General features: G+C 70.6%; 411 protein-coding genes, 2 tRNA genes, 3 pseudogenes and 1 riboswitch (2 of these 417 cut by a window edge). Of the genes and pseudogenes, 179 read left to right on the forward strand and 237 right to left on the reverse strand.

Features of this window, described 5'->3' with window-relative positions:
* A protein-coding gene (locus tag IM697_RS37120; protein WP_194040765.1) for a hypothetical protein crosses the window boundary here: on the reverse strand, positions 1 to 508 show its 5' portion. 335 nt of this gene lie to the left of the window's left edge; the window shows 508 of its 843 coding nt (coding positions 1-508); it begins with the start codon at positions 506 to 508; the stop codon falls past the left edge of the window.
* Positions 509 to 679: 171 nt separating this feature from the next.
* Between IM697_RS37120 and IM697_RS37125 the strand changes: the two genes are divergently transcribed.
* Complete coding sequence (locus tag IM697_RS37125) at positions 680 to 1657, forward strand: DUF4097 family beta strand repeat-containing protein (protein ID WP_194040767.1); 978 nt, start codon at positions 680 to 682, stop codon at positions 1655 to 1657.
* 1 nt (position 1658) lies between these two features.
* Positions 1659 to 2735, forward strand: a complete 1077-nt coding sequence (locus IM697_RS37130; protein ID WP_194040769.1) for a PadR family transcriptional regulator — start codon at positions 1659 to 1661, stop codon at positions 2733 to 2735.
* Between the two features lie 73 nt (positions 2736 to 2808).
* On the opposite strand, the gene IM697_RS37135 is transcribed toward IM697_RS37130, so the two are convergent.
* The 4 genes from IM697_RS37135 to IM697_RS37150 all read right to left on the reverse strand — a co-directional run bounded on the left by IM697_RS37135 (position 2809) and on the right by IM697_RS37150 (position 6086).
* Positions 2809 to 3381: a Clp protease N-terminal domain-containing protein gene (locus IM697_RS37135; RefSeq protein WP_194040771.1), complete on the reverse strand. Its 573-nt coding sequence runs from the start codon at positions 3379 to 3381 to the stop codon at positions 2809 to 2811.
* Positions 3381 to 3590: a helix-turn-helix domain-containing protein gene (locus IM697_RS37140; protein ID WP_194040773.1), complete on the reverse strand. Its 210-nt coding sequence runs from the start codon at positions 3588 to 3590 to the stop codon at positions 3381 to 3383. Before IM697_RS37140 ends, IM697_RS37135 begins: the two co-directional genes overlap by 1 nt.
* A 104-nt stretch (positions 3591 to 3694) precedes the next feature.
* A complete protein-coding gene (locus IM697_RS37145) occupies positions 3695 to 4657 on the reverse strand; it encodes a zinc-binding dehydrogenase (protein ID WP_194040775.1) in 963 nt (320 codons plus the stop codon).
* Positions 4658 to 4862: 205 nt separating this feature from the next.
* Positions 4863 to 6086 carry an NAD(P)-dependent malic enzyme gene (locus tag IM697_RS37150; RefSeq protein ID WP_194040777.1) on the reverse strand — a complete coding sequence of 408 codons (1224 nt, stop codon included), beginning with the start codon at positions 6084 to 6086 and terminating at the stop codon, positions 4863 to 4865.
* Positions 6087 to 6770: 684 nt separating this feature from the next.
* Between IM697_RS37150 and IM697_RS37155 the strand changes: the two genes are divergently transcribed.
* The 3 genes from IM697_RS37155 to IM697_RS37165 are packed head-to-tail and all read left to right on the forward strand — an operon-like array spanning position 6771 to position 9508.
* Positions 6771 to 7733, forward strand: a complete 963-nt coding sequence (locus IM697_RS37155) for an ABC transporter substrate-binding protein (protein WP_194040779.1) — start codon at positions 6771 to 6773, stop codon at positions 7731 to 7733.
* 33 nt (positions 7734 to 7766) lie between these two features.
* Entirely contained in the window at positions 7767 to 8705 is a 939-nt protein-coding gene (locus tag IM697_RS37160) for an amino acid ABC transporter permease (RefSeq protein WP_194040781.1), read from the forward strand.
* A 50-nt stretch (positions 8706 to 8755) separates the two neighbouring features.
* Positions 8756 to 9508: an amino acid ABC transporter ATP-binding protein gene (locus IM697_RS37165; RefSeq protein WP_194050032.1), complete on the forward strand. Its 753-nt coding sequence runs from the start codon at positions 8756 to 8758 to the stop codon at positions 9506 to 9508.
* Positions 9509 to 9596: 88 nt separating this feature from the next.
* Here the strand turns inward: IM697_RS37165 and IM697_RS37170 are convergent, their stop codons facing one another.
* Positions 9597 to 10367, reverse strand: coding sequence for a class I SAM-dependent methyltransferase (locus IM697_RS37170; protein WP_194040783.1), 771 nt, complete (start codon positions 10365 to 10367; stop codon positions 9597 to 9599).
* A 99-nt stretch (positions 10368 to 10466) separates the two neighbouring features.
* On the opposite strand from IM697_RS37170, the gene IM697_RS37175 reads away from it, so the two are divergent.
* A complete protein-coding gene (locus tag IM697_RS37175) occupies positions 10467 to 11096 on the forward strand; it encodes a CGNR zinc finger domain-containing protein (protein WP_194040785.1) in 630 nt (209 codons plus the stop codon).
* On the opposite strand, the gene sodX is transcribed toward IM697_RS37175, so the two are convergent.
* Complete coding sequence (sodX, locus tag IM697_RS37180; RefSeq protein ID WP_194040787.1) at positions 11000 to 11434, reverse strand: nickel-type superoxide dismutase maturation protease; 435 nt, start codon at positions 11432 to 11434, stop codon at positions 11000 to 11002. The two genes, IM697_RS37175 and sodX, sit on opposite strands and share 97 nt — an antisense overlap.
* A gap of 145 nt (positions 11435 to 11579) precedes the next feature.
* Between sodX and sodN the strand changes: the two genes are divergently transcribed.
* Positions 11580 to 11975 (forward strand): superoxide dismutase, Ni, encoded by a 396-nt coding sequence (gene sodN, locus IM697_RS37185; protein ID WP_007491258.1) that lies wholly within the window; start codon positions 11580 to 11582, stop codon positions 11973 to 11975.
* 7 nt (positions 11976 to 11982) lie between these two features.
* Here sodN and IM697_RS37190 read toward each other — a convergent pair whose 3' ends face one another.
* The gene (locus IM697_RS37190) at positions 11983 to 13137 is read right to left on the reverse strand and encodes a tyrosine-type recombinase/integrase (protein WP_194040789.1); all 1155 of its coding nucleotides are present in this window, start codon (positions 13135 to 13137) and stop codon (positions 11983 to 11985) included.
* 21 nt (positions 13138 to 13158) lie between these two features.
* Entirely contained in the window at positions 13159 to 13662 is a 504-nt protein-coding gene (locus tag IM697_RS37195; protein WP_185013113.1) for a helix-turn-helix domain-containing protein, read from the reverse strand.
* A 120-nt stretch (positions 13663 to 13782) separates the two neighbouring features.
* Here IM697_RS37195 and IM697_RS37200 point away from each other — a divergent pair, with 120 nt between their 5' ends.
* From IM697_RS37200 to IM697_RS37215, 4 genes and pseudogenes are all read left to right on the forward strand, one after another.
* Positions 13783 to 13977 carry a helix-turn-helix transcriptional regulator gene (locus IM697_RS37200; protein WP_141585174.1) on the forward strand — a complete coding sequence of 65 codons (195 nt, stop codon included), beginning with the start codon at positions 13783 to 13785 and terminating at the stop codon, positions 13975 to 13977.
* Between the two features lie 586 nt (positions 13978 to 14563).
* Positions 14564 to 15738: pseudogene (locus tag IM697_RS37205) on the forward strand (DUF3631 domain-containing protein).
* 374 nt (positions 15739 to 16112) lie between these two features.
* Positions 16113 to 16664 (forward strand): hypothetical protein, encoded by a 552-nt coding sequence (locus IM697_RS37210; protein ID WP_407699571.1) that lies wholly within the window; start codon positions 16113 to 16115, stop codon positions 16662 to 16664.
* Positions 16654 to 18348, forward strand: coding sequence for a relaxase/mobilization nuclease domain-containing protein (locus tag IM697_RS37215; RefSeq protein ID WP_194040794.1), 1695 nt, complete (start codon positions 16654 to 16656; stop codon positions 18346 to 18348). The genes IM697_RS37210 and IM697_RS37215 overlap by 11 nt, the downstream gene beginning before the upstream one ends.
* Before the next feature lie 65 nt (positions 18349 to 18413).
* On the opposite strand, the gene IM697_RS37220 is transcribed toward IM697_RS37215, so the two are convergent.
* From IM697_RS37220 to IM697_RS37235, 4 genes are all read right to left on the reverse strand, one after another.
* Complete coding sequence (locus IM697_RS37220) at positions 18414 to 18992, reverse strand: HAD domain-containing protein (protein WP_194040796.1); 579 nt, start codon at positions 18990 to 18992, stop codon at positions 18414 to 18416.
* Positions 18993 to 19022: 30 nt separating this feature from the next.
* Entirely contained in the window at positions 19023 to 19718 is a 696-nt protein-coding gene (locus IM697_RS37225) for a class I SAM-dependent methyltransferase (protein WP_194040798.1), read from the reverse strand.
* On the reverse strand, positions 19719 to 20630 hold the full coding sequence (locus IM697_RS37230) for a phosphotransferase family protein (protein WP_194040800.1): 912 nt from the start codon (positions 20628 to 20630) through the stop codon (positions 19719 to 19721).
* A gap of 77 nt (positions 20631 to 20707) precedes the next feature.
* Positions 20708 to 21457: a hypothetical protein gene (locus IM697_RS37235; protein WP_194040802.1), complete on the reverse strand. Its 750-nt coding sequence runs from the start codon at positions 21455 to 21457 to the stop codon at positions 20708 to 20710.
* Between the two features lie 225 nt (positions 21458 to 21682).
* On the opposite strand from IM697_RS37235, the gene IM697_RS37240 reads away from it, so the two are divergent.
* From IM697_RS37240 to IM697_RS37265, 6 genes are all read left to right on the forward strand, one after another.
* Complete coding sequence (locus tag IM697_RS37240) at positions 21683 to 23041, forward strand: NsdA family TPR-like regulatory protein (protein WP_194040804.1); 1359 nt, start codon at positions 21683 to 21685, stop codon at positions 23039 to 23041.
* A 35-nt stretch (positions 23042 to 23076) separates the two neighbouring features.
* Positions 23077 to 23577, forward strand: a complete 501-nt coding sequence (locus tag IM697_RS37245) for an NUDIX domain-containing protein (RefSeq protein WP_194040806.1) — start codon at positions 23077 to 23079, stop codon at positions 23575 to 23577.
* A 393-nt stretch (positions 23578 to 23970) separates the two neighbouring features.
* Positions 23971 to 24300 (forward strand): hypothetical protein, encoded by a 330-nt coding sequence (locus tag IM697_RS37250; protein WP_194040808.1) that lies wholly within the window; start codon positions 23971 to 23973, stop codon positions 24298 to 24300.
* 73 nt (positions 24301 to 24373) lie between these two features.
* Positions 24374 to 25120: an ATP-binding cassette domain-containing protein gene (locus tag IM697_RS37255; protein ID WP_194040810.1), complete on the forward strand. Its 747-nt coding sequence runs from the start codon at positions 24374 to 24376 to the stop codon at positions 25118 to 25120.
* Entirely contained in the window at positions 25117 to 26385 is a 1269-nt protein-coding gene (locus IM697_RS37260) for a hypothetical protein (protein ID WP_194040813.1), read from the forward strand. The genes IM697_RS37255 and IM697_RS37260 overlap by 4 nt, the downstream gene beginning before the upstream one ends.
* A gap of 183 nt (positions 26386 to 26568) precedes the next feature.
* Positions 26569 to 27054, forward strand: a complete 486-nt coding sequence (locus IM697_RS37265; protein WP_194040815.1) for a hypothetical protein — start codon at positions 26569 to 26571, stop codon at positions 27052 to 27054.
* A 292-nt stretch (positions 27055 to 27346) separates the two neighbouring features.
* Here IM697_RS37265 and IM697_RS45790 read toward each other — a convergent pair.
* Positions 27347 to 27613: pseudogene (locus IM697_RS45790) on the reverse strand (tyrosine-type recombinase/integrase); the annotation flags it as partial.
* On the opposite strand from IM697_RS45790, the gene IM697_RS37270 reads away from it, so the two are divergent.
* From IM697_RS37270 to IM697_RS37280, 3 genes are all read left to right on the forward strand, one after another.
* Positions 27531 to 27842: a hypothetical protein gene (locus IM697_RS37270; RefSeq protein WP_194050156.1), complete on the forward strand. Its 312-nt coding sequence runs from the start codon at positions 27531 to 27533 to the stop codon at positions 27840 to 27842. The pseudogene IM697_RS45790 and the gene IM697_RS37270 overlap by 83 nt on opposite strands.
* Positions 27843 to 28274: 432 nt before the next feature.
* The gene (locus tag IM697_RS37275) at positions 28275 to 33515 is read left to right on the forward strand and encodes a DUF6531 domain-containing protein (protein WP_194050033.1); all 5241 of its coding nucleotides are present in this window, start codon (positions 28275 to 28277) and stop codon (positions 33513 to 33515) included.
* Positions 33515 to 33781 (forward strand): YrhB domain-containing protein, encoded by a 267-nt coding sequence (locus tag IM697_RS37280; protein ID WP_194040817.1) that lies wholly within the window; start codon positions 33515 to 33517, stop codon positions 33779 to 33781. The genes IM697_RS37275 and IM697_RS37280 overlap by 1 nt, the downstream gene beginning before the upstream one ends.
* Positions 33782 to 33906: 125 nt before the next feature.
* Here IM697_RS37280 and IM697_RS37285 read toward each other — a convergent pair whose 3' ends face one another.
* From IM697_RS37285 to IM697_RS37295, 3 genes are read right to left on the reverse strand one after another with little or no spacing between them, the layout of a single operon-like run.
* Complete coding sequence (locus IM697_RS37285) at positions 33907 to 34734, reverse strand: class I SAM-dependent methyltransferase (protein ID WP_194040819.1); 828 nt, start codon at positions 34732 to 34734, stop codon at positions 33907 to 33909.
* A gap of 41 nt (positions 34735 to 34775) precedes the next feature.
* Positions 34776 to 35462 (reverse strand): maleylpyruvate isomerase family mycothiol-dependent enzyme, encoded by a 687-nt coding sequence (locus IM697_RS37290; protein WP_228044315.1) that lies wholly within the window; start codon positions 35460 to 35462, stop codon positions 34776 to 34778.
* A gap of 32 nt (positions 35463 to 35494) precedes the next feature.
* Positions 35495 to 36004 (reverse strand): GNAT family N-acetyltransferase, encoded by a 510-nt coding sequence (locus IM697_RS37295; protein ID WP_194040823.1) that lies wholly within the window; start codon positions 36002 to 36004, stop codon positions 35495 to 35497.
* Positions 36005 to 36319: 315 nt separating this feature from the next.
* Here IM697_RS37295 and IM697_RS37300 point away from each other — a divergent pair, with 315 nt between their 5' ends.
* Positions 36320 to 37759, forward strand: a complete 1440-nt coding sequence (locus tag IM697_RS37300; protein ID WP_322734583.1) for a glycosyltransferase family 39 protein — start codon at positions 36320 to 36322, stop codon at positions 37757 to 37759.
* A 31-nt stretch (positions 37760 to 37790) separates the two neighbouring features.
* Here IM697_RS37300 and IM697_RS37305 read toward each other — a convergent pair whose 3' ends face one another.
* Together IM697_RS37305 and IM697_RS37310 are read right to left on the reverse strand one after the other, a co-directional pair.
* Positions 37791 to 38024 carry a hypothetical protein gene (locus IM697_RS37305; RefSeq protein ID WP_194040825.1) on the reverse strand — a complete coding sequence of 78 codons (234 nt, stop codon included), beginning with the start codon at positions 38022 to 38024 and terminating at the stop codon, positions 37791 to 37793.
* Between the two features lie 49 nt (positions 38025 to 38073).
* A complete protein-coding gene (locus tag IM697_RS37310; protein ID WP_194040827.1) occupies positions 38074 to 39228 on the reverse strand; it encodes an inorganic phosphate transporter in 1155 nt (384 codons plus the stop codon).
* A gap of 112 nt (positions 39229 to 39340) precedes the next feature.
* Between IM697_RS37310 and IM697_RS37315 the strand changes: the two genes are divergently transcribed.
* Positions 39341 to 40087 carry a VOC family protein gene (locus IM697_RS37315; protein ID WP_194040829.1) on the forward strand — a complete coding sequence of 249 codons (747 nt, stop codon included), beginning with the start codon at positions 39341 to 39343 and terminating at the stop codon, positions 40085 to 40087.
* A gap of 207 nt (positions 40088 to 40294) precedes the next feature.
* On the opposite strand, the gene IM697_RS45210 is transcribed toward IM697_RS37315, so the two are convergent.
* The 5 genes from IM697_RS45210 to IM697_RS37335 all read right to left on the reverse strand — a co-directional run bounded on the left by IM697_RS45210 (position 40295) and on the right by IM697_RS37335 (position 43224).
* Positions 40295 to 40627: a DUF952 domain-containing protein gene (locus IM697_RS45210; RefSeq protein ID WP_228044317.1), complete on the reverse strand. Its 333-nt coding sequence runs from the start codon at positions 40625 to 40627 to the stop codon at positions 40295 to 40297.
* Between the two features lie 9 nt (positions 40628 to 40636).
* Positions 40637 to 41863 carry an RNA polymerase sigma factor gene (locus IM697_RS37320; protein ID WP_228044318.1) on the reverse strand — a complete coding sequence of 409 codons (1227 nt, stop codon included), beginning with the start codon at positions 41861 to 41863 and terminating at the stop codon, positions 40637 to 40639.
* 15 nt (positions 41864 to 41878) lie between these two features.
* Positions 41879 to 42292, reverse strand: coding sequence for a YciI family protein (locus IM697_RS37325; protein WP_194040831.1), 414 nt, complete (start codon positions 42290 to 42292; stop codon positions 41879 to 41881).
* A gap of 96 nt (positions 42293 to 42388) precedes the next feature.
* Positions 42389 to 42613, reverse strand: coding sequence for a hypothetical protein (locus IM697_RS37330; RefSeq protein ID WP_194050157.1), 225 nt, complete (start codon positions 42611 to 42613; stop codon positions 42389 to 42391).
* Between the two features lie 26 nt (positions 42614 to 42639).
* Positions 42640 to 43224, reverse strand: a complete 585-nt coding sequence (locus IM697_RS37335; protein WP_194040833.1) for a dihydrofolate reductase family protein — start codon at positions 43222 to 43224, stop codon at positions 42640 to 42642.
* 124 nt (positions 43225 to 43348) lie between these two features.
* On the opposite strand from IM697_RS37335, the gene IM697_RS37340 reads away from it, so the two are divergent.
* The gene (locus IM697_RS37340) at positions 43349 to 43939 is read left to right on the forward strand and encodes a TetR/AcrR family transcriptional regulator (protein WP_194040835.1); all 591 of its coding nucleotides are present in this window, start codon (positions 43349 to 43351) and stop codon (positions 43937 to 43939) included.
* Positions 43940 to 44025: 86 nt separating this feature from the next.
* Here IM697_RS37340 and IM697_RS37345 read toward each other — a convergent pair whose 3' ends face one another.
* The 3 genes from IM697_RS37345 to IM697_RS37355 all read right to left on the reverse strand — a co-directional run bounded on the left by IM697_RS37345 (position 44026) and on the right by IM697_RS37355 (position 47536).
* Positions 44026 to 44622 (reverse strand): GNAT family N-acetyltransferase, encoded by a 597-nt coding sequence (locus IM697_RS37345; RefSeq protein ID WP_194040837.1) that lies wholly within the window; start codon positions 44620 to 44622, stop codon positions 44026 to 44028.
* 244 nt (positions 44623 to 44866) lie between these two features.
* Positions 44867 to 45994 (reverse strand): family 2 encapsulin nanocompartment cargo protein polyprenyl transferase, encoded by a 1128-nt coding sequence (locus tag IM697_RS37350; protein WP_228044319.1) that lies wholly within the window; start codon positions 45992 to 45994, stop codon positions 44867 to 44869.
* A gap of 135 nt (positions 45995 to 46129) precedes the next feature.
* The gene (locus tag IM697_RS37355) at positions 46130 to 47536 is read right to left on the reverse strand and encodes a family 2B encapsulin nanocompartment shell protein (protein WP_194040841.1); all 1407 of its coding nucleotides are present in this window, start codon (positions 47534 to 47536) and stop codon (positions 46130 to 46132) included.
* Positions 47537 to 47777: 241 nt separating this feature from the next.
* Here IM697_RS37355 and IM697_RS37360 point away from each other — a divergent pair, with 241 nt between their 5' ends.
* A complete protein-coding gene (locus IM697_RS37360) occupies positions 47778 to 48368 on the forward strand; it encodes an N-acetylmuramoyl-L-alanine amidase (RefSeq protein ID WP_194040843.1) in 591 nt (196 codons plus the stop codon).
* A 268-nt stretch (positions 48369 to 48636) separates the two neighbouring features.
* Positions 48637 to 49539, forward strand: a complete 903-nt coding sequence (locus IM697_RS37365) for a 1-aminocyclopropane-1-carboxylate deaminase/D-cysteine desulfhydrase (protein ID WP_194040845.1) — start codon at positions 48637 to 48639, stop codon at positions 49537 to 49539.
* Positions 49540 to 49545: 6 nt separating this feature from the next.
* Here IM697_RS37365 and IM697_RS37370 read toward each other — a convergent pair whose 3' ends face one another.
* The gene (locus IM697_RS37370) at positions 49546 to 51141 is read right to left on the reverse strand and encodes a Na+/H+ antiporter (RefSeq protein WP_194040847.1); all 1596 of its coding nucleotides are present in this window, start codon (positions 51139 to 51141) and stop codon (positions 49546 to 49548) included.
* An 82-nt stretch (positions 51142 to 51223) separates the two neighbouring features.
* Between IM697_RS37370 and IM697_RS37375 the strand changes: the two genes are divergently transcribed.
* From IM697_RS37375 to IM697_RS37385, 3 genes are all read left to right on the forward strand, one after another.
* Positions 51224 to 51484, forward strand: coding sequence for a UBP-type zinc finger domain-containing protein (locus tag IM697_RS37375; RefSeq protein ID WP_194040849.1), 261 nt, complete (start codon positions 51224 to 51226; stop codon positions 51482 to 51484).
* Positions 51485 to 51754: 270 nt separating this feature from the next.
* A complete protein-coding gene (locus tag IM697_RS37380; RefSeq protein WP_004925829.1) occupies positions 51755 to 52168 on the forward strand; it encodes an ATP-binding protein in 414 nt (137 codons plus the stop codon).
* Between the two features lie 17 nt (positions 52169 to 52185).
* Positions 52186 to 53337, forward strand: a complete 1152-nt coding sequence (locus IM697_RS37385) for an RNA polymerase sigma factor SigF (protein ID WP_194040851.1) — start codon at positions 52186 to 52188, stop codon at positions 53335 to 53337.
* A gap of 37 nt (positions 53338 to 53374) precedes the next feature.
* Here the strand turns inward: IM697_RS37385 and IM697_RS37390 are convergent, their stop codons facing one another.
* Positions 53375 to 53824, reverse strand: coding sequence for a hypothetical protein (locus tag IM697_RS37390; protein WP_194040853.1), 450 nt, complete (start codon positions 53822 to 53824; stop codon positions 53375 to 53377).
* Positions 53825 to 53949: 125 nt separating this feature from the next.
* On the opposite strand from IM697_RS37390, the gene IM697_RS37395 reads away from it, so the two are divergent.
* Entirely contained in the window at positions 53950 to 54918 is a 969-nt protein-coding gene (locus tag IM697_RS37395; protein ID WP_194040855.1) for a diacylglycerol/lipid kinase family protein, read from the forward strand.
* Between the two features lie 319 nt (positions 54919 to 55237).
* Positions 55238 to 55495, forward strand: coding sequence for a WhiB family transcriptional regulator (locus IM697_RS37400; RefSeq protein WP_003992873.1), 258 nt, complete (start codon positions 55238 to 55240; stop codon positions 55493 to 55495).
* 184 nt (positions 55496 to 55679) lie between these two features.
* On the opposite strand, the gene IM697_RS37405 is transcribed toward IM697_RS37400, so the two are convergent.
* Positions 55680 to 57146 (reverse strand): sensor histidine kinase, encoded by a 1467-nt coding sequence (locus IM697_RS37405; RefSeq protein WP_194050035.1) that lies wholly within the window; start codon positions 57144 to 57146, stop codon positions 55680 to 55682.
* Between the two features lie 422 nt (positions 57147 to 57568).
* A complete protein-coding gene (locus IM697_RS37410) occupies positions 57569 to 58210 on the reverse strand; it encodes a TetR/AcrR family transcriptional regulator (RefSeq protein ID WP_194040857.1) in 642 nt (213 codons plus the stop codon).
* Positions 58211 to 58304: 94 nt separating this feature from the next.
* On the opposite strand from IM697_RS37410, the gene IM697_RS37415 reads away from it, so the two are divergent.
* Positions 58305 to 59057: an SDR family oxidoreductase gene (locus tag IM697_RS37415; protein WP_194040859.1), complete on the forward strand. Its 753-nt coding sequence runs from the start codon at positions 58305 to 58307 to the stop codon at positions 59055 to 59057.
* Positions 59058 to 59257: 200 nt separating this feature from the next.
* Here the strand turns inward: IM697_RS37415 and IM697_RS37420 are convergent, their stop codons facing one another.
* Complete coding sequence (locus tag IM697_RS37420) at positions 59258 to 60346, reverse strand: SIS domain-containing protein (protein WP_194040861.1); 1089 nt, start codon at positions 60344 to 60346, stop codon at positions 59258 to 59260.
* A 230-nt stretch (positions 60347 to 60576) separates the two neighbouring features.
* On the opposite strand from IM697_RS37420, the gene nagB reads away from it, so the two are divergent.
* Positions 60577 to 61362: a glucosamine-6-phosphate deaminase gene (gene nagB / locus IM697_RS37425; protein WP_194040864.1), complete on the forward strand. Its 786-nt coding sequence runs from the start codon at positions 60577 to 60579 to the stop codon at positions 61360 to 61362.
* Between the two features lie 66 nt (positions 61363 to 61428).
* Here nagB and IM697_RS37430 read toward each other — a convergent pair whose 3' ends face one another.
* The 4 genes from IM697_RS37430 to IM697_RS37445 all read right to left on the reverse strand — a co-directional run bounded on the left by IM697_RS37430 (position 61429) and on the right by IM697_RS37445 (position 66116).
* On the reverse strand, positions 61429 to 62913 hold the full coding sequence (locus IM697_RS37430; protein WP_194040866.1) for a glycoside hydrolase family 3 protein: 1485 nt from the start codon (positions 62911 to 62913) through the stop codon (positions 61429 to 61431).
* A gap of 9 nt (positions 62914 to 62922) precedes the next feature.
* On the reverse strand, positions 62923 to 63753 hold the full coding sequence (locus IM697_RS37435) for a carbohydrate ABC transporter permease (protein ID WP_194040868.1): 831 nt from the start codon (positions 63751 to 63753) through the stop codon (positions 62923 to 62925).
* Positions 63750 to 64736: a carbohydrate ABC transporter permease gene (locus IM697_RS37440; protein WP_194040870.1), complete on the reverse strand. Its 987-nt coding sequence runs from the start codon at positions 64734 to 64736 to the stop codon at positions 63750 to 63752. The genes IM697_RS37435 and IM697_RS37440 overlap by 4 nt, the downstream gene beginning before the upstream one ends.
* A 102-nt stretch (positions 64737 to 64838) precedes the next feature.
* Positions 64839 to 66116, reverse strand: a complete 1278-nt coding sequence (locus tag IM697_RS37445; protein ID WP_194040872.1) for an extracellular solute-binding protein — start codon at positions 66114 to 66116, stop codon at positions 64839 to 64841.
* A 306-nt stretch (positions 66117 to 66422) separates the two neighbouring features.
* On the opposite strand from IM697_RS37445, the gene IM697_RS37450 reads away from it, so the two are divergent.
* The 8 genes from IM697_RS37450 (at position 66423) to IM697_RS37485 (ending at position 76667) form a co-directional block, all read left to right on the forward strand.
* Positions 66423 to 67187 carry a GntR family transcriptional regulator gene (locus tag IM697_RS37450; RefSeq protein ID WP_194040874.1) on the forward strand — a complete coding sequence of 255 codons (765 nt, stop codon included), beginning with the start codon at positions 66423 to 66425 and terminating at the stop codon, positions 67185 to 67187.
* A gap of 203 nt (positions 67188 to 67390) precedes the next feature.
* On the forward strand, positions 67391 to 69529 hold the full coding sequence (locus IM697_RS37455) for a carbon starvation CstA family protein (protein ID WP_194040876.1): 2139 nt from the start codon (positions 67391 to 67393) through the stop codon (positions 69527 to 69529).
* Positions 69501 to 69698, forward strand: a complete 198-nt coding sequence (locus tag IM697_RS37460) for a YbdD/YjiX family protein (RefSeq protein ID WP_194040878.1) — start codon at positions 69501 to 69503, stop codon at positions 69696 to 69698. Before IM697_RS37455 ends, IM697_RS37460 begins: the two co-directional genes overlap by 29 nt.
* Positions 69699 to 69835: 137 nt before the next feature.
* On the forward strand, positions 69836 to 70090 hold the full coding sequence (locus tag IM697_RS37465; protein ID WP_194040880.1) for a DUF3311 domain-containing protein: 255 nt from the start codon (positions 69836 to 69838) through the stop codon (positions 70088 to 70090).
* Complete coding sequence (gene mctP, locus IM697_RS37470) at positions 70087 to 71697, forward strand: monocarboxylate uptake permease MctP (RefSeq protein WP_194040882.1); 1611 nt, start codon at positions 70087 to 70089, stop codon at positions 71695 to 71697. The genes IM697_RS37465 and mctP overlap by 4 nt, the downstream gene beginning before the upstream one ends.
* A gap of 155 nt (positions 71698 to 71852) precedes the next feature.
* Positions 71853 to 71992: riboswitch (cobalamin riboswitch) on the forward strand.
* 124 nt (positions 71993 to 72116) lie between these two features.
* Positions 72117 to 74474, forward strand: coding sequence for a ribonucleoside-diphosphate reductase subunit alpha (locus tag IM697_RS37475; RefSeq protein ID WP_194040884.1), 2358 nt, complete (start codon positions 72117 to 72119; stop codon positions 74472 to 74474).
* Positions 74474 to 75487: a ribonucleotide-diphosphate reductase subunit beta gene (locus tag IM697_RS37480; protein ID WP_194040886.1), complete on the forward strand. Its 1014-nt coding sequence runs from the start codon at positions 74474 to 74476 to the stop codon at positions 75485 to 75487. The genes IM697_RS37475 and IM697_RS37480 overlap by 1 nt, the downstream gene beginning before the upstream one ends.
* Positions 75488 to 75698: 211 nt before the next feature.
* Positions 75699 to 76667: a helix-turn-helix domain-containing protein gene (locus IM697_RS37485; protein ID WP_194040888.1), complete on the forward strand. Its 969-nt coding sequence runs from the start codon at positions 75699 to 75701 to the stop codon at positions 76665 to 76667.
* Position 76668: 1 nt separating this feature from the next.
* On the opposite strand, the gene IM697_RS37490 is transcribed toward IM697_RS37485, so the two are convergent.
* The 17 genes from IM697_RS37490 to IM697_RS37570 all read right to left on the reverse strand — a co-directional run bounded on the left by IM697_RS37490 (position 76669) and on the right by IM697_RS37570 (position 94818).
* Complete coding sequence (locus tag IM697_RS37490) at positions 76669 to 78048, reverse strand: bifunctional albaflavenone monooxygenase/terpene synthase (protein ID WP_194040890.1); 1380 nt, start codon at positions 78046 to 78048, stop codon at positions 76669 to 76671.
* Positions 78045 to 79130 carry an epi-isozizaene synthase gene (cyc1, locus tag IM697_RS37495; RefSeq protein WP_194040892.1) on the reverse strand — a complete coding sequence of 362 codons (1086 nt, stop codon included), beginning with the start codon at positions 79128 to 79130 and terminating at the stop codon, positions 78045 to 78047. The genes IM697_RS37490 and cyc1 overlap by 4 nt, the downstream gene beginning before the upstream one ends.
* Positions 79131 to 79297: 167 nt before the next feature.
* Positions 79298 to 79948 (reverse strand): peptide deformylase, encoded by a 651-nt coding sequence (gene def, locus IM697_RS37500; protein WP_194040894.1) that lies wholly within the window; start codon positions 79946 to 79948, stop codon positions 79298 to 79300.
* Between the two features lie 73 nt (positions 79949 to 80021).
* Positions 80022 to 81002, reverse strand: coding sequence for a tetratricopeptide repeat protein (locus IM697_RS37505; RefSeq protein ID WP_194040896.1), 981 nt, complete (start codon positions 81000 to 81002; stop codon positions 80022 to 80024).
* 109 nt (positions 81003 to 81111) lie between these two features.
* A complete protein-coding gene (locus IM697_RS37510; RefSeq protein ID WP_194040898.1) occupies positions 81112 to 82353 on the reverse strand; it encodes an HD-GYP domain-containing protein in 1242 nt (413 codons plus the stop codon).
* Positions 82350 to 83699: an HD-GYP domain-containing protein gene (locus tag IM697_RS37515; protein ID WP_194040900.1), complete on the reverse strand. Its 1350-nt coding sequence runs from the start codon at positions 83697 to 83699 to the stop codon at positions 82350 to 82352. The genes IM697_RS37510 and IM697_RS37515 overlap by 4 nt, the downstream gene beginning before the upstream one ends.
* Before the next feature lie 110 nt (positions 83700 to 83809).
* Positions 83810 to 84112: a mycothiol system anti-sigma-R factor gene (gene rsrA / locus IM697_RS37520; protein ID WP_194040902.1), complete on the reverse strand. Its 303-nt coding sequence runs from the start codon at positions 84110 to 84112 to the stop codon at positions 83810 to 83812.
* Complete coding sequence (sigR, locus tag IM697_RS37525) at positions 84109 to 84804, reverse strand: RNA polymerase sigma factor SigR (RefSeq protein WP_194040904.1); 696 nt, start codon at positions 84802 to 84804, stop codon at positions 84109 to 84111. Before sigR ends, rsrA begins: the two co-directional genes overlap by 4 nt.
* Before the next feature lie 257 nt (positions 84805 to 85061).
* Complete coding sequence (locus IM697_RS37530; protein WP_194050036.1) at positions 85062 to 85691, reverse strand: alpha/beta hydrolase family protein; 630 nt, start codon at positions 85689 to 85691, stop codon at positions 85062 to 85064.
* Positions 85692 to 85710: 19 nt separating this feature from the next.
* Positions 85711 to 86526 carry an SOS response-associated peptidase gene (locus IM697_RS37535; RefSeq protein WP_194040906.1) on the reverse strand — a complete coding sequence of 272 codons (816 nt, stop codon included), beginning with the start codon at positions 86524 to 86526 and terminating at the stop codon, positions 85711 to 85713.
* Positions 86527 to 86619: 93 nt separating this feature from the next.
* A complete protein-coding gene (locus IM697_RS37540) occupies positions 86620 to 87126 on the reverse strand; it encodes a nuclear transport factor 2 family protein (RefSeq protein WP_194040908.1) in 507 nt (168 codons plus the stop codon).
* Positions 87127 to 87223: 97 nt separating this feature from the next.
* Positions 87224 to 89017, reverse strand: a complete 1794-nt coding sequence (locus IM697_RS45215; protein WP_228044320.1) for an acyltransferase domain-containing protein — start codon at positions 89015 to 89017, stop codon at positions 87224 to 87226.
* 98 nt (positions 89018 to 89115) lie between these two features.
* Positions 89116 to 89394 (reverse strand): acyl carrier protein, encoded by a 279-nt coding sequence (locus tag IM697_RS37550; protein WP_194040910.1) that lies wholly within the window; start codon positions 89392 to 89394, stop codon positions 89116 to 89118.
* 104 nt (positions 89395 to 89498) lie between these two features.
* A complete protein-coding gene (locus IM697_RS37555; protein WP_194040912.1) occupies positions 89499 to 90758 on the reverse strand; it encodes a ketosynthase chain-length factor in 1260 nt (419 codons plus the stop codon).
* Entirely contained in the window at positions 90755 to 92023 is a 1269-nt protein-coding gene (locus tag IM697_RS37560) for a beta-ketoacyl-[acyl-carrier-protein] synthase family protein (RefSeq protein ID WP_194040914.1), read from the reverse strand. Before IM697_RS37560 ends, IM697_RS37555 begins: the two co-directional genes overlap by 4 nt.
* Positions 92024 to 92325: 302 nt before the next feature.
* Complete coding sequence (locus IM697_RS37565) at positions 92326 to 93942, reverse strand: acyl-CoA carboxylase subunit beta (RefSeq protein WP_194040916.1); 1617 nt, start codon at positions 93940 to 93942, stop codon at positions 92326 to 92328.
* A gap of 69 nt (positions 93943 to 94011) precedes the next feature.
* The gene (locus tag IM697_RS37570; RefSeq protein ID WP_194040918.1) at positions 94012 to 94818 is read right to left on the reverse strand and encodes an AfsR/SARP family transcriptional regulator; all 807 of its coding nucleotides are present in this window, start codon (positions 94816 to 94818) and stop codon (positions 94012 to 94014) included.
* Positions 94819 to 95062: 244 nt separating this feature from the next.
* On the opposite strand from IM697_RS37570, the gene IM697_RS37575 reads away from it, so the two are divergent.
* From IM697_RS37575 to IM697_RS37590, 4 genes are all read left to right on the forward strand, one after another.
* The gene (locus tag IM697_RS37575) at positions 95063 to 95380 is read left to right on the forward strand and encodes a hypothetical protein (RefSeq protein WP_194040920.1); all 318 of its coding nucleotides are present in this window, start codon (positions 95063 to 95065) and stop codon (positions 95378 to 95380) included.
* The gene (locus IM697_RS37580; protein WP_194040922.1) at positions 95377 to 97638 is read left to right on the forward strand and encodes a TOMM precursor leader peptide-binding protein; all 2262 of its coding nucleotides are present in this window, start codon (positions 95377 to 95379) and stop codon (positions 97636 to 97638) included. The genes IM697_RS37575 and IM697_RS37580 overlap by 4 nt, the downstream gene beginning before the upstream one ends.
* 200 nt (positions 97639 to 97838) lie before the next feature.
* Positions 97839 to 99032: a sensor histidine kinase gene (locus IM697_RS37585; RefSeq protein ID WP_194040924.1), complete on the forward strand. Its 1194-nt coding sequence runs from the start codon at positions 97839 to 97841 to the stop codon at positions 99030 to 99032.
* Between the two features lie 94 nt (positions 99033 to 99126).
* The gene (locus tag IM697_RS37590) at positions 99127 to 99741 is read left to right on the forward strand and encodes a response regulator transcription factor (RefSeq protein ID WP_194040926.1); all 615 of its coding nucleotides are present in this window, start codon (positions 99127 to 99129) and stop codon (positions 99739 to 99741) included.
* Between the two features lie 26 nt (positions 99742 to 99767).
* Here the strand turns inward: IM697_RS37590 and IM697_RS37595 are convergent, their stop codons facing one another.
* The 9 genes from IM697_RS37595 to cimA form a co-directional block, all read right to left on the reverse strand.
* Positions 99768 to 100607 carry a 4'-phosphopantetheinyl transferase family protein gene (locus IM697_RS37595; RefSeq protein WP_194040928.1) on the reverse strand — a complete coding sequence of 280 codons (840 nt, stop codon included), beginning with the start codon at positions 100605 to 100607 and terminating at the stop codon, positions 99768 to 99770.
* Positions 100608 to 101837: an acyltransferase domain-containing protein gene (locus tag IM697_RS37600; protein ID WP_194040930.1), complete on the reverse strand. Its 1230-nt coding sequence runs from the start codon at positions 101835 to 101837 to the stop codon at positions 100608 to 100610.
* A 79-nt stretch (positions 101838 to 101916) separates the two neighbouring features.
* The gene (locus IM697_RS37605) at positions 101917 to 103668 is read right to left on the reverse strand and encodes an acyl-CoA dehydrogenase family protein (protein WP_194040932.1); all 1752 of its coding nucleotides are present in this window, start codon (positions 103666 to 103668) and stop codon (positions 101917 to 101919) included.
* Positions 103665 to 105437, reverse strand: coding sequence for a fatty acyl-AMP ligase (locus tag IM697_RS37610; RefSeq protein ID WP_194040934.1), 1773 nt, complete (start codon positions 105435 to 105437; stop codon positions 103665 to 103667). Before IM697_RS37610 ends, IM697_RS37605 begins: the two co-directional genes overlap by 4 nt.
* A complete protein-coding gene (locus tag IM697_RS37615) occupies positions 105434 to 105646 on the reverse strand; it encodes an acyl-CoA carboxylase epsilon subunit (RefSeq protein ID WP_194040936.1) in 213 nt (70 codons plus the stop codon). Before IM697_RS37615 ends, IM697_RS37610 begins: the two co-directional genes overlap by 4 nt.
* 58 nt (positions 105647 to 105704) lie before the next feature.
* Positions 105705 to 106340 (reverse strand): antibiotic biosynthesis monooxygenase family protein, encoded by a 636-nt coding sequence (locus tag IM697_RS37620; protein WP_194040938.1) that lies wholly within the window; start codon positions 106338 to 106340, stop codon positions 105705 to 105707.
* A complete protein-coding gene (locus IM697_RS37625; RefSeq protein ID WP_194040940.1) occupies positions 106327 to 107313 on the reverse strand; it encodes an aromatase/cyclase in 987 nt (328 codons plus the stop codon). Before IM697_RS37625 ends, IM697_RS37620 begins: the two co-directional genes overlap by 14 nt.
* A gap of 107 nt (positions 107314 to 107420) precedes the next feature.
* Positions 107421 to 108464, reverse strand: coding sequence for a ketoacyl-ACP synthase III family protein (locus tag IM697_RS37630; protein WP_194040942.1), 1044 nt, complete (start codon positions 108462 to 108464; stop codon positions 107421 to 107423).
* Between the two features lie 38 nt (positions 108465 to 108502).
* Positions 108503 to 110125: a citramalate synthase gene (gene cimA / locus IM697_RS37635; RefSeq protein ID WP_194040944.1), complete on the reverse strand. Its 1623-nt coding sequence runs from the start codon at positions 110123 to 110125 to the stop codon at positions 108503 to 108505.
* Positions 110126 to 110347: 222 nt separating this feature from the next.
* Here cimA and IM697_RS37640 point away from each other — a divergent pair, with 222 nt between their 5' ends.
* The gene (locus IM697_RS37640; RefSeq protein ID WP_194040946.1) at positions 110348 to 111370 is read left to right on the forward strand and encodes an MDR family NADP-dependent oxidoreductase; all 1023 of its coding nucleotides are present in this window, start codon (positions 110348 to 110350) and stop codon (positions 111368 to 111370) included.
* Entirely contained in the window at positions 111367 to 112581 is a 1215-nt protein-coding gene (locus tag IM697_RS37645) for a macrolide family glycosyltransferase (RefSeq protein ID WP_194040948.1), read from the forward strand. The genes IM697_RS37640 and IM697_RS37645 overlap by 4 nt, the downstream gene beginning before the upstream one ends.
* A gap of 84 nt (positions 112582 to 112665) precedes the next feature.
* Here the strand turns inward: IM697_RS37645 and IM697_RS37650 are convergent, their stop codons facing one another.
* Positions 112666 to 113379, reverse strand: a complete 714-nt coding sequence (locus IM697_RS37650; protein ID WP_194040950.1) for a class I SAM-dependent methyltransferase — start codon at positions 113377 to 113379, stop codon at positions 112666 to 112668.
* Between the two features lie 176 nt (positions 113380 to 113555).
* Between IM697_RS37650 and IM697_RS37655 the strand changes: the two genes are divergently transcribed.
* Positions 113556 to 114746: a winged helix DNA-binding domain-containing protein gene (locus IM697_RS37655; protein WP_194040952.1), complete on the forward strand. Its 1191-nt coding sequence runs from the start codon at positions 113556 to 113558 to the stop codon at positions 114744 to 114746.
* 50 nt (positions 114747 to 114796) lie between these two features.
* Positions 114797 to 115909, forward strand: a complete 1113-nt coding sequence (locus tag IM697_RS37660; protein WP_194040954.1) for a DegT/DnrJ/EryC1/StrS family aminotransferase — start codon at positions 114797 to 114799, stop codon at positions 115907 to 115909.
* Between the two features lie 51 nt (positions 115910 to 115960).
* Here the strand turns inward: IM697_RS37660 and IM697_RS37665 are convergent, their stop codons facing one another.
* Complete coding sequence (locus tag IM697_RS37665; RefSeq protein WP_194040956.1) at positions 115961 to 116920, reverse strand: NAD-dependent epimerase/dehydratase family protein; 960 nt, start codon at positions 116918 to 116920, stop codon at positions 115961 to 115963.
* Positions 116917 to 117975 (reverse strand): glucose-1-phosphate thymidylyltransferase, encoded by a 1059-nt coding sequence (locus IM697_RS37670; protein WP_194040958.1) that lies wholly within the window; start codon positions 117973 to 117975, stop codon positions 116917 to 116919. The genes IM697_RS37665 and IM697_RS37670 overlap by 4 nt, the downstream gene beginning before the upstream one ends.
* Positions 117976 to 118150: 175 nt before the next feature.
* Between IM697_RS37670 and IM697_RS37675 the strand changes: the two genes are divergently transcribed.
* The 3 genes from IM697_RS37675 to IM697_RS37685 all read left to right on the forward strand — a co-directional run bounded on the left by IM697_RS37675 (position 118151) and on the right by IM697_RS37685 (position 121688).
* Positions 118151 to 119659: an alpha/beta fold hydrolase gene (locus IM697_RS37675; RefSeq protein WP_228044321.1), complete on the forward strand. Its 1509-nt coding sequence runs from the start codon at positions 118151 to 118153 to the stop codon at positions 119657 to 119659.
* A 68-nt stretch (positions 119660 to 119727) separates the two neighbouring features.
* The gene (locus IM697_RS37680; protein ID WP_194040960.1) at positions 119728 to 120774 is read left to right on the forward strand and encodes a ketoacyl-ACP synthase III family protein; all 1047 of its coding nucleotides are present in this window, start codon (positions 119728 to 119730) and stop codon (positions 120772 to 120774) included.
* 32 nt (positions 120775 to 120806) lie between these two features.
* On the forward strand, positions 120807 to 121688 hold the full coding sequence (locus tag IM697_RS37685; RefSeq protein ID WP_194040962.1) for an alpha/beta fold hydrolase: 882 nt from the start codon (positions 120807 to 120809) through the stop codon (positions 121686 to 121688).
* An 82-nt stretch (positions 121689 to 121770) separates the two neighbouring features.
* Here the strand turns inward: IM697_RS37685 and IM697_RS37690 are convergent, their stop codons facing one another.
* The 3 genes from IM697_RS37690 to IM697_RS37700 form a co-directional block, all read right to left on the reverse strand.
* The gene (locus tag IM697_RS37690; RefSeq protein WP_194040964.1) at positions 121771 to 123753 is read right to left on the reverse strand and encodes an amino acid adenylation domain-containing protein; all 1983 of its coding nucleotides are present in this window, start codon (positions 123751 to 123753) and stop codon (positions 121771 to 121773) included.
* Positions 123754 to 123923: 170 nt separating this feature from the next.
* Entirely contained in the window at positions 123924 to 124424 is a 501-nt protein-coding gene (locus IM697_RS37695; RefSeq protein WP_194040966.1) for a hypothetical protein, read from the reverse strand.
* A gap of 46 nt (positions 124425 to 124470) precedes the next feature.
* The gene (locus tag IM697_RS37700; protein WP_194040968.1) at positions 124471 to 125613 is read right to left on the reverse strand and encodes an epoxide hydrolase family protein; all 1143 of its coding nucleotides are present in this window, start codon (positions 125611 to 125613) and stop codon (positions 124471 to 124473) included.
* Positions 125614 to 125749: 136 nt separating this feature from the next.
* Here IM697_RS37700 and IM697_RS37705 point away from each other — a divergent pair, with 136 nt between their 5' ends.
* Positions 125750 to 126268: a hypothetical protein gene (locus IM697_RS37705; RefSeq protein WP_194040970.1), complete on the forward strand. Its 519-nt coding sequence runs from the start codon at positions 125750 to 125752 to the stop codon at positions 126266 to 126268.
* A gap of 95 nt (positions 126269 to 126363) precedes the next feature.
* Here the strand turns inward: IM697_RS37705 and IM697_RS37710 are convergent, their stop codons facing one another.
* Positions 126364 to 127590 (reverse strand): CaiB/BaiF CoA transferase family protein, encoded by a 1227-nt coding sequence (locus tag IM697_RS37710; protein WP_194040972.1) that lies wholly within the window; start codon positions 127588 to 127590, stop codon positions 126364 to 126366.
* A gap of 118 nt (positions 127591 to 127708) precedes the next feature.
* Between IM697_RS37710 and IM697_RS37715 the strand changes: the two genes are divergently transcribed.
* The 4 genes from IM697_RS37715 (at position 127709) to IM697_RS37730 (ending at position 131103) form a co-directional block, all read left to right on the forward strand.
* Positions 127709 to 128938: a cytochrome P450 gene (locus IM697_RS37715; RefSeq protein WP_194040974.1), complete on the forward strand. Its 1230-nt coding sequence runs from the start codon at positions 127709 to 127711 to the stop codon at positions 128936 to 128938.
* Between the two features lie 53 nt (positions 128939 to 128991).
* Entirely contained in the window at positions 128992 to 129315 is a 324-nt protein-coding gene (locus IM697_RS37720; protein ID WP_194040976.1) for a 2Fe-2S iron-sulfur cluster-binding protein, read from the forward strand.
* Positions 129315 to 130574 carry an NAD(P)/FAD-dependent oxidoreductase gene (locus IM697_RS37725; RefSeq protein WP_194040978.1) on the forward strand — a complete coding sequence of 420 codons (1260 nt, stop codon included), beginning with the start codon at positions 129315 to 129317 and terminating at the stop codon, positions 130572 to 130574. Before IM697_RS37720 ends, IM697_RS37725 begins: the two co-directional genes overlap by 1 nt.
* Before the next feature lie 133 nt (positions 130575 to 130707).
* Positions 130708 to 131103 carry a hypothetical protein gene (locus IM697_RS37730; protein ID WP_194040979.1) on the forward strand — a complete coding sequence of 132 codons (396 nt, stop codon included), beginning with the start codon at positions 130708 to 130710 and terminating at the stop codon, positions 131101 to 131103.
* A gap of 36 nt (positions 131104 to 131139) precedes the next feature.
* Here IM697_RS37730 and IM697_RS37735 read toward each other — a convergent pair whose 3' ends face one another.
* From IM697_RS37735 to IM697_RS37750, 4 genes are all read right to left on the reverse strand, one after another.
* Positions 131140 to 132795, reverse strand: a complete 1656-nt coding sequence (locus IM697_RS37735) for an MFS transporter (RefSeq protein WP_228044322.1) — start codon at positions 132793 to 132795, stop codon at positions 131140 to 131142.
* Positions 132792 to 134315 carry an NDP-hexose 2,3-dehydratase family protein gene (locus IM697_RS37740; protein ID WP_194040981.1) on the reverse strand — a complete coding sequence of 508 codons (1524 nt, stop codon included), beginning with the start codon at positions 134313 to 134315 and terminating at the stop codon, positions 132792 to 132794. The genes IM697_RS37735 and IM697_RS37740 overlap by 4 nt, the downstream gene beginning before the upstream one ends.
* A gap of 125 nt (positions 134316 to 134440) precedes the next feature.
* Positions 134441 to 135559, reverse strand: a complete 1119-nt coding sequence (locus tag IM697_RS37745) for an acyl-CoA dehydrogenase family protein (RefSeq protein ID WP_194040983.1) — start codon at positions 135557 to 135559, stop codon at positions 134441 to 134443.
* A gap of 246 nt (positions 135560 to 135805) precedes the next feature.
* Positions 135806 to 136276, reverse strand: coding sequence for an SRPBCC family protein (locus IM697_RS37750; protein WP_194040985.1), 471 nt, complete (start codon positions 136274 to 136276; stop codon positions 135806 to 135808).
* A gap of 184 nt (positions 136277 to 136460) precedes the next feature.
* Here IM697_RS37750 and IM697_RS37755 point away from each other — a divergent pair, with 184 nt between their 5' ends.
* The 8 genes from IM697_RS37755 (at position 136461) to IM697_RS37790 (ending at position 143616) form a co-directional block, all read left to right on the forward strand.
* A complete protein-coding gene (locus IM697_RS37755) occupies positions 136461 to 137282 on the forward strand; it encodes an SDR family NAD(P)-dependent oxidoreductase (protein WP_194040987.1) in 822 nt (273 codons plus the stop codon).
* 74 nt (positions 137283 to 137356) lie between these two features.
* Positions 137357 to 137881 (forward strand): flavin reductase family protein, encoded by a 525-nt coding sequence (locus tag IM697_RS37760; RefSeq protein WP_194040989.1) that lies wholly within the window; start codon positions 137357 to 137359, stop codon positions 137879 to 137881.
* Entirely contained in the window at positions 137878 to 138843 is a 966-nt protein-coding gene (locus IM697_RS37765) for an MBL fold metallo-hydrolase (RefSeq protein WP_194040991.1), read from the forward strand. The genes IM697_RS37760 and IM697_RS37765 overlap by 4 nt, the downstream gene beginning before the upstream one ends.
* A 32-nt stretch (positions 138844 to 138875) precedes the next feature.
* Entirely contained in the window at positions 138876 to 139865 is a 990-nt protein-coding gene (gene rfbB / locus IM697_RS37770) for a dTDP-glucose 4,6-dehydratase (protein WP_194040993.1), read from the forward strand.
* 113 nt (positions 139866 to 139978) lie between these two features.
* Positions 139979 to 140701, forward strand: coding sequence for a M50 family metallopeptidase (locus IM697_RS37775; RefSeq protein ID WP_194040995.1), 723 nt, complete (start codon positions 139979 to 139981; stop codon positions 140699 to 140701).
* Positions 140702 to 140838: 137 nt separating this feature from the next.
* Positions 140839 to 142155 (forward strand): 3-phosphoshikimate 1-carboxyvinyltransferase, encoded by a 1317-nt coding sequence (aroA, locus tag IM697_RS37780; protein ID WP_194040997.1) that lies wholly within the window; start codon positions 140839 to 140841, stop codon positions 142153 to 142155.
* 17 nt (positions 142156 to 142172) lie between these two features.
* Positions 142173 to 143183 carry a ribosome small subunit-dependent GTPase A gene (rsgA, locus tag IM697_RS37785; protein ID WP_194040999.1) on the forward strand — a complete coding sequence of 337 codons (1011 nt, stop codon included), beginning with the start codon at positions 142173 to 142175 and terminating at the stop codon, positions 143181 to 143183.
* A gap of 109 nt (positions 143184 to 143292) precedes the next feature.
* Positions 143293 to 143616 carry a DMT family transporter gene (locus IM697_RS37790; RefSeq protein ID WP_194041001.1) on the forward strand — a complete coding sequence of 108 codons (324 nt, stop codon included), beginning with the start codon at positions 143293 to 143295 and terminating at the stop codon, positions 143614 to 143616.
* 9 nt (positions 143617 to 143625) lie between these two features.
* Here the strand turns inward: IM697_RS37790 and IM697_RS37795 are convergent, their stop codons facing one another.
* Complete coding sequence (locus tag IM697_RS37795) at positions 143626 to 144237, reverse strand: TetR/AcrR family transcriptional regulator (RefSeq protein ID WP_194041003.1); 612 nt, start codon at positions 144235 to 144237, stop codon at positions 143626 to 143628.
* Between the two features lie 222 nt (positions 144238 to 144459).
* Here IM697_RS37795 and hisN point away from each other — a divergent pair, with 222 nt between their 5' ends.
* The 6 genes from hisN to IM697_RS37825 all read left to right on the forward strand — a co-directional run bounded on the left by hisN (position 144460) and on the right by IM697_RS37825 (position 149307).
* On the forward strand, positions 144460 to 145260 hold the full coding sequence (gene hisN, locus IM697_RS37800; protein WP_194041005.1) for a histidinol-phosphatase: 801 nt from the start codon (positions 144460 to 144462) through the stop codon (positions 145258 to 145260).
* A 112-nt stretch (positions 145261 to 145372) separates the two neighbouring features.
* On the forward strand, positions 145373 to 145765 hold the full coding sequence (locus tag IM697_RS37805; protein ID WP_194041006.1) for a CBS domain-containing protein: 393 nt from the start codon (positions 145373 to 145375) through the stop codon (positions 145763 to 145765).
* A 155-nt stretch (positions 145766 to 145920) separates the two neighbouring features.
* The gene (locus IM697_RS37810; RefSeq protein WP_194041008.1) at positions 145921 to 146337 is read left to right on the forward strand and encodes a Fur family transcriptional regulator; all 417 of its coding nucleotides are present in this window, start codon (positions 145921 to 145923) and stop codon (positions 146335 to 146337) included.
* A 257-nt stretch (positions 146338 to 146594) separates the two neighbouring features.
* Positions 146595 to 147296 carry an ABC transporter ATP-binding protein gene (locus tag IM697_RS37815; RefSeq protein WP_228044323.1) on the forward strand — a complete coding sequence of 234 codons (702 nt, stop codon included), beginning with the start codon at positions 146595 to 146597 and terminating at the stop codon, positions 147294 to 147296.
* Positions 147293 to 148156 (forward strand): ABC transporter permease, encoded by an 864-nt coding sequence (locus tag IM697_RS37820; protein WP_194041012.1) that lies wholly within the window; start codon positions 147293 to 147295, stop codon positions 148154 to 148156. The genes IM697_RS37815 and IM697_RS37820 overlap by 4 nt, the downstream gene beginning before the upstream one ends.
* Positions 148153 to 149307 carry an ABC transporter substrate-binding protein gene (locus tag IM697_RS37825; RefSeq protein WP_228044324.1) on the forward strand — a complete coding sequence of 385 codons (1155 nt, stop codon included), beginning with the start codon at positions 148153 to 148155 and terminating at the stop codon, positions 149305 to 149307. Before IM697_RS37820 ends, IM697_RS37825 begins: the two co-directional genes overlap by 4 nt.
* 49 nt (positions 149308 to 149356) lie before the next feature.
* Here IM697_RS37825 and IM697_RS37830 read toward each other — a convergent pair.
* From IM697_RS37830 to IM697_RS37845, 4 genes are all read right to left on the reverse strand, one after another.
* A tRNA-Met gene (locus IM697_RS37830) sits at positions 149357 to 149430 on the reverse strand.
* A 116-nt stretch (positions 149431 to 149546) separates the two neighbouring features.
* A complete protein-coding gene (locus IM697_RS37835) occupies positions 149547 to 151466 on the reverse strand; it encodes a tetratricopeptide repeat protein (protein WP_194041014.1) in 1920 nt (639 codons plus the stop codon).
* Between the two features lie 227 nt (positions 151467 to 151693).
* Positions 151694 to 151767: transfer RNA gene (locus IM697_RS37840), tRNA-Met, on the reverse strand.
* 58 nt (positions 151768 to 151825) lie between these two features.
* The gene (locus IM697_RS37845; RefSeq protein ID WP_194050040.1) at positions 151826 to 154786 is read right to left on the reverse strand and encodes a UPF0182 family membrane protein; all 2961 of its coding nucleotides are present in this window, start codon (positions 154784 to 154786) and stop codon (positions 151826 to 151828) included.
* A 166-nt stretch (positions 154787 to 154952) separates the two neighbouring features.
* Here IM697_RS37845 and IM697_RS37850 point away from each other — a divergent pair, with 166 nt between their 5' ends.
* On the forward strand, positions 154953 to 155495 hold the full coding sequence (locus IM697_RS37850; protein WP_194041016.1) for a PPA1309 family protein: 543 nt from the start codon (positions 154953 to 154955) through the stop codon (positions 155493 to 155495).
* Positions 155496 to 155569: 74 nt separating this feature from the next.
* On the opposite strand, the gene IM697_RS37855 is transcribed toward IM697_RS37850, so the two are convergent.
* From IM697_RS37855 to IM697_RS37865, 4 genes are all read right to left on the reverse strand, one after another.
* A complete protein-coding gene (locus IM697_RS37855) occupies positions 155570 to 156667 on the reverse strand; it encodes a YlbL family protein (protein WP_194041019.1) in 1098 nt (365 codons plus the stop codon).
* A 75-nt stretch (positions 156668 to 156742) separates the two neighbouring features.
* Complete coding sequence (locus IM697_RS45615; RefSeq protein ID WP_265582763.1) at positions 156743 to 156874, reverse strand: hypothetical protein; 132 nt, start codon at positions 156872 to 156874, stop codon at positions 156743 to 156745.
* A 195-nt stretch (positions 156875 to 157069) separates the two neighbouring features.
* Entirely contained in the window at positions 157070 to 157531 is a 462-nt protein-coding gene (locus IM697_RS37860; protein WP_194041021.1) for a molybdenum cofactor biosynthesis protein MoaE, read from the reverse strand.
* A gap of 205 nt (positions 157532 to 157736) precedes the next feature.
* A complete protein-coding gene (locus tag IM697_RS37865; protein WP_194041023.1) occupies positions 157737 to 158858 on the reverse strand; it encodes an SDR family oxidoreductase in 1122 nt (373 codons plus the stop codon).
* Between the two features lie 192 nt (positions 158859 to 159050).
* Here IM697_RS37865 and IM697_RS37870 point away from each other — a divergent pair, with 192 nt between their 5' ends.
* Positions 159051 to 160490, forward strand: a complete 1440-nt coding sequence (locus tag IM697_RS37870; RefSeq protein WP_194041025.1) for a zinc-dependent metalloprotease — start codon at positions 159051 to 159053, stop codon at positions 160488 to 160490.
* Complete coding sequence (locus IM697_RS37875; RefSeq protein WP_194041027.1) at positions 160487 to 161002, forward strand: NUDIX hydrolase; 516 nt, start codon at positions 160487 to 160489, stop codon at positions 161000 to 161002. The genes IM697_RS37870 and IM697_RS37875 overlap by 4 nt, the downstream gene beginning before the upstream one ends.
* 67 nt (positions 161003 to 161069) lie before the next feature.
* On the opposite strand, the gene IM697_RS37880 is transcribed toward IM697_RS37875, so the two are convergent.
* From IM697_RS37880 to IM697_RS37895, 4 genes are all read right to left on the reverse strand, one after another.
* Positions 161070 to 161825 carry an AIM24 family protein gene (locus IM697_RS37880; protein ID WP_194041029.1) on the reverse strand — a complete coding sequence of 252 codons (756 nt, stop codon included), beginning with the start codon at positions 161823 to 161825 and terminating at the stop codon, positions 161070 to 161072.
* 19 nt (positions 161826 to 161844) lie between these two features.
* Positions 161845 to 162525, reverse strand: coding sequence for an AIM24 family protein (locus IM697_RS37885; RefSeq protein ID WP_194041031.1), 681 nt, complete (start codon positions 162523 to 162525; stop codon positions 161845 to 161847).
* 13 nt (positions 162526 to 162538) lie between these two features.
* Positions 162539 to 164350, reverse strand: coding sequence for a TerD family protein (locus IM697_RS37890; protein WP_194041033.1), 1812 nt, complete (start codon positions 164348 to 164350; stop codon positions 162539 to 162541).
* A 176-nt stretch (positions 164351 to 164526) separates the two neighbouring features.
* Complete coding sequence (locus IM697_RS37895; protein WP_194041035.1) at positions 164527 to 165123, reverse strand: M48 metallopeptidase family protein; 597 nt, start codon at positions 165121 to 165123, stop codon at positions 164527 to 164529.
* A gap of 354 nt (positions 165124 to 165477) precedes the next feature.
* Between IM697_RS37895 and IM697_RS37900 the strand changes: the two genes are divergently transcribed.
* Together IM697_RS37900 and IM697_RS37905 are read left to right on the forward strand one after the other, a co-directional pair.
* Complete coding sequence (locus IM697_RS37900) at positions 165478 to 166707, forward strand: ThiF family adenylyltransferase (RefSeq protein ID WP_194050041.1); 1230 nt, start codon at positions 165478 to 165480, stop codon at positions 166705 to 166707.
* Positions 166700 to 168070 carry an ABC1 kinase family protein gene (locus IM697_RS37905; RefSeq protein WP_194041037.1) on the forward strand — a complete coding sequence of 457 codons (1371 nt, stop codon included), beginning with the start codon at positions 166700 to 166702 and terminating at the stop codon, positions 168068 to 168070. The genes IM697_RS37900 and IM697_RS37905 overlap by 8 nt, the downstream gene beginning before the upstream one ends.
* 83 nt (positions 168071 to 168153) lie before the next feature.
* Here the strand turns inward: IM697_RS37905 and IM697_RS45220 are convergent, their stop codons facing one another.
* The 5 genes from IM697_RS45220 to IM697_RS37925 all read right to left on the reverse strand — a co-directional run bounded on the left by IM697_RS45220 (position 168154) and on the right by IM697_RS37925 (position 172115).
* Positions 168154 to 168369 (reverse strand): hypothetical protein, encoded by a 216-nt coding sequence (locus tag IM697_RS45220; RefSeq protein ID WP_228044325.1) that lies wholly within the window; start codon positions 168367 to 168369, stop codon positions 168154 to 168156.
* A gap of 136 nt (positions 168370 to 168505) precedes the next feature.
* Positions 168506 to 168829 (reverse strand): hypothetical protein, encoded by a 324-nt coding sequence (locus IM697_RS37910; RefSeq protein WP_194041039.1) that lies wholly within the window; start codon positions 168827 to 168829, stop codon positions 168506 to 168508.
* Positions 168826 to 169194 carry a WhiB family transcriptional regulator gene (locus IM697_RS37915; RefSeq protein WP_194041041.1) on the reverse strand — a complete coding sequence of 123 codons (369 nt, stop codon included), beginning with the start codon at positions 169192 to 169194 and terminating at the stop codon, positions 168826 to 168828. The genes IM697_RS37910 and IM697_RS37915 overlap by 4 nt, the downstream gene beginning before the upstream one ends.
* Positions 169195 to 169370: 176 nt before the next feature.
* Positions 169371 to 169697, reverse strand: coding sequence for a hypothetical protein (locus IM697_RS37920; protein WP_194041043.1), 327 nt, complete (start codon positions 169695 to 169697; stop codon positions 169371 to 169373).
* A 165-nt stretch (positions 169698 to 169862) separates the two neighbouring features.
* Positions 169863 to 172115: an ATP-dependent DNA helicase UvrD2 gene (locus IM697_RS37925; protein WP_228044326.1), complete on the reverse strand. Its 2253-nt coding sequence runs from the start codon at positions 172113 to 172115 to the stop codon at positions 169863 to 169865.
* Between the two features lie 126 nt (positions 172116 to 172241).
* Here IM697_RS37925 and IM697_RS37930 point away from each other — a divergent pair, with 126 nt between their 5' ends.
* The gene (locus tag IM697_RS37930) at positions 172242 to 172484 is read left to right on the forward strand and encodes a mycoredoxin (protein WP_190069482.1); all 243 of its coding nucleotides are present in this window, start codon (positions 172242 to 172244) and stop codon (positions 172482 to 172484) included.
* Between the two features lie 61 nt (positions 172485 to 172545).
* Here IM697_RS37930 and nudC read toward each other — a convergent pair whose 3' ends face one another.
* The 5 genes from nudC to IM697_RS37955 form a co-directional block, all read right to left on the reverse strand.
* Positions 172546 to 173499, reverse strand: coding sequence for an NAD(+) diphosphatase (gene nudC, locus IM697_RS37935; RefSeq protein WP_194041047.1), 954 nt, complete (start codon positions 173497 to 173499; stop codon positions 172546 to 172548).
* A gap of 144 nt (positions 173500 to 173643) precedes the next feature.
* On the reverse strand, positions 173644 to 175056 hold the full coding sequence (locus IM697_RS37940; RefSeq protein WP_194041049.1) for a dipeptidase: 1413 nt from the start codon (positions 175054 to 175056) through the stop codon (positions 173644 to 173646).
* A 10-nt stretch (positions 175057 to 175066) separates the two neighbouring features.
* On the reverse strand, positions 175067 to 178585 hold the full coding sequence (locus tag IM697_RS37945; RefSeq protein WP_194041051.1) for an ATP-dependent helicase: 3519 nt from the start codon (positions 178583 to 178585) through the stop codon (positions 175067 to 175069).
* 114 nt (positions 178586 to 178699) lie between these two features.
* A complete protein-coding gene (locus IM697_RS37950) occupies positions 178700 to 182155 on the reverse strand; it encodes an ATP-dependent helicase (protein WP_194041053.1) in 3456 nt (1151 codons plus the stop codon).
* Between the two features lie 314 nt (positions 182156 to 182469).
* The gene (locus IM697_RS37955; protein ID WP_194041055.1) at positions 182470 to 182877 is read right to left on the reverse strand and encodes an MGMT family protein; all 408 of its coding nucleotides are present in this window, start codon (positions 182875 to 182877) and stop codon (positions 182470 to 182472) included.
* A gap of 186 nt (positions 182878 to 183063) precedes the next feature.
* Here IM697_RS37955 and IM697_RS37960 point away from each other — a divergent pair, with 186 nt between their 5' ends.
* From IM697_RS37960 to IM697_RS37970, 3 genes are all read left to right on the forward strand, one after another.
* Positions 183064 to 185868, forward strand: a complete 2805-nt coding sequence (locus IM697_RS37960; RefSeq protein WP_194041057.1) for a lysylphosphatidylglycerol synthase transmembrane domain-containing protein — start codon at positions 183064 to 183066, stop codon at positions 185866 to 185868.
* A gap of 205 nt (positions 185869 to 186073) precedes the next feature.
* Positions 186074 to 187621: an alpha/beta hydrolase gene (locus tag IM697_RS37965; RefSeq protein WP_194041059.1), complete on the forward strand. Its 1548-nt coding sequence runs from the start codon at positions 186074 to 186076 to the stop codon at positions 187619 to 187621.
* 134 nt (positions 187622 to 187755) lie between these two features.
* The gene (locus tag IM697_RS37970) at positions 187756 to 189303 is read left to right on the forward strand and encodes an alpha/beta hydrolase (protein ID WP_194041061.1); all 1548 of its coding nucleotides are present in this window, start codon (positions 187756 to 187758) and stop codon (positions 189301 to 189303) included.
* A 71-nt stretch (positions 189304 to 189374) separates the two neighbouring features.
* On the opposite strand, the gene moeZ is transcribed toward IM697_RS37970, so the two are convergent.
* From moeZ to IM697_RS38005, 7 genes are all read right to left on the reverse strand, one after another.
* A complete protein-coding gene (gene moeZ / locus IM697_RS37975; protein WP_194041063.1) occupies positions 189375 to 190553 on the reverse strand; it encodes an adenylyltransferase/sulfurtransferase MoeZ in 1179 nt (392 codons plus the stop codon).
* A 63-nt stretch (positions 190554 to 190616) separates the two neighbouring features.
* Positions 190617 to 191396, reverse strand: a complete 780-nt coding sequence (locus IM697_RS37980) for a spherulation-specific family 4 protein (RefSeq protein WP_194041066.1) — start codon at positions 191394 to 191396, stop codon at positions 190617 to 190619.
* Entirely contained in the window at positions 191384 to 192385 is a 1002-nt protein-coding gene (locus IM697_RS37985; RefSeq protein WP_194041068.1) for an NAD-dependent epimerase/dehydratase family protein, read from the reverse strand. Before IM697_RS37985 ends, IM697_RS37980 begins: the two co-directional genes overlap by 13 nt.
* A 139-nt stretch (positions 192386 to 192524) precedes the next feature.
* Positions 192525 to 193745: a hypothetical protein gene (locus IM697_RS37990; RefSeq protein ID WP_194041070.1), complete on the reverse strand. Its 1221-nt coding sequence runs from the start codon at positions 193743 to 193745 to the stop codon at positions 192525 to 192527.
* On the reverse strand, positions 193742 to 195439 hold the full coding sequence (locus IM697_RS37995; RefSeq protein WP_228044327.1) for a DUF3492 domain-containing protein: 1698 nt from the start codon (positions 195437 to 195439) through the stop codon (positions 193742 to 193744). Before IM697_RS37995 ends, IM697_RS37990 begins: the two co-directional genes overlap by 4 nt.
* 278 nt (positions 195440 to 195717) lie before the next feature.
* Positions 195718 to 197484, reverse strand: a complete 1767-nt coding sequence (locus tag IM697_RS38000) for a DUF3152 domain-containing protein (RefSeq protein ID WP_228044328.1) — start codon at positions 197482 to 197484, stop codon at positions 195718 to 195720.
* 8 nt (positions 197485 to 197492) lie between these two features.
* Positions 197493 to 198542: an alpha/beta fold hydrolase gene (locus tag IM697_RS38005; RefSeq protein WP_194041076.1), complete on the reverse strand. Its 1050-nt coding sequence runs from the start codon at positions 198540 to 198542 to the stop codon at positions 197493 to 197495.
* Positions 198543 to 198818: 276 nt separating this feature from the next.
* Between IM697_RS38005 and IM697_RS38010 the strand changes: the two genes are divergently transcribed.
* The 4 genes from IM697_RS38010 to IM697_RS38025 all read left to right on the forward strand — a co-directional run bounded on the left by IM697_RS38010 (position 198819) and on the right by IM697_RS38025 (position 200763).
* Entirely contained in the window at positions 198819 to 199043 is a 225-nt protein-coding gene (locus tag IM697_RS38010) for a hypothetical protein (RefSeq protein ID WP_194041078.1), read from the forward strand.
* Positions 199044 to 199252: 209 nt separating this feature from the next.
* Complete coding sequence (locus IM697_RS38015; protein WP_194041080.1) at positions 199253 to 199894, forward strand: TetR/AcrR family transcriptional regulator; 642 nt, start codon at positions 199253 to 199255, stop codon at positions 199892 to 199894.
* Positions 199895 to 200041: 147 nt separating this feature from the next.
* Positions 200042 to 200269, forward strand: coding sequence for a DUF3107 domain-containing protein (locus IM697_RS38020; RefSeq protein WP_194041082.1), 228 nt, complete (start codon positions 200042 to 200044; stop codon positions 200267 to 200269).
* A gap of 224 nt (positions 200270 to 200493) precedes the next feature.
* Positions 200494 to 200763 (forward strand): hypothetical protein, encoded by a 270-nt coding sequence (locus IM697_RS38025; RefSeq protein WP_194041084.1) that lies wholly within the window; start codon positions 200494 to 200496, stop codon positions 200761 to 200763.
* 194 nt (positions 200764 to 200957) lie between these two features.
* On the opposite strand, the gene IM697_RS38030 is transcribed toward IM697_RS38025, so the two are convergent.
* Positions 200958 to 201722 carry a ferritin-like fold-containing protein gene (locus tag IM697_RS38030; RefSeq protein ID WP_194041086.1) on the reverse strand — a complete coding sequence of 255 codons (765 nt, stop codon included), beginning with the start codon at positions 201720 to 201722 and terminating at the stop codon, positions 200958 to 200960.
* A 473-nt stretch (positions 201723 to 202195) separates the two neighbouring features.
* Between IM697_RS38030 and IM697_RS38035 the strand changes: the two genes are divergently transcribed.
* Positions 202196 to 204667, forward strand: a complete 2472-nt coding sequence (locus IM697_RS38035; RefSeq protein ID WP_194041088.1) for a DEAD/DEAH box helicase — start codon at positions 202196 to 202198, stop codon at positions 204665 to 204667.
* Positions 204668 to 205279: 612 nt separating this feature from the next.
* Complete coding sequence (locus IM697_RS38040; RefSeq protein ID WP_194041090.1) at positions 205280 to 206182, forward strand: alpha/beta fold hydrolase; 903 nt, start codon at positions 205280 to 205282, stop codon at positions 206180 to 206182.
* Between the two features lie 14 nt (positions 206183 to 206196).
* Here IM697_RS38040 and IM697_RS38045 read toward each other — a convergent pair whose 3' ends face one another.
* Positions 206197 to 207090 (reverse strand): NYN domain-containing protein, encoded by an 894-nt coding sequence (locus tag IM697_RS38045; RefSeq protein WP_194041092.1) that lies wholly within the window; start codon positions 207088 to 207090, stop codon positions 206197 to 206199.
* A gap of 207 nt (positions 207091 to 207297) precedes the next feature.
* On the opposite strand from IM697_RS38045, the gene IM697_RS38050 reads away from it, so the two are divergent.
* Positions 207298 to 207450, forward strand: coding sequence for a hypothetical protein (locus IM697_RS38050; RefSeq protein WP_194041094.1), 153 nt, complete (start codon positions 207298 to 207300; stop codon positions 207448 to 207450).
* Positions 207451 to 207528: 78 nt separating this feature from the next.
* Here the strand turns inward: IM697_RS38050 and IM697_RS38055 are convergent, their stop codons facing one another.
* From IM697_RS38055 to IM697_RS38065, 3 genes are all read right to left on the reverse strand, one after another.
* Positions 207529 to 208134, reverse strand: a complete 606-nt coding sequence (locus IM697_RS38055) for a MarC family protein (protein WP_194041096.1) — start codon at positions 208132 to 208134, stop codon at positions 207529 to 207531.
* A 69-nt stretch (positions 208135 to 208203) separates the two neighbouring features.
* Positions 208204 to 209061, reverse strand: coding sequence for a PHP domain-containing protein (locus IM697_RS38060; RefSeq protein WP_194041098.1), 858 nt, complete (start codon positions 209059 to 209061; stop codon positions 208204 to 208206).
* Positions 209062 to 209278: 217 nt separating this feature from the next.
* Complete coding sequence (locus IM697_RS38065) at positions 209279 to 209920, reverse strand: DUF6758 family protein (RefSeq protein ID WP_194041101.1); 642 nt, start codon at positions 209918 to 209920, stop codon at positions 209279 to 209281.
* A gap of 145 nt (positions 209921 to 210065) precedes the next feature.
* Between IM697_RS38065 and IM697_RS38070 the strand changes: the two genes are divergently transcribed.
* A complete protein-coding gene (locus tag IM697_RS38070; protein WP_194041103.1) occupies positions 210066 to 211274 on the forward strand; it encodes an MFS transporter in 1209 nt (402 codons plus the stop codon).
* Between the two features lie 41 nt (positions 211275 to 211315).
* Here IM697_RS38070 and IM697_RS38075 read toward each other — a convergent pair whose 3' ends face one another.
* Positions 211316 to 211900, reverse strand: a complete 585-nt coding sequence (locus tag IM697_RS38075; protein ID WP_194041105.1) for a suppressor of fused domain protein — start codon at positions 211898 to 211900, stop codon at positions 211316 to 211318.
* 507 nt (positions 211901 to 212407) lie between these two features.
* On the opposite strand from IM697_RS38075, the gene IM697_RS38080 reads away from it, so the two are divergent.
* Both IM697_RS38080 and IM697_RS38085 read left to right on the forward strand, forming a co-directional pair.
* A complete protein-coding gene (locus IM697_RS38080; protein ID WP_194041107.1) occupies positions 212408 to 213523 on the forward strand; it encodes a magnesium and cobalt transport protein CorA in 1116 nt (371 codons plus the stop codon).
* Positions 213524 to 213556: 33 nt separating this feature from the next.
* Complete coding sequence (locus IM697_RS38085; RefSeq protein ID WP_194041109.1) at positions 213557 to 214075, forward strand: hypothetical protein; 519 nt, start codon at positions 213557 to 213559, stop codon at positions 214073 to 214075.
* A 4-nt stretch (positions 214076 to 214079) separates the two neighbouring features.
* On the opposite strand, the gene IM697_RS38090 is transcribed toward IM697_RS38085, so the two are convergent.
* On the reverse strand, positions 214080 to 214826 hold the full coding sequence (locus IM697_RS38090) for a hypothetical protein (protein WP_194041111.1): 747 nt from the start codon (positions 214824 to 214826) through the stop codon (positions 214080 to 214082).
* A 230-nt stretch (positions 214827 to 215056) separates the two neighbouring features.
* Between IM697_RS38090 and IM697_RS38095 the strand changes: the two genes are divergently transcribed.
* From IM697_RS38095 to IM697_RS38105, 3 genes are read left to right on the forward strand one after another with little or no spacing between them, the layout of a single operon-like run.
* Positions 215057 to 216352: a magnesium transporter MgtE N-terminal domain-containing protein gene (locus tag IM697_RS38095; RefSeq protein ID WP_194041113.1), complete on the forward strand. Its 1296-nt coding sequence runs from the start codon at positions 215057 to 215059 to the stop codon at positions 216350 to 216352.
* Complete coding sequence (locus IM697_RS38100; protein WP_194041115.1) at positions 216342 to 216938, forward strand: DUF1003 domain-containing protein; 597 nt, start codon at positions 216342 to 216344, stop codon at positions 216936 to 216938. Before IM697_RS38095 ends, IM697_RS38100 begins: the two co-directional genes overlap by 11 nt.
* A gap of 43 nt (positions 216939 to 216981) precedes the next feature.
* Complete coding sequence (locus IM697_RS38105) at positions 216982 to 218115, forward strand: Mrp/NBP35 family ATP-binding protein (protein ID WP_194041117.1); 1134 nt, start codon at positions 216982 to 216984, stop codon at positions 218113 to 218115.
* 79 nt (positions 218116 to 218194) lie between these two features.
* Here IM697_RS38105 and IM697_RS38110 read toward each other — a convergent pair whose 3' ends face one another.
* The 5 genes from IM697_RS38110 to sigE all read right to left on the reverse strand — a co-directional run bounded on the left by IM697_RS38110 (position 218195) and on the right by sigE (position 223704).
* Complete coding sequence (locus IM697_RS38110) at positions 218195 to 218863, reverse strand: hypothetical protein (protein WP_228044330.1); 669 nt, start codon at positions 218861 to 218863, stop codon at positions 218195 to 218197.
* A gap of 226 nt (positions 218864 to 219089) precedes the next feature.
* Positions 219090 to 219530: a sec-independent translocase gene (locus IM697_RS38115; RefSeq protein WP_194041121.1), complete on the reverse strand. Its 441-nt coding sequence runs from the start codon at positions 219528 to 219530 to the stop codon at positions 219090 to 219092.
* A 226-nt stretch (positions 219531 to 219756) separates the two neighbouring features.
* Positions 219757 to 221796 carry a S1C family serine protease gene (locus IM697_RS38120; protein ID WP_194041123.1) on the reverse strand — a complete coding sequence of 680 codons (2040 nt, stop codon included), beginning with the start codon at positions 221794 to 221796 and terminating at the stop codon, positions 219757 to 219759.
* Between the two features lie 238 nt (positions 221797 to 222034).
* A complete protein-coding gene (locus tag IM697_RS38125) occupies positions 222035 to 223009 on the reverse strand; it encodes an anti-sigma factor (protein ID WP_194041125.1) in 975 nt (324 codons plus the stop codon).
* The gene (gene sigE / locus IM697_RS38130) at positions 223006 to 223704 is read right to left on the reverse strand and encodes an RNA polymerase sigma factor SigE (protein WP_194050042.1); all 699 of its coding nucleotides are present in this window, start codon (positions 223702 to 223704) and stop codon (positions 223006 to 223008) included. The genes IM697_RS38125 and sigE overlap by 4 nt, the downstream gene beginning before the upstream one ends.
* 301 nt (positions 223705 to 224005) lie before the next feature.
* On the opposite strand from sigE, the gene IM697_RS38135 reads away from it, so the two are divergent.
* Positions 224006 to 224638, forward strand: a complete 633-nt coding sequence (locus tag IM697_RS38135) for an O-methyltransferase (RefSeq protein ID WP_194050043.1) — start codon at positions 224006 to 224008, stop codon at positions 224636 to 224638.
* Positions 224639 to 224734: 96 nt separating this feature from the next.
* On the opposite strand, the gene IM697_RS38140 is transcribed toward IM697_RS38135, so the two are convergent.
* Together IM697_RS38140 and IM697_RS38145 are read right to left on the reverse strand one after the other, a co-directional pair.
* The gene (locus tag IM697_RS38140) at positions 224735 to 224902 is read right to left on the reverse strand and encodes a DUF3117 domain-containing protein (RefSeq protein WP_003966491.1); all 168 of its coding nucleotides are present in this window, start codon (positions 224900 to 224902) and stop codon (positions 224735 to 224737) included.
* A gap of 145 nt (positions 224903 to 225047) precedes the next feature.
* Positions 225048 to 225212, reverse strand: a complete 165-nt coding sequence (locus IM697_RS38145) for a hypothetical protein (protein ID WP_194041127.1) — start codon at positions 225210 to 225212, stop codon at positions 225048 to 225050.
* Positions 225213 to 225276: 64 nt separating this feature from the next.
* On the opposite strand from IM697_RS38145, the gene chcB reads away from it, so the two are divergent.
* On the forward strand, positions 225277 to 226080 hold the full coding sequence (chcB, locus tag IM697_RS38150) for a 2-cyclohexenylcarbonyl CoA isomerase (protein ID WP_194050044.1): 804 nt from the start codon (positions 225277 to 225279) through the stop codon (positions 226078 to 226080).
* A 38-nt stretch (positions 226081 to 226118) separates the two neighbouring features.
* Here chcB and IM697_RS38155 read toward each other — a convergent pair whose 3' ends face one another.
* Positions 226119 to 226706, reverse strand: coding sequence for a DNA-3-methyladenine glycosylase I (locus IM697_RS38155; RefSeq protein ID WP_194041129.1), 588 nt, complete (start codon positions 226704 to 226706; stop codon positions 226119 to 226121).
* Complete coding sequence (locus IM697_RS38160) at positions 226703 to 227053, reverse strand: DivIVA domain-containing protein (RefSeq protein WP_194050045.1); 351 nt, start codon at positions 227051 to 227053, stop codon at positions 226703 to 226705. The genes IM697_RS38155 and IM697_RS38160 overlap by 4 nt, the downstream gene beginning before the upstream one ends.
* A gap of 145 nt (positions 227054 to 227198) precedes the next feature.
* Between IM697_RS38160 and folP the strand changes: the two genes are divergently transcribed.
* Entirely contained in the window at positions 227199 to 228059 is an 861-nt protein-coding gene (gene folP, locus IM697_RS38165) for a dihydropteroate synthase (protein WP_194041131.1), read from the forward strand.
* 52 nt (positions 228060 to 228111) lie between these two features.
* Here the strand turns inward: folP and IM697_RS38170 are convergent, their stop codons facing one another.
* Positions 228112 to 228867, reverse strand: a complete 756-nt coding sequence (locus IM697_RS38170; protein ID WP_194041133.1) for an LOG family protein — start codon at positions 228865 to 228867, stop codon at positions 228112 to 228114.
* Between the two features lie 99 nt (positions 228868 to 228966).
* Entirely contained in the window at positions 228967 to 230046 is a 1080-nt protein-coding gene (gene dapE, locus IM697_RS38175) for a succinyl-diaminopimelate desuccinylase (RefSeq protein ID WP_194041135.1), read from the reverse strand.
* 96 nt (positions 230047 to 230142) lie between these two features.
* Between dapE and IM697_RS38180 the strand changes: the two genes are divergently transcribed.
* Together IM697_RS38180 and IM697_RS38185 are read left to right on the forward strand one after the other, a co-directional pair.
* Positions 230143 to 231120: a VldE C-terminal domain-containing protein gene (locus IM697_RS38180; protein WP_194041137.1), complete on the forward strand. Its 978-nt coding sequence runs from the start codon at positions 230143 to 230145 to the stop codon at positions 231118 to 231120.
* A 346-nt stretch (positions 231121 to 231466) separates the two neighbouring features.
* On the forward strand, positions 231467 to 231961 hold the full coding sequence (locus IM697_RS38185; protein WP_194041139.1) for an ATP-binding protein: 495 nt from the start codon (positions 231467 to 231469) through the stop codon (positions 231959 to 231961).
* A gap of 81 nt (positions 231962 to 232042) precedes the next feature.
* Here IM697_RS38185 and IM697_RS38190 read toward each other — a convergent pair whose 3' ends face one another.
* Entirely contained in the window at positions 232043 to 233161 is a 1119-nt protein-coding gene (locus tag IM697_RS38190; protein ID WP_194041141.1) for a bifunctional succinyldiaminopimelate transaminase/glutamate-prephenate aminotransferase, read from the reverse strand.
* Between the two features lie 133 nt (positions 233162 to 233294).
* On the reverse strand, positions 233295 to 233615 hold the full coding sequence (gene fdxA / locus IM697_RS38195) for a ferredoxin (RefSeq protein WP_194041143.1): 321 nt from the start codon (positions 233613 to 233615) through the stop codon (positions 233295 to 233297).
* 140 nt (positions 233616 to 233755) lie between these two features.
* On the opposite strand from fdxA, the gene IM697_RS38200 reads away from it, so the two are divergent.
* Together IM697_RS38200 and IM697_RS38205 are read left to right on the forward strand one after the other, a co-directional pair.
* Positions 233756 to 234748, forward strand: a complete 993-nt coding sequence (locus tag IM697_RS38200; protein ID WP_194041145.1) for a GNAT family N-acetyltransferase — start codon at positions 233756 to 233758, stop codon at positions 234746 to 234748.
* A 39-nt stretch (positions 234749 to 234787) separates the two neighbouring features.
* Positions 234788 to 235639, forward strand: coding sequence for a transglutaminase family protein (locus tag IM697_RS38205; protein WP_194041147.1), 852 nt, complete (start codon positions 234788 to 234790; stop codon positions 235637 to 235639).
* Positions 235640 to 235648: 9 nt separating this feature from the next.
* On the opposite strand, the gene IM697_RS38210 is transcribed toward IM697_RS38205, so the two are convergent.
* From IM697_RS38210 to IM697_RS38245, 8 genes are all read right to left on the reverse strand, one after another.
* On the reverse strand, positions 235649 to 236263 hold the full coding sequence (locus IM697_RS38210; RefSeq protein WP_194041149.1) for a response regulator transcription factor: 615 nt from the start codon (positions 236261 to 236263) through the stop codon (positions 235649 to 235651).
* Positions 236260 to 237459: a sensor histidine kinase gene (locus IM697_RS38215; protein WP_194050046.1), complete on the reverse strand. Its 1200-nt coding sequence runs from the start codon at positions 237457 to 237459 to the stop codon at positions 236260 to 236262. The genes IM697_RS38210 and IM697_RS38215 overlap by 4 nt, the downstream gene beginning before the upstream one ends.
* Positions 237460 to 237464: 5 nt before the next feature.
* The gene (locus tag IM697_RS38220) at positions 237465 to 238205 is read right to left on the reverse strand and encodes an ABC transporter permease (protein ID WP_194041151.1); all 741 of its coding nucleotides are present in this window, start codon (positions 238203 to 238205) and stop codon (positions 237465 to 237467) included.
* On the reverse strand, positions 238202 to 239110 hold the full coding sequence (locus IM697_RS38225; RefSeq protein ID WP_194041153.1) for an ABC transporter ATP-binding protein: 909 nt from the start codon (positions 239108 to 239110) through the stop codon (positions 238202 to 238204). The genes IM697_RS38220 and IM697_RS38225 overlap by 4 nt, the downstream gene beginning before the upstream one ends.
* Positions 239111 to 239273: 163 nt before the next feature.
* Positions 239274 to 241775, reverse strand: coding sequence for a hypothetical protein (locus IM697_RS38230; RefSeq protein WP_194041155.1), 2502 nt, complete (start codon positions 241773 to 241775; stop codon positions 239274 to 239276).
* A 160-nt stretch (positions 241776 to 241935) separates the two neighbouring features.
* Positions 241936 to 242343, reverse strand: coding sequence for a DUF6113 family protein (locus IM697_RS38235; protein WP_194041157.1), 408 nt, complete (start codon positions 242341 to 242343; stop codon positions 241936 to 241938).
* Entirely contained in the window at positions 242340 to 243203 is an 864-nt protein-coding gene (gene mshB / locus IM697_RS38240) for an N-acetyl-1-D-myo-inositol-2-amino-2-deoxy-alpha-D-glucopyranoside deacetylase (RefSeq protein WP_194041159.1), read from the reverse strand. Before mshB ends, IM697_RS38235 begins: the two co-directional genes overlap by 4 nt.
* A 30-nt stretch (positions 243204 to 243233) precedes the next feature.
* Positions 243234 to 243428: a hypothetical protein gene (locus IM697_RS38245; protein ID WP_194041161.1), complete on the reverse strand. Its 195-nt coding sequence runs from the start codon at positions 243426 to 243428 to the stop codon at positions 243234 to 243236.
* A gap of 175 nt (positions 243429 to 243603) precedes the next feature.
* Here IM697_RS38245 and IM697_RS38250 point away from each other — a divergent pair, with 175 nt between their 5' ends.
* Positions 243604 to 245724, forward strand: coding sequence for a S9 family peptidase (locus IM697_RS38250; protein WP_194041163.1), 2121 nt, complete (start codon positions 243604 to 243606; stop codon positions 245722 to 245724).
* Positions 245725 to 245872: 148 nt separating this feature from the next.
* Here the strand turns inward: IM697_RS38250 and IM697_RS38255 are convergent, their stop codons facing one another.
* The 5 genes from IM697_RS38255 to IM697_RS38275 form a co-directional block, all read right to left on the reverse strand.
* Positions 245873 to 246919 carry an ABC transporter ATP-binding protein gene (locus tag IM697_RS38255; RefSeq protein ID WP_194041165.1) on the reverse strand — a complete coding sequence of 349 codons (1047 nt, stop codon included), beginning with the start codon at positions 246917 to 246919 and terminating at the stop codon, positions 245873 to 245875.
* On the reverse strand, positions 246912 to 247895 hold the full coding sequence (locus tag IM697_RS38260) for an ABC transporter ATP-binding protein (RefSeq protein WP_194041167.1): 984 nt from the start codon (positions 247893 to 247895) through the stop codon (positions 246912 to 246914). The genes IM697_RS38255 and IM697_RS38260 overlap by 8 nt, the downstream gene beginning before the upstream one ends.
* Before the next feature lie 187 nt (positions 247896 to 248082).
* Positions 248083 to 249093, reverse strand: coding sequence for an ABC transporter permease (locus tag IM697_RS38265; RefSeq protein ID WP_194041169.1), 1011 nt, complete (start codon positions 249091 to 249093; stop codon positions 248083 to 248085).
* On the reverse strand, positions 249086 to 250009 hold the full coding sequence (locus tag IM697_RS38270) for an ABC transporter permease (RefSeq protein ID WP_194041171.1): 924 nt from the start codon (positions 250007 to 250009) through the stop codon (positions 249086 to 249088). Before IM697_RS38270 ends, IM697_RS38265 begins: the two co-directional genes overlap by 8 nt.
* A 7-nt stretch (positions 250010 to 250016) precedes the next feature.
* Positions 250017 to 251642 (reverse strand): peptide ABC transporter substrate-binding protein, encoded by a 1626-nt coding sequence (locus IM697_RS38275; protein WP_194041173.1) that lies wholly within the window; start codon positions 251640 to 251642, stop codon positions 250017 to 250019.
* Between the two features lie 473 nt (positions 251643 to 252115).
* On the opposite strand from IM697_RS38275, the gene IM697_RS38280 reads away from it, so the two are divergent.
* The 5 genes from IM697_RS38280 to IM697_RS38300 all read left to right on the forward strand — a co-directional run bounded on the left by IM697_RS38280 (position 252116) and on the right by IM697_RS38300 (position 258229).
* Complete coding sequence (locus IM697_RS38280) at positions 252116 to 253141, forward strand: ABC transporter permease (RefSeq protein ID WP_194041175.1); 1026 nt, start codon at positions 252116 to 252118, stop codon at positions 253139 to 253141.
* Between the two features lie 81 nt (positions 253142 to 253222).
* Positions 253223 to 254983 (forward strand): ABC transporter substrate-binding protein, encoded by a 1761-nt coding sequence (locus tag IM697_RS38285; protein ID WP_194041177.1) that lies wholly within the window; start codon positions 253223 to 253225, stop codon positions 254981 to 254983.
* 105 nt (positions 254984 to 255088) lie between these two features.
* Positions 255089 to 256069 (forward strand): ABC transporter permease, encoded by a 981-nt coding sequence (locus IM697_RS38290; RefSeq protein ID WP_194041179.1) that lies wholly within the window; start codon positions 255089 to 255091, stop codon positions 256067 to 256069.
* Positions 256070 to 256117: 48 nt separating this feature from the next.
* Positions 256118 to 257152: an ABC transporter ATP-binding protein gene (locus tag IM697_RS38295; RefSeq protein WP_194041181.1), complete on the forward strand. Its 1035-nt coding sequence runs from the start codon at positions 256118 to 256120 to the stop codon at positions 257150 to 257152.
* Between the two features lie 30 nt (positions 257153 to 257182).
* Positions 257183 to 258229: an ABC transporter ATP-binding protein gene (locus tag IM697_RS38300; protein ID WP_194041183.1), complete on the forward strand. Its 1047-nt coding sequence runs from the start codon at positions 257183 to 257185 to the stop codon at positions 258227 to 258229.
* Between the two features lie 288 nt (positions 258230 to 258517).
* Here IM697_RS38300 and IM697_RS38305 read toward each other — a convergent pair whose 3' ends face one another.
* Positions 258518 to 259180: a response regulator gene (locus IM697_RS38305; protein ID WP_194041185.1), complete on the reverse strand. Its 663-nt coding sequence runs from the start codon at positions 259178 to 259180 to the stop codon at positions 258518 to 258520.
* Positions 259155 to 260327, reverse strand: a complete 1173-nt coding sequence (locus IM697_RS38310) for a sensor histidine kinase (protein ID WP_194041187.1) — start codon at positions 260325 to 260327, stop codon at positions 259155 to 259157. Before IM697_RS38310 ends, IM697_RS38305 begins: the two co-directional genes overlap by 26 nt.
* Before the next feature lie 175 nt (positions 260328 to 260502).
* Between IM697_RS38310 and IM697_RS38315 the strand changes: the two genes are divergently transcribed.
* Entirely contained in the window at positions 260503 to 262773 is a 2271-nt protein-coding gene (locus IM697_RS38315) for an MMPL family transporter (protein WP_194041189.1), read from the forward strand.
* Between the two features lie 215 nt (positions 262774 to 262988).
* Positions 262989 to 264029 (forward strand): amidohydrolase family protein, encoded by a 1041-nt coding sequence (locus IM697_RS38320; RefSeq protein ID WP_194041191.1) that lies wholly within the window; start codon positions 262989 to 262991, stop codon positions 264027 to 264029.
* A 16-nt stretch (positions 264030 to 264045) separates the two neighbouring features.
* On the opposite strand, the gene IM697_RS38325 is transcribed toward IM697_RS38320, so the two are convergent.
* Positions 264046 to 264435 carry a VOC family protein gene (locus IM697_RS38325; protein ID WP_194041193.1) on the reverse strand — a complete coding sequence of 130 codons (390 nt, stop codon included), beginning with the start codon at positions 264433 to 264435 and terminating at the stop codon, positions 264046 to 264048.
* Positions 264436 to 264485: 50 nt separating this feature from the next.
* Between IM697_RS38325 and IM697_RS38330 the strand changes: the two genes are divergently transcribed.
* On the forward strand, positions 264486 to 265226 hold the full coding sequence (locus IM697_RS38330) for a class I SAM-dependent methyltransferase (protein WP_194041195.1): 741 nt from the start codon (positions 264486 to 264488) through the stop codon (positions 265224 to 265226).
* An 18-nt stretch (positions 265227 to 265244) separates the two neighbouring features.
* On the opposite strand, the gene IM697_RS38335 is transcribed toward IM697_RS38330, so the two are convergent.
* From IM697_RS38335 to IM697_RS38365, 7 genes are all read right to left on the reverse strand, one after another.
* On the reverse strand, positions 265245 to 266375 hold the full coding sequence (locus IM697_RS38335) for an ABC transporter ATP-binding protein (RefSeq protein WP_194041197.1): 1131 nt from the start codon (positions 266373 to 266375) through the stop codon (positions 265245 to 265247).
* A gap of 59 nt (positions 266376 to 266434) precedes the next feature.
* A complete protein-coding gene (locus tag IM697_RS38340) occupies positions 266435 to 267496 on the reverse strand; it encodes an ABC transporter ATP-binding protein (protein WP_194041199.1) in 1062 nt (353 codons plus the stop codon).
* A 33-nt stretch (positions 267497 to 267529) separates the two neighbouring features.
* Positions 267530 to 268510, reverse strand: a complete 981-nt coding sequence (locus tag IM697_RS38345; RefSeq protein WP_194041201.1) for an ABC transporter permease — start codon at positions 268508 to 268510, stop codon at positions 267530 to 267532.
* A 90-nt stretch (positions 268511 to 268600) separates the two neighbouring features.
* Positions 268601 to 270409, reverse strand: coding sequence for an ABC transporter substrate-binding protein (locus tag IM697_RS38350; protein ID WP_194041203.1), 1809 nt, complete (start codon positions 270407 to 270409; stop codon positions 268601 to 268603).
* Positions 270410 to 270466: 57 nt separating this feature from the next.
* Positions 270467 to 271501, reverse strand: a complete 1035-nt coding sequence (locus tag IM697_RS38355) for an ABC transporter permease (protein WP_194041205.1) — start codon at positions 271499 to 271501, stop codon at positions 270467 to 270469.
* 358 nt (positions 271502 to 271859) lie between these two features.
* Positions 271860 to 273767 carry a translational GTPase TypA gene (typA, locus tag IM697_RS38360; RefSeq protein ID WP_194041207.1) on the reverse strand — a complete coding sequence of 636 codons (1908 nt, stop codon included), beginning with the start codon at positions 273765 to 273767 and terminating at the stop codon, positions 271860 to 271862.
* 186 nt (positions 273768 to 273953) lie between these two features.
* The gene (locus IM697_RS38365) at positions 273954 to 276146 is read right to left on the reverse strand and encodes an ABC transporter family substrate-binding protein (RefSeq protein WP_194041209.1); all 2193 of its coding nucleotides are present in this window, start codon (positions 276144 to 276146) and stop codon (positions 273954 to 273956) included.
* Between the two features lie 355 nt (positions 276147 to 276501).
* On the opposite strand from IM697_RS38365, the gene IM697_RS38370 reads away from it, so the two are divergent.
* The 5 genes from IM697_RS38370 (at position 276502) to IM697_RS38390 (ending at position 282446) form a co-directional block, all read left to right on the forward strand.
* Positions 276502 to 276792 (forward strand): hypothetical protein, encoded by a 291-nt coding sequence (locus IM697_RS38370; protein ID WP_194041211.1) that lies wholly within the window; start codon positions 276502 to 276504, stop codon positions 276790 to 276792.
* A 31-nt stretch (positions 276793 to 276823) separates the two neighbouring features.
* Positions 276824 to 277645 carry a hypothetical protein gene (locus IM697_RS38375; protein WP_194041213.1) on the forward strand — a complete coding sequence of 274 codons (822 nt, stop codon included), beginning with the start codon at positions 276824 to 276826 and terminating at the stop codon, positions 277643 to 277645.
* A gap of 20 nt (positions 277646 to 277665) precedes the next feature.
* Entirely contained in the window at positions 277666 to 279609 is a 1944-nt protein-coding gene (locus tag IM697_RS38380) for a fumarate reductase/succinate dehydrogenase flavoprotein subunit (protein ID WP_194041215.1), read from the forward strand.
* Positions 279606 to 280382 carry a succinate dehydrogenase/fumarate reductase iron-sulfur subunit gene (locus tag IM697_RS38385; protein WP_194041217.1) on the forward strand — a complete coding sequence of 259 codons (777 nt, stop codon included), beginning with the start codon at positions 279606 to 279608 and terminating at the stop codon, positions 280380 to 280382. The genes IM697_RS38380 and IM697_RS38385 overlap by 4 nt, the downstream gene beginning before the upstream one ends.
* Positions 280383 to 280505: 123 nt before the next feature.
* Positions 280506 to 282446: a hypothetical protein gene (locus IM697_RS38390; RefSeq protein WP_194041219.1), complete on the forward strand. Its 1941-nt coding sequence runs from the start codon at positions 280506 to 280508 to the stop codon at positions 282444 to 282446.
* 6 nt (positions 282447 to 282452) lie between these two features.
* On the opposite strand, the gene IM697_RS38395 is transcribed toward IM697_RS38390, so the two are convergent.
* The 8 genes from IM697_RS38395 to IM697_RS38430 form a co-directional block, all read right to left on the reverse strand.
* Positions 282453 to 285149, reverse strand: a complete 2697-nt coding sequence (locus IM697_RS38395) for a SpoIIE family protein phosphatase (RefSeq protein WP_194041221.1) — start codon at positions 285147 to 285149, stop codon at positions 282453 to 282455.
* Positions 285150 to 285445: 296 nt separating this feature from the next.
* On the reverse strand, positions 285446 to 285847 hold the full coding sequence (locus IM697_RS38400) for an ATP-binding protein (protein ID WP_228044332.1): 402 nt from the start codon (positions 285845 to 285847) through the stop codon (positions 285446 to 285448).
* 220 nt (positions 285848 to 286067) lie between these two features.
* Positions 286068 to 286472, reverse strand: coding sequence for a (deoxy)nucleoside triphosphate pyrophosphohydrolase (locus IM697_RS38405; RefSeq protein WP_194041223.1), 405 nt, complete (start codon positions 286470 to 286472; stop codon positions 286068 to 286070).
* A gap of 30 nt (positions 286473 to 286502) precedes the next feature.
* Entirely contained in the window at positions 286503 to 286694 is a 192-nt protein-coding gene (locus IM697_RS38410) for an SPOR domain-containing protein (RefSeq protein WP_194041225.1), read from the reverse strand.
* Between the two features lie 320 nt (positions 286695 to 287014).
* A complete protein-coding gene (locus tag IM697_RS38415; protein WP_194041227.1) occupies positions 287015 to 287767 on the reverse strand; it encodes a GntR family transcriptional regulator in 753 nt (250 codons plus the stop codon).
* Positions 287768 to 287914: 147 nt separating this feature from the next.
* On the reverse strand, positions 287915 to 289081 hold the full coding sequence (locus IM697_RS38420) for a DUF4190 domain-containing protein (protein WP_194041229.1): 1167 nt from the start codon (positions 289079 to 289081) through the stop codon (positions 287915 to 287917).
* 211 nt (positions 289082 to 289292) lie between these two features.
* Complete coding sequence (locus IM697_RS38425; protein ID WP_194041231.1) at positions 289293 to 290870, reverse strand: S8 family peptidase; 1578 nt, start codon at positions 290868 to 290870, stop codon at positions 289293 to 289295.
* 189 nt (positions 290871 to 291059) lie between these two features.
* On the reverse strand, positions 291060 to 291890 hold the full coding sequence (locus IM697_RS38430; RefSeq protein WP_194041234.1) for an oxidoreductase: 831 nt from the start codon (positions 291888 to 291890) through the stop codon (positions 291060 to 291062).
* An 88-nt stretch (positions 291891 to 291978) separates the two neighbouring features.
* Between IM697_RS38430 and IM697_RS38435 the strand changes: the two genes are divergently transcribed.
* Positions 291979 to 292878, forward strand: coding sequence for a LysR family transcriptional regulator (locus IM697_RS38435; protein ID WP_194041236.1), 900 nt, complete (start codon positions 291979 to 291981; stop codon positions 292876 to 292878).
* Between the two features lie 127 nt (positions 292879 to 293005).
* Here the strand turns inward: IM697_RS38435 and IM697_RS38440 are convergent, their stop codons facing one another.
* Positions 293006 to 295216, reverse strand: a complete 2211-nt coding sequence (locus tag IM697_RS38440; RefSeq protein ID WP_194041238.1) for a DEAD/DEAH box helicase — start codon at positions 295214 to 295216, stop codon at positions 293006 to 293008.
* Between the two features lie 438 nt (positions 295217 to 295654).
* Between IM697_RS38440 and IM697_RS38445 the strand changes: the two genes are divergently transcribed.
* Positions 295655 to 295891 (forward strand): hypothetical protein, encoded by a 237-nt coding sequence (locus IM697_RS38445; RefSeq protein ID WP_194041240.1) that lies wholly within the window; start codon positions 295655 to 295657, stop codon positions 295889 to 295891.
* A gap of 85 nt (positions 295892 to 295976) precedes the next feature.
* On the opposite strand, the gene IM697_RS38450 is transcribed toward IM697_RS38445, so the two are convergent.
* Genes IM697_RS38450 through IM697_RS38460 form a run of 3 tightly spaced genes read right to left on the reverse strand, consistent with a single transcriptional unit; the run spans position 295977 to position 298827 of the window.
* Positions 295977 to 297212 carry a hypothetical protein gene (locus IM697_RS38450; RefSeq protein ID WP_194041241.1) on the reverse strand — a complete coding sequence of 412 codons (1236 nt, stop codon included), beginning with the start codon at positions 297210 to 297212 and terminating at the stop codon, positions 295977 to 295979.
* Positions 297212 to 298552 carry a family 43 glycosylhydrolase gene (locus IM697_RS38455; RefSeq protein WP_194041243.1) on the reverse strand — a complete coding sequence of 447 codons (1341 nt, stop codon included), beginning with the start codon at positions 298550 to 298552 and terminating at the stop codon, positions 297212 to 297214. The genes IM697_RS38450 and IM697_RS38455 overlap by 1 nt, the downstream gene beginning before the upstream one ends.
* The gene (locus tag IM697_RS38460) at positions 298549 to 298827 is read right to left on the reverse strand and encodes a helix-turn-helix domain-containing protein (protein ID WP_194041245.1); all 279 of its coding nucleotides are present in this window, start codon (positions 298825 to 298827) and stop codon (positions 298549 to 298551) included. Before IM697_RS38460 ends, IM697_RS38455 begins: the two co-directional genes overlap by 4 nt.
* Before the next feature lie 174 nt (positions 298828 to 299001).
* Between IM697_RS38460 and IM697_RS38465 the strand changes: the two genes are divergently transcribed.
* The 6 genes from IM697_RS38465 to IM697_RS38490 are packed head-to-tail and all read left to right on the forward strand — an operon-like array spanning position 299002 to position 305442.
* Positions 299002 to 300267 carry an ROK family transcriptional regulator gene (locus IM697_RS38465; RefSeq protein ID WP_194041247.1) on the forward strand — a complete coding sequence of 422 codons (1266 nt, stop codon included), beginning with the start codon at positions 299002 to 299004 and terminating at the stop codon, positions 300265 to 300267.
* Complete coding sequence (locus IM697_RS38470) at positions 300254 to 301111, forward strand: ABC transporter permease (protein WP_228044334.1); 858 nt, start codon at positions 300254 to 300256, stop codon at positions 301109 to 301111. The genes IM697_RS38465 and IM697_RS38470 overlap by 14 nt, the downstream gene beginning before the upstream one ends.
* Positions 301108 to 301905, forward strand: a complete 798-nt coding sequence (locus tag IM697_RS38475) for an ABC transporter ATP-binding protein (protein WP_194041249.1) — start codon at positions 301108 to 301110, stop codon at positions 301903 to 301905. Before IM697_RS38470 ends, IM697_RS38475 begins: the two co-directional genes overlap by 4 nt.
* 31 nt (positions 301906 to 301936) lie before the next feature.
* Positions 301937 to 302938: an aliphatic sulfonate ABC transporter substrate-binding protein gene (locus IM697_RS38480; protein WP_194041251.1), complete on the forward strand. Its 1002-nt coding sequence runs from the start codon at positions 301937 to 301939 to the stop codon at positions 302936 to 302938.
* Positions 302939 to 302991: 53 nt separating this feature from the next.
* Complete coding sequence (locus IM697_RS38485) at positions 302992 to 304458, forward strand: sulfatase family protein (RefSeq protein ID WP_265582689.1); 1467 nt, start codon at positions 302992 to 302994, stop codon at positions 304456 to 304458.
* A gap of 18 nt (positions 304459 to 304476) precedes the next feature.
* The gene (locus IM697_RS38490; protein ID WP_194041255.1) at positions 304477 to 305442 is read left to right on the forward strand and encodes a formylglycine-generating enzyme family protein; all 966 of its coding nucleotides are present in this window, start codon (positions 304477 to 304479) and stop codon (positions 305440 to 305442) included.
* Positions 305443 to 305597: 155 nt separating this feature from the next.
* Here the strand turns inward: IM697_RS38490 and IM697_RS45225 are convergent, their stop codons facing one another.
* On the reverse strand, positions 305598 to 305840 hold the full coding sequence (locus IM697_RS45225; RefSeq protein ID WP_228044335.1) for a tyrosine-type recombinase/integrase: 243 nt from the start codon (positions 305838 to 305840) through the stop codon (positions 305598 to 305600).
* Positions 305841 to 305903: 63 nt separating this feature from the next.
* Positions 305904 to 306704, reverse strand: a complete 801-nt coding sequence (locus tag IM697_RS45230) for a hypothetical protein (RefSeq protein WP_228044336.1) — start codon at positions 306702 to 306704, stop codon at positions 305904 to 305906.
* Positions 306705 to 307093: 389 nt separating this feature from the next.
* Between IM697_RS45230 and IM697_RS38500 the strand changes: the two genes are divergently transcribed.
* The 7 genes from IM697_RS38500 (at position 307094) to IM697_RS38530 (ending at position 318001) form a co-directional block, all read left to right on the forward strand.
* Entirely contained in the window at positions 307094 to 307360 is a 267-nt protein-coding gene (locus IM697_RS38500) for a hypothetical protein (protein WP_194041257.1), read from the forward strand.
* Positions 307357 to 307749 carry a PIN domain-containing protein gene (locus IM697_RS38505; protein ID WP_194041259.1) on the forward strand — a complete coding sequence of 131 codons (393 nt, stop codon included), beginning with the start codon at positions 307357 to 307359 and terminating at the stop codon, positions 307747 to 307749. The genes IM697_RS38500 and IM697_RS38505 overlap by 4 nt, the downstream gene beginning before the upstream one ends.
* Positions 307750 to 308204: 455 nt before the next feature.
* Entirely contained in the window at positions 308205 to 309728 is a 1524-nt protein-coding gene (locus IM697_RS38510; RefSeq protein ID WP_228044337.1) for a hypothetical protein, read from the forward strand.
* Complete coding sequence (locus IM697_RS38515; RefSeq protein ID WP_194041261.1) at positions 309706 to 310509, forward strand: hypothetical protein; 804 nt, start codon at positions 309706 to 309708, stop codon at positions 310507 to 310509. The genes IM697_RS38510 and IM697_RS38515 overlap by 23 nt, the downstream gene beginning before the upstream one ends.
* Complete coding sequence (locus IM697_RS38520) at positions 310502 to 315001, forward strand: coiled-coil domain-containing protein (RefSeq protein ID WP_194041262.1); 4500 nt, start codon at positions 310502 to 310504, stop codon at positions 314999 to 315001. The genes IM697_RS38515 and IM697_RS38520 overlap by 8 nt, the downstream gene beginning before the upstream one ends.
* Positions 314973 to 316115: a hypothetical protein gene (locus IM697_RS38525; RefSeq protein ID WP_194041264.1), complete on the forward strand. Its 1143-nt coding sequence runs from the start codon at positions 314973 to 314975 to the stop codon at positions 316113 to 316115. The genes IM697_RS38520 and IM697_RS38525 overlap by 29 nt, the downstream gene beginning before the upstream one ends.
* Entirely contained in the window at positions 316112 to 318001 is a 1890-nt protein-coding gene (locus IM697_RS38530) for a tetratricopeptide repeat protein (protein ID WP_194041266.1), read from the forward strand. Before IM697_RS38525 ends, IM697_RS38530 begins: the two co-directional genes overlap by 4 nt.
* Before the next feature lie 411 nt (positions 318002 to 318412).
* Here IM697_RS38530 and ychF read toward each other — a convergent pair whose 3' ends face one another.
* The gene (gene ychF, locus IM697_RS38535; protein WP_194041268.1) at positions 318413 to 319501 is read right to left on the reverse strand and encodes a redox-regulated ATPase YchF; all 1089 of its coding nucleotides are present in this window, start codon (positions 319499 to 319501) and stop codon (positions 318413 to 318415) included.
* Between the two features lie 438 nt (positions 319502 to 319939).
* Between ychF and IM697_RS38540 the strand changes: the two genes are divergently transcribed.
* Positions 319940 to 320488, forward strand: a complete 549-nt coding sequence (locus tag IM697_RS38540; RefSeq protein WP_194041270.1) for a DUF6542 domain-containing protein — start codon at positions 319940 to 319942, stop codon at positions 320486 to 320488.
* 7 nt (positions 320489 to 320495) lie between these two features.
* Here the strand turns inward: IM697_RS38540 and ppgK are convergent, their stop codons facing one another.
* On the reverse strand, positions 320496 to 321245 hold the full coding sequence (gene ppgK, locus IM697_RS38545) for a polyphosphate--glucose phosphotransferase (RefSeq protein WP_194041272.1): 750 nt from the start codon (positions 321243 to 321245) through the stop codon (positions 320496 to 320498).
* 29 nt (positions 321246 to 321274) lie between these two features.
* A complete protein-coding gene (locus IM697_RS38550; protein WP_194041274.1) occupies positions 321275 to 322291 on the reverse strand; it encodes a 4-hydroxy-3-methylbut-2-enyl diphosphate reductase in 1017 nt (338 codons plus the stop codon).
* Between the two features lie 220 nt (positions 322292 to 322511).
* On the opposite strand from IM697_RS38550, the gene xseA reads away from it, so the two are divergent.
* From xseA to IM697_RS38565, 3 genes are all read left to right on the forward strand, one after another.
* Entirely contained in the window at positions 322512 to 323756 is a 1245-nt protein-coding gene (gene xseA, locus IM697_RS38555; RefSeq protein ID WP_194041276.1) for an exodeoxyribonuclease VII large subunit, read from the forward strand.
* 9 nt (positions 323757 to 323765) lie between these two features.
* Entirely contained in the window at positions 323766 to 324020 is a 255-nt protein-coding gene (locus IM697_RS38560; protein WP_194041278.1) for an exodeoxyribonuclease VII small subunit, read from the forward strand.
* 150 nt (positions 324021 to 324170) lie between these two features.
* Positions 324171 to 324761: a malonic semialdehyde reductase gene (locus IM697_RS38565; protein WP_194041280.1), complete on the forward strand. Its 591-nt coding sequence runs from the start codon at positions 324171 to 324173 to the stop codon at positions 324759 to 324761.
* 77 nt (positions 324762 to 324838) lie between these two features.
* On the opposite strand, the gene IM697_RS38570 is transcribed toward IM697_RS38565, so the two are convergent.
* Entirely contained in the window at positions 324839 to 325360 is a 522-nt protein-coding gene (locus IM697_RS38570) for a DUF4245 domain-containing protein (RefSeq protein WP_194041282.1), read from the reverse strand.
* A 127-nt stretch (positions 325361 to 325487) separates the two neighbouring features.
* Between IM697_RS38570 and glpX the strand changes: the two genes are divergently transcribed.
* A complete protein-coding gene (gene glpX, locus IM697_RS38575) occupies positions 325488 to 326525 on the forward strand; it encodes a class II fructose-bisphosphatase (RefSeq protein ID WP_194041284.1) in 1038 nt (345 codons plus the stop codon).
* A 57-nt stretch (positions 326526 to 326582) separates the two neighbouring features.
* Here the strand turns inward: glpX and IM697_RS38580 are convergent, their stop codons facing one another.
* Together IM697_RS38580 and IM697_RS38585 are read right to left on the reverse strand one after the other, a co-directional pair.
* A complete protein-coding gene (locus IM697_RS38580; RefSeq protein WP_194041286.1) occupies positions 326583 to 326960 on the reverse strand; it encodes a WhiB family transcriptional regulator in 378 nt (125 codons plus the stop codon).
* Positions 326961 to 327134: 174 nt separating this feature from the next.
* Positions 327135 to 327842 (reverse strand): DUF1707 SHOCT-like domain-containing protein, encoded by a 708-nt coding sequence (locus tag IM697_RS38585; protein ID WP_194041288.1) that lies wholly within the window; start codon positions 327840 to 327842, stop codon positions 327135 to 327137.
* Positions 327843 to 327994: 152 nt separating this feature from the next.
* On the opposite strand from IM697_RS38585, the gene IM697_RS38590 reads away from it, so the two are divergent.
* From IM697_RS38590 to IM697_RS38605, 4 genes are all read left to right on the forward strand, one after another.
* Entirely contained in the window at positions 327995 to 329662 is a 1668-nt protein-coding gene (locus IM697_RS38590) for a fumarate hydratase (protein WP_194041290.1), read from the forward strand.
* 1037 nt (positions 329663 to 330699) lie between these two features.
* Positions 330700 to 332085 carry a class II fumarate hydratase gene (locus IM697_RS38595; protein WP_194041292.1) on the forward strand — a complete coding sequence of 462 codons (1386 nt, stop codon included), beginning with the start codon at positions 330700 to 330702 and terminating at the stop codon, positions 332083 to 332085.
* A gap of 72 nt (positions 332086 to 332157) precedes the next feature.
* Entirely contained in the window at positions 332158 to 332853 is a 696-nt protein-coding gene (gene fomD / locus IM697_RS38600) for a cytidylyl-2-hydroxypropylphosphonate hydrolase (protein WP_194041294.1), read from the forward strand.
* 277 nt (positions 332854 to 333130) lie between these two features.
* Entirely contained in the window at positions 333131 to 335254 is a 2124-nt protein-coding gene (locus IM697_RS38605) for an ATP-binding SpoIIE family protein phosphatase (RefSeq protein ID WP_194041296.1), read from the forward strand.
* Between the two features lie 18 nt (positions 335255 to 335272).
* On the opposite strand, the gene IM697_RS38610 is transcribed toward IM697_RS38605, so the two are convergent.
* Positions 335273 to 337669, reverse strand: a complete 2397-nt coding sequence (locus IM697_RS38610; RefSeq protein WP_194041298.1) for a transglycosylase domain-containing protein — start codon at positions 337667 to 337669, stop codon at positions 335273 to 335275.
* 268 nt (positions 337670 to 337937) lie between these two features.
* Between IM697_RS38610 and IM697_RS38615 the strand changes: the two genes are divergently transcribed.
* The 5 genes from IM697_RS38615 to IM697_RS38635 all read left to right on the forward strand — a co-directional run bounded on the left by IM697_RS38615 (position 337938) and on the right by IM697_RS38635 (position 342791).
* Positions 337938 to 338897: an SPFH domain-containing protein gene (locus IM697_RS38615; RefSeq protein WP_194041300.1), complete on the forward strand. Its 960-nt coding sequence runs from the start codon at positions 337938 to 337940 to the stop codon at positions 338895 to 338897.
* Complete coding sequence (locus IM697_RS38620; protein ID WP_194041302.1) at positions 338894 to 339142, forward strand: type II toxin-antitoxin system antitoxin; 249 nt, start codon at positions 338894 to 338896, stop codon at positions 339140 to 339142. Before IM697_RS38615 ends, IM697_RS38620 begins: the two co-directional genes overlap by 4 nt.
* A 105-nt stretch (positions 339143 to 339247) precedes the next feature.
* Positions 339248 to 339772 (forward strand): PadR family transcriptional regulator, encoded by a 525-nt coding sequence (locus IM697_RS38625; protein WP_194041304.1) that lies wholly within the window; start codon positions 339248 to 339250, stop codon positions 339770 to 339772.
* Positions 339769 to 340458 (forward strand): ABC transporter ATP-binding protein, encoded by a 690-nt coding sequence (locus tag IM697_RS38630; RefSeq protein ID WP_194041306.1) that lies wholly within the window; start codon positions 339769 to 339771, stop codon positions 340456 to 340458. The genes IM697_RS38625 and IM697_RS38630 overlap by 4 nt, the downstream gene beginning before the upstream one ends.
* Entirely contained in the window at positions 340455 to 342791 is a 2337-nt protein-coding gene (locus IM697_RS38635) for an ABC transporter permease (RefSeq protein ID WP_194041308.1), read from the forward strand. Before IM697_RS38630 ends, IM697_RS38635 begins: the two co-directional genes overlap by 4 nt.
* Before the next feature lie 2 nt (positions 342792 to 342793).
* On the opposite strand, the pseudogene IM697_RS38640 reads toward IM697_RS38635, so the two are convergent.
* Positions 342794 to 343830: pseudogene (locus tag IM697_RS38640) on the reverse strand (LysR substrate-binding domain-containing protein).
* A 136-nt stretch (positions 343831 to 343966) separates the two neighbouring features.
* Between IM697_RS38640 and IM697_RS38645 the strand changes: the two are divergent.
* Together IM697_RS38645 and IM697_RS38650 are read left to right on the forward strand one after the other, a co-directional pair.
* Entirely contained in the window at positions 343967 to 344521 is a 555-nt protein-coding gene (locus IM697_RS38645) for a peroxiredoxin (RefSeq protein ID WP_194041310.1), read from the forward strand.
* Positions 344522 to 344526: 5 nt separating this feature from the next.
* On the forward strand, positions 344527 to 345066 hold the full coding sequence (locus IM697_RS38650; RefSeq protein WP_194041312.1) for an alkyl hydroperoxide reductase: 540 nt from the start codon (positions 344527 to 344529) through the stop codon (positions 345064 to 345066).
* Positions 345067 to 345090: 24 nt separating this feature from the next.
* On the opposite strand, the gene IM697_RS38655 is transcribed toward IM697_RS38650, so the two are convergent.
* The 7 genes from IM697_RS38655 to IM697_RS38685 form a co-directional block, all read right to left on the reverse strand.
* On the reverse strand, positions 345091 to 346506 hold the full coding sequence (locus tag IM697_RS38655) for an AI-2E family transporter (protein ID WP_194041314.1): 1416 nt from the start codon (positions 346504 to 346506) through the stop codon (positions 345091 to 345093).
* A 138-nt stretch (positions 346507 to 346644) separates the two neighbouring features.
* Positions 346645 to 347331, reverse strand: a complete 687-nt coding sequence (locus IM697_RS38660; RefSeq protein WP_456114985.1) for an aggregation-promoting factor C-terminal-like domain-containing protein — start codon at positions 347329 to 347331, stop codon at positions 346645 to 346647.
* Positions 347332 to 347748: 417 nt separating this feature from the next.
* Positions 347749 to 349074 carry a PhoH family protein gene (locus tag IM697_RS38665; protein WP_194041318.1) on the reverse strand — a complete coding sequence of 442 codons (1326 nt, stop codon included), beginning with the start codon at positions 349072 to 349074 and terminating at the stop codon, positions 347749 to 347751.
* Between the two features lie 354 nt (positions 349075 to 349428).
* A complete protein-coding gene (locus tag IM697_RS38670; RefSeq protein ID WP_194041320.1) occupies positions 349429 to 350202 on the reverse strand; it encodes an isoprenyl transferase in 774 nt (257 codons plus the stop codon).
* A gap of 723 nt (positions 350203 to 350925) precedes the next feature.
* Positions 350926 to 351711 carry a class I SAM-dependent methyltransferase gene (locus IM697_RS38675; protein ID WP_194041322.1) on the reverse strand — a complete coding sequence of 262 codons (786 nt, stop codon included), beginning with the start codon at positions 351709 to 351711 and terminating at the stop codon, positions 350926 to 350928.
* Positions 351712 to 351792: 81 nt separating this feature from the next.
* Positions 351793 to 352290, reverse strand: a complete 498-nt coding sequence (locus IM697_RS38680; RefSeq protein WP_194041324.1) for a GNAT family N-acetyltransferase — start codon at positions 352288 to 352290, stop codon at positions 351793 to 351795.
* A 51-nt stretch (positions 352291 to 352341) separates the two neighbouring features.
* Positions 352342 to 353220: an LLM class flavin-dependent oxidoreductase gene (locus IM697_RS38685; RefSeq protein WP_194041326.1), complete on the reverse strand. Its 879-nt coding sequence runs from the start codon at positions 353218 to 353220 to the stop codon at positions 352342 to 352344.
* Positions 353221 to 353289: 69 nt separating this feature from the next.
* On the opposite strand from IM697_RS38685, the gene IM697_RS38690 reads away from it, so the two are divergent.
* Entirely contained in the window at positions 353290 to 353655 is a 366-nt protein-coding gene (locus IM697_RS38690) for a DUF192 domain-containing protein (RefSeq protein ID WP_194041328.1), read from the forward strand.
* Between the two features lie 107 nt (positions 353656 to 353762).
* Here the strand turns inward: IM697_RS38690 and IM697_RS38695 are convergent, their stop codons facing one another.
* The 18 genes from IM697_RS38695 to IM697_RS38780 all read right to left on the reverse strand — a co-directional run bounded on the left by IM697_RS38695 (position 353763) and on the right by IM697_RS38780 (position 367354).
* Positions 353763 to 353996, reverse strand: coding sequence for a hypothetical protein (locus IM697_RS38695; protein ID WP_194041330.1), 234 nt, complete (start codon positions 353994 to 353996; stop codon positions 353763 to 353765).
* 380 nt (positions 353997 to 354376) lie between these two features.
* Entirely contained in the window at positions 354377 to 354985 is a 609-nt protein-coding gene (locus IM697_RS38700) for a hypothetical protein (protein ID WP_407699572.1), read from the reverse strand.
* A gap of 25 nt (positions 354986 to 355010) precedes the next feature.
* A complete protein-coding gene (locus IM697_RS38705) occupies positions 355011 to 355457 on the reverse strand; it encodes a hypothetical protein (RefSeq protein WP_228044338.1) in 447 nt (148 codons plus the stop codon).
* A 183-nt stretch (positions 355458 to 355640) separates the two neighbouring features.
* Entirely contained in the window at positions 355641 to 355928 is a 288-nt protein-coding gene (locus tag IM697_RS38710; protein WP_194041332.1) for a hypothetical protein, read from the reverse strand.
* 290 nt (positions 355929 to 356218) lie between these two features.
* Entirely contained in the window at positions 356219 to 356848 is a 630-nt protein-coding gene (locus IM697_RS38715; RefSeq protein WP_194041334.1) for an OmpA family protein, read from the reverse strand.
* Positions 356849 to 356855: 7 nt separating this feature from the next.
* Complete coding sequence (locus IM697_RS38720) at positions 356856 to 357437, reverse strand: hypothetical protein (RefSeq protein ID WP_194041336.1); 582 nt, start codon at positions 357435 to 357437, stop codon at positions 356856 to 356858.
* Between the two features lie 34 nt (positions 357438 to 357471).
* Positions 357472 to 358083 carry a pilus assembly protein TadG-related protein gene (locus IM697_RS38725; RefSeq protein WP_194041338.1) on the reverse strand — a complete coding sequence of 204 codons (612 nt, stop codon included), beginning with the start codon at positions 358081 to 358083 and terminating at the stop codon, positions 357472 to 357474.
* A complete protein-coding gene (locus IM697_RS38730) occupies positions 358083 to 358280 on the reverse strand; it encodes a Flp family type IVb pilin (RefSeq protein WP_194041340.1) in 198 nt (65 codons plus the stop codon). Before IM697_RS38730 ends, IM697_RS38725 begins: the two co-directional genes overlap by 1 nt.
* 133 nt (positions 358281 to 358413) lie before the next feature.
* Positions 358414 to 359127 (reverse strand): response regulator, encoded by a 714-nt coding sequence (locus tag IM697_RS38735; protein ID WP_194041342.1) that lies wholly within the window; start codon positions 359125 to 359127, stop codon positions 358414 to 358416.
* Complete coding sequence (locus IM697_RS38740) at positions 359124 to 360341, reverse strand: sensor histidine kinase (RefSeq protein WP_194050052.1); 1218 nt, start codon at positions 360339 to 360341, stop codon at positions 359124 to 359126. The genes IM697_RS38735 and IM697_RS38740 overlap by 4 nt, the downstream gene beginning before the upstream one ends.
* A gap of 169 nt (positions 360342 to 360510) precedes the next feature.
* Positions 360511 to 361404, reverse strand: coding sequence for a DUF5936 domain-containing protein (locus IM697_RS38745; RefSeq protein ID WP_194041344.1), 894 nt, complete (start codon positions 361402 to 361404; stop codon positions 360511 to 360513).
* A 16-nt stretch (positions 361405 to 361420) separates the two neighbouring features.
* On the reverse strand, positions 361421 to 362368 hold the full coding sequence (locus tag IM697_RS38750; protein WP_194041346.1) for a type II secretion system F family protein: 948 nt from the start codon (positions 362366 to 362368) through the stop codon (positions 361421 to 361423).
* A 9-nt stretch (positions 362369 to 362377) separates the two neighbouring features.
* Positions 362378 to 363715 (reverse strand): TadA family conjugal transfer-associated ATPase, encoded by a 1338-nt coding sequence (locus IM697_RS38755; protein ID WP_194041348.1) that lies wholly within the window; start codon positions 363713 to 363715, stop codon positions 362378 to 362380.
* A gap of 12 nt (positions 363716 to 363727) precedes the next feature.
* A complete protein-coding gene (locus tag IM697_RS38760; RefSeq protein WP_194041350.1) occupies positions 363728 to 364105 on the reverse strand; it encodes a TadE/TadG family type IV pilus assembly protein in 378 nt (125 codons plus the stop codon).
* 1 nt (position 364106) lies between these two features.
* Positions 364107 to 364427: a pilus assembly protein gene (locus tag IM697_RS38765; RefSeq protein WP_228045119.1), complete on the reverse strand. Its 321-nt coding sequence runs from the start codon at positions 364425 to 364427 to the stop codon at positions 364107 to 364109.
* A gap of 50 nt (positions 364428 to 364477) precedes the next feature.
* Positions 364478 to 365743: a CpaE/TadZ family protein gene (locus IM697_RS38770; RefSeq protein WP_194041354.1), complete on the reverse strand. Its 1266-nt coding sequence runs from the start codon at positions 365741 to 365743 to the stop codon at positions 364478 to 364480.
* Positions 365744 to 365752: 9 nt separating this feature from the next.
* Complete coding sequence (gene cpaB, locus IM697_RS38775; protein WP_194041356.1) at positions 365753 to 366460, reverse strand: Flp pilus assembly protein CpaB; 708 nt, start codon at positions 366458 to 366460, stop codon at positions 365753 to 365755.
* Positions 366461 to 366544: 84 nt separating this feature from the next.
* The gene (locus IM697_RS38780) at positions 366545 to 367354 is read right to left on the reverse strand and encodes a hypothetical protein (RefSeq protein WP_194050053.1); all 810 of its coding nucleotides are present in this window, start codon (positions 367352 to 367354) and stop codon (positions 366545 to 366547) included.
* Positions 367355 to 367597: 243 nt separating this feature from the next.
* Here IM697_RS38780 and IM697_RS38785 point away from each other — a divergent pair, with 243 nt between their 5' ends.
* Positions 367598 to 369271 (forward strand): chitinase, encoded by a 1674-nt coding sequence (locus IM697_RS38785; RefSeq protein WP_228044339.1) that lies wholly within the window; start codon positions 367598 to 367600, stop codon positions 369269 to 369271.
* A gap of 446 nt (positions 369272 to 369717) precedes the next feature.
* On the opposite strand, the gene IM697_RS38790 is transcribed toward IM697_RS38785, so the two are convergent.
* From IM697_RS38790 to IM697_RS38820, 7 genes are all read right to left on the reverse strand, one after another.
* Entirely contained in the window at positions 369718 to 370155 is a 438-nt protein-coding gene (locus IM697_RS38790; RefSeq protein WP_194041360.1) for an SMI1/KNR4 family protein, read from the reverse strand.
* A gap of 202 nt (positions 370156 to 370357) precedes the next feature.
* Positions 370358 to 370690 carry a hypothetical protein gene (locus tag IM697_RS38795; protein ID WP_194041362.1) on the reverse strand — a complete coding sequence of 111 codons (333 nt, stop codon included), beginning with the start codon at positions 370688 to 370690 and terminating at the stop codon, positions 370358 to 370360.
* Positions 370691 to 370809: 119 nt separating this feature from the next.
* On the reverse strand, positions 370810 to 371304 hold the full coding sequence (locus tag IM697_RS38800) for an SMI1/KNR4 family protein (protein ID WP_194041364.1): 495 nt from the start codon (positions 371302 to 371304) through the stop codon (positions 370810 to 370812).
* Positions 371301 to 377828: an HNH/ENDO VII family nuclease gene (locus IM697_RS38805; RefSeq protein WP_194041366.1), complete on the reverse strand. Its 6528-nt coding sequence runs from the start codon at positions 377826 to 377828 to the stop codon at positions 371301 to 371303. Before IM697_RS38805 ends, IM697_RS38800 begins: the two co-directional genes overlap by 4 nt.
* Positions 377829 to 377953: 125 nt before the next feature.
* Positions 377954 to 381460 (reverse strand): laminin G domain-containing protein, encoded by a 3507-nt coding sequence (locus tag IM697_RS38810; RefSeq protein WP_194041368.1) that lies wholly within the window; start codon positions 381458 to 381460, stop codon positions 377954 to 377956.
* 333 nt (positions 381461 to 381793) lie between these two features.
* Positions 381794 to 381967, reverse strand: coding sequence for a DUF397 domain-containing protein (locus IM697_RS38815; protein ID WP_194041370.1), 174 nt, complete (start codon positions 381965 to 381967; stop codon positions 381794 to 381796).
* A 3-nt stretch (positions 381968 to 381970) separates the two neighbouring features.
* The gene (locus tag IM697_RS38820) at positions 381971 to 382849 is read right to left on the reverse strand and encodes a helix-turn-helix domain-containing protein (protein ID WP_228044340.1); all 879 of its coding nucleotides are present in this window, start codon (positions 382847 to 382849) and stop codon (positions 381971 to 381973) included.
* A 161-nt stretch (positions 382850 to 383010) separates the two neighbouring features.
* On the opposite strand from IM697_RS38820, the gene IM697_RS38825 reads away from it, so the two are divergent.
* The 3 genes from IM697_RS38825 (at position 383011) to IM697_RS38835 (ending at position 384132) form a co-directional block, all read left to right on the forward strand.
* The gene (locus tag IM697_RS38825; RefSeq protein ID WP_194041372.1) at positions 383011 to 383472 is read left to right on the forward strand and encodes an ATP-binding protein; all 462 of its coding nucleotides are present in this window, start codon (positions 383011 to 383013) and stop codon (positions 383470 to 383472) included.
* A gap of 62 nt (positions 383473 to 383534) precedes the next feature.
* Positions 383535 to 383888 (forward strand): hypothetical protein, encoded by a 354-nt coding sequence (locus tag IM697_RS38830; protein WP_194041374.1) that lies wholly within the window; start codon positions 383535 to 383537, stop codon positions 383886 to 383888.
* Positions 383881 to 384132 carry a hypothetical protein gene (locus IM697_RS38835; protein ID WP_194041376.1) on the forward strand — a complete coding sequence of 84 codons (252 nt, stop codon included), beginning with the start codon at positions 383881 to 383883 and terminating at the stop codon, positions 384130 to 384132. The genes IM697_RS38830 and IM697_RS38835 overlap by 8 nt, the downstream gene beginning before the upstream one ends.
* Positions 384133 to 384150: 18 nt before the next feature.
* Here the strand turns inward: IM697_RS38835 and IM697_RS38840 are convergent, their stop codons facing one another.
* Entirely contained in the window at positions 384151 to 384573 is a 423-nt protein-coding gene (locus IM697_RS38840; protein ID WP_194041378.1) for a hypothetical protein, read from the reverse strand.
* Positions 384574 to 384727: 154 nt separating this feature from the next.
* On the opposite strand from IM697_RS38840, the gene IM697_RS38845 reads away from it, so the two are divergent.
* Positions 384728 to 385234 (forward strand): SigE family RNA polymerase sigma factor, encoded by a 507-nt coding sequence (locus IM697_RS38845; RefSeq protein ID WP_194041380.1) that lies wholly within the window; start codon positions 384728 to 384730, stop codon positions 385232 to 385234.
* A 63-nt stretch (positions 385235 to 385297) separates the two neighbouring features.
* Positions 385298 to 386545: a hypothetical protein gene (locus IM697_RS38850; RefSeq protein WP_194041382.1), complete on the forward strand. Its 1248-nt coding sequence runs from the start codon at positions 385298 to 385300 to the stop codon at positions 386543 to 386545.
* A 16-nt stretch (positions 386546 to 386561) separates the two neighbouring features.
* Here IM697_RS38850 and IM697_RS38855 read toward each other — a convergent pair whose 3' ends face one another.
* From IM697_RS38855 to IM697_RS45240, 4 genes are all read right to left on the reverse strand, one after another.
* On the reverse strand, positions 386562 to 387884 hold the full coding sequence (locus IM697_RS38855) for an Nramp family divalent metal transporter (RefSeq protein WP_194041384.1): 1323 nt from the start codon (positions 387882 to 387884) through the stop codon (positions 386562 to 386564).
* 5 nt (positions 387885 to 387889) lie between these two features.
* Positions 387890 to 388348 (reverse strand): ATP-binding protein, encoded by a 459-nt coding sequence (locus IM697_RS38860; RefSeq protein WP_194041387.1) that lies wholly within the window; start codon positions 388346 to 388348, stop codon positions 387890 to 387892.
* 89 nt (positions 388349 to 388437) lie between these two features.
* Positions 388438 to 389352, reverse strand: coding sequence for an MEDS domain-containing protein (locus tag IM697_RS45620; protein ID WP_194041389.1), 915 nt, complete (start codon positions 389350 to 389352; stop codon positions 388438 to 388440).
* Positions 389353 to 389421: 69 nt separating this feature from the next.
* A complete protein-coding gene (locus IM697_RS45240) occupies positions 389422 to 392442 on the reverse strand; it encodes a LuxR C-terminal-related transcriptional regulator (protein ID WP_228044341.1) in 3021 nt (1006 codons plus the stop codon).
* Positions 392443 to 392797: 355 nt separating this feature from the next.
* Here IM697_RS45240 and IM697_RS38880 point away from each other — a divergent pair, with 355 nt between their 5' ends.
* Entirely contained in the window at positions 392798 to 394156 is a 1359-nt protein-coding gene (locus IM697_RS38880; RefSeq protein ID WP_194041391.1) for a M14 family metallopeptidase, read from the forward strand.
* A gap of 6 nt (positions 394157 to 394162) precedes the next feature.
* Here IM697_RS38880 and IM697_RS38885 read toward each other — a convergent pair whose 3' ends face one another.
* From IM697_RS38885 to IM697_RS38905, 5 genes are all read right to left on the reverse strand, one after another.
* Positions 394163 to 394690 (reverse strand): hypothetical protein, encoded by a 528-nt coding sequence (locus IM697_RS38885; RefSeq protein ID WP_194041393.1) that lies wholly within the window; start codon positions 394688 to 394690, stop codon positions 394163 to 394165.
* Between the two features lie 54 nt (positions 394691 to 394744).
* Positions 394745 to 396223, reverse strand: coding sequence for a GntP family permease (locus IM697_RS38890; RefSeq protein ID WP_194041395.1), 1479 nt, complete (start codon positions 396221 to 396223; stop codon positions 394745 to 394747).
* 106 nt (positions 396224 to 396329) lie between these two features.
* Positions 396330 to 396740 (reverse strand): RidA family protein, encoded by a 411-nt coding sequence (locus IM697_RS38895; protein WP_194041397.1) that lies wholly within the window; start codon positions 396738 to 396740, stop codon positions 396330 to 396332.
* Entirely contained in the window at positions 396737 to 397498 is a 762-nt protein-coding gene (locus tag IM697_RS38900) for an IclR family transcriptional regulator (protein WP_194041399.1), read from the reverse strand. The genes IM697_RS38895 and IM697_RS38900 overlap by 4 nt, the downstream gene beginning before the upstream one ends.
* Positions 397495 to 398679, reverse strand: coding sequence for a sugar kinase (locus IM697_RS38905; RefSeq protein ID WP_194041402.1), 1185 nt, complete (start codon positions 398677 to 398679; stop codon positions 397495 to 397497). The genes IM697_RS38900 and IM697_RS38905 overlap by 4 nt, the downstream gene beginning before the upstream one ends.
* Positions 398680 to 398815: 136 nt before the next feature.
* On the opposite strand from IM697_RS38905, the gene IM697_RS38910 reads away from it, so the two are divergent.
* Both IM697_RS38910 and IM697_RS38915 read left to right on the forward strand, forming a co-directional pair.
* Positions 398816 to 400093 (forward strand): amino acid deaminase, encoded by a 1278-nt coding sequence (locus tag IM697_RS38910; RefSeq protein ID WP_194041404.1) that lies wholly within the window; start codon positions 398816 to 398818, stop codon positions 400091 to 400093.
* 16 nt (positions 400094 to 400109) lie between these two features.
* Complete coding sequence (locus IM697_RS38915) at positions 400110 to 401741, forward strand: N-acyl-D-amino-acid deacylase family protein (RefSeq protein WP_194041406.1); 1632 nt, start codon at positions 400110 to 400112, stop codon at positions 401739 to 401741.
* A 4-nt stretch (positions 401742 to 401745) separates the two neighbouring features.
* Here IM697_RS38915 and IM697_RS38920 read toward each other — a convergent pair whose 3' ends face one another.
* The gene (locus tag IM697_RS38920; RefSeq protein WP_194041408.1) at positions 401746 to 402675 is read right to left on the reverse strand and encodes a S1 family peptidase; all 930 of its coding nucleotides are present in this window, start codon (positions 402673 to 402675) and stop codon (positions 401746 to 401748) included.
* A gap of 284 nt (positions 402676 to 402959) precedes the next feature.
* Here IM697_RS38920 and IM697_RS38925 point away from each other — a divergent pair, with 284 nt between their 5' ends.
* A complete protein-coding gene (locus IM697_RS38925; RefSeq protein WP_194041410.1) occupies positions 402960 to 404957 on the forward strand; it encodes a glycosyltransferase family 2 protein in 1998 nt (665 codons plus the stop codon).
* A 56-nt stretch (positions 404958 to 405013) separates the two neighbouring features.
* Here the strand turns inward: IM697_RS38925 and IM697_RS38930 are convergent, their stop codons facing one another.
* On the reverse strand, positions 405014 to 405799 hold the full coding sequence (locus IM697_RS38930; protein WP_228044342.1) for a hypothetical protein: 786 nt from the start codon (positions 405797 to 405799) through the stop codon (positions 405014 to 405016).
* 126 nt (positions 405800 to 405925) lie between these two features.
* Here IM697_RS38930 and IM697_RS38935 point away from each other — a divergent pair, with 126 nt between their 5' ends.
* The 6 genes from IM697_RS38935 to IM697_RS38960 all read left to right on the forward strand — a co-directional run bounded on the left by IM697_RS38935 (position 405926) and on the right by IM697_RS38960 (position 412263).
* The gene (locus tag IM697_RS38935; RefSeq protein WP_194041412.1) at positions 405926 to 407137 is read left to right on the forward strand and encodes a pyridoxal phosphate-dependent aminotransferase; all 1212 of its coding nucleotides are present in this window, start codon (positions 405926 to 405928) and stop codon (positions 407135 to 407137) included.
* A gap of 72 nt (positions 407138 to 407209) precedes the next feature.
* Positions 407210 to 407632, forward strand: a complete 423-nt coding sequence (locus IM697_RS38940) for an SCO4983 family protein (RefSeq protein WP_194041414.1) — start codon at positions 407210 to 407212, stop codon at positions 407630 to 407632.
* A gap of 234 nt (positions 407633 to 407866) precedes the next feature.
* Positions 407867 to 408931 carry a hypothetical protein gene (locus IM697_RS38945; RefSeq protein WP_194041416.1) on the forward strand — a complete coding sequence of 355 codons (1065 nt, stop codon included), beginning with the start codon at positions 407867 to 407869 and terminating at the stop codon, positions 408929 to 408931.
* A 14-nt stretch (positions 408932 to 408945) separates the two neighbouring features.
* On the forward strand, positions 408946 to 410118 hold the full coding sequence (locus IM697_RS38950; protein ID WP_194041419.1) for a toxic anion resistance protein: 1173 nt from the start codon (positions 408946 to 408948) through the stop codon (positions 410116 to 410118).
* The gene (locus tag IM697_RS38955) at positions 410115 to 411665 is read left to right on the forward strand and encodes a substrate-binding and vWA domain-containing protein (protein WP_194041421.1); all 1551 of its coding nucleotides are present in this window, start codon (positions 410115 to 410117) and stop codon (positions 411663 to 411665) included. The genes IM697_RS38950 and IM697_RS38955 overlap by 4 nt, the downstream gene beginning before the upstream one ends.
* Positions 411652 to 412263: a hypothetical protein gene (locus IM697_RS38960; RefSeq protein ID WP_194041423.1), complete on the forward strand. Its 612-nt coding sequence runs from the start codon at positions 411652 to 411654 to the stop codon at positions 412261 to 412263. Before IM697_RS38955 ends, IM697_RS38960 begins: the two co-directional genes overlap by 14 nt.
* A gap of 179 nt (positions 412264 to 412442) precedes the next feature.
* On the opposite strand, the gene IM697_RS38965 is transcribed toward IM697_RS38960, so the two are convergent.
* Entirely contained in the window at positions 412443 to 414266 is a 1824-nt protein-coding gene (locus IM697_RS38965; RefSeq protein WP_194041425.1) for a phosphoenolpyruvate carboxykinase (GTP), read from the reverse strand.
* A 329-nt stretch (positions 414267 to 414595) separates the two neighbouring features.
* On the opposite strand from IM697_RS38965, the gene trhA reads away from it, so the two are divergent.
* The 4 genes from trhA (at position 414596) to IM697_RS38985 (ending at position 418419) form a co-directional block, all read left to right on the forward strand.
* Positions 414596 to 415342, forward strand: coding sequence for a PAQR family membrane homeostasis protein TrhA (gene trhA / locus IM697_RS38970; RefSeq protein ID WP_194041427.1), 747 nt, complete (start codon positions 414596 to 414598; stop codon positions 415340 to 415342).
* Positions 415343 to 415456: 114 nt separating this feature from the next.
* On the forward strand, positions 415457 to 417022 hold the full coding sequence (locus IM697_RS38975; RefSeq protein ID WP_194041429.1) for a DHA2 family efflux MFS transporter permease subunit: 1566 nt from the start codon (positions 415457 to 415459) through the stop codon (positions 417020 to 417022).
* 5 nt (positions 417023 to 417027) lie between these two features.
* Positions 417028 to 417657, forward strand: a complete 630-nt coding sequence (locus IM697_RS38980) for a TetR/AcrR family transcriptional regulator (RefSeq protein WP_194041431.1) — start codon at positions 417028 to 417030, stop codon at positions 417655 to 417657.
* A 33-nt stretch (positions 417658 to 417690) separates the two neighbouring features.
* Positions 417691 to 418419: a Mut7-C RNAse domain-containing protein gene (locus IM697_RS38985; RefSeq protein WP_194041433.1), complete on the forward strand. Its 729-nt coding sequence runs from the start codon at positions 417691 to 417693 to the stop codon at positions 418417 to 418419.
* Here IM697_RS38985 and IM697_RS38990 read toward each other — a convergent pair.
* The 5 genes from IM697_RS38990 to IM697_RS39010 all read right to left on the reverse strand — a co-directional run bounded on the left by IM697_RS38990 (position 418416) and on the right by IM697_RS39010 (position 427158).
* Positions 418416 to 420818: a galactose oxidase early set domain-containing protein gene (locus IM697_RS38990; RefSeq protein WP_194041435.1), complete on the reverse strand. Its 2403-nt coding sequence runs from the start codon at positions 420816 to 420818 to the stop codon at positions 418416 to 418418. The two genes, IM697_RS38985 and IM697_RS38990, sit on opposite strands and share 4 nt — an antisense overlap.
* On the reverse strand, positions 420815 to 421996 hold the full coding sequence (locus IM697_RS38995; RefSeq protein WP_194041437.1) for a glycosyltransferase: 1182 nt from the start codon (positions 421994 to 421996) through the stop codon (positions 420815 to 420817). Before IM697_RS38995 ends, IM697_RS38990 begins: the two co-directional genes overlap by 4 nt.
* On the reverse strand, positions 421993 to 423642 hold the full coding sequence (locus IM697_RS39000) for an ArnT family glycosyltransferase (protein WP_194041439.1): 1650 nt from the start codon (positions 423640 to 423642) through the stop codon (positions 421993 to 421995). The genes IM697_RS38995 and IM697_RS39000 overlap by 4 nt, the downstream gene beginning before the upstream one ends.
* On the reverse strand, positions 423639 to 424916 hold the full coding sequence (locus IM697_RS39005) for a glycosyltransferase (protein ID WP_194041441.1): 1278 nt from the start codon (positions 424914 to 424916) through the stop codon (positions 423639 to 423641). Before IM697_RS39005 ends, IM697_RS39000 begins: the two co-directional genes overlap by 4 nt.
* A gap of 208 nt (positions 424917 to 425124) precedes the next feature.
* Positions 425125 to 427158: a thioredoxin domain-containing protein gene (locus IM697_RS39010; RefSeq protein ID WP_194041443.1), complete on the reverse strand. Its 2034-nt coding sequence runs from the start codon at positions 427156 to 427158 to the stop codon at positions 425125 to 425127.
* A 196-nt stretch (positions 427159 to 427354) separates the two neighbouring features.
* Here IM697_RS39010 and IM697_RS39015 point away from each other — a divergent pair, with 196 nt between their 5' ends.
* Positions 427355 to 430555, forward strand: coding sequence for a tetratricopeptide repeat protein (locus IM697_RS39015; RefSeq protein ID WP_194041445.1), 3201 nt, complete (start codon positions 427355 to 427357; stop codon positions 430553 to 430555).
* Between the two features lie 23 nt (positions 430556 to 430578).
* Here the strand turns inward: IM697_RS39015 and IM697_RS39020 are convergent, their stop codons facing one another.
* Together IM697_RS39020 and mca are read right to left on the reverse strand one after the other, a co-directional pair.
* On the reverse strand, positions 430579 to 430836 hold the full coding sequence (locus IM697_RS39020) for a hypothetical protein (RefSeq protein ID WP_194041447.1): 258 nt from the start codon (positions 430834 to 430836) through the stop codon (positions 430579 to 430581).
* Positions 430829 to 431689 (reverse strand): mycothiol conjugate amidase Mca, encoded by an 861-nt coding sequence (gene mca / locus IM697_RS39025; RefSeq protein WP_194050056.1) that lies wholly within the window; start codon positions 431687 to 431689, stop codon positions 430829 to 430831. The genes IM697_RS39020 and mca overlap by 8 nt, the downstream gene beginning before the upstream one ends.
* 168 nt (positions 431690 to 431857) lie before the next feature.
* Here mca and IM697_RS39030 point away from each other — a divergent pair, with 168 nt between their 5' ends.
* On the forward strand, positions 431858 to 432256 hold the full coding sequence (locus IM697_RS39030) for a DUF4307 domain-containing protein (RefSeq protein ID WP_194041449.1): 399 nt from the start codon (positions 431858 to 431860) through the stop codon (positions 432254 to 432256).
* Between the two features lie 172 nt (positions 432257 to 432428).
* Positions 432429 to 432929: a transcription elongation factor GreA gene (greA, locus tag IM697_RS39035; protein WP_194041451.1), complete on the forward strand. Its 501-nt coding sequence runs from the start codon at positions 432429 to 432431 to the stop codon at positions 432927 to 432929.
* A gap of 76 nt (positions 432930 to 433005) precedes the next feature.
* On the opposite strand, the gene IM697_RS39040 is transcribed toward greA, so the two are convergent.
* From IM697_RS39040 to ilvA, 3 genes are all read right to left on the reverse strand, one after another.
* Entirely contained in the window at positions 433006 to 433863 is an 858-nt protein-coding gene (locus tag IM697_RS39040; RefSeq protein ID WP_194041453.1) for an ABC transporter permease, read from the reverse strand.
* The gene (locus IM697_RS39045) at positions 433860 to 434840 is read right to left on the reverse strand and encodes an ATP-binding cassette domain-containing protein (RefSeq protein WP_194041455.1); all 981 of its coding nucleotides are present in this window, start codon (positions 434838 to 434840) and stop codon (positions 433860 to 433862) included. Before IM697_RS39045 ends, IM697_RS39040 begins: the two co-directional genes overlap by 4 nt.
* A 114-nt stretch (positions 434841 to 434954) precedes the next feature.
* Positions 434955 to 436184, reverse strand: coding sequence for a threonine ammonia-lyase (ilvA, locus tag IM697_RS39050; RefSeq protein ID WP_194041457.1), 1230 nt, complete (start codon positions 436182 to 436184; stop codon positions 434955 to 434957).
* Between the two features lie 164 nt (positions 436185 to 436348).
* Here ilvA and IM697_RS39055 point away from each other — a divergent pair, with 164 nt between their 5' ends.
* The 3 genes from IM697_RS39055 (at position 436349) to IM697_RS39065 (ending at position 437826) form a co-directional block, all read left to right on the forward strand.
* Positions 436349 to 436855 (forward strand): MarR family winged helix-turn-helix transcriptional regulator, encoded by a 507-nt coding sequence (locus IM697_RS39055; protein ID WP_194041459.1) that lies wholly within the window; start codon positions 436349 to 436351, stop codon positions 436853 to 436855.
* A gap of 213 nt (positions 436856 to 437068) precedes the next feature.
* Positions 437069 to 437581 carry a sigma factor-like helix-turn-helix DNA-binding protein gene (locus IM697_RS39060; protein WP_194041461.1) on the forward strand — a complete coding sequence of 171 codons (513 nt, stop codon included), beginning with the start codon at positions 437069 to 437071 and terminating at the stop codon, positions 437579 to 437581.
* The gene (locus IM697_RS39065) at positions 437578 to 437826 is read left to right on the forward strand and encodes a hypothetical protein (protein ID WP_194041463.1); all 249 of its coding nucleotides are present in this window, start codon (positions 437578 to 437580) and stop codon (positions 437824 to 437826) included. The genes IM697_RS39060 and IM697_RS39065 overlap by 4 nt, the downstream gene beginning before the upstream one ends.
* Before the next feature lie 21 nt (positions 437827 to 437847).
* Here IM697_RS39065 and IM697_RS39070 read toward each other — a convergent pair whose 3' ends face one another.
* A complete protein-coding gene (locus tag IM697_RS39070; protein WP_194041465.1) occupies positions 437848 to 439002 on the reverse strand; it encodes a cystathionine gamma-synthase in 1155 nt (384 codons plus the stop codon).
* Between the two features lie 106 nt (positions 439003 to 439108).
* Here IM697_RS39070 and IM697_RS39075 point away from each other — a divergent pair, with 106 nt between their 5' ends.
* The gene (locus IM697_RS39075; protein WP_194041467.1) at positions 439109 to 440227 is read left to right on the forward strand and encodes a hypothetical protein; all 1119 of its coding nucleotides are present in this window, start codon (positions 439109 to 439111) and stop codon (positions 440225 to 440227) included.
* Between the two features lie 51 nt (positions 440228 to 440278).
* Here the strand turns inward: IM697_RS39075 and msrA are convergent, their stop codons facing one another.
* The 3 genes from msrA to IM697_RS39090 all read right to left on the reverse strand — a co-directional run bounded on the left by msrA (position 440279) and on the right by IM697_RS39090 (position 442710).
* Positions 440279 to 440791 (reverse strand): peptide-methionine (S)-S-oxide reductase MsrA, encoded by a 513-nt coding sequence (gene msrA / locus IM697_RS39080; RefSeq protein WP_194041469.1) that lies wholly within the window; start codon positions 440789 to 440791, stop codon positions 440279 to 440281.
* A gap of 155 nt (positions 440792 to 440946) precedes the next feature.
* Positions 440947 to 441723, reverse strand: coding sequence for a class I SAM-dependent methyltransferase (locus IM697_RS39085; RefSeq protein WP_194041471.1), 777 nt, complete (start codon positions 441721 to 441723; stop codon positions 440947 to 440949).
* Between the two features lie 57 nt (positions 441724 to 441780).
* A complete protein-coding gene (locus IM697_RS39090) occupies positions 441781 to 442710 on the reverse strand; it encodes a helix-turn-helix domain-containing protein (RefSeq protein ID WP_194041473.1) in 930 nt (309 codons plus the stop codon).
* 179 nt (positions 442711 to 442889) lie between these two features.
* On the opposite strand from IM697_RS39090, the gene IM697_RS39095 reads away from it, so the two are divergent.
* A complete protein-coding gene (locus IM697_RS39095; RefSeq protein WP_194041475.1) occupies positions 442890 to 443930 on the forward strand; it encodes an NAD(P)-dependent alcohol dehydrogenase in 1041 nt (346 codons plus the stop codon).
* Between the two features lie 250 nt (positions 443931 to 444180).
* The gene (locus IM697_RS39100) at positions 444181 to 444564 is read left to right on the forward strand and encodes a VOC family protein (protein ID WP_194041477.1); all 384 of its coding nucleotides are present in this window, start codon (positions 444181 to 444183) and stop codon (positions 444562 to 444564) included.
* A 94-nt stretch (positions 444565 to 444658) separates the two neighbouring features.
* Here the strand turns inward: IM697_RS39100 and IM697_RS39105 are convergent, their stop codons facing one another.
* From IM697_RS39105 to IM697_RS39120, 4 genes are all read right to left on the reverse strand, one after another.
* On the reverse strand, positions 444659 to 445342 hold the full coding sequence (locus IM697_RS39105) for an ABC transporter ATP-binding protein (RefSeq protein ID WP_194041479.1): 684 nt from the start codon (positions 445340 to 445342) through the stop codon (positions 444659 to 444661).
* A gap of 60 nt (positions 445343 to 445402) precedes the next feature.
* Complete coding sequence (locus IM697_RS39110) at positions 445403 to 446848, reverse strand: ABC transporter permease (RefSeq protein WP_194041481.1); 1446 nt, start codon at positions 446846 to 446848, stop codon at positions 445403 to 445405.
* Between the two features lie 139 nt (positions 446849 to 446987).
* On the reverse strand, positions 446988 to 448235 hold the full coding sequence (locus IM697_RS39115; RefSeq protein ID WP_228044343.1) for a L,D-transpeptidase: 1248 nt from the start codon (positions 448233 to 448235) through the stop codon (positions 446988 to 446990).
* A 221-nt stretch (positions 448236 to 448456) separates the two neighbouring features.
* Positions 448457 to 448825, reverse strand: coding sequence for a hypothetical protein (locus IM697_RS39120; protein ID WP_194041485.1), 369 nt, complete (start codon positions 448823 to 448825; stop codon positions 448457 to 448459).
* 109 nt (positions 448826 to 448934) lie between these two features.
* On the opposite strand from IM697_RS39120, the gene IM697_RS39125 reads away from it, so the two are divergent.
* Both IM697_RS39125 and IM697_RS39130 read left to right on the forward strand, forming a co-directional pair.
* A complete protein-coding gene (locus tag IM697_RS39125; protein ID WP_194041487.1) occupies positions 448935 to 449273 on the forward strand; it encodes a hypothetical protein in 339 nt (112 codons plus the stop codon).
* 42 nt (positions 449274 to 449315) lie between these two features.
* A complete protein-coding gene (locus IM697_RS39130; RefSeq protein ID WP_194041489.1) occupies positions 449316 to 450080 on the forward strand; it encodes a hypothetical protein in 765 nt (254 codons plus the stop codon).
* Between the two features lie 84 nt (positions 450081 to 450164).
* Here IM697_RS39130 and hutH read toward each other — a convergent pair whose 3' ends face one another.
* The 3 genes from hutH to IM697_RS39145 form a co-directional block, all read right to left on the reverse strand.
* Positions 450165 to 451703 (reverse strand): histidine ammonia-lyase, encoded by a 1539-nt coding sequence (hutH, locus tag IM697_RS39135; RefSeq protein ID WP_194050057.1) that lies wholly within the window; start codon positions 451701 to 451703, stop codon positions 450165 to 450167.
* Between the two features lie 87 nt (positions 451704 to 451790).
* Positions 451791 to 452936, reverse strand: coding sequence for a GGDEF domain-containing protein (locus tag IM697_RS39140; protein WP_194041491.1), 1146 nt, complete (start codon positions 452934 to 452936; stop codon positions 451791 to 451793).
* A gap of 109 nt (positions 452937 to 453045) precedes the next feature.
* Complete coding sequence (locus IM697_RS39145) at positions 453046 to 453846, reverse strand: enoyl-CoA hydratase/isomerase family protein (RefSeq protein WP_194041493.1); 801 nt, start codon at positions 453844 to 453846, stop codon at positions 453046 to 453048.
* Positions 453847 to 454060: 214 nt separating this feature from the next.
* On the opposite strand from IM697_RS39145, the gene IM697_RS39150 reads away from it, so the two are divergent.
* Positions 454061 to 454717 carry a hypothetical protein gene (locus IM697_RS39150; RefSeq protein ID WP_194041495.1) on the forward strand — a complete coding sequence of 219 codons (657 nt, stop codon included), beginning with the start codon at positions 454061 to 454063 and terminating at the stop codon, positions 454715 to 454717.
* Between the two features lie 125 nt (positions 454718 to 454842).
* Here IM697_RS39150 and IM697_RS39155 read toward each other — a convergent pair whose 3' ends face one another.
* Both IM697_RS39155 and IM697_RS39160 read right to left on the reverse strand, forming a co-directional pair.
* Positions 454843 to 456009, reverse strand: a complete 1167-nt coding sequence (locus tag IM697_RS39155; RefSeq protein ID WP_194041497.1) for an adenylate/guanylate cyclase domain-containing protein — start codon at positions 456007 to 456009, stop codon at positions 454843 to 454845.
* Positions 456010 to 456122: 113 nt separating this feature from the next.
* A complete protein-coding gene (locus IM697_RS39160) occupies positions 456123 to 456983 on the reverse strand; it encodes a biotin--[acetyl-CoA-carboxylase] ligase (RefSeq protein ID WP_194041499.1) in 861 nt (286 codons plus the stop codon).
* A 110-nt stretch (positions 456984 to 457093) separates the two neighbouring features.
* On the opposite strand from IM697_RS39160, the gene IM697_RS39165 reads away from it, so the two are divergent.
* Positions 457094 to 458716, forward strand: coding sequence for an acyl-CoA carboxylase subunit beta (locus IM697_RS39165; protein WP_194041501.1), 1623 nt, complete (start codon positions 457094 to 457096; stop codon positions 458714 to 458716).
* Between the two features lie 24 nt (positions 458717 to 458740).
* A complete protein-coding gene (locus tag IM697_RS39170) occupies positions 458741 to 458950 on the forward strand; it encodes an acyl-CoA carboxylase epsilon subunit (RefSeq protein WP_194041503.1) in 210 nt (69 codons plus the stop codon).
* Positions 458951 to 458965: 15 nt separating this feature from the next.
* On the opposite strand, the gene IM697_RS39175 is transcribed toward IM697_RS39170, so the two are convergent.
* Positions 458966 to 459980, reverse strand: the 3' portion of a protein-coding gene (locus IM697_RS39175; protein WP_194041505.1) for an SGNH/GDSL hydrolase family protein. 116 nt of this gene lie beyond the right edge of the window; 1015 of the gene's 1131 nt are visible here — the last part of the coding sequence; the start codon falls outside the window, past its right edge; its stop codon occupies positions 458966 to 458968.

Raw genomic sequence — 459980 nt, forward strand, 5'->3', positions numbered from 1 at the left:
CGCCCGCGCGCGTGAGGACGGCGAGCAGGCCACGCATGCGTGCCTGGGCGTCGGCTCCGGGGTCGGGGCGGGTCAGCTCGTCGAGGGACTGCATGTCCAGGACCGGGTCGAGGCCGAGGCGGGCGGCGAAGGTGCGCATGGCCTCGTCCTCGCCGACCGGGGTGCCGTTGCCGAGCCAGACGTAGCCGACGGGGCGGCGGAAGCCGGAGGCGAGGGTGTACCCGGCGCGGTCGGCGTCCCACCACAGGGCGAGGACGGGCCAGGGCGCGCCGACGGCGAGGGCGGTGGCCCAGCCGGTGAGGACGCGGTCGACGGGTTCGTCGCCGGTCAGCCAGGGCCTGCCCTCGGGGACGAGCACGCTCCACCGGCCGCCGGCCGGCGCGAGCAGCATGTCCTCGCGCAGCAGCCGGGCCGCGGGGGCGACGGCCTCGGGCTCGGCGCGGCAGAGCAGCAGGGCGCCCGGTCCGGGGCGGGCCTGACGAGCGGTCCGGGGCTGTTCCGTCGACATGACAACACGCTAGGCCGTTTTATCCACCTCACGTGATTTGTGATCACCAGAACGAGTGCCTTGACTTTCCCCGTCCGCGATATATCGTGTTTCTCGTAAGACACGATATGGCGTGTCGTGTTCAGATCCGGCCCGTGCGGCCGTGTCCAGGTCGCCCAGGAGGTCCGCACCATGTCCGAGTGGTCCGTCGCAGAGCCCGGGAAGCTCACCTTCGATCAGCCGGTGGGCGAGCTCCATGTGCGCATCGTCAATGGAACTGTGAACGTCGTGGGGACCGACGAAGGTTCCGCCCGCCTGGAGGTCTCCGAACTCCAGGGCCCGCCCCTCGTGGTGACCCAGCAGGACGGCACGCTGACGGTGGCGTACGAGGACCTGCCGTGGAAGGGGTTCCTCAAGTGGCTCGACCGCAAGGGCTGGCGGCGCAACGCGGTGGTCTCCCTGGCGGTGCCGGCCGACACGCGCGTGGAGGTGGGCGTGGTGGGCGCCGGGGCCGTGGTCTCCGGGATCCACGCCCCCTCGGTGGTCAAGGGCGTCACCGGCGACACGACGCTGGTCGGCCTGTCCGGACCGGTCCGCGCCGACACCGTCTCCGGGAACCTGGAGGCACAGGCCGTCACCGGCGACCTCCGCTTCAACTCCGTCTCCGGCGACCTCACGGTCGTCGAGGGCTCGGGCTCGTCCGTGAAGGCCGAGTCCGTGAGCGGCTCCATGATCGTCGACCTCGACCCGGACGGACCGACCGACGTCCGGCTGACCAGCGTCTCCGGCGAGATCGCCATCCGCCTGCCGGCCCCGGCGGACGCGGACGTGGAGGCCAACACCGCGAGCGGCACGATCTCCAACGCCTTCGAGGGTCTCCGGGTGCACGGCCAGTGGGGCGCCCACAAGGTCACCGGCCGGCTGGGCGACGGCACCGGCAAGCTCCGGGCGACGACGGTCTCCGGCTCGATCGCACTGCTGCGCCGCCCGCCCAGGGACGACGAGCCAGAGGAGGCGGAGGCGCGGCAGAAGTCCGAACCCACCATGGCCCCGGCGACCGACCCGATGGCCGACGCACGGCACGGCTCGGGGGACAATTCCGTCTCCGGCCAGGGCGATGACGTAACCGACGCCCCGGCCGACGGCACGACCGACAAGAAGGTGCTCTGACATGCCTCCCGTCTTCGCCCATGGCCGCCTGCGTCTCTATCTGCTGAAGCTGCTGGACGAGGCCCCGCGCCACGGCTACGAGGTGATCCGCCTCCTCGAGGAGCGCTTCCAGGGGCTGTACGCACCGTCGGCCGGCACCGTCTACCCCCGACTGGCCAAGCTGGAGGCCGAGGGCCTGGTCACCCACACCACCGAGGGCGGCCGCAAGGTGTACGCCATCACGGACGCGGGACGCGCGGAACTGGCCGACCGCAGCGGAGAGTTGGCCGACCTGGAGCTGGAGATCCGGGAGTCGGTCGCCGAGCTGGCCGCCGAGATCCGGGCCGATGTCCGGGGCGCCGCGGGTGACCTGCGGCGCGAGATGCGGGCGGCGGCGTCCGAGGCCCGCAAGGGCACCGGCGCCAAGTCGGACGCTCTCTTCGGCGACTTCTCCGACTACACCGACAAGGAGGCGTGGCGCGCCGCCAAGGAGGAGATGCGCCGGGCCAAGCAGGAGTGGAAGGAGCAGGCCCGCCGCGCCAAGGACGAGAGCCGCCGCGCCCGCGAGGAGGCCCAGCGCGCCCGGCGCCAGGCCAAGGAGGCCCAGGACCGCGCCCGCACCCAGGCCCAGGAGGAGGTCCAGCGCATCGCCCGCCGGGTCCAGGAACATGTCCAGGACCACTTCGCACGCGGCGACTGGCCGACGGGCGTACGGGAGGGCCTGACGGAACTGGCCAAGGAGTTCGGCGACTTCGGAAAGGACTACGGCAAGGAGTTCGGCAGGGACTTCGGCTTCGGCCGCCAGGACACTCCCAAGCCCCCACAGCACCAGCCCGGCCACCCCGACTATCCCGACTACCCCGACTACTCGGAGACCCCCGAGGACTTCCCCGCCGCCTACGAACCCTCCTGGGCCCATGAGCCCCCGGGCGACGACCCGGCCCGTGACCTGGACCGGCTGCTCGACCGCTTCCGCGACGACATCCGCGACGCGGCACGGGACCACGGCGTCAGTCCGGACCAACTCCGCGACGCCCGCCGCCACTTGTCCACGGCGGCGGCACACATCGGAGCGCTCCTGCGCACACCGAAGCCCTGAGGCCGCCTCCTGAGGCCGCTCCCCCGGGTGGTACGACCATCCCTCAGCCGCACCGCCCGGGAGCCCTCTCAGCTCAGCCGGCCTTGGCCTCTCCCTCGCCGTAGAGCACCCGCGTCACGGACTCATGGGTCACCCCGTGATCGGCGAGCACCTCGGCCGCCACACCCGGACGGCTGGTCAGGGCGAGCAGAAGGTGCTCGTCACCGATGCGCCGGTCCCGACGGGCGACGGCGATCCGCAGCGCCCGTACCAGCACGTCCTTGGCGCCCCGGCTGAACGGACGGTGCCCGGACCACCGCCCCTTGCCCTTCCGGTCCCCGGCCATCGCCCCGACGCCGTGCGCCTCCTCGACCCGGGCGACGATCTCCGCGACATCGATCCCCAACCCGGCCAGCGCATCGGACTCGGCCTGCGACAACCCACCCCGCCGCCGAGCCTCACCAAGGGCCTGCCGTACGGACTCCACCCACTCCCCGCCGCCGAGCGAGGCGAGCGCGAACGAGGCCCGGCTCCCCTCCCCGTCGAGCAGCGCGAGCAGCGCGAGCAGCAGGTGCTCGACCTCGACGGTCTGCGCCCCACCCCGCTCGGCATGCTCCACCGCACCCGTGACCACGGCCCGGGCTTCCTTCGTGAACCGCTCGAACATCAACGCCTCCCGTACTTCTTGTGCACGGCCTGCCTGCTGACCCCGAGTTCCGCGGCGATCTCCTGCCAGGACCACCCCTGATGACGCGCGCTGCGCACCTGCACGGCCTCCAACTGCTCCAGCAGCCGGCGCAGTGCCGCGACGGCCCGCAGCCCGATCCGGGGATCGCGATCGCCCGCCCGCTCGGCGAGATCTGTAGCCTCGGTCATGACGTCAACCTAAGTTGACGCCCCGCCTCGCGTCAACCCAAATTGACAAACAGAACGGCGGGCCCGAGGCAGAGCCCCGAACCCGCCGCAGCAGGAACCGCCCGTCAGTTGGTGAGCACGACCTTGCCGAACAGCTCACCCGACGCCATCCGCTCGAACCCCTCCCGGGCCCGGTCCATGGGCAGTACTTCGTCAATCACCGGCCGCACCCCACTGGCAGCGCAGAAGGCGAGCAGATCCTCCAGCTCGTCCTTGGTCCCCATGGTGGACCCGACGACCTTCAACTCCAGGAAGAAGATCCGCGTCAGCTCGGCGTGCGAGGGCCGATCCCCGCTGGTGGCACCGGAAATGACCAGCGTGCCGCCCGGCTTGAGCGACTTGACGGAATGCGACCACGTGGCCGCCCCCACCGTCTCGATCACGGCGTCGACCCGCTGCGGCAGCCGCGCCCCCGACTCGACGGCCTCCACGGCCCCCAACTCCAGCGCACGCTTGCGCTTGGCCTCGTCCCGACTGGTGGCGAAGACCCTGAGCCCGGCGGCCTTCCCGAGCACGATGGCAGCGGTGGCCACCCCGCCCCCGGCCCCCTGCACCAGCACGGAGTCCCCGGGCCGTACCCCCGCGTTGGTGAACAGCATCCGATAGGCCGTCAGCCAGGCCGTCGGCAGACAGGCGGCCTCGGCGAAGGACAGTTCCTTGGGCTTGGGCAGGACATTCCAGGTCGGCACGGCGACCTGCTCCGCGAACGTGCCCTGATAGCGCTCGGTGAGAATGGACCGGGGCTCCCTCGGCCCCACCCCGTGCCCGCTCTGCCCGATCACGGAATGCAGCACGACCTCGTTGCCGTCCTCGTCGACACCGGCGGCGTCACAGCCGAGGATCATCGGCAACCTGTCCTCCGCGAGGCCCACCCCCCGCAGCGACCACAGGTCGTGATGGTTGAGGGAGGCGGCCTTCACATGGACGGCACTCCAGCCGGGACGGATCTCAGGGGCCGGCCGCTCCCCCAACTCCAATCCGGAGAGCGGCTGGTCGCGGTCGATTCGGGCGGCGTAGACGGCGAACATGACCTTGACGATAGGCGCCGCCCCCGACCGACGGAACCACGACGCCCTGTGAGACACGCCCTCTTGCCAAGGCGCCGCGCGCGTCCCCACCCCACCCGCACAGACGCCGCGGGCAGCAACGCGAAACACCCGAACGGCCGCACCCGGGCAGAGAAAATGGCCCCACCCGACCCGGGCGGGGCCACTCACACCACGTCACGCCACATCAGCGGCGGGCAACGCCCTCCGCCCGAGCCGCGGCGGCGACCGCGGCCGTGACCGCCGGCGCCACCCGCTCGTCGAACGGCGACGGGATCACGTAGTCCGCAGCGAGGTCGTCACCCACGACCCCCGCCAACGCCTCGGCCGCCGCGATCTTCATTCCCTCGGTGATCCGAGAGGCCCGCACCTGCAGCGCCCCGGCGAAGATCCCCGGAAACGCCAGCACGTTGTTGATCTGGTTCGGGAAGTCCGAGCGCCCGGTGGCCACGACCGCCGCGTACTTGTGCGCGACTTCCGGGTGCACCTCGGGATTCGGGTTGGCCATGGCGAACACGAACGCCCCGTCGGCCATCGAGGCGACAGCCTCCTCCGGCACCGTCCCACCGGACACCCCGATGAACACGTCCGCCCCGGCCAGCGCCGACTCCAGCGACCCGCTGAGCCCCGCCTTGTTCGTGAAGGAGGCCAGCTCCCGCTTCACCGCCGTCAGATCGTCCCGGTCGGCCGACACGATGCCCTTGCGGTCGGCCACCGCGACGTCCCCGATCCCGGCCTCGACCAGCATCTTCGCGATGGCGACACCGGCCGCGCCCGCCCCCGAGATCACGGCCCGCAGATCCCCGAGCCCCTTCCCGGTGAGCCGCGCGGCGTTCCGCAGCGCCGCCAGCGTCACGACGGCCGTACCGTGCTGGTCGTCGTGGAAGACCGGAATGTCCAGCCGCTCCTGCAGCTTCCGCTCGATCTCGAAGCACCGCGGCGCCGAGATGTCCTCCAGATTCACACCACCGAAGGACGGCGCGAGCCGCACCACGGTCTCGACGATCTCGTCGACACCGGTGCAGTCGAGAGCGATCGGCACCGCGTCGACGCCGCCGAACTGCTTGAACAGAATCGCCTTCCCCTCCATCACCGGAAGGGAGGCCTCGGGCCCGATGTCCCCGAGCCCCAGCACGGCCGTGCCGTCGGTCACGACGGCGACGACGGACGACTTCCACGTGTAGTCGTGCACCAGCTCCGGCTGGTCGGCGATCGCGCTGCACACCTTCGCGACGCCGGGCGTGTACGCCAGGGACAGGTCGTCCTTGTCACGGACCGGCACGGTGGCCTGCACGGCCATCTTGCCGCCACGGTGCAGCGCGAACGCAGGATCGAAGGAATCGAGGGGCTCGGCCCCGCCGTCCTGATCGGTATTGCCGCCGCTGCGAGGATTGACGATCTCCGCTGCCACTTTGTCTGACCCCTTAAGTGTTCATGGTTTGAGGGTGGGACCACTCCTGGTGAGAAGTGGGCGGGACCGCGTATGCCCTGCTCGTGGATGTGCACGAAGCACGACGCACGACGCACGGGGTGCGACATGCGGGCCTACGCGACGGGCGCGCCGCACACGCGCCCTGAGCCCCGGATGAGGGGTGTAAAGAACCTTCTTACCGGACGGACCGCGCCGCCGACGAGTCCAATACGTGCAAGATCACATGACGGCAAGGGAAACACCCACACCGAGGGATACGAATCGGACACGACCCGACGACGACACCCGCACGATTCGCCACCAAATAAGCGGACAATCGACACCAGACACGGCGAAGTGCCACCATCAGCGACAAACCCCTCGCACGACCGTTCCGCAACCCGGGATGTACCGAAGATCTTCCGGCCGGAAGGACAGATTCCCGCAGATGGTGCGGTCAGGATGTACCGGACTGCGGCAGTTCGGGGGTCACCCGTTATCCGATTTTGACATGCCGGGCGCCCTGAATGGTTCAGTCCGAATGGCAAGATGCCGTAATCACACGAGGTCGCGACACTCGAAGGCGTGTGCTCTCGTCGACCTAGGAAACCAAGGCCCCTGCCGAACCCGTCGACAGGCGCCAGCCCCATCGGCAACTCCACCCATCCGCCGGAGGAACCCACCATGACCGCAAGCTCCACCCGTCGTACCACCGCCGCACGCTCCCGGTTCGCAGCGGTCGGCTCGATCGCGGTCGCAGGCGCCCTGATTCTCACCGGTTGCGGTGACCAGACCAAGGACAACGGCTCCGAGAGCACCGACGGCGCCACCACCAGCGCGGCCCCGCTGGCCGACAAGCTGCCCAAGGAAATCCGCGACAAGGGCGTCATCAAGGTCGGCTCGGACATCGCCTACGCGCCGGTCGAGTTCAAGGACAGCTCCGGCAAGACGGTCGGCATCGACCCCGACCTCGCCGACGCCATGGGCAAGCAGCTCGGTGTGACGTTCCAGTTCGAGAACGGCACCTTCGACAGCCTGATCACCGGTCTGCGCTCCAAGCGCTACGACATCGCCATGTCCGCGATGACCGACACCAAGGACCGCCAGGAGGGCATCGACTCGGAGACCGGCAAGAAGGTCGGTGAGGGCGTCGACTTCGTCGACTACTTCACCGCCGGTGTCTCGATCTACACCCAGAAGGGCAAGAACACCGACATCAAGACCTGGTCGGACCTGTGCGGCAAGAAGATCGTGGTGCAGCGCGGCACGGTCTCCGAGGACCTGGCCAAGTCCGAGTCCAAGAAGTGCACCGGTGGCAAGAAGATCACCATCGAGTCCTTCGACAACGACCAGCAGGCCCAGACCCGCCTGCGCGCGGGCGGCGCGGACGCCGGCTCCTCCGACTTCCCGGTCGCCGCGTACGCCGTGAAGACCTCCGGCGGGGGCAACGACTTCCAGCTCGTCGGCGAGCAGGTCGAGGCCGCCCCGTACGGCATCGCGGTCGCCAAGAACAACACCGAGCTGCGGGACGCCCTGAAGGCCGCGCTCGACGCCGTCATCGCGAACGGCGAGTACGACAAGGTCATCAAGAAGTGGGGCGTCGAGGACGGCGCCGTGAAGGAAGCCACCATCAACGGCGGCAAGTGACCGCGTCGCAGCGGGCACTGAAAGGCAACACCTGTGACAGTTGACATCGACAAGACGGACGGGCCGGCGGACACCCCGCCGGCCGGCCCGGAGGCCATCAAGGCCATCCCGGTCCGTCACTACGGCCGGTACGTCACCGCCGTCATCGCGCTCGCCCTGCTGGGCGGCGTCGTGTACGCGTTCTCCCAGGGCAAGATCAACTGGGGTGCGATCCCGGACTACTTCTTCGACGACCGCGTCCTCGAAGGTGTGGGCAAGACCCTGCTGATCACCGTCCTGTCCATGGTGATCGGCATCGTCGGCGGCATCACGCTCGCCGTCATGCGCCTGTCCAGGAACCCGGTGACCTCGACGCTCGCCTGGTTCTACATCTGGTTCTTCCGCGGCACGCCCGTCCTGGTCCAGCTGGTGGTCTGGTTCAACCTGGGCCTGGTCTTCGAGTACATCAACCTCGGGCCGTTCTACAAGGACGAGTGGTCGGACTTCATGACCCCGTTCCTGACGGCGCTGCTGGGCCTCGGCCTCAACGAGGCCGCCTACATGGCCGAGATCTGCCGCGCCGGTCTGCTCGCGGTCGACGAGGGCCAGACCGAGGCGGCGCACGCGCTGGGCATGAGCCACGCCAAGACGCTGCGCCGGATCGTCATCCCGCAGGCGATGCGCGTGATCGTGCCGCCGACGGGCAACGAGGTCATCAACATGCTGAAGACGACCTCGCTGGTCTCGGTGGTCCAGTACTCCGAGTTGTTCCGGGTGGCCCAGGACATCGGCCAGACGTCCGGTGCCCCGGCGGAGATGCTGTTCCTCGCCGCGGCCTGGTATCTGCTGCTGACGTCGATCTTCAGCGTCGGCCAGTACTACCTCGAGAGGTACTACGCCCGCGGCGCCACCCGCCAGCTGCCGCCGACGCCGTGGCAGAAGGTCAAGGCGAACCTGCTCTCCTTCTCCAACCGGCAGGGGGTTTCGGCATGACCGAGAAGCTCAGCAAGACGGCCGACTCCGCCTCGCACTCCACTGTCCCCATGGTCAAGTCCGAGGGCGTCCACAAGTCCTTCGGCCCCGTCGAAGTCCTCAAGGGCATCGACCTGGAGGTGAAGACCGGCGAGGTGTTCTGCCTCATCGGCCCCTCCGGCTCCGGCAAGTCGACGTTCCTGCGGTGCATCAACCACCTGGAGAAGATCAACGCTGGACGGCTGTACGTGGACGGCGAACTGGTCGGCTACCGGCAGCGGGGCGACAAGCTCTACGAGCTCAAGGACAGCGAGGTCGCGCTGAAGCGCCGGGACATCGGCATGGTGTTCCAGCGGTTCAACCTGTTCCCGCACATGACGGCGCTGGAGAACGTCATGGAGGCGCCGATGCAGGTCAAGGGCTCCAGCAAGGCCCAGGCCAGGGAGCGCGCGTCGCAGCTGCTGGAGCGGGTGGGCCTCGCCGACAAGGCCGGGAACTACCCCTCCCAGCTCTCCGGCGGCCAGCAGCAGCGCGTGGCCATCGCCCGGGCACTGGCGATGGACCCGAAGCTGATGCTCTTCGACGAGCCGACCTCGGCCCTCGACCCGGAGCTGGTCGGCGATGTCCTCGACGTCATGCGCGACCTCGCCGAGTCCGGCATGACGATGGTCGTCGTCACCCACGAGATGGGCTTCGCCCGCGAGGTCGGCGACAGCCTGGTCTTCATGGACGGCGGCGTGGTCGTCGAGTCCGGCGACCCGCGCGAGGTCCTGACCAACCCGCAGCACGAGCGGACGCAGGCGTTCCTGTCCAAGGTCCTCTGACGGTACGACGGGAAGGGGGCGGTACGAGGATCCTCGTACCGCCCCCTTCCCGTGCGCGCCCCGGCACGTCCGGCGATCCCCCGAGCCGCTACTTCAGCGCCAGCAGCAGTGTGTCCGACGGCGAGCACCACACCGGGCGGGCCTCCCCGAAGCCCTTCTCGCGCAGCACGCGCGCGTGCCACTGGGCGGACGGCGTGTCGCCGTCGGCGTGCTCGCCGTAGATCTCGAAGCGGCGGGCCGTCGGTCCCGCCAGCACCGGGTCCTTGGCGGCGAGCTGCCACCACTCGGACCAGTCGAGGGCGCCGGCCGCCTTGGCCTGATCCATGCGGGCGTGGCGCTGGGCCCGCTCGGCAGCGTTGATCCGGGGCGTCGACTCGTCGATCATGTGGTCCGCGTTGAGGAAGACACCACCGTCGCGGACGAGCTCCGCGACCTGACCGTAGAGAGCCGCGAGGGGTTCACGGTGCAGCCAGTGCAGGGCCGTGGCGGTCAGGACGGCGTCGTAGGAGTCGTACGGCAGCTTCGCCGGCCAGTCGGGGTCCTTGAGGTCGGCCGTGACGAAGGCGGCCCGCGCGTCGCCCGCGAAGGAGCCCTCGGCGATGGCGAGGAGCGCCGGGTCGAGGTCGACACCGGTGCTGGTGGCCTCCGGGAACCGTGCGAACAGCCGGGCCGTGATGCTTCCCGTGCCGCAGGCGAGGTCCAGCACCCGCGGGGTGCGGCCGACGAGGGCCTCGACCATGTCGAGCATGATCCGGAAGCGCTCCTCGCGATCGGGCATGTACCACTCCTGCTGCCGGTCCCAGCTGTCCTGCCAGGCGGCCCAGTCGGCACCGGTCGTGGTGGTGGATGTGTCCGTCATCGAGCCCCTCCGTCGCGCACGTCACGTAATACCCTGGAAGCACGATCAGCTCTTACCCGACCGCACCACGACGATAGAACGCCTCCGTAAGGACTACAAGTGGAACTGGCCTATTACTCGGACTATGCCGTACGACTCGTCAACAGCGAGGACCCGGCCCGGGGCAAGGACTCGCTGACCTCGGTCGAGGCCGTTCGCGACCTGTTCGGCGTCAGCCAGGAGGCGGCCCGCCGCGCCGCCGACGCCGACGTCACCCGGTTCCGCTCGGTCCGTGCACGGCTGAGGGCGGTCTTCGAGGCGGCGGACAAGGGCGACGAGGCGCTGGCGGTGAACCTCCTGAACTCCCTCCTCCTGGAGTTCCCGGTGAGCCCGCAGATCTCCGGCCACGACTTCCGGGACGACGACGGCCGCCCCCTGTGGCACATGCACCTGGCGGACCACCCGTCGAACGCGACCGCGGGTTACGCCGCCATCGCCGCGATGGGCCTGGCGTTCCACCTCACCGAGTACGGCGTGGACCGCCTGGGCCTGTGCGAGGCGGCCCCGTGCCGCAACGCCTACCTGGACACGTCCACCAACCGCTCCCGGCGCTACTGCTCGGACCGCTGTGCGACCCGCGCGAACGTGGCCGCCTACCGGGCCCGCAAGCGCCTGGAGGCCGACCGGTCGGCCGGCACCAGCCGCACGGCCGACAGCGCCCAGCGCGCCAGCGCGAACGGTGAGCGCTGATCCGGCTTGCGCGGCCGGTAGCGCAGCCGGACCTTGCCCAGGATCAGCTCGTCGGGCACGACGCCGTAGTCGGTGCTGTCGCCACCGGCGTAGGCGTTGTCCCCGAGCACCCACCACCCGCCCTCGCGCCGCTCGGCGGCGCGCTTGACGACCAGCAGGTCCTGCTGGAACGGATGCCGCAGCACAATCACGTCCCCGGGCCGGATCCGGCCCCGGTGCCACACCACGAGCAGATCGCCGTGATACAGCGTCGGAACCATCGACGGCCCGGTCACCTCGGCCCACCCGAAGGGCCGGTCCGTCCGCCCGCGCTCGGTCTCCTGCGACAACTCCGTCATCCCCGGCACCTCCCCGGTAGGGTCCTCCACCAGTCTCAGTCTCACCCCGGACTTTTGTCCTAAGCCCATGGGGGCACTCGCGAAAACCCGTCTTGCAGGGAGTAATGTCCCACCTGAGAAGACGATCACGAGGAAGGAATGCTCCATGCTTTCCCGCCTGTTTGCCCCCAAGGTCAAGGTCAGCGCACACTGCGACCTGCCCTGCGGTGTGTACGACCCGGCCCAGGCCCGCATCGAGGCGGAGTCGGTGAAGGCCGTCCAGGAAAAGATGGCCGCCAACGACGACCCGCACTTCCAGGCGCGTGCCACCGTCATCAAGGAGCAGCGTGCCGAGCTCGCCAAGCACCACGTCTCGGTGCTCTGGAGCGACTACTTCAAGCCCCCGCACTTCGAGAAGTACCCGGAACTGCACCAGCTGGTCAACGACGCCCTGAAGGCCCTCTCGGCCGCCAAGGGCTCCACCGACCCGGCGACCGGCCAGAAGGCCCTCGACTACATCGCCCAGATCGACAAGATCTTCTGGGAGACCAAGAAGGCCTGATCCATGGCTAGGCCGTCTGACCCGCGGTTACGCGGGTCGCATCGCCTACCTGTCCGCACCCGGCCCGCAGGCCGCCGAGCACGGCGTCCCTGACGGTCCGGGTGCGGTCTTCTTCGCCCGGCCACAGGTGGGCGTAGATCCGCAGCGTGATGACGGCGGACGCGTGGCCGAGGACCAGCTGGACCTGCTTGACGCTCGCTCCGCCGGCGATGAGGGCGGAGGCGAAGAAGTGGCGCAGGTCGTGGGTCACCATGTGCGGCAGCTCGACGGGCTTGCGGCCCTCGCGCTCAGCCGCCTCGTTCTCCGCTGATTGGAGCGTCTTGCGAGCGCAGTTCCACTCCGTCTTCCAGCGGCGGTAGTTGAGGGGCTCGCCCTCCTCCATCGTGAACAGCCACTCCTTGGAGGGGCGTGTCGCGAGGTGCGTGAGAAGAGCGTCCGTGACGACCTCGCCGACCGGGACCGTACGGCGAGACTTGGCGGTCTTCGGCGGACCGATCTTCCCGGACTGGAGGCGCTGACGCTCGACGCGGATGGTGCCGGCCTTGAAGTCGACGTCCGACACCTTGAGGCCGAGCAACTCGCCTATTCGCAAGCCTGATCCGGCGAGCGTGACGATCGCTGCGCGAATGTACGGCGGCATAACACGGGCTATGGCCTCGACCTGGGCGACCGTGGGCGGGGCGACCTCCTCGTCCGGCATGGGCGGGAGGGTGATCCGGCGGCACGGGCTGGCCGCGATGACCTTGTCCTCGACGGCTGCGGTCATGAGGCGTACGAGGACGTCGTAGACGTTGCGCACGCTACCGGGGCCGAGTAGCTCGGACAGGCTCTTGAAGAGCACCTGGAGGTCGTTGCGGCGTATCGCCGCCATGGCGCGGGAGCCGAGCGCCGGGACGAGGTGCAGCCGCAGCGCGTTGTCGGTGATGCGCTCGCCCGCCTCGCTGGCGATGAGTGACTCCTCCCACTTCTTCGCGTACGTCTCGAACGTGGTCCGTCCGGCGCGGGGATCGACGTACTGACCCGTGACGATGCTGGTAGTGACCTCGTCGAGCCAGCGCTGGGCGTCAAGCTTGCGGTCGAAGTGGCGGGCGTGCTCCTTGCCGTCGAGGTCGCGGTAGCGGGCCCGCCATTTGCCGTTGGGGCGCTTTTGGATGTTGGCCAAGTGGCTTCTCCCTTGGGTTGGTTATCGGTAGTAGCCGCCGCCCTCGATGTACTCGGTGAGGGTGCGGGCGTCGCGCTCCTCGCCCATGAGGCGAAGGCACTGTTCGTGGATGGCCCGAGAGCTGTCGGGGTGGTCCTGGATGTGCTCGGCGATGCCGACGACGGCGTGGTGTAGGCGGTCTTCGGCATCGCGGGTCTCGTAGTACGCCTCGACGGCTTCCTGGACAAGCCGTCTGCTGTCGAGGTCCAAGCCCTCCAGGGGCGGGGACATCAGCTCTTCGAGGGGCAGTTCGAAGACGCGGGCGAAAGCGAGCGCCTCGTCGACGTTGATGCGGCGGCGTGGGGTGCCGTTCTCGATGCGCCAGACGGCGGTCTGGTTCATCTTGACGCCGGCCTTGGACACCCGGTCTGCCAGCTCGATCGTGCTCCACCCTCTGACCTCGCGCTCCAGCGCCACCCGCGCGGCGATGTTGCCCTCGCTGTAGAGCAGCGGCACCTCACCGCCGTCAGCCTTGTCGCCTGTCATCGGACCTCCATCATGACCATCACTATCCCAATTGAAACATACCCTTGCCGATTTGGTTAACCGGCGATCGTCGAGTACAACCTATGCAGACCGGATTGCTGCCTAGTCGATTGGGAATGCATGCGATATCTGACCACCGCCGAGGTCGCCGAGCGCTACCGGACAGCGGAGAGCACCGTCCGCTACTGGCGCCAGATCGAGAAGGGCCCGCGCGGCATCAAGATCGGCAAGCGGGTGCTGTACCCCGAGGCCGAGCTGCTGCGCTACGAGCGGGCCCTGAGCGAGGGCCGAGACGAGTGGGGTCTGGCCTCCTGAGCCGCCGGAGGCCCGGGACACGGAAACGGCCCTCGGCGCGCCAACGCCGAAGGCCGGAGAGTCCCCCGCACACCGCCCATCCCTGAACGAACAAGCCGACGAGGGGCTGGACCTTGCCCGTCCTGCCCCTCGTCTGAGAGGAACGTCTATGGAGGACTCTACGTCCCCCACCAACCCGAACACGGTCCCCAAGGTCAACTGGCCCGAGGTCGCGGTCCCCGGCCAAGGCGTCCCCGGACGCCGCGGGGACGAGCATTCTGCTGATGCGGTATCAGGGGACCGTCCCCTCGACACATCCCGTCCCCTGTCGGCGCGAACCACGGTCCCCATATCCAATTCCGTTGGAGACGTGCAGGTCAGTGGCATCGGCACGCCAACGGGGACCGGTCCCCAAGACTCTGGAGTTGCACCAGGGGACCGCAGTGGGGACCGGGACACCGGCCGTCACCTGTCGCCGGGGACCGACGTCCCCGGGGAGCCGACCGAGCAACAGGAGATCGCAGCCACCGATGGCGGGACACGCGCCGGCGGCCATGAAGGCGCCGGTGCTCAGGTAGCCGCTGACGGGGTCGCGCTGCTGGACGAGTTGCGGGCAGCGATCGGCAAGTACGTGGTACTGCCCAACGAGGAGGCGCTGACCGCTGTCACTTTGTGGGTGGCGGCCACGCACATCCAGACGGCTCTGCAGCATGCTCCGCGTCTGGCGGTGGTGAGCCCGACGAAGGGGTGCGGCAAGTCCCGGGTTCTGGACGTGCTCCACGAGACCGTGTACCAGCCGATGATGACGGTGAACACCTCCCCGGCGGTCATCTTCCGGATCATCGGCAAGAACCCTCCCACCCTGCTGGTGGACGAGGCAGACACCATCTTCGGCCCCCCAAGGCGAGCGGTGACAGTGAGATCCTGCGCGGCCTGCTGAATGCCGGGCACCAGCGCAACCGGCCCGCCTGGCGAATCTCCGGTCCGGATCACAAACCGACCCCGTTCCCCACCTTCGCCATGGCTGCCATCGCGGGTATCGGCGACCTGCCGGACACGGTCATGGATCGGGCGGTCGTTCTGCGGATGCAGAAGCGTAAGCCGGGCGAAAAGGTCACCCCGTTCCGCTCCCGGTATTCGGTGCCGGAACTCAACGCGCTGCGTGACCGGCTGACCGCCTGGCTGGGTCCCCTGCGCGGGCAGGCTGCCCGAATGGTGCCGCAGATGCCGGTGGAAGACCGGGCGGCGGACACCTGGGAGCCGCTGGTCATCATCGCCGACCTGGCAGGCGGCCAGTGGCCCACCCAGGCTCGTGCCGCCTGCTTGGCCATGACCCGCCACGAGGCGGCCCAGGACGAGCAGAGCAGCCTGAAGACGCGGCTCCTGCGCGACATCCACCGCATCTTCGCGCAGGCGGACAACCCCGAGGCCCTGGCCACTCAGGATCTGGTCGCCTCGCTGCTCCAGGACGCTGAGGCCCCGTGGGCGGAGTACGGCACCAAAGGGCTGAACGCGTACCACCTGAGCAACCTGCTGCGGGACTTCAACATCAGCCCGGCCAACTACCGGTTCGACAAGGGCAGGCAGGCCAAGGCGTACATGCGCAACCGGTTCCTGGACGCCTGGGCCCGCAACTGCCCCGATCTCGTCGAGGCGGCACCCGGGCCCGAACGCGGCGCCGCCCCCGCCCGCATGCCGCAGGGCAGGCTGCCCGCCGTCCCGGCGGGGACGCTGCCTGTCGGCCCGCCCGGTGGCCCCGCCGGGCCGAAGCGCGCTCTCTGATCCCACCGGGGGTCCGTATCACTGCGTCGCATCCGTCCCCGCGCAGGTCAGCGCGGGGACGGACTCTGTCGCCGGGACGGAGTTCTCCGTACCTGCCCGCGTGTCCGTACCTGTGTTGACCAGGCATGCGACGGATGCGACGGACGTGACACAGCCCGATCCCCCCTCTCCTTCGGAGCACCACCATGCACACCGAGAACGACACGAACCCCTCTTCGTCCCGCCGCTGGGGTTGGTTCAGCCGGGACCGACGAACAGCAGCAAGCTGGAGCGAACGAGCCCCTAAAGAGGCTTCGTCCGCGCTTGCCCCCGCCCCTGGGGTGGCGGAGGGAGAGGGGGCCGGGCGCCAGCGGGCGCCCGAGCCTGAGGAGGGGGTGAACGAGCCCCGCACCGTGTCTCCCGCCGACAGCGCCGAGCAGCCAGTCGCCGACTCCAACACCCCACTCGCCAAGCCGTCTGCCCGTCAAGCTCCCGCCGCCGTTGAGCAGCCCTCGTGGCGTGGACCCGACGCCCCCGCACTGCCCGCGCGGATGAACCGCAAACGCACCATCGAGAAACGCGACCAGGAGAAGAAGATCCGCTTTACCCCGACCGCGGTCCGCCTCATCGATGACGAGGCCAGGCGGCGCCACCAGAAGTTCGCCGGCTTCGTCGGCGACGCCGCCCTCGCCGTGGCGCTCGGCAAGGCGGGCATGGTCGGCAGCCCAGAGGACGACCCCATCCGCCCGCTTGTGGAAGCCATCGAAGCGCACACCAAGGCGCTGAACCGGATCGGCACCAACCTCAACCAGGTCACGACAGCCATCCACTCCGGCGCGATACCCGAGCGGGCCGAGGCAGTCCTCGACCGCATTGAGCAGGCCGCCCAGGCCAGTTACGCACTCATGGACCGGCTCCTGGCGGAAGGAGCCCCTCATGGTGCCTGACGTCTCCACCGGCTCCAGCACCCTCGGCCTGATCAACTACCTCTTCGGAAAGGGGCGGCGCGACGAGCACACCGACCCCCACATCGTGGCCGCCTGGGACATGGCCGGCGCCCCCGACCCCGGCCGCGACCCCACCGCCACCTACACCCAGCTCGCCCGGCGCCTGGACCACCACGTCGACCTCCGCACCCGGGAACTCGGCGGAAAGCAGCCACCGCAGCATGTGTGGCACTGCCCGGTGCGCACCGCGCCCGGCGACCGCTACCTCACCGACGCTGAGTGGGCCGAGGTTGCCCGCCGCGTCGTAGCCGCCACGGGCATCGCCCCCGAGGGAGACGACAAGGCGTGCCGCTGGATCGCGGTCCGGCACGCCGACGACCACATCCACATCATGGCCACCACCGTCCGAGCCGACGGCCGCCGCCCTCGTACGAACCGGGACGGCTGGCGGGCACAGCGCGAATGCCGCAAGATCGAGGCTGAGTTCGGGCTGCGCCGCCTGAAGTCCGGCGACCTCACCGCCCCGCGCACGCCCACCGGCGCCGAGCGCGCGAAGGCCGAGCGCCAGGGCCAGGACGAGACCGCACGGGAGTGGCTGCGTGAGCAGGCGTACGCGGTCGCCGCCGCCGTACGCAATATCGACGAGTACTTCACCGTGCTGCGCTCCCTCGGCATCCAGGTCAGGCCGCGTATCGGCCCCGAGACCGGCGAGGTGACCGGCTACAGCCTGGCCGCGCCCGGCGATACCGCCCAGGGCGAGCCGGTCTGGTACGGCGGCTCAAAGCTCGCCCCCGACCTGTCCTACAACCGCCTCTGCGAACGGCTCCCCACCCAGGACCTGACCGACCGCCCTCAGCAAGTGGTGGACCCGGCCGAACCGTGGCACCGCGCCGAAACCGCCATCCGTGACGCCCGCGCCGTCCTCGACTCAGGCGACGACGCCGTGGCCCAGGGCCACCTGAATGCCTTCGGCGACACCCTCCACAACCTCGCCCTCGCCACCAACGGCGAGCACCGGGCCGAACTGCAAGCCGCCGCAAGGGCGTTCAACCGCGCCCGCCGCTCGGCGATCCGGGCCGACCACCAGGCCGCCACCGCCCTGCGGGAAGCCGCCAGGGAACTCGCCTACGCCACACACGATCCGGGCGGACTCGCCATCGCCCTGATCTTCGCCGCGCTCCACGTGGCGCGCGCCGCCGCCAAGTGGCATGAGCAGCGCGGCCACGAGCAGCAGGCCGCAGCAGCCGAAGAAGCATTCCGGCACCTGCAGGCCAGTTACCAGCAGGCCGCCCAGCCAGTCTTGGCGGACCTCGCCCGTCGCGCACCGCGCACCACAACCGCCAGCCGCTTCGAGCAGGATCTGCGCGCAGTCCTCCCCGACCACGCCGACCGCGTCCTAGCCGATCCCGCATGGCCGGCCCTGACCACGACACTCGCCCGCGCCGAGACCGCCGGCCACAACCCCCGGCGCCTCCTGTCCGAGGTCGGAGCCCTGCGGGAACTCGATAGTGCCGAGCATCCCGCCGAGGTCCTCACCTGGCGCATCACCGTTCAACCGAACAGGCGCGCTCAGGCAGCACGTAGGCAAAGCACCATCAGCGGCACGACGTCCATGTCCGCCGCCCCACGTCCTCCGGCCACACCCGTGAGCATGACGCCCGAAGAACGTGGTCGGCATCGCTGAACCCGGTCGGATGCCCTCGCCATACGGCGCGGCGGGGGCATCGACTGTTCTGCCACGGCTTCGCGTCAGGCTGCTTCGGTTCCGCTCGGAGCAGCGGGTGCACCAGTCCGCACGGCGAGCAGCTGCCCGGACCACGCGCGGGCTTCGGCCAGGTGTTCAGCCTGCAGCCCGGCACGGGGATCAGGCTGTACCAGCAGGGTCGCCGCGCCACGGGCGGTGCGCTCCGCGGCCCAGGAGTGGTCGAGATCAGTGAAGTCGTCGTCGATCCACACAGCGGGGGCGTCGGCCAGCCACGCGTCGACGTAGTCGCGCTTCCACAGGTAGCCATTGGGGTGGCTTGTTGTGATCTTGGGGCGCGGGAGATCAACGTGGGGCAGGGGTGGGAGACCGAGGAGCGGTCCGATCAGAGTGGCGGCGTCCCGGCGCCAGCTGGTGCACCAGACAGGCGTGACCATGCCGGTACGGATCACTTCCATGAGCAGGGGGCCATGGGCGGGATTGAGCCAGATGGTGACCGGGTCGTCGGCGCTGCGGCAAGGGGGGACGACGTCGTGGCGGGCGTGGGTGGCTGGGGTCGAGCCCTCCGCGTCGGGGAAGGGTATGAGGACGCCGTCGATGTCGAGGAGCAGGTAGGGCGGACGCATCGGATTCTCCCAGGGGAGCCGGAGTGAGGGTCAGAGTTTGCGCGCGGTGATCAGCAGAGTGGTGGGCCAACGGCCTCCGTGGCGGGCGTCGTGGAACTCCTGAGCCGAGGTGAGCCACAGGCCGGCGCGATCGAGGTGTTTCTCCCAGCGGTTGGCGTCGAAGTCCCAGCGGGCGATGGGTAGTCGGGTGCGGTCAGGGAGGGTGACGTAGTCGCGGCGCGGTCGGTCGTCGGTGGCCGGGCGGAGGCCGCCGCGTTGCGGGTGGGGTACGGAGAAGGCGAGAGTGCGCCCGGGTTTGAGGTGCTGGGCGATGGCCGGGAGCAGGACTTCGGGGGCGACGAGCCCGATGGCGCCGAAGACGGAGTAAACCGCGTCGAACTGCTCGTCTGAGGCTTGCAGGTAGTGAAGGGCATGGCCCGCCACGAAGGTGAGGCTGTTCAGCCGGCCGTAGTGCGAGCGGGCTCGGCGGACTTGGAGGCCGACGAGGTCGACGCCGGTGACCTGGGCACCGTAGCGGGTGGCGAGGTGGGCGGCGTTGTGGCCGGGGCCGCAACCAAGTTCCAGCACCCGCTTGCGGCGCAGATCCTGCCCGAGGATCTCGGCGCCGGGCCCGGTGCCCGGCCGGGTGGTCCACTCCATCCGCGCGGGGACCGAGAGTGGCTCGGCAGGATTTGCCGTGGTGCGTTGAAGGGCGTGGACGTACCAGGGGGAAGCGTGGGCGAGCACCTACACCTCCAGGAGGTGAAGGACGTCGGTGAGGTGGCGGCGTACGGCCTCGATGTAGGCGGGGTCGGTGTCCGGGTCGTTGATCCAGCGGATCGACTGCTCCATGAACCACTCCACGGCCCACATGCGATGCCAGCCCAACGCCCAGTTCTGGGCGGAGAGCCCGCCGCGCGGAGTGAGGGCGTCGGGGGTGCCGCCGGCGGTGACGTATTGCTCCAGGAAGACGCGCAGGCGTACGGGGTCGGGGGTGTCGAGGGTGCCGTGCCAGCTGGCGAGGTCGAGCAGGCCGGGGCCGGTGAAGGCGCGGGCGAAGTCCAGCAGCCGCCAGCCGTGTCGGCTGATGTGGAGGCTGGTGGGGTGGAACTCGGAGTGCACCCAGCCGAACGGAGCCACCGTCGTACCAGCCGAGCGTGTCTCGGCGGCCTGGGCGATCCGATCGAGCGCGTCCTCAACGTCGTCCGCCTCGTGCCACCGGTCGGCCTTGCGGAGTCGGGCGAAGTGCTCCAGGGCCCGGCCCGGCAGCTTGCGGAGGCCGGCCTGGTCGAGGACGGGTAGGGCGGGTGCCGTGCGGGTGCCGTGCAGGACTACGGCCGCGGCGGTGCCGTCGAGGTCGTCGGCGTCGCGGACAGCGGGGTCGAGATCCTCCATGAGCATGCCGAGCCAGCCGTCCAGGACGGCGGAGGCACGGACCTGCGGGACGGGAACGCCGAGCGCGTGCGCCAGACGGAGGGCTTGATCCTCGCTGTCGAAGGGCCGCTTCGCGTACTTGAAGATCGCGGTGGTGGCGTCGGGGAAGGTCAGGCGCTCGACACCGGACATTGACCACACGCGCACCTCCTCGCGCACGGCGGTGGGGCGGCCGGCAATGGTTAGCAGGCTGTCGAGGAGTTCGGCGCTGGGGTTCGCGGTCACGTGGGGGCTCCAGAGAGGTCGGGGGCATCCGGGGCGGACGAGAGGTGCTGGCCCGCCCCGTAGCCTGGTGTGCGGTGTTACGCGGCTGGGCTCACGCGGTGGGCGTAGACCTGCTCGATCCATCCGGCCTTGAAGGCCGCGAGGTCGTCACGGAAGGCGGCCATCGACGCACCGTAGGGCGCGACGACGCCACCGGTCTGGTCCGGCACGGACTGGCAGCCGTGGACGAGCCGGCCGCCGAGGGCGGCGTGGGCCTTGATGGACTCGATGCGGCGGTGCTCGTTGAACCAGCCGCCGTGGTAGACCTCGTCGAGCATGCCGCCCATCTCGTCGTCCAGGTCGAAGACGACGGAGGTGGCGGCCGGGAAGAACCAGCACGGGCCGACGTTCGAGATGTGCCCGTCCAGCTCCACCTTGTTCAGCGCCATCAGCGTGGCTGCCTCGCGCAGCATCCGCAGGTGCTCGGCGGTGATCTGCGGCAGGCCAAGGCCGGCGAGGTGTTCGTCGCGGAAGAGGTAGGCGTACACCTCGTAGGCGGTGGACAGCACGCGAGCGGCGTCCGAGGTGGACTCGGCGTGAGCCTTGATGAAGTCCAGCGCGAGCTGCTCGACCGCGCTCTCGGTGGTCTCCTGCACCTCCAGGAGCTGGGATTTGACCAGCTCCCAGTCGGCGACGAGCCAACTGTTGGACTCGAAGCGGAAGAAGTACTCGGCCGAGTCGATGGTGATGCGCCGGCCGTCGACGTGGATGCCAGGCAGGCGGTTCCAGCGCTCGTCGAACGCCTCGGGCAGTACGACCGTGATGGCTGTGGTGTCGATGGTGGTCACCGTGTCTCCGTCTCTGATCGGCCGGGCACAGGCATAGGAATGCCCGAACCCGGTGTAGGCGTACGGAACTTCGGGGGCCGCCCGGCCGAAGGGGGGAGCCTGGTCGCGGTGTCGGACCGGGGCCGGGCGGCTGATGTTTAGTGAACCCTCCGTCACGCACAGTGGGTACGGTGAGAGGCAGTTGAAGCGGTATACGCGGTTTACAGCTCCTGAGCGGAGGCGATCGTGGCAGCAGCGCCGAGGGGTCCCAACTCCCGTCTGCGTGACGTCATCGAGGCGATCGGCTGCACGTACGAGGCGCTGGCGAAGGACATCCGGCGTATCGCGGCCGAGAACGGCGAGATCCTCCAGACCAACAAGTCGGCCGTCTCGCACTGGGCGAACGGCACACGCCGGCCGACCGGACGGACCGGCCAGTACCTTGCTGAGGCGCTGTCCCGACGAGCAGGCCGCACCATCACCTTGGCCGAGATCGGCCTTCATACACCGGAAGCAGCGGTGGCTGAGGAGCGCGATCCGGTTCTGGCCGCCACCGACCTGGGCCGTGCCGACGTCGAGCGCCGCCGTCTTCTTGCCGTGGCGGCCTTCACTACGGCCGGCGTGGCTATGCCGCTCTTCTACGATCACGAGGCCACCGCCCGCATGTTGCGGGCCCGCACCGGCAGCTCCCTGGTCGGGATGGAGGACGTGGAGGTCGTACGGCAGATCACCGCAGCCTTCAGTGCGGCTGACGAACGCCTCGGCGGCGGCCATGGCCTGACCACCGTCACCGCCTACCTCGCCGACACCGCTGCTCCCATGCTCCGCGGTCGATTCCCGAACGAAGCCCTACGGCAAGCGGCCTTCGGCGCCGTCGCCGAACTCGCCTACCTCGCCGGGTGGAAGCACCACGACCTCGGCCAGGAAGGCGCCGCCCAGCGCTACTACCAGGTCGGCTACCAGCTCGCCTGCGAAGCCGACCCGTGCGGTCACGCCGCCTGGATGATGCGCGCCCTCGCCCATCAATCCCTCAGCCTCAAACAGCCCCACCACTGCGTCGACCTGGTCGAAGGCGCCCTCACCCGCGGCCTGGGCCACGTCGACGGCCAGACCGAAGCGCTGCTGCACATCACCCACGCCCGCGCCTACGCCGCGGTCGGCGAGAAGCCCGCAGCGGCCCGCGCCCTGCTCGCCGCCGAAGACGCCCTCCTGCGCGACGACGGCCCCCAGCCCAGCTACTCCCGCGTCAGCGGCCCGGCAGCTGGCACCCTCGCCAGCCACACCGCCCGCACCCTGACCGACCTCGCCGACCACGTCGGCACCGAGCAACAACACCGCGACGCCCTGGTGCGCTGGGACCCCGAGAAGTACAAGCGCGTCCACGCCCTCACCTACGCCGACCTCGGCGACAGCCTCGCCGCCCAGGCCCGCGCCGACGAGGCCGTAGCCGCGTGGTCCAAGGCCCTGACCCTGATGGAGGGCATGACCTCCGACCGCACCCGCAAGGCCATTACCTCGCTCCGCTCCACCCTCTCCATCTACCAGCGCCGCAAAGTGCCCGGAGCCGCCGAACTCGCCCGCCGCGCACGCGAAGCACTGGCCTAAGCTGCCACCATCCGGCCGACGAAGGGACACCAGCCGTGGCTCAGCGGACCACCGACGACCAGCCCAAAGCCCTGCCGCCCGCCCTCGAATCCATGACCCTGCTGGTCGCCGCCGTCATCGTCCACGACAAGGCCGCCAACCGCGTCGTACTCCTCCAGCGCAGCCAGAACGCCAAATTCGCCCAGGGCATGTGGGACCTCCCCGTCGGCAAGAGCGAACCCGGCGAGCCAATTACAGAGACCGCCGTGCGGGAGCTGTACGAGGAGACCGGCCTGACCGTGAAGCCGGAGTCCCTCAAGGTCGCCCACATCATCCACGGCGCCTGGGGCGTCGAAGCCCCCAACGGCTTCCTCACAGTCGTCTTCGCCGCCCACGAATGGACCGGTGCCCCCGAGAACCGCGAACCCCGCAAGCACGCCCAGGTCTGCTGGGTCGACGCCGGCGCCATCCCCGAGAACTTCGTGGACACAACCTCAAGCGCCCTTCACCGGTACCTCGCGGCCGGCCCGGAGGTCTCCCTCGACGGCTGGCGGTAGAGACGCCCACGAACGCGCTTGGGAAGCAACGGCCCGGTAGCCATACGCCGCTCGCTGCTTGGTGCCGTCCATGAAGAGCAGGGTGCAGATCACGAACGTTTTCAGCCACAGCTCAGGGACTGACGCCCTGCTTTGCCCGCTTTGCCAGTCCTTTGCTTTACGCAAAATCGGGCAAGTGTGCATGCTTGAACGCTTTCACCTTGATCAACATGGCCGAGAAAGCGCTTGCTGGCGCCATCGGGGCAGTTGATAGGTTCATGGCGACAGCTGCACCAGGTACCTGCTGGATGGTTACGAACCGTCCGCATTCGACGTACCGAAATGCAATGTCGCTTCGTGTGCGGAACTGGTGCAGAACACCGTGATGAAGCATGAAGGAAAAGGAGAAACCCTATGGGGGGTAAGTTCATCTCCGCAGTGGCTCGCGGCGGAGCAGTGGCCCTTCTGAGCGTGGGTGCGGTAGGCGCTGCCGCACCGAACGTTTTCGCGGAGGGCTACGGCAACACGGTCCACAACTGTTACGGCATATACTGGAACACCGACTGGGACCAGCGCTGCTGGTCTGGGGGTGCCAGAAACGCGGGGCAGTACCAGTCGACTTCCGACTGCACGTTCGACGGTGACGAGACCCTCAACAGGTACCGCAGCATTGGCAGCACCACCAGCTACGACGGTGAAGACTGCATCTTCGAGGTCGTCGGCGTGGACACCGTCTTCCGTTAAGGGAAACGGCGCGATCTAATGTAGGGGCTCTGCTGCATAGCAGAGCCCCTACTTGGCACACAGGGACACGTAAATGAGCTTGCACCTGTCAAACATCCACCAGGGTTACGGCTCTGACGTCATCATCCGAAATCTCACCATTGACCTGAAACGGGGAGTTATAGGGCTACTGGGCCCCAACGGGGCTGGCAAGTCCACGCTTCTCCGAACAATGGCGACCATCATGCCGCCCAAGTCCGGAGAGATATCTCTCGACGGCACAGTCATTCGTGATGAACGAGCTGCACGCAGAGCACGCAATGAGATCGGCTACCTACCACAGAATTTCGGGTATGACCCCGGAATGAGAGTTATCGACTTCGTTCAATACGCGGCCTGGCTGCGTGGTGTTCCGCCGAGCGATTGGCGCGCTTCGTCTATGTCCGCACTGGAGAAAGTCGACCTCGTTGAGTCCGCCGCCACCAAGATGAAGAAATTGTCCGGCGGAATGCGTCAGCGGGCAGGGATCGCGTGGGCAATCGTTGGTAATCCGTCACTCATCCTCCTAGATGAGCCTACGGTCGGCTTGGATCCACGCCAACGCCTTCAGTTCCGAAAGATCATCACAAGCCTTAGGAACTCGACAGTTGTCCTGAGCACCCATCTGACTGATGACATCGACGCGATTTGCGACCGCGTAATTGTCCTGCATGGTGGCGAAGCGAAATTTGACGGGTCCGTGAGCGAGCTATCTGCAACTGCACGCGCTGATCTGCCCGGAAACTCAGACCTGGAGCGAGGGTACATGAGCCTCCTGCCGGCAGAGGAGCAGCGACTTTGAAGGCTTTTCTGCTCCACCTTCGCGCCTCCTACATTAAGTGGACACTTCTTGCGCTGGTCGTCCTCGACCTGGCCTTCCTCTTCCTGCGCACCAACTTCTGGATCGGAATCTGGCCAGAGACCGGTGCAGCTGCCCAGGTCCCTGCTTTCTTTCTCAGCATCCTTGCTTCCGGGGCGGCCGCCACTGCATCGGGATTCAGGGCAACCCGCAATCTTGAGGAGCAGTTCTCTGCTGCTTCGTTGTCGAAATCGCGAATCGAACTGCACCGGTTGGGCGCTCTCGTAGCGGTCTTCCTGGCCCCGTACCTCATCGGCCATGCCGTCGCTTTTGTTATGACGGCGCGCACTTTCCCTCCCGGAGCCGAATTGTGGTTCGGCTATGTTCTCATGGGAGCCTCCACGATCTTTCTGGCCGCGGGGTGGGGTTGGGCTATCGGAAAACTCCTTAGCCCGATCATGGCGGCGCTCTGCTCTGTCCTCAGCTGGATCATCGTGGTGTCGACCCTTGGCAGTTCCACGGATATGATCGTGACAAGCGGGCCTCCGTGGCGAATGGTGGATCTCACTTCAGTCTCGCTGCGCCTCCTGGTCGCCACTGCTTTCCTCTTCACAATTACATGGCTGCCGTCGCGAATCAATCGCACCAGCCTGCGAGAACCCAGCCTCGCCATCACGGCATGCGCGGTCGTAGCTGTGGGGGCGACCATCGTGAGCACCACGGCAGTTGTAGACCGCCAAGCCCCCACACGATTGCACTGCATTGATGGCGCGATCGAAATATGTTTGTGGCCCGAACACGAAAAGTACATCCCGATAGCCAAGTCGACAAACGAGAGAGTCGCATCACTGCCGTCCGGGTTCAAAGTTCCCAAACGTCTGTCCGAGTACGGGACTAAGAAAATTATCTCGAAAGGACCGACGGGCACCACCGTCGAGACAGGAGGTGACTTTGACATCTCCGAAGGAAGCCGATGGGCACTTGCTCTGGGTATAGCCGACGCTGTTACGGCAGAAACCTTCCAGAACTGCGACTGGAACAAGGTCAGGGAGAACGAAGATTACACTGCGGATGTAATCAACCACTGGATCGAGACTTACCTGGCTGGCGGCGGCAGTCCGGACTATAAAATCGGAGCCGGCGCACCACCCAAACTGCTGGAAGAATTCGAGGAAGCCTCCAGGGTCGCCAATACCCTGCCAGAAGAGAAGCAACTCAAATGGCTTGAAGGAAAAGTGAATCACATGAATCAGAACTACTGCGGATAGACTGCCCCAGAAGTGAAGAACTTTCCCATGCGGTCCTTCCTGGCTCTGCATAGAAGTCCAGGAATTATCGCCACAGCAATCGTGCTTGGAGTCCTCACAGCAGCCTTGGGAGGGAGGCAGGCACCACTTCCGACCGCTCTGTCAGACGCAAGCGCGCCGGTTCCCATGTGGAGGATCTTCGTCATGGGAATCGGAGTGCTGCCCGCGCTCGGCCTTCATAGCCAGCTGGCAGATCTCGAAAGCGTCGCCACCAAACAGTTTCACCGCGCACAATTTCTCTGCTTCGTGGCCACAGCATTTCTGTGCGCCGCACCGTACTTCCTCATCTCCGCTTTGACACTGACACCAAATGTACTGCTGATCATGGCTCGGTCCCTGCCTGGCTGGATCGGACTGGCGCTGCTGTCGGGAAGGATCTTTGGCTGGAGACTCTCGTGGGTGGCTCCGGCGGTGGTCGCCTGCGCCGTGACCTACTGGGGAGCATCAGGGGGAGCCGAGACCGAAACACCCTACGTGTGGTGGGAGTTCACCGCCAGATCTCCCGGTGACATGCCGAGCCTGTTCCTTGTCCTGGGGCTCCTGACACTCGGAGCATTCTCCCTGTGGCTCACCCCGTGGAGACAGAAGAGAATGCGCGAAGCGATTCTCCCGATGCCCGCCAGTCGCTGAGCTTCCGTGGCAGCGCGTTGGCGAAGACGAAGATGCCCGTTCGCGACTCCAGCCCGCCCAGCCACGTCATGCTGCCCCAAGAAGCAGCAACGAGTGAGCGTCGCGGATGCGGCTCAACCAAGCCCCTTGGACAGGCATCCAGTCCGCACACAGTCCGCAAGACACCCGCTCAAGACCGTCGCACTCCATCGCCACCCATCACCAAAAGGCCAGGTCAGCGCCCCACAGGAAAGTTCCCCGCAGGCCACCGACCCGGCCCATTACTAGGAGACCAAGAAGGCCTGATCCATGGCTAGGCCGTCTGACCCGCGGTTACGCGGGTCGCATCGCCTACCTGTCCGCACCCGGCCCGCAGGCCGCCGAGCACGGCGTCCATGACGGTCCGGGTGCGGTCTTCTTCGCCCGGCCACAAGTGCGCGCAGATCCGCCGCGTGATGACGGCGGAGGCGAAGAAGTGACGCAAGCCATGGGTCACCATGCGCGGCGGCTCAACCGGCTTGCGGGCCTCACGCCCGGCCGCCTCGTTCTCCGCTGCTTGGAGCGTCCTGCGGGCGCAGTTCCGTACGAATCGGGACGGTCGGCGAGCCCAGCGCGAACGCCGAAAGATCGAGGCCGAGTTCGGGCTGCGCCGCCCGAAGTCCGGCGACCTCACCGCCCCACGCACGCCGAGCAGGCGTACGCAACCTCGACGAGTTTTTCAGCTTGGCCGCGCCCGCAAGGCCATCACCTCGCTCCGCGCCACCGGAGCCGCCGAACTCGCCCGCCGCGCACGCGAAGCACCGGCCTAAGCTGCCGGCGCCAACGCGGTCCAACCGGTTGCCAGGCACGGCCCTTTCGCCACCGCCCGCTCATCCCAGCTGATAGGCATGTTCACGCCGCATCTGATGGCAGCCCCTCACGGAAACCGGCTGACCAGGCGCTCCGCGACCGGAAGCCGTTACTTGCCTGCGCGATTCAGCCATATTTGCACGCTGCAAGTTGATTCGTGTCTTCACTGACCAAGGATCATCCCGGCACTCCGTTCACGGCAGTCACACAAGGGATGCACAGTGCACACACGAGCACGAAGATCACTCATCTCGGTCCTGGCCCTGACCCTGATAGCCGTTGCAGGCGTCGTACCGGCCTGGGCGCTCCCCGACAGCCCTGCGGCCGCCCCGTCCACAGCTGTCCCGGCCAAGGTCCGGACGGCGGCCGACCTGCCCAAGCCGCCCAAGGCCATGACGCTGGCGGAGCGGCGCAAACAGGTGAAGCAGTCCCGGGACGACTCGTCACCGATGCGGGGCTACCTGGAACCTCCCGGCAGGGAGGCCGGGAAGCCGTCCGCCAAGCCACACAGTCGACCGAAGAAGCTCCCGAAGCGGGGCCCGGCGGCCGAGGTCTCCACCACCCAGTCGCCCTCCGCCAAGAGTGGGGCAACGACCCTGGCCGCAGCGGCGACGGCTGACCCGTCGTGGGTGACGGCCTACGCCACCGCGTACCCGGCCTACCTGTCGATCGGTGGCCAGTTGAAGTTCTCCTCGGGCACGGCCTCCTCGTACTCAGGCCTCTGGATGTATGTCCTGGACGAGGCGGGGAAGATCGTCTACGACCAGGAGGTCAGCAAGGCCACCGGCGACCCGTCCGGGAAGTTCCTGGAGAACGGCGCCTGGTGCTACGGCTGGTGGGCGAGCAACTCCTACCCGGCCGACCAGTGCTTCTGGTGGAGCACGAACCAGCTCGGCGGTCACCTCCAGGACGGCAAGAAGTACTACGCCTGGATCTTCCTCAAGGGCTCGGACGGCAGCTGGAGTTCGAACGGCACCACCTCTCCGCTGGTGGAGGCGTTCTACACGCCGGACATCCCTGGCGCCCAGGCCGGTATCTGCACCTGCTACGCGCAGGCCCACCGCGCCGACCCGGTCAACACGGCGACCGGCATGTTCTTCGAGCAGCTGACCGACGCCCAGACGGTCGGTGCAGGCAAGCAGGTGTCCCTGGAGCGAACCTACCGCTCCGACTCCACCACGGCCGGCCTGCTCGGGCGTGGCTGGGCAACGCCCTTCGACACCAAGCTGACGATCGCCACCGACAAGGTCACCTACCAGGCCGACGACGGAGCGAAGTTCGCCTTCACACAAGCCGGCGACGGCACGTACACCGCGCCGGCCGGATCGGCCGCCAGGCTCGTCAAGGGCACCAGCACCTACACCGTGACCACGCCCGATCACACCAAGCGCACGTTCAACAGCACCGGTCGGCTGACATCGGTCGTCGACGGCGCAGGACAGGGTCTGACGCTGACGTACGCGTCTGGCAAGCTGTCGTCCGTCAAGGACGCGGCCGGCCGCACGACCAGCTTCACCCTGAACGCAGACGGCCTGGTCACCAAGGTGAGCCTCCCGGACGCCACTTCGGTCTCCTACGCCTACACCGACGGGCTGCTGACCTCCGCCACCGACCCGGCGGGCAAGATCTCCACCTACGCCTACGACGCCGGCAAGCGGCTGTCCTCGTACACCGACCCAGCGGGCGGCAAGGTCAGCAACACTTACGACTCGTCCGGCAGGGTCACCTCCCAGACGGACCAGAACGGCAAGAAGACGACGTTCACATGGGATGGCAGCCGCGAGTCGCACATGACGGCCCCGGACGGCGGGGTGTGGACCGACGTCTACTCCGGCAACGTGCTGCTGGAGAGCATCGACCCGTACGGCAAGCGCGTCTCCTACAGCTACGACCGCTCTCTGCGCCCCGTCGAGATCACCGACCAGCGCGGCAACACCACGTCGATGACGTACGACAGTGCCGGTCGGATGCTCACGCGCAGCGCGCCGTCGTCGCTGGGCTACTCGGAGAGCTGGACCTACGACAGCGCGGGCAACATCCTCAGCCACACGGACGGCCGCGGCAACAAGACGTCGTACACCTACAACACGTCCAGCCGGCTGACGTCCACCACCGATCCCCTCGGCGGCAAGACGTCGTACACGTACACGGCACTCGGCGCCCTGGCGACCGTGACCACACCGCGCGGCAAGACCACGACGTACGGCTACGACACCGCGGGCAACCGGACTTCAGTCACCACCCCGCTCGGTGAGAAGACCACGTTCACCTACGACGGCGCAGGCCGCATCACCGCCAAGACCGACCCCCGCGGCAACGTCACCGGTGCCGACCCGGCCGCCTACACCACGAAGTACACCTACGACGGCCGCGGCCTGCTCACCACCGCCACCGATCCGCTGGGCCGCACCACCACCTACGGCTACAACGGCGCCGAGCAGCTGACGTCCGCGAAGAACCCGGCGGGCAACACCACCACCTTCGCGTACGACGACGCCGGCAACCTCACCAAGACCACCGATCCGGCGGGCAAGTCCGTCACCCGCACCTACGACGCGCTCGGCAACCTCGCGTCGGAGACCGATCCGCTGGGCAACAAGACGACCTACACCTACGACAAGGTCGGCCGCCTGCTGAGCTCGGTTTCCGCACGCGGCAACGTCACCGGTGCCGACCCGGCCGCCTACACGACGAGCTACGCCTACGACGCCGCGGGCAACCGCACCAAGGTCACCGGCCCCACCGGCGCGGCCGTCACCACCGAGTACGACGCCGTGAACCGACCGGTCAAGGTCACCGACCCGCTCGGCGACGCGACCAGCTACACCTACGACGCCGTCGACAACGCCACCAAGGTCACCGACGCCCTCAGCAAGAGCATCACGTCCGTCTACGACAAGAACAACAGACTGACCAGCACCACCAACCAACTCGGCAAGACCACCACCTACACCTACGACGCCGACGGCAACCTGCTCAGCCGCACCTCTCCCCTGGGCAACAAGGAGAGCTGGACCTACGACGGCGACGGCCGCAAGGCCACCGCAGTCGACCCGCGCGGCAACGCCACCGGCGCCGACCCCGCCCGGTACACCACCACGTACGCCTACGACGCGGCCGGCAACCTCACCTCCGTCACCGACCCGCTCGGCGGCGTGACCACCACCGCCTACGATGCGGTCGGCAACGTCACCAAGCGCACCGACGCCGACAAGCGCGTCTCCACCTACGGCTACGACAAGCTGGACCGACTCACCACGGTGACAGCCGCCGACGACGGAAAGACGACCTACGACTACGACTCGGCCGGGAACGTCGCCAAGCGCACCGACGCCAACAACCACACCACGTCGTACGCCTACGACGCGGCCCGCCGCCTGACCGCGATCACCGACCCGCTCAACCGCGTGACCTCATACGCGTACGACGCCGAGGGCAAGCTGACCAAGAAGACCAGCCCGCGCGGCTCGACCAGCTACGCCTTCGACCCGCGCGGCCTGCTCACCAAGGTCGACTACTCGGACGCCACGCCCGACGCGACCTTCGCCTACGACGCCGCCGGGCAGATGACCTCGCGCGCCAATTCGAAGATCTCGGAGGACTTCGTCTACGACGGGGTCGGCAACCTCACCAAGACCCGCGGCTTCTCCTACACCTACGACGCCGCCGGGCAGATGCTCACCCGCAAGTACTCCGACGGCAACACCATCCGTTACGCCTACGACAACGACGGCCGCACCTCATCCATGACCGCCGACGGGGTCACCACCAACTACACCTGGGATGCTGCAGGCAACCTGACCCGGTCCGCACTGCCCAACACTGAAACCGAGGACCGCGCCTACGATCGAGCCGGACGCCTGACAGCGGTCACCTCGTCCAAGTCGGGCACCACCGTCACCAAGACGGCGCTGACCCTGTCCGCCGCCGGGCTGCCCACCCACGTCGACGTCACCCGCGCCAGTGTCGGCACCGGCGGCTACGACCTGACGTACGACGCGGCGGGCCGTCTCATCTCCGGCTGCTTCCCGCAGCCCTGGGTCACCGGCTGCGCATCCAGCCGCACCACCTCCTACACCTACGACAAGGTCGGCAACCGCCTGACCTCGACACTGGGCACGACATCCACCAGCTACACCTACGACGCCGCCGACCAGCTCACCTCAACCACCACCGGCACCACGACCACCGCCTACGACTACGACAGCGAGGGCAACCAGACCAAGGCAGGCGCCGACGCATACACCTACGACCTGGCCGGACAGATCTCCGCCGCCACCGTCGCAGGCGCCAACTACACCTACGACCACGACGCCAGCGGAAACCAGGTCACCACCAGCAAGGACGGCACGGTCACCAACCGCACCCAGTGGGACCCCAACGCCCCCCTGCCGATGCTGGCCACCGAATACGACAGCGCCTGGGCGATCAAGCAGTCCTACCGCTACGACCCGCTGGACCAGCCCACCGCGACGAAAACCGGTTCGGGCGCGCTCTTCTACTACCACCACGACACCCAGGGCTCGCCCGTCGACGTCACCAACGGCACCGGCACGCTGTACCAGCGCTGGGCCTACGACCCGTTCGGCACCCGCGTGCTGAACATCACCACCAGCGGCGCCCCCGCCGGCACCCCGTCCTACATCGGCGCCCGCTACGAGACCACCACCGGCAACCTCGACCTGCACGCCCGCCAGTACAACACCGCTACCGGCCGCTTCAACCGCCCCGACCCCGCCACAAGGAGCCTCACCACCCCATACGTCTCGGCGTACGCCTACGCCGACAACCAGCCCACCCACCTCACGGACCCCAGCGGTCTGGCGCCCGGCAACCCCGACGACGAGCACGTCGAGAGCTTCGGCCAAGTACTCGGCATTTTCGGTGACGCCTTCGTCGACGTCTTCAAGTCACCGTTCGTGTTCCTCGGAGACGTACACGATGCGTTCACGGGAGAGAACGGCGGCGCCGGAGCCTTCGTCGACAAGTACCTTCCCGTCCGCCCGGCCTACCGGCTCTACCGTGCCGAGTACCTGCTGCGGCAGCAGGGGTGCGACGCACTGGCGGACCTGTACGCCGACGCCGCCGAGGAACTGACCGAGCAGATTGTCCTCGTGGGGGTCGGCGGCCTCACAGGGTGGCGGCGAGCCGCCGTTTTCCCTGAGAGCACCACGATCAAGGTCGGGAACCTGCGCTTCGGTCCAGGTGGCGGGGGAGTGACACTCGGGTACGGAGGCATCCCCTACAAGACGCCCATCACCGCTCAGCTCAAGGCACTGGTGAACCCACAAGGCGGCGGGACGAACTGCCGTGCCTGCGCTGTGGCAGTTGACCGCCTGCTCGCTGATGGGTCTCCGTCTTCGGCTCCCGGAGCACTCAAGGAAGGCCCCACGGCGCCTATCGAGGCGTTGTACGGCGGAAGAAGTTTCAAGAAGTCGACGCTCTCCGGCATCGTGCACGAGATCAAGTCCTCGGGAGACGGCGCCAGAGGTATCGTCATGGGCCAGAAAGGCAGGCAGGCGCATGTCTTCAACGTCGTCAACGTCAAGGGGGATGTCGTGTTCCTGGACGGCCAGACGGGGCACGCTGATCTCTCGACGTGGCGAAACTTCTCCCTCCTGAGGACGGACTGATGCTGGACATGGAACAGGCGACCAGGCTCGCCCAGGAGTTCCTCGACAGGGAGGTGAGCCATGAAGGCATGACCTTCGCGCTGGTCGAGGGGGAGCGTGCCCAGGTTGAGGGCAAGTTCTACTTCGACTGCCAGTCGGTCGCCTACCTTCGCAGCGGAGACTTCCGGGACATGGCGGTCGGCACGGGATATGTGTGTGTCGACGGAGAGACCGGGAAGTGCCACATGCTGGGAGCGGTGGAGTCCGCCCAGCTCGACCTGTTCTGACACCGACCTATGGCCCGCGACGATCACCCCGCGGGCCATAGGGCTGGACATGACGAACTGACCAAGAGGGCCTGACCCCGCCTCATCCACCGTGACCGGCGAGCGGTGCACCCGCGCCGGGCCGCTCAGCGACGGCAGACCACGATGCCGGCCCTGCACCTGACCTCGAACACCCCGTGCCGCGCGATGTGTTCGTCGAGGATGGCGCGCGCCCGCTCGACGGTCGCGGCGAAGGGCACGTCGTACTGGTCCGCCCAGGCCCGGTACGAGGCCAGGTACGCGATGACCGGACCGGGGTCGTGGACCGCGACGGTGCCGGACAGGTCGATCGTCTCCACCCGGCCGAACTCCTCCCCCAGCAGGGAGGGCGCCTGCTCCAGGTCGAAACGGGCACTGAGCGGGACACGGGCCGGCCCGCGCCCGACGCCGAGCACATCACCCGCTGCCCGCCGCCACAGATCGTGGAGCTCGGCCTTGTCCCGGGCGCTGTTGGTGGAGGCGATCACCAGCCCGTCAGGGCTCAGTACTCGTGACAGCTCCCTGACGGCGTGCGGAATGTCGGGAACGTGGTAGAGCATGTGCATCGCCAGGGCGGCGTCCACGCTCCCCGTGGCCAGTGGCAGCCGGCCGGCTTCCGCCACGGCCACCGGCCCGGGCACGCCGGCGAGGATGCCGGGCGAGATGTCCAGGCCGAGCAGATCCAGGTCGGGCCGGTCCTGACGGAGCCGCCGAATGAACTTCCCGTTGCCGCAGCCGACATCGACCACTCGCCCCCGCCCCCGCACACCGCGCAACCGCTCCGCGACCATGCCCGGCAGGTCGTAACGGGGCGTCTGCCACTGGTAGAGCGCCTGACGCGCGGCCAGGTCCCGGTCACTGCGGTAGGCACTCCCGGCAAGGCGGTCCCGGTCGGTGACAGCGGCGTCGTGCGCGGCGGCGGGGAATTCGGTCACGGCGGCAGCTCCGGAGAGTTGTGGGGGGGAGGGTGAGGCCGTTACGCGCGGTCCGGGCGCGGCGGCGGGTGGGGAGGCCAGGGCCCGAGGGCGGGCAGCCCCTGCGCCGCCGCCGGCACAACCGTGGGTGTGCGCCCGGCCAGCCAGGCCGCCAGGTCGCGCACCCGTCCGGTGACCTCCGCGCCCGGGCCGTCGTCGACGGACCACTGCCGGGGCACGTCCTCGGCGCGTACGCGCGTGCCCGCCGGGAGCCGGCAGAGGAGGAAGTCGATGGTGTGCGCGGCCAGTTCCTCGGGCCAGTCGTCCGGACGGACGCCGAGGTCCAGGTCGACCATGTGGATCCACGCCTCACGCAGCCGCGCCCAGACCGTCGCGGCGAGGTCCGCGTTGCGGAACGTGACCGGCCGGGTCCAGTCCGCTTCGCCGGCGCGTGCCCACAGCGCCTCCAAGTGGGCCGTGTGTCCGGCGAGTTCGGCACGGTGCTCGGCGGCGCTGCGGCCGGCCGTGGCCTCGATGATCGCGTTGCGCTCGGCCATGCCGCCGTCGTAGCCCGCCACGAGCTCTCCGCGCAGGGCGTGCTCCGCGAGACGGGCGAACATCCTCGCGTTGTCGGTGAGATGCGCGAGCACGTGGCCGCGCGACCAGCCCGGAAGGGCGGAGGCCTCGGCGACCTGCTGGTCGTCCAGTCCGGCGACGAGCCTTTCCAGCGCCCGGTGGGCTTCGATCACTGCCGCGACGGGAGGTCGCATACGTCGTCGCCCTACGAGGCGAGGGTCGGGGCGGCAGCGCTCGGGGCCAGGGCAGCGAGTTCCCTCAGGGGCTCACCGCTCAGCCGGCACACCGTCCACTCGTCCAGGAACTCCGTTCCGAGCGACTTGTAGAAGTCGATCGCCGGCTCGTTCCAGGCAAGGACCCACCACTCGAAGCGCTCGTAGCCGTTGCGCAGGCAGGTCGCGGCGAGCGAGGCGAGCAGGGCCTTGCCGTGGCCCCCGCCTCGGGCGTGCGGCCGTACGTAGAGGTCCTCCAGGTGCATGCCGCGCGTGCCGGTCCAGGTCGAGAAGCGCGGGAACCACAAGGCGAAGCCCACGACGTCGCCCGAGTCGTCGTCCTCGGCGATCAGCGCGAAGGCGGCGGGGTGCCCGCCGAACAGCGCGGCGCGGAGTTGCTCCTCGCTGGCCCGGGCCTGCTCGACGGCCCGTTCGTACTCCGCGAGTTCGCGGATCAGAGAGCGGATCTCAGCGACGTCGTCCACCGTGGCAGCCCGAATCATGCAGAAGATCATGGTTCACCGGGCCGAACCGTGTCCATCCAATTCCGGCCTCGGTGGAACGGCACCCGGGCCATCCCGCATAAACCCTGAAAGGGTCAATTCGGCCTACCTGACCGGCTCAAGGTTCCCCGAATTCCCGGTGATTGTGTTCACGCGCTGAGCGGTGGCCGTAGCTCGTCCCCGTCCCGTAAGTTTTGGCACGTCCACCGTCTCGACCCGTCCGGTCGAGGCGGTTTTCGTTGTGCGCCGCGTCTCGCGGCTGAGTGGGAGAGCGCTCGGTTGAACTCAGCCTTGATACGCCCGAATTCTCGTTGGCTGAGAGGCGTGCCGCTGCGGCTCATCCCCCTGCTGTGGACGCTCGCCCTCGGTCTGTGGGGGCTGTCCCGGCAGCACAGCGTGTGGCGGGACGAGGCGGCGACCTGGCAGGTGGCGCGGCGGTCGGCCGGGGAGATCTGGCTCATGCTGGGGCAGGTCGACGCCGTGCACGGGCTCTACTACCTGCTGATGCACGGGGTCTTCCAGTGCTTCGGGGCCGGTACGACCACCTTGCGGCTGCCGTCCGTGCTGGCCATGGCCGTGGCGGCGGTCTGTGTGACCGAGATCGGTCGCCGGCTGGCGGGGGGCTGGGCGGGTCTCGCCGGTGGGATGGTGTTCGGGCTGCTGCCGGCCGTGCAGTTCTATCTCCAGGAGGGGCGGCCGTACGCGCTGGTCGCCGCGGGGGCCGGCATCTCGACGCTGCTGCTGGTGACCGCGCTGGAGGGGCGTGGCCGAACCGTGCACTGGGTCGCCTACGGGGGCACGGTCGCGGTGTGCGGGCTGCTGAACTGGCTGTCGCTGCTGATCCTGCCCGCACATCTGGCGACGCTGCTCTGGACCAGGGCCGCCGGGCGGCGGACGGGGATGCGCTGGGCGGTGGCCGCCGCGGGCGCCGTGGCCGCCGTACTGCCGTTGATCCTCTTCAGCCGGAGCCAGGCCGAACAGGTCTCCTGGATTCCGCCGTTGACCTGGCACATGCTCATCGGGCCGGCGGTCCTGCTGGCGCTCGGCGGTCTCGGCGCCCTGCTGGACCGGCCGTGCGCGGGGCGGCTGTCGGTCGCGGCCGTCGGCCTGCCGCTGCTGGCGGTGCCGCAGCTGGGCCTGCTCGGGCTGTCCCTCGTCCGGCCGCTCTTCCTGGACCGCTACGTCCTGTTCAGCATGCTGGGGCTGGCCCTGCTGATCGGCACCGCGCTGGGGTCGGCGGTACGCGCGGCCAGGCCCCGTTTCCCGAGGGCGTCGGCGTGGCTGGTCCCGGTCCTGGTCGCCGCGGCGGTCGTGGCGCTGCTGCCGCAGTCGCTGGCCAAGCGCGCTCCGGAGAGCCGGGTGGACGACGTCCTGGCCGTCGCGGCGGACGTACGGCGGCTGAAGGAGACCGGGGACGCGGTGGTGTTCATACCGGCCGCCCGGCGCGACACCGCCCTGGTCTGCCCCGGCGACTTCGCCGGGCTGCGGGACGTCGCACTGGCGAAGAGCCCCGTGGCGTCGGGGACGCTGAAGGGCGAGGAGGCGGATCCGGCCCGGATACGCTCCGCGATGCTCGCACAGCGGCGGATACTGCTGGTCACCGATGTGCCGGCGGTGGCCCGGGCGGTGACCGCGGAGCGGGACAAGGCGAAGACCGCCGTACTGAAGGAGCACTTCAGGGTCGCGTCGGACCTCCAGGTCCGCGGGCGGCGGGTGACGGTGTACGAGCGGGTCGGGCCGGCGGAGGAGACCTGAGCCGGCGGGCCTCCTCCGGTTCACGGCGCGGTCAGTGGAACCGCGGCACGATCAGATGGATCCCGTACGCCACCACCGCCGCGCAGGCCAGGAAGCACAGCGCGGCCTGGGCCAGGCCGAGCGAGGACGTACCGCCGCCCTGCGTACGCGCCCCTTCGTAGCGGGCCAGGCCCAGCACGCCGAGGGCGAAGACGGCGACCACGGCCACCGTCACGGCGAGGCTCACCGCGGTGACCTGGCCGAGTGCGGTCCAGTCGAGGCTCATGGATGGAACTCCCCTTGGTTCGGAAATCGTTGTCCCGACGGCCGTTGGCTCAGGCCGCCGTGTCGACCCGCGCCGGCTCCGCGCCGCGGATCGCGACCGCGTGGGCGTCGTTGACGTTGTGCGCGGACACCGGGTTGCGGCGGGAGACAAGCGCGATGCCGCCGGCGACGGCGGCGCCGGTCAGCGCGACCACGGCCGTACCGAGGTCGCCGCCGTGGGTGACCACGCTCGCGGAGACGCCGCCGACCAGCGCGGCGGCGGGCAGTGTGATCAGCCAGGCCACGACCATGCGACCGGCCACGCCCCAGCGGACCTCCGCGAGACGGCGGCCGAGGCCGGCGCCGAGGATGCTGCCGGAGGCGACCTGGGTGGTGGACAGGGCGAAGCCCAGGTGGGCCGAGGTGAGGATGACCGTCGTGGAGGCGGTCTCGGCGGCGAAGCCCTGCGGGGACTGGATCTCCGTCAGGCCCTTGCCCATGGTGCGGATGATGCGCCAGCCGCCGACGTAGGTGCCGAGGCCGATGGCCAGGCCGGCGGCGGCGATCACCCACAGCGGCGGGCCGGCGTCGTGGCCGAGCGCGCCCGCCGAGATCAGGGTCAGGGTGATGACGCCCATCGTCTTCTGCGCGTCGTTGGTGCCGTGGGCCAGGGAGACCAGCGAGGCCGAGGCGACCTGACCGATTTGGAAGCCCTTGGTGACGGACTCTGTGCGGGCGCGAGAGGTGAGCCGGTACGCCAGGTACGTGGCCAGCAGCGCCGCGACGCCCGCGACCACCGGCGAGGCCACCGCCGGGATCAGCACCTTCTCGACCACCTTGTCGAAGTGCACGCCGTGCGCCCCCGCACCGACCCAGACAGCCCCGATCAGCCCGCCGAACAGCGCGTGCGACGAACTGGAGGGCAGCCCCACCAGCCAGGTGAGCAGATTCCACAGGATCGCCCCCACGAGCCCCGCGAAGATCATGCCCGGCGTGACGAGTGCGTCGGCCACGATGCCACCGGAGATCGTCTTGGCGACCTCGGTGGACAGGAAGGCGCCGACGACGTTCAGTACGCCGCTGATCAGCACCGCCGTCCTCGGTTTGAGCGCCCCCGTGGCGATGGAGGTGGCCATCGCGTTCGCCGTGTCGTGGAATCCGTTGGTGAAGTCGAAGGCGAGGGCCGTCACGATGACGACCGCCACCAGGAACGTGATGTGGTCCATTCCCCAATGCAAACAAAGGCGGGCCAATGCGGGGCGAACTGACGGCAAAGCACGTCCCAGGAGCCGGCGCGCGGTTGGCAAGGAGCTTGCAAAGCGGTCTTACGATCACTCCATGAGCATCCGCTGGACCTACGCGTTCATCGACCGTCCCGCCGGGTCCTTCGCCCGGGCCCACGCCTTCTGGAGCGCGGTGACGGACACCGAGCTGTCCGAGTTCCGGGGCGAGCGGAGGGAGTTCGTGACGCTGGTGCCGCGCGACGGGGCGCACGCCTGTCTGAAGGCGCAGGGGGTCGGCTCGGGCCCGGGCGGGGCGCATGCCGACTTCGCCGTGGACGACGTACCGGAGTTCGTGGAGGCGGCGCTGGAGCGCGGTGCCGGCCTCGCCGCCGGGCACCAGGGGTGGGCCGTACTGCGCTCTCCCGCCGGGCAGTTGTTCTGTGCGGTGCCCTGGCACGGGGAGTCGGTGCGGCCGCCCGTGGTGCGCGGCAGCCGTCTCGACCAGGTCTGTGTGGACGTACCGCCGTCGCTGTACGACGCCGAGGTCGCCTTCTGGAGCGGGCTGTTGGAGGGGTGGGCGTCGGCGCCCGGCTCCCTGCCCGAGTTCCATGTGCTGAGGCCGCCGGCCGGGCTGCCGGTGCGCGTCCTGCTCCAGCGGCTCGGCGAGGAGCGGCCCACCACCGCCCATCTCGACCTCGCCTGCGCGGACATCCCGGCGACCCGTGCCCGGCACGAGGAACTGGGCGCGGCCTTCGTCTCGCGGGGCGCCCACTGGACGGTGATGCGCGATCCGGCGGGCGGCACCTACTGTCTGACCGGCCGCGACCCGGAGACGGGCGGACTGGCCGCTAGCGCGTCCTGAAGAAGCAGAGCACCTCACCGTTCCCGTCGGGCGTGGGGCACGCCGACCGCCACCCCTGCGGCAGGGACGGCGTAGGGCTGGTGTTCTCCCATCGGTACGGCCCCGGCGGCTCGGCCGAGTCCCGCAACCACAGCGTCGCCGCACCCGCGACGGCCACGAGAATCACCCACACCGCCACGGCCCACCGCCATGACCGGCGCCCCCGCCTCACTTCCACGCCTGGACGTCCACCACCGCGCCCACCGGAATCGGCCCGTACACATGCGGGAACTCCTCTCCCCCGGGCTCGGGCGCCTCGTACCTCAGCGGCACGTCCAGCCGCTCCGGGTCCACGACCAGCACCACCAGCTCGTCGGGGCCGTCGTAGGAGCCGTACACGAAGGCCGCCACGGGCGGGAGCTGGTCGCGGGTCGAGCAGTGGATGAAGCCCTCCTCCTCCAGCGTGCGGCCGCGGGTCGACATCTCGTACGTGCCGCGCTCGCGGGCCGCGTCCCACAGGGAGCGCTCGGTGATGTGGAGGATGTACGTGTGTTCGAACATGGGGCGAGGCTACGGCCCCAGCCGTGCCGCCCGCGCGCGCAAATAGCGCTGCTCGGGCAGGCTCAGCGTCTTGTCGGCGGCGGCCTCGTAGGCGGCGCGGGCCTCGTCGCGGGCGCCGGCCCGCTCCAGGAGATGCCCGCGGACCGCGTCCAGACGGTGCCCGGCACCCAACTCGTCCTCCAGCGCCGCCAGTTCGGCCAGCCCTGCCCGGGGACCCTGGACCATGGCGACGGCGACCGCGCGGTTGAGGCGCTCGACGGGGCCGGGGACGAGGCGTAGGAGGACGTCGTAGAGGCCGAGGATCTCCCGCCAGTCGGTCTCCTGCGCGGACGGGGCCTCGTCGTGCACGGCGGCGATGGCGGCGCGCAGCTGGTAGGGGCCGGCCGGACCCCGGGAGAGGGCCTTGGTCACCAGGGCAACGCCCTCGTCGATCGCGGCCTTGTCCCAGCGGTCGCGGTCCTGTTCGTCGAGGGGGACCAGCTCGCCGTGCGGTCCGGTGCGCGCCTCGCGGCGGGCGTCGGTGAGCAGCATCAGCGCGAGCAGCCCTGCCACCTCGCCGTGGTCGGGGAGGAGGCGGTGGACCTCGCGGGTCAGCCGGATCGCCTCGCCGGCGAGCTCCCGCCGCTGGAGGCTGGCACCCGAGGTCGCCGTATAGCCCTCGTTGAAGATCAGGTACAGGGTCTGCAGGACCGCGGGCAGTCGGTCCTCCCAGTTGTCGGGGCGCCCGAAGCGCACGCCGCGGACCTTCTGCTTGGCCCGGCTGATGCGCTGGGCCATCGTCGCCTCCGGAACCAGGTGCGCCCGGGCGATCTCCGCCGTGGTCAGACCGCCGACGGCACGCAGGGTGAGGGCGATCTGGGCGAGCGCGGACAGGTTCGGATGGCAGCTCAGGAAGAGCAGGGTGAGGGTGTCGTCCTCGCGGGGCGCACGGTCGGCGCCCGGTGGCGGTGCCGTGAAGGCGTCCCGTGGCGCGAGCGCCGCGACCTTCTCCTCCCGGGCCCGCCGCGCCTCCTCCGCGCGCAGGGCGTCCGTCAGCTTGCGCGCGCCGACCCTGATCAGCCAGCCGCGCGGGTTGTCCGGGACGCCGGTGCGCGGCCACTGCTCGGCCGCCGCGAGCAGTGCCTCCTGTACGGCGTCCTCGGCGCTGTCGAAGTGGCCGTACCGCCGCACCAGCGCGCCGAGGACCTGCGGCGCGTGGCGGCGCAGCAGGTCCTCGGTCTCGGGCGTGACGCGCATGTCGGTCCGTACGGCTCAGACGTCCCCGCCGCCGTCCGGGATGGGCCGGATCACCACCGGGTACACCGGCGCCCCGGCGGGCTGGGGGCACTGAAGGACGCGCTCGGCGATCTCCGTGACCCGCTCCAGGCTCGCGCAGTCCAGCACCCAGTAGCCGGCCAGCAGCTCCTTGGTCTCGCTGTACGGCCCGTCGGTGATCACCGCCTTGCCGTCGTCGCCCAGGGTGACGTGCCGGGTCTTCGCGGGCTCGGCCAGCCCCTGCGCGTCGACCATCTCGCCGCTCTCGGCGAGGTCGTTGTTGAGGTCGCCCATGAAGGCGAACATCGCCTGGACGTCCTCCTGGCTCCAGGCCACGGAGTTCTCGGACCCCTTGCCCTGCATCGCCTCGTAGTCCGCCTGCGAGCCCTGCACCATGACCAGGTACTTCATCAGTCCGCTCCTTCTGCTTGTGTCGGCTCGGGCCGCCCTCGGTGGGCGACTCTCACAGGGGACGTCGGAGCCGGGAAGGGCTTCTCGACATGGTGCTCAGGAATTCTTCGCCGTGGAGGTGTCGGGTTTCGCGGCGGGGGTGCCGGGCCGCTCGTGCTTCACCTCGTGCTCGGCGCCCTCTTCGGCGTACGCCTCGCAGTCGGGGTTCTTGCACGGGCCGCCCACCCAGGTGGGGACCCAGGCGCCCAGCGTCTTGTGGCGCTTGACGACCGTGTCGACGGGCTGTCCGCAGACGGGACAGACGTGCTCTTCGCTGTCCATGTCCTCAGAGTAGGGCGGGAGACCGCTCAGCGCTTCCTGCTGTACGTGCGAACCACGACGCCGTTGTCGAAGGCGCGGACCTCGTCGAGGGTGAACTCCGTGAGGGCGAAGTCCGAGCCGAACATCGGCATGCCCGTGCCGAACACGATGGGGTAGGACTTGATGACGAGCTCGTCGATCTCGTCGAGCAGTTCGCCCGCGATCTGCGAGCCTCCGCACAGGTAGATGCCCAAGTCGCCGTCCTCGGCCTTGAGTTCGCGCACCTTGGCGACCAGGTCGTCGCCGATGATCTCGACGTTCGGGTCGGGCGACTCCTTCAGGGAGCGCGAGGCGACGTACTCGCGCAGATGGGCGTACGGGCTGGTGATGCCCTCCTTCAGGGCCACGTCGTAGCTGCCGCGGCCCTGGATGATCGTGTCGAACTTGCCGTTCGGGACGTCGTCGGTGCCGATGGCCCGGCGGACATGGGTCGGATTGGTCTCCGGGTACTCGGTGGTGAGGTACTCGAAGACGTCCCCGACGGCGAACCGGTACATGGACGAGCCATCGCCCTCCGGGTCCCCGATGAAGCCGTCGAGCGAGCAGGCGATGAAGTAGGTGAGCTTTCGCAAGCCGGTCTCTTTTCGTAGGGTGTCGGACAACCACTCCGGTTGTAGTGCTTCAGTTGTAGTACTTCGCTTGTAGTGGTTGCAAGCGAATTTCGGGACCAGGTGAAAGTGGGAGAGGGGATTCCGTATGGCGGGCAATCCGGAGCGGCGGGCCGCCCTCGTCGACGCGGGCGTCGAGGTGCTCGCCCGGGAGGGGGCGCGCGGGCTGACGTTCCGCGCGGTGGACGCCGAGGCGGGGGTGCCGGTGGGCACCGCCTCCAACTACTTCACCGGGCGCGACGACCTGCTCCGCCAGATCGACGCCCGGCTGCATGTGCGACTGGCGCCGGATCCGGAGGTGCTCGCCGAGCTGCTGACCCGGCCGAAGGACCGCGCGCTGGTCACCGCCTTCATGCACGACCTGATGGCCCGCGCCACCCGCGACCGCACGGGCTATCTGGCCCTGCTGGAGATGCGACTGGAGGCCAACCGGCGCCCCGAACTGCGCGACTCCTTCACCAAGTCGGTGCGCGGCGACCTGGAGGAGGCGATGGAGTTCCATCGCGACGCCGGGCTGCCGGGCGGCGCCGACGTCGTCACCGTGCTCTATCTCGCGATGCTCGGGCTGCTCCTGGAGCATCTGACCCTGCCGGACGTGCTGGACGGCGTCCTGCCCGGGGTGAGCGTGCCGGACGGGCTGGTGGAGCGGGTCGCGGCGACGATCGTGCCCGAGCGGTAGCAGGAGGGCGGCGGGTGCCGGCCGCGGTCCGGCGGCGCTTCACGGCTCCGCGGCGGAGCCGCACACCAGTGCAGCCGGCGGAGCGCTCAGCGGCGCGGTTCGCGCCACATCGGCCACATCCGGGGGCCGTCCGGGAGGTCCAGGGGACGGCCCTCCAGCGCGAAGCCGAGGCGCTCGTACAGGTGCCGGCTGCGGGCGCTGCTCGCCTCCAGGTAGGCGGCCACGCCCCGCTCGTCGCAGCGGTCGAGGACCGAGGTGATCAGCGCGGTGCCGAGCCCTTCGCCCTGCCGCTCGGGTGTGGTGCCGATCATCCACAGGTACTCGTGGGTCCGGCCCTCCGGGTGGATGGCGGCCGTCAGCCGGCCGATCTGCTCGACGCGCTCGTTGTCCGGGTCGACGGCCTCGCGCAGCCGGGCGGGCCCCTCGTCGTCGTCCTGGCCGTGTGCCTCGGCCGGCATGGACAGCCACAGCGCGCACGCCGTGCCGTCCTCGGTGACATCGATACGGCCCTGGTCGAGCACGATGTCGGTGAACGCCGCCATCAGCCGGGGGTGGGCGCTGCGGCGGTGCTCCGTACCCGGGAACACCCAGCCGCTGACCGGATCGTCCTGGAAGGCCGTGTCCAGCAGCCGGACCACCAGGTCCCGGTCCTCGTAGCCCGCCGTCCGGATCGCGACGCCCATGGTGTGTACCCGCCCCTTCGTGTCAACCGGCCTTGATCGTAGGGCGAATGGCACGGGTGTGCGGTCCGTGGGGCCAAGTTGTCGGGATCCGGCCGGTACGCGGACCGGTACGCACAGGGACGGGCCCCGCACACCGTGGGGATGTGCGGGACCCGCCGTTCCGGAGCCGCTCACCGGCCGTACGGGGTCAGGAACCGTACGGCCCCGGTCGCTCCGGAGTCCGGGACGGCCGTCGAGGCCCTCCTCAGTTGCTGCGCCGGGTCACGAACTCCGCCAGGGCCAGCAGCCCGCCCGCGTCCTCCGGGTCCGGCACCGCGCGGGCCAGCTCCTGCATGGCGCGGGCCATCCGGTCGGCGGCCTGGGCCTGCGCCCAGTCCCGGCCACCCGCCCGCTCGACGGCGAGCGCGGTGCGCTGCAGGTCCTCCTTGTCGTACGGCAGCTCGTACAGTGCGGCCAGCTCCGCCGCCGCCGGGCCGCCCGAGGTCAGCGCGGCGACGACCGGCAGGGACTTCTTGCGGGCGGCGAGGTCCGCGCCGGCCGGCTTGCCGGTGCGGCTCGGGTCGCCCCATATGCCGATCACGTCGTCGATGAGCTGGAAGGCGAGCCCGGCCTCCCGGCCGAACGCGTCCAGCGCCGCCACGTCCTCCTCCGCCGCGCCCGCGTACAGCGCGCCCAGGGCGCAGGCGCACCCCAGCAGCGCGCCCGTCTTGGCCTCGGCCATGGCGAGCACCTCGTCGAGGCCGACCTCGCCCGGACCCCGCTTCTCCAGCGCCGTGTCCGCGTGCTGACCGGCGCACAGCTCGACGACACAGTCCGCGAGCCGGGCCGCGGCGGGCGTGGACGCCGGGTGCGGGTCCTGGGCGAGCAGCCGCAGGGCCAGCGCCTGGAGGGCGTCCCCGGCGAGGATCGCGTCGGCCTCGCCGAACACCGTCCAAGCGGTGGCCCGGTGCCTGCGGGTGGTGTCCTGGTCCATCACGTCGTCGTGCAACAGCGTGAAGTTGTGGACCAGTTCCACCGCGACCGCCGCCGCCATCGCCGCCGCCCGCGCCCTCGGCCCACCCAGCGCGCCGGCCGCCGTGAGGACGAGGGCGGGGCGGATCGCCTTGCCCGCGTTGCCCGCCGCCGGGGTGCCGTCCGGGTGCACCCAGCCGAAGTGGTAGAGCGCGACCCGGCGCATCGACGGCGGCAACGACTCGATGGCGGCGCGCAGTTCCGGGTCCACCGACATCCGGGCGCGCTCCAGGATCACCGCCGCCTCGGGACCGTCGAGCGGACCCGGCATGCCGTCCCTGTCGGTCGCGATGGGCCTTCGCCTTTCGAGCGTCTCGGTGGACGGCCGCGCCCCGGCGGGGCGTTGCTGCGTCTCCGTCATGAACTCACCCATGGCATCGCCTCGGAGAGTCGGCGGACAGTGGCACTTCCGCTGCGGGTGGGCGCCTACCCGGTGGGTCTACCCACGGCGACGGCACGGGACACGACGCACCGGCGGCGAGCGTTCGCGGCAGGGTCACCGCCAGCGCCCGATCTCGACGTTCTCCAGCACACCGAGGGCGTCCGGCACCAGCACCGCGGCCGAGTAGTACGCCGTCACCAGGTACTTGATGATGGCCTGTTCGTTGATGCCCATGAAACGGCAGGACAGGCTCGGCTCGATCTCGTCCGGGATGCCCGACTGCTGCAGCCCGATGACGCCCTGCTCCGCCTCGCCCGTACGCATGGCGATGATCGAGGTCGTACGGGCCTCGGTGACCGGGATCTTGTTGCACGGGAAGATCGGCACCCCGCGCCAGGTGGGGATGCGGTTGCCGGCCATCTCGATGGTCTCGGGGACCAGTCCGCGCTTGTTCAGCTCACGCCCGAACGCCGAGATCGCGCGCGGGTGGGCGAGGAACAGCTTGGTGCCGCGCCGGCGGCTCAGCAGCTCGTCCATGTCGTCGGGGCTGGGCACGCCGTCGTGCGGCTGGAGCCGCTGGTCGTACTCGCAGTTGTTGAGCAGCCCGAACTCGCGGTTGTTGATGAGCTCGTTCTCCTGGCGCTCCTTCAGGGCCTCCACGGTCAGCCGGAGCTGCTGCTCGGTCTGGTTCATCGGCTGGTTGTACAGGTCGGCCACGCGCGTGTGGATGCGCAGCACGGTCTGGGCGATGCTCAGTTCGTACTCGCGGGGGCGGGCCTCGTAGTCGACGAAGGTGTGCGGGATGTCCGGCTCGCCGCTGTGGCCGGCCGCGAGGTCGACCGCCTTCTCGCCGTATTTGTTGGTGCGCTGCTCGGGGATCGCCCGCAGCCGCTCGATGTGCTCGCGCAGCGAGTCCGCGCGCTCAGCGACCTGCTCGACGTCCTGACGGGGCAGGACGAGCACCGTGCAGGCGGTGACCGCGCGGGCCGTGTACTCCCAGATGGCGTCGGAGTCGAGCAGCGCCTGCTCGCCGAGGTAGGCGCCGTCGGCGAGGACGCCGAGGGACTCGTCCTCCCCGTAGGGGCCGGTGCCGAGCTTCTCCACCCTGCCGTGCGCCAGCAGGAGGACCTCGTCGGTCTGGCTGCCGAACGAGGCGATCACGGCGCCCGCCGGGAACTCGCGCTGCTGGCAGCGCCGGGCGAGCTCCGAGAGCACTTCCTCGTCCTCGTACGACCGCAGCGCCGGGAGTTCGGTGAGCTCGTGCGGGATGACCTCGACGCGGTCGCCGGTCTTCACGAACGTGATGCGGCCGTCTCCGACGGCGTAGGTCAGACGCCGGTTCACCCGGTATGTGCCGCCCTGTACGTTCACCCAAGGCAGCATGCGAAGCAGCCAGCGGGAACTGATCTCCTGCATCTGCGGCGCGGACTTGGTCGTGGTAGCCAGGTTCCGCGCGGCCGAGGTGCCGAGACTCTGCTGCGGCTTGCCCTGCTCCGTGCGGACCTCTTCGCCTACCGACATAAGGAATTGCCCTCCCGGTCGTACACCGGCACCGATCTGGCGCCACGCATCGCGATCTGCACCACCGAGCTTTCCATCACGGAGCGTGCCGGTGCTATTACACGAAAGAGCGGGAATGGATCACGCCGAGCTGGGCAAATAGAGGGCTCTTGTCCACGGGCGCGTGCGGCGGAGCACGGGTAAAGCACGGGTACGAGGCGGCCGCGCACGGCGGCCGGCGCACGGTGTGAAGGGGGCGGCCATGGCCACACCCATGTCCGCGAGCAGATTCCTGCAGAGACTCAAGGCGGAGGGCGCGAGGGTCGTCGAGGTGGGCGACTGGGAGCACCACAACCGCAACCACGTGGGGCCGTGGGGCCCGGTGCACGGCGTGATGATCCACCACACGGTCACCAAGGGCAGCGCGCACACGGTGGAGTTGTGCCGCAAAGGCTATGCGGGGCTGCCCGGTCCGCTGTGCCACGGCGTCATCACCAAGGACGGCAGGGTCCACCTCGTCGGCTACGGCCGCGCCAACCATGCCGGGCTCGGCGACGACGACGTCCTGCGCGCGGTCATCGCGGAGCGGGCCCTGCCGGCCGACAACGAGGCCAACACCGACGGCAACCGGCATTTCTACGGCTTCGAGTGCGAGAACCTGGGCGACGGGAGGGATCCGTGGCCGGAGGTCCAGCTGGAGGCGATCGAGCGGGTCTCGGCGGCGGTCTGCCGGCATCACGGCTGGACGGAGCGGTCGGTGATCGGGCATCTGGAGTGGCAGCCGGGGAAGGTGGATCCGCGCGGGTTCACCATGGCCTGGATGCGGGGGCGGATTCGGGAGCGGTTGCGGTAGGGCGGAGGCCTCGGGTGGGTGGGGGTTCGCGTTGATGCCTGCGGCGCCTGTGCGGGTTCGGTGGGGGTGCGCGTAGCGCCTGCGGGTGTTTTGTGGGTCGGGGCCGTGGCGGGGGTGTCCGTCCTCGGACCGGCGGCTGGGGTTGGGCAGGGTGCTGAGCGTTTCTTGACGCCGGCCACTGCGGGCGGACACCCCCCGCCACGTCCCCTTCCCGCCGTACGCGGCTGCGGGTCCTTGGGGCCCCTGGTCACCGAGTGACAATGGCCTTGTGTCCAGCACCGATCTTTCCGCTCTCCGGCCCCGGCTTCCCTCGCCCTTGGAGGAGCTGGTGGACGAGCGGTTCGGGCGGTGTGGGGTTCGGGTGGTGCTCAAGCGGGACGATCTGATCCATCCGGAGTTGGTCGGCAACAAGTGGCGCAAGCTGGCGCCGAATCTTGCGGCCGCGGATGGTCGTACCGTCGTCACCTTCGGGGGCGCCTACTCCAACCATCTGCGTGCCACGGCTGCTGCGGGGCGGCTGCTCGGGCTGTCCACGGTGGGGGTGGTGCGCGGGCAGGAGCTGGCCGATCTGCCGCTCAACGCGTCGCTGGCGCGGTGTGTGGCCGACGGCATGCGGCTGCATTTCGTCGACAGGTCGACGTATCGGCGGAAGGGTGAGCCGGAGGTGTTGGCGGGCATTCTGGGTGCGGCGGGGGCTGAAGGGGCCTATGTCGTGCCGGAGGGTGGGAGCAATGGCCTTGCCGTACGGGGGTGCCGGGCGCTCGGTGGGGAGTTGCGTGGGCGGGCCGACGTGGTGGGGGTTGCCTGCGGTACGGGTGGGACGTTGGCGGGGCTCGCTGCCGGGCTGGGGGTCGGGCAGCGGGCGCTGGGGGTGCCCGTGCTCAAGGGGGGCTTTCTGGCCGATGAGGTGCGGGGCTTGCAGAGCGCGGCGTTCGGGGGGCCTCGGGGGGACTGGTGGCTGGACGAGCGGTTCCATTTCGGGGGGTACGCCCGTACCGCGCCCGAACTCGACGCCTTTGCCGCGGACTTCGAGGAGCGGCATGGGGTACGGGTCGAACGTCTCTATGTCGCCAAGTTGCTGTATGGGCTTCTCGCACTGACGGAGGAAGGGGCCTTCCCGCGTGGGACGGTGCTCGCGGCGGTCGTCACCGGGGCTCCGTTCGACGGCTGAGCGGCCTCAGTGCGCCTCCCGGTACGCCGCCGCCTCCTCCAGGTCCAGCCTGCGCAGCAGGGTGCGCAGCATCTCGTCGTCGATGTGGCGACCGTCCCGCAGCCGCACGAACACCGCGCGCTCGGCGCCGATGACCTGGCGGGACAGTCGGCGGTAGGTGTCGTCGACCGACTCGCCGGTGATGGGGTTGGCCTGGCCCAGGCGTTCCCAGACGGAGTTGCGGCGGCGCTCCAGGACGGCTCTCAGCCGGTCGGCCAGGGGGTCGGGGAGGGCGTTGCGTTCGTCGGAGAGGAGTTCCTCCAGACGTTGTTCGGCGGCGCGGGAGGCCTGGGCCTGGGCGTTCGCCTCGGCGAGGGTCACGGCATGGGCGTCGCGGCCGGGGAGTTTCAGGACGCGGATCAGCGGGGGCAGTGTGACGCCCTGGACGACCAGGGTGCCGATGACCGTGGTGAAGGTCAGGAAGAGGATGAGGTTGCGTTCGGGGAACTCCTCGCCGCCGTGCACGGTGAGCGGGATCGAGAAGGCGATGGCGAGTGAGACGACGCCTCTCATCGCGGCCCAGGAGACGACGAACGGCCCCTTCCAGGTCGGGTTCGGCTCGCGCTCCCGGATCCGCGCCGACATCATCCGCGGCAGGAACGTCGCCGGATACACCCACACGAACCGCGAGGCGACGACCACCAGGAAGACGGCGATCGCGTACCAGGCGGCGCGGCCGCCCTCGTACTCGCCGAGGCCCTTGAGGACCACCGGCAGTTGCAGTCCGATCAGCGCGAACACCGCCGACTCCAGCACGAACGCGACCATCTTCCACACGGCGTCCTCCTGGAGCCGGGTGGCGAAGTCGACCTCCCACGCGCGGTGGCCCAGATACAGCGCGACGACCACGACCGCCAGCACTCCGGAGGCGTGCACCTGCTCGGCGGCGGCGTACGCGACGAACGGGATCAGCAGGGAGAGCGTGTTCTGCAGCAGCGCCTCCTTCACGTGCGTGCGCAGCCAGTGGATCGGCACCATCAGCACCACCCCCACGCCGATGCCGCCGAACGCCGCGAGCAGGAACTCGCCGATGCCGCCGGCCCAGGTGGCGCCCTCCCCGACGGCGGCCGCGAGCGCCACGCGGTAGGCGGTGATCGCGGTGGCGTCGTTCACCAGGGACTCGCCCTGCAGGATCGTGGTGATCCGGGAGGGCAGCCCCACCCGGCGCGCGACCGCCGTCGCGGCGACCGCGTCCGGCGGCGCCACCACCGCGCCCAGCACCAGCGCCGCGGTCAGCGGCAGACCCGGTACGACGAGATAGGCGACCCAGCCGACGGCGATGGTCGCGAAGAGCACATAGCCGACGGACAGCAGCATCACGGGGCGCAGCTGCGCCCGCAGATCGAGATACGAGCTGTCCGTCGCCGCGCTGTGCAGCAGCGGGGGCAGCAGCAGCGGCAGGACGACATGCGGGTCGAGCGTGTAGTCGGGCACGCCCGGCAGGTACGACACCGCGAGCCCGACCGCGACGAGCAGCAGCGGCGCCGGCACGGGCGAGCGCCGCCCGGCCGCGGCCACGGCCGCGCTCCCCGCCACCAGCAACAGCAGCGGCATCACATCCATACGCCTCGCCCACCCTCGCCCGTCGCCGTCGGCCCTCGGTTTTCCGCGCGAGTGTGCGCGTGGCCGTCGTAACCTGGCAATCATGAAACAGTGCACGCACGCCGATGCGCTGCCGCACCCGGAACCAGGTCCGCTCAGCGAGACCTGTCCCGAGTGTCTGGCGGAGGGCCGGCACCCGGTACAGCTGCGGCTGTGCCTCAGCTGCGGTCACGTCGGCTGCTGCGACTCCTCGCCGGGACGGCACGCCACGGAGCACCACAAGGACTCCGGGCACCCGATCATGCGGACGTTCGAACCCGGCGAAGCGTGGCGCTGGTGCTTTGTCGACCACGTACTGGTGTGACGGCGACGTACGCTGGACGACTGGGGATCCGGACGGTTCGACCGTCTGACGTCTGGGTACGTCAAACCGGCGCGCGCTCTTCCCAATTGGGCCCGCAAACCCTCTAGCCACGGAGCGTATCCGTGTGTTTACTATGAGTGACAGCAAGGGGTTGGGGTCCTGGGGACAGGAAAGTTAAGAGCGCGATAGCGTCACCGCTGAACCACACATCGCGTTACCCCGGGGGGCAACCCTCGGCCCCGAAAAGCTTGTACCACCTTGGAGGTGAGGGTGTCCCAGATCGCAGGCGAGCCCGCGACCCAGGACTTCGTGGAAGTCCGGCTGCCGGCCGCGGGTGCCTACCTGTCGGTGCTGCGTACGGCGACTGCCGGCCTCGCGGCCCGTTTGGACTTCACCCTCGACGAGATCGAGGACCTGCGCATCGCGGTGGACGAGGCCTGCGCGATCCTGCTCCAGCAGGCCGTGCCCGGCTCGGTGCTCAGCTGTGTCTTCCGACTCGTCGACGACTCGCTCGAGGTCACCGTCTCGGCGCCGACCACGGACGGCCACGCCCCCTCCAGGGACACCTTCGCCTGGACCGTCCTGTCCGCCCTCGCGGGCAAGGTCTCCTCCGCCGTCGACGAGGACAAAACCGTTTCGATCAGCCTCTACAAACAGCGCGGCGCGGGACCCGGGCCGGCGTGAGGAACGGGGACGGGCCGGTGCGGGACGAAGAGCGCGGCACACGGGAGCTGCCGGACACTGCCCCCTGCTCGGGCGGAGCCGAGAGTCCGGGGGCGGGCCCGAGCGGTTCCCTACGCATGGTGGACGGCATCGACGCCATCCCCGAGCAGGCCCGGCCGCACCCGGAGGACGACTCCACGGAGGCCGGCTTCCCGGGCGACGGACGTCAGGACGAAGGTGCCGTGCAGGGCGCGCCTCTGGGCGGGCGGATCGGGGTCTCCCCAGTCCATGAGGGTCCCCCCGCTCGAGCGAAGCCGAGAGTGGGGGCGGAGGCGAGGGCTCGGGAGAGGGCGACGGGCGGGACGATGAGCGAGCACGAGCGATACGCCGAAGAGGCGATGGGCGCGCACAGTGCGCAGGCCACTCAGCACGATCCGCAGGACCGCAGCGGGGCACGCGCCATGTTCCTCGAGCTGCGCACGCTGAAGGACGGCAGCCCGGAGTACGCGGAGCTGCGCAACCAGCTGGTCCGGATGCATCTGCCGCTCGTCGAGCATCTCGCGCGCCGCTTCCGCAACCGCGGTGAGCCGCTGGACGACCTGACCCAGGTCGCCACCATCGGCCTGATCAAGTCGGTCGACCGGTTCGACCCGGACCGCGGTGTGGAGTTCTCGACGTACGCCACCCCCACGGTCGTCGGCGAGATCAAGCGGCACTTCCGCGACAAGGGCTGGGCGGTGCGCGTCCCGCGCAGGCTCCAGGAACTGCGTCTCGCCCTGACCACGGCCACGGCGGAGCTGTCCCAGCAGCACGGCCGCTCCCCCACGGTCCATGAGCTCGCCGAGAAGCTGTCCATCTCGGAGGAGGAGGTCCTGGAGGGCCTGGAGTCCGCCAACGCGTACTCCACGCTGTCCCTGGACGTCCCCGACACCGACGACGAGTCCCCCGCGGTCGCGGACACCCTCGGAGCGGAGGACGAGGCGCTGGAGGGCGTCGAGTACCGCGAGTCCCTCAAGCCGCTCCTGGAGGATCTCCCTCCCCGTGAGAAGCGCATCCTCCTGCTGCGCTTCTTCGGCAACATGACCCAGTCGCAGATCGCGCAGGAGGTGGGCATCTCCCAGATGCACGTCTCCCGACTGCTGGCGCGCACGCTGGCGCAGCTCCGGGAGAAGCTGCTGGTGGAGGAGTGACGGCCCTTCGGCGCCGGGGACTACTGCCGGGGACTGCTTACTGCTGCTGATCCGACGCGTTGCCGGGCCCTCGGATTCCGAGGGCCCGGGTCGTCGCCGGGTTGATCAGGAGCACGAGCGTGGCGATCGAGACCGCGGCGATCGCGATCCCCGCCGGAATGGCCATGCTGTCCGCCTGCAACAGGCTGTAGGCCACCGGCAGCGCCATGATCTGTGTGATGACGGACGGCCCCCGGCTCCAGCCGCGCCGGCCGAACAGTCCCCGCGCGGCGATCAACGGCAGCAGGGCGAGGGCGACCAGGGTCACACCCAGGGTGACGGCCTGCTGCCGATCGTCCGGCTCCCCGGCCAGCCCCATCACGAGCACCCAGACTCCCCCGACGGCGAGCGCCACACCTTCCAGAGCGGTCAACAACGCCGCATAGGTCAGCCGCCGCGGGCGCGGATCGGCGGTTTCCGGGGTGGCGGGGCTCTGCTCCTTGGTCACCCCTGAAGGGTAGCCCTCCACGAAAAGCCGACGCGGTCGCCTCGTGCTGAGGCTCACGCCCCATCTCTTACTTGATCCCTACCTCGACCTGTGCCCGGTACCCCCCAGTAGGTACGCTGCAACTCATGCGTGCACTTCTCGTGGTCAATCCGGCGGCAACCACCACAAGCGCACGTACGCGCGATGTCCTGATCCATGCGCTCGCCAGCGAGATGAAGCTGGAGGCCGTCACCACCGAATACCGGGGCCACGCTCGCGACCTCGGCCGGCAGGCGGCGGAGAGCGACGACATCGACCTGGTCGTGGCCCTCGGCGGCGACGGCACCGTGAACGAGGTCGTCAACGGCCTGCTGCACGCCGGCCCCGACCCGGGGCACCTCCCCGGTCTGGCCATGGTCCCCGGCGGCTCCACCAATGTCTTCGCCCGCGCCCTGGGCCTGCCGAACGACCCGGTGGAAGCCACCGGCGCCCTCCTGGACGCACTGCGCGACGGCAGTGAGCGCACGGTCGGGCTGGGCCTGACCTCCGGCACCCCGGGCACGGACGACGAGGCGGTCCCGCCCCGCTGGTTCCTCTTCAACGCGGGGCTCGGCTTCGACGCGGGTGTGGTGGGACGTGTGGAGCAGCAGCGCGAACGCGGCCGGAAATCCACACACGCCCTCTACCTCCGCCAGGCGGTGCGCCAGTTCCTGGGCGAGCCCAACCGCCGGCACGGCACGATCACCCTGGATCGGCCGGGCGAGGACCCGGTGACCGATTTGGTGCTGTCCATAGTCTGCAACACCGCTCCGTGGACGTATCTGGGCAATCGTCCGGTGTACGCGGCGCCTAAGGCCTCGTTCGATACGGGCCTCGACGTACTCGGTCTCAGCCGTATGTCCACGGTCGCGGTTGCCCGGTATGCGACCCAGTTGCTCACTTCGTCCCCCGAGCGCGGGGCCCATGGCAAGCATGCGGTCACACTCCACGACCTTGACCAGTTCACCTTGCATTCGAAGGTCCCGTTGCCCCTTCAGATGGACGGCGACCACCTCGGGCTGCGTACGAGCGTGACGTTCACAGGCGTACGCCGTGCACTGCGTGTGATTGTGTGAGCGGAACGGGCTAAAGTCCTTTCACTCGAACGTTTAGGCCAGGATCCACCCCATGGAAGTACGGCTGTGACCTAGTCGACACCGAGGAATCAAAAAAAACTTTCCGGAAGGGGTTGTATCCGTCGCTGAGGTTTGCGAGTCTCTACGTGGCGATCGGGACGGCCCGCAACACCGGCCTCCACTGATCACCGGAACCCCTCTTCAACTCACAGGACCTCGTCAGGGAACCTGACGGTCGGCCCTTCACTTGTTGAGGGATTCGTGAAAGCGTTCACATTCACAAGCAATCAGCATGTAATACCAAGGAGAGGTAGCAGCCATGGACTGGCGTCACAACGCCGTTTGCCGCGAGGAAGACCCCGAGCTCTTCTTCCCCATCGGCAACACCGGTCCTGCGCTGCTGCAGATCGAGGAAGCCAAGGCCGTCTGCCGTCGCTGCCCGGTTATCGAGCAGTGCCTGCAGTGGGCGCTCGAGTCCGGTCAGGACTCCGGCGTCTGGGGTGGTCTCAGCGAGGACGAGCGCCGCGCCATGAAGCGCCGCGCCGCCCGCAACCGGGCCCGTCAGGCCTCCGCCTGACACACCCGCCCCGCTAAAACAGCCTGAGCTTGGCGGCGCGTACAGCGAGTACGCATCTCCCGCCCCCGAGCCGCAGCGCGCAGTACCCCCGATGCGCGGCAAATGCCGGCAACGAGCATGTTGGGCCCCAGCCCCCTGAACGGGCTGGGGCTCTTTGCTGTCCAGGGACCGCCCCGCGTCCGCCCTACTTGTGCGCCCGCACCGGGATGTCGAGGATCACCCGGGTCCCGCGCTCCGGCGCCGGCACCATGTCGAAGGTGCCGCCCAATTCGCCCTCCACCAGGGTCCGTACGATCTGCAGGCCGAGGTTGCCCGCGGTCTGCGGATCGAACCCCTCGGGCAGGCCCACCCCGTCGTCCTGCACCGTGACCAGGAGGCGGACCTGTTGGGTCGTGCCGCCGCGGACCGCCGTGACCTCGACCGTGCCGGTCTCGCCCTCGCGGAAGCCGTGCTCCAGGGCGTTCTGGAGGATCTCGGTCAGGACCATCGACAGCGGGGTGGCGACCTCGGCGTCCAGGATGCCGAAGCGGCCGGTGCGCCGGCCGCCCACCTTGCCGGGTGAGATCTCGGCGACCATGGCCAGCACCCGGTCGGCGATCTCGTCGAACTCCACGCGCTCGTCGAGGTTCTGGGAGAGCGTCTCGTGCACGATCGCGATCGAGCCGACTCGCCGTACCGCCTCTTCGAGGGCTTCCCGGCCGCGTTCGGACTCGATGCGCCGGGCCTGGAGGCGGAGCAGGGCCGCCACCGTCTGGAGGTTGTTCTTCACCCGGTGGTGGATCTCCCGGATGGTCGCGTCCTTGGTGATCAACTCCTGCTCGCGGCGGCGCAGTTCGGTGACGTCCCGGAGCAGGACCAGGGAACCGATGCGGGTGCCCTTGGGGCTGAGCGGGATCGCGCGGAACTGGATGACTCCCTCGCCCGACTCGATCTCGAAGTTGCGGGGCGCCCAGCCGCTGGCGACCTTGGCGAGCGCCTCGTCCACCGGGCCGCGGGTTGGGGCGAGTTCGGCGGTGGTCTTGCCCAGGTGATGGCCGAGGAGGTCGGCGGCGAGGCCGAGGCGGTGGTAGGCGGACAGCGCGTTCGGGGAGGCGTACTGGACGATGCCGTCGGCGTCGACGCGGATCAGGCCGTCGCCGACGCGCGGCGAGGCGTCCATGTCGACCTGCTGGTTGGCGAACGGGAACGCGCCGGCCGCGATCATCTGCGCGAGGTCCGAGGCGCTTTGGAGATACGTCAGCTCCAGACGGCTCGGGGTGCGGACGGTCAGCAGGTTGGTGTTGCGGGCGATGACGCCCAGGACGCGGCCCTCCCGTCGTACCGGGATCGACTCGACGCGGACCGGGACCTCCTCGCGCCACTCCGGGTCGCCCTCGCGCACGATCCGGCCCTCGTCGAGCGCGGCGTCCAGCATCGGGCGGCGGCCGCGCGGGACGAGATGGCCGACCATGTCGTCCTGGTACGAGGTCGGGCCGGTGTTGGGCCGCATCTGCGCCACGGAGACATAGCGCGTGCCGTCGCTGGTGGGGACCCACAGGACGAGGTCGGCGAAGGAGAGGTCGGAGAGCAGCTGCCACTCCGAGACCAGCAGGTGCAGCCACTCGAGGTCGGAGTCGTCGAGGGCCGTGTGCTGGCGTACGAGTTCGTTCATGGAGGGCACGTGGCCGAGCGTACCTGGCGGTACGGACATCGCTCGAAACCAGCCACCGGGGAGCGATCCGACCCCGGAAACACCCGCGGGCCGCGGCGCCTGAGAGGGACCCTCAACCCTCCCGGCACCGCAGCCCGGAGCAATATCGGCCGTGGGGTGTGCGGTCCCGGTCGGCCGAAGGATGAGGAGCCGGGGCAGTCAGGGCAGAGAGCTCCGGTTCCTCGGTCCGCCTTCCTGTGCGGGGAAGACGGAAGTCGGTGCGTTCTCGTGCGACGCACTCCTCCGCATTGTGGACTAGACCACTCCCGTGTGTCCATGCGTTGGAGCGTGTTTGTTGTTGGCGCTTTCTTCAGGGGCTCCGAACCAGCAGGAGAACCAGTAGGACGCCCTCGCATACATCACGCAGCCTAACCCGTGTGGGTTCATGTGCGGGGCCAGATGGCCATGGCAATTTCAACGAGTGCCTCGAGTTCCTCCCGGCTCGCCCCGTCGCGTGCCTGTTGCGACATGCCCTGGATCATCGCGCCGGTGTGCCGGGCGAGGGCGGCGGCGTCGGTGCCGGCGGGGAGGACGCCGGTGGCGATGTCGTCTTTGATACGGCCCTCGAAGGCGGCGATGGTGGCGTTGCGGCGGTCACGCAGGGAGTCGGCGACCTCCGGGGTCGTGCAGTTGATGGCGGCGTGGGCGATGAGGCAGCCGTGCGGACGGTCGGGGTCCGTGTAGGCGCCGACGGCGTCCCGCAAGGTCCGCTCGACGGCCGCTCGCGAGGTGGGCGCCTCCGCGAGGGCGCTGTCGGCGAACGAGGCATAGCGGGCGGTGTAGACGCGGACGACCTCCTCGAAGAGCGAACGCTTGTCACCGAAGGCGGCGTACAGACTCGGCGCGCCGATATCCATGGCGCGGGTGAGGTCGGCGACGGATGTCGCCTCGTAGCCGCGCTCCCAGAAGGCCAGGATCGCCTTCTCCAGGGCGGTCTCGCGGTCGAAGGATCGGGGGCGGCCGCGGGGCTTGGACGTGGGCGGGGCCGCAGCGTCCATCCGTACCGTCTCGTCGCTGCTCACCATGGAGTGCATTCTATAAGGATCACTAGAGAAACGTCGGTGGGGTGTTGTACGGTTCTTTTGTAGCGATCGCTAAAGAATGCGAGGGGGCGTCGGCATGGGCGTGCTTGCGGGTAGGACGGCACTGGTCACAGGGGCGAGCCGAGGGATCGGGCGGGCGGTCGCCGAGCGGCTGGCGCGCGACGGGGCGCGGGTCGCGGTGCATTACGGCAGCAATGAGGCGGCGGCGAAGGAGACGGTCACCGCGATCGAGGCCGAGGGCGGCAGCGCGTTCGCGATCCGCGCCGAGCTGGGCGTGCCCGGTGACGCGGAGACCTTGTGGCAGGCCTTCGACCGACAGGCGCAGGGCGTGGACATCCTGGTCAACAACGCCGGGATGGCGATCTTCGCGACCATCGGCGAGACGGACGAGGATGCCTACGACCGGGCACAAGCGGTCAACGCGAAGGCGCCGTTCTTCATCGTCAAGCACGGCCTGCGACGCCTGCGCGACGACGGCCGGATCATCAACGTCACGGCCGCCACGGACGCCGCCATCGCCCCCATCGCAGCCACCCACATGGCCAAGGGCGCGGTCACGACCCTGACCCGCTCGCTCGCGGCAGAGCTGGCGCCGCGCGGCATCACGGCCAACTCCGTCGGGCCCGGCTTCATCGACACGGACCTGACGAGCGGCGCACTCGCCGACCCCGGCATACGCGCGCACGCGGAGGCCGTCTCGGTCTTCGGGCGCGTCGGCACCACGTCCGACGTCGCGGACGTGGTGGGCTTCCTGGCGTCACCGGACTCCCGCTGGATAACGGGGCAGCACATCGACGCGACCGGGGGCTCGCTGCTGAGCCTGCACTAGCGCCCCGACCACCGCGCCCTCCCCGACCCTCAGGGCCGACGTCCTGAGTCCGGTTGCGGCGCGCCGGAGCGGGGTGCGGGGCGAGCTCGAGCACGGCACAAGGCGAGTCGGATCCTGGTGTGCCGAGCGCGTCCGGAAGTTCGCGCCGGCGCCAGCCACAAGAGGCAGCGCGGGCCACCGAAAAAAGTTCGCGGCCACCCTCAGCGGGTCTCCGTCACCTTGGCCAGAGCCCGCGGCGCGTCCGGGTCCTGGCCCCGGGCGATGGTGACCTCGTGGGCGAGGAGCTGGAGCGGAAGGATCTCCAGGATCGGCTGGATCTCCTCGGGCACGTCCTCGGTGGGCAGGACGAAGCCGGCCGAGGCCTGCTCGACCTGACGCCGGGGGCCGATGACGACCAGGTCGGCGCCGCGGCCGCGGAGTCGGTCGAGGACGGGCCGGAGGGCCTCGCCGCCCTGGCCGTCGGTGACGACCGCGATGACCGGGGAGACGTTGTCGACCATGGCGAGCGGGCCGTGCAGCAGGTCGGCGCCGGAGTAGGCGAGCGCCGGGATGTAGCTGGTCTCCATCAGCTTGAGGGCGGCTTCCTTGGCGGTGGGATAGCCGTAGCCGCGGGAGGTGATGACCATGCGTTCGGCGAAGCGGTAGCGGGCGGCCAGGGCGCGGACCTCGTCCTGCCGGGCGAGCAGGCGCTCGGCGTGGTCCGGGAGGCCCTCGGCCGCGGCGCCGTCGCCGCCGCGCAGGCCTTCGACGAAGAGGTACAGCGTGAGGAGGGAGGCCGTATAGGTCTTGGTCGCGGGGAGGGCACGCTCCGGTCCGGCCATCATGTCGAGGTGGTACTCGGAGACTCCGGCCAGTGGGGAGTCGGGGTTGTTGGTCACCGCGAGGGTGATGGCGCCGGCCTCGCGGGCGGCCTTGGTGGAGGCGACCAGGTCCGGGGAGCCACCGGACTGGCTGACGGTGATGACGAGGACGTCGGTGAGGTCGGGGCGGGCGCCGTAGGCCGTGATCGTCGACATCGAGGTCAGGCCGCAGGGCAGACCGAGGCGGATCTCCAGGAGGTACTTGGCGTAGAGAGCGGCGTTGTCGGAGGTGCCGCGGGCGGTGAGCAGGACGAAGCGCGGTGCGCGGGCGGCGATCTCCTGGGCGACCCGGCGGATGGCGGGGGCGCCCCGGGTCAGGATCCGGCGCAGCACGGCGGGCTGTTCGGCCATCTCGCGGGCCATGATCCGGCCGGGTAGCTCGTTGTGGGGGGCCTGAGGGTCGGGAGGGTACGGGGTCGTGGTGGTCATGGGCCCTTCCTGCTCTCGCGCTCGTCGTGCCGGGCGGGACGCCTGTCTCCTCGGACGGACAGTGTCCATTCCACTCCCCCATGGGCGATGACGCCTGCCCTACCGGCTCTCGAAATGTTCATGAGGCCTTCCTCCACCTGGGCCGCCGGGCGCCGCTCTGTTAGATTGGTCTAAACCACATGCCCCTTCAGGGTGCCCTTCGAGTCCCTCTTCAGATCGGCAGGCCCAGCGTGGAAGTTGTCATCGTTCCGGACGCCAAGGCGGGTGGCGAGCTGATAGCCGAGGCCATGGCCCGGCTGCTCGGGCGCAAGCCCGACGCCCTGCTCGGCGTGGCCACCGGGTCGACCCCGCTGCCCATCTACACGGCGCTCTCGGCCAGGGTGCGTTCCGGTGCCGTGGACGCCTCGCGGGCGCGGATCGCCCAGCTCGACGAGTATGTGGGACTGCCCGCCGAGCACCCGGAGTCCTACCGCTCGGTGCTGCGGCGCGAGGTGCTGGAGCCGCTGGGGATCGGGATGGACGCGTTCATGGGGCCGGACGGTACGGCCGAGGACGTGCAGGGGGCGTGCGAGGCGTATGACGCGGCGCTGGCCGAGGCCGGCGGGGTGGACCTGCAGTTGCTCGGGATCGGGACCGACGGGCACATCGGGTTCAACGAGCCGTGCTCGTCGCTGGCGTCGCGGACCCGGATCAAGACGCTGACCGAGCAGACCCGGGTCGACAACGCGCGGTTCTTCGACGGGGACATCGAGCAGGTGCCGCATCACGTCATCACACAGGGGATCGGCACGATCCTGGAGGCGCGGCACCTGGTGCTGCTGGCCACCGGTGAGGGCAAGGCGGACGCGGTGGCCGCGACCGTCGAGGGGCCGGTCGCGGCCGTCTGCCCGGCCTCGGCGCTGCAACTGCATCCGCACGCCACGATCGTGGTCGACGAGGCCGCCGCGTCGAAGCTGAAGCTGGCCGACTACTTCCGGCACACCTACGTCAACAAGCCGCAGTGGCAGGGGATCTGAGCCGACCTCGCCTCGGCTCCCCGGCCGCCGCCGTGGCGCGGTGGCGCCCGGGTGGCTGAAGGTCCCTCACTCCCCCACGATGGCCTCTGCCGCCGCCCGGCCGCACACCCGGGCCGCGCCGTGGGTGGCGATGTGGAGGGCGCCTCGGGGGGACGCCTGGGGGACGCCCATCTCGACGATGATCGTGTCGGGACGGGCGGACAGGAGGGTGTCCAGGGCCGTCGCCATCCAGGGGTGGCGGTGTTCGTCGCGGACCACGGCCACCACCCGGCGCTCACCGGCCGCTTCGAGGGCGACTCGGCCCGCGTCCTCACCCGTGTAGCTGCCGGTCCGCGTGCCGGGGAGCCGACGGGCCAGCTCCGCCGCCACGCCCCACGGGGTTTCGTCGCCCACCGCGATGTTCGCGACCGGGGTGAAGGCGGCGACGTACGGCGCCTCGGTGATCGGGGTGAAAGTCGAGGCGGCCGTCGTCCTCAGGGCACGGCGGGCGGCGACGAGGCCGATGTCCGTGCGCACCTCGCCCTCGGCCGCCGGTGCCCCCGTCGCGGTCCAGCGCGCCAGCTCCCGTACCCGTTCGGCCGCCTCGGCCAGCCGGGACTCGGCCAGTTCCCCGGAGCGCACCGCCCCCACCAGCGCGTCCCGCAGGCGCCGTACCGTCTCGTCGTCCGCGAGCCCGCCGCCCACGCAGATCGCGTCCGCGCCGGCCGCGATGGCGAGGACGCTGCCGCGTTCGATGCCGTAGGTCGCCGCGATGGCCTGCATCTCCATGCCGTCGGTGACGATCAGGCCGCCGTAGCCGAGTTCGCCGCGCAGGAGGTCGGTCAGGACCGGGCGGGAGAGGGTCGCCGGGTGGCCGGGGTCGAGGGCGGGGACGAGGATGTGCGCGCTCATCACCGCTCGAGTGCCGGCGGCGATCGCCGCGCGGAACGGGGCGAGTTCGCGGTCCGACAACACGTCCAGGGCGGCGTCGATGCGCGGCAGCGCGTGGTGGGAGTCGACGGCGGTGTCGCCGTGGCCCGGGAAGTGCTTGGTGCAGGCCGCGACGCCCGCCGACTGCAGGCCCGTGACATAGGCCGCGGTGTGGCGGGCGACCAGGGCCGTGTCGGCGCCGAAGGAGCGGACGCCGATCACCGGGTTCGCGGGGTTGGAGTTGACGTCCGCCGACGGGGCCCAGTTGAGGTTCACCCCGCAGGCGGCCAGGCGGCGTCCGAGTTCGGCGGCCACCTCCCGGGTCAGCTCGGTGTCGTCGACGGCGCCCAGGGCGTGGTTGCCGGGGAAGCTGGAGCCGGTGCGCACCTCCAGCCTGGTCACATCACCCCCCTCCTCGTCGATGGCGACCAGCACGTCGTCCCGCTCGGCACGCAACTGGGCCGTGAGGGCGGCCACTTGCTCGGGCGAGGCGATGTTGCGGCCGAACAGGCCGACGGAGGCGAGGCCCTCGCCGAGGCGGCGCAGCAGCCAGTCGGGGGCGGTGGTGCCGGTGAAACCGGGTTGGAGGACCGTCAGCGCGTCGCGCGTGAGCGTGTCGGTACCGCTGGCGAATGTCGTCATCGGGTGGCGTTATCCCTTCACGGCGCCGGCCGTCAGGCCGCTGACAGCCTTGCGCTGCAGGAAGACGAAGAGGATCAGGATCGGGATGGCGAAGAGGGAGGACGCCGCCATCGTGGCGCCCCAGTCGTTGCCGAAGGCGGTCTGGAAGCTGGACAGCCACAGTGGCAGGGTCTGCGACTCCGCCTCCTTGTTCAGCACCAGGACCAGGGGGAATTCATTCCATGCGGTGATGAAGCCGAAGAGGGACGTGGACATCAGGCCGGGCGCCAGCAGCGGCAGGATCACCTTGCGGAACGCCTGGGCGCGGGTGCAGCCGTCGACCATCGCGGCCTCCTCCAGGTCGCGGGGCACCGCCGCGACGAAGCCGCGCAGGGTCAGGATGGTGAAGGGGAGGATCATCATCATGTAGAAGACCGTCAGCGGCACGAGGCTGTTCAGCAGCGAAGCGTCCCGCACGATCATGTACATCGCGATGATCATCACCTCCCAGGGTGCCATCTGCGCCAGCATGAAGCCGATGACGAAGCCGCGCCGCCCCCTGAAGCGCATCCGGGCCAGGGCGAAGGAGCCCGCGAGCGCGACGACCAGGGCGAGGCCGACCGCGCACAGCGTGACGATCAGCGAGTTGGTGACGTACGTCCAGAAGTGGTCGACGCCGGTCGCCGTCCGGAAGTGCTCGAAGGTGATGTCGGTCGGGAACCAGACCGGGTCCTCGGAGATGATGTCGCCGGTCGGTTTGAAGGCCGTGGCGAACATCCAGTACACGGGGAAGACGAAGCCGATGAACAGGACCACGGCCGTGACGTTGGGCCACAGGCGGCTGTAGAGCGAGCGGTTCACAGCTCGTCCTCCTCTTGCTTGAGCACGATCCTGAGGTAGTAGGCGGTCAGGCCGAGCAGGATCAGGATGGTCAGGACGGCGATCGCGGCGCCCATGCCGTAGTGCTGGTTGCCGACGCCCTCGATGTAGGCGTAGACGGGCAGGATCTCGGTGAGCCGGTCGGGACCGCCGCCGTTGATGACGAAGACCTGCACGAACGCCTTGAAGACCCAGATGATCTCCAGGAAGGTCGTGGCGTAGAGGAAGGGCCGCAGGAAGGGCAGCGTCACCGTGGTGAAGCTCTTCCACAGGCCCGCCCCGTCCAGCGCGGCGGCCTCGTACAGCTCGTCCGGGATGGTGGTCGTGGCCGCGTACAGGTTGATCGCGACGAACGGGATCGACATCCAGACGATCAGCACCGTGACCACGAAGAACGTCGACATCTGGCTGCTGGTCCAGCTGTAGTCGGCCATGGAGTGCCAGCCCAGCTTGTCCAGGACCCAGTTGACGACGCCGAAGCGCTGTGCGAACAGCCACTGGTAGACGGTGGTCGCGGCGACCACCGGCATCGCCCAGGCCAGCACGAGCCCGATCATCAGCATGACCCGCATCCGCCGCCCGAGGCGGGCCAGCAGCAGGCCGACCAGGGCGCCGAGGATCATGGTCAGGGCGACGTTGACCGCCGTGAACAGGATCGAGCGCAGGGTGACGCGCCAGAAGTCCTCGCCGGTGAGGACCTGCTTGTAGTTGTCGATGCCGTTCCACTCGGTGACGTGCTGGATCAGCTGCGCCATGTTGAGGTTCTGGAACGACAGCAGGACGTCCTTCAGCAGCGGCCAGCCGAGCAGCAGCACGGTGGCCGCGCAGGCCGGCAGCAGCAGGAAGTACGGGGTGAGCGCGCCCGTGCGGGACGCGGCTCGGCGGCCCGGCCCGGCGGAGCCGCTCTCGGCTTTCTTCACCACGTCCACCGGGCCGGAGGGCGGCCGTTCGGTCTGCACGGTCATGCTCGCGATCTCTCTTCTCGACCTACGTACGTAGACCCGCGTACGGTCGCCGGGGCGGGGGGCGTCATGCGCATCCCCCGCCCCGGCGCGCGCACCGGCGCGTTACTGCTGCTGGGCCAGACGCTTGTTGAACTCGTCCTCGACCTGCGCCGCGGCCTCGGCCGGCGACTTGCCGTTCAGCACGGCGGTCATGTACGTCTTGATCGGGTTGGGCGCGTTCTCCACGGCCGCCCACTCCGGAATCAGCGGTGTGGTGCCACCGCCGGCGGCGGCCGGCGCGGCGGCCTCGGCGACGACGTTGCCCTTGAGGTTGGTCTGCAGCGACTCCTTGTTGGGGATGACGCCGTTGAGCTTGGCCAGCTCGCCCTCGTACTCGTCGGACAGGGCGATCCTCAGGAACTCCTTGGCCAGCTCCTGCTTCTTGCTGCCCGCGGCCATGGCGAGGTTGGAGCCGCCGAGGAAGACGCCCTCGGGCTTGTCGGCCGTGGCACCGGGGATGGTGAAGTAGCCGATCTCCTTCTCGATCTTCTTGTTGGCCTCGATCGCGATGCCGGCCTCCCAGCCCATCCCGATGAAGGCGCCGACATTGCCCTTGCCGAAGACCTCGCCCTGCTGCGGGGTGGCCTCGTCCTTGTCCTTGGGCGCCTTGGACAGCGCCTGGAACTTCTTGTACGTCTCCATGGCGGCGGCGACCTTCGGGTCGGCGAGGTTGGAGACGTACTTGTCGCCGTCCTTCTTCACCAGCTCGGCGCCCTCACCGATGGTCAGGCCGACGAAGTGGTACCAGTTCTGGCCGGGCAGGTAGATGGGCTCGGCGTCGGTCTTCTCGCCGATCTGCTTGAGGTCGGCGTAGAACTCGTCGCGGGTCTTGGGGGTGTCCTTGATGCCCGCCTCGGCCCAGATCTTCTTGTTGTAGAGGACGACGCGGTTGGCGAAGTACCAGGGCGCCGCGTACTGCTTGCCGTCGAAGACGGAGGACTCGTTGAGGGACTCGGTCCAGTCGGCGCCGATCTCGGTCTTGAGGTCGGCGAGGTCGGCGAGGCCGCCGGTCTTGGCGTAGGCCGGGGTCTGGGTGTTGCCGATCTCGAAGACGTCCGGCGGGTTCTCCTCGGACAGGGCGGTGGTCAGCTTCTGCTGGATGCCGTTCCACTGCTGGATCTCGAACTTGACCTTCGCCTTGGTCTTCTTCTCGAAGGCCGCGGCGACGTCCTTCTGCCACTGGTCCGGGGAGGAGCCGTCCATCACCCACACCGTGAGCGTCTCGCCGGCGTAGCCGTCCGCTCCGGCCTTGTCCCCGCCGTCGCCGTCGTCGCCCCCGCACGCCGCCAGCGAGATCATCATGCCCGCGACACCGATCGCGGATATCAGCTTGCGCTTCACGCCACCCTCCTCAGGGATGCCCACACCTCCCGCCCATGGGCCGGGACCTGGACCAATGGTGTAGACCAGTACGGGGAGCTTGGACCAGACCAAAAGCCCTGTCAAGGGTCATTGAAACGGCCCTGACCAGCCGTTATGCGACCTACATATGCAGGAACCTTTAAGTAAGAACCCAGCGAAAACCACGGGGCCGGAGTACTCTCGTCCGCTAGACCACTCAGCGCTATGGACTAGACCAAAAGTGGCGGCGAAGGTATATAGAAGGGATCACGATGTGACCCGCATCCGGAGCCGGGAAGGCGAAGCATGAGCACCGACGTCAGCAGTGCGGAGAACGAGAACGGCGCCACCGTCCGTACCGCCCGCGTGCCCAAGTACTACCGCCTGAAGAAGCACCTCCTCGACATGACGGAGACCCAGGCGCCGGGCACCCCGGTCCCGCCCGAGCGCACGCTGGCGGCCGAGTTCGACACCTCCCGCACGACCGTGCGCCAGGCCCTTCAGGAGCTGGTCGTCGAGGGCCGTCTGGAGCGCATCCAGGGCAAGGGCACGTTCGTCGCCAAGCCGAAGGTCTCGCAGGCGCTGCAGCTCACCTCGTACACCGAGGACATGCGCGCCCAGGGCCTGGAGCCGACCTCCCAGCTGCTGGACATCGGCTACATCACCGCCGACGACCGCCTCGCCGACCTGCTCGACATCACGGCCGGCGGCCGGGTGCTGCGCATCGAGCGGCTGCGCATGGCCAACGGCGAGCCGATGGCCATCGAGACCACCCACCTCAGCGCGAAGCGCTTCCCGGCGCTCCGGCGCAGCCTGGTGAAGTACACCTCCCTCTACACCGCGCTCGCCGAGGTCTACGACGTCCATCTCGCCGAGGCCGAGGAGACCATCGAGACCTCGCTGGCCACCCCGCGCGAGGCCGGCCTGCTCGGCACCGACGTGGGCCTGCCGATGCTGATGCTGTCCCGGCACTCGCTGGACCGGGAGGGACAGCCGGTGGAGTGGGTGCGGTCGGTGTACCGCGGGGACCGCTACAAGTTCGTCGCCAGGCTGAAGCGGCCGGCGGAGTAAGGCCCGGACGCGAGCGAGACCGGCCGGGAGCCCGGGGGCCGCGCGGCCGTGGCCGCAGATCGGTACGGCCCCGGGACAATGCGGCGAGGCGCGGCTGAAGTGCCCGCAGGGTCAGGTGACTTGCGGTAGTGCACGCGGTGTAGCGCAACTGCCGCTGCTGTTCTACGTTCCTCCCGTCGCCGCATGGACGGGAGGACAGCCCGGTGCGTACCGCGAAGCCCCGAACCGTCGTCATCTGGACCCTTGTCGCGCTGGTCGGCGCCGCCGGCTGGAGTGTGCTCGCGCTCTCCCGGGGCGAGGAGGTCTCGGCCGCCTGGATGGTCGCCGCCGCACTCGGCTCGTACGCCATCGCCTATCGCTTCTACGCCAAGTTCATCGCGTACAAGGTCCTCAAGGTCGACAGGACCAGGGCCACCCCGGCCGAACGCCTCAACAACGGCATCGACTTCCACCCCACCGACCGCCGTGTCCTGCTCGGCCACCACTTCGCGGCGATCGCCGGCGCCGGACCGCTGGTGGGGCCCGTGCTGGCCGCGCAGATGGGCTATCTCCCGGGCACCATCTGGATCATCGCCGGCGTCATCTTCGCGGGCGCCGTCCAGGACATGGTGGTGCTGTTCTTCTCCACCCGCCGCGACGGGCGCTCGCTGGGGCAGATGGCGCGCGAGGAGATCGGCCCGTTCGGCGGCGCCGCCGCGCTGGTCGCCACCTTCACCATCATGATCATCCTGCTCGGGGTGCTCGCGCTGGTCATCGTCAACGCCCTCGCGCAGTCCCCCTGGGGCACCTTCTCCATCGCGATGACGATCCCGATCGCCCTGCTGATGGGCTTCTACCTGCGGGTGCTGCGCCCCGGCCGGGTCACCGAGGTCTCCGTCATCGGCGTGGCCCTGCTGCTGCTCGCCCTGGTCGCGGGCCGCTGGGTCGCCGAGTCGTCCTGGGCCGACACCTTCACCCTCGCGCCCTCGACGCTGGTCATCTGGATGGTGGCGTACGGCTTCATCGCCTCGATCCTGCCGGTGTGGATGCTGCTGGCGCCGCGCGACTACCTGTCGACGTTCATGAAGATCGGCACGATCTTCCTGCTCGCCCTGGGTGTGGTCATCGCCCTGCCGACGCTGAAGATGGACGCGGTCACGGACTTCGCCTCGCGCGGCGACGGCCCGGTCTTCGCGGGCTCCCTCTTCCCCTTCGTCTTCATCACCATCGCCTGCGGCGCCCTGTCCGGCTTCCACGCGCTCATCTCGTCGGGCACGACGCCGAAGATGATCCAGAAGGAGACACAGGTCCGCATGATCGGCTACGGCTCCATGCTGATGGAGTCGTCGGTCGCCGTGATGGCGCTGGTGGCGGCGAGCATCATCGACCCGGGCCTGTACTTCGCGATGAACGCGCCCGCCGGGGTCATCGGGGACACCGTGCAGAACGCCTCGCAGGTGGTGGGCAGTTGGGGCTACCAGATCTCCCCGGAGGCGCTGGCCCGGGCGGCGGAGAACGTCGAGGAGGCGTCCCTGCTCTCCCGCACCGGCGGCGCGCCCACCCTGGCCATCGGCATCTCGGACATCTTCTCCCAGATCACCGGGGACAGCCTGCGCGCCTTCTGGTACCACTTCGCGATCATGTTCGAGGCGCTGTTCATCCTGACCGCGCTGGACGCCGGCACCCGCGTGGGCCGGTTCATGCTCCAGGACATGCTGGGCAACGTCTACCGGCCCTTCAAGGACGTCAGCTGGAAGCCGGGCCTGGCCATCACCAGCGCCCTGGTGTGCGGCCTGTGGGGCTACTTCCTGTGGGTGGGCGTCCACGAGCCCCTCGGCGGCATCAACCAGCTCTTCCCGATCTTCGGCATCTCGAACCAGCTCCTCGCGGCGGTCGCCCTCGCGGTCTGCACCACGCTGCTGGTGAAGTCGGGGCGCCTGAAGTGGGCCTGGATCACCGGGGTTCCGCTGGCCTGGGACGCCACCGTGACGCTCACCGCGAGCTGGCAGAAGGTCTTCTCCGGCGACCCCAAGGTCGGCTTCTTCAAGCAGCGTCAGGTCTTCCAGGACGCCATCGACCGCGGCGAGGTCCTGCCGCCCGCCAAGACCATGGACGACATGCACACCGTGGTCACCAACTCCACGGTGGACGGCGTCCTCTCGGCGCTCCTCGCGCTCCTCATCGTCGTCGTGGTCGTCGACGCCACCCGCGTCTGCGTCCGGCACATCCGCCGCCCGGCCCTGTCCACGCTCAGCGAGGCGCCGTACGTCGAGTCGAAGATCACCGCACCGGCCGGGCTGATCCCGACCAAGGAGGAGAAGGAGGAGGAGCGCCGTGCCGTCGCTTCGGCGGGTACTCCGTAGTGTGCGCTGGTATCTGCGCGAGCTGACCGACGAGTCCGCGTACGACCGCTATGTCGCGCATGTCCGGAACGAGCACCCGGACGCGAGGGTGCCAACCCGGCGCGACTTCGAGCGGATGCGGACCGACCGCCAGGAGACCGACCCGCGCCAGGGGTTCCGCTGCTGCTGAGCGTCCGGACCGCACGGCCGCCGCACACACCATTCCTCCACATCCGATATGCGGACAGGGTCTTCCGCTGTCGATGCACCGTCACCTACATTGCCTGCGCGTTTCTGTGGTGATCAGTGAGGGGACGGAGCCGTCAGATGTCAGATACATCAGAAGTGAACAGAGGGCCGGTGGTGACTCCCGTGCGGGTCGTCATCGCGCTCTGCCTCGGCGCGCCCTTCGTGGCGATGCTGTGGGTCGGTTCGTACGCCAAGGCCGATCCGGAGTTCGCCGGCATCCCGTTCTTCTACTGGTACCAGATGCTGTGGGTGCTCATCTCCACCGTGCTGACGATGATCGCGTACCAGCTGTGGCGGCGTGACCAGCGCGCCCGGCGTGGAGGTGGCAAGTGAAGGACGGCGTGAACGGCGTCGCGCTCGCCGTCTTCATCTTCTTCTTCCTGGCCGTCACGGTCATGGGCTTCCTGGCCGCGCGCTGGCGCAAGGCCGCGAACGAGAACACCCTGGACGAGTGGGGCCTGGGCGGCCGGTCGTTCGGCACCTGGGTCACCTGGTTCCTGCTCGGCGGCGACCTGTACACGGCGTACACCTTCGTCGCCGTACCGGCGGCGATCTACGCGGCGGGCGCGGCCGGCTTCTTCGCGGTGCCGTACACCATCCTCATCTACCCGCTGATCTTCACGTTCCTGCCCCGCCTGTGGTCGGTGTCCCACAAGCACGGCTATGTGACGACCTCGGACTTCGTGCGCGGCCGCTTCGGCTCGAAGGGACTGTCGCTGGCGGTGGCCCTCACCGGCATCCTGGCGACGATGCCGTACATCGCGCTCCAGCTCGTCGGCATCCAGGCCGTCCTTGACGTGATGGGCGTCGGCGGCGGCGAGAACACCAACTGGTTCATCAAGGACCTGCCGCTGCTCATCGCCTTCGGTGTGCTGGCCGCGTACACGTACTCCTCCGGACTGCGCGCGCCCGCGCTGATCGCGTTCGTGAAGGACACGCTGATCTACATCGTCATCGCGGTGGCGATCATCTACATCCCGATCAAGCTGGGCGGGTTCGACGACATCTTCGCCGCCGCCGACAAGAAGTACACGGAGGCCGGCGCGGGCGGGCTGATCCCGGCCGCCGGGGGGCAATGGACGTACGCCACCCTGGCGTTCGGCTCGGCGCTCGCGCTGTTCATGTACCCGCACTCGATCACGGCGACCCTGTCCTCGAAGAGCCGTGAGGTGATCCGCCGCAACACCACGATCCTGCCGCTGTACTCCCTGATGCTGGGCCTGCTGGCGCTGCTGGGCTTCATGGCGATCGCGGCCGGCGTCAAGGTGCAGAACGGCCAGCTGGCGATTCCGCAGCTCTTCGAGAACATGTTCCCCGACTGGTTCGCGGGCGTGGCCTTCGCGGCGATCGGCATCGGCGCGCTGGTGCCGGCGGCCATCATGTCCATCGCGGCGGCAAATCTCTTCACCCGCAACATCTACAAGGACTTCATCAAGCCGGACGCCACGGCCGAGCAGGAGACCAAGGTCTCCAAGGTGGTCTCCCTGCTGGTGAAGGTGGGCGCGCTGGTCTTCGTGCTGGCGATGGACAAGACGGTCGCCATCAACTTCCAGCTCCTGGGCGGCATCTGGATCCTGCAGACCTTCCCGGCCCTGGTCGGCGGCCTGTTCACCCGCTGGTTCCACCGCTGGGCGCTGCTGGGCGGCTGGGCGGTCGGCATGATCTACGGCACGGTCGCGGCGTACGGGGTCGCCTCCCCGACCCAGAAGCACTTCGGCGGCTCCTCGGCGGAGATCCCCGGCATCGGTGAGATCGGCTACATCGGTCTGACGGCGTTCGTGCTGAACGTGGTGGTGACGGTGGTCCTGACCTTCGTCCTGAGGGCGGCGAAGGCCCCCGAGGGCGTCGACGAGACCAGGCCGGAGGACTACACGGCGGACGCGGGCGACCCGGGAGTGCAGGTGGAACTGCCCGCGGCGACCGCGGGATCGTCCCACTGAACACCTGACACCGACGGGCCGCCGGAGCGATCCGGCGGCCCGTCGTCGTGGGCGTCCGGCAGACGTCGACATCACTCTCCTCACCTACAAGTTGACGCTCTGAAACCGCCGCGACACAACATCTGGGGGTGGCGTGGCGGGCGAGCACAAGATGTATGCTCGTGCTCGCTGTCGCCGCAGGGGAATCCGGTGCGAATCCGGAACTGTCCCGCAACGGTGTACTTGTGCATGTCCGTTCCCAGAAACGCCGTGCACAGGAGTCAGTCCGAGGACCTGCCGACAGCGCGCCCGGCCACCCGGTCGGTGCGCCCTGACGTCCGGGCCTCGTGGAATGGGCCGGTGGACGCGACGCCGTGTGCGCTCGTGTGCTGCCCCCTGCCCTCCGCAAGGCCCCGTGCCGAGCGAGGGAGAGCCCCCACGTGACCATCGCGCCAGCCGATCCTGCTTCAGCAGCCCCCGTGGAAACCGACGGTCCCGGTGCCGCGCTGCTGCGGACCCTCACCGAGCTGACCGCCGACCTCCCCGACGCCGACGCCGGCCGGGTCGCCGCCGCCGCGCTGCGCGGCCGGTCCGCCCTCGCGGACGAGACGGAGCTGCGCGAGCTGGCCACCGAGGCGGCCGCCGGTCTCATCTCCGAGGACCCCGCCTACAGCAGGCTGGCCGCCCGGCTGCTGACCCTCTCCATCGCCGCCGAGGCCGCCTCGCAGGGCGTGACGTCCTTCACCGAGTCGGTCGCGGTCGGGCACCGGGAGGGCCTCATCGCCGACCGGACCGCCGAGTTCGCGCGCATCCACGCCGCCCGCCTCGACGCCCTCATCGACACGGCGGCCGACGACCGCTTCGGCTACTTCGGCCTGCGCACCCTGCACAGCCGGTACCTGCTCCGGCACCCGATCACGCGTCGGGTGATCGAGACGCCCCAGCACTTCATGCTGCGTGTGGCCGCCGGGCTCGCCGAGGACGACACCACCAGGTCGGTGGACGAAGTCGCCGCGCTCTACGGGCTCATGAGCCGCCTCGACTACCTCCCCTCCTCCCCCACCCTCTTCAACTCCGGCACCCGGCACCCCCAGATGTCGTCCTGCTACCTCCTGGACTCCCCCAAGGACGAGCTGGACTCCATCTACGACCGCTACCACCAGGTCGCCCGCCTGTCGAAGCACGCCGGCGGCATCGGCCTGTCGTACTCCCGCATCCGCTCCCGCGGTTCGCTGATCCGCGGCACCAACGGGCACTCCAACGGCATCGTCCCGTTCCTGAAGACCCTCGACGCCTCCGTCGCCGCCGTGAACCAGGGCGGCCGGCGCAAGGGCGCGGCCGCGGTCTACCTGGAGACCTGGCACTCCGACATCGAGGAGTTCCTGGAGCTGCGCGACAACACCGGTGAGGACGCCCGCCGTACGCACAACCTGAACCTCGCGCACTGGATCCCGGACGAGTTCATGCGCCGGGTCAACGCCGATGAGGTGTGGAGCCTGTTCTCCCCGTCCGACGTGCCCGAGCTGGTCGACCTGTGGGGCGAGGAGTTCGACGCGGCGTACCGCGAGGCGGAGGCCGCCGGGCTCGCGAAGAAGACCATCCCGGCCCGTGACCTCTACGGCCGCATGATGCGCACCCTCGCACAGACCGGCAACGGCTGGATGACGTTCAAGGACGCCGCCAACCGCACCGCCAACCAGACGGCCCTGCCGGGCCATGTCGTCCACTCCTCCAACCTCTGCACGGAGATCCTGGAGGTCACGGACGACGGGGAGACGGCGGTCTGCAACCTGGGGTCGGTCAACCTCGGCGCCTTCGTCGACATGGCGACCGGCGACATCGACTGGGAGCGGCTCGACGCCACCGTGCGCACCGCCGTGACCTTCCTGGACCGCGTCGTCGACATCAACTTCTACCCGACCGAGCAGGCGGGCCGCTCCAACGCCAAGTGGCGGCCGGTGGGCCTGGGTGCGATGGGCCTGCAGGACGTGTTCTTCAAGCTGCGGCTGCCCTTCGACTCGCCGGAGGCCAAGGCCCTCTCCACGCGCATCGCCGAGCGCATCATGCTCGCCGCGTACGAGGCCTCCGCCGACCTCGCCGAGCGGGGCGGCCCGCTGCCGGCCTGGCAGAAGACCCGTACGGCCAAGGGGGTGCTGCACCCCGACCACTACGGCGTCGAACTCACCTGGCCGGAGCGCTGGGCCGCGCTGCGCAGCCGTATCGCCACGACCGGCCTGCGCAACTCCCTCCTGCTCGCCATCGCGCCCACCGCCACCATCGCGTCCATCGCCGGCGTGTACGAGTGCATCGAGCCGCAGGTCTCCAACCTGTTCAAGCGCGAGACGCTCTCCGGTGAGTTCCTCCAGGTCAACTCCTACCTGGTCGACGAGCTGAAGCGGCTCGGCGTCTGGGACGCCCGCACCCGCGAGGCGCTGCGCGACTCCAACGGCTCGGTGCAGGACTTCGCCTGGATCCCGGCGGACGTACGGGCGCTGTACCGCACGGCGTGGGAGATCCCGCAGCGCGGGCTCATCGACATGGCGGCGGCGCGGACCCCGTTCCTGGACCAGTCCCAGTCGCTGAACCTCTTCATGGAGACGCCGACCATCGGCAAGCTCTCCTCGATGTACGCGTACGCCTGGAAGTCGGGCCTGAAGACGACGTACTACCTGCGCTCGCGCCCGGCGACCCGCATCGCCCGCGCGGCACAAGCGACCGTCCCCGCCCAGCAGACGGCTCCCGAAGACGCCGTCGCCTGCTCCCTGGAAAACCCCGAGTCCTGCGAGGCCTGCCAGTAATGACCACCCGTAACCAGAATCTCCTCGACCCGGGCTTCGAGTTGACCCTGCGCCCCATGCGCTACCCCGACTTCTACGAGCGCTACCGGGACGCCATCAAGAACACCTGGACGGTGGAGGAGGTCGACCTCCACTCGGACGTCGCCGACCTCGCCAAGCTCAGCCCCGCCGAGCAGCACCTCATCGGCCGGCTGGTGGCCTTCTTCGCGACGGGCGACTCGATCGTCGCGAACAACCTGGTGCTGACGCTGTACAAGCACATCAACTCCCCCGAGGCACGGCTGTACTTGTCGCGCCAGCTCTTCGAGGAGGCCGTGCACGTCCAGTTCTACCTGACGCTGCTGGACACCTACCTCCCCGACCCGGAGGACCGCGCCGCCGCCTTCGCGGCCGTGGAGAACATCCCCTCCATCCGCGAGAAGGCCGGGTTCTGCTTCAAGTGGATCAACGAGGTCGAGAAGCTGGAGCGCCTGGAGACCCAGGCCGACCGGCGTCGCTTCCTGCTCAACCTGATCTGCTTCGCGGCGTGCATCGAGGGCCTGTTCTTCTACGGTGCCTTCGCGTACGTCTACTGGTTCCGCAGCCGGGGCCTGCTGCACGGTCTGGCCACCGGCACCAACTGGGTGTTCCGCGACGAGACGATGCACATGTCCTTCGCGTTCGACGTGGTCGACACCGTCCGCAAGGAGGAGCCGGAACTCTTCGACGACCGGCTCCAGCAGCAGGTCACCGACATGCTGAGGGAGGCCGTCGAGGCCGAGCTGCAGTTCGCACGCGACCTGTGCGGTGACGGCCTCCCGGGCATGAACACCGAGTCGATGCGGCAGTACCTGGAGTGTGTCGCCGACCAGCGTCTGACGCGGCTCGGCTTCGCTCCGGTGTACGGCTCCGAGAACCCCTTCAGCTTCATGGAGCTGCAGGGCGTTCAGGAGCTGACCAACTTCTTCGAGCGGCGTCCGTCGGCGTACCAGGTGGCGGTGGAGGGCACCGTCGACCTGGACGAGGACTTCTGATCCTCGGCCTCCCTCAGCTGGCGGTCGATCCGGCGCTCGTGAAGGTGTCCCACGAGCGCCGGACCCGCGACGAGGACGAAGAGAACCACTACGGCCATGTATTCGAGGAGTGCGTCCATGCCGTAAGTCTCATACGGGCAAGACACTCCTGACAGTGGCAGGACTGCCGTACACCCTCGATTTACTGCCACTTCCGAGGCACACTGGCAGCATGCTGAAGAACGTGGCGGCCGTCCTGCTCGACGGCGTGCACCCCTTCGAACTCGGCGTGGTGTGCGAGGTGTTCGGCCTCGACCGCAGCGACGAGGGCCTGCCCACCTACGATTTCGCCGTCGCCTCGGCCGAGGGGCCGGTACTGGGCACGCACGTCGGAGGGCTCACCGTCGCCACGCCGCACGGCCTGGAGCGGCTGGAGGAAGCCGACCTGATCGCCGTGCCGGCGGGGGACGACTACATCACCCGCGACTATCCGCCCGAGCTGCTGGACGCCCTGGTCAGGGCCGTGGACCGGGGTGCCCGGGTGCTCAGCGTGTGCTCCGGCGTGTTCGTGCTGGGCGCGGCCGGGCTGCTCGACGGGCGGCGCTGCACTGTGCACTGGCGGCACGCCGGGGAACTGTCGCGACGGCACCCGAGGGCGATCATCGAGCCGGACGTGCTCTACGTCGACGAGGGGCCGGTGGTCACCAGCGCCGGCACCGCCGCCGGCATCGACGCCTGTCTGCACATCGTGCGCCAGGAGCAGGGGCCCGAGGTCGCCAACAAGATCGCCCGGCGCATGGTGGTGCCGCCGCACCGGGACGGCGGGCAGGCCCAGTACATCGAGCGCCCGCTGCCCCGCTCCCAGTGCGACACGGTCGGCGAGGTGCTGGCCTGGATGGAGCGTCACCTCGACGAGGACGTCACCGTCGAGCAGCTCGCCGAGCGCGCCCTCATGTCGCCGCGCACCTTCGCCCGCCGCTTCCAGCAGGAGACCGGCACCACGCCCTACCGCTGGATCCTGCGCCAACGGGTACTGCTGGCACAGCAGTTGCTGGAGGCGACGGACGAGACGGTGGACGCGATCGCGGGCCGAACGGGATTCGGCACCGCGGCCGCGCTGCGCCATCAGTTCGTACGGTCGCTGGGGACGACGCCGAACGCCTACCGGCGGACGTTCCAGGGCCCCGGGGCGGCCGCCTGAGCTACTGCCTGGCCACCGGCCTGAGCAGCAGCGTGTGCGGGTGCAGGGTGATGCCCACCCGGGTGGCGTCGTTCGAGCCGGGCACCTGCTCGAAGCGGTACTCGGCGGACAGCGCCGCCGTGATCAGCGTCAGCATCGCCATGGAGAAGTGGTCGCTCGGACACTTGCGGTTGCCGACGCCGAACGGGCTCATGGCGTATTTCGGCACCTCCTTGGCGCGTTCGGGAAGCCAGCGATCGGGGTCGAACTCGAGGTGGTGGCCGTACGACTTCGCATCGCGCTGGATGGCGTAGGGGCTGTAGACGATGTCGGCCCCGGCCGGAATGCGATAGCCACCGAGTGATGTGTCGGTCACCGCCCGTCGTGTCAGAATCCAGATCGCGGGGCGCAGCCGTATCGCCTCCACGACGACATTGTTGGTGTGCCGCAGGCCGCGGACGTCCTCGAATGCCACGGGCCGGCCGCCGGTGACGGATTCGACCTCCGTGCGCACCTTGTCGGCGTGTTCCGGGTGTTCCGCGAGCACTTGGAGCAGCCACAAGATCGTGGACGCCACGGTTTCGGTGCCGGCGGTGAATATCGCGACGACCTGGTCGTGGATCTCCTGCTCCCCGATGGGGTCGCCATTCTCGTCCTTCGCCTCCAGCAATGCCGTCAGCAAATCGTCCGGCTTTTGACCGGATGCGCGGCGTTCGGCGACGACCTCGTCGACCAGGAGATGAAAATCGGCCAGGGCGCCGTTGAACGCGCGGTTGGCGGGGAGCGGCAGGTTGTAAAGCGGCCCGAGCGGGATCACCATCCGCCGGTACATGCCGCGGAAGAGGGTGTCGAGCGCGGCGCACAGCCGGTCGGCCCGCTCGTCCATGTAGGCGCCGCGCAGCAGACAGCGGGCGACGATCCGCACGGCGATCCGGAAGGACTCGGCGGTGCAGTCGACGGTCTCGCCGGGCTTCCAGCGCTCGGTCAGCGCATGCGCCTCCTCCGCCATGATCGGCCCGTAGGCGGGGATCGCGTCGAGCCGGAAGGCCGGCTGGAGGGTGCGCCGCTGACGCCGGTGCCGGGGGCCGTTGGCGGTGGCCACGCCCTCCTTGCCGAGCAGGCTCTCCAGGGACTCCCACAGCGGCCCGGCGATCTCGAAGTCGGTGCTCAGCGCCAGCGCGCCGGTCAGGTCCGGCGTGGTGACGGCGTACACCGTCTTCGGTCCGAGCTTGATCCGCACGACGTCGCCGTGGTCGCGGAGCGCCGCCATGAAGGCCAGCGGATCGCGGACCAGCTTCCAGCCGTGGCCGAGAAGCGGAACCGCACCGCCGGCGAGCGGCGGTTCGCGCAGCTCCGGCGGCGCGGGGGGCCGGGCCTCGGGGCGGACGGACTCGATGGTCATAGCTCACCTGCCGCTTCGTTGTCGACGTACGGGGGCGTGGACCGGTCGTCCCAGCTTTCGACCCGGTAGCGACCGGACTCGTGGTGGAACCAGTAGACCGAGCTGAACCAGTTGCGCATATTGCCGACGCAGACGCGCACGGTGGCGCCGAGTTCCTTTCCGTACAGCGTGCCGTCGGCCAGGGAGTCGGCGAATTCGAGGGCCTCGCACTCGGCGACGAGAAAATCGGAGACGCAGTCCTCGACGCGCCGTCTGACTTCCGTCACCGTCTCTTCGAGAGTCAGCCCCTTGTGGGTGATGAGACTGATTCCGAGATTATGGACCTCGTCGCCCGCTATTTCCTTCGGGAAGGAGCACAGGTCGTTGTACCAGGCGGCGAAATCCTGACTCAGCAGGGCCGCCCGCCGATATGCCGGATGGTTGCGCACGGGGTCCGGGAGTTCCCTTCCGGCGCTCGGCTCCAGCAGGTCGGTCCAGATCGCGTGCGCGAAGGTGAGCCGACGCAGTTCGAGGTATTCCTCGACCGTGGGAATTCTTCCCTCGACACGGTTGCGGAACTCCTGGTCGTACGCCTCTATCACGGCGTGGAAGTGCCGGGCGAACCGGGCGTTCCAGGTGCCGGGAAGAAAGGAGTACAGCCGCCCCACGCTGTCCGCGAGCCCCGCGACCAGCGGGTCCTCGTGGTGCAGATGGTCCCCGGGGGACTCCAGCGCCGCGTGCAGACGGGACTCCAGCCGCCGCCACGCCGCCGGGCGGTGATGGACGATGTCGCGGTCGTGCCGGTCGTCCCACACGAAGAACCACGCGCTGTAGTCCGCGATCGTCTGGAGGACATCGTCCGGGGCGCCCATGTAGTACCCCGCCATGAGATCGGTGTAGCAAAGGCCGTCGGCATGGTCCTCGACCTTGTCGGGCGGCATCAGCCGCTTCTCCAGCAGCCAGGTGCGGGTCTTCTCCTGGAGCCGGGGCCAATAGGGATGCAGTCGCCTGGGAAACGCCGCTTCGATCACCGGCAGGGAGAGCGACGGTGGAACCGGGACCGCCGCCGGTGTCGCTGTGGTGCTGTCTGAGAAAGCATGCACGAACAAACTCCCCTCAGCCGCCTGTCCCCGCACTTCCATTCAGCACCACAACTGACCGTTTTGGGAACGGATTTGCTTCTTTCCTGCATGACATCGAACGGGTGACGGGCATGCGAACGGCGCCCGGCCGGAAGGGGAAACCTGACCGGGCGCCGTGCGGAGGGGTCTCAGTCGTTGGCGACCACGGCGTAGCGGGGCTCGTTCTCGGCCATCTGCCGCAGCGCGTCCTTGCGCTCCCGCTTGGAGAGACGGTCGATGTAGAGGTAGCCGTACAGGTGGTCGGTCTCGTGCTGCAGACACCGGGCGAAGTAGCCGGTGCCGCGCACCTTGATCGGGTTGCCCTTCTCGTCCTGCCCGGTCACCTCGGCGTAGTCGGGGCGGGCGAGCGGCGCGTACGCGGTCGGCACGGACAGGCAGCCCTCGTTGCTGTCGTCCAGGCGGCGCCGGTCGGCGGGCAGCTCCACGAGCTCGGGGTTGCAGACGACGCCGACGTGCCGTGCGCCCTGGTCGTCCAGGCAGTCGTAGACGAAGACCTTCAGATCGACGCCGATCTGGTTGGCGGCCAGGCCCACGCCCTCGGCGGTGCGCTGCGAGGCGAACATGTCCGCGACCAACTGGTCCAGCTCGGCGCCGAACTCGGTGACGTCCTTGCACTCCCTGTGCAGGACCGGGTTCCCCACGACGGTGATCGGCCGCGAGGTGCCGCGCTCACGCCAGGCGTTCTCGCGCTCCTCCGTGTCCTCGGTGTCGACGACGAATCCCTCGTCGTCCACGGGGAGCACGCCCGCGTGCTGCTGCTCGGTGTCCTGCTGGGCCATGGCCTACGGATGCCTTCCTGCACAAACAATGAAGCGAAGAGGGTGTGACGCTGATACAGGGTACGGGGAATCCTCAGCAGACCTCTTCGAGATCCCGCCAGTCCCTGGAGTCCGGGCTGTCCGCGACCCATCCGTCCAGCAGCCCCCGGACCAGCGAGGCCGGCGCCGCCACCCCGCACTCCCGCTCCGGCACCCACAGCTGTCCGTCGGTCCGGTGCCCCAGCGGCCCGGGGTGACCCGGTTCACTGTGGTCATGCGGGTCCAGGTGCTCCCCGTCGCCCTCGTCCGAGGGCATCCGTGACTCGGAACACATCCGGCACAGCAGCCGCACCGACGACGACCAGTCCTCGGCGGCGAATCCGGCGTCGGCCGCCAGCTGCTCCAGCGCGTCCCGGTCGGCCTCCGTGGCGGCCTCCAGCAGCACCACCCACGTCGGCACCGGCGACGGCGCCCACAGCTCGATCTCGTCGAAGACGGGGTAGGCGTGCCCGGACGCCGTGGTCCGCTCGCCGTGCGGGACCCCGTCGTGCAGCACGACCTCGCCCCAGCGCCGCCCGGACGACGGCAGCGGAATCGACAGCACCTCGATCCGGGCGGGGTCGAGGCGCCGCCCCCACACGACCTCGGCCTCCCCCTCCGGGGACAGCCGTACGGCCGCGCTGCCCAGGTCCATGCCGACCGGCTCACCGGAGTCGGTCGCGCCGCCCGGCACCCGCAGCCCGTACGCCTGCCAGGACCGGCGGGCCAGCGGCCAGTCCTGCAGCGCGGTGGCCGCGATGCCGACGTTCCACCAGTCGGGCGCCCCGGTCTCCCGGTCGAGGAGCGCCACGGCACGCAGTCCGGCCGCCCGGGCCTGTTCCCAGTCGTGCCGGAACTTGTGCAGCAGCGCGAGGTTGAACCAGGACTCCGAAAGCCAGGGCTCCAGATCGGCGGCCCGCGTCAGCAGCGCGCCCGCGTCCTCGTACCGGCCGTCGCCGATGAGCGTGAACGCCCGGTCGGTGGCCTGCCGCCAGGAGGCGGAGGGCCGGTGCCGTCCCTTGCCGAAGATCCTCACGATTCCCGCCTGCCAGTTCCGTGGAGATGGGCTGGCTAGTGCTGCCCCCGGACACCCTCTCATTCGCATCCAACCACGTACGGCTGGAAGGGCGCTCATTACCCATGGGTTACCCAGCCAAGGGCATCATCAGACAGTCCCTGGACAGCACCCGTGCGAGCGATTCGACGACCTCGGGCGAGTACTCCCCCGCCGTCCCCAGCCGCAGCTCCTCCAGCGCCTTCAGCGGTCCGCCGGGACCGGCGTCCCGCGCCTTCTCCTCGTAGGCGTTGACCGCCCGCACGATCCGTGCCGCGAGCGGCTGCTCCGGGCAGGGGTCGGCGAGTCGCTCCACGACCATCGCGACCTGCGGATTCACCCCCGTCTGCCGTACGACGGCCCCGCCGAGCAGCGCGATCCGCCGCTGCTGCGCGACGGGCAGCGCGGCGGTGGCCCCGGCCGGCACCGGGTCGACCAGGCTGAGCTGCCCGATGTCGTGCATGAGGGCGGCGTACTCCAGCACGGTGAGCTCGGCCTCGGACAGACCCAGGTCCCGGCCGACCTCCCGGCTGAGCGCGGCGACCCGCCGGGCGTGTCCGGCCGGGGTGTACCCGGCGATCTCGGTGGCGCGGGCGAGGGAGGCGATGGTCTGCCGGTAGGTGGTCCGCACGGCGGCGTAGCGGCGGAAGGACATCTGGGTGAGCAGCAGGGGCAGCGAGAAGACGGGCAGCGCCCACAGCCCGGCCACGGCGACCGCGAGCGCCATCACCGCGCCCGTCGCGCAGACGGCCGACCCGATGCCGAGGGTCGCCCGCAGCTCGTCCCGCAGCAGCGGCCCGAACGGCCACCGGGTGCGCGAGTGGGCCAGCGCGGCGGCGAGCAGGGCGTCGCACAGGGACGTGAGGGTGAGGATGCCGAGCAGCAGCAGCGCGTAGGTGGTGCCCCAGCCGTGGAACGCGCCCTGGTCGAACAGGGGTTGGAAGCAGACGGCGGCGAAGCCGACGGTGAGCACGCGCCGGGCGAGGTGGTCGAGGACGGGGCGGCCGCGCGCGATGTGCGGCACGCTGCCGAGCAGCGAGGCGACCACGACGACGCCGATGACCTGCGCGACACCGTGCCGGGTGGGCTCCGAGCCGATCTCCCCCAGCAGGGCGTACGACAGCGCTGCGGCGGCGCCGAGCGGTGCGGCCTCCCTGCCCTCGGCCCCGGTCCACCGGGTGAGTTCGCCGAGGGTGATGAGGGCGCCGAAGGCGAGGGCCGTGCCGCGTTCGTCGAGGCCGCCGGGCAGGACGCCGAGCAGGCAGCCCGTGGCGAGGAGGGCGGCGCAGGCGTGGACGAGGGCGAGCAGGACGGGTGGTCGTGGGCCGCTCATCGGTGCGCTCCGGGGACGTCGGCGACCGGCGGCCGGACAGCGGGCGCGGCCGGCTCGTCGGCGGTCACGGCGGGATGCCATCCGTACTGGTCGACGGCGCGGACGAGGGCCGTGACCATACGCGGGTCGAACTGCGAGCCCGCGCACTTCTCGAGTTCCCGCAGCGCCACGGGCACCGGCCGGGCCCGCGAGTAGGAGCGGGTCGACGTCATCGCGTCGAAGGCGTCCGCGACCGCCACCACCCGGGCCGACTCCGGGATCTGAGCTCCGCTCAGCCCGTAGGGGTACCCGCTGCCGTCCAGCCGTTCGTGGTGGTGCAGCACGGCGGCCCGGGCCTCGCCGAGGAAGGAGATCCCGCGGACCATCTCGTGCCCGTACTCGGGGTGCAGCTCGATCACCCGGCGCTCCTCGGGCGTCAGCGGCCCGTTCTTGCGCAGCAGCCGGGTGGGCACGCCCAGCTTGCCGACGTCGTGCAGGATCCCGGCGAAGCGCAGCACCTCGACGCGCTCGTCGGCCAGGCCCAGCTCGCGCGCGATCATCAAGGAGGCCTGCCCGACGCGCTCGCTGTGCCCGCGGGTGTAGCCGTCCTTGATGTCGACGGCCTGGACGAGCGCCCGGATGGTCGCCTGATGGGCCGCGCGCTCCCGGTGGTACTGGGCGAACGCCCACCACGACACGCACATCGGCAGCAGCACGAGCAGCGCGGCGAACGGACCGAAGGGGCTGCGCCACAGCACGGCCATCATCAGCCCGGCCAGCCCGTGCACGGCGATCGGCGCGAGGGACCGCAGGAACTGCCCCCGCCAGGCACGCCGTACCGGCACTCGCTCGGCCAGCGCCAGGATCCCGCCGTCCAGCACGGTCAGGGTCAGGCAGAACGCCAGCACGGCGGCGCCGGCGGGCAGCAGCGCGTAGGGGAAGTCGGCGGCCACCACGGCGTCCCGCTCGCCGAGCGCCCAGTGCACCCGGGCGGCCGCCCACACCGCGACCATGAGCCGCGCGGCCCGCCACACCCGGCGCAGCGGGCGCGGGTGCCCGGCGACCGGGGCTAGGGCCTGTGTCGGAAGTGGCGCCGTCCGCCCGGCAGGCGCCACTTCCGACACAGGCCCTAGCAGCGCACCCGGCACCGCGACCAGCGCGGCGGCGGACGGCGGCAGCAGGAAGGCCCCGGCGAGGAGCACGGGATAGAACGAGCCGGACAGCCGCTCGCCCCCGGCGTAGAGGGCGGCGAGCAGGGCCACCGCCCACCAGGGGACGGGTGCCGTCGGCACCGCGTGGACGCAGTACAGGGCGGCGAGGACCACGCAGAGGACGTAGCCACGTGCCCGTGCGGGTGTCGCCTCCATACGCCCCTCCCAGGCCACGCGCGCTTCAAGCAACGGAGCCTAGGGCGGCCGGGGGGAGGTCCGCGGTCTTATGACCGGGGGATTAGCACGTTCGAGTGACGGCCGTGCGTTCAGGATTCCTGCGGGGTGGCCGTGACGTCGTGGTCGGGCACGGCCTGCCCGGAGCGGATCAGGTCGAGCCGCCCCAGCACCTTGGCGCGCAGGTCGGTGGGCACGTCGTCATGGCCGCAGCACCGCTTGACCAGCTTCTTCACGGCCTGCTCAAGCCCGTACTTCTCCAGGCACGGCGAGCACTCCTCGAAGTGCTGCTTGAACTTGTCGCGGTCGACATCCGGCATCTCGCGGTCGAGGAACTCGTAGAGATGATCGAGTACCTCAGAGCAGTCCGTCTCGTGCGGCTCTCCGCAGCTCATGAGCCCGAGCCTTTCGCTTCGTTCGACTCTCCGGCGCCGGCCGGGACCAGCCCGCGCTCACGAGCGTAGTCCTCGAGCATGCCGCGCAGTTGACGGCGGCCCCGGTGCAGCCGGGACATCACCGTACCGATGGGTGTCCCCATGATGTCCGCGATCTCCTTGTACGCAAAGCCCTCTACGTCGGCCAGATACACGGCGATCCGGAACTCCTCGGGGATGGCCTGGAGCGCTTCCTTCACGTCCGAGTCCGGCAGGTGGTCGAGCGCCTGCGACTCCGCGGAGCGCAGACCGGTCGACATGTGCGACTCGGCGCGGGCGAGCTGCCAGTCCTCGATCTCCTCCGCCGCCGAACGCTGCGGCTCACGCTGCTTCTTGCGGTAGGAGTTGATGAAGGTGTTGGTGAGGATCCGGTACAGCCACGCCTTGAGGTTGGTGCCCTCGCGGAACTGGTGGAAGGACGCGTACGCCTTGGCGTACGTCTCCTGCACCAGGTCTTCCGCGTCGGCCGGGTTGCGCGTCATGCGCAGGGCGGCCGAATACATCTGGTCGAGGAATTCGAGCGCGTCCCGCTCGAAGCGCGCGCTGCGCTCGGCGGTCGTCTCCGTGGACATGTCCACGCTCGTGCCCAGGCCCTCGGGCTGCTCCGCCTGGCCGTTGTCGGTCCCTGCGTCGGTACCGGGAACCGGACCCACCTCCTCAAGATTGCGGGCAGGACCGAATCCGGTCCCACTCGAATCGGAGGATAGACGACGATCCGTCCCCGCCGCCCCTCGAATAGGAGCGGTCCTGGCCGCGTGCAGCACCGTCCAGTCCAGGTCAGTGCGGCTGCTGCGGGCCGGGCAGAAGGTCGAACCCATGCGGCGGACTTCCTCTCCTACGACGTCTGCGCTGCTCGTTCAGCACCGCTGTCCGCCACAACAGAGGGCGGGGCCACAACATTCCCCAAGCTTTACCCGAGTGACCCGACCCACTTCACGACGGCGTCCGTGACGATCGCCACTGCCTCGTCCTGATCGAGCGGCGCCCGCTTGGGCACGGCGAACCCGTGATCGCCGTACGGCACCTCGACCAGTTCGTGGTCGCCGTCGGGGAACTCCTCGGGTCTGCCGAACGGATCGTTGCCGCCCTGGACGACGAGGGTGGGCACCCCGGCGCCGAGCAGCTCGTCGGCGCGGGACTTCTCGGGCCGGCCCGGCGGGTGGAGGGGGAAGCCGAGCGCGAGCACGGCGTGCGCGCCGAGCTCGACGGCGGTACGGCAGGCGACGCGGGCGCCCGCGCTGCGGCCGCCGGAGATCACCGGCAGCCCGGGCGCGGTGAGCGCGGGCCACAGGCCCCGCCAGCCGGCGTCCAGCGTCTTCGGCGCGGGCGCCACCTTCTTGCCGGCCACCCGCCAGGGCTGTTCCACGAGGGCGACGGTCACGCCGTGCGCCGGGAGGACCGCGGCGAGCGCCACCAGGTCCCGCGCCCCGATGCCGCCTCCGGCGCCGTGGCTCACGGCCAGGACCAGCCGTGCCCGGGTCGCCGGGTGCCAGGTGATGCGGGCGTCCCCCGCGTCCGTGCCAATGATCTCGGTCGTCACGTCAGACTCGGTCGTCACATCAGAAGAGTGTGCCCTCTTCGGGCCCGTCCAGCTCCTTCAGCAGCTCCGGACCGTTGTTGCGGACGTTGCTGACCAGGGTGGAGACGGGGTAGGCGCGCATCAGTCCGGGCGGTGGCGGGTCGAGCAGCGTACGCAGGTCGTGGGGGTCCGTGCGGGCCGGGTCGAGCCAGTCGTCCCAGCGGTCCGGGGTCAGCATCAGCGGCATGCGGGGGTGGATCTCGGCGAGCGTGTGCGGGCCGTCCTCGGGCGCCACGGCCAGCGGGGTCGTCTCGGCCTCCGTGGTGATGACGGAGCAGGTCACCCACCAGGCCTGCGGGTGCTCGTCCGGCAGCGTCCTGTCCCGCCAGAACTCGTACAGCCCGGCCATCGCGAAGACCGAGCCGTCGGCGGGCAGCACGAAGTAGGGCTGCTTGCGCGGCCGCTTCCGCTTCCCCTCGACCTCCAGGTCGCGCTCCTGCTTTCCGGTGACCCACTCGTAGTAGCCGTCGGCGGGGATGACGCAGCGCCGGGAGGAGAAGGCCCGGCGGTACGACGGCCTCTCGTGCACCGTCTCCGCGCGCGCGTTGATCATCTTGAAGGCGCTCTCGGGGGTCTTGGACCAGCTCGGCACCAGCCCCCACTTCAGCTTGCGCAGCTGCCGGACCGGCTGCGGGTCGTCCGCGTCCTTCAGGGGACGGTCGAGGACGACGTGGACCTCCTTCGTCGGGGCCACGTTGTAGTCCGGTTCGAGGGTCTCCTCGGGCTCCCACTTCTCTATCTCGAAGATTCCCGCGAGGTCCTCGGGCCCGCGACTGGCCGCATACCGTCCGCACATCTGAAGCCATCCCTCCCGCCTGCTGTCGTGGCGAACCAGTGTCGCAGGTCGTGCGGCGCCCCCTGGTGGACCCGGGCGCCGTCCGGCCCGGCCTCAGCCCGCCGTCTGTGCCGACGCCGGGGGCTCGACGGGGGTGTCGCGGTGGATGACCCGCGACCGGGTCAGCAGCCGGCCGTCGCGTCGTACCAGGACGTCCTCCACGGTGAAGGTGGGCTGGAAGGACACCTTGCCGTCGCGGTCCGTCTGGGTGACCAGGGTGTAGTACGAGACCCGCAGGGTGTCCTCGTCCGCGGGGTCGGTCTCGATCAGCAGGTGGTCGAACCAGTGCCGTACGGCGATGTCGCGGTAGCGCGGCAGGTTGGCCCGCATCCCGGCGATCATCTCCGCACGCCCCCGCTGCCGTTGGCCCCCGGCGTGGACGACCTCGCCGTCCTCGGTGAACGTGTCGGCGAACCCGGCGATGTCCAGGGCGTCGACCCGGCGCATCTGCCGTGCGTAGAACGTCTGCACCTCGGCGTAGAGGTCCCCGGACACGGGCTGCGGCAGCGTCCGGACCCCTCCGGCCACCGCGGCGCTGTCCGTACCGACCGACTCCGACATGGCAACTCCCTTCACGAGGACCGCTCCTGTGGGTCCCTCTCGGCGGTTCACACTGCCGTGCACCGGTGCAGCACCACTGGTGGACGGCTCGACCGGGTCATGAGGACGTGCTCGCCAAGGCGCGGGCCAAGGGCGCGCCCGCGGTGGGCCGTGCCGGGACGGCGGACCAGGTCCAGAGGCGGGAGACGGCCTCGGCGTTCGGGGCGTGACCCTCCGTCCAGAGGCGGGCCACCGCGTTCAGGGTGGACTGGCGGTCCGCCACCGGCGTGCCCGGGCGGGCCGGGAGGAGGGCCAGCGCGGCGCTGGCGCCCAGCCGGACCGCGCGGTGGCGGCGGGCGAACGCCGTCAGGGTCTGGCGCGGTCCCGCCTCCACCAGCAGGACGTCCTCGGCCGCGAGCAGTTCGTCCAGCGCGGGCAGGAAGTGGACGGTGTCCGTGACCTGCCGGGCCCAGAACCGGGGGCTGCGCGCGTCCTCCGGGCTCATCAGGCCGCCCGTGTAGCCCGAGTACAGCGCGAGGGACGGCTCGCGGAACGGGATGCCCGCGTACCGCGCCTCCAGCGCGTCGGAGGCCGGTGCCATCGCCGGTGAGTGGAACGGGCTGGTCGCCGGGACGGTGACCACGGTGAAGCCGTCCGCCCGCAGCCGGGCCTCGACGTCGGCCAGGGGCCGCGCCGAACCGGCCAGCATGACCTGCTGGTTGGCGTTGACCGCGGCGATCGCCACGTCGGCTCCGAGGTACGGACGCAGCCGTTCCTCGCTCGCCGCGACCGCCAGCATGCCGCCGGGCGGGATCTTCACGGCCTCGCGCACACGGGCCATGACCATCCGGACGGCGTCCGGCAGGGGCATCACCCCGGCGAGGGTCGCCGCGACCAGCTCGCCGGCGCTGTGGCCGAGCAGGGCCACCGGACGTACGCCCCAGCTGAGGACCATCCGGCCGAGGGCGTAGTCGACCGCGAACAGCAGCGGCTGTGCCCGGCGGACGTCGTCGATGTCGATCGCGGGGGCCGTGTCGGTCAGCCAGTCGGCGACGATCGCGGGCCCCTCGGGGCCCATGTGCGAGACCACCGCGTCGACGGCCGCCGTGAAGACCGGTTCGCGCCCGTACAGACCGGCCGCCATGGCGTGGTGCTGCGAGCCCTGGCCGGGGAAGAGCAGGGCCACCGGGCGGGGCCGGGAGGCGGTGACGGCCGTGGCCTTGCGCACGGCGCCGTCGGCCAGCCGCGCGACCGCGACGGCCGCGCCCCGCACCGGGCCGGGGGCCGTACCGCACGGAACCGCCGTCGGCAGGGACGGGAACGCCTCGCAGTGCAGGCTGCCGATCAGGGGCAGGAGTTCGCCGCGCACCCGGGTCTCGTCGGCCTCGTCCCGGCCCGACCACAGCAGCAGCCGGTGCCGGTCGGGGCCGGTGTCGCGCCGGCCGTGCCGCAGGGGGCGCAGCGGAGGTGTCGCGTCCTGGTCGCCGGCGTCCGCGAGGTCGACGACGCCGAGGACGGGATCGCCGTCCGCGACCGCCTCGGCGGCGCGCTTGACCGCGTACACGCTGATGGTGTCCGGGGCGGGTTCGCCGAACCCGGCGACCAGCGCGAAGTCGACCGTTCCGGCGAGGAGCTCGCGGTGGGCCAGGCGCAGGGCGCGGCCGGGTGTGGCGGCCGAGCGGACCGGGAAGGACTCGTGCTCCGCCGGGAGCGGCGGGTCCTGGACGGCGGCGCCGATGTAGACGACGGTGCGGACGGGCAGTTCGTGCGGCGGGCGCCCGAAGGCGCGCAGCACCGCCGAGACCGCGGCGGGCGAGGCGGCGGTCTGCGGGCCCTGCGGGCGGTCCGGGACCGCGGGGCCGGGACTGACGACCAGCCTGCGGACCACCGCGCTGTGTTCGGTCAGCGGCATGGTTCCCTCCTCAGCGGTACGGATGGGTCGGGGTGGGGGGAACGGACGCCCCGTCCGACGGGGGATGGGAGACGGGGCGTCCGCGTCGGGGGGCCGGCTCAGGCGGCTGCCGGGGTGTCGCCGGCGTTGATGAGCGCGAGCAGCATGCCCGGGGTCTCGGCGTCGACGACGGCGTCGTCCGGGATCACGATCCCGTACTCGCGCTGTATCTGGCCGATGACCTGCAAGAGGGCGAGCGAGTCGTAGCCGAGCTCGATGAAGGGGGTGTCGATGACGTCGCCGTCCAGGTCGACGCCCTCCTCCTCGCCCGCGCTCTCGCGCAGCATGCGGGTCAGGTCGGCGAGGGTGACGGTGATGGTCTCGGTGGTGGCGGTCATGGTGGATGGCGTCCTCTCGTTCGGGTCGTGTTCTCGGTGGATGTCGGGGTCGGACGGTGCGAAGGCGCCGGGCCGCCCGTGGCTCCGGGGCGGCTGCCGGTCCGTCAGGAAGGGCGGCGCACGACCAGGGCCGCGTTGAAGCCGCCGTGTCCGCAGGCCAGCACCAGGGCGTTGCGCAGCGGTGCCTGCCGGGCCTCGGTGACCAGGTCGATCGCGTAACCGGGGTCCGCCGCGCCGACGTTGACGGTCGGCGGGACGACGCCGTCGCGCAGCGACAGCAGGGCGGTGGCCACGTCCAGGGCCGCTCCGCCGGCCAGCAGCCGGCCGGTCATGGTCTTGGGCGCGGTCACGGGCACCGCGCGCGGGCCGAAGACCGCGGCCAGGGCCTCGGCTTCGGCGCGGTCCGCGGCGGGCACGCCGGCGGCGTCGGCGAAGACGACGTCGATGTCGCCCGGCACGAGCCCCGCGTCCGCGAGGGCGTTGTCGACGGCCCTGCGCAGGGCCGTGGGCCGGCCGCCGCCGGGCGCGGGGTCCAAGGTGGCCGCGTAGCCCGCGATCTCCCCGTAGACGTGGGCGACTCCCCGCTTGCGCGCGGCGTCCGCGTCCTCGGTGACCAGGATCGCGCCCCCCTCGCCGGGCACGTAGCCGCCCGCCTGCGTCGAGAACGGCAGAAACGCGCGGGCCGGGTCGTCGCTCGTGCTCATCAGGCCGGAGGCGATCTGCGGCACCCAGCCCCAGGGGCAGACGGCCGCGTCGACACCGCCGGTGATGACGACGGGGAAGCCCTTGCGGATGTGCCGGCGCGCCTGGCCGACGGCGTCGATGCCGCCCGCCTGTTCGGTGAGCAGGACCCCGCTGGGGCCGCGCAGCTTGTGCCGGATGGAGATCTGGCCGGTGTTGACGGCGTAGAACCAGGCGAAGGACTGGTACGCGCTGACGTACTCCTTGCCCTTGCTCCACAGGTTCTGCAGCTCGCGCTGGCCGAACTCGACGGCGCCGCCGGACGCGGAGGTGACCACGCCGACCCCGTACTCCGGGAGTTCGCGGGGGTCCATCCCGGCGTCCCGCAGCGCCCAGTCGGCCGCGGTGAGGGCGAGCCGGGTCATGTGGTCGGTCTGGGGCATCAGTCGGCTGGGGATGTGCTCCTCGGCGACGTAGTCCGTGACCTCCCCGGCGAGCCGCGACGGGTACGCGGAGGCGTCGAAGCGGGTCACCGGGCCGATCCCCGACTCGCCTGCCAGGGTGGCCCTCCAGTACTCCTGAGTGCCCAGGCCGTTGGGCGCGGTGATGCCCAGGCCGGTCACGACGGTGGTGGCGGTGCGCGTCCCGTCGGCCGGGCGGGCGAGTACGGCGGTGCTGCTCATGCGGCGGGGCTCCTCTCCGGTCGGGCGAGCACCATGGCGCTCTGGAAGCCGCCGAAGCCGCTGCCGACGCTCAGGACCACGTCGGTCTCCTTCTCGCGGGCGGTCAGCGGGATGTAGTCGAGGTCGAGCTCCGGGTCGGGCTCGTGGAGGTTGGCGGTGGGCGGCAGCACACCGTGCTCCATGGCGAGGGCGCACGCCGCTATCTCCAGCGAGCCGATCGCGCCGAGCGAGTGCCCGATCATCGACTTGATGGAGCTGACCGGGGTCCGGTACGCGTGCTCTCCGAGGCTCCGCTTGAAGGCGCCCGTCTCGTGGCGGTCGTTCATCTTGGTGCCCGAGCCGTGGGCGTTGACGTAGTCGACGGTGTCCGGGGCGAGGCGGGCCTCGTCCAGGGCCGCGTCGATCGCCTCGGCCATCTCGCGCCCGTCGGGCTTGAGCCCAGTCATGTGGAAGGCGTTGCAGCGGGAGGCGAATCCGGCGATCTCGGCGTAGATGTGCGCGCCGCGCCGGCGGGCGCTCTGCAGCTCCTCCAGGACCAGGATCGCCGCGCCCTCCCCGAGGACCAGGCCGCTGCGGGTCCGGTCGAAGGGGCGGCAGGCGCTCTCCGGGGTGTCGTTGCGCGGGGTGGTGGCGTGGATGGCGTCGAAGCAGGCCGAGGTGATCGGCGAGATCGGGGCCTCGGTGGCGCCGGCGATCATCACGTCGGCGGTGCCCTCGCGGATCAGGTCCACGGCGTGGCCGAGGGAGTCGAGGCCGGAGGTGCAGCCGGTGGAGACCACCGCGGCGGGGCCCTCGGCGCCCGCCGCCCGGCCCACCTCGGCGGCCATCGAGCTGGGCACGAAGTGCCGGTAGAGCTCGGGGACCGCGTAGGTGTGGTCGACGTTCCACAGGCGTCCGCCGTCGCTGACGACGGCGTACTCGCGCTCCAGGCTCGTGGTGCAGCCGACGGCGCTGCCGAGCGAGGTGCCGATGCGGCCCGGGTCGATGGCGCAGACGTCGAGCCCGCTGTCGGCGAGGGCCTCGCGGGTGGAGACCACGGCGAACTGGGCGGCCCGGTCGAGGCGGCGGATCTCGTGCGGTGTCAGGCCCGCGCCGACCGGGTCGAAGTCGCACTCGGCGGCGACCCGGGACCGGAAGGGCGAGGGGTCGTAGAAGCTGATCGTGCGGGTGGCGGTCCGGCCCGCGGTGAGCAGGTCCCAGTACTCCTTGACACCGACCCCGCCGGGGGCCACGACGCCCAGTCCGGTGATGGCGACTCTGCGCATGGCCTACCTGACCTTCGACGCGGCCGGGTGCCGCGAGGTGCACCAGCCGGATGGAACTGTGGGGGTCACTGTCGATCCCTTCGTCCGTGTCACTGATGACGTGTCAATGACGTGTCACTGATGACGTGTCACTGCTGAATCGGTGCGGCGGCCGGGGCGGTTCAGGGTCGAATCCTCCGCGCCCCGGCCGGCCGGACCGGTCGGCCGCCCGCTCGTGGCGTGCCGCCGTTTCCGGTTCCGCCATGGAACGTCCGAGCCCTCGACCGGCACTCGCGTGGCCGTGGACCTGCCGCGACGCGGCGTCACGTGGGCAGGTTGCCGTGCTTGCGGGCGGGCACCACGGCGCGCTTGGTGCGCAGTACGGCCAGCGACTCGCACAGCACGCGGCGGGTGTCCGCGGGGTCGATGACGTCGTCCACCAGGCCGCGTTCGGCCGCGTAGTACGGATGCATCAGCTCCGTGCGGTACTCCTCGATCCGCTGCCGGCGCAGGGCCTCGGGGTCGTCGGAGGCGGCGATCTCGCGCCGGAAGATGACGTTCGCCGCGCCCTCCGCGCCCATGACGGCGATCTCGTTCGTGGGCCAGGCGAAGGACAGGTCGGCGCCGATGGAACGGGAGTCCATGACGATGTACGCGCCGCCGTACGCCTTGCGCAGCACGAGGGAGATGCGGGGCACGGTGGCGTTGCAGTACGCGTACAGCAGCTTGGCGCCGTGCCGGATGATGCCGTCGTGCTCCTGGTCGACGCCGGGCAGGAAGCCGGGGACGTCGACGAGGGTGACCAGCGGGATGTTGAAGGCGTCGCAGGTGGAGACGTGCCGGGCGGCCTTCTCGGACGCCTGGATGTCGAGGACGCCGGCGAGGGCGGCCGGCTGGTTGGCGACGATGCCCACGGTGTGGCCGTCGAGCCGGGCGAACGCGCAGACCACGTTGGGGGCCCAGCCCTCGTGGATCTCGAACACCTCGCCGTCGTCGACGATCTCCTCTATGACGGCGCGGATGTCGTAGGAGCGGCCCGGCTCGGCGGGGACCAGGTCCAGCAGGGCGTCGGTGCCGCGGTCCGGGGGGTCGTCGGTGGGGGCGGCCGGCGGCATCTCCCGGTTGTTGGACGGCAGCAGCGCCAGCAGGTACCGCACGTCGTCCAGGCACGCCTCCTCGTCGTCGTGGGCGAAGTGGCAGACACCGGAGGCGGTGGCGTGGACGTCGGCCCCGCCGAGCCCGTTGTGGGTGATCCGCTCGCCGGTGACCGCCTGCACGACGTCGGGCCCGGTGATGAACATCTGCGCGGTGTCGCGGACCATGAACACGTAGTCGGTGAGGGCCGGCGAGTAGGCCGCGCCGCCCGCACAGGGTCCGAGCATCACGCTGATCTGCGGGATCACCCCGGAGGCGGCCACGTTGCGGCGGAAGATGCCGCCGTAGCCGGCGAGCGCGGTGACGCCCTCCTGGATGCGCGCGCCCGCGCCGTCGTTGAGGCTGACGAGCGGGGCTCCGGCCGATTCCGCCAGGTCCATGACCTTGTGCACCTTGGCGGCGTGGGCCTCGCCGAGGGCGCCCGCGAAGACGCGGAAGTCGTGGGCGTAGGCGAACACGGTCCGGCCGTGGACCAGGCCCCAGCCGATGACCACGCCGTCGCCGTGCGGCTTGCGGTCCTCAAGGCCGAAGCCGGTGGCGCGGTGCCGGCGCAGCGGTTCGATCTCGGTGAACGTGCCCTCGTCGAACAGGAGCTGGAGCCGCTCGTGCGCGGTGAGCTTGTTCTTCTCGTGCTGGCGCCGGGTGGCGGCGGGGTCGGGGCCGCGGCCCACCTCCTCCTTCAGCCGGCGCAGTTCCCCGGTGGCCTGGCGCAGGTCGGGCGGTGGCGGCGCGGTGGCGGCGGGCGGGGCCTGAGGGGTGACCGTGAGGTCGTCGAGGATCGTCATCGGCCGAACGTAGGAACGCCGGCTCGAGACGCGCTGGACTTCCGGCGGCCCTGGTGCGGTGCCGGGCCGTCAGCCCAGGGCCCGTACCTCGCGGTCGTCGGCCAGGTCCAGTTCGGGATCGGCGTTGAGCACGCCCTGGTGCAGCCGCTGGAGCCGCGGTGACGGTTCGAGGCCGAGTTCCTCGATGAGGGTGGTGCGCAGCCGCTGGTACGCCTCCAGGGCGCGCCACGCGCTGCCCGACCGGTGCAGGGCTGTCATGAGCTGTGCGCAGAAGTTCTCGTGCATCGGATGCTTGGCGACCAGGACCCGCAGCTCGGGCACGATCTCGGAGTGCCGGCCCAGCTTCAGGTCGGCGCCGATGCGCCGCTCCAGCGTGGCCATCCGGTCCTCCTCCAGCCGCAGCACCTCCAGTTCCAGCACCCCGCCGACGCGTACGTCCACCAGGGCGGGGCCGCGCCAGATGCCGAGGGCGCGGCCGAGGAGGTCGGAGGCGGCGCGGTGGTCGCCGGCCTCGTGGGCGGCGCGCCCGGCGGCGGCGATGCGGTCGAACTCCTGCACGTCGACCTGCCCGGGACGGATCTGGAGCAGATAGCCGCCGTGCTGGGTGACGAGGACGTCCTTGGCCTCCTGGAGCGGGTCGCCGTCGAGCGCGGCGGCGATCTTGCGCCGGAGTTGGAGGATGTACGTCTGGAGGGTCGTCGCGGCGCTGCGCGGGATGTCCTCCCCCCAGATCTCCTCCATCAGCGTCGGCACGGTCACGACCCGGTCGGCCTGCAGTGCGAGCAGAGCGAGGATCTGGCGCGGCTTCGCCGCCGTGGGCACGACGCAGACGCCGTGCTTCCGGGCGGTGAGTGGGCCCAGCACTTGGATGTCCATGGTGTTCGCTCTCCCTTTCCCACGTTCCCCGTCCCAGGTCCGCCGGTCGGCGAACCTGCGCAGGGTCCGAGCCTGGCACCGGTGGGTGCCCGTTCCCCAGTGAGCGGGTCATGAAGGCGGACGTGAAAATGTCATGGTGCGTTGATGAGGCCAGCACTGTGCGTCTTCGCGGGAGCCACGCAAAATCCTCACCACAAGGACGTCGGACGCGACCTCGTCCGACCGCCTCAGAAGGGGGAACACCATGATGAGCTCGACCGTGACGAGAAGCGGCACGACCCCGGCCATCTCCGCGGAGGACCACCGCTTCGCCCTGCTGACCGCCCGCGCCGGCCTGGAACCCGACCTGGCACAGCGTTATCTGAACGACCCCGTGTCCGTGCTCGCCGAGTTCGGGCTGCTCGCGGCCGAGAACGTCTATCTGTTCGGGGAGCCGTCCGGCCCGTCGCACGGCATCGCCCGTGAGGACCTGGACGCCGTGGACGCCCCGGTGACCCGCGGCTGCTTCTCCAACTTCACCCATGTCCCCGGCGTTCCGGCCGTGTCGGCCGACGTGCGGTGACGGTAACGGAACCGACGCCGGCCGGGCTTCCCGTCGGGTTCAAGCGGCACCTGAGGGTGGAGACGGTGGCCGGCGAGGCCGTCTACCTTCTGTCGGAGCGCGGCACCACGGTGCTCCAGGGCGAGCACGTACAGGCCCTCGCGCCGCTGCTGGACGGCACCCGCACCCTGGACGCGCTGCTGGCGGAGGCCACGCCGACGCTGCCGGCGACGGAGGCGGGCCGGGTGATCGCCGAGCTCGCCCGGGCGGATCTGGTCGGCTACTGCGATCCGGAGGCGGACGCGGCGGCGGAGGCGTACTGGGAACTCGCCGGGGTGCGCGGCCCGGGGGTGCAGTCCGCGCTGCGCGCCGCCCCGGTGGACGTGGTCGCGCTCGGCCGGACGGACGGCGCGGCGGGCCGGGCGGAGTGCCGGGCCGCCGGCCTGACCCTGGCCGGGCCCGGCGCTCCCGCCGCGCTGTCGCTGGTGCTGTGCGACGACTACCTCGACCCGGAGCTGGCCCGGGTGGACGCCGAGCACCGGGCGGCCGGGCGGCCGTGGCTGCCGGCCCGGCCCGGGGGCGCCACGGTGTGGGTGGGGCCGGTGTTCGGCCCGGACGGGGCGTGCTGGTCGTGCCTGGCGCACCGGCTGCGCGGCCACCGCTCCTCGCAGTCGCCGGTGCGCCAGGCCCTGGGTCTGGCGGGCCCGGTGGCGCTGCCCGAGGCGTCGCTGGCGGCCGGGCGGCTGCTGGGCCTGCACACGACGGTGCTGGAGGCCCTCAAGTGGCTGGCCGGGATGCGGTATCCGGGCCAGCGCGCCGTGTGCACCCTCGACACCCGGACGCTCTCCACCCGCCACCACCCGGTGACCCGGCGGCCGCAGTGCCCGCGGTGCGGGGACCCGGGCCTGGTCGGCTCGCTGGTGCGGGCGCCGTACACGCCGGTGTCCCGGCCGAAGGCGGAGGGGACGGGGAGCAACCACCGGGCGATGCCCCCCGGCGCCGTACTGGCCCGTTACCGGCATCTGATCGACCCGGTGACCGGCATCGTGGCGGAGGTCCGCCGGGCCGAGGGGACGCCGGACGGGCTCAACCGCTATGTGTCCGGTCGCAATCTGGCGCTGCGGAGCAGTTCGCTGCACGGGCTGCGCAGCCACAGCGGCGGCAAGGGGGTCACTCCCGAGGAGGCCGAGGCCGGGGCGCTCTGTGAGGCGGTGGAACGTTACTGCGGTACGCGCCAGGGGGACGAGCCCGTCGTCCGGGACACCCTGAACGGGCTCGGCCCGGCGGCGCTGCATCCCAACGACTGCCAGCTCTTCGCGGACCGGCAGTTCGACGACCGGGAGGCGTGGAACGCCAGGCACCAGGGGATGCAGTGGGTGCCCCCGCGCTTCGACCCGGACGCGCCCACCGAGTGGACGCCGGTCTGGTCGCTGACGGCCCGCGAGCACCGCCTGCTGCCCACCTCCATGCTGTACTTCGGCCCGGGTCCGGACGGGGTGGAACGCGCGCCGGCGGCGGACTCCAACGGGAACGCGGCGGGCAGCAGCACCGAGGACGCGGTCGTCCAGGGGTTCCTGGAGGTCGTCGAGCGGGACGCGGTGGCGCTGTGGTGGTACAACCGGCTGCGCCGGCCGGCCGTGGACCTGGACGCCTTCGACGAGCCGTGGCTGGCCCGGACGCGCGCCGCCTACGCGGGGGCGGGGCGCCGGGTGTGGGTCCTGGACCTGACGACGGACTTCGGCATCCCGGTGATGGCGGCCGTGTCCCGCCGTACCGAGGACGCCGGGCAGGGCATCTCGTTCGGCTTCGGCGCCCACTTCGACCCGCGCCTGGCCCTGCGGCGGGCCCTCACCGAGATGTGCCAGCTCCTGCCTCCGCGGGGCTACTTCGACGGGGCACCGGAACAGGCCCTGCTCGGTTGTCCGGATCTCAACCATTGGTGGTCCACCGCGACCACCGAGGAACTGGCCTATCTCTCACCGGATTCCGGCCAATCACCGTGTACGCCGGGCAGGTACGACTACGCACCACGGGCCGATCTGCGGGCCGATGTGGAGGCCGCGGAGGCCGCGGTGCGGGCCCGGGGCATGGAGCTGCTGGTGCTCCGGCAGACCCGCCCCGACGTGGAACTACCCGTGGTCAAGGTGATTGTGCCCGGTATGCGGCACTTCTGGGCGCGCTACGCCCCTGGGCGACTGTTCGACGTGCCGGTGGAACTGGGCTGGCGCGACCAGCCCTTGGAGTACGACGCGATCAACCCGGTACCACTGTTCGTGTGATGCGCACCTATTGATCGGCTTGAGTAGCCTTTACCAAATGCTGGTCATTAGCATGCGGTTCTGCCACAGTCCCTGCCGAGGAGGCTGCGATGCCGAGCCGTTTACGTCATGCCCCTGTTGACAAACCGTCGGGCGCGGGTCGTGACGAGGACACCAGCATCCACGGTTCGACACCGGAATCCGGCCATCCTCTTCAGGGGATGGCCGGCCGGCTTCCCTCGTACCCCGAACTGCCCGCACCGCGTCTGGCCCGTGCCATCACGGTGGTCGCCCTGTGCTGCTACGCGAGCGTCACCGTCCTCAACGTGCTCCGGGCGGAGGATCCGCAACCGGTGCGGCTCATGGTCTGCCTGGCCCTGGTGCTGCTGGTGTTCGGCGTGCAGTTCGTGGTCTCCGCGCCGCGGGCGCGCACCTGGAGCCTGGGGCGCAAGCTCTCGGTGCTCGGCTTCCAGGTCATGCTGACCTATCTGCCCATGGCCTGGTTCGGCCTGTCCTGGGGCAGCATGGAGGGCCCGCTCGCCGCGACCGTGCTGCTCAGCCTCCCGGCCCGGTTCGCCTGGCCGCTGTACGGCGTGGTCGTCAGCAGCATTCCGGTGTACTCGGCGATCATCGGCGTGCCGCTCGCGGAGGTGGGCTACTTCCTGATCGCCGGCCTGCTGGCGGGACTGGTCATCTACGGACTGAGCCGGCTGACCGACCTGGTGCACGAGGTCCACGCGGCCCGGGAGGAGCTCGCGCGAATGGCGGTCAACCAGGAACGCCTGCGCTTCGCCCGCGACCTGCACGACCTCCTCGGCTACAGCCTGTCCGCGGTGACGCTCAAGGGGGAGCTGATCCACCGGCTGATCGCGGCCCGCCCCGAGCAGGCCCGCGCGGAGACCACCGAACTGCTCGAGGTCGCGCGCCAGGCACTGGCGGACGTCCGCCTGGTGTCCAGCGGCTACCGCGACATGTGCCTGCGGGACGAGGCCGCCTCCGCCGCGTCGATCCTGGCCGCCGCGGACATCGAGGCCGTGGTCGACATCGACTGCGGGCCGCTGCACCCGGTCGCCGACACCGTGCTGGCGACGGCCCTGCGGGAGGGCGTCACCAACATCCTTCGCCACAGCAAGGTGCAGAACTGCACGATAAGGGCCGCACGAAAGGGCGAAACGGTCCTGCTGACGCTGGTGAACGACGGCGCGCACACCTCGGGGAAGGGGTCCGGCGGGCCGTCCGGCAGCGGGCTCGGCAATCTGCGGGAGCGGCTCCGCGCCATCGGCGGCAACCTGACCGCGGGGATCCGGGACGACGGACGCTTCCATCTGGAGGCCCTGGCACCGGCCACGCCGTCCGGCACCCTCGGTCACGGGAAGGAGGCGGTGCGCGGCACACCCGCGGTGTCGCCCTCCTGACCCGAACCCGCGGCCGACAGCCGGCCTGGCCGCACCAGCCACCCGACCACAAAGCCGGCCACCATCACGACGACATCGACCGACGGGGGGACCGATGCTGTCCTTGAAGATTCTGCTTGCTGAGGACATGCACATGATCCGCGGAGCGCTGGTCGCGCTACTCGAACTCGAACCGGATTTGGAGGTGGTCGCCTCCGTCGAACGGGGCGACACCATAGTGAAGGCCGCCCTGGAGACCCGCCCCGACGTCGCGATCATCGACATCGACCTGCCGGGCACCGACGGGCTCACCGCGGCGGCCGAACTCCATGAGCAACTGCCGAACTGCCGCACGCTGATCCTCACCAACCTGGGCAGACCCGGCACCCTGCGGCGGGCCCTGAGCGCGCATGTCGCCGGCTTCCTGCTGAAGGACTCCCCGCCGGACAAGCTCGCCCAGGCGGTGCGGGCGGTGGCGGCCGGCCGCCGGGTCGTCGACCCGCAACTCGCCCTCACCGCCTGGGACTCCGTCGACAACCCGCTCTCCCCGAGGGAGCTGGAGGTGCTGCGCCTCGCCGCGCAGGGGGCGGACACGGCCGAGATCGCCGGCTGCCTCTATCTGTCCAAGGGCACCGTCCGCAACTACCTGACGGCGATCGTCAGCAAGCTCGGCGCCCGCAACCGCATCGACGCGGTCCGGATCGCCGAGGAGGCCGGCTGGATCCCCTGAGACGGCCCCGCACGCCGAGGGCCCCGTCAGCCGGGGCCCTCCGGGCCCTCCCCCGGGGAGCCGCCGAACAGCGCGTCCAGCAGACCCTGGTCCAGGGCGGTGCCGACGGACACGTCGGCCGCCTCCCCGAACCCCTCGTCGTGCACCGCGACGCTCACCACGTACCGCTCCCCCGCCCGGAACGTCGCGAACGCCCACTCGGGGCCGCCGGCCGCGGACCCGTCCGGGCGCACCAGCCGGGCGTCGGGCGTGCTCAGGTCGAAGCCGAACTCGGTGAACCGGAAGCGCAGCCCCTGCCCCAGGGCCTTGCTGTACGCCTCCTTGAGCGTCCACAGCCGGACCATGCTGTCGTTGCGCTCCGGCTCCCCACCGGCGTCCAGTTGCTCCTTCTCGAACGGCGTGCAGGCGTGCAGCTCCGAGCCCGTGCCGGCCAGCCGGCGGTCGGCCCGCTCGACGTCGACCCCGATGCGGCCGCACCGGGTGATGCCGACGACGAGCATGTCCTCGGTGTGGCTGAGGCTGACGTCGATCTGGTCGCAGCCGCGCACATACGGCCGCCCGCCCGGCTGGTAGGCCAGGTCCACCAGGTGGGGCTCGGTCTCCAGGGCGGCCGCGGCGGCACAGCGCAGCAGCAGCCGGGAGGCGACGAACCGCTCCCGCAGACGCGGCTGCGGGAGGCTCTCGTAGCGCCGCCAGTCGCGGCCGAGTATCCGGCGCGCACCGTCCATGGCCTCGGGGCCGGGGAGCCAGTCACCGGCGCTGCCGTGCACGACGACGCTGCCGGTGTCCGCCAGCACCGAGCGCAGCGGCTCCCACGGGCCGTGCGTCCCGTGGCTGGTGAGCGGGTGCGCGATGCGCGCGGGCACTCAGGCACCCGCCAGTTCGGCCGCGAGCGGACCGGCGTCCAGAGCGGAGATCACCCCTGCCAGATCGACCGCGTCACTGTCGGGGCCCTGGCAGACGGGGATGCAGACGGGGCCGCCCATGCGGCGCAGATAGGGGATGAGGACGGCCCGCGGGCCGATCTCGACGATGTGGGTGGGGGCCTGCTGGGCCAGCATGCCGCGGGCCGCGTCGGCGAACCGCACCGGCGAGGTGAGCTGTTCGGCCCAGTACGGGGCGTAGAGCGGCCCGGTCTCCAGCCGGCCGTACACCGTCGAGTAGAAGGGCAGCCGGGCGATCCCGCCGGACAGGCGCCGGGCGGCCGCGGTGAACTCGGCCGCCATCGGCTTCATCAGCGGTGAGTGGAAGGCGTGCGCGACGGCGAGACGGCGGCAGCGGACGCCGCGGGAGGCGAGGCGGGCCTCGACGCGCTCCAGGGCGGCGATCTGACCGGACAGGACCGTGGACTTGGCCGCGTTCACGGCGCCGATGCCCACGCGGGGTTCGTCGGCGACGAGTTCGGCCGCCTCGCGCGCGGTGATGCAGGCGGCCGTCATCCCGCCGCCGGGCGGCAGCCGCTGGGTGAACGCCCCGCGCAGGGCGACGAGTTGCGCGGCGTCGGCGAGTCCGACGGCCCCGGCGACGGCGGCCGCGGCGAACTCCCCGATGCCGTGGCCGAGCACGGCGGCGGGCGTCACCCCCGCGTCCTGGAGGGTGCGGGCCAAGGCGTACTCGACGGCGAAGAGGGCGGGTTGGGCGCAGGACGCGAGATGGAGGCGCGGGTCCTTGTCGAGGATCAGGTCGACGACGGACAGCCCCGTGTGGGGCAGCAGGGCCGCGGCGGCGGCGTCGAGGTGGCGTCGGTAGGAGGCCGAGTTCAGGTACAGGCCGGCCGTCATCCCCGGGTGCTGGCATCCCTGCCCGGTGAAGACGAACACGGACCGGACCCGGTGGCCGCCCCGCCGGGCGTCGCGGGAGGCCATGTACCGGGCGAAGTCGCGCACGGTCTCATGGGCCCAGATGTCGTCGGGCCCGACCAGCGGGCCGAACTCCGCCTCGATGTCGCCGTAGAGGCTGAGGGCGAGGACCGAGTCCAGTCCGTACTCGCTCAGCGGGACCGTCTCCTCGACGGGTCGGCCCAGATAGTGGGCGAGCCGCTCCAGCAGCCACTCGCAGTGGGCCGTTCGGGAGTGATCGGGCTCCGGGACGGGCATGGGTTGCTCCTTCAGGGCAGGGATGAGGGGGGTTGCGCACCGCACCACGGCGACCCCGGGACAGCGGCACGGCGCGGTCTCAGGCCAGTGGGGAACCGTAGAGGTCGTAGCTGCGACGCCCGCGCAGCCGGGCGAGCGCCTCGCCGAGCACCCGCCGCTCCGCCGCGACCGGCCGGTCCGGCAGGGGCAGACCGAGCCGCCGGCCCAGCCGGTACAGCGCGGCCGAGGGCCAGGCGGGGTCGGCCAGGAACGGGTCGCCGTCCCCGGCGGACCGCTGCTCGCGCCACACCCCCAGACAGGCCGCCGCCGCCAGCACCAGCGTGTAGCGGTCGGCGAGGCCCAGGCTGTACGGACTCGACAGCGCCTTGCGGTCGTTCTGCGGCATCTCCGCGAACGACCCGCGCAGATCGCCGAGTTCGGCGGTGAAGGTCCGGGCGAGGAAGCGCAGCACCCCGCCGTCCGCGTCCGGTGTCTCCTCCAGCAGGTCGCTGCTGGCCACCAGGGTCGCGGCCAGCCGGTCGCCGTCGCCGAGGAGCGCGGGCGCGGACAGGTCCAGCGGCGGTAGGTCCTCGTGCGGCCGGAACAGGCCCGGAGGAGCCTCCGGGTCCCTGAACCAGGCGTGCCGGGCGAAGAACGGAAGCTGCGGCAGGATGCTGACCTGGCGGCCCGCGCTGCCGGCGTGCCCCAGGGAGGTCACCGGCAGGTCCCGAAGCTGCTTCTGGAACACCCCGTACGCGCCCTCCTTCGCGAAGGTCAGCTCGCCCAGCACCGTGGACATCTCGTCCATGCTCTCGGCGACCAGCTTGGGCGCGAGGTAGGCGGCCGCGGCCGCGTACGCGCTGAGCTGCTTGGGCAGCAGATGCAGCGCCCGGGTGCCCACCAGGGCCAGGCAGTCGATCAGCAGCAGGTCGAGGAAGGCCCCGGTGAGCACGTCCCGGACGTGCCGGCCGTCGAGCGGGGAGCGTCCGTCGGCGCGGCGCCGGTCGGCGAACGCGGCCACCGTGCGCAGCGCCGTGTCCGCCCCGGCCAGCACGATCGACGGGATCACCCCGCGGATCACCAGTGAGGCGCGCAGCGAGAGCTCGTAGCCGTCGCCGACCCGCCCGAGGACGGCGGCCGCCGGGACCGGGCAGTCGTGGAGCCGCAGCCCGCCGAACTCGGCGCTGCGCATGCCGGTGGTGGCGCGGCGGCCCAGGTCCTCGACGCTGCTCGGGGGCAGTTCCGCCCGGTCCAGCAGGAGGACGGTGTGGCTGCGGCCGCCGCCCTTCGCCCCGGTGCGGGCGAAGACGACCAGGCCGCGGGCGCGGGAGGCGTTGGCGATGCCGGTCTTGCTGCCGTTGACGACGAGCGAGCCGTCGGAGCGCACGGTCGCCGTGAACTCGTCGCGTACGAAGTCGTTCCCGTGGGTGACCTCGTGCCGGGCGACCGCGATGCGGTGGCCGCCCAGGAGCAGCCGGGCCGCCTTGGCGCGCTGTTCGTCGGTGCCGGCCGTCCACACCGGGGTCGCGGCGAAGAAGCAGTTGAGGCCGTAGGCGAAGCCGAGGGAGGCGTCCCGCCGGAAGACGGGGCGCAGCAGCCGCCCGAGGACGTCCAAGCGGCGCAGCCTGCCGCCGAGCGGCGCGGGGACGAACTCGGCGTTGAGCCGGTGCTCGTCGAGGACGCGTTCGGCCGCCGGCAGGATCTCGCCCGCCGCGTCGGCGGCGAGCAGGGCCTTGCCGCCGAGCGGGTTGGCGTCGTCGTCGAGGGGCCCGAAGGAGCGCTCCAGCGCGTCGATCCGGTCCTGTGCCGCGTCGTCGCGCCCGCCGCGCACCGGCCCCTGCACCGTGCTCATGCCCGGGCTCCCGAGGTGAGCAGCGTTTCCACGCCCGGGTCGAGCCGGGCGTGCAGCGGGGTGATCTCCCCGCGCAGGAACATCAGGCGCATCGCCGCGCGTTCGACCTTGCCGCTCGAGGTCCGCCGGACGGTGCCCGAACGCACCAGCAGGATGCCTCCGGCGCGGATCTCGTACTCCTCGCCGATCCTGGTCTCGACGGCCCTCGCGAGGGCGTCCAGGTCGATGTCGTAGTGGCCCCGGTCCCGCAGTTCCTGCACCACGACGACCCGCTCGCGTCCCTCGCCGCCGTCCGGCACGGCGAACACGGTCGCGCCGCCGAACAGCGGGTCGATCTGCTGGACGGTGCGCTCCAGGTCCTGGGGATAGAGGTTGCGGCCCGCGACCACGATCATGTCCTTGATCCGGCCGGTGAGGTGGAGCAGCCCGTCCGCCATGGCTCCGAGGTCTCCGGTGCGCAGATAGCCGCCCTGTCCGCCGAGCCGGGCGTCGAAGGTCTCGGCCGTCTCGGCCGGACGGCGCCAGTAGCCGGGGGCGACGCCGTCGCCGCGCACCCAGATCTCCCCTATGCGGCCGTCGGGCAGTTCGGTGCCGGTGTCCGGGTCGACGATCCTGATGTCGGTGTCCGCGGCCGCCGGTCCGCAGGCCACGACCGGGCGGTGCGGTGCGCCGGCGGCCGCGTCCCGGAGCCGGTGCTCCTCCAGGGCGGCCGCGTCGGCCGTGCGGGGTCGCGCCGGCTCGGGTGCCGCGGCGCCGGACACCAGGAGGGTGGCTTCGGCGAGCCCGTAGCAGCAGGTGAGCGCCTCGGGGCGCAGTCCGGCGGCGGCGAAGCGCTCGGCGAAGGCGCGCAGGGTCTCGGCGCGCACCGGTTCGCCGCCGTTGACGGCGGTGCGCCAGCCGGACAGGTCGAGGCCGGCGAGCTGGAGGTCGTTGACCCGGCGCACGCACAGGTCGTAGGCGAAGTCCGAGCCGCCGCTGACGGTCAGCCGGTAGCGGGAGACCGTCTCCAGCCAGTGCGCCGGCTTCTTCACGAAGGTCGCGGGCGTCAGCAGCACCGCGGTGGTGCCGAGCCACAGCGGGTGCAGCAACTGCCCTACCAGGCCCATGTCGTGGTGGAACGGCAGCCAGCCGCCGATCCGGGACTCCGGTCCGGTGCCCAGGGCCAGGCGGATGGCCTCCTGGTTGGCCAGCAGGTTCCGGTGGGTGATCATCACTCCGCGCGGCTCGCGGGTGGACCCGGAGGTGTACTGGAGGTAGGCGACGTCCTCGGGGGACGCGCGGTGCGGCTCGGCGTCCGGGGTGGCCGGCCGGCCGTCCCCCGCCGGGTGCGGCAGGTCGGCCGGGGCGCAGACGACATCGCCGAAGCCGGTGCGGGCCAGCAGCTGCGAGACCTCCGCCGCGTGGCGGGCCTCGGTCAGGACGCAGCCGGCCGCGGCGTCCTTGACGATCCCGGCGATCCGCTCGTCGTGGTGGCCCCGGCCGCCGGGCGGGGCCACCGGCACGGCGACCGCCCCGGCGTACAGGCACGCCAGGAAGCTCGCGGTGAACAGCCGCCGGGACGACTGCAGGATCAGCACCCGGTCGCCGGGCACGGTGTGCCGGCGCAGCCGGTCCGCGAGGATGCGCGCGTGCCGGTCGAGGGCGCCGTAGCCGATCTCCTCGGGCACGAGCCGCCCTTCCCGCTCGGTCAGCAGGACGAGGGCGGTCCGCTCGGGCCGGGCGCCGGCGGTGGCCCGGAAGACGTCGGTGAACGTCCGGGGGGCGCTCATCGCCGGCCCCGCGGCGACCGCGCCGTCCAGGAGGTCGCGGCCGGCCGGCCGTCGCCCCGGACGGTCCACTCGGCGCGGGGTGCGGCCGCGGTCGCGGGTACGTCGGCGGAGAGCGCCCGCAGCCGCGCGAGCAGCACGGCCGTCACGGCAGCGAGTTCCGCCGCGTCCGGCTTCCCGTGGAGCACGGTGATTCCTGTCCCATCTGCCATGACAGCAGGGTGCCCCGGGGCGCTCGAGCTGGGCTCGCGCGGCGAACGCGCGGGTCGCTCAGGAGCGCTCGTGCGCGCGTTCGTAGGCGACGTGGCGGCTGTGCTCGACGGTGACGTCGGCGATCTCGCGCAGCGCTTGAAGGGCCTGCCGCCAGCTCTCGCCCGCCCTGGTGCGTGCACAGTGCTCGGCGTCGCGCCACCACAGGACGCCGGTGTACGACCGCGGCCGCACGATCGAGCGCAGCAGGTCGCTGCCGCCGAAGCCGCCCGCCGCGTGGCAGCGGTCGTTGAGCACGGCGAAGCGCTTCTCCAGCTCGGCGCACTCGCCGTGCACCCGTGCCCCGAACAGGACGACGCCGGCCGAGCCCACCGCGGCGGCCTCGTGCAGCGTCCGTTGGACGCTGACGGCCTGGTCCGCCGCGGTGTGCACCTTCGCTCCCAGCCGCCGTACCTGCGCGGTGAAGGTGTCGTCGCGCACGGTGTCCTGGAAGCCCCGCAGGCTCCGCCAGTGCCCCAGGTGCACGTACACCCGGGGGTCGTCCACCAGGCCGACCGTCACCAGGAAGTCGAAGTCGGCGCGCCCGCGCAGGAATTCGGAGTGCGCGCGGAACTCGCGCTCGAACTCCTTCACGTCGTCCTTGACCTCGAACCGGTTGATGACCGTCACCGGGCTGTTGAGATCACGTTCGGGCACGTGCTTCCTCCGCGAATCGACGGGCGTGGCGCAGGGTGGTCGAGCTGTTGCCGCCCAGTGCCCCGCGCACCAGGTCGCGAGCCTCCCCGACGGTGGCGTCGGGGCCGAGGGCGCTGCGGATGCCCTCCGGGTCCAGGGTCACCGTGTGCCAGGAGGTGGCCCGCACGGTGCCGTCGCCGAGTGTCTCGATCTCCCAGCGTCCGGTGTGCCCGCTCATCGCGACCGGCACCCGCAGCTGTTTGTAGACGATCTCCCGGCGGTCCTCGAACAGGACCCTGATCGAGGTGGTGTTGTGCAGGGAGCCGTCCGGGCTGCGGGTGTCCATGTCCATGCGCTGGACGCCGCCCTCCTCCTCGGCGAGGTCGAGGCGGGCGACGTGCGGCAGCCGCTCGGGCCACAGCTCGGCGCGCGCGAGGAAGGCGTAGACGTCGGCCGCGTCGCCGTGGACGGTCTCCGAGTCGGAGAAGGTCATGCGCAGTTCGTCGCCGTTCGCGCCGAGTTCGGCGGCGTTCTTCAGGGCGGCCAGCTCGGCGTTGCTGTTGCGGTCCACGGCACGGGCGATCAGGGCCTCGGCCTCCGGGTCGTCGCCGACGGCACGGTAGTCGTGCAGCAGGACGACGCGGGTGGTGCCGTCGCTCTGCTCCTCGACGCGCCACTCGCCGCCCATGGAGGCGACCGGCGGGGCGGAGACGACCTGGCGGAAGACGACGGTGCGGGCGGCGGGGTCGAGGACGCGGCGCGAGGTCCACGCCTTGACCCGGCCCTCGGCCGTGGCCCAGATCCGCAGCGTCTGCTCGCCGCCGCGCTCGGGGTCGGCCTCCTGGAGGACCTCGACATGCACGGTCGGCCCGAAGACCTGCGGCCACGCGGAGACGTCCGCGACGAGCCGGTAGACGTCGGCCGGCGGCGCGGCGACGCTGACGGAGTGTTCCGTGACCTTGGTCGCCGATGTGTCGGACACTGCGGTAGCCACGGCGTACCTTCCCTTCGGTGCGGCCGTGTGAACGGCGGATTCAACAGTGGCAGAGGTGCGCTCGAGCGCTGCTCGAGCCGGGCTGGACCGGGTGGACCGGCCTTCGTTCAGCGGGCGGGGTCCGCGAAGCCGGGGACGTCGGTGATCTCCACGACGGCGCAGCCCCAGCTGTAGCCCGCCCCGACGCTGACGAGCACCACGAGGTCGCCCGGCGCGGCGCGGCCGGCGGTGACGAGGTGGTCGAGGCCGGCGAACTGGTCGCCCGCGCCGAGGTGTCCCACGGTGCGGCTGAACTCCCAGGTGGTGCGCTCCGGGTCGATCCCGAACGGCGTGTAGTAGATGGCCTGGAGCCTGCGCCGGCCGAAGTGCGGCAGCAGCACCCACCGGGCGTCGGCCAGTTCGATGCCGGCGTCGGCGAGGGCCTGCTTGACGGCCGTCCGCTGGCCCTGGTGGGCGCGGCTGACGGCGTACGACATGCCGGTGCGGCCGATGAAGGCGCGCTTGGCCTCCGCGAAGTCCACCGGCATACGGTGGCTGAACGGCGCCCGCGTGAACGGGTCGTCGCCCCGGTGCATGGGTTCCAGCTGGGGGTCGGCGAACAGCGCGAGGGAGAGCAGCCGGGCGTATCCGCCGCGGCGGGAGAGGACGAGGGCGGTGGCACCGTCCGCGTAGGGCGTGCCGGGGTCGGTGCTCCAGCGGTCGATGCCGGGGGCGCAGAAGCGGTCGGCGGTGGTCAGCAGGGCGTCGGGGGCGGCGTGGTGGCCGGCCGTCAGGTAGGCGGCGGCGAGGTCCATGGCGGCGAGTCCGCCGTTGGACATCTGCCGGATCTCCAGGGCGGGGCAGCTGTTCGCGGTCGACTCGCGCTGGATGTAGGAGGCGACGGGCCACAGGTCCTGGCCCTGGTGGTAGGTGTCGGCGTGCAGGATGAGCCCGACGTCCCCGGGACCGGAGTCCGCGCGCGTCAGGGCGTCGCGGGCGGCGACCGCCGCCATCTCGGCGGCCGACTCTTCGGGCGAGTACGCCACCGACTCCATCCCGGTGGCGGCGGCGACCCGAGCGGGGCACGCGCCGGAGGCGACGGCGTCGGCGACCGGGAGCGAGGACGGCAGTCGGACCGCGCTCCCGCGGATCCAGATGTCTTCCACACGCACTGCTGGGGCCTTTCGTAGGGGGAGATCCCGGACGCCGGTCAGCCGGCCCAGGCGGTGGCGAGCGGCACGGCGCCGCGGCCCGGTCGCACGTCGTCCAGCAGGACGTAGCGGACGGCGTCGAGGAGGGCGCGCCAGCTCGCGGTGACGGTGTTCTCGTCCACCCCGACCGTCCCCCAGCGGCGTTCGCCGTCCCTGAACTGGACGAGCACCCGGGCGGCGGCACCGCTGCCGGTCTCGCCGTTGAGCACCCGGACCCGGTAGTCGACCAGCTCCAGCCGGGCCAGTTGCGGGAAGAACGGGTCGAGCGCCCGGTGCAGCGCGGTGTCGAGGGCGTTGACGGGTCCGTTGCCCTGCCCCGTCGCGGCGAGCGGGACGTCGTCGACGCGCAGCCGTACGGAGGCGTCGGTGCCCACCTCGCCGTTCGACCGGCAGGCGACGGACACCTGCCAGGAGTCGACCTCGAAGGGCGGTTCGGGCGGGCTGCCCGCCAGCTCCTCGCGCAACAGCAGTTCGAAGGACGCGTCGGCGCTCTCGAAGCTGTAGCCCCGGCTCTCCAGCTCCTTGACCCGGGCCGCGGCGCGCGCGCTCTCCTCGGACCCGGCGTCCACGGTGTAGCCCAGTTCCCGCGCCTTGAGCTCGACGGAGGACCGGCCGCCCATGTCGGAGACGAGGGTGCGCATGGTGTTGCCGACCCGCTCGGGGTCGATGTGCTGGTACAGGTCCGGGTCGATCCGCAGCGCGGAGGCGTGCAGCCCGGCCTTGTGGGTGAACGCCGACGCGCCGACGTAGGGCGCGGACGGGTCGGAGGGGACCCCGGTCAGCTCGGTGATCATCCGGCTGGTCGCGGCGAGGGAGCCGAGCAGGCCGGGGTCGGCCGCCGCCAGGCCCCGCTTGAGGGCGAGGTTGCCGAGGACGGTGAAGAGGTTGGCGTTGCCGCAGCGCTCGCCGTAGCCGTGCGCCGTGCCCTGGGCGTGGATCGCCCCGGCGTCGACGGCGGCCATGGTGTTGGCGACGGCGCAGCCGGTGTCGTCGTGGCAGTGGATGCCGAGGGACGCGCCGGTCGCGGCGATGGTGTCGGCGACGACCGCGCCGATCTCGTCGGGCAGGCAGCCGCCGTTGGTGTCGCACAGCACGATCGTCTCGGCGCCGGCCTCGGCCGCGATCAGGACGACTTCGAGGGCGTACGCGCGGTTGCGGCGGTAGCCGTCGAAGTAGTGCTCGGCGTCGAGGAAGACCCGGCGGCCGGCGTGCACGAGGTGGCGCACGGTGCTGCCGATCATCGCGAGGTTCTCGGCGAGGGTGGTGCGCAGGGCGCTCTCGACATGCCCGGTGTGGCTCTTGGCGACGAGCGTGATGACCGGGGTGTCGGCGGCCAGCAGCGCCCGCACCTGCGGGTCCCGGGAGACGGCCACGCCGGGCCTGCGCGTGGCGCCGAAGGCGGCCAGTTCGGCGTGGGCCAGGGTGAGTTCGGTGCGGGCGCGGCGGAAGAACTCCGTGTCCCGGGGCACCGCTCCGGGCCAGCCGCCCTCGATGAAGCCCACCCCGAGCGCGTCCAGGTGGCGGGCGACCGCCAGTTTGTCGTCGACGGTCAGAACCATGCCCTCCTGCTGGCTGCCGTCGCGCAAGGTCGTGTCGTAGAGCTGGAAACTCCGCTCGCTCATCCGGTCGCCCTCCCTCTGTGTCAGCGGTGGCCGGCGGGCCCCCGCCGCCGCGGCTCGAACGGTCCAGCGAGGGCCCTGAGCACGGCTGGAGAGGTGCTGGAGCGGCCGGGGCGCGCGTGGGCCCGCGGGTCGACCCGGATTCGAGGGCCGCCCGTAATGCTGGGGCCGTTGGGGCGCGTCCTTCCGAGGGCGGGCCCCGGACCACACGACCAGGAGGGCCCCATGACCACCGAAGAGATTCCCGCGAAGGCCAAGGAAGTGCGACTGGCCGCACATCTGGAGGGCGCGCTGGCTCTCTCGCACTTCGAGCTGGCCGAGGCCGAGGTCTGCGAGCCCGGCGACGGCGAGGTGCTGGTGCGCTACCGGTACCTGCAGCTCGCCGCCGTGATGCAGGACCTGATGAAGCCGGAACCGAACCTGCCGATGCCCGGCTACCAGCCCGGCGCCCCGATGTGGGGCGCCGCGGTCGGCGTGGTGGTGAAGTCCAACAGCCCCGACCTGGCCGTGGGCGATCTCGTCGAGGGCATGGACGGTTTCAAGGAGTACTCGGCGGGACCGGCCGGCGACTACTTCAAGCTGGACGCGGACGCGTTCCCGAGCCCGGTGCACTACCTGACGCAGGGCCCGACCGCCTACCACGGCATGGTGGACATCGCGGAGGTCGGCGAGGGCGACACGGTGTTCGTGTCCGGCGCGGCCGGCGGCGTCGGCTCGCTCGCCGGCCAGATCGCCAAGTGCCGGGGCGCCAAGCGGGTCATCGGCGCCGCGGGCAGCAAGGCGAAGGTCGACTACCTGGTGAACGAGCTCGGCTACGACGCCGCGTTCGACTACCACGACGGCCCGGTCCTGGACCGGCTGCGGGAGCTGGCCCCCGACGGCATCGACGTCTTCTTCGACACGGTCGGCGGCGAGCAGTTCGAGGCGGCCGTCCAGGCCGCGGCGCCGGGCGCCCGCTTCGCGCTCTGCGGCGCGCTGTCGGGTCAGGTCGGCGACGCCGAGGGGGCGTTCCCGCGTCTCGACGTGATGACCGCCATCGTCAAGCAGCTCGTCATCCGCCCGTTCGCGACATACCACACGCCCGAGCAGATCTGGGCGTGGAACTCGCACTTCGCGCAGTGGCTCGGCGAGGGCCGGTTCGTGCTGCCGCAGACCCTGGTGGAAGGCGGCCTGGAGGCGGCGCCGCAGGCCCTGATCGACCTGCTCAAGGGCAAGTACACCGGAAACGTCGTGGTGAAGCTGTCGTGAGCGGGTCCGGCAGGCACTTCGCGTTCTTCAACATCCCGGCGACCGGTCACCTCGTCCCCACGCTCGGCGTGGTGGAGGAGCTGGTCCGCCGGGGCCACCGGGTGACGTACGCGGCGACCGAGGCGTACGCGGACCTGGTCGCCTCCACGGGGGCGACCGTGCTGCCGTACACCTCCTCCATCGACCCGCAGACGATCGTGCCCGCGGGCGCCGAGGACTGGCTCGCCCGGGTGCTGCTCGGCAATGTGCGCGAGGGGGCCGCGACGGCCCCGGTGTTCGAGGAGCACTTCCGCGGCGACCTGCCGGACCTGCTGGCGTACGACATCTCGGTGCAGTTCCTCGGCGGGGTGCTGACCCGCAAGTGGGACCGCCCCGGGGTGAAGTTCTACTCCGTGTCGCCGACGAACCGGAGCATCCCCCGGGAGGCCGTCGGGCCGGCGTACGACCGGATCGAGGCCGAGCTGCGCGAGTTCGCGTCGGCGCACGGTGTGCCGGACGTGTCCTTCGACGAACTGGTCGACGACCCGCGGGCGTTGAACCTGGTGTCCGTGCCGCGCGCCTTCCAGTACCGGCAGGAGACCTTCGAGGCGGACCGGTTCGCCTTCGTCGGGCCGTGTCTGCGCGAGGGCGATCTGGCGGGCGGCTGGGAGCCGCCGGCCAGCGGCCGTCCCGTGGTGCTGATCTCGCTGGGCACGAGTTTCAACGCCCAGCCGGAGTTCTTCCGGATGTGCGTGGCGGCGTTCGAGGGCCTGCCGTGGCACACGGTCCTGATCACCGGTCCCGGGGTGGACCGGGCGGCGCTCGGCCCGCTCCCGGAGCACGTCGAGGTGCACCCGTGGCTGCCGTTGCAGGCGGTCCTCGCGCACACCGCTGTCTTCGTCTGCCACGGCGGCTGGGGCACGGTGATGCAGTCGCTGTACGCGGACACGCCGATGGTGGTGGTGCCGCAGGTCGGCGAGACCGACCAACTGGCCCACCAGCTCGTCGAGCTGAACCTGGGCCGGGTGCTGCCCCGTGACGAGGTCACGGCCGCGCTGCTGCGGGACGCGGTGGCCGCGGTGGACGGCGACCAGGCGGTCCGCGAGAGCGTCACCCGCATGGGCAAGCACGTCCGGGACGCGGGCGGCGCGATGCGCGCGGCGGACGCGATGCTCGCCCATCTGGACCGGCATGAGCACCGGCACGAACGCGGCGGTGCGGCGGCGGCCTGACGACCGCCCGCACGGCCACCGCGAAGGGCCGGGCTCCCGCCGGGGGCCCGGCCCTTCGCCCGGTCGCGGGCCCGCGCGAGGGTCTCAGACGAGCCCGGCCACGAACATCCCGCGGCCGTTCTGGACGCCGGGGACGTAGGTCACGTCGAAGCCGGCCGCGTGGAAGGCCGACTCGTACTGGGCGCGGGTGAAGAGCGTCGCGCGGTGCGTCTCGGTGAAGTGCCGGATCCCCCGCTCGCGCTCCGCGACCACGTAGTGGACCTCCATCCGGGAGGCGTCCCCGTCGCGCACGGTGTGCGAGACGCGGGCGATGCGGCGGGCGCCCGACTCCACCACGTCGGCGGCGACATGGCCCGGCAGGAAGGTCTCCGGGAACCACCACGGCTCGACGGCGACCGCGCCGCCCGGGGCCAGGTGGCGGGCGAAGCAGCGCAGGGCGGAGGTCAGTTCGGCCGCCGTCGACAGGTAGCCGACGGACGCGAACAGGCAGGTGACGACGGAGTAGGTACGGCCCAGGTCGAAGTCGCGCATGTCGGCGACGGACAACGGCACCCCGGGCAGCCGGCGGCGGGCGGCCTCCAGCATGGCGGCGGAGAGGTCGACGCCCTCCACCCGGTCGAAGTGGCGGCCGAACACCTCCAGGTGCGCACCGGTGCCGCAGGCGACGTCGAGCAGGGAGCCGGTGTCCTTCGTCCGGGTCCGGATGAGGTCGAGGACGGTCCGCGCCTCGGTCGGGAAGTCCTTCCCGCGCGCGCTGTGGGTCAGGTCGTAGATCTCCGCCGCATCGGCGCCGTACATGGGATCACCTCGAATGGCCGTCGGGCACGGCGACTTGCCGCGTCCGCCAGCGTCCGGCGGCCCGGTCGACCGGGACTCGATCGGCACTCGGCCCGGGCGTGGCAGGCTGACCGACGGGCCCCGCCGTCCGCACGGCCGGACCCGCTTCCGTTCGCTCACGAGGAGGAATCGCGCAGATGGCCGCCAGCAAGCAGCCCGCAGCCCCGACGGCGTCCTGGCCCGGCGTGTGCGCCCGGCGGCTGGCCCGGCACAGCCTGGACACGCCGGCGCCCGCCGCGCGGATGGCGGAGGTCGTCGCCGCCATGGGCGGGGCGCACGCGCAGGTGATGTCGGCGGCCGAGCTGTCGGTCGGGCTGCGCACGGCGGGCACGACCCGCGCGGACGTGCGGCGCGCGCTGTGGGAGGACCGCACCCTGGTCAAGACGTTCGGGCCGCGCGGCACCGTGCACCTGCTGCCCGCGGCCGAACTCCCGCTGTGGACGGGGGCGCTGGCCGCGGTCCCGGCGGCGGGCGGCGGGCTTCCGCGGGCGGCCCGGCTGGACGCGGCGCAGACCGAGGCCGTGGTCGAGGCGGTCGCGGACGCGCTGCGGGTGGCGGAACCGCCGACCGTCGACGAGCTGAGCGAGGCGGTGATCGAGCGGCTGGGCGACTGGGCCGCCGACCCGGTCGTGCCCGGCTTCACCGGCATGTGGCCGCGCTGGCGGCAGGCCCTGCACACCGCCGGTCACCGCGGGGCGCTGTGCTTCGGCCCGGGCCGCGGCCGGAAGGTCACCTACACCAGCCCGGACCGCTGGCTGCCCGGATTCACGCCCATGGACCCGGACAAGGCCCTCGCCGAAGTCGCCCGGCGCTATCTGCGCTCCTACGGACCGGCGAACGCCCAGCACTTCGCGCAGTGGCTGAGCGCGCCGCGCCGCTGGGCCGCCGACCTGTTCGGCTCGCTCGGCGACGGACTGCGGCCGGTGGCGGGCCCGTCGGGCGACGGCAGCACGGTGTACGAGCTGGCCGACGAGGGCCCGCACGAGCCGGCGTCCGCCCCCGGCGGACTGCGGCTGCTGCCGTACTTCGACGCGTACACGGTGGGCAGCCACCCCCGGGAGCTGGTCTATCCGGGCGTCGCCGCCGAGCGGGCGCTGTCCAACGGCCAGGCGGGCACGGTGCAGGTGCTCACCGTGGACGGGGTGGTGGCCGGGGTCTGGCACCAGAAGCGCTCCGGGCGCAAGGTCGCGCTCACCGTGGAGGCGTTCGGCACCCTCACCCCGGCCCAGCTCGCCCAGGTGGAGGAGCAGGCGGCGCGGGTCGGGGAGATCCTGGAGGCGGTCCCCGCGCTGACGCTGGGTCCGGTGGACACCGGCAAGCACCTGTGAGTCCAGCGGTGGTCGAGCCGCGTTCCAACGCCCCGTTGGACAGTGGCCCCATGACCACCTACGTATGGGACTACCTGCCCGAGTACGAGAGCGAGCGCGCCGACCTCCTGGACGCGGTCGACACCGTCTTCAGCTCCGGGCGGCTCGTCCTGGGCAAGAGTGTGCGCGGCTTCGAGGAGGAGTTCGCCGCCTATCACGGCGTGGCCCACTGCGTCGGCGTCGACAACGGCACCAACGCCGTGAAGCTGGGCCTGCAGGCCCTCGGTGTCGGCCCGGGCGACGAGGTGATCACGGTGTCCAACACCGCGGCGCCCACCGTCCTGGCGATCGACGGGACGGGCGCGACGCCCGTGTTCGTCGACGTCCGCGAGGAGGACTTCCTCATGGACACCGCGCGGTTGGAGGCGGCGGTCACCCCGCGCACCAAGGCGATCCTGCCCGTCCATCTGTACGGCCAGTGCGTGGACATGGCGGCCGTCGAGGCGGTCGCGGCCCGCCACGGGCTGCGGGTCCTGGAGGACTGCGCCCAGGCGCACGGCGCCCGCCACCACGGCCGCCCGGCCGGCGCGCTGTCGGACGCGGCCGCGTTCTCCTTCTACCCGACGAAGGTCCTCGGCGCCTACGGCGACGGCGGCGCGGTCCTCACGGCCGACGAGGAGACCGAGCGCAGGCTGCGGCGGCTGCGCTACTACGGCATGGAGGAGCGTTACTACGTCGTCGGGACCCCGGGGCACAACAGCCGGCTCGACGAGGTCCAGGCGGAGATCCTGCGCCGCAAGCTGACCCGCCTCGACGCCTACGTCGCCGGCCGCCGTGCCGTCGCCGCCCGTTACGAGGAGGGCCTGGGCGACCTCGCGGAGCTCGTCCTGCCGCGGACCGGCGCGGGCAACGAGCACGTCTACTACGTGTACGTGGTGCGCCACCCCCGCCGGGACGCCGTCCTGGAGGCGCTGAAGCCGCACGGCATCCATCTGAACATCAGCTACCCGTGGCCGGTCCACACGATGACCGGCTTCCGCCACCTCGGCGTGCCGGCGGGCTCCCTGCCGGTGACGGAGAGGCTGGCCGGGGAGATCTTCTCGCTGCCCATGTACCCCTCGCTCCCCCGTGACGTGCAGGACCGCACGATCGAGGCGCTGCGCGAGGTCCTGGCCTCGGTGTGACGGCCACGTGGGAAGGGGGGCACCGGGACGGTGCCCCCCTTCGGCGTGCGTTCAGGCGGCGACGGCGGAATCTCCGGTCTGCTTCCGATGGGCCTCCCAGTACGCGCGGACCGCGTCCGTGAGCGAGTGCCGCGGGCGCCACCCCAGCAGGTCCAGCGCCGGCCCCGGGTCCACGCGCATCCAGTCGGCCGCCCCGGGCGCGCCGCGCTCGGTGACCCGTGCCCGGACCCCGCTGACGGCGATCAGCAGGTCGACCAGCTCCCGCACCGGGACGGCCTCGCCCCGGCCGATGTCCACGACCGCGCCGGCCGCCGGGACGTGGCGGTCCGTGGCGCGGACGACGGCGTCGGCGACGTCCCGCACGTCCACGTAGTCGCGGTGGGCGCGCAGCGGGGACAGCTCGACGCTCACCGGCCCGGTGCCCGGCGCCGCGGCCGCGAGCCGTGCGGCGACCCGGCCGAGCAGGCTCACGGCGGGCGTGCCCGGCCCGGCGACGTTGGCGACGCGCAGCACGAGCGCGTCCACGTCGCCCGCCCTGTGCGCGGCGAGGACCGCCTCGGTGGCGGCGAGCTTGGCCCGCCCGTACTCGGTGTCCGGCCGGGCCGGGCCGCGGGCCGTCGTGCCGGCGGGCACGGGGCCGTACTCCAGGACGGAGCCGAGGTGAACGAGCCTCGGCCGGACCGCGGCCCGGCCGAGGGCGGCGAGCAGGCGCAGGGTCGGGGCGACGATCGCGGGGGCCATCTCGGCGTCGGTGCGGCCCCAGATGCTGCCCACGCAGTTGACCACGGTGTGCGGCCGCTCGGAGTCCAGCAGATGGGCGAGCGCCTGGCCCGCGTCGTCCGACCCCAGGTCGAGGCGGATCGCCCGTACCCCGGGCGCGGCCCCGTCCTGCGGGCCCCGCGCGGCGGACAGCGCCCGCTGCCCGCGCGCGGTCAGGGCGGCGCACACCTCCCGGCCGACGAACCCGCTGCCCCCTAGCACCAGAACCCCGCCGGTGGCCGGGCCGCTCATGCCGCGGCCCCCACCCACTCGGGCCGGCCGGCCGCGAGCCGGAGCCGGGGGACGGCCGGTCCGGCGGCGGACTCGCGGGCGAGGACCGAGCCGTGGACGCCGCCGACGTGCCGGATCCCGGTGCCCGGCAGCAGGATCGCGTCGGCGATGCCGGCGGCCTCGACGACGCACCCGGCCCCGATGGCCGTATGGGGGCCGATGTGGCTGTCGCGGACGACCGCGCCCGCGCCGATGACGACCGGACCGGTGACCCGGGAGCGCTCCACGACGGCCCCTTCCTCGATCACTACCTCGCCGATGATCTCGCTGGCGTCGTCGGCCCGCCCGGCGAGGCGCCGCCGCAGTCCGTTCAGCAGCTCCCGGTTGCAGTCCAGGAGGTCGCCGACGCGGCCGGTGTCCCTCCAGAACCCGGAGTGGACGCTGGCCCGGACCTCGTGCCCGGCGTCGACGAGCCACTGCACGGCGTCGGTGATCTCGCGCTCGCCGCGGGCACTGGGCGGGACGGCGGCGACGGCCTCGTGGATCGCCGGGGTGAAGAAGTACACGCCGACCGCGGCGAGGTCGGTGGCCGGATGACGCGGCTTCTCCACGAGCCGGGTCACCCGGCCGTCCAGGTCCGTCTCGACGACGCCGAAGGCCCGTGGGTCGGCGACCTTCTGCACCACGATCCGGGCCGCGGTGGGCGCGGCGGCGAACTCCCGGGCGACGCCCGCCACTCCCTCGGTGAGCACGGTGTCGCCGAGGTAGAGCACGAAGTCGTCCTCGCCGAGGAACTCACGGGCGATCAGCACGCAGTGGGCCAGACCGAGCGGGGCCTCCTGCGGGATGTAGGTGACACGGGCGCCGAAGGCCGAGCCGTCGCCGAGCACCGCCTCGATCGCCTCCCGCCAGTCCCCGACGATCACGCCGATCTCCTCGATGCCCAGCTCGCGCAGGTTCTCCAGAACGTGGACCAGGACGGGTCGGCCCGCCACCGGGATGAGTTGCTTGGGCATGGTGTGGCTCAGCGGACGCAGGCGGGTGCCCGAACCGCCGCACAGAACCAGGGCTTTCATCGCTTCTCCCGTCGACTTCGGTCGCCTTCCGTGGCGTTCGGCCGGATTCAGGAGGGCCAACGTGACCGGACGGCCTCGAGCACGGGTCCAGCCCACCTGGACAGCGGGCCCGCCGAGCGGTACGCGCGCGCACGGCTCCACCCCGTCTCAAGGCCGCGTCGGCATGGTGGGGACCATGACCAGTGGCACGGACACCGCGCAGCCATCGCACTCACCCGCCGCCGGGGCGAGCATCCTCGGCGGCCCGGCACCCGCGTTTCTCACGCAGCGTCCCCGGTGGACGCCCGTGGACGCGCCGGGCCTGCCGCCCGGGCGGCTGGAACACGCCGAGATCGAGGCGCCCCTCGACTACGCGCATCCCGACGGGCCGCGGATCACCCTGGCCCTGAGCCGGATCCGCGCCACGGGCGGCCCGGGCCGGCGGCGCGGCATCCTGCTGTCGCTCAACGGCGGCCCGGGCGGCGACAACGGCATCGGCCGCGCTCTGCCCGCCCGGCTGGCCGCGGCCACCCCGCTGGGCGAGGCGTACGACCTCATCGGCTTCGACCCGCGCGGCACCGGCGGGTCGACCCGTCTGGAGGGCGAGGACAGCCCGGTCACGGTCCCCTTCGACTCCCGTCCCCCGGACGAGGTGTTCGACGCCCTCGCCGCCGACATGCGCGAGCGCGAGGAGGGCTGCCGCCGGGCGGGCGGCGCACTGCGACCGCACGTGTCCACCCGCAACAACGCCCGCGACATGGACCTGATCCGGGCCGTGCTGGGTGAGCGGCGACTGAGCTTCGTCGGCTGGGCGTACGGCACTCTGCTGGGCGCGGTGTACGGGACGATGTTCCCCGAGCGCCTGGACCGCAGCGTGCTGGACTCGTCCGTGCACCCCGACTGGGACTGGCGGGCCCAGTTCCGCTCCCAGGCGGAGGCGACCCGGGAGAACGTCGACGCCTGGGCCGAGTGGACCGGTGAGCGGCCGTCCGCCTTCGCCCTGGGCGCGGACGCGGCCGGTGTGATCGCCTCGGTCGAGCGGACCGCCGCGGCCCTCGGCGCGCTGACCGGCGGCCGGGCGCTGCGCACCTCCTTCGACATGGTCGTCGGCACCCTGGCGGCGGACCGGTCCCGATGGGACAAGCTCGCGGAACTCGTCGCCGCGCTGCTGGCCGCCGCGGGCTCGGACGACGCGCCGCGCGCCGGGGAACTGCTGGCCGGACAGGCGGAGTGGCGTCCGGGCAGGCCCGCGGGCACCCGGCGGGAGGCCGTGCTGGAGGCGGTCACCAGCGAGACCGACTGGCCGTCGGACCCCGCGCTCTACCACGCGGGCATGCGGGACTTCCGGGAGCGCTGCCCGTACGGCCTGGGCGTGATGCGGGCGCAGCCGTGGGTCGGGACGTTCCGTACGTTCACCCCGCCCGAGCCGCCGACCCGTGTCCGCGGCGGAGGCTTCCCGCCCGGGCTGGTGGTCCAGGCGGACGGCGATCCGCTGGACCACCACGAGGGCGGCCGGGCGATGGCGCGGCGGCTGGGCCACCGGCTGGTGCGGATCACCGACTCGGGCGCGCACGAGGTGTACGCGCTCGGCGGCAACGCGGCGGTGGACGCGCTCGTCAACCGCTATCTGCTGGACGGCGAGCTGCCGTCCGGCGCCGAGACTCGCGTGCCGGGCGTGCCGCGGCCTGCCGTGCCGACGGGCTGAACCGGACGGACACCGGGTCCCGCCCGTGGCGGCGGGGCCCCGACCACCGACGAACCACAGGGGAAGACATGCGCTGGGACAACATCTATCTCGCGGGCACCGGTTCCTACCTGCCCGAGCAGGTGCAGACGGCGGAGCAGGCCGTCGCCGAGGGCCTGGCGGACGCGGACGAGGTCGCGGCCCACGGCATACGCGCCGTGCGGGTCGCGACACCGGACGAGACCGGCCCGGTGATGGCCGCGCACGCGGGGCGCCGTGCGGTCGAGCGGTCGGGCCTGTCGACCGAGGACTTCGGTCTGCTGATCCACTCCTACGTGCTGCACCAGGGCCAGGAGATGTGGACCCCGGCGAGCTACGTCCAGCACGAGACCATCGGCGGCACCGCGCCGGCGGTGGAGGTGCTCCAGAACTCCAGCGGCGGACTGTTCTCCCTGGAGATGGCGGCCTCCCACCTCGCGGCACGTCCGCAGCCGGGCGCGGTGCTGATCACCACCGGGGACCAGCACCGGCTGCCCTACTTCGACCGCTGGAACTCCGACGACGCGCTGGCGCACGGCGACGGCGCGGGGGCGCTGGTCCTCAGCAACCAGGAAGGCTTCGCCCGGCTGCTGGCCACGGTCTCCTACGGGGACCCGTCGCTGGAGCCGTTCCTGCGCGGCACGCGGGGGTGGACGCCCGCGCCGTTCGCCGAGGGCAGGCCGATCGATCTGCGCGGCCGCATCCGTGACTTCATGGCCCAGGGCGAGGCCAACCTCGACATCATGGGCGAACGGATCGGATCGATGAGCGTCCGGGTGCTGGAGGACGCCCTCAAGGAGGCCGGCACGGACCTGCGGAGCGCGCGGTTCTTCGTCCACCCCAACATCAACCGGGCGACCGTGGAGTTCGCGTACCACGACGCGCTCGGGGTGAACCCGGACACCACCACCTACGAGTGGGCCCGGGACCTCGGGCACATGGGCGCGGGCGACCACCTGATCAGTCTGGACCACGTCGTCGCCGAACGCGGCCCGCGCAAGGGCGACCTGCTGATCGCGATGGGCGCGACGGCCGGGTTCGTCTGGACCGTCGCGGTGCTGGAGTTCCTCGTCGACCTGCCCGCACGGACCGCCTGACCCCCGAGATCCACCTGGAGAGGACACGACCGATGGCTGACACGGCCGCGAAGCAAGCCGCAGCGAAGAAGGAGAAGAAGAACAAGAAAGACAAGTTCGAGCATCTGAACGTGGAGGAGGGAACGCTCCGGCACGGCCTCCCCTACCGTGCGCTCGGCACCGGTGACGAACCGCTGGTGGTGCTGCGCTGGTTCACCGACAACCACACCAACCCCGAGGGGTGGGAGCGGGGCGTCGAGCTGAAGCAGCTCGCCCCGCTGGCCGAGCGCTACCGCGTCTACGCGGTCAACCGCGCGCCCGGCATGGCGCGGGGCACCACGATGGAGCAGGTCGCCGAGCAGCACGCGCAGGCGCTGACCGAGAAGTTCGGCGGCCCGGTCCACATCCTCGGCACCTCCTCCGGCGGCTCGGTCGCGATGCAGCTCGCCGCCGACCACCCGCAGGTCTTCAAGCGCATGGTCCTGGCGATGGCCGGTCACACCATGGGCGACGAGGCGCGTCAGGCGCAGCTCAAGTACGCGGAGGCCTCGGAGGCGGGGCGGCGCGCCCTGCACCACACCGCGCGGATCTCCTTCAAGAGCGCGGCCCTGGCCAAGGTGGTCGCGCCGCTGATGTGGCTGGTGGACCCGTTCGTACGGCCCAAGGACCCCTCGGACATGGTGGCCTTCGTGCGGGCCGAGGCGGCGTTCGACGTCCGGGACCGGCTCGCGGAGATCCGGGTGCCCACCCTGGTGATCGCGGGCGGCGCGGACCGGGCCTGCCCGCCCGAGGTGTGCCGCCGCACGGTGGAGGGCATGCCGGACGCCGAGCTGGTGGTGTACGACAAGGCCGGCCACATCGGCACGTTCAACAACCCGCGGTTCCCGAAGGACGTGCTGGCCTTCCTGGACACCGGCTCACCGGTCCGGGGCTGATCGATCCCCGCACTCCGCGGACCCGGCACGGCCGAGGCCCCCTGCGATCGCAGGGGGCCTCGGCCGTGGGCGCTCGCGTGGATCAGGCGCTCACGGGCTGCGTGGGGACGGACGACGCGGCGGCCGGCGCGGCCGTGAGCGCCGCCAGGGCGGCCGGCGTGGGCGCGTCGTACACCCGGCGGGCGGGCACCGAGGTGCCGGTCCGCCGACGGATCAGGGCGGTCAGCCGGGTGGCGAGCAGCGAGTGGCCGCCGAGCCGGAAGAAGTCGTCGTCGGGGCCGACCTCGGGCAGCTTCAGGACCTCGGCGAAGATCGCGCAGTACAGCGCCTCGGTCTCGGTGCGCGGCTCGGTCCGGGCCGCGGGCTCGCGGACGGGCGCGGGCAGGTTCTTCCGGTCGACCTTGCCGTTCGGGGAGAGCGGGAAGCTCTCCAGGCGTACGTACGCGGACGGCACGAGGTAGTCGGGCAGGTGGGCCAGGTGGGCGCGCAGGGCGGTCTCGTCGGCGCCGCCCACCGTGTACGCGACGAGCCGCGGCCCGGTGTGCTCGTCCACGCGCGCGACGACGGCGCACTGCGTGACCTCCGGGTGGCCGAGCAGGACCGCCTCGACCTCGCCCGGTTCGACGCGGAAGCCGCGGATCTTCACCTGGTCGTCGGCGCGGCCGAGGAACTCGAACACGCCGTCGGCGCGCCGGCGCACCAGGTCCCCCGACCGGTACATGACCGCCCCCGGCCCGCCGTACGGGTCCGGCACGAAGCGCTGGGCGGTCAGGTCGGGACGCCGCCAGTAGCCGCGCGCGACCTGCGCGCCCGCGAGGTACAGCTCGCCGGAGGTGCCGTCGGGCACCGGGCGCAGCCTCTCGTCGAGGACGTAGGAGCGGGTGGCGGTGACCTCGGTGCCGATCGGTACGGAGGAGGGCCAGTCGGCGGCGTCCGCGGACAGGGTGTGGGCGAGGACGACGTGGGTCTCGGCGGGGCCGTACTCGTTGTGCAGGCGGAAGGGGCTGCGGCGGCCGAAGTCCCGCAGCCCGCCGTCGACGTGGAGCGCCTCGCCGGCCTGGATCACGTCGGTGAGGTGCGGCAGTTCGCTGCCGTTCTCGGCGGCCGCGGCGACGAGGGCGTCCAGCACGGCCGTGGGGGCGAAGAGTTCGTTGACCCGGTGCCGCTCCAGCCAGGCGACGACCGCCTCGGGGTCGCGGCGGATGCCGTCCGGCGGGACCACCAGGGTGCGGCCGGAGACCAGCGTGGAGAGGATCTCCTGAACGGAGACGTCGAAGCCGATGGCGGCGAACTGGGCGGTGCGCACCCCCGGTCCGCCGGGGAGGGCCGCGCGCTGCCAGCGCAGCAGGTTGGTCAGCCCGGCGTCGTGCATGACGATCCCCTTGGGGACGCCGGTGGAACCGGACGTGAAGATCAGGTACGCGGCGCCCTCGGGGGTCAGCGGCCGTACGCGGTCGGCGTCGACGGGGTCGCGGTCCAGGCCCCCCTCGGCCTCCGCCTCGGCTTCCAGGGCGGCGAGGAGTTCCGCGTCGACCACGCAGGCGGGCCGGGCCAGGTCGAACATCAACTGGCGCCGCTGCTCGGGGTACTCGGTGTCCACCGGCATGTACGCGGCCCCGGACTTGAGGATCGCCAGCAGGCCGACGACGAGTTCGGCGGAGCGGGGCAGCAGCAGGGCGACGACGTCCTCGGGGCCGACGCCGCGGGCTGTGAGACGGTGCGCCACGCGGTTGGCACGGGCGTTGAGCGCGCGGTAGGTCAGTTCGGTGTCCTCGAAGACGAGGGCGGTCCGTCCGGGGTGCCGGGCCGCCTGCCGCTCGAACATCTCGGCGGCCGAGGCGGGCCGGTCCGGGCGGGCCGCCGCCTGCGTGTGCGCGGCGACCACGCTCAGCGGCCGCATGTCGGTCCACAGCTCCGTCGCCCGCTCCAGGCACTCGGCGTGCCCGCCGCGGTGGACGGTGTGCCATCCCGACGGCACGGTCAGCGGGGCGGGCCAGAGCGCGTGCCGGCCCTCGTCGTCGGCCAGCAGGAGAAACTGCCCGTCCCGGTTGTCGAATGGATTCACCGCGTACGCTCCTCGGAGAGACGGATTCCGGTCCGAATGCCGGTATATCCGGACCAAGGGTGCGTGAGCCGGCTCGACCGGCGCTCGAATTCCGCGCACGCGCAAGCGGAAGCGGAAGCGGGCGGACGGGCACCCGGGTCCGCCCGCACCGGTCCACTCACCCGCCGGGGTCAGCAGGCGGCGGGCCGCGCGCTCACCAACGTCACCTTGACCTTGGCCTCCGCCTCCGTCAGGAAGGTGTTGTTCGCGTCGTAGATCCTCGATATGCCGGAGCTGTTGAAGGTCCGCCCGCTCTGGCGGGCCTTCTGGTTGACGTCGACGTAGCCGACGGTGGTGCCGTCGCCCTCGAACAGCCGCTCCCGGACCCGGTAGTCGAAGGTGTTCGCGCCGGTGCGCTTCCAGGCGCCCTTGCCCTGGCCGCCGCCCTCGGGGCCACCGCCGGAGGACAGGCACATCACACCGTTGGCGTGGAACGACAGGGTCACGTTGCCCTTGCCCTCCGCGTGCTCCACCGTGCCCTGCCAGGTCCCCACCGGCGTCGCGTGGAAGTGGTGCCGGCCGCTCGTGGCGGCGGCCCCGGAACCCGCCGGGGCGACCAGGACGGCCACCGCCGCGAGGCCCACCGCCGGGGCGAGGATCCGGATCCCGTGTGTGCGTGTGCGCCGAGTCATGTGCGCTCAGTCCTCTCTGTGGTCATCGGCTTGCGAGACATGTGGATCAGGGGGCCGGTCGGCCCAGTTCGCGGCGGAACGCGCGCAGTTCGGCGGCCAGCACCTCCGGCCGCTCCAGGGCCGGGAAGTGGCCGCCGTCGGGAAGGTCCCGCCAGTAGCGCAGGTCGGTGAAGCGCTCCCGGGCCCAGGCGCGGGGCAGCCAGGCGTCCTTGGGGAAGACCGAGCAGCCGGTGGGGACGGCGGTCGGGGCCATCGGCTCCGACTCGAAGCTCTCCCAGAACAGCCGGGCGGACGCGGCGCCGGTGTTGCCGAACCAGTACATCGACACGATGTCCAGGAGCCGGTCGGCCGGCACCGCCTTCTCCAGGTCGCCGTCGTGGTCGGCCCACTCCCAGAACCGGTCGGTGATCCAGGCGAGCTGGGCGGCCGGCGAGTCGGCGAGGCCGTAGCCGAGCGCCTGGGGTCGGGTGGACTGGATCGCCGCGTAGCCGGAACGGTTCTTCCCGAAGCTCTGCATCCGGCCCATGGCCGCCCGGTCGCGCTCGTCCAGCTCCTCGAACGGGATCTGCCGCTCCGGGGGCCGGGCCAGCGGCATCGTCAGATGGATGCCCCGCAGGTGCGCGGCGTCCGTGCTCCCCAGCGCCGCCGACACCCAGGAGCCCCAGTCGCCGCCGTGGGCGATGTACCGGTCGTGGCCCAGGCGGGCCATCAACTCCGCCCAGGCCGCGGCGATCCGGCCGACCGTCCAGCCGGTCCCCGTGGGGGCGGGGCCGAGGCCGTGCCCCGGCAGGGAGGGGCACACGACGTGGAAGGCGTCGGCCGGGTCCTCGGGCTCGGTCAGCCGCGGGATCAGGTCGAGGAACTCGACGACGGAGCTGGGCCAGCCGTGCGTCAGCAGCAGCGGCACGGCGTCCGGGTGCGGCGAGCGCACGTGCAGGAAGTGGACCGGCAGTCCGTCGAGCTCGGTGGTGTACTGCGGGAAGGCGTTCAGCCTGCGTTCGGTCGCACGCCAGTCGTAGTCGTCGGCCCAGCGCCGGCACAGGCTGCGCACCTGGTCCAGGGGGGCGCCCTGGGACCAGTCGTCCACCGTCTCCCGGTCCGGCCAGCGCGTGCCGTGCAGCCGGTCGCGGAGATCGTCGAGGGCTGCTTGCGGGATGTCCGCCCGGTAGGGCTCGATGACTGAGCTCATCCCATGGCCTCCTCCGTGGCTTGTTCCGTCCGCGAGGCGTACGCGTTCGCGGTGGCGCAGACGCTAGGGCGGGGCCCTACAGCAGCGGTCGAGCGCGGTGAGAGGCCGCCGGGCAACACTCCGCGCCATGAATCGCATGAAGCAGACACAACAGAAGTGGCCGAAGTCGTACCCCACGGGCCGGACCGCGCGCCGGGCGGGAGGAGCACGCGCGCTCGTCGGTACGGCGCTCGCGTGCGCCCTGCTGTCGGCGCCGGCGGCGGGCACCGCGCAGGCCGCGCCCCGGGGCCCGGTCCCGGTGGGCAGTTGGAAGGCCACGGTGGTCCGCGAGGGCGCCACGTACGACGTGACCCTGTCCTTCGCCACGGACCGCTCGGTCTGCCTGGTCTCGCCCGCCGGGGCGAGCAAGGGCCGCTGGCACCACACCGGCCGGGACGCGTTCGACTACCGCATACGGGAGCTGTGGCACGACGCGGGCGGCGCGCTCGAGGGCTGGGTGGACATCGCCCAGTCGGCGAAACGGACCGGTGCCGCCTCCTTCGCGGGCTCGGGCACCTCGACCGTCCACGGCGCCGACGGCACGGTGGTGGACACGGTGCCGGTCGAGGTCACGGGCGTACGCACCGGTCCGCCGGACGGCTCCGCCTGCGGATGACGGGGACCGGCCCGCCGGACGGGTCCGCCTGCGGATGACGGGGTGCACGCGCGCCGGCCGGGCGCCCCGGGCCCCTCGGCATGCCCCGCCGGTCGTCAGGTCCGGGCCGGCGCGGGTGCGGTGCGTGGGACTGCCGGGGTCCGCCGAGAGTGTGTGCCGGGTGTCGGGGAGTCGGAGGGGGGACTCGGCACAGGCTTCAGGTCGTCCTCGGTGAGGCCCACCTCCGCCAGGACCTCGCGGGTGTGGGCGCCGACGGCCGGGGCGGGCTCCCGGACCGGCGGGGCGGGGGTGCGGCGAAAGCGCGGGACCGGCGCGGGCTGGACGACGCCGTCCGCCCCGACGTGCACGCCGCGCGCCCGGTGGTGGGGGTGGCGCTCCGCCTCCCGCAGGGTCAGCACGGGTGTCACGCAGGCCTCCGTACCCGCGAACACGGCCTCCCAGGCGTCCCGCGTGCGGGTGGCGAAGCGCGCGGCGAACCGCTCGCGCAACCGCGGCCAGGAGGCCCGTACCGCCCGGTCGGGGACCTCGTCCGGGTGCAGGTCGAGTCCGTCGAGCAGCGCGGCGTAGAAGCGGTCCTCCAGCGCTCCGACCGCCACGTACCGGCCGTCGGCGCAGGCGTAGACGTCGTAGAACGGGGCCCCGCCGTCGAGGACGTTGGTGCCGCGCTCCGGCTCCCACGCGCCGGCCGCGGTCATCCCGGCGAGCATGGCGAGCAGCGCGGCCGTCCCGTCGACGATCGCGGTGTCCACGACCTGCCCGCGGCCCGACCGCCCGCGCTCCTGGAGGGCGGCCAGGATGCCGAAGGCGAGCGGCAGCCCGCCGCCCGCGAAGTCGCCGAGGAGGTTGAGCGGCACGGCCGGCGGACCACCGGGCCGGCCGATCGCGTCCAGCGCACCGGTCAGCGCCAGGTAGTTGATGTCGTGTCCGGGCTCCTTCGCGAGCGGCCCGTCCTGCCCCCAGCCGGTCATCCGCCCGTACACCAGGCGCGGGTTGCGGGCGAGGCAGGCGGCCGGTCCGACACCGAGCCGCTCCGCGACCCCGGGCCGGTGGCCCTCGACGAGCACGTCCGCCCCTTCGACCAGGCGCAGCACGGCGTCCACGGCCGCCGGGTTCTTCAGGTCGAGGGCCACCGAGCGGCGCCCGCGGTCCAGCACCCGGTGCCAGGCGCCGAAGGCCCGGGCGGTGTCCGGACGGTCGACGCGGACGACGTCGGCCCCCAGGTCGGCGAGGAGCATGCAGGCGAACGGCGCGGGGCCGATCGCCGCGAGTTCCAGTACGCGCAGCCCGCTCAGCGGACCGCCGGTCTCGGGTGTCGTCTCCATGACCGGAGGCTAGGAACGCGGCCTGCACATGCCCTTGAGCGTGACTCCATCGAGGGCTGAGGGCGCGGGGCGAGACTGCCGCCCTCGCGGCCCATGCCGATCGAAGGGACTCACGACGATGACGACCAGCACCAGTCCGTCCGGCGCCGATTCCGAGACCGCGCCCCGGACCTTCCCGTACCAGCGCGGCTGCCCGTTCAGCATGCCCGCCGAGTACCCGGAGATGATCGACAGGGACGTCTCCCAGGTCACCCTGACCGGTTCGGGGCTGCGGATCTGGACGGTCACCGGCTATCACACGATCCGTCAGCTGCTCACCGACCCCCGGGTCAGCGCCTCGCGCAAGCACGACAACTTCCCCTTCTACTTCATCGCGCCGCCGGAGTTCCGCACGGAGACCTCCTTCATCGGCTACGACGGCGAGGCGCACACCAGGACCCGCCGCAAGGCGGCGCTCACCTTCACCAGCCGCCAGGTCAAGAAGCTGCGCCCGCGCATCGAGGAGATCGTCGACGAGCACATCGACCGGATGCTGGCGACCCCGCCGCCGGTGGACATGCACCACGCCTTCTCGCTGCCCGTCCCGATGACGGTGATCTGCGAACTCCTCGGCATACCCCACGACAAGCACGACTTCTTCATCAAGCACGGCACCGCCCTGCTCGGCGGGCACAGCAGCGCGGAGGAGCGCCAGGCCGCGATCGTCGAGGTCAACGCGTACGTCGACGACCTGATCCAGCTGAAGAAGCGGGAGCCCGGCGAGGACCTGCTCAGCCGTGCGATGGCCGACTACGAGGCATCCGGCGAGGAGTACACCGACCGCGACCTGTTCAACATGGTCCGGCTGCTGATGAACGGCGGCCATGAGACCACCGCCAGCCAGATCTCGCTGGGCACGGCCTGCCTGCTGGAAAACCCGGATCAGCTGGAGCAGTTGAAGGCGGACCCGGAGCTGGTCAGGCCCGCGGTCGAGGAACTCGTCCGGATCGCGACCATCGGCGACACGGCGGTGCCGCGGGTCGCGCTGGCGGACATCGAGATCGGCGGGCAGGTCATCCGCAAGGGCGACGGCATCCTGTGCCTGGGCCTCGCCGCCAACCGCGACCCGGAGGTCTTCCCCGAGCCGGAGAAGGTCATCCTCAGCCGCGGCAGCCGCAAACACCTCGGCTTCGGCCACGGCGTGCACCACTGCATCGGCGCCGATCTGGCCCGCCTGGAGCTGGAGATCGTCTGGAGCAAGCTCTTCCAGCGCATCCCGACGCTGCGGCTGGCCAAGCCGTTCGCGGAGATCCCCCGCAAGGAGGGCGCCGTGATCTACGGCCTCTGGGAGCTCCCGATCACCTGGTGACGCCCGCGCACAGGCAACGGACACAGGCAGCACGGTTCGAGGAGGACCCACCCATGCCCAAGATCACCTACCGGAGCCCCGACGGCACCGACACCGTCGTCGACGTCGCCTCCCCCGGCACCGTGATGCGCGGCGCGAAGCTCAACAACGTCGTCGGCATCGAGGCGCAGTGCGGCGGCTCGGCCCAGTGCGGCACCTGCCACGTCTACGTCGACGAGGCCAACACCCTGCCGCTGCCGCCCATGCACGAAGTGGAGGACGACGTCCTTTACGGCACGGCCAGTCCGCGCCGCGAGACCAGCCGGCTGAGCTGCCAGCTCCCCGTCACCGACGCCATGGACGGGCTGGTGGTGCATCTGCCGGAGGCGCAGTCCTGATGGCCGCGCCCTCGGTCGTCGTCGTCGGCGCCGGGCAGGGCGGCACCGAGACCGCCGCCGCCCTGCGCGGTCGGGGCTTCTCCGGCCGGATCACCCTGGTCGGCGCGGAGGACGCCCTCCCCTACCAGCGTCCGCCCCTGTCCAAGGGGTACCTCACCGGCGGCACTCCGGCCGACGAACTCCCCCTGCGGCCGCGGTCGTTCTTCGCGGCGCAGGACATCGAGCTGGTCACCGGCACCCCGGTCACCGCCATCGACCCGGACGGCATGCGGATCTCCCTCGCACAGGGCGGCGGTCGCCGCGTGAGTCTGCGCTACGACCACCTCGTCCTCGCCACCGGCGCGCGGCCCCGGGTGCTGCCGGTGCCCGGCGCCTCGCTGGCCGGCGTCCACACCCTCGGCGATCAGCGCGACGCCCTCGCGCTGCGCGCGGAACTGCGGCCCGGGGCGCATCTGCTGGTCGTCGGCGGCGGCTTCGTCGGGCTCGAACTCGCCTCCACGGCACGGCTGCTGGGCCTGGAGGTCACGGTCGTCGAGGCCGCGGCCAGGGTCATGGGGCGCTCCGCCAGCGCGGCCCTGGCCGAGCACCTGACCGCCGGGCACCGCGCCCACGGCGCCCGCGTCCTGACCCGGCGTGAGGTGGTGGCCCTGCGCGGCGACGACACGGGCCGGGTGCGGGTGGCCGAGCTGGACGGCGGGGAGCGGGTCCCGGCGGACGTCGTCGTGATGGGCGTCGGGGTCCTGCCGCGGACCGGACTCGCCGCGGACGCCGGACTGCCGGTCGGCGACGGCGTCCTCGTCGACCGGACGCTCAGGGCCGGCGATCCGGCTGTCCACGCGATCGGCGACTGCGCCCGCTTCCCGAGCCCGCACGCGGGGCGACCGCTGCGGCTGGAGTCGGTGCAGAACGCCTCGGACCAGGCCCGCTGCGTGGCCGCGGACATCTGCGGCGCCCCGGAGCCGTACACGGCGGTCCCGTGGTTCTGGACCGAGCAGTGCGGGCTGCGGGTGCAGATCGCGGGCAGCACCGCGGGCCACGACCGCACGGTGGTGTCCGGGGACGTGGCGGGCGGGCGCTTCTCGGTGTTCTGCTTCGCCGGGGAACGGCTGGTGGGCGTCGAGTCGGTGAACCGCCCGGCGGACCACATGATCACCCGCCGCCTGCTGGCCGAGGGCGGCGCCGCGCTGCCGTCCGCGGCGGAGGTGTCCCACCCGGACTTCGACCTCAGGAAGCACCGGCGGGCGCGCCAGCCGCAGTAGCGCGTCGCCGCACATCGCACTGCCGGAAGCCGGGCCGCCCCCGTGAGCGGTCCGGCTTCCGGTACGCGTTCCGGCGGGCGGGAGACGACGCGGACTCGACGGCCGTTCGAGGCACCTGCGCGACCCTGACCGCATGACTGCCACTGCGCGCACGGACCCCACCGCCGCACTCCCCGTCGGGGCGTGGTCGGCGCAGGTGCACCGCGAGACGGAGACGTCGGCGGCGGTGCTCCACTTCACCGGCGACGGACGGGTCTTCCTCGGCGACGGCGGCGCCGGGCACTGGGAGCCCACCGGGCCCGACGGCTTCACGTTCCGCGTGGCCGAGCCCCTCTTCGACGAGCGCGGGCCGGCGGCGGGCGACTGCGTCGGCTGGGTGGACATCGACCAACTCGCGGTGCTCGACGGCGACTCGTTCCGCAGCGAGGGTGTCTCCGTGGTCCGCGAGAGCGGCAGCGGACGCGTGCTGCGCACCAAGCGGGTCACCGTCACGGCGCGAAGGGCGATGAGGACGGCCCGCCCGGCGTGAGCGGGGCGGGCCGTGTGTCTGCGTCGGGGGACGACGTCAGGCGGGGACGTCCGATGGTCGTGCCGTCGGGACGGTCGGCGTCGACGGCGTCGCGTCGGCGGCATCCGCAGGCCTACCCGGGGAGCCCTCGCCACCCGCTGCCGCCTCCGCGGTCTCCGGGTCGATGGGCTCGATGTCCCGGAGCATCAGCACGACCAGTACGGCCGCCAGGACCACCAGCACCGCGCCGATGACCGCGTTGACGTGCAGCCCGTCCACGAAGGCCGCCCGCGCGGCGGCGACCAGGGCGGAGCCCGTCTCCGCCGGCAGGGCACCCGCCGCGCCGAGCGCCGCTCCCAGGGTGTCCCGCGCGGTCTCCGAGACCGCCTCGGGCACCCCGGCCGGCATGGCGTCCGCGAGCTGCGTCCGGTAGACGGCCGTACCGACGCTGCCGAGCACGGCGACGCCGATGGCCATCCCGAACTCCTGGTTGGTCTCGGAGAGCGCGGATGCGGCACCGGCCCGCTCGGGCGGCGCCGCACCCACGATCATGTCCACACCCAGGATCGACATGGGGCTGATGCCCAGGGCGAAGACGACGGTCCCGGCGGCCATGAGACCCAGGTCGTCGGAACCGTCCAGCAGGGTGAACATCAAGAAGCCCACCGCCGCGACCACCAGGCCGCCGCCCATGACGTAGGCCGGGCGGGACCGCTTGACCAGGGGCGGGGTCATGGCCGCCGCGGCGAGCATCGCCGCCGTCTGCGGCAGCGTCCACAGCCCCGCCTCGAACGGCGAGAGGCCCAGGACGAGTTGCATGTACTGGGAGAGGAAGAAGAACAGGCCGGACATCGCGAACAGCGAGAGCGTCAGCGTCAGCAGTGAGGCGCTGAACGCCCGGTCGGCGAAGAGCCGCAGGTCCAGCAGCGGGTCGGTCAACCGCCGCTGCCGCCGCACGAAGACGTACCCGAGCACCAGCCCCGCCGTCAGGACGAGCGCGGGCACGGGGGCGACGCCGTCCTTGGCCAGCTCCTTGACGCCGTACACCAGCGCGATCATCGCGGCCACCGACAGCGCCACGCTGCTCAGGTCCAGCCGGCCCGGCTCCGGGTCGCGGTACTCGGGCAGCAGCAGCGGGCCCACCGCCAGCAGGAGCACCATGGGCGGCACTCCGAGCAGGAACACCGAGCCCCACCAGAAGTGCTGCAGCAGGGCGCCTCCGACGAGCGGCCCCAGCGTCATGCCGACCGTGAAGCTGGACATCCACACGGCGATGGCGCCGGTGCGCTGGCGCGGGTCCTGGAACATGTTGCGGATCAGGGCCAGCGTGGAGGGCATCAGCGTCGCTCCGGCGATGCCCAGCAGGGCCCGGTTGGCGATGAGCATCTCCGCGCTCGTCGACCAGGCGGCGACCAGGGACGCGGCGCCGAACGCGGCGGCGCCGGCCAGCAGCAGGCGCCGGCGTCCGATCCGGTCGCCCAGCACGCCCATGGCGATCAGGAAGCCCGCGACGAGGAAGCCGTAGACGTCGAGGATCCACAGCAGTTGGGAGCTGCTGGGGGCCAGGTCGGCGCTGAGCTGCGGGACCGCCAGGTAGAGGACCGTGACGTCCATCGAGATCAGCAGGGTGGGCAGCGCCAGGACGGCGAGTCCGGTCCACTCCCGCCTGCCCGCCCTGGGGACGGGGGCGGTGGGCCGGGCGGGTTCGGTCATGAGGTTCCTCCGTACGGACTTCGGGGGTTCAGGGCCGGGCCCGCCGCACCGCTGCCGATGACCGAGAGCAGCGTGCGGGCCTGGACGTTGAGGTAGTAGCCGTGCCGGGCGAGCGAGCCGAGCTGGGCGGGGGTGGCCCACTGGTAGCCGGGCGGCGGTACGTCCGGGACCGGCCGGCGGTCGTCGTCGGCGGGCGCCTCGACGATCAGGTACCGGCTCTCCGCGTCGAGGAAGCGGCCGCCCTCCTCGGAGAGCACGGCCTCGTAGGCGATCCGGTCCGGTGTCGCGCCCAGCACCACGTCGAGGAAGGGCGGCCGGTCGGCGACGGAGAGCTGCGCGTGGTTCTCCGGCACGCACTGCACCGTCGGGGCGAGTTCCACCCCGTGGCACAGCCCGGCCTCGGCGCGCGCCTGCACGAGGACGTGCGGGACGCCGTGGAAGCGGCGGACGACGAAGGCGGCGACACCCCGGCCGACCGGCTCGATGAGCGGCTGCGTCCAGCCGGTGACCTCACGGCTGCCGGCCTCGACGGCCACGGCCATCACCCGGAAGAACCGCCCGTCATGGCGCTCCAGGTGCCAGGGGCCGCGGCGCCAGCCGTCCAGGCCGTCGAGCGGGACGCGCTCGGCCAGCACATACGCGGAGCGCTCGGCGGCGAACCAGGACAGCAGGTGCGTGTCCGACCGGACGGCGCCGCGGTCGGCCAGGTCCTCGGGGTGGGTGACGGGGGCGCCGGCCAGCACGGAACGGGCGTCCATGTTCACGAGGTTCTCGCGCCGCAGGAGTTCGCCGATCTGCCCGAGGGTGAGCCAGCGGAAGTCGTCGTGCGGGGCGATGTCGTCGAACACCTCGACGATCATGTTCCGGTTGCTCTTGCGGAAGAACCAGGCCCCGTGCTCGGACTGGAGGGCGTCGCAGAGCACGCGTCCGCCGGTCCGCTCGGGCTCCAGGAAGCGGTCGAGGTACGGCACGTCGGCGCCGCCGTGGACCTTGAGGTAGTTGCTGCGGGTGGCCTGGACGGTCGGCGACAGCTGCAGCAGGTTCGGGTTGCCGGGCTCCATCTTGGCCTGCATCAGGAAGTGCAGGACGCCGTCGAACTCCTTGGCCAGGATGCCGAGGACGCCGACCTCGGGCTGGTGGATGATCGGCTGCCGCCAGCTGCGGTAGGGCCCGCCGTCGACCCCGACGCGCAGCCCCTCGACGGTGAAGAACCGGCCACTGTCGTGGCCGAGGTTGCCGGTGCCGGGCCGGAAGGACCAGCCGCGCAGGTCGGCGAAGGGGATGCGCCGGACGGCGAAGTGGTGGGCGTTTCTGCGCTCTTCGAACCAGTCGGAGATCTCGTCGGTCCGCAGGAAGGCGCCCGATCCGGTGGCGGCGGCGGACCGGGCGAGGCGCTGGGCCAGGGCCGGCCCGGTGTCGGGGAACGGCGGGCCCGGCAGACTTCCCCCGGAAACCCCGGAAGTCCCGGACACTCCCGGGACGCCCGGGACGGCGGGCCCCGGGTGGACGGCGGTGGACATGGCGAGCTCCTATGGGTGGTCGGGCGGCTGAGGTGCGCCCGGCCCCGGCAGTGCCCGGCGGTCGGGGCCGGTCCCTGAGCGAGCGGGTCGGCGGCGGGGGCGCGCGGCCGCCGCGGCCGTACCCGTCACTCCTCCGCGGGGCCGAGGAGGGCGTTCGCGTGGCTCTTGGCCGCGGAGGTCTCGTACTGCAGCGCGACATGGCTGGTGGCCGACGTGATGTCGCGCCAGTGGCGCTGGAGCGCGTGGGTCTCGCCGAGGCCCCCGGTGCCCGCGAGGGCGACGAGCTGCCCGGCGGAGTCGCGCAGGAGTTCGGCGGCCGTGGTGGCGTTGCGTTCGGCGCGGGCCAGCAGGCCGCGGTCGAGCCGGTGCGAGTCTGCGGTGTCGGCGTTCTGCTCCACCAGGAGGCGGGCCGCGTCGATCCGGCCCGCCGCGCGCACGAGCTTCACCTCGCCCGCCGGGGTCCGGCGGCGCCCGGTGACGGTCGCGGCGGCCGCGTCCAGGGCGCCGAGCGCGGCACCGACGACCGGGGCCACGAACGGCAGCCCGGCGACGGCCTGGAGCGGCATGTTGTGCACGGGCCGGTCGGAGGAGCTGTTGCGGCCGGTGAGGAGTTCCTGCCGGTCGAACGAGAAGTGCTCGGCCACGAGGGCGTCCTCGACGGTCACGGTGTGGCTGCCGGTCGCCCGCATGCCGACGCTGTCCCAGGTGTTCTCCACGGTCCAGGTGCCCCACGGGAGGGCGAAGAACCGCATGGCGGGCGGCCCTTCGGCACCCGGGACGACGGCGCAGACGAGGACCCAGTCGGCGAGGTCGATGCCGCTGACGTATCCCCAGCGGCCGCTGAGCCGCCAGCCGCCGTCGACCTTCACGGCCCGCCCGGCGGGCATCAGGCCGGTGGCGATCACGGTGTCCGGGCTGTCGGCCCACACGGCCTCACGGCCCTCCCGCGGGAGGTGAGAGGCGATGCGGCCGGAGTAGGCGGCGAGCGAGGCGTACCAGGCGGTCGACGCGCAGCCCCGGGCCACGGTGACCACGGCCCGGGTCAGCTCGGCGAACGAGCCCTCGGCGCCGCCGTGTTCACGGCCGACGAAGTGGCGGGCGAACCCGGCGCCGCGGACGGCGTCCGCGACCTCGCGGGAGAGCTTGCGGGTGGTGTCGGCGTCGGCGGCGCACCGGGCGGCGAGGGCGCGTACGGCCTCGGCGGCGTCCGCCGTCCCGGTGTCCGGCTGCTGGTCGGCGGGCATCCTCGTGACCTCCTGGCTGAGGGAGCTGCGGGCGGGGCGTGCGGCTTTCGTGGGGGGGGCGGGCGTCGGGGCAGAGCGTGCGGCTGTCGTGACGGTGGGTGGGCGTCGGGGCAGGGCACCGGCCTCGGGTGCGGGACCACGCGACGGATTCCGGGGACGCTCTGCCGGGCCGGGGCCGGGGCCGAAGCCAGGAGCAGCAACGGCCCCCGGGGCCCTGATCAGAGCGCCCTGATCGGATCGCCTCGGTCAGATCGCCTTGGCGAACAGCTCCAGCGTCTCGCCGGGGCTCGGCCCGTCCAGGGCGCGGAAGATGCGGTCGGCTCCCTCGCCGTGGCGTTCCAGGGCCACGTGCGCGAGCTCGACGCGGGTGTGGGTGTCGTCGACGCGGATGAACTCGACCTCGATCCGGCTGGCCCGCTCATCGTCCGGGACGGACTGCCAGTTGGCGTCGATCCGCCAGGTCATGACGAGCCGCCGGCCCGGCTCCCACGCCAGGACCCTGCCCCAGTCGATGCGGTTCCCCTCGACGTCCCACTCGTAGTAGTGGCCGCCCACGCCCGGCTCGAAGGCCAGGCCGGCCCGCTCCTTCTTCAGCAGTACGTGGCTCGGCGGCCACCAGTCCATGGGGCGTTCGGTGAACACCGCGAAGCAGTGCTCGGGCGTGGCCGCCACGGTCACCGACTTCCTCACATCGGGGATCGTCTGCTGCTCGGGCACATGCCCTCCTCGGTCGGTCCGGTGCTGGACGTACCGACGCTCACCCATCGCGCTGGACCGCGCGTGGAACGCCGGTCGAGGGGCCGTGGCCCCACCGGTCCTCCGGCCGGGTCCGAGCGGCGCGCAAGGGGGCGGGTTCACGGTCGTCCCCACTACGGCGCCGAGCCATGAGCAGGGGAGAGAGATGACCACGGACCAGCTGACCGAGCAGGGTACGGACCAGGAACGCGCGACCGGTCACGTCGCGTTCGTCACCGGCGCGACCAGCGGGATCGGCCTCGCCGTGACCGAGCTGCTGGCCCGCCGCGGCGTGGCCGTCTTCGGGGTCGCCCGCGGCGAGGAGAGCGTGCGCGCCCTCGTCAAGCGGCTGCGCGGCGAGGGGCTTCGGATCGCCGGCACGGTGTGCGACGTGACCTCCGTCGAGCAGATCGGCGCGGCCGTCCGGGCGGCCGTGGCCACGTACGGCCGGATCGACATCCTGGTCAACAACGCGGGCCGGGGCGGCGGCGGGGTCACCGCCGAGATCGCCGACGGGCTGTGGGACGACGTGATCGAGACCAACCTGAACGCCACCTTCCGGGTCACCCGGGAGGTCCTGTCCACCGGGTTGATGCGGGACGGCGACTGGGGCCGGATCGTCAACATCGCCTCGACGGGCGGCAAGCAGGGCGTGGAGCTGGCCGCCCCGTACTCGGCGTCGAAGCACGGCGTCATCGGCTTCACCAAGGCGGTCGGCAAGGAGCTGGCGCAGACCGGCATCACGGTCAACGCCGTCTGCCCGGGCTATGTCGAGACCCCGATGGCCCAGCGGGTGCGCCAGGGCTATGCCGGCCACTTCGGCGTCAGCGAGCAGGAGATCCAGGAGAAGTTCAACGCGAAGATCCCGCTCGGCCGCTACTCCACCCCTCAGGAGGTCGCCGGCCTGGTCGGCTACCTGGTGTCCGACACGGCCGCCTCGATCACCGCGCAGGCGATGAACGTCTGCGGCGGCCTCGGCAACTACTGATGGGCGCCGCCCGGACGAGCGGCGACGGAGCCGGTGCGCGCGGCCGGCCCGACCCCGCCGCCTACCGTGCGGCCATGGGCCGCTTCCCCACCGGGGTCGCCCTGCTCACCTGCGGCAGCGGCGACGACACGGCGGCCATGACCCTCAACAGCCTGACCTCCGTCTCCCTCGACCCGCTGCTGGTGCTGGTCTCGATCCGCTCCGCGGGACGGCTGCTCCCGGTGATCTCCGACGCCGGCGGTTTCGCCGTGAACGTGCTGGGCGAGGCACAGCTCGATCTGGCACGGGAGTTCAGCCGGCCCGGGCGCCCCGAGGGCCGGGCCGCGATGCGGCGGCTGGGCGCGGTCCGGGGCGTGAGCGGCCACGCGGTGCTCCGGGCGGCCGAGGCATCGCTGGAGTGCGTGGTGCACACCGCGCACGAGGCGGGCGACCACGTGCTGTTCCTCGGCCGGGTCGTGGCACTGACCTGCGGACCGCGGGCGTCCGCCCCGCTCGTCTTCCACCAGGGCCGCTTCGACCGGCTGCCCGCCGCCCGGCCGAAGACCCCGGCCGGCACGAAAACCGACCGTGAGAGCGTGAAAGAAGGAAGGGCCGCATGAACACGGACACGGACACGGACACCGACACGACCCCGATCGCGCCGGGCGCCTCCGCGGCCGCCGATCCCCCGTCGCTGAGCCGGGTCGCGGACGGGGTGTACGCCTTCGTCCAGCCCGACGGCGGCTGGTGCCTGAACAACGCCGGTCTGGTCGCGGGCCGGGGCCGCAGCGTCCTCGTCGACACGGCGGCCACCGAGTCCCGCACCCGGCGGCTGCGCGCGGAGGTGGAGCGGATCGTGCCGGGTGGCCCGGACTTCGTCGTCAACACCCACTTCCACGGCGACCACACCTTCGGCAACGGCCAGTTCGCCCCGCGCTCGGTGATCGTCGCCCACGAGGGCACCCGGTCCGACACCGCGGAGGCGGGCCTCGGCCTGCGGCAGCTCTGGCCGGACGTCGACTGGGGCGAGACCCCGCTGACGCTGCCGACCCTGACGTTCCGCGACACGCTGACGCTGCACGCCGAGGACCTGCGGGTGGAACTGCTGCAGGTGGGCCCCGCGCACACGGCGGACGACGTGGTGGCCTGGGTGCCGGAGCGCTCGGTCCTGTTCGCCGGCGACGTGGTGTGGTCGGGCGTCACCCCGTACGTCCTCATGGGGTCGATCTCGGGATCGTTCCGGGCACTCGAACGGCTGCGGTCCCTGCGGCCCGACGTCGTGGTGCCCGGACACGGTCCGGTCGGCGGAGTCGAGCTGATCGACTCCACGGAGGCGTATCTGCGCCTGATCCAGCGGCTGGCCGAGGACGGCAGGCGGGACGGGCTCACCCCGCTGCAGGCGGCGGACCGCGCCGACCTCGGCGCCTTCGCCGGACTGACCGACCCCGAGCGCCTGGTCGGCAACCTGCGTCGGGCGTACGCGGAACTGGACGGGCTGCCGCCCGGGGCCAGGATCGACGTCGCCGCCTCCTTCAGGGAGATGGTCGCCTTCCACGGCGGGCTCCCCGCCTGCCACGCCTGATCCGTCGACGACAGCAGGGTGGAGATCTCCTCATGACCACGAAGATCCTGGTGACCGGAGGCGCCGGCTTCATCGGATCGCACTACGTCCGCACACTGCTCGGTCCGCGCGGCGACGGCTCCGTCCGGGTCACGGTGCTGGACAGCCTGACGTACGCGGGAAATCCGGCCAATCTCGATCCCGTCCGCGGCGACGCGCGGTTCGCGTTCGTCCGCGGTGACATCTGCGACGCCCCGCTCGTCGACGCCCTGGTCGCCGACCACGACCAGATCGTCCACTTCGCGGCCGAGTCGCACGTCGACCGCTCGGTGCTCGGCTCGGCGGCGTTCGTGCGGACGAACGTGGTGGGCACCCACACGCTGCTGGAGGCGGCGCTGCGGCACGCCCCCAGGACCTTCGTCCACATCTCCACGGACGAGGTGTACGGCTCCGTCGAGGTCGGCACCAGCACCGAGACCGATCCGCTGCGGCCCAGCTCCCCGTACTCGGCCACCAAGGCGTCGAGCGACCTGCTGGCGCTGTCGTACCACCGGACACACGGTCTGGACGTACGGGTCACCCGTTGCTCGAACAACTACGGCACCCACCAGTACCCGGAGAAGGTCATTCCGCGCTTCGTGACCACGCTGCTGGACGGCGGCCGGGTACCGCTCTACGGCGACGGCGGCAACACGCGCAACTGGCTGCACGTCGAGGACCACGTCGACGCGGTGGAACTGGTCAGGAACGGCGGCTCCCCCGGCGAGATCTACAACATCGGCGGCGGCACGGACCTGTCCAACAAGGAGCTGACCGCCCTGCTGCTCGACGCGGTGGGCGTCGGCTGGGACTCCGTGGAGTTCGTGGCGGACCGCAAGGGGCACGACCGCCGGTACGCCGTGGACCACCAGAAGATCGCCGCACTGCTCGGCTACCGGCCGCGCCGGGACTTCCGCACCTCCCTGTCCGAGACCGTGGCCTGGTACCGCGCCAACCGCTCCTGGTGGGACCCCCGGGTCACCTCGCGGCCCCAGCCCCTGTGACCTGCACGTTCACCGCCAGGAACGATGGCTGCCGCGTCGGCGTCTCAGATAGCGTCCGGACATCCGTGCAACACTGCCGGACTCCAGCCGACCACAGGGAGCCATCGCCTGACATGGACAGCACCGCATCCGCCTCGCTCGCCTCCCTCTGGGACGAGGTCACCGGCACCCAGCCCGACCCCGATCTGTGGGTCGTGACCGCCACCCTGGTCGCCGCGCTCGTCGTGGTCGTCCCGCACGGCCTGTGGCGCGTGTCGCGCAACGCCATCACCATCGCCCACGAGGGTGGCCACGGCCTGATCGCGCTGCTGACCGGCCGGACCCTGACCGGCATACGCCTGCACTCCGACACCAGCGGCCTCACCGTCAGCCGGGGCAAGCCGCACGGCCTCGGCATGATCCTCACCGCGGCCGCGGGCTACACGGCGCCGCCGCTGCTGGGGCTGGGCGGCGCGGCACTGCTGGCGTCCGGCCGCATCACCCTGCTGCTGTGGGTGTCGACGGCACTGCTGATCGCGATGCTGGTGATGATCCGCAACGCGTACGGGGCGCTGACGGTGTTCGTCACGGGCGGCACGTTCGTGCTGGTGTCCTGGCTGACGGGTCCCCAGGTACAGGCGGCGTTCGCGTACGCGGTGGTGTGGTTCCTGCTGCTGGGGGGCGTACGCCCCGCGTTCGAACTCCAGGCCAAGCGGGCGCGCGGGAGCGCCGGGGACTCGGACGCGGACCAGCTGTCGCGACTGACCCACGTACCGGCGGGTTTGTGGCTGTTCCTGTTCCACGCGGTGTCGTTGTGCTCGCTGATAGGCGGGGGGCGCTGGATACTGGATGTGTGACAAGCCCCGAAGGGGCGAGTCACACAGGGGCGCGGGGCTGTATGGATTTGCGGCTCCGCCGCGCGGGCGCGACCAGCCACAATGGCGCCGCACCTGTACGACGGCCCGCAGAACCCCCTCCTTATAGAGTGGGGCCCATGGCCCCGAACGACGCACACACCGCCCTCTGGCCCGCCCCGCACGCGAGCGGAGCCGTCGACGCGACGGTCCACGTGCCCGGGTCCAAGTCGGTCACCAACCGCGCCCTCGTCCTCGCCGCCCTGGCGAGCGAGCCCGGCTGGCTGCGCCGCCCGCTGCGCTCCCGCGACACCCTGCTGATGGCCGGTGCCCTGCGCGCGATGGGCATCGAGATCGAGGAGGGCGTCGGCCCCGACGGCACCGGCGAGGCCTGGCGCGTCCTGCCGGCGGGCCTGCGCGGCCCGGCCACGGTCGACGTCGGCAACGCCGGCACGGTGATGCGCTTCCTGCCACCGGTCGCCGCCCTCGCCGACGGTCCCGTCCGCTTCGACGGCGACCCGAGGTCGTACGAGCGCCCCCTGCACGGCGTGATCGACGCCCTGCGCGCCCTGGGTGCCCGGATCGACGACGACGGTCGCGGCGCGCTGCCGCTGACGGTGCACGGCGGGGGTGCGCTGGAGGGCGGCCCGGTGGAGGTCGACGCCTCGTCGTCGTCCCAGTTCGTGTCGGCGCTGCTGCTCTCCGGCCCGCGTTTCAACCAGGGCGTCGAGGTCCGCCACATCGGCTCGTCGCTCCCCTCCATGCCGCACATCCGGATGACCGTCGACATGCTGCGCGTCGTCGGCGCCCAGGTGGACACCCCGGAGTCGGGCGGCGAGCCGAACGTCTGGCGGGTCACGCCGGGCGCCCTGCTCGGCCGTGACCTGACCATCGAGCCGGACCTGTCCAACGCCCAGCCGTTCCTGGCGGCGGCGCTGGTGACCGGCGGCAAGGTGCTCATCCCGGACTGGCCGGCCCGTACCACCCAGCCCGGTGACCGGCTGCGGGAGATCTTCACCGAGATGGGCGGTTCCTGCGAACTGACCGAGTACGGGCTCGTGTTCACGGGTTCGGGCTCGGTCCACGGCATCGACGTGGACCTGAGCGAGGTCGGCGAACTCACCCCGGGCATCGCGGCGGTCGCGGCCCTCGCCGACTCCCCCTCGACGCTGCGCGGCGTCGCGCACCTGCGGCTGCACGAGACCGACCGCCTGGCCGCGCTGACCAAGGAGATCAACGAACTCGGCGGCGACGTCACCGAGACCGCCGACGGTCTGCACATCCGCCCGCGCCGGCTGCACGGTGGGGTCTTCCACACCTACGAGGACCACCGCATGGCCACCGCCGGCGCGATCATCGGCCTCGCGGTCGAGGGCGTACGGATCGAGAACGTGGCGACGACGGCGAAGACCCTGCCGGACTTCCCCGAACTGTGGACCGGGATGCTCGGGGCGTAGGACGCGGGGATACAGTCATGCGCCGCTACGGCAAGCACACCGACGAGGACGACATCCGTACCCGCCCCGGCCGCCGGGGCACCCGGCCCCGTACGAACATCCGGCCCAAGCACGAGGACGCCGCCGAGGGCATGGTCCTCACCGTCGACCGGGGGCGGCTGACCTGCCTCGTCGAGGACCGGGTCGTGCTGGCGATGAAGGCCCGCGAACTCGGCCGCAAGGCGGCGGTGGTGGGTGACCGGGTGGCGCTGGTGGGCGACCTGTCCGGCAAGAAGGACACCCTGGCGCGGATCGTGCGGATCGAGGAACGGTCGTCGCTGCTGCGCCGTACCGCCGACGACGACGATCCGTTCGAGCGGGTCGTGGTGGCCAACGCCGACCAACTCGCCATCGTCACCGCCCTCGCCGACCCCGAGCCGCGGCCGCGGCTGATCGACCGCTGTCTGGTGGCGGCGTTCGACGGGGGTCTTGAGCCGCTGCTGGTGCTGACGAAGTCGGACCTGGCGCCGCCGGACGAACTCCTGGAGCTGTACGGGGCGTTGGACATCCCGTATGTCGTCACCAGCCGCGAGGAACTGGCGGACGGGGGCGCCGCCGACCGGGTGCGGGAGCATCTGGACGGCCGGGTCACGGCGTTCGTCGGGCACTCGGGCGTGGGCAAGACGACGCTGGTGAACGCGCTGGTGGCGAAGGAACGCCGGCGTACGACAGGGGTGGTGAACGCGGTGACCGGACGGGGCCGGCACACCACGACGTCGGCGCTGGCGCTGCCGTTGACGGAGGTGGACGGATGGGTGATCGACACCCCGGGAATCCGCTCCTTCGGGCTGGCGCACATCGACCCGTCGCGCGTGATCCACGCGTTCCCCGACCTCGAACCGGGAACCGAGGGCTGCCCGCGTGCGTGCAGTCATGACGAACCGGACTGCGCGCTGGACGACTGGGTGGCGCAGGGTCACGCGGATCCCGCGCGGCTGTACTCGCTGCGGCGGTTGCTGGCCACGCGGGAGCGCAGGGAAGGCGACTGACCTCCGCGTTGTTTGCCCGGGTGTGCGTCCGGTAAGGGCATAATCGCACCGAGCCGGATCCGAGCCTGACGAAGCGGTCACAGAACGTGGGGATACGGGAGGACAGCACATGGCGTGGCTGCTGGTCATCGTGGCGGGGCTGCTCGAAACCGGCTTCGCCGTCAGTCTGAAGTTGTCGCACGGCTTCACCCGGCTCTGGCCGACCGTCGCCTTCTGCGTCTTCGCCCTCGGCAGCTTCGGACTGCTGACGCTGTCGCTGCGGAAGCTGGACGTGGGTCCGGCGTACGCGGTGTGGACCGGGATCGGGGCGGCGGGCACCGCCATCTACGGGATGATCTTCCTCGGGGACATCGTCTCGACGCTGAAGATCGTGTCGATCAGTCTGGTGATCGTGGGGATCATCGGGTTGCAGCTGTCGGGCTCGGCGCACTAGGGCTCGGGGTCAGACCGCCAACTGCCGGTGCAGCGCGCTGCGTACGAGGTCGGCGACGCCGCCTTCGCCGGGCGGGGCGGCGACGCAGGACAGGGCGAGCCGGGCGACGAGTTCGCAGGAGCGGGCGAGGTCGGCGATGTCGGACTTGTGGCCGGCGGGGCCGGTCAGCACGGACACGGCCCGGTCGCGCACGATGGCCACGAAGTCACCGGGCGACGGCAGCGGGCCGTCGGCGCGGCGCTGCGCCGGGACCGCGGATGAGGACGGGACGGCCGACAGGGTCGGGGAGGGCAGGCGTTCGCTCCAGCAGCCGGTGAGCATGGCCCGGACGAGGGCGTTGTCACGGGCGTGGGCGGCGGTCCACTCGGCGGTGGCGGTGAGCCGGTCGCGGGCGTCGCTGGGGGTGGCGAGGGCACGGTCGACGCCGGCGAGGTAGCCGTCGGCCTCCCTCCTGACGAGCGCGCGGGCAAGCCCTTCCTTGCTCCCGAACTCGTTGTACAGCGTCTGCCGGGACACTCCGGCCGCCGCGGCCACGTCCACCATCCGCACGGCGGACCACGGCCGGCGCGCCAGCGCCGTGTAAGCGGCGTCCAGCAGGGATTCCCGCGCTGCAGGCATCATCGCCTCCCGAGGACGAGCGGCTCTGCGCCCAGATTTGACGCGCACGGGGGCACTGTCAAGGGTTCGCGAGGGCATGTACCGCCGGCGTTCGGGCGGGGATGCCCGCGGCGTCCGCGCGGGATCGGTGGCGGGTCCGCCCGGGCCCGCACGGCGTAATTGCGACCCGCCCGTGATCCCTGGGCCTGTAGCCCCAGCCCGACCACGGCGGATACGGTTCGTTCCATGCCGGACTACCTCGACGATCTGCGACTCACCCACGTCCTCGCGGACGCCGCCGACGCCGCCACCATGGACCGATTCAAGGCGCTCGACCTCAAGGTCGAGACGAAGCCGGACATGACCCCGGTGAGCGAGGCGGACAAGGCCGCCGAGGAGCTCATTCGGGGGCAGTTGCAGCGGGCCCGGCCGAGAGACGCGATCCTCGGGGAGGAGTACGGCGTCGAGGGCACCGGGCCCCGCCGCTGGGTGATCGATCCGATCGACGGTACGAAGAACTACGTGCGCGGTGTTCCGGTCTGGGCCACGCTCATCTCCCTGATGGAGGCCGGGGAGGGCGGGTACCAGCCCGTCGTCGGCCTGGTGTCCGCCCCCGCGCTCGGGCGGCGCTGGTGGGCCGCGCAGGGGCACGGCGCCTTCACCGGCCGCAGCCTCTCCTCCGCGAGCCGGCTGCGGGTGTCCCAGGTCTCGAAGCTGACGGACGCCTCGTTCGCGTACTCCTCGCTGACCGGCTGGGAGGAGCGGGGGCGGCTGGGCGGGTTCCTCGACCTGACGCGTGAAGTGTGGCGCACGCGCGCGTACGGCGATTTCTGGCCGTACATGATGGTCGCCGAGGGATCGGTGGACATCTGCGCCGAGCCCGAGCTGTCCCTGTGGGACATGGCCGCCAACGCGATCATCGTGACGGAGGCGGGCGGCGCCTTCACCGGTCTCGACGGCCGCCCCGGCCCGCACAGCGGCAACGCCGCCGCCTCGAACGGCCTGCTGCACGACGAGCTCCTCGGGTACCTCAACGAGCGCTCCTGAGCGCCCCCTTGTTGACCCCCTCTTTACCTGTCACTCTGAAGGTCCCCCCACTTGTGAATTTGTGAAACCATGAACAAACGGTGCGGGGGCACTTCAGGAGGTGGCTCCATCCATGCTCGTACGTGACGCCATGAGCACCGTGGTCCTCACCATCGGCCCTACCCACACCCTTCGCCAGGCCGCCGCACTGATGTCGACCCGTCGGGTCGGCGCGGCCGTGGTCCACGACCCCGACGCGGGCGGTATCGGCATCCTCACCGAACGCGACATCCTCGTCTCCGTCGGCCTCGGCCAGAGCCCGGACACCGAACGCGCCCATGACCACACAACGACCGACGTCGTGTTCGCCGCGCCGTCATGGACCCTGGAGGAGGCGGCCCGCGCCATGGCGCACGGCGGCTTCCGGCATCTGATCGTCCTGGACCACGAGGAGCCCGTCGGCATCGTCTCGGTCCGCGACATCATCCGCTGCTGGGCACCGGTTCGGCAGCACGTACCGGCCTGACCTCGCGCGACCGGCTTCATCCGCTCGACTGGCCGGGCCCTCGAAGGGACCCGGCCAGTCGGCCCCGGACCCATGCTGGACTTCGTCCAAATTAAGCCGATCTCCAAAATCACACCCATTCGGAACCTGGTCCTCCTGCTGTTAAAGTGTTTTCCATGAGTGACCTTCTGGAGCGGCTGCGCGGACGCGGATGGCGGATGACCGCGCAGCGGCGTGTCGTGGCCGAGGTGCTCGCCGGCGATCACGTCCATCTGACGGCCGACGAGGTGCACGCGCGAGCCGTCGCCAAGCTGCCCGAGATCTCCCGGGCGACCGTCTACAACACGCTGGGCGAGCTGGTGTCCCTCGGCGAGGTGCTCGAGGTCTCGACCGACAAGCGCGCCAAGAGGTACGACCCCAACGCCCACCGGCCCCATCACCACCTGGTCTGCGCCCAGTGCGGCGCGATCCGGGACGTCCATCCGACGGGCAACCCGATGGCCGACCTCCCGGACACCGAGCGCTTCGGCTTCACGGTCTCGGACGTCGAGGTGACCTACCGCGGCATCTGCCCGAACTGCGCGAAGGCCTGAGCCGAACCGCCACCCCCTGAGCCCCGGCACGGTCGAGTGCCGGGGCTCTGTGCTGCCTACACGCGGACGGGGTTCCCGAATCTGACGGGCCGTCATATGGTCGACGGCACCCACCCGTACGTCACCCACACGTCCGTTCCGCACTCCGCGAGGAGACCGAAGTGGGAGAGCCAGCACCGACCCCGACACCGACCGGAGAGCCGTATCCCAAACTCAGGGCTGATGAGTTGACGCGTACTTTCGGCCGAACCCCCCACATGGTCCACGCCCTCGGCCCTCTCGATCTGACCGTCGCCCCCGGCGAGTTCGTCTGTGTCGTCGGCCCCTCCGGCTGCGGCAAGTCGACCCTTCTGCGCATCGCCGCGGGCCTGCTGCGCCCCAGCACCGGCACCCTTCAGATCCGTACGAGCAGCCCGCGGCCGGCGGCCATGATCTTCCAGGACTACGGCATCTACGACTGGAAGACCGTCCGCGCCAACGTCCGCTTCGGCCTGGACATCCAGCGCGTCCCGCGCCGCGAGGGCACTGCCCGCGCCGACGACTGGCTGGCCCGCATGGGCCTGTCGGACTTCGCGGACGCCTACCCGGCCGCCCTCTCCGGCGGTATGCGGCAGCGCGTGGCCATCGCCCGCGCCCTGGCCGTGGAACCCGAACTCCTGCTGATGGACGAGCCCTTCGCCGCCCTCGACGCCCAGCTGCGCACCATCCTCCAGGACGAACTCCTGGACCTCACCCAGTCGCTGCGGACGACCACGCTCTTCATCACGCACAGCCTGGAGGAGGCCATCGTCCTCGGCGACCGTGTCCTGGTCATGTCCGCGCGCCCGGGCCGGATCATCGCCGAGCACCGACCGCCCTTCCCGCGCCCGCGCTCCGGCGACATCCGCGCGACACCCGAGTTCACCGCCCTGAAGAGCGAACTGTGGAATCTGCTGCGGAAGGAGGCCGTACCGGCATGACCACGATCACCAAGCCTCCCACCGAGTCGGTCCTGATCCGCCGCCCCGGCCCGCGTGAACTCCACCCCGTGCGCACCCATCGCCGCAGGCGCGCACTGGAGCTCTCGCTGGCGCTCGCCGTCCCCCTCTGCCTCGTCCTGCTGTGGCAATTGGCGGCCACCCAGGCCTGGATCGACGACCGCGTCTACCCGGCCCCGTCCACGATCCTCGCCGACGGCTGGGACCGGGCCGCGGCCGGCGAACTGTGGCCTGATGTGTGGGCGACGCTCAAGCGCGTCCTGGCGGGCTACGCCGTCGGCACGGCGGCGGGCTACGCCCTGGGGCTGCTGATGGGCTCCCTGTCGCTGGTGCGAGCGGCGCTGGAGCCGCTGCTGGACGCGCTGTACGTGGTACCCAAACTGGCCCTGCTGCCGATCTTCCTGAACATGTTCGGCCTGGGCGAAGGGCCGCAGGTGGCCCTGGTGGCGGCGACGGTGTTCTTCTTCGTGTGGATCTCCACCATGTCCGCGGTCATGTCCGTCCCCGCCGGCCACCGCGACGCGGGCCAGGTCTTCGGCGCCTCGCGATGGCAGATGTTCCGCCATGTCCTGCTTCCGGCGTCCCTCCCCTCCGTCCTCGTGGGCGCGCGCATCGCGGCGGGCGTGGCGGTCCTGGTCATCGTCGCGTCGGAGCAGATCGCCGCGACGAACGGCCTGGGCCATCTGATCTTCGACTCGCGCGCGCTGTTCCAGAACGACGTCATGTTCGTCGGCATCGTCTGCGTCGCGGTACTCGGAGTGCTCTTCTCCGAACTGATCCGCTTCGCCGGACGCCTGCTGACGCCCTGGGCACCGAGGGACCGCGGAAGGGGCCAGTCATGAGAAGCCTCATGAGCAGGCGGCACCACGCGTACGGCGCCGTCCTCGCCGCGGCGGCCCTGCTGGCGTCGGCGGCGTGCTCGTCGCCGTACGAGTCGGACTCCTCGTCGAAGGCCGCCGGCGATCGCACCGTCCGCCCGGTCGAGGGCTGCGGCGCGAAGGCCTGGACGGACCCGAAGGACCTGTCCCCGGACCGCACCCCGGCCCGCTGTCTGCCCGGCGCCCCTCCCCCGCGCCCCCTGCCGGAGCGGCGCGAGCTGACGATCGCGACGGGGACGCTGAGCGCGGAGTACGTGGCGCCGCTGCGGGTGGCGCTCGACAAGGGCGAGTTCGACAAGGAGGGCCTGGATGTCACGCTGAAGGTCCTGCCGACCCCGGACGCGCTGCCCCTGCTGGCCAAGGGGGACATCGACGCCCTGTGGGCGGCCCCGGAGGCGGCCGTCATGAACGGCGTCAAGGGCGGCTTCGACATCAAGTGGGTCGCGGGGAACTTCTCACCCGCCGCGAAGTCCAGGAGCGGGCTGTGGGTGCGGCTGAAGGACGGCGACACGGCGGACCGGGTCCCGATGGCCGGCCGCAAGCTGGGCACGATGATCGGCAAGGGCTCGGTCATCGCGTACCCCATGGAGAAGGCGCTGGAGCGGCACGGCGGCGGCCTCGCCGACATCCGGTACCAGCAGCTCGGCTCGGCCGACGTCCTCACGGCCCTGCAGAACGGCGGCGTCGACTCCGCCTGGCTCCTGGACCCGGTCTGGCGCAAGGTGGACGGCGAGCGGGGCTACGCCTTCCTGGGCGGCCAGCCGCGGGGCGAGCCCCTGGGCGGCATGCTCTACGGCCGTGCGCTGCTCCAGGACGACGTGGACGCGGGCGTGGCGCTGCTGAGGGCGTACATCCGCACGGTGAACACGTACTTCGCCTCGGACTACAAGCAGGATGCGAGCTTCGTCACCTACCTCGCCAAACTGCTCAAGTCCGATGAGTCGATCCTGAAGTCCACCCCGCCCCTGGTCATGGACTGGGAGATCCGCTCCGGCACGACCTCTCGCCTCCAGACGGCCTATGAGGCCCAGGGCGTGGCGGAGGGAAGTCCACTGCCGGAGTCACGGACGGTGAGCCGGTCGCTGTACGGCGAGGCGGTGGGCCACGCGCCCTGAAACAAACCGAGGGCCGGAACCCTTTCGGATTCCGGCCCTCGGCCTTCAGTAGCGGGGACAGGATTTGAACCTGCGACCTCTGGGTTATGAGCCCAGCGAGCTACCGAGCTGCTCCACCCCGCGTCGGTGAACTGAACATTACGTCAAGGACGCGGACAGAAGCAAATCGCTGGTCGCGGGGCACTCTCCGGCGCCGGTCCGCTTCACTCAGCCCGTCCGGCGTTCGCGGACGAGGCCGTTCAGGCCGACAGTTCCTCGCGCAGCGCGTCCCGCAGCCGAGCGGCCCGCTCCGCAACCTCCCCCGGCCCCAGACTCACCGCCCGGTCGGCCCACCGCTGGCCCTCCGCCAGCTCCCCGCGACGCGCGTAGAGCAGGGCGAGCCGCAGGGCCGACCGCCCGTGCCCGGCGTCGGCCGCGCGCGTCCACCACACGGCCGCCTCCGGCTCGCTGCCCTCCCGGGCCAGCAGCAGCGCCAGGTTGAAGGCGCCGTTGCGCGAACCGGCCTCGGCGGCCTCCCGGTACCACCGGGCGGCCTCGACCACGTCACCGCGGGCGGCGGCCAGCATGCCGACGCGGACCTGCGCCCGCCGGTGCCCCAGGGAAGCCGCCCGCTCGTACCACTCCTCGCACTCGGTCTTCTCGTGCACGGTCTCGCCGAGCTCATGCGCCGGCTCCGGTGGCCGCCGGGCGTCCAGCACGGTCGCCAGCCGGTACGCGGCCTCCGCGCTGCCGGCCCCGGCCGCGCACCGCAGATGCCGCTCCGCCGCGAGCTCGTCGCCGTCCCGCAGCCGGGCGATGCCGACCTGCAGCGCCGCCTCGGTGTGTCCGGCGGCCGCGGCACGCTCGTACCAGCGCAGCGCGGCCCGCTCCTCGCCCCGCCCGGCGTACAGGATGCCCAGGTTGAACGCGGCGTCCACGCTGCCCGCCTCCGCGGCCTTGGAGAACCACGGCTCGGCGCCGCTCGCGTCCCCGCCCTGGAGCAGCAGGATCGCCAGCGCGTTGGCCGCCTCGCGGTGGCCCGCGTACGCCGCCCGGCGGTACCACTGCTCGGCCTGTGCGGTGCGCCCCTGCTCGGCGCAGAGCAGCCCGAGGTTGTACGCGCCGTTCACGTCGCCGGCGTCCATGGCGGCCCGGTACCACCGCTCGGCGGTCTGGGTCTCGCCGCGCTCGGCGTGCAGTGCGCCCAACGCGTTCGCGGCGTTGCCGTCGCCGTCCTGCGCGGCCCGCAGCCACCACACGGCGGCGCTCTCGGTGTCCCCGGCGTCCCGCAGCAGGAACCCGAGCGCGCAGGCGGCCCGCGCCTCGCCGTCCTTCGCGGACGTCAGATACCAGCGCCCGGCCTCCTTCAGCTGCCCGCGCTTCTCCAGGATCGCCCCGAGGTGCAGTGCGGCCCTGCGGTGCCCGCGCGCGGCGGCCTGCCGGTACCACTGCTCGGCCTCGTCCAGCAGCGCGTCGCCGGGCTCGACGCCGTCGCCGACCCCGTCCTCGCCCGTCCGGGTCGCCTGCCGGTCGAGCGCACGTGCCAGCCGGTACGCCGCCTCCCGGTGGCCGCGCTCGGCCGCGGCCCGCATCCACTGCTCGGCCCGGTCGTCGCTGCGGTGCTCCAGCAGGTCGGCGAGCGCGTACGCGCCCAGCGCGTGCCCCTGCTCGGCGGACTGGCGCAGCCAGTACTCGGCGGCGGGCTCGTCGCCCCGCTCGCGGTGATGGCGTCCCAGCGCGTGCGCGGCGGCGGCCGAACCGGCGACGGCGGCGATCCGCCACCATCCGGCGGCCTCGTCGGCGTACCCGCGCTGGTGGAGGAGGACTCCCAGGTTGTTGGCGGCGGCCCGGTCACCGGCCGCGGTGGCGGCCCGCAGATGGGGCTCGGCCCCGTCGAGATCGCCGCGGCGCAGCAGCATCGCGCCGAGGACGCTCATCGCCTCGGCGTCACCGGTCTCGGCGGCGAGCCGCTGCCGTGCCTCCTCGACGGCCGCTCCCGTCTCGTCCTGGTCGGCCGGCCGGTCGACGACGAAGTCGCCCTCCGGCTGCGAGAGCTCCCCCACCGGCCACGAGGTGCCGTCCGTCGGCTGCACGAAATCGCCCGTCGGCTGTACAAAGTCGGCAGGCTGCACAAACCGCCCTGTCTCCAACAGAGTTGCCTTGTCCCCCATAACGTCCATCGTCGCACCACCTGCAACCTGGGTACACCTGGTATACCGCAGCCAGTGAGGTCACTTCAGCGTTTTGTCGACATGCCCACAGAGAGACAAGTCAAACACAGTTCTCCCAACTCCCCACGGCGGCGCGACCGTCCCGCCGCGCGGCACATGCGTTCGCACACCACGAAGGCCCGGATCCTTGGAGGATCCGGGCCTTCGCTGTCGTACGAGATACTCGTCGACTTCAGTAGCGGGGACAGGATTTGAACCTGCGACCTCTGGGTTATGAGCCCAGCGAGCTACCGAGCTGCTCCACCCCGCGCCGTTGTTCTGCAACCGTATCACGGCGCGGGGTGGGCCATTCGATCAGCCGCCGGTCGCTAAGTGCCGGTGGGACTGCCGCTCGGGCTCGGACTCGAACTCGGACTCGGGCTCGCGCCGCTGCCGCTGTTGCCGCCGCTGCCGCCGGTCTTGTCGGCCTGCGCCTGCGCCTCCTCGGCCCGCCGCAGCGCGTCCTCCAGGTCCTTCTGCGCCTTGCCGTACGCCTCCCAGTCACCCTTCTTCAGGGCTTCCTGGCCGGACTCGAAGGCCTTCTGGGCGTCGTTGAGCGCGTCTTGGACCGTCGGATTGTCCGACGTCGGCGGCGGCGTCGTACCGCCTTCCTCATCGCCCTCGTCCGGTGGCTCGGTGGTCGGGCCCTCCGCTCCGAAGACCTTGTTGAGGGCCTCGCCGAGCGTGTCCTCGAAGGCGGTGCTGCCGCCGTAGGACACCAACACCTTCCGCAGCAGCGGGTACTTCAGTCCGCCACCGCGCACATAGACCGGCTCCACGTAGAGCAGTCCGCCGTCGAGTGGCACCGCCAGCAGGTTGCCGTACTCGACCTCGGAGTCGCCGCCTCTGAGCAGCCTGATGGTCTCGGCGATGTTCTGTTCGGAGTTGAACTGGCTCTGGACCTGACTGGGTCCGTTGACCGTGGTGTTGGTCGGCAGTTTCAGGACTCTGATCTTGCCGTAGTCACTGGTGCCCGCCTCGGCGTCCACGGCCATGAACGCACTGAGGTTGTCCCGGCCGTTCGGCGTGAACGTCGTCGTCAGCGAGAACGCCTGCGCCTTCTGGTCGGGCATCCTCATGCTCAGGTAGTACGGCGGCACCGCGCTGCCCGACTTGTTGGTCGGGTCGTCCGGCACCTGCCAGACCTCGCTGCCGCTGAGGAACGTCGTCGCGTCCTTCACGTGGTAGCGGGTGAGCAGCTCGCGCTGGACCTTGAACAGGTCCTGCGGGTAGCGCAGATGGGCCATCAGCGACTTGGAGATCTCGCTCTTCGGCTCGACCGTGTCCGGGAACGCCTTCATCCAGGTCTTCAGGACCGGGTCCTCGGTGTCCCACTGGTAGAGCTTGACCTGGCCGGTGTAGGCGTCGACGGTCGCCTTCACCGAGTTGCGGATGTAGTTGACCTGGTTCTGCTGGGCCACCACCGCGCGCTGGTTGTTGCTCGCGGTCAACGAGTCCGCCGTCGTGTCACCGAGGGTCGTGCGCGAGGAGTACGGGTAGCCGTTGGTCGTCGTGTAGGCGTCGACGATCCACTGGATACGGCCGTCCACCACCGCCGGGTAGGCGTCGCCGTCGATGGTCAGCCACGGGGCGACGGCCTCGACGCGCTCCTTGGGCGTGCGGTTGTACAGGATGCGCGAACCGTCGCCGATCGCACCGGAGTACAGGATCTGCGGCTCGCCGAACGCCACCGCGTACGCGGCCCGGTTGACCGGGTTGGAGAGGCTGACGCCGCTGTCACCCCGGTAGCTGTAGGTCTTCTCGCCGCTGTCGTCGGAGTAGTCGATCTCCTTCTGGGGACCGCCGACGATCGAGTACATGGTGGTCTTCTCGCCGTAGTAGACCCGCTGTTCGTACGTCCCGAGGTCGCCCTTGGACGGCAGGTCGGACTCGGTGAACTCCGGCCGACCCTGGGAGTCGGCGCTGGTTCCCTCGGCGGCGACCACGCCGTAGCCGTGGGTGTAGCGGAAGTGGTCGTTGATCCAGTTCCGCTTCGGGATGCCGTTGAGATTGATCTCACGCAGACCGATGACGGTGTCCTGGTCCTTGCCGCTCTTGCTGTAGCGGTCGACGTCCAGGTTGGTCGGGAACGCGTAGTAGTTCCTGATCTGCTGGAGCTGCTGGAACGTCGGCGAGACGATGTTCGGGTCCAGGATCCGGATGCTCGCCGTGGAGTCCACGTCGTCGCGCAGCTGGGTCTTGTCCTCGGTCTGGCTCGTGCCCGGGTACTCGCTGACCTGGGTGTCGTCGATGCCGTACGCCTCGCGCGTCGCCTTGAGGTTCTTGTCGACGTACGGGGCTTCCTTGGCCTGCTCGTTCGGCTTGACCTGGAACTGCTGGACGATCGCCGGGTACAGGCCGCCGATGAGGATCGCCGAGAGCACCATCAGGCCGAAGCCGATGACGGGCAGCTGCCAGGTGCGCCGCCACAGGGTGGCGAAGAACAACAGGGCGCAGATGACGGCGATGCAGAACAGGATCGTCTTGGCCGGCAGATAGGCGTTGGCGTCGACGTACCTGAGGCCCGTCCAGTTGTCGGTGGCCTTGAAGTCGCTGGACTTCACCGCGAGCCCGTACCGGTCGAGCCAGTACGCGACCGCCTTCAGGGCGACGAAGATGCCGATGAGGACCGACAGATGGCCGGTGGCCGCGGCCGTGGCGCGCGCGCCCGGGCTGGTGATGCGCAGCCCGCCGTACAGGTAGTGGGTGAGCGCGGCGGCGATCACGGAGAGGATCACGGCGGCGAAGCCGAAGCCGAGCAGGAACCGGTACCAGGGCAGGTCGAAGGCGTAGAAGCCGACGTCCAGGTTGAACTGCGGGTCCTTCTCGCCGAAGGGCACGCCGTTGACCCACATCAGCCAGGTCCGCCACTGGCTGGAGGCGGAGGCGCCGGCGATCAGGCCGACGAGCGCGGTGATCGCGAGCAGCAGCCACTTCTTGTACGGCGCGATGCCCATGCGGTAGCGGTCGAGGCTCTGCTGCTCCATCGACATGGCGCTCAGCGGCGGGCGCAGCCGGTGCGCCAGCCAGATGTTGAAGCCGACCGCGAGAGCCATCAGCAGACCGAAGACGAAGAACAGTCCGATCTTCGTCCACAGTGTGGTCGTGAACACCGAGGAGTAGTTCACCGACCGGTACCAGAGCCAGTCCGTCCAGAACCCCGCGAACATGGTGAAGGCCATGCCGAGGACGGCGAGCACGCCCAGTGTCATGAGCAGGGTCCGGACCCGCCGGGACGGTCGGCCCACTCTGATCCGTGGCCCGGTCGGGCCTCCGCCGCGGTCCGGCATCTGGAAAGCCAAGGTTCGCACCCCGAAGTTCGCTGTTGGTCTTCGTCAGGCCCGCGTCTTCGTGGGCCCTCAGTGGCCCCCCGTGATCGTGGGCCCACATCTATGCAACTTACTCATCGTTTACTCGGTTCCCGATTCGGGCCAGGAACGAGGCAGGATTGTGACCATGTCCAACACTCCCATGGCTGCGAATCCGCTGACCCGGGCCGTCCTCGAGATCGACGAGTACGCCTCCGGCCTCGGCTGGGACCAGCCCGCCCGCCTCTTCGCCCTCGTCGACACCGCACGGCTGCGAGCCCAGGAACCCGGCCTCGCCGCCCAGCTCGGCCTGGGGGACGAGCAGGAGTCCTCCGGCCTGACCCCGATCGAGCAGGACGAGATGGAAACGGGCAAGCCGCTCGATGAGTTCCTGGCCACCATCGCCTGGCCCGACGCGGTGGCCGGCTGCGCGCTGACCGTCGAGCGGATGATGCTGCCTCCGTCCGCCGAGGCCCAGGTCCCGCAGGGCCTGAGCGAGAACGGGCTTACGAAGTGGGTGGCGGAGCACCCCGACCGCCAGGAGGTCCGCATGACGGTGGCGGTCCTGCGCGACGGCACCCGCGAATCGGCCCTGCGCCTGCGTGAGAAGGACACCCCGACGGAGGTCCTGACCGGCCCGGACCTGGTCCCGGGTCTGGCGGAGGCCCTGGCGGCGACGTTCGCGGACTGACCTCCGGTACGGCGGCGAAGGGCGCCCTTGACGTGAGGGGGCGCCCCACGTCGCCGTACCGCGCGGCCTCTTGCTCAGCTCTTGGCCGTGCACTTGGGCAGGTCGGCGGTGTCGCCGGAGCGGATGTCCTTCAGGGCGCCGAGCGCGTCGTCGATGGTGTCGACCTTGACCAGGGTGAGCCCGCCCGGGACGTCCCGGGCGGCGGTCGCGCAGTTGTCGGCGGGCGTCAGGAAGTACTGGGCGCCCTTCTCGCGCGCCCCGACGGTCTTCATCTCGATGCCGCCGATGGGCCCGACCTTGCCGGCCTCGTCGATGGTGCCGGTGCCGGCGACGAACTTGCCGCCGGTGAGACTGCCCGGGGTGAGCTTGTCGTAGAGGCCGAGCGCGAACATCAGGCCCGCGCTGGGCCCGCCGACGTCGGCGAGCTTGATGTCGATGCTGAACGGGAAGGTGTGGTCGGTCCCGGCGGAGATCCCGACGATGGCGCGCTTCTTGCCGCTGTCGTCGGACTCGGCGGTCCTTATCGTGACCTTCTCGGTCTTCGTCGGCGTCCTGCGCTCCTTCTCGGCGGCCGCCTGCTCCTTGGCCGGCACGATCGTGAAGACGACGTCCTGGCCGGGCTCGTGCTTGGTCACCAGCTTGGCCACGTCGCCGGGTTCCTTCACCGCCGTACCGTCGACGGCCTTGATCACGTCACCGGCGTGCAGCTTGCCCTCGGCCGGGGTGCCCTTGACGACGGTCGAGACGATCACCCAGCTCCGCACCGGGATGTCCAGCGCCTTCAGGGCGGCGACCTTGGCGCTCTCCTGGGACTGGCTGAACTCCTCGGCGTTCTCCTGGGTGGACTCCTCCTCGGTCTTGCCGTCCGGGTACAGGGTGTCGTGCGGCACGACCTTGTTGTCATGCGCCAGCCACCCGTAGACGGCCTCCACCAGGTTCATCTTGTAGTCGGCGCTGGTGACCCGGACCGTGGTCATGTTGAGGTTCCCGGACGTCGCGTAGGTCTTGTGCCCGGAGATCTGCAGCACCGGCTCGCCGTCGTGGTCGCCGAGAGTGTTCACCGTGGGCCCCGGGGACATCTCCGAGTACGGCACGGGGATGAAGACTCCCGCGCACAGGAGCGCGATCAGCATCAGGGTGGAGGCGAGCATCGTCGCGGTGCGGCGTGGCATGCCTCGACAGTACGTGACGGTCCTGTCAGTGCCCCGTCAGGGCCGGGAACCCGGCTGTGATCACGGGCCGAGCGATCAGGTGCGGGAGGGGGGCTTCTCCATGGCCGCGCGGAAGCGGGCGTAGCCGTCGAGCTCCGGGCCGTCCCCTCGTGCCTTGCGGGTGCGGTTGGCCCAACTGCCCCACAGGCCGGCGCAGATCGCAGCCACGAGCGGAATAAGCAACCAGGCGAGAGCCGCCATGCCGTCCTCCCATCCCCACGAGCGACCGCAACTGACTGAAGTTAACCGAAGCTGACTGATCAGCAGATTAACCACTGGCACTGACAACGCTCACGCCAGGGGTGCGGTTACGCAAGCGGAGTGGGGTGGATGGGGGTCGGGCCGCCCGATCGGCAGGCGGGATCAGCAGGCCCCGACCCACTCCTCGGTGCCGTCCGAGAACTTCTGGTGCTTCCAGATCGGCACCTCGTGCTTGAGGTCGTCGATCAGCTTCCGGCAGGCCTCGAAGGCCTCGCCGCGATGGGGGCAGGAGACGGCGACGACGACCGCGAGGTCCCCGACCGCGAGGTCCCCGACCCGGTGCACGGCCGCGAGCGCTCGCACCGGGTACTCGGCGACGACCTTCTCGGCGATCCGTCGCATCTCGGCCTCGGCGCTGGGATGGCACGAGTACCCGAGCTCGTCGACGTCGGCACCCCCGTCGTGGTTGCGCACGGTCCCCACGAACAGCGCGGTCCCGCCGGCGGCGTCGTCCCCGACGGCCCGGAAGACCTCGTCCAGGGAGAGGGCCGTCTCGCGGATGGCGATGAGCTTGACGGGGTCCTGAGCGCCCGACTCACCGGGGTGATCGTTGGTAGGTGCCATGCCCCCATCGTGCCGTACGCGCGCGGGGAGGCGGAATAGCGTTATCGCCCGGCACCCGCGCGTGCGGGTTGGAGCCTCCTACAGAGCTCCTGCAGAGCTCCTGCAGAGGCCCCTCCTGTGGCCCCTTCTGTGGCCCCTTCTGGAGGGGGTCTCCTCGAGGGAGGTGGGGCGAGCTCTCGCCGGTCGGGCGTTGCACCTCGCCGGGTCAGATCCGCCGCCGTGCCTTCCGCGCCCGTCGTACCACGGCCGCCGCGCCCAGCAGGGCCACCGTCGCGCCCGCGGCGCCGGCCGCCGTCGCGTCCTTGCGTCCGAGCCGGCGCCCGGCGACCGTGTGACGGCCGGAGACCTCCTCCAGCAGTTCCGCGAGCACTTCCTCGTTGGTCCACTGCGGCCGCCATCCCGCGTCATGGAGCCGGCTCCCGCTCACCACCCACGGGTACATCGTGTAGGCCAGGTCCCCGGCCGGGGAGGGCGTGAGCCCGATGCGGTGCAGCCGGGCCGCCGCGCCCAGGGCGACCGCCGAGGGCAGCTCCATGCGCCGGATCCCGCTGAGCTCCTCGACCTCCTCCTGTTCGAGCCAGCCGTCGCAGCCGACGGCGAGTTCCCCGTCGACCTTCTCCAGGACGGCGTACTCCAGGGCGCCGCACAGGTCCTCGACATGGCAGAACTGCCAGGCGGGCCGCGAGTCGGCCACGACCAGCAGCCGAGGTGACTCGAAGTACCTGGTCAGCGCGGTGTCGGTGCCGCCGACCAGGATCGCGGGCCGCACGACGGTGACGTTGAGTCCGGGGTGGGCCCTGGGCGCCCTGCGCGCGAGGCGCTCGATCTCCAGCAGGTCCCCGACGCCGGTGGCCTCGGCCGTCGCCCGCAGTTCCGCGTCCTCGGACAGCGGCAGCTCGTTGTCGGGGAGCGCCCCGTAGACCATCGCCGAGGTGCACAGCACCACCCGGTGGATCCCGGCCGCCGCCGCGGCCGTCAGCACGGTCTGCGTCCCCCGAACGTTGTATGCCGTCCGGGCGGCCGCATCCGTCTCCAGGTCCAGGTCGAGCGCGAGGTGCACGACCACGTCGGCGCCCCGGAGCTTGTCCGCGATGGCCGGATCCCGCACGTCGAGGATGTGCCACTGCGCCGCCGCGCAGTCACCGCGCCGCTCGTCGATGGCGATGACCTGCTTGACCTCGTCGGACGCGGCCAGCCGCTCGGTGAGCAGCGCGCCGATTCCGGACGCGGCGCCGGTCACGGCGACGACGGGCCCGCGCGCGCCGCGCGCGGAGGCAGGGGTTGACTGGTTTCGCGCTGCGCGAACCTGCGGATCAGGGGAACTCACCGGGCGTCTCCAGCGGTTGTCTTCAGTACGAACGCGAGTGACGCGTCCGTACCAGGTGGCATCCATCCTGCCGCAGGCCAAGAGTCGGCGAAGCACCGAGGCCCGATCGGCTCGCGGTGTCTACGCTGGGTGGTGTTATCGGGCAGTCGTGCCGTCGGCGCCAGCCGGTGGCCTTACCAGCCGAGGAATCCCGTGAGTGACACCCCATTCGGATTCGGCCTTCCGCCGGAGGAGCCGGAAGACGGCGACGAGGGCAAGAAGAAGGACCAGGAGAGCGGTGGTGGTCAGGGACCGGCCAACCCGTTCGGTTTCGGCGGTCTGCCCGGAGCCGGAGGCTTTGGTGGTGGCCCCGGCGCGGACAATCCGTTCGCGGCCATGTTCGGTTCGCTGAACCCCACCGACCTGGGCGCCGCGTTTCAGCAGCTGGGCCAGATGCTCTCCTACGAGGGCGGCCCGGTGAACTGGGACATGGCCAAGCAGATCGCCCGCCAGACGGTCTCCCAGGGCACCGCCGACGGCACCAAGGACGCCAGTGTCGGCCCCGCCGAGCGCACCGCCGTCCAGGAGGCCGTGCGCCTGGCCGACCTGTGGCTGGACGACGTGACGTCCCTGCCGTCCGGCGCGGGCAGTGCCGTGGCGTGGAGCCGCGCGGAGTGGGTCGAGGCGACCCTGCCCGCGTGGAAGGAACTCGTCGACCCGGTCGCCGAGCGCGTCGGCACCGCCATGGGCGATGTCCTGCCGGAGGAGATGCAGGCCATGGCCGGCCCGCTGATCGGCATGATGCGCTCGATGGGCGGCGCCATGTTCGGCACGCAGATCGGGCAGGCCGTCGGCGTGCTCGCGGGCGAGGTCGTCGGCTCGACCGACATCGGCCTGCCGCTCGGCCCGGCCGGCAAGGCCGCGCTGCTGCCGGTGAACATCGGGACGTTCGGCAAGGACCTGGGGGTGCCGAAGGAGGAGGTGCAGCTGTATCTCGCCCTGCGCGAGGCCGCGCACCAGCGCCTCTTCGCGCATGTGCCGTGGCTGCGCTCGCACCTGTTCGGCGCGGTCGACGGCTACGCGCGCGGGATCAAGGTCGACACCGCCAAGCTGGAGGACGTGGTCGGCCAGTTCGACCCGCAGAACCCCGAGCAGCTCCAGGACGCCCTGCAGCAGGGCATGTTCCAGCCGGAGGACACCCCGGAGCAGAAGGCGGCCCTGGCCCGTCTGGAGACCGCTCTGGCGCTCGTCGAGGGCTGGGTGGACGCGGTGGTCCACGCGGCCGCCAAGCCGCGTCTGTCGTCCGCCGACGCGCTGCGCGAGACGCTGCGCCGCCGCCGTGCCTCGGGCGGCCCCGCGGAGCAGACGTTCGCCACGCTGATCGGCCTGGAGCTGCGCCCGCGCCGGCTGCGTGACGCGTCGCGCCTGTGGGCCTCGCTCACGGACGCGCGCGGCGTCGACGGCCGGGACGCCCTGTGGGCCCACCCGGACATGCTGCCGACGGCCACCGACCTGGACGACCCGGACGGCTTCGTGCACCGCGAGCAGATCGACTTCTCCGAGCTGGACAAGATGCTCGGCGAGGCGGCGGGCGGCTCCGAGAAGCCGAACTTGAAGAAGGACGACGACACCAAGGGCGACGACACCGAGTGAGCCTGTACGACGACGCGGTCCTCGTGCTCAAGGGGTACGAGGGCCAGGAAGAGCTGCGCCGGACGTATCTGGAGCACCTGGAGACCCACCCGGACGGCATGTGGAAGGCCTGCGGCGACGGGCACATCACGGCGAGCGCGCTGGTGATCGACCCCGCGCGCGAGCGGGTGCTGCTGACCCTGCACAGGAAGCTGCGCATGTGGCTGCAGATGGGCGGCCACTGCGAGCCGTCCGACGAGACGCTGGCGGCGGCCGCGCTGCGCGAGGGGACGGAGGAGTCGGGCGTCGCGGGCCTGACCCTGCTGCCGGGCGGCCCGGTCCGCCTGGACCGCCATCCCACGCCCTGCGCCTGGCACCTGGACGTGCAGTACGCGGCGCTGGCCCCGGCCGGCGCGGTGGAGGCGATCAGTGACGAGTCCCTGGATCTGCGCTGGTTCGCCTACGGCGAGGTGGCGGACGTGGCGGACGAGTCGGTCGTACGGCTGCTGGAGGCGACGCGCGCGAGGCTGTGACCTTCGGACAGGGGTAAGGGGCGACCGCAATGGCGGTCGCCCCTTACCCCTGTCTTTCGGACCGTGGTCAGCTCCAGACGTTGCCCTGGTTCTGGCCGCGCGCGCCCTGCTGCCCCATGCCGTACTGGGCGGCGAGGCCGGAGCCGATCTGGGCGTTCTGCGGCGGCAGCAGCTCGCTGGGCTGGACGAGCGCGAAGCCGGCACCCATGAAGCTGAGCTCCCAGCCCTCGCCGGTGTTGCCGCGCCGCCGCCACACCCCGGAGGAGTGCGTCTGGGCCTGCATCTGCACACGCAGCGCGGTGGACCAGGCGACGATCGCGTCGGCGTCGCAGTTGACGTACTTGTCGGGCGTCACCTGCATCATCAGCGGCATCCCGGAGGTCATCAGGGCGACCTTGCCGCGGCCGGTGATGTTGAGCTGGTACTTCCCGGAGCCGGAGATGCCGTAGAGGCTGTCCACGGCGATGACCTCGTGGTGCAGCGAGGAGTCCATCGCCAGCACATAGCTGCTGTCGACGGTCAGCCCGTCCTGGTCGACGTCCATGACGTGCACGTGCTGCTTGAGGTTGGCGAGGTAGACCGTGCCCTGCCCGTGGCAGCGCATGAGGTCCAGGCCCTCACCGGTGCGCGCCCGCGAGCGTGACTGCTGGTTGCTCTGGTACTCGGCGTCGAACTCGACGAGCCCCTGGTAGGCGACCATCGTGCCCTTGCGGGCGAGGATGTCGTCGTGTCCCTCCAGGGCGACGCGGAGCATCTGCTTGTTCTGCAGGCTCCAGCGGTCCTGGGTCTGCTGGTCGTTGTAGGCGAAAATCGGGCTCTGCATGGCGTTTCCTGGCTCCCCCTCAGCCCCGGACCCGGAGGCGGTCGGTACTGTCCTCGCTCGGCTGGACGACGACGATGCCCTGTCCGGAGAAGGCCATCTGGTAGGCCTCGCCGCTGCCCCGGCCGATGAGCGACTGCGCCTTGAAGCTGCGCTTGCCCTTCACCTTGAGGTTCGGGGACCAGGCGACGAGGGCGTCCGGGTCGACGTACGTCTCGTCCTCGCCGCCACCGCAGTCGACGACGATCGGCTTGCCCCGGGAGGTCAGCGCGACCCAGCCCTGCCCGGAGATCTTGGTGTTCCACAGGCCCTGACCGGCGAACTTGGCCAGGCCCTTGACCCGCTCGACGCCCCACGTCAGATGCGCGTCGAAGGCGAGCAGGTTGGTGGCGTTGACGGAGATGCCGTCGCCGTTGAGGTTGATCACGACGACGTTGGCTCCGTAGTCGGCGAGGTAGAGCAGTCCGTCGCCGGAGCACTTCATCAGGGGCGCGCCCTCGCCGGTCATCCAGTCCTTGGCGATCTGGCGCACGGCCGACGGGTTGGGCTCGTACTGGACGAAGCCCTCGTAGGCGACCATCGAGCCCACGCGCGCGAAGAGGTCGTGCCCGGTCTGCATGGCGACCTTCACCATGTGGTTGCCGTGGTTCTCCATGCGGGCGGTGACGGGTGCGGGGGCGTAGCCCGCGAGCGGCTGGTTCATGACGGGCTCTCCCTCAGATCTCGTACGGCTGGACGACGACGAAGTTCCCGGGCGCGGCCCGGAACTGGAGGTTGACGCTCTCGCCGGTGTCGCCCGGGTAGGCGTTGCGGCGCATGCGCACCTGGCTGGAGACGACCACCTGGGCGGCGGACGACCAGGCGACGACGGCGTTGCAGTCGGCGAACGTCGTGGGCGTGACCGGCAGCACCACGGGCGTGCCGTGCGTCTTGACGACGATCGTGCCGGTGCCGGTGAACTGCATCGTGAACAGCGCGCCGCCGGGGATGCCGTGGCCCTCGATGCGGCGGATCTCGTACTGGAGGCTCTCGTCGAAGGCGAGGACGTTCTCGGCGGAGACGCAGATGCCGTCGCCCTGGAGCTCGATGGGGTGCAGCATCGTGGAGTTCTCGGCGAGGAACACCTGGCCCTGACCGGTGCAGCGCATCAGCTGCATCTCCTGTCCGGTCGCGTTGCCCGCGATCCGGCCGGCGAACCCGGCGCCCTTGTAGCTGAAGTCGACCTTGCCCTGGTAGAGCACCATGCTGCCCTGCCGGGCCAGCACGGGCTGCCCGCCGATGCCGAGGTCGACGCGGACCAGCTTCTTGTTCTGCTGTGTCCAGCGCTGGCCGGTGGGCGTCTCCTTGAACTGCTGGAGCGCGGCGGCGACCCCGGGGCCCTGTGGCGTGCCCTGGGGAGCGCCTTGCGGAGCGCCTTGCGGAGCACCCTGCGGGGCTCCGTAGGGGGCCTGCTGGCCCGGGACCTGACCGTAGGGGGGCTGCTGGCCGTAGCCCGGGGGCGGCGTCGGCTGGCCGTAGCCCGGCGGCGGGGCCGGGGCCTGCGGGGCCTGGGGCTGGGCGTAGCCGGGGGGCGGCGGGGCGGTCGGAGCAGCCGGAGCAGCCGGGGCGGGAGCCTGGCCGTACGGCTGCGGCTGACCCGGCTGACCCGGCTGACCCGGCTGACCATAGGGCGCGGGTGCCGGGGCCGGGGGCGGCGGGGTGCCGCCGGGCGGCGTCACGGGCGCGACGATGGTCGGCTGGGCGTGCACCGACGGCGCGGGCGCCGGGGCGGGAGGCGGCGGGGTGGCGCCCTGCGGGGGCGCGAAGCCCTGCGCGGCGGGCTGCGGGGCCGGTGCGGGCGCGGGGGCCGGAGCAGGGGCGGGTGCGGGCGCCGGTGCCGCGGGTGCCGGGGCGCCGAACGCGGGCGGCGCGGCGGGCGGGGCGGCGGCCTGGGCGGGCGGGGCGAAGCCCGGAGCGGCCCCGGTCTGTGGCTGCTGCGGGGCGGCGGCGGGGGCCTCTTCCTCGGCGACTTCGCCGCCGAAGTTCTTCAGCAGCGCATCGAGGCCGCCGTCGAAGCCCTGGCCGACGGCGGCGAACCGCCAGACGTCCTTCAGATAGAAGTCGCCCAGCATCACGGCGCGTTCGGTGGAGAACTCCGAGCCGTTGAAGGCGTACCGGGCCACCTCCTCGCCGCCGGCGACGATGCGGATGTATCCGGGGCTGATCTGCGACATCTGCCCGGCGCCGTCGATCGTCGCCGTGAAGGACAGCTTCTGGATCTGCGGGGGGATCTTGTCGAGCGTGACCCGGAAGGACTCCGTGTCACCGGCCTGGGCGCCGAGGAGCTGGATGGACTCCTCAGGGGACTTCGGCTGGTTGAAGAAGACGAAATAGCGGTCGTCCGAGAGCCGTTCGTCGGCGTCGAGACCGAAGCAGCTGATGTCGAAGGTCAGCCCTGGGGCGGAGATCTGTACTCCTACGTACAGATCCGTGCCCGCGGTGAGGTCACTGATCCTGGCCTTGTGGCCGCGTTGGAATTCCCTGGCCATGCGTAACGACCGTCCCCCATCCCGAATGTAAGTGCGTCGCGTCAGGCTAACCGCAAACTCGGACATCGGACGAAGCCGGTACAGACCCGGTACACAACCCGCCTCCGACCGAACCGGAAGTGCTGCTTCCGGGACGCCTCAGGGAGCGGACGAGTGCCGCCGGAGGCCCTTCGGGCTCACTCTCCGCGCGCCCCGGGAAGATGGGGCAGGCGCTCGGCGGCCACCACCCCTTCGAGATAGCCCTTCGCCCGCTCGGTGCGGGGATACGCCTCCAACAGCCGCCAGAAACGGGGCCCGTGTCCGGGCACCAGAAGATGCGCCAACTCGTGCAGAAGCACATAGTCGACGACATACTCAGGCATACCCTGCAGCCGATGCGAAAGGCGAATACTGCCCTCGGCCGGGGTGCACGACCCCCAACGCGTGTTCTGGTTGGTCACCCAGCGCACCGAGTTGGGCCGGGCGCGGCCGTCCAGGTACTGGTCCGACAGCCGCTCGGCCCGCTCGGCCAGCTCGTCGTCACCGAGGACCCGCTTGCTCTCCTGGGCGGCCAGCTTGTCCAGCATGACGTTCACCCAACGCTGCTCCTCGGCCTCGGACATCCGGGCAGGGATGAGCACGACAGTGCGATCGCCCTCGCGGTACGCCGAGACCGTCCGGCGGCGCCGGGCGCTTCTGCGGACCTCGATCGCGCTCGCCCCCGAGCCGCTCGGCGGCGGGCTCGTCGTACTGCGCTGTGGCGTTCCGGCGCGGTGCAGTGGGTCGGCGGACACGCCCCGACGTTACCCGCTGCGCATGGGGGAAGTCCCGACTCCGGGACGGTTCGATCCCGATCCCCCACCGTGCGTTTGATTTGTACGACGAATATCCACCACCTGTGGACAACTTTCGGCACCCGCCGCCGTGTCGGGGCATGCTGGCAGTCGCCGAACGAAGCCGCGACCGAGCTTCACCGGCACACGGGGATGTTCTACGACGGCTACGGGGGCCTGCTACTCATGCATGCGACATTTTCAAACGTTACGGACACTTCGCCAGGTTTGGCGGGTTCGGCGGGCCCGGCAGGCTCGGAGGACTCGCCGACACCACCAAAGGCACCACCAAAGGCACCGGCCCCACCGGCCCCACTGGCTCCGCTGATGAAGCCCGCACTCAAGCGCGGCTGGCGCGACCTCAATACGGTGCAGTTCGGGATGACTCCGACACACGCGCTGACGCTGGGTCCGATGGACACAGCCACGGGCAGTTTCCTCGATCTGCTCAACGGCACCCGTGGAATGGAGCTGTTGCGCGAGGAGGGTCGCCGGATGGATCTGCCGGACGGTCATGTCGACGGGCTGGTGCGCCGGCTGGCAGGCGCGGGCCTCCTCGACGACGCGAGAGGAGGCGGCCCGGCGGGCGATGCCCTGCGGCGCAGGAAGGAGGTCCTGGACCGGCTGCGCCCGGATCTCGCTTCGCTGACATTGACCACGTCCGAGCCGGGTGAGGCGATGAGCCGCCTGACCGCCCGCCGCTCACTGCGTGTGCAGGTGCGAGGCGCCGGCCGGGTGGGCGCGATGGTGGCCTCGCTGCTGTCGGCAGCAGGGGTCGGCGACATCGACGTGCGCGACGTCGGCCGGGTCGAGCCGTGGGACGTGGCGCCGGGCGGCCTGCCGGCGGAGGCGATCGGCGCCCGCAGGGACGAGGCCGCGCGGCGGACAGCACGCCGCTGCGCCGCCGTCCGCCCGCGCCGCGGTCGCCACGCTCCACCCTCAGAAGAGGGTGCGGGCCACTCCCTGGTGATCATCGCGCCCCGGGACGACGTCGCCGTGCACGCCCCGTCACCGTCCGCCGCCGACCCTCTCATCACTTCCGGCACGCCCCACCTGTATGCCGGGGTCGTGGAGGCGACCGGCGTGGTCGGCCCGCTCGTGCTGCCCGGCGAGACGGCCTGCGCCGGCTGTCTGAACGAGGGGCGCACCGACCGGGACCCGGCCTGGCCCCGACTGGTGGCACAGTGGCACTCGGGCTCGGGATCGGGCTCGGGGAGGGCGCGAGACGTACGGCCCTGCGACCTCACTCTGGCCACCACGGTCGCCGGACTGGCCGCCGCGCACGCCCTCGCCTTCCTCGACGGCCGGCTTCCGTCGAGCGCCGGTGCCCGCTGGGAGGTGTCCCTACCCAGTCTGACCTGGCACGCCCGGCCCGTATGGGCGCATCCGGCATGCCCGTGCGGCGCCACGGACAAAGGTGAGGGAGAACACCCCTCCGACGGGGAGGAGTCGCACGAGACAATGGCAGAGCAACGGCCATCGCAGGAGTTGCGCCGTACGGCAGACGCGAAGCGGCTGGCTGGGACCTGGAGGGCGCATGTCTGATCTTCCCCGTAAGGCGGTCACCCGTACCGCCAAGCTCGCCGCGCTGCCGCTCGGCTTCGCCGGGCGGGCCACCTGGGGACTCGGCAAGCGGATCGTCGGCGAGTCCGCGGAACTCGTCGGCCGTGAGCTGCAGCAGCGCACCGCGGAGCAGATGTTCAAGGTGCTCGGCGAGCTCAAGGGCGGGGCGATGAAGTTCGGGCAGGCCCTGTCCGTCTTCGAGTCGGCCCTGCCCGAGGAGATCGCCGGCCCCTACCGCGCGGCGCTCACAAAGCTCCAGGAGGCGGCGCCCCCGATGCCGACCCGCACCGTGCACTCGGTGCTGGCGCAGCGGCTCGGCGACGACTGGCACGACCTGTTCCTGGAATTCGAGGACAAACCGGCCGCGGCGGCCTCGATCGGCCAGGTGCATCGCGGCGTGTGGCACGACGGCCGCGAGGTGGCGGTCAAGGTCCAGTACCCGGGAGCCGGCGAGGCCCTGCTGTCCGACCTGAACCAACTGAGTCGCTTTGCCCGTCTTCTGGGTCCGCTGGTTCCCGGCATGGACATCAAGCCGCTGATCGCCGAGCTCAAGGACCGGGTCTCCGAGGAACTGGACTACGACCTGGAGGCGCAGGCCCAGCAGGCCCATGCGGAGGAGTTCGCCGACGATCCGGACGTCGTCGTGCCGGCGGTGGTCCATCAGTGCGAGCAGGTCCTGGTCACGGAATGGATCGACGGCGTCCCGCTCTCCGAGGTGATCTCCGACGGCACCCAGGAGCAGCGCGACCGCGCCGGTCAGCTCCTGGCCCGCTTCCTCTTCTCCGGTCCGGCCCGCACCGGCCTGCTGCACGCCGACCCGCACCCGGGCAACTTCCGCCTTCTGCCGGGTGACCCTGAGGGCGAGGGCAACTGGCGCCTGGGCGTCCTGGACTTCGGCACGGTCGACCGCCTGCCGGGCGGACTGCCGACCCCGATCGGCGACTCCCTGCGGATGACCCTGGACGGCGAGGCGGACGCCGTCTATGAACTCCTCTGCACCGAGGGCTTCGTCAAGGAATCAATAGACCTGGACCCCGACGCGGTCCTCGACTACCTGCTGCCGATCATCGAACCGGCCCAGGTCGACGAGTTCACCTTCACCCGCGGCTGGATGCGCAGCCAGGCCGCGCGCGTGGCCGACCCCCGCTCCCCCGCCTACCAACTGGGCAAACAGCTCAACCTGCCCCCGGCGTATCTCCTCATCCACCGGGTGACGCTGAGCACGATCGGGGTGCTGTGCCAACTGGGCGCGACGGTACGCCTGCGCGAGGAACTGGAGGAGTGGCTCCCGGGGTTCGCGCTGGAGGAGCCGATGGACGACGAGGAGTCGGCAGCGGAGGCGTAGGCCGACGCTGCCTGCGTGGGGGGGCGGGGAGGGGTGGGGCGGGGGGAGGGGAGGGGGGAAGCCCCCAACGAAGAGCAGCGGCCCTACCACCAGGCCGAGTCCAACCGCCCCTCAATCGCCCTGAGGTTATCCCGGGAGCAGGTGTCGCAGAAGTAGTGGCGGGTGCCGTTCTCCACGGAGCAGGTCCAGGTGGGCTGGGGGGACTGGGCCTGGGTGCCGCAGCGGGCGCACACGAGGGGCTGGGGCTCCGGGGCTGGGGCGGAGCCGCCGTTGTCACTGCCTCCGGGAAGACTCGTCACTCGGTGACGATACCTCCGTGACTGGGCGTTCGGTGGGCACAACGCACCGCGGGGGCCGGTCCGTTCGTACGGACCGGCCCCCGCTGGGACCTACCGCCTCCCGGTTCGGGAGGCATCCGGCCTGTGGGCGGGTCGGTTACTGCATGACCGCCATGGCGATCGCGCGGCGGGCGCGCAGCGAGGCGCGCTCGGCCTGGCGTTGCATCCGGCGAGCGGTCGCCAGGCGCACGGCCCGGCGTTCCCGCTCGGCCTCGTCCTGTCGCTCGTGCATATGCGCACGAGCGAGGGCTTCTTGGATGAGTTGCATCTCTCGGTTCCTGTTCTGACGCGAGGCGTTCGCGCCGCGGGTGGTGAAGTCTTCGGGCGTGGAGCCTGTGAGTTCGTGGGTGGACGGCTTCATCGGGGCCTGCTTCTTGGGGTCGTGCGTGAGGGGACGGTCGATCGTTCCTGCGGTGTTCATGCCGTGACCGGGTTCTTGCGCGGGCGGCCACGCGGCCGCTTCCGGGCGACGACGACACCCTGGACGAACAGTTCGCCACCCCAGACGCCCCAGGGCTCACGCCGTTCCTTGGCGCCGGCGAGGCAGGCCTCGATCAGCGGGCAGGTGCGGCAGAGGGACTTGGCGTACTCGACGTCGGCCGGCGACTCGGCGAAGAAGACCTCCGGGTCGTAGGAGCGGCAGGGGACGGGTACGCCGAGGTTCTCGATGGCGTCGTCGAGCGCGGTGAGCGCAGTCAGCGGGGTCAAGGTGGAGTCCTCCGTGGGGCCGGGCTTGGGGATCGCGTCTGAGGGCGGTACGGACGGGGCGTGCGCTTCGAGTTGCACGGTTCGTCTTCCTCGTCTGTTCGTTCCGGCCCTGTTGGGCCGGGTGGCGGCTGGTACCGGGTTCTTTTCTTGTCCCGAGGCCCCTTCGCTCCGTCGTCCCTGTTGGGGGACAAACAGAAGGGCCGCGGATCCCGGATGGGGTTCCGCGGCCCTGAAGGCGCCGGCCTGATCGGCTGTCAGGCTGGATCACTCCAGGGTTCTGGCCCACGGAAGGCCCACATCAGGTGGTGCTGCGTCGTCTGCTTCCGGAATCCGGCACCGGTCGCCGCAAAGGCATAGGCCTGCGCCTGTGCCTCTACTGCCGCTTCCAGTGCCTTGGTCGGTCGCTCATTGCGCTCACGGACGGGAAGGCCCGCGGGAGCAATGGAGGACGCCGGACGGGCGGCACGGATGCCGGACAGACCGGTGCCCTGGTTGGAGGCGCCGAGCATGCACAGGGAGGCGACGACCGAGCGATCGGTCATTTTGACGGTGCTGATGGTGCTGCTCGTAATGCTGATCACTGGACTCGCCTCCTCTCGGCGTCTCGGGGGACTGGGGTGAGCCAGTCCGACGGGTATGCAAGTAGAACACGGAATTGGGGCCTCCGAGAAGGCCTCCGTTCCCGTGGCTAAGAACCTATGGGGATTGCTGGGGCATGCGCAAACTATTTTTTCGACGAGTTCGTTTCATTCGCCGCCGACGCTCTCCCCAAGCTCCTGGCCTGCGCAGATGGCGAGCACATCGGCTCCGTAGCGGTCGAGCTTGCGCTTGCGGACGCCGGGGATTCGGGACAGCTCAACCGGACTGGTCGGCTCCGCCTCGGCGATGGCCATGAGGGTTCTGTCCGTGAAGACGCAGAAGTCCGGTTGCCCGCTGAGCTTCGCCTGGACCCCGCGCCATTCGCGGAGTCGTTCGTAGAGGCCCTCGTCCATGTCGGACGGGCAGTCCTCGCAGCGCATCAGCTTCATCTCGCCGGCGTCGGTGAGGGTGCGTCCGCAGACGCGGCAGCGGGCCGGGGTGCGCTGGGTGCGTCGGGGGGCGGCGTCGGGTCTGCTCGTGGCGCCGCGCTCGACGCCTCCGGGGCCGCCCGTGGCGGTGCGCCCGGCTGTGGCGGTCGAGCCGGGGCGCAGTCCGTCGAGGAAGCGGCTGGGGCGGCGGTTGGGGCGGCCGCCGGGTGCGCGGCTGAGTGCCCAGGAGACGTGGAGGTGTCGGCGGGCGCGGGTGACGCCGACGTAGAGGAGGCGGCGTTCTTCCTCGATCTGTTCGTCGGTCTTTGCGTAGGTGATGGGCATCATGCCTTCGGCGACGCCGACGAGGAAGACGACGTCCCATTCGAGGCCCTTGGCGGAGTGCAGGGAGGCGAGGGTGACGCCTTGGACGGTCGGGGCGTGCTGGGCGTTCGCCCGTTCGTCGAGTTCGGCGACGAGGTCGGCGAGGGTGGCGCCGGGTTTGGCGGCGGCGAAGTCCTGGGCGAGGTTGACCAGGGCCGCCAGGGATTCCCAGCGCTCTCTGACGGCGCCGGAGCCGGCCGGGGGCTCGGTCGTCCAGCCCTCCCCCGACAGCACGGCGCGGACTTGGGAGGGCAGGTCGACGGCGTCGTCGAGGAGGGAGTCGTTGCCGCCGAAGCGGGCCGCGCCGCGCAGGGCGATGCCTGCTTTGCGGACTTCTGGGCGGTCGAAGAACCGCTCGGCGCCGCGTAGCTGGTAGGGGATGCCGGCGTCGGCGAGGGCCTGCTCGTAGGTTTCGGACTGGGAGTTTGTGCGGAACAGGATGGCGATCTCGCTGGCCGGGACGCCGGAGTCCATGAGTTCACGGATGCGGCGGGCGGCGCCTTCGGCTTCGGCGGGTTCGTCGGTGTGCTCGGTGTAGAGGGGTTCGGGGCCGGCTTCGCGCTGGGAGATCAGTTCCAGTCGGTGGTCGGCGGCGCGGCCGCGGGCCTGGGCGAGCAGGCCGTTGGCGAGGTGGACGACCTGGGGGGTGGAGCGGTAGTCGCGGACCAGCTTGACGACGGTGGCGCCGGGGTGGCGGGTGCGAAAGTCGAGCAGGTGGTCGGGAGTTGCTCCTGTGAAGGAGTAGATCGTCTGGCTGGCGTCGCCGACGACGCACAGGTTGTTCCGGTTGCCGAGCCAGAGTTCCAGCAGGCGTTGTTGGAGTGGGCTGACGTCCTGGTATTCGTCGACCACGAAGTGCTGGTACTGGGAGCGGACCTGGTCGGCGATGTCGTGGCGGTCCTGGAGGATGCCGACGGTGAGCAGCAGGACGTCTTCGAAGTCGATGACGGAGCGGTCTCGCTTGAGGTCCTCGTAGACGTTGTAGATCTGGGCGACCTCGGCCGGGTCGCGTGGCGCTTCGCGGCCCACTTTGGCGGCGGCGAGGGTGTAGTCGGTGGGGACGGTCTGGGTGACCTTGGACCATTCGATCTCGGCGGTGACGTCCCGGAGCTCGCCTCGGTCGAGGCGGATGCGGCAGGCGGCGGCCGCGTCGGCGACGAGCTGGATCTTGCGGTCGACGATGCGGGGCAGGGAGCCGCCGATCGCTTTCGGCCAGAAGTACTGGAGCTGGCGCAGGGCGGCCGAGTGGAATGTCCGGGCCTGGACTCCGGCGGCGCCGAGCTGGCGCAGTCGGCCGCGCATTTCTCCGGCGGCGCGGTTGGTGAAGGTGACGGCGAGCACGCTGGAGGGTTGGAGGATGCCGGCTCGCACTCCGTAGGCGATGCGGTGGGTGATTGCCCGGGTCTTGCCTGTGCCGGCGCCTGCGAGCACGCACACCGGACCGTGCAGGGCGGTCGCCACTTCGCGCTGCTCGGGGTCGAGCCCTTCGAGCACCGCGTCGGCTGAGTCCGGTACCTGCGGGAAGAGGGTGGAGTGCGTTGCTGCTGTCACACGGCCATGCTGCCAGGTCGGCGGGGACGGTTGTGCCGGTTGTCCACAGGCAGGCATTGATAGTCGTACTAATGCGGCAGGCGTCACGTGACGGGGATACCCCGGGTGGGAATGGCGCCCGGGTGGCGTACGTTCCTTCTCTGGACGAGCTGATCCCCCGAGCCTTTGAGGAGCGCGCGAGACATGCAGGGCACTGTGACGATGTACAGCACGACGTGGTGCGGCTACTGCCAGCGGCTGAAGAAGCAGCTGGAGCGCGAGGGCATCGCGTACACCGAGATCAACATCGAGCAGGACCCGGAGTCCGCGGCGTTCGTCGAGAAGGCGAATGGCGGAAACCAGACGGTCCCGACCGTGCTCTTCGGGGACGGTTCGACGCTGACGAACCCGTCGCTGGCTCAGGTCAAGCAGAAGATCGGCGTGTGATCGACCCGCAGGAAGAGGGTGGCCGTCCCCGCATGGGGGCGGCCACCTTTTCCGTTGGCGCTCAGACGCCGCGGGTCGGCAGCGGCTTGCCGTACCAGCGCTCGATCAGGCGGGCCGCGATCGAGATGCCGTAGGGCGGCAGGACCTCGCCGGAGTCGAAGGCGGCGCCCAGTTCCTCGCGGGAGAACCAGCGGGCTTCGTGGATCTCGTCGCCGTCGACCTCGACCTCGGTGGAGGTGGCGCGGGCCATGAAGCCCAGCATGAGGCTGGACGGGAAGGGCCAGGGCTGGCTGGCGATGTACTCGACCTCGCCGACGGTGATGCCGGCCTCCTCGGAGACCTCGCGGCGTACGGCCTGCTCGATGGATTCGCCTGGCTCGACGAAGCCCGCGAGCGTGGAGAAGCGGCCTTCGGGCCAGTGGACCTGGCGGCCGAGGAGGATGCGGTCGTCCTCGTCGGTGACGGCCATGATCACGGCGGGGTCGGTGCGCGGGTAGTGCTCGGCGCCGCAGGCGGGGCAGCGGCGGATGTGGCCGGCGGCGGCGATCACGGTGCGCTCGCCGCAGCGGGAGCAGAAGCGGTGGGTGCGCTGCCAGTTCTCCAGGCCGACGGCGTGCACCATCAGGCCCGCGTCGCGCGGTGACAGCAGCAGGCCCGCCTCGCGCAGGCCGGCCGCGCGCGCGGACTGGTCGATGCGGCCGGGCAGGGCGTCCTTCTGGAGGGCGAAGTAGCTGACGCCGTCCTCGTCGATACCGAGGAAGTAGCGGTGTGCTTCGGTGAGGGGGGCCTCGAAGGAGGGGGTCATGACGAGTTCGGTGCGTCCGTCCGCCGTCTCGTCGATGAGGACCTGGCCGCCGGAGACCACGAAGCAGCGGGTCGTGGGGTGGCTCCATGCCGCCGCGAGCCAGGCTTCGTCGAGCCGGTGGTGGGCTGCGCGGTCGATGCCGCTCGGGGCGGTGAGCGAGATGGGGCGGTCGGCGGTGTGGTCGGTCCAGGTGGTCACGGGTGCTTCCAACTCCCCCAGTGGAACGGTGTGCTTCGGCGGGTGGATCGGCGGGACGTGGGACGGGAGGGGACCTGGGGCGGCGGGGTTCGGCTGTGCGGGGCGGCGGTTTCAGTGTGCCCCGCGTGCGATGCCCGTCCGGACGGCCTCGGTGGCTCAGGGCGCATGGCGCCAGTTCGCGGCCAGGTCGTCCCACAGGTGGGCGGTGGTCTCGACGCCTTTGAGGAGCAGGTCCAGCTCGACCTTCTCGTTCGGGGCGTGCCAGCCGTCGGAGGGGACGGAGATGCCGAGGAAGAGCACGGGTGCGCCGAGGACGTCCTGGAGGTCGGCGGCGGGTCCGGAGCCGCCTTCGCGCGTGAAGCGCACGGGCCCCTCGAAGGCGCGGCCCATGGCGCGTACGACGGACTGGAGGGCGGGGTGGTCCAGTGGCGTCAGGCATGGGCGTGTGGCTCCGCTGAACGTGATCTCGCAGCGGATCCCGGCGGGCACCTGGTCGTCGGCCCAGGCGCGGACGGCCTTTTCGATGTGGTCGGGGTCCTGTCCCGCGACCAGCCGGAAGGAGAGCTTGACCATGGCGGAGGACGGGATGATCGTCTTGCTGCCGGGTCCCTGGTAGCCGCCTCCGATGCCGTTGACCTCGGCGGTGGGGCGGGCCCAGATGCGTTCCAGGGTGGTGTGGCCGGCCTCGCCGTGGGTGGCGTACGACTTGGCGGTGTGCAGCCAGCGCTCCTCGTCGAAGGGGAGCTCGGCGAAGAGTTCGCGTTCGCGGTCGGTCAGTTCGATCACGCCGTCGTAGAAGCCGGGGATCGCCACGCGCGCGTGCTCGTCGTGCAGGGCGGCGACGAGGCGGGCGGCGGCGGTGGCCGGGTTGGGGACGGCGCCGCCGAAGGAGCCGGAGTGGATGTCCTGGTCGGGGCCGTGGAGTCGGATCTCGCACTCGGCGAGGCCGCGCATGCCGGTGCACACGGTGGGGGTGTCCTCGGCCCACATGCCGGTGTCGGACACGATCACGGCGTCGGTCGCGAGACGGCGTGCGTGCGCCTCGACGAGCGCGCGGAAGTTCGGGGAGCCGGACTCCTCCTCGCCCTCGACGATCAGCTTCAGGTTGACGGCCGGGGTGGTGCGGCCGGTGGTGGCGAGGTGGGTGCGGACGCCGAGTGTGTGGAAGAACACCTGGCCCTTGTCGTCGGCCGCCCCGCGCGCGTGCAGGCGCCCTTCGCGGATGACGGGCTCGAAGGGGTCACTGTCCCATCCGTCCTCGCGGGCGGCGGGCTGCACGTCATGGTGCCCGTAGACGAGGACGGTGGGTGCCTCGGGGTCGTCGCAGGGCCACTCGGCGAAGACGGCGGGCGCGCCCGGCGTCGGCCAGACCTCGACAATCGGGAAGCCGGTCTCCTTGAGTTTGGCGGCGAGCCAGTCGGCGCTGCGGCGTACGTCGGGCGCGTGGTCGGGCTGGGCCGACACGGACGGGATGCGCAGCCATTCCGCGAGGTCGTCGAGGAAGGCGGCACGGTGCTGCTCGATGTATGTACGGACGGCGCTGACGGCACTGTCAACGGGCTGGCTCATGGTCACGAGCCTATCGGCCCGCGCCGACATCCTCGGTGGGCGGTTCCTCACAGTCCGCCTCGGCGGCCGGCTCGTCGGTGAGCAGCCGTTCCAGTGCCGCCCGGTCGGGAAGGTCGTCCGGGCGTACGACCTCGCCGCTGCGGACGTACAGGAACGCGGCGTCGACCGACTCCAGGGGCACGCCCTGCTGCTCGGCCCAGGCGAGCCGGTACAGGGCGAGCTGGAGGGGGTCGGCGGTGCGGGTGCGGTTGGTCTTCCAGTCGACGATCTCGTAGGTCGCCCCGTCGCCGTCGCCGGTCTTGTAGACGGCGTCGATACGGCCCCGTACGACGCGGCCGGCGATCTCGAGCTGGAACGGGGCCTCGACCCGGTATGGCGTGCGGTGGGCGTACTCGGTGCGCTCGAAGGCGTCCTTGAGGGCTTCCAGGTCGCGCTCGTCGGCGATCTCGGCCTCGCTGCCGGGCAGGTCGTCGGGCTCCAGCATGGGCAGTGTCAGCTCTTCGAAGCGGGATTCCACCCAGGCGTGGAATCGGGTGCCTCGACGTGCGGCGGGTTGTGGGGGGCGTGGCATGGGGCGCGCGAGTTCCTGCGCGAATCCGTCCGGGTCGGCTGCCAGTCGCAGCAGCTGGGACGCGGTCAGTGACGCGGGCAGGGGTACGTCCGTGACGCTTGCGCGGGTGCGCAGCAGTTCGCCGGTGAGGGCGTCGAGGTCACGGTCCCAGGAGGCGATGGTGCGGGCCTCCTCCGGAGTGAGGGGGTCCTCCGGAGTGAGAGGGCCCTCCAGAGTGAGGGGGGCCGTTTCCACGGAGTCTTCCGCGGGGTGCGGGCGGGCGGAGGGCCGCGGGGGCTGCGCCTGGTGCGGGATGGCCGGGGTCGGGCGGTCGGTGGTCCAGGAGTCCCAGTCGTCGGGGTCGTCGTCGGGCGGATCGTCCGTCAACGCCTCGTCGTCCTGCGGTGGCGGGGGCCACTCGGGATCGTCGGAGATGTCCGGGTCGTGTGTGGCGGCGGGGTGAGCGTCCTCGTGGGAGGCGAGGTTCTCCAGGTGGGCCAGGACCGTCTCGGCGGCAGCGCGGCGGCGGGTCAGGGCGGCGGCGTCGAGGGGCAGCGGCCATACCTGGTCGGCGTTCTCGCGGTGCAGGGCGGGGTTCTCCGCGTCTTCGGCCGGTTCGTCCGCCCATGCCTCGATCTCGCCGTGTCCGGCCGCGCAGTGGTCGTGCAGGGACTGAAGGAAGTCGGAGGGGCCTCGGCGCTTCTTCTGCGTGGGCCCCCACCAGTGGCCGGAGCCGAGGAGGAGGGAGCGGGGGCGGGTGAAGGTGACGTAGCCGAGACGGAGTTCCTCGGTGTGCTGGTGGTCCTTCATGGCCTCCTGGAAGGCCTTCAGGCCTCGGGAGTCCCAGGAGGCGACGTCGGGGAGGGTGTCGGCGTCGCCGCGCAGTCCGTGCGGCAGCACCTTGGCCTGGGCGGTCCACTTCTCGCGGCCCTGGGTGCTGGGGAAGGTTCCGGTGACGAGGCCGGGGACGGCCACCACGTCCCACTCCAGGCCCTTGGACTTGTGCGCGGTGAGGACCTTGACGGTGTTCTCGCCGCCGGGGAGGGCGTTGTCGAGGCCCTTCTCGTACTGGGCTGCGGTGCGCAGGAAGCCGAGGAAGGCGAGCAGGGTCGCGTCGTTGTCGCCGGCCGCGAAGGAGGCGGCGATGTCGAGGAAGTTGGACAGGGTCTCGCGGCGGCGGGCGGCCAGGGCGTGCGGGGAGGCGGACAGTTCGACTTCCAGGCCGGTGACGGCGAGGACGCGGTGGAGGACGTCCATCAGCGGGTCGGACAGGGAGCGGCGCAGGTCGCGCAGTTCGGTGGCCAGGCGAGCGAAGCGCACGCGCGCGTCCGGCGAGAAGGGCAGCCCGTCATGGTCCCCTTCACCGTCCAGCGGTGTCTCCAGGAAGGTGTCGAGGGCGTCCGCGAGCGAGATCACCTCGGCGGGGTCGACCCCCTCGACGGCTTCGGCGAGCCGTCGGTCCAAGTCGTCGTCGCCGTCCACGCGCGCGTGGGTGACGAGCAGCCGTGCGCGGCGCCCCAGGAGGGCGAGGTCGCGCGGGCCGATGCGCCAGCGCGGGCCGGTGAGCAGGCGGACCAGGGAGGCGTTGGCGCCGGGGTCCTGGAGGACCTCGCAGACGGCGACCAGGTCGGCGATCTCGGGCAGGTGGAGCAGCCCGGACAGGCCGACGACCTCGACGGGGACGTCGCGGGCGACGAGCGCGCCCTGGATCTCGGCGAAGTCGGTCGCCGTGCGGCACAGGACGGCGATCTCGCCGGGTGCCTTGCCGGTGTTGACGAGGTGGGCGACGGATTCGGCGATCCAGTCGATCTCCTCGGCGTGGGTGGGCAGCAGCGCGCAGCGGACCGTGCCGTCGAGCTCGGCTCCGGGGGCCGGGCGCAGGGCCTCCACGCCCGCGTGCATGGCGCGCAGGGGCTCCGCGAGGCCGTTGGCGAGGTCGAGAAGGCGTCCGCCGCTGCGGCGGTTCTCGCTGAGTGCCTGGCGGGTGGCGGGGCGGCCGTCGGTGTGGGCGAAGTGCTCGGGGAAGTCGTCGAGGTTGGCGACGGAGGCGCCGCGCCAGCCGTAGATCGCCTGGCAGGGGTCGCCGACGGCGGTCACCGGGTGGCCGGTGCCGTCACCGAACAGGCCCGCCAGAAGGACGCGTTGGGCGACGGACGTGTCCTGGTACTCGTCCAGGAGGACCACGCGGAACTCGTCGCGCAGGATGCGGCCGACTTCGGGGATCCGGGCGAGCTGTGCGGACAGGGCGATCTGGTCGCCGAAGTCGATCAGGTCGCGCTCGCGTTTGGCGGCGCGGTAGCGGACGACGAGTTCGGCGAGTTCGCGGCGGGCCGCGGCCGCCTCGGGGACCTTGCGCAGATCAGCGTTGGTGAGTTTGACGCCCTGAAGGGTGAGCAGCAGCTCGGCGTCGTGCGCGCGCAGGGTCTCGGGTCGCACCAGGTGCTCGGCGAGTTCGGCGTCGAGGGCGAGGAGGTCGCTGACGAGGTCGGCGAAGGAGCGGGTGAGGGCCGGGTAGGGGCCGGGGGCTTCGCGCAGTACGCGCGCGGCGAGTTGGTAGCGGGTGGCGTCGGCGAGCAGGCGGGAGGTCGGTTCGAGGCCGATGCGCAGGCCGTGGTCGGTCAGCAGGCGGCCCGCGAAGGCGTGGTAGGTGGAGATCACCGGCTCGCCCGGCGGGTTGTCCGGATCGATGATGTCGGGGTCGGTGACGCCGGCCTTGATCAGTGCTTTGCGGACGCGTTCGGCGAGTTCACCGGCGGCCTTGTTGGTGAAGGTCAGGCCGAGGACCTGTTCGGGGGCGACCTGGCCGGTGCCGACCAGCCACACCACGCGGGCGGCCATCACCGTCGTCTTGCCGGATCCGGCTCCGGCGACGATCACCTGCGGGGCGGGCGGCGCGGTGATGCAGGCCGTCTGCTCCGGGGTGAACGGGATGCCGAGGAGCTCCTTGAGCTGCTCGGGATCGGTGATACGGGCGGACACCTCAGAGAGGCTAGCGGCGGGCACCGACAGTGGCTGCCGGATCCGCCTTCGGGTGGGGAGACCCGCAGGTCAGCGCGGGTGGTGCGATCGGTCACTCCGCTGCTCGCGCGCCTGTTACTCGACCACGTGCCGTCCCTCGGGCCGCGCACTGCACGACGCCCGGAACGCGCAATGTGTACAGTGTTGCCCCGCATTGGGCGTGAATCGCTCGTCGAGGACCTTGCCGGCCGCCGTGGCGAGCAGGTCGCCGACCCACTCCCCCTCCGGGCCGTCCAGTGGCTGCTGCCCCTGCACCTTGGGCAGCGTCTCACCGCCGTCGCGCTTGGCGGCGCCCTGGCGCAGCTGGACGAGTTCGGCACCGCCCGGCTCGGGACGTACGCCGTCGAAGGCCTCGTCGACGGCTCCTTCGCGGACGGCGAGCTGATAGACGGCGAGCTGTGGATGGTGGGCGACCTCGGCCGCGCTGGGTGCCTGCTTGCCGGTCTTGAAGTCGACGACGTAGGCGCGTCCGTCGCCGTCGGCCTCGACGCGGTCCATCTGGCCGCGGATGCGCACCTCGAAGTCGCCGGCCTCCAGGGTCACGTCGAAGTCGTGCTCGCTGGCCACCGGCGTGCGCCCCGCGCGGTCCATCACATGCCACTTCAGGAAGCGTTCGAGCGCCACGCGCGCGTTGTCCTTCTCCTGCGCCGACTTCCAGGGCGCGTCGAAGGCGAGCGCGTTCCACACCGAGTCGAGGCGCTCCATGAGGACGGCGAGGTCGGCCGGGGTGTGTCCGGAGGCGACCTCGTCGGCGAGGACGTGCACCACGTTTCCGAAGCCCTGGGCGGCGGTGGCGGGCGCGTCGGCCTTCACCTCGCGGCCCAGGAACCACTGCAGGGCGCAGGTGTTGGCGAGCTGGTCCAGGGCGCTTCCGGAGAGCACGACGGGCTGGTCGCGGTTGCGCAGCGGCACCTTGGACTCGGTCGGCTCGAACATGCCCCACCAGCGGTAGGGGTGCGCGGCGGGCACCAGCGGGCGGCCGTCCTCGTCGGCGAGCGCCGCCAGCCGGGCCAGTCGGCGGGCGGCGGCCTCCCTGAGGGTCTCCGACACGCGCGGGTCGACCGTCGTGGCCCTGAGCTCGGCGACGAGTGCGGCGACGGACAGCGGACGGCGCGGGCGGCCCGTCACGTCCCTCGGTTCGACGCCGAGTTCGGTCAGGAAGCGGGAAGGCTGGTCGCCGTCGTCGGCCGGGGCCTTCACCGCTGTGACGACGAGGCGTTCACGCGCGCGTGTGGCGGCGACGTAGAACAGGCGGCGCTCCTCCGCCAGCAGCGCGCCCGGGGTGAGCGGTTCGGCGAGTCCGTCGCGGCCGATGCGGTCGGCCTCCAGGAGGGAGCCGCGGCGGCGCAGGTCCGGCCACAGGCCCTCCTGGACGCCGGCGACGACGACCAGGCGCCACTGCAGGCCCTTGGAGCGGTGCGCGGTCATCAGACGCACGGCGTCGGGGCGCACGGCACGCCGTGTGAGGGTGTCGGCGGCGATGTCCTCGGCGTCGATCTCCTCCAGGAAGTTCAGGGCGCCCCGTCCGCCGATGCGTTCCTCCGCGCGGGCCGCTGTCGCGAACAGCGCGCAGACGGCGTCCAGGTCACGGTCGGCATTGCGGCCGGCCGCGCCGCCGCGGCGGGCGATGCGCTCCAGGCGCGTGGGCCAGGGCGTGCCCTCCCACAGGTCCCACAGCGCCTCCTCGGCCGTACCGCCGCCCGCGAGGCGTTCACGGGCCTTGCGCAGCAGCGCGCCGAGACGCTGGGCGCCACGCGCGTACGTGGGGTCGTGGACCGCGAGGCGCTCCGGCTCGGCCAGTGCCCGCGCGAGCAGCTCGTCCGAGGGCGGCGGCAAGGGGATGCCCGCGGCCCGCTCCTCCTCACGCAGGGCGCGCCCCAGGCGGCGCAGGTCGGCGGCGTCCATGCCGGCGAGGGGGGAGGCGAGCAGGGTGAGGGCGGTCTCGGTGTCGAGCCAGGAGGCGGCGGGCTCGTCGGTGGAGTCGCTTCCAGCAGGGTCGCTCTCCTGCTGTCGTACGTGGTCGCCGGGGCTGTCATGTCGTGCGTCGTCGCCGGGACTCTCATGTCGTGCGTCGTCGCCGGGGCTCTCATGTCGTGCGTCGTCGCCGGGGCTCTCATGTCGTGCGCCCCCGTCGGCCGCCTCCGCCGCGGCCACCGCGCGCAGTGCCGTCAGCAGTGGTGCCACGGCCGGCTCATGCCTGAGCGGCAGGTCGTCGCCGTCGATGTCAAGGGGCACCCCGGCGGCCGTGAGCGCCCGGCGCACCGTCGGGATGGTGCGCGACCCCGCGCGGACCAGGACGGCCATGTCGCGCCACGGAACGCCGTCCTCCAGGTGGGCCCGGCGCAGGATGTCGGCGATGTTGTCGAGCTCGGTACCGGGTGTCGGGTAGGTGAAGACTTCGACACGGCCGCCCTCGTGGACGGGGGCGAGCTCGCGGTGGGCGCGGACCTTCACCGCCGGGAGCCGGGTGAGCGGCATGCGCTGGGTCAGCAGCCGGGTCGCGGCCAGCAGGGCGGCGCCGGAGCGCCGGGAGGTGCGCAGGACCTCCACGGGCGCGGGTCGGCCGTCCGCGCGCGGGAAGGCGTGCGGGAACTCCAGGATTCCGTTCACGTCGGCGCCCCGGAACGCGTAGATCGACTGGTCCGGGTCGCCGAGGGCGACCAGGGTGCGGCCGCCGCCGGCGAGGGCGTGCAGCAGCCGTACCTGCGCCGGGTCGGTGTCCTGGTACTCGTCGACGTACACGGCGTCGTACCGCGCGGCGAGACGCGCGGCGACCTCGGGGCGGCGGGCGAGGAGGACCGCGCGGTGGACCAGTTCGGCGTAGTCGAGCACGCCCTGCATGTCGAGCACGTCCAGGTACTCGGCGAGGAAGGAGGCGGCCGCGCGCCAGTCGGGCCGGCCGATGCGGCGGGCGAAGGCGTCCAGGGCGTCGGGGCCGAGGCCCAGCTCGCGGCTGCGGGCGAGGACCGCGCGGACCTCGTCGGCGAAACCGCGGGTGGTCAGACAGGCGCGCAGTTCGTCCGGCCAGCGCACATGGGCGAGTCCGAGCCGCTCCAGGCCCGGCTGGCCGGCGAGCAGCTCCCGCACGGTCACGTCCTGCTCGGGGCCGGACAGCAGCCGCAGTGGCTCGACGAACAGGTCGCTGTCCTGGTGGGCGCGGACCAGGGCGTAGCAGAGCGAGTGGAAGGTGGTCGCCTGCGGGGCACGGGCCGCGCCTATGCGCAGCGCCATGCGGTCGCGCAGTTCCACCGCGGCCTTGCGGCTGAACGTCAACACCAGGATGCGCTCGGGGTCCCCGCCACGGGCGATGCGCGCCGCGACCGACTCGACCAGTGTGGTGGTCTTGCCGGTGCCCGGACCTGCGAGGACGAGCAGTGGACCGGCCTCGTGGTCAACCACGGCGCGTTGTGCGGCGTCCAGACGAGGGGGAGCCGCTCGCACCGCGGGGGTACGCACCAGCCGGTAAGCGCCACGGGTCCCCTGTCGCACCTGGGGGTGCGACAGGCGCCTGGTGGAAAAAGAGGAGCTCACGTGGTTCGCCGGTCCTGGTGGGTGTGCAGGTGGTCATCGCCGGCGCTGAACGCCGTCGTTGCGGGGCGGTGGTCGGGGGAAGACGGGTGGGCCGCCCCTCGCGCGTGGAGGGTGGTGGCCGCGTGGTGAGGGGGGCACGTGCAGCCGACGCTACGCCGAGGCATGGTGCGGAAGCAGGGCTTCCGATTCATCCCTCGGGCCACTCGTGGCACGTGCGTCCCTCGACTCACGAACGTACGTCATGCCACGAACGTGCCCTCTTTCACCCATACGGATCACAGGTCACACAGCGGGCCGTCGGATGGCGGAAGCTGTCAGGTGTGACCCTGTGCGCGTTCGCCGCCGTCCCACCGCGCGCGCTTCAAGTCGAGGCGCGGCAGGTGGCCCTCGGCGGCCCTGCTCGCCTCCTTCAGGGGCGTGCCCTCCGCCCGGTACTGCTCCAGCGCTCTCAGCTCGTGGCCGGGCAGCAGGACGCCGTCCGCGCGGACCACCCGCCACCACGGAACGGCTCCCCCATAGAGGGACATCACACGGCCCACCTGCCGCGGGCCGCCCTCCTGAAGCCACTCGGCGACATCGCCGTACGTCATGACACGCCCGGGCGGGATCAGCTCGGTGACCTCGAGCACCCGCTCGGCGTACTCGGGCAGCGCGTCCGCATGCTCCGCACGGGTGTCGTCGTGGGCCTGACGGGCGCCGTCCGGAAGGCTCTCCTCACTCATCCGCCCCATCCTGCCCCAATCCACCGACAATGTGACGTGCCCGCCACTGTGCGTATCCCTCGCCCTGGGGCGGTGCTTCGGGCAGACTGTGCGCCCCCGCATTTGCACCCTGATGCCCCCGTGTGTCGGTGGAGCATGCCACCATCGTGCGGGCGGTGACTGGTGATACGAGATCAAGAAGAGACGATGAAGCAGCAGGGTGCGCACCCGGAGGACGCGGAAAGCACCTCTGACGCTTCGTCGCGCCCCGGCCCCGCGGACGCCGACAAGAAGGACACCGGCGAGCGCGGCGAAGGAGGCGGCAAGGGCGAGGCCAGGAAGCCGGTCGACGCGAGCGAGGCGGGCCGCAAGGCCGTCGAGGGGAAGGCCGCCTACGACCTGGAGTTCGAAGAGGCGCACGCCGACGAGGTCGAGGGCGACGAACCGCTGCTCCCCGCGCGCGTGCACCGCCCGTCCGACTTGATGCGGCTCCTGGTGGGCGTGCTGGGCATCGCCCTGCTGCTCGCGATCGCCGCGTTCGCGCACGGCACCACCTCGGGCCTGGAGCAGGACATCAACAAGGGCACCGGACAGGCGCCCGACGTGTTCAGCAAGATGGCCGGGCTGGTGTCCAGCATCGCGATCCTGCTCGTGCCGGTCGCCTTCGCCATCGAGCGGCTGATCAAGCGGGACGGGCTGCGCATCGCCGACGGCGTCCTCGCGGCGGTCCTCGCGCACGGTGTGACGCTCGCCACCGACCTGTGGGTCGCGCGGGCAGCCCCGGAGTCCATCCGGGACGCCCTCACCCAGCCCTCGCCCGGCGACGTCGGCTCACTCACCGACCCGGTGCACGGCTATCTCGCCCCGGTCATCGCGTACATGACGGCCGTGGGCATGTCCCGCAGACCCCGCTGGCGTGCGGTCCTGTGGGCGGTCCTGGTCCTGTACGCCTTCTCGATGCTGGTCACCGGCTACACCACGCCGTTCTCGATCGTCCTGACGCTGCTGATCGGCTGGACCGTCGCCTACGGCACGCTGTACGCGGTCGGCTCGCCCAACGTCCGTCCCACCGGGCGGACCCTGATGGCGGGCCTCAGGCACGTCGGTTTCCGCCCGGTGAGCGCGGCCCGCGAGGAGGTCTCCGACACCCAGGAGACCGGCGACCGCGGCCGGCGCTACTTCGTCACCCTCGAGGACGGCCCGCCGCTGGACGTGACCGTGGTCGACCGGGAGCAGCAGGCCCAGGGCTTCTTCTATCGCGCGTGGCGCAACCTCACGCTGCGCGGCTTCGCCACCCGCAGCAGCCTGCAGTCGCTGCGCCAGGCGCTCGAGCAGGAGGCGCTGCTCGCCTACGCGGCCATCGCGGCCGGTGCCAACGCGCCCAAGCTGATCGCCACCTCCGAGCTCGGCCCGGACGCCGTGATGCTGGTCTACGAGCACAGCGGCGGACACACCCTGGACTCGCTGTCGGACGAGGAGATCACCGACGAGTTGCTGCGCGGCACCTGGCGCCAGGTCAAGGCGCTGCAGTCGCGGCGTATCGCGCACCGCAGGCTGGTGGGTGACGCGATTCTGGTGGATCGTTCCGGCAAGGTGATCATCACCGACCTGCGCATCGGTGAGATCGCGGCCAACAGTCTGCTGCTGCGGATGGACATCTCCCAGCTGCTGGTGACCCTCGGCCTGCGGGTCGGCGCCGAGCGCGCGGTGGCCTCGGCGGTGAGCGTGCTCGGCCCGGACGCCGTGGCCGACTGCCTGCCGATGCTCCAGCCCATCGCGCTGAGCCGCTCCACGCGCGCGACGCTGCGCCGACTCGCGCGCGAGCGCTCCCAGCGCGAGCGTGAGGCGGTGCTGGAGGCGTCCCGGCAGTCCAGGCACGCGCGCAGTGAGGAGACCGCTGACGACTCCGGGGTGGTACTCGACAAGCCGGACAAGAAGACCGTACGGGCGCAGGCGCGGGCCGAGAAGCGGGCGATCGACGAGGCCCTGGACGAGGCGCGCGAGGAGGACCTGCTCACGCAGATCCGCCACGAGATGCTGCGGATCAGGCCGCAGGCGCCGGTCGAGCCGGCCCGCCTGGAGCGGGTGCGGCCGCGCACGCTGATCAGTTTCATCGCCGGTGCCATCGGCGCGTACTTCCTGCTGACCCAGCTCACCCACATCGAGTTCGGTCCGCTCATCTCCAACGCGCAGTGGGGCTGGGTGGCCGCGGCCGTGCTGTTCTCGGCGGCCAGCTACTTCGCGGCGGCGATGGCGCTGCTGGGGTTCGTGCCGGAGCGGGTGCCGTTCCGGCGGACCGTGGCCGCGCAGGTCGCCGGCTCCTTCGTGAAGATCGTCGCGCCGGCGGCGGTCGGTGGTGTCGCCCTGAACACGCGCTTCCTGCAGCGCTCGGGGGTGCGGCCGGGGCTCGCGGTGGCGAGCGTCGGCGCGTCGCAGCTGTTCGGGCTCGGCGCCCACATCCTGATGCTGCTGTCCTTCGGCTATCTGACCGGCACCGAGAAGACGCCGTCGCTGTCGCCGTCCAGGACCGTCATCGCGGGTCTGCTGACGGTCGCGGTGCTGGTGCTCGTGGTGACGTCGGTGCCGTTCCTGCGGAAGTTCGTCGTCACGCGCGTGAGGTCGCTCTTCGCCGGTGTCGTGCCGCGCATGCTCGATGTGCTCCAGCGGCCGCAGAAACTGATCACCGGCATCGGCGGCATGCTGCTGCTGACCGCCTGCTTCGTGATGTGCCTGGACGCGTCGATCCGCGCGTTCGGCAGCCAGGGGACGTCGATCAGCATCGCCAGCGTGGCCGTGGTGTTCCTCGCGGGCAACGCGCTCGGCTCGGCGGCCCCGACCCCCGGTGGCGTGGGCGCCGTGGAGGCGACCCTGACCGTCGGTCTGATCGCGGTGGGCCTGCCCAGCGAGGTCGCCGCGCCCGCGGTGCTGCTGTTCCGGCTGCTGACGCTGTGGCTGCCGGTGCTGCCGGGCTGGCTGGCCTTCAACCACCTGACCCGCAAGGGCGCGCTGTAGCGCGAGGAGGCGTACGGCAGACCGCGCGGGTTCGTCGTACGGGCACTGGGTTCGTCGTACGGGAAGGCTACGAGAAGGCCACGAGGGCTTGTCCTACGCCGAGCAGGGCGCCGTACGTTGTAAGGGCACGGAAGGTGAGGCCTCGCCGTAGCTCGTACGGACCGTGCCCCGAGCGCCCCACCACGTACGACCGCAGGATGGGACCATGCCGAAGCCTCCCCGGACGCGCGCCGCTGCCCTGACCGCCACCGCCCTGCTGCTGTCGGCCCTGCTGGCGGGTTGCGGCGACGACGGCTCCGGGGACGAGGACCTGACGGCACAGGAGCTGAGCTGGAAGGACTGCCCGGCGCCCTCACAGGCGCAGGGCGGCGGAGGCAGCCCGTCACCGCTGCCGGACGACGGCACCTGGCAGTGCGCCACGATGAAGGCGCCCCGCGACTGGGACGACCCCAAGGGCGACACCATCGGCATCGAGCTGATCCGGGTGAAGTCCAGCGGCGACGAGAGCCGGCGCATCGGCTCGCTGATCTTCAACTTCGGCGGCCCCGGCGGCTCGGGCGTCACGACACTGCCCGCCTTCGGCGACGGGTACGAGAAGTTGCGCACCCGCTACGACCTGGTGAGCTTCGACCCGCGCGGAGTCGGCCGCAGCGAACCCGTGCTGTGCGCGAACGACCAGCGGCTCGACGCCTACTTCCAGCAGGACTCGACGCCGGACGACGGCGCCGAGCGGACGGAGCTGGTGGACAGCACCAAGGAGTTCAACGCGGCCTGCGAGAAGAACTCCGAGGAGATGCTGCCCCATGTGAGCACCACCGACGCGGCCCGCGACATGGACCTGATGCGGCAGGTCCTCGGCGACGACAAGCTGCACTACTTCGGCATCTCCTACGGCACCGAACTCGGCGGCGTCTACGCCCACCTGTTCCCCGGGAACGTCGGCCGGGCCGTCTTCGACGCGGTGGTGGACCCCACGCAGAACGCCGAGCAGGGAGCGCTCGGACAGGCCAGGGGCTTCCAGCGCGCGCTCGACAACTTCGCCGCGGACTGCACCTCCAAGGTCGAGGACTGCCCGATCGGCGACACCGCCCAGGACGTCAAGGACCGCATCGCGAAGCTGCTGAAGGACCTCGACAGCAAGCCGATCGAGGGGATCTTCCCGCGTCAGCTGACCCAGTCCGCCGCGACCAACGGGATCGCGCAGGCGCTGTACTCGAAGGAGTTCTGGCCCTATCTCACGCAGGGTCTGGAGGAGGCGTACGACGGCACCGGCCGGACCCTGATGCTGCTGTCCGACTCGATGAACGGGCGCAGCGAGAACGGCGAGTACAGCAACATCGCCGCCGCCAACATCTCGATCAACTGCGCCGACGACAAACCGCGGTACACCCCCGAGTACGTGGAGCGGAAGCTGCCCGAGTTCCGGTCCGCCTCGAACGTGTTCGGCGACTTCCTCGCCTGGTCGATGCTGAGCTGCACCGACTGGGCCGTGGCGGGTGCCGCCGACCATCCCGACGTCGGCGCTGCCGGCTCGGCGCCGATCCTCGTCGTGGGCAACACGGGCGACCCGGCCACGCCGTACGAGGGCGCGCGGCGGATGGTGCAGGCGCTGGGCAAGGGCGTCGGCGTCGAGCTGACGTACCGGGGGCAGGGGCACGGCGCGTACGACAGCAAGAACAAGTGCGTGCAGGACGCGGTGAACGGATATCTGCTGGACGGGAAGGTGCCGACCGCGGGCACGGTCTGCTCCTGAGATCCCGCCGACCCTCGAATAGCGGCAGGTCAGAGAGTTATCCACAGGCCGCAACGAGCGATTCGTGATCCGCCTACCATGGCCTGACCGCCATCCGCGGCACAGCGTGGACGGCTTGCGAGGGGGGATGGGACATGACGCGTTTCGTACGGTGGGCGGCCGGGGCTGCCGCCGCCGCACTGTTGGCGACGGGGTGCAGCGGGGGCTCGTCCGACGACGCGGAGGCCGGTGACAGGACGAGCGGGCCGAGCTCATCGGCGGCCTCCGCCGGCTCGGCGACCCCGTTGCCGTCCTCGCTGACCTCGCAGAAGCTCGACTGGGGGCGTTGCAAGGCCGCCGCCGGCTCCCCCGCGCCTGGCGACAAGTGGCGGTGCGCGACGCTCAAGGCGCCGTTGAACTGGGCGAAACCGGACGGCAGGACGATCGACCTCGCGCTGATCCGTGCCAAGGCCACCGGCGACGACCGCATCGGTTCACTCCTGTTCAACTTCGGCGGTCCCGGCAGCTCGGGGGTGTCCACGATGCCGTGGTACGCCACCAGCGCCTCCGAGCTGGGCAAGCGGTACGACCTGGTGAGCTGGGACCCGCGCGGGGTGGGCTCCAGTGAGGGGGTGCGCTGCCGCAGCGACAAGGAGATCCAGGCGTCCGAGTCCGTGGACATCACGCCGGACACCCCGGCCGAGGAGACGGCGTACTTCCGGGACGCGGCCGCCTTCGGCAGGGGCTGCCAGAAGTCCCAGGGGACGCTGATGGCGCATGTGTCGACCACCGACACCGCCCGCGACATGGACCTGATGCGCCAGGTCCTCGGCGACACGAAGACGCACTACTTCGGCATCTCCTACGGCACCGAACTCGGTGGCGTCTACGCCCACCTGTTCCCCGGGAACGTGGGGCGGCTGATCCTGGACGCGGTCGTCGACCCCGGCGCCGACGGGGCGGGGCACGCCGAGAACCAGGCCCGGGGCTTCCAGCGCGCGCTGGACAACTATCTGGAGTCGACAGGCCGGGGCGCGGACGCGGGCACGCGGAAGATCGTGGACCTGCTGAAGCGGATCGACGCGAACCCGTTGCCCGGGTCGTCCGAGCGCAAGCTCACCGAGACGCTCGCGCTCACCGGGATCATCAGGCCGCTGTACAGCGAGGCGAGCTGGCCGACGCTGACCAGCGCCCTGGAGGCGGCCGAGCGGGGCGACGGCTCGGAGCTGCTGGCGCTCGCCGACGACTACAACGAACGTGACGCGTCGGGGCGCTACGGCACGGGGACCCATGCGCAACGGGTCATATCGTGCCTGGACGACAAGCAGCGGCCGACCGTCGAGGAGGCGAAGAAGCTGCTGCCGAGGTTCGAGAAGGTCTCGCCCGTGTTCGGACCCATGCTGGGCTGGGACACGGCCGGCTGGTGCCACGACTGGCCGGTGGCCGGGCAGTACGACACCCCGGAGGTCAGTGCGCCGGGTGCGGCGCCGATCCTGCTGGTCGGCAACACCGGCGACCCGGCGACGCCCTACGAGGGCACCAAGAGGATGGCGGACGAACTGGGCAAGGGCGTCGCGGTGACGCTCACCTGGGAGGGCGAGGGGCACTCCGCGTACGGGAAGGGGAGCGACTGCGTCGACTCGGCGGTCAACGCGTATCTGCTGCGGGGGACGGTGCCGAAGGACGGCAAGGTCTGCTCATGACGGCGGCGGGGGCCTCGGGCACCCGTGGTGCGCGAGGCCCCCGCCGACCGGAAGGCAGGACGAGCCGAGGCTCAGTACACCGGCTTGTCCGGCTCGATCTGGTTGACCCAGCCGATCACGCCGCCGCCGACATGCACGGCGTCGGAGAAGCCCGCGGACTTCAGGACCGCGAGGACTTCCGCACTGCGGACACCCGTCTTGCAGTGCAAGACGATCTTCTTGTCCTGCGGGAGGTTCTCCAGGGCGCTGCCCATGAGGAACTCGTTCTTCGGGATCAGCCGGGCGCCGGGGATCGAGACGATCTCGTACTCGTTGATCTCGCGGACGTCGATGATCTCGATGTTCTCGCCGTCGTCGATCCACTCCTTGAGCTGCTTCGGAGTGATCGTGGAGTCGGCGGCCGCCGCCTGGGCCTCCTCGGACACAACGCCGCAGAAGGCCTCGTAGTCGATGAGTTCGGTGACGGTCGGGTTCTCGCCGCAGACCGCGCAGTTCGGGTCCTTGCGGACCTTGACCTGGCGGTACTGCATCTCCAGGGCGTCGTAGATCATCAGGCGGCCGACCAGCGGCTCACCGGTGCCGGTGAGGACCTTGATGGCCTCGGTGACCTGGATGGAGCCGATCGACGCGCACAGCACGCCGAGCACGCCGCCCTCGGCGCAGGAGGGAACCATGCCGGGGGGCGGGGGCTCCGGGTAGAGGCAGCGGTAGCAGGGGCCGTGCTCGGACCAGAAGACCGAGGCCTGGCCGTCGAAGCGGTAGATGGAGCCCCACACGTACGGCTTGTTCAGCAGCACACAGGCGTCGTTGACCAGGTAGCGGGTCGCGAAGTTGTCCGTGCCGTCGACGATCAGGTCGTACTGGCTGAAGATGTCCATCACGTTGTCGGCCTCGAGCCGCTCCTCGTGAAGGATCACGTTCACGTACGGGTTGATGCCCTTGACGCTGTCGCGGGCGGACTCGGCCTTGGAGCGGCCGATGTCGGACTGGCTGTGGATGATCTGGCGCTGCAGGTTCGACTCGTCGACCTCGTCGAACTCCACGATGCCGAGCGTCCCGACGCCCGCGGCGGCCAGGTACATCAGCGCCGGCGAGCCCAGGCCGCCGGCGCCCACGCACAGCACCTTGGCGTTCTTCAGCCGCTTCTGCCCGTCCATCCCCACGTCGGGGATGATCAGGTGGCGGGAGTACCTGCGAACCTCGTCTACGGTGAGCTCGGGGGCCGGCTCGACCAGGGGTGGCAGCGACACGGGGACTCCGTTGGTCGGTCGATCACTACGGTTGTTCTCCTCGTAACAGTGCCATGGCCTTTTTCATTCCGAGACACCTGTTCCGACCCGCGAGACGATTTCGTCCCAGTAGCCGGGCATGGCCTCCCAGGGGTCGGTGCGGCCGCCGCGGTCCGTGCGGTCGGTGAACCAGATCGTCGAGGCGCCCTGCCAGCGGGCGATGCGCAGTGCCTCGTCGAGGTGGCCGAGCGGCACACCGTGGACGAAGTGGCAGAAGCGGTCGGGCGGATAGTCGGCCGTCCACTCCGCGACCTGCGACCAGCGGTAGTCGCTCCACGATCCGGAGAAGGTGACGAGTTGGTCACCGCACTCGGCGTAGCCGGGGTAGGGGTGGGTGCCGTGGCCCAGGACGATGTGGGCCTTGTCACGCAGCGCCCGGAGGGTGGTGACGGTGCGCAGGATGTCGGGCAGTGCGGTGCCGTCGGTCGGGCAGCGGTCCAGGAAGAAGCCGTCCACCCGGTACCAGTCGAGATAGCGGTGCGCCTTGGAGATCACCTCGCCGAAGGCGCGGGCGCCGTGGACCGTGCCGAGGTGGATCCGGTCGAGAGAGGACGTGTCGAGGTGGCCGAGGACGCGGACTCCGGCGTTGTGGAGCCTGCCGGCGGCCTCCAGGCAGTGCGGGTCGGGGCGGGCGCCGGGGCCGTCGGCGACGTTGAGGACGACCCAGTGCACGGGAGTGCCGGGGCGGGTGAGTTCGCCCCACTCGGTGGGGGCGAGGAGGGGGTGCGCATAGCCGGGGACGCCGAGGCCGGTGTGGAGGTCGGTGCTCGGCGCGGTCGACCGGGCGCCGGTCAGATACGGCATGCCGCCTCCATCCAGATGTCGCCCAGGGACTCCTCGAGGTTGATCCGGGGGCGCCAGCCGAGCCGGTCGCGTGCGGTGCGGACGTCGGCCTGCTGCCAGCTGCCGCAGCCGTCCGGGTAGGCGACGGGCGCGGTGTGGGCCGCATGCGCTCCCGCGTGGCTCGCGTGTGCCGCGTGGGTCACGTGGTCGGAGTCGGCGCGGGGGTGGCCGATGGACGGACGCAACGGGCCGGGTGGGCCGTCGAGTTCGTGCAGGGCACCGCCGTAGCCGGCCACGCGGGCCAGGATGGCGGCGGCGTCGCGCAGGCGGACGGCACGGCCGGAGCCGATGTTGATGACGCCCTGCGCGGCGGAGAGCGAGGCGGCGTGGACGGCGCGGGCCACATCGCGGACGTCGACGAAGTCGCGCTGGGCGCCGAGGCCGGTGAGTTTGAGCTCGCCGTCGCCGGACTGCATGGCGCGGCGCATGGCCTCGGCGAGGCGGCCGAGGGGGGAGCCGGCGGGGGTGCCGGGGCCGGCGGGTGAGAAGACGCGCAGGACCACGGCGTCCAGGCCGGAGCCCAGGACCAGTTCGGTGGCGGCGAGTTTGCTGACGCCGTAGGGGCCGCCGGGGCGGGGGACGGCGTCTTCGGCCGTGGAGGAGCCGGGCTGGCTCGGGCCGTACTCGGCGCCGCAGCCGATCTGGACGAGCCGGGCGCCGCAGCCGCTGCGGCGCAGGGCCTCGCAGACGGTGGCGACGGCGACGGTGTTGTGGCGGGTGAGTTCGCGGGCGCCGCCCCTGGTGGCGCCCGCGCAGTTGACGACCACGCCGGGGTGGACCGCGTCGAGGAAGCGGGTGAGGGCGCCGGGGCTGCCGGAGGCCAGGTCGAAGCGGACGTCGGCGTCGTCGCCGCGGCCGAGTGCGGTGAGCTGGACCGCGGGGTCGGCGAGGAGGCGGTCGGCTACGAAGCGGCCGAGGTAGCCGTTGGCTCCGATCAGGAGGACTCTCATCGGGCGGCTCCCGTTGCCGAGGGGTGGTCGGGTCGGGAGGTGATCATTTGGGGGTCTCCTTCTAGGGCTTCAGGTAGGAGGTTTCAGATGGTTCGTGGGGGGTGTGTGCCTGCGGCGACCCGCGCGGAGTGCGGGCGCGTCACGACGGCTGGTCCTGTGGTGCGTGGGCCGACGCCCTGGTCAACGTGCGCATCGCGTGCAGCAGGAGCGTCAGCGTGCCCGCGCCGCAGGCGATGGTGGGGATGGCTGCCGGACCCCATGTGTCGACGAGGGTCTGGACCGGGATCGCCAGCCAGTCGCAGCCGGGGAGGCGGGCGGTGAAGAGTGTCGTCAGGGCCGTTGCCTCGGCTGAGGCCGCTGCGGTGAGGACCAGGGCGGGGGCCTGGGTGAAGCCGTGGTTGGTGAGGAGGCGGGACAGGAACAGCAGGGCGCCCAGGGTGAGGGTCTGGGGGTGGGCGGCGGGCTCGTCGAGGATGGCGGTGGTCAGGGTGAGCAGGGCCGTCAGGGCGCCCAGGTAGAGGGCGAGGGTGGCCAGGAGCAGGGGTTTCGCGGAGGTGGCGAAGTCCTTCAGGGCGCGGCTGGCCGAGAGCTTGCGGCGGGCCCGGACGGCCAGGAGGTGGGCGCACCAGGCGGCGGGGGCGCAGGAGAGGGCGAGGGCCAGAACGGGGGCCACGGTGAGGGGCCAAGGACCCTCGGCGCTGCCGGTCGGCAGGACGTCGGGTCCGCCCGCTGCGGCCGCCCGGAGGAGGCCGTCGCCCAAGAGGGCGTAGACGAGGAGCCAGCCGATTCGGGTGGCGGTCGGGCGGCCGGCGTGCCGGGCGGCGAGGGGGCCTCGGGCGAGGGCGGCTCGCAGGGCGAGGGGCAGCGCGAGGGCTCCCGCGGCTGCCGTGATCAGGCGGGTCTGGCCGTGGGTGAGGTGCAGGCCGACCACGGTCGCCCCGCAGAGTGCTCCGGGCAGGAGGGTGAGGAGTATCCAGTCGGCTCGTGCGCGGGGGGTGGTGAGGGGCTTGGTCCCCGGGGGCGTATCGCCGTCTCGGGGCGTTCGGGCGTACATCTCCTCGGCCAGGGAGAAGACGTCCCGGTGCAGGAAGCGGGCCGCCGTGCGGTCGGTGACGCCGTGGGCTTCCAGTCCGGCCGCGATCTCCAGGGGGTCCACCGCGCGTTCGCACAGGTCGCGGTGGCGGTGCAGCAGGGCCTTCACCGGGTCGGCGCCCGTTCGACGGGCCGGGCGCGCGGCCGTGGTCGGCTCCTCGGTAGGGGTGGTGTGCTCCTGGTCGGCCAGCCACTCCTCCGAGCGTTCGTCCCATGCTCCGGGGCTGGTCGGGGCCGCGGGGCGGTCCAGTCCTCCCAGGCCGTTCATCGTGCCCCCTCGGTCGCGGGGATCGGGGTGGCCCGTACGGGGGTCGGCGGGCCGCCGCGGGCGACCAGGCGGGCCGTTCGCCCGGTCCAGCGGCCGGGGACGTGGGCCTCGGCGGGGACGGCGAAGGGCAGCGGGGCTCCGGCCTCGTCCAGGACGACTCGGCGGACCGGGGTGCGCGAGACGATCTCCAGGTAAATGCCGTGAAATGCTGTGATGTTCTGCTCGACGGTGAACAGTTCGAGCGCACGCGCGCGGGCGGCCGCGCCGAGGCGCTCACGGCGCTCGGGGTCGCGCAGCAGCGCGACGCAGGCCTCCGCGAGCGCCCTCGGGTTGCGCGGCGGTACGACGAGACCGGTGCCGCCGATGACCTCGACCACCGCGCCGACATCGGTGGACACCGTCGCGCGGCCGCAGAACATGGCCTCGACCAGGCCGATCGGGAAGCCTTCGACGACGCTGGACAGCACGCTCACGGCACCGGAGGCGTAGGCGTCGGCCAGGGCCGGGAGCTCCGGGCCGCCGATCTCCTCGAAGGAGACCGGGTTGTCGCCGACCGTGTGCGGCCCCTCCGCCTCGTCGGGGAAGAGCTGCGCGGCCAGTGCCCTGCAGTGGCCGAGGTAGGCGGCGCCCTCGGGGCCGGCAGGGGTGCCGACGATGCGCAGGCGGGTCTTCGGCTCCTCCTTGCGGACCTCGGCGAAGGCGTGCAGCAGCGACACCAGGTCCTTGGTGGGTTCCACGCGGCCGACCCAGACCAGGGAGTCCGGGTCGGCGCACTCGGGGCTCTCGCCGACCTCGGCGAAGCGGGAGGCGTCCATGCCGGGGTAGACCGTGCGCAGCTTCGCCCGGTCGGCGCCGCAGCGTTCCTGCCAGCGGCGGGCGTGGCCGTTGCCCGGGGTGATGAGGGCGGCCCGGGCGTAGGTCTCGGCGGCGAGCCGGCCGTGGAAGGCGGCGAGCAGGGAGCGTACGGCGGGTGAGGCGTCGGGGGCGGCCAGGTAGTGCGTGCGGAGCCGGACGCCGTATTCGGTCAGCAGCAGGGGCACATCGCAGAAGTGGTGGGCGAGCAGGCCGGGCAGGGCCGCCGGGCCGCCGGAGGTGACGTGGCACAGGTCGGCGGCGCCCAGTCCGTCGTCCGTGTACCAGTCGAGGGAGAGGGGGCGCAGGGCGCGTTCCAGGTGGGTGGCGACGGTCAGCAGATCGGGTACGCGCGCCTCGCGCGCCGTCTGCAGAGCGCCCCGCGCCCGGCACGCGCGCTCCAGGGTGCGTACGGCGGTCTCGGAGCGGAGCGCTCCCACCAGGCCGCCCTCGTCGCGGGCGAGTTCGGCGAGCCCGTACAGCGCGTTGCCGAAACGGTCCGCCTCAAGGGCCGACGCGTCCTCGGAGGCTTCGGACGCGTCCCTGGCGCCCCCCTCGCAGAGCACGGCCACCAACTCGCCGTAGCACTCGGCGAACCGCCGACGCGCACGCCGGCCGTACATCACGCCGTCGTCCTCGGCCGTCCACAACGGTGCCGTGCGCACGCGGCTGACCTGCGGCGGCAGCGGGACCCAGCCCTCGTCCTCCTGGCGCTCGCTGCGGCTGAGCGCGTAGACGTCGAACTCGTGCTGTGCCAGCCCGCGCACGAGCCGGTCGCACCAGAGCCTGGCGTCACCGCTCACATACGGATAGCCACCCTCCGCAATCAGTCCGATGCGCACGAGTGCACCCCCGATCTCCCGTAAGGGGAGCCGCCGTTCCCCCGGCGGCTCACAGCGGGACGAACGTATGCGGACAAGGCGGTGGCGCGACGGACGGTTGTCCATCGCGCCACCAAAAGGGGTGAACGGTCGTAACTTTCCCGTGCGGGTCGCGTTCCGTCGCGCTAGGAGATCGAGCGCGCACGGATCGTCACAGCTGAACCGCCGACGGGCCGCCGGGCCTGGCGGGCGGAGATACGGCCACGACGATCACACCCCGGCCCGCGGGAGTCACCCGGTCAACTCCCGGGGTAGGCCCAGGGGTTGGGTCGGCACCGGATCCCGTTGCGCTCGAGGAACTTGGTCTGCTGCTGCATGACGGGGGCGAGCTCGCCGTCCTTGTCGCAGGTCACATGGGAGAAGCCGAGCCGGTGACCGATCTCGTGATTGATCAGCATCTGCCGGTACTCGAGGATCTGGTCACCGAATGTCTCCGCCCCCTGTGCCCACCGATAGGCGTTGATCATCACGCGCTCGGTGGCGGCGGAGTCGCACGAGACGTTGTCCACGGTGGTGTCCAGACCCGATTTGGCACACCAGTCTGCCGTCGTACCGGGGCTGGCGAGCGTGATCACGAAGTCGGGCTTGCCGCTGTGGATGCGCTCGAAGGTACGGGCGCCGTTGTGCGCCCAACTGCGGTCGTCGTTGAGCGTCTTGTGCACGGCCTGCGCGAAGAGCTCGCCGTCGAGCCCGAGCCCCTGCTCCACGTCCACGCGATAGGTGAACTTCTGCCCCGTGCCGGGCCCCTTGTCGATCCCCGGGATCGCGTCGAACTTCCCCGAGCCCTCGAGGTCGGCGTCGAGCCGGTACGTCGCGGCCATCTTCTGCTCATACGTCAGCGGAACGGTGCCCGGCGCCCCGGACGGCGTCGGCCGCCCGTCCGCGCGCGAGGCCGAGTCCCGGGCGTCCCGCGCCTCGTCGGTGGCGGACTGCGACTGTACGTCGCCGTCGTCCCGCCCCTTGGCGACCTGACCGGCGACGACGACGGCCAGCACGGTGACGACGGCCGCAGCGGCGATGCCGGTGAAGGTCCGCCCCTTGCCGCCCTGCGCCTGCGCCGGCTCGCCGGTCGGCGGGGCATCGTCGTCGATGTCGGTGTCGTTCGCGACACCCACGTCCAGCCTGGAGTCCCAATCGGTGACGGAGGCGTACGGGTCGGAGGCGTGCGCGGCCTCGGACTTACGGGGCGCGAAGACGTCGACGTCCTCGGCCTCCCGCTCGAAGGCGTCGAGGTACTCCTGCCGGGGCCCTTCGGAACGCGGCGCCTGCCGGGGGCGCGGCAGCGGGACGCCGGGCGCGGGCGGAGCGCCGGGGGCTCCAGGAGCGGCGTAGGCGCCGGTCCCGCCCCTCAAGTCACCCCAGCCACCGCCCTGTTCACGCTGCTCGGGGTGGCTGCCGCGGGCCTGGGGGGTGCCGTGGGCCGGGGTGCCGTCGGGAAGCCTGGGGAAGCCGTGCGGCGGGGTGCCGTCGGCCGGTCCGGGGAAGCCGCGAGCGGGCGTGCCGTCGGGAAGCCTCAGGAAGCCATGCGCCGGAGTGCCGTCAGGAAGCCTCGGGAAGCCATGCGCCGGAGTTCCGTCGGCCATTCGCGGGAAGCCATGCGCCGGGGTGCCGTCAGGAAGCCTCGGGAAGCCATGCACAGGCGTGCCGTCGGGCAACCTCGGCACCCCTTGCGCCGGCGTGCCGTCAGGGAAGCCGCGCCCGCCGTACGACTGCGCGCCCCCCGTCGGCATCCCGGGCCGTGCGGGCCCCGGACCCGGCACCCGGCGACCACCGGTCCCACCGGGCAGCCCACCGGGCCCACCGGACTGAGGCCACCCGCTCGGCCCCGCGCCGGGAGGCGCGCCAGGCCCACCGGGTCGCGCACCCGGCACCCTGCCCGGCCCCGGCGCGGACGGCCCCCGCTGGGCCGTGCCCGGCTCAGGCTGCGCCGCCCGAGAGCCCTGTCGTGCTGTCGTGTCCGCGGTGTCCCGCTTGGCGGCCGACCCGCGACGGCTGTGGCGTCCCACGTCGCGCCTCAGCTCCCGGCGTTCTCTGTCACGGCCCCACCGTCACCGGCGGCGGCACCCCTGGCTGCGTCCGCACCCGTGCCCGCGACGCTCTCGGCCACCGGCTCCCCCGTCTGCGCGAGGAGGTCGCGAAACTCCCGGGCGACCAGATCGGGGTACTCCATCATCGCCACGTGCCCGGCCTCCGGAAGGCTCACCAGGCGGGAGTCACGGAAGGTACGGGCGGCCCTCTGGCTCATGCGGTGGCCGACGAGCTGGTCGCGGCCGCCGTAGATGAGCAGCGTCGGCGCCAGCACCCGCTCAGCCTGGCGCCACAGCGCGTGCTGGCCGCCGAGGGTGTAGGCATTGACCAGCCCGCGCGCGGAACGCGTCATCGCGTCCCAGAAGTACGGAAGCTGCAGCCGCCGTTCCATCTCCTCGACGGCGTTGCGGAATCCTTCCGGCGTGGCCCGCCCGGGGTCGCCGTAGCAGAGGTTCATCACGCCGCGGACCCGCTGCTCGGCCGTCCACCCCTGGGTGAACCGGGTGAAGAGCGCCGTCACTCCGGGCACCGCGAGCAGTGCCGTGGGCACGGCGGTGCGCTGGACGCGGATCTCGGGCAGGGCGGGCGACACAAGGGTGAGCGTACGCACGAGGTCCGGGCGTACGGCGGCCACGCGCGTGGTGACCGCGCCGCCGAGCGAGTTGCCCAGGAGGTGGACGGGGCCGCGGTCGGAGGCGTCGAGATAGCGGATCACCGCGCGTGCGTGCGCGGTGATCGAGTAGTCGCCGTCGTCCGGTGGCGGCGAGTCACCGAAGCCCGGTAGATCGACGGCCTCGCTGTCGACGTCGCCCTCGAGCTGCGCCATCAGCGCCGACCAGTTCTGCGAGGAACCGCCGAGTCCATGGACATGGAGCGCGGGCGACAGCCCCTCGCGCGCGGGCGGTCTCGACCGCACCGACAGCGTGATCCCGGGCAGTCCGACCGATCGCAGCCGCTCGCCCTCCGCGACCCTGACGGTCGCCACTTTCGGGAGCGCACTGGCGGCCGGCGCGGACGGGAGCTCGGTCGAAGACATGCAGCAATGTTACGAGACGATCACGCAGTGGTTCATGTGTTCGCCGTCACAAGTCGACACGTACATGGCAGTCGCCGGCCCGGGAACCCGGAGCCGGGGCCGCACCCCCGCGCCGCCTCGGCGACCTGCTCCCGAATTGCCCCTGCATCCGCCCGCGGATCGCATAGCGTCCGAAACCGGTGTCTCCTAGGCTCGTACGCAGGGCACCCGGATGTGGACCCCTGCTTCACCCGGGGACGTCATGCCCCTGGGGACACCCTAGGAAGGGAGCCCGCCATGACCGTCGATCCGACCGACCCCGAGACGTTCGTGGACGACGACACCGACGAGTCCCAGGAGTACGACGTCGAGGCCCCGCGGGCCGACGCGGCCGAGCAGCACGCCGACGTCAGGCCCGACCGCGACGACCAGCTCACCGACGCGGACAAGGACCGGGCGAACGAGGCCGATCTGATCGAACAGACACGCGTCGTCTCTACTGACGAGGACGACTATCGCTGACGCACGACGCCGACGGACGACCAAAAGAGTGCCGCTGAGCAGGAAAGAGGCGGCCCACTGCCCGTTCCGCACCGATTTGAAACCATCAGCGCGACTTTCGTCACCGTCCGGTCCGTGAAATTCTGCGCTCGCACCGCGCACACCAGGGTTACCGAAAAGTACGATGGCCGCGCGGCGCACACCGCATGTGGACGACTTTGGGAGGCGGCGTGACAGCCATCGAGCAGACAGAGGCGGCACGCCCGCGGGGCACTCGCCTGCCGCGCCGTGCCCGACGGAACCAGCTCCTGGGCGCCGCCCAGGAGGTATTCGTCGCGCAGGGCTACCACGCTGCCGCGATGGACGACATCGCCGAGCGCGCCGGCGTCAGCAAGCCGGTGCTCTACCAGCACTTCCCCGGCAAGCTCGACCTCTACCTCGCGCTGCTCGACCAGCACTGCGAGTCGCTGATCCAGGCGGTACGGAACGCGCTTGCGTCGACGACCGACAACAAGCAGCGCGTACGGGCGACGATGGACGCGTATTTCGCGTACGTCGAGGACGACGGCGGCGCCTTCCGCCTGGTCTTCGAGTCGGACCTGACGAACGAGCCGGCCGTGCGCGAGCGCGTGGACAAGGTCACGAACGAGTGCGCCGAGGCGATCTGCGACGTCATCGCCGAGGACACCGGCCTCTCGCGCGCGGAGTCGATGCTGCTGGCCTCCGGGCTCGGCGGCCTCGCCCAGGTGGTGGCCCGCTCCTGGCTGCACAGCGACCGCAGCGTGCCGCGCGACCAGGCGGTACAGCTGCTGACGTCCCTGGCCTGGCGAGGCATCGCGGGCTTCCCGCTGCACGGCAGCGACCACCACTGACCCGGGCGCCGGGGGACGTTTGTTCCCGCCCTCTGTTCGCTGTTGGCGTTCTTGGGCGGAGCGTGTACGTCCCCTCACCGGGCTAATGTGTGCTGGGTACGGCGCGGAAAGTTCGCGCACTTCACTGACCGTCGGAGGGACATAGCCGTGGAGGTCAAGATCGGCGTGCAGCACGCGCCCCGCGAGATCGTTCTGGAGAGCGGTCAGAGTGCCGAGGAGGTCGAGCAGGCGGTGTCCGAGGCGCTCGCCGGGAAGACGCAGCTGCTGAGCCTGGTGGACGAGCACGGCCGCAAGATCCTGGTCCCGGCCGACCGCCTCGCGTACGTGGAGCTCGGCGAGCCGGCTCCGCGCAAGGTGGGCTTCGGCGCGCTGTAGGAGGCCGTCGGCGGATCCCGCCGAATCCGGACGCGAGGGGAGGGCCCGGCGATTCGAATCGCCGGGCCCTCCCCTCGCGTTTCCCTCTTCCCCCCGCACCTCATGCGCCTCCGGCCACGAACGGCACACAGGCCGCTCACAGACGAGGATTGCATTCCGCAGGTCAGGGGTATGACGGGCTACGACCGATTCGAGCAGGCCGGCCATGTGGGAGGGACCCCAACATGCTCTTGGAAGCGCTCAGCTCCGCGATCCTCGGCCTGGCCCTCGCATGGGCTGCGGCACACCGCCTGCCGCACCGTCTGCCCGCCCGCTCCCTGGTCCTGCCGACGGGTGTCGCCGGCGCCCTCTTCGGCGCGTTCATCACGCACACGGCGCTCGACTTCGGCAACCTCTTCGTGATCCTCATCGGCTCAGCGGTCGTCTCGGCCGCCTCCGTCTCCCTGCTGGTACGCCCCTCGGGAAGACTCCGCCGCCACTCGGCGACCGCGTAGATCCCAAGAACCGGCCGCCGAAGCGGTAACGCCCCCAAACGCCGACCGCGCCTCTCGGCCCACCCGGCGTTTGAGGACAAGGCCCGTTCAGGGCCGACGCGGGAGTCTGGGGGTGGCAGCCCCCAGAGGCACCCGGGGTCGAAGGGGCGGCGCCCCTGGGGATGGGACGGGAAGGGGCGGCGGGGGCGAGAAAGCTACGCCGCCAGCCCCAGCGCGGCCATCCGCTTGGTGTGCGCCTCAGTGATCCGCGAGAACATCCTGCCGACCTCCGCGAGATCGAATCCGTCCGCGACCCCGCCCACCAGCATCGTGGACAACGCATCCCGGTCGGCGACCACCCGCTGCGACTGCGACAACGCCTCCCCCATCAGCCGCCGAGCCCACAGAGCCAGCCGCCCGCCGACCCGCGGATCGGCGTCGATGGCAGCCCGCACCTTCTCCACGGCGAACGAAGCGTGTCCCGTGTCGTCGAGCACGGCCAGCACCAGCCCCCGCGAGTCCGAGTCCAGCCGAGCCGCGACCTCCCGATAGAAGTCACTGGCGATCGAGTCACCGACGTACGCCTTCACGAGCCCTTCCAGCCAGTCCGAAGGCGCCGTCTGCTTGTGGAACCCGTCCAGCGCGGCGACGAACGGCTCCATCGCCTCCGTCGGCTCGGCCCCGATCTCCGTCAGCCGGTCCCGAAGCTTCTCGTAGTGGTGGAACTCGGCCGACGCCATCTTCGCCAGCTCCGCCTTGTCCGCCAGCGTCGGCGCCAGCTTCGCGTCCTCCGCCAGCCGCTCGAACGCCGCCAGCTCCCCATAGGCCAGCGCGCCGAGCAGATCCACGACGGCGGCCCGGTACTGCGGATCGGCGGATGCCCGCTCCCAGTCCTGGGCGGCGACCCCGGTGTGTTCCACGGCGGGCTCGGCGGTGTCGGAGGCGTCAGAGGTGTTGTCAGGCGTCGTCATGAAGCGCACAATAGTCCGCTCACCGCGCCACGGAAGTCCCTGGTCAATCAGTGTGACGCCGACTACGTGACCAATTCGGCCATCGCATGTGCGCGTTTCCGGGGTATGGTGGTAATGCGCCCGCTGAGTACTCAGACGTATCTCGACGGGCCGCACGTTATGAGGATGCCCGGTCGGTGGCCCGATCGGCTCCGACCCGACAGCCCTCCCCGGCCGTACGGCACTGTGCGTACGACGACCGGAGGGACACCCTCAGCGGTACGAGCGCTAGAGCGTCGGCAGTGGTCCCGTGCCCTACGGCCAGCCCGTAAGGCAGCCGACGTCCCCGGCACGGTCCGTCAACGACCCCCGCGCTCGCCTCGCACCGCGCACACAGAAGAGGCAGCACCCTGACTACGACGTTCCGCTCACTCGGGATCCTCCCCGAGACCGCCGAGGCCCTGGAAGCCGTCGGCATCATCACTCCCTTCCCCATCCAGGAGATGACCCTCCCCGTCGCCCTCTCCGGCACGGACGTCATCGGCCAGGCCAAGACCGGCACCGGCAAGACGCTGGGCTTCGGCCTCCCGCTTCTGGAGCGCGTCACCGTCCCCGCCGACGTGGAGGCCGGCCGCGCCCAGCCCGAATCCCTCACCGACGCCCCGCAGGCGCTCGTCGTCGTTCCCACGCGCGAGCTGTGCCAGCAGGTCACCAACGACCTGCTGACCGCGGGCAAGGTGCGCAACGTCCGGGTCACGGCGATCTACGGCGGCCGCGCCTACGAGCCCCAGGTCGAGGCCCTCAAGAAGGGCGTCGACGTCGTCGTCGGCACCCCGGGCCGGCTCCTCGACCTCGCGGGCCAGAAGAAGCTCAACCTCAAGCACGTGAAGTGCCTGGTCCTCGACGAGGCCGACGAGATGCTCGACCTGGGCTTCCTGCCCGACGTCGAGAAGATCATCGACATGCTGCCGGTCAGGCGCCAGACGATGCTGTTCTCGGCGACCATGCCCGGCGCGGTCATCGGCCTCGCGCGCCGCTACATGTCGCAGCCCACCCACATCCGCGCCACCGCGCCGGACGACGAGGGCGCGACCGTCGCGAACATCGCGCAGCACATCTACCGCGCGCACAACATGGACAAGCCGGAGATGGTCGCGCGCATACTGCAGGCCGACGGCCGGGGACTGGCCATGGTCTTCTGCCGGACGAAGCGCACGGCGGCCGACCTCGCCGACCAGCTCCAGCAGCGCGGCTTCGCCTCCGGCGCGGTCCACGGCGACCTGGGTCAGGGCGCCCGCGAGCAGGCGCTGCGCGCGTTCCGCAACGGCAAGGTGGACGTCCTCGTCTGCACCGACGTCGCCGCGCGCGGCATCGACGTCGAGGGTGTGACCCATGTCATCAACTACCAGTCGCCGGAAGACGAGAAGACGTACCTGCACCGCATCGGCCGTACGGGCCGCGCGGGCAACAAGGGCATCGCGATCACGCTCGTCGACTGGGACGACATCCCGCGCTGGCAGCTGATCAACAAGGCGCTGGAGCTGAACTTCAACGACCCGCCGGAGACGTACTCCACGTCCCCGCACCTCTTCGAGGAACTGAAGATCCCCGCGGGCACCAAGGGCGTCCTGCCCCGCTCGGAGCGCAAGCGCGCCGGGCTGGCGGCGGAGGAGCTGGAGGACCTCGGCGAGACCGGCGGACGCGGTGCGCGCGGTCGCGGTGGCCGGGGCGGCCGGGACGAGTCCCGCTCGTCCTCGTCGGACCGCGAGCGCCCGGCGCGTACGCCGCGTCGCCGGCGCCGTACGCGCAGCGGTGCCCCGTTGGACGCGACGCCGGCGCCCGCCGCCGGTTCCGTGACGCCGGAGGAGTCCGCGGAGGTCACCGCGGCGGAGTCGGTCACGGCCCCGCGCACTCCGCGCCGCCGGCGCCGTACCCGCGGCGGGGCCTCGACGGAGCCGACCCCGACGGTCGTTTCCACGGAGGCCGCGGAGGCCGCCGTGACGACGGCGGAGGGCCCGTCCCTGGAAACGGCCGAGGAGACCCCGGCCAAGCCGCGCCGCCGCCGCACCCGCAAGTCGGCGGAGCCGAAGGCGACTTCGCAGGAGGCCGCCCAGGTCGCGGAAGCGGTGCAGGCGCCCGAGACGGCCACGGCCCCGCAGGTCGCCGAGCCCGAGGAGGCCCCCGCCGCCGAGCCGCGCCGCCGCACCCGCAAGGCCACGGCCGCGGCGGAGACCGCGGTGGACACGGCCGAAGCCGCGGAGGCGAAGCCGACGGCGCGCCGTACGCGCAAGGCCACGGCCACCGCCGAGGCCGCCGTCGACACGGCCGAGGCCACCGAGGCCAAGCCCAAGGCGCGCCGCACCCGCAAGACCGCCGCGACGGTGGTCGAGCCGGAGGCCGCCGACATCCCGGCGCAGCCGGCACCGGAGCCGGAGACCGCCGAGGCGAAGCCGAAGGCACGCCGTACGCGCAAGACGACGGCCGCAGCCGAGGCCGCCGTCGACACGGCCGAAGGCACCGAGGCCAAGCCCAAGCCGCGCCGCACCCGCAAGACCGCGGCCGCCGTCGAAGCCACCGCCGACACGGCCGAGGCCACCGAGACCAAGCCGCGCCGGACCCGCAAGGCAGCCGCCGCAGCGGAACCGGAGGCCGTCGAGGCCAAGCCGCGCCGGGCCCGTAAGGCAGCGGCCGCAGCGGAGACCGCCGTCGACACGGCCGAGGCCGCCGACGCCAAGCCCAAGGCACGCCGCACCCGCAAGACCGCGGCATCCACCAAGGCCGCCGAGGTCACCGAGGTCGCGGACATCCCGGCCCAGGCCACGCAGGAGCCGACGGCCGCGGAGGCCCCCGCCCCGCGCCGCCGCACCCGCAAGGCCACGGCCACCGCGGAGGGCGCCGACGCCACGGCCGAGGCGAAGCCCAAGGCTCGCCGTACCCGCAAGGCCACGGCTGCCGCGGAGCCCACGGAGGGCTGATCTCCCGTACGACGGCCCGGTCCCGCTTCTGGCGGGACCGGGCCGTCGGCATTCCCGGGCCGGTGCAGCCGCGCCATTCAGCCCGCCCCGCATCTCCTGGCCCACCCCCCGGCCCGCATCTCCCGATCTGCGCCTCCCGGCCCGTGCCCCCGGCCGGCATCTCCCGACCGCATCTCCCAACCCTCACCTCCCGCCCCACACCCCCGGCCCGCGCCCCCCGGCCCTCACCTCTCGGCCCACACCTCCGACCGCATCTCCCAACCCGCGCCCCCCGACCCGCATCTCCCGACCACACCCCCAGCCCCCACCTCCCGACCCGTGCCGCCCCGACCCGCGCCCCCGACCCCCACCTCCCGACCGCATCTCCCAACCCGCGCCCCCCGACCCGCATCTCCCGACCACACCCCCAGCCCCCACCTCCCGACCCGTGCCGCCCCGGCCCTCACCTCCCGACCGCATCCCCCGACCCGCGCCCCCGCTCCCCACCTCCCGACCGCATCTCCCAACCCGCGCCCCCGGCCCCCACCTCCCACCCCCCCACCTCCCGGCCCAGAAGGGCCAGCCGGCGGCGCAGGGGCGAAACAGCAGGGCGGTACCGGCTACCCTCCCCCCGTGACCACCCAACCCGACTTCACCCCACCCCCGAACGCCCACGTCTACCCCCTCCACACGCCCCGTGGCACCTTCGCCGTCGTCGCTCACCCGGCCGCCCCCGGCGTCGACCCCCGAGGCACCGCTCTGCTGCTCCCCGGATTCACGGGCAGCAAGGAGGACTTCACGCTCATGCACGAGCCGCTGGCGGAGCGCGGCTACCGCACCGTCGCCATCGACGGCCGCGGCCAGCACGAGTCGGACGGACCGGAGGACGACGAGTCCGCGTATGAGCGGGGCGAGTTGGCCAGGGACGTGCTCGCCCAGGCGGCGGCCCTCGGTGCCCGCAACACCCCCGTCCACCTCCTCGGCCACTCCCTCGGCGGCCAGATCGCCCGCGCTGCCGCACTCCTCGACCACACGCCGTTCCGGTCACTCACCCTCATGGCGTCGGGGCCCGCCCAGATCTCCGACTCCCAGCAGCAGCGCGTGAAGCTCCTCAGGGACGCGCTGGCGGTGATGACCATGGCCGAGACCTGGGAGGCGATCCTCGCGATGGGACCGCCCGAGGAGGTCGGTGGCCCGGCGCGCGGCATCGGCGGCCCGGACCTGCTGCGCCGTCGCTGGCTCGGCACTAAGCCCGCCCAACTCCTCGCCACAGGACGTCAGTTGACCACGGAGCCGGACCGAGTCGACGAACTCGCCGCCCTTCCGCTGCCGTTCCATGTGCTGTCGGGCGCCAGCGACGACACCTGGCCGGTCCCGATGCTCGACGACATGGCGGCACGGCTGAAGGCCCGCCGGACGGTCATCCCTGACGCCGAGCACTCCCCCAACGCCGACCAGCCCCTGCGCACCGCGCAGGCCGTCGCCGACTTCTGGGAGAGCATCGACAGCCCGCCCGCGACGGAGACGGACGCCTGAGCGGGGCCGTACCGCTAGTACTGCGCCTGGAGATGCTCCCAGAACCCGTCCCGCAGCGCCCGCCGCAGATCCGCCTGCCCGCGCAGCGAGTACTGCAACAGCCCCTCCGCCTCCACCAGCAGATCCTGGTCCACCGACCCGGGCAGATACGGGTGCCCGGGCAGCAGTTCCACGAGCGACTCCCGCCCCCGCGCCGCGAGCCACTTCGCCGCGATCTGCGCGCCGACGAACCGGACGTCCTCTCGCGTCGGCCGGGCCCCCGCCGGCTCGTACGCGGCGGCCGTGCGCCGGGAGACGTACGGCTTGAAGAAGTCGAGGTCGAAGGTGCGCTGGCTGTCGACCTCCCAGAGCAGGGGCTCGGCCTGGTTACGGCCCTCGGGCGCCTCGATGCCCCACAGGTGCACCCGCGCCCCGTACCCCTGCGCCGCCTCGACCGCCGACACCAGGTCCTCGTCCCCGCCGAGCAGGGCCGCGTCGCTGATGGCGCGGTGTCTGGCGAGGGACTCCAGATCGGTGCGGATCAGTGAGTCGACGCCCTTTTGCTGGTTGTTGGCGTTGAGGTTGCCCAGTCGCACCTTCACATCGGGGAGTTCGGCGATCGACTGCTGCTCCGCGGTGTGGATGCGGCGCCGCGCGCCGTCGTACCAGTAGACCCGCAGCAGCCTGCTGTCCGCGAAGATCGTGCGCGCCCTGTCGATGAGCGCCTCGATCAGCCCCTCGGCGTCCAGATCGAAGGCGCGGCGATCCTCCGTCCCGGCGACCAGCCGCCCGGCGGCCGCGTACAGGTATCCCGCGTCGACGAAGATCGCGTGTGTGGAGGGCGTCTTCGCCACCTCGGCGAGCATGCGTTGCAGCAGCTCGTTGGTGCGGTCGATGCGGGCGGTGAGTGCGCCGAGGTCGTCGTTCATCGTCTCCATTGTCCCGGCGGTCACGCTGCGAACACAACCGGTCCCGGTCAGTCTCCCCTTGATCGCTCGACGGATACCTACCGGTCAGTACTTAGGCGTTCGAAAAATTTCTTTAGCGTAGGGAATGTTTGTAACACGAAGCACGTTGGCTACCCGTGTGACCAAGTAGTTCTCCATCAGGAGGATGACCAGACGAAGGGAGAAGCCATGCGCTTCGAAATCATGCGACTCGACGAGCTGGACGGCACGGCCGTGGACAGCACCGTCGTGGACGCCGCCTCCGTCAACCGGATCGTTCAGCAGGCCGCCGCGACGGGGCAGCGGCTGTGGATCCGACCCGCCGAGACCACGGCCTCGTAACAGCAGCGGACCACCGCAGAAGCTTCGAAGCCCCCGTACGCCACACACGGCGTACGGGGGCTTCGCGCTCACGGGGGCTCAGGCGCCCTGGATCACCTGGGTGACCCCGTTGATGATCTGCTGCACGGCGATCGCCGACAGCATCATGCCCGCGAGCCGTGTCACCAGGACCACGCCGCCGTCCTTGATGACCCGGATGATCAGCAGCGAGTACCGCATCACCAGCCACAGCACGACATGGATGGCGAGGATCGCCGACCACACCGACACCTGGGTGGCGACGCTGTCCGCCTTCTGCACGGCGAGGATGACCGACACGATCGCGCCCGGCCCGGCCAGCAACGGCATGCCCAGGGGTACGAGGGCGACGTTGACGTCCTTGGTCTGCTTCGGCTCGTCCGTCTTGCCGGTGAGCAGGTCGAGCGCGATCAGCAGGAGCAGCAGCCCGCCCGCGATCATCAGCGCGGGGACGGAGACATGCAGATAGTCGAGGATCTGGTGGCCGAGGAGCCCGAACACGGTGATCACACCGCCCGCCACACAGACGGCCTGGAAGGCCATCCGCCGCTGCACCTTGACCGGCCGGCCGGCGGTGAGCGCGAGGAAGATCGGGGTGATCCCCGGGGGATCCATGATGACGAACAGGGTCAGGAAGAGAGAGCCGAAGACGGCGAGGTCGAACATGGGTGAGCCTTGCGAAAGGGGCAGCCTGCGGCGCCGGGTGAGTCGAGACGGACCTGTGGGTGAGAGACCTCAGACCCCGCCGGCCCCGGGCACCGGAAACGCCCCGGTGGCCCGCCGCGTGATCTCGCCGTACACCTCGGGGTCCGTCGTGTACTCACCGAGCACGCAGGTCTTGCGGCTGCCGTGGTAGTCGCTGGACCCGGTCGGCAGCAGCCCGAGCTCCTTCGCCAGCCCGCGCAGCCGAGCGCGGGTGTCGGGGTCGTGGTCCATGTGGTCGACCTCGATGCCGTCGAGCCCGGCCGCGGCCAGCTCGGCGATCGCGGCCTCCGGCACCGTACGGCCCCGCTTGCTGGCGGCGGGATGCGCGAAGACGGCCACGCCGCCCGCGCCCTTGATCAGCCGGAGCGCCTCGAACGGGTCGGTCTCGTGCTTCTCCACGAACGCCCGCCCGCCGTCGGCCAGCCAGTCCTCGGTGAAGGCGTCGCCCACGGTCGGTACGACCCCCAGCTCGACCAGTGCGGTGGCGACATGCGGCCGCCCGACCGAGCCGTCGCCGGCGATCCGCAGCACCTGTTCCCAGGTGACGGGCACGCCCAGCGCGTTGAGCTTGGCGACCATGCCCTTGGCCCGGGGCACCCGGTCGTCGCGCACCAGCTCACGCTCGGCGAGCAGCGCGGGCTCCTCGGGGTCGAAGAGGTAGGCCAGCATGTGCATGCTGACGCCGTCGATACGGCAGGACAGCTCGGCGCCGGTGACGAGGGTGAGCCCCTTGGGCAGCGCGGCGACGGCCTCGGCGTACCCACGGGTGGTGTCGTGATCGGTGAGCGCGACGACGTCCAGCCCGGCCGCGGCGGCGTTGCGCACCAGCTCGGCCGGAGTGTCCGTACCGTCGGAAGCGGTGGAGTGGGTGTGCAGATCGATACGCACGACGCGAACTCCAGTCGGGGACGGCACGGAAGGGACCGCTCAAGGATAACCGCATTTTCAACGCCCCTGTCACACCCGCAGGCCATGAGCGCCCCCTACACGCACGCCCCCTGGGGCGCGGGGCTGTATCGATATGCGGCTCCGCCGCGTGGGCGCGACCAGCCACAAACAACCCGCAGTCGCACACCCACACCAAGCACCCGAGCTATTGGGCGCCCTACGGCTCAAGCAAGCGCGGCGACAACGCTCCGCAGGGCACCAGCTCCACCTCGGCCCCCGCGTCCCGCAGATCCGTCAGCACCAGCTCGTCGTACATCAACAGCCCCGACTGCTCGGGCCACATGACGGCCCACAGCCACATCCCGAGCGCCTCCCCCGCGAACACGGCACGGTCGTCCGGCGTGCCCGACACATGCCACAGCGGCGTGGGGCGACCGGCGGCGAGAACCTTGGCCTGGGGTGGCTTCTCGACGTTCATGTACGACCCCGGATCCGGGCCGTCGATGCCGGCGTAGCGCGCACCGAACCCGACGCCGAGTTCCTCGGCCACCAGGATCAGCTCGCCCATCCCGCCGAGCGGCCCGGGCCCGGAGCAGGCCACGGCGCTGGCACGGCCTCCGCTGCGGTCGTCGCCCGCGCTGGCGACCCCGGTGAACAGCCAGCCGATCGGCAGCGGCCACGGCATCCACACCGGCACCTGCGTGCGATGCACGACCACACCGAGGGCCTCGACGCTGGGTGGGATCACGGGCTGCACCGGATGGACGGTGCCGTGCACGTCGCATTGCCAGGTGTCGGCGAAGAGTCCGGGAGCCCTGACCCGGCCACCACACTTCGGGCAACTGGGTTCGCCCCTCATAGGCCCCCACGGTCCTACCCCTTCTGCGTCACGTCAAGGACGATCACCCGTCCGGGCGGAACGGGTTCGTGAAAGGGCCGCGAAGGGGCCGCGAAGAGGCCGCACACTCTTTGCATCGTTAGCGTGCCTAACTTAATATGTGTATATGCCATCTACTTTCCTCCGGCAGCCGCGGGCCGTGTGGGCGACCGCAGGCGCGTCCGTCGTCGCCTTCATGGGCATCGGACTCGTCGACCCGATCCTGCCGTCCATCGCCGGCGGCCTGCACGCCACTCCCGGGCAGGTCTCCCTGCTCTTCACCTCGTACTTCCTCATCACGGCGGTGGCGATGCTGGTCACCGGCTTCGTCTCCAGCCGGATCGGCGGGCGCAGGACCCTGCTGCTCGGCCTCGCCCTCGTGATCGTCTTCGCCGCTCTCGCCGGCACCTCCGGATCGGTCGGCGAACTGGTCGGCTTCCGGGCGGGCTGGGGGCTGGGCAACGCCCTCTTCGTCTCCACCGCCCTCGCGGTCATCGTCGGCGCGGCGGCCGGCGGCAGCGCGACGGCGATCCTGCTCTACGAGTCCGCCCTCGGCCTCGGCATGGCGTGCGGTCCGCTGCTGGGCGCGCTGCTCGGCGACGCCAGCTGGCGCTACCCGTTCTTCGGCACGGCCTTCCTGATGGCCGTCGGCTTCCTGTGCATCGCGGCGTTCCTGAAGGAGCAGCCGAAGCCGGCCCGCAAGACCGCACTGCTGGACCCCGTCAAGGCGCTCGGCCACGGCGGCCTGGCGTCGGCGGCGGTCTCGGCGTTCTTCTACAACTACACGTTCTTCACCGTGCTGGCCTTCACACCGTTCGTGCTGGACATGAGCCCGTACCGGTCCGGTGCGGTGTTCTTCGCCTGGGGTGTGCTGCTCGCAGTGTCCTCGGTGATCGTGGCGCCGCGCCTGCAGAAGCGGTTCGGTTCGCTGAGGGTGCTCGGCGGGTCGCTGGTGCTGCTGGCCGTGGACGTGCTGGTCCTCGGCTACGGCGACCACACCACCGCCGTCGTCTGCACGATCCTGTCCGGCGCGTTCATCGGCGTGAACAACACCGTCTACACGGAGCTGGCGCTCGGCGTCTCCGACGCGCCGCGCCCCGTGGCGAGCGCCGGCTACAACTTCGTGCGCTGGTTCGCGGCGGCGGCCGCCCCCTATTTCGCGCCGCGGATCGAGGAGTGGACCGGCAGCGTCCGGATCCCGTTCGTGGTGGCGGCGGTCACGGCCGTGGCGGGAGCGCTCGTGGTCGTCGTACGGCGCGGGGCGCTCACCGACGAGGCTCAGGAGCTGGAGACGGCGCACGCCACCGAGGACAGTGTCACCGTCTTCGCCAACTGACGACTTTCAGCCACCGGTTGGTGAGGTTGCTCACGCGGCGCTCACTCCAGCGGGACGGACCTGCGGGCGGGATCCCTCAGGTCCGTCCCGCTCGTCAGCCAGCGCTCCTGGAGGGCCTGGGCGCCGTGCACACGCTTCCAGGCGGCCTCGTTCGGCGTCATCGGCAGCAGAGGCAGGAAGCGCACGGGGGCGAGGGGCTCGTCGAGTTCCAGGTCCTCGACCAGGCCGCCCGGCTCGCCGACCAGGACCGAGGTGAAGGGGGCGCCGGGCCACAGCGGCTCACCGACGTCCAGCGAGGCGCCCGAGGCCACGATCACGCCCTCCACCTGCGGGGACGCGGCGAGCACGGCCAGCGGGCGGAGCACCTTGTCGGTGTCGGCGAGCCCGGAGCGGACCGAGAGGACCAGCTCGACGCGGGGGCCCTTGACCGGGTCGGCGACCATCGCCGTGGGGTCGTTCATGGGCTGCGCGGACATGCCGAGCGTGGCGTAGCGGACGATGTCGCCCTCCTGGAAACGGAGCACCTCGATACGGTCCGTGCCGAGGAAGGTGACCGCCGCGCGGGCGTCCGGTTCGCCCAGTGCGGTGCGCAGCCGGGCCTCGACCAGAGGAAGAACATCAGCCATGCCGCGAGCATAGAACTCGTCAGTACCGGGCAAAGCAGCGCCTTGACACTTCAGTCGGCTGATACTCTTGCCCGGTGTTCGGGGCAGCACGCAGAAGCGTCGCGATCGAGTCCCGACGCTGATTGAAACTCCCCTACGGGGAACCCCATACGGGGTATGGAACGTCCCTCACGAGGGACCGGCCGGAGGAGGTGGGGCTGTCATGGATCGAAGTCGACCGTGCAGTACCACTCGCTCTTCCCGCCGCTGATGTAGCTGATTCGGCTGTTCCGCTCCGGCTGACCGCCGTCCTTTCACGCTCGCGTCCCTCTACGGAAGAGCACTTCGTTTCGCTTTGCCTGATCGGCCTGATCTGAATCAGCAACGAAGCCCATCACCGCAACGGTGCGGTGCTCCCCGCTTTGTGGACGTGCCAAACATCCTGAAGTCAGGACGTCCCCATTCCGGGCAGTTCCAGCCGTGCTGTGGTCCTCCACGCTTCGTTGCCCGTTGCGAAGGAGCCTGCTCATGTCGATGATTCGTGACCTGCGTGCCGTGGTCCGCCCGGCCCGTCCGTCGCTGCGCAAGGACAGTGGTGCCTACGACACCACGCGCGACCCCGCGACCCCGTCGGCCGTCGTCGACTGTGCCGTCTACCGGGACGGCCGCCGCCTGGAGACCGACAAGCCGCTGACCCCGCACGAGGCGATGCGCCAGGTGCGGCGCGACGGCGGCTTCGTGTGGATCGGGCTGCACGAGCCGACCGAGGCCGAATTCTCCGGTATCGCCGGCGAGTTCGGGCTGCACCCGCTGGCCGTCGAGGACGCGGTGCAGGCCCATCAGCGGCCCAAGCTGGAGCGCTACGACGACTCCCTGTTCACCGTGTTCAAGACCATCCACTACGTCGAGCACGACGAACTGACCGCCAACAGCGAGGTCGTCGAGACCGGCGAGGTGATGTGCTTCACCGGCCGGGACTTCTTCATCACCGTCCGGCACGGCGGGCAGGGCTCGCTGCGGGCCCTCAGGCACCGCCTCCAGGACGACCCCGAACTGCTCGCCAAGGGCCCGTCGGCCGTGCTGCACGCCATCGCCGACCATGTCGTCGACGGGTACATCGCGGTCGCCGACGCGGTGCAGGACGACATCGACGAGGTGGAGACCGAGGTCTTCTCGCCGGGGCGCAAGGGCGCGCCGCGCGGTACGGACGCCGGCCGGATCTACCAACTCAAGCGTGAGGTCCTGGAGTTCAAGCGGGCGGTGTCGCCTCTCCTGCGTCCCATGCAGTTGCTGAGCGAGCGGCCGATGCGGCTGGTCGACCCGGACATCCAGAAGTACTTCCGGGACGTCGCCGACCATGTCGCGCGCGTGCACGAGCAGGTCATCGGCTTCGACGAGCTGCTCAACTCGATCCTCCAGGCCAACCTCGCGCAGGCGTCCGTGGCGCAGAACGAGGACATGCGGAAGATCACCTCGTGGGCCGCGATCATCGCCGTACCGACGATGGTGTGCGGGGTGTACGGCATGAACTTCGACTACATGCCGGAGACACAGTGGAAGTACGGCTACCCGCTGGTCCTCGGCATCACGGTGACCATCTGTCTGGGCATCCACCGCACGCTGAAGCGGAACGGCTGGCTCTGACCGGGGCCGATCCCGCTGGATAGGCTGGGGTCCATGACAAGCGAGCTGCTGGAGAAGGCCCTCGTCGAGGAGGCCACGAAGAAGTCCGGCCTCATCTGGGTCAAGGGGCCCGGGGTGCCCGCCCGGGCGCTGTGGCACGTGTGGCACGAGGGCGCCGCGTGTGTCATCGGCGACGGTCCGGGCGAGCAGCCGCTGCCGGGGCTGGCCGACGGGGCCGAGGCCGAGGTGACGGTCCGCAGCAAGGACAAGGGCGGCCGGCTGGTCGCCTGGTCGGCGAAGGTCGTCGAGCTCGCGCCGGGCTCGGAGCAGTGGGAGGCGACGGTCGCCGAGCTGAAGGGCAAGCGCCTCAACGCCCCCGACGGCGAGGCCATGCCGTCCCGCTGGGCCCGGGAGTGCCGGGTGCTGCGCCTGGAGCCGACGGGCAGCACCGCGACGCTGCCGGACGGCTCCCTGGCCGAGGCGCCGCTGCCGTCCCCGGCGACGACGCGCCGGCCGATCCCCGCGGGGCTGCCGCGGCTGCTGCTGAAGAAGACGAAGAAGCGGCGGCGCTAGCCGGTCAGGACGTCGGCAGCTGCTTGCCGTAGTCCACCGTGTCGCCCTTGGCCGGCTTCTCCAGGGCGAAGTCCTTGCCCCAGGACGAGAAGGTCAGGGTGCCCGCGCCGCCCGCCCTGGCCAGGCGCAGGGGGTACGGGTCGCCCTCCAGGGAGACGTCCAGGGTGCCGCCGGAGCCCTTGTCGCCGGTGATGCGGATGGTGCGGGTGCCCGCCTGCTCGTGGTGGCCGTCCGTCGCCAGCGAGCCGTGCAGCGTCAGCAGGCCGTCGAGCAGGACGTCCTTGTCCGTGAAGCCGCTGAACTTCTTGTACGCCGGGTCGCCCTGCGGCACCTTCACATACTTGCCGTTCAGCTTGTCCACAGCCCCGGCGTCCGCCTTGCCGTCGTTTCCGGCGTCGCTCCAGAAACCGGCGTCGGCCTTCAGATACAGCTGCTCGCCGATCCGCAGGAGCTGGAAGGTGGCCCCCTGCGCGGTGACGGACCCCGTCGCGCCGTCGGACTTGAGCCGCATGTCGAGCTTGTAGGTGCGCCCGCTGGTCACCACGTTCCCGGACAGGTGCACCGCCTCGGCGGACCGCGCGGCCGTCCGGGTCTTGCGCTGGATCTCGGCGGCCGGCAGCTTGCCGACGCCGTTGGTGCCCTCGTCGGGGTCCTCGCTGCATCCCGTCAGTCCCGTTCCCGACACGACCAGGGCGCAGATGGCGGTCATCAGCGCGGCCCGGCGAGTACGACTCTGGGGAATCGCAGTCACAGGTGGGCTGCCTTTCTGTCGTGGAGGTCGGGTGACCCGAGCGGCGTACGCAGCGTACCGGCCCGTCACCTCCCAGGCGGAGCCAGTCCGTCCGGACCTCTCACCAGGGCGTACCGGATCCGGACGGGCTAGCCTGAAGCCCATCCGAGCGGGCAATTCGACAAAAGCGGCGCGGTCGGCGCGGCCGCGTCAGCACCACTGCACACCCCGCACGCAAAGGAGCCGCAGCCATGGCAGCCGGCGCTCCCCGGATCTTCGTCTCGCACCTCGCCGGCGTCGCCGCCTTCGACCCGAACGGCGACCAGGTGGGCCGTGTCCGCGATCTGGTCGTCGTGCTGCGCGTCGGCCGGCGCCCGCCACGGCTGCTCGGCCTCGTCGTGGAACTCTCCACCCGGCGGCGCATCTTCCTGCCCATGACCCGGGTGACGAGCATCGAGTCCGGCCAGGTCATCACCACCGGTGTGCTCAACGTCCGCCGCTTCGAGCAGCGCCCCACCGAGCGCCTCGTCTTCGGCGAGCTGCTCGACCGGCGGGTGACCCTCGTCGAGACCGGCGAGGAGGTCACCGTCCTGGATCTGTCGGTGCAGCAGCTGCCGGCCCGCCGGGACTGGGAGATCGACAAGGTGTTCGTACGCAAGGGCGGCCGGAGCGGGCCGCTGCGGCGGGCCAAGGGTGAGTCGCTGACCGTCGAGTGGTCCGCCGTCACCGGCTTCACGGCGGAGGAGAAGGGACAGGGCGCCGAGAGCCTCCTCGCCACCTTCGAGCAGTTGCGCCCCGCCGACCTCGCGAACGTCCTGCACCACCTCTCCCCCAAGCGCCGCGCCGAGGTCGCCGCCGCCCTCGACGACGACCGCCTCGCCGACGTACTCGAAGAGCTTCCGGAGGACGACCAGATCGAGATCCTGGGCAAGCTGAAGGAGGAACGCGCCGCGGACGTCCTGGAGGCCATGGACCCGGACGACGCGGCCGACCTGCTCGGTGAGCTCCCGGAGGACGACCAGGAGCGGCTGCTGAACCTGATGCAGCCCGCCGACGCGGCCGACATGCGCCGTCTGATGGCGTACGAGGAGCACACCGCCGGCGGTCTGATGACGACCGAGCCGATCATCCTGCGCCCCGACGCCACCGTCGCCGACGCCCTCGCCCGCGTCCGCAACCCCGACCTGTCCCCCGCCCTCGCCGCCCAGGTCTACGTCTGCCGTCCGCCCGACGAGACACCCACCGGCAAGTACCTCGGCACGGTGCACTTCCAGCGCCTCCTGCGCGACCCGCCGTACACGCTGGTCAGCGCGCTGCTCGACGAGGCCCTCGAAGCGCTGGCGCCGGACGCCGCGCTGCCGGTCGTCGCCGGGTTCTTCGCGACGTACGACATGGTCGCGGCGCCCGTCGTCGACGAGTCCGGTTCGCTGCTGGGCGCGGTGACCGTGGACGACGTACTGGACCATCTGCTGCCCGACGACTGGCGGGAGACGGAGTTCCACCTGGACGAGGACACCGGCGAGGGGGTGGCGGCGCATGGCTCCTGAGCGCGAGGGCACGCGCGAGCGCGCGGCGTCGGGCGCCACCGCGTCCTCCCGGGCGCCCCGCAATCGCCTCGACCAACCCCGCCCGCCGCGCCGCCGGATCCTGCCCGAGTGGGACCCGGAGGCCTTCGGACGGCTCTCGGAGCGCATCGCCCGCTTCATCGGCACCGGGCGGTTCCTCGTCTGGATGACGGTCGTGATCATCGTGTGGGTGCTGTGGAACATCGCGGCACCCAGCGGCCTGCGGTTCGACGAGTACCCGTTCATCTTCCTGACCCTGGCCCTGTCCCTGCAGGCCTCCTACGCCGCCCCGCTGATCCTGCTCGCGCAGAACCGGCAGGACGACCGCTCCCGGGTCGAACTCGAACAGGACCGCAGGCAGAACGAGCGGTCCATCGCCGACACCGAGTACCTCACCCGCGAGATCGCCGCCCTGCGCATCGGCCTCGGCGAGGTCGCCACCCGCGACTGGATGCGCTCGGAGCTGCAGGATCTGACGAAGGAGCTTCAGGAGCGGCACAACGGTCACCGCGAGCACGGGGTATTCCCGGCAGACCGGTCCCGGGGACGTGACGTAGACGACCGGTGACGGGCTTTCCGGCGCATGGCTCCCGCGCCGTACCATCGTCGGTATGGCTACGGAAGACGCGGTGCGCGAGGCACTGGCGACGGTGAACGACCCCGAGATCAACCGCCCCATCACCGAGCTCGGGATGGTCAAGTCGGTCGACATCGGGGCGGACGGTGCGGTCGCGGTCACCGTGTACCTCACGGTCTCCGGCTGCCCCATGCGCGAGACGATCACCCAGCGCGTGACGGACGCCGTCTCCGCGGTCGAGGGCGTGACCCGCGTCGACGTCACGCTCGACGTGATGAGCGACGAGCAGCGCAAGGAGCTGGCGAACGCCCTGCGCGGCGGCCAGGCCGAGCGCGAGGTCCCCTTCGCCAAGCCGGGCAGCCTGACCCGTGTCTACGCGGTCGCCTCCGGCAAGGGCGGCGTCGGCAAGTCCTCCGTCACGGTCAACCTGGCCGCGGCGATGGCGGCCGACGGCCTCAAGGTGGGTGTCGTCGACGCCGACATCTACGGCCACAGCGTGCCGCGCATGCTGGGCGCGGACGGCCGTCCGACCCAGGTCGAGAACATGATCATGCCGCCGTCCGCGAACGGCGTGAAGGTCATCTCCATCGGCATGTTCACGCCGGGCAACGCCCCGGTCGTCTGGCGCGGACCGATGCTGCACCGCGCGCTCCAGCAGTTCCTGGCGGACGTGTACTGGGGCGACCTGGACGTCCTGCTCCTGGACCTGCCCCCGGGCACCGGCGACATCGCGATCTCCGTCGCCCAGCTCGTCCCGAACGCCGAGATCCTGGTCGTGACGACCCCGCAGCAGGCCGCGGCCGAGGTCGCCGAGCGCGCGGGCTCCATCGCCGTCCAGACCCACCAGAAGATCGTCGGCGTGGTCGAGAACATGTCCGGCCTGCCCTGCCCGCACTGCGGCGAGATGGTCGACGTCTTCGGCACGGGCGGCGGCCAGGTCGTCGCCGACGGCCTGACCCGCACGACGGGCACGAACGTCCCGGTCCTCGGCAACATCCCCATCGACGTCCGCCTCCGCGAGGGCGGCGACGACGGCAAGCCGGTGGTCCTGACCGACCCGGACAGCCCGGCGGGGTCCGCGCTGCGGGCGATCGCGGGGAAGCTGGGGGGACGGCAGCGGGGCCTTTCGGGCATGTCCCTGGGCATCACGCCGCGCAACAAGTTCTGATGCACGGACGACGAGGGGGGCGCCGTCTCACCCGACGGCGCCCCCCTCGTCGTAACCGTGTCTTCGCGCGGAGCGGTACCTAGGCGTAGGCCGCGATGTCCTTGATCACCGCGAAGCCCAGCCCATACGCGCTCATCCCTCTCCCGTACGCCCCCACGTGCACCCCCGCCTGGGTCGACCCGGCCAGCACCCACCCGAACTCGGACTCCCGGTAGTGGAAGGGCGTGGGCACCCCGTCCACGGGCAGTGACAGCGTCGACCACGCCGGCCCGGCGAGATCGTCGGCCAGCGCCCACGCCGTCTCCGTCTGCTGCTCCAGCCAGTCGTCGCGCAGCGAGTGGTCCATCTGCCCCGGCCACGTGAACGTCAGCAGCCCCACCCCCGCGAGCCACGCCGCCGAGGACACCGACGTGGCCTCCAGCAGCCCCGTGCCGTCCGCGCTCCGCCGGGACGGATTCGCGGCGACGGTCACCACGACCGCGAACTTCTCCCGGTCCTCCGTCGCCTCGTTCCGTACGGAGGGCTCCTCCCCGTGCCCGATCGAGCCGTGCTCCACGGCCCCGTCGGCCGCCGTGCCGACCTGCATCAGCCAGCGCGGCCCCGTGAAGGCCTCGTCGAGGCCGTACCACGGGAAGGGCGCCAGCAGGTAGCCGTCGACCGTGCGCCGGGCGGAGGGGACCTGCTGTCCGTTCTCCGCGGCCGGTTCCTGCGCGACTGCGCGACTCGTCGTCTGACTCGTCGTCTCCATGTGCCCGGACGCCTCCTCGTTCTCGCCGGACCAGCCCGGCCCGCCCCCCTTCGGGCGTACTCGTCCGGTCCGCACAACAACTCGGCAGCATAGCCACACCGCTTCGAGCAGCAGGGAAACGCCCGGCGCGTGGGGCGCACGAAGGGCGGGTTCAGGCCGCGCGCGACCCGGGCGGAGTATGAGAAGCGTCACGTATGAGCGGTGTCCGCTCCCGTGTTCGTACGGCTCAGGTGGCGTCGGCGTCGTAGGGCGGGCGCTCGTCGCCGGGCTTCTCGCTCTTCTTCGTCATGTCGACGCTGCCGCCGGAGGGCGCGGACGAGCCGGAGGACGACGAGGACTCCGGTTCATGGCCGTGGACGGCGTCGGTGACCTCGGCCATCTCCTTCTTGAGGTCGAAGCCGTTGCGGATCTCCTTCAGCCCCAGGTCGTCGTTGTCCAACTGCTTGCGGATGAACTTCTTGGGGTTGAGGTCATCGAACTCGAAGTCCTTGAACTCCGGCCCGAGTTCCTGCCGGATGTCCTGCTTGGCACTCTCCGAGAACTCGCGGATCTTACGGATCGTCCGCGTGGCGTCCTGGATGAGCTTGGGGAGCTTGTCCGGACCGAAGACGAGCACGGCAAGGACGATGAGCGTCACCAGCTCGAGCGGTCCTATGTCATTGAACACCTGAAGCTCCTTGCGATGTCCTCGGTCCTCGGCCCTCCGCGGTCTGGGTGGTCTTCCGTGGTCCGGGCCGGATCCACGGTACCCGGCGATCCGCTACGACCGGTACTGTCCCGAGGCCTCCGAATGCGGGTGGGCGTGCGGTTTTCCGGGTTGTTTGCCTTGTCGGAGCACCTGTGGGGTGCCGACACGAGGCCCGCTGTGAGGTTCATGTGAGTCCGGCGCCCGCTCAGTCACCGCTGGAGGACCCCAGCGTCAGCGAGATCGTGGTCTCCTCGCCGCCGCGCTCCAGGGTCAGCTCGAGCCGGTCGCCGGGGCGGTGGGCGCGGGTCTTGACGATGAGTTCCTCGCCGGAGTGGACGCGCTGGCCGTCGACCTGGGTGATGACGTCGCCCGGCTCGATGCCGGCCCTGTCACCGGGTCCGCCCCTGGTCACCGCGGGCCCGCCGTCGCTGCCCTTGGTGCCGACGCGGGCGCCGTCCCCGGTGTAGTCCATGTCGAGGGTGACGCCGATGACCGGGTGGGTCGCCCGGCCGGTGTTGATCAGCTCCTCGGCGACGCGCTTGGCCTGGTTGACCGGGATGGCGAAGCCGAGGCCGATCGAACCGGCCTGGCCGCCGTCGAGTTCGGAGCCGCTGTCGGCGGACCGGATCGCGGAGTTGATGCCGACGACATGGCCCTGGGCGTCGAGGAGGGGGCCGCCGGAGTTGCCGGGGTTGATGGGCGCGTCGGTCTGCAGGGCGTCCACGTACGACACGTCGCTCGCGTCGCCGCTCTCGCCGCCGGCCGTGATGGGCCGCTCCTTGGCGCTGATGATGCCGGAGGTGACGGTGCCCGCCAGGTCGAACGGGGCGCCGATGGCGACGACCGGGTCGCCGACGCGGACGTTGTCGGAGTTGCCGAGCGGCAGCGGCGTGAGCCCCGTGACATCGCTGACCTTCACGACCGCGAGGTCGTAGCCGCCGTCCCGTCCGACGACGGTGGCCTTGGCGGTGTCACCGCTGTGGAAGGTCACGGATATCTCGCCGTCGTCGCCGGCGGGCTCCACGACGTGGTTGTTGGTGAGGATGTGGCCCCGGTCGTCGAGCACGAAGCCGGTGCCGGTGCCCTGCTCCGCGCTCCCGCTCACATGCAGCGTGACCACACTCGGCAGGGCACGCGCGGCGATCCCGGCGACACTGTCCGGCGCCCGCCCGACGGACTCGGCGGCACCCGTCTGCGGCAGCTCGACGTCCCCCACACCACCGGTGCGCTCCAGATGGGCCCCGACCACACCACCGACGCCCCCCGACACGAGCGCGAGCAGCAGCGCACCGACGAGCAGCACCTTCCTGGCCCGCTTGCGCCGCTGCCCCTCGGTGGCGACCGCGGCGCCGTTCTGCTGGAGGGGGGCGGTGGGGTGGGCGGCTGGGCGGGCCCAGGGGTCGTAGTTCTGCCAGGGGTTGGCGGGGGGTGGGGGGTCGGTGGGGGTGGAGGGAAGGGGCGTCGGCTGGGCGGGGATGGTGACGACCGGGGCCGGGGCCGTGGTCGGTACCGGGGCCGGGGCCGGGGGCGTCTCCTGGGTGGGCACACCTGGGGGCGGCGTCGGGACGGGAGCGTCCGGGGCCGTCGGGTTCGGTGCGGGCGCGGGTGCGGCGGTGGCCTGCGCCGGCACAGGGGCGGATACGCCGACCGCAGGGGCCGCCGGTGCCGCTGCGGAGGGCATGGGCGCCGGATGCGCCGGGGCGGGCTGAGCGGGCGGGGGCGGCATCGGTACGGCCGTCCCCTGGGCCGGCGTCGTCGCGGGGTGCTGGACGGGCGGGGCGGGTGCCCAGGGGCCGGGCTCGCCGTAGGGCGGGGTGCTGTAGGGGTCGGGGTCGTGCAGGGGCTTGGGGTGGTCCTCGACGAGGGCCGCCGGGGCGGAGGCGGTGCGGTCGGCGGATTCCGCGGTCACGGCACCCACGGCACCGGCATCGTCCGCAGCCGTCTCGACGTCGGCCGCCGAAGGAGCCGGCGCCGACACTCCAGTCGGCCGCTCCAGCTCGAAGTCCCCCTCGGGGGCCACATCACGACCGTCGCCACTCGCGGCGGGCCGAAGCTCGAAGTCGCCGTCGGCCGAAGCCGGGCCGTCGCCCGCCGCGCCGCTCCCTGTCGGCCGCGCCAGCTCGAAGTCTCCGCCGGGTGCTGGTGCCGCGCCCGGCGTTTGCTCCGCCCCCTCCGTCCGGCCCGAAGGACCCTGCAACCGGGGGCGGTTCCACCACTTCGCCTTCGCGGGCTTGGCCTCGTCCATGTTCTGCTTCCCACTCCTGCTGACCCGTTGCTCGAGCAGGACGCTTCGCTCTGAGCCCCGTCCGAGGAAACGGACACGGCCGGAGTCCGGCCGGGCAGGCCACCGTCCCGTCCCCGCACCCGAACGCCTACTCAACTCTGCGCTGTCGCGCTCCACTTCCCCCGCGCCCGGCCCACCGGCACAGCGCACGGCCCACCCTGGATTCAATCAGGTTCGTGGGCCGCTGCGCAGAGGCCGGTCAGCGGTCGGCGTTCGGGGAGCCGGAAGGTGAGGGTGGCGCGTCGGAGACGGGTGCGGCGAGCAGGCCCGGGGTCGCGGCGATCCCGGCGTCCTCGGACCATGCGGTCAGGGTGAGGGGCGGGGTCGCGCTGAGCGGGCGTATCAACGGGGACATGGCGGCCGCGCCGGCCACCACGGGTGCCGTCAGGGTGTGCATCTCCTGGTCGGCGGGCTGGGCCGGCATCCCGGGCAGCAGCGGGGCCGACACCTCGGTCGAGGCCGCCGGGGTGTCGAGCGAGCGCTGGCCCTGTCCCTGGGCGAGCAGCGGGCCGGGGGTGCGGCGGCGCTGGTTCTCGGGTGTCGTCGCGGCGCCGGTGCCCGGTGTCCGCGCCGGTGTCACATTGCTGCCGGACCCCGAACCGCCGCGGGCCTCCGCGTCGGTCGGCGCACTGGAGGTGACACCGCCCAGCGCGATGGCGGCCAGCGACACCGCGCCCGCCGCGACGAACGCGAACCGCATGCGCGAGGACGCGGAGCGGTCGGCGTCATGACGGCCCACGGGGTGGGTGCGGAAGCCACGGTCCGCGGCGGGGAGCGCCGGGGCGTGCGCACGCGAGGGAACGTATCCGAACTCGAAGCGGTCGCCCCGCTTCACGCCGAAGACGCCGGTGGGGCCAGGTCGTCCGGACAGTCCGTCGAAGCCTCCCCCGCCCAGCGGCGAGCCACCGCCGTCCGGGTCACCTCCCCCGGGGAGGCCCTGAAGGCGGGCCAGGAAGCTCTCGGAGGGGGGCGGCGGGGCCGCCTCCGCGAAGACGTTCTTCAGCCGGCGCTGGGCGTCGACCTCGGACTTGCACCTGGCGCACGTCGCCAGATGGGCCAGGACGCGCTCGCGCGCCTCATGACCGAGCTCTCCGTCGACGAGGGCGGAGAGTCGGTCACCCAGGTGCTGCTCGGCCAGGAGCCGTTCGGCGGGGTTGGGTCGGGAGCCACTCACGCGGTCGCGCCCCCTCCTCCCAGCGCGGCCACACGCGGCACGAAGGAGCGGCGCTCGGCGCGCGCCTCCGGGGAGCGGTGGGCGAGGGCCTTGCGCAGCTGCGAGCGGCCCCGGTGGATACGGGAGCGGACGGTGCCGAGCTTGACCCCGAGGGTCGCGGCGATCTCCTCGTACGACAGTCCTTCGATGTCGCACAGGACGACCGCGGCGCGGAACTCGGGCGCGAGGGTGTCGAGGGCCTGCTGGACGTCCGCGTCGAAGTGCGCGTCGTTGAAGATCTGCTGCGGCGTCGGCTCCTTGCTGGCCAGCCGCTCGGCGGCGTCGTCGCCCAGCGCGTCGAAGCGGATGCGCTGCTTGCGGCGGACCATGTCCAGGAAGAGGTTGGTGGTGATGCGGTGCAGCCAGCCCTCGAAGGTGCCCGGCGTGTACGTCGACAACGAGCGGAAGACACGGACGAAGACCTCCTGGGTGAGGTCCTCGGCGTCGTGCTGGTTGCCGGTCAGGCGATACGCCAGTCGGTAGACGCGGCCGCTGTGCGTGCTGACGATCTCCTCCCAGGTGGGCGGAGTCCACGCCTGCCCGTCCGCGTCGCTGGAGAAGGTCGCGGTCTGGGCGTAGTCGCCGGCGTGGCTGTGGTCAGCGGTGTCGTTCACGGATTTCGGCCTGCCCGCCGATCCGAGGAAGCGCCGCAGCACTCCTCCCCGATCCACAGGCGCAGCCGCACCTCCCCTGTCGGCTCTGGTGGTGTCCAGTGGAGCCCCTACCATAGCCACCTCGCCCGTTAGCTCCGGATAAGCGGTTTTACGAGAATTTGATCTGGGCTGACACGGCTGGTGCGCCTGCGTCTGCAGTTGCTCGCGGCCCTGCCCGTCATCGTGATCCAACTGTGTCCCCCCGCTCGTCTTCCCACCCTTCTAAACGCCCGGTCCCATCTGCGGGTTCCCGCCCGCAACGGATACAGTCACGCCCAGGCAACCACGGGGACAGGAGAGGGCCATTACCGGCAACCGGCAGACGAGCTGGGCGTTCGCCGACGCCTACGTCGCCGAGGACGACGTCCTGCGCTGGGCCCGGGACCGGGCCCGTGAGGCGGGGCTGCGCTCGGTGTCGCCCGGCACGGGCGCCGCGCTGCGGTTGCTCGCCGCCACCGTGGACGCGAAGGCGGTCGCGGAGATCGGCACCGGCACCGGCGTCTCCGGTATCCACCTCCTGCACGGCATGCGCCCCGACGGCGTCCTGACCACGGTCGACCCCGAACCGGAGCACCAGCAGTTCGCCCGCCAGGCCTTCCGCGCCTGCGGCTTCGCCAGCAACCGCGCCCGCTTCATCCCGGGCCGCGCCCTGGACGTCCTGCCGCGTCTCGCGGACGCCGGCTACGACCTCGTCTTCTGTGACGGCGACCGGCTGGAGTTCCTCGACTATCTCGCTGAATCGTTGCGCCTGCTGCGTCCGGGTGGCCTCGTCGTCTTCGAGGGCGTCTTCGCCAACGGCCGCACGGTCGACTCCGGCCCACAGCCCACCGAGGTCATACGCATCCGGGAGCTGCTGCGCGCGGTGCGCGAGAGCCAGGAGCTGGTGCCGTCGCTGCTGCCGGTCGGGGACGGGCTGCTGTGCGCCGTCAAGCGGTGAGCGCCTGACGGGCGAAGTACAGCGACCCGGCACATACAGCGACCCCGGCACCATGTGCGATGCCGGGGCCGCCGAAAGGGTAGGGTCGCTGCCGCCTCAGCCGACGACCTTCTTGAGGGCGTCGCCGAGCGCGTCGGCCTCGTCCGGGGTCAGCTCGACGACGAGCCGACCGCCGCCTTCGAGCGGAACGCGCATGACGATGCCCCGCCCCTCCTTGGTCACCTCGAGCGGGCCATCGCCCGTCCGCGGCTTCATGGCCGCCATGCTCGTTCCCCTTCCTGAAACCAGCTCATCGCCAAGCCGACGGCCCCATGGAGGGCACGCGTGTCTGGCATGAGACACGCGACACCGGCATCGAACACATTGCTTCCAAGCCATTATCCCGCATCTCAGGACCCGATGACCAACATCAGTCGGCATCGCTTGGGCAACGCGCGCGAGCAAAACCACTCAATTCGGCGATGTGACTGCGATACTGCGCCACCGCACGCACTTCGGCCGAACGAAACCGGACACACATTCTTTGACGCAGGTCACACGTCCGGTCAGGGCCGTTGTCGGTGATCTCCGCCATGCTGTCCTTCAGACAAGTGCGTACCGACGAGTACGTCCCGATCCGCGACCCGAGGGGATACGCCATGGCCGACACCGTGCTCTACGAGGTGAGCGACGGACTCGCGACGATCACGCTGAACCGCCCCGAGGCGATGAACGCGCTGAACATCGCGGCCAAGGTCGCTCTGCGGGACGCGGTCCGGGCCGCGGCGGGCGACGACGCCGTACGGGCCGTGCTGCTGACCGCGGCCGGGGAGCGGGCGTTCTGCGTGGGCCAGGACCTCAAGGAGCACATCGGGCTGCTGGCGGCGGACCGGGAGACCGGCTCGGGGCAGACCATGAGCACCGTCCGCGAGCACTACAACCCGATCGTGCGGGCACTGACCGGGATGCGGAAGCCGGTGGTGGCCGGGGTGAACGGGGTCGCGGCCGGGGCCGGCTTCGGCTTCGCCCTCGCGGCGGACTACCGGGTGGTGGCGGACACGGCGGCCTTCAACACCTCGTTCGCCGGGGTGGCGCTGACCGCGGACTCCGGGATCTCCTGGACGCTGCCGCGCGTCGTCGGCCCGGGCCGCGCCGCCGACCTGCTGCTCTTCCCGCGGAACATCAAGGCCCAGGAGGCGTACGAGCTGGGGATCGCGAACCGGCTGGTACCCGCGGGGTCGCTGCGCGAGGAGGCCGAGAAGGTGGCGCGGGCGCTCGCCGGGGGGCCGACGGTGGCGTACGGGGCGATCAAGGAGGCGATGGCGTTCGGGTTGTCGCACTCCCTCGAGGAGACCCTGGAGAAGGAGGACGAGCTGCAGACGCGCGCGGGGGCGTCGGAGGACCACGCGATCGCCGTGCAGGCCTTCGTCAACAAGGAGAAGCCGAAGTACCTGGGCCGATGAGCTGTGCCGGCGCCTGCCGTCACGCCTGCCGACGCGCCTTAAGGGGCGCTTCTCGCCACGCAGGTCTCCAGGTGGTCGTCGACCAGGCCGCACGCCTGCATCAGGGCGTATGCCGTCGTCGGGCCCACGAAGCGCAGGCCGCGCTTCTTCAGGGCCTTGGACAGGGCCGTCGACTCCGGGGTGACCGCCGGGACGTCCGCCAGGCTCTTCGGGGTCGGGCGGGTCGCCGGGTCCGGGGCGTGGGACCAGATCAGTTCGTCCAGGTCGCCCGGGGCCCAGTCGGCCAGCACGCGCGCGTTGGCGAGGGTCGCGTCGATCTTGGCCCGATTTCGGATGATGCCCTCGTCGGCGAGGAGGCGGTCCCGGTCGGCGTCGGTGAAGGTCGCGACCTTGGCGATCTCGAACCCCGCGAAGGCGGTACGGAAGCCCGGGCGGCGGCGCAGGATGGTGATCCAGGACAGGCCGGACTGGAAGGCCTCCAGGCTGAGGCGTTCGTAGAGCGCGTCGTCGCCGTGGACCGGGCGGCCCCACTCCTCGTCGTGGTACGCCACGTAGTCCGGGGTGGACAGGGCCCAGGGGCAGCGCAGGGCGCCGTCCGGGCCCGCGAGGGCCGTGCCGTCACTCACTGCTGGTCCTCCTGGGCGGGCTTGTCCATGGAGACATGGCCGGCCGACGACCGGGCCCCGGCCAGCGCGGACTCCAGGTCGGCGATCCGGGCGTCGCGCTCGGCCAGCTCGGCGCCGAGGCGGCTGAGGGCGTCGTCGACGTCGGCCATGCGGTAGCCGCGGGCGGCCAGCGGGAAGCGGAGACTCTCGACGTCGGCGCGGTCGACCGGGCGGTCCGGGGGCAGCGGGTCCTCGAGGCGCTCGGGCACGGCCTCCGGCAGCGGGCCGTCGCCCTCGCCGCCGCCCACCACGGCGAGGGTCACCGCGGCGACCACGACGGCCAGCGCGACGACCAGGAACAGGAACATAACCATCGCTGTGGCCCCCACGGTCGGTGAATGCGTGCGGTCGAGTGTGTCAGGGTCCGATCGTGCCATGCGACTCTGACAGTTAGGGTCGCAGGCGGCCCGAAGGCCAGGACGTACCAGGACGCTCAAGGAGAGGTCACAGGGGATGCTCAGGCTGGGCAGGCGCGAGTTCGAGGCGCACGAGCCGGTGATCATGGCGATCGTGAACCGGACCCCGGACTCCTTCTACGACCAAGGGGCGACGTTCCGTGACGAGCCGGCCCTCGCGCGCGTGGAGCAGGCCGTGGCCGAGGGTGCGGCGATCATCGACGTCGGTGGGGTCAAGGCCGGGCCGGGGGAAGAGGTGACCGCCGAGGAGGAGGCGCGGCGCACGGTCGGGTTCGTGGCGGAGGTGCGGCGGCGGTTTCCGGATGTCGTGATCAGCGTGGACACCTGGCGGGCCGAGGTGGGGGCGGCGGTGTGCGAGGCGGGGGCGGATCTGCTGAACGACGCGTGGGGTGGGGTCGATCCCGGGCTGGCGGAGGTCGCCGCGCGGTACGGGGTGGGGTTGGTGTGTACGCATGCCGGGGGCGCGGAGCCCCGGACTCGGCCGCATCGGGTGGCGTACGACGATGTCATGGCCGACATTCTGCGGGTGACCGTGGGGTTGGCGGAGCGGGCGCTGGCGCTGGGGGTGCCGAGGGAGTCGATCCTCATCGACCCCGGGCACGACTTCGGGAAGAACACCCGGCACAGCCTGGAGGCGACTCGGCGGCTGGGGGAGATGGTGGAGACGGGGTGGCCGGTGCTGGTGTCCCTGTCCAACAAGGACTTCGTCGGGGAGACGTTGGACAAGCCCGTGAAGGAGCGGGTGGTGGGGACGTTGGCGACGACCGCGGTCTCCGCGTGGCTGGGGGCGCAGGTGTACCGGGTGCACGAGGTGGCGGAGACCCGCCAGGTGCTGGACATGGTGGCGTCGATCGCGGGGCATCGCCGGCCGGCGGTCGCGCGGCGGGGGTTGGCATAGGAGCCTTTCCTCGCCCCCGCCGCCCCTCAACCGCCGGACGGGCTGGTGCGGGCTAGCGGCCCGCCTCCTTCGAGACCAGGGCGACCGCCTCCTGTACGTCGTCCGTGACGTGGAACAGGAGGAGGTCCTTTTCCGAGGCCTTGCCCTGGGCCACGAGGGTGTTGTTGAGCCAGTCGACCAGGCCGCCCCAGTACGCGCTGCCGAACAGGACGATCGGGAAGCGGGTGACCTTCTGGGTCTGGACGAGGGTGAGGGCCTCGAAGAGTTCGTCGAGGGTGCCGAGGCCGCCGGGGAGGACCACGAAACCCTGGGCGTACTTGACGAACATCATCTTGCGGACGAAGAAGTACCGGAAGTTCAGGCCGATGTCGACGTACGGGTTGAGGCCCTGCTCGAAGGGCAGCTCGATGCCGAGGCCGACCGATGTGCCGCCCGCCTCGCACGCGCCCTTGTTGGCCGCCTCCATCGCGCCGGGCCCGCCGCCGGTGATCACCGCCCAGCCGGCTTCGACCAGCCCTCGGCCGAGCTTCACTCCGGCGTCGTACTCGGGAGAGTCGACCGGTGTGCGCGAGGAGCCGAACACGCTGATCGCCGGGGGGAGTTCGGCGAGGGTGCCGAAGCCCTCGATGAACTCCGACTGGATGCGCAGGACTCGCCAGGGGTCCGTGTGGACCCAGTCGGAGGGCCCGCCCGCGTCCAGCAGCCGCTGGTCCGTGGTGCTCGCGGTCACCTGGCCGCGCCGCCTGAGGACCGGTCCCAGCCGCTGCTCCTCCGGTGGCCTCTTGCCCTCGGGGTTGCCGGTAGCCATGTAGCGCTCCCTCCGCTTGCCGGGTCTTTCCACCTCAGCGTAGATCCACGCGGGTTACGGACGGGGGACGTGGGCATGTCCGCCATGAAGCGCCCTGCGCTACGCCGTCAGCCACGCCCTCAGCCGCTCCTCGCCCGCGAGGATCTTCGCCGTCTCCACGCGCTCGTCCCGCTTGTGCGCCAAGTGCGGGTTGCCGGGGCCGTAGTTGACCGCCGGGACGCCCAGGGACGAGAAACGGGAGACGTCCGTCCAGCCGTACTTGGGGCGGGGGGTGCCTCCGACCGCCTCCATGAACGCCGCCGCCGCGGGGTGGGAGAGGCCCGGGAGCGCGCCGCCGCTGTGGTCGTCGATCACGAACTCCTCGACCCTGCAGTCGGCGAAGACCTCGCGGACGTGCGCGATGGCCTCCTCCTCCGTGCGGTCCGGTGCGTAGCGGAAGTTGACGGTCACGACGCATTCGTCCGGGATGACGTTGCCCGCCACGCCGCCCGAGATGCCGACCGCGTTCAGGCCCTCGCGGTACTCCAGGCCGTCGATCAGCGGGTATCGCGGTTCGTACGACGCCAGGCGAGCCAGGATCGGCGCCGCGGCGTGGATCGCGTTCGAGCCCATCCAGGCGCGCGCGGAGTGGGCGCGCTCGCCCCTGGTCTTGAGCAGCACCCTGAGCGTGCCCTGGCAGCCGCCCTCCACCTCGCCGTCCGACGGCTCGAGGAGCACCGCGAAGTCGCCCTCCAGCCACTCCGGGCGGGCCTCGGCCACATGCCGCAGGCCGTTGAGGTCGGCGGCCACCTCTTCGTTGTCGTAGAAGACGAAGGTCAGGTCGCGGTTGGGGGCCGGGACCGTCGCCGCGATGCGGAGCTGGACCGCCACGCCGGACTTCATGTCGCAGGTGCCGCAGCCCCACAGGACCCCGTCCTCGTCCAGCCTGGACGGGACGTTGTCCGCGATCGGCACCGTGTCGATGTGCCCGGCGAGGATCACGCGCTCCGGCCGGCCGAGGTTCGTGCGGGCCACGACGTTGTTCCCGTACCGGTCGACCGTGAGGTGCGGCAGGGCGCGCAGGGCGGTCTCGATGGCGTCCGCGAGGGGCTGTTCGGTGCCGCTGACGGAGGGGAAGTCGACGAGCTGCGCGGTGAGCTTCGCGGCGTCCAGCGTGAGGTCAAGGGAGGTGTCGGCCATGGTGCCGACCCTAACGCGCCAGGCCGTCGCCCCACTTTTCCCACCGTTTTTCCACAGCGCTCATACTCCCCAGTAACCTCAGCTACCTTGTAGGGCGTGCCAGAGCCGTCACCTTCTCCCAAGCGCCGTGGCCGCCTCCTCCGCAGCGGGGCGGCCTTCATGGTCCTGCTCGCCGTCGCGGGTTATCTCGTGGTGCAGTACGTCACCGGAGGCACGGGAGCCCCGGGCTGTGACGTCGTGTCCGGCAAGGGGGACGCGGCCAGATACGAGTTCACGCCGGAGCAGGCGGTGAACGCGGCGACGATCGCCGCCGTCGGCACCGGCCGCGGGCTGCCCGAGCGGGCCGTGACGATCGCGCTCGCCACCGCGCTCCAGGAGTCGGGGCTGCGCAACATCGACCACGGCGACCGCGACTCGCTGGGCCTGTTCCAGCAGCGGCCCTCGCAGGGCTGGGGCACACAGGAGGAGATCCTCGACCCGATCTACTCGGCGGGCATCTTCTACGAGCACCTGGTCAAGGTCCCCGACTACCTGCGGCTGCCCCTCACCGTCGCCGCACAGCGCGTTCAGCGCAGCGGTTTCCCGGAGGCGTACGCCAAGCACGAGCCGGGCGCGACACTGCTCGCCGCCGCGCTCACCGGGCGTTCGGCGGCCACGCTGACCTGCGAGGGGCGCCCCGGCGCCACCCTGGCCGCGGGGGCGGACTCGGTACGGGACGCCCTGCTGCGGGACTTCGGGCGCGACGCGCTGCAGCCGGCCGCGGCGGAGGTGGGCGGCGCGAAGGCCGCGGCCTCGCCCACCCCGTCCGTGATCAAGCAGGACGACCGGACCGTCGTACTGCCGGTCCCCACCGACGAGGACGCCGGCGCCGGGCGCAGTGCGACCGAACGCGGGTGGCAGCTGGCCCACTGGGCCGTGGCCAACGCCTCCGATCTGCACATCAAGCGGGTGTCGTACGCCGGGCGGGTGTGGACCGCCGGGAACACCGACAGCCAGTGGCGCCCGATCACCGCGCCGGGCGCCCCGGGGGCCGGGAGCGGCTCGGGTTCGGTCCGCATCGTGACGGCTGCGTAGTACGCGCGGCAGTTCGACAGGTCACCCCCACGGGTTGGTCGACGTGTCGGGCGGCGACGGCCTGGGCAGGTTTTCGCGCGGTCATCCATGAATCCGTCAAAAGCCTTGAGAACAAAGAGCTGTAAGGATTCCGCACACTTTTGAACGGGATGCGGTTTGCCCGTTTTTATCCGCAGGCGATAATGCGACGCATTGCCAACTCTTTACGTTGGCGCGCCGCAACCTTCGCGGGCTTCGAGCGGTAGTCACTGCGTCCGAGCCCGGAGATCAACAGCCAGTCGGTCAACTGCTGGGCGTGGTCGGACACTTCATCGTTCTTATCCGACACACCCGTCGAAGGAGCATCATGTCCCTCCCCCTGACCCGCCGGATCGCCCGTGCCGCGCTGCTCGTCGCTGCCGGAGCGGCTGCCGGGGTCGGTGCGGCCGGCTCCGCCAGCGCGGCCCCCGAACTGCCCGACGCCTCCAAGGTCGGCGGGCTGACCGCCCTGGACGGCACGACTGTCGTCGACGGCGCGGCCGCGAACGCCACCGGGATCGCCGGTGGTGCCGTCGACACGGCGGTCGACAAGGCGCTGCCGACCGCGACGAAGGCCGGCGACAAGGTGACCAAGACCGGCGGCAAGGCCGCGAAGAAGGCGGTGCCGACCGCCGCCAAGGCCAGCGGCAAGGTGACCAAGACCGGCGGCAAGGTCGCCAAGGAGCGCGCCGCCGCCGCGCAGGAGACCGCGGGTGGCGTGGCCGGCTCGGTCGGCTCCGTCCTCGGCGACGCGGCCGGCTCGGCCACGCAGGGCGGGCTGCCGTCGACCGGACTGCCGGTGCAGGGGCTTCCGGTCAGCTGACGCTGGGCTGCGCCTGGCTTGAGCCGACGGGGTTCAGGGAGATTTCCCTGGGCCCCGTCGGCTTTCGTGTGCGCGCGTGGGTTACGCCAGCCTGCGTACCGCCGCCGCCACGCGCTCGTCCGTCGCCGTGAACGCCACGCGTACGTGGCGGGCGCCCGCCTCGCCGTAGAAGTCGCCGGGGGCCGCCAGGATGCCCAGGTCGGCCAGGTGGGCGACGGTGGTCCAGCAGGACTCGTCCCGGGTGGCCCAGAGGTAGAGGCTGGCCTCGCTGTGTTCGATGCGGAAGCCGTGGGCCTCCAGGGCCTCGCGCAGGGCCTTGCGGCGGGCCGCGTAGCGGTCGCGCTGGACGCGGACGTGTTCGTCGTCGCCCAGGGCCGCGACGACCGCCGCCTGGGTCGGCGCCGAGGTCATCATGCCGCCGTGCTTGCGGATCTCCAGAAGGGGGGCGAGGACGGCCGGGTCGCCGGCCAGGAACGCCGCGCGGTAGCCCGCCAGGTTCGAGCGCTTGGACAGGGAGTGCACCGCGACGATGCCGTCGTAGGAGCCGCCGTTCACATCCGGGTGCAGCACCGAGACCGGGTCGGCCTCCCAGCCCAGCTCCAGGTAGCACTCGTCGGAGAAGAGCAGGACGCCGTGCGACCGGGCCCACGCGACGATCCTGGTCAGCTCCTCCTTCGACAGCACCTTGCCCGTCGGGTTCGACGGGGAGTTCAGCCACAGGAGCTTCAGGCCCCGCGGGTCCAGCTCCGTCCCCGCGGCGGTAGCCGCAAATGTCTCCGTGTCATAGGCCTCGTAGTCCGCGCGGGCCAGGCGGGCGCCCACCTCGTACGTGGGGTACGCCAGGCGCGGGTAGGCCACCCTGTCGCCGGGGCCGAGGCCCAGCTGGGTGGGGAGCCAGGCGACCAGTTCCTTGGAGCCGACGACGGGGAGCACATGGCGGTAGGTCACCTCGCGGGCGCCCAGGCGGCGCTCCAGCCAGCCGGTGATCGCGTCACGCAGCGCCGGGGTGCCCCAGACCGTCGGATAGCCCGGGGAGTCCGCCGCCTCGATCAGGGCCTTCTGGATCAGCTCGGGGACCGGGTCGACCGGTGTGCCGACGGAGAGGTCGACGATGCCGTCCGGGTGCGCGGCGGCCGTCTTCTTGTACGGCTCCAGCTTGTCCCAGGGAAAGGTCGGAAGGCGCTCGGAGACTGCGGACACGGGATCTGGCTCACTTTCTGGTACGGCCGCCGGTACTACCGGATACGGCGACGCCTCGGTCCCGTACGGTGATCAAGGCGATCAGGCCGTACGGGACCGAGGCGGCGCGCTGTGCGCGGGTCGCCCGCGGGGATTACCCGGCCTGCGGCGGCAGCGCGGCGATGAAGGGGTGGTCGCGCTCGATCAGGCCCAGCTTGCTGGCGCCGCCGGGGGAGCCGAGCTCGTCGAAGAACTCGACGTTCGCCTTGTAGTAGTCCTTCCACTCCTCCGGAGTGTCGTCCTCGTAGAAGATCGCCTCGACCGGGCAGACCGGCTCACAGGCTCCGCAGTCGACGCATTCGTCCGGGTGGATGTACAAGGACCGGGAGCCCTCGTAGATGCAGTCGACCGGGCACTCCTCGATGCACGCCTTGTCCTTCACGTCGACACAAGGCTGCGCGATGACGTAGGTCACGCTGTCGTTCCTCCTCGATAGGGCGCTGGCGGGCCTCCGTAGGCTCCGCCGCCTGGCGCGCGGGAGCGCGGCGTCGTCGATGCCCGCCCCTAGTATCTCCGTTCTTGGGCATGATCCGAACAGGAGGGGTGAACTGACCTGTGGAAATCTCTGCCACCGGGCGCCTTGAGGTCCGTATCACCGCTGCTGACGTGGGTAAACGGGTCTCGGTACGGCGCTTGAGCGATCCTGGAGCGCCGGGTGAGAAATTCACCGACACGGTGGGTGTTCTCGCATCATGGAACGACGGTGTGCTGCTGATCACACGGAAGAGCGGCGAGACCGTCCGCATCCCGGAAGCCTCCCTGGTCGCGGGCAAGGTCGTTCCCGCCGCCCCGGCCCGGCGCCGGGGGCCCTCAGCCTCGTACGAGGAACTCGCGCACGTCGCCACGCGCGCGTGGCGGCCGGTGGAGAGCGAACGGCTCGGCGAGTGGGAGCTGCGGGCCGCGTCCGGATTCACCCGGCGGGCCAACTCGGTGCTGCCGCTCGGCGACCCCGGGCTGCCGCTGGAAGACGCGCTCGATGCCGTACGGCGCTGGTACGGCGACCGTGGGCTTCCCGCGTACGTCCAGACCGCGACCGGGGCCGAGGGCACGCAGGAGCTGCTGTGCGCGGAGCTGGAGCGGCTGGGGTGGGTGCGGGAGGTGTCGGCCGGGATGTGGATCGGGGCGCTGGCGCCGATCGCGGACCGCGACGAGGGCGGCGGGGTGGTGCTGGCCCGGGAGGCGGACGAGGCTTGGCTTACGCGGTATCAGCGCAAGGGGGTGAGCGAGGTGGCCCTGAAGGTGCTGTCGAGCGGGCCGTCGGTGTGGTTCGCGACGGTTCCCGGTGCGGCGGGTGAGCCGCCCGCCGCGATCGGGCGGTGTGTCGTGGACGGGCGGTGGGCCGGGTTCGCCGCCGTGGAGGTGGATCCGGCGCTGCGGCGGCAGGGGCTGGCCACCCGGGTGATGGCCGCGCTGGCCCGGCGGGCGCTCGACGAGGGGGCGTCGGCGGCGTGGCTGCAGGTCGAGACGGACAATGTGGGCGCGCGGGAGATGTACGCCGGGATGGGGTTCACCGCGCATCACGCGTACCACCACTATCGATCTCCGTGAGCAGTGGTACCGATCGCCGTGAAAGGGCACGAGCCAGCTATGCGTCCCCTGTACCCCCCGACCCCCGAGCGCTCCGCCGAGCTGCGGCGGCGGTTCGCCGAAGAGGCGCGGTCCGAGCGGCCTGATCTGTCCATGCTGTGCCTGCTGGTGGGAGCGGAGGCCGACGGCGCGCTGGACGAGACCGGGATGGATTCCGCGCAGGTGGAGCTGGACGCGCTGGCGGGGCAGCTGCCGTACCGGCCCGGCGGGCCGCGGGCGTGGGCGGTCGCGCTGCGGGAGCTGCTCGGGGAGCGGTACGGGTTCCGGGGCTCCGCCGCGGACTACCAGCGGCTGGAGTCGTCGTTGCTGCATCAGGTGCTGGTGCGGCGCAGGGGGCTGCCGATCCTGTTGTCGGTGGTGTGGATGGAGGTCGCTCGGCGGGCGGGGGCCCCGGTGTACGGGGTCGCGTTGCCGGGGCACTTCGTGGTGGGGTTCGGGCCGGCCGGGGACCAGGTGCTCGCCGATCCGTTCGACGGGGGGCGGGTGTTGACCGGGAGCGATGCGGAGTTGCTGGTGGCGGGGGCCACCGGGGCGGCGCTGCATCCGTCGATGCTGACGCCGGCGGACCCGTTGGACGTGGTGCTGCGGATTCTCAACAACGTCCGGGCGTGGGCCGCCGCTCGGCCCGAGCGCACGGATGTGGCCCTGTGGGCGGTGGAGTTGTCGTTGTCGCTGCCGTCGCATCCGGCTCGGCTGCGGTTCGAGCGGGCGCAGTTGCTCGTGCAGCGGGGGGACTTCCTGCGGGGGGCGGCCGAGCTGGAGGCGTACGCGGAGGTGGTGGGGGCGGTGGACGAGTCGGCCGCGGACCGGATTCGGCAGCAGGCACAGGGCGCGCGGGCGATGCTCAACTGACGGTTGTCGTCACAGCCAGCCCTTCTCCCGCGCGATCCGCACCGCCTCCGCCCGGTTCCGTACCGCCAGCTTCTGGATCGCCGTCGACAGGTAGTTGCGGACCGTGCCCTGGGACAGGTGCAGGGCCGCCGCCAGCTCGGCGTTGGTCGAGCCGTCCTCCGCCGCCCGCAGGACCTCTCGCTCGCGGTCCGTCAGCGGGTTGGCGCCCTCCGCCAGCGCCGCTGCCGCCAGGGTCGGGTCGATGACCCGCTCCCCCGCCAGCACCTTGCGCACCGCCTCGGCCAGTTGGGCCGCCGGGGCGTCCTTGACCAGGAAGGCGTCGGCGCCGGACTCCATCGCGCTGCGCAGATAGCCGGGTCGGCCGAAGGTGGTGAGGACGACCAGCTTGACGTGCGGGAGCTCCCGGCGGACCCGGGCCGCCGCCTCGATGCCCGTCATGCCCGGCATCTCGATGTCCAGCAGGGCCACGTCGACGCCGTGCTCACGGGCCGCCGCCGTCACCTCGTCGCCGCGCGCGACCTGGGCGACGACCTCGATGTCGTCCTCCAGGCCCAGCAGGGCGGCCAGGGCCTCGCGGACCATCGACTGGTCCTCGGCGAGGAGGACCTTGATCGTGCGGCTCATGAGCCGGATCCTACGGGTCGGTCACCGGGCACGGGGACCCGGGCCACCAGCCGGAAGCCGCGTCTGACCCGGCCCGCCTCCAGCGTGCCGCCGGCCTTCTCCAGGCGCTCGGTGAGGCCGGTGAGGCCGTTGCCGGGGCCCGCGCCGGAGCCGCCCGAGCCGTTGTCCTCGACGGTGAGCTCCAGCAGCGGCCCGTCCAGGGTCTGGCGGCGCAGCAGCTCGACCGTGCAGGCGTTCGCGCCGCTGTGCCGTACGACGTTGGTGATCGCCTCGCGCAGCGCCCAGGCCAGGGCCGCCTCGCCGTCCTCGGGTACGCCGGTGAGGTCGGGGTCAGCCGGGACCTCGGCGGTGACCGAGGCGGCGGTCAGGGCCACCTGGGCGCCCGCGAGTTCGGCGGCGAGCCGGGGGCGCCGGTAGCCGGTGACCGCCTCCCGGACGTCCACCAGGGCCTGGCGGCTGACCTGTTCGATGTCGGCGACCTGCTGGGCCGCCTTGTCGGGGTGGCCGGGGAGCATACGGCCGGCCAGCTCGCTCTTCAGCGTGATCAGCGACAGTGAGTGCCCCAGCAGGTCGTGCAGATCGCGGGCGAGGCGCAACCGCTCCTCGTTGGCGGCCAGTTGGGCGACGGTGGCGCGCGCCTTGCGCAGCTCGACGGTGGTGGCCACGAGCTGCCGGATGCCGGTCATGGAGTAGCCGACCAGGGGCACCACCAGGAACAGGCCCCAGGCCGCCTCCAGGTCGTGGGCGTGCCAGCCCGCCAGCATCATGGCGGCGGTGGTCAGCGGGATCGTCCAGTAGGCGACCCGCAGCGGGAAGGTCACTCCGCACATGACGGAGACGTACACGAACAGGCCGAGCCAGGAGCTGCCGAAGCCGAGGGCCAGGGCGACCGCGAGGATCCACTGCACGGCGACCGCGGCGGCGACGGTCCCGCCGCGGAAGGGCCGGCCCATCGTGCGGAAGACGACGGCCAGGTAGATCCCGACGAAGGACACCAGGCCCGCCCAGCCGGCCGCCGTCGCCCCGGTCGTGTGCTCCCCGGAGGCCAGATCGTCCACCGGGGAGGCGAGGAAGACCAGCCACGGCAGGACCCACACCAGCTTGCGCACCGCCTCGCCCCGACTGCGGGGCGGCCGGCCGATCCGCACCAGCCGGTCCGCCCGGGCTTCCTCGTCGGGCCGCGGGGCCTGCGTCATCGTGCTCACGCCTTCAGCGTGTCCTTCCGGTACAGCCAGGCCGCGCCGCCGGTGAACAGGGCGAAGAAGACGACGAGTACGGCGACGTCCTGGGCATGGGGGGCCTGGCTCTGCTCGATCGCCTGTCCCAGGGCAGCGTACGCGTGCGTGGGCACCCACCTGGCGATGTCCTGGAGCCACGTCGGGAAGCTCGTCGTCGGCATCCACAGGCCGCCCAGGATGGACAGCCCGAAGTAGGTGATCATCGTGATCGGCCGGACCGCGTCCCCGTTCGCGAGATAGCCGATCGCGACACCGAGCGCGGCGAAGACCAGACTCCCGGCCCAGATCGCGCCGGTCAGCGCGAGCCACTGCCAGGCGGCCAGGCGTACGTCCTTCACGATCGCCGCGACGACGAACACGACGGCGATCGACGGCAGGCTCACCACGGCCGAGCCGGCCGTCTTCGCGAGCACGTACCCGCGCCCGGGCAGCGCCGTCAGCCGCAGCTGCCGTACCCAGCCGCCCTCGCGCTCCTTGGCGATGCGCTCGCTGTTGCCCATCAGGACGGCGGTCAGGGCGCCGAAGGAGGCCATCGAGACCATCATGTAGGCCGGGAGGGTCAGCCCCGTCCCGTCGACCTTCGCGGTGCCGTCGGCGCCGCCCGCGATGAGCAGGAACAGCAGCGAGGGGTAGAGCACCGAGAAGAAGAGGAACTTGCGGTTGCGCAGGGCGCGGGTGATCTCGAGCTTGATCAGGCTGTTCACGGGGTACGGGCCTCCTCGGCCTCGGTGATGGCGACGAACGCCTGCTCCAGGCCGAGCCCGGCGACCTCCAGGTTGCGGGGGTGGAGGCCGAGGCCGTAGAGGGCGTGGACGGTGGCGTCGGCGTCGGAGGACTGGATGCGGACGGTCCGTCCCGAGATGTGCAGGCCGCTCAGGGAGGGCAGGCCGCGCAGGGTCGGCTCGTCGATCCGGTCGTCGTACAGATCGAAGGAGATCCTCCGGACCCCCGCCTTCGCCTTGATCTCGGCCGCCGTGCCGTCGGCCAGCAGCCGGCCCCGGTGCAGGACGAGCACACGGTCGGCGATGGCGTCGGCCTCCTCCAGGTAGTGCGTGGCGAACAGGACGGTGCGGCCCTGGTCGGCCTGTTCGCGCATGGTGGCCCAGAAGGCCTGGCGGGTGCTGACGTCCATGCCGGTGGTCGGCTCGTCCAGGACGATCAGATCGCTGTCGCCGGCGGTGGCGAGGGCGAATCGGACGCGCTGGGCCTGACCGCCGGAGAGCTTGTCGACCTTGCGGTCGGCGAGCTGGGAGATGCCGGCGCGGGCGAGGACGTCGGTGACCGCGTAGGGCCTCGGGTGCAGATCGCGGGCGAGCCGGACCAGTTCGGCGACGGTGACCTCGTCCATCAGGCCGCCGCTCTGCAGCATGGCGCCGACCCGTCCGGCGACGATGGCCTCGCGCGGGTCGGTGCCGAGGATCGCGACCTTGCCGCCGTCGGGCCGCTTGAGGCCGAGCAGCAGATCGAGCGTGGTGGACTTGCCCGCCCCGTTCGGGCCCAGCAGGGCCACGGTCTCCCCCGGGTGCAGCGCGAGCGTCAGCCCGTCGACGGCCCGCACGCTCCCGTAGTTCTTGCTCACTTGGTCGAAGTCGACCACTGTCGCTGTCATGCGTTCCAGGGTGACCGCGCGGGCCGGGGTCCCGGCAGTGTCGGTGATCCTGATCGCCGGATGACAGATGTCATGGCCGACCGCCCGTCGGACGGGCCTCAGACAGGGCCGAGGGGGCACCCGGTCCCGCCGGGTGCCCCCTCTCGTCGTGCCTGACGAACCGCTAGCTCGGGTTGGTGTCGATGACCGCCGTGCGGTTGGTCCTGCTCTTCAGGGCCTCACGCAGGGCGACGTAGACGTCCTGCGGTGTGACGGCCGTCTTCTTGCCGTTGGCGCGGGTGATGAGCACGCCGTCGAAGGCGCCGCCGTAGAGCTCCTTCAGCGCGGCCAGGTCGGGGGCGTCGATGAGCTTGCCGTTGACCGCCTTGACCTTGAGGAACTTCCACAGGGACTTCTCGGGGCTCATGGGGACGGGGCTCACCCCGTCCGCCTGAACCGTCACGGGGGCCGACATCGCCGGCTGGGCGAACTCCTTCATGAACCGGTCGACCTCGGCGTTCGAGACCGTCGGCTGCTGAGTCGTGGTCGGCACGGTCACCGGGTCGGTCGCGCCGGTCTCCACCTGGGTGCGGTACGCCTCCTCGACCGCCTCGGTGGACTTGGCGACGTCGATGCCCTTGCCCGCCTTGCCGTAGACGGCGACGGCCTTGCCGGACTCGAACTTGATCGTGCCGTCGGTCACCGAGCCGGAGCCGCCGGAGGCGTCCTCCAGGGCGGCGTGCAGCTTCTCCTCGTCGGTGGGCATGACCGGGTCGACGACCCGCTCCTGGCCGAACAGCGAGCCGATGACCGAGATCGGGTTGTAGTCGCTGGTCGCGGCCGTGCTGACGGTCTGCTGCATGTCGAACTGGAGCCCCGCCTTGTCCGGCTCCAGCGACACGGTGCTGCCGCCCACCGACAGCTTCAGCGGCTTGGTGACCCGCTCGTCGAAGGCGTCGTTGAGCTTCTGGACGGCGTCGTCGCGGGTGCCGCCGCCGATGTCGACGCCGAGCACGGTGGTGCCCTTGGGCACGTCGGTGTGGTTCATCAGCAGGCCGGCGCCGTAGAGGCCGCCCGCGAGGACGATCACGCCGCCGCCGACCAGCGCCAGCTTGTTGCGGCCCTTCTTCTTGGGCGCGCGGGAGGACGAGGCGTTCGACGTGGACGCCTCGGGCAGGTTCGGGGGCGTGTGCGGACCGGACGTCTCGCTGCCGCCCGGCCCGAAGGGGCCGCTCTGGGCACCGGCGGGCACCACCGGGATGCCGCTGGTGACGGTGTGGCCGGAGACGTTGTCGGCGACGCCGCCGTAGTTCGGGTTGCCGGGCTCGGGGGCCGGCTTCTGCGGCGTGAGGATCGCGGTGTCGTCGCTCATGCCACCGCCGGGGCCGTGGCCCGGGGTCTGGAACGCGGAGCCGGGGCCGCCGGGACCGCCGGGACCGCCGGGGCCCATGGGCCCGTTCGGGCCGTTGCCGGGGGCACCCGGGCCCGCGGGGCCGGTCGGGCCGTTGCCGGGACCGCTCGGCCGGCCGGACTGCGCCGGGCCGACGTTGATGCCGGGCACACCGGACCCGCCGGGCGCACCCGGGCCACCGGGGCCGCCCGGCGCACCCGGGCCACCCGGCCCGCGCGCACCGCCGGGGCGGCCGGGGCCGCCGCCCGCGACCGGCGGCACCGCCGGGCCGTCGCCGGTGACCGGACCGGTCGTCGGGCCGGCGGGACCCTGTGCGCCGCCCCGGCCGCCATGGCCGTTCGGGCCGTTGAAGTCGCTGGAGCCGCCGAAGTCGCCCGGGGCGCTGAAGTCGGCGGACGGGTCGAATCCGCCCGGGCCGCCCTGGGCGCCGTAGCCGCCCGGACCCTTCGGGCCGCCCTGGCCGCCCTGGCCGTGCTGGCCGTGCTGGCCGCTCGGGCCGCCGTTCCCGTTCTCCGCGAAGTACGGCAGGTCGTCGCGGCGCGCCTCGCCGCCGGGGCGTGGGCCGTTGCCGCCGCCCAGCGGGCCGGCCGCCAGTGCCTCGGTGACGTCGAAGGAGCCGGTGCCGCCGCCGTGCCCCGGGGCCACGGGCCCGCCGGTCGCGCCGGGGAGGCCCGCGCCGTTCGCGCCGCCCGGACGGGAGCCGCCGTCGGGACGGGACGCGCCGGGCACGTTCATGGAGCCGACGACCCCGCCGGGCCGCCCGGCGCCGGCGCCCGGACGCGCGCCACCGGGCGCACCCGCGCCGTTGGCACCCGCGCCGGCACCCGAACCGCCGGGCAGACCGGCCCCGTTGGTGGCACCGCCGCCCTGACCGCCCTTGCCCGCCGAGGACTTGCGCGGGGCGAACCAGTCGCTGGTCTTCTCCCCGGCCTGCCCTGTGGGCTCGGCCGGGGGCTCGACGCTGCCCGTGGCCGTGGAGGTGACGCCGGACGGCGCCGGGGCCTCGGCCTCCGCGCTCTCGCCGGTGCTCTCCGCCTCGGCGACGGGCTTGCGCACGACGACCGGCGGAATGGGCCGCGATCCGGGGATGTTGATCCGGATCCGGGTGGTCAGCGTGGTCTCGGTCTTGCGTTCCTCCGGCTGCGAGCTCGAACGGCCCGCGTCCACACCGCTGTCGGAAGCCATGGGGGTCCCGTACGGCGGCGTGCCCGAGGGGTATGCGGCTCCGCCGCGCCCGTTGGGCCCGGAGGACGGAGTGTCAGTTTCACGACTCAAGGCAGGTTCTCCCGGTTGGCTCCACCGCCCGTTTCGACCTCATTGCTGGGGGCGGCTCGGCGGCGCGCACCACCATACTGGCCACTTCTGGCCCGTATCCCACGACCGCCTGGGAAACCCACACGGGACTCGCACGAGTGCGGCGTGGAGAAGTGGTACGTCACTTGCCAAGTCGGACGCCGTCGCCACCCGGTTGCCGCAGTGGCGCGAGGGTGGCACAGATCACAGCAACCGCCATGCCACCGAGCAGGAAGAGATAGGAGGCGGCTCCCGTGCCGAAGACGAAGTCGCCCTCCGGACGGCTGGCGGTGAGCAGGACGACGGAGATCATCCAGCCGCCGGCCGGCGCGACGGCTCCGGCCCGACTGCCCGCCGCCCGTCCGGCGCCCAGCAGCAGCCCGGCCTCGCCGGCGAGCGCGAGCAGCAGCCCGCCCGGGAACCACGCCGGCTGCACCAGCGCACCGGCCACGCCGACCACCGCGCCGAGCACGAAGAGACCGATGTAGGCGAGGACGCGCAGGGCGGAGGGCCGCTTCAGCTTCAGCGGCTGGGCGAGCATCGAGCTCATGACGCCTCCTGGGGGGCGAGACCGGCGAACAGGTCGGACTCCGGTCGCGCGGCCGGCTCCCCGTGCGCCAACTCGTAGTACTCGGTGGTGAAGAGGGGCTGCGCGAGTTCGTTGGAGAGCGCGAAGTACGGCTCGGCCACGTCGATCTGGGTGGCGTGCGCGCGCATCGCGGCGGCCTTGGCGGCGCCGTGCGCGGTGCCGTCGATCACGGTGGTGATCCGCTCGTCCTCGACGACGCCCGGCACGTCGGCGACGGTGGCGGCCTTGCCGAAGGGCAGTGCGGGCAGATCCACCTGGAGCCGGGCGAAGGCCTGCTCGGCGACCGTGCGCGGGACACGGTTCCAGTAGATCTTGGGGATCTCCCACCCGGCGCCGGCGGCCAGCTCGGCCGCGCGCATGGCGATGCGGTGGGTCTGGATGTGGTCCGGGTGGCCGTATCCGCCGTCGGGGTCGTAGGTGACCAGGACCTGGGGGCGCACCTCCAGGATCACCTCGACGAGAGCGCGGGCCGCGTCGTCGACGTCCGCCTGCCACAGGGACGCGGGGTCGTCGTTGTCGGCGATGCCCATCATCCCGGAGTCCTCGTAGCGGCCCTTGCCGCCGAGGAGACGGAAGTCCTCGACGCCGAGCTCGCGCATCGCGGCGGTGAGCTCGGCCAGCCGGTGTGCGCCGAGGGCGGCGCCGGTCAGGTGCCGGAGCTGCGGGGGGATGACCTCGCCGTGCTCGCCGAGGGTGCAGGTGACCAGGGTCACCCGGGCGCCCTCGGCCGCGTACTTGGCCATGGTCGCGCCGTTGTTGATCGACTCGTCGTCCGGATGCGCGTGCACCAGGAGGAGACGCCGAGCGGGCTGTTCCGTCATGGCCTCCACCCTACGAGGAGACCAGGAAGCTCAGAACTTGATGCTGCCGATCATGCCCGCGATGTTCGTCGTCAGCTCACTGATGGTGGGCGCGACGGTCGAGGACGCCAGGTAGAAGCCGAGCAGCATGCAGACCACCGCATGACCGGCCTTCAGTCCTGATTTCTTGATCAGCAGGAAGACGACGATCGCCAGCAGCACCACCGCCGAAATCGAGAGTGCCACGGCGGCTCACCTCCAAGAATCCCGGGCGCGGGGGTTGGACTGTGGGGGCAGATAAATCCATGCAGCAGCCAGCAGGTTCATACCCACTATGCGCTAGTGATCATAACTATCCGTACGTGCGCATCGATCGGCGCACAGCCGCACAAGGGGGCGCACTGGCCAATATGGTCGGGGTATGACGACCGAGCCTGTCTCCTTCCCCCGACGGCACGCCCGCACCCAGAGGTTCACCTTCGGCGCGCCGCGCGCGTTCGCGGTTGCGCCCGACGGTTCCCGTGTCGCGTTCCTGCGCTCCGCCTCGGGCACCGACCCGGCGAGTTCGCTGTGGGTGCTCGACCCGGAGGGCGGTGAGGAGCGCGTGGCCGCCGACCCGCGCGCCCTGCTGGGCGGCACCTCGGAGGACCTCTCGCCCGAGGAGCGCGCGCGGCGCGAGCGCAGCCGCGAGGCCGGCGCCGGCATCGTCGCCCACGCCACCGACACGGCCGTCGAGTTGGCGTCTTTTGCCTTGTCAGGGCGGCTTTTCACGGCCGAGCTGCGGGCCGGCACGGCACGTGAACTCCCGGTCCCCGGGCCGGTGATCGACCCGCGCCCCTCCCCCGACGGACGGCGCATCGCGTACGTCGCGCGGGGCGCCCTGCGGGTGGTGGGCGCCGAGGGCGACGGCGACCGTGCGCTCGCCGAACCGGAGTCGGACGGGGTGACGTACGGACTGGCCGAGTTCATCGCGGCCGAGGAGATGGGGCGCCACCGGGGCTTTTGGTGGAGTCCGGAGTCGGACCGGCTGCTGGTGGCGCGCGCGGACGACACGCCGGTGAGCCGGTGGTGGATCTCCGATCCGGCGCGCCCTGAGCGCGAGCCGCGGCGGGTGCCGTATCCGGCGGCGGGAACGGCGAACGCGGACGTACGGCTGTTCGTGATCGGGCTCGACGGGGCGCGCACGGAGGTCTCCTGGGACCGGGCGCGGTACCCGTATCTGGCGCGAGTGCACTGGTCAGCGGCGGGTGCGCCGCTGCTGCTCGTACAGGCGCGCGACCAGCGCAGCCAGCTGTTCCTGGCGGTGGATCCGGCGACCGGGGCGACCCGGATGGTGCACGCCGACGAAGATCCACAATGGCTGGATCTTTTCCCTGGGGTGCCCTGCTGGAGCCCTTCGGGGAACCTCGTGCGCATCGCCGACGAGGGCGGCGCGCGGGTGCTCACGGTGGGCGAACGTCCGCTGACGGGACCGCAGTTGCATGTCCGCGCGGTGCTGGACGTCTCCGACGACGACGTGCTGGTCTCGGCGTCGGCGGGCGAGGCCGCGGCCGCTGCGGAGATCGGCGAAGTGCATGTGTACCGGGTGAACGAGCTGGGCGTGGAGCGGGTGTCACAGGAGCCCGGGGTGCACTCGGCGGTGCGCTCCGGGAGCGTGACGGTGCTGGTGTCCCACGCCCTTGACCGGCCCGGGGCTCAGGTCCAGGTGCTGCGCGACGGGAAGCCGATGGCGATCGTCCGTTCCTGCGCCGAAGATCCTGGTCTGACCCCGCGCGTGACCCTCACCGAGGGGGGCGCACGCCGCATCCCGTGCGCCGTGCTTATGCCTCGGGACTACGCCGGTGACACCCCGCTCCCGGTTTTGCTGGATCCCTACGGGGGACCGCACAGCTCCCGGGTGGTCGCCGCGCACAACGCCTTCCTCACCTCGCAGTGGTTCGCCGACCAGGGGTTCGCGGTGGTCGTCGCGGACGGGCGGGGCACGCCGGGACGGTCGCCGGCCTGGGAGAAGGCGATCAAGGACGACATCGCGGCGGTCGTGGTGCAGGACCAGGTCGATGCCCTGCGGGCGCTGGCCGAGCGGTTCCCGCTGGATCTGACCCGCGTCGCGATCCGCGGCTGGTCCTTCGGCGGCTATCTGGCGGGGCTCGCGGTGCTGCGCCGTCCGGACGTCTTCCACGCGGCCGTGGTCGGCGCCCCCGTCACCGATCTGCGGCTGTACGACACCCACTATCAGGAGCGCTACGTCGGGCACCCCGCGCAGCAGCCGGAGGTCTACCGGCGCAACTCGCTGATCGACGACGCGGGCCTGGTGGACCCGGCCGAGCCGCACCGCCCGATGATGATCGTCCACGGGCTGGCGGACGACAACGTGGTCGTCGCCCACTCCCTGCGGCTGTCCTCGGCCCTGCTCGCCGCCGGACGCCCGCACGAGGTGCTGCCGCTGTCCGGGGTGACCCACATGACCCCACAGGAGGAGGTCGCGGAGAACCTGCTGCTGCTCCAGCTCGACTTCCTCAAGCGGTCGCTGGGGCCGGCCTAGACAGCAACGGACCGGGGTGACATGGCGCACCCCGGTCCGTTTACGGCACCCGCACGGCCGTACGCTGTTCAGCCTGGCGTGTCCGTATATCGGGATCGGGTCGGCTGAGTTGCCTGTGTGTTAACGCAGTTGGTGTGCGTTTGTACGGCTATGCCTCCGCCTCCACGGCAACCACCGGCCTCTCCTGCGCGAAGTGACACGCCGAGTCGTGCGCCGCCGGCCCGCCCGGCCCCCGGAACACCGCCGGCACCGCGAGCGGCGGCACCTCCCGCGCGCAGCGCTCCTCGGCCTTCCAGCAGCGGGTGCGGAAGCGGCAGCCGGAGGGGACGTTCGTCGGGGACGGGACGTCTCCCGCCAGGATGATGCGCTCGCGGTGTTCGCGGGCCTCCGGGTCGGGGACGGGGACCGCGGAGAGCAGCGCCTGGGTGTAGGGGTGCGTGGGGTGGTCGTAGATCTCGGCGTCCCCGCCGATCTCCACGATCCGGCCGAGGTACATCACCCCGACCCGGTCGGAGATGTGCCGGACGATGGACAGGTCGTGGGCGATGAAGACGTAGGAGAGGCCGAACTCGTTCTGCAGGCGGTCCATCAGGTTGATGACCTGGGCCTGGACGGAGACGTCGAGTGCGGAGACGGGTTCGTCGGCGACGATGACCTCGGGGCGCAGCGCCAACCCCCGTGCGATGCCGATGCGCTGGCGTTGGCCGCCGGAGAACTGGTGCGGATAGCGGTTGATGTACTCGGGGTTGAGGCCGACCACGTCCAGCAGCTCGCGCACCCGGCGGCGCCGGTCGCCCTTCGGGGCGACCTCGGGGTGGATGTCGTACGGCTCCCCGATGATGTCGCCCACCGTCATCCGGGGGTTGAGGGAGGTGTACGGGTCCTGGAAGACCATCTGGATGTTGCGGCGTACGGCCTTCAGGGCGCGGCCGGACAGTCTGGTGATGTCCTCGCCCTTGTACCTGATGGAGCCGGCCGTCGGGCGTTCCAGGTTGACCAGCATCTTGGCGACCGTCGACTTGCCGCAGCCGGACTCGCCGACGACGCCGAGGGTCTCGCCGCGGTGGAGGGTGAAGTCGACGCCGTCCACGGCCTTCACGGAGCCGATCTGTCTCTTGAAGAGGACGCCCTGGGTGAGCGGGTAGTGCTTGACGAGTCCGCGCACTTCGAGAATCGGCTCAGGCATGTCAGCCATGCAGGCACTCCCTCCAGAAGTGGCAGGCGCTGCGCCGGTTGGTGTCCGTGCCGGTGACCTCGTACAGCGGGGGTTCGTCGGTGCGGCACAGGTCCTGGGCCAGGGGGCAGCGGGGGTGGAAGGCGCAGCCGGGCGGGATGTCCATGAGGTTGGGGGGCAGGCCCTCGATGGCGTAGAGCTCCTGCCCCTTCTGGTCCAGCCGGGGGATGGAGTCGAGCAGGCCCCGGGTGTACGGGTGGGCGGGTGCCTTGTAGATGTCGTGGACCGGCGCCGACTCCACGATCCGGCCCGCGTACATCACCGCGATCCGGTCGGCGACGTCCGCGACCACGCCGAGGTCGTGGGTGATCAGGACGAGGCCCATCCGGTACTCGCGCTGCAGCTCGGCGAGCAGGTCCATCACCTGGGCCTGGACGGTGACATCGAGTGCGGTGGTCGGCTCGTCGGCGATGACGAGCGCCGGTTCGAGGGCGAGGGCCATCGCGATCATGATGCGCTGGCGCATGCCGCCGGAGAACTGGTGGGGGTACTGCCTGACGCGCTCCTCGGCGGCCGGGATGCGCACGCGGTCCATCAGTTCCACGGCCTTGGCGCGCGCGTCCTTCCTCGACATCCCCCGGTGCACGACGAACATCTCGCCGAGCTGCTCGCCCACGGAGAGCACGGGGTTGAGCGACGACAGCGCGTCCTGGAAGATCATCGCCATCTCGGCGCCGCGGACCCTGCGCCGCTCCTCCTCCTTGAGCCGCAGCAGGTCCCGCCCCTGGAAGAGGATCTCGCCGCCGGTGATCCGCCCCGGCGGCTGATCGAGAATCCCCATCACGGCCTGCGCGGTCACCGACTTCCCGGACCCGGACTCCCCGAGCACGGCGAGCGTCTCCCCCGCGGCCACGCCGTAGTCGACGCCGTTGACGGCCTTGGCAACGCCGTCCCGGGTCCGGAACTCCACGTGCAGATCCCGCACTTCGAGCAGCATGCGGCGGCTCACCTCAATTCCGGATCGGTCCGTCGTCCGCCCGAAGGGCCGGCCCCGCGGCGCCCGGTGCGGCGAGAGTGCGTGCATGGCGTCGCGGGGCAGGCGGGACCTCGAATAGGCCCTGGGACCACCGTTCGGGCCGCGGAACCGCCCCTCACACCCCGCACCGCCGGCCCCATGACTCCCCTCACCTCAGCTTCGGGTCCAGGGCGTCGCGCACCGCGTCGCCGAGCATGATGAAGGCCAGGACGGTGACGGCCAGGGCGCCGGACGGCCACAGGAGGGCGTGGGGGGCGTTGCGGACGTAGGGGGAGGCCGCCGAGATGTCGATGCCCCAGGAGACGCTCGGGGGTTTCAGGCCCACGCCGAGGTACGACAGCGTCGCCTCCAGGGCGATGTACGTGCCCAGCGCGATGGTCGCCACCACGATCACGGGGGCCACCGCGTTCGGGGCGATGTGGCGGAGCAGGAGACGGGAGTGGGAGGCGCCCAGGGCTCGGGCGGCCTGGACGTAGTCGTGCTGTTTGGCGGTGATGACCGCGCCGCGGGCGATGCGGGAGATCTGGGGCCAGCCGAGCAGCACGATGAAGCCGACGACCGGCCAGACGCTGTTGCTCGTCACCACCGACAGCAGGACCAGGCCGCCCAGGACGACCGGGATCGCGAAGAAGACGTCGGTGATCCGGGACAGCAGCGAGTCCCACAGGCCCCCGAAGAAGCCGGCCAGCGCGCCCAGCACCGAGCCGAGCACCGCGACCCCGAGTGTGGCGCACACGCCGACGGTGACGGACGTACGGGCGCCGTGGACGGTGCGGGTGTAGACGTCGCAGCCCTGTCCGTCGTAGCCGAAGGGATGGCCGGGTCCGGCGCCCTGCTGGGCCTTGGCGAGGTCGCACTTGAGGGGGTTGCCGGAGGCGATCGCCGAGGGCCAGAGGGCGATCACGAGCAGAAAGAGGATGATCAGGGACGAGACGATGAAGACCGGGTTGCGGCGCAGGTCCCGCCAGGCGTCGGACCACAGGCTGCGGGCCCGTTCGGGGGCGGCGGTCGAGTCGTCGGCCGGGCCCGCGCTCCGAGGGCTCTCGGGCGCGGCGGGCGGACGCTGCTCCGGCGCCGCCACCTCGCTCGCGGCGACGCCCGTGCCGACCGGGCCGGCCCCCGGGATCGTCCCCTCGGGCGGGAACGGCTGGTCAGGCATAGCGGATCCTCGGGTCGAGTACGGCGTACAGGAGGTCGACGACCAGGTTGCACAGCAGGAAGACGAGGACCAGGACCGTCACGAAGCCGACCACGGTCTGGGTGTTCTGGCGCAGGATGCCCTGGTAGAGCTGGAAGCCGACGCCATGGATGTTGAAGATCCGCTCGGTGACGATCGCGCCGCCCATGAGGAAGCCGATGTCGGCGCCGATGAAGGTGACGACGGGGATGAGGGAGTTGCGCAGCAGGTGCCGGGTGATGACCCGGCGTCTGGGCAGGCCCTTGGCGATGGCCGTGCGGACGTAGTCGGAGCGCCGGTTCTCCGCGATGGAGGTGCGGGTCAGACGGGTGACGTACGCGAGGGAGACCGAGGCGAGGACGAGGCCCGGGACGATCAGCTCGCCGAAGGGGGCCGCCGGGGACACGGACGGTCTGATCCACCCCCATTCGACGCCGAGCAGGAGCTGCAGCAGCAGTCCGGTGACGAAGGTGGGGACGGAGATCACGACGAGGGTGGTGAGGAGGACGCCGGTGTCCACGGGGCGGCCGCGGCGCAGTCCGGTGAGGACGCCCAGCGTGATCCCGATGAGGATCTCGAAGACGATCGCCACGATCGTGAGCCGGATGGTGACCGGGAAGGCCGTCGACATCAGCTCGGTGACCTCCTGGCCGTTGAACGCCGTACCGAAGTCCCCGGTGAAGACGTTCCCCATGTAGGTCAGGTACTGCTGCCACACGGGCTGGTCGAGGCCGAACTCCTTGCGCAGCCGGGCCGCCGTCGCCGGGTCGCACTGCCGGTCGCCGCACAGGCCGGCGACGGGGTCGCCCATCACGTTGACCATGAGGAAGATCAGCAGGGTGGCCCCGATGAACACCGGGACCATCTGCAGCAGGCGCCGGACGACGTACTGCCCCATGGCGGGCTCAGCCGACCTTGATCTGCTCGTAGACCGGGACGCTGAACGGGTTGAGGGCCACGTTCGACAGCCGCTCGGACCAGCCGGCGCTGCCGTTCTGGTACCAGAGGGGGATGGCGGCCATATGGTCCCGGACGACCTTCTCGGCCTCCTGGAAGGTCTCGACGGCCTTGGCGACGTCGGTCTCGGCGTTCGCCTGGTCGACGAGCCTGTCGAACTCCTCGTTGGACCACTTGCCGTCGTTGGAGGAGGCATTCGTGTAGTAGAGCGGCTGGAGGAAGTTCTGCGGCAGCGGGTAGTCCATCTGCCAGCCCGCCCGGAAGGGGCCGGAGAGCTTCTGGGTGGTGGACTTGGAGCGGAAGTCGGCGAAGGTGCCGATCGGGTTGCCCACGCAGGCCCGGTCGTTGTCCAGGGCGTTGTTGATGGAGTTGCAGACGGCGTCCACCCACAGCTTGTGGGAGCCGGTGTCCGCGTTGTACGTGATCTTGACCTGGCCGCCGGGCAGCCCGCCGCCCTCCTCGATCAGCTTCCGCGCGGCGGCGGGGTCGTAGTCGCACCACTGACCGCACAGCCCCTCCCGGTAGCCGCCCTCGGCGCCGAGGACGGGAGAGGTCCAGTCGGTGGCCGGGGTGCGGGTCTTCTGGAAGATGGTCTCGGTGATCTGCTCACGGTCGATCGCCCGGGACAGCCCCTTGCGGACCTTGTCGGAGCCCGGCCTGTTCCACTTCTTGTCGTAGAAGGGGAACGCCAGCGTCTGGATGATGCCGGCCGGGGTGTTCAGATACCGGTCACCGAGGTCGGCCCGGACGTTCTTCAACTGCTGGGCCGGTACGTCGTCGACGAGGTCGAGGTTGCCGGCCATGAGGTCGGTGTAGGCCGTGTTGTTGTCGGTGTAGACCTTGAGGGTGACGCCGTCGTTGCGGGCCGCGTCCTCGCCCGGGTAGGCGTCCCACCTCGCCAGCCGCATCTCGGAGCCCTTGGTGTACGACTGAACGGTGTAGGGGCCGTTGCCGACGGGCTTGGCCAGCCAGGCGGCGTGGTCGTCGAAGAACGCGCGGGGCAGCGGGACGAAGGCGTTGTAGCCGAGGGTGTCGGGGAAGCTGGAGAACTTCTGGCTGAGCCGGACGGTGAAGGTCCGCTCGCCGGTGACCTTCAGCCCGGACATCGTCTCGGCTCTCTGCTCGCCCTTGGCCGGGTGGACCTGGTCGTAGCCGTCGATGTAGCCGAAGAAGTAGGCGTTCTTCTGGTTGTTCTTCAGGCTCGCCCCGTAGTTCCAGGCGTCCACGAAGGACTTGGCGGTCACCTTCTCGCCGTTGCTGAAGGTCCAGCCGTCCTTGACGGTGACGGTGTAGTTCTGCGAGTCGGTGGTCTCGATCTTCTCGGCGAGCACGTCCTCGGCCTCGCCGGTCTTCGGGTCGTACTGCTTCAGTCCCCGGAAGATCATGTTCAGCACCTTGCCGCCCTGCACCTCGTTGGTGTTGGCCGGCTCCAGCGGGTTCTGCGGATCGGTCCACGAGGCGCTCAGCACCGCGCCGCCCGCGCCGGCGCCGTCACCCCCGCCTCCGCAGGCGGTCGCCGCGAGCGCTACCGCCATCGCGCATGCGGCCCACCGGACGTGCGTGGCTCCACGCATGGGGTGCCTCCTCTGGCCCTGATCCGTTATCCGGCGCTGATCCGTTACAGGGATCCCTTACGCGCCAATATCGAGTCAAAAGGCGCATAGCGCACACGCACTCCAGCCAAAGGGGCGACACACCATCCGGATGGCCCCATGGATCTTCGACACATCACGCAATGGATCTTCGCGATCCGATGCCGAACCGTTGGATTGCGACCTCTGGATGTACACATTTCGGTGCTGGAGCATCCGTATATCGAACTCGTTGCCCGATTGGTCCAATTGGTCCGAGTCAAGGCACGACTCGATATCGTTGCGCTACCCGCGTAGCTACGGAATGGTCAAGACAGAGTAAAGAACGCAAAGAGACAACCAAGTCGGGCGAGAATTTATTGACCTTGAATGAATTGCGTTGAAAAAGTCCGGCGTAGCCCGTAGGGGAGCTTGCCCTGCGGAGTCATCAGACCCTCCCATGGGCCAGGAGCACCATGACCCCCCCAACTCCATCCGCGGCTGCACCGCTCGAGGCGACCGACGAGAGCGTCAAGTCGCCTTCGCCCTCCACCCCTCAGGGCAACGAGAGCCGCTCACCCGGTCGGCTGGCGTGGAACCGCTTCAAGCGGGACCGCACGGGCGTCATATCGGCGTACGTCGTGATCTTCTTCTTCGTCATCGCGATCGCCGCTCCGCTCATAGCCAAGCTGTACGGCAAGAATCCGTACACCACGTACGCCAGCCAGCGGCCGGAGCTGCTCAACGCCTTCGCGTACCCGGCGGGTCCCAACGGCGGTATGAGCTCCGAGTTCTGGTTCGGCATCGAGCCGCAGCTCGGCCGTGACGTCTTCACCTTCCTGCTCTACGCGATCCGCACATCGCTGGGCATCGCCGTCGCCGCCACGCTGCTCACCACCCTCCTCGGTGTGGTCATCGGCGTCACCGCGGGTTACCTCGGCGGCAAGACGGACTATCTCGTGGGCCGGATCATCGACATCCTCCTGTCGTTCCCGTCCACCCTCTTCTTCATCGCCTTCATGCCGGTCGTGTACGGGCTCTTCATCGCGCCCGACGAGGACATCCCGACCTGGCTGCGCGCCACCGGCCTGATCATCGTGCTCTCCGCCTTCGGCTGGGCCTCCATCGCCCGTCTGCTGCGCGGCCAGGTACTCGGCCTGCGCGAGCGGGAGTTCGTCGAGGCGGCCAAGGTCACGGGCGCATCACCGCGGCGTATCGTCTTCAAGGAGCTGCTGCCCAACCTGTGGACTCCGATCATCATCCAGTCCACCCTGATGCTCCCGGCCTTTGTGACCGCGGAGGCGGGTCTCGCCTTCCTCGGCGTCGGCATGATCGACCCGACGCCGGACTGGGGCGTCATGATCCAGCGAGGGGCCCAGTTCTACACCGAGGACCTCACCTTCATGCTCTTCCCGGGCCTGTCCATGGTGATCTTCGTGCTCGCGTTCAACCTCCTCGGTGACTCTGTGCGTGACGCGCTCGACCCGAAGTCAAAGCGCTGACTCCGGCTCTTCAGGACCACGGCAAAGGAGCCGGGGTGCCGGAATCCGTCTCATCACTCTCTCTTTCCAAGGCAGGAAGCCATGTCCTTCTCCCGTAGAAACTTCCTCATCGCCACCGGCGTCGCCGCGGCGTCGACCTCGGTGCTGACCGCCTGCGGCAGCGGCAACGAGGGCGGCTCCGGGAACAACGAGGCACCCAAGGTCAGCGGCTCCAAGACGACCGAGATCCCGGTCGGTACCAAGGCGGACTCGACCGGCCCGGCCCCCGAGGTCAAGGGCGCGGTCAAGGGCGGGACGATCTACTCGCTCCAGCAGTTCGACATGGACCACATGGACCCGGCGCAGATCTACGTCTCGACCGAGGGTGCCATCACCGTCCCGATCATGCGCGCCCTGACCGGCTACAAGCTGGACGACAAGGGTGCCGCCACCCTGGTCGGCGACGCCGCCACGGACGCCGGCACGATGAAGGACGGCGGCAAGACCTGGTCCTTCACCCTGAAGGACGGCCTGAAGTGGGAGGACGGCTCGGACGTCTCCATGGACGACGTCCGCCACACCTTCGAGCGCCTCTTCGCCGACTTCATCACCGAGGGTCCGCGCTACGTCCAGCAGTTCATGGTCGGCGGCGACAAGTACAAGGGCCCGTACGACGGCAAGAGCCTCGACTCCATCGAGATCGACGGCAAGACCATCACCTTCCGTCTCAACGAGCCCCGCGTCGACTTCAACTACACGCTCGCGATGCGCGGTTACTCCCTGGTGCCGAAGAAGCAGGACACCAAGGAGAAGTACGACAAGCGCCCGTTCTCGTGCGGTCCGTACAAGGTCGAGAGCCGCAGCATCGGCAAGACGATGACCTACGTGCGCAACGAGCACTGGGACCCGAAGACGGACTCGATCCGCAACGCCTACCCGGACAAGTACGTCTTCCAGATGGGCTACGAGCTGGTCGCCTCGACGGACCGCTGGATCGCGGACAAGGGCAACGACCAGTACGCGGTGCCGATCTTCAACGAGATCGCGCCCGAGCGCATCGCCCAGGTCCTCACCAAGCCCGAGCTGAAGAAGCGCGTCCTCACCGCGGTCGACACGGCCACCTACTACTGGCCGATCAACATGACCCGCGTCAAGGACCTCAAGGTCCGCCAGGCCATCAACCACGCCTGGCCGCACCAGCAGGTCCAGACCATCAACGGTGGCCCCGCCACCACCGAGATCGCCACCACGATCATCGCCCCGGTGACCCCCGGCTACACCAAGTTCGACCTGTACGGCGTCACCAAGAAGCCGGGCGGCGACCCCGCGAAGGCCAAGGCCCTGCTGAAGGAGGCCGGCAAGCTCGGCTACAAGCTGGTCATCGCCTTCCAGCAGTCCGACACCCAGGTGAAGGTCGCCGTCGCCGTCAAGAACGCCCTGGAGGAGGCCGGCTTCGACGTCGTCACCAAGCAGGTCGACAAGTCGACGTTCTACACGCAGATCGGCAAGCTCGACAACGGCTTCGACCTGATGGGCGCCGGCTGGAGCCCGGACTGGCCGAACGGCTACTCGCAGTTCTACCCCTGCTGGAGCGGCAAGAACATCGGCGACGGCCGCAGCAACTACGCCCAGCTGAACGACCCGAGCGTCAACAAGGCGATCGACGCCGCCGCCAAGATCCCGGACGTGGAGGAGGCCAACAAGGCCTGGGGCAACGTCGACAAGATGATCCTGGAGATGGCCGCGGTCGTCCCGGACTACCACAAGATCCGTAACTACCTGTACGGCTCCAAGGTCGGCAACGTCGTCTGGGACAGCGGCAACACCTGCGTCGCTCTCTGCAAGCTCTACGCCATGAAGTAAGCGCGCAGCACTTCCCCGGGGGCGGTCATCCACATGGCCGCCCCTGCGGCCCACCCCCTCTGCTTCCCTCCCGGCGACGGCGCCCCGTCCGGAAAGTCACGCCTCATGTTCCGCTTCCTTGTCCGCCGAGTCACCGGCGCGATGGTCATCCTGCTGATCATCAGTGCCATCACCTTCTGGCTCTTCTACGCCGTGCCGCGTGACCCCGCGATGATGTCCTGCGGCAAGAACTGCACGCCTGAGAACCTCGCGCAGATCCGGGAGAACCTGGGCATCGACAAGCCGATCCCGGTTCAGTACTGGCTCTGGCTCGTCGGCATCTTCGTCGGACGGGACTACGCCGGCTACGAGTTCTGCAACGCCCCCTGCTTCGGGTACTCCTTCGCCAACCGCGAGCCCGTCTTCGGCACGATCATGGACCGGCTGCCGACGACCCTGTCGCTCGCCTTCGGCGCGGCCGTCGTCTTCCTGATCCTCGGTATCGGCGCGGGCATGCTCGCGGCGCTCAAGCAGGGCCAGTTCCTGGACAAGTTCGCCAGCTCGACGTCGCTGCTCGGCTCCTCGCTCCAGATCTACTTCGTCGGCTACATCGCGATGTTCTTCTTCGTCGCGCAGCTCGGGTGGCTGGACCAGCCGCAGTACACCCCCCTGACCGAGAACCCGGCCGCCTGGTTCTCCGGCCTCCTGTTGCCCTGGCTGGTGCTGGCGATCATCTTCACCGCCAACTACACCCGTATGACCCGCTCCCAGCTGGTCGAGCAACTGAGCGAGGACTACGTGCGCACGGCCCGCGCCAAGGGCCTGTCCCGCTCGAACGTCTTCTTCCGGTTCGCCTGGCGCGGTGCGATGGGCCCCATCGTCACGGTGTTCGGCATCGACCTGGGTACGCTGATCGGCGGTGCCATCATCACCGAGTCCACCTTCAGCCTTCAGGGCATCGGACGGCTCGCGGTGGCGTCGGTGGACCAGAGCGACCTGCCGATGCTGCTCGGCGTGACCCTCCTCGCGGCCGGCGCGATCGTGTTCCTCAACATCATCGTCGACGCCGTCTACGCCCTCATCGACCCGCGGATCCGGCTCGCCTGACCTCCGCCCCACTCCCGACCTCTCGCATCACCCCTCAGGAGCGTCCCCGTGACGAGCACCGATCAGCAGCCCTTCCTCTCCGTCAGGGACCTTCAGGTCCACTTCTCCACCGAGGACGGCATCGTCAAGGCCGTCGACGGGCTCTCCTTCGACCTCGCCAAGGGCAAGACGCTCGGCATCGTGGGTGAGTCGGGGTCCGGCAAGTCCGTCACCAACCTGACGATCCTGGGCCTGCACGACCCCCACCGCACCACCATCGACGGCGAGATCCTGCTGGACGGCAAGGAGCTGCTCACCGCCTCCGAGCGCGAGATGGAGCGGCTGCGCGGCAACAAGATGTCCATGATCTTCCAGGACGCGCTGGCCTCGCTGTCGCCGTACCACACCGTCGGCACACAGATCGGCGAGACGTACCGCAAGCACACCGGCGCCTCCAAGAAGGAGTCCCGGGCGCGGGCGATCGAGATGCTGCGGCGGGTCGGGATCCCCCAGCCGGACATGCGGGTGGACGACTATCCGCACCAGTTCTCCGGCGGTATGCGCCAGCGCGCGATGATCGCGATGGCGCTGGTCTGCGACCCCGAGCTGCTGATCGCCGACGAGCCGACGACGGCGCTCGACGTGACGGTCCAGGCCCAGATCATGGACCTGCTGAAGGACCTCCAGCAGGAGTTCGGCACCGCGATCATCTTCATCACCCACGACCTCGGTGTCATCGCCGACATCGCGGACGACGTGCTGGTGATGTACGGCGGCCGGTGCGTGGAGCGGGGCACCAAGAAGGAGGTGCTGAGCACCCCTCAGCACCCCTACACCCTCGGCCTGCTCAGCTCCATGCCGAGTCTGGACGGCCCGGTCGACGTGCCGCTGTCGCCGATTCCCGGTGCGCCGCCGTCGCTGCTGAACCCGCCCTCCGGCTGCCGTTTCCACCCGCGGTGCGCCTTCACCGACAAGGTCGCGGGCGGGCTGTGCTCCGGTGAGCGGCCGCCGCTGGACGTGGTGGACGGCCGCGGCTCCGCGTGCCACCTGCCGCTGGAGCAGCGCACGGACCTCTTCGCCGACTTCGCCGGATCCCGGCACTGACTGACGTACACGAGACGGGACTTCACCATCATGAGCAACGCGCAACCGCTCCTGGACGTCAGCGGTCTGACCAAGCACTTCCCGATCAAGGGCGGCTTCCCGATCAAACGCACGGTCGGCGCCGTCCAGGCCGTGGACGGTCTCGACTTCCAGGTGGCCGAGGGCGAGTCCCTCGGTCTGGTGGGGGAGTCGGGCTGCGGCAAGTCGACGACGGGCCGGCTGATCACCCGGCTGCTCGAACCGACGGGCGGCAAGATCTCCTACCGCGGTCAGGACATCACGCACGCGGGTCGCAAGCAGCTCGCGCCGATCCGCTCCGAGATCCAGATGATCTTCCAGGACCCCTACGCGTCCCTGAACCCGCGTCAGACGGTCGGCAAGATCATCGCGGGTCCGATGGAGATCAACGACATCAACCCGGCGGGCGGCCGCGAGAAGCGCGTCCGTGAGCTGCTGGAGATCGTGGGCCTGAACCCCGAGCACTTCAACCGCTTCCCGCACGAGTTCTCGGGCGGTCAGCGGCAACGTATCGGCGTGGCACGGGCGCTGGCCCTGGAGCCGAAGCTGATCGTGGCCGACGAGCCGGTCTCGGCCCTCGACGTCTCCATCCAGGCGCAGGTGGTGAACCTGCTCCAGAAGGTCCAGCAGGAACTCGGCATCGCCTTCGTCTTCATCGCCCACGACCTCGCGGTGGTCCGGCACTTCTCCCAGCGGGTGGCGGTCATGTACCTCGGCAAGATCGTCGAGATCGCCGACCGCGACGACCTGTACGGCAACCCGCGCCACCCGTACACCCGGGCGCTGCTGTCCGCCGTGCCCGAGGCCACGGTGGACGAGATCCCGGCCCGCGAGCGCATCCGCCTCCAGGGCGACGTCCCCTCGCCCATCAACCCGCCCTCCGGCTGCCGCTTCCGCACCCGCTGCTGGAAGGCGACGGAGAAGTGCGCGACCGAGGCCCCGCCGCTGGTCCAGGCCGAGGGCAACAAGCCCGGCCACCTGACCGCCTGCCACTACCCGGAGGCGGCGGACGCGAGCACCACGCCGCTCCTGTCCAAGGACTCCCAGCCGGCGGCCTGACACCCCCCTTTTCATCGGTCGCCGTGCACGAGGGCCCGTGCTCACCTTCTGGGTGCGTACGGGCCCTCAATCGCGTGGTGAGGTCTTTGATCCAGATCATCGAGGCGTGCAGGTGGAGACTGGCGAGGCAGCTGTCGGGAGTCTTGTCGTACCGGGTGTCTCACCGTCCCGGTTCCGGCCTCCTGGTACGTCACGCTCGGGGGCGGGTGAGGCACGTGGAGCCGACGTGAGCCGACCGGTGCACTGGTGTCCGGGCGGGGACTCATGGGGCATGGCCCGGCACCCGGCTCAGGTTCCGGGGAGGATACGCCGCGTTTCGTAGGCCCACATCGCGATCTCGACCCGGTTGCGGGCGCCGAGTTTGGCCAGCAGGCTGGCCAGATGCGTCTTCACCGTGCTGAGGCTGATGTGCAGTGCATCGGCGATCTCGGTGTTGGTCAGCCCGCGAGCGACGGCGAGGAGCACCTGCTCCTCGCGGGCGGTGACGGGGGAGACGGGCTGGGCCACGGGCCGGCCGGCGGGCAGGTCCGCGAATGCCTGGAGCAGACGGACGGTGACGCTGGGCGCGATGAGCGCCTCACCGTCGGACGCCGACCGTACGGCCTGCGCCAGAAGGTCCGGTCCCGTGTCCTTGAGGAGGAATCCGCGGGCGCCGGCACGCAGTGAGCCGTAGACGTACTCGTCGAGGTCGAATGTGGTGATGACGACCACGGCCAGCGGGTCGGCGACGCCCGGGCCGGCGACCAGCCGGGTGGCTTCGAGCCCGTCGAGTACGGGCATGCGGATGTCGAACAGGCAGACGTCGGGGCGTAGTTCGCGGGCCAGACGTACCGCTTCCCGTCCGTCGGCGGCCTCGCCGACCACCTCGATGCCGGGCTGGGCGTTCAGCATGATCCGCAACCCGGTACGGATGATCGTCTGGTCGTCAGCGACGAGGACGCGAATGGACACCGCTCTCGCTCCTCGCTCTCGGCAGTTCGGCTTCGACATGCCAGCCCCGGTCGGTACCCGGGCCGGCTCGTAGTGTGCCGCCGAGCAGGGTCGCGCGCTCGCGCAGTCCGGTAAGTCCGTATCCGTCGCGACCCCGGCCGGTGCGCCGCCCGTTGTCGCGCACGCTCACCCGTACCGTGTGCCGTTCCGCGGCGACCCGAACGACGAGCTCGGTCGCGTCGACCGCATGGCGCAGCGCGTTGGTCACCGACTCCTGCACGATCCGGTAGACGGCCGCGTCAACGGCCGGGGGCAGCGCGTCCAGTTCGTCATCGAGCCCCAGGTCGACCCTGAGGCGACCACCCGGGGTGCGCACCAGGCGCTCCAGATCCGCGACTCCGGCAGGGGGCGCCAGCTCGGCGCCGACCCCGCGGTCGCGCAGCGCGGCGACCATGGCGCGCATTTCCTCCAGCGTGCGCGCCCCTTCCTCCTCGACCCCCTCCAGCGCCTCGACGGCGGCGGACGGGTCGGCGCCCGCGAGCACCCGGCCCGCCTGGGCGATGATCACCATGGCCGACACGTGGTGGGCCACCGTGTCGTGCAGTTCCCGGGCGAGCTGCTCGCGCTCGCGGGAGCGCACCTGCTCCAACTGCCGCTCGCGAGCGGTCACCCAGAACCGCACGGCGGCCCCGACCACGCCGGGCAGCAGCAGGAAAACCAAGCCCACGACCTTTTCGACGACCGGGCTCTCGTCCGCGACGACACACAGCGTGCCGACCGCGAGGACCACCGCGCAGCCCAGCACGATCTCGCGTCCCGAACCCCACCGGGGCAGCGCGTACACCAGCACAAGCACGACCGCGCCGGTGTAGAGGCCGACGGGCTCGCGCGCTGCGGCGACGAGCGAGGCCACCGTGAGCAGGAAGACCGAGCCGAACGCCAGCGTCACCATCGCCAGCGGGCGGGTCCGGCGCCACAGGAGCAGCAGGCACAGCCATACGGCGAACACCACCGCCACCGGCCGCCACACGACGTTCTCGCGCAGGGTGGCCTCCAGCGCCACCCCGGCAAGGCCCGCGGCGAGCAGCGCCCAGTCCCGCCACACCCGGGCGGGCGCGTCGGGCGGCCGGGGTTCGGTCCACAGGGTTCGCAGGTCGTCTCGGAGCACGGTTCTCAGCCTAGGCACCGCGGCGTGCCGCGCATCGGCCGAAAGGACGGCTCGTCACTCCACCCCAAGGCCGACGGATCCGCGGCCCGCGGGCCGATGCCGCGCAGCGCCGTGGCGACGAGCCTCGGCATCGGCGGCCGTACAAGGACGGCCGACGAGGTGGTTGGAGGACCCGATGCTCTCGAAAGCCCTGTTGCGCCTGGGCGCATACGCCGCCCGCCATCCCTGGCGGGTGATCGCGGCATGGCTGATCGCCGTCACGCTCGCCGTCCTCGCCGCCGTCGCCTTCGGCGGGCGTACCGCGGACTCGATGACCGCTCCGGGACTGGACTCCCGGCGGGCCGCGGAACTGATCGAGCGGGCAGGCACCGGCCAGGAGGGGATGACCGCCCAGGTCGTCGTCACCCCCCTCGACGACGGTTCGACGTTCTTCGACAGCGACAGCGCGAGCACCGCTCTCACGCGGCTGCAGACCGAGGTGAAGCGGCTGCCGCACGTGCTCGGCACGAGCGACCCGGCGGGGGCGCTCGACACGGGCCGGGACACCGCAGTGCGCGGCGGACTTGTCTCGGCCGACGGACGGATCGCGGTCGTCCGGGTGCAGTACCCCGACCAGAGCCGGCTGTCGGCCGAGGACCTCGACGCCCTCGTCGATCTCGGCGACCGGCTGCGCGCCGAACTGCCGCTGCGCATCGAGATGGGCGGGAACCTCTTCTACGCCTTCTCCGAACCCGACGGCGGCGCGAGCGAGCTGATCGGCCTCCTCGCCGCGGCCGCGATCCTGTTCCTGGCGTTCGGTTCGCTCGTCGCTGCCGCGCTGCCGATCGGCATGGCGGTCTTCGGACTGACCGTCGGGGTCGCCACGATGACGGTCCTGGCGGGGGTGACAGAGGTCCCCACCTTCGCACCGGTCCTGGGCAGCATGGTCGGGCTCGGAGTGGGCATCGACTACGCGCTGTTCGTGCTCGCCAGGCACCGGGAGTACCTCGCGTGCGGGCTGGATCCGCAGGCGGCGGCCGGACGAGCGGTGGCAACGGCGGGGCGGCCGGTGGTCTTCGCCGGCGGCACCGTCGTCGTGTCGATCCTCGGCCTGGCGGTCGCGAACGTGCCGTTCATGACGGTGGGCGGGGTTGCCGTCTCGATCGTCGTCCTGACGATGGTGCTCGCGTCGGTGACGCTGCTGCCGGCCTTCCTCGGCGCGGCGGGCCCGCGCCTGGCCCGGGCCGGCCGGATCGTCCGGGCTGTGCAGACCAGGAAGCCGGGCCGACTCGCACGACGGCGGGACACGGCGGCGGGCGCCGCCTCCGCCGCCGAGTGGCGTCGCTGGATCGGCCACGTCAGCCGACACCCGGTGCCGTACGCGGTCGGCGCGGCGGGGCTGCTGCTGACGGCGACGCTGCCCGTGCTCGGCCTGCGCGTCGGCCTGCCCGACGACGGCTCACTGCCGCAGAGCCGTACCGAGCGCCGGGCCTACGACCTCGTCGCCGAGGGGTTCGGCCCGGGCACCAACGGTCCCCTCGTCATCGCCGCGGACCCCTCCGGCGATCGGGGAGTGCTGGACCGTCTCGTCGAGGCGGTCGCGGCGGATCCGGGCATCGCATCCGTCGCGCCGACGCACATCGATCGGGCCACCGGCATCGCGACCCTCGTGGTGTTCCCGACCACCGGCCCTCAGGACAAGGCCACGGCCGACACCATCGCCCGGCTGCGCACCGACGTGCTGCCCACGGCGATCGGGGAGGGCCCGGCCAGGGCCCACGTCGGCGGCGCCGCCGCGAGCCTTTCCGATGTGGGCCAACGCACCAGCGAACGCCTGCCGGTGTTCGTCGCCGCCGTGCTGGCGATGTCGTTCCTGCTGCTGATGCTGGTCTTCCGCTCGATACTCGTACCGCTCAAGGCGGTACTGCTGAATCTGCTGAGCATCGGCGCGGCCTACGGCATCATGGTCGCGGTCTTCCAGTGGGGCTGGGGTGGCGCACTCATCGGGCTGGAAGCGACGGTTCCGATCGTGTCGTTCATCCCGATGTTCCTCTTCGCCATCCTGTTCGGCCTGTCGATGGACTACGAGGTGTTCCTCCTCTCCCGCGTACGCGAGGAGTACCTGCGCACCGGCGACAACGGCACGGCGATCGTCGAGGGCGTCTCGCGCACCGCCCGGATCATCACCTCGGCCGCCCTCATCATGGTGGCGGTCTTCCTGTCCTTCGCCGTCGCCAACGACCCCTCCACCAAAATGTTCGGGCTCGGCCTGGCCACCGCGATCTTCATCGACGCCACGGTCGTACGCATGGTGCTGGTACCGGCGACCATGACACTCCTCGGCCGGGCCAACTGGTGGCTGCCGAAGTGGCTGGACCGGATGCTTCCCCGCGACCCGGTCGGCACCGACGACACCGACGCGGAATCCACGGGTGACGCCCCGCGTCCACGGCTGGTCGACCGTTGACTCGACTCCTGCCCGCCACGGGTCGGCCGCCTCTGGAGCCCCTCTTCTTCCGGTTGGCGGCCTGGTCCTTTCGGCAGGTACGGCTCGATGAACTCCCAATCCAGATCGGTCAGTTGCACTCGCGTCACGTAAGATCGTCTATCGGACCGGACCGTGCCACGAAGGCACATCCCGCACATTGATCACGACTCGATACGCGTCCTAGGGTGACCGATATGGCCCTTTACCTGCGCGGCACCCTCCTCCCCGCCGGTACCGTCCGCGAGTTCTGGGTCCTCGGCGACCGCATCACCTTCGACCGCCCTTCGGCCGAGGCGGAGACGGTGGCCGACAGTGGTTTCCTGCTCCCGGGACTGGTCGACGTGCACACGCACCCTGGGTCCCCGTCCGAGGGTGAGCCGCGCTGGGACCCCGGCGCGTTCGCCGAGCAGATCGCCGCGCATCGGGACGCCGGGACGACGGCGCTGCGGTTTCCGGGGCTGCTCGGGGAGATCCCGGACGGGATGCGGGACGCGGCCGACGTGCCGCGCATGATCACGGCGGGGCGTTGGCTGGCCTGGGCTGGACTGTCGCGGAACGCCGACTTCCACACCGTCACCGAGGACCTGGTCTCCGCGGCCGTCGCCGAGGCCAAGGCCCATGACGGCTGGTGCAAGCTCATGGGCGACTGGGACTTCGAGGCGGCGCCGGTGCCGTACGAGCTGCTGCGCGCCGTCACCGACGCGGTGCACGCGGTGGGGGGACGGGTCGCCGCGCACTGCCAGTCGGCGCAGGGCGTGCTGCACGCCGCGCGGGCGGGCGTCGACTCGATCGAGCACGGCATGGGGATGCCGGAGGAGTGCGTGCAGCTGATGGCCGCGCACGGGGCGGCCTACGTCCCCACCCTCACCGCCTTCGCCCGCAGCGCACCCGGCATCAAGGACAACCCCCGCGGCCGGCTCTGGCACCAGGGCCACCGCGTCATGATCCGCCGGGTCCGCGAGGCGCACGACGCCGGTGTCACCGTCCTCGCCGGCACCGACTCCGCGCCCTTCGGCAACGTCGCCACCGAGGTCGAGCACCTCATCGCCGCCGGCCTGCCCGCCGACGTGGCGGTGGGCGCGGCAAGTTGGGCGGCGCGGGACTTCCTGGGGCTGCCGGGGCTCGTGGAGGGCGGGCTCGCGGACGTCACCGTGTACGACACGGATCCGCGGCTGGAGCCGGGAGTGCTGCGGCATCCCAGGCGGATCGTGCTGCGCGGGCGAGTCGTGCGCTGAAGGGCACGGGAGGGCCTCAGCCCCGCCGCGCCACCAACTCCACCTCGAACCCGTCCCGGTCCTCCAGATAGGCGGCGTAGTGGCCCGGCCCACCCGCGTGGGGGTGCCGGTCGGGGAAGAGCAGCGCCCAGCCGTGCCGCGGCGCCTCCTCGGCCAGCGCGTCGACTTCCGCGCGGCCGCCCGGCACATGGAAGGCCAGGTGGTTCAGCCCGGGCAGCAGCCGGTCGTGCCGGTCGCCGCGCAGGGCCGGGGACTGCTCGAGGACGATGTACGTCTCCCCCGCACGCCAGCTACGACCCGCCGCCCAGTCCTGGTGCGGTTCATGGCCGAGGCGCTCCAGCAGCCACCCCCACGACCGCACCGCACGCTCCAGGTCCGGCACCCACAACTCCACGTGATGCAGCAACTCGCCTACCTCGCCCTCGCGTTGGGCCGCATTGTGGCAGACTTCCGCGCGTGGTCGATCGTTCGTTCGCGGATCTCTCGCTCGCCGCGTTGTACGACACCCTGAACCCTTGGGGGGCGGGTGACGACTTCTACCTCAAGTTCGTGATGGGTGCCGATGCCGTGCTCGATGTCGGGTGCGGTACGGGGCAGTTGCTGCGGCGTGCGTATGCCGACGGGCACCGGGGTCGGCTCGTGGGGCTCGACCCGGCCGCCGCGATGCTCGTGCAGGCCCGGCGGCCCGGCAGCGGCGTCGAGTGGGTGCTCGGTGATCTGCGGACGCGGGAGTGGTGCGCGGAGTTCGAACTGGTCGTGATGACCGGACACGCCTTCCAGGTGCTCGTGGGCGACGAGGAGCTGCGCGCCGCGCTGCGGGCCGTGCGCCGGGCCCTGCGTCCCGGTGGGCGGTTCGTGTTCGAGACGCGCAATCCCGGTGCGCGGGCGTGGGAGACGTGGACGTCCGGGCGGGTGCGGGAGGTGACCGGCCCGGACGGGTGCGCCGTACGGGTGTGGCACGAGCTGGAGCGACCCCTGCGCGGGGATCGTGTGACCTTCACGGAGACCTACGACAGCGACGGCTGGCAGCGCCCCCGCGTCAGCCGCACCACCCTCCGCTTCCTCGCCCCCGAGGCCCTGTCCGCCGCCCTGCGCGAAGTCGGCCTCACCGTCGTCGAACAGTACGGCGACTGGGAGCGAGCACCGCTCACCCCCACCTGCCCCGAGATCATCACCGTGGCGGAGGCCGAGTGCTAGGGACGTTTTGAAGGTCTCCTAGTCCTGCGCCCCCTCCGCGCCCTCCTCCAGCGCCGCCAGCGCCGGGTCCAGCACGATGTCCTCGTCCCGGGCCTCGATCGTCGGCTCCTCCGGGAAGTGGCAGGCCGTCAGGTGGCCCTCGTGGTTGCCGGACAGCTGGAGCAGCGGCGGTTCCTCCGTCGCGCACTTGTCCTGCGCCTTCCAGCAGCGGGTGCGGAAGCGGCAGCCGGAGGGCGGGGAGATCGGCGACGGCACGTCACCGGCCAGGCGGATCCGCTCCCGCTGCGGCGCGTCCTCGCCGGCCATGTTCACCTCGGGCACGGCCGACAGCAGGGCGTGGGTGTAGGGGTGCCGCGGGCGGGTGTAGATGGAGTCGCGGTCGCCGATCTCGATGACCTTGCCGAGGTACATGACCGCGACCCGCTGGGAGAAGTGCCGGACCACGGCCAGGTCGTGGGCGATGAACAGGAAGGCGATGCCGAGTTCCTGCTGGACTTTCTGGAGCAGGTTCACCACCTGCGCCTGGATGGAGACGTCGAGGGCCGAGACCGGCTCGTCGGCCACGATCAGCTTCGGCTCCAGGGCCAGCGCCCGTGCCACGCCGATGCGCTGGCGCTGGCCGCCCGAGAACTCGTGCGGGAAGCGGTTGAAGTGCTCGGGGTTCAGGCCCACGATCTCCAGCAGCTCACGGACGCGCTTCTCGCGGCCGCCCGCCGGGTTGATGTCGTTGATCTCCATCGGACCCGCGATGATCTTGCCGACCGTCTGACGCGGGTTCAGCGAGGAGTACGGGTCCTGGAAGATCATCTGGATTTCGGAGCGGATCGGCGCGAGCTGCCTGCGCGTGGCATGCGTGATGTCCTGACCGCGGTACGAGATCCGGCCACGCGTCGGCTCGATCAGCTTGGTGATCAGCCGGCCCGTCGTCGACTTGCCGCAGCCCGACTCCCCCACCAGACCGAAGCTCTCGCCGACGTGCACGGTCAGGTCGATGCCGTCCACCGCCTGCACCTGGCCGACCGTACGGCGGATCGGGAAGCCGCCCTTGACCGGGAAGTGCTTGACGAGCTTCTCCACCACCAGCAGCGGTTCGCCGGACGGGTCGGTGGCGGATTCGCGGGGAGCGGGGAGGACGAGGTCCTCTGTCATAGCCGTGGTCCTCCTCAGACGGGGGCTGATCGGGGGCCTAGGGGGTGTGGTGAAAGCCCCTAGCCGAGTCGGGGCTTGATCTCTTCGATGAAGATGGTCCGCTTCTGGTCCGCCGTGAGATGGCAGGCCGAGGAGCGGTCCGGGCCGAGTGACGGGACCTCGGTGACGCAGCGTGTGCCGCCCACCCGGTCCTGGAAGGTGCAGCGGGGGTGGAAGCGGCAGCCGGAGGGCGGGCGCAGCAGGGACGGCGGGGTGCCGGGGATGGGTGCCAGCGGGGCGCCGGGGTCCGAGTCCAGGCGGGGCATCGAGTTCAGCAGGCCCCAGGTGTACGGGTGTTGCGGCGCCCTCAGCACCTCGCCGACCGTACCCCGCTCCACCGCGCGGCCCGCGTACATCACCATGATGTCGTCGGCCATGTCGGCGATGACGCCGAGGTCGTGGGTGATGAAGATGATCGCCGAGCCGAACTCCTGCTGGAGGTCCTTCAGCAGGTCCAGGATCTGGGCTTGGACGGTGACGTCCAGGGCGGTGGTCGGCTCGTCGGCGATCAGCAGGTCGGGGTCGCAGACCAGCGCCATCGCGATCATCGCGCGCTGGCGCATACCGCCGGAGAACTGGTGCGGATAGTCCTTCGCCCGCTGCCTGGGGTTGGGGATGCCGACCTTGCCCAGCATCTCCACGGCCCGCTCCCAGGCGGCCTTCTTCGAGGCGCGCATGTGCTTCATGTACGGCTCGGCGATCTGCCGGCCGACCGTGTAGTACGGCGACAGCGCGGTGAGCGGGTCCTGGAAGATCATGGCGACCTTGTTGCCGCGCAGCTTCTCCAGCTCCGACTCCCGGGCGGTGGTCAACTCCTTGCCGTCCAGCAGGATCTCGCCCTCGACGGTGGTGAACATCGGGTTGTGCAGGCCGAGGATCGTCAGGTTGGTCACCGACTTCCCCGAGCCCGACTCGCCCACGATGCCCAGCGTGCTGCCGCGCTCCAGGTCGAACGACAGCCCGTCCACGGCCCGTACGACGCCGTCCTCGGTCCGGAAGCTGACGTGCAGGTCCCGCACCGAGAGGAAGGCACCCTCGTCGGCCGGAACCGGGGCGCCGTCCTCCTTGGTCACAGTGGTCACGTCGGTGCTCCTCAAGCAGTTCCTCAGCGCGGCCTAGGCCAGCCGCACCCGCGGGTCGATGTAGGCGTACGCGGCGTCGACGACGATGTTGCTGAGCAGAATCATGGTGGCGGAGAACAGCATCACGCCCAAGAGGAGCGGCAGATCGCTGAAGAAGACGGACTCCACCGCCAGCCGGCCGAGCCCCGGGAGTCCGAAGGTGTACTCCGTGATGATGGCGCCGCCGAGCAGCGAGCCGAGGTCGATGCCGAAGATGGTGACGACGGGGATCAGCGATCCGCGCCAGGCGTAGCGGAAGAAGACGTAGCGTCTGGACATGCCCTTGGCGCGGGCGGTGCGGACGTGTTCCTCCTGGAGCTGTTCGATCATCGACGAGCGGGACATACGGGTGTACTGCGAGGCGAAGATCGTGGACAGCACGATCCACGGGATGAGCAGTCCCGTGAACCAGGCGACCGGGTTGTCGGTGAGCGGGTTGTAGGCGGGCTTGTCGAAGATCTGGGTCTGGTAGACGAGGATCGCGAGGGCGAGCGGACCGAGGAAGTAGATCTGCATCGAGCTGATCACCATCGCGCCGGCGGTGAAGGTCTTGTCGACGAGCGTGCCGCGCTTCCAGGCGGCGATCAGCCCGGTGCCCAGACCGATGACCAGGAAGCAGACCGCCCCGCCGAGGGTGAGCGAGACGGTGGTGGGCAGGCGGTCCATCAGGGTGCCCCAGACCTGCTCGTTGGAGTGGTACGAGTAGCCGAAGCAGGGGGCGGGGCAGGGGCCCTGGGCGAAGTCGTCGCTGCCCATGACGAGGTTGGTCAGGAAGATCCAGTACTGCTCGGGGACCGGCTTGTCGAGGCCGAGCACCCGGTGCAGGTTCTCGAGGTTGGCCGGGGTGCACGTCTTGCCGCACATCAGCAGCGCCGGGTCGCGCGGCATCCCGAAGAACAGCAGGAACGCGACGATGCTCAGCAGAAAGAGAATGATGACGGCGCCGAGGGACCGGCGCACCAGGAAGCGCAGCATGACAGTCAGCTCTCAGACGTCGACGGACCCAGGGCCGGCATACGGTGCCCCCCGCACGGGCGGTGGGCGCCGGATGCCGGGCGGGTGGGGTTACTTGACGTACAGGCGGCGCGGGTCGACGCCGGCGATGACGTCGTCGTAGACGAGTCCGCCGATCTTGGATCCGGCGATCTGGATCTGCTTGTAGTAGGCGGTCGGTACGACGTTGACCACCTCGGTGAGCAGGTACTTGTTGAGCTTCTCCCACTCGGCCGCGGCCTTGGCCGGGTCGGTGATCTTGTTGATGCGGTCGATCTCGCTGTTCACGTGCGGGTCGTTGATCTGCGAGTAGTTCTGCGCACCCTCGGCGATCACGCGCCCGTCGTACAGCGGCGGGATCACGGTGGAGGCGGACGGCCAGTCGGCGCCCCACGCGGTGTGGAAGATGTCGTAGTTGTTGTCCAGCTTGCTGACCTGGTCGTAGTAGGTCTCGGCCGGGATCTCCTGGCGCTGGACGTCGAAGCCGGCCTTCTCCAGGCCCGCCGCCATGGCGGTGGAGTACGCCTGGCCCTCCTGGGAGTTGATGTAGCCGAAGGTCAGCTTCATGCCGACCTTGCCGACCTCCTCCAGGAGCTTCTTGGCCTTGGCCGGGTCACCGGCGGGCTTCTTCTTCTTGCCGAACGGGTCGAAGGCGGGGTCGTAGCCGGTGACGGTCGGGCTGATGATGCCGCCCGCGACCTCCATCGCGTCGGTGCCGCCGTAGGCCCGCACGAACGGGGTGACCGGAAGGGCGTACGCGATGGCCTGACGGACCTTGATGTCCTTCATCGCCGCGTGACTCATGTTGATGTTGATCTGGCCCACGTAGGGCTGGAAGCCGATCACCGTACGGGACTTCATCTTCGGGTCCGCGAGGACCTTGGACAGGTTGCCCGCGTCGACGGAGTTCTGGAAGCTGACCGCGGTCTGGTCGGCGCCGCTGTCGGCGACGAGGGCCTTGGTGGAGTCCTCGTACTGCTGGTTGAAGGTGATGTTGAACCGGTCGACGTACTGGTGGCGGAGCGGGTCGGTGTCCGGGTCCCAGTTGGTGTTCTTCACCAGCACCATCGACTTGCCCGACTTGAAGGACTGGATCTTGTACGGCCCGGTCACCACCGGGGCCTTGTCGTACTTCTCCTTGGTGTCACCCTTCTGGGAGACCACCGCATAGCCCGTCATGGCCAGCGCGTACGGCAGCTCGGGGTGCGCCTTCTTGAACTTGAAGACGACGGTTTTCTCGTCCGGCGTCTCCAGGATGCTGTCCGGGAAGTGCTTGCCCTTGTACGGGCCGTCCGGCAGCAGCTTGCGGTAGTCGGCGCCCGGGGTGTCGGCCAGCCACTGCTGGACGTACGGCGGGCCCTGGTTGATGAAGGGCGCGAACTGCCGCTCGAAGGTGTGCCGGACGTCCGCGGAGGTGATGGCTGAGCCGTCCTCGAACTTGATGCCGTCCTTGAGCGTGTACTTCCAGGTCTTGCCGCCGTCCGTGGTGGTGCCGGAGTCGGTGGCCAGGTCGCCGACGACCTCGTGCTTGCTGCCGTCGTTGCTGGTGGCCTTGTATCCGGTGAGGCCTCTGTGCAGCAGTTGCGCCACGGCCATCTCGTTCTGCACATAGATCTGCGCCGGGTCGAGGTGGGCGTAACTGTCGCGGGCGGGCACTGAGATGGTGCCGCCGGACTTGGCGCCCGGGACCTCGGCCGCGGGTCCCTTGGAGGCCTCGGCGTCCCCGAACTCGATGGCCGCCTGCTGCCGTTGGGCGTTCTCTTTCTGTTTGTCGTCGTTGCCACCGCCCTTGCTGCCGCCCTCGCTGCACCCGGTCAGCACCAGTGCGCCGGCCGCGAGCACCGAGATTGCCGCGTATACGTGGCGTCCGCCCCTGTTCATCACTCAGTTTCCACCCATCTGTGTGTCACCAGTGCGAAGGAAGTGCCAGCCAACGGTTCAGCGCGCCGTCTTGGGGTCGAAGGCGTCCCGGACCGAGTCCCCGAGCAGGTTGAACGCGACGATGAAGATGATCATCGAGATGCCGGGGAAGAACATGTAGGTGATGTCGTTCTGCATCACGAGTTCGGTGGACGCCTTGGCGAACATCTGCCCCCAGTCCGGCGTCGGTTCGACGATGCCCACGCCGAGAAAGGACAGTCCGGCCTCGGCGGTCACGAAGTTGGGCAGCATGTAGGTGCCCTGTACGAGGATCGGGGTGACCACGTTCGGCAGGATCTCCTTGCGGATGATCCGCCACGGCGGGGCACCGCTGACCTTGGCCGCATCGATGAACTCCCGTTCTCGCAGGGCGAGTGTGGTGCCTCTGAGGATCCGTCCGAGGCTCATCCAGCCCAGGAACCACTGCACGAGGATGAGGGCGACGACCCGTACGTAGACCGGTGTCTCGTCGCGCGGGCTGACGAACAGGGAGACCACGACCGGCATGCTGGCGATGAAGAACAGCTGGGCGGGGAAGGCGAGCAGGAAGTCGATGACCCGGCTGATCCAGTAGTCCGTCCTGCCGCCGAGGTAGCCGGCCGTGACGCCGAGGAGGATCCCGGTGAGCACGGTCGCGAGCGTGACGGCGATCGAGATGCCGAGCGAGGTCCGGATGCCGTAGAGGAGCTTGGTGAAGACGTCGTATCCGTTGCCGGGTTCGAGGCCGAACCAGAACTCGCCGCTGATACCGCCGTTGGGCTGCACCGGCACGCCGGCGCTGTCGAACAGCTCGGGGCGTTCGTCGGCGTACACGGTGTACGGGTTCTTGCCGTACAGCCAGGAGATCACCGGCGCGAGCAGGCCGATCAGGAAGAAGAAGATGACGACATAGGCCGAGATCACGCCGGTGCGGTCGCGTTTGAAGCGGATCCACATCAGCTGGCCGGGAGACCGGCCGACGAGTAGCTCGTCCTCGTCCTTCGCGGGCGGCGGTGGCCCGCCGTCCGCGATGACCGAGGCACCGCCACCCTCAACACCGATACGACTTGTCACGTTTCGCCCGTTTCGCCGGTATGGGTATGCCAAAGCGAGGCGTGCGGAAGTCCGCAGCCGGACGCGCGTAGGAGATGTGCGCCTTCAGGCGACCCCCCTGGTGCCGCTAACTATCTGCCCTCAGCCAACTACCGGCCACCGTCTTTAAATCTCAATTCAGTCACAGCTCGCGTGAAGGTCTTCCGAAATCTGGACGAAACGTTTGCAGGAGAAGGGCGCGAAACGGACTTGTTACATGACTATCGTGCGAGTATCTCCGCATTTCGGGCATGAGTCGGTTCTCGGCCAACGGAAAACGGCTTGCAAAAAAGCCCGGGCTCCCCCTCGTTGGGGGAGCCCGGGCTCAACCGTCCGATGCTCAGCCGTGCTTGGCGCGGCTCGCGGCGCGGGCCCGCTCGCGGGCGTCCAGGTTCACCTTGCGGATGCGGACCGCCTCCGGCGTCACCTCGACGCACTCGTCGTCGCGGCAGAACTCCAGGGACTGCTCCAGCGACAGCTTGCGCGGCGGGACGATCGACTCGGCCACATCGGCCGTGGACGACCGCATGTTGGTGAGCTTCTTCTCCTTGGTGATGTTGACGTCCATGTCGTCGGAGCGCGAGTTCTCGCCGACGATCATGCCCTCGTACACCTCGGTGCCCGGCTCGACGAACAGCACGCCGCGCTCCTGGAGGTTCGTCATCGCGAAGGCGGTGACGGCGCCGGAGCGGTCGGCGACCAGCGAACCGTTGTTGCGGGTCTGCAGCGCACCGAACCAGGGCTCGTGGCCCTCGTGGATGGAGTGCCCGATGCCGGTGCCGCGGGTCTGGGTCAGGAACTCGGTCCGGAACCCGATGAGTCCGCGGGAGGGGACGACGAACTCCATACGGACCCACCCGGAGCCGTGGTTGGACATGTTGTCCATACGGCCCTTGCGGACACCCATGAGCTGGGTGACGGCACCCATGTGCTCCTCGGGGACGTCGATCGTCATGCGCTCGACGGGCTCGTAGACCTTGCCGTCGACGTCCTTGGTGACGACCTGGGGCTTGCCGATGGTCAGCTCGAAGCCCTCACGGCGCATCTGCTCGACCAGGATGGCCAGCGCCAGCTCGCCGCGGCCCTGCACCTCCCAGGCGTCCGGGCGTTCGGTGTCCAGCACCCGGAGGCTGACGTTACCGATCAGCTCGCGGTCCAGCCGGTCCTTCACCTGGCGGGCGGTGACCTTGCGGTCCTTGACGGCCGCCTTGTTGTCGGCGCCCTTGCCGGTGCCGCCGCGGCCGACCAGCGGGGAGGTGTTGGTGCCGATGACCATCGAGATCGCGGGCTCGTCGACCGTGATCAGGGGCAGCGGGACGGGGTTCTCGGTGTCGGCCAGGGTCTCGCCGATCATGATGTCCGGGATGCCGGCGACGGCGCAGATGTCGCCCGGGCCGGCCTTGTCGGCCGGCTTGCGGGTCAGCGCCTCGGTCATCATCAGCTCCGAGATGCGCACGTTCGTGATCGAGCCGTCGCGCTTCATCCAGGCGACGGTCTGCCCCTTCTGGAGCTCGCCCTGGTGGACGCGGAGCAGTGCGATACGGCCGAGGAAGTTGTCGGCGTCCAGGTTGGTGACATGGGCCTGGAGCGGGGCGTCCTCGTCGTAGGTCGGGGCCGGGATGTGCTCGAGGATGGTCGAGAAGAACGGCTCGAGGCTGGTCGAGTCGGTCGGTACGGTCCCGTCGTCCGGCTTGGTCAGCGACGCGATGCCGTCACGGCCGCACGCGTAGACGATCGGGAACTCGATCTGCTCCTCGTCGGCGTCGAGGTCGAGGAAGAGGTCGTAGGTCTCGTTGACGACCTCGTCGATACGGGCGTCGGGCCGGTCGGTCTTGTTGATGCACAGGATGATCGGCAGCCGGGCCTGCAGCGCCTTGCGCAGCACGAACCGGGTCTGCGGCAGCGGCCCCTCGGAGGCGTCGACGAGCAGCACGACGCCGTCCACCATCGACAGACCGCGCTCGACCTCGCCGCCGAAGTCGGCGTGGCCGGGGGTGTCGATGATGTTGATCGTGATGGGGTCCCCGCCGTCCTTGGGGTGGTACTTCACCGCCGTGTTCTTGGCGAGGATCGTGATGCCCTTCTCACGCTCCAGGTCGTTCGAGTCCATCATGCGGTCGTCGACGGAGTCGAGCTGATGAGCGGCGAAGGCACCGGCCTGCTTCAGCATGCCGTCGACGATGGTGGTCTTGCCGTGGTCGACGTGGGCGACGATGGCGACGTTGCGGATGTCGTGGCGCGTGGCCATATTGCGGCGTACTCCCGGAGTGGTGAGGACGGCTCTCGCGTACATCTGTGTTACGCGGGCCCTGCCGGGCTGGACACGCCACGGCCTCACCCCATGGTACGGGGCCGCCGCCGATGGGGCTTGGCGGGATACGTCAGTGCAGGTCAGGTAAGGGATTACCGGGATTGCCCCCCTCTGAGGCAAGGGTCAGCCGGTCGATGCGGTCGGTGTCGGCTTCAGGCTCTTCTTCAGGAAGCCCATGTCCTCGTACACCGGCGTGCCGAAGCCGAAGGCGCCCACGTTGGCCGTGCTCGTCCTGGCCGCGATCAGCTGGGGCCGCTGGAACAAGGGGAGTGAGCCCGCCGCCGCCCAGATGCGGGAGTCGGCCTTGCGGATCAGCGACCGGGACTCGGACTCGTCCAGCGTGGCGATGGCCTGGTCGAAGAGCTGGTCGACCTGGTCGGTGCCGACCCGGGTGTAGTTCTGCTCGACGTTCAGCGAGCCGTCCGCCGCCGGGACCGGCTTGGCGTAGATGGGCCGGGCGTCGGTCGCGGGGTAGGCCGAGGCCGGCCAGGAGTACAGCGCGAGGTCGTACTGGCCGGACGCGATGTGATCCTTGAAGTAGCTCTCGTCCGACACCTTGGTGATCACGGTACGGATGCCGACCCGCTCCAGCATGATCCCGATCCGGTCCGCCACCGTACGCAGCGCCTGTGACCCCTCCCCCGACGGCACCACGAAGCGCAGCGTCAGCGGCTTGCCGTCCTTGGCCAGCGGCCGCGCCGCCGGGCCCGCCGGAGCCGCCGTGCCCCGCGGAGCGTAGGCGCCGGGCGCCCCGCCCTGCTGCTTGCCCTCCTGGGCGAGGTGCTCCCCCGTGCGCCCCTCGTCGCCGTGCCCCTTGTCGTCCTCCCCGACGATGTACGTCCCGTCGTCCTCGCCCTCGGCCTTCTTGCCCTTCTCGCCGTCCTTGTCCTTGCCCTTTTCCTTGCCCTTGTCCTTCTCGGCTTCCTCGGCCTTCCCCTTCTCCTTCTCGGCCTTCCCGCCCTTCTCGGCCTCGCTCCCCGCCGCCTTCTCCCCCTTCTTCTTCTCCTCCTCGACCGGTCCGCCCGGCACCCACCCCGCATCCGCGAGCAGCGCCTGCGCCTCCTTCCTGTCCTGGCCGCCGATCGCCCCGCTGTTGTCGGCGTACGCGGCCTGCCCGGCCAGCGCGAGGTGGCTGCCGACCGGCTCGGCGGGGAGCCCCAGCGGGGAGAGCACCAGCTTCGCCAGTTCCTCGCGGTCCAGTGCGCGCGCCACCGCCCGCCGTACCCGCTCGTCGGCGAGCGGACCGTCCCCGCCGTTGAGGGCGAGCTGTGTGTACGACGGCTCCAGCGACTTGCGTACCTCGAAGCCCCGGAACCGCGCCCGGTCCCGCTTCTGCAGGGGGGTCAGGGCGTGCAGGTCCGGGCCCATCAGCGGGGTGCTGGAGACGCTGCTGGAGGCGCCGGCCGACGGCGTCTTCGGACGCGGCGGGGCGGCGAGCGCGATGCGCTTGGCCGCGGTGGCGTCGATCTCGGCCAGGTCCAGCTTCCCGGCGGCCAGCTCGGCGGCCCGCTCGTCGCGTGGCACGGCCCGCAGCACGATCTCGTTCAGCTTGGCCCGCTCCCCCCACCAGCGCGGGTTGCGGGTCAGCAGGACCTCGTCGTCCTTGCGGTCGATCTTCTTCACGGCGAACGGCCCCGCGCTGACCTTGAGCTTGCGCCGCGCCCCGTCGTTGAACGAGTCCGGCGTGCCCATGACCTCCTTGGGGTACAGCGGCGAGAACAGCGACCGCCAGTCCGCGTACGGCCGCCCGAAGGTGACCCGCACCTCCAGGTCGTTGCCGCCGCGCTCGATCTTCTCGATGCGGTCGTAGCCGGCGTTGCGGGCGGTCCAGTAGGCGCTGTCCTTTCCGGACAGGGCCCGCCACTGGGCGGAGAAGTCGGCGGCGCCGATCTCGCGGCCGTCGCTCCAGACGGCCTGCTGGTTGAGCTTGTACAGGACGACCTGCTTGGGCTCGGTCTCGACGATCTTGGCGGATTCCAGGTAGGACGGGTTGCGCTCCGGCCGCCCGCCGGCGTCGAGCCGGAACATCGAGGGCAGTGTGGCCTGCGCGATCCGGGTCGTGGTGGCGTCGGCGTCCGACTGGAAGGTGTTGAGCGTCTCCGGTACGGCGTCCACGGCCCACCGCAGCGTGCCGCCCTCGGCGATCTCGGCCCGGCCGGCCGGGGCGATGTCCTGCCCGGCGAGCGGCTTGCCGGCCGGGTCGGGGTCGCTGCAACCGGCGAGCAGGGGCACCGCGAGCACACCCGCGGTCAGGAAGGCGACCGAGCGCGTGATCGCGCTGGGGCCGGGCCTGGGTCCGACGGCGATGTGGGACATCTCAGGTACCTCCGGAGGGCGACTCGCGCCGGTGACGATTAGTGCGTTCTGATCACATTTGGCGGTATTTTGGAGTTGATCAGATCTACGGGCCCCCACTGAAGAGGAAAGGGTTCGCCAGGCGGAGCAGACACGGCGGCGAGGGCGGACAAGGCCACCCGTCCGGAGTAACGCATCCCGTCGCACTCCTTCGGCTCCCCCGGCGTACACAGAGCGCATGCGAGCGCGCGCCGGAGGCGTGCAATCCGCCAATCGCTGCACATGCCTTCACAGCGACAGGTGTGACGCGCAACACTCGCAGGCGCATGAACGTTGCCACCAAGGGCCGAAGGGCCCACGGAAGTGAGGTCACGTCATGTCCGTGCAAGACGACCTGACAGCTGTCCAGCGCTGCCTCGACGACCTGGCCCGGTCCGTGGGCCGCCTGGAGAAGCAGCTCGGTACCGGCGGAATCGAGATGCGCCGCGTCCGTACCGACGCCAACCACCTGCGCGAGAGCGTCGCGCTGCTGCGAGAGGCAGCGGCGAGTCCCACCCCGCAGCGCAAACCGGAGCTCGTCACCATCCCCGACACGCCGTACGACGACTCTCTGTGGATCGACACGGACGACGAGGGTCTCGGCGCCCGGGACCGCCACGCTCCCTGAACCCAGCCCCTGACCCGACCGGAGTCGTCCATTGGCAACTGGTACGGAACCCCATCTGAACAGCGGCGGCGTACGAACGGGTACGCGCGCCGCGATCGCCGCCCCGCACCTGCGGACCGACCGCTGGTGGCTGGCCCCCGCCGCCACCGCGGCCGGTCTGCTCGCCTTCATCGTGTACTCGACCTGGCGGGCCTTCGCCAACGCGGACTACTACGCGGCGCCGTACGTCTCCCCGTTCTACTCGCCCTGTCTGGCGGAGAACTGCGAGCCCATGCGCGCCGGGCCGAACTGGGACCTGTTCGGAAGCTGGTGGGGCATCTCCCCCGCGATCATCATCCTGATCTTCCCGCTCGGCTTCCGGCTGACCTGCTACTACTACCGCAAGGCCTACTACCGCGGCTTCTGGATGTCGCCCCCGGCCTGCGCGGTGGCGGAGCCGCACAAGAGCTACTCCGGTGAGACCCGCTTCCCGCTGATCCTGCAGAACATCCACCGGTACTTCTTCTACGCCGCGCTGCTGGTCGCCGGGATCCTGACCTACGACACGGTGCTCGCCTTCCGCGACGAGAACTACGAGTGGGGCCACATGGGCCTCGGCACCCTCGTCTTCCTCGTCAACATCGTGCTGATCTGGGCGTACACCCTGTCCTGTCACTCCTGCCGGCACATCGTCGGCGGCAAGCTCAAGCACTTCTCCAAACACCCCGTGCGCTACCGCACGTGGCAGTGGATCGGGAAGCTCAACGCCCGCCACATGCTGCTCGCCTGGGCGTCGCTGGTGAGCGTGGCGCTCGCCGACTTCTACGTCTATCTCGTCGCGTCCGGGGTCTTCGACGATCCGCGCTTCTTCTAGATTGGGTGGGGACTGAACAGATGTCCGTGGTCGAACGGCAGGAGTGGGACGTCGTCGTGGTCGGCGCCGGGGGCGCGGGCCTTCGTGCGGCGATCGAGGCGCGCGAGCGAGGCGCCCGTACGGCGGTGATCTGCAAGTCGCTGTTCGGCAAGGCGCACACGGTGATGGCCGAGGGCGGCATCGCGGCGGCCATGGCCAACGCCAACGAGCACGACAACTGGCAGGTGCACTTCCGCGACACCATGCGCGGCGGCAAGTTCCTCAACCAGTGGCGGATGGCCGAGCTGCACGCGCAGGAGGCGCCGCAGCGGGTGTGGGAGCTGGAGACCTGGGGTGCGCTCTTCGACCGTACGAAGGACGGCCGTATCTCGCAGCGCAACTTCGGCGGCCACGAGTACCCGCGCCTCGCGCACGTCGGCGACCGCACCGGCCTGGAGCTGATCCGCACGCTGCAGCAGAAGATCGTCTCGCTGCAGCAGCAGGACAAGAAGGAGACCGGGGACTACGAGTCCCGGCTGAAGGTCTACCAGGAGTGCACGGTCACGAGGATCCTCAAGGACGGCAGCCGGGTCTCCGGGGTCTTCGCCTACGAGCGCGAGACGGGCCGTTTCTTCGTCCTGGAGGCCCCGTCCGTGGTCGTCTCGACGGGCGGCATCGGCAAGTCCTTCAAGGTGACGTCGAACTCCTGGGAGTACACGGGCGACGGCCATGCGCTGGCGCTGCTGGCGGGCGCCCCGCTGCTCAACATGGAGTTCGTGCAGTTCCACCCGACGGGCATGGTCTGGCCGCCGTCGGTGAAGGGGATCCTGGTCACGGAGTCGGTGCGCGGCGACGGCGGGGTGCTGCGCAACTCCGAGGGCAAGCGGTTCATGTTCGACTACATCCCCGACGTCTTCAAGGAGAAGTACGCCGAGTCGGAGGAGGAGGGCGACCGCTGGTACGAGGACCCGGACAACAACCGGCGGCCCCCCGAGCTGCTCCCCCGCGACGAGGTGGCGCGGGCGATCAACGCCGAGGTGAAGGCGGGCCGGGGCTCGCCGCACGGCGGGGTCTTCCTGGACGTCTCCACGCGGATGCCGGCCGAGGTGATCCGCCGGCGGCTGCCGTCCATGTACCACCAGTTCAAGGAGCTGGCGGACGTGGACATCACGGCGGAGGCGATGGAGGTCGGCCCGACCTGCCACTACGTCATGGGCGGCATCGCGGTCGAGTCGGACACGGCGGCGGCACGGGGCGTACCCGGTCTGTTCGCGGCCGGTGAGGTGGCCGGGGGCATGCACGGCTCGAACCGGCTCGGCGGGAACTCGCTCTCCGACCTTCTGGTGTTCGGCCGCCGCGCGGGCTGGCACGCCGCCGAGTACGCGGCGGCGCGGGCCTTCGAGCGCCCCGAGGTCAGCGACATGCAGGTCGACACGGCGGCCGCGGAGGCGCTGCGGCCGTTCTCGGCGGAGGGACCGGCCGGGGGCGAGGACGACGGCCGCCCGCCGGAGAACCCCTACACCCTCCACCAGGAACTCCAGCAGGCCATGAACGACCTGGTCGGCATCATCCGCCGCGAGGCCGAGATGGAGCAGGCGCTGGAGAAGCTCGCGGACCTGCGCGTACGGGCGCGAAGGGCCGGCGTCGAGGGCCATCGCCAGTTCAACCCGGGCTGGCATCTCGCGCTCGACCTGCGCAACATGCTGCTGGTCAGCGAGTGCGTGGCGCGGGCGGCGCTGGAGCGCACCGAGTCGCGCGGCGGCCACACCCGCGAGGACCATCCGACGATGGACCGCAAGTGGCGCAACATCAATCTGCTGTGCCATCTCGCCGACCCGACGGGCGGCCTCGCGGCCACCGACCCGGAGCGCGGCCAGATCAATCTCGTACGGGAGACCACCGAACCCGTCCGCCAGGACCTGCTGGCTCTCTTCGACAAGGAGGAGCTGGTCAAGTACCTCGCCGAAGAGGAGCTCTACCAGTGAGCAGCTACGAGGCCCGCTTCAAGGTGTGGCGGGGCGATGTCCAGGGCGGCGGCCTGGAGGACTTCAAGGTCGAGGTGAACGAGGGCGAGGTGGTCCTCGACATCATCCACCGCCTCCAGTCCACGCAGGCTCCCGATCTCGCGGTCCGCTGGAACTGCAAGGCGGGCAAGTGCGGTTCGTGTTCCGCCGAGATCAACGGGCGGCCGCGGCTGATGTGCATGACCCGGATGTCGGTGTTCACCCGCGAGGAGACGATCACCGTCACCCCGCTGCGGGCGTTCCCCGTGGTACGGGACCTGGTCACGGACGTCGGCTTCAACTACACCAAGGCCCGCGAGGTCCCGTCGTTCGTGCCGCCGGAGGGCCTGGGTCCGGGCGAGTACCGCATGATGCAGGAGGACGTGGACCGCTCGCAGGAGTTCCGCAAGTGCATCGAGTGCTTCCTGTGCCAGGACACCTGCCATGTGGTCCGTGATCACGAGGAGAACAAGCCGGCGTTCGCGGGCCCACGTTTTCTGATGCGGGTCGCGGAGCTCGACATGCACCCGCTGGACTCGGCGGACGAGAGCGGCCTGGACCGCAAGAGGACCGCCCAGGACGAACACGGCCTCGGCTACTGCAACATCACCAAGTGCTGCACCGAGGTCTGCCCCGAGGGCATCAAGATCACGGACAATGCGCTGATCCCCTTGAAGGAACGGGCCGTGGACCGCAAGTACGACCCGTTGGTGTGGCTGGGCTCGAAGATCAGGAGGCGGTCCGCAGCAGAGTGAGGGCAGTGGTGCCCGAAGCGCAGGAGTTCCGCCATCCTCTCCGGTCGCGAGGGGCACGCGGTTTACGACAGCCCGGGCGCATCCCGGTCGCGCGGGGGCTTTGGTGCTCATACGCTCCGAAATGTGACGTCATCCTTGATGCGGGGCCGGCCGCGGCGTGCGCGCCCGCAGATACCGGCGCGGGTGGTGCAGGCGCTGGTGGGCGGGCTGGTCGGGTTGGTGTGGCTGGTGCTGCCCGGGATGACGGTCGCGGCGGACGGCGGAAGCGCTGTCGTCGACTTCGTCATGCCGGTGGCGGCTCTGGTCACGGCGGTGGCGCTCGCCGGCTTCGGGTTCCTGCGGCGCAGACGGCGGGCGCGGGGGCGTACGACTCCCGGTGGGGCGCCGGGACCGGTCGCCGAGCCGCCCGTCGGGGAGCTGGCCGAGCGGGCGCGGGTGTCGCTGGTCGAGGCCGACGACTGGGTGCGGGTCAGCGGGGAGGAGCTGGGGTTCGTCGCGGGGCGGTTCGGGGCGGGGGACGTCGAACGGGTCGAGCCCTTCGCACGGGTTCTGCGGGACGCCCGGGCCGAGTTGGACGTCGCGTTGCGGATGCGGTGGCAGTACGAGGGCGGGGTTCCTCAGGAGGCCGCGGCTCGGCGGCATGCGCTGGCGGGGATCGTCGGCCGGTGCGAGGAGGTGGGGCGGCTGCTGGACGGGCAGGCCGCCGCGTTCGATCAGGTACGGGGGCTGGAGGCGGGACTGGGCGGCGGGCTGGGGCACGCCCTGGTCGTCGCCGAGGGCCGCTTCCGGGAGCTGACCGGGCGGGCCAGCGCCGCCGGTACGGCCCTCGTCGATCTCGGCGAGCGCTATGGCACGTCCGCGACCGCCGCCGTCACGGGCCATGCCGAGCAGGCCAAGGACCGCCTGGTGTTCGCCACGACCCGCCTCAACCAGGCCCGCCAGTCGGCCGACCTGGGCGAGGTCGACCGGGCCGCCGCCCGGCTGCGTGCCGCCGAGGGCGCCATCGCCCAGGCCGCCACCTTCGTCGACGGCATCGAACGCCTCGCCGGTGACCTCGCGAGGGCCATGACGATGGTCCCGGCCGCGCTGACGGGCGGTGAGGCGGAGATCGCCGGGGCACGGGAGGCCGTGGTGGAGCCGGGATCGCCGTACGCCGACATCCCGCCCGGCGAGCAACGGGCCCCGGTCGTCCGCGCCGACATGCCCCTGGCCGACGTACGCGAAGAGCCGGAATCGCCGTACTCGGGCATCCCGCCCGGCAAGGTGCGGGCACCGGCGGTACCTGCCGACATGCCCCCGGCCGGCGTACGCGAAGAGCCGGAATCGCCGTACTCGGGCATCCCGCCCGGCAAGGTGCGGGCACCGGCGGTACCTGCCGACATGCCCCCGGCCGACGTACGCGAAGAGCCGGAATCGCCGTACGCCGACATCCCGCCCGGCAAGGTGCGGGCACCGGCGGTACCTGCCGACATGCCCCCGGCCGACGTACGCGAAGAGCCGGAATCGCCGTACGCCGACATCCCGCCCGGCGAGCTGCGGGCGCGGGTGGTCCGTGCCGACATCGTCCTGGCCGGTGTGCGCGAGGAGCTGGTCTCGGGGCGGCCGTACGACCCCCTCGACGTGCTGCGGCGGATCGTGCGGGCCGTGGCTCCGGTCGCCGCGGGGCGGGCCGGGGTGATCCCGGCCGCGGCGGTGGTCTGTGCGCGCGGCGCCGTCGCCGGTGCGGACGACGTCGTCGCGACGCACCGGGCGGCGGTGGGCGGCGAGGCGCGCACCCGGCTGGCGGAGGCGCGGCGCCTGCTCGCGTCCCCGGCGCCCGGGCCGCGTCAGCGGCTCATCGACCTCGTCACCGCCGACACCCTGGCCCAGCAGGCCCGCGACCTGGCCGAACAGGACATCCGCGTGCACGGCCACCCCATCGAGGACCCCGCCCCCGACATCAGCGGCCTCACCGGCGCGGTCCTGGGAGGCATCCTGCTCGGCGGCGAGCCGAAGGGCGGCCCGCCGGCCTGCTTCGGCGGGCCCCGCACACGGCGACGGCGCGGCGGTTCGGCGGACGCCTGAGCGCGTTCAGAACAGGCTCAGCAGTGCCTCCGCCGGATCCGCCACCCCGTGCTCCCCGTCGGGCAACGGCAGTTCGAACCACACCGTCTTCCCTCGTGGCGTACGCCGGGAACCCCACGCCGCGCTGAGCAGGCCCACCAGTTGCAGGCCCCGGCCGCCCTCATCGGTGTCGCGGGCGCGGCGGCGGCGGGGCTGGACCAGGCCGGAGTCCCAGACCTCGCAGACCAGGGTGCGGTCCAGCAGCAGGCGGAGCCTGATCTCGCCCTCGCCGTAGCGCAGGGCGTTGGTGACCAGCTCACTGACGAGGAGTTCCGTGGTGTCGACGAGGGGTTCGAGGTCCCAGGACAGCAGTTGCCCGCGCGCGTACTCGCGGGCGCGGCCCACGCTGCGCGGCTCGCGCGGCAGGGTCCAGTCGCCGACCGACTCGGCGGGCAGGCCCTGGACACGTGCCATCAGCAACGCGATGTCGTCCTCGCCGTGGTGGCTGTCGAGGGTGTTGAGGACGTGGTCGCAGACGTCCTCCAGGGGACGCGTGGGGTCCGTGAGCGTGCCCACGAAGGCCTGCAGGCCCTCGTCCAGGGGGTGATCGCGGGATTCGACCAGTCCATCCGTGTAGAGCGCCAGCAGTGCCCCCTCCGGCAGCTCGACCTCCACCTCCTCGAACGGCTCCCCGCCCACGCCCAGCGGCATCCCCGGCGGCACGTCGAGCATCAGCGCCGACTCGCCGGGTTCGACCAGGACCGGCGGGAGGTGGCCGGCGTTGGCGAAGGTGCAGCGGCGGGTGACGGAGTCGTAGACCGCGTACACGCACGTCGCCAGGTACACCTCGGACAGGTCCGCCTCGCGGGGACGGCGGGCCGCGCGGGTGGCCTGCTGGACGCCGCCGGGGGCGCCGAGGCCGCGCGCGATCTCGTCCAGTGCCGAGAGCACCTCGGCCGGTTCGAGGTCCAGCAGCGCCAGCGTGCGTACGGCGGAGCGCAGTTCGCCCATCGCCACCGCCGCGCGCAGGCCGCGGCCCATGACGTCCCCGACGACCAACGCGGTGCGGTGACCGGGCAGTTCGATGACGTCGAACCAGTCGCCGCCCACCTCGCTGGGCCGGTCCGACGAGGCGTTGCCCGGCAGATAGCGGCAGGCGATGTCGAGGCCGGACGCGACCGGGTCCCCCGGCGGCAGCAGGGAGCGTTGCAGTATCAGCGCCCGCTCGTGCTCGCGCCGGTACAGACGGGCGTTGTCGATGCAGACGGCGGCGCGCGCGGCGAGTTCGACGGCCAGGTCCCGGTCCCGTTCCCCGAACGGCTCGCTGCCCTTGGTCCGGGCGAACTGCGCCAGTCCTACGACCGTGTCGTGGGCGACCATCGGCACGGCGAGCGTGGACTGCACGAGGCCGCCCTCCTCGCCGGGCACATGCAGCGGCCGGGCGGTGCGCAGGGCGTCCGCGCCGGGTGAGTTGAAGGGGTAGTGGTGGACGGCGCCGACCGCGACGGGGGCGCCGCCGCCGACGAGGGGCACGTCGGAGACCGCGCTGGCGAAGGCGACCCGGCGCAGCTCCGCGCTGCCGTCGGCGAGGCCGGGCGGGGTCTCGTCGCCGGCCAGCAGGCCCTGGTAGAGGTCGACGGTGGCCAGGTCGCAGAAGCCGGGGACGACGACGTCGAGGAGTTCGCGGGCCGTGGTCTCCAGGTCCAGGGAGTTGCCTATCCGGGCACCGGCCTCGTTCAGCAGGGCGAGATTGCGCCGGGCCGCGGCGGCCTCGCGGGCAGCGGCGCGACGGGAGGTGATGTCGATTCCGAGCCAGGCGATGCCGATGGCGCGGCCGCTGCCGCTGTGCACCCGGTAGAGGTTGACGGACCAGTGGCGGCGCTCGTCGGAGCCCGGGAGAAAGCCGGTGACGTGCATGTCCGTGATGGAGTCGCCGGTCTCCAGGACGCGCCGCAGGGTGGCCGCGACGCGCTCGGCCTCGGGGCGCGCCAGATAGTCGTGGACGCCCCGGCCGCGGTGGTCGTCGGGGGTGCCGCCGAACACCGAGGCGAACCGTTCGTTGGCGCGCCGTACCCGTAGATCGGGGTCGATCAGCAGGAAGCCGAAGGGAGATTGACCGAAAATGGACTGCGAGGCGGCGAGGTCGGTCTCCATCCGGCGCAGCGTGCGCACGTCCACGACGATGCACACGGCGGCCTTCTCGCCGTCCTCGGTACGCGTCGGCATGACGTACACCTCGGCGAGCCCCTCCGTACCGGGCCGTCCCGCGGCGTCGTCCGGCACCCGGAAGGGGACCACTCCGGTCCACTCCCGCCCGTCGAGGATCTCCGCCATCTTGCGCTGGCCGTGCTCCCGCAGGTCCGGGTCGACGAACGCCTCGATGGGGTCCATGCCGACGGCTCGCCCGGCCGGGATGCCGAAGAGCTGCTCGGCGCGCAGGCTCCACTGGTCGACCAGGCCGTCGGGGCCGATGGAGAAGGACGCGACCTTGATGTAGTCGTAGATGGAGCCGGGCGGGCTGCTCTGCCAGACGGCGTCGCCGGGGCGGGGCTCGTCGAAGAGCAAGGCCGGTTCGTCCCGCGGGGCTTGTGAGGCCCGTGTGCCCTGAGAGGTCTGTGAGACTTGCGAGGCCTGTGTGTCGTGGGCCCGCTCTCCCGCGGTCCTCGTCCTCGCGCCGTCCGACGGGTCCTCGGACTCCGTCGCCTTCGCTGGTATCTCGCTCACGCGAACCGTCCCCTCCAGCTCACCGCGCCCGGCACCGGTCACCGGCGGCGGCTGCCCGCAGTATCCAGCACTACGGCCCCGCACAACACGGTGTTCACGATCACAGCACGTTCCCGATGGTTTTCGGTCCCGGCTGCGGAAACACTTCCAGACTTCTAACCAGCAGACACGCAGTCGAATCACGCAGTCCAACAACCGCCACTGGCCTGAACCATTCGTTCGACAGGGCGCGGGGCGCCGTACACCGCGATGGACGCCTACTGACGGGTTGTACAGGGCGCGGGGTGCGCCAGGGGTCACTCCGGCACCGCGAGTTCGAACCACACCGTCTTGCCGGTGTTGCGGCCCGGCCTGGTCCCCCAGCGACGCGAGGAGAGCGCCACGAGCTGCAGTCCGCGGCCGCTCTCGTCCTCCAGGTGGGCGACGCGTTCGCGGGGCGGGTCGGGGAGCGGGTCGGAGACCTCGACCAGGAGGACGTCACCGAGGCGTACGGGGCGTACCAGACGTACGCCGATGGGGCCGGTGGCATGCCGCAGGGAGTTGGTCACCAGTTCGCTGACCAGCAGTGCCGCGATGTCGGCGAGACTGGCAAGACCCCAGTCGCACAGCCTGCCCCGAACGGCGGCACGGGCCGCGCGCACAGCACCCGGCTCCGCGGGGAAGCTCCAGTCGGCGCAGTCGCCTTCGGTGTCGATCACGCCGATCACTTCCCAGGCCAGCGGGTTCGCTCATGTCCGGTTTCGCAGGGTTAATGAGCACATACCCGATATTCGGGGGGCGGTACCGCGCGGAAGGTGTGGGAAGGGTATGGAGTCGGCGTGCGACAGGTATACGGGAAGCGGGTGTGCGACGGGGCGGGAATCCGGGAAGGCTCGAGGGCCGGTACGCGCCGGTCCGCTCCGCTCCGGTGCGCGTCCTTCAGCCCTGCGGCCGAAGCCGCGCCGCCACCTTCCGGACCGCCGGCACGTCCTGGTCCAGCCAGTCCACGTCCCAGAGTTCGCCGGGGCCCAGCCAGCGCAGCGCGTCATGGTCCTGGAGAGGCTTGGGCTCGCCCGTTCCGGGGACGAGCCGGGCGGTCCACACCTGCAGGACGTACGGGGATTTCAGCGGCCACGCCCCCGGTACGCGCTCGATCACCTCGGCGTCCACGCCGAGTTCCTCCCGCAGTTCACGCACGAGCGCCGCGTCGGGCGTCTCACCGGGCTCGACCTTGCCCCCGGGCAGCTCCCAGCGCCCGGCCAACTCCACCGGCGCGCTGCGGCGCGCGGCGAGAAGGCGCCCTGCGTCCAGCAACGCGGCGCCGACCACGATCCGTTCCGTCATGCGCCGGAGCCTACGGGAGCGGAAGGAAGGTCAGTTGTCCGCGCTGCTCCCGTTCTGCGCGATCCGCTCGACCCAGTACAGCTGCTTGTGGCCCCGGCTGTCGAGGCTGTCCGCGATCTTCTGGGCCTCGGCCCGTGTCGCGTAGCGCCCCACCCGGTAGCGATTGCCGTTGTCGTCCTGTCGCACGACGAGCCAGGGCAGAGTGATCGTGCTGTCGTTCATCGCCCCCCACCGCTCCTTCCCGCCCACGACCGGCTGCTGGCTAAGGAAACCGCATTCCGCATATGCCCGAGCCTACGCCTAACCTTTACGCAGCGAATACGGCTTTTCACAAAGAGGTACGCAACCAGCCAAGTCGCAGGGGGCGCACGGCATCAAGTGCGCCGTGCGGAGAGGTCGATGCATCCGGTCACGGGCATACTGCGCACGCCTGCGTCGACCTGCGAAAACGGCCAGATTCCAACGGCGTTGGAAGGGGCGGGAGTTGAGATTCTGCCGGGGGCAACTGCCGTGAGGTGTGCGCTACCTCACCTGTGAGTGCGCTACTTCACCGGGAGGTGGTAGGCGACGCGGTAGCGGTCCGCGGGGATCACCACGTCCGCCGTCTCCACCGGACGGCCCGACGCGTAGTACGTGCGCTGGATGACCAGGACCACATGGCCGGGGACACCGCCGAGCGCCAGCAGTTCCTCCGCCAGGCCGGGGCGGGCGCCCACCTCCTCGGTGACGTTGTCCACGACGACATCGATGGCGGCCATGCGCTCGACGACGCCCATGCCGCCGAGGGGGCCCTCCTCGGGCAGCATCACGGGGGTGCGGCCGGTGACGGCGAGGGGTTCCCAGGAGGTGGACAGCATCATCGCCTCGCCGGCCTCCCGGAAGAGGTATCGCGTGCACATCACGCGCTCACCGGGCCGGATCCCGAGCCGCTCGGCGACGGCGCCGCTGGCTTCGGCCTGCTCGCTGCTGGACTCCCAGGTGCCGCGCGTCTCGCCGTTGGCCTGCTCCTGACGGAAGGGCGTGGCGCCGCTCGGCGGGCGGAAGCCGGAGCGGGAGATCCTGCGGGGTACGGGGCGCTCGCGGACGTACGTCCCGGAGCCGGAACGGCCCTCGACCAGGCCCTCCGCCATCAGCACCTTGCGCGCCTCCAGCGCGACGGTGTCCGAGACGCCGTACTCCTCGCGGATCCTCGCCTGGGACGGGAGGCGGGTGTGCGGGGGGAGCGAGCCGTCGACGATCTTCTTGCGGAGATCGCCCGCGACGCGCAGATACGCCGGCTGCTCACCGAAAGTCACTGGCCGCTCCCATCAGGTTGTACAGACAGCAACAGCGTGGCAACCATGAGTTGTCCCTTGCAAGCAAAGGCCAGAGAATCACTCGATGTGATGACTTGTGCCTGCCGGGGGCTTTACGCAGGCACTTTCTCCCCGCTATAGCCGTGCTCACACATCGAGTCCGCCTGTGTCTCCGCTCTCACCGCCGCCCTCGGGCTCCTCGTCGTAGGTCGGTGCGGTGGTGTCCAGGCCCAGAGCCTTGCGGGCGGTGACGGTCGCGGGGCCATCCACGTAGTCGTAGCCGTTGTCGTAGTGCGCGTAGTACGTGTCCGCGTCCTTCGCCGTGGCCGCCCTCGCCCACTCCTTGTGGGCCTCCTGCATCTCCTTGATCAGGTCGGCGACCGGCTGCTTGGCCTTCGCCCCCCAGCTGTGTGCGCGCAGTTCCTGGATCTGCTCGCCGAGCACGGCGTGGACGTCCTTCGCCCAGGCCCTGTTGGCCGCCAGGTCCTCCTCGGGGTATTCCTCGGGCTCCTCGTGCAGGGCCGTGTCGACGGTGTTGGACGCGGAGAGGAACGCGGTCTGGTCGGCGTCGAGGGTCGTCGGGTCGTTGCGCAGCGAGCCGGTGAGCTTGCCGTTCTCCTCCGTGCTGCCGAACAGGCAGGTGATCTCGCGGTCGCCGAGGCGCCAGCTCTGCCGGGACGGGATGAAGTAGTACACGTCGGCGTCGTCCGGGACGGCCCAGGAGTCCATGGCGTAGCCGTCCCGGAGCGCGTAACACCTGTCGTCGGCGGTCCTGGTGACCTCGTCGTCGCCCGGGAAGTCGCCGCCGGGCAGGGTGACCACGGCGAAGACCTCGCCGTCGTGCGGGCGGGAGCAGGTCACCCGGTCGACGTCGTACGCCTCGCCCTCCAGGTTGCCGGTCGGCGAGTCGAAGCAGTCGCCCTTGGCGAGCGCGTAGGCGGTGCCCTCGCCGTTCGCGGCGCCCTTGAAGCCGTCCCAGAAGTCGGCGGCGGCGCCCGTGGTGAGCGCGAGCGTCCACAGGGCCAGTCCGACGGAGGACAGGAGGGAACCGGCGATCGCCATGCCCTTGCCGCGTTCGCCCCTCTTCTTGATCTGCGCCAGCGCGATGAGACCCAGGACCAGGCCGATGGCGGGTACGAAGCACAGCAGGCCGAGGACGAGGGCGCCGATGGCCACGCCGTTGACGGGGGCGGGGTGGCCGTACGGGGGGTACGGGGGGTACGGGGGGTACGGGTATGGCGGTGGGGGTGCGTACTGGCCCGGCGTGAACGGCCCTTGGGGCTGATGAGGGCCGGGGGGCGGAGGTATGGACACGAGGGCCGGGCTCCTGGTTCGGGCAGTGGGAACGGGTGTGCGACGGGGCGAATGGTATGCGTGTTTGCCTCCGGTGGGTGGGGGTTCGGGTTGATGCCCGCCGGCGCGTGTGCGGGTGCGTGGGGGTACGTGCCCCGCCTGGCCCCGACGCGGCTCGTCCCCGCGGCGGGCCGAGACCTGCCGCGGGGACGAGGGGGTCAGTGCAACCGGACTAGAACTGGAGCGCCCAGGCGTCGATGCGGCCGGTGTCCAGGTTCGCGTTGTCGCTCACGCGCAGTTTCCACGTGCCGTTGGCGGACTCCGAGGAGGCGTTCACGGAGTACGTCGTGTTGATGTCGTTCGAACTGCCGCCCGTTCCGTACGACTTGAGGGTGTACGCCGTGCCGTCGGGGGCGATCAGCTGGACCTGGAGGTCGCCGATGTAGGTGTGCACGATGTGGACCTCGACGGCGAGGGCCGAGGGGGCGTTGCCGGAGACGCCGGAGACCGTCAGCGGGGACTCGACCGTGGAGTTGTCGCTGATCGCGTGGTCGGCGGTGTTCTCGAAGCGCGGACCGGGTGGCGTGGTCGTGCCGCCGCCGACGTACAGGAGGCGGTTGGGCGAGCCGGAGCCGGGGCTGGAGACGACGCCGGTCGTGGCGGCGGACGTCAGGGCCGAGGCGACCTGGGCCGGGGTGGACGTGGGGTTGTCGGCCAGGTAGAGCGCGGCCGCGCCCGCGACGTGCGGGCTCGCCATCGACGTACCGGAGATGGTGTTGGTCGCCGAGTCGCCGGAGTTCCAGGCCGAGGTGATGGACGAGCCCGGTGCGAAGAGGTCCAGGACCGAGCCGTAGTTGGAGTAGCTCGCCCTGGCGTCGGACGACGTCGTCGCGCCGACCGTGATGGCCTCGGTGACGCGGGCGGGGGACCTGGTGGAGGCGTTGGTCGACTCGTTGCCGGCCGCCACGGCGAAGGTGACGCCGGAGGCTATGGCGTTGCGTACGGCCGTGTCGAGGGCGGAGTCGGCGGTGCCGCCGAGGGACATGTTGGCCACGGCCGGCTTGACCGCGTTCTGGGCGACCCAGTCGATGCCGGCGACGACCTGGGCCGTGGTGCCCTGGCCGGAGTTGTTCAGCACGCGGACGCCGACGACCTTGGCCTTCTTGGCGACGCCGTAGGCGCTTCCGGCCACCGTGCCCGCCACGTGCGTGCCGTGGCCGTGGCCGTCCTGGGCGGTGTTGTCGTTGTCGATGGCGTCGTAGCCGTAGGAGGCCCGGCCGCCGAAGTCGCCGTGGGTGATGCGCACGCCGGTGTCGATGACGTACGTGGTCACGCCCTGTCCGGCCGAGTCCGGGTAGGTGTAGGAGTTGTCGCGCGGGAGGTTGCGCTGGTCGACGCGGTCCAGGCCCCAGGAGGGCGGGTTGGTCTGGGTCGCGTTGATGCTGAACGTGCGGTTCTGTACGACGGAGGCGACCGCCGGGTCCGCGGCGAGCCGCTTCGCCTCGGTCGCGGAGGCCTCGATCGCGTAGCCGTTCAGGGCCTTCTTGTACGTCCGCTCGATGTCGGCGCCGTGCCGCTCGACGACGGCCCGTGCCGCCCTGGAGCCCGAGCGGGCCCGGTCGGCCTTGAGGGTCACGATGTAGCTGTCGGCGACGGCATTGGCCGCGCCCTCGTACTGGATGCGGCCCTCGGGTGCGGCCGCGGCGGGGAGTGCGGAGACGAGGCCGGCGACGAGTGCGACGGTGGCCGTCGCGCTGAGGGTGGCGAGTCTTCGGCGGGTGTCTCTGCGGGAGTTACGCATCACTGCCATCTGAGGGGTCCTCCTCAATCGGTGGTGCGCTTGTGGGGTGACGGCGGCGGAATGGGCAAAGAACATGTTCATGTCAATCTGCGCGCCATTCCTGTGCGTCAGCGAAAGATTGAGGCCTCCACAGGAATTACACAAGGGTCCGGCCCGGACTCGCGACGAGCGGCGAGGCCGGGCCGGGGTGTTCGCGCGTCAGTCGACGAAGGCCGTCGCCCGGGTTCGCTTCTCCCAGGCCGCGATGTCGCCGCGCACCTGGTCGAGGTGGCCGAGCACCGCGTCGACGCCGTCGTCGCCGAGCGGCAGCCGCAGCGGGGTCTCCCGCGCCCCCAGCGCGGCGAGAATGAGGGCCGCCGCCTTCGCGGGGTCGCCGGGCTGGGTGCCGTCGCCGCCGGAGACGAACCCGCGGGTCTGGCTGACCTTGGGGTACACACCGGTGTCGGTGCTGGTGCCGGCCCGGCCGGTCTCGAAGAGCGAGGTGCGGAAGGAACCCGGCTCCACGATCAGCACCTTGATGCCGAACTCGGCGACCTCGTCCGCGAGCCCCTCGGACAGGCCCTCCAGCGCGAACTTGGTTCCGCTGTACGCCGAGAAGCCCGCGAAGGACATCTGCCCGCCCATGCTGCTCATCTGCACGATCGCCCCGGAGCGGCGCTCCCGCATGTGCGGCAGTACGGCGCGGGTGAGGGCGGCCGGTCCGAAGACATGCACCTCGAACAGCTCGCGCAGCTCCTGCTCGGTGGTCTCCTCGAACGCGCCCACATGGGTGCGGCCCGCGTTGTTGACCAGGACGTCGATACGGCCGTGCCGGGCGATCACATCCCGTACGGCGGCCTCGGCGGCGCCCGTCTCGGACACGTCCAGGCGCAGCGCCTCCACCTGATCGGGGTGCGCGGCCACGAGGTCCTCCATCCCCTCGGGCCGCCGTACCGCACCCACCACGACGTCGCCCTCGGCGAGAGCCGCCTCCGCGATGGCCCGTCCGAAGCCGCTGCTCGCGCCCGTGATCAGCCAAACCCTGTTCATGACGGCTCCTCCTCGTGGTCCGGTCGGCCTACCCTCACCAGCCTCCTGCAGAATCCGGTTGCCCGTCCAAGACCCATGCTGATAACCGATGGTTATGGCGATCGACGTTCATGTACGGGACCTGCGCTATTTCGTGGCCGTGGCCGAGGAACTGCACTTCACCCGCGCGGCCGAACGGCTGTACGTCTCCCAGCCCGCGCTGAGCAAGCAGGTGCGCGCGTTGGAGCGGCAGGTGGGCGCGGAGCTGTTCCGGCGCGATCCGCGGGGCGTGGCGCTGACCGAGGCGGGCGCGGCGCTGCTGCCGCATGCCCGGCGGGTGCTGGACGCCTGGTCACAGGGGGTGGGGGCGCTGGCGGCGGCGCGCGGGACGTTGGTGGTGGGCATGAGCACCAGTCCGGGACGTGGCGGACTGCTCCCGGCGATCCGCTCCCGCTTCACGGCCGCCCATCCGGACACCGTTCTGCGGCTGCGCCAGGTGAGCTGGGAGGATCCCACGGCGGGCCTCGCGGACGGTGCGGCCGACGTGGCCTTCGTGTGGCTGCCGCTGCCGGAGGCCGACCGCTACGGCTGGACCGTGGTCGCGGAGGAGGCGCGGTTGGTCGCCCTTCCGGAGAGGCACCCCCTCGCGTCCCGGCCCGAGGTCGACTTCGCCGACCTGCTGGACGAGCCGTTCCTCGCGCTGCCGGCGAGTGCGGGGCCGTTGCGTGACTACTGGCTGGCCCTGGAGGAGCGGGGCGGGCGGCCGCCGCGGATCGGGGCGGAGATCGCGAGCACCGAGGAGACGTACGAGGCGCTGGTCGCGGGTCTGGGGGTCTGCCTGGTGGCCACCGGCAACGCTCCGCTGATCAGCCTGGGGGGTGTGGTGACACGGCCGGTACGCGGCCTCTCACCGAGCCGTTACGCGCTGGCGTGGCGCCGCGAGGACGGGCGACGGCCCCTCGTACGGGCGTATGCGCAGGCTTGTCGCCGGGCGACGGGACGGGAGTGACGCGCCGCGGCGACGGGGCGGGGGTAATACGGCTCAGCTACAGGGCGGGGGTGATACACCTCGGCTACAGGGCGGGGGTGATACACCTCAGCGACAGAGCGAGGGTGATGAGCCGCGGCGGCCTCGCTCACGCCCGTTCCGTCGCGGGCTGTGCCGGGGTGGTGCCGAGGCGTGCCTGTTCCTCCTCGACGATGAGGCGGGCCAGGCCGATGTCCGAGATGTCGACGGCGTCCGGGGTCGACTCGGCGACCGAGCTGCGGCGGGCGTACGCGTCGAACAGGCGGGACTTGTTCTCCAGCAGCTGCACCAGCCGTTCGTCGACGCCGCCCGTGCAGAGCAGGCGGTGCACATGGACCGAGCGGACCTGGCCCATGCGGTGGGCACGGGCGACCGCCTGGTGTTCGACGGTCGGCTTGAGCTGGGGCTCGCAGAGGATGACGACGGACGCGGCCTGCATGTTGAGGCCCACTCCGCCCGCCTCGATCTGCGCGAGCAGCACCGCGTGGCCGGGCGCGGCGGCGAAGTCGTCGACGAGCTGCTGTCGGCGGGCGGGCGGCACACTGCCGGAGATCGGGCCGAAGACCCGGTCCTCGGGCCCGTCCGACGCGGGGGTCGCGGTGCCGGCCGGGTCGTCCGCCAGCGCCTCGCTCACCGCCCGCAGAACGTCGCGGAAGGCCGAGAACACCACGACCTTGAGCCCGCTCTCCGCGGCCTCCCCGGCGATCTCGCGCAGCCGGTCCAGCTTCGCCGACCGCTCGGGGCGGGCGTACGCCGCTCGGCGCATGGCCATGAAGTTGCCGGCGGCCACGGCCTCCCGGTAGGCCTCCTCGTCCTCGGCGCTGGGCTCCTCCCACTCGTCGGTGTGCTGCAGCGCGGGCAGTTCGGTGAGGACGTCCTGCTGGTTGCGGCGCAGATAGACCGGTGCGACCGCCTTGCGGAACGCCTTGGAGCCCGCCACTGAGTCGTGGTCGTCGACGGTGTCGGCGAGGTCGGGCCGCAGGATGCGCACCAGGCTGCGGAACTCCTCGACCCGGTTCTCCATGGGCGTACCGGTCAGGAACAGCACGCGCTCGCAGTGCTCCGCCCACTCGGAGACGACCATCGAGCGGCGGGTCTGCGGGTTCTTCACGAAGTGCGCCTCGTCGACGACGAGCAGGCCCAACTCGCCACCACCCGGCGCCGGGAAGCCGCGCAGCGCGTCGAAGGTGGTGACCCCGACGCCGCCGCGCCCTTTCCAGTCGGCGAACGCCTCGTGCCGGTCGGGTCCGTGCAGCGGCGTCACCCGCAGCGCGCTGCGCTTCTCGATCTCCCGGGTCCAGTTGATGAGCACGCTGGCCGGGCAGACCACCAGGAAGTGGCTCTGGCCCTCGCCGGCGAGGTGCGCCAGCGCGGCGATGGCCTGGATGGTCTTGCCGAGCCCCATCTCGTCGCCGAGGATCACCCGGCGCTGGGCGAGGGCGAAGCGGGTGCCGAAGGCCTGGTAGCCGCGCAGCGAGACCCGGCGGTGGGTGTCGTCGAGGGGCTGGGTCCTGACCCGTTCGGCCACCTCGTCCGGCAGGAAGCCCTCGGCCGCCGCCGGGTCGGGGGCGCGGCCCGAGAGCTCGGCGATCAGGCCGTAGTACTCGGCGGAGCGGAGCTCGAAGTCGACCAGGGCGGCCACGTCGGACTCCGGGCGGCGCAGCAGGTCGACCGAGGTCTGGGCGAGCAGCCGCGGCAGTTCGTCCTGGTCGGCCTGGTCGGTCAGGGTGCGGACCTCGGCCAGGGCCGCCAGCGCCCGTTCCCTCTTGTCCCGGCCGGCGAGCAGCATGCGCAGCCGCCCGGCCGTCGGCGCGGCGTCGTCGAGCGGTGGGCCGAGGCGCTTGGTGAGGGCGCCGGCCGCGTCGACGGCCCGGCGTGCCTCGGGGCCCGCCTCCACCAGGACGTTGAGCGCGACGACCAGTGCGGTGGTGCGGGGCTCCGGCCGGTCCACGTCGATGTGCACGGCGATGGTGTCGCGTACGGCATCGGCGATGCGCCGGGCGGCGGCCACGGTCTGGTCGGCCGTCTGCTGGCCCACTCCCGGCAGTTGGCGCAGCCGGTACGACCCGGCGTCCAGGACCTGCCCGACCGTGCGGAACCCGCCCTTCTCCACCTCGCCCAGGCGCAGCCTGCCCTCGGTGAGGTCCCTCAGCCGGGCCACCGGGATGGCGTCCAGTTCGTGGCGGGCCAGGTCGTCGTGGATCGGTTCCAGGGCCGCGCGTACCGCCTCGACGGCTCGCGCATGGTCGTCGACCACGGCTTGCGCCGCCTCGTACAGCCGCCTCCCTCTGGCCACCGCCTCCCGCTCGCTCCGCCCCATCGCGCCCCCCTCTGGCCCCTCTCACCGCGTCCCCGCATCCTCCCACCCCGCGGGAACACCTTGCCGGTGGCCGAGCGTCCCGACGGGACGACGCACAGGTAACTGGCGTCCGGTTCCATCAGGATGTCGGCCGAGCCGAGAGGGCGCGGGGCCGCTTCTCGGCAGGCGGCGAGTCCGGAGGCGACGCCGAGCGCGCGCACCGCTGTAGTGGGCGTTGTGCGTGCCGCCGTACCAGAGCAGGTTGTACGTCGAACCGCCGCGCCCTGCCGCGAAGTCGGCCCATGCCTGCGCCGCCTCGGCCGGACGGCCACGCTTCCGCCGACCGGCCGTGGCCGTTCGGCTGAGGCGGGCAGCCCTGTGCGGACGTAAGAGTGGGGGCACGGGTTTCCGTCCCGTCACCGCCCGGTGCGGTGCGGCCGGACGCAGGACCATCCGCACATGGAGGTGCCGAACATGGCGCAGCAGATGAAGAGTTCGGCGGCGAGCCGTCCTGGTGGGCAAGCCCTCGGTCCACGTCTGAGCGGCCATCTGGCCCGCGTCACCGCGCTGGCCGCGGTCGCGCTGGTGGCCGCGTTGTGTCTGCCCGAGGTCGAGTCACATCCGGAGGCGGTGAAGCCGCAGGGCCCCCCGTCGGCGGCACACGCCGATCCGTCCGGCACCCGCTCGACCGGCTGACGGACGTACCACGGGAACGTCGATGACCGTGCCGCGCGCCCATGTCACCGTGACGCTGGGCGAGTTGCCTGGCCAGATGCGCGGTTCAGGCAGGCTGAAGCGCGCGGAACGCCTCGAACCACGCATAGTTCCGGCCCGGCGTCCCGTCGGCGTCCTGCCGGACCGTCCGGTTCGCGTAGACGGGGTTGAGGATCCATGGCGTCTTGTCGGGGCCGTAGCCCACGGCCATGGACCGGATCTGGAGGCCGGCGTACGTGGCCACGGCCAGTCTCCCGGTGTCCCGGAACATCCGGGTCTGGTTCGTCAGGTAGGTCCTGCGGCTCTCGAACCATCGGCTGAGGGCGAGGAAGTCGTTCCACTTCCGCTGGGGGAAGGGGTGCCGGATCGCTTCGGCGATCACCTGCCAGACCTGTGTGTCCCGGGGCACGCCGTACCGTGTGGCGAATTCCGTCGGCACCGTGTCCGCCCTGTGCCGAGCCCAGTGGTCCACCAGGGAGAACTCCGTGGCCAGGAACGTCTGGTCGGTGCGCAGGCGGGGCAGGACGTAGTCGAGGAACGCCCCGGTCGACTCCAGGCGGCCGACATGCGGATGGATGTCGACGCCGTCGATGGCCGGTGTGTCGCGGACGTGGGCCATCCAGCGTTCGGTCGCCGGGGTGCGGTGGGCCGGGTCGTCCAGGCGGTTGAGCGCGCCCATGTAGAGGCGCGTCCGGCAGTCCTCGCCGCACCGCTCGGCGCGGTGGGCGACGACATGGGCGGCGAGCCGTTCGTAGAAGGCGTTGAGGGTGCTGTCGCGCTCCCCCGGCAAGGTCTCCAGGAAGGGCTCGTTGCCGATCGTGAGCATGTCCACCTTGCCCATGACGGCACGCAGCACCGCGTCCACGCGGGTCAGCAGAGCGGCCATGGCATCGCTTCCGGGCGCGGGCAACGGCTGGTCCTGGTAGGGGAACTTCAGCGAGAGGACCGTCCGGTAGCCCTGCCGGGATGCCGCGAGCAGGGTGGCGACCGCCGGCTGCTCGGCCGGGTCGCCCTGGTCGCTCGCCCGGATCGGGACGAAGCCGCGCATCCACCGCGCCGAGAGTGCCTCCATGTGGGAGAGCCTCAGGTCGGAGGGGTCCTCGTTGAAGTTGATCCCCAGCGCCCCGGCCGCGAGCGGGGCGGCGCCCTGCTCCGACGTGCCGGCGGCTGTCTCCGTCTCGCCGGTCAGGCCGTTGCCTTTCGCCACGCCCGCACCGCACACGCCGGCGGCCAGGGCCGCGCCGGACGCGGTGAGCACCCCGCGGCGGGACGGCTGCCGGGTGGCGGGGTTCTGCCGCGTCATCACCGCCCCCCTTCGCCGACAGCACCGCGACCCCGGCGGCTCACGTACAGACGGCCGCCCTGCGGGCCGGTCCACTCCAGGCGTACGACGCCGGGGACGGCGGCCTCGGCGACGCGCGAAGGATCCGCCCAGTAGCCGAAGTTGGGGTTGCGGAAGAACGTGGCCCAGGGCCGCCCCCTGTGGTCGGTGAAGAAGTTGTTGTGGCCGGCGCCGACCCCCGCGGTCCACCGCTGCGAGTAGGGCCCCTCGAAGCGGTCGGAGACCGCGGCGACGGCGTTGTACTGGTACTGCACACGGCCCGGGCCGGGTGGATCATAGGCGTGCCGGGTGCCGCCGTCCGGCTTGGTCGATGTCCGGTCCCAGGCGGCGTGTACGAGGTAGTACCTGCCCTGGTACTTGAAGACGTGCGCGCCTTCGAGGTACGGCTCGGGCGAGTACGGGCTCTGCCGGAACTGCGGAAGCCCGGTGGCCGGGACGATGTCCTCCATGTCGTCCCGGAACCCGGCGTACAGGTTGTTGTGCAGAACGAGCCGGGCGGTGCCGCCCTCGGTGTACAGGCCGCCGTCGATGTGGTGGTAGGCGCCGGGCTCGACGAAGCTCGGGCCGCCGATGAAGGGGTCGCCGAACGGCTTGTCGAGATTGCCCTCGACGAGCCGGTACGGGCCCGCGACCCCGCCTTCGCTCCGCAGCATGAACGAGCCCACCAGGCGGGAGTGATCGCCCATGCAGGCCACGATGTACCAGCGGCCCCGGAAGTGGTGCAGCTCCGGCGCCCAGACCTCACCGCGCTTGCCGAACCGGTCGTCGTACCAGTACTGCTGCCAGGGCGCGACCACCGTGCGTCCGGGCCGGTTCTCCGACGCGAACTCGGGCGACCAGACCTTGCCCTTCTCGGCGTCCGGACGGATCCGGGACGTGTCGGCAAGGCGCCAGGGGCCGCCGAGGGAGGGGGCCAGCCAGACGAAGATGCCGTCGTTCCACGGGGCGGCCGCGTCGAGGCCGGGTACGCGGGTGGTGCCGGTGGCGACGTAGAGAGGTCTGCCGTCGACCTGGAAGCAGTTGACGTAGGTGTCCCGCATCCACACCGAGCCGCGTTCCCTGTCGCGCGGGCGCAACTCCAGCGGCAGCACGAAGGAGTTGTCCCGCCGCGGCCACAGGTCCGGGCGGGCGTCCGCCGTGCCGTAGGGCTCGGCGTCCGGCCAGTTCGGGGGGAACCGCCGCGGCGCGGCATCCTGGGCGGACCCCGCGGTCGCGGTCGCGCTCGCGGACAGGGCCAATGCGGTCCCCAGTCCGGCCGCACCGGCCAGCAGTGACCTTCGGGGCAGAGCGTGCGCGGTCATGATTCGCGGTCTCCTTCGTCGTCCGGCGTTCCGGTGCCGAGGGTCAGCAGTTCCACGGGCCGGCCCCGCCCGCGCCAGGCGAGCGGAGCGCCGCCGATCACGACGGCGCCCTCGGCGACCAGCTTCGTGACCTCGTCGTACACGGTCGTTCTGGACAGTCCGCTGAGGTTCTGCAGCCCCCTCCGGCTGAGTGGGCCGTGCCGTCGCAGCAGTTCGAGGAGCTGTGCCTGGTGCCGCCGGCCGGTGCCGGTATGAGTGCCGTTCCTGTCAGGCATGCGGCACAGCATGAGAAGGCGCCGCCTTTTCCGTCAACAGCCCGAACAAATAATCCGGATTACTCTGCCGCACACGTGCTGGCACATCCGTTGCGCCACTCGGCCTCCGACTCGACGGCGATGAATTCTGTCGGACTGTTGACGGAAAATTCGGGCCTCCCTACCTTGACCGGCATGCAGATGCCCACCGGAGTGCATGCGCTGGTCAGACGGACCCATGAGGACCGTGTCCTGCGTGCGCTGCAAGAGAACGGCGCCATGAGCCGCGGCGAGATCGCCCGGGTCGTGGGCCTGTCCCGCACCACGCTGTCCGACATCGTCGGCAGCCTGCTGCAGCGAGGCGCCATCGTCGTCATGGACACCGATGCCGCCAGGCGGGCGGGCAGCGGCCGGCCCGCCGAGCGGCTCACGCTCGACCCGGCCTCCGCGCAGTACATGGGCGTCGACTTCGGGCACCGGCGCGTGCATGTCGTCGTCGCCGACGCGTCGCACGAGATCATGCTCTCCGGTTCGGTCCGCTACGAGGACTCGGCGTCCTGGCCGGTCCGCACGGAACTCGCCCTGTCACTGCTGGCCCGGCTGAGCGCCGAGGGCGGCGTCCATTACGGAGCGCTGCAGGGCATCGGCATCGGGGTGCCGGGTCCGTACCCGGCACCCGAGGGGGCGCCGTGGCCCCGTGCCACCGCGGGCGCCACCGTGCTGCGTCCGGCGCCCGAGAACGTGGACGTCGCCTTCGCCGAACGCTTCGGCGCGCCCGTGATCGTCGACAACAACACCCGGCTCGCCGCGCTGGCCGAGGCCATCAGCGGCCCGGAGAGCGTCGCCGACCTGGTGTACGTACGTCTCTCCGACGGCGTCGGCGGGGGGCTCGTGGTCGGCGGCCAGCTGGTGACCGGATCGGGCGGCCTGGCAGGCGAGCTGGGGCATGTCACCGTCGAACCGGCGGGCCGCCCCTGCCGGTGCGGCAAGCGCGGCTGTCTGGAGACGGTCGCCTCGGTACCCGGGATCCTCGCCACCTGCTGGGAGTTCGGGCTTCCGCTGGAAGACCTCGACGCGCTCGCGGCCGCCGTGGACCGGGCCCACCCCGTGGTGGACCGGGTCCTGCGGGAGGCGGCGGCCGCGATCGGGCGCGTGGTCGGCGCCGCCACGATGACGCTGGACCCGGCGAAGGTCGTCATCGGCGGTGAGATCACCCGGATCGCCCCGGTGATCGTCGAGCAGGCCGCGGCCACGCTCGCCGGCGAGCTCTTCCCCACGGCGTCGGCAGGGCCCGTCGTGGAGGCCGCCCGCCTCTCGGACGAGGACGGTGCGCTCGGCGCCCTCGCGGCGGTCTTCCACAGTTCCCCGCTGATCGCGAAGTATCCCGAAACCGCTGAGGTGAAGGGCCGTACGGATGCACGCGTTTCCACCACAGAAAGAGCCGGCCATGCCCGTACTTGACAAGCAAGGTGCCGCTGCGCGGGACGCGGGGGCCGACAGGACATCCGAAGCGTCGGCCGCCGGCGTGACCAAGTCCCCCGACTCGCGGGCCGGTTCGCGGATCCGCGGACGGACGCTGCTGCTCAACGCCCTGTCCGTGGCACTCGGGATCGGCCTGTGGTGGGCCCTGGCCGCAGCCGGCTTCAAGCTGCCGACACCGCCGGAGGTCGTCTCCCGGGCGGGGACGCTGATCAGTGACGGCACGCTCGCCGACGACGTCCTCGCCAGCCTCACACGGGTGCTCATCGGATTCGTCCTCGGCACCGCGGCGGCGATACCCGTCGGGTTCCTGATGGGCTGGTACGGCATCGTGCGCGGCCTGGTCGAACCCTGGATCCAGTTCTTCCGCACGATCCCGCCGCTGGCCATCATCCCGCTGGCCGTGGTGGTCATGGGCATCGACGAGACACCCAAGATCTTCGTGATCTTCCTCGCCCCGTTCCTGGCCTGTGTGATCTCCACCTTCCAGGGCGTCGTCAACGTCGACCGCACGCTGATCAACGCGGCCAGGGTGCTCGGTGCCAAGGACGGGCGGATCTTCGCCCGGGTCGTGGTGCCGGCGTCCACGCCGTTCATCCTCGTGGGCATGCGCGTAGGGCTCGGCTCGGCGTGGGCCACCCTCGTCGCCGCGGAACTCATCGCCGCGCAGGAAGGGCTCGGCTACCGCATGCAGAACGCCCAGCTCTACTACGACCTCCCGACCATCTTCGTCGGGCTCATCTCGATCGGGATCCTCGGTCTGCTCATGGACCGGGTCCTGCTGCTCGCCGAACGCAAGCTCACCGGATGGCAGGAACGCCGATGACCAGCAAGCGCGCCAAGATATCCGTCCGCGGCGTCACCAAGACCTTCGCCCTGGGCCGCGAGACCTTCACCGCGCTCGACCAGGTCTCGGTCGATATCGCGGACCACGAGTTCGTCACCGTCGTCGGCCCCTCGGGCTGCGGCAAGTCCACCCTGTTGAACATCCTCGCCGGCCTGGAGACCCCGACCGAGGGCCAGGCGCTCGTGGACGGCGAGGCGGTGTCCGGGCCGGGGCCCGAACGTGGCGTGATCTTCCAGCAGTACGCGCTCTTCCCCTGGCTGACGGTCCGCCAGAACGTCGAGTTCGGACTGCGCACCATGGGCGTGGCGAAGGGTGAACGCCGAGGTCGTGCCCAGCACTTCATCGAGCTCGTGGGCCTCGAACGCTTCGCCGACGCCCTGCCCAAGACGCTCTCCGGAGGCATGCGGCAGCGCTGCGCCATCGCCCGCGCCTACGCCGTCGACCCGTCGATCCTGCTGATGGACGAGCCTTTCGGCGCCCTGGACGCGCTCACCCGGGTCAGGCTGCAGGAACAGCTCCTCGACACCTGGAGCCAGGACAAGCGCACCGTCCTGTTCATCACCCACGACGTCGACGAGGCCGTCTTCCTCGCCAACCGCGTGATCGTCATGGCCGCCCGCCCGGGCCGGATCCACGACGTCATCGAGGTTCCCGCGGTCGAACGCGACGAGGAGTTCCGCCTGAGTCCCGAGTTCGCCGCGCTGCGCAATCGCGTCTGGCACTCCGTGTACCACCAGGACGGCACGAGCGCTGCCGTGTCCGCCGCCCACTGAGCCACCACCTCACCTGGAAGGGACGGCCGCCATGGCACCCACCCTCACCCGCAGACACCTTCTGTCCACCGCCGCCGGCCTGGCGACGACGGCCCTGCTGACGTCCTGCGGCGGCGGATCGGCCGGCGGGGCAGACGGCGACACGGTCCGCTTCGGCTACATCGGCGACTTCAACGGCGCCAGCCTGATCGCCATCGCCGACGCCAAGGGCCTGTGGGAGAAGCACGGGCTCAAGGCCGAGAGCAAGGTCTTCACCAACGGCCCGCTGCAGATCCAGGCACTGGGCACCGAAGACCTGGACTTCGGATACATCGGCCCGGGCGCCATGTGGCTGCCCGCTTCCGGCCAGGCCAAGGTGATCGCGCTCAACACCCTCGGCAACTCCGACCGGGTCATCGCCCAGCCCGGCATCAGCTCCATGCGGCAGCTCAAGGGAAGGACCGTGGCCGTGCCCGAGGGCACCTCCGGCGACATGATCCTCTCGCTGGCGCTGGAGAAGGCGGGGATGACCAAGGAGGACGTGAAGGTCGTCCCGATGGATCCGTCGACCATCGTCTCGGCCGTCAGCTCCAGGAAGGTGGACGCGGCGGGCTTCTGGTATCCGGCGGCGGCCACCATCAAGAAGCAGGTCCCCGACCTGGTCGAGCTGGCCAGGAACAGCGACTTCGAGGACGAGGTCTCCTTCCCCACCGCCTTCGTCGCCGGCAACAAGCTCGTCGCCGACCAGCCCGACAAGGTCGAGAAGGTGCTCGCCGTGCTGCGCGAAGCCATCGACTTCCGCTCCGCGCACACCGACGAGGCCATCGAACTCACCGCCGCCAAGCTGAAGATCCCCGCCGATCAGGTCAAGGCCGACGCCGCCAACAACCAGCTGCTCGATGTCGGCGAACTCGACTCCCTGACCAAGGACGGCACCGTCGAGAAGTGGCTCAAGGGCATGAACGACTACTTCGTCGACGCGGGCAAACTCAAGCAGCCCGTCGACCCGAAGAGCTACTACACCGGCGACCTCTTCCTGGGGGCGGGCAAGTGAGCACGTCTCGCACCGAGTCCCGCACCGGGCGGGGGCGGAACATCCTCTTCCTCATGACCGACCAGCACCGCGCGGACACCCTCGGCTCCTACGGCAACCTGCTCGCACACACCCCGGTCCTCGACGAACTCGCCGCCACCGGAACCCGGTTCGACCGCTGGTACACCCCTACGGCGATCTGCACCCCGGCCCGCGCCAGCCTCCTCACCGGACAGGCACCCTTCCGGCACCGGGTCCTGGCCAACCACGAGCGCAACGTCGGCTATCTCGAGGACCTCCCCGAGAACCAGTTCACCTTCTCGCAGGCACTGCGCGAGGCGGGCTACCACACCGGCCTGATCGGCAAGTGGCACGCCGGCAACCGGCGCACCGCCGCCGACTACGGCTTCGACGGCCCCGAACTGCCCGGCTGGCACAACCCGGTGGACAACCCCGACTACCTCGCGTATCTCCAGGAGCGCGGGCTCCCGCCGTACGAGATCAGCGACCGCATCCGCGGCACCCTGCCCAACGGCGGCCCCGGCAACCTGCTGGCCGCCCGGTTGCATCAGCCCGTCGAGGCCACCTTCGAGCACTACCTCGCCACCCGGACCATCGAGCACCTGGAGAGGTACGCGGCGGACCACCGCGAGCGGGAGCGGCCCTTCTTCCTCGCCCTGCACTTCTTCGGACCGCACCTGCCGTACATCCTTCCCGACGCGTACTTCGACCTCGTGGACCCGGCGGACATCGAGCTGCCGAAGTCCGTCTCGGAGACCTTCCACGGCAAACCGCCGGTGCAGCGCAACTACAGCGCGCACTGGACCTTCGACACCATGCCGATCGAGACGACCCGCAAGCTCATCGCCGTCTACTGGGGCTATGTCGCCCTGATCGACCGGCAGATCGGCCGCGTCATGGACGCCCTGAAACGGCTTGGCCTGGCCGACGACACCGCGGTGTTCTTCACCTGCGACCACGGCGAGTTCACCGGCTCCCACCGCCTGCACGACAAGGGCCCGGCGATGTACGAGGACATCTACCGCACCCCCGGACTGCTGAGGGTCCCGGGCGCGCCCGGCGGGGTGGTGCGCTCGGAGTTCGTCAGCCTGCTCGACTGCACGGCGACCATCCTGGAGCTGGCGGGCATCGACCCGAAGCCGGCGGTCGACTCACGCAGCCTGCTGCCGCTGGTGCACGGCGAGCAGGTGGACTGGGACGAGGACATCGTCTGCGAGTTCCACGGCCACCACTTCCCCTATCCGCAGCGGATGTTGCGCGAGGACCGCTACAAACTCGTCGTCAACCCGGACTCGGTGAACGAGCTCTACGACCTGCACACCGACCCCGACGAACTGCAGAACCTCTACGACCATCCCGAACAGTCGGCGGTCCGCACCCGGATGCTGCGCAGGCTCTACGACGTGCTGCGCGAGCGCGGCGACAACTTCTACCACTGGATGACCTCGATGTACGACGTCGGCGAGGTCGGACACGACCCGACGCTCAGCGGGCTCGACGAGTCGACCTACCAGGCGTAGCGGGACGAGGAACGGAAGATGCCCCACGACCACCGCCCCTGCTGCACACCGAGCACCACCACCACCGCCATCGTCACCACCACCGTCATCGCCGAGCCGCCGCGGCACTCCGTCCGCCCGCGGTCCACGAAGGGACAGGTCCGGTTGCCCGGCGGCGAGTTCGCGATGGGGGACGCCTTCGGCGAGGGGTATCCCGACGACGGGGAGAGCCCCGTCCACCAGGTCCGTCTGAAGCCCTTCCACATAGACGAGACAGCGGTCACCAACGCCCAGTTCGCCGCGTTCGTCAAGGCCACCGGCCATGTGACCGACGCCGAGCGCCACGGCTCCTCCGCCGTCTTCCACCTCGCCGTCGACGCGGCCCCGGCCGACCTGCTCGGCAGGGCCGCCGGTACCCCTTGGTGGATCAACGTCCGGGGCGCGCACTGGCGCTGCCCCAACGGGCCGCGCTCCGGCATCACGGACCTCCGCAGCCATCCGGTCGTCCATGTCTCCTGGAACGACGCGACGGCTTACGCGCACTGGGCCGGCAAACGACTGCCCACGGAAGCCGAGTGGGAGTACGCGGCCCGTGGCGGGCTGGCCGGCCGACGCTACGCCTGGGGCGACGAGCTCACCCCGGACGGCCGCTGGCGCTGCAACATCTGGCAGGGCCGCTTCCCCGTGCACAACACCGCCGAGGACGGCCACCTGACCACCGCACCGGCCAAGTCCTACCGGCCCAACGGCCACGGGCTGTGGAACACCGCGGGCAACGTGTGGGAGTGGTGCGCCGACTGGTTCTCCCCCACGTACTACGCCCGATCACCCACCGAGAACCCCCGAGGCCCCGAGGCCGGCACGGCTCGCGTACTGCGCGGCGGCTCGTACCTGTGCCACGACTCCTACTGCAACCGCTACCGGGTGGCCGCCCGCTCCTCGAACACACCCGACTCGTCATCGGGCAACCTCGGCTTCCGCTGCGCCAACGACGCGTCGGCGTAGCACGGGCGTCGACCGCCGGCCGGCTCGCCCCGGCCGGCGCCATCCGCTCACACGTTGAAGCGGAACGTTGAATGCAGCGCTCCCACCTGCGAAAACGTCCGCCAAGCTGGGCGTATCCAGCACCGATCCAGCACCGTCGGGACTTATCCAGCACATCACGCTGCGGAGGCAGACTCCTCCGAGTCTGTCACCTCCGGACGCATGGCGTTCTGCATGACGTCTCGACAACGATCCCACGCCTCGGGAACAAGGTGACCGTAGATGTCCACGGTGGTCTTGATCGACTTATGGCCGAGCCAGCGTGAGACCTCGCGGATCGGCACGCCGTTCGCCAGCGCGGCCGAGGCGAAGAAGTGCCGCAGACACCCGCGGCGTGTACTTGGCCTTGCCGTCCACATCGAGCAGGCCGGCCGACACGCACGCCTTCCTGAAGTGGTAGCCGTAGGTGGAGGCGGTGGGCATCACGCCCTTGCCACGCTGGCGCGGGGCGAAGACGACCCCGAGCCGCCGTCGCCTGCCCCTCTGATCGGTGAAGGCCACGGGCACCGGCTCCCACCGCGACAGGTGGTCGTCGATCTCCTGCTCGACGAACGGGGCGGCCGGTACGTCCCGGTACTCGCCCTCCACCCGGTGCTTGAGCGGCACGAAGACCGTGCGGCAGTCATCGCGGTGAGCTTGGCACTGACCTGCCAACGGATCCTGACGAAACCAGGCCGTCGGCACTCGACGGAGAAGGCCAGGGCCTCGCTGGGTCGCTGGCCGATACCTGACTGAAGGTAGACCGCGAGCCGGTACTGCGGGGCGATACGCTCCGCGATCAGATCGACCTCACCCTGTGTAGGAATCTCGTCCTCGTCCACCGCGCACGGGGTCGGCCGGGATACCCGTACGCCACGGGCGGGATTGTCTGGGATGCGTTTGTCAACGACGGCCGCCTCCAGCATCGCTGCCACCATCACCATCCGGTCGTTGACGGTGGAGACCGCTAACCCCGCACCGAAGGCATGCACGTCCTTGGCGAACTCCTCGAAGTCGCGCCGCGCCAGCCCGGCCAGCATCTTCCCTCCCAGGCGCGGCACGAGATGGTTACGGATGAACCCTTCGTAGTTGCGGCGCGTCGACTCACCGATGACCCGTCGCTCCAGCCACTCCCGAGCCCAGGCCCGCAGCGGCACAAGCCCTCGCGCAGGATCGAAGCGGATGCCCGCCTTCTTGTCGTTCTCGACCTTGTCGGCGAAAGCGTCCGCACCATCCGAGCCCACCCGACGGGGAAACGACCTCTCCCGCTGCCGCCCGCCCCTTCCGCCCGGTTCCCGGTACCGTACCGTCCACCCATGCCGACACCGCGGACGATCACAAGGAAAGTTCCGATCCCGGACGTCCCTCTTGCACCTCTGAAAAACGCTCGCCATCCAAGCCCCGATCCTTCGCCTGGCCCGTGCTCGAAACCGTGCACCGCCACCTCACGGCCGAGCAAGGCATTCATCACGAATCCGCTCTTTTCCGGTGACTGTGGACTCAGCCTTACCCGCACCCCCGCGGGCATCGAGTCGGCGAGGCCCTCCTCGCCGGATGCGCTCACGCCCTCCACGCTCGCCGCCACGCGATCCGTGCATCAGCATCGATGGCCATACCGCGCTATGGTTGATGTATGGCTACCAAGAAGGTGACTATCACTCTCGACGAAGCCCTGGTCGAAGCCCTGGCCGGAGCCGCCGAGGAAGAAGGCATCCCACTCTCCCGCCTCGTCGCTGGAGCAGCCGAACGCGAGCTGCGCCTGCGGGCCGGCCGAGCCGTCATCCAGGAGTGGCAGGCCGAACACGGCGCCTTCACCCCCGAAGAGCTCGCCGCGGCCCGCGCAGACCTGGCCGCCGCCGACGCCGAATACCTCAACAGCTCGGGAGCCTCGGCCGCGTGAACATCCCCTACCTGTACGACGCCGGGGTACTCATCGCCATCGACAACGACGACCGACGCATGTGGGCCCGCCACAGCCTGGCCCTGGACGACGGCCGGGACATCCACATCCCGTCCGTCGTCGTCAGCCAGGCGTGGCGGGACTCCCGCCGCCAGGTCAGACTCGGCAAGTTCCTCGCCGGGTGCCACGTTGTACCCGTCGGCCTCGAAACCGCCAAAACCGCAGGCATCCTCTGCGGCAAGGCCGGCACCTCCGACATCGTCGACGCCACCGTCGTGACCATGGCAGCCAGCCTCGGCGCCATCATCTGGACCTCGGACCCGAACGACATCCGCACCCTCATCGACGCCCAGGACATCAAACCCGCCCCCGTCATCCGCACCGTCTGAGCACCGATCACCTCCAACGACCAGCCCGTACAGGCTCAGAGATCGCCGAGGCGGAGACGGATGTTGCCACCTGCTCGCGTAGCGTTCTCACTGCCCGCCAGCATGGTGTTATCCCCCATCGCGACCTGCACTCTTCCGGAAGGACGAAAGGCTCGCTCTACATACACCGCCACTCTGGCATCTACGCTGAATTCGTCACCGCCCTCTCGATCAAGTCCCGTTACAGCCGGACCCTGCACTGATTCATCTGGCGCAGCTTGTAGCGGAATGAGGGAATCCGAATACTGGATCCTTCCGGCACTCCGAGGCGCCCGGATCGTCACCGAACAGGGGAACATCAGTTCGTGATCGATAAATTTCGGCCTATGAATCAAACGTGAGTGAAGGGAGTCGTCGAGCCGGATATCCGAGGATCCTCGCTTACGGTGGTGTAGGGGATGCTAGCGTGACTGATCGTGTATCACGATCTACCCCACCCGCCGCCTTACTTGCCTGATGAAGGACTGGTACGCCGCGTCAAGGCGCTGGCTTGTACAGCACCGTTGCAGGCATTGGATCAGCGCAAGGCGTCGCTGGACTGGGCAGATGCCAAGGTCTATCACATGGCCGAAATCGCGTTGCACACGATCGATCAGGTCACTATCGCGATGGACTTCGACGCCGGAGCTGAGCACGCCAAGGTACTTGAACAGGTAAAACACTTCGTCGCTGCCCAGGCCCCCGACAGGGGCGACGCCGAGCACGCCGCTGTAGCCGACTGGGTGCTCCAGCGGCTGATCAATGTCGGCACCATCGAACGTGGATTCTCCTGGCACTATGGGCTTGTCGGGGATGAGGGGACCTACAACCGCTTCGAGTTCGACTTCAAATTGCTGGTGGAACAGTCGACACCCGACGGGTTTTCACTGCGGGCCACCGACGAGGCCATCAACGTACTCGTCGGCGCATTGGACACAGACGTGGAATCCGCGCAGATCGCCGCCGAGGTAAAACTCGACAACCTCATCAGGCGCGGTCGGCTTGCCGACGCCAAACTCGCCGCCGAACAGGCCAGGTACCGCACAGTCCAATATGGAGAGACACTACGTCGCTACCTCGATGCCACCCGTCGCGACGTTCGCACCGTGGACTGGGAACGGGTAGTACCAGACCTGCTACTGGACGCGCTTGAGCACATCGAGGGCCGCTACACGGCGGAGCATGCCATCCTGACCAATATCACCGCCGCGCGGGACGACTCTGACGATCCGCGCCACAAGCAGCGGGCAGCGGAACTCGTGGAGATCGTCCGCGACTGCATCCGCCGTCATATGCAGCTCCAGAAAGCTGTACAGGAAGCGGGTGATCAGTTCCGTTCCGAACAGGACCGTCAGCTGTTCTTCGGCGAACCACAGCGCGCCGCGCTCCACTTGCATGGACAACTGCTGGTACCGCTACTCGGACTTCCAGTGGGCAAAGCACTCGGGCCGGTGTACGACTTCTTCCGTGGGGCGGTCGCTCCTGCGCCCCCTGAAGTTCTCACGCTGCCGTCACTTGTGGCGCGTCTCCTGCAACCCCCCTCGGAGCCCGAGAGATTCGCCGGCGAGGTCCGAGATCCTCAGTTCGACCCCGTGCCGGAACGGGAATTGTTCACTCCCGAACATTTTAGGCTTGCGGGCGAGATCCTCTCCTTGCCCGATGGCTCCGCGTCTCTGAGCGACGTGCTCGCACGTGCGTGCCGCTATGAGCCTCAGGTCGCGCGGCTGGTGATGCACCGGGCGGCACACGCTTTCAACCCGTCCGTCGGTGACGCGGTGCGTGAGCAGGTACCTGAGGTCTTGATCGCCGTGCCCACCGGGGGTCCCCTTCACGGCGCGCAGTTCGGCGGCGATGAACTGTGGCTCACAAAAGCGGGCGTAAGGCCAGTCGTTCCAGGATCGGAGGAGCCAGGTACGGCTCGGCACGAGGAGTTCGGTGATGAGATCTCGCTTCACGGATGACGACGCCGAGCAGGCCGCGCAGCTGCTCGCTTTCGCTATGCGTCCTCGGCTGCTGCCGAGTCGTGACAACGCCTATCGAGAGCTTCTGCGCCGCTACCGGCACGACGGCGCGTTCCGGACGTTGACCGGACGGATCGCCGCCGGTCTGGGGCTCAGGGTGCTGGGGGAACACGAGGACATCGGCCTCGCGATCGCGGCCGACGGCAGTTCTCCGTTCGAGACCAGGATGGAGACCTACGCCCGCCGCACCCAGAAGGAAGGCGGCTACGCCGAGCGCTTTCTGCACGGCATCATCCACCTTGCCGTCGCCGCGGTGTCCTTTCCCCGGCCGGACGACCTCGCCAAGGACGAGTACGTCGGCAGGGTCAGTGTCGACGTGGTCGACGCCGTCGTTCGCGAAGCCTGCGACCGGCTGCGTGAAAAAGCGGCGTCCCGTGAGGAGTCGGCCGACGTACCCAGTGACGCACCGGAACTGGAATTGGCGTGGCACGCGTATGCCAACCGTCCGGAGACATTCCCCACCAAGGACAAGCGTCGAGCGATGAACACCACCAAGGGCATGGTTTCCCGGGCTCTGAACTTCCTTGCGGAGCAGGGCTTCCTGACGCCGGTGAAGAACGCCGGCGAGGACGTCTTCCAGACCACACGGCGTTACCAGCTTCAGGTGCGTGAACTTGCGGCCACCAGCGCCTTCGAGGAGTTGGTGGCGCTGGGCGTGGTACCTCCCATGGCTGTGACGACCGGCCCGGGAACCGTGGCGGAGGCCCCGGAGGATGTATGAACTGTCCCGAGTGCTCCTGCAGTCCGTCGGGCCCAAGGCGGCGCGCTACGAGAACGTTCTCCTGGACTTCAGCGGCGTCGGAGATCCCATCGCCGACCGCCCCGCCACCTTGTTCAGCGTCAGGGACGAGCAACCTGTCCGGCGCCCCTCTCCGGCCACGGTGCTCTTCCTCGAGAACGGCGGCGGCAAGTCTGTACTGATCAAGCTGATCTTCTCGGTCCTGCTGCCCGGACGCCGGCAAGTGGTGGGCACCCGTGATCCTCGTACGCTGAGCGGATTCGTGCTCGACAACGATGTGGGCCACATCGCGCTGGAGTGGACACACACCCGCAGCGGGCGTCGGCTGGTGACCGGCAAGGTCGCCGAGTGGCGCCACCTCAAGGCGACTCAGGACCCGTCCAACTTGCTGGAACGCTGGTACCACTTCCGCCCTACACGGGGGACCACACTCGACACCCTCCCGGTGGCCGAGGACGGACGATATCTGCGGCTGACCGATTTCATCGGCGAACTCGACGAGGCACAACGAACTGATCCCGAACTCGAATTCGATCATTTCCGCGTTCAGTCGGAGTGGACGGAACGACTCACTGACCTCGGCTTGGATCCCGAACTCTTCCGCTACCAACGGGCGATGAACGCCGGGGAAGGTGAGGCGGCCGACGTCTTCTCCTTCGCCAGCGACGCCGCTTTCGTAGAGTTCCTGTTGTCGGCCGTGGTACCCACCGGACCGGCACAGGATCTCGCCAACCTGCTGAACTCCTACGGCGACAAGCTCGGCAGGCGTGGTGCGCTGACCCTGGAACGGGACTTCGTAGCCGGCGCTCTTGAGTTCCTCGAGCCGCTGGCCGATATCCATACCACCGCTCTCACCGCCCAGGAGGAACAGCGGGCCGCGAGGAGGATGCTCGACGCCTTCGTCCGTTCGGTGAAGGTACGCACGTACCGCGAGGCCGAGGCTGCGAAGGCCAGCGAGGAAGTTGCCAAACGCCTCGGCGGCGACCTGCGGCGGGCGGTGCTCCACCACGAGAGACTCACGTCTGCGGCTCGTGAACTCGGCCGCCTCACAGCGTTGTTGAAGCTGGACGAAGCCGAGGAGGAACAGCAGAAGGCCCGCGCCGCGTGGAACCGAGCGCAAGAGACCGAACGCGCCTGGAAGGTCGTACCCCGCCTGGCCAAGAGCCTGGAAGCGACCGCCAACGCGAACCGGTTGCGTGAGCTGGTCCGGCGTACTGAGGAAGCCGCCCTTCCGGCACTGCAGGCCCGGGACACCGCGCTGGAGGTTCTCGTCGGGGCGTTGCGCACCATGTCACGGCGCCTCACTGAGCAGGCGGAGACGGCGCGGCATCAGGCAGAGAGCGAACGCACGCTGTCCGAGCAGGCTCAAGCCGAGTACAACGCGGCCGTCGGCCTGGCTGCCGAGCACCGGGCGCAGGCCAAGGCGCTCGACGCCCGTATCCAGGAAGTGCGGGACGCCCTCGCGGACGCTGTGCGTGAAGGTCTGCTGAGCGACGGCATGACAGCTCGTGACGCCGCGAGGCAAGCCGAGGAGGAGGCCCGTCAGAACGCCGAGGAGATATCCCGGCAGGAATCCGCAGCCGAGGACGCGGCGGGGCTTCACGATGCTTCCCAGCGAGCTTGCCGAGCCGCCGAACAGGTTTTGGTCGAGGCCCTGCACTCTCTTGATCTGGCCCGCCGCGACTGGACGAGAGCCGACGAGCGCACCCGTGCGCTGGAATCGGAGATCCAGCCTCTTGCACTCCTGGACATCGAACGTCTCGACCTTGAGGTGGACGCTCCCAGGCTGGTCGGCAAACTCGCTCAGCGACGTGATGCCGCTGATGTGGCAAGGACCGAGATCCGTATCGCCATGGTCCGTGACGAACGTGCCAGGCTCGCGTTGGAGACGAACGAACTGCTGCCTCCCTCCCCGGAGGCCGCGGAAGCATGCGAAACATTGCGAGAAGCCGGTATCGACGCCTATACCGGCTGGGACTACCTCGCCGGTCTGCCCCGGGTCGAGCAGCGCCGTGCGTTCATCGAGCGCGTGCCGCATCTGGTTACGGGTGTGCTCCTGAACGATCCCGAGCAGACGGCGCAGGCAACGGAGATCCTGGTCTCGCGGAAGCTGTGGCCCAGCACGCTAGTGGCGCTGGGAACCACCACGGACATGCACGAACCCGACGCATCACTCTCCGGGCTGGATTTCGTGGTGCCTCCGCATCCGGCGCTGTACGACGAGAGAGCAGCCGCGGAGGAGCGGCTCGCCCTCGGTCGTCGCCATGACGAACACCGCGCACAGATCGCCGAGTGGGACGCCCGGCAACGTATGTTCCTCTCGCTACTCAACCGCCTTGAGGAGTGGCGGGTGGACTTCCCTGAAGGAAGGCTCGCCGAACTGCGCGAAATCGTCACCGTCCGGGCGCAGGCTCGCGACGAGGCCCAGGAGGCGCTGACCGAACAGACCGAGCAGTGTGAGGTCGCAGCCGCCCGTCTCAAGGCCATCCGCGAAGCCATTCCGCCGCTTCGTACGGCGCAGTCGGCACTGGAAACCCGTAAGTCCACGTTGAGTGGGCTGGCCGGCCAGGAGGAGCGGATCCCCGACTGGCAGACCGCGGTAGACCAGGCTCGGACGGCCGAGGTACGAGCACGAGAGATCGCTCAACAGGCAGAAAAGGCCGCCGAAAATCACCGGGCCGCCAGCGCTGAACACGTGCGCACGATGGACCGCCTGACCGGCTCCGCACACCGGGTGACCGCCGAACTGAATGAGCTTCCAGGCGCCGACGCCGTTGTGGAGAACAGGACAGAGGTTCCGGCGGAACCGCTCCCCGTACTGCGCCGTGCCTACGAGGCCGCGGCCATCGAGTACGAACGCGCATCCGTTGGCGCCGATCTGCTCCTCGACATGCGTCAGGCGGAGCAACGCGAGAAGCAAGCGGCGCAGGAGCTGGGTGATCCTTCTCCCGAAACACGAGCAGCCGCCCAGACGTTGCTGAACGGCCCTGACGGAGTGGACGGCGCGAGCCGGGCCGCCGCTCAACGCCGTGCCGAACAGGCGGTCTCCGACTGCCAGATCTCACTGTCCGAGGCGGACGCGAGTGTCGCGGAGCACCGAGCGATTCTCAAAGACTTTCCGGAACCGCTCACCGACATGGATCTCGCTCCCTACGGCCCGCCTCTGCACGTCTTGCACGGTATGCGCCTGATCGAGGCGGCGGAGCACGATCGGGACGAAGCAGAACGTATCCGGCGTGAACTCGCCTACCACAGCGAGCGCGCCGAGCGCACTGCCGCCGCCCTGCGCTCCTCCGCGAAGAACTTCACGGACCTGATCACCGTATTGTCCCGGTCGAGCGAGCCTCGCGAAGACGACATACCGTACGAGGGCGGTGTCTCGGCAGCCCGGGACCGGCACACCATACTGAAGACCGAGTACGACCGGATCGGGACAAAGGTCGAGGCGGCACTCGCCGAAGAACGAACGCTGACCGACCAGCTGGTCGGGTTCGCCGCGGACGCACGGTTCGGAGGGCTACCCACCCCCAGCCGTACCGTCATCCAGTCCTGTCCTCGTGCCGAACTGCCGGCGCGGGCGGCCGAATGGAGCGACAGCCTTCGCCCCAGACTGCGTAGCCTCACCGTGGACCTGGATTCCATCGAGCGGCACCGCCGGCAGATCGTGCTCCAACTGTGCCAGCAGGTGCAGGAGGCACTGCGGACCTTGAAGCGGGCACAGTCCCTTTCCCGGCTGCCCAGAGGGCTACAGGAGTGGTCCGAGCAGGAATTCCTGCGGATCCGCTTCACCGAGGTCTCCGAACAGGCACTGGAGGACCGGCTCGGCACCGTCGTGGACGAGACCGCCGAAGCGGTGATCCAGGGAAAGGAGATCAAACGGGACGGCTTGGCCTTGCTGTTGCACGGCGTCACCGAAGCAGTGGCTCCTAAGGGGTTCCGGGTGCGGATCCTCAAGCCCGACGCCGTTCTACGGACAGAGCGGGTACCCGTCTCGGCCATGAAGGACCTCTTCTCGGGTGGCCAGGTGCTGACCGCGGCCATCGTCCTCTACTGCACCATGGCAGCGCTGCGCGCAAACGAGAAGGGCAGGGTCCAGCACCGCCGGAATTCAGGTGTGCTGTTCCTGGACAACCCGATCGGTCGTGCCTCGGCCGGTTATCTGCTGCGGCTTCAGCAGTCGGTCGCCCGTGCGCTGGGTGTCCAACTCGTCTACACCACAGGGCTGAACGATCTGGCGGTCCTGGACTCCTTCCCGCTCGTCATCCGTCTGCGCAACGACGCCGACCTACGCGCACACCGCATGTACCTCACCGTCGTGGGCGACAGGAGGAAGCATCTTCTCGAGCCTCTTGAGGAGGGCGAGAACCCGGTGATCACGTCCATCAGGTACCACGCACGTGCCGACGCAGAGCACAACCACCACCAGGATCCCGAGGAAGAGAGCGTTGACCGATCTGAGTCGTCCCGCGCGTGAGCTGCTGAACGCGCTTCACGAACACGCCCGTTCGCAGAAGAAGTGGGACGGCACGCGTAAGACAAGCGTCTCCCTTCCGGATTTGCGCCGTGTCTTCCGTACGGTGCCCCATCCGAAGGTAGAGGACGAGTTGGAGTCGGTCGTTCTGAGCCGTCATCTGGACGAACTGTACGAGTGCGGAGCCATCATGGCGATGAAGGGCGACGACGGAGAGAAATTTCCGTTACCGAGGGGTGTGTGGGTGCTGCCCACCCACCAGGCGGCGAAGAAGGTGCGGGAGCCTCTTCCCCCCTTGCATCCGAAGATGCGCACGGTGGCCGGGTACTGGGACAACGCCGCGCCCAGAACCCGGATCGGCTACCGCGCGGTCAACAACTGGTTCCTCTCCGAGCCTGACATGAATCCTGCGCCGAAACGTGAGCGTGCTCTTGACATCTTCGGCAGTCGCACCTATTCGGGATGGTTCGATGCCGAAGAAAAGGCATTCGACGAGTTGGGTGGCCCGTTCTTCTCAGACCGGGAAGCCATGTACAAGCTATTGCAAATGTATTCAGCGCCGCCTCAAATCCTCACCGAGAGACTCATCGCAGAGAGCGACGGTTACTACGGGCGGATCGGCGACGGTGACATTCTCCTAGTCGTAGAGAACGTCACCACATGCTGGTCGTTGATAGAGGCGTTGGACGAGATGAAGGACCACGCAGTCGGCTACGTGGCCTGTGGGATGGGAAGTTCGTTCTTGGCCTCACTCGCCGGTGTCAAGATGCTTCGACGCGGCAAGATCGCGGAGATCCGCTACTTCGGCGACCTCGACCCGACCGGATTGTCGATCCCGGCGGCGGCTGCCGAGGAGGCCGCCAAGGATAACGACCTCCCCACGGTTCTGCCTGCGGTCGGGCTCTACGACGCGCTGTTTGGCGTCGGCACCCCGTTGCGGCGCAAGGAGAGACGCCTTACGGCACAACAGGCAACCGACCGAGTCCGGTGGCTTGATCCTTCGCACCAGGCCCAAGCGACCACGTTGTTGTGCGGCGAAGATCGCCTCGCCCAGGAATGGGTCAACCTGCGGTATCTGAAGTCGAACAGCGAGTGGCTCAGGGACATGTACAGATGAACGAGAGCTTTGCGCTCCCGCACCGCGATCCGAGTTTCCTCGGACGGGCCGAACTGGTGGACGACGTTCTTCCCGGGTATCTGGATCGGGCAGACGACGGCGTACCGGTCGTACTCAACGGGCGAGTGGGCATCGGGAAGACAATGGTGAGCAGTGAACTGGCTCATCGGCTGCACTCTCGGTACCCAGACGTGAGCTGGATCGACGTGACAACTGCCGGTTCCGGTCAACCGGCCGAACGGATCGCCGCCTGCCTGACCACCATCCGCGGAAGCACAGGACCTCATCTTCTGGTGCTGGACGGGGTGTCGGACCCGGACGAGGTCGTCCGGCATCTGCCCCGGGACGAAACCAAAGTACTGATCACATCGCGGGCCGACACCGGGGTCTGGCATCGGATCGCTCGTGTGATCCAGGTTCCGGTGCTGCCCCGAGAGGAGTCGGTACGCCTGCTGAGGACACGAGTCCATGGACTCACAGAAGCCGACGCCACGCGTCTGGCCGGTGAGTTGGACGACCTGCCGCTTGCCATGGAGAACGCAGCGAGTTGGCTGACGAGCGGCATGACGCCAGGGCAAGTACTGGAACAGTTGAAGTCGAGTGCTTCGAAAATCCTCAGTGGGTATCGCGCATCCGATTTCCCAAGATCGCTGGCAGGCCGACTGTTGAAGGCAACGAGTGCGCTTGCGAGCGGATCAGAGGAAGATCGGCGGATGCTTCATCTCCTTCACGCACTGGCCGTTCTCGGCCCCGATCCGTTTCCTACCCGCGCACTGAGGGGGGACCGCTGGGAAGTATCGGATTCGGATGCGCAGTACCTCCTGACCATTTGCGACCTGCATCGCAGGCTGGGAGGTCTACGTGATCGAGGGCTGATGATTTTGCAGACGGGGGCGGCGAGGCTCGATGAAATCAGTGGCGCAGTAATCCGCGACCTGCTCGTCGCCCGCCCTGAAGACGAGGCTGGCGCCTTCGCAATGGCGGAGCAGTTGTTGGTGGCAGTGACGCCAGAGCAAGCCGCGATGGAGGGAGCGTGGGGCGACTGGGCGCTGGTGACTCCATCCATCCTCGCTCTCGATCCTGCGAACGTCCACACGGCGCCTGGCCGCAAAGCGATCCTTGACACATACGGCTACTTGGTGGACATCGGCAGATATAAGGAGGCGATTGACGGCCTCCGCAATCTTCGCACTGCATGGGCGGATCACTTCGCTCAATGTCGTGCCGACGAACTGGTGGTGATGTCAGTGCTGGCTCGCGCCCACTTCGGACGTGGGCACTACGAAGACGCCGAGCGACTCAACTTGCAGGTCTACTGGGAAAGGGAGCAAAACCTGGGGCCGAGCGATCCCAGCGCTCTGGCCGCGTCAGCGTATTGCGCGCTCGACCTCGGCGCCAAGGGCCACCACTCTGACGCGTGCCAGCTTGCCAAAGATTCCTGGCTGGAGCAGTGCAAGATTTTTGGCGAGGAAAGCCGGCCAGCAATGCGTACAGGAAGCTACCTGGCACGGCTTCAGACGCCGCAGGACCCAGACCTCGCTTATCAACTGGGCCTGCACATTCACCGCCTCCAAATCGCCCACCTCGGAGTCCGCCATCAGCACACCCTGGACACAGCCCATCACCTGGCGCTCTGTCTCGTCGCTCTGAACGACTTCCGGAAAGCCCTCCCACTGTTGGAAGAGACCCTGAAATATCGGCAGGAGACCTTGCCTCCCGGTCATCCAGACACTCTCTGGACCGCCGCACACTGCTACCTGCTATCGGCGGACTTGGGTCGTCCGGTGCACCAATCGGCCGTGCGTTGGACCTGCGATGGCCTTCGCAGGATTTTCGACAGGGATCACCACGTCGTACGCCGCTTGATGGCAATGGCGAAGTATTGACCACACGACATCAAGTCCACCTTGTCTCGCACGCTACGGCCGGAACGGACCGCAATCCAGCCAGAATGGCATTTCGCGAAGAGCTGATCCTTTCCCCTTCATTCTCCAATTACTCCGCGGCATCAAGCAGAAGGCACGACATCGTCAATCCGCTACGCAAGGTTGCCAAAAGACCGAGCGCTACCTGAAGTGGGATTCAAGAGGGCAAGGCTTCCTCGACGGCACCGAGCATCAGCGCACACCGGGGGTGTCCCGACAGCCTCCGTCCAACGGGCCGGTGGCCTGGCCGACATCGCTGCCGGTATGCGTCGGATCGACGGGTATCGCTCGCCCAACGACACGGAAGGGGCCGAGTCCGAGAGGGCCCGACCCCAGATCCACGCATTTCTTTAACGCACGGCAATTCTCTGATTACACATTGAAGCGGAACTCCACGACATCCCCGTCCTGCATCACATAGTCCTTGCCCTCCATCCGCGCCTTCCCCTTGGCGCGGGCCTCGGCCACCGAGCCCGTCTCGACCAGGTCGGCGAAGGAGATGACCTCGGCCTTGATGAAGCCCTTCTGGAAGTCGGTGTGGATGACGCCGGCGGCCTCGGGGGCGGTGGCGCCCTTCTTGATGGTCCAGGCGCGGGACTCCTTGGGGCCGGCCGTCAGGTAGGTCTGCAGGCCGAGGGTCCGGAAGCCGACGTGGGCGAGGGTGGCGAGGCCGGGCTCCTCCTGGCCGACGGACTGGAGGAGTTCGAGGGCCTCGTCCTCGTCCAGCTCGGCGAGGTCCGCCTCCAGCTTGGCGTTCAGGAAGATCGCCTCGGCGGGGGCGACCAGGGCGCGCTGCTCGTCCTTGAAGGCGTCGTCGATCAGCTCGTCCTCGTCGACGTTGAAGACGTAGAGGAAGGGCTTGGTGGTGAGGAGGTGCAGGTCGTGCAGGAGCTCGTTGCGCTCGGTGCCCTGGACGATGCCGTGGGCGAAGAGGGTGTCGCCCTTCTCCAGGATCTCCTTGGCCTCCTCGACGGCCTTCACCTTGGGCGCGATGTCCTTCTTGATCCGCGACTCCTTCTGGAGGCGGGGCAGGACCTTCTCGATCGTCTGGAGGTCGGCGAGGATCAGCTCGGTGTTGATCGTCTCGATGTCGTCCTTGGGCGAGACCTTGCCGTCGACGTGGACGACGTTCTCGTCCTTGAAGGCGCGGATGACCTGGCAGATCGCGTCGGACTCACGGATGTTCGCCAGGAACTTGTTGCCCAGGCCCTCGCCCTCGGACGCGCCGCGCACGATGCCGGCGATGTCGACGAAGTCGACGGTCGCCGGGAGGATGCGCTGCGAACCGAAGATCTCGGCCAACTTGGTCAGCCGCGGGTCCGGGACGCCGACCACGCCGACGTTCGGCTCGATCGTGGCGAACGGGTAGTTGGCCGCCAGCACGTCGTTCTTGGTCAGGGCGTTGAACAGGGTCGACTTGCCGACATTCGGCAGACCGACGATTCCGATCGTGAGCGACACGTTGCGACTTCCCGTACGTGAGAGGACTTCTGGGGCTGGGCTGGGGCCCGGTCCTTCTTCGATCTTCGGTGCAGATGATGCAGACGCACGGGCCGATCCCCCAGTCTACGGCGTGCCGGCCCTGGGTCCGGCGGCCCTGTCGAACACCTGGCCAAGGTCCGCCCCCAGGCGTGTCTGAGGGCCGATTCGCCACATAAACCGACCTAGGTTGGACCAGTGGAGCAAGACAGGGCGCGACCTGCCGGGTACGAGTCGCCGCGCGGTACGCCGCCGCCGTTGCCGCCGCAGGCGGTGCGGGGTGGGAGTGGTGCGGGGCGGCGCGCGGGCGGGTTCGCGCGGGGTGAGCGCGGATGCGCGCCGGACGGGGTTGGTGTGGAGCGGGGCGAGGGGCGTACGGGGCGTGGCAGCAGCGGGGGCAGGAGTGGAGGTGGAGGTGGTGTGAAGCGGGCCGTGTGGGGCGGTCGGTCGTCCCGTGCTCCGGCCCAGCCCGCCCGCTCCACCCGGCCCGTCTCCCAGCGCCGGCCAAGTGCCGAGCAGGCGGCTGCGGCCGTACGGCGTCCCGGGCCGCCGGCCCCCGCGCCGCAGGCCCCGCGCCGGTTTCCCGACCCCCGGCTCACGGGGCTGGGCACCGGGCTGTTCTGCGGGGCCGTGATGCTGCTGCTCGGCTACCTCGACTCGCTGCTGTTCGGGTCGCTCACGCTGTACGGGGTGCTGTTCCTGCCGGTGTGTGCGCTGACCGCCGTATGGGTGCGCGAGGGCGATCTGCTGACCGCGCCGGTGGTCGTGCCGATCGCGTTCGCCGTGGGGCTGCTGCCGGTGGCCGACGGCGGCGGGGGGTTCGGCGGGCACCTGATGGGGCTCGTGACCGCCCTCGCCACCGAGGCCGGATGGCTGTACGGGGGGACGCTGATCGCCGGCCTCATCGTGATCGTACGGAGAGTGCGGCTGGTGGCCCGGCGGGTGGCGGCCCGCCGTCGGCCGTCGTGAGCGGCGGCTAGCCGTCCGACTCCGCCGCGTGCATCGCCGCGCCCACGATGCCGGCGTTGTTCTGGAGCTGGGCCGGGACGATCTCTGCCTTGATGCCCTCGATGTGGTGCAGGAACTTGTGGGACTTCCGGCTCACCCCGCCGCCGATGATGAACAGCTCCGGCGAGAACAGCATCTCGACATGGGCGAGGTACTTCTGGACGCGGTGCGCCCAGTGCTCCCAGCTCAGGTCCTCGTCCTCCTTGGCCTTGCTGGAGGCGCGCTTCTCGGCGTCATGGCCGTGCAGTTCCAGGTGGCCCAGCTCGGTGTTGGGGACCAGGGCGCCGTCGATGAAGACGGCGCTGCCGATGCCGGTGCCGAAGGTGAGGAGGATCACGGTGCCCTTGCGGTCGCGGCCCGCGCCGAAGTGCATCTCGGCGACGCCGGCCGCGTCCGCGTCGTTGACCACGGTCACCGGGTGGCCGCCGAGGCGCTCGCCGAACAGTGCGCGGGCGTCGGTGTCGATCCAGCTCTTGTCGACGTTCGCCGCCGTACGGATCGTGGCACCTCCGGTGACCACGCCAGGGAAGGTCAGCCCGACCGGGCCCCGCCAGCCGTAGTGCTCGACGACCTGCCGCACGCCGTCGGCCACCCCGTCGGGCGTGGCCGGCTGCGGGGTGAGCACCTTGAAGCGCTCCTCCGCGAGGTCGCCCCTGTCCAGGTCCACAGGGGCGCCCTTGATCCCGGATCCACCGATGTCCAAGCCGAAGATCTGCATGGCCCTACGTTACGACGCAGGACTGACGGTCACTCCCCGGAGTCACCGGAGTCCGCGGCCCCGGTCCGCTCGGCGATCAGCGCCGCCGCCTCCTCGCGCAGGTCACGGCGGAGTTCCTTGGGCAGCGAGAAGGTGATCGACTCCTCGGCCGCCCGCACCAGCTCCACATCGCCGTAGCCGTGCTCGGCGAGCCACTGGAGGACCTCCTCGACCAGCACCTCCGGTACGGAGGCGCCGGAGGTGACGCCCACCGTCGTGACACCCTCGAGCCAGGCCTCGTCGATTTCGCTGGCGAAGTCCACGAGGTAGGCCTCGCGGGAGCCGGCCAGCTTGGCGACCTCGACCAGTCGCTTGGAGTTGGAGGAGTTGCGCGAGCCGACCACGATGACCAGCTCGGCCTCGGCGCCCATCTGCTTCACCGCGAGCTGGCGGTTCTGCGTGGCGTAGCAGATGTCGTCGCTGGGCGGGGAGATGAGCTGCGGGAACTTCTCCTTCAGGGCGTCGACGGTCTCCATGGTCTCGTCGACGGAGAGGGTGGTCTGGGAGAGCCAGACGACCTTCGAGGAGTCGCGGACCTCGACCTTGGCGACGTCGGACGGTCCGTCGACGAGCTGGATGTGCTCCGGTGCCTCGCCGGACGTGCCGATGACCTCTTCGTGGCCCTCGTGCCCGATCAGGAGGATGTCGTAGTCCTCCTTGGCGAAGCGGACGGCTTCCTTGTGGACCTTGGTGACCAGCGGGCAGGTCGCGTCGATGGTGGCGAGCCTGCCGCGCTCGGCCTCTTCGTGGACGACGGGGGCCACGCCGTGCGCCGAGAACATGACGATGTTGCCCGGCGGCACCTCCTCCGTCCGCTCGACGAAGACGGCGCCCTTCTTCTCCAGGGTCTGCACGACGTACCTGTTGTGGACGATCTCGTGGCGGACGTACACCGGAGCGCCGTACTGCTCCAGGGCTTTCTCGACGGCGATCACGGCGCGGTCCACACCCGCGCAGTAGCCACGGGGGGCGGCGAGCAGGACACGGCGGCCAGGCGAAGCAGTCATGCGTCCCATCGTAAGGGTGCGTTCGGGGGGTCGAAGGTCGCGCGGGTGACGGGTTGGTGGCGGGATCGGCCACGGGCTGTGAGGGGAGGGGGCGGGGGCGACGGAGGGGGCGTGAGGTCGTCCGGGGGAGCGGCACGGTGGCGCGGCGCGGGCCGTGTGTCTCCCGCCCCGCGCCCACCGGCCGACCGGCGTTGTCGGTGGTGGCCGTTACGCTCGGCGCATGGCTGTGAACACGACCCCGGAGTCCCCCCTGCCCGTCGGCGAGGTGTCGCGGCTCATCGGGGGGTGGATCGATCGGCTCGGGGCGGTGTGGGTCGAGGGGCAGATCACTCAGTTGTCGCGGCGGCCCGGGGCCGGCGTGGTGTTTCTGACGTTGCGGGATCCCTCGTACGACATCTCGGTGAGCGTGACCTGCTACCGGCAGGTGTTCGACGCCGTCGCCGACGTGGTGAGCGAGGGCGCCCGGGTCGTCGTGCTCGCCAAGCCCGAGTGGTACGCCCCGCGTGGCCAGCTCTCCCTGCGCGCCACGGAGATAAGGCCCGTCGGCGTCGGTGAGCTGCTCGCGCGGCTGGAGATGCTGAAGAAGGCGCTCGCCTCCGAGGGGCTCTTCGCGCCGGAGCGGAAGAAGGCACTCCCCTTTCTTCCGCAGCTCATCGGCCTTGTGTGCGGCCGGGCGTCCGCCGCCGAGCGGGACGTCCTGGAGAACGCCCGCCACCGCTGGCCCGCCGTCCGCTTCGAGGTGCGCAACGTCGCCGTGCAGGGCGTGCACGCCGTGCCGCAGGTCGTGCAGGCGGTGAAGGAGCTCGACGAGATCGACGACGTGGACGTGATCATCGTCGCGCGTGGGGGCGGTAGCGTCGAGGATCTGCTGCCCTTCTCCGACGAGCAGCTGGTACGGGCCGTCGCCTCCTGCCGTACGCCCGTCGTGTCCGCCATCGGGCACGAGCCCGACAATCCCCTCCTCGACCACGTCGCCGATCTGCGCGCCTCCACCCCGACCGACGCCGCGAAGAAGGTCGTACCGGATGTCGGGGAGGAGTACGAGCGGGTGCGGATGCTGCGCGACCGGGCCCGGCGGTGTGTCGAGGGGTTCGTGGAGCGGGAGGAGCGCGGGCTCGCGCACGCCCTCGCGCGGCCCTCGATAGAGGATCCGCACCGGATGATCGACGAGCGGGCCGATCATGTGGCCGCGCTCCTCGACCGCGGCCGGCGCTGCCTCGGCCACCTCCTCGACCGCGCCGACTCCGAGCTGACGCACACGCACGCGCGCGTGGTGGCCCTCTCCCCCGCGGCGACCCTGAAGCGGGGGTACGCGGTGCTGCAGAAGGCCGACGGGCATGTGGTCCGGGATCCGGACGAGGTGACGGCGGACGAGGCGCTGCGGGCGCGGGTCGCCGAGGGGGAGTTCTCGGTACGGGTCGACGGACCGGGCGATGCACAGAGCGATGCACACAGCGATGCATAGGGTGGGCGCATGACCAGCAAGGTGGATGAGGCACTCGGGTACGAGCAGGCCCGGGACGAGCTGATCGAGGTCGTACGGCGGCTGGAGGCGGGCGGTACGACGCTGGAGGAGTCTCTCGCGCTCTGGGAGCGGGGCGAGGAGCTGGCCAAGGTGTGCCGGCGCTGGCTGGACGGGGCGCGGGCGCGGCTGGACGCGGCCCTCGCCGAGGAGGCCGAGGCCGAGCAGGCGCTGGCCGAGCGCGCGGACGGTGCGGGCGACTCGTAGGGCGGGTCCCGCGTCGTCGTTCTTTGGTGAGGTTGTGAAGCGGATCACCACACCCCATTTTTTGTTGAAGGTTGAACTTGTCTCGCGTACCGTCGAGAACGTCAAGCGGACCCCGGTCCGCGTACACGCACACCCCGAGAAGGTTCACGCATGTCTCTCGTTCTTGACCCCGCCGCCCAGGACCTGCTGTTCCGCGAGGCCCGCACCGCGAACACGTTCACCGACGAGCCGGTGACCGAGGAGCAGATCCAGGCGATCTACGACCTGGTCAAGTACGGCCCCACCGCCTTCAACCAGACCCCGCTGCGCATCACCCTGGTCCGCTCCGCCGAGGCCCGTGAGCGCCTGGTGCGGCACATGGCCGAGGGCAACCAGGCCAAGACCGCCACCGCGCCGCTGGTCGCGATCCTCGCCGCGGACAACGAGTTCCACGAGGAGCTGCCGACCCTGTTCCCGGCGTTCCCGCAGGCCAAGGACGTCTTCTTCAGCGAGCGCCCGGCCCGCGAGAACGCCGCCGGGCTGAACGCCGCCCTCCAGGCCGCGTACTTCATCGTCGGCGTCCGCGCCGCGGGGCTGGCCGCCGGCCCGATGACCGGCTTCGACTTCGAGGGCGTCCGCAAGGAGTTCCTGGACGACGACCACACCCCGCTGATGGTCGTCAACATCGGCAAGCCGGGCGCCGACGCCTGGTACCCGCGCTCCCCGCGGCTGGACTTCGACCAGGTCGTCACCACGGTCTGAACCGACCACGGAAGACACGACGGATGACAAAAGGGCCCCCGGCCGGAACGCCGGGGGCCTTCGTCATGCCAGGAGCGTCACTGCGCCTTGAGCGCCTTCGCCATCCGCGTCAGCTGCTCGAACGACCCCGTGCCCGCCACCACGGTCGTCGCACCCTTCTCCTGGTGCACGAGCGCGTCGTAGCGGCCGCCCGTGTAGCGCGTCCACGTCCGGTCGCCGATCTTCTCGGTGACCTCGGTCGCCCGCCCGCCCTGGGTGGCCTTCTCCAGGAACGTCGCCGGCTTCTCGGCCGACTGCTCGACCTGGACGTAGTCCCCGCCGGCGGTGTGGAAGCCGAGATGCCAGGCGTCGAATTCGTCGCCCCTGAAGCGGACGGACGTCGCCTTCCAGGAGTCGGGCAGTCCCTCGGGCGCCACCACGGGGTACGACGCCGCACGGCTGGCCGTGAGCAGTTCGACGCGGTAGTCGACCCGGGGGAGTTCGGGAGCGCTGTCGTCATGGGGGACGAAGATGTAGATGACTCCCGCCGCGAGCAGGGTCACCCCGAGGGAGAGGACCATGTTGCGGACCGACTTCTGCTTACCGTTCGAACCTGCCACGCCCCCTATCGTCGCAGGTGCCCCGCCCGCTCATCCGTGGGGTCCCCTGCTCATTCTGCGTGCCCGAGGATAGAGTCAGGGTCGTCACCCTCATCCGGCCGTCGTCGTATCAGAAAGGTGCGCCTCGATGACCGAGAATCATCATCATCTGCCGTCCGAGCTCGAAGTCCCCAGTGAAGCTCCCGACCGCAACCTCGCCCTGGAGCTGGTCCGTGTGACCGAGGCGGCGGCGATGGCCGCCGGCCGCTGGGTCGGGCGCGGCGACAAGAACGGCGCCGACGGTGCCGCGGTGCGCGCCATGCGGACTCTCGTCCACACCGTGTCGATGAACGGCGTCGTCGTCATCGGTGAGGGCGAGAAGGACGAGGCGCCGATGCTCTTCAACGGCGAGCGCGTCGGCGACGGGACCGGGCCGGAGTGCGACATCGCCGTCGACCCGATCGACGGGACCACCCTGACCGCGAAGGGCATGCCCAACGCGATCGCCGTCCTCGCGGCCGCCGACCGGGGGTCGATGTTCGACCCGTCCGCCGTCTTCTACATGGACAAGCTGGTCACGGGCCCCGAGGCCGCCGACTTCGTCGACATCAACGCGCCCGTGGAGGTCAACATCCGCCGGGTCGCCAAGGCGAAGCGGTCGACGCCGGAGGACGTGACGGTGGTCATCCTCGACCGGCCCCGGCACGAGGGCATCATCAAGGAGATCCGGGACGCGGGCGCGCGGATCAAGCTGATCTCCGACGGCGATGTCGCGGGGTCGATCTACGCGCTGCGCGAGGGCACCGGCGTCGACATGCTGCTCGGCATCGGCGGTACGCCGGAGGGGATCATCTCGGCCTGTGCCGTGAAGTGCCTCGGCGGCACCATCCAGGGCAAGCTGTGGCCGAAGGACGACGAGGAGCGGCAGCGCGCGATCGACGCCGGGCACGACCTCGACCGGGTGCTGATGACCGATGACCTGGTGGCCGGGGACAACGTGTTCTTCGTGGCGACCGGGATCACCGACGGTGAGCTGCTGCGGGGGGTGCGGTACCGGTCGGAGACCGCGACCACCGACTCGATCGTGATGCGGTCGAAGTCGGGGACGGTGCGGCGGATCGACTCCGAGCACCGGCTGAGCAAGCTGCGGGCGTACAGCGCGATCGACTTCGACAGGGCGAAGTAGCCGGCGCACAGCCAAGAGGGCGCCCCCGGTGCGGAGGGGGCGCCCTCTTTCTGCTTGTCAGCCTGCCTGTGCTATCCGGTTCGCCGTCCTCGCCGCCTTCTTCAGTTCCATTTCGCGGCGGCGGCGCCTCGCCAGCACCACTCGGCGTTCCGCTGCCGTGAGGCCGCCCCAGACGCCGTACGGTTCGGGCTGGAGGAGGGCGTGCTCGCGGCACTCGACCATGACGGGGCAGCGGGCGCAGACCCGCTTGGCCGCTTCCTCACGGGAGAGACGGGCCGCGGTGGGCTCCTTCGAGGGCGCGAAGAACAGGCCGGCCTCGTCACGGCGGCACACGGCCTCGGTATGCCATGGGGCGTCTTGATCCCTGTCTCGCGCTGGCACCCGCTGGGCCGGAACGGCAGCTACCTGCAGGGACGAATGCGGCGGTTGCAGCACGGTCTACTCCTGACGACGGCTTCGCGAGCGAGAGACGATGCAGCAAGGTCTACCCGCTGTGCGCGCGCCTATGCAGTCAGTTCCGAACCGCTGGTTTTCGGGGGGTCCCGCACGCCGATGTGCCGGTCTGTCGGCGGCCTCCGGGCAGGAGAGTCCCGGCCCGATTCACAACCGTCAACGATCCAGATGTTTGCGCAAACCCTTGTCGACCTTGCGCTGAACACGGTCGAGGATGTCCGCGACGAGCTTGCCCCGCTTCGCCCTGCCCTCGATGTTGCCGAGCACGGCCCAGCCGTCGACCTGGACGACCGGCGCCTCGGCGTCCTCCGCGTCGAGGTGGTCCACCTCGAAGTTGCCCAGCACACCGCCGCCGGTGCCGCGCAGCGAGACGTTCTCCGGGACGCGTACCTCGACGTTGCCGAAGACCGAGATCGCCCGGATCATCACGTGCTGGTACTCGAAGAGCGCCTCGCTGAGGTCTATCTCCACGCTGCCGAAGATCGCATACGCGTGGATACGGCGGCCCGCGCGCCAGCGGCCCTTGCGGACGGCGCAGCTGAAGACCGCCACCACGTTGTCGTCGGGTTCGGCCGGGATCGCGCCCGGGGCCGGGCGGCCGGGGGCGGGCGGATGAGAGGCCCGGCGCTGCTGGGCGGCGGGCAGGTCCCGTATGAACACGTCCAGTTCACCGACCGTCTTCGCCGCCAGTACGCCCTCGACGCGTTCGGCGTGCTCGTCGGCGGTGAGGCGGCCCTCGGCCAGGGCGTCGCGCAGGATGTCGGCGATCCGGTCGCGGTCGGCGTCGGAGGCGCGGAGCTCGGTGGCGGCAGCGGGTGCCTGTGCCGATGCCGGCGCCGGTGCGGTCTGCTTCTGTAGGTCCACGGCAGCAGCGTACCGAAACACGATAGATCGCGATACCCCTGTGGATGACGAACTGAGCCTTACCTCACAAGCTTCCGGGGTTGGACAGGTTCTACGCTGAGGAGGCCGCCAATGGAGGCGGCTGCCGTCTGCCGAGTGAGGAATGGGCTGAGATGCCTGAGTTCGCGTACACCGATCTGCTCCCCATGGGAGAGGACACCACCCCGTACCGGCTGGTGACCTCCGAGGGTGTCTCCACCTTCGAGGCCGACGGGCGCACGTTCCTCAAGGTGGAGCCCGAGGCGCTGCGCAAGCTCGCCGAGGAGGCCATCCACGACATCCAGCACTATCTGCGCCCGGCCCACCTCGCCCAGCTCCGCCGCATCGTCGACGACCCCGAGGCGTCGGGCAACGACAAGTTCGTGGCGCTGGACCTGCTGAAGAACGCGAACATCGCGGCGGCGGGCGTCCTGCCGATGTGCCAGGACACCGGTACGGCGATCGTCATGGGCAAGCGCGGGCAGAACGTGCTGACGCAGGGCGGGGACGAGGAAGCCCTGTCGCGCGGCATCTACGACGCGTACACCAGGCTCAACCTCCGGTACTCGCAGATGGCTCCGCTCACCATGTGGGAGGAGAAGAACACCGGGTCGAACCTGCCGGCGCAGATCGAGCTGTACGCCACCGACGGCGGCGCCTACAAGTTCCTGTTCATGGCGAAGGGCGGCGGCTCGGCCAACAAGTCCTTCCTGTACCAGGAGACCAAGGCCGTTCTGAACGAGGCCTCCATGATGAAGTTCCTGGAGGAGAAGATCCGTTCGCTGGGTACGGCCGCCTGTCCGCCGTATCACCTGGCGATCGTGGTGGGCGGTACGAGCGCCGAGTACGCCCTGAAGACGGCGAAGTACGCCTCCGCGCACTACCTGGACGAGATTCCGGCCGAGGGTTCGCCGCTCGGGCACGGGTTCCGGGACAAGGAGCTGGAGGAGAAGGTCTTCGAGCTGACGCAGAGGATCGGGATCGGGGCGCAGTTCGGCGGCAAGTACTTCTGCCACGACGTGCGGGTGGTGCGGCTGCCGCGGCACGGGGCGTCGTGTCCCGTCGCGATCGCTGTTTCGTGCTCCGCCGACCGGCAGGCCGTCGCGAAGATCACGGCTGAGGGCGTCTTCCTGGAGCAGCTGGAGACCGATCCGGCGCGGTTCCTGCCGGAGACGACGGACGAGCACCTCGAGGCCGACGGTGACGTGGTGCGGATCGACCTGAACCAGCCGATGGAGTCGATCCTCGCCGAGCTCACCAAGTACCCGGTGAAGACCCGTCTGTCCCTCACCGGCCCGCTGGTCGTGGCCCGTGACATCGCGCACGCCAAGATCAAGGAGCGGCTGGACGCGGGTGAGGAGATGCCGCAGTACCTGAAGGACCACCCGGTGTACTACGCGGGGCCGGCGAAGACGCCCGAGGGGTATGCGTCGGGTTCGTTCGGTCCTACGACCGCCGGGCGCATGGACTCCTACGTCGAGCAGTTCCAGGCGGCCGGTGGGTCCAAGGTGATGCTGGCCAAGGGCAACCGCAGCAAGCAGGTCACGGACGCGTGTGGCTCGCACGGCGGCTTCTATCTGGGGTCCATCGGCGGCCCGGCCGCGCGTCTCGCGCAGGACTGCATCAAGAAGGTCGAGGTCGTCGAGTACGAGGAGCTCGGCATGGAGGCCGTCTGGAAGATCGAGGTCGAGGACTTCCCGGCGTTCATCGTGGTCGACGACAAGGGCAACGACTTCTTCCAGGACCCGGCGCCGGCGCCGACGTTCACGTCGATTCCGGTACGGGGTCCGGGGCTGGCGTAGCTCCTGCGGTGCGGCGGGGATGGGTTTCGCCCCCGCCGCCCCTACCCGTCCCATCCCCAGGGGCGCCGCCCCTTCGACCCCGCGTGCTTCTGGGGGCTGCGCCCCCAGACCCCCGCTCCGGCCCTTAAGGGGCCTTGTCCTCAAACGCCGGACGGGCTGACTGATGCGGGCCGACGCTGGAAGGTGGAGCCACCTGCGGGTGGGCGGGGGCTGGGGACGGCATGGTCCCGTCCCCGAACACCAGACAGGATGAGACGACGCCGACCGGCACTGGAAGGCGGCGCCACCTGCGGGTGGGTGGGGGCTGGGGACGGCACGGTCCCGTCCCCGAACACCGGACGGGACGAGACGACCCCGACCGGCACTGGAAGGCGGCGCCACCTGCGGGTGGGTGGGGGCTGGGGACGGCACGGTCCCGTCCCCGAACACCAGACAGGATGAGACGACCCCGACCGGCACTGGAAGGCGGCGCCACCTGCGGGTGGGTGGGGGCTGGGGACGGCACGGTCCCGTCCCCGAACACCGGACGGGACGAGACGACCCCGACCGGCACTGGAAGGCGGCGCCACCTGCGGGTGGGTGGGGACGGAATGAGATGCGCCGACCGGCATTGGAAGCAAGCGCGCCCCCCACGCGGGTGGGTGAGAGGGCCCGGGACGGCATGATCCCGTCCCTGAACACCAGACGGGATAAGACGACCCCGACCGGCACTGGAAAGCGGCGCCCCCTGCGGGTGGGTGCGGGCCGGGGACGGGATGAGATGCGCCGGCCGGTATTGGAAGCAAGCGCGCGCCCCACGCGGGTGGGTGAGAGGGCCCGGGACGGCATGATCCCGTCCCCGAACGTCGGGCGAGATGAGGCGACGCCGGTCGGCGTTGAACGCAAGCGCCCCCGCGGGTGAGGGGGCCGGTCGGCGGCCGAAGTGGGTTTGCGTCATATCGCCTCGGACAGTCGTCTGTCCGAGGCAACAGGAGGAAGCTGCGACGCGTCCGCCCGCTCCCCGGAACATCCACCCCGTCCCGATCGCTATAGCCGATATGAGCGAATACCGCATCGAGCACGACTCCATGGGCGAGGTCCGCGTCCCGGTGGACGCCAAGTGGCGGGCCCAGACGCAGCGTGCCGTCGAGAACTTCCCCCTCTCCGGCCAGCGCATCGAGCGGGCCCACATCGAGGCCCTGGCCCGGATCAAGGGCGCCGCCGCCAAGGTGAACGCGCGGCTCGGGGTGCTCGACAAGGACATCGCCGACGCCATCCAGGAAGCGGCCGACGAGGTCGCCGAGGGGCGGTGGGACGAGCACTTCCCGGTGGACGTGTTCCAGACCGGGTCCGGGACCTCGTCCAACATGAACACCAACGAGGTCATCGCCACCCTCGCCAGCGAGCGGCTCGGGCGGGACGTGCATCCCAATGATCATGTGAACGCGTCGCAGTCGTCCAATGACGTCTTCCCCTCCTCCATTCACATCGCCGCCACCGCCGCCGTCACGCGTGATCTGATCCCGGCGCTGGAGCACCTCGCCGACTCCCTGGAGCGCAAGGCCGAGGAGTTCGCCGATGTGGTGAAGTCGGGGCGGACCCATCTCATGGACGCCACGCCCGTGACGCTGGGCCAGGAGTTCGGCGGGTACGCCGCCCAGATGCGGTACGGCGTCGAGCGGCTGCACGCCTCCCTCCCCCGCCTCGCCGAACTCCCCCTCGGCGGCACCGCCGTGGGCACCGGCATCAACACGCCCCCCGGCTTCTCCGCCGCCGTCATCGAGGAGGTGGCCCGCGCCACCGGGCTGCCGCTCACCGAGGCGCGGGACCACTTCGAGGCGCAGGGTGCCCGGGACGGGATCGTGGAGAGCAGTGGGCAGCTCAGGACCATTGCCGTCGGGCTGACGAAGATCGCCAACGACCTGCGGTGGATGTCGTCCGGGCCGCGCACCGGGCTCGCCGAGATCAGCCTTCCCGACCTCCAGCCGGGGTCGTCGATCATGCCGGGCAAGGTCAATCCGGTCATCCCGGAAGCCGTGCTCATGGTCGCCGCGCAGGTCGTCGGCAACGACGCCACCGTCGCCACCGCCGGGGCCGCGGGCAACTTCGAGCTCAATGTCATGCTTCCGGTCATCGCCAAGAACGTGCTGGAGTCCATCCGGCTGCTCGCGGGCGCCTCCCGGCTGCTCGCCGACCGCACCGTCGACGGCGTCGTCGCGCACCGCGAACGGGCCCTGGAGTACGCCGAGTCGTCACCCTCCGTGGTCACCCCGCTCAACAAGTACATCGGGTACGAGGAGGCCGCCAAGGTCGCCAAGAAGGCCCTCGCGGAGCGGCGGACGATCCGCCAAGTCGTCCTGGAGGGCGGGTATGTGGAGCGTGGCGACCTCACCCTGGAGCAGTTGGACGAGGCCCTCGATGTCCTGCGGATGACACGGCCGTGACCCATGCTCACGGCGGCGTGAACCGTGACGGGCGCCGCAGCGTCGTATGCCTGTGGCACCTAATATCTGTTCATGGCAGACGGTGGAGCGATGACGACGGAAGTGGAAGCGGGCGGGGCGACGGGTTTCTGGGCGCCCGGGACGCAGATCCTGTGGCGGTACCGGGAGAACGCGGGCCGTCGCTTCCACATCGCGCGTCCGGTCACCGTCGTACGCGACGACGACGAGATCCTCGCCGTATGGCTCGCGCCGGGCACGGAATGCGTCAAGCCGGTGCTCGCCGACGGGACGTCCGTGCACCGGGAACCCCTGGAGACGCGGTACACCAAGCCGCGTTCCGTCCAGCGCGACCGGTGGTTCGGGACCGGGGTGCTCAAGCTCGCGCGGTCCGGTGAGCCGTGGTCGGTGTGGCTGTTCTGGGAACCCGGGTGGCGGTTCAAGAACTGGTACGTGAATCTTGAGGAGCCGCTGGCCCGTTGGTCGGGCGGGGTCGACTCCGAGGATCACTTCCTGGACATCTCCGTGCACCCGGACCGCAGTTGGCACTGGCGGGACGAGGACGAGTTCGCGCAGGCCCAGCGGGACGGGCTGATGGACGAACCGCTGGCCGCGCGGGTGCGGGAGGCGGGGCTCGGGGCGGTGGAGGTGATCCGCGCCTGGGGGCCGCCGTTCGCCGACGGATGGCAGAACTGGCGCCCGGATCCCTCCTGGGCTGTACCTTCTTTGCCTGAGGACTGGGATCGCACGCCCGCGCACATGTCGTCGTGAGACCCTTGATGCGCCCCCGGGCAACAAACGTAGGATCGTCCTCCGCAAGGGTGCGCAAGGGCAACTACCGGGGTGCGCGCCGGGCTTGACCGATCGTCACCGAGGGGCGGCAGGACGTGAGCGAGGGTTACCAGGGCACCGCCCGGACGGGCGGACGCTCCACCGGCGGCACAGGAACTGCCTCTGGCCACGCGGGAATTCCGTTCCTGGGGCACGTATTCCGGGTATCGGAGTTTCGGCGGGACGAACTGCACGCGCGGCGCGCAGCCCCGGACGGATGGATTCGAAAGGCGTGACGGAGCAGCCGACCTCCTTCGAACGCCCCGAGACGGGCGTCGACCCCGCGGAGCCCCGCGGGGCGCTCGTGCGTACCTCGACACCACCGGCGCCGCGCGACACGCCGCCGCATCCCCCGGGCGGCGCCGCCTTACCCGCGCAGGCACGCACCGGAGAGACCCCCTCCACGCCGGGCACCACCACGCCGTCCGGCCCGAGCAAGGAGCCCCCAGTCATCGCCGGCAACGGCCCCGAGCACTCACAGCCCTCCGTCGCCGCCGAGCCCGACACCCACCGGCCGCGGCCCGTTCCGGAGGCCATCCCGCCCCAGCCGGGCACCGAGGAGCCGTCGGCGTCCGCCGAGCGGCGCACCGGACAGAGCCTGCCGTCCGGCCGGCCCACACCCATGCGCCGGGACGGTGACCGGCTGCGCTTCGTGGGCGCCGCGACCCGGCGGATCGCCCGCGGCATCGACCTGGACGAGATCGTGATGGGGCTGTGCCGGGCGACCGTGCCGACCTTCTCCGACGCGATCCTCGTCTATCTGCGCGACCCGCTGCCGGTCGGCGACGAACGCCCCACCGGGCCCGTCGTGCTGCGCCTGCGCCGCACCGACCGCATCCCCGAGGAGCGCGACAGCGACAGCGGCTTCCTGCCCGCACAGCAGCAGCCGGAGCCGACCGAGCTGGCCGAGCTGTCCACCGTCACCGCCGAACTGTGCGAGGTTCGGCCCGGTGGCGCGCTCGCCGAGGTGCTGCGCGGCGTACGGCCCGTCTTCGCCGACGCGCCCGCCGCCCGTGCCGCCCTGCCGGAACTTCTCGGCGACGACGGCGAGTTGATCATCCCCGACGGCCAGCGCGCGATCCTCGCCCCGCTGCGCGGCCGCCGCCGCGTCATCGGCGCCGCCGTCTTCCTGCGCCGCCCCGAGCGCCTCGCCTTCGAGCCGGACGACCTCCTGGTCGCCGCCCAGCTCGCCACGCACAGCGCCCTCGGCATCGACAAGGCGGTGCTGTACGGCCGCGAGGCGTACATCGCCGACGAGCTGCAGCGCACGATGCTCCCGGAGACGCTGCCGCGCCCGACGGGCGTACGGCTGGCCTCCCGTTACCTGCCGGCCGCCGAGACGGCCCGGGTGGGCGGCGACTGGTACGACGCGATCCCGCTGCCGGGCAGCCGCGTCGCCCTGGTCGTCGGCGACGTCATGGGCCACTCCATGACCTCCGCCGCGATCATGGGCCAGCTGCGGACCACCGCCCAGACCCTCGCCGGCCTGGACCTGCCCCCGCAGGAGGTCCTGCACCACCTCGACGAACAGGCCCAGCGCCTGGGCACCGACCGCATGGCGACCTGTCTGTACGCCGTCTACGACCCGGTATCGCACCGCATCACCATCGCCAACGCCGGTCACCCGCCGCCCGTCCTGCTGCACCTGGGCGGCCGCGCGGAGGTGCTGCGCGTGCCCGCGGGCGCCCCGATCGGCGTCGGCGGCGTCGACTTCGAGGCGGTGGAGCTGGACGCGCCGGCCGGAGCGACCCTGCTCCTCTACACCGACGGCCTGGTCGAGTCCCGCCTGCGCGACGTGTGGACCGGCATAGAGCAACTGCGCGAGAAGCTCGCCGCCACCGCGCAGCTCACCGGCCCCGACCATCCGCCGCCCCTCGAGGCCCTCTGCGACGAGGTCCTCGACATGCTCGGCCCGGGTGACCGCGACGACGACATCGCGCTGCTCGCCGCCCGCTTCGACGGGATCGCGCCGAGCGACGTGGCGTACTGGTTCCTGGAGCCGGAGGACGCGGCACCCGGCCGCGCCCGGCGGCTCGCCCGGCGGGCGCTGGCCCGGTGGGGCCTGGAGGAGCTCACCGACTCGGTCGAGCTGCTGGTCAGCGAGGTCGTCACCAACGCGGTGCGGTACGCCTCGCGGCCGGTGACGCTGCGGCTGCTGCGGACCGACGTGCTGCGCTGCGAGGTCGGCGACGACGTGCCGCAGTTGCCGCGGCTGCGGCAGGCCCGGGCCACCGACGAGGGCGGGCGCGGGCTCTACCTCGTCAACCGGCTGGCCCGACGGTGGGGAGCCACGCGGCTGAGCACCGGGAAGGTCGTCTGGTTCGAGTTGAACCGGGGCTGAGCGCCCCGGTCCGCTCTGCTACCGGTCCTTGTCGGGTCTGCTCGGGTCCAGGGTGATGTCGTCCGTCGGTTCGACCGTCGGGGGCGTCGTCGGCTCCTCAGTCGTCGGTTCGTCCGACGGCTCCTCGGTCGTCGGCTCTTCCGTCGGCTCCTCGGTCGTCGGTTCCTCCGTCGGCTCCTCGGTCGTCGGCTCTTCCGTCGGCTCCTGGGTCGTCGGCTCCTGCGTCGGGGTCGGCGTCCAGGTGGGCTTGACGGCCGCGCCCTGGTCGGTGTCGAGGTCGAACTTGGCGTCCGGGTCCGTCACTCCGAACATGTACGCCGCCCAGATCTCGGCCGGGAAGCCACCGCCGTTGACGCGGTCGAAGCCGCCGGCGCCGTACATCTTGGTGTGCGCGCGGGTCTTCTCGTCCTCGCCGAACAGACCCACCGAGGTGACCAGGTCGGGTGTGTAGCCGGTGAACCAGGCCGACTTGTTGTCGTCGGAGGTACCCGTCTTGCCGGCGACCTTCTGGCCGTCGCGCTTGGGGTTGTTCGCCACGGACTGCCGGGCCGTACCGTCGTCGACCACGCCCGTCAGGACCGAGGTCACCGTGTCCGCGGTCTCCCGGCTGATGACCTGCTCGCCCACCGGGTTCGGGATGTCGACCTTACGGCTGTTGTGCTCGGCCTCCTTCAGGATGCTGGGCGTGACCTTCTTGCCATGGTTGTCGAGGGTGGCGTACACCCCGGCCATCTGCAGCGGGCTGGCGCCCATGGTGCCCAGGGTCTGCGCGGGTACCGCCTGCTCGTTGGCGGTGTCCATGCCGAGCTTGCCCGCCACGTCCATGACGTTCTCCATGCCGACGTCCACGCCCATCTGCGCGAAGACGGAGTTGACGGACTTGTTCATCGCCGTCTGGACGGTGACGTCGCCGTAGTCCTGGTCGTCCTCGTTCTCCGGTGCGAAGCCGACCTTGTCGCCGTCGGCGTCCACCACCGGGCGCTTGCTGGTGCCGTCGTAGACCGTGTTGGCGGTGATCGGCTTGCCGGACCGGGTCTCGGCGTTCTCCTCCAGGGCGGCGGCCAGGATCACCGGCTTGAACGTCGACGCGGGCTGGTAGTCGGTGCGGGTCGCGTTGCTCGTGTAGTGCTTGAAGTAGTCCACGCCGCCGTACAGGGCGACGACCTTGCCGGTCTTGGGATCGACGGAGACCGCGCCGGCCTGCACGTTCGCGTCGACCTTGCGCTTCTTCTTGTCCAGCTTGCTGGTCAGCTCCGCCTGGACGGCCTTCTCCAGCTCGGCCTGCTTCTTCTTGTCGATGTTCAGGGTGATGGTCCAGCCCTGGTCGACGACCGCGGCCTCGGCCTGGGCCCGGGTGATGCCCTGCTCCGTCATGAGCTGGTCCTCGAGCTGGCGGTTGGCGAGCTCGATCAGATAGCCCTTCTGGCCCTCCCGCCCGGCCGCGGGCTTCGGCTCCATCGGCTTCGGGAACGTCATGCCCTGGCGCTCGGCCTTGTCCAGCCAGCCCTCCTCGACCATGTTGTCCAGGACGTAGTTCCAGCGGGCCGTGACCAGCCTCTTGCCGGAGTCGGACGCCGCCTGCCAGTCGTACTGGCTCGGCGCCTGGAGCAATGCGGCGAGGTACGCGCCCTGTTGGACGCTGAGCTTCTCGGCGTCGACGCGGTAGTAGGCCTGGGCGGCGGCCTGGATGCCGTAGGCGCCGCGGCCGTAGTAGCTGGTGTTGATGTAGCCGGCGAGGATGTCGTCCTTGGACATCTGGCGGTCGACCTTCAGGGAGATGACCATCTCCCTGAGCTTGCGGCTGACCGTCTGCTCCTGGCTGAGGTAGTAGTTCTTGACGTACTGCTGGGTGATGGTCGAACCACCCTGCGCGCCCTTGCCCATCAGCGTGTTGAGCACACCGCGGGCCGTGCCCTTCAGGTCGATGCCGTTGTCCTTGTAGAAGGTCTTGTTCTCGGCGGCGACGAAGGACTGCTGGACCTTCTTCGGCACCTTGTCCAGGCCCACGATCTCGCGGTTGACCGTGCCGGCGCGGGCCAGGACCGCGCCGTCGCTGTACTTGTAGACGTTGCTCTGGCGCTGCGCGGCCTGTGCCGCGGCGTTGTCCTGCGGGATGTCCACGTACAGGTACAGCGCGATGAAGGCGCCGATGCCGAGCAGGCAGAAGCCCAGGAACGTGCCGAGGATCTTCTTCCAGGTGAACAGCCGGCGTATGCGGCCCTTGCCGTCACCGCCCTTGCCCCCGGACCTGGCCGCCCGGCGGGCCGCGGCCCGGCCGCCGACCGCGGCCGACGGTGCGCCGATGACGGTGGTCGACTCGCCGGCGCCCGTGTCCGACGGCGTGCCGGACGAACGCCGGGGTGCAGCGCGGCGGCCGCCGCGCTGCCGCGCTCGTCTCTCTTCCGCTCGTCCCATGGGTCCGTTCCGCTCCGCTTCGTTCTTGTGTGCACTGCTGCCACACAGGTTCGCCGCTCAGGTCAGCTCAGAAAGCTAACACCGGAAGATGTGACAAAGGGCTGTCGATCCGGTCTTTTGCGGACGTGACAATCAGCACCTGTCCCACCGGAACCGACGGCTGAGGGGGGCATAGGGTTGCTCGCTCGGGGTAAAGTGATATCAGTTAGCTAGACAAAAGCTAGTGGGAACATGACACTGTTTCCGGATGAAACGGGGGATATCACCCATGTCGAACACGAAGCCCGACACCAGGACTGACACCACGTCAGCCATCGCCGACGTACCCGACATGCCCGAGCCGCGGGTGCGGGAGTTCACGGCGCACAGCATCGGCGGCGGGCGCGCCCTGCTGCTCGGCCTGGTGGGGCTGCTGGTCGGCGGCGGGCTGGTGGCGGGCGGGGCCGTCGCCGCGGCCGCCGCCGGCGTGAAGGCCACGCTGATCGTGCCCGGCGTGCTCGCCGGGCTCGGCTCACTGCTCGCCATGTCCGGCCTGAACATGGTCGCGCCGGGCGAGGCTCGGGTCGTCCAGCTCTTCGGGCGGTACCGGGGGACGATCCGGGAGGACGGGCTGCGCTGGGTGAACCCCTTCACCTCCCGCACGAGGATCTCGACCCGGGTCCGCAACCACGAGACGGCCGTGCTGAAGGTCAACGACGCCTACGGCAACCCGATCGAGCTCGCCGCGGTGGTGGTGTGGAGGGTCGAGGACACCGCGCAGGCCACGTTCGAGGTGGACGACTTCCTGGAGTTCGTCTCCACCCAGACCGAGGCGGCGGTGCGGCACATAGCCATCGAGTACCCGTACGACGCCCATGACGAGGGCGGCCTCTCACTGCGCGGCAACGCCGAGGAGATCACCGAGAAGCTCGCCGCCGAACTGCACGCGCGCGTGGAGGCGGCCGGAGTGCAGATCATCGAGTCGCGCTTCACGCATCTCGCGTACGCTCCCGAGATCGCCTCCGCGATGCTCCAGCGGCAGCAGGCCGGAGCGGTGGTCGCAGCCCGGCGGCAGATCGTCGACGGAGCGGTGGGCATGGTCGAGGCGGCTCTCGCGCGGATCAACGAGCGGGACATCGTGGAGCTGGACGAGGAGCGCAAGGCGGCGATGGTGTCGAACCTGATGGTGGTGCTGTGCGGTGACAGGTCCCCGCAGCCGGTCCTCAACACCGGGACGCTCTACCAGTGACGGTTCCCCCTGAGGAGTCCTCGCCGAAGCGGCGACCGCAGCAGCGCAAGCAGGTGCTGCTGCGGCTGGACCCGTCGGTGTACGAGGCGCTGGCCCGGTGGGCGGGGGACGAACTGCGCTCGGCCAACGCACAGATCGAGTTCCTGCTGCGGCGCGCCCTGGCGGAGGCGGGCCGGCTGCCGGGTGAGGCCAAGCCGATTCCCCGGCGCGGACGCCCTCCCGCACAGCCCCCCGAGTCCCAGTAGCAGAACCGTGACAATCGGCCCCCACCTGGGGCTCCGTACCCACGGCCATGAGCTGCACACCGGGCGTATACATGCGGCGTATACACCCCGTGTAGAGTCCTCGCCATGTCCATTGGTCACACCCTCCTAGGGCTCCTGGAATCGGGCCCCCGTCACGGCTACGACCTCAAGCGGGCCTTCGACGAGAAGTTCGGTCACGACCGGCCGCTGCACTACGGCCAGGTCTACTCGACGATGTCCCGGCTGCTGAAGAACGGGCTCGTCGAGGTCGAAGGGATCGAGCCCGGCGGCGGTCCCGAGCGGAAGCGGTACGCCATCACGGACGCCGGGATCACCGACGTACAGCAGTGGCTCGCGACGCCCGAGAAGCCGGAGCCGTACCTCCAGTCGACCCTCTACACCAAGGTCGTCCTCGCCCTGCTCACCCGGCGCAACGCGGCCGACATCCTCGACACCCAGCGCGCCGAACACCTGCGGCTGATGCGGATCCTCACCGACCGCAAGCGCAAGGGCGACCTCGCCGACCAGCTCATCTGCGACCACGCCCTGTTCCACCTCGAGGCCGACCTGCGCTGGCTGGAACTGACCGCCGCGCGCCTCGACAAGCTGGCCGAGGTGGTGACCAAGTGACCCCGCCACCCGGTTCGCTGCTCGCCGCCGAGGAACTGCGCAAGGCCTACGGCCCGACCGTCGCGCTCGACGGCGCCGAGTTCTCCATCCACCCCGGCGAGGTCGTCGCCGTCATGGGCCCCTCCGGCTCCGGCAAGTCGACGCTGCTGCACTGCCTCGCCGGCATCGTGCCGCCCGACTCGGGGTCCATCACCTACAACGGGCTCGAACTCGCCACCATGAGCGACGCCCAGCGCAGTGCGCTCAGGCGCTCGGATTTCGGGTTCGTCTTCCAGTTCGGGCAGCTCGTGCCGGAGCTGACCTGCGTGGAGAACGTCGCCCTTCCGCTGCGGCTGAACGGCACCTCCCGCAAGGTGGCCGAGAAGGCCGCCCTGGCCTGGATGGAGCGGCTGGAGGTCGACGACCTGCGCAAGAAGCGGCCCGGTGAGGTCTCCGGCGGCCAGGGGCAGCGCGTCGCCGTCGCCCGGGCGCTGGTGACCAACCCGCGCGTGCTGTTCGCCGACGAGCCGACCGGCGCGCTGGACTCCCTCAACGGCGAGCGCGTGATGGAGCTGCTCACGGACGCCGCCCGCTCCACCAACGCCGCCGTCGTCCTCGTCACGCACGAGGCACGGGTGGCCGCCTACTCCGACCGCGAGATCGTCGTACGGGACGGCAGGTCCCGGGACATGGAGCGCGTCGTATGAGCATGGGTCAGTGGGCCCGGGATCTGGGCATGGGGGTCCGCTTCGCCTTCGCCGGCGGACGTGAGGGATGGGTCCGGGCCCTGCTGACGGCCGTCGGGGTGGGCCTCGGGGTGGCGTTGCTGCTGCTGACGACGGCGGTCCCGAACATGCTGACGGCCCGGCACGACCGGGAGAACGCCCGCACCGACATCGCCTACAGCTTTGCGGACAGGAAGAAGTCGGACGCCACCCTGCTCGTCGCGGACGTCGACACCGACTTCCGCGGCAAGGACGTCCGCGGCCGGGCCCTGGAGCCCGAAGGAGCGAAGGCACCGCTGCCGCCGGGGGTGGAGGAGTTCCCGGCGGTGGGCGAGATGGTCGTGTCCCCCGCGCTGAAGAAGCTGCTGGAGTCGGACGACGCAAGGCTGCTGCGCGAGCGGCTGCCGGAGCGGATCGTCGGCACCATCGCGGAGAGCGGGCTGATCGGCTCCCACGAACTCGCCTTCTTCCGGGGCGGTGAGGGCCTCGCGCCGCATATCGACGGCTCCCGGGTGGCCCGTATCGAGCGGTTCGGGGACACGAGCCCGACCGAGACACGGACCGACCCGGTGCTGATCCTGATGGTCGTCGTCGTCTTCGTGGTGCTGCTGATGCCGGTCGCCGTGTTCATCGCCGCGGCCGTGCGCTTCGGCGGCGAGCGGCGTGACCGGCGGCTCGCGGCACTGCGGCTGGTCGGCTCCGACAGCCGGATGACCCGGCGGGTCGCGGCCGGCGAGGCGCTGGCGGGCTCGGTGCTCGGACTGGTCTTCGGCGCGGTCTTCTTCATGGTCGGGCGGGAGATCGCGGGCTCGGTCGAGGTGTTCGACGTCAGCGTCTTCCCGAGCTACCTCAACCCCTCCCCCTTGCTGGCCGTGCTCGTCGGCCTGGCGGTGCCGGCGGCGGCCGTGCTGGTCACGATGTTCGCGATGCGCGGGGTGGTGATCGAGCCGCTCGGCGTGGTGCGCACGGCGAAGCCCACGCGGCGCCGGCTGTGGTGGCGGCTGCTGCTGCCGCTGGGCGGCCTGGCGATGCTGTGGCCGATGATCGGCCAGGGCCGCGACGGCGGCACCTTCAACGAGTACCTGGTCATCGGCGGTGTGCTCCTGCTGCTCATCGGCGTGACCACGCTGCTGCCCTGGATCGTCGAGGCGGTCGTCGCCCGGCTCGGCTCGGGCGGTGTCGCCTGGCAACTGGCCGTGCGCAGGCTCCAGTTGAGCAGCGGCACGGCGGCCCGCATGGTCAACGGCGTCGCGGTGGCGGTCGCCGGGGCGATCGCGCTGCAGATGCTGTTCGCCGGGGTGCAGAGCGACTACACCGAGGACACCGGGTACGACCTCTATCGGGCGCAGATGCAGGTCTCCATGTCCCGTGGCGCCCAACTCGGCCCGGCGGTCGAGAAGTTCCGGGACACCGAGGGCGTCCGGCAGGTCCACGCGTACGCCGAGGGCTACCTGGGCGAGCGGCGCAGGGACCCGGACATGGGCGCCGAGATGACCGTCGGCGACTGCGCGTCGCTGCGCGAGGTGGCCAAGCTCCCCTCGTGCCGGGACGGTGACGCCTTCTACGTGTCGAACGCCGCGGAGGACGAGAACACCCGGACGCTGGTGAAGCAGCCGGGCCGGACCGTCTACCTCGACCCGTCGTACGAAGGCGGCCTGCGGCGGCAGGAGATCGCCTGGACCGTGCCGAAGGACCTCAAGCCGGCCGGGACACGGCTGGACCAGATGGCCCGCGAGCGGGGCGGCTTCCTGCTCACCCCGAAGGCGCTGCCCGCGTCCGCCGCGCCGGCCCTGCGGGGGCAGGTGTACCTCAGCTTCGACGGCCCCGCTGCCGATGTGGTGGAGCGGGTACGGAACACGGCGGCGGCCGTGGACCCGCTGTCGACCCCCATGACCTGGTCCTCCACCCGCACGTCCGACCGCTACGAAACCATCCGCACCGGCCTGTTCGTCGGCGCCGTCGCCGTGCTGGCGCTGATCGGCGCGAGCCTGCTGGTCTCCCAGCTCGAGCAGCTGCGCGACCGCAAGAAGCTGCTGTCGTCGCTGGTCGCCTTCGGCACCCGGCGCCGCACGCTGAGCCTGTCGGTGCTGTGGCAGACGGCCATCCCGATCGCCCTGGGCCTGCTGCTGTCCACGGTGGTGGGGCTGACCCTGGGCGCGGTCCTGCTGAAGATGACGGACACCCCGATCGTCGTGGACTGGACGAGCGTGCTGTCGATGACGGGCGTCGGCGCTGGCGTCGTCCTCGCGGTGACGCTGCTCAGCCTGCCGCCGCTGCTGCGGCTGATGCGACCGGACGGGCTGCGCACGGAGTGACGTCACCCAGGGTGTGTGCCGGACGTCCCGTCGTCGTCCGCGGTCGGTCCGTGCGATCGCGGCGCAGGCGGGACGTCCGGCACACGCCCCAGGGAGGCGTCCGCCGCCAGCACCCGTACGGGCAGCGGGCTCAGCGCCGCCCGCAGTGCGGCCGCCAGTTCCTGGTACTCCGCGCTGCGGCGGCGCCCGTGCGCATCGCGAGGGCGATGCGGCGGGTCGGGGCCGGGTCGGCGAAGCAGGCGGTCAGCAGCTGGTTGCTGCGGGTCGTCTCGACCTTGACGGCGGTGCGCGGCAGCAGGGTGACACCGAGGCCGCCGGCGACGAGCTGCACCAGGGTGGACAGTCCGGCGGCCGTGGTGGTGACGGGGGCGTCCGCACGCCCGGCCTCGCGGCAGATGTCGAGGGCCTGGTCGCGCAGGCAGTGCCCCTCGTCGAGCAGCAGCAGGTTCAGCTCCTTGAGCACCCCGCGCGCAATGCCCTCGCGGCCGCCGAGCCAGTGGTCGAGGGGCGTGACGAGCACGAAGTCCTCGTCGAACAGGGGCAGTTCGGCCACCCCGGGCACCCCGAGGGGGACGGCGAGAAGAAGCAGGTCCAGGCGGCCCGCGGTGAGCCCGTCGACCAGGCTGGCGGTCTGCTCCTCGTGCACCTGCAGGTCGAGGTGCGGATACCGGTCGTGGACCAGCCGCAGCACCGTCGGCAGCAGATACGGCGCCACCGTCGGGATGACCCCGAGGCGCAGCGCGCCGGTGAACGGCGCCCGGACCGCCTCGGCCTCCTCCATCAGCGCGCCGACCTCGACCAGCACCGCCTTCGCCCGTACGGCCAGCCGCTCGCCGGCCGGCGAGAGCAGCACCTTGCGGGTCGTGCGCTCCAGCAGGGTGATCCCGAGGGTCTCCTCCAGGGCGGACACGGCGCCCGAGAGCGCGGGCTGGCTCATGCCGATCGCGGCGGCCGCGTCCCGGAAGTGCAGATGCTCGGCGACGGCGGCGAAGGCCCGCAGCTGGGCGAGGCTGGGCTGTCTCCTCTTACCGGCGGTCATCGATAGGCTCCTTCGATCAATCCGACCGAGTGTAGCTATTTCCCGTATCAATGCAGCCTGTGCCAGGATCGGTAAGGTCCAACCCAAAGGGAGACACCTGTACCGAACGGGTGTCTCTTCGCTGCAAGGAGAGCGTGTGCTCACTGTCGGTGACAAGTTCCCCGAGTTCGAACTGACCGCCTGCGTCTCGCTGGAGAAGGGCGCGGAGTTCGAGACGATCGACCACAAGACCTACGAGGGCAAGTGGAAGATCGTCTTCGCCTGGCCGAAGGACTTCACCTTCGTCTGCCCGACCGAGATCGCGGCCTTCGGCAAGCTGAACGAGGAGTTCGCCGACCGCGACGCCCAGGTCCTCGGCTTCTCCGGTGACTCGGAGTTCGTCCACCACGCCTGGCGCAAGGACCACGACGACCTGCGCGACCTGCCGTTCCCGATGATGGCCGACTCCAAGCACGAGCTGATGCGCGACCTCGGCATCGAGGGCGAGGACGGCTTCGCCAAGCGCGCCGTCTTCATCGTCGACCAGAACAACGAGATCCAGTTCTCCATGGTGACCGCCGGCTCCGTCGGCCGTAACCCCAAGGAGGTCCTGCGGGTCCTGGACGCCCTGCAGACGGACGAGCTGTGCCCGTGCAACTGGACCAAGGGCGAGGACACCCTGGACCCGGTCAAGCTCCTTGCCGGAGAGTGAGTGACATGTCCCTCGACTCCCTGAAGTCCCGCATACCGGACTACGCCAAGGACCTGAAGCTCAACCTGGGCTCGGTCATCGGCAACTCGGACCTCCCGGCGCAGCAGCTGTGGGGCACGGTGCTCGCCACGGCGATCGCCTCCCGCTCCCCGATCGTGCTGCGCGAGCTGGCGCCGGAGGCGAAGGCGAACCTGTCGCCGGAGGCGTACAAGGCGGCGAAGTCCGCGGCCGCGGTGATGGCGATGAACAACGTCTTCTACCGCACCCGGCACCTGCTGTCCGACCACGAGTACGGCAACCTGCGCGCCGGGCTCCGGATGAACGTCATCGGCAACCCCGGTGTCGACAAGGTCGACTTCGAGCTGTGGTCGTTCGCGGTGTCCGCCATCAACGGCTGCGGCATGTGCCTGGACTCGCACGAGCAGGTGCTGCGCAAGGCGGGCGTGGACCGCGAGGTCGTCCAGGAGGCGTTCAAGATCGCCTCGGTGATCCAGGCCGTGGGCTCCGCCTTGGAGGCCGAGGCCGTGCTGGCCGACGTCGAATAGGCGCCGTTGCTCTTCGGACCCCGCTCACCCTTCGTGGGCGGGGTCCGCTGCGTTGTGGTGGCCGTCGTTACCGGGGGCCGCGCCCCCAGACCCCCCTTCGGCCTGAACGGCCTCGTCCGCAATCGCCGGACGGGCCGGCTTTCGCTGACCGGCGCTGCTCGGGACCGATTCCTGCGCGTACGCCCGCAGATACCCCACGATCGTGTTCGACACCGCCACCAGCGGTACGGCGACCACCGCGCCGCCGATCCCCGCCACCATGCCCCCGGCCGCCACCGACAGCACGACCGCCAGCGGATGGACGCGGACCGCGCGGCCGAGGATGAACGGCTGGAGGACGTGGCCCTCGATCTGCTGGACCGCCAGGACGACGGCGAGGGTCATCACGGCGGTGAAGACGCCCTGGGTCACCAGGGCCACGACCACCGCCAGGGCGCCGGAGGCCACCGCGCCCACGAGCGGGATGAAGGAGAACAGGAAGATGAACACGGCCAGCGGGACGGCCATCGGCACATCGAGGAAGTAGATGCCGATGCCGATGAAGACGGCGTCGATCAGGGCGACGAGGACCGTGCCGCGTACGTACGCCGTGAGCGTCGCCCATGCGCGCGGGCCGGCGCCCGCGACGCCCGGCCGGGCCGCGGCGGGCACCAGCTTCAGCGTCCACTGCCAGATGCGCTTGCCGTCGTAGAGCAGGAAGAGCGTGGAGAACGCGGCCAGCAGAATGCCGGTGAGGGCTTCGACGACGACGGTCACGCCTTCGAGGCCGGCCGAGGTGATCTCGTCGGTGTTGGCGCCGATCGCCTCCCGGAGGTTCTCGGCGATCTCGTTGATCTGCTTGTCGGTGACGTGGAAGGGGCTGTTGAGCAGCCAGTTGCGCAGCTCGTCGATGCCGTCCTGGACCTGGTCGGAGAGGTTGTCGATGTTCTCCATGACCTGCCAGGTCACGAACCAGCCCATCAGCCCGATGACGACGAACCCGAGGATCGCGGTCAGCGCGGTGGCGGGCCCGCGCGGCACTCCGCGCCGGGTCAGCCAGGCCACCGAGGGCTGCATCAGCGCGGTGAGGAGCAGGGCGATGACGAAGGCCAGCACGACGAGTTGGACGGCGCTGATGACCCGCATCAGCACCCAGACGGTTCCGGCCAGCACCAGCAGCCGCCAGCCGGCCTCGGCCGCGACCCGTACGCCCCACGGCACGACCTGTGCGGGGTCGGGGCGGGGCGGCGGAGCGCTGGGCGCGTAGTCGGGGGGCGCCGGTACGTGGCCGGGGGGCGGTGGCATGTCGTCGGGGGCCGTTTCAGCGGCGGCCACGGGCTGCCGTGCCGGCTGGAGTTCGGCGCTCTCCCGTTCCACCGCGGCGCGGCGCTCGGCCAACCGCTCGCTCATCTCGGTCAGCCCGGCACCGAGCCGTCCGAGCCACCCTGGCACTCGCGACATGATCCGTCCTCTTCCCCCGTCTGTCCCCACCACTCCCCCCTGGAGTCGTTGAACCCGACCGTACATGGCACGGTCCGCAGAAGAGCGAAAGCCCCTCACCGAAGGACGGTGAGGGGCTCTGCGGGGTTGAGCGAGGGCTCAGTACCAGCGGTTGGCCTGCCAGAAGCTCCAGGCGCCGCAGGGGCTGTCGTAGCGCTCGTTCATGTAGTTCAGGCCCCACTTGATCTGGGTGGCCGGGTTCGTCTGCCAGTCCGAGCCGACGGACGACATCTTGGAACCGGGCAGGGCCTGGAAGAGGCCGTAGGCGCCGGAGGAGGGGTTGACCGCCCGGTAGTTCCAGCTGGACTCGTGGTCCACGATGTTGCTGAAGCACTGCCACTGGTCGCTCGGCACCATGGACCGCGCCATCGCCTGGATCTGCGCGATGGTGTACGAGCTCTGGACGGGGAAGTCGGCGGAGGAGGACCGGGAGGCCTTCGCCTCGGCCTCTTCGCGCTCCTTGGCTTCCCGCGCCGCCTTCTCGGCGGCTTCCTTCTTCTCGATCGCGCTCTGAGCGGCAGCCTTGCGGGCCGCCTCCTCGGCGTCCTTCTTGGCGCTCACGTCCGCGGCGATGGCCTGCACATCCGCCTGCGCCGACACGGACTCGGTCTGCACCTGGGCCTGCTGGCCCGCGGGTATGTCCGCGAGGAGCGTCGAATCGGCTGCCGTCGCTTCGGCGTCGTTGTTCTGCGCGGTGCTGCCCGAGGCAACGCCGACGACGCTTCCGACAGCGGTGACCGCGGTGGCCGAGGCCACTGCGAATCCCCTGACCGAAATCGGACTCACACGGTTTCCTTCCAGCATCGCCCGCTTCGGTGACCCTGGCGGACGCAATCTTGCCCCTGGCGCTGGCCTCCCAACTGCGGGGTCACGGGAGGCACGGACCCGGTGGGCAACTCCCGCGAGGGAGCGCCGCGTACTGACTCGGGCGGCATACGACGTCGCTATGCAGTTGGTGGTGGTGCTGCTGTGGGTCCGTACCGCTGGGGGTACAGGTGTGTCGTATGCGGGGCCTGACAGGAGTGAGACTCTGCCGCACCCGGACGCCGCAAGGCAATTCTGTGTTGCGTGTGAAAGCTCACACCTCGTTTGTCCCTGGGGTTTTGCGGAAAGCCGCACACGCCGAGGCGCCGCCCGGATAGGCTCTCCCGCCTTCCGAACGGCGCCAACCAACGAGTAGCTACCGCAAGTTGAGCACTTGGGTCAGATCTGCCCGTCCTCCAGCATTTCGGTCACAAGGGCGGCGATCTGGGACCTCTCGGACCGCGTCAGGGTGACGTGGGCGAAGAGGGGATGCCCCTTCAGCTTCTCCACGACGGCGACGACACCGTCGTAGCGCCCGACCCGCAGATTGTCCCGCTGCGCCACGTCGTGAGTGAGAACCACCCGCGAATTGGCGCCGATTCGGGACAGAACGGTAAGAAGCACATTCCGTTCCAGCGACTGCGCCTCGTCCACGATCACGAACGCGTCGTGCAGCGACCGTCCGCGGATATGGGTGAGGGGGAGCACCTCCAGCATTCCGCGTGCGGTGACCTCCTCGATGACCTCGCGGCTGGTGACCGCGGAGAGGGTGTCGAAGACCGCCTGCGCCCAGGGGCTCATCTTCTCGGCCTCGGTGCCCGGCAGATAGCCGAGTTCCTGCCCGCCCACCGCGTACAGCGGCCGGAAGACCATCACCTTCTGGTGCTGACGGCGCTCGAGGACCGCCTCCAGACCCGCGCACAGCGCCAGCGCCGACTTGCCGGTGCCGGCCCGGCCGCCCATCGACACGATCCCGACGTCCGGATCGAGCAGCAGGTCGAGCGCGATCCGCTGCTCGGCACTGCGCCCCTTGATGCCGAAGGCCTCCCGATCGCCGCGCACCACCCGGACGTTGCCCTCGGGCGTGATCCGGCCCAGCGCCTTGCCGCGCTCGGAGTGGATGGTCAGCCCGGTGTGCACCGGCATGTCGGCCGCTTCGGGGACGAAGACGTGCCCCTCCTCGAAGAGGATGTCCACCTGTTCGCCCGGCAGGGTCAGTTCGGACATTCCGGTCCAGCCGGAGGAGTCCGTGATGGCGAGCTCGGCGCGGTACTCCTCGGCGAGGAGGCCGACGGACGAGGCCTTGATCCTGAGCGGCAGGTCCTTCGACACGACGGTGACGTCGAACCCCTCGGCCTGCAGATTGCGGGCGACCGCGAGGATGCGGGAGTCGTTGTCCCCCAGGCGGTAGCCGGTGGGCAGCACGCTGGGGTCCGAGTGGTTGAGCTCGACACGGACGGTCCCGCCGAGGTCCCCGATCGGAATCGGGGCGTCGAGACGGCCATGCTTCACCCGGTAGTCGTCGAGCAAGCGCAGCGCCTGCCGGGCGAAGTAGCCGAGTTCGGGATGGTGCCGCTTGGCCTCCAGTTCCGTCACCACGACGATGGGGAGCACGACCTCGTGCTCGTCGAAGCGGTTCAGGGCGTTCGGGTCGGCCAGCAGGACGCTGGTGTCGAGAACGTAGGTGCGCCGGTCTGGCTTGTGGCGCTTTGTGCTGGTCACCACGGAAGGACGTACCCCCTCGGATGAGGTCGGGGAGCGACGGAGTGGAGCTGGACCGGTCGTCGGCCGCCCTGCACGCCTGGCATGGGCCGAAAACCGGCCCTCCACTGCTTCTTCCGTGCCGTGACCGCACGGTCGGGCTGGTGCAAAGGGCCTCCCGGGCGGACGGCTCCGGCGCCGCCCGCTGAGATACGACACCCGTGGTTCGGGCGTCGACCTGCTTGCCTTATGCCCTCGAACATGCGCTGCCATGCCAGCGCATATGACGGCGCCCCGGTGAACTCCTTGTTACTTCTGTCCCAAAGAAGGTGACTTTCGCCTCGCCGAAATACGGCGGTCAGCTGGCCGAAAGGGGGCTCAGCCGCCGTAACGCCGGTGCCGGGCCGCGTAGTCGCGCAGGGCGCGCAGGAAGTCGACCTTGCGGAAGGCCGGCCAGAAGACCTCACAGAAGTAGTACTCGGAGTGGGCCGTCTGCCAGAGCATGAATCCGGACAGCCGCTGCTCGCCGCTGGTGCGGATCACGAGGTCGGGGTCGGGCTGGTCGCCGGTGTAGAGGTGGCGGCCGATCAGGTCGACGCTGACGGCCTCGGCGAGGTCCTCCATCGAGGTGCCCTTGTCGTGGGCGTCGAGGACCATGGAGCGCACGGCGTCGGCGATCTCCTGACGTCCGCCGTAGCCGATGGCGACGTTGACCAGTATCCCGTCGACGTGGGCCGTGGACCCCTCGGCCTCCTTCAGCGTGGTCTGCATCTGCGAGGGCAGCAGGTCCGGGGTGCCGACGTGGTGCACTCGCCAGCGGCCGTCGGCGGCGAGGGTCCGTACGACGTCCTCGATGATGCCGAGCAGCGGGACGAGTTCGTCCTGCGGCCGGTCGAAGTTGTCGGTCGACAGCAGCCAGAGGGTGACGACTTCCACGTCCGTCTCGCTGCACCAGCCGAGGAATTCCTCGATCTTCTCGGCACCGGCCCGGTGACCGTGCACGGTGGTGGAACCCGCGGCCTTCGCCCAGCGCCGGTTGCCGTCCATGATGACGCCGATGTGCTTGGGCACCTGAGCGTGGTCCAGGTGGCCCTCCACCCGGCGTGCGTACAGCCTGACCAGCAGGTTGCGCAGCTTGTCGCGCAGGTTCACTTGTTCGTCAGCCCCTCCGTACGGCGGTCCCCTTCGGCGAAGCGTACCCCTGTGAGGCTTGGGCCGGGGCTTTGGGTGCGGGTTGTCCGCCGGGCGTCCGGGGCGGTTCCTCGGGCGGGCGCCGGAGGCGTCGAGGCAAAAAACGGGCCGGTCCGTGGGGGGGAGACGGACCGGCCCGAGGGGGGGTTTCCACCATAACCCTTCGTAAGTGATGCTGCGTGCATCGGCGTGCCACAACTACTCTCCGAAATCGCTCGGCGACGGGGCGGTGGCCACCAGAGGGCGCTTTCGTGGCGGATTCATGGCGGGTTCGGGCCGTATTCCCAGGGGAAACGGGAGGGATACGGATGGATCCGGAGGGTTTGCCGTCACTTGAGGCCTGCCGGACGACTTGTCCGCACTTCCCTCCCCCGGGTGACCCCGACCGCGAACGCCTCCTTGACGCCGCACGTCAAGAGGCCGGGCGGATGCGATACCGAAGCGACGCGCGTCCAGCAGCGGGGCGCTACCGGGGCATGGCACCGCGCAGCCCCCTCCGCTGCGCGGTGCCGCCGCGCAGCTTTGCGTACGCGAATTACCTTGGTCTGAACTTACGTGAGAGCCGCGAGGAAAGCGAGTCGGCCGCCATAACAATGTGGAAAAGGCGGGGGATCCTTGGATGCGCAGGGGGTCAGCGGCTTTCGCTCATGAATGCACGGTTTGCACCGATGCGGAGGGGCCTGCTCAGGGGCTGGGCTTGCGGGCGTCGAAGAGGTGCCGGGTGCTGTGGGCGACGAAGGGGCCCTCGGACTCGATCTGCTCGTGCAGGGCGCGCAGTTGGGGCCGGTACGCCTCGACGGTGAATCCGGGGACCATCCACACCACCTTGCGCAGAAAGTGGACGACGGCGGCGATGTCGCGGAACTCCATGCGGAGTTTCTCCGCCCGCAGATCGACGATCTCCAGGCCGGCGGCCTCGGCGTCGGCACGCTCGCGGTCGGGGTGGCGGCCGCCGCGGACCTCGTCGGGCTGGGGTCCGAGGAAGTACTCGACGAGTTCGAAGACGCTGTGGGGCCCGACGTGCTGGGCGAAGTAGGTGCCGCCGGGGCGCAGCACGCGGAAGATCTCCGTCCAGTTCGCCCGCACCGGGTGCCGGCTCGTGACGAGATCGAAGGCCGCGTCGGCGAAGGGCAGCGGGGCGTCCTCGGGCGAGGCGACGACCGCGACACCGCGCGGGGCGAGCAGGGCGGTGGCCCTGGCGACGTTCGGCGGCCAGCCCTCGGTGGCGACGGTCGGTGCGGGCGCCTTCGGCGCCCGGCCGAGTGCGAAGTCGAGGACCTCCCCTCCCCCGGTCTGGAGGTCGAGCGCAGCGGTCGCACCGGCCAGCCGCTGGGCCAGGGACACGGCGTACCCCCAGCTCGGCCGCGCCTCGCCGGCCCGCCCCTCGAACCACGAGAAGTCCCAGCCCTCGGTGGGCACGGCGGAGCCTTCGGCGACGAGTTCCTCGAACAACCGGCTCTGCTCTCCCATGCGGTCATGATCGCAGGGCGTAGTCACTGGCCGCAGCCGGTTTTTCGGCGCCCGGGACGACGGGCGATCAGCCGGCCGGGCTCATCGGGGCGGGCCGGACAGCACCAGCAGCACATGCTCGTCGTCGCCGCGCCGGACGGTGCCGGCCCGCTGGAAGCCGTGGTGTTCGAGGAGGCGTACGGAGGCGGTGTTGGCGTGGAAGGGGTCGGCGTACAAGGGGCGGATCCGTTCCGTGTCCAGGAAGAGGGCGAGGGCCTTGGTGCCGACGCCGCGTCCCCAGTACGGCCGCCCGAGCCAGTACCCGAGGAAGCGTCGCTCACCGTCCCACCAGGAGACGACGCTGCCGGCCACGTCGTCCCCCACCAGGACCGTCCGCACGAGACACGTCTCGTCCCCGAGCACACTGGTCCGCCAGTGCTTCATGAAGGTGTCGCGGGGCCGGGGCGTGAACCTCGACCGCCGCAGCGCCTCGGGGTCGTGCTCGTAGGCGAGGAAGGCCTCCAGGTCGGCGTCGAGCACCTCCCGGAGCCGTACGTCCACGTCGTGGTCGATGCTGTCGGTGCTCGGGTCATCGCTCATGCCCCGGAGTGTGGCAGCAGCCACTGACAACGCCCCTGGCCGACCGACGCCCTACGGAACCAACGGCCGTACTTCCTCCGCCACGAAGCGCACGAAGCCCTCGGGATCGGGCTCGTCCGCCGTCGGCTGGAGCACCACGGTGTCGGCACCGGCGTCCGCGAGTCGCTGCACGGCCTTCGCGACCGCCCCCGCGTCCCCGGCGACGCCGAGGTCGGCCACGGAGGCGAGCCCCTCGGCCTCGAGCTCGGCCCTGAGCCGGGCGGGCCCGTCGGCCCCGGTGGCGGTGAGCAGGTAGACGACGAGCTCATGCGGCTCGGTACCGGCCCGCCCGGCCGACTCCCGCCCCTCGTCGATGAGCTGCCGCGCCCTGCGCACGCCCTCGGGCGGAGTCCCGGCCGTCAGCAGCGTCCCGTCGGCGGCGGCACCGGCCAGCCGCAGCGAGCGGGGCCCGGTGGCGCCGGCGATGACGGGCACCGGCTCGGCGGGCGGCCAGTCCAGGGCGACGTCGTCGAGCTTGACGTACCGCCCCTCGACGGTCACCAGTTCCCCGCGCAACAGGGCGCGCAGGGCGTCGAGGTGCTCCCGCAGCAGGGTCACCGGGGAATCGACCCGGGCCCCGATCTGCCCCATCCAGTCCTGCACACCGTGTCCGACGGCGAGGATCGGCCGGCCCGGGAACATCCGGTGCAGGGTGGCGGCCTCCATGGCGGTGATCGCGACGTTCCGCAGCGGCACGGGCAGCAGCCCGACGCCGACCTTGATCCGTTCGGTCCAGGCGAGGGCGGCCGCCGCGGTGGAGATCCCGCCCTCCCGGAAGCAGTCCTCCCAGAGCCACAGCTCCTCCAGGCCCGCGTCGTCGGCGAGCCGGGCGACGGTCCGGAGTCGTTCGGGTGCGAGTTGGGGACGGAACACTGCGCCGAGTCCAGTCATGGGACCTTTCCTACCCGGGTAACACTGGCCGGACAACCGAGAATCCGGGAGCGACGGGAGGCGGCCGGCATGGGGCGGCGGTGGGGTGACGGGCACGGGACGCTGATCGTGCACGGCGAACGGGGTGATGTGTCGGTCCCCCTGGAGATCGCCTCGTCGTACCGGGCCCGAACGAAGGGGCTCCTGGGGCGTGACGCCATCGACGGGGCGATGCTGCTGACACCGGCGAGCGGGGTGCACACCTTCCGCATGCGCATGCCGATCGATGTCGCCTACCTCGACCGCGGGTTGCGTGTCGTCGCCGTACGGACCATGGGGCCGGGGCGGTTGGGGTTGCCTCGGCTGCGGTCGCGGCATGTGCTGGAGGCGGGGGCCGGCGCCATGGCGGAGTGGGGGGTGGGGGTGGGGGTTCGGGTGACGGTCGGGGCCGGGTGACGGTGACGGTGACCGGTCGGACCGCGGCAGTGCACGGATGCATTCCCGCGGTCCGGCCGCCGGGCCGTGAGCGCGGTGAGCGCCCGGGCCCGTGACAGGTCGATTCGTCAGCCGGCTATGGCGTTGACGTGCACGCCCGCCGTGACACCCTCGGTGGAGGCGGCGGCGAACACGTCGGCGCAGACGGCACCGACCGGGGTCTCGGCGTGAAGGTGGCCGGCGAGAGCGCCGGAGAGGCTGCCCGCGAGGCCGCCGGAGGCGCTGGCGGCGTTGCCGCCGGAGACGTTGTCCAGGGCGGCGTCGGACAGCTCGGCCGTGTTCACCTGGGAGCTGAGGTTCATGGGGAGCGGTTCCCTTCGAGTGAGCGCTTGATCAAGGGTGGTGTCCGCCCGCTTCCCGGGACAGGAAGCGTGCTGGGCGACCCCACCGAGCACGTGATCCAAGCACGCCGCAGGTGAGCCGACCACCGAGAGGCGGGAGCGCCGGGCCGAATCGAGTGCACCGGCTTCACCGGCGTGAGGATCTGGTCAAGAGATGCGCCGACACCCTCACACGGCCCGCCATCCCACTCCGCCCACAGTGTTGCGCCCCGGTTTCCACAGTGGGCAAATCCCCGCCAAAGCCCTCGGCATTCCGGCGAAGGTGACCCCCGCTCAGGTCTGGTATGACCACCCGGTGAACGGTGTGCAGGTTCGCCGGATCTTCCGCCACCGCAAAGGGCTCAGGGAGCCACGTCCTCGATCGAGCTGGGTCCCATCTGGGACGCGGAGCTGAACTCCGGCAGCGTCGAAGGCTGGTCGAAGAGGAAGAAGCTCTGGTTCATCCCGATGGTGAACTCCATGTAGGCACCCGTGGTGGCGTCGAAGCCGTAGTAGGTGTTGCAGGTTCCGGCCCCGTCGCTGTAGGTGCCGTCCATTTCCGGGAGCGGGACGTTGACCAGGCCGCCGCTGTTGTTCGACTTCGTCTTCGACGGTGGCGTACCCAGCGCACAGTACGAGACGGGGAGGCCCTTCAGAACGAAGTAGCCGTACTCCCCCTTGGCGTTCTGAAGGTAGACGTAGCTGAGTTTGCCCTTCGAGTCGGCCTTTCCCCAGGTCTTGATCCACCTGTTGATGGTCTCTCGCGTCGTCGAGTACTCGGGGACCTCGATCGGCTGGTTCGCCACGAGTTTGTCGTAGCCCTTCTGCTTCGCCTCCGTCTCCTTCGCCTGAGTGGAGTCGTCCTCGCAGGCGGCGGTGAAGCCGACCAGCAGAACGGTGGCGACGGCCAGTGCGGTGCGTTTGATGCGTTTGATGCGTTCGATGCGTTCGATGCGTTCGATGCGCTTCATGGCCCTTCTCCCCCTCTCGTATTCGTCACGGCGCACAGGTGGTACTCATGTCGTTCACGTCCAACCGCGGCGGCAGGTCCTCGTCCTTGAAGGCGCTCCGGTGCTCCTGTGCGGCCTTGGCGTTGTATTCGTTGACCGCCTCGATCCGGGACGACTTCAGGGCGGTGAGGGAGACGCTGATCTGGGCCCGCCTGGACTCGGAGGCCGTCTTGTCCTCCTCTTCCAGGGCCTTGATCGTCTCTTCCTTGGACTGCACCGTGGAACAGAGCCCGAAGAACTCCTCGTACGTGGCGATCCGGAACGCACCTGAACCGTCAGTGCGGGCGCGTTCGTCGACTTCGCCGCGGAACGGGGCGGTCAGCCAGCTGATGCCGCCGATGACGAGAGTGATGATCAGGCCGACGGTGACCAGGGCCGCGATACCGCCGATGACCCAGAATCCGGCTTTGACCTCTTCCCGTGTCGTGCCCATGATTGCTCCTTTCCCGTCCGTCACGCGGCCGGCGCCATGCGTCAGAGCACGGACAGAAGGGGATGGTGGACAGCTCACCCATCCGCGCACGCTACAGAGCGCGTCGCGGGACCCCTCCCGAAAGCCGTGTCGGGCAGGCGGGTTGAGGGGATTGCGCCGAAGAAGGTTCCCGTCCCGGACGGGTCACCCCGCGTCGGGCCGGATCTCCACCGTGAACGCCGCGTCCTCGGGGCCGTCGCCCTCCCGGTCCGCCCAGACGATCACGCGCACGTGCCGCCGCCCGGTGCCGCCCGACTCCCACTCGGTCAGCAGGGCGGTGACGACGAGGGCGGCGACGTACTGTGCGGTCTCCTTGGGGTCGTCGGTGATGACCGTGCCCCGCCATCGCTCGGGAGGGGCGCCGTAGGGGCGCCAGCCCTGCGAGCCGTGGGGCTCGTCGACCCGGTACACCCAGTCCCTCTTGGTGCCCATGGCACCGATCCTTCCACTTGAGGGGACCACGCGCCGTACGGGCGGGCGGACCCTCGGATCGGCGCCCTGGCCGAGATCGTGGATGTGGCCGAGGGCGGTGTCGGTGCTGGAGCTGTTCGTCGGGCAGGTCACCTGGTGGGCCAGCTCGGTCAGGGGCGGCGGATCAGGCGGTGGCGGGGCGCCACGATCATCGACCGGCAGCTGATGGATCAGCTCGAGACTGTGCGCGAGGCCGAGGCCGAGGCCGATGCCTGGGCCAGGTGGCGTTCCGGGAAGGCGGTGAGCGCGGGTCAGCCGTCCGAGCGCGGGAAGGACACCTCCACCCGTCGGTTCTTCTTACGGCCCTCCTCCGTCGCGTTGGAGGAGATGGGGTAGTCCTCGCCGTAGCCCCGCGTCTCGTAGGTGATCGTCGAGTCGTTCAGCTCCGACTCCAGGACTCCCTGCACGGCGTTGGCGCGCTGCCGGGACAGGACGTCGCCGTGGGCCGAGGAGCCCAGGTTGTCGGTGAAGCCGAAGACACGGATCCGCGTGGCGTTCTGGGTCTTGATCTCCTCCGCGATCGAGGCGATACGGGACTTCGCCTCGCCGGTCAGCTTCGCGCTGTCCTTGGGGAACAGGACCTCGGCCTGGAGCGCGAACTTCACGTCCGCGTTGGTGTCCTCCCGGCGTTCCTCGCCGGCCTGGTCCTCCACCACCTGCTTGATGTCCAGGACCTTGGCCTCGGCGAGGGTGGCGCCTTCGGGGAGCTTGAGGTCGGGGTCGTTGGCGTCCACTTCGACGGGTGCGGCGGCGGTGGCCTCGGTGCCGGGCGGGACGCTGGGGTCGTCGGCGGCGCGGGCCGTGGTGGCGCCGAGGAGGTTGGCGGCGACCATGAGGGTGGCGGCGGAGAGGGTCAGGGGGAGGCGGGGGGTGCGGGTCATGGGGGCCTCACCCGGAGATCGTGATCGGGGCGCTGGCGAACGTCGGCAGTTGGAGGGTCACTTCGGATGAGCCCGAGGGCGGGGACGGGAACTGGATGAAGACGGCGACCGATTCCCCCGCCTTCAAGGATGTGAAGCCCGTCGTCGTCAGGGGCCGTCCGTCCGTGTCGCGCAGCACGTAGTAACGCTTCTTGTCCTTGCTGTCCACCAGGGTCGCGCCGCCGAGCGACATGCCGTGACGGAGTATCTCCGTCTCGTCGCCCCTCACCGCCGCAGGCACGGTGACCCGTTGTGCACCGTCGTTCTTCAGGGTGCCGCTGACAGTGACGAAGCCCCCCGAGTCACGCTCGGCAGAGGTGACCTGGAGCAGCAGGCCGCTCGAACCCTTCATCTCCGCGAGGGGCGTGTCGGACTGGCCTTCCTGAGCACTTGGATCGGACCCGCGGTCCTGGGGGGCCGAAGCCGACTTCTTCGGCTTCTTGTCGTCGTCGCCCCCGCTTCCGCAGCCGGCCGCACCGAGGGCCAGTCCGGCCGCGACGGTCATCGCGACCATCCCCCTGCGGGCCTTCGTGGTGAACCGAATGCTCATGCCTCTGCTTCCTTCGTCACTCGTCGTTCGCTTGTCAGTCGGCCAGGTGGACGTCGAAGAGGTCCTCGGGATCGGGAAGCGACGCCGGGTCGTCCGGGTCCGGGTCCCAGGTGTCCTCGCAGGTGAGTTGCGGCAGTGGCAGTGTGTCGTTGCCGTCACCGTCGTCGGCGTCCCCACCGGGGAGGTCGAATGTGCAGAGAGGCTCGATCACTGCCCTGGCCGACGCCCGCGACCTGAAGTCCTCCGTGCCGGGGACGATGGAGTCGCCCACGGACTTGTCGGTCCTGACAACCACCTTGTAGCCCAACACCCCTGATGCCCCGCAGTCCTCGACACCGGCGTCGTTCTGGGCCGCCAGCTCGTACGCCCGCCAGCAGCCGTTGAACACCGCGCCGCCGCCGTCAAGGATGTCCTGCCACTTCGTGGGGTCGCCCACGACCTCCAGCCAGTCCCCGGCGAGTTGGTCCCGGGTCTCCTGCGCCGCCGCCAGCGCCGCCGCGTCGGCGGCTGTCTGGGCGCCGTTCCGATTCGCCGCGGCCTGGCCGACCGCAAGGTACGCGAACGCGAGAAAGAGCAGGCCTGCCACCACCGTGATGTAGATGGGGAAGGCCTGCCCTGCGTCGTCGCACCTACGGGGCCGCCGCATCAGCCGCCTACGACTTCGGCGACCTTGTCCGTGATCGCGGTATAGATCGTGTTGCCGATGTCCGTCCCCGTAATGGCCAACACAATCGCCACCACCACCGCGATGATGCCCAGATACTCCACCGCCGTCTGCCCCTTGTCGTCGCGAGCGGCGCGAGAGCGTAGGTGGGCGACGGTGGTGTTGATCCAGTTGCTCATGGTGTTCCCCTCTGGGCTCGCAAGTCCTGTGAGAAGTATCGGGAGAAACGTAAGCGTGCATACCCCGAACACCAGAGGGTCCCCGGACCCAATTCCGGGCCTCGGCCGAAAACCATCGCTGTGTCATCGCCGGTCAGCTCCGTCCTGGGTGTGAACCCGGGGCCGTGCCCAGCCACTTGGCGGCGGCTTCGGCGCGGCTCGTGCTGTGGAGTTTGGCGAAGATCCGGTTGATGTGGTTCTTGACCGTCTTCTCGCTGATGAAGCAGGTGGCGGCGATCTGCTGATTGTTCATGCCCGCTGCGATGAGGCCCATGATCTCCGCCTCCCTCCTGCTCAGCCGGAACCGCGACCTGTACGACGAAGACTGTCCCACAGTTGGTTGCACTTGCGAAAGCGGTTCCGCTAAATTCCCTGCCTCAGTTACCACTTCGGCGTTTGCTTGCGCGAGGTAAGCCTTCGCCGTAGGCGTGAAGCGGGACCTGCCCCGCCTGATGTCCCGTACGGCGTCCACGAGTTCGTCGGCCGTGAACTCACCGTGCACCAGGTACCCGGCGGCCCCCCGGCGCAGCGCCTCCCGCACCGTCTCCGACTCCCCGCTGTACGTCAACATCATCACCGGGGCGATGCGGACGAGCCCCGGTAAGGCCTCTATGCCGTCCATGCCCGGCATGCGAACGTCCAGAAGGATCACATCGGGGCGGTGCTGTCGGGCCGCCGTCTGGGCCTCGTGACCATCGGCCGCCTCCGCTGTGACGGTGATGTCCTCGTGGGTGGTGAGGAGCGCCGTGAGACCTGCTCGGACCACTGGGTTGTCGTCGGCCACGACGATCCGCAGAGGGGTGTTCATGAGGCCGCCTTCGTCGTCAGGGCCGCCAGGGGCAGTTCCAGGCGGACCTCCGTGCCACGGGCGTGGGTGCCCTTGCCGAAGTGGATGCGGGCGCCTATCGAGGCGGCTCGTTCGGCCATGCCGAGCAGCCCGAAGTGGCCCGTTCGGCGCAGGTGTTCCAGGGTGGTGTCGGGGGGCAGGCCGCGGCCGTCGTCCGTGATCGTCACGCACAGCACGTCGGCTCGGACCCCGGCCCGCACCTCCACCCGGGTCGCGTTCGCGTGGCGGTGGGCGTTCTCCATCGCCTCCGCCGTGATGGTGAGGAGCTGGCGGGCCACGGCGGGCGGGACCGGGGGTGCGGGGGCCTCGCCTTTCGCCTCGTCGCACGTCCCGTCGTACGTCGCCGGTAGGCCGGTCCGTTCTGTGAAGTCCCTCGCCTGGTCGGCCAGTTCCGGTGCCACGTCCGTCATGCTGTCGGGGTCCGACTCGCGGCGCAGGTCCGCCAGGAGCTCCCGGGACTCCGCCGCCGCTCTGCGGGCCGAGCGGGACACCAGTTCCGCCTGTCGGGCGATGCGGGCCGGGTCCATCGCGGTGGCCTTCGCCGAGATCGCCAGGCCGTCCGCCGCCAGGGCCACGCCGTGCAGTGTCTTCGCCACCGAGTCGTGCATCTCGCGGGCCAGCCGGGCCCGTTCCGCGCCGACCGCCTCGGTGACCGCGAGGCGCGCCTGGACCGTCGTCAGGGCCTGGGTGGCCGTGCCGAAGCGGAGCATGAGGTTGCGCAGGGACGAGCCCAGTGCCCCCGTGATGACGCACAGGCCCGGCAGGAGGAGCTTGTCCGCCAGGCTCGCCGACCTGGCGGCGTCCGTGTTGATCGCGTAGACCAGCAGCAGGATCAGGGACTGCACGCTCGCGAACACCGCCGCGCCCCGGTGGCCGTAGACGATGCCGGCCAGCAGCGGGGTGCAGACGCTGACGTAGGCCAGGGTGGTGTCGGGGCCTGCCGAGACGAGGAGGAGGGAGGTGAAGACGGTGTCCGCCGCCAGGAGGGTGGGGTGGCGCAGGAGGAGGGGGCCGAAGCGTTCCCAGTCGCGGAACAGGGCGTACGAGACCATGAACGTGACGACCACCGCCGCGCCGACCAGGCGGGCGCCGAGGCCGGGCGCCGCGTTGAGCAGGGCCGCGGGTGCCGCGAGGGCGATCATGGCCAGCCGGAAGCCGAAGACCTGGCGGCACATCGCCTGCAGGGCGTTGACCTGGAGCGGGATCTTCGCGGACCCGTCCACTTCCCCGGGTCCCCGCGACAGCCGGCGGCCGTGCGGCAGCAGGCGGCCGCGCAGAAGCCCGAGGCCGGCCCTCGCCGTCCCCGACCTCACCCTCAATGGCACGCCCGCCACGGCCCCTCCCCTACTCCCCCGTCAGCGACCCGAAGTCCGTCCCCGACCCCAGCAGCAGCCCCGCCCCCAGCAGGAGCATCGTCGCCGGGACCATGAACGTCGTGATCATCAGCGTGGCCCGGGGGACCGCCCTGGCCGCCTTCCTGCGCGCGTTCTGCGCATCCGTGCGGCGCATGTCCTTCGCCAGCGCCACCAGCGTGTCGACGATCGGCGCGCCCAGTTCCTCGCCCTGCTGGAGCGCCGTCACGAACATCGCGACCTGCTCGGAGTCGTTCCTGCGCCGCAGCTCCGCGAAGGCCTGGCGGCGGTTCATGCCGAGGTCCATCTGGCGCAGGGTGATGCGCAGTTCGTCGGCCCAGGGGCCCTCGTACTTCGAGGCGACCCGGTCCAGTGCCTGGCGGAAGCCGAGGCCGGCGCTGACCACGACCGCCAGGACGTCCAGGAAGTCCGGCAGGGTGCGCTCGATCTCGTTCTTCCTGATCCGGATCGCCGACCAGATGCCGACCTCCGTCCAGAAGGCGCCGAACGCCAGCAGCAGCAACGCCACCAGGAACTGTCCCCGCAGCAGGAAGACCAGGAAGCCGAGCGCGCCGAGGAAGCCGTACACCGCGCGCCGGGCCGCGTAGCGGTCGATGGTCAGGCCGCCGGGGTTGCCCGCGAGGTCGATCCTGCGGCGGTACCTGGCGACCAGCTTGGGGCCCATCAGACGCAGTACGGCAGGGGCGTAGCGCATGCCCATGCGGTCGATGAGGGAGTCCACGGCGCCGGTGCGGGTGGCGCCGATCTCCAGGGCCAGCGCGAGATCGCTGGGCAGCTTGGTCTCCGCGCGGTACATGCGGATGCCGGCGAAGACACCCCAGACGCTCAGGGCCATCACCGCCGCCAGCAGCAGTCCGATTCCCATCAGTGCTCCCCGCCCCTCAGACGTCGATCCGCGACATACGCCGGATCAGCACGAAGCCCACCGCGTACAGGCCGAACGCGATCAGCACCGCGGCCTGCCCCAGCGGCGACCCCGTCATCCGGTCCAGGGCGCCGTCCTTCACCCCGTTCATCAGGAACAGCGACCCGATGCCGAGCACCGGGACCGCGTACGACGTCATGCTCACCTGGGACAACTGCGTACGGATCTCCCGTCGCGTCTCCTTGCGCTCCTCCAGCGTCTCCGTCAGGTTCCGCAGCGCGCTCACCACCTGGCCGCCGGCCCGGTTGGACAGCACCAGCGTGGTGACCAGGACGACCAGTTCGCGGGAGGGGAGGCGCTCGGCGAGTTCGCCCAGGGCGTCGTCCATCGAGGCGCCCAGGGCCAACTGGTTGGAGACGTTGGCCAGTTCCTCGCCCGCCGGGGCCTCCAGCTCCTCCGAGGCCATGCTGATCGCGGTGCGCAGGGCCAGGCCGGCGTGCGCGGCGTTGGCGAGGATGCGGGCCAGTTCGGGGAGTTGGTTGATGAACTTCTCGATGCGCTTCTGCCGCTGCCAGTTCAGGAACTGGACGGCGGCCCACACCCCCAGCAGTCCCGCGATCGGGCCGAAGAAGGGCGCGAGTGTCGCCTGGCCGATCAGCCACAGGCCCGCCACCGTCGCCAGCATGTAGACGAAGAACTCCCCCGGCGTGACGTCCAGGCCCGTCGCCACCAGCCGCAGCTCCAGCCGCTTGCCGAGCTTCGTACGGCGCAGGCGGCGGTCCAGGTCGACGAAGCGGCGTCGGCGACCGCCCGCGCCGGTGATCTGGCCGGTGGCGGACAGGCGCTCGACGAGGGCCTGGCGCTGGGCCCGGCCGGCGCCGTAGGCGTGGACGCCCGCCACGGCCAGCGCGCAGGTCAGCAGTGCGATGCCGGTGGTGAGCGTGATGCGGGTCTGGAGGTCCATGGGGGGGTCCTACCTGGCTTCTCGGGTGGCGAGCTCGAGCGGTGACTGGGCGACGCCGAAGGCCTGGGGTATCGGCTGGCTCGCCATGTACAGGCGGTCCGCGGTGCGGCGCGGGAGGGGGTGGTAGGCGAAGACGCCGTGGACGCGGCCGTCCGGCGTCATGGGCTGGGCGTTGAAGCGGGCCACCGTCGCCAGGCGGTACGGCTCCGCGCCGTGGCTGTCCAGGATCGCGATCTCGGTGATCCGGCGGGCGCCGTCCGGGAACCGGGTCAGCTGGATGATCACGTCGACCGCGCTGTTGATCTGGTCGTGCAGCGCCTCGAAGGGGACCGTGACGTCGGCCATGGACGCGAGGGTCTTCAGCCGCATCAGGGCGTCCTCGGCGCTGTTGGCGTGCACGGTGGCCAGCGAGCCGTCGTGCCCGGTCGACATCGCCTGCAGCATGTCGAGGGACTCGCCGCCGCGGACCTCACCGACGACGATCCGGTCGGGGCGCATCCGCAGGGAGTTGCGGACCAGGTCGCGGATGGTGACCTGGCCCTTGCCCTCGACGTTGGGCGGGCGGGACTCCAGGCGGATGACGTGGGCCTGCTGGAGTTGGAGTTCGGCGGAGTCCTCGATGGTGATGATGCGCTCGGCCTCGGGGATCAGTCCGGACAGGGCGTTGAGCAGCGTCGTCTTTCCGGTGCCCGTGGCGCCCGAGACGATGACGTTGAACTTGGCCTGCACCAGTCCGGCCAGCAGATACACCATGGGCTCGTCGAGCGAGCCGAGGCCGGTCATCTCGTGCAGGGTGAAGGAGCGCGGGAAGCGGCGGATCGTCAGGGTCGCGCCGGTGAGCGACAGGGGCGGGATGATGACGTTCACGCGCTCGCCGGACGGCAGTCGGGCGTCCACCATCGGGTTCGACTCGTCCACGCGCCGGTTCACCGTGGAGACGATCCGCTCGATGGTCTGCATCAGCTGGTCGTGGGAGGGGAAGCGGAGCGGCAACTGCTCCACCCGGCCGCCGCGTTCGACGAAGATCGCGTCCGGGCCGTTCACCATGATCTCGGTGATCGACGCGTCCTCGAGGAGTGGTTCCAGGATGCCGAGGCCGAGCGCCTCGTCGACGACCCGGCGGATCAGCTGCGAGCGCTCGACCGTCGACAGCACCGGGCCCTCGCGGCTGATGATGTGCCCGAGCACCCGCTCCAGGCGGGCCCGGCGCTCGGCGGCGGCCAGCGAGCTCATCTCGGCGAGGTCGATCTCCTCCAGCAGCTTGGCCCGGTAGGAGGCGACCAGATGGCCGTCCTCGCCCCGGCTGCCGTGCTCCTCGGGGGTGTTGATGCGTGACCTCAGGCTCATGTGGATCCTCGTTCAGCGGTCGAGCGGCATGGTCGCGGTCTTCTGGGCGGGGTCGAAGTCCCAGCCGGGGACGATCGAGGGGATCTCGACGGTGGCGGTGACGGTGACCTCGTCGCCGCCCACCGCGGGGGCGCAGGTGACGGACAGCCAGTCGCTGATCGCACGGGCGCAGCCGTCCTGCGCGCTCTCCTCCAGCGAGGCCGCCCGCGCCCCCGCCCTGGCCGCCGTGCCGGCCTGCTGGGCGGTGTAGGCGATCAGCCCGATCTGTACGCCCGCCATGGCGACGAGGACGAGGATCGGGATGAACCCGAGGTACTCGATGGCGACCTGGCCACGGTCGCGGACCCGGCGAACCCTGCGCGCTCGGCGGACTTCGGCGTCGTACGACATCTCAGTCCTTCTCCTCCTGAACGGCCCCCGCGTGGCCGTCGACGGTGAACGGGAAGCCGATCGCGCCGGGGAAGAGCACGGGCACCTCCAGGTGCACGTCGGCCGTGACGTAGCCGCCGCTCGCCTGGCAGTCCACGCTCGCGCCGCCCTCCCACGAGCCCGGCAGATGCTCCAGTCCCGCCTCCTGGCAGGCCGCCTGCCCCTCGGAGGCCGCCCCCGCCCTGGCCGCCTCGTCCGCAGCATTCCCCGCGAGGGTGAACGTGTACCCCAGCAGCACGAACTGCCACAGCAGCACCAGGGTGATGATGATCAGCGGGGTCATGCCGAGGAACTCGACGGTCACCTGCCCCCGGTCGTCCCTGAGCCGCCCCCTCACCTCCCTATCTCCTTCCGCCTGCGGAACGTCAGCGCCGCCCGGTCCGCGCCCCGCGCCCTGCCGTTCCGGCGCTGCGGGACCGCCCCTTCCGTGCCCTTGACCAGCCCCAGCTCACCGGCGAGCGTCCAAAGGGCCTGCTTGACCGTGCTCTTGGCGTCCAGCTCGTGCACCCGGCCGGCGTCGACGGCGCCCTGGAGTTCCTTGAAGTTGGCGGGGATAGCGGTGGCCGCGATACCGGTGCCGGTGATGCGCTGGATCAGGGCGGGCTGGATCTCCGTACCGCGGGTGTGGCGGTTGACGACGATCATGGTCTCCTCCGCCTTGCGGATCTGCAGGCGGTCCCACATCCGCACCGTGCGTTTGGCACCGCGCACGGCGACCACGTCCGGGGTGGTGACGAGGAGCGCGGTGTCGGCCATCTCCACGGCGGCCGCGCTCGCGCCCGACAGCTGGGCGCCGCAGTCGATGACGACGACCTCGTAGCGGGAGCGCAGGGCGCTGACGATGTGGCGGGCGGCGCGGTCGGTGACCTCCTCGCCGCGTTCGCCGTCGCCGGGGGCGAGCAGCAGCGCCACCCCGGTGTCGTGCCGGAACACCGCGTCGGCCAGCACGCGCGGCGTGATGTCGTTGATGGCGGCGAGGTCGACGATCGAGCGGCGGAACTGGATGTCCAGGTAGGACGCGATGTCGCCGGTCTGGAGGTCCATGTCGAGCAGGGCGGCGCCGCGGCCCGAGGCCTGGGCGGCGAGGGCGAGCTGGATGGCCGTGAGGGTCGCCCCCACGCCGCCCTTGGCGCCGCTGACCGTCACGACCGTGCCGCCGACGCCGCTGAACACATCGCCCCCGGCGCCCAGATGGCGCCGTACGCCCATGGACCACTGCGCCACCGCGTTGACGCGGCTGGCCAGCTCCTCGTAGCTCAGCGGCAGGGCGACCAGGCCCCGTGCGCCGTAGTCCATGGCGGCCTGGAAGAGGCCGGGGCCGGCGTCGGAGGTGACGAGTATGACGCCCACCGCCGGGAAGCGCAGGGCGACTTCGCGGATGAGTTCCAGGGCCGGGACGGGGCCGATGCGCTCGTGGACGACGACGACCTCGGGGAGTTCGTCGATGGACTCGGCGGCCAGCCGGGCGAGGGTGTCGACGAGCTGGGTGGAGTCGGTGACCGGGGCGACGGGCTCGGCGTCGGGGAGCTGGCTGAGCAGCGTCGTGAGGGACCGGACCGCGTCCGCGTCGCCGACGGCCGGGAGGATCCTCGTGGGCATGGGGGCCTCTCACTTGTCCTTGGCGAGTTCGTAGGTGCGGTCCGCCGGGGAGACGGAGGAGTCGGCGCCGGGTGCCACCAGGGCGAGCCGGACCTCGTCGGCGAACGACTCGGCGTAGGTGATGCGCTGGGCGTCGAGGGGCTGCAGCGCGAAGGTGATCGGGACGGCGTCGGTGGGTTCGCGACGGCGGTCGTTGTCGTCGGGCTTGAGCGAGGTCTGCTCGCCCACGTCGATGACGCGGGCGTTCTCGACGATGAGCTTGGACTGGTCGGGGGCGCCGTCGCGCTCTCCCTCGAAGGTGGCGTAGACGTTGACGGTGGCGCCGGGAGTGATCTTGCCGGCCACACCGGTGGCCGCGTCGATCATGATGGCGAGTTCCTGCTCACCCTGCTGGAGGGCGGGCTGGTCGACGATCATGTCGCTCTGGAGCAGGGAGCCCTGCCTGAGGGTCGTGACGGCGATCTTGCCCTGGATCTCGCGGAGGCTGGTGACGGCGTTCTTCGACAGCCAGCGCTCGGGCATCTCGATCTTCTCGAACTGGGCCGCGCTGAGCGGAGCGTAGGGGGCCACGTCCCGCTTGAGCCGGTACGCGGTGACCTCTGGCCCGACCTTGGACTTCACGTCGTTGATGACGGACAGGACGCCGGCGAAGGCGCCGAGGGCGCAGACGATCGACAGGAGCAGGAGTATCACGCCGCGGCGCTGACGGGAGTTCATGAACCGTGCAACCTCATTGGGGGAATCGGTCGGGGGCGGTCGGTGGGGCGGTCAGGGGAGACCCTTTCGCGGCCGGGGGGCGGTTCAGCCCGCGCGGGCCGGTTGCTCGTGGGTGGGCGGGACGGCGGAGCAGAAGACGCAGCGGTCGCCGATGACGTCGATGCCGCACCAGTGGCAGGAGTTCTGCCGTACGGAGGTGACGAGCTGGTAAAGCACCGACAGGTCGGGCAGATAGGCGCAGAACTCGATGAGCTTGGCGGTGCCCCACCAGGTCGCCGACTCGGCGGGCAGCGCCACCTCTCTCAGGCCCTGCGGGCGCCACGACTTGGCCAGGGTGGCGGTGACCCAGTCGGACTGGAGCTGGCCCTGGGCGACCAGCATCGAGGTGCCGAACTCCGGGCCGGGCAGGGTGACGCCGGGGGCGATGCGCACGAGCTGCGGGACCGGGTGGGCGAGGACGCCGAACTGGCTGCCGGGCATCCAGGACTTGGCGTGCGACTTGAGGTCGACGGGGACGCGGTCGAGCTTGGTGACGGAGCCGAGGAGCGCCCCGGCGTGGATGTAGTGGGTGAGCAGCCGGCCGGCCGAGGCGAGGACGCCGGGGCTGAGGTCGCAGGAGGCGAGCTGGCGCAGCTGGCGGGCCAGGACGGCGAGTCCGAGCGGGGGCAGTTCGGGCCGGAAGACGGCGATACGGTCGCTCTCCAGCAGCGACCGCACGGTGTGCAGCCGCTGCTGCGTGCCCCGGGGTGCGGCCTGCGAGCAGACGACGATGACATGGCCGTGCTGCTCGATGAGCGTCTGCATGCCCGCCAACGACCGCTCCAGCGGCTCACGTTCGAGGTCCTGGAGCACGACGGCGGGCACGGTTCGCTCGTCCTGCGCCGACAGCGCCATGTCGGCGCTGGTCACGGCAATGGCAGTTGGCACGCGCAGCTCCCCGATGACTTCATTGCGTGACTGTCTGAGCACTGTATCCACGGCGCTATGGCCGGAGAACAGCTTCTCTCCAGCCGAGAAGCAACTCACCTCACACAAGTCACGCCAAAACGGGGCAGGTTACGCACACAAATTCTCCACGCTCGGAATCCCTTGACATGTGAATTGGTCTGGACCAAGTTGTCCAGCATGCCTCTTGTCATGTCCATACGCAGCGGATTCCGGGTGGTCGCGGTCACCGCGGCCCTGGCTCTCGCCCTCCTCCCCGCGGGCCACGCCTCCGCCGCGGACGTCAACAACGCCAAGAACGCCGGCTTCGAGTCCGGCCTGACCAACTGGACCTGCTCCGCGAACAGCGGCACGACCGTCTCCTCCCCGGTGCACGGCGGCGCCACCGCCCTGAAGGCGACCCCGGCCGGCCAGGACAACGCCCGCTGCACCCAGACGGTTGCCGTCCGCCCCGGCTCGACGTACACCCTGAGCGCCTGGGTCCAGGGCGGCTACACCTACCTGGGCGTGACGGGCACCGGCACCACCGACGTGTCGACCTGGACGCCCGACTCGTCGTCCTGGAAGCAGCTCTCGACCACCTTCACCACCGGCGCCTCGACGACCTCCGTGACGGTGTACACGCACGGCTGGTACGGACAGGCGGCGTACTACGCGGACGACCTGTCGGTGTACGGCCCCGACGGCGGAGGCACCGACCCGTCCCCCACGATCCCCGGCACCCCGAGCGGCCTGTCCGTGTCCGCCACGACCTCGACCTCCGTCTCCCTGGCCTGGAACACGGTCTCGGGCGCGAGCGGCTACAACGTCTACCGCAACGGCACGAAGGTGACCGCGGTGACCGGCACCTCCGCGACCGTGACCGGGCTCGCGGCCTCGACGTCGTACTCCTTCCAGGTCACGGCGACCAACGCGGCCGGTGAGTCACCGAAGTCGGCGGCGGTGACGGGCACGACCACGGCGACCCCGGCGGGCCCGTCCCTGCCCAAGCACGCGGTGACCGGCTACTGGCAGAACTTCGACAACGGAGCCACCGTCCAGAAGCTCGCCGACGTTCAGTCCCAGTACGACATCATCGCCGTCGCCTTCGCGGACGCGACCTCGACGCCGGGCGCGGTGACCTTCAACCTGGACTCGGCCGGTCTCGGCGGCTACACGGTCGACCAGTTCAAGGCCGACATCAGGGCCAAGCAGGCCGCCGGGAAGAAGGTCATCGTCTCGGTGGGCGGCGAGCGCGGCACGGTGACGGTGAACGACTCGGCGTCGGCGACGAACTTCGCGAACTCCGTGTACTCCCTGATGCAGACGTACGGCTTCGACGGCGTCGACATCGACCTGGAGAACGGCCTCAACGCGACGTACATGACGCAGGCGCTCCGCTCCCTGTCGGCGAAGGCCGGCTCGTCGCTCGTCCTGACGATGGCACCGCAGACGATCGACATGCAGTCGACGTCGAACGCCTACTTCCAGACCGCGCTGAACGTGAAGGACATCCTCACGGTCGTCAACATGCAGTACTACAACAGCGGATCGATGCTGGGCTGCGACGGCAAGGTCTACAGCCAGGGCTCGGTGGACTTCCTGACCGCCCTGGCCTGCATCCAACTGGAGGGCGGCCTGGCTCCGTCGCAAGTGGGGCTGGGGTTGCCGGCTTCGACGCGGGCTGCCGGCAGCGGGTACGTGGCCCCGTCGGTCGTCAACAGCGCCCTGGACTGCCTCACCAAGGGCACGGGCTGCGGCTCCTTCAAGCCCTCGCGGACCTATCCGGACCTGCGCGGCGCGATGACCTGGTCGACGAACTGGGACGCGACGGCGGGCAACGCGTGGTCGAACGCGGTGGGGCCGCATGTGCACGGGCTGCCGTAGACGCAGATGAAGCATTTGGGAAATCGCCCCTGCTCACGGTTGGTTACATGGGCAGGGGCGAGCGTGCACGTGAGTGGGCCGTCGGGCTCAACTGCCTTGATGAACGAAGACAGGGAGCCAGGGTCTGCCTGTTGAGTTCGCTCACCACGTCGATCACAGCAATCTCTGTAGAGCCAGCCACAATTGCTGAACATCGTCGTCAGCGCTCCACCCTCTCAGCTCGCAAGCTTCGAGCAGAGACCGCCCACCCGCGCGGCGTCAGATGAAAAATCGCCAACGTCCACACCAAACGAAGCGAAGTCCGGAACTCCCTTCATTACCAGATGGATCCCCGGAGCAGCGGGACACATGTCAACCGAGATGGGCCCATCAAAGAACATCACTTGGGCCCATCTTTCCACCCGTAGCTTCATTCGCAGACTACGCAAGAGCCAGGTTGCACGATTCTAAATTGAATACCATCCCTCGCCGCCAGCAGAAAGATATCGCGTGACGAAATCTCGCAAGCCATTGGCAACCCAACATCTGCTGTCATTTTCATGCTGCCACACGAAGATATCCCTACAAGGAGGAGAAACGATGAACGCAAAAAGATCGCCACTGCCGCTATCACCGAAGAACAGCAGCGAATCAAACGGCATGTAGAGTTGACGAAATTCGACAGTTCCTCTCATCTCCCGATTCCTCCGCACAATCTCACCGACCGGCCAGATGAAATCGCAGCCAAATCCATCGGAAACGCCGTCGGATTCAAACAGGAAAGATTTCAACTCTTCAGGAATGGGTTGACCAAGAGAAGATTCTGCCGAACAAAGGATTTCGCCGTCAGCAGGATTCGAGAAATCGAATTCGGTAGATAGGGATGCAATAAGTTCACGCCACACTGCAAGCTTTCTCCCACCTTGCGGGCCAGCTATTACACTCCGGGACGCACAACAGCAAGAACCCGACCAGCAGGCGCAATCAAACGAAGGCCGATTACAGGGCCTCGATACGCTGCCGTCAACGACTACCGTCAACAGCCTCTGATGTCCCACCGACAAGAGCTGACGAATTCACATATGTACGGATTCCTGGATTCAGCGGCTAATTCTGCGTACGGATTGGCTTTAACGAACTCGGCAGCCCAGCAATCCAGACCGTCACATCGTAAGAGAGACCGGATGGTGAATCACCAATCACCACCCGATGCTCGCCTCGACTGGCGCAGCGATAGACGGTCTCGAACTCGCCACTATCGAGCAATGATATCGAAACATACCAGTCGACAGAAGCCAGTACCGGCTCCACAACGAAGGATCCATTATCGCGCAGGTTGAGTTCGCCAATGAACTCAAAGATCAAGTCCTCGGATGGATTGTCGTAACGGTCTCTGCGTTCATTTTCGATGAAGAAGTAAGCGCCGCCGAGAACAGACACTCAATCCTCTTTGCAGATTTCAACGTTTCAGAGCGGCATCCCGCCAGGCGGGCAAGCCCTCTATCAGAAGCCTCACCAGAAAGGCCTGGCGAGGCTTCCCGCTCCCGCGAATCTGAGCTTCAACCAGATTCTCGCCAGCGCGCCACAGCTCGCTGACAAAGATCAAAGGCGAAAGAGCCAAAATTTCTTCCAAGCCTCTCCATGCCCTCGCGGTCCGAGACTCCTGGATTCCACACGAGGACCGGATACTCGCCTTCCGGATCCGCCTGCGATGCATCTAGAACAACCAGTCCACCCATTCCGTCGAACATCGTAACAATCAGATCAGACGGCATTCCATACTGGCTGCGAGCATCCAGGGTTTCCGCTACGGAGCCCAACAGCTTCTGCCCCATAGCGGGCGTCTGGTACACACCGAGAAATTCTTCGCCGGCGACATCCCAGGTCCCGAACTCTTCGATCAGACGACGGTACGAGAGGGGGAACTCGACGCCTAGATCACGCTCGGCTGCGGTCATTGTCTCTGCGTCACAGCCCTCGGCATGGTTCGCGATGTCATCGTTCTCATGGACCAGCTCGATCAGCCGTTCGCTTGCCTCAACAGCGTTCATCATCCACCAAATCCTGCCGCTCTGTCCTTCCAATACTGAGTTTTCCACTCGTTGAAGGCACCTCGATCGATCCCGCTGGGGATCTTGGTACCTGCCTTCCAGTGCAGTTGATTATAGTTCCCGAAGTGCATCGAGTGCGTCACCTCGGCAACCGGACCCTTCTGTGTCTGGAGCATGTGATGAAGATTCATCGGCTTGTCATCCGGGCCCATCGGGGCCAGGCCCTGCTTCATTCTCTTGAGATTGCTTCGACCGTACTTGTCGGCAGATGAAACATACCCAGGATCCACAAGGTCATCTCTCTGATAAATGCGCTGACCTTTGTAGTCGGTTCGAGACCAGCGCGTAAGAGCAGTCGTGTTGGCTTTCGGCTTTGTGGTCGTAGGCTTGTGGGAGAAGATTGCGGCGATAGCGCTGGGAACGAGGTAGGCATCGCTCCCCGGGTCGTAGCCTTGTTCAGCTGCCCATGCGTCGAACTGCTCCCCATAATCGCATCCCGGAGTTCCCGCCCCTCCGTTCAGGCAGTCGTCATCGAAGGGCCACGCGAAATACTCGGCCAAGTAAGGGAAGTTCGAGACGAGACCGAAGATGAGATTCCCGACCGGTCCTGGGTCTGAGGGGCCGGGGTTGTAGTTGCATGAGCCGATGCCGTCTTTTCGAGAGCAGGTGTCGTTGACGTTGCCGGTGCTGTCTGTCTCGGCGGTGCCAGTCAGGGCGTCCCCGATGTGTGCCGTGCTGTTGGTCTTGTCGCGCTCGGGGTGGTACACCGAGTCGCTGTCCGGGACGCCGTTGTTGCAGCCGGTAATCACTCCGCTGTGGCATTCGGGGACGCCCATGCCGCTCGGGTCAGAGAGGCTGACGGGGTTGTTGTGGGCGTAGCTGTAGCCGTTGAGACTCTGGGGTTTGTCGGTTTCCAGCAGGGGGTCGACGCTGATGAACTGGCCGAGGGTGGGGTCGTATTGGCGGGCGCCGATGTGGGTGAGGCCGGTTACGGTGTCGCGGGTTTTGCCGAGGAAGGCCTTGTCGTCGGGCCAGGTGGTGGTGTCGCCGATGGGCTGGCCGCGGTCGGCGCCGAAGGGGGTGGCGAAGCGTTTGGTGTAGGCCTGGGCCGTGTCCGGGCCGATGGCCAGGGTGGATGTGTTGTGGTGGTCGCCGGCCAGGTAGGTGAGTTTGTTGGTGCCGGATTTGTTCGAGCGGACAGCGGCGGTGATGCCGCCTGCGGCGTAGTGGCGCTGGGCCCAGGTGGTGCCGTCGGCGCGCAGGTGGAGTTCCGTGGCGCCCGCGTACAGGACGCGCTCACCGCCGGTGGTGGCGCGGATCAGCAGCTGGCCGTCGGCGCCGTACAGGTAGTCGGTGGCCTTGCCCGCTTCGGTGAGCTTGGCCAGCCTGCCCTCGGCCGACCAGCTGAGGTCCTGTGTGCCGGAGGTGCCGGGCCGTTTGGTGGTGTTGCCGGTGGTGTCGTAGGTGTAGGAACGCTGGGGGCTGGCGCAGTCGGACTCGGTGGTGGTGCCGGTCAGGGTGTGCGGCTGTGCGGCGTTGCTGTAGCAGTAGGTCGTCTTCGTATTGCCGCTGCTCTTGTGGAGCGTTTCGCTGGTGCGCTGGCCGGCGTCGTTGTAGGTGTAGCCCGTCCAGTACGGGGCCGGGCCCGACAGGGCGGAGGCGCTGCGTGTGTCCGAGCAGTTCTGCGAGGTGGGGGTCCAGGCCTCGGTCAGGCGCTGGTGGCCGTCGTAGGCGAAGCACTGCGTCTCCGCCGCACTGGTACCGCCCAGCGTGGTCGGGTCGGAGATGGAGGTGACGTTCCCGGACTGGTCGTAGCCGTAGTTGAGGTCCTGCAGCATGTACGGGTGCGTCTGGTCCGTGACATGGCTACGCGTCAGGCGTCCTGTGCCCTCCTCGAAACGGTTCGTGACGTAGAAGCTCTTGTTGCCGCTGCCGCCCGTGCCCAGCGTGAGCTGCTGCGGTTGGGCGAGGGCCGAGTAGGAGACGTCGCGCAGGTAGCCCGTCGATCCGCCGATCGAGGTCAGGTTGCCCAGGCCGTCGTAGGTGAAGCCGATGATCTCCGAGGGCAGGCCGCCCATCGCGGGCTGGCGGTCGAACTGCTGGGTGCCGTCGATGTTGTAGTACGTCTCATAGGCCAGCGTCGATGGCTCGCCTGCCTGCACGAACGGGTCGCTGTCCGGGAGCTGGAGCTGGGTGCTGGTGGCTCGATCCAAGCTGTCGTAGGCGGTGACGGTCTGGGTGTAGGCCTGGCCTGTCTTGCCGCCTACGTAGCGGGTGGAGGAGGTGGGCTGGCCCTTGAGGAGTGTGTCGTAGGTGTAGCCGGTCTGCTGGTTGGCGTCCGTCTTCGAGCCTGTCCAGGTGCCCGTGGCGCGGCCCAGTTCGTCGTACGCAGTCAGGATCGACTTGCCGCGGGAGTCTGTGGACTTGATGACCTGGTCGAGGGCGTTGTACTCGGTGGTCGTCGTGCCCTTGTCCGGGTCGTCGGTGCTGGTCTGCCGGCCGAACAGGTCGTAGCCGTAGGTCCACTTGGCGCCGTCGGGGCTCGTGATGGACTTCTGCTGGCCGTCCAGGGCGTACGTGAACCTGGTGGCCGCGAATGAGGCGCCGGGGCCGGTGCCGAAGTCGGCATCGGCCGGGCTTTCGCCCGCGTACTCGCGGGACTCCGTCGTCCGCCCCCGTACGTCGGTGATCGTGCGCTTGGCCGCGCCGCCCTGAAGTGCGGTCGTGGCCACGGAGTCGCCGGTGTAGCTGGTGCTGGTGGACCACTTCTTGACGCCGTAGACATACAGGGTGCTGGACGTCGCACGTCCCGCCCCGTCGAAGACGGTCTGCGTCTGGGTCGGCGCCTCGCCGTACTCGGCACGCGTGTACGTGCCGTTGGGCGTGCTGGTGGTGTCGAAGATGTCGGCGTACGTCTCGTAGGCGAGACCGCGGGTGTCGTAGCGCGTGTCGGTCAGCAGCCGGCCGCCCTGCGGTGTCGGCGACTGGGTCTGCAGCGGGCGCAGGAGGGCGTCGTAGAGCGCGTAGCTGGTGTTGTAGGTGTCGCCGTCCTTCTTCAGGGTGGAGGTCGACACCCAGGACGGCTTGGTGCTGTCCAGGTGGTAGGCGAACTTGGTGTTCGGCGCCTGGCTGCCGCGGACCCGGTTCGGCAGCCACACCTCGGTCAGGCGGCCGAGCGCGTCGTAGTTCAGCTCGGTCTTCTTGAGGTTGATGTCGTAGCTGCGCAAGGTCAGACCGCGGCGCGGGTCGAGGAAGCTGACCGACCTGTACTGCTTGGGATCGGTGGTGATGGTCTTGGTCAGCGGGCCCGCCTCGGCGGGGGTGTACGCCGTGGACGTGGTGTTCCCTGCCGTGTCCGCAACGCTCAGCGGGCGGCCGAGCACGTCGTAGGTCGTCGCGGTGACTTTCTGCCACCCCGTCGGCATGCGATCGCCGTTGAGGTCCGCGGTGGTCGCGTAGCCGGTAGCACGACCGGTCCAGGTCGCCTCGCCCTTACTGGGCTTCTGGGCGGCCGACCAGCCTGTGGCCGTCGCGTTGTCGTAGGCGACAGCGGTGTCGGAAAGCACGTCTCCACGGGTGGCCGAGGTGGCGGGCAGGGACAGCGACGTGTCCACCGTCGCGCAGGTGCGGGCCACGGTGCGGGTACGGGAGACCAGGCTGGTGATGCCCAGGTCGGTGTTGCGGGCGTACCAGGTGCGGGTGCACGTCTCGTCGCCGCCCAGTCCGCGCTGCCCGTAGTCGTCGTAGCTGCTGACCATGCCCAGCGTGTCGTAGCGGGCCGTGGACACATGGGTGCGCCAGCTCGCGGAGCCGGTGAGATAGGTGCTGGTGTAGGTCGTGGTGTTGCGGACCCACTGGGCGATGTGGTCGGCGGCGTCAGGAACCGTCTGCGTCGCCGTCTGGCCGTAGGTGTAGCTCTTGAAGACACTGCTGATGGGTTGGCTGCCGTTGTACGTGACCTGCTGGCGCAGCACACCCTTCCAGCGGTCACTGTCAGAGGCGGCGCCGAAGTCCACGTCCGTGTCGAGCAGCGGGGCGACGGTCACGGACTTGGTGGTGCCGTCCTTGTTCCTGTCCCCGTGCATGCCCTGCATGTACAGCGAGACCGTCTTGGAGCGAGTCACCGCCGTCGCGCCGGTCCACGCGGTGACCTTCCGGTAGCCGCGCCAGTCCGACCATGTCCGCTCGTCCTTCGGCGTGAACGGGTCGTCGTTGTAGTGCCAGGCCGCGCCGCTGTAGGCATAGGCGTGCTCGACCGCTTCGTTGTTCGCGGCCGGGTCGGAAGCCAACACGGCGAGTACCCGGTACTTGTGGAACCAGTCGACGGACGCGTTCTCAGCACCGTTGATATGCCAGTACTGCGGGTAGCAGGAACGGGTGTTGGTGTCCTCGGCCGCCCCGATGACCTGGCTGCGCACGCACTCCGGCGACGACAGCGTCACCGTGGTGATGGCCCCGGTCTCCGAGGTGACGGTGGAGATGCGGGGACGGGTCAGCGGCAGGATGTCGTCCGTGGCGTCGACCCGGTTGGGCCGCATCTGGTACGTGAACGAGATCGGGCTGAGCGCGATGCTCGTGTCGCCCGCCTTGCCGGTGCGCTTGAGTGACTTCAGCGTCAGCACCTGGTCGGAGCTGTCGCCGATGTCTCCGCCGTCCAGGTACTGCTGGGTCAGTGACCAGGAGTCCACGGGGTCGTAGGCGTCGCTCGTGGCGTTGTACGAGTACGTGCTGATGCCGGTCACGCGCTTACGGGTAAAGAACGACGGGCCGGCCGCGTCGCACTCGGAGTCGTCCTTCGAGCAGATCGCGTCGAACGGCACGTCCGGCCAGTTGTCGGCGGTGTCCTTCGTCAGACTGGAGCAGTCGGAAGCGGTGCAGCGCTCGGCATAGCCGAAGGTGACCTTGGCGTCCGCCTTGTCGGTGAACAGGGCGCCCTTGCGCAGGCCGTACTCGATGCGGTTGAGGTACCCGCCCCGCGTGTAAGAGGCGTTCGCCGTCGTCGCCTTGTTCTTCTTGTAGTAGTTCGACTCCTTCGTGTACCAGTACGTGGCCGCGTTGCCGTGGGTGTCCTCGACATAGTCCAAGCCCCACCGCCACGCCTGGGTCACCGCCCGGTCGGCGAAAGCATCGCCGCCCGAGTAGCCAGGCTCGCCGGAGTCGTCGCCGAACACCGGTGCTGTCCAGGCGGAGTTGGTGCGCTGGGTGCCCGCACCGTCCAGCTTGTTCAGGCCGAACACGTACCTGGTGCCATCGCCGGTGATGACGGTCCAGTACTCGCCATTGTCGTCACCGTTGTCCGCCCCGGTGGAGCGCGTCACCTTCGAGGCATCGTCGTCCTCCAGGCGCCACTGGCCACTGTCGCCGTCCTTGACCAGACGGGTCGACTTGCCGTTCAGCACCAAGCGGGCGTTGTCGTACTTCCAGCACCGGTCGAAGACGTCCGCGTGACCGTCGTCGTCACAGGAGCCGTAGCTGCGTTCGATATAGGACTCGGTGAGTGTGAAGCCCTCGCCGACCGAGGTTCCCTGGTTGTTGGTCGTTGCGGTACGGCCGTCCACGCTGCCCGAGTCGTACGACAGCGACAGCGGCGGCGTGGGACCGGCCGCGGCGGGCGGCACCGTGAAGTCGTACGACCAGGTGAAGGCCCCCGAGCTGCCGCCCGCCTGCCACGCGGAGGACGCCGACAACGGCGTCGCCGAGTAGTCCCCTGCCCCCTTGGGCGACTGACCGGAGCCACCGGCTGCGGCGGTGACCGCGAGAACCGTCGCGGACGAGGTGGCGCCGTCGGCGGAGCGAAGGAGTTGCGCGGACGTGCCGTCGGCCGTCTCCGCCAGAGTCACTTTCGCCGAGACCGACTGCTGCGCGACGTCGTTGTCCGACTCCAGCGGCTGTTGCTCGCGGCATTCGCGCTTGTGCGGAGTCGTCAGCGCGCACGCGGGCAGCTGTACCAGACGCAGTCGTTGCGACCATCCGCCGCCGACGGCCGAGGCGAAGCCGCTGTAGTCGACGGTCACTTCGGCAGTACCCGCCGTGTCCGCCTCGGCAGTCAGCACGACACCCGTGATGCCCGCCTTACGGGCGGCCTTCTGGTCCAGCACGGTGATCCGCGCCTTGCCGCCCGCCACAGCCTTGTCCTTCGACGACGGGCTGACGGTGACCGGCACTCCGGCAGGCGAGGCCCTTCCCACTCTGCCGTCGGTGAGACCGAGTCTCGCTTCCCCTCGTCCGGGCCAGGCGGCCTTCTGCTCTGTCCGGGCTCGCCCCGCCTGGTTCGCGTTGGCCTTCTTGTCCCGGGCGACCTGCTGCCGCGCCTTCTTCGCGCCCGGCCCGTCGAAGGCCTTCACCTTGCTCACCCGGGACTTGGGCACGTCGGGCCGCCCCAGGCCGTCCGGCTCCCCGGCTTCGGCCACCTGCGCCAACCCCAGGGGCACCACCAGAGCCAGAGCCAGCGACTGCACCAGCAGCCGGACGGTGCGACGCCGCGCGACCTCGCGACGTCTCTTTGAGGTGCCTATGCCAAAGGCCATCGTTCTCGTCCCACCCAGTCCCGTGAAAAGAAGATCCGCAAGTCGCCCGCGGATACCCGCCGCGGCTGCTGTGTCCCGTGAGTGAGGACTGCCGTGCCAAGGGCAGTCCTCACCGCTTCCGCCCGTCAGTCGCCCACGCGCTCGCCGACCTGCTCGCTGCTGGCCATGGCCCCGGCCCAGAGGCGCACCTCCGCGACCCGGCCCGGCAGGTAGTGCCGCCATGCGCCGCCGGTGAAGCCCGTGCCGACCGCGAACTCACGCGAGCCCAGTTTCGCCGTGAATGGGCGGGCATCGTCGTTCGGGTTGGCGCCCAGATAGAGGCTGATCGTGCTCTTCTGGGCATTGAAGACGCCGGTCAACCGGACCATGCCGTCCACCAGCGCGGTCTCTTCGGAAGACACGGCACTGAACGTGCCGTCGGCGTTGAGCCGGCCGAAGCGCCAGAAACCGATGGGCACGGTCTTCTCTTCCAGCGTCTCCTCGTCCAGCACGGTCTGCTTGTCCGTCAGCTCGTACCAGAACCCCCACGCCGACCCGTCCGCCGACCGCTGGCCCACAACCTGCCCGGTGTAACCGACGTTCTTGCCCGCGAGTTTGTCCCCGTCGAGAGCGGCCAGCGTGGTGACCGTGAAGGATCCGGTGTCGTCCACCACCGGCCCCATCGTGGCGGCCGCGTCGTCCACACCGTCCAGCACGACCGCCTCACCGTCCAGCGACGCCCCGCCGACCAGGGTCAGCGACTTGCCGTAGCCCGAGGTGGTGTCCGGGATGCTGGTGCCGCTGCCCCGGTCGGCCGACCAGTCGGCGATCAGCTCCACGCCCGCGTGCTTCTCCGAGATCAGCAGCCGCGCCTCGTCGGCGATCTCCTCGTTGGTCAGAGCCCGTTGCCAGACGGCGACTTCGTCGATCTGTCCGTCGAAGTGGTCGACGTTGTTGCCGGCCCACTTCACCCGGCCGATCTGCAGCGCTCCGGTGGCGGACCACGGAGTACCCGCGTCGGTCTCAGACTGCAGAACGCCGTTCACAAACAGGCGGACCTTGTTGGCACCGGCGTCGAAAGTGCCCGCTACATGGGTCCAGACGCCCTTTGCCCCGGGTCCCTTCGCCCGCGCCTTGTTCCACGTGTAGGAGGATTCGGTCTTGGAGAGCATGCGCAGACTCCAGTCCCCGAGTCCGTCGGCGTCGTACGACAGGTAGAACGGGCTGTAGCTGCCTCCGTCCTGACTCAGGACGGTCGCGGTTCCGGTGGCGTCCGGGTCCACTCGTACCCAGGCCGACACCGTGTACGACGACCGGGTCTCCAGCACCGCGGCGCCCGTGGCCGCATGCCCCGTACCCCCGTCGAGCACGAGCCCCTTGTCCGTGACCGGCGCTGTCAGGGCGGCGCCGGTGGAATCGTGCGTCATCAGACCCCGGCGCCCACGGCTGTCCCGCGCGGCACCGCCACTCAGGGTCAGGTCGTCCTTGCCGTCCCCGGTAGCCGCGTCCAGCGCCACGCCGCTGGCCTCACCGAAGTGGTAGTGGGCCACTGGCCCCGCTCCCGCCGCCACCAGGAAGTCCACCGCGTTCCACGCGCCGGGGCGACCCAGGTTGTCCTTGGCCCGCACCCACAACGTGTGGGTGCCCGCATCTTGCGGCGTCACCGAAACGTTCGCCGTCGCGCCGCTCACCGTCGGCCAGGTGGACATACCCGAGAGGCCGTACTGGTACGAGACGACGTTGCTGTCACCGGTGTAGGGGGAAAAGCTGAAGGTGCCTTTCACGCCTGGTCCGCCGCCTGCTTGGCAGTCGTTGGGAGTGCACTCTTTGTACGGGGTACCTGTGGTGATCTTTGGAGCCTTCGGCGCGGACAGATCGACCTTGAAGTAGCACCAGCCGGTGGTGGAAGCGTTGGATGGTCCCGCCACGTAGCTGTTGCCGTCGTTGTAGTAGGAGCGGACCCAAGCCCGGTATCGGTACAGGGTTCCCTCGGTCAGGGTCGACCAGAGAAGGTTCAGCTCCGTGTTGTCGCCGACGTAGCCGGTGGAGGGCCGCAGGTCGCCGTTGCCCGCCGGGGTGTCCGCCCACGTGCCGTCACTCTTCTTGTTGTCGACGTCGAAGTACACGCGCAACTGCGCATCCTTCTCACCGCCCGGCTTGGTCTGCGCCGTCGCGGTCAGCCTCGGCTCGGACACGATCGCCGGGTCACTCTCGGAGTTCTCGCACACCGCGCTGTTCCCGGCGACCAGCCCGACCCCGGACGGCTTGTCCGGCAGCCCGACGAAATCCACGGCCAGCACCGCGTCATTCTTGAACCGCTTCCACGCCGACGTGTCCGACTCGTCGTGCGCCTTGATCATCAGTGTGAGCCGGGCGAACTTGCCCGCCGCGAAGTCCCGCACCGTCGGCGTCAGATTCTCGTTCGACTCGTCCGGGTTGTCATTGAACTCGATCGGCGCATCCGGCGAGTCCGGATCACACAGCGAGCCCCGCCCGGCGGACACATGCCGGTCCACCATCAGGTCCAGATGCTTGGGGCGCGACGACCAGGTGGTGGACGAGGAGATGTTGCTCGTCCGCACCAGGTCCACCCAGCGCGGATCGCACTGGAACGCCCACGGCTCGGTCACCCGGAACGTGGCGTCCAGCACCTTCTTGCCCGTCAGGCTGGCTGGGGAGAACTCGAAGTACAGGCGCTGCACATAGCCGGGACCGCAGTAGTAGCCGTTCCAGGTCCCGCACTTGCCGGCGCCCTTGCCGGTGTCGTCGGACCCGTTGCCCCAGCCGTACGACTCGTAGCCGTCACTGCGCAGCAGGGTCCGCTCCGACTCGCCCCATGTCACGGTCGGATCGATGAACAGCGGAAACGCCGACTCCGGCGTCGTCGACAGCATCTCCGCGTCCGGTACGACCGTCAGCGAGTCCTTGGTGATATCCACGTCCATACGGGCCACCGCATCGCCCTGCCCCGGTTCCAGACCGGAACCCGAGGGGGCCGACTCCGAGGGATCGGACGGCTCGGTCACCGTCGTGGAGTCGGCTTCTGCCGTGGACATTGATTTCGCCGCCGCCAACTGTGTCTGCGTCCCAGACGCAGCCTCGGCCTCTCCCGCCGAGTCCCACATCTGTGCGGGCGGCGCCTTGAACACCGTACGGCCGTCGCCGTCGACCGCCGCGAGGTTACCGGCCTGGCCTTCGTGGACCCGCAGCCCGTCGGACCGGAGTCCGAAGGTGAGTTTCTTCAACTCGGAGCTCGCGGCGGCCTCGGGAGTCCTCACCACGAAGACCGGCTGGAAGCTCTGGGGCGTAGCGGTCACTCTCAGATCCACGCCGGGCAGCACATCGGCGTAGAGGGCGCTGGTTCCGTCCAGTTGCGGAGCCGGCAGCGTGCCCGGCCAGTCGAGTTCAAGAGCGTTCCCGCGATCGGCGATCCGGGCCAGGGGCGTCTCCTTCCCGCCGCCCGAGAAGGACATTTCCACTGCGGCCGCCTTCGGAGCCACGGATCCGTCGGAACGTTTCACCAGGGCTGCGTCGGGAGCCTGCCATCCGCCGTCGGGCTTGGTGACACGTACCGGGACCGCCGACTCCTCGAGAGTGAAGGTGTAGCCGTCGGGGTTGGCGTAGACGGAGGTCCGCTCGGTGCGTTCCCCCATCACCTCCACGCGTTGGCCGGACTCCTGCGCGTCCGCAAGTGCCCGCTGTCCCTCCGCCAGAGACGTTTCGTCAGCAGCAGCGGCTCGCACCCGGATCAGCGGACAGCACAGGCAGAGCGGCGAGTAGCGCTGCCGCGGTGGTCACGCTGATCAGACGCCGACCCGGTCTACCGCCGTCGCCGTCGGCACGGCGACGCCCCCTCAACCTCACAAGCCCACCCCTGAGTCACCGTCAAGTTGCCACGTGTGTCCGCACGAAACGGAGCGGAGTAAACCGTGCACGAGGTGCAAGTGAAAGTGAAGGTCTTGTGATCACAATGTGATCCCAGGGGGTCAGCTCAGCGCTGCCGTGAACTCGACCCAGGCCTGCGAGGTGAGACGGAGTATCGGGCCGTTGGAGTTCTTGGAGTCGCGTACGGCCACGGTGGTGGGGATGTTACGGGCGACTTCGACGCATTCGCCGCCCGAGCTGCTGTAGCTGGACTTCACGAAGTGAAACTCGGGCACGGATCAGATCTCCTGGCGAATACGGTCAATGAGCAGGACTGCGTCGTGTTGCGCGAGGCTGAGACGAGCGGTTCGGTCGAAGAACGTGCTGTACGTGGCGCTTTCGGCCTCGTTCTCCACCCACACCGTAGACGCGATGGAGTCCACATGGACCACATCCACGGCCTCCGTCTCTGCGAACGAGATGATGCTGAACGGGCCGGTAATGCATGGATGGCCGCCGGTCCGGAACGGCAGTACCTGGAGGCGGACGTTGGGCAACTGCGCCACCTTCAACAACTGCTCAAGCTGGGCACGCATCACCTCGGGACCGCCCACCAACTGCCGTAGGGCCGCCTCCCAGATGACGGCGTACACCTGGAGGGGATGCTCGCCTCGCAGGCGTTCCTGGCGGCGCATGCGCACCTCGACGATGCGATCGATGTCGTCGGGATCCTCCCACACGCCATCACTGACAGCCAGGGACCGCGCGTACTCGGCTGTCTGGAACAGGCCTGGAATCAGGGACAGTTGCCAGGTGCGGACGCGATGGGCAACGTCCTCCATGGCAATGTACTCGGCGAGAGCGCCCGCATTGGGCGAGTGCTGCCACCACCCCTTGGCCTTGCGTCGCTCCCGGTCCAGCTTTGCCAACTCCAGTAGACGAGCGACGGCCTTGCGGTCGCCCAAGCCGTAGAACTCACACAGCACACGGATGTCCGGGTCCCGCATCGGCACCCAGCCCCGCTCCATCTTCACGATCTTTGAGTTGGTCGCGTTGATGACGTCGGCGGCCTGCTGTTGCGTCACGTCCGCGGCGTCGCGTAGGCGCAACAGTTCAGCACCGAGCCTGCGGCCCAGGACAGTTGAGGTCCGATTGCCCAGTTGTGCGTTAGGAGTCACGGATCAAGTCTCCCTTGAACCAACGCAGCAAGTCATCCGATGGAGACAATTGTCTCTGAATCACTTGCACCCAAGACGCACGGCTCATTACTGTCGGTGCACAACCACCCACCCGGCGAAGTCATCCGGCTGCGTCGACCGCACAGGGAGGTGCGTGCCTCATGCCCGAACCCCACTCCTCGACCGACCCCGTCCACCACGAAGACCAGCTCGACTACACGCCCGTCCCACGCAGCGTCTCCCTTGCCCGTCACCGCACGACCCGACTGGTCACCGCGTGGGGATATCCACACCTCGCCTACGACGCCGCTCTGGTCGTCTCCGAGCTGATGACCAAGGCCCTGCTGCACGGCAGCCTGCGAGATCGGCTCATCCGGCTGCGGATCAGCACCACGGCCGCCGCCCTTCGCGTCGACGTCAGCGACCCCCGCGCCGAGCGCCTGCCATGCCCGCGAGACGCGACGGGCGAGGATCAGTTCGGGCGCGGGCTAACGCTGGTCGGCGCACTTGCGGAGGACTGGGGTGCGGGGCCACGCATCGGGGTGGGCAAGACGGTCTGGGCGGAGTGGGGCCTCGCGCTCACCCTCTGCGGCAGCGATCCGGTCGCGCGCGCGAAGGAGTGACGGGAATGGCGCTAGCGTGGGCACGTGCCGGTTTTGTGCTCGACAAGCGGAAGGGGCGGCCAATGACCATGCCGTACGAGGACGGGAACGCTCCGCTCATTCCGCGGCCTGAGCTGTCGCTGCCGGCGCTCCGACAGGCCGTGGCCACGGTCGCCCCCTCCCGCCTGCCCGAGTTCTTCGAGGACCTGCAGAAGGCCTTCGTACGTGCCGGGGACGAGGACAGCGTCGTACCGATCCGGATGTTCTACCGGCAGTGGGGGGTCGTGGTGGAGATCGAGCGTCACCCCGAGACCGCGCGCCGTCTGCACGCCGCCGAGCAGGCCGTCAACGACCCGGATCCGGCCGTGCGGGAGCGCGCTATCCGCGAGGCCGGGGAGATCGTGCGCGCGGCGCACCGCGAGGTCGCCGGTGGCTGACTGGCACTGGGAGCTGTTCCAGGACGACCTGCTGGACGGGCTCCCGGATGAGGCCCGTTTCGAGACCGAGCGGCTGGCCAATGAGATCGCGGTGCGCGAATCCATGGTCTTTCTGGAGGGCGCCGCCTTCACCGGGACCGGCCCCGGCATGCGCACCGAGAGCCGGGGGCTGCTCATGCTCACCTATCTGACGGATGTGCGTGGGGAGCGCATCGTGGTCGTGCAGGTGAGCTGGTTCGGCTGAGGCACGGTGTGCTCGGCCTCACCCCGCCGGCCGGTAATGGCCGAGCACCCAGGCAAGCTGCGCGAACCACTCCCGCAGCCGTGCCCGGGGCTTGGCCTCCACCCCGCACTCGTAGAACCGGCCGTCCATGTGGACCACGGCCACCATCAGGGCCCTGCCGTCGGGGCTCGCCTTGTAGTGGACGCCGCGGATCTCCGGCCAGCGGAACTCCAGGGTGTGGCCGGACAGCTCGAAGACGACGCCGGACGCGTCGACGACGACCGCGTTGCGCTTGTCGACGGCCAGGAACTCCGGGCCGGCCGGCACCGGCTGGGGCGGGGCCGGGGCGTACGCGGGCTGCGCGGGGGCGTACGGAGGTTGCGCTGGGGCGTTGGAGGGCGCGTACTGCGGTGGGGGTGGGCCGAAGCCCGGACCGGGTGGGGGTGGCGGCTGCTCGGTCATCCGTCGGGTCCTGGGTCCTGTTCCTCGTGCTCGCGGTGAACTTCTCGGTGTTGTGGTGAAACATTCTCCCTGCCCCGCCGCATCAGTGAAGTGAGGGCCTCAGAGGACCTCATCGGCGGCCGGCAGGTCGGCGCACAGCACCAGGGGGGAACGCATGAGACAGGCCCGCGCGGACGACTACGCGCAGTTCGCGGTGGCCAGAGCCGGGCATCTGTACCGGTCGGCCTGTCTGCTGACCGCCGGGGACACGCATCTCGCCGAGGACCTGGTGCAGGAGACGCTGGGCCGGCTGTACGTCCACTGGGGGCGGGTCTCCCGGGTGGAGAACCCCGCCGGGTACGCGCAGACCGTGCTCACCCGGGCCTTCCTCGCCCATCAGCGGCGGCGCAGCAGCACCGAGCGGGCCACGGACGCGCTGCCGGACCGGGCGGCCGAGGGCGGTGACGTGTCGCTGCGGCTGACCCTGCTCCAGGCGCTCGCCCGGCTGCCCGCCAAGGACCGGGCCGTGGTCGTCCTGCGCTACTGGGAGGACCGGTCCGTCGAGGAGACCGCCGCCGTGCTGAACGCCAGCTCCGCGGCCGTACGCACCCGGTGCACCCGCGCGCTCGGGCGGCTGCGCGAGTCGCTCGGCGAGGAACTGGGGGAGTACGCCGCCTCCTGACGCCACGCCTCTGCCCCTGACGACTTCTGTACGAACCCGACCTTGACGAACGGCGGTTTTGCCATGCCTGTGGAACACGACGAGGACCACTTCCAGGACCATTTCGAGGGGCGGCTCGGTCACGCCCTGCACAACGTCGGCGACCGCTTCGACGCCGACCGGGCCGCACTCGCCGCCGCCGGCCAGGCCCGCGGGCGCCGACTGCGGCTCAGGCGCCGGGCCGCCATGGCCGGGGGCGCCGCCGGGATCGCGCTGGTCGGTGTGGGCGGTGCGCTGCTGGTGCCCTGGGGCGGCACGTCCGGCACCAGTGTGGCCCAGCAGCCGTCCGCCACCCACGCCCCCGCTCCCGTCACCGGTGACCAGCTCATCAGCGCGCTGGAAGAGCTGCTGCCGCCGGGCAAGGTCAGCGAGCAAGCGGCGCAGGGCAGCACCGAGGACGCGATGGTGCCGCCGTTCGCGCGCCTCGTGTACGACGACGGCAAGGGGGCCGCGGCCATCGCTGTGTCCATGGAGCGGGTGCGGCCGGGGAGCGAGAGCGCCCGGGAGTGGACCAACTGCCCGGACAAAGCCCTTGTCCCGTACGACAACTGCGAGGTCGAGCGCACGTCCGACGGCTCCGTGATCATGAACTTCCAGGGCTACGCGTATCCGGACCGGCGCGTGGACACCAAGCACTGGTACGCCTCCCTCCTCACCGCCGAGGGCCACCACGTCACGATCAGCGAGTGGAACGCCGCGGCGGAGAAGGACGCGTCCATCACCCGGGAGGAACCGCCGCTGCGACCTGAGCTCATGAAGGCGATCATCACCAAGGGCCCGTGGCGGGATGCCATCGACGCGATCGCGGAGGATCCGAAGGCTCCGACGGCCGCGCCGAGCGACGCCCCCGCCGAGCCGACCACCAAGGCGATCCTGGACACCCTGGTGCCGCTCCTGCCCAAGGACGCCGAGGTCGTCGAGCAGGGCCGCGACCACTCCTACGTCGTCCTGGACGACGGCAAGGGCCTCAGCTACGCCCAGATCAACGTCCAGCACGGCATGGACGACGTGGCGGACGAGCTGTTCGGAGACGACTCCGAGACCCTGCCGGACGGTACCCGGGTCCGCTTCCGGGACAGCGACGGCGACAAGGGTGTGGCGGGCTCCGTGATGTGGACCGTCGACACCCTGCGCACCGACGGCTTCCGGGTCGTGGTCAGCGCCTGCAACGCCGGGACCCAGCGCGACGCCCCCACCCGCGAGAAGCCCGCCCTGAGCGAGAAGCAGCTCCGCGAGATCGCCCTCAGCCCGCAGTGGGACCGATTCCGCTAGGGAGCACCGGCCACGGTCAGAAGAAGTCCGACCACTGCTGGTCCCAGATCTGCTTCACGCACAGCACCAGGAACAGCAGCCCGGCGATGGCGAGCATCGCGTTGCTCACCGGCCCGTTGCGCCATTCCCTCGGGGTGTGCGAGGAGTTGAGGAGCCAGATCAGGGTGCCGGCGAGGAACGGCAGGAAGGCCGCGCCCAGGACGCCGTAGACGATGATCAGGCGGAAGGGCTCGCCCTGGAAGAGCAGCACGATGGGCGGGAAGGTCAGCCACAGCAGGTAGGCGCGGAACGGCCAGGACCGTTCGCGGGCGCCGGAGGCGACCTTCTCGCCCTTCTGCTCGCCCTCGCCGCGGAAGCGTGCGACGAAGTCCGCGAACATCAGGCTCACGCCGTGCCAGACGCCGATCAGGGAGGAGTAGGAGGTGGCGAAGAAGCCGATCAGGAAGAACTTGGCCGTCACCGTGCCGTACTCGGCCTCCAGGATGTCGCCGAGCTGGAGCATGCCCTTGTCGCCGCCGGCGAGGGCGATGTTCGCCGAGTGCAGCAGCTCCGCGCCGACGAACAGCATCGCGATGACGAAGACACCGGTGGTGGCGTAGGCGACCCGGTTGTCGAGCCGCATGACCTTCATCCAGCCGGTGTTCGTCCAGCCCTTGGCGTTGACCCAGTAGCCGTACGCGGCGAGCGTGATGGTGCCGCCGACGCCGCCGATCAGTCCGAGGGTGTTGAGGATGGAGTCCTTCTCGTCGGGCAGGACCGGCAGCAGGCCGGCGAAGGCGTCGCCGAGGTTCGGCGTGACGCGGATCGCGAGATACACCGTCACCACGAACATGACGCCGACCAGGACCGTCATGACCTTCTCGAAGATCGCGTACTGGTTGAACCAGACGAAGACCAGGCCCAGCAGACCGCAGCCGATGGCCCACCATTCCAGGTCCATCACGTTCGGGAACAGCGCCTGCAGCGGAAGCGCGCTGGACGACATCGCCGCGGCCCCGTAGACGAAGCCCCAGACCACCGCGTAGACGGCGAAGAACCAGGTGGTCCAGCGGCCGAGGCCGGCCCAGCCGTCGAACAGGGTGCGGCCGGTGGACAGATGCCAGCGTCCGGCCGCCTCGGCGAGGGAGATCTTCACCAGGCACCCGATGATCGCGGCCCAGAGCAGCGTGTACCCGAAGTTGCTGCCCGCGATGAGGGTGGCGACGAGGTCACCGGCCCCGACACCGGTAGCGGCGACGACGATGCCGGGACCGAGGTAGCGCCAACGGGATGTGCCGGGTGGGGGGTTGTTGCCGGAGGAGGCCTCAGTGGACGTGGGGTTTCCTGTGGTGTCCGCCATGCAGATCAAGAAAGCGCAATGACCGGGAACCGACAAGAGGGCGGGACGCACTCGCAGGTACCGAGCTCGAACCACACGGTCTTGCCCGGCCCTTCCCGATGGCAGCCCCAGCGCCGGGCCAGCGTGTCCACCAGGAACATCCCTCTGCCGTTCTCCGCGTCGGACGCGTCCAGGACCGTCGGAACGCGACTGCCGCCGTCCCGGACCTCGCAGCGCAGGATCCCGTGCGCGGCGAAGAGGGTGAGCCGGAAGCGGCTTTCCGAGTGCAGCAGGGCGTTGGTGGCCAGCTCGCTCACCAGTAACTCGGCCACGTCCACCACGTCGTCGTGGTCCGCGAGCCCCCATCCCTCCAGGTGCCGGCGGACCTCCGCGCGGGCCTCGCCGACCGCGGAGGGACGGGGGTCGTACTCGACGCTCAGATGGCCTGCCCCCAGGGGCGGCTGGGGATATGAGCCGTGCAGCATGGGTCCAGGGTGACGGGTGCGCGGGTACGGCCGCATGGGGAGGAATACCCGATTCCATACCTGCGCCCGGGACCGTGCCGCCGACCGTGCTACCCGTACTGGAGCCGTACGCTCGACCCGTCCCCCTCGGCGCGCACATCGACGTAAGCACACACCTGCCGGGCGAACCACAGCCCCTGCCCGGGCTCCAGTTCGGCACTCGGCGGCGGTACGAAGCCCGCCAGCGGGTCGTCCACGCGGCGCGCGACGCGCAGTTCGCAGACGCAGGCCGGGGCCTCGCCCCACAGCAGGGCACCGTCGAGCGGGCCGAGCGCGGCGGCCGCCTCGGTGACGGCCGTGGCGAACAGCTCCGCGTCCGCTGCGGACAGCCCCTGGACGGTGGCCCAGGTGCGCACGGCGTCGGCGGTGGGGGCCGGCCCGGGAAGCCGCTCGGCGTCGGCGGGCGACGGCGGCAGCGGTACGGCGTCGAGTTCGGCGGCGAGCCGGACCGGGTCCTCGTACACGCCGGTGTCGGGGTGGGCCCGGCGGGCGGCGGCCACGATGGCGGGCCCGGCGACGCGGGTGTCGTAGGCGCACAGGGCGGTCGTGGCGAGCGGGGCGAAGAGGAGGTTGGCGAGGGCCTCGTAGCGGATCCACTCGGCGGTCTCACGCGGCGAGCGGCCCGCGCGCCCCGCCCAGACGGGTTCCATCAGCAGATGGACACGGCCGCCGGGCCCGGCGTTGGCGGCGAGATAACCGGCGCCCTGGGCGATGGCGTTGGCGGCGGAGCCGGTGTACCAGTCGGTGTGCGGGACGAGGCCGACGTCCTTCGCGTCGGGGCCGAGGGCGTCGCGCAGGAGGTCGAGGTTGCCGGGGGCGGCGATGGCCACGGGCGGGGGTTCGGCGGGGGCGGCGAGGGCTTCGGTGAGGAAGGGGAGGGCGGCGGCGAGGAACTCCTCGTCGGTGCGGAAGACCGCCATGCGGTGGTCGAAGTGGCGCTGCGGCGGGGCGGGTCGGGTGGTCATGGGGTGGGTGCTCTCCTCGGGGTGCGTCGGTGATGGGGAGGTGGGATGAGGTGGCGTCGGCCGTGGGTCTCAGCGCTGGGCCGCCACCCAGGCCGCGATCTGGCTGCGGTTGCTGAAGCCGAGCTTGCCGAGGATGCGTTCGACGTGGCCCTCGGCGGTGCGGCGGGAGATGACCAGGCGGTCGGCGATCTGCTGGTTGGCCAGCCCCTGGGCGACGAGTTCGGCGACCTCGCTCTCGCGGCGGGTGAGGCGGCAGCCGTGGGCGGGGGTGCGGCGGTCGTTCACCTTGCGGATGGCCGTGTCGTCGACGGCGTACTCGACGGCACGGGCGAGGTCGAGCGCGGCGCCGCTGTCGTACGCCCGCCCGTAGTCGGGTGGGCCGAGGGCCTGGCGCGCCCGGGTCTCGCTGTCGCGGCGGGTGGCCTTCAGGGACCGCGATCCCCAGCGGTCGCGGTCGACGGCGGTCCAGGTGCGGTCGGCGGCGCCGAGCAGCACGGCCGCGCGCTCGTGGGAACCGGTCTCGGTGGCGGTGCGGGCCAGCAGGTCGAGGGTGAGGGCGATGCCGGTGACGTCGTGCACGGCGAGCTTGAGGCGCAGGGCCTGGCGGGCGTGGTGTTCGGCCCGCTGCCAGTCGCCCCGCACGCTGTGGGCGAGGGCGAGCATCCGCAGGACGTAGGAGTGCACCCATTCCTCGCCGTGCCGTTCGCACATCCGGCGGGCCCGCTCGCAGACCTCGACGGCGCGCTCGGCCTCGCCCAGGAAGCCCAGGGCGCAGGCGAGTTCGACCTGGTCGAGGCCGTGCAGGCTGAGGTGCTGGCCGGGGACGGGGCCGCGGGCGACGGTGGCCTCGAAGTGCTTCAGCGCGGCCGGCAGGTCGTCCATGAACAGGGTGATGACGCCGATGACGTACTCGGCGTGCGCGGCCTCCGCCGCGTCGCCGAGGTCCTGGGCCAGGAGGTGGGCCTCGCGGGCGAGGGCGAGGCCGACGGGGAGGGCGTGGGTGGCGGCGGCGAGGAGTCCGGCGATCCACAGGCCGCGGGCGCGTTCCCTGGTGGGTTCCGGATTGGCGGCCAGGGCGCGGTCGATCCAGTGGCGGCCCTCGCGCGGGGCGCCGCAGGCGTGCCAGTAGAACCACAGGGTGCCGGCCAGGCGCAGGCCGGTGAGGCGTTCGCCGGGGGTGGTGAGGCTGAAGTCGAGGGCGGTGCGCAGGTTGTCCTGGTCGGCGCGGAGCCGGGCCACGATCTCCCGCTGCCCCGGCCCGAACCAGGCCCGCTCGCAGCCGGTGGCCCGCCGCAGCATCCAGTCCCGCTGCCGGCACCGGGCGGCGGCCTCCTCGCCGGGCAGCCGGCGCAGCCGGTCCAGGCCGTAGTGGCGGAGGGTGTCGAGGAGGCGGTAGCGGGTGCCGTCGGGGCCGCACTCGCGGGAGAGGACGGACTTGTCGACGAGGCCCGCGACGGCGTCGAGTACGTCGTCAGGGTGGATGCGGGGGGTGGGGGTCGTCTGGGTTTCCTCGCCCCCGCCGCCCCTACCCGTCCCATCCTCAAGGGGCTCCGCCCCTTCGACCCCGCCAGAGGGCTCCGCCCCCTGGACCCCCATCGGCCCTGAACGGGCCTCGTCCTCAAACGCCGGACGGGCTAGGTGAAGCCGACCGGCATCAAGAGGCGAAGCCCCCTCCGGGCGGGTGGGGGATGGGGACGGCGATGCCACGGCCTCAAACGCCGGACGGGCCAGGTGAAACCCACCCGCGTCAACAGACGAAGCCCCCTCCGGGCCAGTCAGGGATGGAGACGGCCATGCCACAGCCTCAAACGCCGGACGGGCCAAATGAAACCCACCCCCGTCAACAGACGAAGCCCCCTCCGGGCCAGTCAGGGATGGAGACGGCCATGCCACAGCCTCAAACGCCGGACGGGCCAAATGAAACCCACCCCCGTCAACAGACGAAGCCCCCTCCGGGCCAGTCAGGGATGGAGACGGCCATGCCACAGCCTCAAACGCCGGACGGGCCAAATGAAACCCACCCCCGTCAACAGACGAAGCCCCCTCCGGGCCAGTCAGGGATGGAGACGGCCATGCCACAGCCTCAAACGCCGGACGGGCCAAATGAAACCCACCCGCGTCAACAGACGAAGCCCCATCCGGGCCGGTGAGGGATGAGGACGGCGATGCCGTGGCCTCGGACGTCGGACGGGCTGAAGCCACCGCCTCCGCCGTCTCCAGATCGAAGCTGCCGGCCAGCACCGACAGCCGGGCCCACACCAACTGCTCGCGTTCGGTGCACAGTTCGTGGCTCCAGTCGACCGCCGCGCGCAGGGTCTGGTGGCGGGGCAGGGCGGCGGGGCTGCCGCCGGTGAGCAGGCGGTAGCGGTCGTCGAGGCGGTCGAGGAGCCGGTCGACGTCGAGGACGCGCATGCGGACGGCGGCGAGTTCGATGGCGAGGGGCAGACCGTCGAGGCGTCGGCACAGGCGGGCGACGGCGGCGCGGTTGGCGGCGGTGAGGCGGAAGCCGGGGACGACCGCGGCGGCCCGGTCGGCGAAGAGGGCCAGGGCCGGATAGCCCTCGGGAGAGGACAGGTCGCCGTCGGGGTCGGGGACCGGCAGGGGCCGTACGTCCAGGAGGTGTTCCTCGGTCAGGCCCAGGCGGTGGCGGCTGGTGGCGAGGATGCGTACGCCGGTGGTGCCGTGCAGCAGGGCCGCGGCGAGTTCGGCGCAGGCCGGCAGCAGATGCTCGCAGTTGTCGATCAGCAGGAGCAGCCGACGGTCCCTCAGTTGCTCCACCAGCGCCTGGAGCGGCGGTCGCGCGGTGTGGTCGTGCAGGTCGAGCGCGTCGGCGACGGCGTGCGGGACGAGCGCCGGGTCGTCGAGACCGGAGAGGGGCGCGAAGCGCACGCCGTCGGGGAAGGTGCGCCGTACGCCGGCCGCGATGCGTGCGGCGAGGCGGGTCTTGCCGACGCCGCCTGGCCCGGTCAGCGTGACGAGCCGGGCCCTGGCCAACAGCTCGCGTCCGGCCGCGAGTTCGCCGCGCCGGTCGACGAAGCTGGTCGTCTCGACCGGCAGTCGCTGATCCCGTCGTGGCGCTGATCCGCCCATGCCCAGCCGTTCCTCCGGGGGTGTCGAGGGAACCGGGGAGCCGGGGAGGCGGCGGGTGCGCCGGTCCCCGCCTCGCCGCCGCTCCCACCGCTCCCCCCTTGCGCGGCTCACCACCCTTCCGCGGCCCCGCGCCGCCCCGCACGTCCGGATCACACCCCCGGGTGGACTTCACCGGCGACCGCTCCGCGCGCAGGCGCCCCGCGTACACTGCGCGGCTGATTTTCGGATGGTTCACGCCATCGACCATCCGGCCACCCTTGACCGGTCCATGTCACAGCCGCAGGATGAGCGCCACACCCGCACCAAGTACGTACGTCGCACTGAACCCCACCCCCCACTCCCACAAGGAGAATTCATGCGACTTCGGATACGCGGCTCAGGCGGCCGGAGCGGCAGACGCGGTGCCGCCCTCGCCACGCTGCTCGCCCTCGCCCTCGCCGCTCCCCTCTCGGCGAACGTGTCCGCGAACGCCGACAGCGCCGACGGCTCCGCCAAGGCGGCCTCCTCGGCCGACGACATCCGGCAGTACGAGGTCCACATGCACTCGACCGCCAAGGACCGCACGGCACTTCAGCGCACCGGCGTGACCGTCGACGAGGCCCACGGCCACGGTGTCGTCGTCTCCGGCCGCGCGGACCAGATCAAGAAGCTGAAGGCCCTCGGCTACGAGGTCACCCCGCTCGGCGCGGTTCCCGACCGGTCGGCCGGCGAGGACGACGTCCGGCTCTACGACTTCCCCTCCGGCGACTCGCGCTATCACAACTACGCGGAGATGACGAACGAGATCAACTCGATCGTCTCGGCCAACTCCTCGATCGCCAGCCGGCGCGTCATCGGCACGTCGTACCAGGGCCGGGACATCGTCGCGATCAAGATCAGCGACAACGTGGGGACGGACGAGGCCGAGCCGGAGGTCCTCTTCACCCACCACCAGCACGCCCGTGAGCACCTCACCGTCGAGATGGCGCTCTATCTGCTGCGCGAGCTGACCTCCGACTACGGCAGCGACTCCCGGGTCACCGGCCTGGTGAACAACCGCGAGATCTGGATCGTGCCCGACCTGAACCCGGACGGCGGCGAGTACGACATCGCCACCGGCTCCTACCGGTCCTGGCGCAAGAACCGGCAGCCCAACTCCGGTTCCTCGGCCGTCGGAACCGACCTCAACCGCAACTGGGACTACCGGTGGGGCTGCTGCGGCGGTTCGTCGGGGTCGACCTCGTCGCAGACGTACCGGGGCACGTCCCCCGAGTCGGCGCCCGAGGTGAAGGTGGTCGCGAACTTCGTGCGCAGCCGGGTCGTCGGCGGCGTGCAGCAGATCAAGGCCGGGATCGACTTCCACACCTACAGCGAGCTGGTGCTGTGGCCGTTCGGGTACACCTACTCCGACACCACGACCGGCATGACCGCCGACGACCGCAACGCCTTCGCCACGGTCGGGCAGAAGATGGCGGCGAGCAACGGCTACACGCCGGAGCAGTCCAGCGACCTGTACATCACCGACGGGTCGATCGACGACTGGCTGTGGGGCAGCCAGAAGATCTTCGGGTACACCTTCGAGATGTACCCGAGGTCCGGCGGCGGGGGCTTCTACCCGCCCGACGAGGTGATCGAGCGGGAGACGTCGCGCAACCGGGACGCGGTCCTGCAGTTGCTGGAGAACGCCGACTGCATGTACCGGTCCATCGGCAAGGAGGACCAGTACTGCGGCTAGGACTCGCTACTCCTCGAAGTAGGCGTCCAGTACGGCGTCCAACTGCTCGTCCCACTCCTTGAAGTGGCTCCTGGCCGTCGCCTCGATCTCGATCGGGTACCAGCGGCGGTCAGGAGTGTGCACCGTGATGGTGAGCCTCTTGCCGAACCGCGGGACGTCCGTCTCGATGGCGCCGATCTCGTCCCAGCGGAACTCGCACTCCTGGTCGTCCAGGGAGAGCCGTACGCCCTTGTGGTCGGCGACGATACGGGCCCGGCGGTCGGCGGCCTCGAACACGGGCCCGTCGGCAGGGGCGTCGTCCGCCGCCTCCGCGTCACCTTCCTCATCGGCCTCCTCGTCGGCCTCCGCGTCGACCTCCGCGTCGGGCTCGTCGGCGTCGTCGAGGGCCGACCCCGCCAAGTCGCCCTCCTCCTCCTTCGTCTTCTTCGCGTCCTCCGGCGCGGCGGACGCGGGTGAGGTGAGCCCGGGGATGAAGGCCGGGTCGAACCCGGCACCCTCCAGGGGCTGGCTGCCTGAACCTATGCGCTGCTCCACAGCCGAGCAGTATGGTCGACAACCCTGTGTCCCGCACAACCAGCCCCCGCATCGTTATACGAACAGGCTCAACACCGCGGCCACCACGAACCCGGCCACCGACAGAACACTCTCCAGTACGGTCCACGTCTTCAACGTGTCACGTTCGCTGATCCCGAAGTACTTGGCGACGATCCAGAAGCCGCCGTCGTTGACGTGCGAGGCGAAGATCGAGCCGGCCGAGATGGCCATGATGACGAGGGCGACGAAGGCCTGGGAGTGGTCGCCCCCGGTGAGCAGGGGGGCGACGATGCCGGCCGTCGTGACGATGGCGACCGTCGCCGAGCCCTGCGCCACCCGGAGCACCACCGAGATCAGGTACGACAGCACGATGACCGGCAGACCGACGTCGTTGAAGGTGTCGGACAGGGCCTGCGCCACACCGCTGGCCTTGAGGACGGCGCCGAAGACACCGCCGGCGCCGACGACCAGGAGGATGTTGCCCACGGGCTTCAGCGACGACGTCGACACCGTCTCCAGGGACTTGCGGGACCAGCCCCGGCGGATGCCCAGCAGGTAGTAGGCGAGCAGCAGGGCGATCGTCAGGGCCACGAACGGGTTGCCGAAGAACTCGATGACCGAGCGGGTGGTGGAGGGGTCCAGCGCGATCGAGGAGAACGTCGCGGCCAGGATCAGCACCAGCGGCGTACCGATGATGCCGAGGACCGTGCCGAGCGGGACCGGCTTCTCCTGGGGCTCGACCCCGGCGGCCCGCTGCTCGTCGATGACCGACCGCTTCGCCTCGTCCGCCGCCTCGACCATGTCCTGCGGTACGGCGACGAAGATGCGCTTGCCGATCCAGGCGGAGAACACCCACGCGGCCAGCACCGCCGGGATGCCGCAGACGACGCCCATGAGGATGACCCAGCCCAGCTCGACGTGGAGCAGTCCGGCCGCGGCGACCGGGCCGGGGTGCGGGGGCAGGAAGGCGTGGGTCATCGACAGGCCCGCGAGCAGGGGCAGGCAGTACAGGAGCACGGACTTCCCGGAGCGCTTGGCGGCGGCGTACACGATCGGTGCGAGCACGAAGATGCCGACGTCGAAGAAGACCGGGATGCCGAAGATCAGGCCGGTCAGGCCCATCGCGAGGGGCGCTCTGCGCTCCCCGAAGAGGTGCAGCAGCCGGGAGGCCAGCACCTCGGCCCCGCCGCTGACTTCGAGGATCGCGCCGAGCATGGTGCCGAGTCCGATGATGATGGCGACATGGCCGAGGATGCCGCCCATGCCGGACTCGATGGTGGACACGGCGTCGCTGCGCTGGACCGTGCCGAAGAGTTCGGTGACCGAGAGGCCGGCCATGAGGCCGACGGCTATGGAGACGGCGAGCAGGGCCACGAAGGGCTGCAGGCGCGTCTTGATGATGAGGAAGAGCAGCAGGGCGATACCGATGGCGGCGACGGTCAGGAGACCGGCCGTACCGTCGATCAGGAGGAGCAGTCCGCCGGTGTGGGGTGGGGTCTCGGGGGCGGCGGCCGCGGCGAGCGGATGGGACATAGGGGGTCCTCTGGGTAAGTACATCAAGCTTTCGGGCAGGGGGGATCGCGGCACGGCGCCCCGGTGGGCGCCGAGCCGTTGACGGCGTGCGGGAGTTGAGGAGGCGTCAGCCGAGTACGGCCAGCGCGTCGATCTCGATGAGCAGACCGGCGGGCAGACCGACGTACACGGTCGTGCGCGCGGCGGGCGGCTGGGTCAGCCCCTGCTCCTCGAAGTAGGTGTTGTAGATCTCGTTCATCTCGGCGAAGTGGGCGACGTCCGTCAGATAGACGCGGATCATCATCACGTCGTCCCAGGAGGCGCCGCCCTCCTCCAGGATCGCCTTGACGTTGGCGAGGGTCTGGAGGGTCTGCTCGCGCAGGGTGGGACCGGCGGGTGTCGGCGGCTGCCCCTCGACCGCCGGGAGGAAGCCGACCTGACCCGCGACCTGGAGGATGTTCCCCTTCTTCACTCCGTGCGAGAACTTGGCGGGCGGCGTGGTGTGGGTCTTCGGGGTGAGCGCGGTCTTCTCGGTCATTCGGTGCCCTTCGCTGAGGTTCTGCCGGAGTACTCGCCGCTGATGTCGTCCGCCGTACGGCGCACCAGCGGGAGCAGGGTGAGGAGTTCGTCGGCGGTGACGACGACGTTCGGCGCGGAGACCGACATCGCGGCGACGACGCGGCCGTCGGCGCCGCGGATCGGTGCGGCGACGCAGTTGATGGACTCCTCGTGGCCACCGAGGTCGGTGGCCCAGCCCTGTTCGCGCACCTTGTCCAACTCCTTCAGGAAAGCGGGTGCGTTGGGGGTGGAACGGGCCGTGTACATGGGGTAGTCGAGCTTGTCGGTGAGGGCGCGGCGCTCGTGCTCGGGCAGATCGGCGAGCAGCAGCTTGGCCACGGCGGCGACCGTGATGGCCACCGGTTTGCCGATCCGGGAGTACATCCGCACCGGGTAGCGGCTCTCGACCTTGTCGATGTACAGCACCTCGTCCTCCTCGTACACGGCGAGGTGCACGGTGTGTCCGCACTGCTCGTTGAGGCGTACGAGGTGGGGGTGGGCGATCTCGCGGATGTCGAGGTTCTCCATCGCCTCCTGGGCGAGGGCGATCAGGCGGGCGCCGAGGCGGTAGCGCTGGTCGGACTGGCGGTAGACCATGCCGTGCTCGTGCAGGGTGCGCAGCAGGCGCAGGGCCGTGGACTTGTGGACGCCCAGGCGGTCGGCGACCTGGCCCAGGTCGGCGGGGCCCTCGGCGAGCAGCGGCAGGATGCTGAGCGCGCGGTCGACGGTCTGGCTCATGGCGTACGTACCTCCTCGTCGGCCCGTTGTGCGGCTTGCGTCCAGCCGGGGCCGAGTCGAAGTTTCTCCCACCCGGCGTCGTCGAGGGCGGCCAGGCGGTCGGCGGTGTCGTGGGAGGGGGGTGCGGCGAGGTCGCCGGGGGCGGTGAGGGTGGCGGCGGCCCAGAGGTGGGCGTGGCGGAGGCGGTCCCGGATGGGCAGGGCGCGGAGGGTGGCGGAGAGGAAGCCTGCGGCGAAGGCGTCGCCTGCGCCGACGGTTGCTACGACATCTACGGTCAGGGCGGGGACGAAGGTACTCGACGCTTCGGCTGGGCGGGGGTGGGTGTCGCTCGCCCGCGCTGAGGGGGTGCCGCCTCTCTGTGGGACGGGTGCCGCCCCAGCGGCACGACTGCCCGCAGCTTGAGCTGGGCGGCTGGGCCGAACGCCACCCGCAGCCGACACAAACGCCGTAGCCCCCACTCCCCCCTGCTTCACCACCAGCACTCCCGGCTCGGGCAACGCCGCCCGCACCGCCTCCGGTCCCCCCGCAATCCCCCACGCGTCCTCGGCCTCGTCCTCCCCCACGAACACGACATCAGCCCCGCGCGCCAGTTCCAGCAGCACCCCCGGCCCGTCGCCGTCTCCCCAGAGCCCCGCCCGGTAGTTGACGTCGAACGAGACCATCGGGCGCCCCGCCCCCGCCCCCGCCCCCGTCAGCTCCCGCATCAACCCCAGGCACCCTTCCGACAACGCCGCCGTGATCCCCGACAGATGCAGCACCCGACCCGAACGCGCCGCGCTCAGGTCCACGTCCTCCACGGACATCCCGGACGCCGCCGAACCCGCCCGGTAGTACGCCACCTCATGCGCGTCCGTGGCCCGGTCCCCGGCCGTGCGGAAGTACACCCCCGTCGGCCGTACCGGATCCCGCCGCACGGCCGAGACATCGACGCCGTACCCCGCGATCGCCTCGACGAGATGGTCGCCGAACCCGTCGGTGCCGACGCGGCTGACCCACCTCGCGCGGTGGCCGGCGGCAGCCAGCGCGCACGCGACGTTGGATTCCGCGCCGCCGATCGCCCGCTCGAACGACGGCACATCGGCGAGGCGCCCGGGACGTGTGGGCAGGAACGTGACCATGGACTCGCCGAGCGCGACAACGTCCACGACGTCGAGGGCATTGCAGGGTCCGGTGACAGTCACGATCGTCGTAGCTCCTCGGCGCTTTCGCGGGCCGCGGCTTTCGTTGACCCGCGGTTGGCCGAGATGTTAGACAGCAGCAAGCGATATACGCAATGAGCGTTGCAGAAACTGCAACCTCGCAGATCAGGGAGGTTCCATGAGCAACGAGGCGCTCGCCCGCCTGGCCGAGGAACGCATCGACCACCGCTTCAAGGGCCTCCCCCCGGACGCCGACGGCCTGACCGTCGCCGAGCTGTCCGCCCAGCGCCGCAACCTTTTCACCGGCGGCTTCGCCACCCCCGTGCTCGCCCTCTCCGCCGAGCGCCTGGAGCACAACCTCGACCTCATGGAGACGTACGCCGCCCGCCACGGCCTCGCCTTCGCCCCGCACGGCAAGACGTCCATGGCCCCGCAGCTCTTCCAGCGGCAGATCGAGCACGGCGCGTGGGGCATCACGCTCGCGGTACCGCACCAGGTGCGGGTGGCACGGGCGTACGGCATCGAGCGCGTCTTCCTCGCGAACGAGCTCGTGGACGCCGCCGCCCTGCGGTGGATCGCCGGTGAGCTGGCGGCCGACCCCGCCTTCCGTCTCGTCTGTTACGTCGACTCCGTGCGGGGCGTGGAGCTGATGGACGCCGCCCTGCGAGGCGCCGGCGCCACCCGGCCGCTGGACGTCGTCGTGGAGCTGGCCGGCGGCGAGGGCGCCCGCACCGGGGTCCGCACCGAGGCCGAGTGCGCCACCGTCGCGGACGCGGTGGCCGCCGTGCCGACGCTGCGGCTGGTCGGTGTCGCCGGGTACGAGGGCGAGGTGCCGCAGCCGAACCCCGAGCGGGTGCACGCCTATCTGCGGCGGCTCGTCGCGCTCGCCGCCGACTTCGACAAGGCGGGGCGGTTCGCGGGGCTCGGTCTCGACGAGATCATCGTCAGCGCCGGCGGCAGCGCCTGGTTCGACGCGGTGGCGGACGTCTTCGCCGAGATCCCCGAACTGTCCCTGCCCGTGCTGAAGTTGCTGCGCTCCGGCGCCTACGTCTCGCACGACGATGGCCACTACCGCAAGCTGACCCCCTTCAACCGGGTCCCGCAGGAGGGCGCCCTCGAACCCGCCTTCCGGCTGTGGGCCCAGGTCGTCTCCCGCCCCTCCCCCGAGCAGGCCTTCGTCAACGCGGGCAAGCGGGACGCGGCCTACGACCTCGATCTGCCGTTCGCCCAGGTGGTCCGCCGGGACGGGGCCGAGCGCCCGGCCACCGGCGTCTCGGTGACCGCCCTGTCCGACCAGCACGCGTGGCTGGCGACGACCGGGGAGGCGGACCTGGAGGTCGGGGACTGGCTCGGGATGGGGTTGTCCCACCCGTGCACGTCGTTCGACAAGTGGCAGCTGATCCCGGTCACACAGGCGGACGGGACGGTCGTCGACTACATCCGCACGTACTTCTAGCCGAGGGGTGGCGGTCGTGGAAGAGCTTGTCATCCGGGACGCGGAGGTCGTGGACGGCAGTGGTGGTCCGTCCTACCGCGCCGATGTGGTGGTGGACGGCGGCCGGATCGTGTCGATCGTGCGGGAGGCGGCCGCCGCCGGCTGCCAACGGCCGAAGGCGCGGCGCGAGTTGGACGCCGAGGGCCTCGTCCTGTCCCCCGGCTTCATCGACATGCACGCCCACAGCGATCTGGCGCTGCTGCGGGACCCCGACCACAGCGCGAAGGCCGCGCAGGGGGTCACCCTCGAAGTCATCGGCCAGGACGGGCTGTCGTACGCCCCCGTCGACGACCGCACCCTAGCCGAGGTGCGCCGCGCCATCACCGGCTGGAACGGCTCCGGCGACGACATCGACTTCGACTGGCGGACGGTGGGCGAGTACCTGGACCGTCTCGACGCCGGCTTCGAGGGCCGGGGCATCGCCGTGAACGCGGCGTACCTCATCCCGCAGGGCACGGTCCGCGCGCTCGCCGTGGGCTGGGAGGACCGGGAGGCCACGCCGGACGAGCTCGACCGGATGCGGCGGCTGGTCGCGGAGGGGCTCGAGCAGGGCGCGGTCGGACTGTCGTCGGGGCTGACGTACACGCCGGGCATGTACGCCAAGGACGCCGAGCTGACCGAGCTGTGCCGGGTGGTGGCGCGGTACGGCGGCTACTACTGCCCGCACCACCGCTCCTACGGGGCCGGGGCCCTGGAGGCGTACGCGGAGATGGTGGCCCTGACCGGGGAGGCGGGCTGTGCGCTCCATCTGGCCCACGCCACCATGAACTTCGGCGTGAACAAGGGGCGGGCGCCGGAGCTGCTGTCCCTGCTGGACAAGGCGCTCGCCGAAGGGGCCGACATCAGCCTGGACACCTACCCCTACACCCCCGGCTGCACGACCCTGGTCGCCATGCTGCCGAGCTGGGCGAGCGAGGGCGGCCCCGAGGCGGTGCTGGCCCGGCTGGCGGACGACGACACCGCCGAGCGCATCCGGCACCACATGGAGGTCGTCGGCGCCGACGGCTGCCACGGGGTGCCCATCGAGTGGGACACGATCGAGATCTCGGGCGTGAGCGACCCGGCGCTCGGGGACTTCGTCGGCCGTACGATCCGGCAGTCCGCGGACGCGCGGGGCGAGGCCCCCTGGGTGACCGCGCGCCGGCTGCTCCGTCAGGACCGGCTGGGCTCGACGATCCTCCAGCACGTCGGCCACGAGGAGAACGTCCGCACGATCATGCGGCACCGCGTCCACACGGGCGGCTCGGACGGCATCCTGCAGGGCACGAAGCCGCATCCGCGGGCGTACGGCACGTTCCCGCACTACCTCGGCCGCTATGTACGGGAGTTGGGGGTGCTGTCCCTGGAGGAGTGCGTGGCCCATCTGACCTCGCGCCCGGCGGCGCGGCTGCGGCTGCCGGACCGGGGGCTGGTGCGCGAGGGCTACCGGGCGGACCTGGTGCTGTTCGACCCGGAGACGGTAGCGGCGGGCTCCTCGTTCGAGCAGCCGCGCACGCTACCGACAGGCGTCCCGTACGTCCTGATCGACGGCCGTTTCGTGATCGAGGACGGCCGCCGGACGGACGTGCTGGCGGGACGGGCGGTCCGCAGAACCGCGTATCCGGCGTAGCCGGTTACGGCTTGGGCAGCACGCACCCGCTCGCGCTCAGGTCGAGCTTGTTGTCGACGCCGAAGCAGGCGGGGATCTGGTAGGTCTGCTGGGCGTAGTTGATGCCCTGGCGGACGGTGACGTCGCCGCTCTCGTCGACCTCGCACGGGTTGTTGAGCGTGCAGCGCCGGCCGTCCTCGTTGCCGGTGTTGTTGACGGCGACGACCTTGTTGGTGGCCTGGTCGATGACGGGGGAGCCGGAGGTGCCGCCGATGGTGTTGCAGGCGGAGGTGTAGCGGACCGAGTCCTTGAAGGTCCAGTCGCCTTCCTTGAGGCGGTACGCGAACCCGTCGATGTTGCAGTTGTACAGCCGCTTCCAGTAGCCGGAGGCGACCGTGATCGCCGTGCCCGCGACCGGGTGGGTGTCGGCCATGGTCAGGGCGTCGATGCCGTACTGGCTCTTGATCTGGGCGTAGGTCGTGGTGAGCTGATAGATCGCCACGTCCGTGTCGGTCATCGTGCCGTAGGCGATCTTGCTGGCACGCAGGGTGCCGACCCGGCTCCCGGAGGCGTTGAGCAGACCGAAGGTACGGCTGGAGGCCCGGTCGACGACGACCTCGCCGGGTCCCGGCATGCCGGTCTCCAGACAGTGGCCGTTGGACATCACGAGCGCCGGGTCGTTGTCCTCGGAGTCCGGGAGGCGGACGACCGAGCCGGAGCAGTTGCTGAGCGAGACGGTACCCGCGAAGTTGACGGCCTGGACCTTGGGGTTCAGGACCTGGGTGAGGCTCTCCGTGGCGGAGGTGACGGTGTCCCGGACCACCGAGGTGACCGTGTCCGTGTCGGCACCCTTGCCGAAGGACTGGGCCGTGTCCACGGGAGCCGCGGCCGCGGGTGCGGCGCCGGCCCCGGCTATCGCCAGGGCGAGGAGGGCAGCGCCGAGCGGTTTTCTCATGTGGGGGTCCCCTCATACGAGGAGGGTGACCGGAGATTCTCCGGCCACCCACGCTTTTGTCATGCGCATTGTCACGCACAAGGGGGATGCGGACAAGGAGTTGCTTACCCGTGAGTTCAGTCCGTAGATGACGAGGTCACGTCACCGGCACCGGGAAGCCGTGATATCTTCACATCCCTGTCGGCAAATCTCCCCGCAAATGGTGCATTACCGCACCCAATTGGCCAATCCATCAGCCATCCAGGAAAACGGGGTATGCCCCGCATTTCTTGGAGAACGTGACGATGACTGGCCCTGCCGTCTCGGTGATTGTCGCCGCGTACAACGCAATGCCCTATCTGACCAGATGTGTCACTTCTGTCGCCGAGCAGAGCATCGGCCGGGACAGGCTGGAGATCATCGTCGTCGACGACGGCTCGACAGACGGCACGGCCAAGGAACTTGACCGGCTGGCCGACGAGTACCCGCAGCTGTTGCGGATCTTCCGGCAGGAGAACTCCGGCGGCCCCTCCGCGCCGCGCAACCTGGGTCTCGACCACGCCCGCGGACGGTTCGTGTTCTTCCTGGACGCCGACGACCACCTGGGGCCCGAGGCCCTGGAGCGCATGGTGGCCATGGCGGAGGAGAACGGCACCGACGTCGTGCTGGGCAAGATGGTGGGCGTCGGCGGGCGAGGCGCGCCCACCTCGATGTTCAAGCGCGACCAGCCGCGGACCGACGTCTTCTCGTCCCGGGTGTACTGGACGCTCAACCCGATGAAGATGTTCCGCCGGGAGCTGCTGGAGCGGCTCCGGCTGCGGTTCCCGACCGACCTGTCCATAGGTGAGGACCAGCTCTTCGTCGGCCCCGCCTACCTGCACGCCCGGGGCATCTCCGTACTGGCCTCCTACGACTGCCTGTACTGGGTGCGCCGGGAGGACGAGGGCAACATCACGCTGCGCACGGGCGGCACCGAACCCCGGCTGGCCTTCCTGCCGCGCATGGTCGACATGATCCTCGAGAACGTGCCGGCCGGCCCGGGCCGCGACCACCTGGCGCACCGCCACCTCACCGTCGAGGTCCGCCAGCTCCTCGACCATCTGATGCGCGAACCCCGCCCCGTGCAGGAGAAGGCCCTCGCCCGCCTCGCCGAGACGATCGCACCGCTCTGGCACGAGGGGCTCTCCGAGCAGCTCTCGGCCATGGCCCTGCTGCGGCTGCACCTCGTACGCCACCAGATGCTGGACGAGCTGCTCGACCTCGTGCGGTTCGAACGGGAGCTGGCCCGGAGCAAGGTGGCGACTCCCGTCCTCGTGGACGGCGGCCGGGCCCTCGCCCGCTACCCGTTCCTGCGCGACCCCGCCCGCGCCATCCCCGACATCTGCTACGACGTCACCGACCGGCTCGGCGTACGCCACCACGTCACCCGGGCCGACCTGCGCGGCACCGTGCTGCGCCTGGCCGGGCACGGCTACCTCCACCGCGTCGAGACCCGCGACGTCAGCACCGAGCTGGTGCTGCGCGAGCGCGACAGCAAGACGGAGTTCCGGCTGCCCGTCACCCACACCCCGACTCCGCACGCGGGCGCGCAGGAGGACAAGGGGCGGTTCACCTACGACCGGGCCGGCTTCGAGGCCACCGTCGACATCGCCACGGCCGCCGACGGCAGCCCGCTCGGCGACGGGCTGTGGGACATCTCCCTCGCCATCGGCGCCCAGGGGATCACGCGCGAGGTCCGCATCGGCAGCAAGCGGGCCGGCGACGTGTCCGGCGAGGCCACCACGCACATCGTGGACACCGCCGGGGGCCTGCGTGCCGTCACCCTGTACACCACCGACCCGCACGGCAACTTCACGCTCGACCTCGGTGAGCGCAAGCACCCGGTACGGCGCCGGCTCACCGCCCGTCCGACGGTGCGGTGGGCCGCCGACGCCCCCACCGAGCTGGAGCTCACCGGCCGGTGCGCGCTCGCCGGGCACCCGCAGGGCGCCCTCACCGTGACCCTGGACGACGGAGAGGGCCGCACCGTCGTCCACCAGGTCTCCGGTGACTCCCACCGCGGCGGTGAGTTCACCGTCCGGATCCCCGTCACCGATCTCCCCGCCGGTGTCTGGCGCGGCTCACTCGGACTCGGCACCTGGTCGGCTCCCCTGCCCGCGCTGCCCAAGAAGCTCGGGGCGGCGAAGTGGCGGCGGACCCTGCCCTGGTACGCCAAGCCGGCGACGGGCGGCGGCGACGGATTCGCCCTCCAGGTCGCCAGGACCGATCTCGTCCGCGCGGTCGCCCGCCGGATCAAAGGCTGAGATCAAGGGCCGAGTCACACAGGCGTCGGCTTCGAGTGCCCGCCCGGGACCCGCGGCTACTTGGGCCTCTTGGGGTTCCCCTGTCCCCTGCCCGGCTTGTCGTCGGTCTCGGCCGGTGCCGGTGATGTCGTGGGGGCGGTCGGAGTGGGCGCGGTCGCCGTAGCGGGGCCGGGCGAGGACTCGGCCGGTTCGTCGTCGGAGTCCTCCGCCCCGGACGGGCTCGCCGACGCGTCCGGGGATCCCGGGCGCGCCGGATCGGTGCCGTCGGAGGAGCGGACGGAGGCCGAGGGCCCTTCGGAAGGGCCCGTGAGGTCCGCCGGGTCCTTCGCCGTCGGGCTCGTACGGTCGTCCTCCCCCTGTGTCCCGCCCGCCGACGACCCCGAGAGGGAGAAGCCGGCTATCAGCGCCGCCGCCGACACCGCCCCCACCGCGCCGGCCGCCATCGCCACGCGCCGCGAGCGCCAGGCACTGGGCTTGCGCCGCGAGCCCCGGCCCGCGCCGCCCACGCGTCGGCCGCGTTCCTGACGGAAGCCGTCGACCTCGCGATAACCCCCGGGCCCGGCCGTCCCGCCGGTCGCCGCGTCGGCCGCTCCATGGTCCTCGTCGACCACCGGCGGCAGCTTCGTCGTCTCGTCGTACGCGTTCTGCCAGCCGTGCGCGGTCGCCGGGTCGGCGTACTCGTCGTACGACGGGGACACCTCGGGCTGGGGGTGGTACACGCGCGGGGGTACCTGTGGCCCGCCATCCTCCCGGTACGCACGGTGGACGTCGGGCGCGTCGGCCGCGTGGTCGGCGGCATCCGCTCCGTGCATCCCGTGTTCGTACTCTGGCGGCCTGGACATGGCCGCGCATTGTAAGGGCGAGAGGGGCCGACGGGACAGTTACCCGCGATAACGACCCAAACCACCACGTCTCACGTGTCGGAAAACACGGCCCAAGGTGCGTTACCGGGCCGTAAGCTCCATGACATGCAGGTGATCCAGTCGACCAAGCTCGCCAACGTCTGTTACGAGATCCGGGGCCCGGTGCTCGAGGAGGCGATGCGGCTCGAGTCGGCAGGGCATCGGATCCTCAAGCTGAACACCGGCAACCCGGCCGCGTTCGGCTTCGAGTGCCCGCCCGAGATCCTGGAGGACATCCTCCGCAACGTCTCGACGTCCCACGGCTACGGCGACGCCAAGGGCCTGCTGGCCGCGCGCCGCGCGGTCGTGATGCACAACCAGACCCTCGGCATCGAGACCGACGTCGAGCACGTCTTCATCGGCAACGGCGCCTCCGAGCTGATCGTCATGGCCATGCAGGCGCTGCTCGACGACGGGGACGAGGTGCTCGTCCCGGCACCCGACTACCCCCTGTGGACCGCCGCCGTGTCCCTGTCCGGCGGCACCGCCGTGCACTACCGGTGCGACGAGCAGGCCGACTGGATGCCCGACCTCGCCGACATCGAGCGCAAGGTCACCGACCGCACCAAGGCCATCGTCATCATCAACCCCAACAACCCGACGGGGGCCGTATACGACGAGGCCATGCTGCGCGGGCTGACGGACATCGCCCGGCGGCACAACCTCCTCGTCTGCTCCGACGAGATCTACGACAAGATCCTCTACGACGGCGCCACCCACACCCCGACCGCCGCCGTCGCCCCCGACCTGCTCACCCTCACCTTCAACGGCATGTCGAAGGCGTACCGCGTCGCCGGGTACCGGGTGGGATGGATGTCGATCTCGGGCCCGCGCGCCCACGCCGACTCCTATATCGAGGGCCTCACCATCCTCGCGAACATGCGGCTGTGCGCGAACATGCCCGGTCAGCACGGGGTGGTCGCCGCGCTCAGCGGGCGGCAGACCATCAACGACCTGGTGCTGCCCGGCGGGCGGCTGAAGGAGCAGATGGACGTCGCGTACGAGCTGCTGACGCAGATCCCCGGCGTGACGTGCGTACGGCCGAAGGGGGCGCTGTATCTCTTCCCTCGGCTCGACCCCAAGGTGTTCAAGATCAGGGACGACCGGCAGCTCGTCCTGGACCTGCTGCGCCGCGAGAAGATCATGGTCGTCCAGGGCTCGGGCTTCAACTGGCCGGAGTCGGACCACTTCCGGGTGGTGACCCTGCCGACGGTCACGGATCTGCGGGACGCGGTGGGGCGGATCGGGCGGTTCCTGGACGGGTACGGCCAGCCGTAGATCTTTTAGACTCGCTCAACTTTAGACGGAATCTAAGCTAGGATGGCTTCCTGACAGCACAGGAGGCCATCCATGTACGAACCGATCCGCACCAAGTCGGTCCACAGCACGATGGCCGGCACGACTTCCGACTTTCCGCACCGCTCCCGCGAGGAGGAGCTGGACATCCAGCTCGCGGGGCACCTCGCGGCGCTGCTGGCCGTCACCGATGAGCTGCGCGCGCTCGAACCGTCCACCGACCTCGACGCGGCCGCCGAACGGCTCGCCGATCAGGTGGCCCGGCTGCGGGAGGGGCGAGTGCCGGCCCGTACGGCTGCCTCCGGCGGTGAGCCGAAGCTCGCGGCACTGCATCGTCGGGCGCATGCCCTCGCCGGACGGGCGCTGGTCGTCGCCGCGTCGCGGGCCGACACCGCGGCGGCCATTCTGGCCGCCGAGCGTATGGATGCGCATGCGGCCGCGCAGGCTGAGCCACAGGAGTTGACCGGCGTCGGCTGACACTTCACTGCGTTGGCTCTGGCCGACGTTCGCCTTGGCCGTGGGGGTTTCTGTCGTGCGGCGGCCACGGGTTGTCTGTGGCTGGTCGCGCCCACGCGGCGGAGCCGCATATCGATACAGCCCCGCGCCCCTAACGGGGCGCCCCTCGGCCCCGTGTTGTAACGGGACCCGTACGACACCTCCCGTTCATCCCCCTCGACGGGGAACGTTGGATTCCGCGAGCACTCTCCCGGTGTGAGACGTATCGCAGGAATCGTCCTCGCGGTGTTGCTGATCGGTGGCGTGGTGGCCGCCGTCGTCGCGGGCCGCAGCGATGAGGACAAGGGCACGGCAACGAAGACCGTGCGCGCAGTGATCGGGTCGGAGAAGGCCGAGTTCTTCGCCGATCCCGACGTCGTGGACGCCCTAGCCGCCAAGGGCTACACCGTGAAGGCCGAGACCTCCGGGTCCTGGGCCATGGAGGGGCTGGACCTCAAGGGCTACGACCTCGCGCTCCCGTCGAGCCAGGCGCCGGCCCGTGAGCTCGCCGCGAAGTACGAGGTGACGGGGACGCTGCCGCGGCCCTTCTACTCGCCCCTCGTCGTCGTGGCGCACAAGAACGCCGCCGAGGTGCTCGCGGCCAACGGGCTCGCCACGCTGGACGAGGCCCACCGCGGCACGCTGAAGATGGCCGCCTATCTGGGTGCCGCCCGCGCCGACCGTACCTGGCAGCAGCTCAAGGGGGCGCAGAAGTACGGGGAGTTGACGGGGACGCTGTACCTGTCCAGTACCGATCCCGAGACCTCGAACTCCGGCGCCCTCTACCTCGCCGCCGCCTCCTACGTCGAGAACGGCGCCAAGGTCGTCGCCACCGACGCCGAGGTCGGCCGTACCGCGCCGCTGCTGCGCAAGCTGGTCAGTGTGCAGGGCGCCCAGCAGTCCAGCAGTGACGCCGTCTTCCGGGACTTCGTCAGCGGTGCCGGCAATCCGCTCGTCGTGGTCTACGAGTCCCAGGTCGCCTCGCTATTGGCGCGAGGGCAGCAGCCGGAGGACCTGGTCGTCCTCTACCCGGACACCACGGTCAACAGCGACCACACGGTCGTATCGCTGACCGAGAACGGCAGGGCCGTCGCCGAACTCCTCTCCGACGATCCGAAGCTGCGCGAGCTGGAGGCCCGGCACGGGTTCCGTCCGCAGGGCGAGGCCGTCGAGTTCGCCTCGGACACCACGTACCTCAAGCAGGAACTGACCGGCGTCCACCAGGCGGCCGTGCCCACCTCCGAGGTGCTGCACGAGCTGGCGCGGCGGGCGCGCGGATAGGGGGACCACCGCACATGAACAACGACAACGACGACACCTTCGTCCTCACACCGCCAGAGCCCGTGGCCGCCGTGCCGCGCGAGAAGGCCGGCGGACTCGTCCCGGTCGACGACGGCGTCCGCGCCGGCATGGCCGACAAGGCCGCCGCCTATGTCGAGGGGCTCGCGGCGCTCGACGCCCGCTCCCCCGAGTTCGCCGGCAAGGTCGGTGAGATCACCGCGCTGGGTGCCGGTGACATGCGGGCCGCCGCCGCCCAGTCCAACCGGATGCTGGAGCGGACCGTCCGCAGCCTGCCCGACCGGGGCGGGGACGCCCAGTCGCAGGTCGCGGGCTCGCTCGTCGAGCTGCGGAGGGTGGTCGAGGACCTGGACCCGCGGGATCTGCCCGCCGCCAAGGGACGCAGGTTCCTCTCCAGGCTGCCCGGTGGCAACAGGCTGCGGGACCACGTCGCCAAGTACGCCTCCGCGCAGGGGACCCTCAACAAGATCGTGGGATCGCTGCGGGGCGGGCAGGACGAGCTGCGGCGGGACAACGCCGCCCTGCAGACCGAGCGGGTGCGGCTCTGGGAGACCATGGGCAAGCTCCAGGAGTACGTCGTGCTGACCGAGGCCCTGGACACGGCCGTCGAGCAGCACATCGGCCGGGTCATGGACCCTCAGCAGGCCGACAGCCTGCGCGCCGACGTCCTCTTCCCGGTCCGGCAGAAGCACCAGGACCTGCTCACCCAGCTCGCGGTGTGCGCGCAGGGCTACCTCGCCATGGACGTCGTACGACGCAACAACGAGGAGCTGATCAAGGGCGTCGACCGGGCCGCGACCACCACCGTCTCCGCGCTGCGGATCTCCGTGATGCTGGCCTCCGCGCTCGACAACCAGAAGAAGGTCATCGAGCAGGTCAACGCCCTGCGCGGGACCACCGAGGACCTCATCCGGGGCAACGCGGAGATGCTGGCCACGCAGAGCGGCGAGATCCAGCGCATCGCCGCCGACCCGGCGGTGGGAGCGGAGACCCTGCGCGGCGCCTTCCAGCAGATCTACCGCACCCTCGACGCCATCGACAGCTACAAGGTCCAGGCGACCGAGGCGATGGCGGCGACGGTGGAGAGCCTGACCGCCGAACTGGAGCACGCGAGCGGCTACCTGGAGCGCAGCCGTGCGCAGGGCGCGCTGGAGGGCGGTCTCGGATGAGAACACGACTGCTCGCCGCCGCGCTCGCCGCGGCGGCCCTGCTGACGACGGCCTCCTGCACCTCGCAGAAGACGGACGACAAGGCACGGAACGGCCCACGGCCCGGCACCCTCCGCGTCCTCGCCTCCAGCGAACTCAGCGACATGGCCCCGGTGCTCGACCGGATCGCCGACGACACCGGCGTCACGGTCCGGCCCACCTACATGGGCACCCTCGACGCCGTGGAGCTGCTGACCAAGGGCGAGGCGGACGGGCGGTACGACGCGCTGTGGCTGTCCTCCAACGACTATCTGCGGCTGCGGCCCGAGGCGGCGAAGAAGGTCGTGTCGGAGACCCCGGTGATGTCGAGCCCGGTCGCCATCGGCGTGCGGACCACGGCCCTCGGCACCCTGGGCTGGAAGCCGGACGACGTCACCTGGTCGCAGATCGAGCGGGCCGTGCAGGACGGCCGGCTGACCTACGGCATGACCGACCCGGCCCGCTCCAACTCCGGCTTCGCCACCCTCGTCTCGGTCGCCTCGGCCCTGTCCGGCGCCCAGTCCGCGCTCACCGACGCCGACGTCGCGAAGGCCACGCCCAAGCTCAAGGAGTTCTTCACCGGGCAGAAGCTGACGTCGGGCTCTTCGGGCTGGCTGGCGGCGGCGTACGAGCGGCGCGGGAACGTCGACGCGCTGCTCAACTACGAGTCCGTCCTCAAGGGCATCCCGGGCCTGACCGTGATCCGCCCCAAGGACGGCGTCGTCACCGCCGACTACCCGCTGTCCTCCCTCGCGTCGACGGACACCGCGGCCCGCGAGGACGTCCGCCGCCTGGCCGAGGCCCTGCGCACCGACGACATCCAGCGGCTGATCACCGAGCGCACCCATCGCCGCCCGGTCGTCGCCTCCGTCGACCCCGCGCCCGGCCTCGACACCGGCCGGCGGCGCGAACTGCCCTTCCCGGGCACCCGTTCCGTCGCCGACGGACTGCTCGACTCGTACGAGAACGAGCTGCGCCGCCCGTCCAGGACGGTCTACGTCCTCGACACCTCGGGCTCCATGGAGGGCGACCGGCTGGCGAAGCTGAAGCGGGCACTCACCGACCTCACCGCCGACTTCCGGGAGCGCGAGGAGGTCACTCTGATGCCGTTCGGATCGCAGGTGAAGAGCGTGCGCACGCATGTGGTGGAGCCGGCCGACCCCAGGTCCGGCCTGGAAGGGATCCGCGAGGACACCGAGGCGCTGTCCGCCGAGGGTGACACCGCGATCTACACCTCGCTGGAGAAGGCGTACGACCATCTCGGCGCCGGACGATCCCAGGACACGTTCACGTCGATCGTGCTGATGACGGACGGCGAGAACACCACGGGCGCCGAGGCGCCGGACTTCGACTCCTTCTACGCCGGGCTGGACCGCGACCGGCGTGAGACGCCCGTCTTCCCCATCCTCTTCGGCGACTCCGACCAGTCCGAGCTGGAGCACATCGCCGAGCTGACCGGCGGCCGCCTCTTCGACGCCCAGGAGGGCTCACTGGACGGCGCCTTCGAGGAGATCCGTGGCTACCAGTAGAGCTGTGGCGTACCTGGAGTCCCGCAAGAACATCGCCGGGAGCGCGTGCGGGCTGGCCGGCCTGACGCTGACCTTCACGGGGGTGGCGGGCCCGTACTGGCCGGTCGTGGTCGCGGGCCTGTACGGCGCGGGCGCCCTGATCGCCCCGCCGGAGCGGCCGGCGCTCCCCGAATTCCCGGACCCCTCGGCCCAACTGGACGAGCTGCGGGACGACTTCGAGAAGCTGCGCGGCTATCTGACGGACGTCGAACTGTCGGTCACGGCCGCGACCCGACTGCGCGAACTCACCGAGCTACTGGCCGCGCTGCTCGACCGGGGTTGGGTGGCGGAGTTGCTCGCCCATGACCCGGAGGGCGTACATGTGCTCTCGCGCATCGTGCGGCGCGACCTTCCCGAGGCGGTCGACAGCTTCGTACGGACGCGGTGGTGGACGCGGATGTCGCCGGGCACGGAGTCTCCGGAACTGCATCTGGAACGTCAGTTGGGCTTGCTGAAGAAGGACGCGGAGGGCCTGGCGGCCGGGCTGAGGGAGGGCGAGGCGCGCAGACAGGAGACCCACACCCGCTACTTGGAAGACCGCTCACAGCAACGCCCCTAAATCGGCGAAGGCCTGCCGCTGCCGCACTCCCCGTCGGGGCGGACGGGGAAGGCAGCGACAGGCCCAGGGCCACACACGCCGTTGTGCGCGGCCTCGCCGTACCGCACCGCGGCCGGCCGTGACGATGTTGCTGGTCAGGGCACACTCGGAGCCGGCCGCGGCGTCTGAGAGGGCTGGGTTCAGCCCAGGCGCCGCACCAGCGCGCGGTACTCGTCCCACAGCTCCTTCGGCGTGTGGTCGCCGAAGGTGTTGAGGTGGTCGGGGACGAGCGCGGCCTCCTCGCGCCAGACCTCCTTGTCGACGGTGAGGAGGAAGTCCAGGTCGGAGTCGGAAAGTTCGAGACCGTCCGTGTCCAGCGCGCCCTTGGCCGGCAGGATGCCGATGGGGGTCTCGACGCCCTCGGCCTTGCCGTCGAGGCGCTCGACGATCCACTTCAGGACGCGGCCGTTCTCGCCGAAGCCGGGCCAGACGAACTTGCCCTCGTCGTTCTTGCGGAACCAGTTGACGTAGTAGATCTTCGGCAGCTTGGACTGGTCCTTGTCCTTGGCCACGTCGATCCAGTGGGCCATGTAGTCGCCCATGTTGTAGCCGCAGAACGGCAGCATCGCGAACGGGTCGCGGCGCAGCTCGCCGACCTTGCCCTCGGCGGCGGCGGTCTTCTCCGACGCGACGTTCGCGCCGAGGAACACGCCGTGTTTCCAGTCGAAGGACTCCGTCACCAGCGGTACGGCGGTGGCGCGGCGGCCGCCGAAGAGGATCGCCGAGATCGGCACGCCCTTGGGGTCCTCCCACTCGGGCGCGATGATCGGGCACTGCGAGGCGGGGACCGTGAAGCGGGCGTTGGGGTGGGCGGCGGGGTCCGAGGACTCCGGCGTCCAGTCCCGGCCCTTCCAGTCCGTCAGGTGGGCCGGGGTCTCCTCCGTCATGCCCTCCCACCAGATGTCGCCGTCGTCGGTCAGCGCCACGTTGGTGAAGACCGAGTTGCCCCACAGCGTCTTCATCGCGTTGGCGTTGGTGTGCTCACCGGTGCCGGGCGCGACGCCGAAGAAGCCGGCCTCGGGGTTGATGGCGTACAGCCGGCCGTCCTCGCCGAAGCGCATCCAGGCGATGTCGTCGCCGATCGTCTCGACCGTCCAGCCGGAGATGGTGGGCTCCAGCATGGCGAGGTTGGTCTTGCCGCAGGCGGAGGGGAAGGCGGCGGCGACGTACTTGGACTCGCCGGTGGGCGGAGTGAGCTTCAGGATGAGCATGTGCTCGGCGAGCCAGCCCTCGTCGCGGGCCATCACCGACGCGATGCGCAGGGCGTAGCACTTCTTGCCGAGCAGGGCGTTGCCGCCGTAGCCGGAGCCGTAGGACCAGATCTCGCGGGTCTCCGGGAAGTGGGAGATGTACTTGGTCTGGTTGCAGGGCCAGGGGACGTCCTCCTGGCCTTCCTCCAGCGGGGCGCCGACGGAGTGCACGGCCTTCACGAAGAAGCCGTCGTCGCCCAGTTCGTCGAGGACGGCCTGGCCCATGCGGGTCATGGTGCGCATGGAGACGGCGACGTAGGCGGAGTCGGTGATCTCCACGCCGATCGCGGAGAGCCTGGAGCCGAGCGGGCCCATGCAGAACGGGACGACGTACATGGTCCGGCCGCGCATCGAGCCGCGGAAGACGCCCTTCTCACCGGAGAAGACCTCGCGCATCTCGGCGGGGTCCATCCAGTGGTTCGTCGGGCCCGCGTCCTCCTCCTTCTCGGAGCAGATGAAGGTCCGGTCCTCGACGCGGGCGACGTCGGTCGGGTCGGAGGCCGCGTAGTACGAGTTGGGACGCTTGATCGGGTCGAGCTTCTTGAAGGTGCCCTTCGCGACGAGCTCCTCACTGAGCCGGTCGTACTCGGCCTCGGATCCGTCACACCAGACCACGTTGTCCGGCTGCGTCAGTTCGGCGATCTCGTTCACCCACGAGACCAGTTCGCGGTGGTTGGTGGGAACGACGGGGGGAGCCGCGTTGTCGCGCGCCACGGTTGCTCCTAAGTGAGGGATTTTGTCCTGAATATGCCCTTGTATGCCCCGTGGGGGCCGCGACCCGGATGCCGCGCCGAGCGATCTTTCGCGCTCATCCGGTGCCGACCGCACTCATTTGATCATCCGACGCGTCTGCGCATATGTCCAGAGGGCATCACAGGTGAGCGGCGTGAGCATCACCACTCATCCGGATGTTTTCGATGCGTCACCACGGCTTCACCCCGGGTGTGCCCCTGTCGGGTAGCCCATGAGACGATGGCCACTTTGCGGCGCTCATCTCGCCACTCTGACGCGTAACTTACGGTTCCGTAGGTACGATGCCCCCCATGACTGCGCCCGTCCCCGACGCGCCCACGGACACGCCGGCCGCCGGCCGCGGTTCCGCCGCGCCGTCCTTGCCGCACCAGATCGCGCACCACGCCCAGCAGCTCACGGGCGAGATCAAACCCAAGCTGCGCGGCTGGCTCCATCTCGGCATGTTCCCGGCGGTGCTGGTCGCGGGCCTGGTGCTCACGGCCCTCGCGGACTCATCCCGGGGACGCCTCGCCTGCGGGATCTACGCCCTGACCGCCTGCCTGCTGTTCGGTGTGAGCGCGCTGTACCACCGGGGCAACTGGAGCCGGCGGATGGACGGCATCCTGCGCCGCCTGGATCACGCCAACATCTTCCTGATCATCGCGGGCACCTACACGCCGCTGACGATACTGCTCCTGCCGGAGGCCAAGGGCCAGTGGCTGCTGTGGGGCATCTGGGCGGCCGCGCTGGCCGGAATCGTCTTCCGGGTCTTCTGGGTGGGCGCCCCGCGCTGGCTCTACACGCCCTGCTACATCGCGATGGGCTGGGCGGCCGTCTTCTTCCTGCCGGACTTCATGCGCACCGGCGGTATCGCGGTGCTGGTCCTGGTGATCGTCGGCGGCGTCCTCTACAGCGCGGGCGGCGTGATCTACGGCATCAAGCGCCCGAACCCGTCACCGCGCTGGTTCGGCTTCCACGAGGTGTTCCACTCCTTCACCCTGGCGGCGTTCATCACGCACTACGTGGGGATCTCGCTGGTGGCGTACCAGCACGGGTAACCCACCGCACAGCTCCTCCAGGGCCACGGCTTGCGAGCCGTGGCCCTTTTCGCGCGCCCGAAGACCGACGGCATCAATTGACATCAACCTTCATTTGAGAGTTACTCTCATTTCATGGCTACTGTCACTTCAGCTGGTGTCGCTCCGGATCCTCGTCGCTGGTGGGCCCTGGGTGCCCTGGTCGCGAGCATGCTGACCCTCGGCTTCGACATGACGATCCTCAATGTGGCGCTGCCGACGATGGCCGCCGACCTCGGCGCCAGTACCGGCGAGCAGCAGTGGATGGCGGACGCGTACGTCGTCGTCTTCGCGGCGCTGATGCTCCCCGCGGGCCTGCTCGGCGACCGGTTCGGGCGGCGGCGGATGCTGATCACCGGGCTCGCCGTCTTCCTCGCCGGTTCACTGGCCGGCGCGCTGGCCGGCGAGGTGAACGCGGTGATCGCCGCCCGGGCCGCCATGGGCGTCGGCGCCGCTCTCGTCACCCCGCTCGCGCTCTCCGTGCTGCCCTCGCTCTTCGGCGCCGAGGAGCGCACCAAGGCCGTCGGCATCATCTCCGCCGCCTCCGCGCTCGGTCTGCCGCTCGGCCCGATCGTCGGCGGCTGGCTGCTGAACCACTTCTGGTGGGGCTCGGTCTTCCTGGTCAACGTGCCCATGGCCGCGATCGGCATCGCCGCCTGCGTCTTCCTGCTCCCCGAGACGAAGGACCCGGCCTCCCCCAAGGTCGACACCGTCTCGGCGGCACTCGCCGTGTCCGGCCTCGGCGCTCTCGTCTACGCCATCATCGAGGCGCCCACCCGCGGTTGGAGCGACCCCCTGGTGCTGGGCATGCTCACCGCGGCCGTCCTGCTGATCGCCGCCCTGGTGCTGCGCGAGCGCCGGGTCGAGCGCCCCATGCTCGACATGGCCCTGCTCGCCCACCGCGGCTTCCTGTTCAACACCGTCGCCGCGACCCTGGTGACCTTCGTCCTGACCGGCCTGCTGTTCGTACTGCCGCCCTACCTCCAGGCCGTCCTCGGCCACGACGCCCTGGGCACCGGTGTGCGGCTGCTGCCGATGATGGGCGGACTGCTGGTCGCCTCCCGCCTCGCCGCGCAGGTCGTCGCCCGCTTCGGCGCGCGGGCCGCGGTGAGCGCGGGCCTGGTGGTGCTGGCCTTCGCCGGGCTGCTGGGCAGCCGTACGACGGTGGACTCCGGCTACGGCTTCGTCGCGCTGTGGCTGTCCATCACCGGTCTCGGCTTCGGTCTCTCGCTCATCCCCGCCATGAACGGCGGTCTGAGCGCCCTGCCCCGGGACCGCGCCGGCAGCGGCTCCGGGCTGCTGATGACGATGCGCCAGGTCGGCGGCGCGATCGGCATCGCGGTGCTCGGCAGCGTGCTCGCCGGCGCCTTCCGGGACCGGCTCGACGTCACGGGGCTGCCCGAGCGGGCCGCCGACACCGCCGGGGAGTCCGTGGTCGCGGCGCACATCGTCGCCGGGGAGGCGGGCCCCGGCAGGGCGGCCGAGCTGGTGGCCTCCGCGAACGGCGCGTACGTCCACGGCATGGGCGTCGTGCTGCTGGCCTGCGGGATCGCGGCCCTCGTCTCCGCCCTGCTGGCGGCGGCGTTCCTGCCGAGCGCGCCCGCCGAGGAGGAGCCCGAGGCCCCGGACATGGCTGCCGAGCAGGCCGATGCCCGACAATGAGCCCCATGACCTCCGCACACTCCTCTCCCCTGACCGACCGTCCCCAGCTGGGGCTTCGTGAGCGGAAGAAGATCAAGACCCGGACGGCGATCCGCGCCGCGACCTACGCGCTGATCAGGGAACAGGGCTACGACGCCACCACGATCGAGCAGATCGCGGAGCGCGCCGAGGTGTCGCCGTCCACGGTCTTCCGCTACTTCCCGACGAAGGAGGACATCGTCCTCACGGACGAGTACGACCCGATCCTGCTGGAGGAGCTGCGCAAGCGGCCGGCGGACGAGCCGTGGCTCGAGTCCCTGCGGTATGTCATGCGGCTGGCGATCAGCGCCGCGATGGCGGACGAGCCCGAGGCCATCCGGCTGCGGACGCATCTGCTGGTCCAGGTCCCGGCGGTGCGTTCCCGGATGCTGGAGAGCATGTCGGTCACCGGCCGGATGCTCGCCGACGCCGTCGCCGAGCGCACCGGCCTGGAGCAGGACAGCCTGGAGGCGCGGGTCTACACGATGTCCCTGATCGGCGGCCTCGCGGAGATCTCCGTGTACTGGGCCGAGAACGACTTCAAGGACGACCTCCTCGACCTCCTCGACCGCACGCTGGACGTCATCGAGCACGGCCTCCCCACGAAGAAGACCTGAGGTACGAGGCCCGTGCCATGACATCCTGGCCGGGTGAACGGTCCCGAGATCCACGTCGAGTTCGCCCCCGAGCTGCGCCTGTTCCTGCCCAACGGACGGCGTGAGGGCGGTACCGCCCGGGTCGCCACCGACGGCGTCTCGACCCTCGGCCATGTCGTGGAGTCCCTCGGCGTCCCGCTGACCGAGGTCGGCCCCCTGGTCGTGGACGGACGCGAGGTGCCGGTGTCGCACATCCCGGCGGCGGCCGAATCCGTCTGCGTACGGCCCGTCGAGCGCCCCCAGCGGGTGCCCGGCGCCCCCCTGCGCTTCCTGCTCGACGTCCACCTCGGCACCCTCGCCCGCCGACTGCGGCTGCTCGGCGTGGACACGGCGTACGAGTCGACGGACATCGGCGACCCGGCCCTCGCGGCGCGCTCGGCCGCCGAGCGACGGGTCATGCTGAGCCGGGACCGGGGGCTGCTGCGACGCCGTGAACTGTGGGCCGGCGCGTATGTCTACAGCACGCGGTCCGACGACCAACTCCGCGACGTCCTGGACCGGTTCCGGCCCGAACTGCGCCCCTGGACGCGCTGCACCGCCTGCAACGGACTGCTGAGGGAGGCGACCAAGGAGGAGGTGTCGGACCAGCTGGAGGGCGGGACCCAGCGATCGTACGACGTGTTCGCGCAGTGCACCCGGTGCGGGCGGGCGTACTGGAAGGGCGCGCACCACGAACAGCTCGTCGCCATCGTGGAGCGCGCCCTCGCGGACTATGCGAGCTAACGTCGGGTCACATCACCCTTCCCGCAGGCGATCCCGTCCCGGTTCGCGTCCAGCCGCAGCGGGTCGTCCTCGCCGTTGACCTCCATACGGCCGTAGTCGTTCCTCTTCAGCCAGTCGCAGCGGGACTTCGTCGTCGCCTTCACCGTCGGCGGGAAGTCGGTCGGGACGCAGACGTTGGCCGAGCCGTAGTGGCGGTCGCAGCCGGAGACGGTCGGGCCGACCTGCTGCGAGCCGCGCTTCTTGCCGGGGCCCGTGACCTTGCCGTCGAGGCTGTCGGCGAACTCGTGGACATGCGCCGTGGCGTCCGTCGCGCTCAGGGCCTGCGGGCCCTTCAGGTGCACCCACTTGGCCACCGACGGTACCCCGTTGGCGTCGACCGCGAAGAGCATGTACCAGCCGGGCGGGGCCAGGTTGGGGTTGCTCGTCACGTTCAGGTCGACGTTGTCGCCGTCCACCGACAGCGGCAGGTCGACGAAGCGCTGGTTGGGGTCGGAGGAGTGGGTGACGGCGGCCGGGCGGATCAGCTCGGCCTCGGCGATGGGCCGGTCGACGGTGATGCGCTGGGTGTCGCCGTAGGTCCACTCGGTGTCGATGACCGAAGTGATCGTCGGGCGCTCGCCCTTGAGGAGATAGGGCGGGGTGTAGATCGACACGTCGTGGTTCCAGCTGCCGTTGCCCGGGTTGTCGCCCGTCGCCATCACACGGCCGTCGGGCAGCAGGAACGCCGAGGAGTGGTAGCCGCGCTCCTCCGGGTCGGCCGCCACCGGGTCGAAGGTGTTGGTCGCCGGGTCGTAGAGCGAGGACTCGTACACCGGGTCGGCCCGGTTGTGCAGGGCGCCGCCCGTCTCCAGGACCTTGCCGTCGGGCAGGAGCACGGCGGAGACGTACATCTTGCCCTGGCCGCCGGTCTGCGGGACCTTGCCGGCGCCGAGGTCGACGGTGCCCTGCGGCAGCGGCGGGCCGGCGACGTAGGACGGGTTGGGCTGCTTGAGGTCGATGACGTCGGTGAGGCGGTTGGCGTCCGGGTTGGAGTCGATGTTGCCGCCGCCGATGGTGAGGACCTTCTGGTCCTGGGCCGGGGGCAGCAGCACGCTCGCGGACTGGTCGCGCTCGTCCTTGTTCCGCAGGCCGGGGACCTGGGTGACGGTGTTGGCGTCGTAGTCGTAGATCGCCGAACCGGTGCCCGGGATGTTGTTGCCGAAGACATGGCTGCCGGAGTAGAAGAGGCGGCCGTCCTGCATGAGGATCATCGACGGGTACAGGCCCCAGTACGACCAGGTCTGGTTGACCTTCCAGAGCTCCAGCCACTTCTGCTCGGCGTCCGACCACAGCTCGGCGGTGACCGAGCCGGTCGAGTCCTCCTTCAGACCGCCGAAGGAGATCACGTCACCGTTGCCGAGGATGGTGGCCGACGGGTACCAGTGGCCGTCGTTCATGTCGTTGGTCTTGCTGTAGGTCTCGGTGACCGGGTCGAAGACGTACGAGTCCTTGTAGCCCTGGTAGCCGATCGTGCCGTCGGCCGACGGATAGCCCTTGTTGCCGCTCATCACGAGCACCCGGCCGTCGTCGAGCTGGACGTGCCCGGCGCAGAACATGTCCTTCGGCGTGGGGATCGTCTTGTACGTGCCGTTCTCCGGGTCGTAGACCGCGCTGGTGAACGTGCCCGCCTCGAACATCTCCTCGCTGTTGCCGGAGCCGGCGATCAGCAGCACCTTGCCGTTGTTCAGGACGACCGAGTGCATCGAACGCACCGGGTTCTGGGTGGGCAGCACGTCCCAGCGGCCGTTCGCGCACTCCTCGGCGGTCCCCGTGCACACCGGGTCCGGGACGGGGTCGGCGACCTGGTCCATCGTGTAGTCGTCGGTGGTGACGGAGCCGGTGCCGTAGACGGAGACGCCCCAGGAGATCCGGTCGGTGCCGGCGGGCACCTCGGGTGTGCGGACCGTGGCCTCGGTCCAGCCGGCCGCCATCTGGAGCGTCTTGAGGTCGGTCCAGTACTGCCAGCCCGCCGTGGGGTCGTGCCGGAAGAGAGTGACCGAGGTGTCGGGGGTGGTCGACTTGTACCAGAGCCCCAGGTCGTACTGCTTGCCCGGGGTGACGACCGGCGCGCACTCGGCGGACTCGGTGATCAGCGCCTTGCGGTCGCCGTCGAGGCGGCGGGTGAGCTCGACCTTCATGGCCTTGCCGCCGCTGTGGGCGTCGGCCACCGTCTCGAAGGTGAAGTCGTTGTCGCCCCAGCCGGACTTCTCCCAGCAGTAGGGCATGTCGTCGGTGCCGGCGGTCTCGAAGCCGGGGTTCTTGACGAGGTTGGCGGCGGAGGCGGACGGGGGTGCGGTCAGGAGCAGGGCCCCGGTGAGGCCCATGACGGCCAGGAGGGCCGTTCTCCGTCTGGATCTCATGCAGTACTCCTTGCTGTGCGGCTCCTGCGGGGCAGATAGACCAGCGCCTCGGTACCGACGAAGCGCAGGACGAAGGTGATGACCAGGGCCAGCGCGGTCGCGGGCAGCACGGCCAGCCCGAAGTGCCCGACCAGCAGCGCGATCAGCGGGATGCGCAGCACCAGGTCGGCGTTGGCGAGCAGCGCGAACCGCACGGTGCGGTCGGCCCAGTGGCGGTGCCGGCGGCGCTCGCGGAACAGCAGCTTCTCGATGAGCAGGAAGTTCCAGGCCACCCCGAACTGGTTGGCGATGATCTCCGCCGGGAGGTAGTGCAGCCCGGCCTGCGTCATCGCCCACAGCGCGGCCAGGTTCGGCACGAAGCCGGTCAGCCCGATCAGCCCGAACACCACCATCCGGGCCAGCGGGTCGGCCGTGCGCAGCCCGGCGAGGTGCCGCAGGAAGCGGCGTCCCTCGGCCGCGGTGGACTTGGACTCCCCCGCGAACCGCTCCTGGAACACGAACGGCACCTCGCTGACCGCACGCGGGCGGCTGCGCACGGCCAGCTCCAGGAGGATCTTGTAGCCGAGGGGCCGCAGCGCCTCTGCCGCGATGTCGCCGCGGCGGATCGCGAAGAAGCCGCTCATCGGGTCGCTGATGCCGTGCAGCCGGCGCGGGAAGAGGGACTTGGTCAGCCAGGTCGCCGCCCGTGACACGGCCACGCGATAGCTGCCGGCGAGCCCGGCCCGGCTGCCGCCCTTGACGTACCGGGAGGCGACGACCAGTCCGGCGTTCGCGCGCTCGCCGGTGGCGACCAGGTCGGGGACCAGGGACGGCGGGTGCTGGCAGTCGCCGTCCATGACGACGATCCAGTCCGAACCGGCCGCCTTCATGCCCTCGACGACCGCGCCGCCGAGCCCGCCGACGGGTTCGTCGCGGTGGATGACGGTGACGGGGAACGGGCAGTCCTGCGCGGCCTCCTCGATGACCTGCGGGGTGTCGTCGGTGGAGTCGTCCACGAAGACGACCTCGCAGGGCAGCCGGGACGGCACCGACTCGGTGATCTGGTGCAGCAGCTGCCGTACGTTGGCGGACTCGTTGAAGGTCGGTACGACGATGGTGACCGCGGCCGGTTCGGGCACCTCCACGGCCTCGACGGTCGGCTCGCCCAGCTCCTGGGGGGCGGTGGATTCCTGGCTCATCGGACGCCTCCGGAGGCTGTCTGGATCTGGCGGATCTCGACGCGGTCCGCGCCGCTGCCGAAGACGGCGACCGGCTTCGAGTGCTCGATGGCCGCCCTGACGTTGGGCAGGTCGACCGCGTCACGGCGTACCGTCGGGGAGGCGACCACGTAGTCGAGGTCCTTCCAGCCGCGCGGCATCGTCCTGGTCACGGCCGGGTCGAGGTCGGCCTTGTAGAACCAGATGACGCCGAGCCCGGGCTCGTACCCGGCGTGCACCAGGTCCAGCCACAGCGCGTCGTCGACCAGGACGCGGGTGTCCTGCGGGTCCGCCACCTCGGTGGCCAGCCACTTCGAGGCGGCCTGGTAGGGCGCGTTGGCGTCGGCGGTGACGGCGGTGCGGTCACCCTCGTACCAGCGCGGGACGACGTAGGCGCCGGCGGCGATCGCGAGGACGGCCGCGAGGGCGTAGCGGCCGCCGGTGAGATAGCGGTGCTCGGCCTCGGACCGCCGGCGCCGCAGGACCGCGTGGGCGACGGAGGCGGTGCCCCCGGCGAGGACGAGGGCGAGGAACGGCAGGGCCTGGATGACGTACATGGCGGGCAGATAGCCGTTCGGGCGCAGCGCCATCAGGGCGAGGACGACCACCGCGAGGGACGGTCCGGCCAGGGCGCGGGCGGTGACCGACCAGCGCCAGGTGACCAGGAGCAGGAGGCCGCCCGCGAGACCGCCGAGGATCAGGACACGGTCGTAGTAGAGCCACGACTGCAGGACGCCGTACGACCCGGAGCCCTGGTCGAGGAGGAAGCCCGAACCGGGTCTGGTCATCTGGTACTTGATGCCGTCCCACAGCGAGACATGTCCGCTGCCCGGCAGCAGCTCGCCCTTCAGCAGGGCGAACAGGGGGTAGGACAGGCCGATCAGCGCACAGGCGGTGACCGCGCCGGTCAGGGCGAACTTGCGGGTGTCGCGGTGGCTGTGCCGCCACATCGTGAGGAAGACCGCGGGCAGGACCAGGAGCATCGTCTCCTTGGTCAGTACGGCCGTGGCGGCCACGATCCCGGCGCCGAAGTGGTGCCAGAGGTGGCGGCTCGGCGAGGCGGCGAGGGCGAACGCGAGCAGCGTCCACATCACCGCGAGGTTGTCGAGGAAGATCTCCCGCTGCAGGACGACCGACAGCGGCGAGAGGCCGAAGAGGACCATGCCGAGCCCGGCCGCCCAGCGCGGCAGGGACAGCCGCCGCCCGAGCACGTACACCAGCACCGCGCTGACCGCGCTGACGACGAGCATCGCCGCGCGCATGGTGCCGACCGTCATCGACTCGGGGCTGAGCGCGGCCGGGATCCAGGTCAGCAGGGCGAGCTGGATCCAGCCGAGCGGCGGGTGGTCGTACCAGTAGGTGTAGTGGGCCAGGCCCCGGCCCTCCTGGACGGCCCAGGCCTGGGCGAGGTAGGTGCCCTCGTCGTCGCTGAGGGTCGGGTAGTCGGCGATGTTCCAGCCCTGTACGACAAGGATCGCGACGAGCAGGACGCCGCACAGGAGGAGGTCGGGTCGGGACGAACGCAGCCGTATCGGCGGGGTTGTTCGACCGGTCGAACGCGCCACAGGCGCAGGCTGCCGCTGCGCGGGGACCTTCTCAGTGGTCACCGCGGGAAGGGTGGAGGTCACGCAGGGACGTCCTCTCGGAGGTCTCGGGTCGCTTCGGCGTGGGCGAGATGGGCGCCGACGTGGGTGGTCAGCTCCCAGTCGTTGCGGCCGCGCTGCTCACGCCAGACGGCGCGCACGGCGGCCCCGGCGAGGAGCACCTGGTAGAAGGGACCGCCCACGACGAGCTTCAGGTAGTGCACGAAGCGGACGCGCAGTCCGTACTGCTTGCCGAAGTCGTGCAGTCCGACGACCTCGAAGACGAAGGTCACGAGGGCGGTGACGGCCGGCAGGAAGGTGATGAAGGCGACGCTCACCGGCACGTCGAGGAACACGGCGATCGCGATGTTGAGCGGGATGATGAGCCCGGTGAAGGCCTGCATGAACGGCGTCATGAGCGTGTACCGGGCGAGCAACCGCTGTCCGAAGGTGGGCAGTTGCCTCCAGTCCTTCTTCCGGTAGACCTGAAGGAAGCCCTGGTTCCAGCGGGTGCGCTGCTTCAGCAGCGACATCAGGCTGCCGGGCGTCTCCTCCTTGGTCACCATGTCGGAGTCGTAGGCGACGACGACCTTCTTGCCGACGCTGGACAGCCGGACACCCAGGTCGCAGTCCTCGGCGAGGCAGTCGGGATCCCAGCCGTCGGCCTCCCGGAGCACGTGCGTCCGCACGAAGACGGTGTTGCCGCCGAGCGGGATGAACCCCTTCTGCGCATGCAGGTGGAGTCGCGAGCGGAACCAGAAGAAGTACTCCAGGCAGTTGCGCAGGCTGTACCAGCTCGAGTGGAAGTTGATGAGCTGGACCCCGCCCTGGACGACGTCGGCTCCCGTCGTGCGGAACGCGTGGTCGACGTGGGCCAGCAGCTCCGGGTGGACCTGGTCCTCGGCGTCGAAGACCCCGACGACATCGCCGCGGCAGTGCGGCAGCGCCGTGTTCATGGCCTTCGGCTTGTTCTTCTTCTCGTGGGTGTCGACCACGACCCGGACCCGCGGATCACGGGCGGCCGCCTCCTCGGCGACCTGCGTGGTCTCCGGGTCGTCGTGCCCGACGATGACGATGATCTCGAAGTCGGTGTGTGTGGACTCCAGCAGCCGCTGGATGGTGTGGTCCAGCACGGCCTGTTCGTGCCGTGCCGGAAGCAGCAGCGAGAACGACAGACGCCCGCCGCCGTCCGGTCTGCTGAATCGGGTGGAGGCGAGCACTTCGGGCGTACGCCACGCGTGCATCTGCCACCACAAGGTGAAAGCCGCCATCCAGAACAAGGCCAGCGAGACGACGGCTATGAAGACAGACGTCAGCAACAGATCCCCCCAGATCCCCAATGCCCCCTGTCGCGACGGTGCGTCACACCCGTCGCGTCACTGTGGAGAGATTAAGGGGAAACTGTGAAGCGCAAGGGCCGTTTCGGTCAATTGCGTGTTTCGGAACGGTGCGTTGGAAAGCGCGACCTATCCGAACAGACACCCATTTGGGCAGCCGGAACGACACCCTCCGCGTCCGTGTCGCCGGTCAGCTCCGCAGAGCCGCGCGCAGCCGCTCCGGATCCGTCGTCGGCGCGTCACAGGTGAAGTTACGGCAGACGTACGCGGCCGGTTCACCGCCGACGAGCGGCCGGTCGGCGAGGAGCGGGAGTTCGTCGCTGTCCGGGGTGCCCACGGCGACGACGGCTCCGGGGGCGGTGCCCAGAAGCGCCGTACGGTGCAGCGCCTTCGTGGCCCGGTCGTCGAGGCTCGGCCCGATGATCGCGACCTCGCGGGGCCCGGCGAGGTTGGCCTCGGCTACGGCCAGACCCCAGCCGATGAAGCGGGGGACGCGCGGGCCGAGGGCCTTGACGACGCCCAACGCCCTCTCGGCGGCGCCGCGGTGGGGCTCGGCGCCGGTCTGGGCGGCATAGCTGAGCAGGGCACCGGCCGCCGCGCTCCAGCCGGAGGGGACGGCGTTGTCGGTGGGGTCCTGGGGACGGCGGATCAGCCGCTCGGCGTCGACGGCCGTGTCGTAGAGGGCGCCGGACTCCTCGTCCACGAAGCGGGCGAGCACGTGGTCGAGCAGGAACCCGGCGAAGTCCAGCCAGACGCCCTCGCCGGTGACGGAGGCGAGCGCGAGGAAGCCCTCGGCGACGTCGGCGTAGTCCTCCAGCACACCCGGGTTGGCGCCGGCCCGGCCGTCCTTGCTGGTGCGGGCGAGGCGGGCCTGGTCGTCGAGGTGCAGCCGGACGAGCAGGTCGGCGGCGGCGAGGGCGGCGTCCACGAGGTCGGGGCGGTCGAAGTAGGCGCCGGTCTCGGCGAGGGCGGCGATGGCGAGACCGTTCCAGGCGGCGACGACCTTGTCGTCACGGCCGGGTGCGGGGCGCTCGCTCCGGCTGTCCAGCAGCCGCCGCCGCACGGACGCGATCTTCTCGGCGTCGAACAGCCCGTCCTGCTGCGGGAGCTGGAGGACGGAGGAGCCGTGCTCGAAGGTGCCCTCCTGCGTCACGCCGAAGTGGCGGGCGGCGAGCTCGGCGTCGTCGTCGCCGAGGACCTCGCGCAGTTGCCCCGGGGTCCACACGTAGTAGGCGCCCTCGACGTGCTTGCCGGTCCCGTCGTCGCTGTCGGCGTCGAGCGCGGAGGCGAACCCGCCCTCGTCGGTGCGCAGTTCGCGGACCATGAAGTCGGCGGTCTCCAGGGCGACCCGGCGCGCCAGCTCGGACCCGGTGGCCCGCCACAGGTGGGCGTACACCCGACACAGCAGGGCGTTGTCGTACAGCATCTTCTCGAAGTGCGGCACGACCCAGTCCCGGTCGACGGAGTACCGCGCGAACCCGCCACCAAGCTGGTCGTAGATGCCGCCGCGGGCCATCCGCTCGCAGGTGTCCTGCGCCATCTGCAGCGCACCCTCGGCCCCCGTCCGCGCGTGGTGCCGCAACAGAAACTCGATCACCATGGACGGCGGAAACTTCGGCGCCCCACCGAACCCGCCCCGCTGCGGGTCGTACTCCCGCGTCAGCCCGAGCAGCGCCTGCGCCAGCTCCTGCTCGCCGGGCGCCTCGGTGCCGCCGTAGGAGATCTCCCGCCCGGCCAGATCCCGGACGATCTTCCCGGCGACCTCGGCGACCTCGTCGCGCCGGTCGGCCCAGGCGCTGCGCACGCCCTCCAGGACCTGGCGGAAGGACGGCATGCCGGACCGGGGGGCGGGCGGGAAGTAGGTGCCGAAGTAGAAGGGCTCGGCGTCCGGGGTCAGAAACACCGTCATGGGCCAGCCGCCCTGTCCGGTGGCCGCCTGGACGGCCTCCATGTAGACGGCGTCCACGTCGGGGCGTTCCTCGCGGTCGACCTTGACGCTCACGAAGTGGGCGTTGAGGTAGTCGGCGGTCTCCTGGTCCTCGAAGGACTCGTGGGCCATGACATGACACCAGTGACACGCGGAGTATCCGATCGACAGCAGAACGGGCACGCCGCGCCGCCGCGCCTCCTCGAACGCCGCTTGTTCCCAGGGCCACCAGTCCACCGGGTTGGAGGCGTGCTGGAGGAGGTACGGGGACGTCTCATGGGCCAGTCGGTTCGGCATGCCTCCATCCTGCCTGACCGGGGTGCTCCCACAGGGGTTGCACCCGCGCGTGATCCCAGGATGCGCCGCGGTCGGCCCGCGGCATGGTGGTTCACAACGCTCCCGTTGCGGTCCGATGATCGCCGCCCCCTCGCGCTCGGGCCTCCCCCGAAGGACACTCATAGGCGAAGGAGTTGCCGCCGGAGGGGGACGAGACATGCGGGACGGCCATCGGACCGATGCCGAGCGGCTGTTGGCTCGGGCCGTGGAGGAGGAGGTGCGGCGCTCCGGCGGCCGTATCGACGGCCAGGTGCTGTTGTCACGGGCGCGCGGGGCGCTGGACTCCATGGCGCAGGCGGCGGCCGAGGAGTACGAGGCGTACACCCGCGCGCTGGACGAGGCGGAGGCCGGCCGGCTGACGTTCGGTCAGCGGTTCGCCCGGGAGGGCGGCGGTACGCCGCTCATGGTCGCCGCGGTCGCCGCCGTCGCGGCCGTCGTCTCCGACCTGGTGCTCGGCACCGGCGCCACCACCGCGGTGGGCGCGGGCGTCACCGTGGGCGTCGTGGGCGCGGCGGCGGCGGTCGTGAAGGTGGCCGGGACGCATCTGCCCGCCGCCCACCACCGCGCGGGCGCCGCCGGCCAGCCCGGCGGCCCGGAACAGCTGCGGCTGCAGTGGCTGACGGCACTGGAGGTACGCGGCATCCGCCCCTTCCTCGACCAGCAGCGGGTGCTGAGCGCGTCCACCGGCCCGAAGAAGACGGGGCCGCGGCTGCGGGGCGCCGACAAGAGCGCGGCGGCCCGTGGACGCAGTGTGCTGGGGCAGTCGTTCGCCCAGCTCCCCGATCCGATGGACCCGTTCGCGGGCCGCCGGCAGGAGATGGCGCGGATCCGGCAGTGGGTGCAGGCGGCCCGCGCCAGTACGGAGACCAGGCCGACGGTCGTCGTCCTGCACGGCGGGCCCGGCAGCGGCCGTACCGCGCTGGCGATCCGCGCGGCCCACGATCTGAAGGACCAGTTCCGCGGCGCGTGCGTGGTGGACCTGCGCGGCGACACCGCCGAGGAGCCGCCGCTGTCGACGAGAGACGCCCTGCTGCATCTGCTGAACCGCTTGGGCGCCCCGCGCGAGCAACTCCTGTTCCGTGAGCGCTCCTCCCCCGAACAGCAGCTCAAGCGGCTCGGCGAGCTGTACCACCAGCACCTCACCGGCCTCCCGGTCACCGTCGTACTGGATGACGCCTCGGACGCCGGGCAGGTCCGCGCCCTCGTCCCCGAGCGCTCCGACAGCCTGGTCCTGGTCACCTCCCGCGAGCCCCTCGAACTGCCCGCCGACCTCGCCGCCTGGGTGCACCAGCTTCCGGTCGAGGCGCTGGACGCGGCCGGCGCGGAGGAACTGCTGAGCGCCGCCGCGCACGACTCCTCGGGGCCCTACGACGCCGAATCGGCCGACCGGATCCGGGAGCTGTGCGGCGGACTGCCACTGGCGCTGCGCATCGCGGGCTCGTCCCTGGGCCCGCGCTCACCGCGCGCCCTGGCGACCGATCTGGGGGCGTACGGCCCGGTGGAGCCGATCGAACGGGTGCTGTGGCTGCGCTACACCGACCAGTCCGAGGCGGCCCGCCGGCTGCTGCGCAGACTCGCGCTGGCCGGCCGGACCTCGCTGGGCGCGGCCGCCGCGGCGGCGCTGCTGGCCACGGACGAGGCCGAGGCCACCCGTCACCTGGTGGCACTGTCCCGGGCGGGCCTGATCGACCACGTCCGCGGCAGCCGCTACCGCCTCCACGACCTGGTCCGCGCCTTCGCCCAGGCCCGCCTCCTCGACGAGGAGGAGCAGGCGGAGCGCACGGCGGCGCAGGAGCGGCTGATCGTGAACTACGCCGATCTCGCCGACTCGGTGCTGCGCCTGGTGGACGGCAACATGTCGACCCGCTCGGACCGGTTCAGCCCGCACGGCTTCACGTCCCTGGACGACGCGCTGCGCTGGCTGGACGACGAGTCGAGCTTCATCACGGCGGCGCTGAGGCACGCGGAGGACGCCAACCAGGCGGCGGTGCTGAACCTGCTGGGCGCCCTGTGCGACTACTGCCTGCTGCGCGGCGACCTCTACCGCCTCGGCGAGATCAGCGAGTTGGCGCAGGCCGTGGACAAGGGCCTGCTGGTCCGCTCGGTGCAGTGGCGCACCGGCATCGCGGCCCGCCAGCTCGGCGAACTCGACAAGGCCCGCACCACCCTGACCTCGGTCGTCGAGCTGTACATGGAGGCCCACCACGACGCGGGCGCGGCCCGTGCCCTGTGCTCCCTGGGCATCACACTGCACCACCAGGGCAATCTCACCGAGGCGGCGGCGAAGCTCCGCGAGGCCCTGGACCTGCAGTCGGCACCCGGCCTTGCGACCGACCGCGCCTGGACGATGCACGCGCTGGCGGCGGTGGAGCGGGACAGGGGCCGGGTCGCCGACTCCCTGGACCTGCTGACCGAGTCCCTGTCGCTGCACCGCGCCGGCGAGTCCGTCCACGGCGAGGCCTGGGCCCACTTCCAGCTCGGCCAGCTCGGTCTGCGGATGGGCGACGTACCGCGTGCGGAGGACGATCTGCGCACGGCCCTGGAGCTGTACGGCCGCACCCGTGACGCCCGTGGCGAGGCGTGGGCCATGACCCAGCTCTCGCGGGCCCGTCTGGTCGCCGGCGATCCGTCGCCGGCGGTGGACGGCCTGCGCCAGGCGGCCGCCCGCCACCGCGAGAACGAGGACGCGCGCGGCGAGGCCTGGTCCCTGTACTACCTGGGCCAGGCCCTGGAGGAGACGGGCAACCTCGACCTCGCGGTCCGCGAGCTGGAGCGCTCCCGGACGATGTTCTCCCGGATGCGCGACGTGTACGGCCTGGCGTGCGCCCGGCACCACTCGGCGCGGGTGACCCGCGACCAGCGCGCGGCCCAGACGGGCTCGCTGCGCAACTCGGGCTTCGCCCGCCAGCTCCTGGTCGACGCCCGGGCCGACTTCCAGCGCATCGGCGTCGCGCACGGCGAGGCGTGGACCTGCCTGGAGCTGGCGGTCGTGGACGCCGGCAACACCCGCGCCGCGCAGGCGCTGACCCTGTGCGACGACGCGATCGGCCTGTTCGCGTCCTACGGCGACCGGCGCGGCGAGGACTGGGCCCGCTTCCTACGCTGCACGCTGCTGCCCTACGCCGCTCCCGGCGGCGTGGAGGTCGGCACGGCGGTGGCCCAGGAGGAACTGGCCCAGCTCTCCCGCACCGGCCATCCACTGCGCGACGCGAAGCTGGACGACTACGTGGAGGCCTACCAGCTCCTGCTGGAACGCGGCGTGAACCTGGAGGCGGGATGGCAGGCCTGGCGACTCGGCATGGTGCCGAACCGCCACGCACGCGAGGTCATGGGGGTGACGTCAACGGCCCGGCACTGAACCGGCGCCGGGCGCCGTCGCCCTCAGCTCTTCCGCGACTTCGCCGCGCCGGTCGCGTCGGCGGTGTCCCCGGAGTCCGGCTTCGGATCCGCGGGCTCCTTGAAGTCGACCCTGCTCATGTGGCGGTTCATGGACTTCATCAGGCCCCACACCGCCAGTGCCATCACCGCGAAGACGATGAAGCCGAGGACACCGGGGGTGACCTTGTCCTCGTCGACCTCCTTGGCGAGGGTGGCGAGCTGTGTCATTGCCAGGCTTGCGCTTGCGCTCATGTCAGGCATTGTCGCGGATGCCCGCAAAGAGGTCGTCCTCGGGGAGGGAGGTATCGACGAGGGACTTCGCGAGCTCGTACTCCTCGGTCGGCCAGACCTCCCGCTGGAGCTCCAGCGGAACCCGGAACCAGCCGCCGTCGGGGTCGATCTGCGTGGCGTGCGCGAGCAGCGCCTTGTCGCGGATCTCGTAGAAGTCGCCGCACGGCACATGCGTGGTGAGGGTGCGCTGCTTCATGCCGAACTCGTCCCAGCGCTTGAGCCAGTCCCCGTAGGGGGACTCCATGCCGCGGTCGAGCATGGCCTGGTGCAGCGCCTCGGTGCGCGGGCGGTTGAAGCCCTGGTTGTAGTAGAGCTTCTGCGGCTGGTACGCGGGCCCGTACTCCGCCTCCGGGTACTTCTCGGCGTCCGCCGCGCCCTCGAACGCCACCATCGAGATCTTGTGGGTCATGATGTGGTCGGGGTGCGGGTAGCCGCCGTTCTCGTCGTAGGTGGTGATCACCTGGGGACGGAAGCGACGGATCTGCTTCACCAGCTCACCGGCCGCCTTGTCGACGTCCTCCAGCGCGAAGCAGCCCTCCGGGAGCGGCGGCAGCGGGTCGCCCTCGGGCAGGCCGGAGTCGACGAAGCCGAGCCACTCCTGCCGGACCCCGAGGATCTCGCGGGCCTCGTCCATCTCCTTCTTGCGCACCTCGTGGATGTGCTCCTCGATGTACTTGTCGCCCTGAAGCTTCGGGTTGAGGATGGAGCCGCGCTCCCCGCCCGTGCAGGTCACCACCAGCACGTCCACCCCCTCGGACACGTACTTCGCCATGGTCGCCGCGCCCTTGCTCGACTCGTCGTCGGGGTGGGCGTGCACGGCCATCAGTCGCAGCTGGTCAGTCAAGACTCAATCCTCAAGTGTCGGCGCCCGGTGTGAACCGGCGCGATCGGCAGCTTCTATAGTGACCGAATCGGGGGGCGGATAATTCCGGGCCACGACCCGCGGGCCCCGTTTTGGGACAACCGTCCCGCCCCGGTGGAGAGGACGATCATGAGCACGGCGAGCACACGGCTGCCCGAGGGCCGCTACGGCCGCCCCTCGGACGCACGTGCCGACCGCAGGCTCAAGGTCGCCGGCGCCGTCCTCGGGGCGGTGCTGCTGGCGCTGATCGGCTATTTCGCCTATCACTACGTCGGCCAGAACAAGATCAGCGCCGAGGTGATCGAGTTCGACGCCGGCGAGAACGCGGTCAAGGTGCATCTGGAGGTCCGCAAGGACGCCGGCGCCTCCGGCTACTGCACCCTGCGCTCCCAGGCGGAGAACGGTGCCGAGGTGGGCCGGGCCGACTTCCGCTTCGACGGCGACGCCACCCGCGTCGACAAGGTCGTCACCCTCCGTACGACGTCCCAGGGGACCACGGCCGAGCTGCTCGGCTGCCACGCCGACTGACCGGATTCATCCGGAATACAGCGGCGCTGACCTGCGTTGACGCAATTCTGATGGCTTATGTCCTCCCCCTTCGGCCATTGAATTGTTAGGCTCGTGGTTTCGCCCATCCATGAGGGAACATCCTTCTGGGTAGGGCGATGCTTTGTATTCCCAGTACCTACGAGGAGCACCTGTGACCCAGACCAGCGAGAACGTCACCTGGCTGACCCAGGAGGCGTACAACCAGCTCAGGGCCGAGCTGGAGTACCTGTCTGGTCCTGCGCGCACGGAGATCGCCGCCAAGATCGCGGCCGCGCGCGAGGAGGGCGACCTGCGCGAGAACGGCGGGTACCACGCGGCCAAGGAGGAGCAGGGCAAGCAGGAGCTCCGGGTGCGTCAGCTGACCCAGCTCCTGGAGAACGCCAAGGTCGGCGAGGCGCCGGCGTCGGCGGACGGTGCGGTGGCCCCCGGCATGGTCGTGACGATCGCCTTCGACGGTGACGAGGACGACACGATGACCTTCCTGCTCGCCTCGCGTGAGTACGCGAGCTCCGACATCGAGACGTACTCCCCGCAGTCCCCGCTGGGCTCCGGCGTGATCGGCCACAAGGTCGGCGAGGACGCGGAGTACGAGCTGCCGAACGGCAAGACGGCCTCGGTGAAGATCCTCAAGGCCGAGCCCTACAACGGCTGACTCCGCCACCAGGCAGGACCGGCAGACCCGGTTTTCCACGACAGCCCCCGGCCGCCCCTCGGCGCCGGGGGTTTCGTCATGCGGTCGCGGAGCGGTACTTGCGAACCGCCAGGGTGCGGAAGATGAGGATGATCAGCACCGAGTAGATCAGCGAGGCCCACACCGGATACTGCATGGGCCAGGCGTCCGACGGTGACTGACCCGGGTTGGCGAACAGCACCCGGCACGCCTGGACGGTGGCGCTGAACGGGTTCCATTCGGCGATGTGCCGCAGCCACGGGGTCATATGGCTGGTGTCCACGAACGCGTTCGAGATGAACGTGACCGGGAACAGCCAGATCAGCCCGCTGGACGTGGCCGCCTCGGGAGTCTTCACGGACATGCCGATCAGGGCGCCGATCCAGGTGAACGCGTAGCCGAGCAGAAGCAGCAGGCCGAAGGCACCGAGGACCTTGCCGGCGTTCGTGTCACCGTCCGAGCCCACCCGCCAGCCGACCAGCACGGCGACCACGGCCAGCACCACCAGGGTCAGCGTCGTCTGCACCAGATCGGCGAAGGTGCGCCCGGTCAGCACCGCGCCGCGCGCCATCGGCAGCGAGCGGAAGCGGTCGATGAGGCCCTTGTGCATGTCGTCGGCGATACCCGCGCCGGAGCTGGCGGTGGCGAAGGTGACGGTCTGCGCGAAGATGCCCGCCATCAGGAAGTTCTTGTAGTCGGCGGCGCTGGTGCTGTTGCCGATCTGCATGGACCCGCCGAAGACGTACGTGAACAGCACCACGAACATGATGGGCTGGATGAGCCCGTAGATGATCATCTCCGGAATGCGTGACATCCGGATCAGATTGCGTTTGGCGACGACCATCGAGTCCCGGACCGACTGGCTGACCGGGTTCGTGGCCGGCGCGACCCGCACGGCGTCGGTGACGGCGCTCACTTGGCGGCCTCCTTGGCGTCGCTCTCGGCGTTCTTGATCTCCGCGACATGGCCCGTCAGGGACAGGAACACATCGTCGAGGGTGGGCCGGCGCAGGCCGATGTCGTCGATCTCGATGCCGCGGACGTCGAGCTCGCGGATGACCTCGGCGAGGAGCTTGGCGCCGCCGGTCACGGGCACCGTGAGCTTGCGCATGTGTTCCTCGACCGTGGTGTCGCCCTTGCCGAAGCCGCGCAGCACCTCCGACGCGGGCTGTATGTCCTCGCGCTCATGGACGACGACCTCGACGCGCTCGCCGCCGGTGCGGGCCTTGAGCTGGTCGGAGGTGCCCTTGGCGATGACATGGCCGTGGTCGACGACGGCGATGTCGTGTGCGAGGTGGTCGGCCTCCTCCAGGTACTGGGTGGTCAGCAGCAGGGTCGTACCGCCCGAGACGAGTTGCTTGATGACCTCCCACAGCAGCTGGCGGTTGCGCGGGTCGAGTCCGGTGGTCGGCTCGTCCATGAACATCACGGGCGGTGAGACCACCAGTGCCGCCGCGAGGTCGAGACGGCGGCGCATGCCTCCGGAGTAGGTCTTCGTGGGGCGGTCGGCGGCGTCGGCGAGATCGAACTGCTCCAGCAGCTCGGCCGCGCGGGCCTTCGCCGTCTTCGCCCTCATCTGGTAGAGCTGGCCGACCATCTGGAGGTTCTCGCGGCCGGTGAGGTATTCGTCGACCGCCGCGAACTGGCCGGACAGGCCGATGGAGCGGCGCACGGCGTCGGGGTTCTTGAGGACGTCGATTCCGGCGACGACCGCCGAGCCGCTGTCCGGCCGCAGCAGGGTCGTCAGACAGCGGACGGTCGTGGTCTTGCCCGCGCCGTTCGGCCCGAGCAGACCCAGGACGGTGCCCTCGGGAACATCGAGGTCGACGCCGTCCAGAGCCCTTACGTCACCGAAGGTCTTCACCAGACCTTCGGCATAGATGGCGCCTGGCATATGAGGTCTCCACGTCGTTGAGGATGGTTGCCATGCGATACAGACACACCATAACGCGATGTATCGCGTCTCTCAATGGACTTGCTCGAACGAGTGACGAAGAGTGGCCCGACCTCAGCCGATGACGGTGTAGCCCGCCTCGCGCAGAGCGTGGCCGACCTCGACGCAGTGCGCCGGGCCCTTCGTCTCCAGGTGCAGCTCGACCTCCGCCTCCGTGAGCCCGAGCCGTGGGTCGGTCCGTACATGGCTCACGTCGAGGACGTTAGCGTCCACCACTGACAACGCCCCCAAAAGCGTGGCGAGCGCGCCCGGCCGGTCCGTCAGCCGCAGCCGTACGGCCAGGTAGCGGCCCTGCGCGGCCATGCCGTGCCGCAGGACGCGCTGCAGCAGCAGCGGGTCGACGTTGCCGCCGGACAGCACCGCGACGACCGGGCCCTCGAAGTCGCCGGGGTCGCTCAGCAGCGCCGCGACCGGGCTCGCCCCGGCCGGCTCGACGACCAGCTTGGCCCGCTCCAGGCACAGCAGCAGGGCGGTGGCCAGCTCGTCCTCGGTGACCGTGCGGACCTCGTCCACCAGGTCACGCACGAGCCAGAACGGCACGTCGCCGGGCCGGCCGACCTTTATGCCGTCGGCCATGGTCGCCGGGTTGTCGACCGCGACCGGGTGCCCGGCCGTCAGCGAGGGCGGGTACGCCGCCGCGCCCGCCGCCTGTACGCCCACGATCCGCACGTCGGGCCGCAGCGACTTCACCGCCACCGCGATGCCCGCGGCGAGCCCTCCCCCGCCGATGCCGACGACGATCGTCCGCACCTCCGGGCACTGCTCGAGGATCTCCAGTCCGACCGTGCCCTGGCCGGCGATGATGTCGGGGTGGTCGAAGGGGTGGATGAACACCGCGCCCGTCTCGGCCGCGTACTCCTGCGCCGCGGCCAGCGTCTCGTCGACCACCTGCCCGTGCAGGCGCACCTCGGCGCCGTAGTCCCGGGTGGCGCTGATCTTCGGCAGCGGGGCGCCCTTCGGCATGAACACCGTCGAGCGCACGCCGAGCAGCGACGACGCCAGGGCGACGCCCTGCGCGTGGTTGCCGGCGCTCGCCGCCACGACTTCCGCCGCGCGCTCCTCCGGCAGCAGCCCGGCGATCCGTACATACGCGCCGCGCAGCTTGAACGACCCCGTCCGCTGGAGGTTCTCGCACTTGAAGTGCACCGGCGCGCCCACCAGCTGGGACAGGTGCCTGCTGCCCTCCATCGCCGTCACGCGCGCGACGCCCGTCAGCATCTTCTGCGCGCCGCGCACGTCGTCGAGCGTGACAGGAGGCAAGGAGTCAGCCGTGCTGTAGCTCATGACACAAGTCTCGCAGTTCACAGGCGCGGGGCCGCGTTGTGACCAAGCACCGAGACGGGTTTGCGCAGCGCCGGTACACCCCGCCCCCCGGCCGCGTACCCTGTCCCCCAACCCAGCACCCCCTTTCATGAAGTGAGCCCCCGGCCATGCCCACAACACCTGAAATGTCGATGGACATGACGACCGTCGCCGACAGCGGTCTCCTCGACACGCTGCAGCACGAGGTGGCGGTCTTCGCCCGTCGTGCCGAACAGACCCGGCTCGGCGGGGTCGGGCAGGTGCGCAACTCCATGGACCGCGCCGCATACCTCCTGCTCAACCGCCTCGACAAGGAAGGCCCCATGGGCGTCAAGGCGCTCGCCGCGAGCATGGGGATCGACTCGTCGACGGTCACCCGCCAGGTGGCGCCGCTCGTCGACACGGGGCTCGTCAAGCGGACCTCGCACCCCGAGGACGGACGGGCGGTGGTGCTCCAGCTCTCGCCGCGCGGGCAGTCCCGGCTGGAGGAAGTGCGTTCCTCGCGCCGTCAGTTGATGGCCGAGCTGACACACGACTGGGCACCCGAGGAGCGCGAGGCGTTCTGCACGCTTCTCACCCGCTTCAACACCGCGCTCTCCACCCGGATGGCGGCCCAGGGAATCTCGGGCGCGGAGCCGCACACGGCGACCTGAGCAGCGGGGTCGCGCCCCCTGGCTCCCGGGTTGTCCCGGATCGTGCACGCCCGCGTGCGGGGGTGATCGGGTCCCGGCTCTTGACCCCGGGCCTGCGCTGTCCTCATATGAAAGCTGTCCTCATATGAAACCGGGCCCTCTTCGTACGCGACCGATGTGTCACGTGCCTGGTCGGGGGGCCGGTCCTCAAGGCGCGGTCAGGCGGGAGGGGCGGTGGGACGACGGAGTGTGGTCCAGGACGCCCGCCGGGACCGGGAGTTCGAGGCGTTCGTCGCGGGCGCGGCCGGGCGGCTGCTGCATGCCGCCACACTGCTCACCGCGGAGCCGCCCGAGGCCAACCCGCGCGCCAGACGCCTGCTGACGCTGGCCCTGGCGCACACGTACGCGTGCTGGGACCGACTGCGCGGTGAGGACCCGTACGACCGCGCCCGCCAGGAACTGGCCACCCGCTTCTCCCGGGTCGCCTGGCACCGGTACGCCGGCCCGGTCGCCCTCGGCCGATCCCGCCCGCACCCCGGCAGCCCGCTCGCCCGGCTCTCCCCGCGGGAGCGCCTGATCCTGGTGCTGCGGCTGTACGAGGGGGTCGCCGAGGAGCAGACGGCCGCGCTGCTCGGCCTGCCCGCGGAGCGCGTCCACACGATCTGCGACCGGGCGACGGCGACGCTGCTGCATCCGCCGCGCGGGCCGGCTCCGGCCGTGCTGGGGGCGAAGGCGGTGTCACCGTGAACCGCGCCCAGCGGGAAGCGGCCGCGCGGCGGATCATGGAGGGCCCGCCGCCACCCGTACCGCCGGACCTGTACCCGGAGGTCGTCCGGCGCGGCGGCCGTATGCTGCGCCGCAGGAGGGCGGCCCTGGTGCTGACGTGGGCGCTCCTGTTCGCGGCGGCCGTGGCCTTCGCGGTGTGGGCCGTGACGGCCCAGCCCTGGGTGGAGCCGCCGTCGGAGACGACTCCACCCCTGACGGGCTGGTGAGCCCCTCTCTGCCGCCCTGCCCTAGCCGAGCGCCTGCTGCAGGTCCTCCAGCAGGTCGTCGACGTTCTCGATGCCGACCGAGAGCCGGACGAGGTCGGCGGGCACCTCCAGGGCGGAGCCGGTCACCGAGGCGTGGGTCATGCGTCCCGGGTGCTCGATGAGGGACTCGACGCCGCCCAGGGACTCGCCGAGCGTGAACAGCTCGGCCCGGTTGCAGACCGCGACGGCCGCCTCCTCGCCACCGGCGACCTGGAAGGAGACCATGCCGCCGAACGCCTTCATCTGCTTGGCGGCGACCTCGTGCCCGGGGTGCTCGGGCAGGCCCGGGTACAGAACGCGCGTCACGCGCGCGTGCCGGCTGAGCATGTCGGCGACCTTCGTGGCGTTCTCGCTGTGCCGGTCCATGCGCACCGAGAGCGTCTTGGTGCCGCGCAGCACCAGCCAGGAGTCGAAGGGCCCGGCGATGGCGCCCATCGCGTTCTGGTGGAAGGCCAGTTCGTCGCCCAGGTCCGGGTCACTGACGATCAGCGCACCGCCGACGACGTCCGAGTGGCCGCCCATGTACTTGGTCAGGGAGTGCACGACGACGTCCGCGCCGAGCGACAGCGGCTGCTGAAGGTACGGCGTGGCGAACGTGTTGTCGACGACGAGCTTGGCGCCCGCGTCCCGGGCGACCTGCGCGACGGCGGCGATGTCGGTGATGCCGAGCAGCGGGTTGGAGGGGGTCTCCACCCAGACGACCTTGGTCTTCGGGGTGATGGCGGCCCGCACGGCGGCCGCGTCGCTGGTGTCGGCGACCGACCACTCCACCCCCCAGCGGGCGACGACCTTCGCGAACAGCCGGAACGTGCCGCCGTACGCGTCATTGGGGATGACCACGTGGTCGCCGGGGCTGAGCAGCGTACGCAACAGGCAGTCCTCGGCCGCCAGTCCGGACGCGAACGCGAGCCCGCGACGGCCGCCCTCCAGGGCGGCGAGGTTCTCCTCCAGGGCGGTCCTGGTCGGGTTGGCGCTACGGCTGTACTCGTAGCCACCGCGCAGGCCGCCGACGCCGTCCTGCTTGTAGGTCGAGACCTGGTGGATCGGTGGGACGACCGCGCCGGTGAGGGGGTCGGCGGTGTTGCCCGCATGGATCGCGAGGGTCTCGAAGTGCTGACTGATGTGCCTGTCACTCATGGGCACCGAGCGTAGTGCGCGAACGGACCGGATGGCGGACGGCGGGTTCTTCGGGTTCTCCCGACCTCGTTGGCCAATTGTCGGCGGCGTCTGGAACGCTGGAGGCATGGAAATTCTCTGGTTCCTGATCGCGCTGGTCATGATCGGCTTCGTGCTGGTGCCGTTCCTGCGCCGCAGGCGGGGCATGATCGAGCAGGTCCCGTCGGGTCACCCCGACGCCGCGGACCCGGCGAACTACGGCTTCGTGCGGCAGGAGGAGCTGGACATCCGCATGCCCGGCCCCGACCAGGACCTGCTGGACGTCCTGGACCTGGTGCAGCGCACCCAGGACTACCGAGCGGCCTCTCAGCTCCTCGCCGGCACGGAGGCGGAGGGCGAGCTGCGCTGGCAGCGTGTGCAGGCCTTCGCCGGCGCCGCCGCGCTGGAGCTGCAGCAGCGGCCGGGCGGGGTCAGCGAGGCGCCGGGCGGGCAGTGGCTGCGCGTGTGGCGGACGGAGCAGCCCAAGGACGCGGGCGGCGCGGCGGTACAGGCGGAGTTCCTGGTCCAGCAGGCCTGGCGTACGGCGACGCCCGGCACGGACGAGTTCCGGATCATCATGGAGGAGGCGAGGTCGGCGTGCGGCGAGGCGGCCCTGCTGGCTCCCGGTGACCCGATCCCGTACATCATCGAGCTGTCGGTGGCCCGTGGACTGGCCTACCCCCGCCCGGAGTTCGAGCAGCTCTGGCTGAAGATCCTGGACCGCGCCCCGGCCCACATGGGCGCACACCTGGCGGCCCTGCACTACTGGTGCGAGAAGTGGCACGGCTCGCGGGAGCTGGCGTACGACTTCGCGGAGGCGGCGGCGGCCCGCGCACCGCAGGGCTCGCTGCTGGCCGCCATGCCGCTCTTCGCGGTGTTCGAGCATCTGCCCGAGGTGAACCTGGTCAGTGGCTTCTACCAGAGCGAGGTCGTGACGAAGGCGATCCACGGGGCGCTGTTCACGGTGCACGCGGCCCGCCCCGACGACCCGATGCTGGCGCATGTGCGGCACCTGCTGGTGTTCTTCCTGGTCCGGGGCGAGCGCTGGGCGGAAGCGATGGACCAGCTGATACACGTGGACGGCCACGTGGGCGCCCTCCCCTGGACGCTCTCCGCCGACCCGGCCGCGGAGTTCGCGGTCTACCGCGCGCTGGCGGTGGCGGGCTACGAGGCGAACGGCGGAAGCCCGGCGACGCTGCCGCACTGACGGGCACGGGAGGGAATCGAGACCCGGCCCGCCGTCGGCACCGTCTCGCGGTCAGCCCTCCGCGCGGGCGGGCAGCCGCCATCCCGGGCGCGGGAAGTGGCAGGTGTAGCCGTCCGGGTAACGCTGCAGATAGTCCTGGTGCTCGGGCTCGGCCTCCCAGAAGGGGCCGACCGGCTCCACCTCGGTGACGACCTTGCCCGGCCACAGGCCGGAGGCGTCCACATCCGCGATCGTGTCCTCGGCGATCCGCTTCTGCTCGTCGTCCACGTAGTAGATCGCCGAGCGGTAGCTGAGGCCGATGTCATTGCCCTGTCGGTTCTTGGTGCTCGGGTCGTGGATCTGGAAGAAGAACTCCAGGAGCGCGCGGTAGTCGGTCCTCTCAGGGTCGAAGAGGATCTCAATGGCCTCCGCGTGCGTGCCATGGTTGCGGTACGTCGCGTTCGGCACGTCACCCCCGGTGTATCCGACCCGGGTCGCCGTCACGCCCGGGAGCCGACGGATCAGGTCCTGCATTCCCCAGAAACATCCGCCCGCCAGCACGGCCCTCTGTGTCTGCGCAGCCATTGTCGGCCCTCCCATACGTGTCGACTTGATCACTCGGGCTACTCGGCTCGCACACCACCGGGATCCGATGCCCAGCTTCCTCAACGCACGAGGGCTCCGAGCGATTCCACGCCCGTCCAGCCGGCCATGCGGCCGCCGATCGCCGCCTGCGCCCCTCAAGGGCATCCGCGTCGTGCCGTGAGTATCGGCTGGTAGTGGCCGCTGGTGGGTGGGGTGTGCCAGGTCAGGTCGGTGAAGCCGGCCGCGCGGGCGAGGTCCGTGAGCTGCCGGCTGGTCAGGGCCCAGGACGTGGTCCGGCGGACTCGGACCGTCCAGGTGTTCCCGGTGGGGATGAGCTGGAAGTGCTCCAGGTCGTAGCGCTCGCCGTCCTCGTGCCAGTGCCAGAGCTGGAAGGTGATGGCCTTGCCGTCGGAGGTCTGTGCGACCTGGGGCGGCGCCGAGGTGGGTCGGGTGCGGCGGATCTCGTCGTAGGCGCGGATCGTGATGATCAGGAGTCCGTCGTCGCGCAGCACCCGTCGCATGCCGTGCAGGGCTGTTGTGACGTCCTGTGCGGTCAGCAGGTGCGGGAGCGAGTTGTCGGCGCAGACGACGACGTCGAAGGCGGTCGAGGCGAACGGCAGCGCACGCATGTCCGCGGCGGTCGCCGGCAGATCCACCCCGCGGGCGGCCGCCTCGGTCACGGCACGTGCGGCGGCGACGGGACTCAGGTCGCTGCCGACGAGCCGGTGGCCGGCCAGGGCCAGCCCGATGGACTGGGTTCCGATTCCGCAGGCGCAGTCCAGGATCCGCCGGGCTCCCGGGCCCAGGTGGCGGCGGACGAGTGCGTCCAGCGACCGTGCCTGCCGGGCCATGCTCACGTCCCAGTCCGGGAAGAGCAGGTGGTAGTCGGGGGCCAGGTCGTCGTAGAAGTCCCGCGCTGAGGATCCGGGCATGGTCCCCAAGCTAGAGGTGGCCGGCCCTGCGCAGCCAGGGGCGGCTGCCGCGCCCCGTCACCCCGGGGACGCCGACGCCCCCGTCCCCGCCTTCGTCGCGTCCGCGCCCCAGCTCGCCAGCAGTCGCAGGGCCTCCGCCGACGGTGAGCCCGGCTCCGCGTGGTAGGTGACCAGGTTCTGTTCCGAGCCGTCGGTCAGTCGGAAGGACTCGAAGTTCAAGGTCAGCTCGCCCACCAGGGGGTGCCGCAGGCGCTTGACGCCGTAGCTCTTCTCCTTGACGTCGTGGATGGCCCACAGCCGTCGGAACTCCTCGCTCTTGACGGAGAGCTCGCCGACGAGGGCGGACAGGCGGGGGTCGTCGGGGTGGCAGCCCGCGTCCATGCGCAGCAAGGCCACCATGTCGGACGCCTTCTGCTCCCACTCCACGAACAGCTCGCGGTACTCGGACCTGAGGAACACCAGCCGCGCCCAGTTCCGCTCCTTCGCCGGCAGTTCCGCCCAGTCGCCGAAGACCGCCGCCGCCATCCCGTTCCAGGCGAGGATGTCCGAGCGCCGGCCCGAGACGTACGCGGGGACGTCGTGGATGGAGTCCAGTAGCTGCCGCAGCGCCGGCCGCACCTGTTCCGTGCGCGCCGCCTGCTTCTTCTTGTGCTGCTTCGGCTTCGCCAGGTGCGTCAGGTGCGCATGCTCGGCGTCGTTCAGGCGCAGTGCCCGCGCGATGGCGTCGAGGACCTCCGCCGAGACATTGCGCCCGTTGCCTTGTTCCAGCCGGGTGTAGTACGCCACGGACACCCCGGCGAGCTGCGCCAGCTCCTCGCGCCGCAGCCCCGGCACCCTGCGGTGCCGGCCGAAGTCGGGCAGCCCGACGTCCTCGGGCTTCAGCCGGGCCCGCCGGGTGCGCAGGAACTCGCTGAGCTCGGCGCGCGGGTCCAGGCCGCGCCCGGTTCCGGCGGCCGGTCCTGACACGGATCGGGGCTGTTCATCCATGCCTCGAGTATTCCCGTTCATACGCCCACCAGCCTGTCCCCGTCAGTGGTAGGACCGGCCGACGTACGAACGACTGAGGTCTGGGTGAGCGCCGACCGCCTCGGCAGGCTGAGAGCGTGCCCGGACGAACAGCAGGACCAGAAGGCAGCCGGGCGCGATACCCCGCTAGGAGAACCGGCATGACCACCGTTGCCGCATACGCAGCACCCTCCGCCAAGGCTCCGCTGGAGCGCACCACCATCGAGCGCCGCGCGGTCGGCGAGTTCGACGTCCTGATCGACATCGAGTTCGCCGGTATCTGCCACTCCGACATCCACCAGGCCCGCGAGGGCTGGGGCGAGGCGATCTTCCCGATGGTCCCCGGTCACGAGATCGCCGGCGTCGTCTCCGAGGTCGGCTCCGGCGTCACGAAGTACCAGGTCGGCGACCGCGTGGGCGTCGGCTGCATGGTCGACTCCTGCCGTGAGTGCGAGAACTGCCGGGCCGGCCTGGAGCAGTACTGCCTCAAGGGCCAGACCGGCACGTACAACGCCCTCGACAAGAACGGCGAGCCGACCTACGGCGGCTACTCGCAGAAGATCGTCGTCGACGAGAACTTCGTCGTCCGCATCCCCGACGGCCTCTCCCTGGACGTCGCCGCGCCGCTGCTCTGCGCCGGCATCACCACCTACTCCCCGCTGCGCCACTGGAACGCCGGCCCCGGCAAGAAGGTCGCGGTCCTCGGCATGGGCGGCCTCGGCCACATGGGCGTGAAGATCGCGCACGCGCTCGGCGCCGAGGTGACGGTGCTCTCGCAGTCCCTGCGCAAGAGGGACGACGGTCTGAAGCTGGGCGCCGACCACTACTACGCCACCAGCGACCCGCAGACCTTCGAGGAGCTGCGCGGCAGCTTCGACCTGATCCTGTCCACGGTCTCGGCTCCGCTGGACCTGGACCGGTTCCTGTCCCTGCTCAAGACGGACGGCGCCTTCGTGAACGTCGGCGCCCCCGAGGAGCCCGTCGCGCTGAACCTGTTCTCGGTGATCAGCGGCCGCAAGACCCTCGCCGGTTCCGGCATCGGCGGCATCCGGGAGACCCAGGAGATGCTCGACTTCTGTGCGGCGCACGGGATCGGCGCCGAGATCGAGCTGATCGACGCCGACCAGATCAACGAGGCGTACGAGCGGGTGCTCAACAGCGATGTGCGCTACCGCTTCGTGATCGACACGGCGACGATCTGACCGCGACGCGCCCGAAGGGCCCCGGAGCCACCCCGCTCCGGGGCCCTCGGTGGCAGTGGCGTGCGGACGGCGAGCCCGAGCCGCGCCCGGTCCGCCCGTACCCCCGGGGTATGAAGTACCCCCGGCCCGGAGCCCGAGTACCCGAGGAGTAGCGCCACCCCCTCCCCACGACCGATGTGCCGCCGGGCCGGCCCGCCTAGCGTGAAAGCGAAGGAGCCAGTCCGCACCGTGCACACGAGGGGGCAGCCCGATGACCGTCCAGCTCAACCACACCATCGTCGCCGCGCACGACAAGAAGGAGTCCGCCCGGTTCCTCGCCGACATCCTGGGACTGGAGGTGAGCCCGCAGTACGGTCCGTTCATCCCGGTCGAGATCCCCAACGGCGTGACCCTGGACTATCTGGACTCGCCGGGCGCGATCACGTCGCAGCACTACGCGTTCCTGGTGTCGGAGGACGACTTCGACACGATCTTCGGCCGGATACGTCAGGCCGGCCTGACGTACTGGGCCGACCCGGGCCACCGCCGCCCCGGCGAGATCAACCACAACGACGGCGGCCGCGGCACGTACTTCGAGGACCCGAACGGCCACAATCTGGAGATCCTGACCAGGCCGTACGGCAGCGGCGGCTGACGCGGGTCACACCTCTGGCCCGGCAAGCCCGTCACATCACCGCTCCGCCCTGACGGCATGCGCGACGGCGCGAACTCCGCCACCCCTCGCCGGGTTACGCCCCCGCGTTCTCCTTGACGCTGATCCGGCCCTTGCGGATGGTGGCGATCCGCGGGGCCTTCTTCGCGATGGCGGAGTCGTGGGTGACCATGATGAAGGTCAGCCCCAGCTCCTTCCACATGCGTTCGAGTACGTCCATGATCTCGTCGCGCATCGACTCGTCGAGGTTTCCGGTGGGTTCGTCGGCGAGCAGCACCTTGGGCTGCTTGACGAGGGCGCGGGCGATGGCGACGCGCTGCTGCTGTCCTCCGGACATCTCGGAGGGCAGATGTGCGAGCCGCTCACCGAGACCTACGGAGTTCAGCGCCTCGGCGGCGCGTTCCCGCCGTTCCTTCGGCTTGATGCCGAGGGGGACGAGGGCGGTCTCGACGTTCTCCTGTGCGGTGAGGGTGGGGATCAGGTTGAAGGCCTGGAACACAAACCCGATGCTCTCACTGCGGACCCTGGTCAGCCGGGCCTCCGGGAGCTTGGCCAAGTCGGTCCCGTCGAGCACGACTTCCCCGGAGGACGGCCGATCCAGCCCCCCGAGCATCTGCAGGAGGGTGGACTTGCCGCCGCCGGTGGGGCCCTGAATGACGAGCCGGTCACCGTCGGCGATGGTGAGGTCGACACCGTCGAGGGCGTGGATGGTCTCCTTGCCTCGGGTGTAGCGCTTGGTGACGTTTCTGAGTTCGTACATGGTGGGTGCTCCTGGGTGGTGTGGAGTGGCGTGGGGTTCGGGGTGGATCGGATCGTTCCGCTACTCGACGCGCCTGAGTGCGTCCGCCGGCCGCAGTCGAGCCGCCCGCCAGCCGCCGAACGCGCCGGCGATCAGTCCACCGGTCACCGCGAGCCCCACCGCCAGGGCGACCGTCGCGAGGCTGACCGGTGCCGTCAGGGCGACGTCGAGTGTGGTGCCGGCCGACCGCCGCATGAGGCCGCCGCCACCCGGGCCGCCGCCCGTGCCGCCACCGCTACCGCCGCCTCCGAGCTGCGCCTGAAGCGTCGGGCTGATCGCCGTCACGACATACGCCCCCGCCAGGCCCAGCGCGATCCCCAGCGCCCCGCCCAGCAGCCCGTTCACGATCGCCTCACCGACCACCTGCCGGGTCACCCGCCCCGACTTCCACCCCAGTGCCTTCAGCGTGCCGAACTCCCGCACCCGGCGCGACACCGCCGAGGAGGTGAGCAGACCGGCCACCAGGAACGCCGCCACGAGCACCGCGATCGACAGCCACCTGCCGACGCTCGTCGCCAGCGAGGACGCCGTGGACAGGGAGCCGGACACCGTGTCCGCGAGATCCGCCGAGGTCGTCACCGTCGTACCGGAGATGTTCTCCTGGATCGCCGACTTGACGGAGTCGATCCGCTGGGAGTCGGTCGCCTTGACGTAGATCGTGGTGACCTCGTCCTTCGCGTCGGCGAGCGTCTGCGCCTGCTTCAGCGGGATGTAGAGGTTGGCGGCCGCGTCACCGCTGTCGGGCGTGGCGATGCCGATCACCTCGAACTCGGTGCCCTTGATGGTGACCGTCGAGCCGACCTCGAGCTTCTTCTCCTTGGCGTACGAGGTGTCGGCGACGACGACCTCGGCGTCGGTCTCCGTCGCCTTGAACGTACGCCCGCTGGTGATCTTCGAGGAGGTCAGCGGTCCGAGCGCCGGCTTGGTGACATCGGCACCGTAGACGGAGTAGTTGTTGACGTCGAAGTCGGCACCGCCGCCCCGCACTTCGCCCTGCGGCTGCCCGGGTCCGCCGCCCTGCCGGCCCCCGCTGTTCTGGTCCTGCTGGAACTGCCCGCGGGTGAACTCCCCGCTGACCTTGATGACCTGAAGGCTCAGCCCGCCCACCGCGTCCTGGACCCCGCTCTGCGAGCCGACCTCGGTCACGGTCGAGGCCGACAGGGTCTGGAAGCCCTGGACCATGACGCGGTCGCTGCTCTGCTCCTCCTCGGAGCCGTCGCTCTGGGCGTCGAACCGGAACCGCGGCCGCTCGGAGCCGTCGGACGCGGGCTCGGCGGCCTTGGTGACGGTCATGTCCGTGCCCAGGCCGTACAGCGACTGCAGGACCTTGTCCTGGGCCCTGCTCATGCCGGAGGACACGGAGTTGACCACGATGACCAGCGCGATGCCCAGCGCGAGTCCGGAGGCGACGACGAGGGCCGCCTTTCTGCGGCGGCGCAGCTCGCGCCTCAGGTAGGTGAAGAACATGCGCCGCAAGCTAGGGACGGCGCGTGATGACTGGATAAGGCCGAAATAAGAGATGGATGAGAAGGCTGGGACCGCCCTCGGAAACACCGATGCCGCCCCTGGGGGCGGCATCGGTCGGCTGTGAGGCGGCTGTCAGAGGTCAGACGGCCGAACCGGCCTTCCACTGCGCCCAGTCCATGTTCCAGCCGTTGAGGCCGTTGTCCGGCGCGATGGTCTTGTCGCCGGTGTTCTGGACGACCACGACGTCACCGACGATCGAGTTGTTGTAGAACCAGTAGCCCGCGGTGCCCTTGTCCTTGGCGCCCTTGGTGTCGGACAGGCCCACACAGCCGTGGCTGGTGTTCACGTTGCCGAAGATGGACTTGGCGCCCCAGTAGTTGCCGTGGATGAAGGTGCCGGAGGTGGACAGGCGGATGGCGTGCGGCACGTCCTTGATGTCGTACTCGCCCTTGCCGTCGTCGTCCGTGAAGCCGACGGTCGCGCCGTTCATGCGCGTCTCCTCGAACTTCTCGGACATCACCATGACGCCCTCGTAGGTCTTGTTCTCCGGCGAACCGGCGGAGATCGGGATGGTCTTGACGGTCTTGCCGTCCTGCGTGACCTTCATCTGCTTGGTCTTCGCGTCGACGTAGCTGACCTGGTTGCGGCCGATCTTGAAGGTGACCGTCTTCTCCTGGACGCCGTAGACACCGTCGGAGCCCTCGACGCCGTCCAGGGCCATCTTCAGGGTGACGGTCGAGCCCTCCGCCCAGTAGTCGTCGGGCCGGCAGTCCATGCGGGTGTCGTTGAACCAGTGGCAGACCACTTCCTGGCCGCTGGTGCTGGAGACGGTGACGCCCTTCTGGACGGCCGCCTTGTTGCTGATCGCCTTGTCGAAGTTGATCGACACCGGCATGCCGACGCCGACGGTGGAGCCGTCCTCCGGCGTGAAGTAGCCGAGGAAGCTGTTCTTCGGGGAGACCGTGGTGAAGGAGGCGTTCTCGTGCGCCTCGAGGCCCTTGGAGTCCTTCGCGGTGACCGCGACCTTGTAGGTCGTGGAGCGGTCGAGCTGGGCGCTGGGCTTCCAGCTCGTCTTGTCGGCGGATATCTCGCCCTCGACCGCGGCGCCGTCGGCGGTCGTCATCGTCACCTCGGTGAGCGTGCCCTTGCTCACGGTGACGGCGGCGGAGTTGTTGATGGAGGCGTTGTCGGTGCCGTCCTCCGGCGTGATCTTGATCTGAGCCTCGGAGGTCTCCTTGGCCGCCGCCTCGTCGACCTTCGCCTGCGAGGTGTCGCCGTCGCCCGCGGAGGCATCGTCCCCGCCCCCGGAGCAGGCCGAGAGCACCAGGACACCGCCGAGCAGTGCGGACGCGACCGTCAGGCCCCTGCGCCGCCTACTGTTCGTCATCACACGCTTCTCCATCTTTCCCGAATCCCCAAAAACCCCGAGAGCCCCCGTCAAGAACCTTCAACGCTACGACCGGTTCGTCCCGTTCCACATCCCTTGTATGTGTGGGGCACACCACGTCCGCCGGGGCGGGTGGTGCGGATGTCGGTCAGTGCCTCCCATGAGACGACGAAACCCCGGGCGGCGGTTGCCGCCCGGGGTCACGAATTCCCCAAGACGCCTCAGCCGGCCCGCTCGGCCCCTTCGTTCTCGCCGTCGAAGTCCTCGTCGCCATCATCCTCGTCGAGGTCCCACTCCGGCGAATCCGGGTCGTACTCGATGCGCTCGCTGGACCAGGAGGCCTGGGCGAGTTCGACTCCCGGTACCTCGCTGACCAGGTCGAACGGATCAATGAGATAGGCGAGGGCCTCCGCAGTGTCTTCCGTCACAGCACTCTCGACATGGACCCGTTCGTCCACCGCCACGGCATTGCCGGCCTCTTCTTCCCGGATTCGCCGCACAGCGGCCTCGGTCACGGCGTCCGCGTCGTCCACTTCGAGAACGACTTCAATGCGAAGCCGGACAAAACGTGATGTTTCTGGAGTACTCATGCCCGGAGCGTACGGCCCATTTCTCCCGTGACTTTCCCGTGACCCGCCACTTTCACTAACATCGCCCCACACGGCCAATTCGCCAGCACCACAAGGGGATCGATATTCCGTGTCCGCCGCTCACCGATCGTCGTCCACCGCACGCCGATCGCTGCTGACCGCCACCGCCGCGGGAGCCCTCCTCGGCGCCCTGTGGTTCGTTCCCTCCGCGAACGCGACGGGCGACGAGCCGGCGAGAACGGAGCCCTCGGCGACCCCCTCGACCCAGGTCACCCAGCAGGCGCGGGCCGCCTCCGACGGTACGGGCGCCGACACGGCGGACGACACCCGGCTCGCCGACACCGGAAGCTTCGACACCACGCCGTACGTCGTCGGCGGCAGCCTGTGCCTCACCCTCGGCGCGGGCTTCATCGCCTACTCGGTCCGCCGCGAACGTCCGGATTTCTGAATCCGCTTGACGTCGTTTTGACCCAGACCTCATAGTCCGCCCATGAAGAGATCATCGGGCGTGCGTACGGCCGCCACGGTTGCTGTGAGCGTGCTGACGTTCGCCCTTGCCACGGGTTGCGGCGGGGACTCCGGCGGTTCGGACGCGAAGGCGCTCAGCGCCGCGGAGTTGAAGAAGGCGATCATCGCCCAGGGCGATGTCGACGGCTACAAGGTGGACGCTTCCGGCAAGCAGCTGCCGTCCAAGGACCAGATCAAGAGCACCGACGAGAAGTGCCGCCCGCTCGCCTACGCCATGAGCGGCCTGCCGCCGGCCGACTCGGCCGTGTCGAACACCGCCGTGCTGGCCACGCAGGACCGCAAGAAGCCCACCGACACGGCCTCCAAGTCCATGGACGACATGAGCGCGGAGGAGTTCGAGGACGCGTTCGCAACGGCCACGGACCTCGACGTGACGGTGGTGGGCCTCTCCTCGTACGACGGCTCCGGCGCCGAGGAGACCTTCAAGTCCGTGTCGGACGCGGTCGGGAACTGCTCCGGGGGCTTCCCCCTCGTGATGCAGGGCGAGGACCAGAAGCTCAACAAGATCACCGAGGAGAAGGCGTCCGGCGCCGGTGACGAGTCGGTCGCGTTCACCACGAAGAGCGACCTCGGGGACGGCGACGTGGGCACGGCGCACGTCCAGGTGGTGCGCCACGGCGCGACCATCGCCACGTACTACACGATGAACCTGGGCCTGCTGGCGACGGACAAGCCCTACGACGTCCCGGCCGAGATCATCGACGCGCAGGCCACGAAGCTGAAGTAGCCGCCCGCGCCGCCCACACGTCACCGGGGCCCTGTCAGCCGTACGCGTACGCCCGACAGGGCCCCTTCCCGGTGCCGGTCACCGTCACTGCAGCGGTCCGGTGACCTTCTCGGCCGCGGCCACCAGCTCCCCACCGCGCACGAACGCGTCGGCCGCGGCGAGGTCGGGCGCCAGGAACCGGTCCGGCCCCGCGCCCTGGACGCCGGCGGCCCGGACGGCGTCGATGACGGCCTGCGAGGCGGGTGCCGGGGCGAGCCCGTCCCTCAGCTCTATGGCGCGCGTGGCGGCGTACAGCTCGACGGCGAGGACGCGCGTGAGGTTGTCGACGGCCGTGCGCAGCTTGCGGGCGGCGGACCAGCCCATGGAGACGTGGTCCTCCTGCATGGCGGACGACGGAATCGAGTCCGCGGAGGCCGGTACGGCGAGCCGCTTCAGCTCACTCACCAGAGCGGCCTGGGTGTACTGGGCGATCATCAGCCCTGAGTCGACACCCGCGTCGTCGGCCAGGAACGGCGGCAGACCGTGGCTGCGGTTCTTGTCCAGCAGCCGGTCGGTGCGGCGCTCGGCGATGGAGGCGAGGTCGGCGACGGCGATGGCGAGGAAGTCGAGGACGTAGGCGACGGGCGCCCCATGGAAGTTGCCGTTGGACTCGACCCGGCCGTCCGGCAGCACGACGGGGTTGTCGACCGCCGAAGCCAGCTCCCGCTCGGCGACGAGCCGCGCATGCGCCATGGTGTCCCGCCCGGCGCCGGCGACCTGCGGGGCACAGCGCACCGAGTAGGCGTCCTGCACCCGGGGCGCGTCGTCCTGGTGATGACCGGTCAGCCCGGAACCCTTCAGCACGGCCAGCATGTTGGCGGCGGAGGCGCCCTGCCCCGGATGCGGTCGGATGGCGTGCAACTCGGGCGCGAGCACCTTGTCCGTCCCGAGGAGTGCCTCAAGGCTCAGGGCGGCGGTGACGTCGGCGGACTTGTAGAGGGTGTCGAGGTCGGCGAGGGCCATGACCAGCATGCCGAGCATGCCGTCGGTGCCGTTGAGGAGGGCGAGGCCCTCCTTCTCGCGCAGCTCGACGGGAGCGATGCCGTGCGCGGCGAGCAGCTCGCCGGCGGGCCGCACACTCCCGTCCGGGCCCTCCGCCTCCCCCTCCCCCAGCAGTGTCAGGGCGCAGTGGGAGAGCGGAGCGAGGTCCCCGGAGCACCCGAGCGAGCCGTACTCGTGAACGACGGGCGTGATACCGGCGTTGAGCACGTCGGCCATGGTCCGCGCGACCTCGGGCCGCACTCCGGTGTGCCCGGAACAGACGGTCTTGAGCCGCAGGAACATCAGGGCCCGTACGACCTCCCGCTCCACGCGCGGCCCCATCCCCGCGGCGTGCGAACGCACGATGTTGCGCTGCAGCTGGGCCCGCAGCTCCTGGCTGATGTGCCGGGTCGCCAGGGCGCCGAACCCGGTGGAGACGCCGTAGACGGGGTCGGGCTTGGCCGCCAGCGCATCGACGATCCCCCGGGCCGCGGCAAGCGCCGCGACCGCCTCCTGCGACAACTCGACCCGGGCCCCACCACGCGCCACGGCGAGGACGTCGGACGCGGTGACCCCGGACGTCCCCACCACCACAGTGTGCATATCCATATTCAGGAGCGTACGCAGTGAAGACGAAGATGTCACTAGTGGATGGGCGGTACACCCCTTACAGAGCCGCGCACACCTGCGTCACGGCAGCCGCCCCCGGAACCGCCGCCGATCCCCCACCCCCTCCCCGAAGGGCTCGTCGGCGAGGCGCACCACCGGGTCGTCCGGACCCTGCCGCCCCGCGACGACAGGCCGATCGGCCCGCATGGCCTTCGCCCGGTACTGCGCGGCATCCGCCAGCCGGAACAGCCGCCGGGCGGAGCGCACCTCCCCGATCGGCTCCTCGGTGGACGCGACCCCGCACGCCACCCCCTCCCCCAGCTCCAGATCCCCCGCCCGGCGGCACAGTTCGTCCGCCGCCTTCACCACGTCATCGGCGGCCGAACCAACCGCCAGCAGACAGAACTCGTCCCCGCCCAGCCGAGCCGCCAGAGCCCCCGGCACCATCGCGCCGCACAGCGACAGCACCGACCCGAACCGCTCCAGCAGCCGGTCCCCGACCGCATGCCCCTGGGTGTCGTTGACCCGCTTGAGCCCATTGAGGTCACACACCACGAGGCTGACGACCACACCGTCACGGCGATGCCGCTCGATCGCCTCCTCGAGCCGCACATCGACGGCCCGCCGATTCGCCAGCCCGGTCAGCGCATCGGTGAACGCCAGCCGCCGAGCCTCCTCCAGCCGCTCGCTCTGCGCGAGCCCGGCGGCGACCACGGACGCGAGCACGGTGGCGAAGTCGGCGTCCCCCCGGTCGAAGACCGGCGCCCCGGCGGACCGGGCGACGTACAGCTCCCCCCACGCCCGCCCGTTCAGCACGACCGGCGCGACGACACAGCAGCCCCGCCCCCGCCGCCGTAGCGCCGCGACCCGCTGATGGCAGTACCCGGGCTGCCCGGCGGCCGGCCCCTCGGCGGTCTCCACCCAGGCGTTGGGCTCACCCCCGGCCACCCACCGCTCGTGCAGGAACTCGGTGATCTCCGGGAACTGATGCACCGGATACGCCTCGTCCCCCGGGAACTCCTCCTCCCCCCGCGCGCGGTCGCCCACGTTCACCAGCACCCGCAGCCGCCCGAGCTCCCGCTCCCACACCGACAGCGCGGCAAAACTCCCGGCCAGCGCCCGACACGCCCCGAGCGCCGCCGCCCGCCAGGACTCACGCGGGGTGTGCGCCGCCGCCATCCCCTGCGCCAGCGCCACCACGGCCGCGAGCCGCCTGTCCTCACCCATCACTCCAGGTTAGGGAGCTTTACCCCGATTTGGGACGTTGGTGTGGCGAATGGGAAGGTCATCGCCTCAGGGGCAGCCCCTCACCGTCAACCCGCACTGCCGTCACCCCTCACTCGCCCGGCCACTGCGGCTTGCGCTTCTCGTTGAACGCCGCCACGCCCTCCGCCCGGTCCCCGGAGAACGCCGTGGCCCGCCAGGCCGCGTCCTCGACCTCCAGCCCGGCCCGCAGATCCATCCCGTGCCCCAGGCGCAGCGCCCGCTTGGCGTTGCGCAACCCCACCGGCGAGTTCGCGGCGATCCGGGCCCCCATGGCCAGTGCCTCCTCCCGATCCCGCCCCTCGTCCACCAGCTCGTCCACCAGCCCCAGCTCCCGGGCCTCGGCGGCCTCGACCCGCCGCGCCGTGAAGATCAGCTCGGCCGCCCGGGCCGCCCCGACCCGCCGGGGCAGCAGCTGCGTACCCCCGCCGCCCGGGATCACCCCGACCGACACCTCCGGCAGCCCCACCACGGCCGTGCGGTCGGCCACGATCACATCGCACGACAGCGCCAGCTCGAAGCCGCCCCCGAGCGCGAACCCGTGCACGGCCGCGATCGTCGGCACCGGCAGCTCCAGCACCCCGGTGTAGGCCCCCCGCGCCACCGGCCGCTGCCGCACCAGATCCGCGTCGCTGAAGGAGTTGCGCTCCTTCAGATCCGCCCCGACGCAGAACGCCCGCTCGTGCGTCGAGGTCAGCACCACCACTCGTACGTCACGGTCCGCGCCCAGCGCCGCGCACGCCGCCGCGATCGAGCGGGCCATCTCCGTCGAGACCGCGTTCATGGCCTTGGGCCGGTCGAGGGCCAGCTCCGCGACATGCCCCTCCCCATGCCGCCGCACCAGCACGAACTCCCCGTACCGCTCCTCGCTCATGACACCTCCGGTTAACGCGGGTTAACAACACTCGCCCCGATCATCGCAGCAGCGCCCCGCCGGGGAAAGGCCCACCACGGCCGGTTCCCGGGTCCAGGCCCGACACCCCGTTCGAGTGACATCCCGCCCAACCCACGCCGCACCGCCCACCCCACCGCATAGCGTGCGCGACGCGACGGCGCATCGGGGGCGCGGGCGCGTGGGGAGGGGCGCGATGGGCACGACGGCGGACGAACCGATGGCACGCGAGATGACGCCGGAGGCGGAAGCAGCGGAGACGGAGGCGCCGGAGACGGCCGGGGCGTTCGGCCCGTGCGCCCCGGTCGCCGCCACCCGCCTCTTCGGTCCCCGCGGCCGCCATCGCCGACCCCGCCCCCGCAAGGTCCTCCTCGCGGCCGGAGGCCTGGCCCTGGCGGCCGGTGCCCTGAGCCTCGTACGCCCGACCCCGGACTCCGGCATCACCGGCAGCCTGGGGACAACGGAATCCGGCCCGCCCGCGGCCCCCGCCCTGGACACGGCCCCACAGCCGGACCGCACGGCGAACGCCGCCACCGCCCTGCCGACGACACCCCGGAAGCCGACCCCGACGGCGACATCCGCGATGGGCGGCCGGGGCGCGACCTCGGCACTGGACTCGATCGTCGTACCGACACCCCCGAACACCGCGACCACCCCGCGGCGGCCCACGGTCCAGCCGGCCACGCCGACACCTCAGCCCCCGGGAACAGCGACACCCCCGTCGCCCCCGCCCGCACAAGAGCCCTCAGATCGGCCACCGACGACCACGCCACCCGCACAACCGACTCAGCCCGACGACGACCCGGTCTGCGTCCCGGTCATCGGCTTGTGCGTGGACCCCCTGCAGAACTGACCGACGCCCCACGCTGCAACGCCCCAAAGGGGGCGCGGGGCTGTGTCGATTTGCGGCTCCGCCGCGTGGGCGCGACCAGCCACGTACAGCCCGCGGCCGACAAACAACCCCAACCCCAACGGCGCTCACTCGCCCCCGGTGGAAGCCCTCCGCGTCAGAAGCCACGGCTCCACCACGCCCAGCCCTCGCACCGGCCGCTGCCACATGGGCTGCAACGCGAACCGGTACACCGGCGCCTCCTCCCCCTCCTTCTCCGCCGCGGCGGCGGCCTCCGCCGCGTCCGCCTCGGACGCCGGCGCCTCGCCCGACCGGATGAGTTCCTCCGCGAACGCGCTGTCGACGAGGACGGCGTCGCGCGGGGCTATCGACGTCAGCCGGGAGGCGAGGTTCACGGTCGTACCGAAGACATCGCCCATACGAGTGGTGACCGTGCCGAAGGCGATGCCGACACGCAGCTCGGGCATGGTCTCGTCGCCCGCCATCGTCTCGATGAGCCGGAGCGCGATCTCCGCGGCGACACCCGCGTCGTCGGCCGCGTACAGCACCTCGTCGCCGAGGGTCTTGATCAGCCGTCCGCCGCGCGCGGCCACCAGGTCGGCCGCCGTGGTCTCGAAGGCCTCGACGAGCTCGCCGAGTTCCTCCTCCTCCATGCGGCGGGTCAGCCGGGTGAATCCCACGAGGTCGGCGAATCCGACCGCCAGCCGCCGGTCGACCATCTCCTCGTCGTCGGCGGCCTGCACGACCCGGCCGGTCGCGGCGGCCAGCTGGCGCCGCCAGACGTAGACGAGGAACTCCTCCAGCTCGGGCAACAGCAGCTCGACCAGGGGATACGTCACCTCGGTCCGCGTCATGCCCGGCTCCGGGGGCTCGGTCAGGCCCTCCAGGAAGGAGTCGATCTGCCATTCGGCGAGCCGGGCGGTGGTCTGCCCGGTGGAGCGGGCCACCTGTACGGCCATGGCCTCGCTGAGCAGCCCCGCCTCGACGAGACCGGCGAGGCGCCGGAGCGCCAGTACGTCGGCCTCGGTCAGCGCCTTGGCCTGCCCGATGTCGGCGAAGCCCATGGCCCGCCAGAACCGGGACGCCAGCTCCATGGAGACCCCGGCGCTGCGGGCGGCCTGAAACGGGGTGTAGCGCCGCTCGGCGCCGAGGATGAGCTGTTCCAGGCGCAGGGCGAGCGGATCCTCGCCCGGATCGGCGGCATGGGGGTCCCCCCGCTCGAGCGGGTTCGAGAGGGGGGGAGGGTCCACCCGGCCGTCCGCGCCCGTGCCGGAGCCCGTGTCGTCGACGGTCACGCCTGCTGCCCTTCCGATCTGCCGCGGTCAGTAATCGACCGGCCTTCACTTTACGGCAGGTGTGCGCCAGCTCACTCCGTAAGAGAAAGCCCTGCCCGGCCCGGATGCGGGCCTCATGCCAACCGCAGATGGACGATGTCCCCGGCCCCCACCGGCTCCTGCACGCCCTCCTCCGTCGCCAGCACCAGCCGTCCGTCCCCGTCGATGGCGACCGCCTCCCCGGTGATCGCCCGATCGCCCGGCAGTTCGGCGCGCACCATCTTCCCCAACGTCGCACACCCCGCCGCATACGTCTCCTGGAGGTCGCTGACCAGCGGATCTCCGGCCGCGGCCCGCCATCGCCCGTACCAGTCCTCCAGCGACCGCAGCACGCCGCGCAGCAGCGGATCGCGGTCCGTGCTGGCCGCCCCGGCCAGCGCCAGCGACCCGGCCTGGGGCACCGGCAGCTCGTCCTCGCGCAGCGTGACGTTGATGCCGACGCCGATGACGACCCCCGCGTCCCCGGCCCGCTCCGCGAGGATGCCGCCGGTCTTGCGTTCGTCGCCGCCGATGGTCACCAGCAGGTCGTTCGGCCACTTGAGTGCCGTGTCGACGCCCGCGGCCCGGGACAGGCCGGTCGCCACGGCGACGCCGGTGAGCAGCGGCAGCCAGCCCCAGCGCGGGACCGGCACCTCGGCCGGGTTCAGCAGTACGGAGAAGAACAGGCCCGAGCGGGCCGGTGCCGTCCAGTCGCGGTCCAGGCGCCCCTTGCCGGCCGTCTGTTCCTCGGCGACCAGGACCGTGCCCTCGCCCGCCTTGCCCGCGGTGGCCAGGTCCACGAGGTCGGTGTTGGTGGAGCCGGTGCGCTGCACCACCTCCACGGCACGCCACAGCCCGCCCTCCCGGACGAGCCCACGACGCAGCGCGGCGGCGTTGAGCGGCGGGCGGTCCAGATCGGACCAGCGGCTGTCGTCTGATGCATCTCGCGGCGTCATGCAAGCCACCCTAGGTGTGGTAAACGCCGCACTGCCGATTGGTAGGCACCCCACTACTCTACGGATGAGTAACCGTCCCCCCTTTTGAGCAGGCAGGGAGCCACATCCCGATGTCCGAGCCGGAAGAGCGTCACGAGATCCAAGGGTCCCCTGGGATCGACATCCACACCACCGCGGGCAAGCTCGCGGATCTCCAGCGCCGTATCGAGGAAGCGACGCACGCCGGCTCCGCACGCGCCGTCGAAAAGCAGCACGCCAAGGGCAAGTTGACGGCCCGTGAGCGGGTCGAGCTGCTGCTCGACGAGGGGTCCTTCGTCGAGCTCGACGAGTTCGCCCGGCACCGCTCCACCAACTTCGGGCTGGAGAAGAACCGCCCGTACGGAGACGGTGTCGTCACCGGGTACGGCACGGTCGACGGCCGTCCGGTGGCCGTGTTCTCGCAGGACTTCACCGTCTTCGGCGGTGCGCTGGGCGAGGTCTACGGGCAGAAGATCGTCAAGGTGATGGACTTCGCGCTGAAGACCGGCTGCCCGGTCATCGGCATCAACGACTCCGGCGGCGCCCGCATCCAGGAGGGCGTGGCCTCCCTCGGCGCGTACGGCGAGATCTTCCGCCGCAACACGCACGCCTCCGGCGTCATCCCGCAGATCAGCCTGGTCGTCGGGCCCTGCGCGGGCGGCGCGGTGTACTCCCCCGCCATCACCGACTTCACGGTCATGGTCGACCAGACCTCGCACATGTTCATCACCGGCCCGGACGTCATCAAGACGGTCACCGGCGAGGACGTCGGCTTCGAGGAGCTGGGCGGCGCCCGCACCCACAACTCGGCCTCGGGCGTGGCGCATCACATGGCCGGGGACGAGAAGGACGCCATCGAGTACGTCAAGCAGCTGCTGTCGTACCTGCCGTCCAACAACCTCTCCGAGCCGCCCGCGTTCCCGGAGGAGGCGGACCTGTCCGTCACCGACGAGGACCGCGAGCTGGACACGATCGTGCCGGACAGCGCGAACCAGCCGTACGACATGCACGCGGTGATCGAGCACGTCCTGGACGACGCCGAGTTCTTCGAGACGCAGCCGCTGTTCGCGCCGAACATCGTCACCGGGTTCGGCCGGGTCGAGGGCCGTCCGGTCGGCATCGTCGCCAACCAGCCGATGCAGTTCGCCGGCTGCCTCGACATCGACGCCAGTGAGAAGGCCGCGCGCTTCGTGCGCACCTGCGACGCCTTCAACGTCCCGGTCATCACCTTCGTCGACGTGCCGGGCTTCCTGCCGGGCGTCGACCAGGAGCACACCGGCATCATCCGGCGCGGCGCCAAGCTGATCTACGCCTACGCCGAGGCCACGGTCCCGCTCATCACGGTCATCACCCGCAAGGCCTTCGGCGGCGCCTACGACGTCATGGGCTCCAAGCACCTGGGCGCCGACCTCAACCTCGCCTGGCCGACCGCCCAGATCGCCGTCATGGGCGCCCAGGGCGCGGTCAACATCCTGCACCGGCGCACCATCGCGGAGGCGGAGGCGAGCGGTGAGGACGTCGAGGCGGTGCGCGCACGGCTGATCCAGGAGTACGAGGACGCCCTCCTCAACCCCTATGTGGCGGCCGAGCGCGGCTACATCGACGCGGTGATCATGCCGTCCGACACCCGTCTGCATGTCGTACGGGGTCTGCGTCAGCTGCGCACCAAGCGGGAATCCCTGCCTCCGAAGAAGCACGGCAACATCCCCCTCTAGACCCGCCGGACCCTGGGAGCCGACATGAACATCAAGGTCCTACGGGGCAACCCGACACCGGAGGAGCTGGCCGCCGCACTGGCGGTGGTCCGCGCCCGCGCCGCGGCGGCGAACGCCCTTCCGCCCGGCGCCCCCACCCCGCGCGACTCCTGGGCCGACCCGGCGCGGATCGCGGCACGCCGCCTGCCGCAGCCGGGGCCGTCGACGTGGGCGCGTACGTACTGGCCCGGTTGACCCGGCCGAGTCGTCTCAAAGGGCCGTCGACAGGACTTCGGCCATCACCTGGTACCCGGCGTCGTTCGGGTGCAGGTGATCGCCGAAGTCGTACGACGGGTGCAGCCGGTCGGGGTCCGCGGGGTCGGCCAGCGCCCGGTTCAGGTCGGCCACCGCGTCGTACTCCCCGGCGCACCGGATCCACTCGTTCAGTTCGGAGCTCGCCTTGGCCGCCCGCTCGCCCCAGTGGTCCGACCCTCCGAACGGCAGCAGGGTGCAGCCGATCACCCGCAACCCGGCCGCCCTGCCCTGGCGGATCAGCTCCCGGTGCCCGGCGATCAGCTCGCCCGGCTCCACCACCGGCGCCGGCTGGTAGGTCGGCTGCTCGTCGGTCTCGCTGAATCCGATGTCGTTCAGCCCGAGCAGGACGACCAGCGTGTCCGCTCCGGGCCGGTCGAGGACGTCCCGGCGCAGTCGGCGGACGCCGCCGTCGCCGTACCACGCCGAGTCGTTGAGCAGCAGGTTCCCGCCGATGCCCGCGTTGAGCACGGGCCGCCCCGTGCGCTCGGCGAGCGCGTCCGACCACCGCCGGTTCGCGCCCGCCGTCGACCCGAACCCGTCCGTGATCGAGTCGCCGAAGAGGGCGACGGCGTCCGCGCGCCCGGCGTCGACCTCGACCGCGGACAGGAAGTACCAGGACTCGGTCGCGGTGTCGAAGCCCTCGCCGACGGCGTCCGCCGTCAGGTCGCCCTCGCCCCGGTAGGAGGTCGTGAAGGCCTGGGCATGGAAGGTCGCGGGCCCGGTGGCGGCGTCGAAGTACAGCGTGACGGTGACCGACTCCCCGGCGGCGACGGCGAGTCGGACGTCATCGCTGACGACCTCCCCGCGCTCGGGTATCGCGATCCGCCCGGCGCCCCCGAAGGTGAGCCGGGCCGGCGAACCGGGCCGCACCCGGGCCCCGTCGGCCGTGCGTCCCACACTCGCGCCCGCGATCCGGACCGGTGAGGCGCCGTACGCGTTGGAGAGCCGCACCCGCACCCGACCGCCGCCC

The organism is Streptomyces ferrugineus (assembly GCF_015160855.1).
Taxonomy (GTDB): domain Bacteria; phylum Actinomycetota; class Actinomycetes; order Streptomycetales; family Streptomycetaceae; genus Streptomyces; species Streptomyces ferrugineus.

Coding starts and splice junctions, on each gene's coding strand:
- IM697_RS37125 (WP_194040767.1), top strand. CDS start 680: ATGTCCGAGTGGTCCGTCGCAGAGCCCGGGAAGCTCACCTTCGATCAG.
- IM697_RS37130 (WP_194040769.1), top strand. CDS start 1,659: ATGCCTCCCGTCTTCGCCCATGGCCGCCTGCGTCTCTATCTGCTGAAG.
- IM697_RS37135 (WP_194040771.1), bottom strand. CDS start 3,381: ATGTTCGAGCGGTTCACGAAGGAAGCCCGGGCCGTGGTCACGGGTGCG.
- IM697_RS37140 (WP_194040773.1), bottom strand. CDS start 3,590: ATGACCGAGGCTACAGATCTCGCCGAGCGGGCGGGCGATCGCGATCCC.
- IM697_RS37145 (WP_194040775.1), bottom strand. CDS start 4,657: ATGTTCGCCGTCTACGCCGCCCGAATCGACCGCGACCAGCCGCTCTCC.
- IM697_RS37155 (WP_194040779.1), top strand. CDS start 6,771: ATGACCGCAAGCTCCACCCGTCGTACCACCGCCGCACGCTCCCGGTTC.
- IM697_RS37165 (WP_194050032.1), top strand. CDS start 8,756: ATGGTCAAGTCCGAGGGCGTCCACAAGTCCTTCGGCCCCGTCGAAGTC.
- IM697_RS37170 (WP_194040783.1), bottom strand. CDS start 10,367: ATGACGGACACATCCACCACCACGACCGGTGCCGACTGGGCCGCCTGG.
- sodX (WP_194040787.1), bottom strand. CDS start 11,434: ATGACGGAGTTGTCGCAGGAGACCGAGCGCGGGCGGACGGACCGGCCC.
- sodN (WP_007491258.1), top strand. CDS start 11,580: ATGCTTTCCCGCCTGTTTGCCCCCAAGGTCAAGGTCAGCGCACACTGC.
- IM697_RS37195 (WP_185013113.1), bottom strand. CDS start 13,662: ATGACAGGCGACAAGGCTGACGGCGGTGAGGTGCCGCTGCTCTACAGC.
- IM697_RS37200 (WP_141585174.1), top strand. CDS start 13,783: ATGCGATATCTGACCACCGCCGAGGTCGCCGAGCGCTACCGGACAGCG.
- IM697_RS37215 (WP_194040794.1), top strand. CDS start 16,654: ATGGTGCCTGACGTCTCCACCGGCTCCAGCACCCTCGGCCTGATCAAC.
- IM697_RS37220 (WP_194040796.1), bottom strand. CDS start 18,992: ATGCGTCCGCCCTACCTGCTCCTCGACATCGACGGCGTCCTCATACCC.
- IM697_RS37250 (WP_194040808.1), top strand. CDS start 23,971: ATGGGGGGTAAGTTCATCTCCGCAGTGGCTCGCGGCGGAGCAGTGGCC.
- IM697_RS37255 (WP_194040810.1), top strand. CDS start 24,374: ATGAGCTTGCACCTGTCAAACATCCACCAGGGTTACGGCTCTGACGTC.
- IM697_RS37265 (WP_194040815.1), top strand. CDS start 26,569: ATGGGAATCGGAGTGCTGCCCGCGCTCGGCCTTCATAGCCAGCTGGCA.
- IM697_RS37270 (WP_194050156.1), top strand. CDS start 27,531: ATGCGCGGCGGCTCAACCGGCTTGCGGGCCTCACGCCCGGCCGCCTCG.
- IM697_RS37275 (WP_194050033.1), top strand. CDS start 28,275: ATGACGCTGGCGGAGCGGCGCAAACAGGTGAAGCAGTCCCGGGACGAC.
- IM697_RS37280 (WP_194040817.1), top strand. CDS start 33,515: ATGCTGGACATGGAACAGGCGACCAGGCTCGCCCAGGAGTTCCTCGAC.
- IM697_RS37295 (WP_194040823.1), bottom strand. CDS start 36,004: ATGATTCGGGCTGCCACGGTGGACGACGTCGCTGAGATCCGCTCTCTG.
- IM697_RS37305 (WP_194040825.1), bottom strand. CDS start 38,024: ATGAGCCTCGACTGGACCGCACTCGGCCAGGTCACCGCGGTGAGCCTC.
- IM697_RS37310 (WP_194040827.1), bottom strand. CDS start 39,228: ATGGACCACATCACGTTCCTGGTGGCGGTCGTCATCGTGACGGCCCTC.
- IM697_RS37315 (WP_194040829.1), top strand. CDS start 39,341: ATGAGCATCCGCTGGACCTACGCGTTCATCGACCGTCCCGCCGGGTCC.
- IM697_RS45210 (WP_228044317.1), bottom strand. CDS start 40,627: ATGTTCGAACACACGTACATCCTCCACATCACCGAGCGCTCCCTGTGG.
- IM697_RS37320 (WP_228044318.1), bottom strand. CDS start 41,863: ATGCGCGTCACGCCCGAGACCGAGGACCTGCTGCGCCGCCACGCGCCG.
- IM697_RS37325 (WP_194040831.1), bottom strand. CDS start 42,292: ATGAAGTACCTGGTCATGGTGCAGGGCTCGCAGGCGGACTACGAGGCG.
- IM697_RS37330 (WP_194050157.1), bottom strand. CDS start 42,613: ATGGACAGCGAAGAGCACGTCTGTCCCGTCTGCGGACAGCCCGTCGAC.
- IM697_RS37340 (WP_194040835.1), top strand. CDS start 43,349: ATGGCGGGCAATCCGGAGCGGCGGGCCGCCCTCGTCGACGCGGGCGTC.
- IM697_RS37345 (WP_194040837.1), bottom strand. CDS start 44,622: ATGGGCGTCGCGATCCGGACGGCGGGCTACGAGGACCGGGACCTGGTG.
- IM697_RS37350 (WP_228044319.1), bottom strand. CDS start 45,994: ATGACGGAGACGCAGCAACGCCCCGCCGGGGCGCGGCCGTCCACCGAG.
- IM697_RS37355 (WP_194040841.1), bottom strand. CDS start 47,536: ATGTCGGTAGGCGAAGAGGTCCGCACGGAGCAGGGCAAGCCGCAGCAG.
- IM697_RS37360 (WP_194040843.1), top strand. CDS start 47,778: ATGGCCACACCCATGTCCGCGAGCAGATTCCTGCAGAGACTCAAGGCG.
- IM697_RS37370 (WP_194040847.1), bottom strand. CDS start 51,141: ATGGATGTGATGCCGCTGCTGTTGCTGGTGGCGGGGAGCGCGGCCGTG.
- IM697_RS37375 (WP_194040849.1), top strand. CDS start 51,224: ATGAAACAGTGCACGCACGCCGATGCGCTGCCGCACCCGGAACCAGGT.
- IM697_RS37395 (WP_194040855.1), top strand. CDS start 53,950: ATGCGTGCACTTCTCGTGGTCAATCCGGCGGCAACCACCACAAGCGCA.
- IM697_RS37400 (WP_003992873.1), top strand. CDS start 55,238: ATGGACTGGCGTCACAACGCCGTTTGCCGCGAGGAAGACCCCGAGCTC.
- IM697_RS37405 (WP_194050035.1), bottom strand. CDS start 57,146: ATGAACGAACTCGTACGCCAGCACACGGCCCTCGACGACTCCGACCTC.
- IM697_RS37410 (WP_194040857.1), bottom strand. CDS start 58,210: ATGGTGAGCAGCGACGAGACGGTACGGATGGACGCTGCGGCCCCGCCC.
- IM697_RS37415 (WP_194040859.1), top strand. CDS start 58,305: ATGGGCGTGCTTGCGGGTAGGACGGCACTGGTCACAGGGGCGAGCCGA.
- IM697_RS37420 (WP_194040861.1), bottom strand. CDS start 60,346: ATGACCACCACGACCCCGTACCCTCCCGACCCTCAGGCCCCCCACAAC.
- IM697_RS37430 (WP_194040866.1), bottom strand. CDS start 62,913: ATGACGACATTCGCCAGCGGTACCGACACGCTCACGCGCGACGCGCTG.
- IM697_RS37440 (WP_194040870.1), bottom strand. CDS start 64,736: ATGACCGTGCAGACCGAACGGCCGCCCTCCGGCCCGGTGGACGTGGTG.
- IM697_RS37450 (WP_194040874.1), top strand. CDS start 66,423: ATGAGCACCGACGTCAGCAGTGCGGAGAACGAGAACGGCGCCACCGTC.
- IM697_RS37465 (WP_194040880.1), top strand. CDS start 69,836: ATGTCAGATACATCAGAAGTGAACAGAGGGCCGGTGGTGACTCCCGTG.
- IM697_RS37480 (WP_194040886.1), top strand. CDS start 74,474: ATGACCACCCGTAACCAGAATCTCCTCGACCCGGGCTTCGAGTTGACC.
- IM697_RS37485 (WP_194040888.1), top strand. CDS start 75,699: ATGCTGAAGAACGTGGCGGCCGTCCTGCTCGACGGCGTGCACCCCTTC.
- IM697_RS37490 (WP_194040890.1), bottom strand. CDS start 78,048: ATGACCATCGAGTCCGTCCGCCCCGAGGCCCGGCCCCCCGCGCCGCCG.
- def (WP_194040894.1), bottom strand. CDS start 79,948: ATGGCCCAGCAGGACACCGAGCAGCAGCACGCGGGCGTGCTCCCCGTG.
- IM697_RS37510 (WP_194040898.1), bottom strand. CDS start 82,353: ATGAGCGGCCCACGACCACCCGTCCTGCTCGCCCTCGTCCACGCCTGC.
- IM697_RS37515 (WP_194040900.1), bottom strand. CDS start 83,699: ATGGAGGCGACACCCGCACGGGCACGTGGCTACGTCCTCTGCGTGGTC.
- rsrA (WP_194040902.1), bottom strand. CDS start 84,112: ATGAGCTGCGGAGAGCCGCACGAGACGGACTGCTCTGAGGTACTCGAT.
- IM697_RS37535 (WP_194040906.1), bottom strand. CDS start 86,526: ATGTGCGGACGGTATGCGGCCAGTCGCGGGCCCGAGGACCTCGCGGGA.
- IM697_RS37540 (WP_194040908.1), bottom strand. CDS start 87,126: ATGTCGGAGTCGGTCGGTACGGACAGCGCCGCGGTGGCCGGAGGGGTC.
- IM697_RS45215 (WP_228044320.1), bottom strand. CDS start 89,017: ATGCCGCTGACCGAACACAGCGCGGTGGTCCGCAGGCTGGTCGTCAGT.
- IM697_RS37550 (WP_194040910.1), bottom strand. CDS start 89,394: ATGACCGCCACCACCGAGACCATCACCGTCACCCTCGCCGACCTGACC.
- IM697_RS37555 (WP_194040912.1), bottom strand. CDS start 90,758: ATGAGCAGCACCGCCGTACTCGCCCGCCCGGCCGACGGGACGCGCACC.
- IM697_RS37560 (WP_194040914.1), bottom strand. CDS start 92,023: ATGCGCAGAGTCGCCATCACCGGACTGGGCGTCGTGGCCCCCGGCGGG.
- IM697_RS37565 (WP_194040916.1), bottom strand. CDS start 93,942: ATGACGATCCTCGACGACCTCACGGTCACCCCTCAGGCCCCGCCCGCC.
- IM697_RS37570 (WP_194040918.1), bottom strand. CDS start 94,818: ATGGACATCCAAGTGCTGGGCCCACTCACCGCCCGGAAGCACGGCGTC.
- IM697_RS37575 (WP_194040920.1), top strand. CDS start 95,063: ATGATGAGCTCGACCGTGACGAGAAGCGGCACGACCCCGGCCATCTCC.
- IM697_RS37585 (WP_194040924.1), top strand. CDS start 97,839: ATGGCCGGCCGGCTTCCCTCGTACCCCGAACTGCCCGCACCGCGTCTG.
- IM697_RS37590 (WP_194040926.1), top strand. CDS start 99,127: ATGCTGTCCTTGAAGATTCTGCTTGCTGAGGACATGCACATGATCCGC.
- IM697_RS37600 (WP_194040930.1), bottom strand. CDS start 101,837: ATGCCCGTCCCGGAGCCCGATCACTCCCGAACGGCCCACTGCGAGTGG.
- IM697_RS37605 (WP_194040932.1), bottom strand. CDS start 103,668: ATGAGCACGGTGCAGGGGCCGGTGCGCGGCGGGCGCGACGACGCGGCA.
- IM697_RS37610 (WP_194040934.1), bottom strand. CDS start 105,437: ATGAGCGCCCCCCGGACGTTCACCGACGTCTTCCGGGCCACCGCCGGC.
- IM697_RS37615 (WP_194040936.1), bottom strand. CDS start 105,646: ATGGCAGATGGGACAGGAATCACCGTGCTCCACGGGAAGCCGGACGCG.
- cimA (WP_194040944.1), bottom strand. CDS start 110,125: ATGAGCGAGCGGAGTTTCCAGCTCTACGACACGACCTTGCGCGACGGC.
- IM697_RS37640 (WP_194040946.1), top strand. CDS start 110,348: ATGACCACCGAAGAGATTCCCGCGAAGGCCAAGGAAGTGCGACTGGCC.
- IM697_RS37650 (WP_194040950.1), bottom strand. CDS start 113,379: ATGTACGGCGCCGATGCGGCGGAGATCTACGACCTGACCCACAGCGCG.
- IM697_RS37655 (WP_194040952.1), top strand. CDS start 113,556: ATGGCCGCCAGCAAGCAGCCCGCAGCCCCGACGGCGTCCTGGCCCGGC.
- IM697_RS37660 (WP_194040954.1), top strand. CDS start 114,797: ATGACCACCTACGTATGGGACTACCTGCCCGAGTACGAGAGCGAGCGC.
- IM697_RS37665 (WP_194040956.1), bottom strand. CDS start 116,920: ATGAGCGGCCCGGCCACCGGCGGGGTTCTGGTGCTAGGGGGCAGCGGG.
- IM697_RS37670 (WP_194040958.1), bottom strand. CDS start 117,975: ATGAAAGCCCTGGTTCTGTGCGGCGGTTCGGGCACCCGCCTGCGTCCG.
- IM697_RS37675 (WP_228044321.1), top strand. CDS start 118,151: ATGACCAGTGGCACGGACACCGCGCAGCCATCGCACTCACCCGCCGCC.
- IM697_RS37680 (WP_194040960.1), top strand. CDS start 119,728: ATGCGCTGGGACAACATCTATCTCGCGGGCACCGGTTCCTACCTGCCC.
- IM697_RS37685 (WP_194040962.1), top strand. CDS start 120,807: ATGGCTGACACGGCCGCGAAGCAAGCCGCAGCGAAGAAGGAGAAGAAG.
- IM697_RS37695 (WP_194040966.1), bottom strand. CDS start 124,424: ATGACTCGGCGCACACGCACACACGGGATCCGGATCCTCGCCCCGGCG.
- IM697_RS37700 (WP_194040968.1), bottom strand. CDS start 125,613: ATGAGCTCAGTCATCGAGCCCTACCGGGCGGACATCCCGCAAGCAGCC.
- IM697_RS37705 (WP_194040970.1), top strand. CDS start 125,750: ATGAAGCAGACACAACAGAAGTGGCCGAAGTCGTACCCCACGGGCCGG.
- IM697_RS37710 (WP_194040972.1), bottom strand. CDS start 127,590: ATGGAGACGACACCCGAGACCGGCGGTCCGCTGAGCGGGCTGCGCGTA.
- IM697_RS37715 (WP_194040974.1), top strand. CDS start 127,709: ATGACGACCAGCACCAGTCCGTCCGGCGCCGATTCCGAGACCGCGCCC.
- IM697_RS37720 (WP_194040976.1), top strand. CDS start 128,992: ATGCCCAAGATCACCTACCGGAGCCCCGACGGCACCGACACCGTCGTC.
- IM697_RS37725 (WP_194040978.1), top strand. CDS start 129,315: ATGGCCGCGCCCTCGGTCGTCGTCGTCGGCGCCGGGCAGGGCGGCACC.
- IM697_RS37730 (WP_194040979.1), top strand. CDS start 130,708: ATGACTGCCACTGCGCGCACGGACCCCACCGCCGCACTCCCCGTCGGG.
- IM697_RS37735 (WP_228044322.1), bottom strand. CDS start 132,795: ATGACCGAACCCGCCCGGCCCACCGCCCCCGTCCCCAGGGCGGGCAGG.
- IM697_RS37740 (WP_194040981.1), bottom strand. CDS start 134,315: ATGTCCACCGCCGTCCACCCGGGGCCCGCCGTCCCGGGCGTCCCGGGA.
- IM697_RS37745 (WP_194040983.1), bottom strand. CDS start 135,559: ATGCCCGCCGACCAGCAGCCGGACACCGGGACGGCGGACGCCGCCGAG.
- IM697_RS37755 (WP_194040987.1), top strand. CDS start 136,461: ATGACCACGGACCAGCTGACCGAGCAGGGTACGGACCAGGAACGCGCG.
- IM697_RS37760 (WP_194040989.1), top strand. CDS start 137,357: ATGGGCCGCTTCCCCACCGGGGTCGCCCTGCTCACCTGCGGCAGCGGC.
- IM697_RS37765 (WP_194040991.1), top strand. CDS start 137,878: ATGAACACGGACACGGACACGGACACCGACACGACCCCGATCGCGCCG.
- rfbB (WP_194040993.1), top strand. CDS start 138,876: ATGACCACGAAGATCCTGGTGACCGGAGGCGCCGGCTTCATCGGATCG.
- IM697_RS37775 (WP_194040995.1), top strand. CDS start 139,979: ATGGACAGCACCGCATCCGCCTCGCTCGCCTCCCTCTGGGACGAGGTC.
- aroA (WP_194040997.1), top strand. CDS start 140,839: ATGGCCCCGAACGACGCACACACCGCCCTCTGGCCCGCCCCGCACGCG.
- rsgA (WP_194040999.1), top strand. CDS start 142,173: ATGCGCCGCTACGGCAAGCACACCGACGAGGACGACATCCGTACCCGC.
- IM697_RS37790 (WP_194041001.1), top strand. CDS start 143,293: ATGGCGTGGCTGCTGGTCATCGTGGCGGGGCTGCTCGAAACCGGCTTC.
- IM697_RS37795 (WP_194041003.1), bottom strand. CDS start 144,237: ATGATGCCTGCAGCGCGGGAATCCCTGCTGGACGCCGCTTACACGGCG.
- hisN (WP_194041005.1), top strand. CDS start 144,460: ATGCCGGACTACCTCGACGATCTGCGACTCACCCACGTCCTCGCGGAC.
- IM697_RS37805 (WP_194041006.1), top strand. CDS start 145,373: ATGCTCGTACGTGACGCCATGAGCACCGTGGTCCTCACCATCGGCCCT.
- IM697_RS37810 (WP_194041008.1), top strand. CDS start 145,921: ATGAGTGACCTTCTGGAGCGGCTGCGCGGACGCGGATGGCGGATGACC.
- IM697_RS37815 (WP_228044323.1), top strand. CDS start 146,595: ATGGTCCACGCCCTCGGCCCTCTCGATCTGACCGTCGCCCCCGGCGAG.
- IM697_RS37820 (WP_194041012.1), top strand. CDS start 147,293: ATGACCACGATCACCAAGCCTCCCACCGAGTCGGTCCTGATCCGCCGC.
- IM697_RS37825 (WP_228044324.1), top strand. CDS start 148,153: ATGAGAAGCCTCATGAGCAGGCGGCACCACGCGTACGGCGCCGTCCTC.
- IM697_RS37835 (WP_194041014.1), bottom strand. CDS start 151,466: ATGGACGTTATGGGGGACAAGGCAACTCTGTTGGAGACAGGGCGGTTT.
- IM697_RS37845 (WP_194050040.1), bottom strand. CDS start 154,786: ATGCCGGACCGCGGCGGAGGCCCGACCGGGCCACGGATCAGAGTGGGC.
- IM697_RS37850 (WP_194041016.1), top strand. CDS start 154,953: ATGTCCAACACTCCCATGGCTGCGAATCCGCTGACCCGGGCCGTCCTC.
- IM697_RS37855 (WP_194041019.1), bottom strand. CDS start 156,667: ATGCCACGCCGCACCGCGACGATGCTCGCCTCCACCCTGATGCTGATC.
- IM697_RS37860 (WP_194041021.1), bottom strand. CDS start 157,531: ATGGCACCTACCAACGATCACCCCGGTGAGTCGGGCGCTCAGGACCCC.
- IM697_RS37880 (WP_194041029.1), bottom strand. CDS start 161,825: ATGCAGAGCCCGATTTTCGCCTACAACGACCAGCAGACCCAGGACCGC.
- IM697_RS37885 (WP_194041031.1), bottom strand. CDS start 162,525: ATGAACCAGCCGCTCGCGGGCTACGCCCCCGCACCCGTCACCGCCCGC.
- IM697_RS37890 (WP_194041033.1), bottom strand. CDS start 164,350: ATGGCCAGGGAATTCCAACGCGGCCACAAGGCCAGGATCAGTGACCTC.
- IM697_RS37905 (WP_194041037.1), top strand. CDS start 166,700: ATGTCTGATCTTCCCCGTAAGGCGGTCACCCGTACCGCCAAGCTCGCC.
- IM697_RS37910 (WP_194041039.1), bottom strand. CDS start 168,829: ATGAACACCGCAGGAACGATCGACCGTCCCCTCACGCACGACCCCAAG.
- IM697_RS37925 (WP_228044326.1), bottom strand. CDS start 172,115: ATGCCTGCCTGTGGACAACCGGCACAACCGTCCCCGCCGACCTGGCAG.
- IM697_RS37930 (WP_190069482.1), top strand. CDS start 172,242: ATGCAGGGCACTGTGACGATGTACAGCACGACGTGGTGCGGCTACTGC.
- IM697_RS37940 (WP_194041049.1), bottom strand. CDS start 175,056: ATGAGCCAGCCCGTTGACAGTGCCGTCAGCGCCGTCCGTACATACATC.
- IM697_RS37955 (WP_194041055.1), bottom strand. CDS start 182,877: ATGAGTGAGGAGAGCCTTCCGGACGGCGCCCGTCAGGCCCACGACGAC.
- IM697_RS37960 (WP_194041057.1), top strand. CDS start 183,064: ATGAAGCAGCAGGGTGCGCACCCGGAGGACGCGGAAAGCACCTCTGAC.
- IM697_RS37965 (WP_194041059.1), top strand. CDS start 186,074: ATGCCGAAGCCTCCCCGGACGCGCGCCGCTGCCCTGACCGCCACCGCC.
- IM697_RS37970 (WP_194041061.1), top strand. CDS start 187,756: ATGACGCGTTTCGTACGGTGGGCGGCCGGGGCTGCCGCCGCCGCACTG.
- IM697_RS37980 (WP_194041066.1), bottom strand. CDS start 191,396: ATGCCGTATCTGACCGGCGCCCGGTCGACCGCGCCGAGCACCGACCTC.
- IM697_RS37985 (WP_194041068.1), bottom strand. CDS start 192,385: ATGAGAGTCCTCCTGATCGGAGCCAACGGCTACCTCGGCCGCTTCGTA.
- IM697_RS37990 (WP_194041070.1), bottom strand. CDS start 193,745: ATGAACGGCCTGGGAGGACTGGACCGCCCCGCGGCCCCGACCAGCCCC.
- IM697_RS38005 (WP_194041076.1), bottom strand. CDS start 198,542: ATGTCTTCGACCGAGCTCCCGTCCGCGCCGGCCGCCAGTGCGCTCCCG.
- IM697_RS38010 (WP_194041078.1), top strand. CDS start 198,819: ATGACCGTCGATCCGACCGACCCCGAGACGTTCGTGGACGACGACACC.
- IM697_RS38025 (WP_194041084.1), top strand. CDS start 200,494: ATGCTCTTGGAAGCGCTCAGCTCCGCGATCCTCGGCCTGGCCCTCGCA.
- IM697_RS38035 (WP_194041088.1), top strand. CDS start 202,196: ATGACCCTCCCCGTCGCCCTCTCCGGCACGGACGTCATCGGCCAGGCC.
- IM697_RS38045 (WP_194041092.1), bottom strand. CDS start 207,090: ATGAACGACGACCTCGGCGCACTCACCGCCCGCATCGACCGCACCAAC.
- IM697_RS38050 (WP_194041094.1), top strand. CDS start 207,298: ATGCGCTTCGAAATCATGCGACTCGACGAGCTGGACGGCACGGCCGTG.
- IM697_RS38055 (WP_194041096.1), bottom strand. CDS start 208,134: ATGTTCGACCTCGCCGTCTTCGGCTCTCTCTTCCTGACCCTGTTCGTC.
- IM697_RS38065 (WP_194041101.1), bottom strand. CDS start 209,920: ATGAGGGGCGAACCCAGTTGCCCGAAGTGTGGTGGCCGGGTCAGGGCT.
- IM697_RS38070 (WP_194041103.1), top strand. CDS start 210,066: ATGCCATCTACTTTCCTCCGGCAGCCGCGGGCCGTGTGGGCGACCGCA.
- IM697_RS38075 (WP_194041105.1), bottom strand. CDS start 211,900: ATGGCTGATGTTCTTCCTCTGGTCGAGGCCCGGCTGCGCACCGCACTG.
- IM697_RS38080 (WP_194041107.1), top strand. CDS start 212,408: ATGTCGATGATTCGTGACCTGCGTGCCGTGGTCCGCCCGGCCCGTCCG.
- IM697_RS38085 (WP_194041109.1), top strand. CDS start 213,557: ATGACAAGCGAGCTGCTGGAGAAGGCCCTCGTCGAGGAGGCCACGAAG.
- IM697_RS38095 (WP_194041113.1), top strand. CDS start 215,057: ATGGCAGCCGGCGCTCCCCGGATCTTCGTCTCGCACCTCGCCGGCGTC.
- IM697_RS38100 (WP_194041115.1), top strand. CDS start 216,342: ATGGCTCCTGAGCGCGAGGGCACGCGCGAGCGCGCGGCGTCGGGCGCC.
- IM697_RS38105 (WP_194041117.1), top strand. CDS start 216,982: ATGGCTACGGAAGACGCGGTGCGCGAGGCACTGGCGACGGTGAACGAC.
- IM697_RS38110 (WP_228044330.1), bottom strand. CDS start 218,863: ATGGAGACGACGAGTCAGACGACGAGTCGCGCAGTCGCGCAGGAACCG.
- IM697_RS38120 (WP_194041123.1), bottom strand. CDS start 221,796: ATGGACGAGGCCAAGCCCGCGAAGGCGAAGTGGTGGAACCGCCCCCGG.
- IM697_RS38140 (WP_003966491.1), bottom strand. CDS start 224,902: ATGGCGGCCATGAAGCCGCGGACGGGCGATGGCCCGCTCGAGGTGACC.
- IM697_RS38145 (WP_194041127.1), bottom strand. CDS start 225,212: ATGGCGGAGATCACCGACAACGGCCCTGACCGGACGTGTGACCTGCGT.
- chcB (WP_194050044.1), top strand. CDS start 225,277: ATGGCCGACACCGTGCTCTACGAGGTGAGCGACGGACTCGCGACGATC.
- IM697_RS38160 (WP_194050045.1), bottom strand. CDS start 227,053: ATGTTCCTGTTCCTGGTCGTCGCGCTGGCCGTCGTGGTCGCCGCGGTG.
- folP (WP_194041131.1), top strand. CDS start 227,199: ATGCTCAGGCTGGGCAGGCGCGAGTTCGAGGCGCACGAGCCGGTGATC.
- IM697_RS38170 (WP_194041133.1), bottom strand. CDS start 228,867: ATGGCTACCGGCAACCCCGAGGGCAAGAGGCCACCGGAGGAGCAGCGG.
- dapE (WP_194041135.1), bottom strand. CDS start 230,046: ATGGCCGACACCTCCCTTGACCTCACGCTGGACGCCGCGAAGCTCACC.
- IM697_RS38185 (WP_194041139.1), top strand. CDS start 231,467: ATGTCCCTCCCCCTGACCCGCCGGATCGCCCGTGCCGCGCTGCTCGTC.
- IM697_RS38205 (WP_194041147.1), top strand. CDS start 234,788: ATGCGTCCCCTGTACCCCCCGACCCCCGAGCGCTCCGCCGAGCTGCGG.
- IM697_RS38210 (WP_194041149.1), bottom strand. CDS start 236,263: ATGAGCCGCACGATCAAGGTCCTCCTCGCCGAGGACCAGTCGATGGTC.
- IM697_RS38215 (WP_194050046.1), bottom strand. CDS start 237,459: ATGACGCAGGCCCCGCGGCCCGACGAGGAAGCCCGGGCGGACCGGCTG.
- IM697_RS38225 (WP_194041153.1), bottom strand. CDS start 239,110: ATGACAGCGACAGTGGTCGACTTCGACCAAGTGAGCAAGAACTACGGG.
- IM697_RS38235 (WP_194041157.1), bottom strand. CDS start 242,343: ATGAGCTCGATGCTCGCCCAGCCGCTGAAGCTGAAGCGGCCCTCCGCC.
- mshB (WP_194041159.1), bottom strand. CDS start 243,203: ATGACGGAACAGCCCGCTCGGCGTCTCCTCCTGGTGCACGCGCATCCG.
- IM697_RS38250 (WP_194041163.1), top strand. CDS start 243,604: ATGACGACCGAGCCTGTCTCCTTCCCCCGACGGCACGCCCGCACCCAG.
- IM697_RS38255 (WP_194041165.1), bottom strand. CDS start 246,919: ATGGCTGACATGCCTGAGCCGATTCTCGAAGTGCGCGGACTCGTCAAG.
- IM697_RS38260 (WP_194041167.1), bottom strand. CDS start 247,895: ATGCTGCTCGAAGTGCGGGATCTGCACGTGGAGTTCCGGACCCGGGAC.
- IM697_RS38265 (WP_194041169.1), bottom strand. CDS start 249,093: ATGCCTGACCAGCCGTTCCCGCCCGAGGGGACGATCCCGGGGGCCGGC.
- IM697_RS38270 (WP_194041171.1), bottom strand. CDS start 250,009: ATGGGGCAGTACGTCGTCCGGCGCCTGCTGCAGATGGTCCCGGTGTTC.
- IM697_RS38275 (WP_194041173.1), bottom strand. CDS start 251,642: ATGCGTGGAGCCACGCACGTCCGGTGGGCCGCATGCGCGATGGCGGTA.
- IM697_RS38280 (WP_194041175.1), top strand. CDS start 252,116: ATGACCCCCCCAACTCCATCCGCGGCTGCACCGCTCGAGGCGACCGAC.
- IM697_RS38285 (WP_194041177.1), top strand. CDS start 253,223: ATGTCCTTCTCCCGTAGAAACTTCCTCATCGCCACCGGCGTCGCCGCG.
- IM697_RS38290 (WP_194041179.1), top strand. CDS start 255,089: ATGTTCCGCTTCCTTGTCCGCCGAGTCACCGGCGCGATGGTCATCCTG.
- IM697_RS38300 (WP_194041183.1), top strand. CDS start 257,183: ATGAGCAACGCGCAACCGCTCCTGGACGTCAGCGGTCTGACCAAGCAC.
- IM697_RS38315 (WP_194041189.1), top strand. CDS start 260,503: ATGCTCTCGAAAGCCCTGTTGCGCCTGGGCGCATACGCCGCCCGCCAT.
- IM697_RS38320 (WP_194041191.1), top strand. CDS start 262,989: ATGGCCCTTTACCTGCGCGGCACCCTCCTCCCCGCCGGTACCGTCCGC.
- IM697_RS38335 (WP_194041197.1), bottom strand. CDS start 266,375: ATGACAGAGGACCTCGTCCTCCCCGCTCCCCGCGAATCCGCCACCGAC.
- IM697_RS38345 (WP_194041201.1), bottom strand. CDS start 268,510: ATGCTGCGCTTCCTGGTGCGCCGGTCCCTCGGCGCCGTCATCATTCTC.
- IM697_RS38350 (WP_194041203.1), bottom strand. CDS start 270,409: ATGAACAGGGGCGGACGCCACGTATACGCGGCAATCTCGGTGCTCGCG.
- typA (WP_194041207.1), bottom strand. CDS start 273,767: ATGGCCACGCGCCACGACATCCGCAACGTCGCCATCGTCGCCCACGTC.
- IM697_RS38365 (WP_194041209.1), bottom strand. CDS start 276,146: ATGTCCCACATCGCCGTCGGACCCAGGCCCGGCCCCAGCGCGATCACG.
- IM697_RS38370 (WP_194041211.1), top strand. CDS start 276,502: ATGTCCGTGCAAGACGACCTGACAGCTGTCCAGCGCTGCCTCGACGAC.
- IM697_RS38380 (WP_194041215.1), top strand. CDS start 277,666: ATGTCCGTGGTCGAACGGCAGGAGTGGGACGTCGTCGTGGTCGGCGCC.
- IM697_RS38405 (WP_194041223.1), bottom strand. CDS start 286,472: ATGACGGAACGGATCGTGGTCGGCGCCGCGTTGCTGGACGCAGGGCGC.
- IM697_RS38410 (WP_194041225.1), bottom strand. CDS start 286,694: ATGAACGACAGCACGATCACTCTGCCCTGGCTCGTCGTGCGACAGGAC.
- IM697_RS38425 (WP_194041231.1), bottom strand. CDS start 290,870: ATGGCAGTGATGCGTAACTCCCGCAGAGACACCCGCCGAAGACTCGCC.
- IM697_RS38430 (WP_194041234.1), bottom strand. CDS start 291,890: ATGAACAGGGTTTGGCTGATCACGGGCGCGAGCAGCGGCTTCGGACGG.
- IM697_RS38435 (WP_194041236.1), top strand. CDS start 291,979: ATGGTTATGGCGATCGACGTTCATGTACGGGACCTGCGCTATTTCGTG.
- IM697_RS38440 (WP_194041238.1), bottom strand. CDS start 295,216: ATGGGGCGGAGCGAGCGGGAGGCGGTGGCCAGAGGGAGGCGGCTGTAC.
- IM697_RS38445 (WP_194041240.1), top strand. CDS start 295,655: ATGGAGGTGCCGAACATGGCGCAGCAGATGAAGAGTTCGGCGGCGAGC.
- IM697_RS38450 (WP_194041241.1), bottom strand. CDS start 297,212: ATGACGCGGCAGAACCCCGCCACCCGGCAGCCGTCCCGCCGCGGGGTG.
- IM697_RS38455 (WP_194041243.1), bottom strand. CDS start 298,552: ATGACCGCGCACGCTCTGCCCCGAAGGTCACTGCTGGCCGGTGCGGCC.
- IM697_RS38460 (WP_194041245.1), bottom strand. CDS start 298,827: ATGCCTGACAGGAACGGCACTCATACCGGCACCGGCCGGCGGCACCAG.
- IM697_RS38465 (WP_194041247.1), top strand. CDS start 299,002: ATGCAGATGCCCACCGGAGTGCATGCGCTGGTCAGACGGACCCATGAG.
- IM697_RS38470 (WP_228044334.1), top strand. CDS start 300,254: ATGCCCGTACTTGACAAGCAAGGTGCCGCTGCGCGGGACGCGGGGGCC.
- IM697_RS38475 (WP_194041249.1), top strand. CDS start 301,108: ATGACCAGCAAGCGCGCCAAGATATCCGTCCGCGGCGTCACCAAGACC.
- IM697_RS38480 (WP_194041251.1), top strand. CDS start 301,937: ATGGCACCCACCCTCACCCGCAGACACCTTCTGTCCACCGCCGCCGGC.
- IM697_RS38485 (WP_265582689.1), top strand. CDS start 302,992: ATGACCGACCAGCACCGCGCGGACACCCTCGGCTCCTACGGCAACCTG.
- IM697_RS38490 (WP_194041255.1), top strand. CDS start 304,477: ATGCCCCACGACCACCGCCCCTGCTGCACACCGAGCACCACCACCACC.
- IM697_RS45225 (WP_228044335.1), bottom strand. CDS start 305,840: ATGTGGACGGCAAGGCCAAGTACACGCCGCGGGTGTCTGCGGCACTTC.
- IM697_RS38500 (WP_194041257.1), top strand. CDS start 307,094: ATGGCTACCAAGAAGGTGACTATCACTCTCGACGAAGCCCTGGTCGAA.
- IM697_RS38515 (WP_194041261.1), top strand. CDS start 309,706: ATGAGATCTCGCTTCACGGATGACGACGCCGAGCAGGCCGCGCAGCTG.
- IM697_RS38520 (WP_194041262.1), top strand. CDS start 310,502: ATGTATGAACTGTCCCGAGTGCTCCTGCAGTCCGTCGGGCCCAAGGCG.
- IM697_RS38530 (WP_194041266.1), top strand. CDS start 316,112: ATGAACGAGAGCTTTGCGCTCCCGCACCGCGATCCGAGTTTCCTCGGA.
- ppgK (WP_194041272.1), bottom strand. CDS start 321,245: ATGCAGATCTTCGGCTTGGACATCGGTGGATCCGGGATCAAGGGCGCC.
- IM697_RS38550 (WP_194041274.1), bottom strand. CDS start 322,291: ATGACTGCTTCGCCTGGCCGCCGTGTCCTGCTCGCCGCCCCCCGTGGC.
- xseA (WP_194041276.1), top strand. CDS start 322,512: ATGGCTGTGAACACGACCCCGGAGTCCCCCCTGCCCGTCGGCGAGGTG.
- IM697_RS38560 (WP_194041278.1), top strand. CDS start 323,766: ATGACCAGCAAGGTGGATGAGGCACTCGGGTACGAGCAGGCCCGGGAC.
- IM697_RS38565 (WP_194041280.1), top strand. CDS start 324,171: ATGTCTCTCGTTCTTGACCCCGCCGCCCAGGACCTGCTGTTCCGCGAG.
- glpX (WP_194041284.1), top strand. CDS start 325,488: ATGACCGAGAATCATCATCATCTGCCGTCCGAGCTCGAAGTCCCCAGT.
- IM697_RS38590 (WP_194041290.1), top strand. CDS start 327,995: ATGCCTGAGTTCGCGTACACCGATCTGCTCCCCATGGGAGAGGACACC.
- IM697_RS38595 (WP_194041292.1), top strand. CDS start 330,700: ATGAGCGAATACCGCATCGAGCACGACTCCATGGGCGAGGTCCGCGTC.
- fomD (WP_194041294.1), top strand. CDS start 332,158: ATGGCAGACGGTGGAGCGATGACGACGGAAGTGGAAGCGGGCGGGGCG.
- IM697_RS38605 (WP_194041296.1), top strand. CDS start 333,131: ATGGATTCGAAAGGCGTGACGGAGCAGCCGACCTCCTTCGAACGCCCC.
- IM697_RS38610 (WP_194041298.1), bottom strand. CDS start 337,669: ATGGGACGAGCGGAAGAGAGACGAGCGCGGCAGCGCGGCGGCCGCCGC.
- IM697_RS38615 (WP_194041300.1), top strand. CDS start 337,938: ATGTCGAACACGAAGCCCGACACCAGGACTGACACCACGTCAGCCATC.
- IM697_RS38625 (WP_194041304.1), top strand. CDS start 339,248: ATGTCCATTGGTCACACCCTCCTAGGGCTCCTGGAATCGGGCCCCCGT.
- IM697_RS38635 (WP_194041308.1), top strand. CDS start 340,455: ATGAGCATGGGTCAGTGGGCCCGGGATCTGGGCATGGGGGTCCGCTTC.
- IM697_RS38650 (WP_194041312.1), top strand. CDS start 344,527: ATGTCCCTCGACTCCCTGAAGTCCCGCATACCGGACTACGCCAAGGAC.
- IM697_RS38655 (WP_194041314.1), bottom strand. CDS start 346,506: ATGTCGCGAGTGCCAGGGTGGCTCGGACGGCTCGGTGCCGGGCTGACC.
- IM697_RS38675 (WP_194041322.1), bottom strand. CDS start 351,711: ATGGGAGAGCAGAGCCGGTTGTTCGAGGAACTCGTCGCCGAAGGCTCC.
- IM697_RS38680 (WP_194041324.1), bottom strand. CDS start 352,290: ATGAGCGATGACCCGAGCACCGACAGCATCGACCACGACGTGGACGTA.
- IM697_RS38685 (WP_194041326.1), bottom strand. CDS start 353,220: ATGACTGGACTCGGCGCAGTGTTCCGTCCCCAACTCGCACCCGAACGA.
- IM697_RS38690 (WP_194041328.1), top strand. CDS start 353,290: ATGGGGCGGCGGTGGGGTGACGGGCACGGGACGCTGATCGTGCACGGC.
- IM697_RS38695 (WP_194041330.1), bottom strand. CDS start 353,996: ATGAACCTCAGCTCCCAGGTGAACACGGCCGAGCTGTCCGACGCCGCC.
- IM697_RS38700 (WP_407699572.1), bottom strand. CDS start 354,985: ATGAAGCGCATCGAACGCATCGAACGCATCGAACGCATCAAACGCATC.
- IM697_RS38705 (WP_228044338.1), bottom strand. CDS start 355,457: ATGGGCACGACACGGGAAGAGGTCAAAGCCGGATTCTGGGTCATCGGC.
- IM697_RS38710 (WP_194041332.1), bottom strand. CDS start 355,928: ATGGGCACCAAGAGGGACTGGGTGTACCGGGTCGACGAGCCCCACGGC.
- IM697_RS38715 (WP_194041334.1), bottom strand. CDS start 356,848: ATGACCCGCACCCCCCGCCTCCCCCTGACCCTCTCCGCCGCCACCCTC.
- IM697_RS38720 (WP_194041336.1), bottom strand. CDS start 357,437: ATGAGCATTCGGTTCACCACGAAGGCCCGCAGGGGGATGGTCGCGATG.
- IM697_RS38725 (WP_194041338.1), bottom strand. CDS start 358,083: ATGCGGCGGCCCCGTAGGTGCGACGACGCAGGGCAGGCCTTCCCCATC.
- IM697_RS38730 (WP_194041340.1), bottom strand. CDS start 358,280: ATGAGCAACTGGATCAACACCACCGTCGCCCACCTACGCTCTCGCGCC.
- IM697_RS38735 (WP_194041342.1), bottom strand. CDS start 359,127: ATGAACACCCCTCTGCGGATCGTCGTGGCCGACGACAACCCAGTGGTC.
- IM697_RS38740 (WP_194050052.1), bottom strand. CDS start 360,341: ATGTGCCGCCAGGTCTTCGGCTTCCGGCTGGCCATGATCGCCCTCGCG.
- IM697_RS38745 (WP_194041344.1), bottom strand. CDS start 361,404: ATGGGAATCGGACTGCTGCTGGCGGCGGTGATGGCCCTGAGCGTCTGG.
- IM697_RS38750 (WP_194041346.1), bottom strand. CDS start 362,368: ATGGACCTCCAGACCCGCATCACGCTCACCACCGGCATCGCACTGCTG.
- IM697_RS38755 (WP_194041348.1), bottom strand. CDS start 363,715: ATGAGCCTGAGGTCACGCATCAACACCCCCGAGGAGCACGGCAGCCGG.
- IM697_RS38760 (WP_194041350.1), bottom strand. CDS start 364,105: ATGTCGTACGACGCCGAAGTCCGCCGAGCGCGCAGGGTTCGCCGGGTC.
- IM697_RS38765 (WP_228045119.1), bottom strand. CDS start 364,427: ATGACCCCGCTGATCATCATCACCCTGGTGCTGCTGTGGCAGTTCGTG.
- IM697_RS38770 (WP_194041354.1), bottom strand. CDS start 365,743: ATGCCCACGAGGATCCTCCCGGCCGTCGGCGACGCGGACGCGGTCCGG.
- cpaB (WP_194041356.1), bottom strand. CDS start 366,460: ATGAACTCCCGTCAGCGCCGCGGCGTGATACTCCTGCTCCTGTCGATC.
- IM697_RS38780 (WP_194050053.1), bottom strand. CDS start 367,354: ATGGCGCTGTCGGCGCAGGACGAGCGAACCGTGCCCGCCGTCGTGCTC.
- IM697_RS38785 (WP_228044339.1), top strand. CDS start 367,598: ATGTCCATACGCAGCGGATTCCGGGTGGTCGCGGTCACCGCGGCCCTG.
- IM697_RS38800 (WP_194041364.1), bottom strand. CDS start 371,304: ATGATGAACGCTGTTGAGGCAAGCGAACGGCTGATCGAGCTGGTCCAT.
- IM697_RS38805 (WP_194041366.1), bottom strand. CDS start 377,828: ATGGCCTTTGGCATAGGCACCTCAAAGAGACGTCGCGAGGTCGCGCGG.
- IM697_RS38810 (WP_194041368.1), bottom strand. CDS start 381,460: ATGGGGGAACGCACCGAGCGGACCTCCGTCTACGCCAACCCCGACGGC.
- IM697_RS38825 (WP_194041372.1), top strand. CDS start 383,011: ATGCCCGAACCCCACTCCTCGACCGACCCCGTCCACCACGAAGACCAG.
- IM697_RS38830 (WP_194041374.1), top strand. CDS start 383,535: ATGACCATGCCGTACGAGGACGGGAACGCTCCGCTCATTCCGCGGCCT.
- IM697_RS38840 (WP_194041378.1), bottom strand. CDS start 384,573: ATGACCGAGCAGCCGCCACCCCCACCCGGTCCGGGCTTCGGCCCACCC.
- IM697_RS38845 (WP_194041380.1), top strand. CDS start 384,728: ATGAGACAGGCCCGCGCGGACGACTACGCGCAGTTCGCGGTGGCCAGA.
- IM697_RS38850 (WP_194041382.1), top strand. CDS start 385,298: ATGCCTGTGGAACACGACGAGGACCACTTCCAGGACCATTTCGAGGGG.
- IM697_RS38855 (WP_194041384.1), bottom strand. CDS start 387,884: ATGGCGGACACCACAGGAAACCCCACGTCCACTGAGGCCTCCTCCGGC.
- IM697_RS38860 (WP_194041387.1), bottom strand. CDS start 388,348: ATGCTGCACGGCTCATATCCCCAGCCGCCCCTGGGGGCAGGCCATCTG.
- IM697_RS45620 (WP_194041389.1), bottom strand. CDS start 389,352: ATGACCACCCGACCCGCCCCGCCGCAGCGCCACTTCGACCACCGCATG.
- IM697_RS45240 (WP_228044341.1), bottom strand. CDS start 392,442: ATGGGCGGATCAGCGCCACGACGGGATCAGCGACTGCCGGTCGAGACG.
- IM697_RS38880 (WP_194041391.1), top strand. CDS start 392,798: ATGCGACTTCGGATACGCGGCTCAGGCGGCCGGAGCGGCAGACGCGGT.
- IM697_RS38890 (WP_194041395.1), bottom strand. CDS start 396,223: ATGTCCCATCCGCTCGCCGCGGCCGCCGCCCCCGAGACCCCACCCCAC.
- IM697_RS38895 (WP_194041397.1), bottom strand. CDS start 396,740: ATGACCGAGAAGACCGCGCTCACCCCGAAGACCCACACCACGCCGCCC.
- IM697_RS38900 (WP_194041399.1), bottom strand. CDS start 397,498: ATGAGCCAGACCGTCGACCGCGCGCTCAGCATCCTGCCGCTGCTCGCC.
- IM697_RS38910 (WP_194041404.1), top strand. CDS start 398,816: ATGAGCAACGAGGCGCTCGCCCGCCTGGCCGAGGAACGCATCGACCAC.
- IM697_RS38920 (WP_194041408.1), bottom strand. CDS start 402,675: ATGAGAAAACCGCTCGGCGCTGCCCTCCTCGCCCTGGCGATAGCCGGG.
- IM697_RS38925 (WP_194041410.1), top strand. CDS start 402,960: ATGACTGGCCCTGCCGTCTCGGTGATTGTCGCCGCGTACAACGCAATG.
- IM697_RS38930 (WP_228044342.1), bottom strand. CDS start 405,799: ATGTCCAGGCCGCCAGAGTACGAACACGGGATGCACGGAGCGGATGCC.
- IM697_RS38935 (WP_194041412.1), top strand. CDS start 405,926: ATGCAGGTGATCCAGTCGACCAAGCTCGCCAACGTCTGTTACGAGATC.
- IM697_RS38940 (WP_194041414.1), top strand. CDS start 407,210: ATGTACGAACCGATCCGCACCAAGTCGGTCCACAGCACGATGGCCGGC.
- IM697_RS38950 (WP_194041419.1), top strand. CDS start 408,946: ATGAACAACGACAACGACGACACCTTCGTCCTCACACCGCCAGAGCCC.
- IM697_RS38955 (WP_194041421.1), top strand. CDS start 410,115: ATGAGAACACGACTGCTCGCCGCCGCGCTCGCCGCGGCGGCCCTGCTG.
- trhA (WP_194041427.1), top strand. CDS start 414,596: ATGACTGCGCCCGTCCCCGACGCGCCCACGGACACGCCGGCCGCCGGC.
- IM697_RS38975 (WP_194041429.1), top strand. CDS start 415,457: ATGGCTACTGTCACTTCAGCTGGTGTCGCTCCGGATCCTCGTCGCTGG.
- IM697_RS38980 (WP_194041431.1), top strand. CDS start 417,028: ATGACCTCCGCACACTCCTCTCCCCTGACCGACCGTCCCCAGCTGGGG.
- IM697_RS38990 (WP_194041435.1), bottom strand. CDS start 420,818: ATGAGATCCAGACGGAGAACGGCCCTCCTGGCCGTCATGGGCCTCACC.
- IM697_RS38995 (WP_194041437.1), bottom strand. CDS start 421,996: ATGAGCCAGGAATCCACCGCCCCCCAGGAGCTGGGCGAGCCGACCGTC.
- IM697_RS39010 (WP_194041443.1), bottom strand. CDS start 427,158: ATGCCGAACCGACTGGCCCATGAGACGTCCCCGTACCTCCTCCAGCAC.
- IM697_RS39015 (WP_194041445.1), top strand. CDS start 427,355: ATGCGGGACGGCCATCGGACCGATGCCGAGCGGCTGTTGGCTCGGGCC.
- IM697_RS39020 (WP_194041447.1), bottom strand. CDS start 430,836: ATGCCTGACATGAGCGCAAGCGCAAGCCTGGCAATGACACAGCTCGCC.
- mca (WP_194050056.1), bottom strand. CDS start 431,689: ATGGCCGTGCACGCCCACCCCGACGACGAGTCGAGCAAGGGCGCGGCG.
- IM697_RS39030 (WP_194041449.1), top strand. CDS start 431,858: ATGAGCACGGCGAGCACACGGCTGCCCGAGGGCCGCTACGGCCGCCCC.
- IM697_RS39045 (WP_194041455.1), bottom strand. CDS start 434,840: ATGCCAGGCGCCATCTATGCCGAAGGTCTGGTGAAGACCTTCGGTGAC.
- ilvA (WP_194041457.1), bottom strand. CDS start 436,184: ATGAGCTACAGCACGGCTGACTCCTTGCCTCCTGTCACGCTCGACGAC.
- IM697_RS39055 (WP_194041459.1), top strand. CDS start 436,349: ATGTCGATGGACATGACGACCGTCGCCGACAGCGGTCTCCTCGACACG.
- IM697_RS39070 (WP_194041465.1), bottom strand. CDS start 439,002: ATGAGTGACAGGCACATCAGTCAGCACTTCGAGACCCTCGCGATCCAT.
- IM697_RS39075 (WP_194041467.1), top strand. CDS start 439,109: ATGGAAATTCTCTGGTTCCTGATCGCGCTGGTCATGATCGGCTTCGTG.
- msrA (WP_194041469.1), bottom strand. CDS start 440,791: ATGGCTGCGCAGACACAGAGGGCCGTGCTGGCGGGCGGATGTTTCTGG.
- IM697_RS39085 (WP_194041471.1), bottom strand. CDS start 441,723: ATGCCCGGATCCTCAGCGCGGGACTTCTACGACGACCTGGCCCCCGAC.
- IM697_RS39090 (WP_194041473.1), bottom strand. CDS start 442,710: ATGGATGAACAGCCCCGATCCGTGTCAGGACCGGCCGCCGGAACCGGG.
- IM697_RS39095 (WP_194041475.1), top strand. CDS start 442,890: ATGACCACCGTTGCCGCATACGCAGCACCCTCCGCCAAGGCTCCGCTG.
- IM697_RS39100 (WP_194041477.1), top strand. CDS start 444,181: ATGACCGTCCAGCTCAACCACACCATCGTCGCCGCGCACGACAAGAAG.
- IM697_RS39105 (WP_194041479.1), bottom strand. CDS start 445,342: ATGTACGAACTCAGAAACGTCACCAAGCGCTACACCCGAGGCAAGGAG.
- IM697_RS39110 (WP_194041481.1), bottom strand. CDS start 446,848: ATGTTCTTCACCTACCTGAGGCGCGAGCTGCGCCGCCGCAGAAAGGCG.
- IM697_RS39115 (WP_228044343.1), bottom strand. CDS start 448,235: ATGACGAACAGTAGGCGGCGCAGGGGCCTGACGGTCGCGTCCGCACTG.
- IM697_RS39120 (WP_194041485.1), bottom strand. CDS start 448,825: ATGAGTACTCCAGAAACATCACGTTTTGTCCGGCTTCGCATTGAAGTC.
- IM697_RS39130 (WP_194041489.1), top strand. CDS start 449,316: ATGAAGAGATCATCGGGCGTGCGTACGGCCGCCACGGTTGCTGTGAGC.
- hutH (WP_194050057.1), bottom strand. CDS start 451,703: ATGCACACTGTGGTGGTGGGGACGTCCGGGGTCACCGCGTCCGACGTC.
- IM697_RS39140 (WP_194041491.1), bottom strand. CDS start 452,936: ATGGGTGAGGACAGGCGGCTCGCGGCCGTGGTGGCGCTGGCGCAGGGG.
- IM697_RS39145 (WP_194041493.1), bottom strand. CDS start 453,846: ATGAGCGAGGAGCGGTACGGGGAGTTCGTGCTGGTGCGGCGGCATGGG.
- IM697_RS39150 (WP_194041495.1), top strand. CDS start 454,061: ATGGGCACGACGGCGGACGAACCGATGGCACGCGAGATGACGCCGGAG.
- IM697_RS39160 (WP_194041499.1), bottom strand. CDS start 456,983: ATGACGCCGCGAGATGCATCAGACGACAGCCGCTGGTCCGATCTGGAC.
- IM697_RS39165 (WP_194041501.1), top strand. CDS start 457,094: ATGTCCGAGCCGGAAGAGCGTCACGAGATCCAAGGGTCCCCTGGGATC.
- IM697_RS39170 (WP_194041503.1), top strand. CDS start 458,741: ATGAACATCAAGGTCCTACGGGGCAACCCGACACCGGAGGAGCTGGCC.